We start from the raw sequence: 461373 nt of genomic DNA, 5'->3' as shown, positions 1-461373 counted from the left end.
TAGAAGCCTTCGATAACTCGAATATTCAGGGAACCAATCCGGTGTCGGCGATGGTGGTATTCATTGACGGCAAGCCTGCCCGGAAGGAATACCGCAAATACAAGGTCCGCACGGTCCAGGGACCGGATGACTATGAAACGATGCGCGAGGTGATCCGGCGGCGTTATGAGCGGGTGCTGAAGGAAGATTTGCCGCAGCCTGATCTGATTGTGGTCGACGGCGGGAAGGGGCAGATCTCCTCGGCCATCGACATCCTGCAGAACGAGCTCGGTCTTTACATCCCCGTCTGCGGTCTGGTCAAGGATGACAAGCACAAAACCGCCCAGCTGCTGATCGGCGACTCTGCCGAGCCGGTGCCGCTGGCGCGGGACAGCCAGGAATTCTATCTGCTGCAGCGTATCCAGGATGAAGTCCACCGCTTCGCGATCACCTTCCACCGCGAGCAGCGCGGCAAGTCGATGGTCACCTCGAAGCTGGACTCCATTCCGGGCATCGGTGATAAGCGGCGGAAGCTGCTGCTGAAGCATTTCGGCTCACTCAAGAAAATTAAGGAGGCCTCGATTGAGGATTTCCGCCCGCTCTCCATTGGCGAAAAGCTGGCGGGGCAGATTCTTGAGGCGCTTAAGGACGAGGAAACGTCCGTGTAGGTGTGCCGCTTCCATTACAGCGGACTCCAGGCTGACCCCTACGGGTCGGCCTTTTTTGGGTTGCGTCTCGGGGAGAGCCGAGCAACGGCGGGCATTTGCGCGCCATCTTTTTATCGAATAACATCATGACTTGATGTATTATGTATTTAGTTGTTTTTTATAGAAATGAGGAGGGTTATCGTTTGTTTACAGTAAGAAGGGCCGAACTGTGTCCTAGTAAAAAAATCAGTCTCACATGGCTGCTTACGGGCCTGGTGACGCTGGTGGTTCTGCTAACCTCAAGCATTCTGCTGATTGGCTCTTACGAGTCCAAGAAACAATCTTTGATAGAGACGACACTCCAGCTGAATTACTCCAGCGCTGAACGAATGTCTAAGACGATGGATTCCTTATTCCTGTCCATGCGCAATAGCCTGAAATACAATGCTGGTGTACTCTCTGATTTTGATGCCATGGCTCCGAAACAAGTGGATAATTATTTGGAACTGATACGCAACAGCAGCAATTTCTTCAATTCCATCTCCTTAGTTGATGTCGACGGGGTGATCCGCAACGTAGTTCCTGCAAAAGTGGGAACGGCCGGCAAGCTTCTTACCTCCAAAGCCGGTCAGGAGGCTCTGGCGCTACAGAAACCATATCTCTCCTCCCCTTACCTAACCCCAAACACTAAGCGGTTAATCGTATTTATGAGTCAACCGGTTTTTAGCAGGAACGGAACATATCTCGGTATTTTGAGCGGGACGCTTTATCTGCAGGAGGACAATATCCTGTCTATGATTTATGGGAATAACAACGTGGACGAGTACGGTTCTTATTTTTATATTGTGGATTCCAAGGGGCGGCGGCTGTACCATCCAAACAAGCAGTTTATCGGGAGAGATATCAGCACCAACAAGGTTGTGCAGAAGCTCATGAAGGGAGAGCACGGAAAAGAGCGAGTAATTAATACCATCGGCATTGAGGTGCTTGCGGGGTACTCCAGTGTTCCAGCCAATGGATGGGGGATTGCGGTCGTATCGCCGATTAGTATCATCCATCAAAAGCTGATGGGCCATCTCCGGACAATTATCGCGTATTCGATCTTCCCGTTTCTTATGCTGCTGATGGGCGTTATTTTCATAGCATACAAGCTGGCCCGGCCGTTTGTGCATCTGGCAAATTTGGTGAGCAGGATAGGCAAGGAGAACATTGTAATTCCGGAGGTAAGGCCACAATGGAGCCGGGAGGCAAAGTTGCTGACCGATGCTGTATTGCTTGCTGTAACAGATATTCAGAAACAGACGGATCAGCTTACTCAGGAGGCCGCGACGGATGCGCTGACGGGCTTAATGAACCGGAGGTCGCTTAAATATCAGATGGGTCATTGGATTGACTCCGGGCTGCCGTTTTCGCTCATTGTACTGGATGTAGACAGATTCAAACTCGTAAATGATACCTATGGCCATGTTACTGGTGACGAAGTACTGAAACACGTTGCCGGAATTATAGTATCCTCGCTTCGCCCAAGTGATGTCTGCTACCGCTACGGAGGTGAAGAGTTCGTCATTCTGCTGGCTGAAACAAGACCAGAGGAAGCTTTTAATGTAGCCGAAAGAGTCCGGCTGGCCCTTGAACAAAGCGTGGCTCCCATTCCAACACGGCTTACGGTCTCTCAAGGTGTAGCGCACTATCCTTTACATGCGTCAGAGCAAGAAGCGCTGCTGGAGATGGCGGATCGGGCGCTGTATCTGGCCAAGAAAGGGGGGAGAAACAGGACTGTGATTGCTGAGCCTAACGATTGAAGATTATAGTGAAATTTACCGGTTTGCGAAGATAAGGGGAATGCGGGAATCATGCAGAAATGTTATATATTATTAAATGTTATTATAATCAGTAGGGGCAGTTTCTAATTCAGGTGTTTACCATATTGGTTGCATTGGTGCTCTATGACCGCTTCTTTAAAAGGAGATAAAACGAGGTGTTCCGCAGGCTGATGGCAGCCAGTTGGAACACCTCATTTTATTATTGAAAGCTTAATTTAAGTTGCCAGCAGGCTGAAGCGATTCTTCGGGTTCCCGTGGTTTCGGTTGACCTGGCTTGTTCGGGGGGTTAAACCGGTACACGATGTAACCGACCACGAATGGCAGGATGAGCGTCACGATTCCGGCACCTACATTTACGCTCTCCTTCATGAAGATCAGCGTGGCTCCCATCAGAATGCTGTCAAACACGACATGGCTGAACATGACGGCGATAAAGCCGTAGCGCAGGAAAATATAGCTGAACAGCAGCCCGATCACTGTCAGCTCGATCGGACGCGAGCTGATCGGGTAAATCGGATACAGTGTATGGCCGAAAGCCCAAATGAGCGTCGTGATCAGCGAGGCGATGAAGGTGTTGCGGACGATTTTTTTGAGCATCCGGATGCCGAATAGGCGGTAGACGGCTTCCTCGGACAGGCCGGCAAGCCAAGCGACGATCGGCAGCAGCCAGGCATATCTCATATTGTAGGGAGATTGGCTGGCGTCCGTGGTGGACCAGTTATGCAGCGTGAGCGACAAGATGATGAACATAATTGTCTGCACACCAAGCAGGATAAAAGCCCAGATATAACCGGTACGCATGCTGTCGAGCACATATTTGCCGTATCCCGGCTCCTTGGTGCGGGGCCAGGGATTCAGGCCTTCCTCCTTGCGCCATAAGCCGTTGCCTCCAACGAGCGAGAAGTAGAGCAGGGAGGACATCAGCAGGCTGTACAAGGCGTAAATGACGAACAAGATGGCAGCGGTTATCCGGGCCTCAGGACTGTCGCCGGATTCCGGCAGCATATTGTAAGTGCTGACCATCATGATTACAAAATGGGCCAAACTTAAGAAGATGCCGCGCACAAAGGAAGTATGGCCTCTTCGCAGAATGCTGTAGATCAAGGCGAGAATGCCAAGAGCCAGTGTCGGCAGGCCGTAGCCAAAGCGCGTCAGCGTTTGGGCCAGCGAGGTCTGGTCCTCTACATACGAAGTATGCCAGGAGGGAGCGGAAAATCCGGCCCGGAAGTAAGAAACCTCACCATCCTGGAAATTAAAGTTATAACGCAGCAGAGTTTCTCCGACTTTGACCGAATGGTCTGTATAGACAAGCCCGTATTCATTTGTACCGGCTTCGATCTGCAGCTTGGCGGGATTTACTCCCCATTGCTTGAGCCACGGGCGGGCGAGCTCCTCCTTTTTATCCAGAGAAAGCGAGGAATCACTGTTTGCACGGGCAGCAGCCGGAGCGCTTCCATAACTGGATCCGTCCCCGGATTTGATGCTGGCACCGCGGGCAAAGGCCACAACCTCTCCGGTGTACATATTGAGATCAACGGCGAGCTGGGCGTCTTTTTCTCCGGAAGCCTGAAGCACAGCATGATAGACGTCAAAGGGATAACGCTGATCCAGCTTGTTCTTGGAGTAGTCCTGCAGGAGCTTCTCCCGGGACATATATCCGTAGAAGTCCGAATCAGTCTGATAAGTGACGGTCCAATGATCCTTTGCTGTCTCCGTATGGCCAAGCTGCTGGGCTGCGAATGCGGCGGCATGTGAACGGGCTTCGTTCTTGCTGATGACGGTGGTATCTTCTCCATTAGTACCCGAAAGGAGCTGGGGAGCTACTTGGAACATAATAAATACGATAAGACCCAGAATGCCCGATACGATAAGTTTGATGGAAAGAGGCCGCTGCTGTAAGGGCTGGCCGACGGAATTCATGAAACGCCTCCTTGTGATGGATTGATCCTGCTCTTTTCCTTAAGCTTCGTGCTTTTCTTATTATAGTATCACTTGGCGTGCAGTTACAGGAAATTTCCTGTTGTCCCTTTACGTTTACGTGAAGATTGCCAAGCTTATGCTTGTTTTGTTTGGGCTGCAGCCTTCTTCTGCGGAGTTAAGATGAGATGATAATATTTGGCTCCCGCAAAAATACAGCATGCCGCAAGGGGCAGGCCAATGGCCGCAATCCAGCCCAGCAGGCTCCAGTCCGGCATCATGCCGCTGTGTATATCCTCAGGGATCATAAATCTATTGATCAGGACGCTATGCAGGGTGCCCAGCAGCACGATCGGAAGCAGAAGTAAGGACAGTGCCGATGATTTCATCAGATAGTATTCGGCCTGCATCAGGCCCAAGGTTAGTGTCAGTGTAAGTGTATAAAGAAGAAATGAAAAGAGCAGCCATGTCAGGGCGTAAGACAGATTGTGCGGATCGGTCTTGCCTGTAATTAAGCCTATAATACTCCCTGCAATAGCGGAAAGCGCCAGAACAATGATGATCCGCATAACGGTAACCCATACAGCAGCAACTCCGGCCAGCAGTACAGTCAACCGGCTTTGCGGGAGGCCGAGCAACCAGGGCAGCTGTTTGCGTTCGAGGCTGCTGCGGCTCATCATCCACAGGAAACCGAACAGAACGGGCATCATAAACAGCGCTCTTGAGACGGACTGGATAGCTAATCCGTCTGTTGATCCGTAATAACCGGCCGCAATGATGAGCAGCGGCACTGCCAGCTTCAGGGTGACTATGACCGGATGTTTTTCTATCCGTTGTACGCGGCTGGTATGTAACCGGTACAGAGTGGTGAATGGCGCTTTGCGGATGGTAAATGTGTTTATTTTCGCGTTCTTTCCCCATCTTGAATTTGCAGATGAGGGAAGAGCGGTTGATCGGAGTTCCCCCATTGCTCCCAGTCCGTTGCGGGCGATAAGCGGCATCAGGAAGTAACAGAAGGGCCACCCGATTAGAATCAGAGCAAGTGCATACATCAACACTGCATTCGGAGAGGCATATTCCACCCCTTCCAGACCAAGAGTGGATGAGCTTAGCAAGCCGGCATAAATAAGCGGCAGCAGCCACAGTAAATTATATGGAATAACCAGCAGCACAGCAGCTTTTCGTGCACGCATAAGCAGGGTGATTGCTAGCCCCCAGACTACTGCTAAAGGCAGTGTGGCTATGATGAACAACGTATAGGAGGCAAGCGTGTAGATTAGCTCCACAGCCGGAAGCGGGGCATACCGGCCGGCAAGAGCGGAAAGGGCATATACGGCAATGGCAGATGCCATCACCAAAAAGGTGATGTTCAGGCTGTGCTTCAGCAGGCTGGCCACTTTGGCATAGAGCAGTGTAAGCCGGGAATGTGGAAAGAATAAAAACCATTCTCTGTGCTGTTGACCTTGGAATGCCAGGATGTGAAGCGTGGACAGGCCCAGCGTAACGGTCCATAGCAGCAGTGCTGCAAAGATAAACGGCGAACGCTGCGTTGCTCTGGTGGCGGGAAGATACATGCCGACCAGCACCATCACACAGAACAGCGATAAGCCAATCAGAATGCTCTTAGATTTCCCCTGTCTGGAAGGGCTGAAACGGCTGTACTCCAACTGAACAAGTGTCTTCAGCGCTGTCATGCGAACACTTCCCTGTAACGAGATTCTACCGATTTGCCGGACTGGCGGAGCAGTTCGACATCTTCGATGCTCTGGATTTGGCCTTCACCGATCAGGATCAACCGGTCAAACAGCAGCTCCATCTCGCGGATATCATGGGTTGCGATCAAGAAGGTACGGGCGCCGTCCGCCAGCTCACCCACGACCGCCGAAGCGATCCGTTCTCTGGAGATTAGATCCACTCCGGTGAATGGCTCATCGAGTATAACCAGCGGTGCCTGGCGCGACAGACAGGTCAGCAGCTGCAGCCTGGCTTCCTCGCCCCGGGACATCGCGGATATCTGCGATTCCGGTGAGACCGAAAGCTCACGGAGCAATTCCTGTGCTTTGGCTTCATCCCAGTCCGGGTAGATGCCTCCGGCAAAGCCGAGCCACTCCCGGACGGTCAGCCAGCCGGGCAGGTTGCTGCGGTCCGGCAGCATGGACAGTTCGCCAAGACACTGAACGCCTGCCGGTTTTCCGAATATGTGAGCCGAGCCGGAATCTGCTGCCGTAAGTCCGGATATGATGCGAAGCAGAGAGGATTTGCCTGCTCCGTTAGGCCCCAGAAGGCCCGTTAAGCTGCCTTGGGGAATTTGAAAGCTGATTCCGTCCAGAATTATTTTCTTCTTTACCTTAAGTTTTAAATTATTGCATTCTACTGCCGGAGTTTTCGCTGACAATCCGGCAGCCTTATTATGATTCACTGGCATTTGAATCCTCCTTATCGAAATTCAACATTTGTTCAGCAGAGATGCCGAGCGTCCCGGCAACAGCCTTGAACTCCCGGATTGCCTTGCGCATAATGGCTTTGCGCGCCTCGCCGATGACCTCTTCCTCACGGGTAACAAAAGTGCCTTGGCCCCGGTAGGTGACAATCAGCCCCACCCTCTCCAGCTCCTGGTAGGTTCTGGCGGCGGTAGTCGGATTAACTCCCCGTCCGGCGGCCAGCTCTCTGACTGAGGGCAGGCGCGAGCCGGGGGGGATAAGGCCGCTGACAATCCGTCCCTGTATGGCTTCGACAAATTGCTCGTAAATCGGAAGCGAGGGGTTGATTTGGAATTGCTCCGGCAAAAGCTCAATAGATGGGTCCATGGGGTCCTCCCCTCATAGTGGTGTTATTGGTGTATGGATACATGCCATACACTTGATGGATGAAGTGTACCACTACACACCATACAATATCAAGTGGAAAATCTCACATCCGTAAATCGCCTTTGTGAAGTTGGACAATAACGTATATAATTTGTATGTTTATTTAGTGTTTAATTTCATTTGCAGAAGCGAATATGAGAGGATGAGGAGTTTGGCTTCACCGTTTCCCAAAATTTCCAGATTTAGATTCTTGAAGCTTTCCCCGCCTCAGATACTGGTGTTAGGCTTTGCAGCTGTCATTCTGATCGGCACCCTGCTTCTGATGCTGCCCATTTCAAGTGCATCGGGTCACTCGCTAAGGTTCATTGATGCGTTGTTCACCGCAACGTCGGCTACCTGCGTGACCGGACTTGTGGTGGTAGACACGGGGACCTATTTCAGCGTTTTTGGTCAAATTACCATACTGGTGCTGATTCAAATTGGCGGCCTCGGATTCATGACGATGGCGACCTTATTCGCACTCTTGCTGAAACGCAAAATATCGCTGCGCGACCGGCTTATCCTTCAGGAAGCCATGAATCAGAGCTCGATGGAGGGCATTGTCCGGCTGATCCGCAAGGTGCTGCTCTATTCACTGGCTATTGAGGCAAGTTGTGCGGCCCTGCTAGCGCTGCGTTGGGCGGTGGATATGCCTTTTGGCCGCGCGTTGTATTATGGCATCTTTCATGCTGTCTCGATGTTTAACAATGCCGGGTTTGATATCTTCGGCGGCTACCGCAGCCTGACCGGATACGTCAATGATCCCACTGTGAATATCGTCGTCATGTTCCTTATTGTTTCCGGCGGTATCGGGTTTATCGTCATGTCGGATCTGATGGATTACCGTAAGAGCCGCAGGCTGCTGCTGCACACCAAGGTTGTCCTGTCGATGACGGCGGCGCTGATTCTAATTGGAACAGTAGTCATTTTTGTTTTCGAGTTCACCAACTCACGCACGCTGGGTCCGCTGAACCTTGGCGGCAAACTTTGGGCCTCCTTCTTTCAGTCGGTAACGCCGCGTACTGCCGGTGCCAATACGGTGGATATCGCCGGGTTGCGCCAGGCTTCGCAATTTTTCATCGTAATTCTGATGTTTATCGGGGCTTCCCCGGGCTCGACTGGCGGCGGGATTAAGACAACAACATTCACCCTGATGATCGGGGCGGTAGTTTCGATGCTGCGCGGACGCGAGGATATCGTGCTGTTCCGCTACCGGTTGGCGCAGGAGCGTGTGTTCAAGGCGCTGACAATTACGCTGCTTGCTTTACTGCTGATTGTTTCCGTATCGATGGTGTTGTCGACCACGGAAGAACGCCCCTTCCTGATGATTCTGTTCGAAACGACCTCGGCCTTCGCCACTGTGGGCCTCAGCATGGGATTGACACCGGAATTAACGGAAGCCGGCAAGATTCTGATCAGCCTGACCATGTTCGCCGGAAGGCTGGGTCTGCTGACCCTGGCGTATGCGCTTGGCCCGAAACAGGGTAAAGCATTGTATAAGTATCCGGAAGGCAAAATGATAATTGGATAAGGGGCTAAACGAATTATGAAACCACAGCAGTTTGTCGTAATCGGTCTCGGCCGTTTTGGCTCAAGCCTTGCGCTTGAACTGATGGCCATGGGCTATGAGGTGCTTGGGATTGACCATCAGGAGGACCGGGTTGAAGAGATGAGCGGCCGGCTGACCCATGCCGTAATGGCGGATGCTACAGATGAAGGAATTATGCGTTCGCTGGGGGTGCGTAATTTTGACTGCGGTATTGTGGCAATTGGAGATAACATGGAGCGCAGCATACTGGCGGCGATCCTGCTCAAGGAGCTTGGTGTAAAGCAGGTGGTTGGCAAAGCGATAACGATTCTTCACGGGCGGGCGTTGTCCAAGCTGGGGGTCGACCGGGTTATTTTCCCCGAGCGGGATATGGGTGTCCGTGTGGCACATCAGCTGGTGACGCCCAATCTTCTGGACTATATCGAAATCTCCAAGGATTATAAAATTGTCGAGCTGACCGTGCCTTCCTGCATGAATGGCAAAAGCCTCTCGGAGCTGAACACCCGGGCCAGATACGGCTGCAGCATCATTGCCCTGAACCGCGAGGACGGGATCATCGTCGCTCCTACCGCGCATGACCATGTGAATGAGGGTGATATTATGGTGGTCATTGGCTCCAATCAGAGTATTGAAGAGTTCGAGGACGGAGCTGTAAATGTGGATTAGTGCTATATGCCCGCCTGCATAGAATTATAAGAGGAATGCAAAAACGCCCGGATGCGTATCCGGGCGTTTTGCTATGTGAAAGCGAGGAAATGGTAGTGAATATCTGTGAATAGCCTGTAGTACATGTCTGGTGACAAATCCGCGCCTTTTTTTAACTCATCTAAGGTATCTCTTTGAATGTGATGTAGCAGTATATTTTTCTCGAACCTGTATCTAATCTACATACGAACGGGAGCGCGGCGGTAAATCAGCCAGCCGATTAGCACCAGTGCCAGAATAGCTGCCCAAAGCATGAGCGAGCTCTCGGCGGGAAGGGTTTCGGGGGAAAGCGGAAGCAGTCCGGACTCATCGGTGATCGGAAGAGAAGGCATCAGGTTTACGGCCAAATTTAGGAGTCCGACATAGAGAATTAAAGAGAAGATGCCTTTTATGGTTCCGAGCCGGTGAAAGCAGGCGATAATCACAAAGAGGGCAAGCGAAACGGCAATTAGGCCCACCGCAAATAAATACCAATGAAGCAGAAAAGGCTTGCCGCTGCTGATTTCCATGCCAAGGGAGGGCATTAAAGCTTTGCCGATTTCCGACAGCACAGTTTCCGCAAATGCGGCAGAAACGCAAAAGATTGCGGAGGCCAGAATTGTGCTGAAATAGAAGTTCTTGCGGGTTACACTAAATCCGCTCATCAGCGGAAACGTTAGATTGGCGTTCACTACCACATTGATTAAGGTGAATATCACAATCACATTGCGGCTGAGCCCGAAGATATTGTGCTCCGTTATGGTGACCAGTGAAGGCAGGAAGAGCTTCAACAGTAATTGTGCAGTGTTGACCAGCAATAGTACACAGAAGAGGATGATTGTGGCTCTGCGGTAATCCTTCAAATGGAATTTCGTCAAATTGCGTAAGCTCATAGGTTACCTCCTCCTTGGCCGTTGGCAGTATCTCTAAGTGTCATATACACGAACAGCTTTTGCAGGGGGATTGGAGACAGCTCCACACCTTGTTCCTGCAGTGTTCTGCGTTCAGTCGGATCTGTGAGGTCTTCCAATGCCAGCATAAGCTTGCCGCCCAGCCGTTCAGTGTGCAGGTTCCGAACATCCCCGGACAGCTTCTCAAGCACTGCGGCGGGGCCGGTAGCATAAGAAGCTTTGGCGGCAAATTCCTCCACGGGACCGTTGTAAGCGATGGTGCCTTTTTTGACATAAGCTATTTGTTCAAATAAATTTTCGGCCTCATCAATGAGATGGGTCGAAATCACGAAGGTGCGGGGATATTTGCCATAATCCTCAAGAAGTATCCGGTAAAAGATTTCCCGCATCGAGGCATCCAGCCCAAGGACAGGTTCATCCAGCAAGGTCATTGGAGCACGGCTTGCCAGTCCTTTGATGATTCCGGCCATTGATTGACCGCCGCGCGAAAGCTGTTTGTACTTCTTGCTGCCGCCAAGTTGGAATTTGTTCATCAGGTCTTCGGCCAGAGTTGCATCCCAATAGGGATAGAACAGTGAGGCATAACTATAGATTTGCTTAAGAGAGTACTCGTTCCAGGACCGTTCATAGGTCTTAACCATACAGATACTGCTTAGAACTGAAGGGTTTTCATGTACCGGCATGCCGCCGTAGGTAATAGTTCCGCTGTCTGGAAACAACAGGCCGGCGATTAGTGCAAGTAAAGTGGTTTTGCCGCTTCCATTGGCACCAATAAGTCCGTGAATCGTCTCCGGTTTCAATATAAGCGAAGCATCTTGTACCCCCTGGCCTCCGTGGAAGATCTTTCTGACATGATTCAGCTCAAGCTCTGCCTCGGGCAGTGCTGCCTTCGCCTCAATCGTCTTCCTGGTGATCATCATCGGTTCTCATCCCCCTTGCGGATCATTTCAGACAGTTGCCCAGCCGTAATGCCGAGCTTGCCGGCTTCACGGATCATGGCCACCACATACTGCTCATAAAACTGCTGCCTGCGCTTATCCGTCAAGTCCGCACGCGCACCTGCTGCCACAAACATCCCAATTCCCCTCTTCTTGTACAATATTCCTTGCTCCACGAGCAGATTCACGCCTTTGGCCGCTGTCGCCGGATTGATGCCATAAAACGAAGCGAACTGATTCGTGGAAGGCACCTGAGATTCTTCCGGTATGGTTCCATCTATGATGTCATTTTCTATACGCTCTGCGATCTGTACGAATATTGGCCGGGTGTCATCCATTTGAAATCCCAATGCTTCACCACCTAACTGGTTAATTACTCATGTAACTAACTTAGGGGAAATTAGATCCAGTGTCAAGGGGGGCCGGCTATAGCACCTTCAATTTTCCTGATTTGTTTGAAAATTTTCCCTATACATATATTTAAAATGTTTTTTATAATGATAAAATAACAATAGCTGGGTTATCCGTTTTGAATTAAAATGTAAGCGGTAACAGTAAATACTGCTGCTGGTGCTGGTACTGGTGTGAATACCGGATTTGCCATGGAGTACGTCCACAGAAGTATTGTTCAATCTAAGTATCTACAGAAATCATAAGGGGAGTAAAAATGAAAAAAACACCGATGCTGCTGCAGCTGGCATTGATTCTATTCTGCGTTATGGCCATTCCGACAGCCATCCTGACGTGGTACAGCGGGGCACAGCTTTTACAGAACTCAGAGGAGGCCATCGGAGAATCCACACTCGCCGGGCTGAATGCCAACCGCAAGCTGAACGAGAGCGCGCTCGCTAACCTGGCGCAGGATACGGCACGTTCGGCTGCAACTAACGTTTTTGACCGCATTCGTAATTTCGAGACGTTCGAAGAACTCAACTCCAATTACAATAACGTGAGCAGCGCGCTGACTGTGATGAAGGAGTTGATGAATTTGAACCGCCGGGTAGATGGGACGGAATCCTCCTACTTCTACTTGAATGATTCAGATTATGTTATTTCTACCGACAACGGGATCACGAAGCTGGAGCGGTATGAGTCGATCAGCTGGACAACAGAAGCCCTTGAGGGGCGGAGAGGGATCAGCGGCGTATGGGTTCCCCGCAAGCTGGACTCGGGCGTCAATGTTGTATCGTACGTGTATCCTCTCAATCGTCTGTCTTCCACCACGCACGGATTAATCATCGTTAACATAAGCGAGAGCCAGATCGGTAAATATTTGCATGAAACAGAAGTCGGAGACAGCAACCACCTGCTTCTGGCATCGGACGGCACAATAATATCATACAAGGACAAGTCGAAGCTGCTTACTGACGGTTATGAGCTGCCATTTATCCGGGATATGCTGACTCAGAAACCGAGTGAAGGTTATACATTCCGTGAGCTTGATGGCAAACGGATGGTTTACGCCTGGAGCCGCTCTTCATTGTCCGGATGGTGGAATGTAAGCTGGAGCTCTATGGATGAGCTGATGGCCAAATCACGTGATATGCAGGGGAATATCATTTTGCTTACGGGTGCTATTATATTGCTGGGAACAGTTATGGCTGTCGTTCTCGCGACTTGGCTGTCCAGACCGGTGAGGCAGCTGGTGCGGACGATACGCTCCAAAAGTGATTTGGGTGTGGTGAATAAGAATGAGCTTGCCTTCCTGGATATGGCGTTCAAACGAATGCAGGAGGAAGAGGATAGTCTGTTCCAGCTCCTGCAGGAGCGTGAGCAGGATACCCGCAGTCTCGCCGTTCACCGTCTTTTGCGCGGAGAGATTCCGCCCCGGATCACGGAGGTTTTTCCGGAGGCGTGTTACAGAATCGCCGTTGTCTCCATCGACCAGTATAGAGTATATGTGGGCAATACCAATGTGGAGACACGCAGCTACCACCGGTATCTGCTTAACACGAAGTTTGAAAGCTTCTTTCCAGAGGGAATTCTGGCCCGTTCTGTCTATCATAACGACGGCTGTATTGTGATTGTGATGAACTTTGCTCCGGGTGAGGATGAGCGTAGCAGCAGCCTGATCCATCAGGCGCTGGAAAAGGTCGGGGATCAGTCGCTTGCGCTGCTGGAGCATTCGGTCACGATCGGATTAAGTAATTTGGCTGATGCACCCGAAATGGTTGCCCGGCGGTTGTTTGAAGCGATGGAATTGATTAAGCAGCGGATGATAAATGGTGCCGGCAGCATCATGTACTGGGAGGATGAGGGGGAGAACAGCCGTAAATATATCGACTTCGACTGCAGTGAGCGACGGATTCTCAATTTCCTGGACGCCGGCAACCTGGACGGGATTTTCAAAGAGCTTCAGAGCATCCGCTGTCAGATCAGCTCGGAAGAGAATATTTCCTATGATAATATCATGTTCATTTATCACCAGCTGATAGGTGCGACCATCAAGCATCTTCGCGAGAATCATATCGGTACCGGAAGAATGATTATGGGCAAAGGCAACATATACACCATTCTGGCTGCGATGGATACGCTTGATGAGCTTGAAGAGTATTTACATGAAATTTTCCGTGAAATCGTACAGAGTCTGGACCGTAGCACGGGTGAAACCAATCATGGAGAACGGATCATTCAATATTTGAAGGAAAATTACCGTGAAGAAATTGTATTTGAGGATATGGCTAAAGAAATCGGCATTAGCTACTCTTATATGCGCAAGATCGTGTATGAGCTAACCGGAAACAGCATGATCGATTATCTTAATCAGCTGCGTATCGAGAAGGCCAAGGAACTGCTGCTGGATACCGACCTGACGATTAAGCAGATTGCAGCGGAGGTTGGCTATCATAATGTCCAGAGCTTCAACCGGTTTTTCCGCAAGTACGAAGGCATGCCGCCGAGCAGCTATAAGTCGGCCAAGAGCAAGAGCTCCTAGGAGCCTGCTCCTGGCCGGCAGCCGGTGGCTTTTTTTAATGTAAGCGTTTTATTTTTGGGAATACCTATCATAATTGATCATCAGGATGCTGCAGATGCCGCTAAAACCGCGGCCCGATCAAATTTGATGGGGATCATCAATACTCATGATTTTCAAAACCGGGCAAAGGGGATAGCATTGAACTCGAGCTGGTGAACACAACTGGCAAGGAGATAATTTGGTGAAGGAGGTGAAAGTTTGAAAATTGCAAGCGCTTCAAAAACAAATGAAACCGCCTTATTAAGAAACAAACAGGGACTCGGCTTCTTACAGCGTGACTGGCAGCTCTATTTACTATTATTAATTCCATTATCTTTTGTAATCGTATTCAAATACCTGCCGATGACAGGACTTGTGCTCGCTTTTAAAGACTACAAAATTGCAAGAGGGGTTTGGGGCAGTGAATGGGTGGGTTTTGAAGTATTTCGGGATATTTTCTCCAAACCAGACTTCACCCGTGCTGTCCGCAATACGCTGATGCTCAATATTCTTGATCTCGTATTCAGCTTCACGATGCCGATCGTACTGGCTCTGCTGCTGAATGAAGTCAAAAGCGTAAGGTTCAAACGCGTAAACCAAACCATGCTGTACTTGCCGCACTTCCTGTCCTGGGTCATTATCGGGGCGATCGCTTACCAGCTGCTTAGTCAAGGAAACGGTGTCGTCAATAATTTGATTGAGCTTATGGGCGGTAATCGTGTTCCGTTCCTCCAGGAAGATACGCATTGGCTGATCAGCTACCTGGCAATCGGTGTGTGGTCGAGCATGGGGTGGGGGACCATCATTTATTTAGCTGCCATTAGCGGGATTAACCCTGAGATGTATGAAGCAGCTACCGTTGATGGAGCAGGACGCTGGAGAAAGGTATGGAATATCACAGTTCCTTCCATCCGTGCAACCATTGTAACCTTGCTGATCATGAACCTGGGGAAGATAATGGAGGGCTCGTTCGAGCGTATATTCGTTCTGCAGAACAAGGCCACCACAGAGTACACAACGACCATACCGGTTCTGGTGTACCGTTGGGGGATCGAAAGCGGCAATTTCAGCCGGGCGACAGCGATAGGACTCTTCCAATCCGTCATCGGTATTCTTCTTGTAATAACGGCTGACCGCGTGGCTAAGAAGCTCGGCGAGGATGGAATATTATAGAAAGGAGAGAAACCATGAGAGCATTAACCGGCAACCCTGCCGCACCACGTAAAGGGCGTTTGGACATCTGGGAATTGCTGATCCGCCTCGTTCTGATCATTGCTTCGCTAGCGTGCTTGTTGCCGTTTCTTCATGTTGTGTCGAAATCCCTGAGCTCTGACTCTTTTGTTATTGCAAATAAGGTTTTTCTGTGGCCGCAGGGCTTCACCATAGAAGCGTACAAGAAAATCTTCGCGGATGCCAGTATACTCCGTTCACTGTACATCTCAGTTATAGTGACGGTGCTGTTCACCATTCTGGGGATGGTTCTGACCATCTGCGCCGCGTACCCGCTGTCCAGATCTCAGCTGAAGGGCCGTAGAGTAATCACCTTCATCTTTTTGTTCACGATGTACTTTAGTGGAGGAATCATCCCGGACTATATGAACATTAACAATCTGGGACTGATGGATACGATATGGTCACTGATTTTACCGTTGTCGTTCAGCGCCTTCAATCTGCTGATTATGAAGACTTCTCTAACGAGCGGTATTCCCGTAAGTCTGGAAGAATCTGCACGGATCGACGGTGCCGGACATTTTCGGATCCTGCTCAGCATCGTCATCCCGTTGTCCAAACCGATTATCGCGACACTCTCTCTCTTCTACGCGGTTGGACGCTGGAATATTTATCAGGATGCATTGTTCTATATCAAGCATGAGATCTCACTCCGGCCTCTGCAGCTCAAGCTGTATTATCTGGTCATTCAGGCCAGTGAAAGTTTCCAATTGGAAGCAACTCAGGTATCTCTTAGTAATCCGGAAGTATTAAAGGCATCAGTCGTAGTATTTGCAACCCTGCCCATTCTTTGCGTCTATCCCTTTGTTCAGAAATACTTCGTCCAGGGCGTTATGCTCGGAGCAGTCAAAGAGTAATCTTGTTTTCCAGAATAGTAATTCTACAGTCCGAAAATTTAAATGTGGGGGAATTGCGATGAACAAAAAAAGAGTTGTTTCGTTAATGATGGCATCTGTCATGACGGCGGGGATGCTGGCCGGGTGCTCCGGGGGAAATAACAATAATGAGAGTGCTGAGCCTAGCAGTTCTGCTGAGACGGCAGCAGCCAATAAACAGAGTGAAGGAAGCTATCCTGATTATACGAAGGGTTTTGAGAAGAAGGTTAGTCTGGATATCCCGGTTTATGAGCGGGCGTTCGAGGGCTGGAATGTAACCGACAACTATTATACCCGCTGGGTTCAAGCGGAATTCGGCGACAAATACAATATCGAAGTCAATTACGTGCCGATTACCCGTACCAGCGAAGTGACCGATTATGAGCAGCTGCTGGCGTCACATAAGGCCCCTGATATTATCTTCCACTACGATATGCCACAGGCACTTACGTATTACGGCGAGGATGTTATGCAGCCGCTGGACTATGCTGAAATCGAGAATTATGCACCGACATATTGGAAAAGTATGGGCGAAACGATCCAGCAATATGGTGTTGTAGACGATAAGAATACCTTCTTCTTCGCCGCACGTCCCGAAGCTGACAATTTCACATCCGTCATCCGCAAAGACTGGGTGGAGAAGGTTGGCATGAAGGTGGAAGATTTGACTTCACTTGAGAAGTACAATGAGATGCTGTTGAAATGGAAAGAGGCCGGCCTGGGAGTGACTGGCGGCAGCTTGCTTCAAAACAGTTTCAATTACAACTACGCCTTCCGCGATTGGCCCGTCGATCCGAAATACCGCGCGCTTTATTCAGATTTGAGCGTTGCTGATTTAACCAGCGCCGACACTGAGCGTTTCTTGCGTAATATGAACTATCAGTACAATAATGGCCTTATCGATAAGGAATTCTATCTGCGTAACGATGATAATAAGATTAAATCCGAATTCGTTGCCGGAAAAACAGGAAACTACGGATTCTACCTCACGAACAATACAGACGTCTTTGCTGCTACCCTGGCGAACAACCCGGATGCCGAATTTGCTGTAGTGCCGCCTTTTGCAGGTGTTCCTGAGGGGCTCAAGCCTCAAGGACGTGCTTACTGGCCGTTTGGCTTCATCATGGGTATCAACTATGAAACCTCGCCTGAGGAGCGCGCTGCAGTCTGGATGTATCTGGAATGGCTCAGCCAGCCGGAAAATCTGTTCAAGTTCCAGAACGGTGTTGAAGGCGAAAACTATACGCTTGATGCAGAAGGTATCGCTGTAAAAAAAGCAGATTATAAGGGCGAATCGGTCCTGGCACAGAACAATAACAAGGACTACTGGGGCCTCGTGACTGAAATCGCGCAATATCCGGAAGCTGACAAGACCCTCAAAGCGAATCTCCGCAACTGGGCACCGGCCGGCTACGAGAATCTCGCTGATGATATGGTGAAATACTACAACGAGGTTGCGGAATTCCGCACACCGGATGCCATGTTCACCGTTGTGCTTGAGAAGGTAAATGAGTATAAAGCCGATCTGAACTCACTCTTTCAGGATCTGTATGTGAAGTGTGCGCTTGCCCCGGAAGCTGAATTCGATGCGACCTATGAAGCAGCCAAGAAGACTTACCTGGAAGCAGGGTATCAGGAAATTCTCGATGAGAAGCAAGCGGCGATCGACGCTGGCAAGTTCCGTTAATTCCAGCATCTGCGGGCCTGTCTCGACAAGCTGGTGCTCAATATAACAGAATAACTGCCCGTGTACACGCAATCACCCGGCAGGCCGATCCATAGCGATATGGGGGCTTGCCGGGTGATTTGCGTATTATTCGTGTACGGGCAGGAATACTTCCTCTGTCACCTGCACGAGGCAGCGTGCCGCAGTGCTCAGGCTGCCGCTTCCCTGATAGATCAGACAGGTAGTCCGCTGGGTCTGCTCCAGTTCCTTAATATGGAGAGAGACCAGCCCGCCTCCGTTCAGCAGCTCCGGACGAAGGTACGACTTCGGCAGCAGCGCTGCTGCCTTGATCGTCGGCAGCAGCCGGACGATGGCTTCGAAGGAGTCGATCTCCATGCGTACATCCGGCTCAACGGCGCAGCGCTGGAACAGCTCATCGGTCATGCGGCGGTACCAGGTGCCCTTGGAGAAGAGAATCATCGGCAGCCGCGCGAGATGGTCCATTGTCAGCTTCGCCGGCAGAGTCAGCGGATGATGACTGGAGACGACCAGCCGCAGCTGGTCCTCGAACAGCGGGATGCAGCGCAGCCCCGGCTCCTGTATGGAGGAGGCGATAATGCCGACATCGCATTTGCCTTCGCTGACCGAGGAGACGATTTCATGTGTTTTTCCGGTAATCAGCTTCAGCTCGGCTGCCGGGTATTTCTCCGTGTACGCGTTCACAAGCGGCGGCAGTGTGGTCTGCAGTGTCGTCAGACTGGCGCCAAGTGTCACGAACTGCGGCTCACCCTCCCTGAACTTGGACAATGCCTCCAGAAATTTGGACCGTTGCTGACGCTGCTCCAGCGCATAAGTATAGGTGAGACGGCCAACCTCGGTCAGCTCCAGCCGTTTGCCGAACCGGTTGAACAGGGCGACGCCGAGCCGTTCCTCCAGCTTGGAGATTTTGCGGGAGAGAGCGGGCTGGGACAGATTAAGCTGGCGTGAAGCCCGGTTAAGGCTGGAATGCTCCACAACTGCAGCGAAAATATCCAAATCGTCGAACATAACAGAGGTCTCCTTTCATCCAACTTGTAGTAATGCTGATAACTTTATATCAGTGTCCCTGTAGTGAAAGTGATAAAAGGCATAGCCGCGATGGATGTCTCTTCTTAAAAAAGGCTGAAGGACCGGCGAAATCTTTAGAATCACTGTTCTAAATGAGAATTATTATCATATAAAAAATATTCTTATGCAATTATTGTATAACGTTTAATAATTAGATTGCAATTCCCTTATAAGAGAAAAAAGAGTAACATGAAAAGTGACACAGGATATTCACATATTGTGAATAATAAAGCAAAGTCCGGGAAAGCAATGGATAGTGGTGAAAATAGAGATTCAGGTGATGGTTTTAAACCTTAGTTCCCCTGTTTCAACTGTACTCCCGGCGGTGTATGCTCATTAATGAAAACGCTGTTTTTTATTCGGAAAGGGGACACTTTGCATGAGAGGATTTTATTCCAGAAAGATTCATTCCTTGCTCGGCATTATCCCGCTTGGGGGCTTTTTCCTTGAGCACATGCTGACGAATTTCGCGGCAGTGGAGGGTGGCGCTTCCGGTTTCACAGACAGTGTGCTATGGCTCAACAGCCTGCCGCTAGTCTTCTTCCTGGAATTGTTCGGCATATGGCTGCCGCTGCTGTACCACGGGGTTTATGGGCTATACATCGCCTATCAGTCCAAGCCAAACTTGAACCGGTACAATCTGGAAAGAAACTGGCGGTATACGCTGCAGCGTGTAAGTGGAGTCATCACTTTCGTGTTCATCGTCTGGCATGTGTTCGAAACCCGGTTCCAGGTGGCGCTCGGGAATGTGGAGCATGAGGAACTTGGCAGTGTAATGCATAATATCGTTACCCAGCCGCTTCTTCTAGCCGTGTATGTAATTGGGATTCTGGCGGCCTGCTTCCACTTTTCCAATGGCCTATGGTCATTCCTGATCAGCTGGGGGATTACCGTGGGGCCGCGTTCACAAAGAGTGTCCTCTATTCTTTGTCTCGGACTTTTCGTCCTTGTCAGTTTCATGTTCCTGCTGTCGCTGGTCACTTTCCGTGACAGTGAATTCCAGGCTACAGCCTCTGCGCTGCAATCCCTGCGGACTTTTATTTAAGAATAGTTGGCATATACTCCAGTGTGGAGCGAACTGCCATTTATGCAAATATCCACAAGGCTGATTTACAGCTGACATCATTACATGTTTGACAGCCTATGCTTCCGAGGCCGGTTTGAACGAAGCTTTTCAGGAAGTGTATGCTCACAAAACTAAAGCATATGCTTCCGAAGCCAGTTTTGTACGAGGCGGATACTCAGAAGTCTATGCTCACAAAACTTTAGGAGTGAACAATCATGGCATCAGCCGATATCATTATCGTGGGCGGCGGGCTGGCCGGCCTGATGGCTACCATCAAGGCGGCGGAATCCGGCGCACATGTGCATTTGTTCTCACTGGTTCCAGTCAAAAGATCGCACTCGGTCTGTGCGCAGGGCGGCATCAACGGCGCTGTAAATACGAAGGGCGAGGGGGATTCGCCCTGGGAGCATTTTGATGACACCGTCTACGGCGGTGACTTCCTGGCGAACCAGCCGCCGGTTAAGGCGATGTGTGAAGCCGCACCGGGCATCATCCATCTGATGGACCGGATGGGCGTAATGTTCAACCGTACCCCGGAGGGGCTGCTCGATTTCCGCCGGTTTGGCGGAACGAAACGGCACCGTACCGCTTTTGCCGGGGCTACAACCGGCCAGCAATTGCTGTATGCGCTGGATGAACAGGTTCGCCGCTGGGAAGCGGAAGGCCTGGTGACCAAGAGCGAGAACTGGGAATTCCTTTCCGTCGTCCTTGATGATGAGCGCGTCTGCCGCGGCATCAGCGCCCAGAACCTGAAGACGATGGAGATCCAGACCTTCCCTGCGGACGCGGTCATTCTGGCCAGCGGCGGTCCGGGAATCATTTTCGGCAAAACGACCAACTCCGTGATCAACACAGGGACGGCAGCCAGTGCTGTATATCAACAGGGTGTGCATTATGCCAACGGAGAATTCATCCAGATTCACCCGACCGCAATCCCCGGCGACGACAAGCTGCGGCTGATGTCGGAATCGGCACGCGGCGAAGGCGGACGTATCTGGACCTATAAGGACGGTAAGCCGTGGTACTTCCTGGAAGAGAAATACCCGTCTTACGGAAATCTGGTGCCGCGTGATATCGCAACCCGGGAAATCTTTAATGTCTGTGTGGACCAGGGGCTCGGGATCAACGGCGAGAACATGGTGTATCTGGATCTCTCCCACAAGGATCCTAAGGAGCTTGACGTCAAGCTGGGCGGCATTATTGAGATTTATGAGAAATTCATGGGCGATGATCCCCGTAAAATACCGATGAAAATCTTCCCAGCCGTGCATTACTCCATGGGCGGCATGTGGGTCGATTACAATCAGATGACCAACATTCCCGGCCTGTTCGCGGCAGGGGAATGCGAATACCAATACCACGGTGCGAACCGGCTCGGCGCGAACTCGCTGGTCTCGGCGATTTATGGCGGCATGGTCTCGGGGCCGAAGGCCGTTGAATATATTAAAGGCCTGAAGAAATCGGTGCAGGACATTTCTTCCACCGTGTTCGACAGCTTCCACAAGAAGCAGACGGACAAATACGAGTCCCTGCTGGCGATGTCCGGCACGGAGAACGCCTATGTGATTCATAAGGAACTGGGCGAATGGATGACCGCAAATATGACCGTTGTGCGTGACAACGTCAAGCTGGAAGCGACCATCGGCAAAATTAAAGAGCTCAAGGAGCGTTACCGCAACATCAACATGAATGATACTTCGCGCTGGAACAACCAGGGTGTGGCCTTCACCCGCCAGCTCTGGAACATGCTGGAGCTGTCCGAGGCGATGACACTCGGGGCGCTGCTGCGGAACGAAAGCCGCGGCGCGCACTACAAGCCGGAATTCCCGACACGCAACGACGAGGAGTTCCTGAAGACGACTAAAGCGACATGGAGCGCGGATGGCCCGCAGATCTCTTATGAAGCAGTAGATGTCTCACTGATTCCTCCGCGGGTACGGGATTATTCGAAGGACTAACCGGTTAAAGGTGCCGCTTGAATGAGCCCTGAACCTATGAGGAATATGGGAATTGGATTCAGGCTGGCTGAAGCCTACGGGAATAAGCAATTCTAGCCGGAGAAGTAATAAGAAATATAGCAGTTATGCACGAAGAAATACGTTGAAGTAATGCTCACCAAACTTTTAGGAGGTAACTGATATGGCGGAAACTGCTGCAGCTCCCAAAAACGTAAAGTTTATAATTACCCGCCAGGACGAGCCGGAGAGCTCACCGTATGTCGAGGAATTTGAGCTGGCCTACCGTCCGGGGATGAACGTGATCAGCGCTTTGATGGAAATCCAGCGTAATCCGGTTAACGCCAAGGGTGACGGTACGGTTCCGGTATGCTGGGATTCCAACTGTCTGGAGGAAGTGTGCGGTGCATGCTCCATGGTGATAAACGGCAAACCGCGCCAGGCCTGTGCGGCGCTGATTGACAATCTGGAGCAGCCGGTGCGCATCGAGCCGATGAAGACGTTCCCTGTGGTACGTGATCTGGTGATCGACCGCAGCCGGATGTTTAATGCGCTCAAACGCGTCAAGGCATGGATTCCGATTGACGGAACCTATGACTTGGGTCCGGGGCCGCGGATGGCGGAGAAGAAACGCCAGTGGGCCTACGAATTGTCTAAATGCATGACCTGCGGCGTCTGCCTGGAGGCTTGCCCCAATGTCAATGAGAAGACCAATTTCATCGGGCCGGCGGCCATTTCCCAGGTGCGCCTGTTCAACGCCCATCCTACGGGTGAGATGAACGCCGATGACCGTCTGGATGCGTTGATGGAAGACGGCGGCATCGACGGCTGCGGCAACTCGCAGAACTGTGTGCGGGCCTGCCCGAAAGGCATCCCGCTTACAACCTCCATCGCGGAGATCAACAAACAGACAACCAAGCATATGTTCAAGCGTTGGCTGGGAGTGTAAATTGTAAATTTACTCTTTTCCCCCTCCATTTTTGATTTACTGCTATCTATCTTTCCTGAGCCACTTTCGCGGTGCTATTTTGCCGCAGGGAGTGGCTTTTTCGCATTCAGTGGCTGCATATCCTGATGAAGCTCCAGAAGGAATCGGGAGGACGGGTGAGTGTTATTACTTCTGCATTCAGGGGCATAAGCACTTAAGGGTTGCCTGTTTCTTTTGGCGGTATAAATGGGTACATTTTTAGACAGTCCCTTCTTAACGAGCAGAAGGTGTATGAATAGCCAAACTCAAACAAATATAGATGGATATGTTATAATCTCCTTAGTTGAGCCAACACCAGGCAGTGGAGAATCGGGGAGGAATTACGTTGATTTGTAGGGAACAGGACGGAGTATTTGTAATGGTTAAGCAGCATGAGCACGGGCGGCTGGCCGGAGAATTTGCGCAATGGTTCAAGGAAGAACATGTACCCGAGGGAAACCGGCGTGCAGAGGTGCTGCGTGCGGTCAGCAACCATGACAGGGGCTGGATTGATCTCGATGAAACGCCTTTCTGGAATGATGCGGCAGGAGCACCTTACAGCTTCATAGATTTTCCCGTAGTGCCGAAGCTTACGTTCTACAAACGTGGACTTAATGAGATTGAAGCGGACACACCGTACGGTGCGCTGCTGTGCAGTCTGCATTTTGAACGGCTGATTGAGGTATCCGGGGAGGAATGTCCGGAGCTGAGCGCCTATCTTAAAGATGAGGAGGAGCGCAGGGCCCGCATCCACCGCGATCTCGAGAAAAACCAGCCGATCGGAGAAGGTGAGCTGTATTATGATGCCAGGCTACTGCAGTTTTCTGACGATCTCTCATTGTATCTGGCTCTGAATGAGCCGGGAAGCCCCAAATCGGAAGAACATCCGTGGTGGAAGGACGGCTTCTCCGGAAGTGAGGATTTCAGCTTTACGTCAGGACGTCTGATTTCGGCGGAATGGCAGGATGCATCCACACTAATGCTCGACCCTTTCCCGTTTACAAGGGATGTCGAGGTGGCAATGGTACTGCGTAAGGTCAGCAAGAAAGAAATCGCCAGCAAGGGAATTGCTGCTGCATACAGCTCTGCACCGGAAGAAGAATGCCGGATTACCGTCACCAGCAGGCCTAGGGCGGATTAATCAAACGGCACGGAAAGCGGACCACTCAGGAATGAATCAGCGGCTGCTTATCTTACCGCTACCAATTGCCCGTACCTTAGAACAGGAGTGTAATGGCTATGGCTTGGTGGGTATGGACCCTCAATATAGCAGTGATTATACTGCTGTCGTTTTGGTTTTTCCGGATGAAGCTGAGCTGGATGGGAAAAGGGGTTCTATTGGCCCCCGTTCTAATCTATGCGCTAATTTCGGTTGAGGATTTGCTGAACTGGATTGACCTGGGCTCCATCGTACCGGGCAACCGGGGATTAAGGGGACTGATTTTACTCTTTGCCCTGGCCTCGGTGCTTTTCTACATTCTGTTCATTTTTCATGAAATCAAGGAATCGAACAGCAAGGAAGTCAGGCTGCAGCAGACACTGGTCCGTATCAGTATTGCTGCTTTTACCTGCATTATTTTTTTTACAGTCGTATATACATCCATATATAAGCTATTTGGACAGTCCTCTTTTCAGGGCAAAGGAATAGGGGATGATCTGCTCAGCCAGCTGATTACCTTTCTATATTTCAGCGTGGCCACCTTTACGACTGTCGGCTATGGAGATGTGGCTCCGGTAGACAATACTTCGCGGCTCGTGGTCATCATGCAGATCAGCTTCAGCTTCATTACTGTAGCCTATGCCCTGTCCATGCTGGGCTTGTTCCGCAAGATTCTCGGCCCCGGTACGGAAGCAGAGGTTGAGGCGTCCATCGAGGTGAATATTGATGATGAAGTGGACAAAGCGGTAGAAGATGTAAAAGATGAGATCAAGTGAATTTAACAGTTAGCGGAGCGGATTGTATTGTATTTCAAGCTCCTGCAAGGAAGGAGGGTCTCCCTATGAATAAAAAAGCGTCCGGGGGTTCTCCCAATGATGGTCCACCTCTTGTTGCCGGCGGCGGTTACAACACTCCACTACCACCCGGGAAGGGCAGCGGCCGCAAAATTACCCGCCGCCAGTTCCTGACCCGCGGAGCGGCTACTATGTTTGGTGCCGCGCTGCTCGGCGGCGGATATGTGTGGCAGGGAGAACCCAACTGGCTTGATATCACGAGGCTGGAAATTCCGCTGAAGAATCTCCCTTCCGCGTTTGCCGGTACCCGGCTGGTTCATTTCAGTGATGTGCATCTGGGCTTCAACAAGGATGCTCATGATTTGGCCCGGCTGATTAAGCACATTGAGGCCGCAGAGCCGGATATCATTTGCTTTACCGGGGATATTGTAGACAGCTATGCAGAGGACCTGAAAGAATCCGTAGCGCTGCTCGCGGAACTTCATGCCCCGCTGGGGAAATATGCGATATTCGGCAACCATGATTATAAGAACACGGAATTGCTTGCGCAGCTGCTGCAGTCTGCCGGGTTCACATTGCTGAGGAATCAGTCATATCTTATCAAGCAAGGCGGTGCAGTGATGGCGGTTGCTGGCCTGGAAGACATGCTGCACAGCCGTCCCGATCCGGAAGCTGCACTCAAAGGCATCCCAAAGGGGACATGTACGGTGCTGATGATGCATGAGCCGGATTATGCTGACACGGCGGAAAATTATCCCTTCGATCTTCAGTTGTCGGGGCACAGCCATGGAGGGCAGATCCGTCTTCCTTTTGTTGGCGCAGCCTACACCCCATACGGGGCAGTTAAATACATAAGCGGACTGTATCATACAGAGAATAAAGCCATGCCGGTCTATGTTAACAGAGGCTTCGGCGAGACTTATATGCCGTTTCGCCTGTTATGCCGGCCGGAGCTTACTGTGATTACGCTGCGCCGGGCGTAAGTAGCAATATATTTGAAATTCCCAAATTAAGCTGCAAGGGAAGAGGAGTGCGAATGATCACTTACGAGTCTGCAGGATTCATGGCTCAGCAAGGAGCCGCAGTGGAACTCCGGACGATGTTGCCTGCCGAAGGTGACAGGCTTAAGATGCTGCTCTCTCACCCGGATGTGCAGCGCCACATTTTGCATCGCAGTACAGCGGGTTCACAGCCAGCCCATCTGGATCAACTGGTGAACCGTATGCTGTATCCCTACGATCCTTGCGCGCTGCATGTCGGGATCTATTGCAAAGATGCGCCGGAGCTGATCGGCACCGCCTCACTTCAGAGCTGGAACCGTCATGAAGGCAAAGCCGTACTAGGCTACATGCTCGATCCCGTATGGTGGGGGCAGGGCCTTGCTACAGAGGCCATTGGATTGTTGCTGGGCTACGGCATGCGGGAGCTTCGCTTGACCCATGTGGAGGGACGCTGCCGCGGTGATAACCTCAGGTCCGAACGGGTTATGCTCAAAAACGGTCTGACGCTGGAACGGATCATGCCAATGGCCGATGGCTCGGGCGATGTAATGAAAGTATTCACATTGTTACACAATTGAAATAATGCCGTTATCAAACTCTAACAGTGTCCGGTTAAACTAAGTACATGACCCCCTTTTGAAAATATAACTGCTGTTGGGACCCGATGATTCGGGTCCATTTTTTTTGTTCTGGTGCCAATCCATTGGGGAACCGGAAGCGGGGAGGGACTGGAAGCTCCCGCAGCTGTTAGTATATGATGGTTGTACAATTATAGAGATTTTAGGAGGATGTAATCTTGAATGAAGTGCTGAAGACATTAAACAATCACCGGTCTTTCCGGAAATACGCGCTGCAGCCTGTTGAGCCGGATAAGCTGCAGATGATTATTGAGGCCGCTCAATCGGCCCCATCCTGGGTGAACGGGCAGCAGGTCAGCATTATTGCTGTGCAGAATGAGCAGCGCAAGGCACAGCTTTCGGTCTTAAGCGGGAATCAGAAGCATGTGGCCGACGCCCCGGTATTTTTGATCTTCTGCATGGATTTTTACCGGGCCAAGCTGGCCGCCGAGCTGGAAGGGCAGCCCTTTGAGGCTGTGCACGATGTGGATGCGCTGCTGGTCGGTGCGGTGGATGTGGGAATCGCTTTGGAGAGTGCGGTTGCCGCTGCGGAATCCATGGGGCTGGGCATCATTCCTATCGGTGGAATCCGCCGCAATACTGGAGGCGTAATTGAATTGCTGGACTTGCCGGAGTATGTATTCCCGGTGGTCGGCTTATGCGTAGGATATCCTGCCGAGGAGCTGCCAAAGAAGCCGCGTCTTCCGCTGGGGGCGGTTTTTCACGAGGAGCGTTATAACCTTGATCAGAAGGGATTTATACAGGAGTACAATCAGGCGTACCGCGGGTATCTAAAAGCTCTTGAAATGACGGAGAGGGATTGGAGCGCTACGATCGCCCATTTCTACGCTCTTAATCCTCAGTATGGAGATGCGCAGCATACGCTGAAGAAGCAGGGGTTTACCTGTGATAATCTGCAGAAACCGGGAGAATAACAAAATGCACCGCAGCGTTAACGTAATGGATGTCATGCTGTCCATCGACCGTTGAGCACTGCGGTGCATTTTTTTGTAAAGTCACAGGGTGTCACTGCAGCGGAACTGTAATCTTCCCGCGCCGTTTGTAGTATACCCAGTGAGTGAACCCGATTTCTTTAAGGCGTGCAACCACAGCCTCCCGCTGGTCAGCAACCCGGGACGGCAGATGTGCATCAGAGCCAAAGGTGACTTCCACTCCGTAATGCAGTGCACGTGCCAGAATATCATCCGAGGGATACCAGCCGCCGCACAGCTTGGTGCATCCGGAGGTGTTGATCTCGATGGCGACGCCGCATTCGCCGATTACGCGCAGGCATTCGTCGGTTTCTGCAGGCGTAGAGATTTCCGCAAATTGCGGATAGTTTCCTTTCATGGCATCAATATGGCCAAGGATCTGAAACATGCCGGTACGCGCGGATTCGGAGATCAGCCGGTAGTATTCGGCTTTTGCCGCGGCTTTCTCCCGGCGGTCAAGTCCTTTCCAGCGCCCCTTATTAAAGATGCTTACACCCTTGACACTATGTACCGAGCCAATGATGTAATCAAAGGGATAAGCGGAAAGGGTTTGGCGGTAGAGTTCGGCATGTTCCGGGAAATAATCGGATTCAATACCGAGCAGCACATCAATTTTGCCTTCGTATTCTTTCTGCAGGGAGAGCACTTCTTCTACGTAATGGACAAGCTCCGATTTGGCCATGGCGATTTTGGGAAAGGCCTGCTCGGACGGACTGCCGAAATAAGGAGTGTGATCAGATATGCCGATGACGCCCAGACCGGCGTTGATGCCGGCTTCAATATAGTCCCTGATGCTTCCGTCGGCATGGCCACAGCGGAAATGGTGGGTGTGTAGGTCAAATTTCATGGATATATTTCTCCTTTAGGCCAAATTTTACGAAAACAGTTCATGAAGTATCGGACTTTGGGAACAGCTCCGACAGATGGATTCAAAGCTCTGCGAGGCTCTACTCCGAGCCGATAAATTGGGTTTCCGGCATGCCCTTTAGATCGCTTAAGAATTGCCTCATGGCCGAATTGACATATTTGCCGGACTTGGTAATGACACCTACGGGATGCGTGACCTCTAGTTCGATAATCGGCACGATTTTGAGTGTGCCGCTGCGGACCTCTGCTGTAACTGACTGTTTGGAGATAATGGCTGCGCCGAGATCAAGCTCGACCATCCGCTTAACCTCCTCGCTGCTGGTCAGCTCCATGATGACCTGCGGCTGGATGCCGTGTTTTGCGAACACCTCATCGGCGAATTTGCGGCCGACCGTGTCGGGAGACAGGAGGATGAGCGGTGTTTTACCCAGGGCTTCAATCCCGGCCGATTTGACCTGGGCCAAAGGATGCCTTGGGGAAACAACCAGTTCAAAAGTATCATAATACAGCACAGAAGTGGTCATGGCAGGACTCCGTCCAATCAGATAACCGATGCCGACATCGACCAGGCCGTTTTCGACATGCTGATAGATTTGTGATGAAGACATCGAGGAAATCGAAGTTTTGATATGCGGAAACTGGTCTTGAAAATAGGACAGGATACGCGGCAGGATTTGAATGGCAATGGAGGTGGTCGTTCCGAGAATAATATGCCCTTGGGGATTCTCATCAAGATCCGCAAGGCGCTGCTTAAGCTCTTCGACAATACTCACGATCTGCTCTGCATGCGTAAGGAACACTTTGCCTCTGTCCGTCAAGGTAACGGGCTGGTTACGGTCAACGAGCTGAGTCTTGAACTCTTCTTCCAGACTTTTGATTTGTGCCGAAACTGCAGGCTGGGTCAGGTTAAGCAACTCACCTGCCTTGCGGAAGCTCATCGTTTTGGAGATCGTAATCAGCGTTTCGAGCTGGCTGATGTTCATGGACTTGCCCCCCTTTTTGACTACCGGATAATGCTGCCGCTTCGCCCTGTAATGGGAACAACGGACGATTTTCCCGGGACGGCATAGCTGATTGGTGCCTGATCAATAAGACTTTTATAGGTGCTCGGGTCTCCGCAATAATGCAGGAATTCACTTCGGTCCATAGCCGGATTGAATGTGGATATGCAGTTATATCTTACGCCGGTTGTTGGCATTTGATTAAATTATAGGAGATTCCTTCCGGCAGAGCAATGTTGCCAGGCAAACTATCTTGTGATTTCCTTAGACACCCCCATTAATTTTTGGTGAATAATGCCGATATATGAAGTATAATTATAAATTATTGAATAGGACTTTCGGTATATGACTAAAGACTGGTAGAGGGGGGACACATCTTAATGAAAGCAGAAGTAATTAATCCGTTTTTAGAGTCTGCACGCATTGTAATTGAGCAGGTTATACAAGTCTCGCCATCCACCGGTAATCTGGGCATTAAGGATATTGAACTTATCGATAATCATATATGGATTCAAGTGGGTATGACGGGTCAATTAAGCGGAAATATTATCTTTGGGATTGCAGAGCAGGTTGCACTGAAAATGGTATCGGCCATGATGGGCGGTTACGTGATTACAGAGATGGACGAGATGGGGCAGAGCGCGATTTCGGAACTGGGCAACATGATCAGCGGAAATGCCAGTACGATTCTTTCCAACCAAGGTGTAACTGTGGATATTACTCCGCCCAAGCTAATGAAGAGTGAGGGTATGTCTGTACTGCCGCGCAGAGCACTGAGCATCCCGCTCTTGATGGAAGGCATCGGGGAACTTGATATCCAAGTGATGATCTCTTAGGCGGACAATTGGGAGCTGAAGATTTTCATGCAACTTAAAGACAAGATTGTTGTTATAACAGGGGCTTCAAGCGGGATCGGGGCGCTGACAGCGCAAATGCTCAGCAAGCGTGGGGCTGTCCCTATTCTTCTGGCCCGTTCGGAAGATAAACTGAAAGAAACGGCGGCCGGTATTCCGGGCGTTTTTGGACTGTACACCTGCGATGTCAGAGATGAGGCGGAAGTGAAGCGGACCTTTGGCGAAATTCTGGCGGTGTACGGCAGGATCGATATCCTGCTCAACAACGCCGGATACGGCAAATTCGCCGGTTTTACCGAGATGGAACCCCAGGAATTCGATGATATGATGGATGTAAACTATATGGGCATTGTACGTTGTACGAAGGCTGTAGTTCCGCATATGCTGCAGCGGGGAAGCGGGCAGATTGTTAATGTGGCTTCCATGGCCGGCAAGATTGGTACAGCCCGTGCCGTTGCTTACACAGCAACCAAACATGCGGTTCTCGGTTTCACGAATGCGCTTCGCCAGGAACTCCGGAAGAGCGGGATTATCGTTTCGGCGGTGAACCCGGGGCCGATTGCCACCGACTTTTTCAAAACGGCTGATCCATCAGGCAAATACGAGAAAAGTGTAGCCCGGATGATGATGACACCACAACATGTGTCCTCCAAGATCGTCAAGCTGATGGAGAAAGGCAAAGAGGAAGTAGACCTGCCCGGTCTGGCGGGCTTCGGCATCCGGCTGTATGCTTTGTTTCCACGGCTGGCGGATAAGCTGACCTATAACGTTATGAACAGAAAATAAAGGTTTCATCAGCGGGTGTCTGTCGTCATTCTGCAGGGCGGCAGTCATTTTTGCAGGTCTAGCCTGCGCTAATTACAGCTTATCCTTGCATAGACGGCCTTCCATTTGGTGGAGAGGCCTTTTTGGCATATAATGAAGATATTAACTTAAGCGAAAAGGATGAATTACAATTATGAATAAAGCTTCTTTTGCGGCCATCGGCATCCAGGAGGACCTTGTTGCCAGATTGTCGGAATTCGGCATTACTGATCCATCTCCGGTACAGGAGCAGACGATCCCGCTTCTGCTGGAGGGGAGGGATGTGCTGGCTGCTTCCCAGACAGGTACCGGCAAAACCTTGGCGTACCTGCTGCCGCTGATTCAAGGGATTAACCCGGAGCACCGGGTAGTCCAAAAGCTGGTGCTGGCACCAACCCAGGAGCTGGCGATGCAAATCCTCCGTGAGGCCGAGCGCTATGGGTCCCACCGGGGGATTAAGGCGATGGGCCTGATCGGCGGAGCGGCGATCAAACGCCAGATTGACAAGCTGCGCGAGCATCCCCAGCTCGTAGTGGGCACTCCTGGACGCGTACGGGAACTGATCGGCCTCCGCAAGCTGAAAATGCATGAGGTCAGCACGATCATCATCGATGAGGCGGACCAGATGTTCCAGCTCAGCGGAGCCGGTGAAGTGGCGAAGATCGTCAGCAGCGCGCTGCGCACGCGCCAATTGGTCATGCTGTCTGCAACCATCGGACCGGAGACCCAGGCGCTAGCTGCACGGGAGATGAAGAACCCGGCTGAGGTCGGCATTGATCCCGGAGTGATGACGGCACAGAGCCTTGAGCATCACTATGTGGTGGCTGAGGAACGGAACAAGATTGATATGCTGCGCCGGGTCATCCGCCATTACAACCCGCAGCGGGCGATAGTGTTCGTGAATGCTACCGAGGACATTGCCGAGGTGGAAGCAAAGCTGAACCATCTTGGGCTTACGGCGGCGGCGATCTATGGGGATGCGGATAAGGTGACACGCAGCAATGTGCTTACCCGGTTCCGTGACGGCAAGTTCCGTGTGCTGGTGGCGAGCGATGTGGCGGCCCGTGGCCTGGATATCGAGAATCTGACGCTGGTAGTGAGCTTTGATCCGGCGTTTGACTCGGAGCATTATGTGCACCGGGCAGGGCGTACGGGACGTATGGGACGCCGCGGACTGTCGGTCTCCATTGTAACGGAGCAGCAGACGTTCATTATGCGCAAATTCGCCCGAGAGCTGAATATCACGCTTGAGGAGAAGGAAATGGTCGCCGGCAAGGTTATGGCGGCTGATGAAGCCCGCAGCCCGCTGGGCGGCGGCGAACGCGGGCGCGGGGAAAGTGCCACCCCGCGCAAGGAAGGCGCCGCACCGCGCAGCGGCAAGCCGCCTGTACGGACATCGGCTGTGCAGGCCGATGCGGCCATCAAACCGGCCTTGCCGCGGCAGGGCCAGGCGGGAACTGCCGCAGGCGGAGAAATGCGGCGCGAAGGGCACCACGGTACGGGCCCGGCTGCAGGCGGGCGCGGCGGTTCAGCTCCTGCGGGTAAACCGCGCAGCAGCAGTGCGGAACGTGAGAAGAACCGCAAGAACAAGGGAGCCCCGAAATGGCTCAAGAACAAAACCCCGAGAGGTGACGGTCAATGAATACAGCCCCCGTACTCGAGATTACGGGCTTAAGTGGTGGGTATAGCCTGAACAAGCCGGTGCTTCATGATATCGGCCTTCAGGTGCAGCCCGGTGAAATGGTTGGACTGATCGGTTTGAACGGAGCCGGAAAAAGTACGACAATGAAACATATCCTCGGCCTGATGTCGCCCCATAAAGGTGAAATTACCGTGAAGGGCAAAACCCGCAGTGCTGACCCGGAGGGGTATCACAGCGCATTGTCATTTGTGCCGGAATCTCCTCTGCTTTACGAGGAAATGACGGTCCGCGAGCATGTTGAATTCACTGCCAGAGCCTACAGCGTGGAGCGCAGCGACTATGAATCCCGCAGCGGGCAGCTGGCCGCACTCTTTAATATGGAGGACAAGATGGATACATTGTCCTCCCATTTATCCAAAGGCATGAAGCAGAAAGTGATGATTATGTGCGCTTTCGTGGCACGTCCGGCACTGTATGTCATTGATGAGCCCTTTCTTGGCCTGGATCCGCTGGGCATCCGCTCTCTGCTCGACTTCATGCTGGATTTGAAAAAAACGGGGGCGTCGATCCTGCTGAGCTCCCATATCCTTTCCACAATCGAGAACTACTGCGACCGCTTTATCGTGCTGCACCGCGGCAAGGTTATTGCCGAAGGCACGCTTGCAGAGATGACCGCAGCTGCAGGGCTGCAGGGCTTGAACTTGGAGCAGCTGTTCTACGAATTGGTTCAGGGAGGGAAATGATATGGATTTAAAGGAGCTGCGCCGGCAGCGGCGCAGCCGGTTTATGGGAAGCATGCTGCCTTATGTGGGGTATGTCATTAAGAGCGGTGTAGCGATGCTCTTGCTTCTGCTGCTGATTGTCTTCTCGGCCTGGTATACTTCGCTGCTTCGGGATACTCCGTCAGGGATTCCGATCCGCTGGGTTATGCTGGTCCTGCTGCTGCCTGCGGCAGTGCACAGCAGCTTCCGGACGTATCTGCAGAGTCCGGATACTATATTTCTGCTTCCGCAGGGACACCGGATGAAGGAATATTTTGCCCGTAGCTGGGTAAGCGGTAATGTGTGGAAAATTGTGCGCCTGCTGTTTGTACTGATCACCGTCTGGCCCTTGTACATACGTACGGATGAATCGCCTAGGAGTCTATTTGCTACCGTCCTCATTCTGATTCTGGTGAAATTGCTGTCCAGCTACGGGCTATGGCGGGAAACCGCAATGATATCCCGCCCGGCCGCAGCGGCCTACAACCTGCTGCGCTGGGCAGTAGGCGGATTAATGATTGCGGCATGGCTGTGGCAGCCGTCTCTCCGGGCCCTGATCTTCATATTGATCCTGGCGGCGGCATATTTGGCTGCATGCTCTGTTCCCGGACGGCATTCCGTTCCCTGGGAGCGTCTGATTGCCATGGAGAAGAACCAGGGGTCGAGGGCCTTGATGATTCTCGGCTGGTTCGTGGATGTGCCGGGACGTGAGCAGCGGGTATACGCCCGGCGTTACCTGTCACGCTGGGGGAGCGGTATCGAATGGCGGAGTAACGCTGCTTACCGCTTCCTGCTGACCAAAAGCTTTGCCCGGGGCGATGTCTTCGCCATTGTGATGCGGATCGCTGTCCTGGCGTTGCTGCTGGTCTGGTGGAATCGCGGCAGCTATGTGGGAAGCGGCATTTACTTGTTCTTCCTGTTCATCATGGGCATTCAGCTGTCGGCTTTGCGCAAGCTGCATAGCGAGTCGTTCTGGCTGTCGGTGTATCCTCTGCCAGAGGGCAGCAAGGGTGAAAGCACGAACCAGTTCATCTTCCGCGCCCTTTTGCTGCTAGCCTTGCTGACCGGCCTGCCATTTCTGGCCACAGCGGGTGAACGTCCGCTGCCTGTTCTAGGCACCTTCCTTGCCGGAGTGCTATTGGCCTACGTGTTCAAGGAATACTTGAAGCGCAAAGAGGCCGCGGTGGACGAGGATTTCTAACTTTTGGTGAGACCCGAGTGGAATGCCGGCAGGCCTGTATTCTGCTCCAAGCACAAAGACGCCTTGATAAGAGCGGATGCTCCCGTCAAGGCGTCTTTGTTTATATGTTTCACGCTATAAATTATCCTTCTATTTCTCGCTGAAACGGATACCGTCCTTTTGAGGACGGCAAAGCCGTTTCCACTTGTGATTAGCAGAATAGGGAATGCTGCCACGCGGGAACGGGAGAGAGCCCGAGGCTCCCTCCCGGGAGAGTCATTCCCGGTTAGACAAAGAGTGAACGGCTGATGATAACCAGCAGGATAAAAAGAACTAAAATTGCACCTGTGCTGGTAAATCCAGGGTATCCGTATCCGCCTCTTACTTCTTCGCTCATGTTCATTCCCCTTTCGAATGTGTTTGCTGTACTTGAGTACATCGTATTGTATGTGCGGATAGATTAACGTGTATAGGCCAATGTCGCAGGGAAAGCCAAAAAAAATCAGCTCCGGGTACCCGGAGCTGATTTCGAGATCAATGGTTTTGGGGTCAGGCTTTTTCCAAATCGCGGATTCCCGCATAAACCAGGTCGAACAAATCTTCAAGCTGCTCCTCTTCAATACAGGAGAAGGCGATGCGCAGATCGGTTTCGCCCAGGGCGATTGTGCCCAGGCCATAATTGTGGATCAGATGCAGCCGCAGGTCTTCAGCTGATACAGTGTGCAGCTTCAGACACATAAAGTAGCCGGAGTTGAAAGGATAATACGTCCATACGTCATCGCCGTATTTCCCGCTGTCCAGCAGCGCCTTCACTTTGTTGGCACGGCCTTTCATGATCTGGAACTTTTCTTCCTTCTGTTCGGCGAACTGCGGGGCCTTCAGTGCATCCAGCACAAACGTCTGAGACGGGTGTGCACCGCTGGAAATAGTGGCGCGGATAATGCCGAGCGTTTTCTGTTCCAGTGCTGCAAGCAGCTCCTTGTTCTCGGAAGCGTAAGTGATGAAGCCGACGCGGAAGCCCCAGACAAATTCCTCTTTGGTGGCCCCGTCAATCTTGACGGCCAGCACGCGCGGATGGAGATTGGCCAGACGGCCGAACAACGATTCCTTGAGAGAATCCTCGAAGAAAAGTCCGAAATACGCGTCATCGCTGACGACTACGACATTGATGCCTTCCTCGGCAGCGCGCAGAATCGCGGCAACGATGGCTTCTCCTTCTTTTAGGCCGGGAGTATAGCCTGTAGGGTTATTAGGGAAGTTGAGCAGGACAATAGCTTTGCCGCGTCCCTTCTGGGCGAGCAGCGCTTCCAGCAGTCCTTCACTATTGAATTTCATATCTTCAGTGAAAAGCGGATAGTTGACGATTTCGCTGAGCCGGCGGATGCCGAAGGTCAGCTCGTAATTCTCCCAGTTCTTGTCCGGATAGATGATGGCATCGCCTTGTTCTGCGAACAGATCGGCAACTATGCTGAGCCCGTGCGTCAGGGCATTGGTAACGATAGGGTTGCCGAAGGATTTGTCTTCGAGCGATGGATTTTCACGGAGCATTTTTTCCCGCCATACAGTTCGCAGCTCTGGTTTGCCTGCAGGAGGAGCATAGCCGTACAAGTCTTTGGGACTGTAAGCAGAGAGCTTATCCTGAATGACACCAAGGTGCATAGGCATGCCATTCTCGGTAGCAATACCGATGGTTGCATTGTATTTCTTGGCGTGAGCTGTTGCTTCTGCGGATTGGCTCAGGATGCCCTCTTTAGGAAAATAGATCGCCTTGCCAAGATCGGAGAGCATATCGTACACATGTTCATTGCCTGCCTTGATGCTTTCGTTTAATTGTCCAGCCAGTGGATTCATCAGTTTCATCCTTCCGGTATTCTTCTGGGATATATACGTTAACATTGCCTAACATTATATCACCGTGATTCCCTGCCGTCACTGATGAAATTGACGCCTGACATCCTTCTGGGCAAGAAACAGAAATCACCGGGGAAACAGCAGAATCCGGTTCTTCCCAGCCAGCCTCTCTTCAAACTGGAAGATCTCTGGGGAAGCAGCGGATTTAGTAATGAAAGTAGGGTAAAGTAGGGCCCCTAAAAGCCCGCAGCGGGTTCGTTTACTCGAGGGACGGACTCAGGAGACTCTATGGAGAGTAGAAACCCTGTTTATTCTCTTTTGCGGACCCAGACGGCCTTATCTGCTCTGCATTCTATCTAAAGGCGGCCATCAGGGGAAAATAACTGCGCTGGAGTCCGTTTTCCTGCTTTAACAGGCTAAAAGCTCAAAATAGGTGCAACTCGGTCCGTTTGTACTCAGATCAAGGAATACACTTCCCGGACGCACACACGTCTTCGGAAGAAGAGCGAAGTCTCTGAAACACCGAGACATATGCCTCCGCCGAAAAAACTGCCTATTAGCGAAATGCCTTTCTCCGCCTGTGATCAGAAAATGGTATTGTACCCATGATTCCTTGGGTATACAGCAGTAGGTTTTGGCGGGAAAGCGGTTCGAAGACATGTCCTAGTTCAACTTTTAAAGTTTCTTGCGGTTAACCGGTTTAGGTGCTTTTTTTACGAGTTTGGTCGGTAATGCCGTCAGGACATTTTTTCGCTTAGCTTTTCTTAGGGTGCTGCTTGTAATAAGGTTGATTGTAAAGTTAACAACGCCCTCTTCTATATTAATTCTTCTAAATCTGAGTCTTCTGCAATTAGCGCATAAGCTTCCGGGTACATCCCGGCTCCAACATCCATTGTGGCCATTATTAGGAACATCTATAGGAAAACTACCTGACCATACAAGAGTTCTTGACACATTCTCAGCATAATAATAAAATGTGCTCCCCCCTACCCTACCACTAACAACTCGTCTCGTTTGACCAGGCTCCAAACGATACCAGGCAGCCAATATACCTCTCTCTCCTATTATGGGTATCCCGCATCTATTCATATCGGGAAAATAAATCGCCACACGCAGAGCAGAATTGGTGCTATTGTGAAAAAAAAGACTCATTTTTCTCCCTCCTCCTCTTAATGGCTGTACCACAATCCACTATATGCAAAAGATTGCTGACGGGAGTGGACAAAGATGAAGGAGTATTTTCATATAAAAATAGCTCTTAAGAAATTTCGATTACTTAAGTCAGCTATGGTGGGGGCAGTATTTTTTCATCATTTCTATCGTTTCAGCATCGCGTTCTCCGTTTCTCTCCGCCAGACCCCGGGTGATGCCGGCCCGTTCCTCTTCTTTCAGATTCTGTCCAAACTTAAATTTGGCTGTCAGCTCATCCGGAACAATTCGTACGACCGCAACACCCTTCAGCCGCGAGCGGTATTTCGGATCTTCGGCATCAATAGGATCAAAGCCGCCCTCGGGCTGCAGCTTGTTCATAAACCGGGACAATACAGCAGCCTTCTCGGCGGACGCCTCCACAAGTTCTGCCACTCCATAAGCAGTTACGCTTTTAAAATAGGCCGTGGCAGGGCAAGCGAGATGGGGATCGCTGAAATAAGAGGGGATTAGCGCGTATTCGTCGGCAACGGTAAAGCAGACCCGCGCCTGCTGGCGGATGCTCTCCATTTTGCCTCCGGCATGACTGCCGTGGAAATAGAAGCAGCCCTCCATATAGACGAAATTCAGCGGAGTGACCCGCGGCTGTCCCTGTTCATCGCTTGTACCGAGAAAACCAAAGCTCATTTCTTGCAAAAATTGGGCCACTTCTTCTTCCTGCTCTATCTTAAATTCTTTTCTGCGCATAATACACGTCCTTTTCATCATAGTGGCGGAGTACTTACCTTGAGTAATTGTTTACTTAGAATAGTTGATAAATTGACAATGAAAAAGGACCGGTTTAGAGTTATTTTATTAGTCCACTTTTGAGGAAAGGGTGGGGAGATGAATTTCACACTGCCATATGACCAGTACCTGGCCATCCACCGTTATAAATATCTGGCGTTATATCATGCGCTCCGGGCAGCGATCCTGGAGGGGATACTTCCCGGGGGGACAAGGCTGCCGTCAACAAGACGGCTTGCCGAGCTGTATCTTGTGTCGCGCGGTTCAGCATCACAGGTATATGACATGCTGCTGGCTGACGGTTACATCAAGACTGAGAAGGGCCGGGGTACCTTTGTTTCAGATGACAGCTTTTTTCCTGCTGCCGGGGGAGAGCCGGTATACAGGGAGGATTCAACCGATCATCAGGTGGTTGATTCACCAAGGGCCGGTGCTGGATTCAATCCGGCCGGTGAGGAAATTCGCACACCTGATCGGGAATTCCTTGAACCTGGAGCGGTCCCGCTTTCCTCTTGGGGTGAGCGCCTGATGGATCGCCAAGTTTCCATCTACGGGCAGGCTGGTGAAGATGCCATCAGCTTTCGCAGCAGTGGCATGCGGATCGAGCATTTTCCTTACGGCGAGTGGCGGAGCGCACTGAATTATGCCGGAGGCAAGGGAGGCGGGATGCTGGAGGGCTATTGTCCGCCGCAAGGGGAGGAGAGCCTGCGGCGGGCAATAGCTGCCCATTTGCGGATTACCCGGGGAATCCGAGCCGATGCGGAGCAGATCGTGCTGTTCAGCGGCTCGATGCAGGGCATTGTACTTCTGGTGCAGCTGCTGCTGGAACCGGGGGAAACTGCCGTTGTGGAAGATCCCGGATTTCATGGCATCCGCCGGGCAGTGGAGATTGGCGGCGGTAAGCTGCTGCCGGGACGGGTTGACGAGAGCGGGCTTGTGCCCGAGGATTGGGCAGCCCGGCTGCTGTTTGTGACGCCGAGCCGCCAATTTCCCACCGGAGCGGTACTGCCGCTCGACCGGCGGCGCAGCTTACTGGAATGGGCCCGGCGGCAGGAGGCGGTCATTGTCGAGGATGATTATGACAGCGAGTTCCGCTGGGGCGGCCGGCCGATTGAACCGCTGAAGGCGCTCGACCGGGAGGACCGGGTGGTGTATATCGGCTCCTTCTCTAACAGCGTGTTCTCCGGGCTACGGCTCGGGTTCGCCGTGCTGCCGCCTTCGCTGGTGGGTCCTGTGACAGCGGCCAAGGCGCTATATGAACCGCTTCCAGGCGCACAGCTTGAGCAGCGGGCGTTGGCCCGGTTCATGAGCACTGGCGGATACAGCCGCCATCTGCGGCGGATGACGCGCATATACGGGGAGCGTGCCCGCATGTTCCGTGCGCTTCTGAATGAGCGGCTCGGAATGCTCTTTCAGCCGTTGCCCGGCGATTCCGGCCTGCATATTTATGCCCGGTGGCTGCGCTCGGAACAGGAGTATTCCGCCTTCCGTGAAGCGGCTTTGCAGCGAGGCGCAGACTTCCGCGACGTTGCACTGTACCGGATAGGCCCGGGGAGTCCGGCGGCTTGCTTTTCTTTTTCCCATCTCGATGCTGAGGCACTGGAAGAAGGGGTGAACCGCCTGCTTCTGGCCTGGAAGGATGTGCAAAAATACACGTGACAAGGTATTATAAGAGTAAGGAAAATGTATGCTTTCAAAACTTAAGCATATGCTTTCGAAGCGATTTTTTGTCGAAGCTAATTCAGTGAGGTAACGCTCACAAAAAATTTAGGAGGAAATATTATGCTGCATGCATCGCCGTCCTCTTTTGTGATCCTGCCTGCTCTGGCGAAAATTGTCTGCGAACCGGGCTGGAAGTGGCAAAAAAGAGAGAAGCCGCTGCAAAATTATGATCTGTTCTATGTCTGGAGCGGAGAAGGTACGGTTGTGCGCAGCGGAGTGCCTTTCAAGGTAGGAAAGGGAAGCTGCTTCCTGTTCCGTCCGGGCGACTTTACGTATGCGACCCATAATCCGCAAAAGCCGCTAGTGCTTACATACATTCATTTTGACGTAACCGAAGAGGTCACGGATATTCCCCAGCCTTATCGTGAATTGACCGAAACAGTGGAATTCGAGCACCTGCTCGCCCGTTATGTCCGCCTGTTCCTGGTGAAGACCTACGCTGCAGAAGAGGAGGGGCGGCTGATCTTGAAGCAGCTGATGATTCATCTGCTGCGCGAGGACCGGGTGATGCCGGTAGAGCGGCATGTCAGCAATCAGCTGGCTGAGGTCATCCACGAGGTGGCCAACTACGTCAGCCAGCATCCCGGAGCGGCGCACCGGGTAGAGGATCTGGCAGCCCGGGCAGGGCTGTCGCCACGGTATTTTTCGATCAAATTCAAAGAGATTACAGGTTCCTCGGTCCAGTCCTATGTCATCCGTGCCCGGATTGAGCGGGCCCAGCACCTGCTGCTATATGCCGGGATGAATGTCACCGAGGTAGCCGATGCACTGGGCTATCGCGATATTTTCTTTTTCAGCCGCCAGTTCAAGCAGCATACGGGGAAAAGTCCGTCTGAAATCCGCTGATTCTTCCTTTTGTTTCAGCTTTTTGCTGCAAGGGTAAATACGTTGCAACTTAGTATGCGAGGATTTACATAGCAGCTTGGAAGGGAGAACATAACTGATGTTTAGAGGACGCAGAATATGCAATAGTGAATGTAAAGGTGGAGGCGCCGGGGTTTTTTGAAACCCTGGAGACGCTTGAAGCAGAATAACATGGCAGCTACAGACTGTTGGTTCTGACAACAAGGGCAGTATCAAATACAAGCGGAGAACCGGGGCCTTGCGGCGTCCGGTTTTTTGAATGGTTCATGGTTCATAGACTGGCATGTAGAAGAAAAGGGTCCAGCGGATTCTTTCTGAATAGAAGATACAGGGCGCTGTTTTGCGGTACTGGGGTGTATTCTTCTATCTCTGCAGGGGGCATAAGGATAAAGGGATTTTTGTATGAGCGTACAATTGTTCAGCCCAACCCTGAGAAAGCATCGGTGAGCCGCTGAATTCATATACTGAGCAGCAGAAAAAATGACCAAACCAATGGCTTAAGGAAGGAGAAAGAATATGTATGAAATCGTATTGATACGGCATGGGGAGAGCGAGTACAACCGTCAGAATTTATTCACAGGCTGGAGCGATCCCGATCTGACGGAAAAGGGAATAGAAGAGGCCAAAGCGGCCGGGAAGCTGTTGAAGGAAGCAGGCTATACGTTCGATCTGGCCTTCGCTTCTGTACTGAAACGTTCGATCAAGACACTTAATTATGTGCTGGAGGAAATGGATCTGCTGTGGATTCCCGTACAGAAATCATGGAAGCTGAATGAGCGCCATTATGGTGCGCTGCAGGGGCTGAGCAAGAGTGAGACTGCGGTCAAGTATGGTGAAGAGCAGCTTCATATCTGGCGGCGCAGCCTGTCGGTCCGTCCGCCGCTGCTGGAGCCGGATGACCCGCGTTATGCCAGAAACGATATCCGCTACAAGGAGGTGCGCTCCGGGGATATCCCGCGCGGCGAGAGCCTGGAGGATACCGTTCACCGCGTCGGCGATTTCTGGGGCAAGCGGATTGTGCCGCTGATCCGCAAGAAAGAGCGGGTGCTGATCTCGGCACATGGCAACACCCTGCGGGCGCTGATCAAATTTATGGAGGACATTGACGAGACAGCGCTGCTCGACCTTAATGTTCCGACCGGTGTTCCGCTGGTCTATAAGCTGGATGACGATGTGAAGCCGATCAGCCGCTTCTATCTCGGCGTGCCCGAAGAGGTGCAGGCCAAAGCCCGTGAGGTGGCTAACCAGAGCAAGGTAACGGAGTAGCGGTATCCGGGCGTTGTCTAAACGAAATCATCCATGAAACCCGAAAGCAGCAGGTCCCTGTAACAGCGACCTGCTGCTTTTGCTGCTTTCTGATGAAGATGTAATGCTATTCCAACTTGAATTTGGAGGCGGCCTCCGCCAGGCTTTTGGTTAACCCGTCAATGGTTTCTACCATATCGGCTAAACGGTGAACCATGGAAGATTGCTCATGCATTGTTGCTGTGACCTCTTCAACCGAAGCCGAAACCTGCTCACCCGATGCCGACAGATTCTGCGTGGATTCCAGCATTTCGTCCTTGTCATGCTGCATAAGGGCAATGTCATCAGCCATGCTCTTAATCTGTTCGGTGATATCCGTAATATTCTGGTGAATGGCATGGAAGGCCTGCCGGGTTCTGCCTACATACTCGTCCTGCTGTGTAGAAATATCCTTAATCTGCTGCACGCTCTGATGGTTTTCCTGTACGAAAGCCAGGTTCTGCCCGATGATCCCGTTGATTTCACTGGACTGGATGGAGCTCTGTTCAGCCAGCTTGCGGATTTCAGTGGCAACTACGGCAAATCCCCGTCCATATTCCCCGGCCCTTGCCGCCTCGATAGAGGCGTTCAGTGCAAGCAGATTTGTCTGCTTGGCGATATTGCTGATCGCTCCGGTGATCTGGCCGATACTGCTCGAGCTTTCCTGCAGCTTCAGGGTAATCGCAGAGATTTTCTGTACTTCCTCATCGTTTTGCTCGCTGATATTGGACAGCTCTTCTACAACCTGATTGCTGCTGTGGAAGACTTCAATAATTTCATCGGCCCGCTCTTTGACGGATTGGGCTTTTTCATTCATGGAGACGAATTTCTCGCCGAAGCTGAGGAATTTATCCACAATCGTCTCGGTATCATGCGCCTGCGACTCTATGGCTGTGGCAATTTCTGCAGTGGTTACCGTTGTCTCGCCGATCGATTTGGCTGTCTGCTTGGAGGACTCGTCCAGATCCTTGGTGCTTGAATTAAGCACGGAAATGGAGGTGTTCATATTCGTAATCAGCAATTTGTTCTGCTGAGCCATCGTATTAAAGCTGTCGGCAAGCTCCTTGAATTCACTATTATATTTTCCCGTGGCAGTAACCTGCAGGTCGCCTGAGGCCAGCTGTCTGAACAATTTGCTCAGCTGCACAATCGGCCGTGTGATCGATCTGGATACTATCAGGCCTATCGCAGTAACGAGCAGCACGGCCAATATGGAAATGGCGACAATCTGCTTAAGCATGGACATAATCGGCATTTTGATATCCTCGTAAGAATCAATGACCGATACTATCCAGTCGGCATCTGGAATCTTGTTGTACCGGAGATATTCTGTTCCGAGATCACTTTCTCCGGTGAGGATATCGTCTTTCGCCTGCAGGTTAAGCAGAGCTTCGGTACCTTCAGGTTTTAATCCTATTCTTTTCTCATCCTTCGAATTGTACAGCACGATTCCGCTCCGGCTCAGAATTTCAATCTGGCCGTGGCCGTTAATTTGAATTTTTCCTAATTTATCTATAAAAAATTCGGAGCTCATGTTGGATGAATACACGCCGATTACCTTGCCGTTTAAATCCTTAATCGGCCGGGAAAAAGCTATAATCAACTGGCCTGTGCTTTGGGATATCGTGGCATCGCTGATAAAAGCCTCGCCTTTTATGGATTTCTGGAAATATTCCCTGTCTGAGCGTGATTCGCCGACGGTCTCTTTATTGCTTCCGGCAACAATGGTCCCTTTGGCATCAAGGACGACCATGGATTGGCTGCCCCTTGTGTTCTTCAGGATTGTAGCAAGCTTCTCATTGGAGGCACTGTAATAAGGGTTCTTCCCGGAAAAGAACTCGGTTTCGGACAACGTTCCCTCCTCCCGCAGATTCAACAGCGCGCGGAACAATTCCTGCGATGAAATCAGGTAAGAGGCCTCCTTCTGCAGCTGCACGGCAGTCCATAAGCCTTCCCCGATCCGGTCAGAGTTGGCGGTAATCTCGTCTTTACTTTTTTTGAGCAGCAGTTCCGAGCCCAAGCTGTACACTGACACGGATATAGCCAGCACACTGGCGATTACCAGCAGGGTAATCAGCCCGGGAAGCTTGATCCTTAAAGATAAGTTAGTGAATTTGCCGAGCCGGTCTTTCGATTTGTTCATGTAAAAGTTCCCCCTGATGTATGTATGGTCCTACATGTATATCGGAGGGATCATGTTGATAATCAAGAGGAAACATCAGCCAAAGGCTTGAAATTAGTAATAAATATAAGAACTATGAAAAAGGGTACTCCGGCCTGTTCAAGGCTTGCGGAGTACCCTTATATGTTCGTTGTCAGGTTAGGATGAAATGTTAAAGATGACGCTGCAAGGTTCCCAGCAGTTCACCCATCTTGACCTTGGTCTCGCTTGTCAGCCCGGCCCTTGGAGTAAAGGTGCCGCTCTCCAGCAGCAGTACTACGGTTGAGCCGAATTCAAAATAAGCCAGATCATCGCCGATTTGCCATTCCATGGCCTGTTCATCGGTGTAGCGGATGCTGCTGACATTCATTGCGCCTACCTTTACAACCGCTGCTTCCCCATTCGCTCCCGCGATATAAGTAATAAGACGTTCGTTGCGGCTCAGCACACCCTTCATATGTCTCATGCCGAATTCATTGACAGGATAAGCCCGGCCGCGGATATGATCACTCTCGACTTTGCGCCCGGTGAGAGGCGCGTGAATCCGGTGATAATCCGTAGGGCTCAGATACAGCACGAAGAAAAAGCCTTTCTTGTACAGCTCCAGGTGCGGAGAGTGGTTAAGCAGTTCTTCCAGCTCATAATCCTGTCCTTTTACATTCATAATTGTTCCGGAATGAATCTCACCCATGGCGGTAATTATCGCATCCACCGGACTGGCTACGGCATTGTCCCCGCTTGCGACAGGGCGCATCCCCGGCTTCAACCGCCGGCTGAAAAATTCGTTAAGCGTATGATATTGCCGGGACTGCTTCTCCGCTTCAGCAGCGGGAATATGATAGGACTTAATAAATACCGGGATCAAAAAACGGCTGAGTCTGCTATGGGAAAAAGCCCCCATCAACCGGGAAAGCCATCTGTGCGAGGACAGTTCCGTCATCAGCCGCAGCATTTGTTTAACCATGAACATCTCCCTTCCATCATGCAGCAACAAGGCCCCATACCCGGGGCCTTATCCGCTCTGAATTATATTGACATAGAATAGGAGACAAATCAATAAGAGTTATACCGGGAGGCGTCTTCGAGCAGGAACCGGGCGTAAGCCATTGGCCTGCGGTAGCTTTCTTTCCAGGTTCCTCTGAGTCCTGCCTTGAGGAATCCATAACGCTGGTCACGGCCATTGCATTCAATGAAGTAAATCCGTCTGTTGCGGGTGATGCCGATGTCCAGCCCGATGTCGGCAAGCCCGGGAAGACTGTGCTCCAGCTCGCGTGCGATGGCGAGGCTGAGAGTCTGCACTGTCATTCGAAGGTATGCTGCAGCTTCCCCCGGGAAGGCCTGATCCAGCACATAGGAGGCGCTTAGCGCTTCGCCTCCCCGCGCGATATTGGATACGAACCCGCCAGGAGCGGCCAGCTTTGCAAACATGCCGGTCACCTGCCAAGTTCCTCCCCACCCGCGTTGCACCGTGACCCGGAGATCGAAGGGGCGTCCGCCGATTTCAGCCAGCGGGATACGTTCCTGCACCAGATAGGATTCAGCGGCGAGACGCGCCCGAAGCATCCGTGGCAAAGCATCCTGATCCACGAAGCTGCTTACCCATCGGCTAGAACGTGAAGGCAGATAACTCCAGGTCCAGCTCCGTCCGCTGAAGTGAGTAAGACGCATGACCCCTTTGCCGATACTGCCGCGGCACGGTTTGAGGATGAGGTCGGGGTAGAGGTCCATCATCTCCTTGAGACCCGGGAGCCCTGTTGTTGTAACCGGCAGATAGCTCTGCAGGTCTACGTTCTGTTCCAGCAGCCCGTGAATCTGTTCTTTCCCGTAACGGTTGCATGTGTTGTATATCAAAAGGCCCTGCCGAAGCAGCCGCTCGATTCCGCTGCTGCCCTGGCTGTAAATTGCCCGGTTATGGATTACACCCGGTGTGGGGATTACGGCTCTGCGATATCCCTGGGACCCCTTGATATAAGCGACGCTGAATCCGGATTCTGTATCAATGTCGGCCAGCTTCAAAAAGCAGGGGGTCAATCCGTAAGCGGCAGCCGCCTCCTCATAGCTCTCCAGCGACTCCTGTCCCGTTTTTAACCGGGGAACGCCCCGGTGCATAGCGGCATTTAGCAGTATTCCCACGAGCTTTTGCCCCATGTTCGTTCCTCCCGTTATCTTCTGTAGTTACGGCTGTAGCCCTTATGTTCTCATTGTATGTTTGTACGGGGCCATCAGGATGGACGAATGCGCGGCGGCAGAAGCCCTTTTTCGAAAGATAGACGAAGCCGATTTACTTGCAGATTGATTATAGGCAGCCTTGCTGCAAATGGTGTCATCCGCCCACTGGACTGCATATGATGCCTAGAAGAAACAACAGATGGAAGGAGGAGACTGCTTGTGAAGAGCTCCAGAAGGAATCAACAACACAGTTCCAAGAAGCGACTCTATTACGTGGATAATCCCAATAAAAAAGAACTGAGTATGCTGGGAAGCAGTCCAAGGGTGCAAGGGGGATTTGAAACACCCGTCAGCGAGACGGTGGATCCGCCAGACCGGGCCCTGCAGGTTAGTGGTGTGGGCACGGTAGAAGTTGTTGCAGAGCCGGCACAACCTGCCGTACCTGCCGCCCCGGATAAAGAATTGCTGGAGGTGCCGGCAGCAGAAGAAACACTCCAGATTGAGGAGGTGGTTGTCCACGCGCCCGAGCCCGTTCTGCCAGTTCTGGAAAAAGAGCGCCTGCAGCCCGTATATACCGATGATCTGTGCGATGCGGCCGTTACCGGCCAGAAGATTGCTCCGCGCACCATTGACGGCTCTAAGCTGAAATTCGGGATTATCGGTACTCCCTGGCTGCAGGATTATGCGGTGCAGAGCATCAATATCGCGGACAAGGCGATAACGTCCTCGAAGATTGCCCCCGAATCGATAACTGGCGAGCATCTGGCGGAAGGAAGTGTGAACGGCGGCAAGCTGCTGGATCATTCGATCAGCGGCGAGAAGCTTAAGAACGGAAGCATCGGCCCGGAGAAATTGGCTGACCGGATCATCGGAGGAGAACAAATTGCCGACCGGTCCATTGCCAGCCGTCACTTGAGCGAGCTGCTGATTACTGCCGACTTGCTGGAAGATGGAGCCATAACCGGCGAAAAAATTCTAAGCAGCACCATTGTCAGCCGACATTTGGCGAACGGAAGTATCGACCGTTCCAAACTGGCTGATGAGGCGGTATCCGGCGATAAAATCGCCGACGGCGAAATCAGCGGAGTCAAACTGGGCGATGCTGTGATTGAGGGCCGCCATCTGAGCGAAGGCGTCATCACGGCGAAACATCTGGCGCCGGGAGCCATCGGGCCCGAGCAGCTTGCCGGCCGGCTTATCGGCAAGGAGCAGCTCCAGTCCGGCAGCATTGACAGCGGACATCTTGCGGATGCCGCAGTAGGCACGCGGCAGCTGGGAGAGAAGGCTGTACGCAGCCAGCATCTAAGTCCGGAAAGCGTAAATGGCACCCATATCGGCGAGGGGGAAATCACCGCCCGCCATTTGGCGGACCGCAGCATTTCTTTTGTGAAGCTGGCGGAAGGTGCGGTAGGGACGGTACAGCTCGTGGAGCAGGCGGTCACCTCCTCCAAAATCGCCGATCAGAGCATCCTGCCGAATAAACTGGCGGATGAAGCGGTCACTACACGGCATATCGCCAAATCCGCAGTACGCGGACCGCAGCTTGCCATGCAGGCTGTGACCTCGCTCCATCTGCAGCGTGAAGCTGTAGATCAGTCCCACTTGGCCAAGGAATCGGTCGGATCGGAGCAGCTGCAGAGCCAGTCGGTGCTGACGGCTCATCTCGCATCCGGTGCGGTTACCGGTGAACAGCTGGCAAGCGAAGCTGTGGCCGGAGAGCATTTGCGCGCGAAAAGCATTACCGCCGCCAAGCTGGCTGACGGGGGCATCCATGCCGGCAAGCTGGCTGCAGGTGCGGTCACCGGAAACGCTATTGCCCGTGAAGCTGTGAGTGGTGAACATATCGCCTTCTGTACGGTGGAGGAAAAAAATCTGGCCGATGCCAGTGTCAGCGCCCGTGTACTGCAGAATGCCGTAGTGGATTCTGAACATGTGGCGCCGGGTGCCATAGAACGCAGACATCTTGGTGAGAACAGCGTGACGAATTCGGCCCTGCAGTCCGGCTCGGTCACGGGCGATAAGCTTGCCTCCGGCGCGGTGAAGGAAGTACATCTCGCTGCAGGTGCGGTACAGCCGCATCATCTGGCGGATCATGCGGTTACTTCATTGAAGCTATCGCCGGAGAGTGTCTCAACGGATAAGCTCAGTGATCTGGCGGTCACCTCCACCAAGCTGGCTGATGGCAGTGTTACTTCCGCCAAGCTGGCAGCCTTATCGGTGGCTGCGGAGCATTTGACACCAGGGTCGGTTAGCCCCGCGTCGATCAGTGACACGGCTGTGCAAGGCAGACATCTTGCCCCGGGAAGTGTCGGCGGCGCACATATTCGTCCGATGTCTATTGGCAACGGGCATATTATTCCTAGCTCCATCTCATCGATTCAAATCCAGGATGGCAGCATTAGCAGTTCTAAGCTGGTCGAAGGAGCCGTTTCTTCCCTCCATCTGTCTCCAGGCAGTATTGGCACCAGTCATGTGGCGGAGGATTCACTGGAAGGCCGTCATATCAAGCAGGGAGAAATCACCCTGAATCACCTGGCCGCAGAGGTCCGCAGCGCAGAGCTGCTCCCGGATGGCAGCATCGGCGGGGAAAAGCTGGCGGAAGGCTCGATCGGTTCGTTCCAGCTGGCTCCGAGTAGTGTATATGGCGGACATCTTGCGGTCGAAGCCGTGGACAGCCGCCACATCCGCCCTCACAGCATCAAGCTGAAGCATCTGGCGGAGGAGACCCTGACCGCTGATCTGCTGCCGGACGGCAGCGTCAGCACCGCGAAGCTGGCGGCCGGAGCGGTAGGTTCGGAGAATCTCCAGGCGGAAAGTGTGAACGGAGAACATCTCGCGGACGGAGCGGTGGAGGAGCGCCATTTGAATCCCGAGATCATCAAGCTGGAGCATCTGACGGCAGAGGTCCGCAGCGCTGATCTGCTCCCTGACGGCAGCATCGGCGGGAAAAAGCTGGCGGAAGGCTCGATCGGCTCCTTCCAGTTGGCTTCGAGCAGCGTATATAGCGGACATCTTGCGGTCGAAGCCGTAGACAGCCGCCACATCCGCCCTCACAGCATCAAGCTGAAGCATCTTGCAGAGGAGACCCTGACCTCCGAGCTGCTGCCGGACGGCAGCATCAGTTCTGCGAAGCTGGAAGGCGGAGCTGTAGGTTCGAAGCATCTCCAGCAGGAGAGTGTACTCGGAGAACATCTTGCGGACGGAGTGGTGGAAGAGCGCCATTTGAATCCTGAGATTATCAAGCTGGAGCATCTGGCCGCAGAGGTCCGCAGCGCAGAGCTGCTGCCTGATGGCAGCATCGGCGGAGAAAAGCTGGCGGAAGGCTCGATCGGCTCCTTCCAGCTGGCTCCGGACAGCGTATATGGAGAACATCTTGCGGACGGAGTGGTGGAAGAGCGCCACTTGAACCCCGAGATCATCAAGCTCGGGCATCTGGCCGCAGAGGTCCGCAGCGCAGAGCTGCTGCCGGACGGCAGCATTGGCGGGGAGAAGCTGGCGGAAGACTCCATCGGGTCCTTCCAGCTGGCTCCGGGCAGCGTACATGGAGAACATTTTGCGATTGATGCCGTGGACAGCCGGCACATCCGCCCCGCCAGCATTAAGCTGAAGCATCTTGCGGAGGAGACTCTGACCTCCGACCTGCTGCCGAGCGGCAGCGTCAGCTCCGCGAAGCTGGCCAAGGGAGCGGTGGGTTCGCAGCATCTCCAGCAGGAGAGTGTTCATGGCAGACATCTTACGGATAGAATAGTGGAGGATCGTCACTTGAATCCCGAGATCATCAAGCTGGAGCATCTGGCCGCAGAGGTCCGCAGCGCAGAATTGCTTCCGGATGGCAGCATCGGTGGAGAAAAGCTGGCGGCAGGAGTTGTAGGTCCGCAGCATCTCCAGGAGAAGAGCGTGCACGGAGAACATCTCGTAGACGGAGTAGTGGAGCAGCGCCACCTGAATCCCGAGATCATCAAGCTTGAGCATCTGGCCGCAGAGGTCCGCAGTGCAGATCTGCTGCCGGACGGCAGCATCAGCGGGAAAAAGCTGGCGCAAGGCTCCATCGGGTCCTTCCAGCTGGCTTCAGACAGCGTATATGGCGGTCATCTTGCCATGGAAGCCGTGGACAGCTGCCATATCCGCTCTGGCAGCATCAAGCTGAAGCATCTGGCGGAGGACACCCTGACCTCCGATCTGCTGCAGAATGGCAGCATCGGCTCCGCGAAGCTGGCGGCAGGAGCGGTAGGTTCGCAGCAGCTCCAGCAGGAGAGCGTGCACGGAGAACATCTCGCGAACGGAATAGTGGAGGACCGCCACTTGAATTCCGGGATCATCAAGCTTGATCATCTGTCCGCAGAGGTCCGCAGCGCAGATCTGCTGCCGGACGGCAGCGTTGGCGGGAAAAAGCTGGCGCAAGGCTCCATCGGGTCCTTCCAGCTGGCACCGGGCAGTGTATACGGCGGTCATCTTGCGAGCGAAGCCGTGGACGGCCGTCACATCCGCCCCGGCAGCATCAAACTGAAGCATCTGGCGGAGGAGTCCTTGACCTCCGATCTGCTCCCTGACGGCAGCATCGGCTCCGCGAAGCTGGCAACCGGAACGGTAGGTTCACAGCATCTGCAGCAGGAGAGTGTGAACGGAGAACATCTCGCGGACGGAGTGGTGGAGGAACGCCACTTGAATTCCGGGATTATCAAGCTGGAGCATCTGTCCGCAGAGGTCCGCAGCGCAGAGCTGCTCCCTGACGGCAGCATCGGCTCCGCGAAGCTGGCAGCCGGAACGGTAGGTTCACAGCATCTCCAGCAGGAGAGCGTGTATGGCGAACATCTTGCAGACGAAGTGGTGGAGGAACGCCACCTGAATCCCGGGATTATCAAGCTGGAGCATTTGGCCGCAGAGGTCCGCAGCGCTGACCTGCTCCCTGACGGCAGCATCGGCACCGCGAAGCTGGCAGCCGGAACGGTAGGTTCACAGCATCTGCAGCAGGAGAGTGTGAACGGAGAACATCTCGCGGACGGAGTGGTGGAGGAACGCCACTTGAATCCCGGGATTATCAAACTGGAGCATCTGGCCGCAGAGGTCCGCAGCACTGACCTGCTCCCTGACGGCAGCATCGGCGGGAAAAAGCTGGCGCAAGGTTCCGTCGGCTCCTTCCAGCTGGCTCCGGGCAGTGTATACGGCGGACATCTTGCGGTTGAAGCCGTGGACGGCCGGCACATCCAGTCTGGAAGCATTACGCTGAAGCATCTGGCGAAGGAAACCCTGACCTCCGATCTGCTGCCGGATGGCAGCGTCAGCTCCACGAAGCTGGCGGCTGGAGCAGTAGGTTCGCAGCATCTCCAGCAGGAGAGCGTGTATGGCGAACATCTTGCAGACGAAGTGGTGGAGGAACGCCACCTGAATCCCGGGATTATCAAGCTGGAGCATCTGGCCGCAGAGGTCCGCAGCACTGACCTGCTCCCTGACGGCAGCGTCAGCTCTGCGAAGCTGGCGGCTGGAGCGGTAGGTTCACAGCATCTCCAGCAGGAGAGCGTGTACGGCGAACATCTCGCAGACGGAGTATTGGAGGAGCGTCACCTGCTTCCCGAGACCATTAAGCTTGAGCATCTGGCTCCAGAGGTCCGCAGCGCAGACCTGCTCCCTGACGGCAGCATTACCGGAGCGAAACTGGCTTCCGGCAGTGTTGGTGCCGAGCAGCTTGCAGAGAGTGCGGTTGGAACTGACGGACTCCAGGATGAAGCGGTGGATGCAACCAAAATTGCTTCCTTCGCCGTTCAATCCCGCCATCTGGAGGAAGAAAGTGTGCAGGGCTACCATATTGCTCCCGGCGCGGTATCCGGTGACCATCTGGCCCGCGGCGCGGTGGGTGCGGAGCATCTCTCCTTCAGTCCGGTGCAGAGCTCCGGAAACCGGGAGGTGCTGCAGCAGTTCGGAATGACGGCGTTCATGTTCAACGGTGATGCAGAGAGTGTGGAGGTCACTGTCTCTTTCGACGAAAGCTTTGGCCATACCGGCTATGTGCTTGTGGCCATGACAAACCAGCCGTTCTTTCACGCCTCGCTTAAAACAAGAGCCGGCGGAGAGGCTGTAATCCTGGTGAACCGCCTGCGTGAAACCCAGCATTTCTATGGAGTGTTATCCTGGATTGCACTCGGCTCGCCTCCGGCAAAGCCGCCAGAGAACCGGGTATTCGATTAAATACAGAGCCGCTGAAAAAGCGGATAAGAGCGCAGCCGCCGGCTGCGCTCTTGTTCAAATATAAGAATTTATATGCTTCACGCTATAAATTATCCTTCTATTTCCCGGTGAAACGGATACCGTCCTATTAAGGACGGTATCCGTTTCCACTTGTGTTTATCACCCGGAAAAGTCGGTTGAATACGGGATGGATGACATCTGTCCAAATTTGTGTGTGAAGGGAGACACCCGCCGTTACCCGGAGAAGCGGATTACATAGACTGTGATGTAACCCTAAGCCCGGCAGTATGCCCTGCAAGGAAGGTGGATGAGCTTGAAGCATAAACGAACAGCTGCCCGCCGCACGGGGCGGCGGGCAGCTCGACCAGCGCGGCGGAACTCCCGGCCAGTGCGGCCCGTAGCTGTACGTCCTGCACAGAATCATCCCGAGCCTTACGTGTCGGTTATTATTCCGGCTATGAATGAGGCCAGGACGATTGCCAGTGTGATTGCCGGAGCCAGGGGGGTTCATCCGCGCTGTGAGGTTATTGTGATTGTTAATGGCTCTGCCGATAAAACGGCAGAAATAGCGAAATCTATGGGTGCCCATGTCATCTCTTTCGAGCAGCCGCTTGGACACGATGTTGGCCGAAGTGTCGGAGCGGATGCGGCCAAAGGGGAGGTCCTGCTGTTTACAGATGGGGATCTTGTCATTCCCGCCGCGCAGCTGCGTCCATTCGTAAGTGCAATCCGCGGCGGGACGGATGTAGCGCTTAATGATTATTCCGGGCCGGTCCGCAGCAGGGTTCCGCATCCTGTGGTGCTCTCCAAGTATGCACTGAACATTATGCTCGGACGTTCCGACTTGAAGGGGTATTCACTGACGGCGGTTCCCCATGCGCTCAGCCGCAAGGCGCTTAATGTGCTGGGGAGCGGTCTATTGTCAAGGCCGCCGCTGGCTTATGCCCGCGCATTGCTGGAAGGCTTGAGTGTAAGGGAAGTGCATAAAGTGCCTGTTGGCAAACTGAATGCTGTCCGCCGCAAGCGCGGCGGAAGGGACCCCTTGCAGGAGATTATTCTCAGGGATCACCTCGATGCTGTGTCTCTGCTGCTCGAGCTCAAGGGGGAGAGGGCGGGATTCAGCGACGGCACCCGGCGAAGGGAGATGGTGAGGTAATGGCTACTGGCTATAAGGCCGTATTGCGTTCGAAACGGAGAAGAACGTTTTCCGCCGGCACTTCTCCCCGCCGGAGCGGAGCAGGTATTCCGGGCATCAGGAAGTCTGCATCTAATAAAAGAGGGGCAGGTTCATTCGGGGCTGGGAGCTCTTCTGAACGGCTTACGGGGGCGGGATTATCCGTAGCCCGCGGCTCAGCTGTCCGGCGCACGGCCGCAGAAGCATCCGCTGCCGGGAAACCGCAGCGGATGCTTCCGAAATTGCGCGGCTTGCTGTCCGTCATCATCTCGGCAAGAGATGAGGCGCGTACCTTGCCCGGACTCCTGGAGCAGGTGGAGCTTCTGGAGCCGGCGGAGATCATCGTGGTGCTGAACGGCTGCAGTGACAACAGCTTTCAGCAATCCAGAATGTGCACACGGGCAACGGTCGTGCATTGCCCCGAATCGGCCGGTCATGATGTGGGGCGTGCGCTTGGCGCCAAGCTCAGCAGGGGAAATATTCTGCTCTTTCTGGATGGAGACATGAGCATTCCGGCCCGGCAGCTGGCCCTTTTTGCAGCAGCTGTAGACAGCGGAATTGATGTTGCGCTTAATGATCTGGATGGCCTGCTGCCGCCATTTGGCGCAAGTGATGATGTCACCCGCTGCAAGCTGTATTTAAACGGGGTTCTAGGCCGGAGTGATCTTGGGGTGAGCTCCATGACTGCTGTTCCCCATGCCTTGTCCCGCCGTGCACTGGAAACCATCGGTTACCGTGAACTGATGGTTCCCCCGAAAGCGCAAGCCCTCTCCATTCTGAATCGGCTGCGGGTGGAGAAGGCCGGAACGGTTAATGTCATCAAGCATAATCGGCTGCGCAAAGGGAATACGGGAGCCGGCAACGCGGTGGAACAGCTGATTATCGGCGATCATGCGGAAGCGCTGCAGGCGGTTATTGCGCACAGGGAAGCTAGCGGAGTGCTCTCCGGCGAGCGCCTGCAGGAGCAGCGCCGGCAAATGGCTGCCTGGAGGAACCGGTTATGACAATGACCAGTATCATTATTCCGACATATAACAGACTTGAACTGCTGCGGACCTGTGTGGAAGCCATCCGGGCCTATACCGAAACGCCCTATGAAATCATTGTGATCGACAACGCTTCGAAGGATGGTACGGATACGTACTGCCGGACAAATAATCTAACCTTTATCTCCCTGCCTGAGAACCGCGGATTTCCCGTTGCCTGCAATATGGGGATGCAACTCGCTGCAGGCGATGAGCTGCTGCTGCTGAATAATGATGTTGTCGTCTCGCAGGGCTGGCTACGGAACCTTAAGGCAGCACTATACAGTGCACCGGATGTTGGTATTGCCGGTCCCGTGACCAACTATGCCAGCGGCCAGCAGCAGGTCAAGACTGCATACAGTGATATACCGGGTTTTCATGCGGAGGCCCGGCAGGCCAACCTCCAAGATCCCTCGAAATGGATAGAGACGAGACGGTTGGTGGGCTTATGCTTTTTGTTCAAACGAGAGCTGATGGACACTGTTGGACTGCTGGATGAACGGTATTCACCTGGACATTATGAGGATGATGATTATTGCTTCCGCGCCCGGCTGCGTGGCTACCGGCTGCTGATTGCCGGGGATTGCCTGGTGCATCATGAAGGAAGCGCGAGCTTCAAAGAAGTATACTCCTCTGCACTTAAGGAGCTTGTGGAGCGAAACCGCAGGATTTTTATAGATAAATGGCATATGGATCCGGCACAGTTCTTCTGAAATGTTGACCCGAAGACTAAAGACACAGATAAAGAGGAGGAAAGTAAGTGAAAGGAGTCATATTGGCGGGCGGAAAAGGAACAAGACTCTATCCGCTGACCCGGCTTATGAACAAACATTTGCTTCCGGTCGGCAAATATCCTATGGTGTGTTACGGTATAGACCGGTTGCGCCGGGGGGGTATAACCGATATTCTCCTGGTCATCAGCAAGCAGTCTGCGGGGCAGTATACCGATTTTTTGGGCAGCGGTGCGGAATTTGGCGTATCTCTGACTTACAAAATTCAGGAAGCCGCAGGAGGCATCGCGGAAGCGCTGGAGCTGGCGGAGGGGTTTATTCTTCCGGGCGAAAGGTTTATCGTGCTGCTGGGTGACAATCTTTTTATGGATGATCTGACGCCTTACGTGCAGAGCTATCTTCAGCAGCCCGAAGGCACGGCGAAAGTGCTGCTGAAGCCGGTGGAGGATGCGCGGAGATACGGCGTTCCGGTGTTTGACGGCGAGGATTCAACATTGATTGCGTACATCGAAGAGAAGCCGGAGATCCCAAAGACCAACTATTGTGTAACCGGCATTTATATGTACGATGAGGCCGTGTTCGATATTATCCGCCGCGTGTCCCCTTCCCAAAGGGGGGAGCTGGAAATTACCGATGTGAACAACATTTACGCTGCCGACCGCATGCTCAGCTATGATGTGCTTAAGGAATGGTGGAGTGATGCGGGAACATTCCAGTCGCTGCGTGAAGCGGGCGAGAAGCTGAAAGACACGCTGCCTTAAGGGCGGCGTGTTTTTCATTGAAATATAAGAATTTATATATTTCACACGATAACTTATCCTTCTATTTCTCGCTGAAACAGTACCGTCCTTAAAAAGGACGGCAAAGCCGTTTCCACTTGTACAAGAAATGAAGGTTTGGCTGCAGATTATTAATTGGAAGATACAGTATGAGCCGGCCGCGCAATTCTCCACCAGAACAAATCGCCCGTGTCACGGTACATATGCGCGCCCAGATGCTCCAGGACTTTGTGGGAAGCCCAGTTATCCTTTTCGGTATCGGCAATAATCCATTGCGCCCTGGGATCGCTGAAGATCCATTCGCTGATAATCCGCACTGCCTCTGTAGCATAGCCTTTTCCCCAATGCCTTTCGTCAATGCAGTAGCCTATAATGACCTCGCCTTGTTCATTCGGACAGCCTTTCAGGATGATATACCCGATAATCTGCTGGTGCCTGCGCTGAATAATGGCCCAGTTAGTCAGCCAGAGGTAATTTTCCTCATCCTGCTGCACTCTGGAATGCCTGATCCGCATAGCATACTGCATTTCCTCGTCCAAAGAGGCGCCGCCAGCTTTCAGGCCAAGAGCCTGCTTCAGCCCGGCATAATTCTCTGTGGCGAGCGAGAGCTCCGCTGCGGTTAAAGGCTGCAAATCCAGGTGGTTGCCTGCGAGTTTCATACATTACCTCCAATCCGGTCAGGAACTGATTTCTAATCTATGTATGGTGAAAAATTCAATTTCATTCTCAGAATAATCTGACTTTCCGCAGCTGTCAATCTCCGCCTATTCTCAGCAAAAGTCTTCGGGCCGCGCCAAAGTTACACCAGTTCTCCGCACCGTCAAGGCGCTTGCCGCATATGCTGTAGCAGGGCGTTTGAGCAAAGGAGACATGAAGGTGCAGAATAAAATAACAAAAGTGCTGCAGCACATGGCCCATACGCACGAACAGATGGCGCGGATTCTTGACGCCGAACGCCACGTTGCCGTCCGTATGTCGCAAATAGTCCATGATCTGCCGGATGCGGAGCCTGATTTTGGCGGATTCAGCGGGCTGGTAGAAAGCCACGGTCAGGTTAACAAGAATATTATTGCTTACTTGAACGCGATAGCCGATCTGGAAGAAGCGATGGCTGAAGGGGTAGGCAGAGTCATCAAGGAATTAAACGGTCAGGAAGAAGAGTAGCGATTAAAAGAGCAGGAGGCGGAAGATGAGCAGAGAAAAGGCTTATCTGCAAATGCTGGAGTCGACCGCTACTATCCAGTGGAACATCGCGATGATTCTTGAAGCCAAAGCGGTGGAAGCGGAAAAGGTGAAGCAGTGGACGCAGCATCATATCCACGCTAGAGCGTTCGATACCCATGAAGAGCAGTTGAAGCAATCCCTATCCATTCATGAAGTGATCGTGGAAATGGTGGAAGGGCTGACGAAATTGGAGAATGGGTTGTACAGCAATTTAAAGGCAGTGCTGGGCAGCGGTGAGGAAGAAGGCGGCGGCGAAGGCTTTGGCGGCATGTCCGGTGAAGGCTTTAATTTCGGGGACGACGACAAATGAGCGGCGGGCTTCTCTCCGAACACGCCGTCAAGCTGGAGATGATCCGCTCCATTGCCCGCAGCCAGGCCGCACTCGCCGCGATCTTGGAGAGCATCGCCGAAATAACGGGGCAATCGGAGCTGACAGCCCGCAAGCTAAGTGACAATATCAGAATCCTAAGCCAGTACCAAAGCGCCATGTGCCGGATGATGACCGGTATTTCGCTGCATCAGCCCAAACGGGGGATTCCTGCTGCGCCATGGCTTAGCAAGACATGTGCAGGAGGAACCTCCAGAGTGCATGGAGTACAGGAGGAGTAAAGAATGAAGAGGAAGAAAGCTATCAAGCGTTCAGGCAGGGGAACCCGCAGACGAACATTGTTGCTATCCCGGAAGGCCAGGATCGGCAGAGGCCGCAGCCGCAGAGTTCGTTATGGCAGGCCCAAAAAAGGTCTGTTGGTGCGCAAGAAGAAAAGACAACGCCGCCGGATTGTGCAGAAAATTCAGGTAGTGCATCCGTCTGTGCAGCCGATAGTTCAGCCGGTAGTGCAGCCGCCAGTGCATATGGTACCCGTTCAGGTGGTCCCAGTGGTTGAAGCTCCTCCGGCGCCTCAGGTAGTGCAGCTCCCCCCGGATCTTGGCGTCCCTCCGGAAACGCCGCCGGGAGACGCCTTTCAGCAGGGCTACACCGAAGCATACAACGTGGGGTTCGACGCCGGTTTCGCCAAGGGCTTCGAGGACGGGCATAAGCTGGAGCTGGGCTGAGACATCCAAGGCCAAAGGGTAAGGGGCCAATTAGAGGGCTGGTGAAGGTTAAACCGCCGCTACTCCTCTATAGGCCGCTTCCCTCTGATCCGCCCGCTCTGGAACAGTTGGAAAGCTCTGGTCTATTGATTGTGCTTCCGGTTATGGTAGACTTCTTTACAGAATCCTTGCCGGATTCAAATGTCGATGGAAAAGTGGAGGGTACACATGAGCGGTAATAAGATTCGGAAAGCGCTGAGGGAAGAAATCGGGGAAATTATGGAGCTGATTGCCAAATGTGTACAGGTTATGCAGGCCGGCGGAAGCGACCAATGGGATGAGAGCTACCCTAACCGGGAAGTTATCGGTCTGGATATCGAGCGCGGCACACTGTATGTCTATATCGACAATGAAGCCATTGCGGGTATTATTGTATTGGACGAGAATCAGGCGGAGCAGTACGGGGAGATTCGCTGGTCGCAGGAGCAGGGACGGCATTTAATCATGCATCGCCTGGCTGTTCATCCGGAGGTGCAGGGCAAGGGCATCGCGCGCAAGCTGACCGCTTTTGCCGAGGAGCATGCTGTGAACTGCGGATACAGCAGCATCCGGCTGGATACATATATGAAGAATACCAAAGCGCTTAGCTTATATCCCAGACTTGGCTATGAGCGCAGGGGTGAAGTCTCCTTCCCCGGCCGCACAGCGAATTTTCCGGTATTTGAGAAGGTGCTGGAAGGCGCGGCGAAACTGGACGGACAAGCCTAGGAATATTTCCTGCAAAAACGTATTATATGTAATGTTAGTTAACATTAAAAACGGTTGATCTAACCTTTTTAGGAGTTTTTCATCATTTTTTTAAGAATTTATACATTTGTATGTAACTTAAGTTGACAACAAACTTATCCTTACTTTATGATGAGACTATTCAGAAAGCAATTGAATAGTCTTTTCTTTCGTATATCCTTAATAATTGGTTTAAGGGTCTCTACCGGGAACCGTAAATTTCTGGCTACGAAAATATGCTGCGGCATATTTTTGTGGCCTTTTTGTGTTATTTGCGACAGCTAACTGTTATCTGACAAGGGGGAATCGGACCATGGCGAACATACTGATCAAACATGCGGAGATTATTACGATGAACAAGCAGGAGGAGATTCTTTACGGGGACATCCGCATTAAGGACAGCCTGATTGTGGAAATCGGCAGCGGGCTGCAGCCGCAGGACGGTGAACGGGTCATTGAAGCGAAGAACCGTACGGTCATTCCCGGTTTTGTACAGACGCATATTCATCTATGCCAGACGCTCTTCCGCGGCAAGGCCGATGATCTGGAGCTGATGGATTGGCTGCGCAAGCGGATCTGGCCGCTGGAAGCGGCGCATGATGAGGAATCACTCTATTACTCCGCCATGCTGGGCATAGGAGAGCTGATTTCCAGCGGCACAACGACCATTGTGGATATGGAGACGGTGAACCATACGGACTATGCTTTCCAGGCCATTGCCAAGAGCGGCATACGCGCCCTGTCCGGCAAGGTGATGATGGATCAGAAGAATGACGAGGTTCCGGCAGCCCTGCAGGAGGAGACGGCTGCCTCTCTACAGGAGAGCGTGGATTTGCTGGAGAAATGGCATGGGTATGGCGGGGGCCGGATCCAGTACGCCTTTTCGCCGCGTTTTGTCATCTCCTGCACGGAGCCGCTGCTGAAGGAAGTGCGGGATCTGTCAGCCCGCTATGGAGTTAAGGTGCATACCCATGCTTCGGAGAATTTGGGAGAGATCGAGATTGTTCAGGCAATGACCGGCATGCGCAATGTCGTCTACCTTGATCATTTGGGGCTGGCGAATGACCGCTTGATTCTCGCGCATTGTGTATGGCTGGATGACGAGGAGAAAATGATTCTGCGGGACCGCGGGGTACATGTCAGCCACTGTCCGGGCTCCAATCTGAAGCTGGCCTCCGGGATTGCCGATACACCGGGGATGCTGGAGACCCACATCCATCTCAGTCTCGGTGCAGATGGTGCGCCCTGCAACAATAACCTGGATATGTTCAATGAGATGCGGCTCGCTGCAATCATCCAGAAACCGCAGCATGGGCCGACCACGATGGATGCCAGAAGTGTCTTTCGGATGGCGACCATTGGCGGGGCCAAGGCGGTAGGCATGGAAGATAAGATCGGCAGCATTGAGGTAGGCAAAAAAGCCGATCTGGCGATTCTCAACCTCTACAATTTTCATACCTTCCCCTCCTTTGATGTAGACCCGATTTCCCGCATTGTCTATTCCGCCACCCGGGCAGATGTGGAGACAACAATCATCGACGGTGAAATTGTGATGGATCAGGGTCTGTTGAAGACGGTCGATAAAGAGGTTGTGCTGCATGAGGCCAACCGTTCTATTCAAAGACTGCTGGCGCACTCTCCGCTAGGCTGAAGCATTGACCGTTTGAATCGGAAAACGTTATAATTTATGGACATTAATTTGAGAATCGGCACTTATTACAATGTTTGATCCATCCTATCATTTGGCGGGAGGCTGCGGCCTTCCGTTTTTTGCTGCATCCATAAAGAAATTTTGCCAAACGGGAACCCGTTAGCTGGCAGTGAGGTCATATGTAGTGAGGTGAATGTATTGGAACTCGATAATCTTAAAGCTGCAGAAACAATGGATGAAGAACAGCTGAGGCGAATCATGAGCCTGTATGGCGAGGATATCTGGCATTATATCTATTACCTTACCGGCAATTCCGAACAGGCGGATGATCTGGCGCAGGAGGTATTCGTCAAATGCTATTACCGGATCGGGACCTACCGGGGAACCTCCACGCTGAAGGCGTGGCTGTTCACGATTGCGCGTAATACGGTGTTTTCCTACCGCAAATCACGTTTCTTCCGATCAGGCCTGTGGGGCGGAGTTCAAACCCTGAGTCCTTCCGGCTCCGGCAATGAAGGGTTCGTGCTGGAACAGACCGGCATTACCCGCTCGGCGGAGATGGAGTATCTCGGCAACCGCCATATCGACGACATTTGGAGCATTATTATGAAGCTGCCGGATAAATTCCGTGAAGTGCTGGTGCTCGATTTAAGAGCGGAGCTGTCGGTAAAAGAAATTGCCGGGCTGACCCGGTTATCTCCGGGAACCGTCAAATCCAGACTGCACCGTGCGCGGCGTAAGGTCCAGGAAAGTATAAGGGGGTTGGAGTGATGCGGGAACGGAAGCCTGAGTGGTATGAACGGGCCAAAACAGGGCCATTCGAAGAGGTGAAATTTACGGATGTGCATGCGGATAAGGTTATGCACCGGGTGAAGGAAGGCGAGCCGCACCAGGAACGGAAAGGATTTAAATTCCGCGCGGGCATAGCCGCGGCTGCCGGAGTTCTGCTGCTTGTGGGAGCAGGGGTGTTTTACCTGGGAACCGGACCTTTTGGCGAAGGAAACACCGCCGGTCCTTCCTATCAGCATGAAGAAACCGCCGACGTTACGGAGGCCGGGATGATCAAGACGGCAGAGAAGACGATGCAGGAGCAGCTCGGCAAGAAGCTGCTCTTTCAAAGCATAGAACCTCAGGCGGGAGCGGATCAGGTCCGGGTTGTTTTTAGAAACGGCGGAAATTATGCATATGTCTGGGTCAGCACGGAGACGGGGAAAGTGATGATGTACCATATGAGCGCTATATTCGGTCCTGAAGAAATTGATGACGATATTCTGGGCAAGGCCAAGGAGAAGCTGCGGGAGCTTGGATATAAGGGAGAGTTCAAAGCGGATAGGTTGACACGGCTTATGGATTACGGGCGTGTTCCCAATCAGGCCGCACAGGTGAGCGAGAACCTGTTCTCGGGAGAGGCGGAGATTGGTTATGTGAACGGGAAATATGTCGGGGCTTACTTTGAGGTGGGTCAGGAGGAGATAGGGGAAGACTTGAAGCAGACCGGGCTGAATGCGATGAGCAATTTAAGAAGTGGCACGGTTAAGCTGAATAAAGCAGCCCGCAACACGGGGGGGGGAATGGATGGGGAAATCACTTTGTTTTATGGACCGGATGCATCCGCATCTTCGTTTGTAAAGATGAATTATGTTACTCATGCGGTCCTGGAGGTTACCGATCTGTCGCTGGCCCCAGCCGATCCGGCTAGTCCTGAGCAGCGTACCGAACAGGACCAGAAGCTGCTGGATATGGAGAATGCCAAGCTGCAGAGCGCGGCGGCAGCTGTTGCAGATGGAATATTCGGCATTCGGCTGGAAGACTACACGCTGGTCAAGAATCAGTCGAGGCCAGGAACCGTTACCTTTGAGAGTGGGGGAACGGCACCGGCAATCGAGGCCACCTATAATCTTGAAGGGGTCATTTACGGATTAGGTATATGGCGTGAAGCGACTCCATATTAAGGGGGGTTGTTAATGTATTTTAAGAGGGATGTGTGCCTGCATGAGGCCGCATCCCTCTTTGATATACATAACAAGTATTGCTATACTAGAGAAATCTGATATTTTACTGAAAATAAGAGTGGAATTTACAAAAGAGATTAAAGATGAATAAGGAGAACTAATGAGCGAGAACAAAGTTGGGCTGGTGCATGCCCATTTCTTTATTGTGGCCGGACTGATCTGGCTGAAGCTGCTGCTGCTGAGAATACTGTTTTTCGACCGGATTTCCTGGGAATGGATTGCGGCGGATATTGCTCCGGTTCTGCTGATTATGGGGATTCTGGCGCTGATTGTACCGGGACGGATGAAGACGGCGGTCTACTGGAGCTTTAACGGAATATTGTCGCTGCTGCTGTTTGCGTCCAGTGTCTATTTTAACCATTTCGGGTCGGTTCCGACCTATTTGGCTTTCTATGAGCTGAATCAGGTTTTTGAGGTAAAAGAGAGCGTGGAATCGACCATCGAGTACATTGATTACCTGTTTTTTGCCGATATTGTAATCATGATTCTGTACGCCTTGACCCGCAGATGGCGGAGAGGTACAGCTTACCCGGTGCGGAGCTGGCGGTCTCCCCGTGGGCGGAGAGCCCAACTGATCGTCATTCTCGCCGCGATTATAGGCGGCGCTTCGCTGTCGGTCTACTCCGTACATGCGGCAAAGGGAATCACCAATGAGCTGGTTCAGGCGGAGAGCGCCGGATTTCTGAATTACGAAGTGGTGGCTGCGATCAAAGCCCAGGAGGATAATGGCCTGATTGGAACCGGAGATATCAAGGATACGATTGCCAAAGTAACGGAACTTCAGTCTTCTTATCCATACAGTGATAAGGCCCCGGGGGCGGTGCCGGATTTGTTCGGCTCGCAAAAGGGCAAAAATGTAATTGTCATCCAGATGGAAGCCTTTCAGAATTTTCCGCTGCATCAGTCGCTGGACGGTCAGGAATTAACGCCGGTGCTGAACCGCTTAGCCGGAGAGGGCTTTTATTTTCCGCATGTCTATCAGCAGATTGGTCCAGGCAATACCTCGGATGCTGAATTTATGAGCAATACCTCGATCTATCCGATAGGCACGCTTGCGATGTCAACGGGCTTCGGAGACCGGGAGCTGCCAAGTCTGCCCCGTCTTTTACGGGATAAAGGCTACGAAGCTTACACCTTTCATGTGAACAAGGTGGGGTTCTGGAACCGCAATCAGCTGTATCCGGCGCTGGGCTTTAACGGCTATTATGATAAGGGCTATTATACCAATGATCATTTCAATGCTTTCGGCGCTTCCGATGAGCAGCTGTATATTACAGCAGTTGATGAACTGGTGAAGCTGCAGCAGAAAGGGACACCCTTTTATGCTCAGCTGGTAACCGCCTCCAGCCACCACCCGTTCAAGATCCCTGATGCTGCCAAAAGAATAACGCTGCCGGAGGATTTGCAGGATACCATGCTCGGTGATTATTTAACGGCAATCAACTACACTGACTATGCCATCGGGACGCTGATTGAAGGACTGAAGCAAAACGGGCTGTGGGAGAACACCGTGCTGATGCTGTACGGCGATCACTTTGGACTGCAGCCTAAGGATGTGCCGCCGGAGCAGGTGGAAGCTGCGCTGGGAACGAAATATGATTCGCGGGTCAGCCGATTCAATATCCCGCTTATTATTCATGTTCCGGGCATGGAGCAGGGGCGGGTCGTGGACCGGACCGGAGGCCAAATGGATTTCGTTCCGACTCTGGCCAATTTGCTGGGGATTCCGCTGAAAGAAGAAGGTTATACGGCGTTCGGGCAGGATCTGCTTAATGTTGACCACAATGTAGTGGGCATGCGTTACTATCTCCCCACGGGTTCCTTTTTTAACGATGAAATTATGTTCGTGCCGGGTAAAGGCTTCGAAGACGGTGAAGCTGTTTCGCTGGAAACGCTGGAGCCTGTGAAGGATTTCAGTCCATACAAACAAGACTATGACTATATCCTGAAGCTGATGGGCCTGTCTGATGAATATGTGAAGCTGCTTCCGCAGCGCTAGGGGGAGACTATGAAAAGACTATTAAAGGCAGAGGTACTTGCGGCTCTTGCCGGGGGCGGGCTGATTATTTATCTGCTGTTCCTGAAGCCGTTCGTCGGAGTTGCCGATAATGGTGACTTTCTGCGTATGATGAATACGATCGGCTTGAATTACTATGAGGCTGTGGAAGGTTATGCTGACCGCTTTTTCAGCTTCAGCCATTCCAGATTTTCTTATGATAATTTGTTCCGGGGGTTTTATCCTTCGTCGCAAATTTTGCTGGTGCTGGTGCCAAGGCTCATTTCCGGCCTTTTCCACGGCAGCTATTTCGATATTCGCCTGCTGGGTGCCGTTTATGCTCTCCTGCTGCTGGCAGCCACCTGGCTGATTGTTAAACTGGGCACAGGCCGTTCCTACATTACGGGACTGGTGCTGGGTGCGGGAATGCTGTTTGTTTTTTATGACATCGGATATTTGGCTTATTTCAATTCGCTGTTCGGCGAACCCGTGTCGATGGTATTTATGCTGCTCACATTTGCGCTGGGTCTGAGACTTGCCGGACAGGAACATCCTACGGCGAAAGGGTTGACGCTGTTCTTTATTGCCGTGCTGTTCCTGATCTGCTCCAAAATCCAGAATGCGCCGGTGGGCATAGCATTTGCACTGATCTTCCTGCGGATGGCTATACTCAAGGGATCAGGCAGCTGGAAAAAGCTGGCCCGGTGGTTTGCGGTAGCGGTATTTCTTGTGTCAGTCATTATGTATGTGGGGGCACCCAAGGAACTGAAGCATATCAATCTCTATCAAACGGTATTTTTCGGAGTTCTGAACGAGTCGCCGGATGTGCGGGGGGATTTGCGCGATCTGGGGCTGCCGGAGCGGCTGGAGGTGCTGGCGGGTACGAATTATTTTCAGGGAGATACAGCCATCAAGCAGGATGATCCTTCACTGACGCCGGATTTCTATGACCGGATGTCCCATAAGGACGTGTTGTTCTTCTATCTAAAACATCCTTCCCGCTTGATAGACAATATGAAATATGCTGCTGAGAACAGCATGTCTATCCGTCCTTATTATCTAGGGAGCTATGAGAAGAACGAGAATAAGCCGGCAGGTGCAATCGCCTATACTTACAGCGCCTGGAGCCAGTTTAAAAACAACCATATTCCGCATACCCTCGGTTTCCTCGTTTTGTTCTATCTGGTGTATTACGGCGGAGTGCTGTTCGAATATTTCCGTACCCGCGAATTACGCGGGCGGATAGCCGGTGAGCTGATGATGCTGCTGGGCCTGATCGGGTTGTTCTCCTTCCTTGTACCGATCCTGGGCGACGGACGTGCGGATATCGGCAAACATTTATTCCTGTTCAATGTGTGCTTTGATATGATGGTCGTAGCTATGCTGGGCTGGGTGGTGCATAAGCTCGTAGGTGCAGGAAAATACTTTGCAGGCCAAAAACGTTAGGCGCTGAAAACTTACCCAACTTGGCATTCTGCAGAGGAATTGACCCTTAACTGATTATGGAATACAATGTGTTTGGAACTTTAGTAAATAACAAGAAATCGGCTTGAAACAGCCTCGTCCAATAAGGGGGCCGCTATGGGAAATGATGAACACAAGGATAGAATTGAACAGGCAAGACAGGAATTGAATAGAATGGCCATTGAGTATGGAATGAATGATTTAAGAGTGCTTCGCCAATCTGTTAAGCTGGATGCTCTTCTGAACGAGTATACCGATTGCCTCACGGACAAGGACGATCAGCTCTACTAGAGTATAATAGGAAGTAATTTTATAGATGAAGACACTTTAACGGCAGCCGTTAGGGTGTCTTTTTTTAAATATAAGAATTTATATGTTTCACACGATAACTTATCCTTCTATTTCTCGCTGAAACGGTACCGTCCTTAAAAAGGACGGCAAAGCCGTTTCCACTTGATGTACAGGAAATTATGAGAGGCAGAAGTGCATTTGATTTCGCCATATGAGGGGGAGATGGGGAAATGAGAGGCAGAAGTGCATTTGATTTCGCCATATGAGGGGGAGATTGGGAAATGAGAGGTAGAAGTGCATTTGATTTCCCATATGAGGGGGAGATGGCAAAATGAGAGGGCACGTACAACAATATGTGTCACGATAGGTCAAAGCTTTAAATAGCAAGCGTATTACCATTGTGTGATTTTGTTTCGCGTAGTCTGCTTGGGAATACTCTTGGCACGTGATAAGCCGGATAACGCCAGTTAGCCGTCACTCAGCAGCTCGCGCAGCATGCCCTGGCGGTCGTTCAGGAACGCCTTGGTTACAGTGTAATGTTCCGTATCCTCCAATGCGGCCTGCCGGATGCCTTCCTCCCCCAGGAGATAGATATCTGCGCCCGGGTAGGACATCAGGATAGGTGAATGTGTGGCGATAATGAACTGCGAATGCTGCTGCACCAGCTCGTGCATCCGCACCAGCAGCGACATCTGCCGCAGCGGGGACAGGGCAGCCTCCGGCTCGTCGAGCATGTAGAGGCCTTGGCCGCCAAAACGGTGAACAAAGGTGGAAAAAAAGGATTCGCCATGCGACTGCTCATGCAATGACTTGCCCCCGTAAGAATCCTTGATGAAGTTGCCCGCCTTAGGCTCTTCATCCAATTCGTCAATATAAGTCGCCACATTGTAATAACTCTCCGCACGCAGGAAGAAGCCGTCCTTTGGGCGTCGTACCCCTTTGGCAATACGAAAGAATTCATACAGATGTGAATGTGAGGAACGGGTGTTAAATGAGAAGTTGAGTGTCCCGCCTTCCGGATTAAAGCCCCATGCCGCCGCAATCCCCTCCAGCAAGGTTGATTTTCCCGTTCCGTTCTCTCCTACCAGAAAAGTAACCTGCTTCTGAAACTCCAGACGATGGAGGTCGCGCACTGCCGGCAGATGAAACGGATAAGTCTGGAAGGAAGGGACCTTATCGCGAAGCAGCTCCGCATGGCGGACGTAGAGCATGGCATTATTCATAGCATTCATTCTCCCACTCTCCCTACTTACGAATGATATCATACACGCTCAATTGACTTGTCTTCAGTGTAGCCTGAGTGGATAAAATCTGCAAAGGTTCGGGCAATCCGGGTGGATGACAGGGGGCATGAGCCAATTTCACCGTAATACAGACAGGTGTCCATGAGGCGTACGCTGACTCCGCATATAGTTATATTGTCTTGAGAATATGACGGGGCAGGGTGAAAGCCGTGAAAGTTAAAAAGAGAACAGAGCGTCCGCAGGAATATAGGGATGGATATCAGGAGGGATACCGTCTTGGCTTGTGTGAAGCCGTGAAACGCCTGAATTCTCCGGAGGCAGGGCAGGAGTGCCGCCCGCTTAAGCTGATGTACGTTCCCCAGGGATTTCAAGCCATAGACGCAGGTGTAACGGAGGCGCTTGGACAGCTGGTCAGTGAATTGGTCTTAAGCGCTCCGGAAACCATGCTGGAGGTTGCGGCACGTGAAATGCCGGGAGCGGTACTTGTCATGAACGGGCTGCATGTGTTTCCCGAGAACCATTTGGAGCAAATTACCGAAATCAAAAAATTGGGTATTTCTACGGCAATCTGGTTTGTAGATGATCCTTATTTTACCAAAGATACTTCTGTTATCAGCCAGCATTACGACCATGTATTTACGCATGAGCTGGGCTGTGTGGAATTCTACCGTTCACTTGGGGTGGCTTCTGTCCATTATCTTCCGCTCTGTGTGAATCCGCAAATGTTCTATCCGCGCCGCACCGATCCGCAATATCAATATGATGTGGTGTTTATCGGCAATGCCTTCCGCAACCGGACGGAGCTGTTTGATGGGCTGGCGCCTTTTCTGAAGGACAAAAAGGTGCTGATCGCCGGCGGGTTCTGGGAGCGTCTGACCCAGTTTGAGGAGCTCTCGCCTTTTATTAAGGACGGATTTATTCCGCCTGAGGAGACTGCGAATTACTACAGCGGGTCAAAGCTGGTCATCAACATTCACCGTCCATGGGAGGGGGGACAGGATAACCGGAATTCCTTTCAATTACCGTCCCGTTCCATCAATCCTAGGACCTATGAAATCAGTGCTTGCGGAACAATGCAGCTGACCGATATCCGTGAAGATCTGGACCGCTTCTACCGGCCGGGGTTTGACATGGAGACCTTTGGCTCTGCTGAAGAGCTGCAGCGAAAAATCGAATACTATTTGGTTCATGAGAAGGAGCGCCGCCTGATTGCATTGCGGGGGCTGCAGACGACCTTGCGCAACCATACGTTTATGGCGCGTTTGCCTCAATTATTGAATGTTCTTACTGCACAAGTGTGAATTCCAAAATGGGATGAAGGAGCGAATACTCATGAAGACTGAATTTATTATGCCCGCACCGCCTATGCCGCGTAGCCCTGCGGAAGAAGAAAAACTGCGCGGACGGCTGACCGGCTTCAAGGTAGGATATGACGAGGGCTACTTACGGGGAAGGCTCGCCATTCTGGACGGCCGTCCGGAAGCGCCGCTTCCGGTTCGCAATATTCATGTCATGTACGTAGCCTCGGGTAAAGGCTATCCGTATTCGCCGCTGGACGATGCGGTACTTTATGCCTTACAGAAATTAACTGTACAGGTCACGGTTACCGATGTGCGCCAGGATCTCATTGAGCTCGCCACGGCGCAATGCCCCGATCTGATGCTGGTACTGGACGGCCTTGATTTGCCGCTGGAGCAGCTCTCCGTCCTGCGGAGCAGAGGCATCAAGACGGCGATCTGGCTGACCGATGATCCGTATTACACCGATTTCACTATGAAAATTGTGACGCATTACGACTACGTGTTCACCCTGGAGCGCAATTGCGTGGAAATCTACCGTGGCCTCGGCTGCACAGAAGTACATTACCTGCCCTTTGCCGCCCACAGGGAGCACTATCGTCCAACGACAGGGCGTTCTCCGGTATGCCGGGATATCAGCTTCATCGGCTCCGCTTACTGGAACCGGATTGAGTTCTTCCGCAATATTATGCCGGAGCTGATGAGCTACAACACTGTGATCAACGGCATCTGGTGGGATCGTCTGCCCGAGGCTCCGCTCTATGGAGAGCGAATTGAAGTCGGGAAGTGGATGTCGCCGCAGGAGACAGCCACCACGTACAGCGGCTCCAAAATTGTCATTAACCTTCACCGTTCCCATGTGGACGAGGATGCCAACAACAATGCGCTGGTTATTCCCGCGGCTTCACCTAACCCGCGCACCTTCGAGATCGCGGCCAGCGGCACACTGCAGCTGAGTGATGCCAGAGATGATATGGGCTCCTTCTATAAGATCGGAGAAGAAATCGACACCTTCTCCAGCCCGCTGGAATTGATGGAAAAAGTCCACTATTACCTGACCCATGAAGAAGAGCGCCGGGAAATGGCCTTGCGCGCTTTTGAACGGACCCTGAAGGATCACACCTACACGAAACGCCTGAATCAGCTGTTGAACGTAATCTATGCCCAACCGGTATGAGGACAAATTGCCAGGAAATGTGCGTATATCAGGGGACAGGTGTCGTGCCGGCATCTGTGCCCCCTCAATATACTGGTGAAGTAACCTGACCTTGGCGTTTGCCTGCAAAGTGCGCTTCTCCAAGTGAGTCAGTGCTTTCGAAGCAAGTTTTACATGAAGAACTGTCCCGTAGCTAATGCTTCGTAAAACTTTTAGGGAGGTGAATGGTCGCTCGAGGCCTCTTGCCAAGGAGCGCCGAAACACCATGGCCGACAAAGCTACAATCGTCCTCTTTTCCCATGTTTCCAATACGCGCAGTATTACGGGTGCGGAGAAGCTGCTGCTGTTCTTCGGCCGGGAGCTGTCTCCATACTTTAACTGTATTCTCGTAGCGCCCCAGGACGGCAAGCTGACGCGCCAGGCCCGCAGCTTCGGCCTGAATGTAGAGCTGCTGTCGATTCCTCTCGTCTACGGAATGTACACTCCTTATGCCGGACTGGAAGCGGATATCCGCAAATTCCAGGAAAGCCGGGAATATCTAGAAATGACAGACTGGCTGGCTGGTCTGCGTCCGGCATTTATTATCTCCAGCACTTGTGTGCATGCTTTGCCGGCAATGGCGGCGAAGTCACTTGGCATCCCGGTGGTCTGGAAGATTTCCGAGACGATTACGGACAATGAGTTCACCCCGATCAGTGTAGACCTGATCCACAGGAACAGCGATGAAATTCTGGCAATTTCGCATACGGCTGCGGCCTGTTTCCCGGCGGATATCCGCGAAGGTAAGGTAACTCAGCTCCCGCCGTCCTGGAATGATAAAGATTTGATGATGGAAGCCTGGAGTAAGCTCCGGGGGGAACGGCGGAGTGAGCTCAAGGTATCTCCGGATGAATCGCTGATCGGATATATTTCCTCCTTCATCAACAAGGAGAAAGGGCTGGAGCATTTCGTCAAAATGGCCGTCCTTGTCAGTGAGCAGTATCCGAAGGCGAAGTATCTCGTCATTGGTACTCCCGGAGACAAAAACTACTATGACCGCTGTGTGCGCAAGGTGAAGCTGGAGGGACTGACCTCGCGGTTCAAGTTCGCGGGATATGAAGAATGTCTGCCTTCGGCCTATTGCGCAATGGATCTGCTGGTTGTTCCCAGCCTGATCCGTGAGGGTTTCGGCATGACCGCCCTGGAGGGAATGGCCTTCGGCAAACCGGTGGTCGCCTATGATTCCGGCGGGCTGCAGGAGATTCTGCACATGGCCGGCTGCGGCAACCAACTCGCTCCGGTGGAGGATATCGAGGCGTTGGCTGACCGGGTAAAGGTGCTGTTGGCGGAGCCGGGACTGGCGGCAGCCATCGGCAGCCAGTCGCGGGAGCGCGTTGATGCCGTATATGGCCCGGCGGCCTACAGGGCACGGTTGCTGGGGCTGGCGGAGCGCTGGCAGCTCCGTTACTGCACGGCAGCGGTGGTAGAGCTGCCAATCTGCAGTGAGCCCGCCGAGCCGCTCTCCGGCGGTGCGCCTGTGCAACTGCCCGTAAGCGAAGCGCCGGGCAACAGCGAACCCGTGGCGGCGGGGGAACCACCGCCACCACCGCCACCGCCGCCGGAGCAGCCGCCGCCGGGCAAGGGCCACTCGCGCCGCGCAACACGGCTGCGCAGAGCAAGGCTCCGGCGCGGCAAGCTGCGCCGCGCCAAAGCCCGGGCGCGCCGCAGCGGGCGCCCGGGCCGCAAGCGGCGCACGGCGCGGCCGGCACGCCGGAAGGGCAGCGGCGGCAAATCCCGCCGCACAGGCAGCCGCGCACGCCGGCGTAGGAAGAGCCGCCGCAAAGCGGCGTGAACACTGCGGGTGCACCTCCCCGCAGTGAAATACAGCAAGTTATACCCAAACAAGGTAGGGGAGTGAACCCATGAAGATCATGACGATTTTGGGCACACGGCCCGAAATCATCCGCCTCAGCGTCATTATTCCGCTGCTCGATGAGCATGCGGAGCGGCATGTGCTGGTGCATACGGGACAGAACTTCACCGCCAGTCTCAGCGGAATATTCTTTGAAGAGCTGGGGCTGCGGGCACCGGATTATGTGCTGCAGGATAAGCAAGCCGCACTTGGCGGGCAGCTTGCCGCCATGTTCGGAAGCCTGGAAAGCATTCTGCTCAAAGAACAGCCGGACCGGGTGCTGCTGCTCGGAGATACCAACAGTGCGCTGTGTGCAATTCTTGCGGAGCGCATGGGTATCCCGGTCGTGCATATGGAGGCGGGGAACCGCTGTTACGATTTGAAAGTGCCGGAGGAGAAAAACCGCCGTGTCATAGATGCCGTTTCGACCATTAATATGCCTTATACGCAGCAGAGCAAACGGCATCTGCTGAGTGAAGGTTTCCCCAGCCAGCGTATCGTATTAACCGGCAATCCGATCCACGAGGTCATTACACATTATGAAGAGCAAATTAGAGCCAGCGATATTCTGGCCCGGCTGGATCTTACGGCAGGCCATTACTTTCTGGTCACTGCCCATCGCGCCGAGAATGTCGATGATCCCGAATCACTGCTGCAAATTATGTCCGGCCTGTGCCTTGTGGCTGAACATTTTGGAATCCGCCTGATCTGCAGTATCCATCCCCGCACACGCTCCAAGCTGACGGAGCAATTCCCGCTAAAGATGAACCCGCTTGTGGAATTCCATGATCCTTTCGGATTTTTCGATTTTGTCCATTTGGAACGTTATGCCCTCTGTGCAATTACCGACAGCGGAACCGTCCAGGAGGAGTGCTGCCTGATGGGAGTGCCGACCGTAACGATCCGCAGGACGACAGAACGTCCGGAGACGGTAGATTGCGGCAGTAATGTAGTGTCGGGAGTAGAGCAGAACAGCATTCTGCGCTGTACCCGGTTGATGACGTCGCTGAGTCCGGAATGGGAGGCACCGGAAGGCTACATGACACCGGATGTCTCGGCAAAGGTAGTTAAATTTTTGCTTGGAGGGAACCTGCATGTTCAATAATAAACGGATTATGGTCACAGGCGGAACCGGTTCCTGGGGGCATGAACTCATCCGGCAGCTTCTGCCGCAGAATCCTAAGGAAATCGTAATTTTCTCCCGCAGCGAGTCAGCCCAGGTGTCGATGAGCCGCGAATATGAGGATAGCCGCCTCACCTTCATCATCGGCGATATCCGCGACAAGGATGCTCTGGTGGCCGCATGCCGCGGCGTGGATTATGTGTTCCATCTTGCGGCGTTGAAGCATGTTCCGGTGTGCGAAGATCAGCCGTATGAAGCGCTCAAGACGAATGTCGTCGGCACCCAGAATGTCATTGAAGCAGCTATTGCCAATAATGTAGAAAAAGCGATTTACATCTCCACCGATAAAGCGGCCAATCCGTCCAACTTCTACGGCATGACTAAAGCGATCGGCGAAAAGCTGTTTGTGTACGCGAACCTGCTCGGCTCAGGCACACGGTTTGTGACCGTACGCGGCGGCAATGTGCTGGGAACGAACGGCAGCGTGGTCCATCTGTTCATGAAGCAGATTAAGGATAAGGGCCAGGTGCGCATTACAGATATGAAAATGACCCGCTTTTTCTTCACCCTGCGCGATGCCATCACCCTGCTGTTCAAAGCGTCTGAGGTTAGCATCGGCGGTGAAATCTTCGTCATGACGATGCCGACCTGCCGGATTGTCGATCTGGCCGAGGTGTTGATCGAAGACTCCGGAAGACGTGATGTAAGTATTGTTGAAACAGGTATCCGTCCCGGTGAGAAAATCCATGAAATCCTGATGAGTGATTTCGAGAGCTTGACCACTGTCGTTTACGATGAGCAGTATCTTGTTATTCTCCCTACGCTGGATATGCCGGAGCTGAAAATCCACTACAGCAGATATCCGCATGTTTCCTTCAACAGCTTTAGCTCGGAGAACAACCTGATGGACCAGGAGGAGATCAAGAATATCCTGATCCGGGGAGGGTTCCTCCAATGAAGCTGCTTATCCTCGGCGGAAACGGTATGGCGGGTCATATGCTGGCGGCGTATTTTCGCCGCCAGGGCAAACATCACGTCTTCCATACAACCCGGGATAAGAGCGATCTTGGCGGGCTGTATGTAGATGCCGACGATATCGCCGGAGTGGAGAAACTGGTCGAAATCGTCTCTCCACACTGCATTATCAATGCGCTGGGAGTACTGAATCAATTTGCTGAGCGTGACCGGATCGGGGCCTACCATGTGAACGGATTTCTTCCCCACCGGCTGCGCCGGGCGGCGGATGCTGTTCATGCCCGGCTGATCCACATCAGTACCGACTGCGTGTTCGAAGGAACACGCGGCCGTTACACAGAGGACGATACGCCTGACGGCACTTCTGTATATGCGATTACCAAGAGTCTCGGAGAGATCCGTGCGCCCGGTCATTTAACGATCCGCACCTCCATTATCGGACCGGAAATCCGCTCCGGCGGCATCGGCCTGATGGAATGGTTTCTATCCCGGAAAGGGCCGGTCTCCGGCTATGAACGGGTCATGTGGAATGGCGTGACGACACTCGAGCTGGCCAAGGCGGTGGATGGCTTGCTGGAATCAGAGGTATCCGGCCTGATTCATCTGGCCCATCCCCAACCGGTCAGTAAATATGAACTGCTCCGGCATCTGCAGTACGCATTTCATAAGGAAGATGTTGAGATCATTCCCGAAGATGTGCATATTCAGGACCGTACACTGGTAAACACAAGAGCTGATGTCCAGATCCAGTTGCCTTCCTATCCGGAAATGCTGGCAGAGCTGGCTGATTGGATGCAGCCCTCAGAGATGACCACATGAAGGGGCGGAAGCTGCTGATTACCGGAGCCGCCGGTTTTACCGGCCGGCATGCTGTTGCCTATTTCAGGGCTGGCGGAGCGGAAGTGACCGCTGTAGTGCGCCATCCGGCAGCGGAGTCCGCTGTTTTTCCGGAGGGGGTTCAGCAATATGTTTGTGATTTAAGCGACCGCAAGGCGGTCCATACCATGATCGGGCAGGTCCGGCCGGACGAAGTGCTGCATCTGGCAGGCAGAAATTCGGTACCGGAGTCGTGGCGCGATCCCCTGCTTTATATGGAAACGAATGTTATGGCAACCCTGTATCTGCTTGAGGCACTGCGTGCCCAGCCGGCCAGCCGTATTCTGGTGGCCGGCTCCCGGCTCAAGTACAGCCCCGGAACCGACGTGGGTCCGCCGCATCCCTACAGCCTCAGCAAAACACTGGAGGAACTGGTATCACTCGCCTGGGGAACTCTGTTCAAGCAGCCCGTGCTGCTGGCGGAGCCTTGCAACCTGATCGGCCCCGGCCCTTCCACCGGCTTCTGCTCCCTGCTTGCCCGGCATATTGTGCGGAGTGAAGCTCTCTCGGGTACGGACGAAGGGATTCCGCCTTTCAGGCTTTCTTCACGGATTGAATTACGGGATTTTCTCGATGTTCGCGACGCCGTAAGGGCCTATGACTATATCCTGCGCAAGGGGGAGACAGGAAAGGTCTACCGGATTGATTCCGGGAAGCAGCGCACGCTGGGTGAGATCGCGGAGAAGCTGCTGGCTCATGCCGCGGTACCGGTTGGAATGGACTGGGGTCCGAAAGCTGGGGTTCCTGCGGAAGCAGACTCTGGAGTGTTGCCCGGTTCGGTCACGCAACCTGAAACATCTGAAGATAATGTAACTGCACTCGGCTGGAGTGCAGCAATCCCGCTTGAGCAGTCGCTTGCAGATATTGTGGACTTTTATCGTGCCAGTAGGGAAGGAAGGATGTAATGACTCCAAAAGTATCGGTGATAATTCCTTTTTATAATTGTCCTTATATTGAACAGGCGCTGCAAAGCGCCTTGTCCCAATCCTGGAAGCCTTATGAGATCATCGTCGTCGATGACGGTTCCACAGCTCATATGGACCGGATTATGCCCTATCTGCCTAAGATTCATTATCTCGGTAAAAGCAATGGGGGTACCGCTTCCGCGCTGAACCACGGCATCAAACATTCTACAGGAGACTATGTCGTATGGCTTAGCTCTGACGATATGTTCTACCGTGACAAGATCAACAATCAGGTTCTGTTCATGGAACAGAACCGTTTGCTTATCACTTACACGAACTTTAATTTTATCAACGGAGAATCGCAACTGACCGAAATGAACGCGGCGGCGGTATTCTCGAATCACCTGGACTATTTACGCTGCTTTCTTCAGGGGAATCCGATTAACGGCTGTACGGTAATGTTCAAGCGGGAGCTGTTCGGCGCTATCGGTCTGTTTGATGAAGCACTGCCCTACACGCATGATTATGATCTGTGGTTCCGGGCGATTCTGAACGGATATCCTCCGATTATGCTGAACCAGTCTTTAACGGCGTACCGCCGCCACAGCGGCATGGGAACCCTTAAGCATTATGATGTGATCATGGCTGAAGCCGCCGCGACCAATGCCCGTTATCATGGACTGCTCCGCGGGTTGATCACTTCTATGGGCGGTTAGGCTTATGCAATTTATTATAGGAGGGGAAGCCTATGTACCGGGAAATTGCAGTGAAAGATTTCCTGCCGGTCTTGCTGGAGTATCTTAAGTTCTCGGAGAGTATTCTGGATATCGGCAGCGGCACCGGTACTCTGCTTGAACGCTTTGAAGCTGCTCTGGTGGTCGGTCTGGATATTCACAGGCCTTATCTGCTGCACCGCAAATACACCTCGCCGCATATTATCCCGGTGCATGCCGATGCAAGCCATATTGATAAGCTCTTTCTGCCGGGCACGTTCTCAGCGGTGACATTAATTGATTCGCTGGAACATTTCTCCATGAAGGAAGGGATGGGACTTCTCAAAAAAGCGGAGATTATCGCCTCCAATCGTGTGGTGGTATTCACTCCGCGCGGATTTTTTCCGCAGGAAGGGACGGATCATTTTCACCTGCAGGGAGAGTATTATCAGAAACACAGGAGCGGCTGGGAACCGGAGGATTTCCTGGGGCTGGGTTACTCGGTAACCGTGCTTAAAGGCTATCACCATGCAGAGAATCCGGCTTTCCGGGAAGCATTCGGAGAGGATCATGAGCCGCTGGATGCCTTGCTTGCCTGCAAGACAGTATAAACAATACCCACGGGAAGGAGGTGAGCGCATGAATCAGCATAAGTCCAAGGTTTCGGTGGTCATCCCTTTCTACAATTGCCCCTACGTAGATCTAGCGGTGGAAAGCGTGCTGGCCCAGAGCTACCCGGATATCGAAATTATTGTAGTGGATGACGGATCGTTGTTCCACACGGAGAAGCTGGCTCCTTACAGAGACAGAATTATGTACTTTCACAAATCAAACGGTGGCACCGCATCTGCGCTCAACCTGGGTATCAAGGCGTCCAGCGGGTCTTATTTTGCTTGGTTAAGCGCTGACGATCTGTTTCATCCCGATAAAATCCGCCGGCAGCTGGAAGCTTTGCACAGCACAGGAACCTTATTTAACCATACTGCCTATTATTATATTAATGAACAAGGGGACCGTGTTTCCGGGGTCGTAAAGGTCCCCTTTCCCGATAGAAGCCAGCTTATCGCGACCATGATGACGGGTTGTCCGGTTAACGGCAGCTCTGTTCTGCTCGATATGGATATCTTCCGCACCGTTGGCATTTTTAATGAACGCTTTTTATACACACAGGATTATGACCTGTGGCTGCGTATATTGCCGCATTACCGCTGGTCTTACATCGAGGAGCCGCTGCTTGATTATCGTATACACAAGGAGATGGGCTCTGTGATTCACAGTGAAGCGCAGAACAAGGAGATTAAAATGGTGCAGGCGAAGCATCATAGATCTCTCTCGCAGCTGCTGAGAAAGGAGAGAGGGAAATGAGACTGACATTCCCGATTCTGACATTGTCCAGGGGCGGGGCCCAGCGTATGCTCGCAGAACTTACCAACCGTCTGGCAATCATCGGCCATGAAGTGATCATTCTTATGCCCAATCACGGCATTGTCGAATATGATATGAAGTGCAAGGTCCTCTACTCCAGCTACAGCCAGCTGTCTGAGGACGATTTTCCTTATAGCGATGTCATAATTTCGAATTACTACACTATCGTTCCTGTGGCGCAGCGGGCCAGTGAACAGGGCAAGGGATTGCATATTCGACTGGCGTTATGTTATGAGCCGACGTTTCTGCCGGATAATAATCAGTCCTTCTCTTCCTATAATATTGCCCGCAATTTGTTTGTACTGTCCCGGTGGCAGCAGGAGATTGTCCGGATAAATCATGGGATTAAGGGCAGGATTGTACCGATCGGGGTGAATCCTGACTTTTATAATACACACAGGCGGGACACGCAAGGCAAACTGGTAGTCTCTGCAATTATGCGCAAGATGGAAGGGGGATTCTCCGGCCACCGGGAACAGGACTATCTGCTGCAGCAGCTCAATCTGGTCAAGGCGCATCATCCGGAGGTTGAATTGTATCTGATAACACCTCCGGGAGAATACGCCGAATCTGCTGCACTTCAGACTCTGCTGGCCGATGACCGTTATCATGTACGCACGCCTTCAAACGATACGGAGCTGTGCTACCATTATAATGAGAGCAACATTTTTGTCAGCTCCAGCACGTATGATACCGGTTCGCTGCCGGGTCTGGAAGCGATGCGCTGCGGCGCTGCATTAGTTACGGTTTATTCCGGGGGGAACCTCGAATACGGTGTCCACGGCCACAACTGTCTGATGTCCTACCGGCATGAAAACCGTCTGGCCGATGATATTATCACTTTAATCAGGGACAAAGAACTGCGCGAGCGCCTTGCCCAAAGAGGAGAGAATGATTCACAGCGTTTCACCTGGGAGAGAAGCACGCAAATCTTTCAGACTGAGCTGTTTGAGATCGTATCGAGGCTGGGTTGAGTATTGTTCAAGACACACAAAGAACCTTCATTTCCACGGTCTTCCGGTGGTTTGAAGGTTCTTTTGGTGTCGGCCGCTAAAAGATGGAAAAGGAGTTGAGCATCTCACGAAAGGAATGGGCATAACTCTCGGAGCCGAAGCGTGAAATCATATGGAGCCTTCCCTGATCGCGGATGTGGCTGCGGAGTGCAGGATTATCCATCAGCTCCAGGCCTTCACTGACAGCCTGCTCCACATTGCCAAGCGGATAAAATTTGCCGGAGTGATTATGAACAATAAAAGAACGGACACCGTCCGAATCGGTGCTAAGTACAGGACAAGTACAGCAGATGGCTTCGGCAACTGCATACCCGAAGCCCTCTGTAATGGAGGTGGATAGCAGAAAGCCGCCGGAACCGGCAATGGAGGAATAATAAACGGGCATAATATGGTTGGGAATGTTGGTAAATACATTCAGCCGGTCATTCAGTCCTAAAGCGTGCAGTTCCTCATGGAACAGCTGCTTTTGCTCCCCGGAGGCAAGCTCCGGATCATGGAACATCCACAGATGCAGAGCGGGTTTGTGCAGGCGGATCTGATGGGCGATCTTCAAGTATTCGCTCCAATTCTTGTTGTTTTCAAGCCGGCCTACCCAGGCAATTACCGGATCGCAGGGAGGTTCACCGGGGATCATCCGGAAGGACTGGACATCCACGATATTGGGGATTACATACCGGTGGAGCCAGGGACAGATAGAAATAAACAGCTCCAGCAAATGATCGGTAGGAGGTATAAGTACAGCATTGCAGTAGGATCTCAGAAAAGGTACGGCCTCTATAATCAAAATCTCCGCATCAGCCCGTTTACCGAGCCCCTGGGCTTCGTATATTAGAATGCCTCCATAGCCTAGACGACGCAGACGTTCCATTAACAAATAATCCGATGTAACAATAATGGCGTCATAGTGCTGAGTATCGAGTAATTCCTTGATCTCTTCATCCCGGGAAGTGATAAACACGGGAAAGTTTGTGATATTCTGGCTTGCAGACCCCGGCATGAGGTATAAAACATGGCATTCAATACCGCTGCGCTGCAGGCTTTCGCACCTTAGCTTGTTCAGTGTCTCCACCCCGCCGCTGGGTACATAAAACGTAAATAAAACCTTCATGCTCACCCCTCCTGACTTTACTTTGCGGAGAATCACGGCTCGCTTGTGAATACGGCCTACTGTTTATAAGATACGCGAATGTTTCCCCGCATGTGACGGTGTAGGGGAGAGAGTACCAAATCCTTTCAGGATAGCTTGTACCGGTGGAGGCCATGCTAACGATTGTTACGGTGCATACATCATAATTTAAAGAGATGGAGGATGAGTTCATGTTGCGATCAAAGATCAGCATGTCAGTCTCTGCCGCGCTGCTTCTGGGCATGGTCAGCATTACAGGTTGCGGTGACAATAACACTACAGATGGCAATAACGTTCAGACAAAAAGTGTACGGAAAATGAACGATGGCCGCATTAATACCAATTCCGTTCGGGGCAATGCCTTCGACAAAATGGAGATGAGCCAGGAGCTCGCTGACCGCATTGCAGCGATGCCGGAGGTACGCTCGGCAAATGTAATGATTGCCGGGAAAAGCGCCTATGTCGCCGTAGCCTTGGACCGGGCTGATGGCGGTATGAATGTGAGAAATACTGATAAAATACGTCCTTACAGCTATGGCGGCGGGCTCGGCAACAACACTTCCGGCATGCTGACCGGTCCGGAAATGACAGTGAATCCTGGAGAAGGCAGGGCAACTGGACCGATTATGGGCAATCAGGGAAGAGGGACAGTAACAGGTAATCCGGGCATGACCGGTACAGGAGGTTCGATGGCTGGTGTACCGAAGAGCCTGACCGGTACGGGTACTGTCGGAGGGGTAGGTACGGCCAATCCCAAAGCCTACCCCGGCAATGGCAATAACGGCATCCTGTCCGACAGCAATTGGGTCGATGGAACCCGGATGAAGCGCGATATCGACAATAGCATGGGGACAGGAATCGGGATCCGCAGCGTTGCTCCAAATAACAGCAATAAAATGACTGACAACGAAGATGTTACCGAGGAGATGAAGGACAAGATTGCTGCTGAGGTTAAGAAATATAACTCGGGCATAGACAACGTTTACGTGTCGGCCAATCCGGACTTTGTGGAACGGGCTGACTTTTATGCCCAAGAGGTACGTGCGGGCCATCCGCTCAAAGGATTTGCCAATGAATTCCGGACGATGGTCGAGCGCATCTTCCCAACACGCAGCGGATATTAATCCTGCCCTCAGACTGAGCTAGTATGCCTGAGAAATAACGGGATTATTCCATCAGCGGGCCGTTACAATAAATGCAGCCATCCTACCGGCTTCCGGTCTGGATGGCTGCATTTCAGTTTATATGCCTGGCAGTACTTCTGCTCAGATAATCGGTGAATCGGTGGAGATTGTGTGTCCGCCGATCCATACACCGTTCAGTTGAAGCTCATCATCCAGCAGCAGGATATCCGCGCGTTTTCCTGCTTCAAGCGAACCTATGAAACGCTGCATCCCGAGTGATATGGCTGGAGTAAGACTTGCGGCATTGGAGGCTGCTTGAAGACTGAGTCCCACTTCCTGTACCAGATAGCGGAAACCGCGAATCATGGTTAGCGTGCTTCCGGCGAGTGCATCAGGGTTATCCTTCAGTGTGGCAATGCCCTCCCTTACAATTACCGGCAGGTCACCGATTGTATATTCACCGTCGCTGAGTCCGGTTGCTGACATGGCATCCGTGATGAGCATCAGATTATTCCGGATTTTGAGCCGGGAAAGCACATTAATCGCCGCAGCATGCACATGGATGCCGTCGGCAATAATCTCGGCACGTATCCGCTCGTCAAACATTACGGCACCTGCTGTGCCCGGTTTGCGGTGATGCAGCGGAGTCATGGCATTGAACGTATGCACCGCCTGGTTTAAGCCGGCGTCTGCAGCCGCAATAATCTCTTCGAAGGTAGCATTGGTATGCCCTAGAGCTGCTGTGATGCCATGCTTGCGCAACCAGAGAATCGCTTCCAGTGCGCCTTCACATTCCGGCGCCAGGGTAACCTGGCGGATCATTCCCGGGTATTGCTTCTCCCACGCTTCAAGCCATGTGATATTTGCCGGGACAATATGCTCAGGATTTTGGGCCCCGGACCATTTTGGGCTGATGAACGGCCCTTCCAGATGCACTCCGGCCAATTGGGCGAATGGCATGCCGCCTTTGCGATAGTCAGCGACTTCGGACAAAACACGGTCGATGTCTTCCTTAGCTGCAGTCATGGTGGTGGCCAGCATGGCGGTTGTTCCATGTGAAGCATGAAACCGGGTGATGATATCCAGCGATGCCTGATCAGAGTACATAAAATCGTAACCGGCGCCGCCATGCACATGTACATCAACGAATCCGGGGATCAGCAGCCCGTTCTTGTCTTGGGTGCCTGCGGGCCAGTGGGCGTAAGCTTCCGGCAGCCAGGCGGTTTCTCCTACATATTGGATAACCTCTTCCGATACTGCGATCACGCCTTCTTCAATCAGGCCGGAGGGAGTCAGCACTTTTCCGTAGAGCAGCTCGCCTGGTGTTCTATTTATTTCAGCCATTTTGCAGCTCCTTCGTCCAGCAGAACGACCACATTAGGATGGCTCTGCAGCAGGGAGGCGGGACACTGTGTCGTGATCGGACCTTCCAGCGCGTTTTTGACTGCTTCTGCCTTCTCTTCTCCGCGCACCAGCAGCACGATTTGTCTTGCTTTGAGAATGCCGCCGATGCCCATCGTTACCGCCTGGCGGGGCACATCCTCCAGCCGGTCGAAGAAGCGGGCATTGGCTTCCAGTGTTTCTTCCAGCAGGTCCACGACATGCGTGCCGCTGCTAAGACTGGCATCCGGCTCATTGAACCCGATATGTCCGTTGCTGCCGATGCCCAGAATCTGCAGGTCCACCGGCCCGTTATCCTCGAGCATTTTGTCATAAGCGAGACATTCGGCAGTAAGATCCGCCGCATTTCCGTTAGGGACATGTGTCCGGGTAAGATCAATATCGACATGATTGAACAGATGCTCGTTCATGAAGCTGCGGTAGCTCTGGGGATGATCCACAGGCAGGCCCACATATTCATCCAGATTATAGGAAGAGGCTTTGGCGAAACTGACATTTCCCTTGCGGTGCATCTCTACCAGCTTGGCGTAGACGCCGACCGGAGAACTGCCGGTAGCCAGTCCCAGTACGGCTTTGGGGTTGCTCTGCAGCAGGCTGGCAATCAGGTTTGCGCCGGTCTGGGCGAAATCTTCTTCATTGCGGAATTTTAAAATGTTCATTTGAATTAACCTCCCCGTTTATGACGGTAATGTTGGACATTCAGATAAGATTGCTCCAGCTTGGGAATGAAATCGCCAAACCGGGTGCTGACCATTCCGGTGAACAGGATATCAATGATATGCAGCTGCGCAATCCGCGAAGCCATATCCCCCCGCCGCATTCCCTGCTCCAGCGAGGAGGAGAACAGCGGGATATCCGCCAGTGTGGCCAGCGTGCTGCTGCCGTAAGAAGTCAGCGAGATCGTGGCCGCACCGCTGGCTCCGGCACAGCTTAAGGCGTCGATCGTTTCCGGGGTTTCCCCGGAATAAGAGACCGCAAACGCCACATCGCCGGCAGAGAGCGAAGAAGCGGAGGTGATCTGCATATGTGAGTCTGCAAAAGCGGTGCAGTTCACGCCGATGCGGATCAGCTTCTGGTAGAAATCCTGTGCAACGATAGAGGAGGTGGCCATCCCGTAGAGATCAACCCGGCGAGCCCGGCACAAAACATCAATGGCTGCTTGCAGCCGCTCGAGATCGAGTAGTGAGGTGGTGTCCCGGATCGAAGTCAGGTGATTGGCCTGCATCGCTTCGACAATGACCGAAAGCGGATTGCCCGCGACAATATCCTGATAAGAGGAGCCGCCTTCCTGCGGCGAAGCATCGCTATGGGCAATTTCTGAAGCCAGCTTAACCTTGAAATCGGGGAAGCCTTTGAAATGCAGCACCTTACAAAACCTTGTAATTGTCGCGGGACTAACACCGCATTGCTCTGCCAGCTCCGTGATGCCCATATGGACAATCTCCGCTGGTGAGGCCAGAATGCGTTCCGCCAGCTTGCGTTCCATTTGGGATAGCTTTTCCTTCTCGTGCTCCAGGACATGCAGGATAGGAGAAATAAGCTCCACCTTCTTTTCTTAATGTGAATGAATGCAATCATTTTAGTGACTGAAATTATTTTTATTAATATATACATTTATAAGAAAATTATTTTCATATTTAGAATAAAACAAATCCCCAAGCTATGCAAGGGGGAGATTCCTACAATTAGCCTCCTAAGTCTGCTGGAGCAGTGCAGGGAGTTATGAAAAAACAAAGAAAAACCAGTCAGCTTCTTCTAGGGGAAGCCGGCTGGTTCAAATTTGCAAATGCTAAATGCTGCTAAATGCTAAATGCTGTGTGGGTCTTGGATCAGAAGATCAGATTGGAGGTGTAATCTGTATTACAGCTCCAAATTCAATATTCACCGTAGTTGCGACTGATCCTGTACTTTAAAGCCTTAAGTTCAATCTATATAGCGGGAAAAGTTGGAACTAAAAAGACGATATAACGTATATGAGGAAATTAATGGGAAATACGCCCGCTAATAACTCACAAATATAACTAACTGGGATATTTGTAGATATTAGCGGTAAGAATTCACGCAATTCAGTTGATAAGCAGTATTCGTACAAAATTAACGTGCATATTTCCCGCTGTAATTACATTAAGCGTATGAATACGCTGGAAAATGCACATAGTTGAGCAATTCCAATGTAGCCAAACCAGCAAACATTACTTAATGCTGAATGGACATTTTCGTGCATCGGAATAGACCTATAAGGGCTATCTTGACGGTTACCGTATATTCTCATGTAGTAATACACAGATTGCTTTTTGGAGCCGGAAAAAGAAAAATCCATTGCACAATCTACATTTAAAATTGCAGATTTATTGTAGTGGATGATCCTGGCGACTTAATATCAGCCTGCTGTCCGTGATTTGCCCACAGACCTGCCGCGCAGCATTTCCCAGAGAATAAACGCCAGAATGAGCACTTGGGGCAGTAAAGTCTCCCATGTTGGATACAACCCCAGCCAACCGACCGACGGCAGCCCATTCTCCACATGTGCCGGCAGTTTCCCGGCTACCTGCAAGGAATGGATGCTCTCGCCGAGAAAGCGGAAGACAAGATAGTAGATCAGCACCGTTGCTGCGCGGAAGAAGGCAGCGATCGGCAGCTTGGCGCTTAGGGCAATAATGGTATAACCCAGAATGATCAGCACGACCAGCGCGGCTCCGATCCCGAGCAGCAGCTGTGAGGTTGCTATGGATGGCGCCATTCCCACATAGAATATGGTCGTTTCAGCCCCTTCACGCAGAACGGCGAGCGCAGCTACCAAGAATAAAGACCATAGGCTGCCCTTAGCCAGCGCACCGTCCACCTGCCGCCCGACATATTTATTCCATGCAGCGGCGTTCGATTTACTGTGCATCCAGCGGCCGATTGTGAGCATCATTACTACTGCCACAAGTCCGGTAATCCCTTCAATCAGTTCACGCGCGCTTCCGGAGGCTGCTTGTGAAATGGTGTAGGTTAGCAAAACAGCCAGGCCTATACTACTGGCGAGACCTGCCGCAGCACCGGACCAGACCCAGCGCCGGGTCTTGGGGCCGCCGTCTCTTTTTACATAGGACAGCAAGGCGGAAAGTACGAGAATCGCTTCAAGGCCCTCACGGAGCAGGATTAATGCGGCGTCCCAGGCCGTATAGGCTGTGTCACCGGCCAGTGGAGTCAGCTCCGCGAGCATCGTGTCCATGGTAGCCAGCGCCTGATTAAGCTTCGGCGGATCGGACAACAAATCGCCGGTAACGGCTGCGCTCTCGTTCTCGATATTCGCATACACCTTGGGTGATGCGATCTGCACCTGTCCTTCGGCTGAAGGCCAGGCTGCAATAAACTGTTCCATGATTCCCGCCGCACCGGCACTGTCTCCGGATTCTGCTGCTGCTGAAGCTTTCTTCAGGTAGCTGATAAGCCCCCCGATCGAAGCAGGCTGTGCTGACACGTCTCCTGTGTCAACCGTCTTGCCTGCACTGTATTCGGCCAGCAGCGTATATAAAGCTTCGGCCTCCGCTTTTGCCGCCTCTTCGCGGAGCGGCTCGGCCTGCAGCGCAACGCGCAGCAGGCTCATCTTCGTCTCCAGCAAGCCGTAGACGGCGGGATTGTCGGCCCGGATGCCGCGCTCCGCCGGCGTCCAGCCGTTCACAACGGCGCGGTAGGCTTCCGCCGCCGCCTTCCAGTCGGCGCTGCGCGCCGCATCCCGCGTGCGCTCCGCCGCGGGCAACAGCTTCGCCGCCGCTTCGAGCCCGGCGGCGCTGGTGTCACCGCCGCCTGTGCCGGAGGCGGCGGTGACGTACGCGTCCACGCTTTTGGCCAGCGTGGACAGCGCGGTTGTCGCGGGCTTGCCGCCGCCCGCCGCCAGGGCTTCCGCCGCGCCAGCGAGCGCGGCTTCTACAGCGGCAGCCGGATCGGCGAGTGCCGGGTCCGGCGTGCCGCTGTTCGCGGTGCGCCACAGCGCCGCGAACGACTCCACATCGGCGGCGGCCGCATCCCAGCGGCCCTGGCCGGCTTCGACGAGCGCGCTGCCAACTGCGGGCAGCAGCTCGTCATGCCGGCTGTCTTCCGCCGCCACGGCAGCTGCTGGTTTGCAGAGCAGCAGCAGGAAGAGGCAGCCAAACAGTACGGCTGCCTTCAGCGCGGGAACTAACCCGCGCTCATGCAACCGCACCCGTTTGGTGCCCGTGCTTTCCAGTCTGCGCTCATGCAACCGCGCCGTTTTGGTGCCCGTGCTTTCCAGTCTGCGCTCATGCAACCGCGCCGTTTTGGTGCCCGTGCTTTCCAGTCTGCGCTCATGCAACCGCGCCGTTTTGGTGCCCGTGCTTTCCAGTCTGCGCTCATGCAACCGCGCCGTTTTGGTGCCCGTGCTTTCCAGTCTGCACTCATGCACCAGCTCTGGCTCGTGTCCAAGCGCCAATGCTGTCCCACTTTCATGCACCCGGCCCAGCTTACCCTTGACTTTCGCCTTGTACGGCAAGCCATATTTATACTGTCTAGCAAATAACATCGGGAGTGTCCCCTTTCAATAATGGACAGGCAAATCCGGGAAGGCTGAACGGATCTGCCTGTCAGCATGCTGGTTGCTGACTCATGCTGTGTTATCGTGTTCAGCCCAGCAGGGCTTCGCCGATATACCCGCCTTCGCGGACACCGGGGAAGCAGGCGAATACCGCACTGCCGGTATGAACCATATATTCATTCAACCGGTCGTTTTTGGACAGACGCTGCTGGATGCTGACGAATTGTTTAATGAGATCCTTCTGGAAGCTGATGAACAGAAGACCCGCATCCAGCTGGCCTGTTTTAAGATCCATTCCACTGGAATAGGAGTAGGAGCGCCGGAGCATTTTGATCGTGCCGTCACCATGGGCCAGCGCGGAATGCGAATCCGGCGGGATGACGGGCTTGCCGGAAGCATCGGCGGCGTCCAGTTTAAGTTCGGCGAATTCGTCAGTGGCTCCAATTGGCGCGCCGCTGTGCCTGTGCCGTCCAAAGGTCGCTTCCTGGTCGCTCAAGGTCGAGCGGTCCCAGACCTCAATGCGCAAACGCACACGGCGGACAGCCATGTAAGTGCCGCCGTTCATCCAGGCAGGCCCATCGCTGCTGCTGGTCCACACAACCTTGCGCATTTCGGCATCGTCTGTAGCATCGGGGTTGCCTGTTCCATCTTTAAAGCCTAGCAGATTGCGCGGGGTGCCTCCTTTCGGATCAGCTCCCGCTGTACGCTGGAACCCTTCCTGGGTCCAGCGCAGCACGGCTGTGCCGCGGGCAATCCGTGCGAGATTGCGTATGGCGTGGAACGCCACCTGCAGATCATCAGCACAAGCCTGTACACAAAGATCTCCGCCGCACCACTGCGGCTCCAAACTGTCTCCCGTAAAGGCTGGGAGGTCGGCAAGTGAAGATGGACGTTTCGGGGCTAACCCAAATCGTCCATCAAAAAAAGCCGGTCCAACCCCAAACGTTAGCGTACACCGGGAGGGGGTCAGGCCATCGGCTTCTCCGGTATCGGACGGCGGAAGATTAGGATTGTCGTTGACATTGCCGATCAGACTGCCGGAGGTCAAAGCCGCCGCAGCCTCTGTCCATGACTTCAACAGCTTTTTCACATCGTCCAGCTTCGTTGTTGTCAGATCAAACGCCGCAAAGCAGAGAAAGTTCTGTGCAGGTGTAATAATTCCGGCCTGGTGTGCTCCGTAGAACGGGAGGGTATCGGCGGCAGGAGCCAACGAAGCTGCGGGTGTTTTGGCAGCGGATTGGCGAGCGGCCATCAGCCCTCCTGCACCTGTGCCGCCCAGCAGCAGACCGAGCCCGGAGGCACCGGTAAGCCGCAGCATATCACGGCGGCTTAGCTTTTTATTTAACATTTGCTCACTTTTGAATTCTTCCTCAGGCTGCTTTTTCATTTGGTCACACTCCTAGAATAGTCCCCATGTTGGACAGAGGTTCAGCTAAGGCATCCAGATTCTGGCTCAGCTTGCGCACTTCGTCTTCCTTGAGTGTTTCGTAGGAGACATAGCCGTCACCTGATTTAAATGGAGCGAGTTCGTCCAGTAGTGCCGTAAACCGTTCGCCGATGGTCTGCTCGAGCTCTGGGTCCTTTTTGGCAAGCTCGGGTTTCAGCAGCTCGTAGATTTTTTGCGCACCTTCTACATTGGCGACAAAATCATACAGATCCGTGTGTGAATAACGTTCTTCCTCGCCGGTCACTTTGGAGGAAGAGACTTCGTTCAGCAATTCGACTGCACCGGTAACGAGCAGATTTGCATCAATCTCCGCTGTTTCCACCTTGGCGCGCAGGAGCTGGGCATCCTTTAGCAACCGATCGGCGACTTCAGACATGCCGTCAGTCGTACTGTTTTGCCAGAGGGCCTGTTCGATTTTATGGAAACCGCGCCATTCGGCCGCATCCACATCATTTTCACGGGCATCGATATTGGGATCAAGATCTCCGAGCGCTTCGGCAATCGGTTCAATCCGCTCATAATACATACGGGCCGGGGCATACAGCGCCTTCGCTTCGTCGAGACTTCCTGCTTTGACGGCGTTCGTAAAGTTTTCCGTCTGCTTGACGAATTCGTCGCATTGTTCAATGACGTAGGTCCGGTATTGCTCAATGGCTGTAGAGAAATCGGCGGCAGTGGCATCAGCTGTAGTAACCGGAGCTGCTGTAACTGCGCTGCCATTTACTGCAGCCTCATTGTTGTTATCCTTATTATTATTCTCATTGCCGCTGCAGCCTGCAAACAGAATGGAAGCAGCCAGCAGCCCGGCGGGAACAGCGTAACTAAATTTCAATCAAAACACCCCTTTTTCTAATGTAAGAACTTGTATGCAAATGATAATCGTTATCAATTATGCTGGAATTATCATAAATCCCTGCACAGTGGCTGTCAACAAAAAAATGTGATATTTCTCATAGCTGAAAAAGAGCAATAAAAATCCGCCCCTGAAACAGGGACGGAAGCAAAGCGCATCCAGGCACCTGTAAAGCTGCGGATGGGATGTAATCAAGTATTTAATTGTAAATGAGCCGCTGGTAAAGGCAATTCAGAAAGGATTCCTTTAAACGGTAGAGCGCTCAATAATCCGGTATGCCAGCTTGCGGTACACCGGGAGCGTACTGTCCCCGCTGATCTGTTCATGGATAATCCGGAAAGCAGAGGCTCCCATCTCGTATAGCTGATTATCAATTGTAGTAATCTCCAGCAGCCGTCCGATCGGCTGATTGTCAAAGCCCATCACTGCCAGATCTTCAGGAATGCGCAGCCCGTGCTTGCGTGACTCGATTATCAGTCCGGCTGCGACATGGTCGCCGGAAATGATAACCGCATCAGGCCGCTCCCGCATCTCAAGCAGCGAGCGCGCTGCGGCCGCTCCGTGTTCTTCGGTCATACAGTCGTAGATCATCCATGCTTCCTGAAACGGTAGCTTGTTCTCGGCAAGAAACTCACGAAACGCGGATTGGCGGATGGAGGAGGAGCTACCATTCTGTCTGCCTTCGCAGTAGCCGATTTTACGGTATCCTTTGCCAATCAAATACTGCAGGCCGTGACGGAAAGCAGCGTAATGCTCAATATACACAGAGGAGAAACGGCGTTCCCCGCTGTTCTGGCAGGTTACAATCGGACCGTAGGCGGTGTATTCCTCAATGACTTCGGGCTGAAGTGCTGTGGATACGATAACGACACCGTCAATTTCTTTATTGCGCAGCATTTCAAGCACCTTAAGCTCTTCCTCAGGTGAATAATTGGTCTGGCAGAGAATCAGCCGGTACTGCGCGAGCAGCGCCTCATGAGCAAGGCCGTCCATGACAATGGAGAAATAAAAGAAGTTGATAAACGGCAGGATCACCGCAATGGCTCCGGTACGGCCGGTAATCAGATGCACGGCGTTCATATTCCGCGTGTAGTTTAACTGCTCTATGGTATCAAGCACAGCGGCTCTTTTGTCTTTACTCACATAAGGATGATTATTAAGCACACGCGACACGGTTGTTACGGAAACACCGGCGATGCGGGCGATTTCTTTTATATTGGCCATCGGCGCAGCAGCCTCCTGAGTCAGGGGTATAATGATTTTATTTTATCACATCTCCCCTTGGAAACCTCCCGAATAAAAACACTTGCTATGGAATCCATTTCATAAATTACACTGGGGTTGCAACAGCTTACCGGATAAACCGGCGTTACCGAAAGGGCGTGACGGACCGGTGATGCCTGTTATTTTGCCGCCTAGAGGCGGCTTTTTCAATATAAAAAAATATGGCACGCCTTGTCCTTGATCCCTTTCTCCGCTACTGCCCATTTTAGAGCAGCGGCAGCACCATTAACATGCCCCATACATAGTATGATTTGACTGTATCCCTTTACCTTGTTATACCAAACAAACCCGAGCAAGGAGGGGTGACACCATTGAAAGGGAACGAACATCATAGCAAATTTCTGTTGACGCATCGCGAGCGCGAAGTATTCGAGCTTCTCGTGCAGGACAAAACAACACGGGATATTGCCGGATTGTTATTCATCAGTGAAAAAACCGTCCGCAACCACATCTCCAACGTCATGCAAAAACTAAACGTAAAAGGCCGTTCGCAAGCGGTTGTCGAGCTGATCAAGCTTGGGGAGCTGAAAATATAGCTGCCGTGCTTTCGCAGTGATGAATGCGTTTAAGCCTTCTTTTACCCTTCGGGGTGAGGGGAGGTTTTTTGTTTACTCACCAAAACAACTAAATAGTGAGTTAGATCACAAACTAATTTTTATGACATGATAAATTAAAGCTATTAAGGTAATTCAGGAGGATCTGTGATGACAAGATATGAACAGCAAAGGCGCTTTCTTAAATCTAATTTTCATGAATTTAAACATATAAAAACAGATAAGATCAAAGGAATTACACAACCGCCAATTGTTAAGCCATTTGAATCGAAATCACTAATTATTGATTTGCCAAAGGTGAGCAAAGACGTTGTGTGTACAGAGAATATTTTTGATTGTATAAATCAGAGAAGAAGTACAAGATTTTATTCAGCGGAAACTTTAAGTCTGGATGAGTTATCCTATTTATTATGGGCTACCCAAGGGATTACTGGTATTAATAAGAACGGACTTACGCTGCGAACTGTACCCTGCAGTGGGGCGACACACACATTTGAAACCTATTTAATTATTATGCGGGTAGAAGGCATTCAACAAGGAATTTACAGATACCTTCCTGTCGAACATCAGCTATTATTTATGTTTGAATTAGATGAACTTGAACAGAAGATTGATGCTATTACTTTAGATCAGCCATTTGTCCCTAACTTTGCAAAAAAGGCTTCTGTCCTGTTTGCATGGAGTACAACACCATATCGCTCCGAATGGAAGTATGATATATCAGCTCACAAAAAAATCCTCATCGATGTTGGACATGTATGCCAAAACCTTTATTTATCCAGTGAATCTATCGGTGCAGGTGCTTGCGCAATTGGAATTTATGATCAAAAGCTAATTGATGAGATTTTAGAATTAGACGGTGATGAAGAATTTGTTATCTATCTTGGCGCAGTTGGGAAGAAACGAGAATAGATTGTTTCCTGACCAATTTGTTTTGCTTCTATTCTTGACTATCACGAGGAAGAAGACAAGAAAATAATAACGGATGTTGCGCCTGTAAGGGTGATAGCCGAGAAGGATGCCAACAGAGAGTTTTTTAGTGCTGAGACTGGCAGTATTGTTTATCATACCTCCAATAAGGATTGTATCATTCATTTGCGAAAAGACCCTTTATTAAGAGTGAGACGCAAGGTATGAGGATTGAGTACGATGGACAACTCCCTACAGTCACGCTTACTGTCTGCTATCGTGGTCAAACTTTACAGGTAACAGATATTATTATTGACACGAAGATCTGGCGTGGACGGACTTTGAGGGCTATCCTTTCGAAGATGTGGGTTCGGGATTATACATCCGTAAATATGCGGTGGAAGAGGATTACCATGTGCTGGTCAGCGGCAGGAGCCTCGACAAGGCCCCTGATACGGTTTTACCTTGTGAACCCGACCGGAGAGCAGAGCGATCTACGGCATGTGGAGGATTGGAAGTTATAATTGGAAACGTAAATAAAAGGCCGTCAGCTCCGGAAGCTTAAGTTCCGGATATGGCGGCCTTATTTCATAAGAAGGTTAGTCAAGCTGTATCTGAAAGCTCATGTGGCTAGTGATATTTGATGGTCTTAATGCGTGACTCTTGTTCATAAGTAAGCGGGCTCGGGGTTTGAGGCGTGTGCAGGTGCCGCTGCACGGTGTATTCCATGTTCCGGTAATCTTCCTCTCCTGAAACGGTCCATGGCTGCCAAATACCGGATACCCAATTCTTAATTTCCTTTAGTCCTTCAAGCATTTCCTTCATCCTCCTTGAGCGATGAAATCAATAGATTTTTATTACCTTGGTTACGCTTACATTATAGCATGACTGATCTGTTTTTAAAAGAGTTGTCCACGGGAAAAAGACAAAATTTATAACTGAAAACAGATGTTTAAAAGGTTTTGTGTCTTCCTGAAAGATTGATGTCTCTATACAGAAGACACTCTCAAATCAAAGCATCCGTTTCATACGCATTCATAAATATCAATGAAAATTTTGGAGATACTACCTTAAATCTTATGGCGAAGGGCGTGGTTAATATCATGGATTCAGGTTCGCAGAATACTCTTACGCTCGGACATATTCTTAAAGAATTTGATCAATGTGCCGATTTGATTCACAGGACCTTTCCGGATATACAGACGGATATTGTGTACTTTCCAGCTATTGTGGACAATACCTTGTTTATCAAAGAAATTCTGGAGCCGTTTTCCCGCGTTCAGCTTCAAGAAGCCGAACAACTGTTCAAGCAGTCACAATTCCTTCAAGTGACTGATAGCAAAGCAGCGGTTATTGGCATCCTGGAGGGCTGTGTCGCTGTCTCTCACCGGGACAGCATTTATTTATTGAATGCTTATAAACCGGAGGCCCGCAATGTTCAGCAATCTGAGACGGAAACCATTATCGCGGGTCCCCACGATGCTTTTGTGGAGTCAGCATTAACAAACCTCTCCTTAATCCGCAGCAGAATAAAAAGCTCCCATTTAAAAATCAGAAAGTATTCTATCGGAGAAATATCCAAAACAAGTGTGTATGTTCTTTACATCGAGGATATTGCCAATCTGACCTTTGTTGAGGACCTGGAGCGGCGGATTCAAGGAATAGAAACAGATGCTATTAATGACGGAGGGACGTTGACCCAATTCATCGAAGATAGACCGAATTCGGTGTTCCCCCAATTTTTGACCACCGAAAGGCCGGATGTTGCTGTATCCAAGCTGGCTGCCGGGCGGATCATCACGATTATTGACAACAGCCCGACAGTCATCAGTGCTCCGGCCGCTTTTTTTGAATTTTTCTCCTCCCCGGATGATTACTACCAGCGCTGGACTTTGGGGACGGCTCTGCGGCTGTTGAGATTACTGGCCCTGATCATTACGATCACTTTTACAGCCATGTATGTCTCCGTAACCACCTTTCATTACGAGATGATCCCCGAAGCGCTGCTGAGAACGCTGGCGGAATCACGCAACAAGGTGCCCTTTCCACCTGTATATGAGGCACTGCTTATGGAGATCATGATTGAGCTGCTGAGGGAGGCGGGTGCGCGTCTCCCTAGCAAGATCGGACAAACAATCGGGATCGTAGGCGGTATTGTTATCGGACAAGCGGCAGTACAGGCCGGTCTGACCAGTAATGTGCTTATTATTGCTGTTGCTTCATCTGCTATCGCCTCTTTTGTCATTCCCAGCTATATGATGAGCGCCTCCATCCGTCTGATCCGCTTCGGGATTATCATCCTTACCGGAATATGGGGGAATATGGGACTTGTAATGGGAATCGCCCTGATTGTGATTCATTTATCCAACCTGACCAGTCTGGGCTCATCCTATATGATCCCTGTTGCACCTATGAAATCCGCTGATTGGAAGGATGTATTTATCCGTGCGCCATTCTCCATGTTAAGAACCCGGCCCTCACAGGCACAAACGTCTAATACGATCAGGCAAAAAAACAGAAAGTAGGAATGGCAGGCTATGATGGACAAACTTCGCCCCTTTCATATTACCGTTCTTGTCTATATGGCGCAGGCCGGGATCGTGATGTTTACGTTACCGCGCAGTCTGGCCGATTATTTTGGCACGAACGGCTGGCTGGTTCTGATCCCCTGTTTCCTGCTGTCGTCATTTAATATTTATTTGATTTCTCTGGTCTTTCGGCTAGGCAAGGGACGCTCCGTCTTTGAAATCATGGAACAGTCTATTCCTAAGTGGATACTCTATCCTTTTTACATAGGCTTAGCGTCTATCTGGCTGATCTTCGCCTGCATGATCGGGAAAAAGTATGTGCTGTTATTTCAGATGCTCTCTTTCCCGACTACGAATCCGATGATCTTCAAGCTTGCTATGGACATCCTTCTTTTTCTAATCATTATCAAAGGGATTTATTCGATATCCAAAACAGCAACGCTTTTTTTCTGGATGACGACATGGATGTTCCTGCTGCTGCTGTGGTTTTTTCCGGCCTTCCGCTGGGAGAGATTCACTCCGTTCATTCTCGAGGGTGGACATGACCAGGTTAAAGGGGGAATAGAAGTGTATGCCGCATTTTTGGGTTATGAACTGTCCATTCTGCTGTTTCCTTACGTGGAAAAAACGAAAAAGTCGATGACCGCCATTTATCTCGGTAACACAATTTTAACCCTATGCTACCTTTCTCTCTGTCTTATTTGTTTCGGCTTCTTCAGCCTGGGCCAGTTAAAAAAGCTGCTGTATCCCGTGCTTGATTTGCTGGCCTATATCCAGTTTCCATTCATTGAGCGGCTGGAAAATTTGCTCTACGGCTTTTTTCTCTTTTTAATTCTGATGACTGTCGCGATGTACTGGTGGGCGGCAGAGGAGGCTCTAAAGAGAATCGTACCGAAGTTAAAGACAACGGTACTGGTATTTGTAATGATTGCTGTTTCCTACGGTATCTCTTTTATCCCGAAGACTTTAGATGAGGTTAACGTCTGGATCACCAATCTGGGTTATGTGGCAGTTGGAATAGCCTTTGGATTTCCGAGCTTATTACTTATGGTGCTGTTAATTCAGGGAATTGGGAGGAGCTCAAATGAATAATAAGCTGTTCATTTCAATGACTGTTTTGCTGCTATTAACCGGCTGTGAAAGTGATGAACGGATTCTCGAAAAGCTGGGCATGGTGCAGACGTCAGGCTATGATTTGTTGGAAAACAGTAAGCTAAAGGTGACCTCCTGCGTTCCGGTAATTGATCCTAACTCCGCTATCCGCCGGGAACTGCTGACTGCGGAAGTGAACAGCATCAAGGAAGCGCGGCTGCATTTCTCAAGGCAGACCGACCTGAAGGTAGTCAGCGGACAGCTAAGAGAGTCCATGTTCGGAGCGAAGCTGGCAAAAGCAGGTGTGGAGGATTATATCGATACGCTGCTGCGCGATCCTTCCATCGCGCTCGGCGTCAGAGTAACTGTTGTTGAAGGTGATGCCGGAGAACTGTTGACCAAAAATTTCAAGCCGCATACAGATACTGGACGTTATATTACCCATATGCTGGAGAAAGAGGCTGCCGGCAACAGCATCCCGGCAACGACTTTTTATGAGTTTTCCAGGGATTACAACGATGAAGGAATTGATCCCGTTGCTCCCATAGTGAAGGATGACGGGAACAAGGTACTCATTGACGGTATTGCTTTGTTTCAAGAGGACCGTTATGTTACGAAAGTTTCGGCTAAGGACGGGATTATCTTCGGTCTATTCCGTGATGATCTGAGACAAGGAGAAATCGCAATCAATTTAGGGCAAGAGGACGGCAAGCAGGTCGTTGTCATGTTCAGCTCCTTGTTAAACAAACGTAAGATCAAAGTGCATCATCTGGGGGACGGGCGTTTTAAGATAGATCTCTCTGCCTCGATCAAGGGTTCGGTGCTTGAATATACCGGCAAGCAGAAGCTAAATGAGGAAAAGGATAGAAAGGAATTGGAGAAGCAGATTTCAGAATATATTACAGCCAAAGCCCAGAAAATGGTCCAGCAAATGCAGCAGTATAACGTGGACAGTCTCGGAATCGGTGTGCACGTCAGAAACAGCTTGTCCTACAAGAAGTGGAAGGCCCTGAATTGGAGAGAGGTATATCCTGAAATTGAGGTGGAGTGCCAGACGAAAGTCACTATTAAAGACTACGGGAAATATTCATAAAAGAGCTTGTCTGCGATTTATTTCAATTTAAAAATATACAAAATAGGACAATGGGTGTAAAATTGCAATTACTTAATGCTTCCCGGGGGAGCATGACGGTTTTTGCATGCCTATATGTGAATTAATGCGCATGGCAAGAGTACTAGAAAAGAGATGGAGGCTACGAGATTCATGGGGAGAAGAAACTGGAAACAAGTAATGATGCTGTTTTTGCTGGTCGCTGCGGTCAGTATGGTTGCCGCTGGCTGCGGAACTTCAAGCAATAATACTGTGTCGAAAAATACAGGAGCCGCTGCAGGGGAAGCAAAGGCGGACACGAATGCACCGGCTGAAGCGGTTACGGTGTCGCTTGGTCTGCTGCCTTCAATTGATGCCATTCCTTTCATCATTGCCCACGAGCAAGGTTTTGACAAGAAACATAACGTCAATCTGGATATCCAGACCTTTAAGAGTGCCAAGGACCGTGACGTGGCCTTCCAAGCTGGCAAGGTGGACGGATTGAGCGCTGATCTGGTGGCGATTTCCATCTACAACGAGGCCGGTCTGGACGTGAAGATTACCAGTACAACAACAGGTGAGTTTGATCTGCTGACCGGGAATGACGAAATCCAGGAAGTGAAGGATCTGAAGGGCAAAACGGTTATTCTGTCCAAGAATACCTCTACCCAATATACCGTTGCCATGATGCTGAAACAGGCAGGTCTGACGGAAGAGGATATTACAGTAACCGAGGTTCCGCAAATTCCGACGCGGCTGGAGCTGCTCAAGAATAAAAAAGCCGACGCGGCTGTTCTGCCTGAGCCATTCGTCACCATGGGCAAAACCTCGGGACTGCGTGTACTTAGCTCGACGGTATCAGCAGGCGTGAATCCGTTCGTGCTGGCGTTCCCGCAAAGTGCGATCGACGCTAAGGGACAAGCCATCCGCGATATGTACACAGCGTATGATGAGGCAGTGGAGTATATGAAATCCCATGACCAAGCGGAATATATTGATCTTATTATCAAAGAAGTAGGCTATCCAGACACACTGAAGGATGAAATTAAAGTCCCTGAGTACCTGCCTGCCTATCAGGTGGATGTGAAGGAAGTTGAGGCGGCATTTGCCTGGGCACGGGAAAAAGGCCTGCTGACCAAAGATATATCGGCTGAAGAAGTGATCTCCGATGTCCAGTTTAAGAAGTAGCGGACTCCGCATTAAAGAGCTTCAAGTTGAATATAAAAACGGTCAACTGGCTCTGGGACAAGTCAATCTGGATTTGCCGCAGCATGGCATTTATACGATAATCGGCCCCTCGGGCAGCGGTAAATCTACACTGCTGCGGGCGATTGCCGGCTTGCTGCCGGGTTATCAGGGCGAGCTGCTGTTCAACGGGAAATCCGTGCATGACAAAGAAACACTGATTGGCCTTGTTCCGCAGAACTACGGTCTGCTGCCCTGGAAGACCGTTCATGACAATATTCAAATGGCGATGAAGATTACCCGGCCTGCGGGCGGCAGCAAGCAAGAACGGGAAACGCAGATTCATCATTGGCTGACGTCGATGGGAATTTCCGAATTGAGTGGCCGTTATCCGCTTTCGCTGAGCGGCGGCCAGCAGCAGAGGGTAGCGATTGCCCGGGCATTTGCCATTCTGCCGACGATCCTGCTGCTGGACGAGCCTTTTTCAGCGCTCGATGTCATTACACGCGAAGCACTGCAGCAGATTTTTCTGGACAATTGGCTGGCTAACCCAACTACGACACTGTTTGTGACCCATGATGTGGAAGAAGCGATTCTGCTGGGCCAGAAAATTATCGTCATGCCATCGGTCAAACAGGACACCCCGGAAATTCTCGACAATAGCGCTGTGTTCGGCATGAAGCATGAGGACAAGCGGGAAAGTAATGAGTTTTTCGAGCAGACCAAGCAAATCAGAAAGGTAATGCAGGAGAAATGGTGAAAAAACAGCAGCTTCATCACGTGTTGCGTTTGTTGTTAGTATTCCTGTGTATGAATATCATCTGGTATATCGCCTACCTGCTGATGAATCATTCCATTCTGCCCAGCCCCGGATCTGTGTATAACGCGATGTTTCACTTGGGGGCCAGAGAGGTTATGCTGAATGTTGGCTACAGTCTGCTGCGGATCTTTGAAGGTGTTGCACTGGCACTGGTAATCGGTCTGCTGATCGGTCTGCTGATGGGCCGCTCACCGCTTTGGAACAGACTGCTCGATCCGGTCGTTTACCTGACCTATCCCATTCCCAAGATTGCTTTGCTGCCGGTGGTGATGCTGTTCTTCGGTCTTGGTGAAACCTCCAAAGTGCTGATGATTATGCTGATTCTGCTCTTTCAGGTCATCATCTCCGTGCGCGACGGCGTCAAGGCAATTCCTGACAGCACCTACGATGTGCTGACCAGCATCGGTGCAAGTGCGGGGCAGAAGTTCTGGAATGTGACGCTGCCCGGCGCATTGTCGGTCATACTCAGCACGATCCGGATTTCGCTCGGCACTGCGATTTCCGTGCTGTTCTTCACTGAGATTTACGGGACGGAGCATGGCATGGGCTTTTTCATTATGGATGCCTGGCTGCGGTTGGATTATCCGGAGATGTACGCGGGCATTATGCTGTTCAGCCTGGTCGGATTTGTGCTCTTCCTGCTGGTGGATGTACTGGATTATAAGTTTATGAAGTGGCGGAATTAATAGAACGAGGTATGAATATAAAGCTCACCTTTCCTATTATAACGCTATTACCGGCTTTCTTCGGGAAGCCGGTTTTTTTATATCGTTTTATACGCGGGCGGTGATTTTATGCAGTTGCTGTAATTTCCTGTCGCAAATATAATATGGAAAAAATATCTATTTTTCTTTATAATTAGAGGGTGTTTATTCGAAGACGCAAAGCTACAAAACTTTGAGGAGGATGACTTTTGAACAGCAACAGCAATCAGTTTATTCATCAGACCGCAAAAGCGGCATTGATTACTACAGTAGCGCTTGCGCTGCTGCTTCCCGCCGGGTTTGCTTCGGCGGAATCGGGCTTAGTGCCGCCTGCGGCATCAGCCGAGGCAAAGAGTGGCGGAACAGCGGCGAGTTCCGCAAGGGCGGATGCGGCCCTTGCCAAAATTACACAGGATGAGGCCGTTGCCAAACTGCGCGAGCTCTTCCCTGTTCTAAAAAGTGCAAACGTCACCCGTGTTCAGTTAGGCAACAACGATTACTATTCAGCTGGCACCACGCAGATGGCATGGACCATCGAATGGGAATATCAGGTAGACAGCGGGGGCTATGGGTTCTCCAGCATCATTGATGCCGTTACCGGGGATCTGATCAATACATATATTAATGTCCCCCTTGTGGATGATACCGCTTACTATCCTCCCAAGCTCTCGCGGGCGGAGGCTCTGGAGAAAGCACGAAGTTTTATTACCGCGGCAATGCCCTCGCTGAAGAGTGAAAATATTCAGCTGGTAGAATCGAGATTTTCAGATCTGGGCAGTGAAGTGCTTTTTGGTCCCGTCCAATATTCTTTTAATTTCAATATGCTGAGGAACGGGATACTTTCGGTTGCGGATGATTTAATCATCGGTATCAATGGGAACGGGGAGGTAATCAATTTCAACAAAATGTCCGCAGTGCAGGCATTACCGTCTGCCAAGCCGGCTATCTCCAAGGAACAAGCGAAGAAGACTTTCACGGATAACTTTAATGTCGGACTGTACTATACTCCGGTATACAAGAATGGAAACGTAGCAAGCTGGATACTTGGCTGGAAGGTGGAAGAGCAGGCCTTGTATTCGATTGATGCCCATACGGGGAAAAGACTGGACAACGAAGGCAAGGAAGCTTCGTCCATTCCCGTATCCCATGAGACCGTTCCGCTTGGCAAAGAGGTTTTCCAGCCGCTTGCTCCCGGCAAAGAGCTCACTGTGGAGGAAGCGGTCAAACTGGTAGAGAAGGTGGCTGCCCTTCCGAAGGACCGCAAGCTGGTCAGACAAGCGAAGAGCACCGCTTACCAGCGGCTGGATCAGAAGGTCTGGATGCTGACGTGGGGAGCGGATACGGAGGGGATGCAATCGGGAATGCCGCGCCATTCCTACGCGGAAATTAATGCGGTTACAGGCGAGATTACCCAGTTCCAAATGGAACAGTACATGTATGGGGAAGAGGCTAAGCCGCAGCCTGTTCCCGCAGGCAGCAAGAAGCTGACCCCGGCTGAAGCTAAGCAAAAGGCACTTGCGCTGGTCAACCGCATGTACAATAAAGCAAGCAGCAATCTTAAACTGGTTGAACATGGCGGAACATGGAGCGTGAAGCCTGACGGGAAGGGGTACCGTTATGAATTTATAAATTATTATCAGGGCATACCTGTAAGCGGCAATAATATTTCTATTGAACTTGATCTTTACGGTGGACTTCAAGCCTATACTGCCGGCGGCAGTTTAGATTATTCGAAGCTCACAGAAGTGCCGGCTCCGGCAATCTCTAAGGCGGAAGCGCTGCAAAGCTATCTTGGCCAGTATGACATGCAGCTGCAGTTTGTTCGTTTAGGCGGATATTCCGGTAATGGCGGCATTGGTGATTCGACAGTGAAGCTGGTATATGCCCCGCTCACGGCTGACAACGGTGAGATGAGTAAGGTGCTGGATGCCAATTCCGGGAAATGGGTTTCGCTCTACGAGCGTAACGGACGGACAGCAACTGCTGGTGAAGCTGTAGACCTGAAAGGGCACCCGGCCGAAAAACAACTGACCGAGCTGCTGAAATACAAAGTGCTTACTCTGGATGAAGGCGGCAAAGTAAATCCAGACCAGGAAATATCAACTGGGGATTGGTGGACGCTGATTGCAGACGCATCGACAACCTATTACAAGGGCTATTCGGGTGCGGAGAGCAAAACGGTGGCAGGTGTGAGTCCCGAAAGTCCATATTACGATGCCATAAACTATGCCGTAAACCGTGGATGGATCAGCAGAGATACCGTGGTCCGGCCGGAGAGCAAGCTTAGCCGCGAAGAGTTGGCTGTCCAACTGTCTTTTTTTCTGAAGTATGGTAAGCTTTCCAGCTTCCTCGCGAATGATGCCGTCGTAAGCAGCTTCAGCGACAGCGCAGCTATCAACTATAAAGGTGCTGTGGCGCTTGTTGTGAAGCTTGGACTGCTGGAGGGCGAGAATGGAAAGTTCGACCCGCAGCGGATTGTAACCAAGGCGCAGGCTGCCATTGTTATCATGAAAATGGTGGAACTGCAGGGCAAGCTTGATCAGCCTATCGTATAATAGAACAGTTAAAAAAGAACGGAAAAAAGACCGGACCGGCAGGCACAGCTTACAGCTGCGGCCTTCCGGTCCGGTCTTTTCCTTCTATTTCTTGCTGAAACGGTACCGTCCTTAAAAAAGACGGCAAAACCGTTTCCGCTTGGTAAAGCTTATTTACCAAGCTGTTTATCCACTTCTTTAACCGGATTTTCTCCAACGTTCTCTTCAACTTTATGGCTGCTCATGAACCATCCCGTAACGGCAATGAGAACCAGCACTACATAGAAGGTAGCTTTCCACCAGGTGCTGTGGGCGAAGTCCTCAGACAGGACACCCAGCGTCGGGTGAGCCAAGGTAATCACTGCAAGCTTGATTCCTACCCAGCCGACGATGAAGAAGGCTGCAACTTCAAGCCCTGGACGGGAATGCAGCAACTTAACGAAGAAGGAAGCCGCGAAACGCATAATAATCAGTCCGATAAATCCGCCGGCGAAGATGACGAGGAACTGTCCGCCGTCAAGGCCGCCGATGTGACCCATGCCGCTCGGTGGAAGTGCTACCGCAAGGGCAACTGCTGCGAGGATGGAATCGACGGCAAAAGCGATGTCAGCCACTTCTACCTTCAGAACTGTAAACCAAAAGCTGGATTTCTTCTTATTGACAGCGCCCGGAGAGCCGCTCTCATTAGCTTCGTCAGTGACCGGCTTCTTGAACAGCACTTTTCGGAAAATATGATTTCCCGCTATAAATAATAAGTAGAGTGCGCCGATGGCTTGTACCTGCCAGATGTCGACGAGATAAGAGATGATAAAAAGTGAACCAAACCGGAAGACAAACGCCCCTGCCAATCCATAAAAGAGGGCTTTTTTACGTTCCTCATCGGGAAGGTGTTTTACCATAATTGCCAGGACAAGTGCGTTGTCTGCGGCGAGTAGTCCTTCCAGTGCTACAAGAACGAGCAATACCCAGCCATATTCCAAAAATAATCCCCAATCCATTGCTGTTTCCCCCTCATTTGGATGAACATATTTAAGAAAACCCTGCAACACCAATAGTCTAACCAAATTTATATAAAAAAGACCTTTACCAAACAGATTAGCCTTTGGAATAAAGGTAACCTGATTGGTAAAGGTCTCGCTAACAATAGTTCATTGCCAATAAAGCCGGAGAATATCCTCATATTCTCGTATTGACGACTTTATTTAACAGCTACTCCCCTTTACGGGATATATTAAATTTTATTAGTTTTGGTTGCAGGATTGATCTAAAAGTATCATATATGAGCCGAAGGCTATTGTCAATGCCTCCTGAAAATTAGTATCAATGAAAAATGGCAGGGATGGAAACGGAAACATGATACATAAATGTTATGTAAGTTTACATGTGGTATGACGAAACTGCAAACACAAGGAATAATAAGGCTATTTTAGCTTAAACATAATTGACGGTATGGAGGTTTGAAAATATTATGAGAGTAATCAAAGCGATTGAGTGAGTTTGAAGTTATGAAATGTAACATACTAATCCCGTTCATGCTTAAAGTCTTCTAAGTGTAAAGATTTCAGGATGTTAAGCTCCGTTAAACAAAGCATATGCTTCCGAAGCGAGTTTTACTCGAAGTCAAATCAAGGAAGTAATGCTCGTAAAACAAAGCATATGCTTCCGAAGCGAGTTTCACTCGAAGTCAAATCAAGGAAGTAATGCTCGTAAAACTTTTAGGAGGTGGGAAATAATGCAGCCGTCGTGTATATCAAATGAAGCAGAGGAGGAGATTAGCCGCCACCCTTGCTACAGCGAGGAAGCCCACCGGTTTTATGCCAGAATGCACATCCCGGTTGCTCCCGCCTGCAACATCCAGTGCAATTACTGCAACCGCAAGTTCGACTGTGTGAATGAGAGCAGGCCGGGTGTGGTCAGTGAGGTACTGTCGCCGGAGCAGGCGGAACGCAAGGTAAAAGGGGTTGCAGCGCAGCTTATGCAGCTCTCGGTGGTTGGTGTGGCCGGACCTGGAGATCCGCTGGCAAATCCGGAACAGACCTTCGATACGTTTGCCCGGGTCAAAAGACATGTGCCTGATGTGTCCTTATGCCTTAGCACGAATGGACTTACCCTTTACCGACATGTGGATGAGATTATCGAGCTGGGCATCCGCCATGTCACGATCACCATCAACGCCATTGATCCGGATGTCGGCCGCGAAATCTATCCTTGGGTATTCGATGAGGGAGTGCGGTACGAAGGGAGAGAAGCGGCGGAGCTGCTGATCAGCCGCCAGCTTCAAGGTCTTGAAATGCTGGCGAAGCTCGGAATTCTGGTAAAGGTCAACTCCATTATGATTCCGGGGGTCAATGATCATCATCTGCCTGCAGTGTCCAAAAGAGTAAAAGAGCTTGGGGCCACACTGCATAATGTAACTCCGCTGATTATCGCGCCGGGCAGCCAGTATGAAGCGGACGGACGCAAAGCGCCCCGTCCCAAGGAATTGCACAATCTGCAGGAGCTGCTTGGGCGTGACGGCATGAAGGTTATGCGCCACTGCCGGCAATGCCGGGCCGATGCTATTGGACTGCTGGGCCAGGACCGCAACCAGGACTTTCCCCTGGAGGCGATGGAGGACGATCCGGCAATCAATGAAGCAGCCAGGACGCAGTTCCAACATGATCTGGATGCCAAAATCCGCGAACGCGTCAAAATGAGGCGGGCAAGACTCATGCAGGAGAATGCTCTCAAGATTAGAGTCGCTGTAGCTACTAGAGGCGGTGACAAGGTCAATCAGCATTTTGGGCATGCGACCGAATTCCTGGTGTACGATACCGACGGAGCGGAGGTACAGCTGCTCGGTGTCCGCAAGATCCAAGCGTACTGCCATGGCAAAGCAGATTGCAACGGCGATAAAGCCGCCACGCTGCAGGAAATCATCTCCATTCTTAGTGACTGCCGCATTCTTCTCTGCTCCGGTATCGGCGAAGGCCCACGGGCCAGCCTGAACAAAGCCGGAGTATTGCCTCTCGTCCGCAAAGGTGGAATACAGGAAGCTATTCTCGAAAGCGTCAAGTACAGCTCTTATTTTGAAAATATAAACATTTCGAAGGGATGATGGAAAATGAGACAAATCGCTTTCTATGGTAAAGGCGGTATCGGTAAATCGACAACTTCACAAAACACCCTGGCTCAGCTGGCTACAAAATTCGGACAAAAAATTATGATCGTCGGCTGCGACCCCAAAGCCGACTCCACCCGCCTTATCTTGAATACCAAAGCCCAACAAACCGTGCTTCATCTGGCGGCTGAGCTTGGCTCCGTAGAGGATCTGGAACTGGATGATGTACTGCAAACCGGCTTCGGCGACATCATTAATGTTGAGTGCGGTGGACCTGAACCGGGTGTAGGCTGCGCGGGACGCGGGATTATAACGGCAATCAACTTCCTGGAGCAGGAAGGCGCTTATTCCGATCTGGATTTCGTATCCTATGACGTACTGGGCGACGTTGTCTGCGGCGGCTTCGCAATGCCGATCCGCGAAAACAAGGCGCAGGAGATTTACATCGTCTGTTCCGGGGAGATGATGGCGATGTACGCTGCCAACAACATCGCACGCGGTATCTTGAAATATGCCACCAGCGGCGGTGTGAGATTGGGCGGCCTGATCTGCAACAGCCGCAATACGGACCGTGAAGACGAGCTCATTATGGAGCTTGCCCGCCGCCTGAATACGCAAATGATTCACTTTGTGCCGCGCGATAATGTCGTTCAGCATGCTGAGCTGCGCAGAATGACCGTTGCCCAATATAATCCGGAGCATGCTCAAGCCAAGGAATATGAAATCCTGGCGGAGAAGATTCTGAACAATAAAATGCTGACGATTCCGACCCCGATTACGATGGAAGAGCTGGAGGAACTGCTGATGGAATTCGGCATCATCGAAGACGAAGAAGCCGCCATCCAGAAGCTGCAGGCTTCCGGCCAATAAGCCGCAGGCTTCCGGCCAATAAGCCGCAGGCGGTGTTTACACGAAATCCGGTGAACGGGAGTGGAGAGACGGCTGATTCACCGGAATCGCTCATTGTGGCACGAGAAGCCACGCAGGCGGCTAAGGCTTCCTGCACTACGAAAAGGAGGGTCAGCAAATGGGACTGGATATCGAGGCGAATAAAAAGCTGGTTGAAGATGTGCTGGAAGCCTACCCCAAAAAAGCGAAGAAAGACCGGGAAAAGCATTTTCAGATCAATACGGAAGAAGCGAAAACCTGCGGCACATGTGCGCTGAAGTCCAATATTAAATCCCGTCCCGGCGTCATGACGCCGCGCGGATGCTCTTATGCAGGATCTAAAGGCGTGGTATGGGGACCGATCAAGGATATGGTTCATATCAGCCATGGCCCCATCGGGTGCGGCCAATACAGCTGGGGGACCCGCCGCAACTATGCCAACGGGACGCTTGGAATTGACAACTTTACCGCCATGCAGATTACAAGCGATTTCCAGGAGACGGATATCGTCTTCGGCGGAGATAAGAAGCTAGAAGTGATTATGCGTGAGATTACCGAGATGTTTCCGCTCGCCAAGGGGATTTCTGTTCAATCCGAGTGTCCGGTCGGTCTGATCGGCGATGATATTGAAGCAGTATCCAAAAAAATGGCCAAAGAGCTGGAGATGCCGATTGTTCCGGTGCGCTGCGAAGGGTTCCGGGGTGTGAGCCAGTCGCTGGGCCATCATATTGCCAACGATGCAATCCGTGACTTCGTGCTCGGCAAAGCTGAACTGGCTGAAACCGGCCCTTACGATGTCAATATTATCGGCGATTATAATATCGGCGGTGATGCCTGGGCTTCCCGTATCCTGCTGGAAGAAATGGGTCTTCGCGTCATTGCCCAGTGGTCCGGCGACGGTACCTTGAATGAGCTGGAAATCGCCCATAAGGCGAAGCTGAACCTGATTCACTGCCACCGCTCCATGAACTACATGGTTGAGCATATGGAGAAGGCCTACGGTATTCCTTGGATGGAATACAACTTCTTTGGACCTTCCAAAACGTATGAGAGCCTGCGCGCCATCGCCGCTTTGTTTGACGAGACGATCCAGGAGAATTGCGAGAAGATGATCGCGAAGCATAAACCGGAAATGGATGCGATTATTCATAAATTCAGACCGCGGCTGGAAAATAAAAAAGTGCTCCTGATGATCGGCGGTTTGCGTTCCCGCCATACGATCGGCGCTTATGAGGATCTCGGCATGGACATCGTGGCTTCCGGCTATGAATTTGCCCATAAAGATGATTACGAGAAGACCTTTCCGATGATGAAGGAAGGCACGATCATCATGGATGATCCAACGGCGTATGAACTCGAAGAGCTCGCACAGAAAATGAATGTTGACCTTGTGGGCTCGGGGGTTAAGGAGAAATATGTATACCACAAGATGGGGGTTCCGTTCCGCCAGATGCACTCCTGGGATTACAGCGGTCCGTATCATGGCTTCGACGGCTTCAAGATTTTTGCCAAAGACATGGATATGACCGTGAACAGCCCGGTGTGGAATCTGATTAGCAAGAAGGAAAAAGTCCAGGCAGAGGGGGCGAGCATATGAGCAAAGACAGACTGGAGATTCCGGATTATAACTCTTTGTTCTCGGAAGACCGCTTCGTGCAGCAGCGGGAGAATAAAAGGCAGTTCGAAGCGCCCTGCAGCGAGCAGGAAACGGCTGAAGCACTCGCTTATTCTCAATCTGCGGAGTATATGGAGAAGAACTTTAACCGTAAAGCGGTTGTCATCAATCCGCATAAAGCCTGCCAGCCGCTTGGCTCGATCATGGCCGCGCTCGGCTTTGAGAAGACCTTGCCCTTCGTTCACGGTTCGCAGGGGTGCAATTCTTATTTCCGCAGCCATCTAAGCCGTCATTTCAAAGAGCCTACCCCTGCTGTTTCTTCTTCCATGACCGAGGATGCGGCTGTATTTGGCGGCATGAGCAATCTGATTGACGGTCTGGAGAACAGTATTGCCCTCTACAAACCGGAGATGGTTGCGCTTTGTACGACCTGTATGGCCGAGGTTATCGGCGACGACCTGTCCTCCTTCATCGGCAATGCCCGTCAAAAGGGTGTGATTTCGGAAGACTTCCCGGTTGCTTTCTGCAACACGCCAAGCTTTGTCGGATCACACATCACCGGGTATGATTCGATGCTGAAAGGAATCCTCAGCTATCTGTATGACCGCTCAGGCATTCAGGCTGCTCCGGGAAGCGGCGAAGAAACGGGGGAAAAGCTGAATGTTATGCTCGGCTTCGAGCCTTACACCGGCAACTTTGCGGAAATCCGTAAAATTCTGAATGCCTTTGATACCAAATATACGTTTCTTGGCGATCACAGCGGCAACTATGACTCTCCCGCTACGGGAGAATACGAATATTATTACGGTGGAACGAAGCTTGAAGATGTGCCTCTGGCCGCTAACGCGCTCGCTACGCTGTCGCTGCAGAAATACACGCTCAAAAAGACGCAGGATTATATCGGCGGAACCTGGAAGCAGCCGATTGCTGCGATGTCCACACCGCTAGGCATTACAGGAACCGACAAGCTGCTGGATACCATCAGTGAGCTGACGGGTCTTCCAGTTCCTGCATCGCTTACTGAAGAACGCGGCCGGGTAGTGGATGCCCTTACGGACAGCCACCCTTACATTCACGGCAAGCGGGTGGCACTGGCCGGCGATCCCGACCTGCTCATCGGACTCATCGGGTTCTGTCTGGAAACCGGTATGGAGCCTGTGCATATCGTTTGCTCGAATGGGGATGTGGACTTCAATGATGTGAAATTCAAGGAGGAAGCCGAGGCGCTGCTGGCCTCCAGTCCGTACGGCACGGAAGCCACCGTTTATATCGGCAAAGACCTGTGGCATATGCGTTCACTGCTGCTGAACGATCCGGTGGATCTGGCGGTCGGCAGCTCGCATCTAAAGTTCGCAGCCAAGGATGCGAATGTGCCGCTGATCCGGGTGGGGTTCCCGATCTTTGACCGTCATCACATGCACCGTTATCCGATTCTTGGATACCAAGGTACACTGAATTTGCTCAGTCTGATCGTTAATACTGTTCTGGATGAGCTTGACCGCAACCATTCCGGGTTCAATTTTGATCTGGTACGTTAAGAGGAAACACACGTAGATGCAGGATTGCCTGTAGTTAGCATCCACCTTTAACGAAGGAGATGAAGAGCCGATGGACCCTGTGCGAAAAGACGAATTTGATTCCGAGGCTTGCGGGAGCCTCTCCCCCAAATCGAAGCCTTGTCCGCGGCCCAAACCGGGTGAAGCGGCCGGAGGCTGCTCCTTCGACGGAGCCCAAATCACATTGCTGCCGATTATGGATGCCGCGCATCTTGTCCATGGTCCGATTGCCTGTGCCGGGAACAGCTGGGAGAGCAGAGGGGCGTTGTCCAGCGGGCCTTCTCTGTCCCAGTATGGCTTTGCTACGGATCTTAATGATTCCGATATTATTTTTGGCGGGGAAAAGAAACTGAAGGAAAGTATCGACTATATTGCCGGGCGCTTTGCGCCTCCGGCAATATTTGTATATTCAACCTGTGTGACGGCTCTGATCGGCGAAGATATGGATGCTGTATGCAAGGAGGCAGGAGAACGGCTGCATATCCCTGTTATTCCCGTGAACAGCCCGGGTTTTGTCGGCAGCAAGAATCTGGGCAACCGGCTGGCAGGTGATGCTCTGCTTCAGTATGTGATCGGAACAGGGGAACCGGAGCCGGACACTCCGCTCGGCGTCAATTTGATCGGTGAATATAATATTGCCGGTGAAATGTGGGATATCGAGAAGCTGATGAACAGTGCCGGAATCGCCGTAACCTCGCGTATTACAGGAGATGCCAGATATAAGGAGATTACCTGGGCGCACCGTGCCAAGGTGAATATGGTGGTCTGCAGCCGCGCGCTGCTCGGTCTTGCCAAAGAGATGGAGTCGAGATATGGCATCCCTTATTTTGAGGGCTCTTTCTACGGGGCCAAGGAAACGACGTATTCCCTGCGCCAAATGGCGTATCTGATGAATGACCGTGAAATGGAGCGCCGGGTTGACCGGTTGACCGAGCGTGAAGAAAGCCGGCTGGCTATGGATTTGCGTCCGTACCGCAAGCTGCTGAAAGGAAAAAAAGCGGTGCTGTACACCGGCGGCGTTAAAAGCTGGTCCGTGATTTCCGCACTTAAAGAACTGGGTGTTCAGGTGGTTGGAGTCGGCACGAACAAAAGCACAGAGGATGATGTGCGGCGTATTGCCGACCGGGTGGGGGATGACACCGAATATATTCCGGAAGGCGGTGCGGGCCGGATTCTCAAAACTGTACGGGAACGTAAAGCTGATATCATGATCGCCGGCGGGCGCAATATGTATGTGGCGATGAAAGAGCAAATTCCTTTTATTGATATCAACCAGGAGAGGCACAAGGCTTACGCCGGGTATGAGGGGCTGCTGCGGCTGGCCAAGGAACTGACGTATTCCCTGGCGAATCCAATCTGGAAGCTGGCGTCCAGTCCTGCTCCCTGGGATAAGGAGGCTCCGCCCTATGACCGTTAACCGGAGAAAAAAGCCCGCCTCGGTCAATCCGATCAAGATTGGCCAATCGCTGGGGGCTGTTCTGGCCCTTCAAGGCTGCTACCGCGCCATGCCGCTGATCCACGGCTCCCAAGGCTGTTCCGCTTTTCCCAAAGCACTGCTTACCCGGCATTTCCGCGAGCCAATCGCCGTACAGACCTCGGCGCTGCAGGAAATGGATGTTATTTTCGATGCTAACCGCAATTTGGAGGAGGCGCTCAATCTTGTGCTGAGTAAGCACCGGCCCGATATTATCGGCATTGTGGGAACGGAATTGACCGATGTGGCCGGAGTGGACTACCAAAGCCTGCTCAGGATGTATAAGCGGGAACGCAATATGCGCGGCGGGCTGGCGTTCTCCGTCGTGCTGCCCGACTTTCGGGGCTCATTGGAGTCCGGGTTCAGCACTACAGTGGAGGCGATGATCGACGAGATGATCCAGCAGGTTGGACACCGGGGTTCGAGGAATGTGAATACCCGCCAGATTACGCTGCTTCCGGGTTCCTTTCTGACACCTGCAGATGTGATGGAGCTGAAGGAAATGATCTCCTCCTTCGGATTTGACGTCATTGCTGTACCGGATATATCCACCTCGCTGTCCGGTCATCTCCTGACCGGGTTTTCCGCGCTGACCCGAGGCGGTGTGCCGCTGGATTCCATGCTGCAGAGCCTGCAGTCCGGCCTGACGATTGCCGTCGGAGCCAGCATGGAACGTCCGGCCAGAAGGCTGCACAATGCACTGGGCACACCCTACAAGGTATTTAATGGAGCCATGGGGCTCAAGGCAACAGATGATCTGCTGCATTTCCTGCATCAGATCAGCGGCGAGCCGGTGCCGCTCCGTTATTGCTGGCAGCGGGAGAACCTGCTTGACAGTATGCTGGATGCGCATTTCCAATTTGCCGGAATGTCGGTGGTGGCCGCACTGGAGCCGGATCATCTGTATTCCGTCTCAAGCTGGCTTGAGGAACTGGGTATGGAACAAAAGGCGCTGATTGCATCCTATGAAACTCCGGTTGTTGCTGGTATGGAGCGGGAGGTATGGGTAGGTGATCTGGATGATGCCGAGGTGCTCGGAAAAGACGCGGATTTATGGATCAGCAATTCGCATGGGATCGCAGGAGCAGAACGTATTGAAGCTGCATTTCTGGCGGCTGGGTTTCCGGTCTGGAGCGAGCTTGGGGCGTATATGTCCGTTTCGGCCGGCTACAGGGGCGCTATGGAATGGAGTAATAAAGCCGGGAATTTGTTGATGCGAAGGGAGGCTGAGCGCCGTGAAGGTAGCGTTCGCCACAGATGACGGAAACCGTGTAAATGCCCATTTCGGGCAAAGCCCAATGTTCGCTGTTTACAATGTGGCCAAAAATGGCGGAGAGCTCTTGGAGCTGCGCAAGCTCCCCGCTTTGCTCAATGAAGATGAAGCGGGCAGGATCGACAGCCGCCTGGAGGCGATAGGTGATTGTACCCTGATCTTCATTATGCAGATCGGGGCCTCCGCAGCGGCGAGGGTCACCCGCCGCAAGATTATGCCGGTGAAGGTACCCTTTGGCAGTCCGATTGATGAGCAGGTGAAACGGCTGGTGGAAATGCTTCAGGGCAAACCGCCCATGTGGCTGGCTAAGGTGCTGCGGGCGGAAGAAGAAGGCGAAGGGGAGGGATTAGATGGAACCCATGGCTAAGTCGAACATTAGTCTGTCGGGAGAAGCGGCTCAAGAAGGCGCGGCAGTACAACGCCGCAGCCGCTCCAGCCGCAAGCCGCTGGATCCGGATACGGCGGATGCTTTTGTCCGGCGTTTATGCCATCTGCTGGATACGGAAGACTTCTTTGGCAAATACGCTTCCTTTACGCCGCAGGCAAAGATCGCCAAGCAGTTTCTGGCCTCCGCCGAGGATAAAAGCAAGTCGGAATTCAACTGTGCTGTATCTCCGGAAGTGCGGCATCAGGTGCCGCTCGTCTTTCAGGCTATCGCCGGTGTGGTGGAAGAAAAAAGCGGCGTTATCGTACAGAGCACCGCCGAGATTAATGGAGAAGGCTTCGGGCGCGGGCTGCTGTACACCGGCCGCGTGATCCTCGTTCTCAAAAGCCTGCGGGCCGGGTTCCCCTTTCCGTTCACGGCGGAAGAGAAGCTGATCCGCTACGGGGTGGAGTGTGTGGAGGAAGGGCTGGCTTATTTGCATAAATATAAGGAAATTACGGCCCTGCACGGTTTGCTTAGCCTGGAGGGCTAGCCAGTAAATGAATATCAGTCACAGGGGGAGACAGGGATGGAGCAGCTTGCCGGAGGTTTGGAGCTGGAACGGTATGCCCGGCAGCTGAAGCTGCTTGGAGAAAGCGGACAGCAGGCGCTGAAGGAAGCGACGGTTATGGTGGCCGGAATCGGCGGACTTGGAGGAACGGCCGCACTGTATTTGGCAGCGGCTGGCGTCGGCAAGCTTATTTTGGCCCATGAGGGAATCATCCTTGCACCGGATCTCAACCGGCAGATTCTTATGGACAGCGATCACCTGGGCATGGAACGGATAAGCACGGCGGCAGCGCAGCTGAAGCGGCTGAATCCGCATGTGGAGATCGAAGGGCATAATTCTAAGATTGAATATGAAATTGCCAAACCCTGGGTAGAGAGCGCCGATATTGTGATTGACGCCCGCTATGATTTTCCGGAGAGGTATGCGTTGAACCGCATTTGTGTGGATACCGGGACGCCCATGGTGGAAGCTGCGATGTACGGCTTTGAAATTTCACTAACCACGGTCGTTCCCGGGGAAACGCCTTGCCTGGAATGCCTATATCCAGATCTGCAGCCGCAGTGGGAACCGTTCGGGTTTCCAGTTTTGGGAGCTACGTCCGGAATTGCGGGTTGTTTGGCAGCACTGGAAGCCGTAAAATGGATTACAAGGGTAGGGACAACTTATGCGGGCGTAATGCATCGCTTCAGCTCACTCGACTTCGCCTGTTACAGCGTTGGGCTTACCCGTAATCCGAATTGCGCTTGCTGCGGAGAAGGAGGTAAACCGTGAAAAGTCTCAAGCTATGTGACACGACACTTAGGGATGGTGAACAGGCGGCTGGAGTTTCATTCACGAGGGCGGAAAAGCTGGAAATCGCAAAGTTGCTGTCGGAGTGCGGAGTAGAGCAAGCGGAGGTAGGTATTCCTGCCATGGGCAAGCGGGAGCAGGAGGATATTGCGGCAATTGCCGAACTGGGGCTTCCCATGAAGCTTATGACTTGGAACCGCTCGGTCCTTGGCGATATCGACAAGGCGCGCAGTACCGGAGTGAACTGGAGCCATGTGTCCATTCCGGTCTCAGAGATTCAGCTTCAGGGCAAGCTTGGGCTGACGCCGGCTGAAGGGCTGAACAAGCTGCTTCGTGCGGCGGAGCATGGGCTCAGGCTGGGGATGACGGTGTCGGTAGGGATGGAGGACTCCTCCAGAGCGAATATGGAATTCCTGGTTGAATTGGTGAACAGCCTGTATAAAGAAGGAATCCGCTGGTTCCGTTATGCGGATACGGTATCTGCCCATTATCCCGGGCAGATGACGGAGCGGGTAAGCACGCTGCTGGGGGCGGTTCCCGCAGATGTGGAGCTGGAAGTGCACTGCCACAATGACTTCGGGCTGGCATGCGCCAACACACTTAGCGGCATTGCCGCAGGTGCGGTTTGGGCCAGCACCACCGTAGCCGGCATTGGCGAACGTACGGGCAACGCGGCCATGGAGGAAGTCGCCATGGCCTGGCGGCATTTGTACGGCGGGGAGAGCGGTGTACGGATGGATCTGCTCAAGGGTTTGGCGGATAAGGTTATTGCCGCCTCCGGTCGCAGTGTCGGCGATGCGAAGCCGATTGTGGGGCAGCTGGCATTTACGCATGAGTCAGGAATCCATGTGGACGGGCTGATGAAGGAGAAAAGTACGTATCAGACCTTTGATCCTGCTGAGGTGGGGCGGACGCACCGCTTCGTGCTGGGCAAACATTCTGGAAGCAATGGTGTAGTCCATGTGCTGGAACAGAGAGGACTTGAGGTGAACGCCGACACGGCGGGGCGTTTGCTGGAACGGGTCCGCGTATACGCGGAAGCCAGAAAAGACACTGTTCCGGAGTATTTGCTGGTGCAATGGCTGATGGAGGAACAGCAGCGGGCCCAGAATGCGGTTTGAGCACCTGGAGCAAGTAATGAAGCAAGCAGCATTCCGCTTCCTTGGTGGAGGCGGAACACTGCTTGCTTTTTTTGGCGAGTATTCTTGTTCAGAACGCTCTGTGCCGTGAAAAAAGCTGCGTTTATTGTTGAAAACTTGCATAGCTTACTGTAAGCAACTACAATCTGAGCAGGATGGATTCATAGAGAAAGCAAGAAGAATGGAGAGCCATGACTACAAAGACGATTTTTTTTGATATTGACGGTACGATTTATGATGAGGAGAAGCAGGTGCCTGCTTCCACAAAGAAAGCCATCGCTGAGCTTAAGCGGCTGGGCCATCATGTGGCCATCGCGACAGGGAGGGCCTCCTACATGTTTGAGGATCTGCGGGAAGAGCTGGGGATCCATTCGTATGTTTCGCTTAACGGGCAATATGTTGTTTTTGAGGGGGAAGTGATTTACCGCAATCCGCTGGATACGGCTGCCTTGAAGGAGCTTACGCTGTTCGCCGAGAAGCAGGATCACCCGGTAGCCTATATTGATGCCCTTGACATGAAGGTGAATGTTGCGGAGCATGAGTATATTCAGACAAGCTTAGGATCGTTGAATTTGGCCTTTCCGACGCATGATGCGGAGTATTTTCTGCTGAATGAAATTTATCAGGCGCTGATCTTTTGCCCGAAGGAGAGCCAGGATATGTACGCGGAAGCCTACCCCGGCTTCAAATTTATCCGTTGGCATCCGCTCTGTATGGATGTTCTGCCGGGCAACGGCTCGAAGGCTAACGGCATTGCCCAAATGATGAAGCATCTCGGAGTGAAGAAGGAAGATATTTATGCTTTTGGCGATGGCCTCAACGATGTAGAGATGCTGCAATTTGTCGGTCATGGCATCGCGATGGGCAATGCGGAGGATGAGGTTAAGGCCGTGGCTCCTTATGTCACCAAGCATGTCAGTGAGAACGGAATTTATGAAGGATTAAAGATGGTTGGTTTGCTGTAGGTTAGGGAATTTTGCGGGTAGAAGGAATAATACAGATCTCGTTTGAAACTAAAGGACTTTCATTGCGGAATCTGCAATAGAATAGTCCTTTTTTGCTGTCGCCGAGCGTTCAATTCTATTAGCTGAAGACGGAGGTAACAAGGCTAAAAACTTATTTTCCGTCTGTATAGGTGAAATCGGTTTGTCCATCTAGTACAAATACCTAGTAAACGCAAAAATATATAATTGCCTACGAGACGGATGTCTATGCCCTTCAATAGGTGAATGGAGTAGTATACATAAAGTCTATTGGAGGTGTTGAAGATGGGTCGCTCTGAGCATAGGAGTAAGGAGCGGGGATGCAAGAAACCGGATATGGCTTGCCCCTTGCCAAGAAAAAAACATCGAAAAACAAAATGTGCAGTACACCGAAAATGCCACTGTAAGGAAATCATCGTCAAAAAGCAAATCGTTCGCGTTAATATTCCCTTGGGGGCATTAGGTGCCGCTGGAGCCGCTGGAGCATTGGGAGCGGCAGGAGCTGTAGAAGCACTGGGTGCAGCAGGTGCTGCCGGAGCTGCGGGAGCACTCGGCGCCGCCGGCGCAGCAGGGGCAGTGGGAGCGACAGGTGTGGCTGGAGCACTCGGTGCTGTAGGCGCCGCTGGAGCGCTCGCAGCCGCTGGAGCCGCCGGAGCACTTGGGGCAGCGGGAGCGACTGGAGCATTAGGCGCTGCCGGAGCCGCCGGACTTTTGGGCGCCGCCGGAGCTGCTGGCGCTTTAGGTGCAGTTGGCGCGACAGGAGCACTCGGTGCTGCCGGAGTAGCAGGAGCCTTGGGCGCCGCTGGAGCCGCCGGCGCTTTAGGTGCAGTTGGCGCGACAGGAGCGCTTGGTGCTGCCGGAGTAGCGGGAGCCTTGGGAGCCGCTGGAGCGGCAGGAGCCTTGGGGGCCGCCGGTGCCCTTGGCCCGGCGGGAGCAGCCGGGTTGGTAGGCCTCCCGGGACCCGCAGGACCGGCAGGACCGGCAGGGCCAACGGGTCCCGTAGGTGCTGCCGGAGTAGCAGGACCACCCGGACCTGTAGGACCAGGCGGATCCGCAGGAGCGCCCGGACCCGTAGGGCCAGGCGGAGCCCCGGGACCTGTAGGTCCAACGGGAGCCGCAGGCGCAGTGGGACCCGCCGGAGTGGCCGGACCCGCAGGACCTGCTGGACCAGCGGGTGCCACCGGAGCGACAGGAGCGGCCGGCGCAGCGGGCCCAGCAGGAGCAACGGGTGCAACGGGTGCCGCAGGCGGTATAGCCCAGTTTGGGTATGTATATAACCTCGGAGCGCAGGTTGTGCCGATCGAGGCGGATGTTTCTTTTGATACCAACGGGTTCCTTACACCTGGAATAACACATGCTCCGGGAACGACTACAATCTCGGTTGCGAATGCAGGTATTTATGAAGTTAATTTTTCAGTATCAGGTGTAGAACCAAATCAATTTGCCTTATTCGTAAACGGCGCGCTCGTTCCGGGTACTGTGTACGGCTCAGGTGCGGGCACGCAGCAGAACACGGGGCAGGCCATATTCGCCCTTTCTTCCGGCGATGTATTAACCCTGAGAAATCACAGCTCCTCCGCAGCAGTCACGCTGCAGACGTTGGCTGGAGGCACGCAAGCCAACGTGAATGCATCTATTGTGATTAAGCAATTGAGTTAGGATTTCATAAACCGTATATCCGGACGATACAGTTCGATAAAAGGGTGGGAAGACTTCCGGAAGGAGCTTTTCACCTTTTTTAATTCACATAACAGTAGAGGTTTGCGGACAGAGCCTGCGTTTTACAGTGGAAGTTGTTATCGTCTTCCTCCAGTGTGGTTAAGATATATTAATATGTCCGGACGAAGCCGCGCCGGTTTCGCCGGAGATCAGGATCTTAAACTACAGGAATTGAAGGAAGCGGAGGGAACCGGAGTGAACCCTAAATGGTGGAAAGAAAGCGTCGTGTACCAGATTTATCCGATCAGTTTTATGGACAGCAACGGTGACGGCATAGGCGATCTGCGCGGGATTATTTCCAAGCTCGATTACCTGCAGAATCTGGGTGTCGATGTCATCTGGGTGTGTCCGATCTATAAATCACCAAACCATGACAATGGCTATGATATTAGTGATTACTGCGATATTATGAAGGAATTCGGGACGATGGATGATTTTGACCGGCTGCTCAGTGAGATGCATTCGCGCGGCATGAAGCTGATGATGGATCTGGTGCTGAATCATACCTCCCATCAGCATCCGTGGTTTATTGAATCGCGAAGCTCGAAGGATAATCCCAAACGGGATTTTTATATATGGAGAAAAGGCAAAAACGGCGGTCCGCCAAACAACTGGGAATCGTATTTCAGCGGTACGGTCTGGGAGCTGGACCCGGTGACGGACGAGTATTATCTCCATCTGTATTCCAAATATCAGCCGGATCTGAACTGGGAAAATCCCGTGGTAATCGACAAGCTGCATGAAATGGTGCAGTGGTGGCTGAAAAAAGGGGTCGACGGGTTCCGGTTTGACGCGATCGCCCACATCGTGAAGGCGGAGGGTTACCCTGATGCGCATAATCCGGGCGGAACGCCGACGGTTCGCGCCTATGATATGTTCTCTAACCTGTCGCATGTGCACACACTGCTGCAGAATCTGTATGATCGGGTGCTGTACTTCTACGATATTATGACGGTTGGCGAAACCTCGGGCCTTGGGCCGGAGCAGGCGCTGGATTATGTCGGCGATGGACGCCGGGAGCTGAACATGACCTTTCAGTTTGAACATATGAATCTGGATGCCGCCTCGCCTGGGGGAGGCAAATGGGATGTGGTTCCCTGGCACCTGACGGAGCTCAAAAAAATCATCAGCAACTGGCAGACCGTCCTGCATGACAGGGGCTGGAACGCCAATTATTTATGCAATCATGACCAGCCGCGTTCGGTATCGAGGTTTGGCGACGATCTCTTCTACCGTGTTCCTTCGGCCAAAATGCTGGCCACCTTTATTCATATGCTGGAGGGTACGCCTTACATTTATCAGGGCGAAGAAATCGGCATGACGAATGTGGCTTTTGAATCAATCGACGAATACCGGGATGTGGAAACGCTCAATTATTATGAGGAAAAGCGTTCACACGGCTTACCCGAAGCCGACATTATGGCCGCCATACACAAAAAAAGCCGGGACAACGCCCGCACACCGATGCATTGGGATGATGGAGAAGAAGGGGGCTTCACAACCGGTGTGCCTTGGATCAGAGTGAACTCCAATTTCAAGGAGATTAATGCGGCTAGTGCAGTCAAAGATCCTGATTCGATTTTTAACTACTATAAAAAGCTGATTGAGCTGCGGAAAAGTCATCAGGTGATCGTTTATGGTGAATATGGACTGTTGCTGGAGGAGCATCCGGAGATTTATGCCTATACCCGTACGCTGGAGGAGCAGCGGCTGCTGGTGATTTTGAATTTTTATGGCCAGGAGCCGGTGTTCGAGCTTCCGGGTGAATTCCAGCCGGAGAAGCTGGAGCTGCTGATCTCCAATTATGCCCCTTCCAAAGAGGAAGATCTAAGAAACCTGAAGCTTCGTCCTTATGAGGCAAGGGTATATCTGCAGCGTCAACGTTGAAATAGCAGAGAGTTGCCATGGCGCGGGAAGTATGGCGAAATGGCGACTCTTTTTTGAGTTTGCCGGCAAAAGGGGTTACAATGGCGGTACATTAGCATAAATAGAGAGGTTTTTGCAGGTGCTGAGGGAGGAGAGAAATCATGAGTGAGTGGTATGAAGAGAGCTTTGGAGAAGACTATTTAATTGTCTACAGACACAGGGACTTCGGAGGGGCACGCCGCGAAGTGGAAAAGATGATCGACTGGCTTGCGCTTCCCCATGGCGCCAAAGTGCTGGATCTCTGCTGCGGGATGGGGCGTCATTCGCTGGCACTCTCGGAGGCCGGGTACGAGGTTACCGGTGTAGATTTATCCGAGGCGTTGCTGAGGGAGGCGCGTTCCCAGAAGGGGGCCGGATCGGTGACCTGGATACGCTCCGATATGCGGAAGCTGCCGCTGGATGGCGGTTTTGACGCAGTGGTTAACCTGTTTACTTCCTTCGGTTATTTTGAGGAGGATGAGGAACAGGTGAAGGTGCTGCGGGAAATTCACCGGATGCTTAAGCCGGGCGGCAAGTTTATTATAGATTTCCTTAACCCTGCTTATGTGATCCGCCATCTTGTACCACATTCCGTTCGTGAGGATGGAGACAATCTCATAGATGAGTCACGCCGGATCGAAAACGGTTATGTGATGAAAGACATCATTCTTACCTCCAAAACAGATCAGACGCCCCGCGGCTACCATGAACGGGTAAAGCTCTATTCGCTGGAACAGTTCAGCAAGATGATCGCAGCCGCAGAACTGCGCCTCGAAGCTGTGCATGGCTGCTACGATGAAAGCGACTATGATGCAGAAAGCTCAACCCGGATGATCTTCCGGGGGACCCGGACTTAGATGGTTTCGGGAAGAAGACTTAGAGGAGGCGGCGAAGATTCCATGCGAAAGCCGGAAATCAAGATAAGGGACAGCGGCATTATCCAGATTTCGGTGCCGATGGCCCCGCCGCTGCGCCAGGTGAACAGCTATCTATTGCCAGACCGGGACGGCAACCTTACGGTGATCGACCCCGGCCCGCATACGCTTGAGGCGGAGCTGGCTTGGCAGGAGGTTATGCAGGAGTTGGGTTTCTCTTGGGACAAGGTGCGCAGTGTTGTCGTCACACACCATCATCCTGACCATTACGGACTGGCCGGCTGGATGCAAGCCCGCAGCGGCAGCAAGGTGTGGATATCGGAACGGGCTCATGCGGAAGCCCGGATGACCTGGGGAGCAGAGGCCACTCTGAACGAGACGCTGCCGCTCCAGTTCCTCCGGCATGGGATGCCGGAGTCTTTGATTCAGGGGATCAGGGAGCATCTGGAGGGCTTCCTTCCCGAGGTAACCCCGCAGCCGGAGGTTACTTATATAAATGCTGCCACCCCTTTTCCGATGGGGGACCGTGAGTGGCAGCCGCTGGTTACCGGCGGGCATGCGCCGGGACATGTGTCGTTTTATCACGGCGGCAGCGGGCTTATGCTCTGCGGCGATGCTGTGCTGCCGCAAATCTCGCCCAATGTCAGCCTGCAGCCCGGCAGTGATCCGCAGCCGCTGCTGACGTTCATGGAGGGGCTGCGCGCGCTGCACAGCTACCCGGTGGCGATGGCGTTCCCGGGGCACCGGGAACCGTTCGCCGGCTTTGCGGAGCGGCTTGACAGCCTGCTCCGCCATCACGAGGAGCGGCTGGATGCCACAGCCGCCCTGCTGGCGGACGGCCCGCTGAGCGGATTCGCCGTCTGCGAGGCTATGTTCCGCAGCCGTGTAACCAGCGCGCATCAGCTGCGCTTTGCCATGGGCGAGACGCTGGCGCATCTCGCCGAGCTGGTGCGCCGGGAGCGGGCGGCAGTCATAGAGCCGGCTCCCGGGACGGGCGGCAGCACGTTGTTCGCTGCTCTGAACCCGTAGAGCCGCTTCAAGCTCAAGCGGCGGCGGGATATTGCCGCGCTCGCGGAGTGAAGAGGGCGGGGCTGACGGGAATAAGCAAGCAATAGCGCAACAAAGCAAATAGAGAGCAATACTTAAAGCCATGACACAGAGTGAGCGCGATATTTCCGCTGCACTGTGGCATGGCTTATTATAGTTGCTGCTGTTCCCAAGGGATCTTGAATTAATCCCTGATCCTTACTCCGGCAAATCGCTGCCAGCCGCTGGTTTCTTGGCGGCTTCTTCAACATCCTCGGGTGCATGGGGCAGGCCAAGCTCCTGTTCGCGTTCGGCTTGTTTCCGGTGGGCGATACGGCTGCTGGCAGCAGCGGCTACAGCACCTACGATGTCATCCAAGAACGTATGGATTTCTCCGGTCGTTTTGTCATTGAGCCGTTCGAGCACGCCGGGCTTCAGTTTATCTACGTAACCATAATTGGTGAAGCCGATGCTTCCGTACACATTCACGATGGAAAAAGCGAGGATTTCATCGACGCCGTACAATCCTTCATCGTTCTCAATCATGTCCTGCAGCGGGGTAAGCAGCTTGCCTTCCTCTGCCAGTACATCCAGCTGGATGCCGGTCAGCACCGCATTCTGCACTTCACGTTTGCTCAGTACCATCTCAACGTTATGGACGCATTCCTCCATCGTCAGATTCGGATAATAGTTTTTTTGCAGGAGCATGACCAGCTCCGCAATTTCCGTAACGGTCACTCCGCGTTTTTGCATCCAGACTTTAGTTGCTTCCGCAACGGCCTTGCTGTTGAGACTGTAAGGGATTTTTGCATCAGCCATCATCTGTCACCTCATAGTAAGTAGTAGTTTTATTGCCTGTTATCATTTCTTTTTCTGTCCTTCGTAAAAATCTGAAGGTAGTGAGATTGTACAGATTCTGGCAGTCAATGTCCAGCAGGTGCACCATTTCTGTGAAGTGGAAGTATAGTGATTTCCCTGACAATTACTTTCCGGCCAATAATTTAGGATAAGCTGTTGTTATTTTTTGGACAGAGGGCTCGTATACATAGCAGTACAATCTGGTATTAACCTTGAAAGGGGTAATTATTGATGAAACATATGAAGCAAATCCGCAATCTTTCGGCGGTTTGTCTGCTGACGGTTCCACTTGCACTGTCCGGCTGCGGTCTGTTTGGCTCAGAGTCGGCAGCGGTTGATCCGCCGCCGGGAGAAGTGGAGGCGCAAATGCTGGAGGTCAGCGGAACCACCGAGCTGGATTCCGGGGTATTCGCACCGGTTGCCGCGGAAGAAAAAGAAGCTGTAGCTGATAAGGATGCCGAAGCAGCCGCACCGGCAGAGACCGGGGAGCGGACAACCGTCTTTCTCGAAGATGGCAACGGATTGCTTGCCCCTGTATCGCTTAGCCTGCCGAAAGGCGAGAGCTCTGCCATGCTGAAGGATTCGCTCACGGCACTGGTCAGCAAGGGAGCCTACGCCTCGTCTTTGCCGGAAGGTTTTCAGGGTGTGCTTCCTGCCGGTACGGAAGTAAAGAGTGTATCCGTGGATAAAGATAAGCTGGCCGTTGTAGAGTTCAACTCAACCTTTAACGACTACGATCCGCTGGAGGAGCGCAAAATTCTCGAAGCAATTACCTGGACATTAACCGGCCAGGAGGGCATTAAGGGCGTGCAGCTCTGGGTTGAAGGCAAGAAATTGACGGAAATGCCGCTGCTCGGCATCCCGCTGGACCGCGCGCTGACACGCAGCATGGGCATTAATCTGCCGAAGCATGGAACACCGCTGATGAATTCCAGCGCAGTTACGGTTTATTTTTCCGCTGCAACCCCTGATGGCGTTCATCAGTATTATGTGCCCGTGACCCGGTTTGTACCCGCCGGAGAAGAGCCGCTGAAAGCAGCCTTGAACGAACTGATTGCCGGACCGGAATCCGGAAACGGCCTGGAGATGGTAATGACCCAGGAAACCGTGCTCGACTCGGTGAAAGCGGGGCAGAATGGTGTGGTTACAGTCTCTTTGACCGACGATATGTTTGCGGACAGCAAAAATGTTCCTAATGAATTTCTGGAATCCGTAGTGCTGACAGTCGCGCAAAATGCCGAGGATGCTCCCGTCCAGATTCGCCTGAACGGCAAGGAGACCGTCACCGGAAGCAATAATGTTGATTACGGCAAGCCGGTTTCCGCTCCGGAATATGTGAACGAGCTGCCGTTATAAAATGCGTCCGGCTGGCTGAAAAGATGCTTTTGTGTCTACTCTTTGGTAGAATAAAGTTTGCCAAGCAGAAACGGATAACGTCCTTAACCGGGGTGTTATCCGTTTCTGCGGAAATCAACGATTTGAAGTGATTTCCGGCAGGAAGCACACAAACTTTAGCTACCCAAAGATGCAGGAGGCAGAAAACATGAGATCAAACGGACGTAACGACGACGGGCTCCGGCCGCTGACAATAACAACCCAAACGAATAAATATGCGGAGGGTTCCGTAATCATTGAGATGGGGGACACCAAAGTTATCTGTACGGCAACAGTGGACGAGAAGGTCCCGCCATTTCTTAAAGGACAGGGTAAGGGATGGGTGACCGCCGAATATTCCATGCTTCCACGGGCCACGCAGACACGCAACCAGCGTGAAGCGGCGCGCGGCAAGCTTACCGGGCGGACGATGGAAATTCAGCGTCTGATTGGCCGGGCGCTGCGTTCTGTTGTTAATTTGCAGGCGCTCGGCGAGCGCAGCATTACGCTGGACTGCGATGTCATTCAAGCGGACGGAGGCACACGGACGGCTTCGATTACGGGTGCTTTTGTAGCCATGGCCTTTGCGATCAACAAAATTGCGCTCCAGCACAAGCTGAGCGTATTCCCGATTACGGACTATCTGGCGGCAATCAGCGTCGGTGTGGTTGGCGACAAAACGCTGCTGGATTTGAACTATGAAGAGGATTCCAAAGCCAAGGTCGATATGAATGTGGTTATGACGGGCGGAGGCGCATTTGTGGAGGTGCAGGGCACCGGGGAAGAGCGGCCGTTCACCCGCCAGGAGCTGGACCAGCTGCTGGGTCTGGGCGAGAAGGGGATTTACGAGCTGATCGCTGTGCAAAAAGAAGTGCTTGGCCCCATCGCCCTCAAAATACCGTCCGGCCTGCCAGGCCAAGAGGTGTAGTATGAAGACCGCCAGCGGAATTCTGATTGTTGCGACGAAAAATAAAGGCAAGGTGCGCGAATTCCAGCATGCTTTTGCCCCGCTTGGGCTGGAGGTCAAAAGTATGTTCGATTATCCAGCTCTGCCGGATGTAGTGGAAGACGGGGTTACTTTTGCCGAAAATGCGCTGAAAAAGGCAAAAGCCGTAGGCGATGCCTTGGGACTGCCCGTTCTGGCGGATGATTCCGGTCTTTGTGTGGATGCCATTGACGGCAGGCCGGGGGTCTACTCGGCACGTTATGCGGGTGAAGGCGCAGAGGACGGTGAGAATAACCTTAAGCTGCTGAACGAGCTGGAAGAACTGAAGCAGGGGGAGGATACCGGCCAGCCGCTGCTCAGCACGGCCCGGTTCGTCTGCGCGTTGTCGCTGTATGATCCTACAAATGGACAAGAGCTTACCGCTGAAGGCAGGGTAGAGGGCTGGATTACCTCTGAACCTGCCGGGGGCGGGGGGTTCGGCTATGATCCGCTCTTTTATCTGCCGGAATTTGAGAAAACAATGGCAGAGCTGACGCTGGAAGAGAAACAGCAGATCAGCCACCGGGGGATGGCGCTGCGGCTGCTGACCGAGAAGCTTACGGCTTCCCGCCAGTAAGAGCCAGCAGGACAAATTATTGCTGATTCGAAACATTGCGGCAGGTAAATTGACATGCGGTGAAAAATGTCGCAAGAATAAATTTCTCCTATACGTTAAGTGAAACCAACCTGTCTGCGAATTTTGCAGACAGGTTGGTTTATTATTACCCTGATATATCTATATTTGAAACCGTTTACACCAAAAAGAAAGATTATTTCTTTTTTATTTATTTTTATGAAAAAATACTTCATTATTTCTCTTTTATCTGCTATACTCCTAATAAAGAGAGGGCTGAGTGAGAAAAGGTAACATGATTGAGGCTCTCGTCTTATACCACTATCAAGGGGGATTTTGTGTGAGAACAAACAGATCAGGCTTTATTCTGTCACTGCTAGTCGTGATGGCGCTGTCTATGCTGCTGGCCGGCTGTGGAGGGAATGGGAATGCTCCTGCTCCAACCACATCTGCGAATGGGGCAGAACCTTCTGCTGAACAGACCGATACTCCCAAATCGGAGCCTGTCACATTGGAATTTTGGACGATTGCCCTTCAGCCCACCTTCAATGATTATTTCAATGATCTGATTGCGAAATACGAGGAAAGTCACCCCGGTGTAACGATTGAATGGAAAGACTATCCTTACGATGCCATCTCACAACGGCTGCTGACGAGCACAGCCAGCGGCAAAAGCCCCGATGTAGTTAATCTGAACACAGAATTCGCGAGCCAGCTGGGAAGCAAAGGTGCTTTGCTGAATCTTGCGGATCATCTTACAGCGGAAGAAGCAGGTTCTTATTTTGAAGGGATCTACAACTCTACCGTGTTTGACGGCAAGGCCTATGCGCTTCCGTGGTATACAGGCACTGAAGTTCTGTTCATGAATAAAAAGCTTGTGGAAAAAGCCGGTCTGGATCCGTCCAATCCGCCGCAAACCCGGGATGAGCTGATTGAATGGGCCCGTCAGGTTCATCAAAAGACCGGAGCCGCCGGATATGCGCAGCAGCTCGTATCCAAGCTGTTTCCGATCGATGGAATCTCCATTCTGAATGAAGACAAGACAGCCGCAGCCTTCAATACGCCGGAAGCTGAGGCCATGATCTCACAAATGCGCGATCTAATGAAAGAAGGCGTGGTCCTGAAGGAAGATGCGGATTTCACAAAGCAAATCCAGTATTTCTCCGGTGAACAGGTAGCCTTCCAGTTGTCGGGCCCGACCTTTATCAACTTTATCAAAACCTCGGCGCCGGAAGTCTATGCGAACACGATTGCGGTTCAACTGCCTACAGGCAAAGCCAACCTCCGGCTCTCTAATACCATGGATCTGGTTGTGCCGCAAAAGTCGAAGAATCCGCAGCAGGCTGTTGAATTTGCGGCTTTCGTGACCAATGCGGACAATCAGACCGCCTTCTCCAAGGTTGCTAATACGTTGCCATCATCCAAAGCTTCCATTACGGATCCATTCTTCACCCAATCTGACGGCACGCTTGAAGCGGAAGCCAAGGTTGTCTCATCGCAAAGTTTGGATAAGGCTACCGATTATATGGTCGGTGTTCCAAGCGCCTCCGATATCAACTCCGCGCTTGCCCGCGGACTGCAGGAAATATTGCTCAACGGGGCAGATATCAAAAAAACGCTGGATGCAGTGGAAAAAGAAGTGAACGGAATCATTAAACAGGGTTCGTAAACCGCTTAGCGATGCGGGGAGGCGCTGTCCTCCCCTTTATATGCTGCAGTACAGAGGGAGGGAGGAATATCGAATGAAGAGATGGGTACGTTCGGAATCTTTCAGCGCTTGGGCGTTTATGACGCCGGGCCTTGTGTTTCTCGCCATTTTTACATTTTGGCCGATCCTTTACGGAATTCCGCTTGCATTAACCGATTATTCGGTCATTGCCGAAACTCGTTATGTAGGCTTCGAGAATTTCACCAGAGCCTTTCAGGATCACAATTTTACCGTCTCGTTATGGAATTCGCTGGTGTATGTCCTTATTGTTCCGGTTATTCAGGTCATCTCCATTCTGATGGCTATTCTCGTAAACAGCCGTCTTCCGGGTGTGAAGATGTTCAGGGCGGCTTATTATATTCCGGTTGTGACTTCGATGGTTGCAGTTGCGCTCATCTGGAGCTGGCTGCTGGGAAACAATGGTGTGGTTAACTATCTGCTGATCCAAGCTGGAATCATCGACGGGCAGGTCTCGTGGCTGTCAAGCAGCAGCACAGCATTGTATGTCCTGATGTTCATCACCATGTGGAAGGGTCTCGGTTATTACATGATGCTGTATCTGGCAGGTCTTCAGGGTATTCCCTCAGATTTGTATGAAGCGGCCAGAGTGGATGGGGCGGGTCCCCTGAGGCTCGTTTTGAATGTGACGATTCCTTTGCTGAGACCTCATATCCTGTTCTGTACGCTGATCTCGATTATGGGGGCGGTCCGGGTATTCGATGAGGTATACATTCTGACCAAAGGCGGGCCGGGAACCTCGACGCTGACCTCCAGCGTGTATATTTTTCAAAAGGGACTGGAGCAGTTCAACTTCGGATATGCATCCGCGCTTGGTCTGATAGTCAGCGTTATTATAGGGGCGCTTAGCATTCTGGTGTTCCGCTTTAACCGGAAAGGCGGGGTGAATTCATATTGAACACAACGAGCAGATCATTCAAACAGCTGAAAAATGGAGTCCGTTATTCCGTCATTTACCTTCTGCTAATTTTGCTGGCCCTGTTCATGATGGGTCCTTTCCTCTGGCTGCTCAGTGTGTCACTGATGCCCGGCAGAAATGTGTTCTCCAGCCCGCCGGCCATTCTGCCGACGTTCATTGACTTTGATAACTACGTGCAGGTCTGGCAGTTCATGTCCTTTCCGCGCTATATTACGAATACGGTCATTATTGCTGTGCTTGGGGTGGTGTTTAATGTTCTGCTGGCCAGTACGACGGCGTATCCGCTGGCAGTCTTTCATTTCAAAGGCCGGAATTTCGTCTTCACCCTGTTGATCGCAACCATGATTATTCCCTCCTCCACGGCAATGATTGTGCATTATCTGACCATTCAGGCTTTTCACTTAGGCAATTCCTATCTGGGGGTTGTGCTTCCAGCTGCTGTGTCGGTATTCAATATTTTTCTGATGCGCCAGACCTTTCTGGGCATACCGTCGGATATTAGGGATTCAGGGAAAATGGACGGCGCTTCAGAGCTCCGCATCTTCTGGCAGCTCGTTCTGCCGCTGGTCAAACCGGGGATTGCCGTCATTGTGCTGCTGGAAGTCATGGCGTTCTGGAATAACTTCCTGTGGCCTATTGTCATCCTGGATGATCCGGAGAAATATCCGCTGGCTGCCGCGCTTACGTACCTGAACGGCCAGTTTTCGTATAACTTCGGCTGGATTGCCGCAGGGACGATGATATCGGTCATTCCTATTATTGTCGTCTTTCTATTTACCCAGAAATATTATATGGAAGGTATCGCAGGTGCGATCAAAGGCTAAGAACGGATACCGGCTGACCCTGCAAGGGAATCAATGATCAGATAGAAAGGATGGCGGGTAAGAATGGCGAATTCATACACAATCGCATTTGTGCCGCTGGATGAGCGGCCCTGCAATTACGAGTTCCCTTCTCTGTTGGCTAGGGGAACAGATTTTGAGGTGCAGCGTCCCCCGATGCAGCTGATGGGACTGAAGAAGCGCCCCGGAGATGCGGACGGATTATGGAGATGGTTTGAAGAGGCCTGCTCCCAGGCGGATGGTGCTGTGGTCGCTTTAGATACATTGCTGTACGGAGGGATTATCCCCTCCAGACTGCATAGCTTGCAGCTGGAGGAGCTTGCCGCAAGGCTTGATAAGCTGCGGGATCTCAAACGGCTGCACCCGAAGCTGGTCATTTATGCCTTTCAGCTTATTATGCGTTGCCCGCAGTATTCCCTGTCCGATGAAGAACCGGATTATTATGCCGATTGGGGCCGGGAAATTTTCCGTAAAGGTTTTATTGGCCACCGCAAGGAGCTCGGCAACGCATCAGGAGAGGAACTGCAGGAGCTTGCGGAGATTGAGGCCCGGCTTCCGCAGAAAATACTGGATGATTACCTCGCACGGCGCAGCATTAATATTGAAGCGAATAAACTGGTGCTGGAGCTGGTGAAGGAAGGTATTATCGAGTTCCTGATTTTCCCGCAGGATGACTCGGCACCCTTCGGGCATACAGCCAAAGATCAGCAGAAGGTCCGCGCGCGGATTACGGAGCTTGATTTGGAGCTTAGAGCCTATATGTACCCCGGTGCAGACGAGGTGGGCTGCACGCTGCTGGCACGGATGATTAATAAAACTACAGGAACAGTGCCGCTCATTTATCCGAGGCTGTCTTCGGTGCAGGGAGCATTCGTCACCCCGTTGTTCGAAGACCGCTTTTTCTATGAGACGCTGAAGTACCAGATTACCGCCGCTGGGGGCCTGATTGTTTCCAGTGCCCAAGAGGCGGATCTTGTGCTGCTGCTGAATACGCCGGGAGAGACCATGATGGAAGCGATATCGCAGCACCAGTCTTTTTTCAGCTATGATGTGTACCGGAACCTGATGGAGCTTGTGGAATACGGCAATTATATAATGAAACAGAAAGGCAAGCCCGTTGCCGTTGCCGATGTTGGCTATGCCAATGGCGGTGACCAGAAGCTGGTCAAAATGCTGCGGGAAAAGGGAATGCTGTTTGAACTCGCAGGTTATGCCGCCTGGAATACAAGCTCCAACACGCTGGGGACGGTCATTTCACAGGCTATGATCTATCTGCATTACGGGCGCACAAAAGAGCATTTGGACTTCCTTGGTCTCCGGTATGCGGAGGATGTATGCTATTGCTCAGTCGTCCGCGGGGAGCTTAGCGAGGGTCCAATCCAGGAGCTGGGTTGCGGCAAATATCTGCTCGACGGGCAGCGGGGAAAGGTCTCGGCTCTGGTTGAACAGCGGCTGGGCCAGGAGTTGGCGTCAAGAATCGATGGTCCCGGGGGAAAGGTAGAGATTACAGACTGCTACATGCCTTGGAACCGGATGTTTGAGGTAGGGCTCTCCGTTCGATTTGTGCCAGCCGGGGAATCCAAGAAACAATAGACTACTAGAGAGAGGGTGGGGACCCTGAATACGATATTGCAGAAGCTACGTCATGGACTAATTGTATCCTGTCAGGCGCTTCCGGGTGAACCGCTGCATGGTGCTGAAATCATGGCACGCATGGCAGCTGCTGCTGAGGAAGGAGGGGCTGTAGGCATCCGGGCAAACGGCTCCGCAGACATCCGGGCGATCAAAAGCGCCGTCTCGCTACCGGTTATCGGTATTATCAAGAGGGATTATCCGGGTTCGGAAGTATATATCACACCAACACTAAAAGAAATTGACGAACTGCTGGAGGCCGGGGCCGATATGATCGCCTTTGATGCAACAAGGCAGAAGAGGCCGGAAGACAGCACCTTGGAGCAAATCGTCGCTTTTCTGCACCGGAGCGGCACGGCTTCGATGGCCGACATTTCGATTCTTGAGGAGGCTCTCCATGCAGAAGCCCTGGGGGTCACCTGCGTCTCGACCACACTCTCGGGCTACACGCCGTATTCCCTGCAGCAGGAAGGGCCTAACTTTGAACTGCTGCAAAGCGCAGTTGATTGTTTGTCCATCCCGGTTATTGCGGAAGGCAGAATGAATGAACCCGCCCAGGTGCAGCAGGCCCTGGAGCTTGGAGCTTATGCCGTAGTTGTGGGTTCAGCCATTACAAGACCCCAGCTGATCACCGGGCGATTTATGGCAGCAATTAGAAAGGTGGCTGTTAACGATGGAAATGACGGATCGGATTAATACGTATTATCCTTCCATGACCAAATCAGAACAGAAGGTAGCCCGTTGTGTGCTTGAGCATCCGGATAATCTCATCTATTTTTCGGTTACGGAGCTTGCGGATTTTGCCGGCACCGGTGAAACCACGGTCATGCGCTTCTGCCGCAAAATCGGATTTAAGGGTTACCAGGACTTCAAGCTTATGCTTGCCCAAGGGCTGCCAAAGCAGCAAGCCTTGTCTGGCCGTGAAGGCAGAGACGGGGATTATCCGACGCATCTTTATGAAGCTATGGTTGATGTCCTCCAATCCAGCCTGAGCATGCTGGACCGTGGACAGCTTGAAGAATCCGTTAATCAAATTGATGCGGCGCGCCATGTGCAGTTTTTTGGGGTAGGCTCATCGGCGATTACCGCACTGGATGCCAAAAATCGCTTTCTGCGTATCGGCAGACGGGTTGAGGCTATAGCGGACAGCCACATCCAGTCGATGATGGCAGTAACGATGGGCAAAGGGGATATCGCCTTCGGCATCAGCGTTTCCGGAAGCACTCTGGATACCAATGATATGTTAATGAAGGCGAAGCAGAACGGGGCGAAGATCATTGCCATGACCAACTACGCCAAGTCCCCCATCGCGTCTATTGCTGATATCGTTCTTCTCACTGCCGGTAAAGAGTCGCCTCTGGAAGGCGGGTCCATCGGTGCGAAGATCTCTCAGCTATTCATTATCGATCTGATCTGTGAGGGACTGGAACGCAGGCATACAGATGAGACAAAGAACATGAAGGAACGAACGGCAAGAGCTGTCATTGACCGTATTTATTGAGGGTGCAGCCGCAGCCTTAATACATCTGGCTCTGCATCGAAAGATAACGGAGCTAAAGGGAGGGACGCGAGGATGAGACGGGTCATCGGTGTGGATATCGGAGGGACAGCCGTTAAAGGGCTGGTACTCGACGAGATCGGAAACGTATGGGCGGAAGCCAGTCGCGATACGGAAGCATGGCAGGGCCGGGAGGCAATACTGTGCAAGCTGAATGCGGTGGTCTGCGAACTGCTCGAGGCCTGCACGGTTCAGGCCATCGGGCTTGCTTCGGCGGGCAGAGTAAATACCGACACGGGTGAAGTGGTGTACGCCACCGATAATTTACCCGGATGGCAGGGGCTTCAGCTTGCCGGTTGGGCGGAGGCTACCTTCAAATTGCCTGCAGCCGCCGATAATGATGCGAACGCCGCACTGCTGGGCGAGGCCTGGCAGGGAGCCGGCCGCGGACGGCACAATCTGGTCATGCTCACGCTGGGTACCGGAGTAGGCGGAGCGCTGATGATTCAGGGCTTGCTTAACCGGGGAAAGCGCTGGAGCGGCGGAGAATTCGGGCACAGTGTCCTGTTTCCCGGCGGCCGGCTCTGTAATTGCGGCCGCCGGGGCTGTGTAGAGCAATACGTCTCGGGTTCCGCGTTGCTGCGGCTCGGAAATGAGCTGACAGGCCGGGCGTATGACCATGGAGCGGAGCTTATGAGCGACGCACGGCGGGGTAATCGGGATGCGCTGCAGGTTCTTGAACATTACACCTCCGATCTGGCGGTTGTCTTGGACAATATTGGGGCTACGCTCGATCCGGAGCTAATCGTGATTGGCGGCGGGGTTATTCATGACCGGGACGTCTGGTGGCCGCTGCTAAAAAACAGGCTGCAAGGCGAGGGACTTTCCGGCATCCTTGCAGCGGCGGAGCTTGGGAACCGGGCAGGCTGCTTCGGGGCAGCCAAGCTTGCATTGGATTGCTTCCGGCAGCTGCCGGACGGATATGAGAAGGAGGATACCGCATGACATTCAGACAAGTGAAACAAAGTGATGTGATCATCATCGGCGGGGGGCTTGGAGGAACTGCCGCGGCTCTCGCCGCAGCCAAGGCAGGGTTGCGCGTCATTCTAACCGAGGAAACGGATTGGCTGGGGGGACAGCTGACCTCGCAGGCGGTTCCGCCGGATGAGCACCGCTGGATCGAGAACTCCGGCAGCACGGCTACCTACCGGGAGTTCCGCAACAGGGTGCGGGAGTATTACAGACGGAATTATCCGCTTACGGAGTCTGCCAGAAACAATCCGCTGCTCAATCCGGGGAACGGCTGGGTCAGCCGGCTTGCCCATGAGCCGAAGGTTGCACTAAGCGTCCTGCACGAAATGCTGGCTCCTTATGTACATTCGGGACGAATTGAAGTGCTTTATTATACGGTTCCGGTTCATGCCGAGACGGCAGGCGATGAGGTCACGGCGGTGACGGTCTTACATACCGTGAAAGGAACCGAGATCAAGCTTAAAGGGGCGTATTATCTGGATGCGACGGAATGCGGCGATCTGCTGCCGCTTGCGGGGGTGGAGTATCGAAGCGGCGCTGAATCACGCCATGAGACAGGGGAACCGCATGCGCTGGATGAAGCGGACCCGCTCGATATGCAGTCGATTACCCATGTCGCTGCCGTCGATTATGTACCAGGCGGCGATTTTACGATAGAACGTCCTGAGGATTATGACTTCTGGCTTCAATATGTGCCTTCCTTTTCAATGTATCCCATTCTCAGCTGGTACGCCTCCGATGCCAGTGATACGACGAAGCTGAAGCAATTCACCATGTTTCCCAATGACGAGGGAATTGTCTCGCTGTGGGATTACCGGAGGATTGTCGATCCTGCGGTCTGGAGCCTGCCGCTCAATGACGGTGAAGTCACTCTGCTGAACTGGGCGCTGAACGATTATTATGCCGGTCCGCTGATCGGAGTGCCTCCCGGGGAACGGGAACGGCATTTGAAAGGAGCCAGACAGCTGACGTTGTCACTTGTCTATTGGCTTCAGACGGAGGCGCCGCGGCTGGATGGCGGGAAGGGGTATCCGGGGGTGAGGCTGCGGGGAGACGTACTTGGGACAGAGGACGGGCTTGCGAAGGCTCCCTACATCCGTGAAGCAAGAAGAATCCGTGGGCTCTACACGGTGACTGAGCTGGATGTGAGCAAGGAGCTGCGCGGTGAAGCGGGACCTATGCGCTATGAGGACAGTGTGGGCGTTGGGAGCTATCATCTGGATCTTCATCCCACGACCGTATCCCAGCGCACGTTCTACATCCCCAATCATCCGTATGAAATTCCGCTGGGCTCAATGATCCCTATTCGTGTCACGAACCTGCTTCCGGCCTGCAAAAATATCTCAATGACCCAGATCGCAAACGGCTGCTACCGCCTTCATCCAACCGAATGGAATATTGGTGAAGCTGCGGGACTTCTGGCCTCTTACGCCATTACAAATAAAGTTCTGCCGCGTGAGGTTCATGGATCGGATGACCATCGCAAGGCTTACCAGCAGCTCTTAATAGACCATGGCGTCCAGCTTCACTGGAGTGATACAGAGCTGGAAATGCAGTAGGTGACAGGATAATCGCATCTGGTGGCAAAGGATACCATCACCTCTTGAACTGTCGGAGTGTAAGGGACCACCTTTGTCACCGGAATTCTAAACCTTCCTCAAATTGGGGACAGAGGCACAGTTATTACTGCCGAAAAAACTGGAAATTAGATGATATTCCCCCCTGACTATGGAAATTTCCCCCTAGCTTAATCTTGTGCTTTATATGACAATAAGATTGCCTTCATCCTTCTTATGTTATGAATCCTCCTATTCCATGTACACCATCCCTCCCAACTATTTTGTAGGCATAAGCATTGCCCGGACAACATTACCGGGATTGCAGCCCATGAACAGCAATACAAGATTAAGAGCACAGATTATTTTTTCTTGCGCTTTTTTGTGTGCTTAATCTATCATCCTGATCTCATGAATCTGATAGAGACACTGGATGAAGGTGAATCCGAACCAGGAGGTGACTTTGGGGAGCTTTGCCTGTAAAGAGGACTGCAGGTTACGGCATTGAACCGAGGAGGTAAATGAAAATGAGGTCGACAAACAGATTTCGTAAAACCTTTGCGCTTAGCATGGCCGTTGCTCTTGTGATTGCACTCTTTTCAACGATAGGCACCAGTGTCAAAACTGCAAATGCGGCTGCGGGCTATAAGCTAATTGGTTATTATGCTTCCTGGGCTGCCTATGGGCGAGCCTACAACGTGACGGATATCGATCCCAGTAAAATGAATGTAATCAACTATGCGTTTGCCGATATATGCTGGAACGGGGTTCACGGCAATCCTGACCCGAGCGGACCCAATCCGGTTACCTGGACCTGCCAAAATGAGCAAGGCCAAACGATCAGTGTTCCGAATGGAACGATTGTGCTGGGTGATCCCTGGATTGATGCCCAGAAAAGCTTTGGGGATGACAAGTGGGATGATCCGATTAAAGGCAACCTGAAGCAGCTATGGAAACTTAAAGAAAAGAACCCGAATCTTAAAACGGTGATATCCGTCGGCGGCTGGACCTGGTCGAACCGGTTCTCGGATGTTGCCGCTACGGCAGCGACCCGTGAAGTATTCGCAAATTCCGCAGTTGATTTCATCCGCAAATATCGAATGGATGGTGTTGATCTGGACTGGGAATATCCGGTCAGCGGAGGCCTTGCAGGCAACAGCTACCGTCCGGAGGATAAGCAGAATTACGTGCTGCTGCTGCAGAAAATCCGTGAAAAGCTGAATGCGGCCGGAACCGCTGACGGTAAAACCTATCTGCTGACCATTGCCTCTGGTGCAAGCCCTGCCTACGTTCAGAATAACAACCTTAGCGGCATTGCTGCTGTTGTCGACTGGATCAACATTATGACCTATGACTTCAACGGCAGCTGGAACACGACTACAGGACACAATGCCCCGCTCTACTATGACCCGGCAGCAGCCTCATCAGGTCTGGCCGATCCGGCGAATTACAATATCGACAAGGCTGTCACAAGCTATCTCGCAAGCGGAGTCCCGGCGAATAAGCTCGTCCTGGGCATGCCGTTTTACGGACGCGGCTGGGGTGGTGCGCCGGGTACAGGAAACGGACAATATCAGGTTTCGGCAGGTATTTCGTCCACAGGCACATGGGAAAAGGGAAACTATGATTTCTACGATCTCGAAGCTAACTATATTAACAAAAACGGCTATACCCGCTACTGGAACAACACCTCAAAGGTTCCATATCTCTACAATCCGTCTACACAAACCTTCATCAGCTATGATGACGCCGAGTCCATCGGCTATAAGACCAGCTATGTCAAAACCAAAGGCCTGGCAGGAGCGATGTTCTGGGAGACCAGTGGCGACCGCAACAAAACACTGCAAAACAAGCTGAACACCGATCTGGGCGGCGGAGTGGTGCCGACGCCAACACCAACTGCAACGCCAACAGCTACAGTGAAACCGACATCAACGCCTACTGCTACTGTTACCCCGACACCAACTGCAACACCGGGGCAATGTACGGCGGCGGCATGGAACGCGGTAACCATCTACACCAAGGGCCAGCAGGCTTCCTATGGAGGTGTGCTGTATGAAGCCCAGTGGTGGACACAGGGGGAACGCCCTGACCAGAGCGGCGCATTCGGGGCCTGGAAAGTGATCGGCACCTGCGGCAACACTACGCCGGCGCCATCGGCTACGGTGAGTCCGACAGCAACGCCAGTACCAACGGCAACACCCGTGCCAACAGCTACAGTAAGCCCGACGGCAACGCCCGGGGGATCTGCCTGGGCAGCAGGAGTGGCCTATACAGCAGGCGACAAGGTAAGCTACAGCGGCAAAACGTACATCTGCCTGCAGTCGCATACCTCGCTGCAAGGTTGGGAACCGGCGGTAACGCAGGCTCTATGGGAGCTGATTTAGCACTATATTCCATCTGAACAGCAAAAAAGCTTGCGGAGAAGGCTGCGCCTCGATCTGCAAGCTTTTTTTATTATGTCATAACCAACAGCAGAATTACTTCACCGGATCGAATCTCCTGCATATGTCTCCTCACAGCCTCCGTTGTTCTTCAGCCTTTATGAAGAAGCTGATTGTGGTGCTCATAACCTTCCATAGGCTGAAATATAATGAAAAAGCATGGCTGTGTCCCAGCCCTGATAAAACTAATGCAACGCTATGCCGTTTTTTTCGTTATAGTAGTATATAGCGGAAGGTGGTGGATTCACCGATGGAAGCTTGGATAGTTTGGTTGATTACAGCCGGCGTTCTGTTTGTGATTGAAATGTTCGCGCTTACTTTTTATCTTCTCTGGTTAAGCATAGGTGCTCTGGCGGCTGGTCTGCTCTCACTTGTGTTTCCTGAGGCGATTTTGCTGCAGGTGGTCGTCGGTTCATTGGTTGCCCTCGTCCTGACCTTTTTCACCAAACCGCTGGTCGCGAGATTCCGCAACTCACGGGGATTTAAGGATACAGGGACAGAGATTGTCGGAAGACAAGGCATTGTCGTTGAGCCGATTGTGCCGGGACAATACGGGCAGGTCAAAGTGGGCGGTGACACCTGGAGTGCAACCTCGGTTCAAGCTCTGGGCAAAGACCAGGCAGTCCGTGTCATCCGAAGAGGCAACACGATTATCGAAGTAGAACGATGGGGGGATAAGTACTAATGGAATGGGCAATTATCGGTATTGTTATTGCTGTCGTCGTTGTTTTTATCGCGCTTACGATCAAAATCGTACCGCAGCAGCGGGTAGGGGTTGTGGAGCGTCTCGGTAAATTCCACCGGCTGCTTACACCGGGTCTGAATATTCTGATTCCGATTATTGATCAGGTGCGGACCTACCATGATTTGCGGATTCAACAGGCCAATGTGCCGCCGCAAACCGTAATCACCAAGGATAACGTGCAGGTGCAGATCGACACGATCATTTTCTATCAGGTGGTTGGTCCGGAAGAAGCGACTTATGGAATTTCCGATTATGTATATGGTGTGCGCAACATTTCCACAGCTACGATGCGGCAGATTATCGGGAAGCTGGAGCTGGATGAAACGTTGTCCGGCCGGGAAAAAATCTCCTCGGATATCCGCCTGGCTCTGGATGAAGCGACTGAAAAGTGGGGCGTGCGGATCGAGCGTGTGGAAGTTATTGATATCAAGCCACCGCTGGACATTCAGGAAGCGATGGATAAGCAGATGAAGGCAGAACGCAGCAAGCGGGCGATTGTGCTGGAAGCGGAAGCCGCCAAACAGGATATGATCCTGCGTGCTGAAGGGGATAAGCAGAGCAAGATTCTGAAAGCGGAAGGCGATAAGGAAGCGCGTATCCGTCAAGCGGAAGGGTTCCGCCAGGCGCAGGAGCTGGAAGCACTGGGCCAGGCCAAAGCGATTCAGGCGGTCGCCGAAGCGGAGAAGACGCGGATCGCACTGATCGCGAGCGCAGGGCTGGATGAGCGTGTGCTGGCTTATCAATCTTTTGAAGCGTTAGGCGAAATCGCTAAGGGACCGGCCAACAAGGTGTTCCTGCCGACCAGCGCCGTTGAAACGCTGGGCAGTCTCGGGGCTATCGCCGAGGTGTTCAAGGCGAGCAAGGAGAGCAAATAAACGGAAGCGGATTAGACAATTGCGGCACATTCCGTTAAAGTAAAAGCAAAACTTAAGCGTAAGCTTACGAAGCCAGTTTTGCATCGCAAAACTTTAAGGAGACGATACTGTGACGCAAAAAGAAATTTCTCCGCTGGTCGAAGCGCTGGGGCTGCAGCCTCACGTTGAAGGCGGATGGTACAAAAGACTTTGGAAATCATCCTTTGATATCCCGCAAGAAACACTGGGAAGCAGCTATTCGGGCTCCAGAGCCTCAGCTTCTTCGATTTATTTTCTGCTCCATCCGGGCGAAACCTCGGAATGGCACACGGTGCTTTCCTCCGAAATCTGGCTGTGGCATTCCGGCAGCCCGATTGTGTTAAGCCTTGGAGGAAGCGGTGATAAGCCGGAGGATGTTACCGAGGTTATCCTGGGTCTCGACATCGCCTCCGGCCAGCAGCCGCAGGTGGTTATTCCGGCGGGAGTATGGCAGGCGGCCCGGGTGCTCGGCGACGAGCCGGTGCTGGTCTCCTGCATCGTATCCCCGGAATTTCATTTTGACGATTTCAAGCTGATCGGCAAATAAGCAATTTTAAAAATAAGTGCAGACTGTGAAATCAGACTGCACTTATTTTTTGTTCTAATTTACCGACGCAGAGTGGCATTTTGGACCTGCGGGAGCAATCTGCTATACTGATTTTGGCCATTGGCTGATTATGCGGCCTCTTTTAAGGTTAAGGAAGTTAAATCAATATCATTAGGCTTGGAGGGTTAACGATGAGTGAATTGAACGGACCGTTTTCGGGTGGACCTACATTAAATGACGGAGTCACTATGCCGTGGCTGGGACTGGGCGTATGGCAGACCAAAGATGGTGAGGAAGTTATCAACGCGGTGAAAGCAGCAGTGGAAACAGGCTATCGCAGCATTGATACGGCAGCTGGATACAATAATGAAGAAGGCGTCGGACAAGCCATTCGTGAATGCGGAGTGCCCCGGGAGGAACTGTTCATTACGACCAAGCTGCGCAATCCCGACCAAGGCTATGAATCCGCATTACAAGCGTTTGAAGTCAGCCGCCGCAAGCTGGGGCTGGATGTAATTGATCTGTATCTGATTCACTGGCCAGTCGCCGGCAAGTACCGGGAGAGCTGGAAGGCGCTTATTCATCTGCAAAAGGAAGGTTTCGTGAAATCCATTGGGGTGAGCAACTTCCAGATCCATCATCTGCAGGATATTATCGACGATACAGGTGTGGTGCCTGTGGTCGATCAAGTGGAGTTCCATCCGCTCTTGACCCAGCGCGAGCTGCTGAAATATACCCGCCAGCATGACATTCAGCTGGAGGCCTGGAGTCCGCTGATGCAGGGCAATCTGGATGTGCCGCTGCTTAAAGAGCTGGCCGGCAAATATGGCAGAACTGTCGCCCAAATTGTCCTGCGCTGGGATCTGCAGCAGGGTGTCATTACCATTCCTAAATCGGTTCATGCCGAGCGGATCACAGAGAACGCCGGATTTTTCGACTTCACGCTTAGCGATGATGACGTTAAGGCGATTGAGAACCTGAACCAGAACCACAGGTTCGGTCCGGACCCGGATAATTTTAATTTCTGAGCAAGCCTCTAACAATAGGAAACTACAAACAGCAAGCCTCCGGATGGGGGCTTGCTGTTTGTAGTTATTGGCTGTGTGCGGAGAGCAGAGAGCTTAGCAAATTACCCGATAGATACGTTATACTTGCGTAGCCACAGGTTAACCTGGGCTAGATAAGCGAACAGCTGCGGGCCGGACATCAGCTGGCCAAACCAGGGCAGATTGCTGGAGGATTCGGGAGAGGCAGCGATTTCACGGATCTTGGCTGCATCAATCAACGGCAGGATGGGCGAAGTGGAATCATCCAGAATGCCCAGCATCTGAGTCCGGACGGCATTTAAATAGGCCGGATTATGGGTTTTGGGGTAAGGGCTTTTTTTACGGTAGAGTACATCATCCGGCAGGATGCCTTCGAGTGCTTTGCGCAAAATGCCTTTTTCCCGGTTGCCCACGGTTTTAATTTCCCAAGGGATGTTGAATACATACTGGACCAGCCGGTGGTCGCAATACGGCACGCGGACCTCCAGTCCTGCACCCATACTCATCCGGTCCTTACGGTCCAGCAGTGTCGGCATGAAACGTGTGATGTTAAGATAGGACATTACGCGCATCTGCGCCTGCTTGCCGGTCTCGCCGTCAAGCTTTGGCACCTCCGCTACCGCATCGCTGTATCTGTCACCTAAATATTCCAGCGGACGTATCCATTCCCCCACTTCCGGCGACAATAGAGCTGCACGCATTTTGGGGGCTACCGACCAGGGGAATGTGCCGGAAGAGAGCATCTCGTCCCGGTGGAACCAGGGATACCCGCCAAAAATCTCGTCCGCCGCTTCGCCGGAAATGGCCACGGTCGCGTTCTTTTTAATCTCACGGCAAAACAGATACAGCGAAGAATCCACGTCCGTCATCCCCGGCAAATCGCGGGATTCCAGGGCATTGTCCAGCGCCGTTACCAGCTCCGGTGTGTCAAAGGCTACATAATGGTGATTCGTGTTTAACTCATCAACCATCCGCTTAATCCACGGACCGTCTGCGCCGGGCTGAAAGGTGTGGCTTTTGAAATGCTTGTCGTTGTCGACATAATCGACGGAATAGGTATCCACCCGGCCTTGGCCGGTGCGGTTGTAATAATCCACAGCAAGCGCGGTCAGTGCGCTGGAATCGAGCCCCCCGGACAGCAGGGAGCAGACCGGAACGTCGGAGACAAGCTGCCGCTCCAGTGTATCCTGCAGCAATTCACGTACTCTGGCGGCTGTTTCTTCTTCATTTTCCGTGTGATGATTGCTTTCCAATTTCCAATAAGCATAGCTGCGCAGGCCTTCCCGGCTATAAATCATGGCATGACCTGGACGAAGCTCGAATATATCTTTGTATACCCCATGTCCCGGAGTGCGGGCCGGACCGATGATGAAGATTTCCGCCAGTCCTTCCGGTCCAACCTTCGGCTGTACCTTGGGGTGCTGGAGCAGAGCTTTGGGTTCGGAGCCGAAGACAAAAACATCGTCCACCCGGCTATAGAACAGGGGTTTTACACCCAGGCGGTCGCGTGCCAAAAATACCTGGTCCCGCAGACCGTCCCAGACGGCAAATGCAAAGATTCCGTTCAGCTTCCCGGTGCAGTCCGGTCCCCACTCCATATAGGCGTGCAGCAGAACTTCGGTGTCGCACTCGGTGAGAAAATGGTGTCCCCGCTGTTTCAGTTCCTTTTTGAGCTCGGGGGCGTTATATAATTCGCCGTTGTACACAATAGCGTACACCTTATCGTCATGGCGGGCGATCATAGGCTGTGCGCCGTTCTCGGGATCGATAACGCTTAGTCTGCGGTGACCGAAGGCACAGGGCCCTGAAATCCAGGTTCCGGCCGCATCCGGCCCGCGGTTGGCCAAGGTTTCAGTCATTTTTACGAGCAGTTGCGAGTGCTGTGTGAGGTCGCCGCGCCACTGGATAAATCCGGTTATTCCGCACATGATGGTTCATCCTCTCTTTTGTGCGATTGTTGTCCTTTCTTTTTTGCCAAGTAATACAGATATATGCCGAAGGAAGGGATAAAATGTATGTCCTTATCCGAACACTAAGGGAGAGGGAAATTTGCCAGGAGGGATGGATGACAAGTGTATTATATTAAAGACGCCAAAATCCGCAGAATGACCGAATATGACGGCGCGCCTTGTGCAGAAGTGGGCGTATTGCCGGGAGCTGTAGGCGATTCCGCACTTTTGGTGTACATTGTTGAAGACCAGCGTGAGGAAGGTTATGAAATTGTGCGCATTCTGACGAATGACGCAAATACTGCGACCGATTGGTTTGATAACAATCTGCATGACGCTTTTCAGGATGTTACGGCCAGTGCTTTTACTGGCAGCATCATTATGAGCCCCGAGGATGAACGCTCCAAATTCCAGCGCGAACTGCTTATCTTCGGCGACTTGAAAAAGCAGCTGGAACAGCATTTCCACAAGTGACTCCTGAAATCCGGCGATTGGATGCGGCAAAGCTGCCGCAGTCTGCCCCGGGGGGAGAACGGATTGGGGTGAGCGGCTGACCGCCGCTGATTCTGCCCCGGGGACAGAAATGCTGTGGGAGGGTGACTGGTGAGGATAGGCTGATCTGCTGTGCTGCCGTTGCTGTTTCGCCGCATTTTAGTAAATTATATTGCTGCAGCCTTGAAAAAAAATCTGAATGCGGTATAATAGAGAACGTTGCGTGAATACATATGCTTTAGGAATTAATTACTTCACTTTTGTCCCGGTAGCTCAGTTGGATAGAGCATGCGCCTTCTAAGCGCACGGTCGGGGGTTCGAATCCCTTCCGGGACGTCACACAAAACAGCCTTCCTCCGGGAAGGCTGTTTGTGCGTCTGGGGGGAGAGAAGCCTCTAGGGGCGTTGGCGCATCCACCGCAGTTGTGAACAACTGAAGTTTAGTTGTATTTTGTGCAGCTAAAAGTACTCATAATCGGGAGCGAAGTAACTTAATTGCACTCTATACATTTATATTTGTCCATATCCCTCCTAATGATGAATTGGGAGGTTTTTAGCTGTACCGAATACAGCTAAATCCCGAGAGGAGTGATTTTCTTGGATTTTAGCTGTACACAATGCAATTAAGCTTAAATCTCAGTGAATGAAGGGATAGCCGTGCTTATTGCATAGACTGGCTTGCTCCTGATAAATACCCGTTCTACAGTCTGCCACTTCCTCCGTTACATCCGCTCCGGCTTCGGCAGGCCAAGCACCTCAAGCACTTCGCCGAGCGTTTCCTGGAATGTTGAAGTAAGCCAGAGGCGGAAGCGGATGGTGGGTTGCTCCCCTTTGAGAATCGGGCAGGCGGAATAAAAGTTATTGAACAGCGAGGCCAGAGTATGCGCGTAGTTACAGATTGTATTTGGCGTCAGCTCGATGCTCGCGCTGTATAAGGTGTCTTGCCAGATGCTGAGATGTCTCAGCAGGGCAAGCTCCGCTTTGTCCAGTGGGGCCGGGAAATCCGGCACCGCAGCTGGTTCTGATACCGCATCCGCCGCCCCATCCGCCGCCGCATCGACTGCCCCATCCGCCGCCAGTACCGCTCTTGCCGCAGTATTTACCGCCATCATTGGACCTGCCGCTGCTCCCAATACGGCGCCTGCTTCCATTCCAGCGGCTTTACTGAGCACACTGCCCGCACGCGCATAGGTATACATCAGGTATACGCCGGTATTGCCGGAAATCTCGGTCGCCTGCTTGAAATCAAACACAATCTCCGTCCCCAGATTGAAACGCAGCAAGTAGTAACGGATTGCCGCTGTGGCGATCAGCCGGCTGGACAGGCCGTTTTTGTCGGAGCGGGTGGCTTCAATGGTGTTCTCCATAAGCTGGACCAGCTCGGTGACCTTGATGCCGATGCCCTGACGGCCGGACATGGCGTAAGAGGTTTTACCGTCCGAGGTATCGATCCCCAGTTCAGCGGCGGAAGCCGGACTAAGAGAAACCACGCCATAGCTTACATGATGAAGCTTCCCGGCTTGCCCGGCATATCCCAATACCTCTAAAGCCTGCTTCACCAACGCCTGCGGATACTCCTGTCTGTAATCAATGACGTTAACCACCATATCGGCCTCTCCAAAAGGCAGCTGCTGTCCACTTGGGCCCGTCGTCCAAACGCCTGCATTAAACTCGCTGTAGGAGAAGTTTTTGTCCAGCAGTCCGAATTTCCAGAGATGATAGGCGATGTCCTTGGCGGTGTAGGTTAAAATCCCGTTCGAGCGCACCAGCACCTTATCTTTCTGATGTTCCTCTGAATCCGCGCCTGTGCCGTCTGTTGCCGATTGCTTCAGAATCCAGCATCCCGCCAGCTTGCCCTCGGTTTCCTGAACAAAAACGGCCGTCTGTTCCAGCAGCGCAAAAGCGGAGGACCAAAATCCCTCTTTTAAAATACTGCTCTCCCACACCAGCAAATCGTAGGTGATGCCGAAGTTATTCATTTCCTCAACATGCTCTCTCACAATCCGTTCAGCCACAAGGCTGCCGAGCCAAGCGGTATTGCCGTTTCCTTCTTCCAGGGCGTGGAGAATCTCCGTCCGTTTTTGGACTGTCTCAGGGTGCAACTCATATTCCTTATTGATTCCGGCGTAGATATCCCAGCAATAATCACCGAAGCGGACATGATCACCCGCGAGCGGCACATTCATTAGCCCGACCACCGTATCTGCCAGCTGATTGCCAAGGTCATCCACGTAGTTGTGAACTTCCACGTTGTAACCTGTTTTTTTCAAAATCCTAACCAGCGCATCTCCAATACAGGAGTTTCTCAGATGGCCGATATGCATTGATTTATGTATATTGACGTGACAGGAAACGCTTGTTTGTATTCATTACTTCTCATATGTTTATTACTGCAAATTCGACAAGAATACTATATACTCCCTTTTTATTTCAAATGCACAAAAGGAAGCTATTCCTAAATTTTGAATGGTGTCAAATAAAGACTATTAAAAAAGGGGGAGGGTTATGGCTGTTTGGAATACAGGACCAATTGAAAATAACGCATGAAGTCCTCCGCAGAGAACAATCTGATTCGTTCGAAACAAAGTAAATCATTGAGTGAAAGAAGAACGATGGTTGAATCAAACAAGGAGCAGTTCCAGGGCAGAGCTGTTCCTTGTTTTCATTAAGCTAACGGGCAGGATAGTTCAATAATTTTGCGAATACCCTACCTATAGAATTATTTGCGAAGTTTGTAAATAAGACGTTATACGAAATCCGTTCGCGGCGGCAGCGCTCGCTGGCGCGGGACCAATCTCTTGTCGCTGTCTTTCCCTGAAGGCAGATGCAGTGGACAAATTGCATTTACTTTATAATAATTTCATGTAAATCAGGAAATAGGATCGGTGGCTATGTGCTGCTCGGTCTTTTTTTGTATATAGGGGGACAGCCGAGATACCGGTAAAACTAGGCTACCTAGATTCATTCTTCACCAAATAAGCATTGATGAAATCGAATATTTACTAATTGATCAGGAGAATGAAATTTATTATCATATAATATTAATTGTGGAATATTTTAGGGAGGTATACCTATTAAGAAAGGATGATATTTGGTGCCTAAAAAAAATGAATGGTGTGACATTACAAATAAAAATAGTAATCAGGTAGCGGATGTAAAAGAAAGTTCCACGGTTCAACAAGCGAATATATATCAGTGGCCCTATCATGGTGGGAGTAATCAACTATGGATGTTTGTTCCACTTAATAATGGTTATTATGCTATTGTCAATAAAAATAGTGGTCAGGTAGCGGATGTAGAAAAATACTCCATGCAAAGCGGAGCGAACATATATCAACATTCCTGGCATGGTGAAAGTAATCAACAATGGTTCCTTCATGATTTGGGAGATGGTTCCCAAAAAATCTCGAATTTAAATAGTGGGCATGTATGGGATGTAGAAAAATACTCCATGCAAAGCGGAGCGAATATATATCAGCATTCCTGGCATGGTGAAAATAATCAAAGGTGGACTTTCCATGTTCGTGGGAGTTTCACACTACCTAGTATTCAGACTTATCCTTTAGCACCTCCTCCTAACTATAAGAGTATAAATGATGTGCTACCAGATCGCACTGAGATGGTCACAACCAACTATACATTAGCACCATGTATTGGGGTTGGTGATCCTCAAAAAAATGATCAACAAAAAATACAAACAAACCCGTATTATTTATATGTAAGGAAACAATATTGGAGCAAAGTAGCTTCACATGTGCTTGCTCCAGGTACATCATATGGGTACAAACAGACATCAGGTATGACGACGACAGATCAAAAGACAGTGACAAATACAGTCAGTCATACGTTTGGGGCAGATGTAGGTCTTAGTTTTGGAAATCTACAAACAGGAAAAAAGAGTTTAAGTGCTGCTTTGTCTTATCAATATTCAAACGAACTATCAGTACAGGAGAGTCGTACAGAGACAGAATTGAGTGTAGTAGAGGAAGCATTTATCATTGAAAATACAAATAAACATTCGGTAGCATGGACTAAGTATATATTGGTTTCCCAATATAGTGTACAACGTATCGATGGCACAATTGTCAACGAACCATGGACAGTGACGGATTACCATAATACCTATGATTGTTTCTATCCTTTGGGGGAGAATGGAATTGTTGATAGACGAGTGTCCGTTGAAACAAATGAAACAATATTTGATTGAATTAGAGTCATTTATTACAACCATATCAGAATTGATCTAAATTTAGGCGCTTCCATCTTACGTGAAATTGACGAGATAAAACGATTTGATAAACTGGCTAAATTAGTTGTTTAGGTGCTAAGCTAACAGGACACGTTAGTTCAATGAAACAGCGACAGTCTAGGACTTTATTTTTTCGTCCTTGGCTGTCGCTGTTTCAATTTCCGAGGTCAGTCTAAAACTTATTTTATGAAGTCTGACGGTATTACAATCGAGAATCCCCGTGGAATAAAGACACCCAGTCTAATACTTTATTTTCTACAGATATCAAGTTATAATTCTTTGCTCAGGACAAGTGTCAAAAGAAAATAAAGTAATATATAGACCGTAATTAAGATCATAACCTAATGAGCAGGCGATCGACGGTTCCCAGCGGATGCTTGTTGATACGCTTCATAAATTGACTTACATGAAGCTTAATCTTATAGAATTTTTCGAAAAAGACGTTGTTTACCACATCGGATTTTAGCCACAGCCATAGCCCTTCAACCGGATTGAGGTTTGGGCTGTAGGGCGGTAGAAAGACCAACTGCAGGCGCGGATGTTCCATCAAAAAAGGCTGTAACTCCGTGGCATGATGAATCCGGCTGTTGTCCAGAATCAGCGCGATTTTCCCACTCGGATACGCAGAGAGAAGATCCTGAAGAAATCGAATAAAGGCTGTTGTATCGGCCATTTCTTCTTCTCGGTGATGCACCTGCCCGGTTTCATAATTAATCGCACCGAATAACTTCGCTCCTTCGTGTTTGCCATACGTTGGCACCTTGCGTTGTCTGCCACGTGGGAACCAATTGTATTGCAGCGCTTGATAGGACCGGATCATCGATTCGTCTTCAAAGAGCAAATGATCGATTTTTTCGGCTTCAACCTGTTTCTTGAGCGCTGCAAAGGTGTGCTTTTTGAAATACGCTTGGGCGTCCTGGTCAGCGTTGGCAAGCGTATAAGTTGCTTTGGTAAAACTGAAGTTCATCCGTTTTAGCATCGCGCTGATCCCACGCACGCTCATTTTGATGCCAAATTCCTGTTTGATCCACTCCGCCACCAGCGGGAGGGTCCAGGTGTACCGAGCTTCAAAACCCACATCTGCCGGTTGTTGCTGTTCCAGCATCGCCGCTAACTGTTTACGCTGCTCCTCCGTGAGTTTTGTCGGTTGTCCAGGGGAATGATCCAACTTCAGGCCAGACAGACCCTGCGTTTGGTAGGCTTTCCAATAGTGGCCGATAGTTTGACGCGCCCGGCTGAGTAAGCTCACCGATCTCATCAAACGTATGTCCTTCTAGACGAAGACGGACTGCCAGGTACCTTTCGTAGAGTCGTTTATCCGATGTTTGTTTCATTGCTGCATTCAACCGCTCGATTTCTTCGTTTCCCATTTTCATCGCCGCCTTCGGGTAAGTTATTACTATTCTTTACCCGATTTGGCGATTAGTTTGACTTTGTCAGCTTTTTAAATGCGTTCTATATAGACTGGAAATTATCAAGACCTAAACTTAAGGAAATCAAATAAAATAAAGGGTTCTACATATTATGCATAACTAATATGTAGAACCCTTTATTTTTAACTATCGTGTCCCGTTTAGTTCAATGAATAAGCGCTGCGCCCCTGGCCTACTCAACTCTATTGGGCACCGCGGGACTCCAGCTGGTTGCTATTCAGGAAGCACGTGTCAATTGCGACGAGCCGTTCGCTCTATGCCATCAGCGATTACTTTGTACAGTTGGTGCGGTAAGTCGTGTCCCATGCCGTCAACCAACATTAGCTCAGCGCCCGGAATGGCAGAAGCCGTATCCTCGCCACACGCCGGGACGAACAGGGGATCGTCCTTCCCATGAATGACAAGTGTTGGTACTTTTATGGTCGCCAGCCGCGGACGACGATCACCAGAGACAGCGATCGCAGCAATTTGTCGTCCAACACTGCCTGGATCGTAGGCTCGCTGGACTTCCTCCAGAATGAGCGCTCGATATGCGTCCTCTTCAAACGGATAGCCGGTGCCGGCGATGCATTTGGCAAAAGAGACGCTGTGCGCCAAAAATCCTGCTTCATCTTCAAATGGGTTCGGCGCTGGTTTAGTCATCATCGCCATGACATCCGGGGAAGTTTGCGGAAGTGTGGGATTACCGGAACTGGACATAATGGAGGTGAGTGATAAAACCCGTTCAGGGTACTCACTGGCAGCAATCTGGGCAATCATTCCGCCCATCGACCTGCCAACGAAATGTGCCCGGTCAATTGAAAGGGCATCGAGTAGTCCGATAGCGTCGTTGGACATGTCATCGAGAGTGTAAGGGATGTCCGGTCGCTTTCTCGACATGAGAGCAGTCGCCAGTGCGTCAAAATCCAGCGTCGGATAATGGCTAAAATGCGTCGAGCAACCTACATCGCGATTGTCAAAGCGGATTACGCGAAAGCCCCGCGCTGCTAATATCCGACAAAACGAATCCGTCCATCGGATCATCTGGGTTCCAAGTCCGGCGATTAGGATAATAGCCTCGTCATTTTCGTTACCAAAACTGTCATAGGCCAATTCGACGCTTTTGACTTTCAGAATGTTCATGATTATGTTCTCCTCCAATTAATTCGGTATTGTAAGTTCTGTCATAGGCAGAAGGCGTGAATCTTCGATCGCTGCAGTCCGATGCCCGATACCGGCCATGTAGTCTTGATGACTTGAAAAAGCAAGAAACGACTGCGCGCTGCTCTGGCGGATCATCATGACAAGATCCCATCTTACGTCTTCGGGTCCGATAAGAAACTCTCCGCCATCGCCAAGAAACATGATTTCACCTCCGCTTTCACGGAGAAATGGGAGGGTGTGCTCGATATAGCGGTTGAAAGCTTCGGCACCGTTGATTGGGACCTCCGGTGTTAGTTCAGAATTGGCTGTGTAATCGGCAACATCACGATAACGCATGAGGTTCAACATGACGATGCTGCCCTCGCTGCCTCGCTGTATGAACCTCATGCCAGCACGTTGCTATGGTTCGATGTAACGACTAAATTCAAATTCTGTCATAGTGTGGCTCCTTTCGTTGTTCCTTTTTTTATTCTAAATTCCTTACGCCTACACATTCTTTCGTTCATTAGTTCCCTTCAGGGAATGCATTAGCGGCTAATCTTTTGATATGGTTTCTGATATCAGGTGCCCAGTCATCGATGCAGTGGTAAAAACGATCAAAATCACCAGCATACAGTGCCCGCAGAGCTTCTTCGTATTGATGGAAGTTCCCGGCCATAGCTGTCATAAAGTGATATGTTGCTTCTTGTGACTCTCGTATCTTGCTCTGTTTTCCTCCATCACGGCGAGCATCACCAACGAGTTTTCGTAATGTTACCGACGCCCCACCAGGTTGACTCTTCAGCCATTCCCAATCTTTTGGCAATAATGTAACCTCACCAGATACAACCCCCATCTTGGGTCGACCGACCCGCCGTGTAGGCTGGTGATTCATTTCCGCACCGGGCAAGTCGCCAAACTGTTCTCCTAATCGTTTTAGCACGTCATCTGTCTTCCCACGGAAATCAACATCTATTTGCTTCCCCGTGGTATCGTCAAATATAAGCAGCTGTGTGAGGTCTCTGTCATCCAGAGCATCCTTCACTGTAGAAACAACGTGTTGTAACGAACCACTGGCGACGACTCCCACACCCAAAAATGCCGTGCAGCAAAAGAGCGTTTGATCATCTCTCATTCTGTAGATCCTCCTCTGAATGTTTCACTAATTTTACCCGGGTAAAAATAAAAAGTCAATATTACCCGGGTAAAATATATTTTGTCGTTTGTTATGGAGGGATTAAATGCAAAAGACGCGGCCTAAGAGAAACCGCGCTGTTGAGGGCTAGTGTTTGCTTTATGTTGTACATGCAGTGTTTTGTCGCAAAACTGCTCGTTAGCTCAATGAAGTGTAACTAAAATTTTTCGTAAATCTGAGCATAAGCCTTTTTCATTTCTTCTCGTAATTCTTTGTTCTCGTTCTCCAGTGCTTTGATTTTGCGTTTCAAAATATCGATGAGTATATCCTTATTCGCATCATTTATCTCACGCTTTATTTGCTTTGGAGTGGGTGCTTGTGATTGTTGACGGCGTAAGGATTCGATCCTCTCGCGGATATCTGAATGGTTATATAAACTCGCTTTCGAAACACCCGATTCTTCTGATACGCTATTGAAATTGATGCTCTTGTTGACTCGTAAGAGGCGTTTAATCGCCAGATCTACCTTCTCTAAGGTGCTTGCCTTCCGTTGAGCATGGATGCTCTTCAGATGGGCTGTACGGTCATAATTAGCCATTTCCAGCACTCACCTTTTTTTACACGGCGTTGAGCGATGGAGGCAGGCCCGCGGCAGCAGATCCGCGCACCTGATTGTTTCCGGATGAAGCCGGGCGAGAACCACGCACATGGTTGCTTCCGGACAATGTTCAGAGAAAATAAAGTATTAGACTGGCAGGCGTTTCATTAAACGAACGGGCAGGATAGTCTAAGATCATTCGTGATGAACCGTATCATAAATAGGGCGGAATTTTGAGAGAGGTTAGGAATTTTTTGTTTTCTTAACGTCTCTTCACAAAAAAACTTGCACCGTGGGACGTAGCCGCCGCAGGCTTGATTGCACGGGAGGCGGGAGCATTGAGTTGCAATGTACAAGTGATGCCCGATGACATCCCTAATGAACTCTATGGTGAAGTGGTCGTATTCACGACACCTGGAATCTTCGATGATCTCTTGACATTATTGCGGATGGAATCAGAATAAAAGGTTCAGTCTCTTTTCGACATTGTTGTACGTGCGAAAACGTTAGCTTAGTAAGGCATGTTCTTCAATGAAAAGGCCATCCTTTTCAGGATAACCTTAAATACTTGCCGCTTCAGACAGCACGGAGAACCGTATCATACTTTACAGACAGGTCATTCCGCTAACGGGAAACGTTAGTGGAATAGCGGTTGCTTCGGCAGCCGTTTTTTATTTGTTCGCGTGCCCAGAAGCACGCATTATCTAGTTGGTGAAAGTCCAACCAAAGGAGGGGCCAAGCCACCTCTGTAGCTAGGATGCCTGCTCATGGCGAAATCTGTGTGTAGAAGCGCATCGACAAAAGTATCGGTCAGAGACCGGGCGAGCAACAATCCAGGCCGCAACATGAAGTGAATCCTGCCGCGTCGTCAAAAAGGCCCTGCGAAGGGGAAGAGAGGGTGCCGAGTCTCGGTACAATAGACGAAGGCCAAGGAAACTGTACAGAACTTGGAACAACAGTGAAGAATCCTCCGGCGTATAGGGAACGGCATGGTTTGAAAGATAATGCAGTGAACTGGGGAGACCCTCCCCCACACGGGATTTTTTTTTTTTAGAAACCCGTAAAGAGGCGCTCTATAAGTCCAGAAGATGAAATGAACCGTCTGTGGGAAGGGAGTCCGAGGGGCTCATAGTACCGAAGAACCTAAGGACAACATAACCTTAGGGAGGGAAGGAGCCCTGCTTTGTTTATGCTTTTGGAGGAGGTACGAGTGAGTGAATGCCAACCGGCTAACGACACCCAAGGAAAAAGTTCAACAACTCCAAGAAAAGCTAGGTCATGCGGCCAAGGAGAACAATAAGCGTAAATTCCATGCCCTGTACGACAAAGTCTACCGCTGGGATGTACTGTGCGAAGCCTGGAAACGGGTGAAAGCGAACAAGGGAGCTGCGGGAGTGGATGCCGTGACGCTCGCAGATATTGAGGAACAAGGAGAAACAAGTTTCCTCAAGGAATGCGAGCGAGAACTGAAAGAAGGCAATTACCATCCGCAGCCCGTACGGCGGCACTATATCCCGAAGAAAGATGGGAAGCCAAGACCGCTAGGCATACCAACTGTGCGCGACCGAGTCATACAAATGGCAACGAAACTCGTGATTGAACCGATCTTTGAAGCAAACTTCGAAGAAGTATCCTTCGGATTTCGTCCGAAGCGAAGCGCGAAAGGAGCGCTAGAGCGAATCCGGAAAGCCTGCAACCGCAAAGGGAATTGGGTAGTCGACGTCGATATCCAAGGTTACTTCGACAATATTAATCAAGAGAAGCTTATGAAATTGGTACAGATGCGTATCAACGACAGGCGGATCCTAAAATTAATACGGAAGTGGCTTCATGCGGGAGTGATGGAAGAAGGAAACGTAAGGCGTTCCGATTTAGGAACACCGCAAGGTGGAGTCATTTCACCGCTTCTGGCGAATATCTATCTGGACTACTTTGACCGACTGTGGGAGAAACACGGAAGTAGAGTGGGAGAACTGACAAGGTATGCAGACGATTTTGTAGTGGTCTGTAAAACCAAAAAGGACGCCGAACATGCGTATGAGCTCATACACAGAATCATGGAACGTCTGGAGTTGACCCTACACCCAACCAAAACCCGCATCGTAGGCCTATGGACAGGAGAGGAAGGATTCGACTTCTTAGGAATGCATCACCGGAAGACCAAAGCAGAAACGTCCCAAGGCAAGGTGTACTACACCACGCAGCAGTGGCTAACGAAAAAGGCGGAGGAACGCATTCGAGGAGTGGTCAAAGAAAGACTGGCTCCACCGAGTATGCGATCGAAATCATTCGCGGAGCATGTAAAGTGGCTCAATCCAAAGATTCAAGGATGGAGAAATTACTACTACACGAACTACAGCCAAAAGAGATTAGCCAAATTGGATTGGTATATTCTGCAGCGATTAACCCGGTGGTACGCGAAGAAGAGACAACGAGGGATTTGGATGAGCTCACGATCTGAGGTCAAGTATATTGCCAACATGTATGGATTGAAAACGCTATTGTGATCTGCATGCCCATGATTGATGAACATCGGAAAGCCGTATGAGGGAAAACCTCACGTACGGTTTGATGAGGAGGGGCTGGTTAGGCCAGCCCTTTACTCTAGAACTATACCAGCTAATAGCTTGTCAATATTTAATTATTAATGAAGAAAACGAAGGGTGCTATACTAGTAAAAACGCATAACAAATAACCGTCCCATAGAATTTGGGAAGGCTTTCCTCGATATCTAAATGTTACTTATTCAGTCGACGCGGAAAGGCTCCTTCTTGGTCAATATCGCATAAATCCAATGGATCAGTTTATTTACACATGCGATCACGGCTACTTTAAACGGTTTACCTTCTGCTCGCTTTTTGTCGTAATAAGCCCTAATTTTCTTATTACGTGAGCTTCGCAAACCACATCGCACAGCTTGATATAAGGCTGTCCGGAGTCTCCTGGAACCGCGTTTGGTGATTGTATTTCGGGTTGCTGTAAACTTGCCGGAAGAAAAGACACTTGGATCAATACCGGCAAACGCAACTAGTTTTTTTGCATGATCGAACCGATCGATTTCTCCGATCTCAGCTAAAATTGTTGCAGCAATTTTAGTACCAATGCCGGGTATCGATTGGATTAAATCATACTCCAGTAATTCTTCAGCCAGGGCCTCTATTGATTTATCAAGTTTCGCTAGATGCTCCTGATACTGAAGAAGTAAATTAATAAACAGCTCCAATGAGATTAAATGACTCGGAAAAGCGGTCTCCCTGAAGGGATTTCGCTCTGCTGCAGCCATTAGTTTCTGTGATCGTTCCAATGACCACCGGTTAGAGGCGACATGTCCAACAAGGCGTTGTATGTTCGCTGTCACGTTTTCCTCAGACATCGCTAGCACCGATTGAGACGTTGGATACTGAGCTAGGAAACGAAGTGACACCTTAGAATAAAGGTCACCAAACACGCCGTGATACTCCGGAAAGACTTGATCCAATACCGCTTGAAACTGTAACTTTGCCTGGACATACATTTCAGTCAGTGACTCATGTTGCCGTGTCAGGTAACGCAGATTCATCAGATACTGACCCCGTTTTTTGTAAGGCTCCAGCTCTTCTTTGTAGACAATTCCCCCAGCTGGTGTGCGTCAGCAACATCCGTTTTCACTTTACGCAAATTCATCTTTTTCGCTTGGTGTGAAATTAACGGATTGATAACGATATACAGATATTGATGCTCATTTAGAAACTGTATAACTGGACTATGATAATGCCCCGTTGCTTCCAACACAATGGCAGGACGCTGTCCAGCAAAGGACTCCACGTTTTGAGCATAACGAAGGAAGGACGCTAATCCCTCAAGATTGTGCTTGAATCGAAAGGTCTTTCCGTAGGGCGTTCCTCGATCTGAAAAAGCTTGTGCATGACTTTCCCCTTTAGTGACATCCAATCCAATGACAGGGTTCATTCAACCACTCCCGATATTATATTCGCCGGCAACCCCTAACCTTCTTGTCGTCCACATTATCGCATGTGATTCGGGATCATTGTCCCAACCAGCCTAATCATGGTTTAACAAGTAGGGGGGATGAACTGTATAGCTCTCGGGATCTAGCTCTCACGGGCAGAAACGTTCTATCCCCGGCTACCGCTATCTTACGACCACACAAAAATGAGGTCTACCAGAAAGATCTGGTGACCTCATAATACGATACAGTTAATAGAAGTAAGGAATAAATGTTTTTGTTTTTTTACGGTAACGTTCGAAATCATCGCCGTACTTCTCAGCAAGGTGCTTATCCAGCATCGGAATATTGTAGAATGCGAAGAAACAGAACAACCATAGTGGCACGAGCAATGCCCAAGCGTTCCATGCGACGAATGCCATCGCAAGCACCCATAACACATCGCCGAAATAGTTAATATGGATCGAATAGCGGAAGTAGCCGCCTGTGTACAGTTTTCCTTTATGATCAGGATTTTGTTTCCATTGATGACGAAGCCATTCGGCATGCGAATTAAAGAGTGAACCTATGACGAAGATGACGACAAATACAATGTCCCATCCGTTCAACGGCTTATTATGGGTCAAGCTGAGAAGAGGAATAACGATATAATACAACGAAAAAGCCGTCGGAACACTAAACGCCTCCTGCCATGACATAGGTCTTCTTAAAAGAAAAAACATCGTAAATTTCATCCGAACGAAAACGATTAAAATAAGGATGAATAGAAGCAAATTCCGTCCTGAGTCACCATTCGTTAAGTTCCAATGAAATACACCATTTAAAACCTCCGCGCCATCAAAAAAAAGCAGCCAGCCGGCAATTGCCAAAATAATCGTCTCTAGCATGAATAAGGTAAGGCGAGGATACCAATAGCCCGTGTTTTGATTGTACAGAGTTTTCATGTTGCGCCTCCTAGTTTTGAAATTAGATTAGATACTATTTCAAAACTTATAATAGCTCAACTTTATTTGATTCGCAATATAATTTTGAAATTTGACATCGCGATAGTTTAAAATTAAAGTTGGATAGTAGGGGTGATCGCAATTGAACGGATTTGAGAGACGAACGGAACAGAAGAAACAGCTTATATTAGCCATAACGAAAGAGAAGCTGAACCATGACAGGTTTCATAGAGCAACGATTAAAGAAATAGCCAAGGAAGCAAAAGTATCTCAAGTATCCATTTACAATTATTTCGGGAGCAAGGACGAGCTGTTATTTGAAGCTATCGGCGAAATGATGGAGGAACAGTTGAAGAGATATGAGCATTTATTAGAAGGCCAGATGTCTTACCCAAAGCTCATGTATACGGTAATGACGGAGGAAATGAAATTTGTTAAGGTCATTAATGACTGCATGAAGCAATCTGCTGATATTGTTGCGATGCAGGAGAGAGTGGATCGGTTTCTGGAGATGAAGTTCATTCCGTTTTTGCTGAGGCTTATTCAGCGTGGGCTGGAAGAGCAGTATATGGCAGAGGGCTTGAGGGAAGACGAACTGCTCTTTTATTTCAACATGTACCAGAAAGCGATGAACCAATTCCAAGAGACTGACCGTTCCGATCATGCTGTTATTTCCGAAGAACGCTTTATTCAATTTTTCTTCAAAGGTCTTATGGGCGATATGCGGGTTGCTAAAATAGAAAAGAGGTAATTCCAGTACCAATTAGGTTTTCTTTATTTATGTAGGAACATTTGTGTCAATGAAAAATGCACAAATGTTCCTACATTATCGTTATTTGACGCAAAGTTACCTACATTGTGGCGATGTTGGTTTATGTAAAAGCAATCATGTTATGCAAAATTTTAGTCGCACTTCATTGAGCTAACGGGCAGGTTAGTTGAACAACAGTGGCTGTTATTGGCGAACTTTTTTATACTGACTGGTTTATGAATGTCATTTTGGAATTTAGTTTTATTCAAAGGGGATAATACCTATAATACTACTTCCAGAGGTGGCGTAAAAATCGTGAAAAAGTTAGTCATAATATACATGGTGTTTGCTGGACTATTTTCCTCGATACAATTAGCAAAGGCAAGTGTTCAACCAAAATTAAAAACAGAAGATGTTTCATCTATTCAAGCAAACCGTATTTATGGGGGGGCTCGTTTATTTAAGGAAAGCGACGGATATGAAGAAGTAATCATCAGTAAGGTTGTTAAATGGATAAACACATCAAATCCTTCCGAAGTACCAACTGAGTTTGAGTTAAATAAAACTCCCGTCTCCAATTTGAAAATAAGAATGAAAAACGGGGATATTGCAGTTATTGAACCTGCCTATAATTGTATTTTTGAAAACCAAAAAAAGACATGCACAATAGCAGATGGTGAGGTTATATATACCCAAAATAATATAAGAGTTCGATTAAAATCACTGGAGCTATATGATTGGCTCTTAGTTGGGTGGAAATATGAAAGTATTGGAGTTCCCAAAGAAGAATTGCTTGAAGAAACTTTATATACCAGATATTTTACCTATCTCGACAAAACTTACTCAGACTTTATCATGTGTCCAAAAATAGATAAAATTGAAAGAATAAATGGCGATACAAGAAGACATATCGTTCATGCAAGTGCGTTAAATTATGGTGCACATCATGGTGACGTTCCTTATGATAGAATACATATTACGTTAACTGATACTCCAGAAAATGGTGTTGAAATAAATAAAGTTACAATCGAAAAAGGTATTTCTGGAAAAGAAAGCCGTATACAATGTAGACGAGAGAACTAAAATAACTTGAGCTAACGGTGAACATTAGTTCAATGAAAGAGAGACAGTCTAGGACATATTTCCTCGTCCTTGGATGTCTCTGTTTCTATTTCTAAGGTTAGTCTCAATCTAATTTTAAAATAACCCACCGAGCTAAAGCATGCTGGCGGGTTTGTTTTTTTCTGCAGATTGTCTAGTGAAGCTAGGACGGAAACGCGTCTTTTTTAACAGGTCTAACTTCTATGCATTGATTTGTTTGGGTTAACAGAAGTATGCTCAATGATCACCTTATTCCCGTTCCCTGGCGGCAGCTCAAAGCTGTGGTTTGCCCACTCCTGCCAATTCACGTACATGTTGATGAAGCCCGGAGCCGCAACCTCGATTCGCTGCAGCAATCCCTTGATCGCTTCCTGTTGCCCAAGCTCCGCTGTGATCAGCTCGGCAATAGCCATTGGGGCCTTGCGCAGGACTTTGGCCAGCTGCATGGCAATATTGCTGGAGTAGTCGCCGAAATCCGGATTAGCGGGCTGTTCAAGAGCGATGGTTAAATGTTCTGGTGCGGCAGCGGTCATGCTGCTGAATACCTGCTGGACGCTTTGTTCCAAGCTTGTTTTAATAAGTTGGCTTAACACGGGATGAACCTCCTTTAAAATTCCTGAAGCAGATTTGCGTTACATGTGTACTTAGCGGGCTAAAAAACATCAAAAAAAGCCCCCGTCTCTAAAAGAGACGAGGGCTTTAGCGCTCGCGGTACCACTCTCGTTGCTAAACACCTTGGTTTAGCCACCTTACAGGTTAACGGTCTTCAGCCGGGGGTTCCTACTATCAGTTCAGAAGTCCATCTCCCGGGTGCGCTTCATTAACTGGCCTGTACCGGCTCTCACTCTTCCGGCTCGCTGGGGACTAGGGTCAGGCAACTACTTTCCCGTTCATCGATTGTATATTGATTTTTATCAGTATAGCGAATTTATGGAATAAATCAATAGCCGATTGGCTTATTTAGAAATATCAATGAATCCTTCGCCAAACACGTCGCGCACATCGTGGATCGTGACAAAAGCATTTTTGTCCTCAGCCCGTACGATTTTTTTGAGCATGGAAACTTCCTGCTTACTAATTACGATGTAAAGGACTTCCTTTTCTTCGCCGGTGTAATAGCCGTATCCCCGGAGCACCGTTACTCCGCGGTCCATAATCTCCGTAACCCGTACGGCAATGCTGTCATAGCGTGCCGAGATGATGGTCACTGCTTTTTTAGGATTCAAGCCCTCGATAATGAACTCCATAGCTTTGGTTCCGATATAGAGGATGACGAACGTAAACATCATCTTTTCGATACCAATGACGAAGGCGGACAGTCCGGCAACGATAAGATCAAAGAACAACAAGGCATAGCTGATATTCCAATCCCAATATTTATTGGCAAGACGAGCCAGAATTGTTGTACCTGCAGTCGTGCCGCCGACCCGGATGATCAGTCCAATCCCGACCCCGGCAAACAAACCCGCGAAAATAGCGTTAATCACTGGCTCATCCGAAGCGATCTGCCAGTTCTTGGTCAAGTACAGGAACAGGGAGTTAAAGGCAACGGCGATAATGGTGTAGCCCGTCGTTTTTTTATCCAGGAGTTTGTAGCCGATGATCAGCAAAATCCCGTTCAAGATGATGCCGACCAGCGCAGGTGACCATTTCAGCAAATAATACAGAATGATCGATATCCCTGTCACGCCACCCTCACCAAAGTCATTGGGAATCACAAATAAATTGACTGCCAGCGCAAAAATAAATGCCCCGAGAAGCAGCATAACCATATCATGTACTCTTTTGTTCATACGATATACCTCCATGATTTTAAAGCTCACACAAAAAAGCGATTAAAGGAAAAAATCATCCTTTAATCGCTTTGTAGCAAACATAGGTTGCGCAGCTCTTTTGATCCTTTAATCATAACAAGCCTTATAGGGGATGTAAATGATTTAATTCAGGAAAGGAGTGCCTTTTCAATCGGAAGTAGGCGCAGCGGTAAGGTCCTTAATATCCGTTGAACCAAAGATAAGCAGCACAATCACTATGACCAGCAGGATACCCCCGGCAAATTCTTCACCGTCAAAATTGTCCATACGTGCTTGGCCTCCCTTTGTATTCATCCACTCAAGAGTTGTCTGATTTTTTCTTCAAAGCGGCCATGATCTCGTTCAAGGTCAGGCTGCTGTTGTCGTCGAGAAAGCTGACCAGTTTATCTACGTTGCTGTCGCTCAAATTGCCGAGTGATTTATACTTGCCAACCAGGCTGACAAGAAGCGAAGCGTCCGTGAACATTTGAACAGAGTCTACTTTTAACTTGCCTGTTAAAAGAAGTGCAGCCACTGCATACTCCAGCCCCTTTGGACTTTGCGTTTTTGGGTTTGCCGGTTGTTTTTTTATGCTCGTTTTCTTTCCTTTTCCAGGAGGGGGCATGGACTCCCTTCTTCCATATGCATTCTTTCAGAACAGCGGCCACTAGTGGGCGAACTCTCTTTTGTACACTTTATGCACTGCTGCAGGATTTGGTGAATGGAGCCTGTCTTTTGTCCACACCGTCAGGGTAGCAAACGAATATTAATATATTGTGCGATCAATTAACACTACCGCTAGAATCAGAGTTTGATATTCACAAATGAGTGGATTGAAAGGAGAAATGAGACGGATGACCACATTATCTACTGGACCTATTGAGAATAATCCTGTTCTTGGAGTAAGACCGGCGCAGCTTGTAACTGTAAAGATTGTGAATCGGGCTGCTGCAGAGGTACTGGTTATTAATATTCTAGGTTATTTCCTGGACACTACAAGAACTTTATATGTGAGTGAAGTCGTCGAAATCGCACCTGACGAGGTGGTGACCAGAGACTACTTTGCTAATCTGGATGCTTTCGAATTTCTCTTTACAGGCGATGACCTAGGAGAAAAAGCAGGGATTTCAGTATGGGGCAAACAAGCTGACGGTCAATTGGTGGATGCCCATCGTGTTGTAACGCATGAGATATTGAATGACGAGTTGTAATATCTGCACAGCAAACAGGGACATCCCAGCCTTAGGCTGTGAAAGTCCCTGTTTGCTGTGCAAGGAGATAAGCATGCATGGCCAATTTATGAAAGCATGAGGATTTCACGGATATCCTGCTCGCTTAAGGCAGACATGGCCTCCTGGCCCGGTTGGATGACTTCGTCGATCAGGTTCTTTTTCTTCTGCTGAAGCTCGTACATCTTATCCTCAACAGTCCCCTGTGCTACGAGGCGGATCACCTGCACCACCTTCTTTTGCCCGATCCGGTGGGCCCGGTCGGCAGCTTGCTGCTCGACAGCGGGATTCCACCAGAGATCGTAGAGAATGACCGTATCCGCTCCCGTCAGGTTCAGTCCGGTGCCACCCGCTTTTAGTGAAATCAGGAAAAGATCGCGTTCACCCTCATTGAACCTGTTGCAGAGCTCCACCCGCTGGGCTGAAGGCGTCTGGCCATCGAGATAGAAATGCTGCACACCCAGCAGGCCCAGTTCACGGCCGATCAGGCCGAGCATTTCGGTGAACTGGGAGAAAATCAGCATCCGTTTGCCGGAGCTGCGGCATTCTTCAATAATCTCCAGCAGCTGTTCGAATTTCGCCGAGCCGCCGGTATAGCCTGCAATGAACAGCGCGGGGTGGCAGCAGAGCTGGCGCAGCCGGGTCAGCCCGGCAAGCACCTTGATTCTGCCGTTGCCAAACCCGTCGTTGTCCAAATGCTTGAGCGCTTCCTTGCGCAGCCTGGCGAGATAAGCGACATACAGTTTTTTCTGCTCAGGCAACAGCTCCGAGGCCTGCAGAGTTTCGATTTTGTCCGGCAGCTCTTTCAGTACATCGCTTTTTAGGCGGCGCAGCAGAAAAGGCCGTGCCCGCCTCGCAACCGTCTCCCGGGGCAGGTCATGAAAGGCCTTTTTGCCCGGAAACAGTCCGGGAAACACCACTCCGAAGATCGACCATAGATCCTCCAGAGCATTTTCTACCGGCGTTCCGGTAAGCGCGAAGCGGTAGCGCGCCTGCAATATTTTGACCGCCTGAGCTGTCTGGGTCGCATGGTTCTTGATAACCTGTGCCTCATCCAGAAACAGGGTGTGAAAGGAATGCTTGGCGTACTCTTCAATATCACGGCGCAGCAGCGGATAGGAGGTGATGATTACATCGTTTCCTGCGGTGTTCTTCAGTATCCGTCGGCGTTCGGTTAAGTTCCCGTCGGCTATGGCTGCTTTGATCTCCGGGGCGAACTTCTTCAGCTCATTCTGCCAGTTGTAGAGCAGGGAGGCCGGAGCGATGATCAGCGCAGGGAGGCCTCCCTGCCGGATATCCTTAAGCTCTGAGAGCAGGAAGGCGATGCTCTGCAGCGTTTTGCCAAGACCCATATCATCGGCCAGGATACCGCCGAACCGGTAGTGGGCCAGCGTCTTCAGCCACTGGAAACCATATTGCTGATAATCCCGGAGTACGGAAACAAGGCTGTCCGGCACAGGGAAATCAAGATTTTCGGGATTCCGCATGTTGGCCAGAAGCCGGCGCAGGGAGCGTCCCATGGTGACGGAGTCCCCCGCGCTATCGCCATTCAGATGCAGGCCGCGGGCCAGGGGGAGGGAGAACTGCGGGCTTTTGAGCTCATCCTGCCGGATGCCGATTTCGTTCATAAAGGTGATGATTTCTAAGAATTCCGCACTCTCCAGCGGCAGCAGCGCCCCATCCGGCAGCCGGTAATAGCGGCGTTTCTCCTGCAGCGATTTCAGCACCAGTACAATTTCCGTTTCGGGGATTCCTTCCACGGCAAATTTGAAGTCCAGCCAATCGGTTTTTTCGTTCCAGCTTAAGGTTACCTTCGGCAGGGCTGTTCCGGTGAGCAGTCTTCCCTTGACAGCAGTAGTGGCATATACCTCAAGCAACGGCTCCAGCAGCGGCACGGTATGATAGAGAAAATCAAATTCGCCGTCCTCATCGCTCATAATATAGCCGCTTTCCGTTTGGGTAAAAGAAGCATGATCCATCAGCGCAAGAATCCGCCCTTCGGCTTCCCCGTCCCGCATCAGAATCACCTCATTGCCCCGTTCGCGTGCTTTCTCATCGAGCGGATTAATCACAATATTGCCGTATTGAAACTCAAGGCCTGCCAGCAGCCGGTCTCTTATCCGGTCAAGATAAAGTCTGGCTTGAAGCTGTGCCTGGATGATGCGGCCTTGGATAGCCTCGGCAATATGCACATGGCCCAGCTTTTTCAGCCCGGGAATCACCTTATCCATAAAAGGCTCCATTTGCTCCGGGGCAATGGCAATTTCATCTTTGCGGGAGGACGCCAGCATTTTCTTAAGCTCGGAGATACGCTGGCATTCCTGAACCGGCAGCTTCAGCAGCCTGCCTTCAGACAAGATAAGCCCGTAATCCTCCATGACTGTAAGCTGTGCCAGTCCCCGGATATCTAGCCGATAGCTGTTATCCGGGGTTTGATCGAATTGAAAGCTCAGCGGAGGGGGAGCTTTTGTGATCTGAAGCCCTTCAGTGCGTATTCCCCCTTGCTGCAAATGGGCAGAGGATACTGCTGTTAGTGCAGGCTGAACTTGCTCCCAGAAAAAAGGCGGAACCGGCAGCAGCCGTTCCCCTCCAGGGCCACCCGAATAATGCGTATGTGGACTGACAGCTTCGCGGTACATCTTTTCATTTAAAAGGACTTCGATCAGCTTCAGAATCACCGCATTGTCTTCTTTATTGAAGCTGTGCAAGGATGGGTCATAGATAAAATGCTTGGTGAACTCAAAGGATTCTCCGCGGTGGATACGCTCGAGAAAAGCTCTGATTTTCTGCACAATATAAAGCCGTTCTAGTCCGATCTTCAGTTCAATTCCAAGCTTATGAGTGCCATCGGTGTACAGAACAGGCTTGCAGATGAACTCAACCTGAAGCGGGGTTCTGATATCGCTATAGGTTCCGGTGCCGCTTGGACGCTTCCGGGAACTGCCGAACATATCCAGCATGCTGGTCACCAGTTTTCGGTCACCCGTATGTTCCCCTGTATCAAAGGCTGCAGGTTCAGGATTACGCGGAGTAAGTCTGCCGCTCTCTCCGGTGGAGCCTCCGTGAAGGTGGAGACTGGGGCCGGCCATACTTCTGGAGAGTTCTGTGTCCATTTCCTGACGGAGTATATTCACGAGAACAGCTGCAATATGCTTGCAAAAAGCTCCGCCGTGGTGGTATGCAGGGCAGGTGCATTCCCCATTCACGTCACCGTCACTGTCTATAGCAAGCACCACTTCGTAGCTTTCGAGGCCTTGAACCTCAGCCCGGTATTTTGAATATTCCAGCTCAACATTGTTCTCTGCATAGGTCAGCGTGACCTTATCCGCTTCATAATAAACCGTTCCCTGCTCCAAAGCAGTACCGCCGCATAGCAGCCTGATTACCCGTTCCGGCACATAGAAACCCACAGCCCTAATCACTTCCTTTTGTCTTGTCCATAAGTCCGAATTTGCTATAGTACCCATAATAACAGAACAGGCGTACGCCTTCAAAACCATTTACCGGAATCCCTGAGCTGATGCTGCGGTGCGGGATCACTCTAAGCGTTTGCACTGTACAAAAAGGCCATCTCCAAACCGCATTTCTGTGGTTTGGAGATGGCCTTCTATTGAAAGGTTTCAGTGTAGCTTTCCGGCTTCCTCAAAAGACCGGCCTAACTTCCCTTCGCTTCTGGGCGTACTGCTGGTCCGCTGATACCGTACAGCATGAAAGCCAAAGTCTGCTCAATTTCCTCTTCATCATTCCAATCGCTATCTGGCAGGAACAGCAGACGGGCCAGCAGATATCCGATTACAGAAGAGACCGTAAACCGGATAATTGCGGGTGTGGGCATGTCGATAATTTCGCCCTTTTCCTTGAAATGCTCGGTAATGGCAGTTACCCGCTCCAGTACCTGGCCGAGAACATTCTCGGCGAACTGTTCCCTTAATGCGGGCTGAAAGGGGATTTCCTGAATAAGAATTTTCAGAATCTTAAAGTTCTTGCGGGCGAATTCCAGCCGGTTGACCATAAAAGCCCGCAGAAATGCCTCATAGCTCTCGGGAGGACCATCCAGCACGCCGTCGAAATTACGCATGACAAAGGGCGCGATCATGCGGCTCATCGTCGGCCCGACAATGGAGAGCAGCAGATCCTTTTTGGTCTTGTAATAACGGAAGATCGTGCCCTCCGCCACCCCCGCCTTCTGGGCAATTTCACTGGTAGCCGCAGCCGAATATCCTTTATCCGAAAATATTTCAATCGCCGCCTCCAGAATGGCGAGCTGCTTCGGCGTCATTTTTTCTTCCTGACCGATGGCCAGCAGCTCCTCAATCCACTGCTCCCCCTCATGCTGCTGCTCCGCAGCATTGTCCGTCTCCATTCTTTTGCCCTCCAAACCTCGTATTTTCCGTTTATATTACCATAGCCCCATGTGATATTACATTTTGCGGTGTTTGCGCAGGGCCAGCACATTCAGCAGCATGAACATCAGAGAGAAACCGATCAGAACAAAGACATCCAGGGCGATGTCACTCCAGCCTTTGCCGCGGATCATGATGTCCATCAGTGCCTCCGAGCCGTAATAGATCGGTGTCGCCAGCCCGATCCGCTGCAGCCACACCGGGAGTGTATCCATCGGGAACAGCCCGCTTAAGAAAATCTGCGGCACAATGATTAGCGGAATGAACTGCATCATCTGCAGCTCATTGGCAGCAAAAGCCGAGAGCAGTGTACCCAGCGTCAGCGCTGTCATCGACAGCAGCAGTGTCACAAGCAGGACATAACCGAAGCTGCCAGCCATCATAATTCCCAGCACCTGAATGGAGAACCAGGAGATCAGCAGCGCCTGGAATATGGTAAAAATTCCGAAACCGCACACGTAGCCAATAACGACTTCCCAGCGTTTCAGCGGGGTGGAGAGCAGACGTTCCAGGGTTCCGGTAGTCCGTTCGCGCAGCAAGGAAACGCCGGCAATCAGAAAGACGAAGAAGAAGACAAAAACGCCGATCATAATCGGACCGAAGCGGTCGATTGTACTCATATCTTCAGCGCCGTACAGATAGCTGATCTGCGGCTTCAGCTGACCTTGTTCCTGGCCGGGTATAACAGGCTGCAGGCTCTGGACCGCTTCCTGTAAGGCCATCAGTGCCGCACGATTTGCCGTGGTGTTGCTGCCTTCCAGCACAACTTCGGGAGCAGCGCCGCTTACTGTGACAAGCGCATCGATCTTGCCCTCCTTCAAAGCTTCGTTGCCCAGCTCTGCCGTGGCGTATTCGACAACAGCAGTGCTTTGCTTCTCAAACGCCGCAGAGATGGCTTGGGTATTTCCGTACACACCAAACTTCGGTTCATAGTCGTCGCCGTTAAACACCAGACTCATTAAGCTGAGAACCAGCAGGGGGGCAATAAACATCAGTGCCATCGTTCTTTTGTCATGAATAAACTGCTGGAGAATTCGCAGGGTGATCGCCCGGATTCTCATCGGCGGACACCTCCATAATATAGAAAAGCTTCTTCAAGAGAAGCAGAACCGGTAGCGTTCAGCAGACCTGCAGGTGTATCCACCGCCAGCAGTTCACCATCACGGATCATGGCCAGACGGTCGCATTTCTCGGCTTCATCCATCACATGGGTAGTGAGTACAATGGTAGTTCCTTTGCGGTTCAACGCCTTCAGTTCCTTCCAGATGGACTGGCGCAGTACGGGATCAATGCCAACCGTGGGCTCATCAAGAAGCAGAAGCGGAGGCTCATGCAATAAAGCGATTGCCAGTGACAGACGGCGTTTCATCCCCCCGGAATACTGATCGACTCTTTTGCGCAGATGATCCTGCAGATTGACCAGCTCCAAGACATCCCTGATCCGGCGGGTGCGGTTTCCGCCTTTCAGTCCATAGAGAGCGGCGAAGAATTCCAGATTCTCTTTTGCGCTCAGCTCCGTATACAAGGCGTCAGACTGAGCCATATACCCGATTTGCTGCAGCGTGGCAAGCTTAGGCATGGGTATCCCCAATACACGCACTTCGCCCGAGGTTGCTTCATCAATCCCGGTCAAGAGCTTCACCAGCGTAGTTTTGCCGGAGCCGGAAGGGCCCAGAATGCCGAAGGTTTCCGCCTCTGCAACCTGCAGGGAAATATCCTTTAACACTTCCTTGCTGCCAAACGTCCGGCAGACGTGGTTTACGGAAACAACAGAAGTTCCCAGATTCATAACTATCTCCTCAATTCTCATAATAATGAGTGAGTACTCACTCATTATATTAATGCAATCAGCTGCCGATGTAAATCTTTTTTCTGCGGATAGTTAAATATTTTAAATTTTAGAATAGTGGTTTTCACAAGAACGAATCAGGGTAATTATGGGTATTAGCTAAAGCCCGATAACTCTATTTCATACAGGAGGAGGTTTATTTGATGTTCAACAAGAAGTTCGTTTTTCCCATGCTGGCGCTGTTTACTGCAGCGGGTCTCAGCGGTTGCAGCAGCTCCGGTCCGGGAACAGGCAGTGAGCATTTTCGCACCTTAGCGCAAGAAAGTGTGGATCAGGCGGAATATCTGCCCGGGGACTTTCCGATTCCTGTGGGTGCAGGCATTACGTTTACAGATGGGGAGCTGGTGGGCGGAAAAAAGTCATCTATGCTGATCTTTGAGACAGAAGAGAGTATGGATGCACTAGGAAGTACATATAAAGAGTATGTTAAGGCCAAGGAACTGGATCAGGGCACACAAATTGTGGATTCGAACAATTTGATTATTAACGGTAAAGTTCAAGGCGATTACTCTTATTCTATTATAGGGAGCAGCCTGGACAAGAAACCGGGCGGTGCCGAAGTGATTGTTACGTGGATCGAGAATTAAGCTATTCACACTGTTTTACATATATTTCCGAATTAACTCCAGTTTTACTAAAGCCGACCCCGGAGGTTTCGTGGGCCGGCTTTATTTATTATTAAGGATTTGCCGCACTTAACATTTCCATAACATTCCTCTAGAACAGAATTGACATTCGTAGATGAAAATAACATTAGCAGTTACCTAAGGGAAAAGGGTGAATCTAATTGAAGAATAGTAAATGGTTGAGTGCGGCTTTGGCTTCTTCGCTTCTTGTAACAGGAGGAGTGGTAAGTGTTTTGGCAACAAGCAACAACGCTGAGGCCGCCGCCGTCCAATCAGCTGCAGTCAAGGAAGGTACGACTACGTGGACTGTGAACGGTACACCAGTTGCACTCAGCACAATAGACAAAAACGGCTATAGATTGTATTCGCTAAGTCAGGTTGCCGGAGAGCTTGGAGCCTATGTGAAAGTCAGCAGCAACGGTTTTGAACTCAACGACAGCAAAGGATTACATACTCTGCAAATTCAAACGGGAGCTAAAAGCTATCTGGTAGATGGTACCAAGCAGGAGTTCACTGTAGCACCTGTTTTCTATAATGGTAAAACTTATGTAGAACTGACAAAATTGGTCACTGGTCTTGGCGGTGAGCTGCAGGCGGATTCGGCTACTATTCTCAGCTTTGCCCTCCCGGAAGGTGATTTTGATACACTGCGCTGGAGTACGGATGGAAGCCTGATCGCCAATAAAAGTGATGCAGAAACAACCCAGCTCTTGAAATTCAGCAACACACCGGGGAATTACGATCTGTTCTCCTCCAATGACGGAGCTGTCGGTTTCGCCGTTTCTGCTGACCAGAAGTGGGGTGCGTTTAGTGACGAGACAGGCCAGCTCAAGCTGATCAACCTGTTCAATGGGGTGATCACACCGCTCGGCAAGGATACCAGTGTTAAGACCGATTTGGTATGGTCGGAGGACGGCAAGAAGATTTACTTCATCCAGGGCGACAAGCAGGAGAAGATCGCTCAAATTTCACTGGATACCGGAACGGTCAAAACCTTGCTTGAAGATAAAGTAGAGAATAAATCCGAGCTCCGCGTATCCGCTGACGAGAAGAACGTGGTCTATATCGTCAACGTTACCGGTGTAGCCAAAAATGATGCGGACAGCACCGAGGATTCGCTGACAGTAGATTTCAGCAAGGCTGGAGAACAGCTGTACAAGCTGGATCTGACAACCAAGGATGCGAAGCCGGCAGCCTTGACGACTGAACTGGATAACAAGCTCTACCCGGAAATTTTGAATAACGGCAGCGTTGTGTATCTGAGTGCAGATCCCGAAGGCAACGCGGCGAACAGCCTGAAATCAATCGCAGCTGATGGCAAAAGCTCGAATATTGCCCTTGATGGCGAAGCGAACTGGGCAGCTGGTGTAAGTGGTGGTCTGGTTGTATCTGCTGTGACGGCGGACGGAAGTACCGTTATTTATGCTATCAGTGCTGACGGGGCCAAGAGTGAGCTGTTCCGCACAGCCGAAGACGTGACGGAAGTGTCTGCTTCTCATGACGGCAGCAAGCTCGCTCTCGTTAGCGGCGGCACACTCTGGCTGGTTCAGAACGGCAAAGCCCTGCAGCTGTCGAAATAAGATTATGTTCCCTGCTTCAGAACCAACAACATTTAACGGCGCAACCGCCGGGAGGAGATTTTATTCATGAAGATGTTCAAAAAATTTACAGTTACAGCACTGACCGCGGTTATCGCGGTAACCGCATCGTTTGCCGGAGTGGCAGCAGCGGCTGACACACTTAAAGGCAAGATCACAGTAAACGGCTCGACAGCGCTGCTGCCGTTGACGCTGCAAGCAGCCAAGGAGTTCCAGAAGCTGCACCCTAAAGTGAAGATCGCTGCTTCAGGCAAAGGCTCCGTTACCGGACCGCAAGCCGTGAAAAAAGGCATCGCCGACATCGGTGCTTGTGACTGGGATGCCAGCATCGACGTTCCGGGCTTTAAAGCTTTTGACGGACAAGTGGCAAACAAGGTAGCTGTCATTCCTTTCGCCACTATCGTGAACAAGAATGTGGGCGTAGACAACCTGACGACGGAACAGCTGGCAGGTATTTACTCCGGTAAAATCACCAACTGGAAGGAAGTCGGCGGATCGGATGCGAACATTGTCGTGATTACCCGCGCTTTCGGTTCTGGTACACGCGTAAACTATCAGGCTAAAGCTCTTGCGGGCGGAGATATCGTCAAGAAAGAGAAGAACTACAAGGAGACCGGTTCAAGCGGTGATATGAAGACAGCCGTTGCCACTACACCTAATGCCATCGGTTATATCGACCTTGTCTATGTAAGCGGCAGCGACATCAAAGCCGTGAAATTCAATGGCATTGAAGCATCTACAGACAATGTGATCAATGGCTCGTACAAAATTTGGGCCTATGGTTATTACATGACTAAAGGTCAGCCAACCGGTGTTACCAAAGAGTTCATCGATTATGTTCAGAGCAAAAAGTTCCAAACGGGCTCGCTCAAAAAGCTTAAATTCATTCCGATCGCAGCAATGAAATCCTAGTCATCATTCTCCACTATATTGAACGGTACATGCGGCCAGCCCCGGATTCCACACGGGGGTGGCCGCTTACAGGAGGGAACGTATGGGGGCACCAGTCCAGGGCCTGGCATCAAGGGCACAAAAGGGTCTATCCGAAGTTAAAGTCAGTGAGAAACGCCACAGCAGACATTTGTTCAGCAATACCTTATCCCGCTATTATTTTATATTCAGTATTCTTGCGCTTTGCTTTGTGCTTGGACTAGTTATTATTTTCATCGGCAAAACGGCGCTGCTTCTGTTCGCTCATCTCTCACCGGCTGAATTTTTCTTCTCCTTTAACTGGACGCCGGAAGAAGATGCCTTCGGGGCTGCTGCCTTCATTGTAAATACATTGTCGCTTACAGCACTGACGCTGCTGATTGCCGTGCCGGTCTCTGTAGGCATGGCCGTGCTGTGTGCCGAAATTGCTCCGAAATGGATGAAGAACTTTATCCGGCCAGTGCTCGACCTGCTCGTCGGAATTCCTTCTATAGTATATGGTTATCTGGGCCTTACGGTCCTTCTGCCTTTTCTGCGCAGAGTCAGCGGGGAAGGGCTGGGTGACGGACTACTCGCTGCTGCGCTCGTTCTGGCATTGATGGTGCTGCCGACGATCTGCCGGATCAGCGACGATGCTATTGTTGCCGTTCCGCGCAAATACCGGGATGCCGCTTATGCCCTTGGATCAACCCGCCTTCAGGTCATTATGCGGGTGATCCTGCCTGCGGCCAGCAGAGGCATCATCTCGGCCATCATCCTCGGGATGACCCGGGCTGTCGGGGAGACCATGGCCGTTGTCATGGTCATCGGCAATACCCCGCAGCTGGCCAAGACACTGTTCACGCCCTCATCTGTGCTGACCAGTAATATCGTCATGCAAATCTCCAATGTGGAGTTTGACTCCACCTGGAACTATGCGCTGCATATGATGGCTTTCCTGCTGCTGCTCATTTCCTTTGTGCTGATCCTGGTGATCCGCATTCTGGGACGGAAAAGGAGGGAAACGTAATGAACGGTTTCACACGTACCCGTTATACTGCCCGTGCCCAGCGGCGCAATAAAATTGCGACCTTTGGTTTTTATACCCTCGGCGCTCTCGTGATGCTGCTGATCTTCTGGCTGCTCTTTACGATCCTGAGCAAGGGACTGCCGGCGCTCAGACCCGATTTCCTGATCAAGCAGCCGGAGGAGATTGATCCCGGCGGAGGGATCGGACCAGTCCTGTTCAACTCCTTCTACATCCTGTTCATTTCGCTGTTGATTTCCATACCGATTGGGATCGGCGCCGGCATCTACATGGCGGAATATGCCCCGGACAATCGCTTTACCGGCGCGTTGCGCATCTGCGTGGAGTCGTTGTCCTCGGTACCCTCGATTGTGTTTGGGATGCTGGGTCTGGCGATTTTTGCCGAATACTTCGGTGTCGGCCTGACGATTCTTGGCGGGGGTGTCAGCCTGGCGCTGCTTAACCTGCCGATGCTGACCCGGGTAACGGAGGAAGCTGTGCAGGCAGTTCCCCGTGAAATCCGTGAAGCCGGCTATGCGCTCGGCATGACCAAATTCCATGTCATCCGCAAAGTGGTGCTTCCGGTAGCGATGTCGTCGATTGTCACCGGTATCTGCCTTGTGGCCGGCCGTGCCTTCGGCGAATCAGCGGTTATTATTCTGACCGCAGGACTCAGTACCTCAGGAGAAATGTGGGACTTTAATCTGTTCTCGCCTGGAGAGACGCTTGCTGTGCATCTTTGGTATGTGCAATCTGAAGCCATTGTCGAAGATGCGCGGCAGATCGCCGACAAATCGGCGGCCGTGCTGGTCTTCGTAGTCCTGCTGATCAACTTTGTCTTCCGCTTCCCTTTATGGCTCGGAAATCGCCGCAAGGGGCGCTGAACAATTAAATTACATTGAATACAAAAAAACAGACTGCCAGCAGCAGCTTCATGCCGCGAGTGCAGTCTGTTTTTGTATGGCGGATAGGGAAGGGAAAGAATCCCGAATGTTAATTGCTTAAAATTCTTAATAACACTAAAATGAAAGCAGTTACATATTAGTTAGTCCCTAACCAGGAGGTGCGAGTCATGGCGGAGCATATGTCCGAGAAGGAACTCAATAAACTGATTAACATGCTGGAGCTTTCACGGATTGAGAGTGAGGTGAGCATCGAAGAATCTTTTATGGAAGATGATAATTCCGACAATGAAAGGGATGGACGGCTGCTGGTCCGGGCGGGAAAGATATTTGTTCAGGACCCGCTACCAGGCGGAGCACCGGCAGTGATATCGGCTCTGCTCCCGGTGCTGCTTCATGTAAATGGTCAAGTGCTTACAGAGCCGTCAGCTGTCACCTCACAAGACATCATCGAATGGGAGATCGTCGAACCGCCGCTTTATACCATTACTGTTTCTGAGGACAGGTTGCTGGCCTTTTTCACCTTATTTGGATCAAAAAGATTTCCCTGGAAATTAAACGACCATTTCACAGCCAGCATAGTAGAGGTGAAAGCATCGCAGGATTCAGCGAATGTCATCGGCATGCTCGGCCTGAATCAGATCATTGTTGATTTTGAGCAAAAGAAGATCCTCCAGAACCTGAACATCTCCGGTATTCATGCCGAACTTCAGAATCCGACCTATCAGCCGATTACTGCTGCCAAAGGGAGAGCGGCTGTGCCTGGGGAGAATGCGTGTCTGGAATTGTTTTTCTCCGAGACGATTGAGAATGAATTTAGTGAAATTGAAGGACAGGTGGATTACCGCAGCCATCTCCGCATTCCTTCAGTGATCCGCGGTGAGGTCATCGCCCGTAAGATTCCGGTCGTCGAAGGAATTCCCGGCTATGATGTATATGGAGAAATTCTTTATCCGCCTGAGCCTGCTGATCTTACAGTGACTGCAAGGAATAACACAGTGCTGCTGATCAACAACGAGGTTCGCGCACTGCGCGAAGGCAGGCCCCGGGTGACTGGCGACAAAGTCAAATGTTTTGACATCTGCACCTCATACCTCGTTCCCGGCAATGTGAGCATCCACACCGGCAATATCGTCTTCTCAGGTGATGTGGTTATCCGCGGCAATGTAGAGGACAACATGATTATTGAATCCTTGGGCAATGTCTATGTTTCCGGAAGTGTCTACAACTCCACAATTACTGCTACCGGGAGCATTCTAGTGAAAGGAAACGTGGTTAACAGCAAGCTGTATTCCGGTTATTTCGGCGTCATGTACAACCGGATCTACAACTTCTCCAAGCAGCTGATTGAGGAGTGCAAGGTCTTGCAAAATGCTACTCAGATGCTCGTACAAGCCGTACAAAGCCACAAAAAGAGTGTGAAGTACGGACAGGCCGTGCTGCTGCTGCTGGAAAGCAAGTTTCAGAAAATCCCCCAGCTCATTAAGGAGCTCCTCTTGGTGCTGGATACGGTGAAGGCTTCCTTTCATCAGGATCTGGAACAGCCCCTGCATTTTCTCAACCTGTTCCTGAAGCCGGTGCAGCTGGTCGATTTCCTGACAGAGACTTCGCTCAGTGGAGTCATCGGTATATTGGAAGAGCTGCATGTTGGTGTCGCACGGATGCAGGAATCCAAAGTGGAGGTTAATATCGGCAAATGCCAGAACAGCACACTGAAATCGAATGGGGATATTAACATCCACCGGGACGGCATTGTGCAGAGTGAACTGTTTTCTTCGGGGAATATTACGTTTCATAAGACGTTTTCGGTTTGCCGTGGCTCCAAGCTGGAGGCAGGAGGGAACATTTTAGCCTATTTTGTCGGCGGGGAGAGCGGGGCGCAGTCTTACCTGAAGGCCAAGCAGAGCGTTACTGTCCGCAAAATGTACATGGGCAAAGTAACGATCGACCGTTATACAGCCGATATTATGGAGCCGGTAGAGAATATCGTATTTGATACCGAAACTGTGCGGATGATTAAGCTCCGTATGGATGCCAAGTGAGCATAAGGGCAGGGAATGGGTGGGTTTAATCATACCCTGTTGAATGGCCAGCAATCCTGAGATATGGCGAAGAAGCCTTTCCGGAGTGACCCGGAAAGGCTTCTTCGAGTTGTCCTGAAGGAATGAAGTTCAGACTACTGCAGTGCTCCGCGCACGAATCCGTCTGCAGCCAGCAGTCTGCTCCGCGCTTCCTCAGCATCCACATTGGCCAATATCATAATAATGGCAGTCTTTACATGGCCTTCTGCGCCATGATAAGCCGCTTCAATCTGTTCGTCGGAAGCATCGGTGGCCAGTCCAATAATCCGTTTGGCCCGGTGCACCAGTTTTTTGTTGGAGGGATTCAGATCGACCATGAGATTACGATAGACCTTCCCGATCCGGATCATGGCGGTGGTGGTCAGCATGTTGAGAATCATTTTTTGTGTGGTGCCTGATTTCATCCGGGTAGAGCCCATGATGACTTCCGGGCCAACCACTGCTTCTATGGTTAGTTGGCCGAGGCCAGCCATCGGTGTTCCGGGGTTGTTGCATAGGCCGATGACAACCGCTCCAAGTTCTCCGGCACGTTTCATCGCCCCCAGAACATACGGTGTGCGCCCGCTGGCGGCAATACCGATAACCACATCCTTCGCTGTGATGCCGGAGGAGTCGATATCGGCTGCACCTAATTCCTCGCTGTCTTCCGCACCCTCAACAGGATCTTTAATCGCCTGAAACCCTCCGGCAATCAATCCCTGAACCATAGCCGGGTCTGTGCCGTAGGTGGGCGGACATTCGGAGGCATCAAGAATGCCGATTCTTCCGCTCGTTCCGGCACCTACATAGAACAATCTTCCGCCCTGCTGAAAGGCATGGACGATATAGTCCGCAGCGATGGCAATCTGCGGGATAAGCCCTTGAATACACTCGGCGACCAGCCGGTCTTCATTATTAATCAGCTCCATGATTTCAGTGGAACTGAGGTTATCGATATCGCTTGTTTTATCATTGAGCTGCTCTGTAATCAGGTTGTCCAAAATAGGATTCATGAGGTTTCTTCCTCCTGCCAGTCTATTCTTGTCTGTATGGGAATTCTTTATAAAGGGTAGAGGCATCGTGATAGGTGATGACATGCTGGATCATAAGTCATTAAACAGCTTGCGTGCAGTCATGGCTGCTCCGGTGGATGGCGGAGCCCCAAGGCTCCCATCTACGAAATTCAATCTGCCAAAAGTTTTCCGCAGGCTGCTGCAGAAGATCCCGCGGAAAACTGGGGAATACCTGAACACCGAGCCGCTGAGCACTACGGGATAATTCTGCAGACTGGGGCTGCGGCGAAGCAGGGCCGCAGCAGTATCGCTTAAGGCTGCAGCTTCTTCGGTAAGAATGGCGATAGCAGCAGCATCTCCGGCTTCAGCCGCCTGAATGCATACCTTTGAGAAGGCGGCAATTTCTGCTTTGGAATGGGAAGGGATATAAATATATCCCTTCAAATCCGTAATGAGCTTAAATTCGTATTCCTCCATAATCATATCGGTCATTATCGTGGGCCTACAAACACTGTCATAGCTGCGCATCACCGTTTTGAGTGTACGGAGTCCGATTTGATATCCGCTGCCTTCATCTCCAAGGTAATGTCCCCAGCCACCGGTGCGGGTGCCGGATCCATCCGGAAGATAGCCGTAACAAATCGATCCGGTGCCCGAGATGACCAGCACCCCGTGATTGCTTCCCACTGCGGCCATCAAAGAAATCTGTCCTTCTGATTGTATAAACACCGGAATAGATAGTTCTTGTTTCAATACATGCTGCTGAACGGCCCTCTTAAGGAGGGTTTCTTCATCAATGCTGGAGAAACCTGACACAGCGAGACATACTGCTGCAATTTCATCGACATTTATCGACAGTCTCTCTATCAATCCGTCAATAGCTGACATGATTTCTGTAAGCGCTGTCCCGAAGGAGGCACTATGCGGATTGGATGGACCTCCAATATAACGGGCGAGTAATGTTCCCCGCTCATCCAAAGCGGCTGCATCGGTCTTTGTGCCACCTCCATCAAGGCCTAAGAACACTTTCATCGATCAATCACCACTTTGATTTTTTACTAATTATATGAGATGAAGAGCATAAAGTAAAATAAAATTTCACAAGAAAAATAAATGTTGAAATTTTATTTTACAACTCATATAATGAATTCAATCCAAGGTTTTGGGAGAATATCAAACCTTGAGAGTTAACAAAGCTAACATTGTTTTGTGGGGTGTCGGTTCAAAGAGAGTTCTATTCAATAGGGAGGTGCATCGATTCCAATGAATGGCGGTTTGATTCGTTTGCGGGAATTGTATGAAACACTAAGTCCGTCGGAGCACAAGATTGCTGCGTATATCCTGCAGAATCCGGATGAAATGATCCAGCTCTCCATCGCTGATCTGGCTACGAAGAGCGGATCCAGCCAGGCGGCAATCGTCAGGCTGTGCAAGTCCATCGGCTTTAAGGGATACCAGGATCTGAAGATTAAAGTGGCCGGTGATCTTCAGGGCAGAGACCCGGCAATCATTGGCTACCAGGAGATTCGTCCCAATGACACGATCTCAGCCATTATGCAGAATGTATCCAATAATAATATTCAATCGATCCGGGATACTCTCACGATTTTGGATGAAGCCATGGTTGAGCGGGCGGTTGAAGCGATTGACCGGGCGAAGGTGATTTATTTCTTCGGAGTGGGAGCCTCCAACCTGATTGCGATGGATGCCCAGCAGAAGTTTTTGCGGATTAATAAGATGAGCTTCTCTTTTGCCGACCCGCATGTCCAGTTAACGAGCGCCATAACCGCAACTGCCGACGACGTGGCTGTATGCATTTCATACTCCGGCGAGACCAAGGAGGTTATCCGGGCAGCATCCATTGTGAAGGATAATGGGGGAACCGTGATCAGCATCGCGAAATATGGTAATTCCACTTTAAGCCGGAGCGCGGACATTCCTTTATGCACCTCCGCCACCGAAAATGAAATCCGCAGCGGAGCGATGGCTTCGCGGATTACACAGCTTAATCTTATCGATATTTTATATCTCGCCGTTGCAAGCCGGAATTATGAGCAGTCCGTTACTTATCTCGAAAAGAGCAGACAACATATCAAACGGCTGTAGCCGGAAAAATAAGGGGAGAAGAAATAATGAAGAAAAGTTTATTGCTTAGTATGGTTCTGGTTATGATGCTGATCAGCGCATGTGGCAACTCCGGAGGCAAGGAGGCGGCAAGCAGCCCGGATGCCAAGGATACCGTTACCGTCTGGACTTATCCGGTGCACGGAGCCTATGAGGATGAGCTAAAGGGTCTGGTAGCGGATTTCCAAAAAGAGCATCCGAACATCACCGTGAAGACGGAAGTGCTGTCGTGGGCGGAGGGTCCGAAGAAATTCGACGTAGCCCTGAATGCCGGCAGCCCGCCTGACCTGTACTTCCACAGCGTGGATGGCACCTATGTCAACACTGGGCTTGCGCTTGATCTGGATCCGTACATGACGGACGACATCAAGAAGGATTACCTTCCGGGAACACTGGAGCTCGCCCAGATTGGCGGCAAACAATACGGCCTGCCGCTCTACCAGTTCCAATGGGGCTGGGGCGGAAACAAACGGATTCTGGAAGAAGCAGCCATTGACTGGGCTTCGATTCAGCAAAAAGGCTGGACTTGGTCTGAATTTGAAGCCGCTGCTGCCAAGCTGACCAAAACCTTGGGCGACGGTTCCACCCAATACCCGCTGGTGACAGACGGAACATCGCTGGATTTCATTGAAATGCTGTCCCGCAACAACAATATGCCTGATGTTCTGGATGAATCCGGTGCTTTTCAGTGGAATGATGAACGCATCCTTGACACACTGAGCTTTATTAAAGGCCTGCTGGACAAAGGCTACATGCCCAAAGAGACCGCAGCCATTGCTCCGGCCAAACGTTCCGATATGTTCTATGCCGGACAAGCCGCCATTATTTCCAAAGCCATCCCTTATTATGACGTAATGATTCAGAACCGGAACAAGGATATTGATGCAGGTACGATCACTGGCGAGAAAATTAATTTCGTGCTGCTGCCGGTTCCACATAATGATGCTGCTCCAGCCAAAACTACGATGGGCGCAGAAGGCTATATCGCCTTTAAACAGAAAAATGACAAAGGCGAGCAGCATGCCAAAAATACATTCCTCGTGTTGGATTATCTGAGCAGTGCTAAAGCCGGTAATTCCTCCAATGAGCTGGTGCTTCCATTTGTACGTCAATCGCAAGCCGATCTGTTTGCAGGCAAAGCGCTTGGAACTGAAGAGACGATCAAAGCTTCCGCCATCATGGCTAAGAACATTGCAATGCCTGTAACACTGAAGCTTGACACCGCTATTGCAGCTCAAATGAAGCAGTTCAAGGAGCAGGTTGTAACACCGAATATCCAAGCCCTGTATTCCGGGGAGAAATCACCTGAGGCTATCGCAAAAGAATTCAATAGTAAAGGAAGCCAAATGCTGAATAAGTAGTTTTCTAAGGGGGGCGCCCTGCACACTTGTTGAATTTGGCGCCCTCTCTTACAAGAGGAGGAGGAAAGGGATGACGACAATCGCGCCAAAGCGGACGCGCAGTTCCGCCGGCAGGCTATGGCGTGAATATGGATGGGCGTACCTGTTTATCCTGGCACCCGTTCTGCTGTTTCTGGTGTTTACACTATATCCGGTCGTATCTGCCTTGATCATGAGCTTCCAGCAGTACAACATTATGAACTCCACCTGGATCGGCTTCGACAACTATGAGAGGCTGTTTCAGGATTCAACCTTCTGGAAATCGATGTGGAATACCGTTATTTTTACGGTGTGCACGGTACCGGTTAATATTGTCATTACGTTTGTGCTGTCCTATTTAATCTACCAGATGAAGACCAAATGGCAGACCTTTTTCAAGGCTACATTATATCTGCCGGCAGTTGCGTCCGGTGTCACGATATCCATCGTCTGGCTGGCGATTTTTGATCCGACGAATGTCGGGCTTCTGAACCGGTTTCTGGAATGGTTTGGCCTTGATCCGGTGATCTGGCTTGGACAGTCCAAGACTGCACTCTTCTCGCTGATTCTGATGAACTGGCTCGGCTCGCACGGAGCGGGAATCATTCTGTATCTGGCGTCGATGGGCGGAGTTCCGAAATCACTCTATGAAGCGGCTGATATTGATCATGCCAGCGGCTGGACCAAATTCACACGGATTACCTGGCCTTTGCTGAAACCGACCACTCTATATCTGCTCGTAACGGGAGTGATTACTTCCTTCCAGGTCTTTATCTCGGTGTACATGATGACCCAGGGCGGGCCGAACTTTGCGACAACGACGATTGCTTATCTGATCTACCAGACGGCGTTCCAGTTTTATGAATTTGGCCTGGCTTCGGCGCAGTCGTTCGTGCTGGCGTTTCTGATTATCCTGGTCTCTGTCATTCAGTTTAAATATTTCTCGAGTGATGTCGAGTATTAGGATGGAAGGGGCGAACCTGTAATGAAAACTAGATCAAAGACCATCTTTCTATGGGTGGCGGTGGCTTGTCTTGTAGTGTGGAGTATAGTAACAGTTATTCCGCTTTACTGGATGATTGCCGGTTCCGTGCAGGACTCTGCTGCATCCGCCAGTTTCCGGCCAAGCATGCTGCCGGAGGCTTTCTCGCTCGCTCCATATGACCGTTTTTTTGCCAAAACAGCGGCCTGGCGCTGGCTATTCAACTCTTTGCTGATTTCATCGGTCCTTACCATTACCAATGTGTTTTTCGCTTCCCTTGCGGGATATGCTTTTGCTAAATTGAAATTTCCCGGAAGCAACGCGATTTTCTGGGTGCTGCTCAGCACGATGATGATCCCGGCACAGGTAACGTTGATTCCGCTCTATATTCTGATCGTCAACGTGTTTAATCTCGGTGACAGCTATACCGCGATTATTCTGCCGACGGCGATCACGGTTGGCAATATCTTTTTGATGAAGCAGTACATGTCCTCTCTTCCGACCTCGCTGATTCATGCGGCGCGGATCGATGCCTGCAGCGAGTTCGGCATCTTCTGGAAGGTTATTCTTCCGCTGGCAAAGCCCGGGCTTGCCGTACTCGCAATTTTCACCTTCGTCGCTTCCTGGAACGAATTTTTCTGGCCTTTCCTGATTACGAATTCGACGGAAATGCGGACGATCCAGGTCGGACTGGCTTCCTTTGTATTCGCAGAGTCTACGGATTTCGGAGCGATTATGGCAGGGGCGACAGTTGGTGCGCTGCCGATGCTGATTCTGTTCTTCTCGCTGCAGCGCTATTTCCTGCAGGGCATTACTATCGGTGCTGTAAAAGGCTAGGTTAATTGTTGATATTCTCAAAATTCACAGGGTTAGATATGAGGGGGAAGAGCAATGGCACGAGTTGAATTCCGCAATGTGCGCAAACAATTTGACGATCAGAACAAGCAGACCTTTACGGCGGTGGCGGGTTCCGATTTTGTTATTAATGATAAAGAATTTGTTGTGTTCGTCGGACCTTCAGGCTGCGGCAAAACCACCTCGCTGCGGATGATCGCAGGCCTGGAGCAGCAGACAAGCGGGGATATTATCATCGGCGAGCGTATCGTAAACAACCTTCATCCTAAAGACCGCGATATTGCGATGGTGTTCCAGGATTACGCGCTGTATCCGCATATGAGCATCCGTGAGAATCTGTCCTTTGGACTGAAGAACCTGAAGAAACCGAAGGATTATATTGAGAAAAAAGTTCAGGAAGCCGCGACCATTCTCGGACTCGAAGAGATGCTGGAGCGCAAGCCGCGCGAGCTGTCCGGAGGACAGCGCCAGCGCGTGGCCGTCGGCCGGGCGATTGTGCGTGATCCGCAGGTGTTCCTGTTCGATGAGCCGCTGTCCAATCTGGACGCGAAATTGCGGATTCAGATGCGTGTGGAGCTGGGCGAGCTTCATAAACGTCTCGGCGCTACAATTGTATATGTTACGCATGACCAGGTAGAAGCAATGACGCTTGGTGAGCGGATTGTTGTTATGAATAAAGGTGTTATTCAACAAGTGGCTTCCCCGACCGAGCTGTATGCCAATCCCAAAAATATGTTCGTAGCCGGATTCATCGGCTCTCCGGCGATGAACTTTATTGATGCCCGGATTGAACAGGGGCGTGTAGTTATTGATGGTGCGGAATTCCTGCTGTCAGAGGATGCGGCAGCCGGTCTGCAGGGCTATAACAACCGGGAGATTATTCTTGGCATCCGCCCGGAGCATATCTACGGTGATGACTTCGCACCGGGAGTTTCTACAGAACATCAAATGCAGGCGCATATTAAGGTAGTAGAGCATCTGGGTTCCGAGAATTTGGTCTATTTTAAAATCGGCAGCCGGACGGTAACCGCCAAGGTTCATCCGGAGACGAAAGCCTACAATAATCTCGATAAGCAGTTTATATTCGATCTCAGCAAAGCGCGTTATTTCGATCCGGCAACAGAAGAAAGAATTGTCTGGTAGAACAGCTGGCTATAAGGGTTGCAAGGTAGAAAGGGGAGACAAGCAATGCAGAAACTGAATCAAGTCTTGGTGAGTACAGGAGTGGAGTCATTCCGGGAGATTGTGCCGATTGCGCTGCTCAGTCTGGCCAGTTCGGCTATGCTGGTGCCGGTGGTCATCTTTGCGCCTGTAGCGTTGTCATTTATCCTGATTCCGCTTCTTTACATGCCGCTGTTTTTCGGCGTGTTCCATGCGTACCACCGGAGAACGGAAGGGAAGAAGCTGAGTGTCCGGGAGATGCTCAACGGTGCGCGCAAGGGTTTTGGGCAAGCAGTGGCGTTCGGTCTGCTATGCTCCTTGCTGGTGCTGATTTTATGGTCAACCTGGTGGTTCTATGGAGGCCGTGACGGGGCGGTAAGCTGGACGATTGCCATTTTTCAGACCTATTTTGTCGCTATGGCGCTTGTCTCCCAATTCTACACCCTGCAACTGGTGATTCAGCGCCGAATGGGCATCTTCAAGGCCATGGGGGAAAGCGTCAAGCTGTTCCTCCGTTATCCGGCTTATACCATCGGGGCCTTCTTCCAGGCGCTGGTTGTGGGGATCATGCTGACTGTGACCGTAGTAGGTTTCATGGCGCTGTTCAACGGCATGCTTGCCGTCTATCTGCATAAAGCTGCTTACAATGTACTTCATCCCGATGAGGATGATGAGCAGGAGGGTGTGCCTGAGACGAGTGAGCTCTATGCAGGCGGGAGATTGCTATGAACCGGAGGGAAATGCACAGCGGTTGTCCACAGTACTCTGTTATGCCGGAAGGGGGATTGTCATGCGCCTACAGGTAAGCTGCGGGGTGGATAGCTCCGCTGGCATCATTGCCGGAGGTGAATTGTTATGAGCCTACAGGTAAGCTGCGGGGTGGATAGCTCCGCTGGCATCATTGCCGGAGGTGAATTGTTATGAGTCTACAGGTGAGCTGCGGGGTGAATAGATCCGCTGGAGTCATTGCCGGAGGTGAATTGATGGGTCTACAGGTAAGCTGCGGGGTGGATAGATCTGCTGGTGTCATTGCCGGAGGTGAATTGTTATGAGTCTACAGGTGAGCTGCGGGGTGGACCGGCTGACCGCAGGTTTGTCCCATCCCCTGCTGGATGGGCAGCGGATCGGGCTGGTTACAAATCCTACCGGCATAACGGCGGACTTCCGCTCCAGTGTGGAGGTGTGCCGGAGTCTGGAATCTTCTAGACTTACGGCACTTTTTGCATGTGAACACGGAATATACGGCCAGCACCAAGCCGGTGTGAAGTTCACGGATGAGCTGGACGCGGGGCTGGGGATTCCGGTGTACAGCTTGTACGGGATGCATAAGAAGCCGGCGCCTGAGATGCTGGATGAGGTGGATACGCTTATTTTTGACATTCAGGATCTGGGCGTGCGGTTTTACACATATGTATCTACCTTACTTTATGTGATGGAGGCCTGCGCGGAAAACGGTAAAGGTCTGCTCGTACTCGACCGTCCTGCCCCGCTTGGCGGAACCGGCAGCGAAGGCGGGCTTTTGGAGGCTGGCTACGAATCCATGGTTGGCGCCTGGTCCATGCCGATCCGCACGGGGATGACCATCGGGGAATTGGCGCTTATGGCGAACGACAAGAGAGGGATTAACTGTGTTCTGGATGTCATCCCGCTGGAAGGCTGGAATCGTCAGCTGGAATTTATGGACACGGGTCTCCCGTGGATGATGCCCTCCCCTAATGTGCCGACGATCGACACGGTGAGAGTTTATGCTGGAACCTGTTTCTTTGAAGGAACGAATCTCTCAGAAGGGCGGGGAACCACACGCCCGTTTGAGTGGATTGGCGCACCATGGCTGGATGGGGCACTTCTTGCCGTAGCGATGAAGAAGCATCAGCTTCCGGGTGTGCACTTCCATCCTGTGTATGCAACACCAACCTTCTCCAAACATCAAGGAGTATTATGTGGCGGTGTGCGATTATTCGTGACTGAGCCGCAGGCTTATGAATCCGTACGTACCGGACTTACCATGCTGCATGAGGTGTGTTCACTCTATCCAGAGCAGTTTCAGTGGCTTGCTCCGCCGAAAGAAGGCGGGAGATACTTCATAGATTTATTGACCGGCGGGGAAGTGGTGCGCAGGCACATTGGCACAGCAGAGGGGCTGCGGGAAATCATTGGACAATGGCAGGATGAAAGCGAAAGATGGCTGATGTTGCGGAAGCCTTATCTTCTGTATGAATAGCTAAAATCTGATTTGGGGAAGGCAGGCGGTGGCAATGGATTGGCGTGAGGCAGCAGTACAAGAGAGCGGCCTTGATATGGTGGTCGCCGATATGAGTCTCAGTGACAAAATCGGGCAAATGCTGATGTGCGGTTTCGAAGGAACCGCTGTGCCGGACGACGGAATTCGAGAGCTTGTTGCAAAAGGCGGGATCGGCGGCGTTATTTACTTCGCCCGCAACGTAGAGACGCCTGAGCAGGTAGCCAGAATGACCGATGAGTTGCAGCAGGCTGCAGCGGAAGGCGGCAAGGCTCCTCTCTGGATCTCCATCGACCAGGAAGGCGGTATGGTCGCCCGCATTACTGAAGGCGTGGCGCTTATGCCCGGCGGAATGGCTATCGCAGCGGCCGGATCGGTAGAGGATGCCTATCAGGCGGCTTTGATCAGCGGGCGGGAACTGAGCGCCATGGGCATTAATTTGAATTATGCTCCTGTGCTGGACGTGAACAATAATGCGCGGAATCCGGTGATCGGCGTCCGTTCCTTCGGCGAATCGCCGGAGAAGGTAGCCGATTATGGCGCAGCGACGATCCGCGGATTTCAGGATGCAGGTGTCGCGGCTACGGCTAAACATTTTCCGGGCCACGGCGATACCGATGTGGATTCCCATCTGGATCTGCCAACCGTTAGACATGACCGGGCGCGCATGGACAGCGTAGAACTGGTTCCTTTCCGCAGAGCGATTGCCGAAGGTGTGGATGCCATGATGTCGGCGCATATCTACTTCCCGGCACTTGAGCAGGAGAAACTTCCGGTTACACTCTCGAAGGCAGTTCTGACCGGTCTGCTACGAGAAGAACTGGGCTTCGGCGGGATTATCATGACCGATTGCATGGAGATGAACGCCATCGCCGAGCACTACGGCACCGTTGAAGCTTCGGTGCTGGCCATTGAAGCCGGGGCTGATATCGTTCTGATCAGCCACCGCGCTGACCGTCAGCTGGCTGCAAGTGAGGCTATCCTTCACGCGGTCGCTGAAGGCAGAATCAGCGAAACCCGCATTGACGATTCTGTGCGGCGGCTGCTTGCTCTGAAGGTGAAGCGGGGTGTGATCGCAGCCGGACCTGCTGGCAGGGCCGGTGCGGCGGATTCCGATGCTGCGGATTCTTCGGCAGCGGGTTCAAGGGCCGCAAGTGCAGGGGGTGCTGGAGCTGTCAGTGCAGAGGGTACAAGTACTGAGGGTGCAGGAGGTGCGAGTGCTGTGAGTGCAGAAGGTACAAGTGCTGGGGGTTCCAAACTGTTGGAGATAGAAGACGAGCATGCTCTAAATCCCGCTGCGATGGATGTTGAATACGGACACGTGATCAGCTCTGCCGCAGCATATGCAGGTCTCAGCCTGCTGGAAGCTCCGCCGCATGTAGAAGTGGCGCGCCGTATCAGTGAAGCCAGCATCACCCTGGTCCGCAATCATTCCTCTGTGCTTCCCCTACAACGGAAGAAGACGCTAGCAGTTACGGCAGCGCCCGTAGTAGCCACTCTTGTGGATGAAGCTTTTGGCGAAACCGCCGGACTTGGTACGATGCTGAGTAAATATGGACTGGATTGCATTGACCGTGTCGTTCCGGCAGGTGATATTGCCAGCTATGCTGCGGACCTGCTGGAGGCAGCGCGGGTTGAGGACATTGAGCAGATCGTTGTAGGCACCTACAACGCGCAGTTTAATCCCGATCAATGCAGTTTGGTGGAATCCTTGCGGGCGCTTGGCAAGCCGCTTGCGGTTGTTGCCCTGCGCAATCCTTATGACCTGCTGGCAATGCCTAAGATAGAGACTTATGCCGCCGCATATGAAGGGCGACCGCTTGCGCTGGAAAGTGCAGTCAAGGCGCTGCTCGGGCAAATTCCGTTTCAGGGACGACTGCCGGTATCGCTCGGGGATAAATATCCGGCGGGCTGGGGCCTTAGCTTATGATTGGCCCGCTCTGGACTAAACAAAAGTCTGTCGTAGTCGGTTTAATGTCCGGCACTTCGCTGGATGGCATTGACGCAGCGATTGTCTCAATAGAAGGAAGCGGATTGGCTGCCAAGGCTGAACTGCTGCATTATTCCTCTGTGCCCTATGACGACGGGCTTCGGGAGCGGCTGAAGGAGCTGTGCACGATAGAACATTCATCGGTGGACCTGGTATGTGGCATGAACGTATATCTGGCGGAACGGTTTGCCGAGGCGGCCATAGAAGCGGTACGCAGTGCCGGAATGGAGCTTGATGAGATTGATCTCATCAGCTCCCACGGCCAGACCGTTTGGCATATCCCGGAAGCGGGAGCCGATGATCCGCTTCTCGTCCGTTCCACGCTCCAGCTTGGCGACTTGTCTGTGCTGGCCAAGGAAACAGGCCGGCTTGTGGTCGGGGATTTCCGCCCGGGTGACATGGCAGTTGGCGGGCAGGGAGCGCCGCTGGCACCTTATGGAGACCTGATTCTGTTCCGCCATCCGGAGAAAGGGCGTCTGCTGCAGAATATTGGAGGAATTGGAAATTGTACAGCACTTCCTGCCGCAGCGGGTCCGGAGGATGTGTTTGCCTTCGATACAGGCTCCGGAAACATGGTTATTGATCAGACTGTATATCTGCTGAGCGGCGGACAAATGTCTTATGATGACGGAGGATCGTGGGCTGCGCAGGGAACACCAGACGAAGTGCTGGTGGATCAAATGCTGCAGCATCCTTACTTTGCGCTGAAGCCGCCTAAGTCTACAGGCCGGGAAGTTTTCGGCAAAGCTTATGCCGAACAGTTTGTGAGCCTGGCCCGGGCACGCGGCTTGAACGATGCAGATATTGTAGCCACTGCTACCGCCTTTACCGCGCGGACGATAGCTGAAGGTTATGTGAGGTACGTATTCCCAGTATGCCAAATTGACGAGGTCATTGTCAGCGGCGGCGGTGCGCATAATGCTGCACTGCTGGCTATGCTTCAGCAACAGCTGCCGGAACAGGCTGTAATAACCTCAAGCGTGCTGGGTTTCAGCGACGACGCGAAGGAGGCGATTATTTTCGCCTTGCTGGGCAATGATTTCATGCACGGAGTCGCCAATAATCTTCCTTCGGCCACAGGAGCGTCCCGCCCGACAGTGATGGGCAAGCTGGCGTTTCCGTAGAGGGATTTGATTTTCACATGCGCAGTTAACTGTTGCTGCGTAAACGAAGGTAGTCGAGAAACTTAGGCGCCAGGTACGCAGACAGCGGGTGAAACGCAACCGGTAGTTTACGCCTGATAGGTGAATTCAACCAGTAGCAGCCGGTAGGTGAATTTAACCAGTGGATAAACGCAGCCGGTAGGTGGATCTAACCAGCAGATAACGGCAGTCGGTAAATAGGCAAATGCCCCGCTTGTTATCAGGCGGGGTTGTTTCTTTTATGCATGGAGCTTGAGGTGTTAAAGGAAGGAGGACAATGGGAAGAATTCAAGCGGAATCTGTATCTGCTGACGAAAGGCGCTATTGCTCACCCGCTTCGGACCCAGGAGTCCTAATTATTGGAGATCAGGCTGATTTTAGGCGCATCCGGACTGAGGAGATGTTATTTGTGCTAAAATCCCCGATTTAGGTTGAATTTCTTATAAATAACGTCCCTGGAGTCCGCGACTCCCCCGGATGTCTGGTAATTGACTAAATAGCGTCCCCTGAGTCCGCAGTAGCCGAGATGACACAGAACTGAACCACTAGTATTTTCGTTTGTGGTCGCTCAGCACCCAACGGACTTCATTCAGAGATATGGTAGTCCCCCAATGGGCATCGCTCGCCGTTCCAGACGTCTAACGAACCCCCGGGGGCTTCACAATTCTAGATGCCTAACGACCAGTCAGAAGGCATTGCGTTGCCGGACGCGCCAACGTCCAGCTGACATCGTGTTCCCGACATTCTAACTCCGAACTGCACTGAATTCTCAGACGCGCCTGCCTGCAGCGGGCTCCGCTCGCCTGAACGCAGAAACAGCCTCCCCGAAGGAAGGCTGTTTCTGAAAGGACGTCCCGGAAGGGATTCGAACCCCCGACCGTGCGCTTAGAAGGCGCATGCTCTATCCAACTGAGCTACCGGGACATAATAGATTGAGCGAAAAGCAAGCAAAAATTATGTTATCATACATAGACAACTTTTTCAACTTGTTTTTTTGAAACCTAGCCGGGATATGCTATAATCTACAATTGACTAAGGTTCGGAGAAAAGGAGGTGCCCTCATTAATCATTCGAATTCCCCTGCCAAAGAGAATGTCGTGCTGTTTCCGAAGACGCTGGATTACTATCAGATTCAGCTCACGGTGATGCTGGAGAGTGAACGTTATGGGGAAGCGATGGAACTGCTGCGCTTTTTGCTGCAATGCCAAGGTCAGGAAGAGCGGCACTACGAGGAATGGCAGTCGCTGCTTAGCTGGCTGGAGGCGGCCTTTCCGTACGCTGCCCAGGGCGGAGATGCGAAAGATGCCGCTCCCGGTGAAGAGCAGGATCTTAAGGAAGAGGACATGGCCCGCATACTGGCTAAATCGAAGCAGGAAGAGGATGCGGATTATCCTGATAAGTTATTGAAGCGTATCATGAACGAGCCGCTGTCAGAAGCGACGATCCTGGCACTGGAGCAGCTTTCTTATCTGGAGGGCGGACATGTCGACGAGACGCTGACAGACTGGCTGGAAAAGGCAACCGTTCATCCGCTGCTGCAATTCCGTACACTGCAGACCCTCCGGAGGCGCGGCGCACAGGGAACCATTAAGCTGATGCGCGGACAGGAAGCGTCGATTGTGGAGATTGAGACGGTACCCCTGCAAAATGAGGATTTCCCGCTGCAGGTAAGCCAAGTGATGGAACGGGTGGCTGAGCAGGCGGAGGTTCATGAGCCTACACTTTATTATTTTGCCCAAGAGCTTTGGGGACAATTTATCATGTCGATTTACGGTTCGGCCGAATATCGGGAATTGTTGGACGGAGAGGATGCGCTGCTCGATATTTGGGCGGGTGCGCTGCATCAAATGGTATCAGAAAGCCTGAACGGAACGCGGCAGGAGGAAGAAACACGCGGGATGTACGGGATAACGGGAGGCATGCGCTTTCAATTTGAAGGAGCCTATCGTTCTCTCAAAGGATTTGTAAAGAGTTCTCTACTTGATAAATAAAGCGATGTTGTATATAATATAATGGTTATTCTGTGCGTGAATTGCGTGATTATTTAAAGGTAAATATGTAACCTATTTTTGGAGGGAAAAGTATATTATGAAGGCAACTTGGGAAAAAATAGAGAAGAACCTTGGAGTTCTTGAAGTCGAAGTGGAAGCAGAACGCGTAGCTGCAGCACTCGACAAAGCTTTTAATAAAGTGGTTAAGAAAGCAAACGTACCTGGTTTCCGTAAAGGTAAAGTGCCTCGGCCGATCTTTGAATCCCGTTTTGGTGTAGAAAGCCTGTACCAGGATGCCATCGACATTCTTCTTCCTGAAGTTTACGGCGAAGCTGTTGAGCAAACCGATATTTTCCCGGTAGACCGTCCTGAAGTGGACATCGAGCAATTCGCTAAAGGTCAAGCATTTATTTTCAAAGCGAAGATCACTGTTAAACCTGAAGTGAAACTGGGCGAGTACAAAGGCCTGGAAGTTCCGGTTCAAAAAGCTGAAGTTACAGAAGAAGAACTGGATGCCGAACTGAAACGTCTGCAAGAACGTCATGCTGAACTGGTTGTTGTTGAAGATGAAGCGGCAGCTAATGGCGATATCACTGTAATCGACTTTGACGGTTCCGTAGATGGCGTGCAGTTCGAAGGCGGCCAAGCAGAACGTCATTCCCTGGAACTTGGAAGCAACTCCTTCATCCCAGGTTTTGAAGAGCAGGTTGTAGGCATGTCCACTGGTGATTTCAAGGATGTAGAAGTTACTTTCCCTGAGGCTTACCATGCAGAGAACCTTGCAGGTAAAGCTGCTGTATTCAAAGTGAAGCTGCATGAAATCAAACGCAAACAGCTTCCTGCCCTGGATGACGAGTTCGCCAAAGATGTAAGTGAATTCGACACACTGGAAGAATACAAAGCAGATCTGAAAGCACAGCTTGAATCCCGCAAACAGGAAGAGCTGAAAGGCGTTCGTGAAACTGCAGTAGTTGACAAAGCAGCAGCTAATGCTGAAGTGGAAATTCCTGAAGCAATGATCACCAGTGAAGTTCAAAACATGGTTCGCGATTTCGACAACCGTCTTCGCCAACAAGGCATGAACATGGATATGTTCCTCAGCTTCTCCGGCCAAACCCGTGAAGATCTTGAGAGCCAAATGAAAGACGATGCCGAAAAACGCGTCCGCAACAACCTGGTGCTTGAAGTGATCGCGAAGGAAGAGAAAATTGAAGTTTCCGAAGAAGAAGTGACCCAAGAGCTCGCTTCCATGGCTGAATCCTTCAAACGTTCTCCTGAAGAAATCCGCAGCATCCTTGCAGCTAACGGTTCCCTGAGCAGCTTGAACGAAGAAATTTCGCTGCGCAAGACCATTGAACTGCTCGTATCCAGCAGCGTAGAAGTTGAAGCAACTGAAGAAGCTGCTGAAGAAACAAGCGCTGAGTAATTTTTTCTGGAGTTATATTTTACCTAGAACGGCCAAGCAGTAGTACGGCCTCCATAGACAGTTGATAAGGCACGTAAGTTAGTTACGTGCCTTATTTTTATCGGGTGCTGGCGTTTCGAGGTACATAACCGAACAGAGGATTGGCAATGTGTCTGGAATTGCGCTATAATGGCAGGCACATGAGCAATGCGGATTTCCTCAGCAGTGAAAAAATGACATACCGCCTTGAACGTGTTAAAATATTTCTGAACGGAAAGACTAATCTGTATAGAGAAAAGAGGTTGGTGGCATGAGTCTGGTACCAATGGTTGTGGAATCCACAAGTCGGGGAGAACGGTCATACGATATCTATTCCAGATTGCTGAAGGATCGCATCATCTTCCTGAGCAATGCAATTGACGATGATGTCGCCAATCTGATTATTGCCCAGTTGTTGTTCCTGGCAGCAGATGACCCCGAAAAAGACATTCACCTGTACATCAATTCGCCTGGTGGTTCTGTGACAGCCGGCATGGGTATATATGATACGATGCAATACATCAAACCCGATGTTTCTACGATTTGCGTAGGAATGGCAGCTAGTATGGGATCGCTGTTGCTTACTGCCGGAGCTCCGGGTAAAAGATACGCGCTGACCAATAGTGAGGTCATGATTCATCAGCCGCTTGGCGGCGTTCAAGGGCAGGCATCCGATATCTGGATTCACACGGATTGGATACTCAAGACTAGACATAAGCTGAATCAAATATATGTGGATCGCACAGGTCAGCCCCTTGAAAAAATCGAACGGGATACGGACCGCGATAACTTCATGAGCGCGGAAGAAGCGAAGGAATATGGGCTTATTGACCAGGTACTCTCTTCACCGATCATATCTTAAAGGGGTGGTAAGATGTTTAAATTTAATGATGAAAAAGGGCAATTGAAATGTTCCTTTTGCGGCAAATCACAAGAGCAGGTTCGTAAGCTTGTAGCAGGACCTGGTGTTTATATATGTGACGAATGCATCGAGCTATGCACGGAAATCGTGGAGGAAGAGCTCGGCCATGAGGAAGAGCTGGACCTGAAGGATATCCCGAAACCAAAGGAAATCCGTGATATTCTTGATCAATACGTAATCGGCCAGGAGCAGGCGAAGAAATCGCTCTCCGTTGCTGTATATAATCACTACAAGCGTGTGAACAGCCAAAGCAAGATCGAAGACGTTGAACTGACGAAGAGCAATATTCTCCTGCTCGGTCCAACAGGTTCGGGTAAAACGCTGCTTGCGCAGACCATGGCGAAGATTATCAACGTTCCGTTTGCCATTGCAGATGCCACTTCTCTTACGGAAGCGGGCTATGTGGGTGAGGATGTTGAGAACATTTTGCTGAAGCTGATTCAGGCTGCAGATTATGATGTGGAAAAAGCCGAACGCGGTATTATCTATATTGATGAAATTGATAAAGTAGCACGCAAATCCGAGAATCCGTCCATCACACGCGACGTTTCCGGTGAAGGTGTACAGCAGGCCCTGCTGAAGATTCTGGAAGGCACTGTAGCTTCCGTACCACCGCAAGGCGGACGCAAACATCCTCACCAGGAGTTTATCCAAATCGACACGACGAACATCCTGTTCATCGTGGGCGGTGCTTTTGACGGTCTGGAGCAAATGATCAAACGCCGTATCGGCAAAAAAGTCATCGGCTTCAACGCTGCTGTTGAAGGTCAGAAGGACCTGAAGACAGGCGAATACCTGTCCATGGTATTGCCTGAAGACCTGCTCAAATTCGGTCTCATTCCTGAGTTTGTCGGCCGTCTGCCGGTAATCTCCACACTAGAGCCGCTTGATGAGAATACGCTGGTACGCATTCTGTCCGAGCCGAAAAACGCGCTCACCAAGCAGTATATCAAGCTGCTGGAAATGGACAATGTCGCGCTGAAATTTGAACCGCTGGCGCTTGAAGCCATCGCTAAGGAAGCCATCAAACGTAACACGGGTGCCCGTGGTCTGCGTGCAATCATAGAGAGTATTATGCTTGATGTGATGTATGAGGTTCCTTCGCGCGATGACATCAAGGACTGCGTGATTACGGAGCAGGTCGTTCAAGAGAAGGCGTTGCCTGAGCTGGGCATCAAGAAAGACAAGAAGAAGGAAGAAAGCGCCTAATTAAACAATACAATTCACAGACTCCACCTTTTTGCCGCTATCCCGCTTCACAAAGCGGGAGCGGTGGGGGTGGAGCTTTGATCGTTATGGGGGAGAAAACCATGTTCTTGAGACACCAGACCCGTCCTGTCAATGTTGGCGGAGTTATTATCGGGGGAAACAATGAGGTTGCTATTCAAAGCATGTGTACGACCAAAACCGCTGATGTGGAAGCTACGGTCGCTGAAATCCTGCGGCTGGAGGAAGCGGGCTGCCAGCTCGTGCGCGTAACTGTCAACAATGAAGAAGCGGCTGCTGCGATCAAGGAAATCAAGAAGCAGATTCATATTCCGCTTGTAGCGGATATTCATTTCAACTATAAGCTGGCATTGCTGGCTATTGAGAACGGTATCGACAAGGTCCGGATCAATCCCGGCAACATCGGCCGCCGCGACAAGGTGGAAGCTGTAGTCAAAGCCTGCAAAGAAAAAGGAATTCCGATCCGCATCGGCGTAAATGCCGGTTCACTGGAAAACCACTTGCTCGAGAAATACGGCTACCCTACTCCGGAAGCCATGGTCGAGAGCGCACTTTATCATATTGGAATTCTCGAGGAACTCGATTTCCATGACATTATCGTTTCCCTGAAGGCTTCGGATGTACCTATGGCTATCGAGGCTTACCGCAAGGCAGCAGAAGTCATTCCTTATCCGCTGCATCTGGGCATTACAGAATCGGGCACGTTGTTCGCAGGAACCGTGAAGAGCTCGGCAGGTATCGGGGCACTGCTCTCTATGGGCATCGGCAGCACCGTGCGGATCTCGCTCAGTGCCGATCCAGTTGAGGAAGTGAAGGTAGCGCGTGAACTGCTCAAGACTTTTGGTCTGATCTCCAATGCTGCCACCTTGATCTCGTGTCCGACCTGCGGACGCCTGGACATTGACCTCTTCTCCATCGCGAACGAAGTAGAGGAGTATATTTCCAAGCTGAAGGTGCCGATCAAAGTATCGGTGTTGGGCTGCGCCGTTAACGGCCCCGGAGAAGCCCGTGAAGCCGATATCGGCATCGCCGGTGCCCGTGGTGAGGGACTGCTGTTCCGTTACGGCAAAATGATCCGCAAGGTTCCTGAGGCAGAGCTTGTCTCCGAACTGAAGAAGGAAATCGACATCATCGTCGCCCACTTTGAAGCAACGGGTGAAATCCCCGGCCGCAAGCATGCCGGACTGGCTCCTGCAATAGGCGTGGGTAATCCGGAAGAATAGTAGAACTTATTCTAAAAAATTCTAAGCCGATAGCAATTGAAGGAAATTGCAACTGTTTGACCAGTTGAACAAGCTTCCTTTTTTATCCATGCTTCATCCAGCTGCTGATTGAAACTCGTTGCTCTGAAGTTTGGCTATACTACAATTGCACTAATTGAAATTAACTAAGGGGAAATACTCCCGATAATTTGTTATTATTCAGGAGAATGAAGAGTATAGAGGGAATTCCTCCCTTTAATACAATCATCTTAGGACGAATCGGAGATTTAGAAATAATTAAAGGGTAGTATTCCCTTTATTGCTCGAGAAACAAGCATTCTGGATATAATAGCGGGCGTATTTCCCTCTAAGTATAGATAGTTGTTCCTAATTTTTTTATAGTATGAAGCAAGGTGACGTAGAACGTCCCATTGCACCACGGGTGATCCGGCGGTGAAATGGGGCGTTTTTTATTTTATATAACCAAAGGGGGATTAGCGGATATGTATCACAAGCCGAATATTGAAGAGTTTATTCAGCATCATCTAGATTCTAGGAGCGGAGAGCGAAGGGGGAGGCTGGAGAGGGGGCACCGGCATGCCGAAGCATTATTTCTGCAAAATGTATGGTGGCCGCTGCGTGGTGACTTCTGCGATCTTCATCCGGAATATGAAGTCATGGACTGGCGCGGCCGTTCCTATTTTGCTGATTTTGCATTTTTGCCGGGAACGATTAAACTCCTGTTGGAGATCAAAGGTTATGCTGCACATGTAAAGGATATGGACAGACAGAAATATAGCAATGAGTTGAACCGCGAAACGTTTCTGTGTGCAATGGGTTACCAAGTCATCTCCTTTGCCTACGATGATGTGGAGCAGCGTCCTGAATTATGTGTTACCTTACTGCGCATGGTGTTGAGCAGATATATAGCACCAGCTGTTCCAGTGGAGAAGTTACTGCTGGTTGAGAGAGAAATTATCCGTTTTGTAATCCGTCAGGCCGGAGCCGTACGACCGCAGGATGTAGCTGAATGTTTCTCACTCGATCCTAAAACAGCCCAGCACATGTTATATAAGTTAAGTGAAAAAGGTTGGCTGACGCCTGCAAAACGTGGCGATGGTGTCCGAAAGGTAAGGTATGAGCTGGCGCGCAATGTTCTTAGTTACTGGGAATAGTAGAGTGAGTGCAGCGACTAAGTGGTGTATCGAACATGAGAAATAGGATGGGAGGATTTTAGTAAGCGAAGAACAGTTAAATTCACGGGATAGCGGGAAATGTACCTATAAATTTGCTGTGATATGCTCGTGCTTACAAGTTGCGGGGAATTTGCCCGCTAACTTTTAATGGAGAAGCTGATTTTACAATAATCTTTAAAAATATAGGGAGGATATCCCTCTATTTTAGCTATATAGATTAAATATCTTGAAATAGAGGGAGTATTTCCCTTTGGGGAAAAGTCTGTTCAAAATTTTTTGTGAGGCTGCTCAATGTATGGCCCGCAGCAGCAACATTTAGAAGGGCATATCAATGGCTGGTGACCGCAGCTACGCGAGGAAGTCGCATCAACGTACTATCGGCTTATCGTTACAGCTCCGTTTAGTGGTGCGTATCAACGACTAGTGGCAAGCAGCTACACCAAGACGTCGCATCAACGTACTATCGCCCAGTTACAGCTATGTTTAGTGGTGCACATCAACGACTAGTGGCCGCAGCAACGCCAAGACGTCCGCATCAACGCACTTTCGCCCACAGCTACAGCTACGTTTAGTGGTGCATATCAACGACTAGTGGCCGCAGCTACACCAAGACATCATATCATCCCGCAATAGCAACGCAAGACATCCTTATCAACGGTCTAGCGCTCGTAGCTAGAACTAAATAGATGTCAGAAACTACGCTCTATCACCCTCAACAACGACATATCATCCGGTCTCTCCTGCCCCTACGTGCAGCATTAGCACGAAGGCGACCCGCGCCTGACCCTCATTACGATTGCCCAACTCCTTGCCGATCTTGTCCGCCCATCCCCTTTCCTACATTACCCCCGTATTCATCCTGTAACATTCAGCTATAAAAATTCAGATAACCATCCCGTCAATCTGGCCTTCGGTCAAAGTCCTGAATTATTATCCAAAATTTAGTTAATCTTTCATAAATACTGTCCCCACTGCGTTTACGAATGAACGAAACGGCTATACTACCTAGTAGTAGCCAACGGTATAGACCAGGTAGACTGAATGAAATGGGAGGATGACCTATGGAATTAAGCTCATTGAGCATATTGCTGATGATCGTGCAGCTCTTTTTCGCGCTGGTTATCGGCGTTTATTTTTGGAATTTGCTGCGGGGACAAAAGACCAATAAGACGGCGGTGGATCGTGAGTCGCGCAAGGAGCTGGATAAGCTGCGGAAGATGCGGATGATTTCTTTAACCAAACCGCTCTCGGAAAAGACGCGTCCGGCCTCCATTGGCGATATCGTCGGGCAAAAGGATGGGCTGCGCGCCCTGAAGGCGGCGCTGTGCAGCGCCAATCCGCAGCATGTCATCATTTACGGACCTCCGGGAGTCGGCAAGACTGCTGCTGCCCGTGTTGTCATGGAGGAAGCGAAAAAGAATGTGCTGTCCCCCTTTAAAAGTGATGCCAAATTTACAGAAATTGATGCGACAACAGCCCGTTTTGATGAACGGGGAATTGCCGATCCGCTAATTGGCTCAGTGCATGATCCGATCTACCAAGGGGCCGGTGCAATGGGAGTGGCAGGCGTGCCCCAGCCGAAGCCGGGTGCTGTGACCAAGGCGCATGGCGGGATTCTTTTTCTGGATGAAATCGGTGAGCTTCACCCCATTCAGATGAACAAGCTGCTAAAAGTTCTTGAAGACCGCAAAGTGCTGCTGGAAAGCGCCTATTACAATTCCGAGGACAGCAACACACCTGCGTATATCCATGATATTTTTCAAAATGGTCTGCCAGCCGATTTCCGTCTCGTCGGAGCAACCACGCGTTCTCCTGATGAAATTTCACCAGCGCTGCGTTCACGCTGCATGGAAATCTATTTCCGTCCTTTGCTGCCTGATGAGATCGCCGTGATCGGGCGTGATGCGATTCAGAAAATTGGTCTGAAGCCGAGCCCGGAAGCCGTGACTGTGGTGCAGCAATATGCCACTAATGGCCGGGAAGCCGTCAATATGATCCAACTCGCCGCAGGGCAGGCTTTGACCGAACAACGTGACACTCTAACAGCAGCAGATGTGGAATGGGTGGCTGGCAGCAGTCAGTTGCCGCTGCGGACGGAACGTAAGATTCCATCATCGCCTCAGATAGGGCTGGTCAACGGCCTGGCGGTGTATGGACCTGGTATGGGTACTTTGCTGGAGATTGAAGTTTCGGCTGCACCTGCCAGCGGTCAGGGACGGCTAAACGTTACCGGTGTGGTCGATGAAGAAGAGATTGGCGGGGGATCGCGCACGATCCGTCGCAAGAGTATGGCCAAAGGATCTGTAGAGAACGTGCTGACGGTCCTGCGCACGATGAATTTGGAGCCGGACCGTTACGATCTGCATGTAAACTTTCCCGGTGGTACGCCGATTGACGGTCCATCCGCTGGAGTAGCAATGGCTGTTGCCATCGTCTCTGCAATCCGCCGTCTGCCGGTTGACAACACTGTTGCCATCACCGGAGAGATCGGGATTCACGGACGTGTTAAGCCAGTCGGCGGCGTAATCGCCAAGGTAGAGGCAGCTTTTCAGGCTGGAGCAACTACTGTGCTGATTCCGAAAGAAAACTGGCAATCCTTATTCGCCGACCTCGCCCCCCTGCGGGTCATTCCGGTGGAGACGGTGGAAGAGGTATTCCGTCACCTATTTGGGGCAGAGACCGCGGATGTAAGGCTGCCTGCAGTCTCCGGCGAAACGTTCTCTGCGTCACCTTCGCTCTTTAAGGCTGACGCTGCAGGGGATATGCAAAATTAGATTTTTGATTACAAATCTGCGATACTATAAACACTGTAATTTGAAAGTGGGTATTGTAATGAAAACTGTTGTGCTTATCGCATGGGCCATTCTGTTGCTTGTATTCACTTGTGCTTCTGACTCCAGCTTTTGGGTGAATGGCACCGTTCCATCTTTCCGTTGGCTGGGTTCAGCCGATTTCCACGAACTGACGACGCTGGATTTGAAGTATACCTCCGGGTATATCATCAGAAAGATAGGACATTTCTCAGGATTTGCTGTGCTGGCAGTCCTGTTCTATAGACGCAGTAAGAGCACCGTCCTGAGCATTCTTGTATCCATTGCTTTTGCCCTGCTGACAGAGCTGCTCCAATTATACTTTGGACGTGACGGCAGATTGTATGACGTAGCTATTGATTCTGCCGGTGTTTTGTTAGGGGTGATGGTTGTGCAGATAGTGAACAGAATTAAGTTTGATCGCAATTTAAGCAATGCGAATTAGATGTTACAATGCTACAAAAGAGCGGGGCTGTCCTAAGAGCCAAGAAGGGGCTGCTTAGAACAATCATTTCTTCAAATTATTAGGTCAGCCAGTAACTTCTGGGTGGCCTATTTTTTAGGTGTTTTAAGATGGCGGTAGCCGGGAGAACGTAGGCCTTTTTTTTGGGGGGGGCGCGCCCCCGTCACAATAACTGTTCTCCCACTGCCTCCAATGCTCATGTTGGAGCTGTAGAGACAATGGCTCCCCGCGTTATAAGCGAAGCTATGGGTTTGGAACCATCGCAGTACCGGTGAGTTCGTGATAAGGAGGAACTGGTAATTGGCTTTGATGTAGCGAAAGGAAGGGGGCATCCAAGTGTTTCTAGCGCGAAACGAAGCTTAGGGCAAAACAGAAACCATCGTACACCCGATAAGAGAGATTTAGACGTCTTGGCAGCGTCATTCAAGAGCTTCGTGAACGACCCAGAGAAGAAACGGTTTTTATTCTGGATATTGTTTTTTATAGTGCATGGGGAATGTTGAGCGTAAGCGGCTATGCAAGAACTCATGAATACATTTCTGAGACACCTTTTGGGTATGAGGATATTAAATTATTAACCATCTGTGATAAAATGGAACTTGTTATTAATTCGCATACAATGAGGGGTATGGTAATGAAGCAGATTATTAAACGGTATATTAAAAGTAATCCAAAATGTATTTATTTGTTGACATGGTTATATAATAATGTAATCGGTAGAAATAGAATAATGGTTTCTAATAAAAATAATACATTTATTGGAGCTGTCTTAATAAGTAAAACAAAATTTAAAATTAAAGGTCGAAATAATAAAATCATTATTAAAGATTTTTCAAAACTAACAAATTGCATCATCTATATCAGCGGCAGTAATAACACTATTCAAATTGACGGAAATGTATTATTAAATAAGACTGAATTACACATTGAAGACGATAATAACGAAATTGTAATCGGAGAAGGCACATCAATTACTGGTCTCACAAATTTATCCGCTATAGAAGGTACGTCAATAAAAATAGGAAAAAATTGCTTATTTTCCAGTGATATTTACTTTTCTACAGGCGATAGCCATTCCATCACTACTCTAGATCAAACAAGGCTGAACAAATCTGAAAATATTATTATTGGAGACCATGTGTGGGTAGGAACTAGAGTGGTCGGTTTAAAAGGAGTATCAATACCTAACAACTGTGTAGTGGGTTCCAGCTCTTTATTAAATAAGAAGTTCATTGAAGAAAATGTTGTACTAGCTGGAAATCCTGCTCAGATAATAAAAAGAGAAATCAATTGGTTAGTGGAACGAATTTAATAATTTGCGTTGGATCGGAACTATCCACTGCTTGTTGTTGGCATTTACGCTGTGGAACTGAAGTAATATATTTCCAGATACTAAGAAGTAGGAGCATACTTTTCACGAATGATTATCAGAGTGTACTGATAATCACTGGGGGGGTATTATAATGAGTTCTATCGGTTGCTTGCAAGAAGGGGATCGAGATTTCGACCTGGGTGAATCGGAAAATGAAAGAATTCATCGAAGAAGAGAAGATAATTGAGGAGTTTTGGAAGAAGCGCTCATATTGGGTGCTTCTTTTGTTTTATAAATATTAAATTGGAGGTAATCATCAACAAGGCTGAGAATATCCATTCGTAGCTAGCCTACTTTAAAAATATATGATGAGGAGTTGAACATAAGTTCGTGCCATACGTTCGATTATAGGTTTTTCCTTCGGGAAGAATTCAAGGACGAGCTTATTGCTCAGTAATGTTTATCCGCCCTTTATAAGTGCCGTTAAATGCTGATGTATCAATAGTTATAGAGTGTTCAGAGTGAGGAATGCTGCTGACAACAATTGAAAAAGCTTCCGCTTTTTTTGCGAATTTCTATTGTGGCTAGTGATATTAGCCCTTCGCTAGAGTTAACGAACTTTATATACCCTTGTCTCCCCCTGGCTCTGTCATATTTCCCACGTGTATACTCCACAAGGGACCCGCAAATACTAAAAACTCCGTCATTCAGATATCAATATGGTTGTTAATCATAACGGTCTCGATTAATCTGCATAAACCCCACACCAACCTTCAATTATCATTTACAGATAAGGAGCGTATGTATGGCCTGGCAGCCTGTTGGTGTTTTGATGCCGCTTTTGTTAGAATGAATGCATATGACACTACTTGAGAACCATGGGAGGTGCGAAAGCGATGATACCAAACAAAACAAAAGGTCGTCGTTTTCCTTTATTGCCCCTTAGAGGTCTTCTTGTGTACCCCAGTATGGTTCTTCATTTGGATGTGGGCCGCGAGAAGTCCGTTCGGGCGCTGGAAAAAGCTATGGTTGAAGATAACCTGATTCTCCTCTGTTCACAGTCGGAAGTGAATATTGAGGAGCCGGGACAAGAAGATATTTTTCGGGTTGGTACCGTTGCGAACGTGCGGCAAATGCTGAAGCTTCCTAACGGTACGATTCGTGTGCTGGTGGAAGGTGTGGAGCGGGCCGAAATTATTCATTATATGGATAATGAGGAGTTTTACGAGGTGATGGCGCGCGAGCTGCCAGAGCAGGAGGATGTAGATCAGGAGAGTGACGCTCTAATGCGCACCGTACTGAGCCAATTCGAACACTACATCACTTTGTCCAAAAAAGTCACTCCAGAAACGCTTGCTGCTGTCTCTGATATTGAAGAGCCAGGAAGACTCGCCGATGTTATCACGAGCCATTTGGCACTGAAGATTAAGGATAAGCAGGAGATTCTGGAGACCATTGATGTCAGCAAACGCCTGGAGAAGCTACTCGATATCCTTAACAATGAGCGTGAAGTGCTTGAACTTGAGCGCAAAATCAACCAGCGTGTGAAGAAACAGATGGAGAAAACCCAGAAGGAATATTATCTGCGTGAACAGATGAAAGCGATCCAGAAGGAGCTCGGTGAAAAAGAAGGCCGGGCCGGTGAAGCGGATGAGCTGCGCAGCCTGATGGAAGAAAAGAATCTGCCGGAACGTGTGCAGGAGAAGATCGAGAAGGAAATCGACCGCTTGGAAAAAATGCCGGCTAGCTCGGCGGAAGGCAGCGTCATCCGCAACTATGTAGATTGGCTGCTGAGTCTGCCTTGGAGCGAGTCGACAGAGGATGATTTGGATATTCTGAAGGCGGAGCAGGTGCTGGATGCGGATCATTACGGTCTGGAGAAGCCGAAGGAACGGGTGCTGGAATATCTGGCCGTCCAAAAGCTGGTCAAGAAGCTGAAGGGCCCGATTCTCTGTCTGGTAGGACCTCCGGGTGTCGGCAAAACTTCGTTAGCTCGTTCGATTGCCCGTTCACTGAACCGCAAGTTCGTGCGCATTTCTCTGGGCGGCGTGCGGGATGAAGCTGAGATTCGCGGCCACCGCCGCACCTATGTCGGTGCAATGCCGGGCCGGATCATTCAGGGGATGAAGACAGCGGGCAGTGTTAACCCGGTCTTTCTCCTCGACGAAATCGACAAGATGGCGGCGGACTTCCGCGGTGACCCTTCGGCGGCACTGCTGGAGGTGCTTGATCCGGAGCAAAACAATACATTCAGCGATCACTTCGTCGAGTTGCCGTTCGACCTGTCGAATGTTATGTTCGTGACAACTGCGAATGCTGTGCATAATATTCCACGTCCACTGCTTGACCGGATGGAGATGCTCTTCATTCCCGGTTACACAGAACTGGAGAAACTGCAAATTGCCAGCCGTTATTTGCTGCCGAAGCAGCGTAAGAACCATGGCTTGGAGGATGAGCAGCTGTCCATTGAAGACGACACCCTGCTGAAGATCGTCCGCGAATACACCCGGGAATCCGGGGTGCGTAATCTGGAGCAGCAGATCGCGGCACTATGTCGCAAAGCAGCAAAGCAGATTGTATCCGATGAGAAGAAACAAGTCAGTATCCTGCCGGGTGAGGTCAAGGACTATCTCGGTGTATCGAAGTACCGTTACGGTATGGCCGAGTTGGAGGATCAGATTGGCACTGTAACCGGGCTGGCATGGACCGAGGTTGGCGGCGACACGCTGCTGATCGAAGTGACGGTTGTTCAGGGCACTGGCAAGCTGACGCTTACGGGACAGTTGGGTGATGTGATGAAGGAGTCGGCACAGGCTGCTTTCAGCTATACCCGTTCAAAGGCGGAGGAGCTGGGACTGGCACCGGATTTTCATGAGAAAAATGATATTCACATTCACATCCCTGAAGGTGCAATACCGAAGGATGGCCCCTCTGCAGGGATCACCATTGCTACTGCGTTGATCTCCGCACTGACCAAACGATATGTATCTAAAGACGTGGCAATGACGGGTGAGATTACGCTGCGCGGGCGTGTCCTGCCGATTGGCGGGCTCAAGGAGAAATCGCTGGCTGCCCACCGTGCCGGTTACAAAAAAATCCTTCTTCCGAAGGACAATGAGCGCGACCTCAAGGATATCCCGGAGAGCGTACGCAACGATGTGGAGTTTGTGCCTGTATCCCATATGGATCAGGTGCTGCAGCATGCGCTTGTTGAACATCATACAGAAATTAGCAGTGAAGCGCCGAGTAGTGTGCATTAGAAAGGAAGTCCTATGAAAGTTAACAATGCCGAATTTATCATCAGCGCCGTAGGCCCTGATCAATACCCAGTTGACGCCTTGCCGGAGATTGCTCTGGCAGGGCGCTCCAACGTAGGGAAGTCCTCCCTGATCAACCGGATGATTAACCGCAAAAATCTGGCCCGTACCAGCTCCACACCGGGCAAGACACAGCATATGAACTATTACCGTGTCAACGAAGATATGTATTTTGTTGACTTCCCGGGCTACGGGTATGCCAAAGTTTCCAAAACCCAACGTGCCTCATGGGGGAAAATGGTCGAAAAGTATATGGCTGAGCGGGATACGCTAAGGCTTATTCTGCTTATAGTGGATTTGCGCCACCCACCAACCAGTAATGACAAAATGATGTTTGATTGGCTGAAGCATTATGATCTGCCACTCTGCGTAGTGGCAACCAAAGCGGACAAGATTCCCAAGACCCGCTGGCCAAAACATATCAAAATTATGAAACAGGAGCTCGGCGTATTGCCGGGTGATAATTTCATCTCCTTTTCCTCGGAGCTGGGCCTCGGCAAAGATGAACTGTGGGAACTGATTGAGAGATACTGCCTTCCTTCTGAAGAAGAGCTAGCGGATGAGCAGGAAAGCCAGGAACCCGGAGAAGCATCTCAGTCTCAGTCTGAGGATACCTCTGAAGAAAAAGTTGGTCCTGATCTATAGAAAATATGCGTATATCATAGGATCAATGCGAATTCTTCACCTATCCTCCCATTCCCACGCTATAAGAGGGAGCAATGGTCTTTAGCCTGCTCTAGCATGAGAGGAACCCGCCGCTCTACGTTGTATAATCAATCTAATGATTGCTATAAGAATAGAGGGATGGTTATGGCTCAGCGATTGGCGACGGAATATGTAAATACTACTTTGCAAATGACAGAATTTCAGATGAACCAGTTTCTGCTCACAGCCGATACCTGCTTTATCAGCCACCGTGTTAAGGTCCTCGGAGGTGGAGAACAGGAGATTGTACTGGAGGAAAACGGGGGAGAAGCGATTCGCCTCAATGTGGAACGCCGGGGGCATCTCTATATCTGCACGTTTTCCTGCCGGGTGGTGAACCCTCATCTGAATAATGCAGTCCGCAAGCTTTTCGTCACTTATAAGGGGTCTGGTTCAGTGAATAGGATTTATCAAGGAATCACAATGGAGTATTATTATGAAAGTGGATCGGTCCGCCGGATTTCAGAGCTTACTGCTAATGGCAGCAAGCTGATCTATCAACATAAACAGTCCTTATTGGAGATGATGACTCTCTTTAAGTCTGACGTTATAGAACGCGAGATTGCAGTGCTGCGCCTCGAAATTGATAGTTTATTAGATTGCAGATTTACCGTCCAGAGCGATAAAATGATAGGTGAAATCGACGGTAAACTTGCAGCGATAAACCAACGTTTGATAGAATTGGAATTATAGGAATAAATTACACATTGATTCTAGCGATTATTCCCCAGTGAGATGGTTGTGTTTTTGCGAAAATTCTATACAATAAAGCTAGAAAAGGAAGAATAAAAAGTATATGATAGATATCCATAACCACATTTTACCTTTTATGGATGATGGAGCTGCAGACTGGGAAGCGGCTCTCACCATGGCACAGGACGCCCAGAAGGACGGCATTTCTACGGCAATAGCTACACCTCACCATGCCAATGGAGTATATATGAATCCCGCTCCAAATATTGGACAAGCTGTGCAGCTTCTGAATGAGAGACTTCAGCAAGCTGGTATTAACCTGCTTGTACTGCCCGGTCAGGAGATCCGCATATACGGGGATCTTCTGATTGATTTGGAACAAGGCCAGTTGCTGACGCTTGCGGGATCAAAGTATATATTGCTAGAAATGCCTTCTTCTCGGGTACCACGCAGCATGGAGGAAACTTGCCATGAGCTTATGATTCAAGGTTTTGTCCCAGTCATTGCCCATCCGGAGCGCAACGCTGAAATTGCTGAAGATCCCAGCAAATTAGAAAGATTAATAGAGCTGGGAGCACTAGGGCAAGTCACAGCACAGAGTATTGCCGGAGTCTTTGGAAGCAAACTGCAGAAGCTCTCACTCGACCTGTGTCGAAGAAACGCTGTTCATGTGATCGCTTCCGATGCACATGACAGCCGTCATCGGCCTTTTGGTCTCAGTGAAGCTTACAACGTTGTGGAGAAAGAACTGGGGGCAGTCGTTTCTGACTGTTTTCGCCACAATTCACAGAAAATTATCGCCAACGAGGAGCTAGTTCGAGTGCTTTATACGGGTTCCCGCAAAAAAAGTCAAAAAATCTTCGGATTATTTTCTCGTAAAGCGTGACCAATCTCTCGAATAGTGGTAGAATGGGTAATACTGGGTTATTGTTACATTTTATTTGAATAGAGTCGGCTTAGTATGACCTATTCTAACAGCAACAGCAGTAACAGATTCAACACTACATACAAAGAGGTGGATGAAAAGTGACTTTGAAGAAAAAATTAGCAGTATCAACACTAGCAGTAAGTATGGCAGCAGCATCTGTAGCAGGCTTCCCTTTCAGCAGCCAAGGTTTGGCTAAACATTTGGGTGGCGTTGCATCTGCGGCAACTAGCAATGACGCGATTGTTACAGCTTTGAAGGGACGTGCAGCTGTATTGTACGGAACTTTGGCAGAAGCGGACAAACAAATCCTGCGTGATTTCCGTGGAGAGCTTCAGGGCTTGACTCAAGCACAATTGGAAGCGGATTTTGCTCCAGTGACAGATAAGTTGACTTTCCTGACACAGGCAGACAAATCTCTGCTACACAAACTTTATGTGGAGATCGTTACATCTGTATATACTCCTGATTATTCAGCAGTAACTGACATTCAGAAGTCTGAAAACTACCAGGCTTACAAAGACTTGGTGAAGAAGATTGCTGGAGAAATTGGCCTGCCTAACCTAACTGTTGATGAAGTGTACTCTTCCATCTTTGGTACAAGCGGTGTTGAACAAACACTGATCCCTCTCTTCAAGGGACAAAGTGAAGCTGTGATTCTTGCAGCGCTGCAAGACGAGAATAGTACTCTTTTCAAACAAGCCAAAGAAGCTACTCTTAAAGTTGCAGTGGGTTCCTCTACTGTTAATGGTGTGCTTAACGGACTCAATAAGTTCGGAGTAACCAGAGTTGAACTTGCGGCAGTGAAGAATAACCTGCAAAACGAAGCATCCGTTACTAAAGAAAAAGCTGCGGCATTGGTGCTTGCAAGAGCATATTACAATGCATACCTCCAAGCTGGTGGTGGTAACAATGGCGGTAATAACGGTGGCGGTACTGGTGGCGGTACTGGTACAGTAGTGACTAATCCTACTGCTACACCAGGCATCTATGATGTATCTAAGCTTGTAAGCATCGTTGGTGATGTGGCTACATTGAATCTGGTTGACGCCGATGTGCTCAAAGCATTTGATGCCCTTCTGGCTGCAAACCCTGGGAAAACCGGCCTTACCCTCACATTGAACCTCGGAACAGTAAATGCTAAGACTGTAAAAGTTCCATTGTCCAAAGTGATTATTGAAGCTGCTAAAGCTAAAGGTATCGCAAACATTGCTATTACTTTTAACGGATTGACTGTAACTATTCCAGTAGCACAATTCAGTGATGCTGTTACTTTGACTACTACAACAGGTGAGGATGCTACGGTAACTTCGATTTCCAAATTGAAATTGGCTTCTAAAGTATATGACTTCGGTTTGACAGTTGGTGGCGTGGCTACAACAACATTTAAACAACCATTGACTATCAAACTGCCGCTTAAGGATACTACAGGTCTTGATAAAGAACTGTTGTCTGTAGCGAAAGTTGTATACAGTGATCTGCAATTCCAAGGCGGCGTGCTAGATGGCGAACATATCGTTGAACCACGTGATACATTCTCTTCCTATGCTGTACTTGAGAATAAAGTAAGCTTCAGTGATATTGCTAAAGTTCAAGCTTGGGCTGGAAGACAAATTCAAGTCGTAGCTGCTAAGGGCGCGATTGAAGGTATCGGAAATGGTAAATTTGCTCCTAAGAACAATGTTACCCGTGCGGAATTCGCTAAGATGCTGGTTCGTGCTTTGAACTTGGAAAACAGCACAGCAACTGAAAACTTCAGCGATGTGAGTTCTACTGCTTGGTACGCTCCTTATGTAGCTGTTGCTGCAGAGAAGGGTATTATCCAAGGCCGTACTTCAACTACATTCGATCCAACTGCAACGATTACACGCGCTGAGATGGCTACATTGATCTCCCGTGCATTGAAATTGACTAACCCAGATGCAAAGACAGATGCTTCGGCTCTGAACAAATTCACTGATGCTGCTAAGATCAATGCTACGCTGAAAGATGGAGTAGCCTTCGCTGCCAGCAACAACTTGGTAATCGGTAATGCTGGTAAGTTCAACCCTACGAACACAGCTAGCCGTGCAGAAGCTGCAGTAATTATCTATCGTACTATTAACTTCAAGTAAGCAATAAGCAAGTGGAGAGCCTCCTCTCGTTTACGTGAGAGGGGGCACTTTTTTAGCGTGGATTGAAATATTACAGAAACAGCTTGGAGGGAAATTCACTTGTCAGCACAAGAATTGGATCTTCGCGATTATTTTCAAATCGTCAGGAAAAGAGTTTGGTTAATTGTTAGTATTGTAGTAGTGGCATGTATTCTTGCCGGAATTTATAGTTTGTATATCAAGAATCCCGTATATGAAGCTTCCACGAAGATCATTGTGAATCAGACACCTACACAATCTACGGTAGGTCAGCTTGATCTTAACCAAATCAATACGAATATACAACTGATTAATACGTACAAGGAAATTATTAGGACACCGGCGATTCTTGAAGTCGTAGCCAAGAACTATCCGCAATTTAATATCACTGCGGAGGAGTTGTTGAAGAAAGTAAACGTGAGTTCCGTAAATAATACGCAGGTGATGACACTTGTCGTTCGAGATAATTCATACCAGAGAGCCGCAGAAATTGTGAATGCCATTTCACTTGTGTTTAAGCAAGAAATTCCTTCGCTGTTCAATGTGCAGAACGTATCCATTCTAAATGAAGCCAAGACCGCACCACCTGTTGCGCCGGGGCCGGTTGAACCCAATGTTGTGCTGAACATTGCTATAGCTTTTATTGTTGCCTTGATGATAGGACTTGGGATTGCCTTCCTGCTGGATTATTTGGATGATACGCTAAAGACTGAAGATGATATTGCGAAATACCTCGGTCTGCCAACAATTGCTATGATTACAAGAGTGGGACAAGAAGAGGGCAAAGGGACCGAAACACAAGCCCAGTTATTATCTAGAAAAACGGGGGAACTCGAACATGTCACAGCAACCAAATAACCAACAACGCCATCTGATTACCGTGACAAACCCTCGTTCACCTATTTCTGAAGCTTTTCGTGCGCTTCGTACCAATATTGATTTTTCTTCCGTGGATGAGCAGATTCAAGTAATTATGATTACCTCCTCCGGCCCGGAAGAAGGGAAGTCTACTGTCTCTGCCAACTTAGCGGCTGCTTATGCTCAGGCCGACAAGAAAGTATTGTTGATTGATGGAGATTTACGCAAGCCAACAGCCCACAAGACGTTTTCCCTAAGTAATCGTTACGGGTTATCCTCATTGTTATCTCAACAGGCTGTACTCAAAGAAGTGGTTCAGGAGTCTGGAGTGAATAATCTCTACTTGATGACTTCGGGCCCAATTCCACCGAATCCTGCTGAAATGCTGGCTTCAAATCGCATGAGCACAGTAATTCAAGAATTAAGACAGAATTTTGATGTGATTCTGATTGATACACCGCCATTACTGGCTGTTACGGATGCCCAGATTGTTGCTTCTAAGAGTGACGGAGTCATTATGGTCGTGAGTTATGGCAAGGTTAAACGAGATATTGCTGCTAAAGCTAAAGGGAATCTGGATCGTGTAGGCGCTAAAATGCTGGGTGTAGTACTCAATAATGTCAAACGCAAAGCCAGCGAGGGCTACTATTATTACTACTATGGAAATTAATGTACTGTAGAGAAATTTGTTATTTTTGGAGGCACTAAAAATGACAGCGAAATCCAGAGTGTTCTTGTTATTCCTAATTGATCTGGTTATTATTTGGCTTAGTATTGTGACGTCTTATATGTTCCGGTTTTATGACGGCATCCCACATGAATATCTTTTGCAAATGATGCAATTTGGAGTGATTTCAACTATTGCCATTGGTGGTAGCTTGATTTACTTTGGCTTGTATCGGCGCATGTGGCAGTATGCCAGTATTGGAGAAATCGTATCTATTTTTAAGGCGATTGTAGTTGGAGCTTTAGTTTCTTATGGAGTTGCATTGTTACTTCTTCCGGCGCGTGTGCCTTTTGGAGTTGAAGTTAGAGTTTTAGAAACAACCCTTGTGCTTGTTGGGGGAGTTCGTTTTTTATGGAGGGTTTTCCGCAATGAACGGATCAACTATAAAGAAACTGAGATTCATTCATTGATTGTAGGTGCTGGAGATTGCGGAATGCTGATAGCTAAAGAGATGATGGGCCCCTCCTTTGCTCAAACAAAATTAATTGGTTTCATAGATGATAACCGAAACAAATACCATATGTCGATTTTGGGATTGCCGGTTTTAGGTAATAGATATGATCTGCCTCGGCTCGTTAAGGAGAAGGACATCCATGAGATTATTATAGCGATGCCTTCTGTATCCAGAACAGAAATCTCTGAAATTATTAATCTTGCCAAGACGACGGGGGCCAAATTGAAGATAATTCCAGCTTTGAATGATCTGATTGCTGGCAAAATATCTATAAAAAAACTACGCGATGTTAGTGTAGAAGATTTGCTAGGACGGGAACCCATAGTCGCAGACTTAAATGGTATCTTGGGCTACGTTCATAATAAAACAGTTATGGTTACAGGAGCAGGTGGATCTATTGGCTCTGAACTCTGTCGGCAGGTTGCTCCCTTTGCTCCGGACAAGCTATTGTTACTTGGACATGGTGAAAACAGTATCTACACTATTGAAAAGGAATTAAGTAACAATTTCCCTGAATTGGAAATTGTTACAGTGATTGCTGATGTGCAGGACCGTAATCGAATGATGGATGTATTTCGTACGTTTAGGCCGCATGTTGTCTTTCATGCGGCAGCGCATAAGCACGTTCCTCTAATGGAGCGTAATCCTTCGGAAGCCATCAAGAATAATGTGTTTGGTACCCGGAATGTAGCAGATGGTGCTGACCGGTTTGGTGCAGAACGTTTTGTAATGATATCTTCAGATAAGGCCGTTAATCCTACTAGTGTGATGGGGGCGACTAAACGTATTGCTGAGATGTATGTACAGAGCTTGAATACAACAAGTCAGACTAAATTTTCGGCCGTGCGTTTTGGCAATGTATTGGGCAGTCGTGGAAGTGTAATTCCCGCCTTTAAGCAGCAGATTGCTGTAGGTGGTCCGGTAACTGTAACTCATCCCGATATGGTTAGATACTTTATGACTATACCGGAAGCTGTACAATTGGTAATCCAGTCTGGTTCTTTTGCCAAAGGCGGGGAAGTGTTTGTATTGGATATGGGGGAACCAGTGAGGATTTTGACTTTGGCTGAAGATCTGATTACATTATCCGGTTATGAACCTTACAAGGATATTGACATTACTTTCTCGGGGATTCGAGAAGGGGAGAAACTGTACGAAGAATTGCTAACAGATGAAGAAAATCTAGGCTCTACACAGCATGATCGGATATTTATTGGCAGACCCAATGTAATTAGTCAAAATCAGCTGGAATTAGAATTTAAACGGCTCGAGCGTGTATTAGCTGAGGAGCCGAGTGCGATTCGCGAGGTTATTAATCAGATTGTCCCTATGCAGCCGGTTGCTCAAGCGGCTATTAGCTAACTATTATTTGCGGGGGGATTACTATGTTCAACAAAAGATGGAAGAAAGTATTGGCTTGGTCACTTTCAATAATTCTAGTGCTGGCTATAGGAGGATTATTTGCTGCCAATTATGCTGTCGACAGATTAATGACTTCGATGGCGAATGGACTTGATTTGGAGACTGAGGATACTCCAAACGCTTCAGTAGAACCAACTTTAGCGCCTACAGATAAGATTCCAGGTGAAGCTAATGAGTCTAACGAAAATGCAGCGTTAGAATCTGCTGCTCCGAAGAAAACATCAGCTGCTGGAAAGTCTACAGATCAAACGACATCGCCAGAGAGTACTCCCATCCCTTTGTCTTCAAGCGGTAGCGGTAAGGACACCACAGCAAGAAGTCAACGGACAAGTAGCCCAGCGACGACAGATGTGGAAAGTAATCCGACAAGCAGCCCAACGACAGATGTGGAAAGTAACCTTAGTGAATACTCCGCTCAAGTGTCGACAGATAAAGCAAAGAAAATTCAAGAGAATGTTACGGTGAAAGATAAGGCGGATGTTACATCAATTGTTCTTGGAGAGCTAAGTCTTTCTGACATAAAAAGATTGCAAGAATTGGCTAGTGGAGGTTTAACACCAGAAGAAAAGCGGGAAGCTCGGCAAATTATTTTGGACAAAGTATCAGCAGATCAATATAACGAACTGTCGAATATAGCAAAGAAATATGGAGCAAGCCGAGGCTTGAGCCATGATCAGGTAGTTGCTGAAGAACAGCAAATACAAGCACAAGAGGTGCAAGAAGAAGGAAGTGAATGATGATGAAGAAAATAAAAATTCCAGCAGCTGCCCTGCTGCTCTTTTCTTTAATTGGAGTAGCACCATTAACAGCGTCGGCCCCGGTATTCGTGTCGGCTGCCTCGGTTACGACAGCAAAAGTAGAGAATACAGTCAAAGTTCAAACGATGGATGTAAAGATGATTTTTGATGGAGTAAGTCTAACCACTCCTTCAGGTCAACTTGTATTTACCCATAATAACAGTACTTATGTACCTTTAAGATTTGTTTCATATGCACTACAAAAAAGTGTAGTTTGGGATGCGAAAAATCTAAAAGTCACCGTTTCTGAACCAACGGGTTCTGAACTGGTAGTGATTAAAGAGTTTTTAATGAATAATGCGAGTAACAATATCTCTACAGTGGCAGGAAAGAGTTATGTGCTGAATCAAGTCAATTCCAAATATGTGTTTAATGGATCATCTAAGGTGCTACCGAGCGGGCAATCCAGCTACATGTTCAAGGGAACTTTGTATGTGCCTTTGCGGTTCTTGTCCGAGTCTGTAGGCAATAAAATAAAATGGGATCAAAAAACGAAGACAATTACAGCTGTATCTGATGGATATCAAGGCCAATCCAGCTCAAGTACTACAGGTTCGTCAAATGGTAATTCAAGTAATTCAACTAACAACTTGACACCCGGATCGTCAACAGGCGCGGGTTCTGGTGGCTCCGCTTCTTCCAGTAAAGTTTCATATGAATCAATTACTAGTGCTACAGAGTCTAAGCTCAGTGCACTAAGATCGCAAAGCCAGTCCACATTAATGAGTACAGCATTTGAATACTTGGCGGCCACTGATGAAACTAGTAAAGCAAGTATAAAAGCAAAGGGGCTTTCTCAACTTAACAATTTCACCTCAAGTTTTAACAGTATCGTGGCGGATGCAGAGAAACAGTTGAAGGATAATGGCTATAGCACGGATATTATCGCATCATATAGAAGTGCGTTTGATGCAGAGCTTGAGGCTGGGAGAAGTTTAGCTGAAGGACTAGGAAACTGACTTTATACACAATCATCGTCTTAAATCGGGAGGATATAGATGTACGAGAAATTTATTAAAAGGATCTTAGATATTGTATTTTCATTGATCCTATTCCCGTTTTTTTTAGTTATAACACTTATTGTGGCTGTAATGATAAAAGTGGAGGATGGAGGGAAAGTTTTTTATTATGCAAACCGTTTAGGTAAGAATGGTAATGATTTTAAAATGTATAAATTCCGATCTATGAAAATGAATGCTCCAGATATCAGGAACTCTGATGGGTCAACATTTAATTCAAATGATGATCCGAGACTAACTAGAATTGGTAAGATATTAAGGAAAACCAGTGTAGATGAATTGCCTCAATTAATTAATGTGTTTCTTGGGGAAATGAGCTTTATTGGACCAAGGCCTGACCTTTCAGAACAACTAAAGTACTATTCGAATGGAGATATAAGGAGATTAGAAGTTCTACCAGGTATAAGTGGATATAATCAAGCTTACTTTCGAAATAATATTTCTTGGAAAGAAAGAATTGCTAACGATATTTATTATGTAGAACAAATTTCATTCTTGTTTGATTTGAGAATATTATTTAAAACCGTTAGAAGTATTTTTTTTCAAAAAGGTGTTTATTCACAAGAACTGAATGGAGGAGGCAGCAGTGCCGGACAATCTAAATGAAATTGAAGCTGCTCCTTCTTCTTATGTTGTAGAAGAATTAGGATGGGATACTAATTATTTTGGATATAAATCAGCGAGAGTGATTTTGAAAAACGAGCTTTCAGAAAAAGAATGGATATTTTTGCTTAATAAACTTGCGGAATATGAGTTTGTTACTATTAACAATTTAAATAATAATAATAATAATAATAATTGGATAGGTAGAAATACTACAGCATTCCTTACAGATTTAAATTGCAAATTCAAAAAAAAAATTTCTATTTCTTTAGAAAAAAATACGTACTCTGTGAGTGTGGACAATAAGTTTTTATGGAATGAAGATATAATTCAAATAGCGGACAATGCTTTTAGATATTCAAGGTTTTTTAATGACAATAATTTAAATGATGAAAAAAAGAAAGCTGTTTATTCAGAATGGGTAAAAAATGCATTTGAGCAAAAAGGGAAATACTTTGTTACATATACAAACGAAGATGAAATAGTTGGATTTCTATTGTTCTCAATAAATGAAAGTGACTTATCAGCTAGCATTGAATTGTTGGCTGTGAATAACAAGTACAAAAATAAAAAAATTGGGAAAACGCTAATAAATGAACTTGAGATATTCCTCGATAAAAAAAGCATGAAATATATTATTGTAGGAACTCAGATTGATAATGTACCAGCAATGAATTTTTATTTTACTAATGGATTTCAATTAGAAAGTAGAAATTCTATTTTTCATTATTGGCCTAAATTCCAAACTAAATGTAGGGAGTATTGAAGGATGACTCATATCAAAAGAGAGAAATTTTTACCTTACTGTTTACCGGATATTACTGACGAAGAAATCAATGAGGTAATTGATACTTTGAAATCAGGATGGTTAGCTAAAGGTCCACGGACCATTGAATTCGAGAAGAAATTTGCTAGTTACGTTGGGGCTAAATACGCAGTTGGAATGAATTCAGCAACTGCGGCATTACATATTTCTTTATTGGCTGCAGGAATAGGAGCAGGGGACGAAGTAATTACAACTTCAATGACATTTTCTGCGTCTGCCAACACCATTATTCACACAGGGGCTACTCCTATATTTGCAGATATTAATCCAAACACAGGATGTATTGACCCTGAAGAAATCGTGAAAAAAATAACACCAAGAACGAAAGCAATCGTTCCTGTTCATTATTCTGGTCAGTCTTGTGATTTGGATAGAATATATCAAATCGCAGATGAATATAATCTATTTGTTTCTGAAGATGCGGCACATGCATTATATACACAATATAAAGGGAATCCAATAGGTTACAAACCCAAAGGTACAGTTTCATATAGTTTTTATGCTACAAAGAACCTAGCAACCGGAGAAGGCGGGATGCTTGTTACTGATAATTTAGAAATTGCAGATAGAGCTAGAATGCTTGTTACTCATGGAATGAGTAAAAATGCATGGAATAGATACGCCAAAGGTGGTTCTTGGATGTATGATATTGAAGAACCCGGTTATAAGTACAATATGTTTGATCTACAGGCAGCTTTAGGTTTGGTACAATTAAAGCGGATGGAAGAAATGCAAAACAAACGTAGTGATATAGCCGATCTTTACAATAATGCATTATCAAAGGTTCGTGGGATAGACCTTCCATCAATTGAAGAAAATACAACAACGCATAGTTGGCATCTATACGTAATAAAAATCAATTCTGAAGTCGTGAATATAGACAGAAATCAGTTTATACAGGAGTTAACTGAACGGAATATTGGCACTAGTGTGCACTTTATTCCAGTACACTTAATGAGTGCGTATAGAAATAGATATGGATATAAAGATGGCGATTTGCCATTGACGGAAGATTGGTTTGAAAATATTATTTCCATTCCATTATATTCTTCAATGAGCATGGAAGATGCGAATAATGTGATTGAGGCCATTAAAGATATAGTGGATACTTTTTCAAGATAGGTGGATATAGTGAAAAAAATTCTAGTTATTGCTCAATTTACTCAATTACCTGGAGAGGCAGGTAATAATAGAAGCAGATTTAAATATATTTGTGAGATGCTTGTCGAATCTGGATATGATGTGACTCAAGTTACCAGTCGTTTTCGTGACTTGGATAAGAAACAGAGGGAGTCATCATTTGAAAATTTAAGTTTGCCTTATAAAATTAAATTATTGGATGATCCAGGCTATCAAAATACGGTAAGCTTTAAAAGAATTATTAGTCAAAGAATATTCGCGAAAAACTTAAAAAAATGGCTAAAAGAAACTAATGAATCATTTGATCTTATTTATTGTGCTGGACCTCCTGCAGAAGGAATGCTGGTTGCAGGGGAATTTGCCCGTAAACTGGACATTCCTTTTGTAATAGATATACAAGACCTTTGGCCTGAAGCTATGAAGACGGTGTTGAGTTTGCCTTACATATCAGATGCTATATTTTTTCCTTTAAAACTTCAAATTGATCGAGCATATAAAATGGCTGATGGTATTATAGCAGTCTCTAATACTTATGCAATGAGAGTTAAAGATGTGAATAAACGGTATAAAGAAGCTATAGCAGTTTATATCGGAACAGATCTAGAATATTTTGATACTGAGGCGTTGAAAAAAAATAAAAATGTACAAAAAGATAAAAGTGAATTTTGGGTTACCTATGCTGGCTCACTAAATTTAAGTTATGATCTAGAAACTTTGGTTGAAGCTATAGGGATAGTAAACTCTAAGGGCATCAATAATGTGAGGTTAATTATTTTAGGTAGTGGTGAACAGAAAGAGAGACTTATTGAATTAGTATCAACACACAAAATTAAAGCTGATCTTACTGGTTGGGTGGATTATGGAACCATGGGGGCGTATTTAAAAAAGTCTGATCTACTTGTAAACGCGATTAAAAAAAATGCAGCTCAAAGCATAACAAACAAAATCGGCGATTATGTCTCGGCAAAAGTTCCTATCATAAACGGCAGTACCAATAAAGAGTTTATTAAAATAGTTCAAGATTGGGATATTGGGTATAATTATGAGGCGGAAGATAAATTTTCATTAGCTCTTGCTATAGAGAAGGTTTATAAAGATTCAACTGAGAAGAAAGAAAAAATGGCGCAAAATTCTCGTGATTTAGCCGAAGAACTATTTAATAGAAAAAAAACTTATCGTAATATTTTAGAATTAATAGATAGATTAATGTCTTAATTAATTATATAAAATGAATTTTTAATTTAATTTGGGTGAACGATAGAAAATCCATCCAAAGGCCGAAATTTACGACGATGGTGTAAAAAACTGTACAGCAACTTACGAAAGCTTTGAATTGGACGAAGAGCACACGTCTGTTAACTATATCTAATTGTTCGGATTCATCAAGAAGATTGAACACTTTGTGTGTTTTTTTCGACACTGCTAATGAACCATATACCTGAAATTCCCCGAAAACTGTTAGATGAATAAGAGCGTGTTACCTATGAGAGGAAAAATACTGCGATGCTGCTTCCTTTGAATAATCCCTAAAGAATTTGTTCAAGGTATCATGGTGCTGGATAACTTACGGATTTATCACATGGAGCATTTCTAACCGTTTCTTTAAGCGAATTATGAAACATATACGGCAAGACATAACCTCCTTAAGTTCATTTTAAGTAGATTAAATATTGTCGAAAATAGCAGAAAATGAATTGCTTGCAAGTATTATTTGTTTGGAAACGGGTGGGAATTATGAAAATGCTATTTTTAGGTGGAGTCTTCTCTCAAGAACAAGAACCAGAGATAATAGAGAAATCAAAAGGTGGAGTACAATACGCCGCTAATCAATTTCAGTGGACCTTGATAGATGGATTGTTAAAAATACCGAAATTGGATATAAAGATTTTGTCTGCACCGTTCATTGGTAGCTTTCCCAAGGAATACAACAGCTTGTTTATTAATGGTTATCACCATGTATATAAAGAAAAAATTACTGGTGATTATGTTCCATTTGTGAATTTGTGGGGTTATAGAAATATTTCAAGAAAAAGGAATCTAATAAAACAATTAACGCAATTTATATCTGACAAAGCAAATCAAAAGGTTATCTTAGTTTATTCTCCGCATTCACCTTTTCTTCAAGCTGCGGTTTATGCTAAACAAAAAGATCCATCGGTGCATATTTGTCTTATGGTACCTGATTTGCCGCAGTATATGAACCTGAGGGAGAAAAAATCCCTTGTTTATACTCAAACAAAAAAGTTGGATATTAAAATATTCGAAAGTAATCTTGAACATGTGGATTCTTTTATATTAATAACTAAATATATGAAAGTTCCTTTGCGGGTAAAAGAAAAACCATGCATTGTTGTGGAAGGTGCTGTGAATATTCAGAATAACAATATTGAATTACTTTCAAATATAAAAAGTAGTAACTCTGAAGAAAGAGTATTTGCATATACAGGAACCTTAAATAAAAAATTTGGAATATTAAATCTTTTAGAGGCATTTCATCAATTAGAACAATCTAGCGTTGTATTAAAGATTTGTGGAAGAGGCGATGCAGCAGAAATAGTAAGTGAATACGCAAAAAAAGACAAGAGAATAAAGTTTTTAGGACAAGTAACTAACGAAGAAGCGAAAAGCATACAAAAAAGTGCAACTGTATTAATTAATCCAAGACCCAATAATGAGGAATTCACTAAATACTCTTTTCCATTTAAAACTATGGAATATTTGCTGTCTGGTGTACCTTTAATTGCTTATAAGCTTGATGGCATTCCAGATGAATATGACGATTATATTTATTATGTACAAAATGATTCAATAGAGGCTTTAAAAGCAAAAATGAATGAGGTCATAAATTTATCAGATGAGCAAAGACTTGAATGGGGGCAGAGCGCCCGAGAATTTATTCTTCATAACAAGAATGCCGAGAAAATAGCTGGCGATATCTATAATATGCTGGATAATATCACAAAAAAATAAAAAGTATGAGTAGTGAGAGTTTTCATCATGGGTTTTATTGCAGCTTCAACCCGATTTTCTCTTATATATTTCTTGTTTACGGCGATCAATTTATGTAGATTGATAAACAAGTTTAATGGAAAGCAAATGCTATGCCATTCTATTCTAATTGTTAATCTATTAATTTGTATATTAAAATATTATTCGTTTTTCACAAGTGAAATTATGGATCTTACGGAACTATATTTAAAATAGATAATCTTAGAAATTAGGTTCCATAATAAAAAATATTTTGAATATGAAAAGTGGAGACTTATGAAAAAGAAAATATTATTAATACATCATTGGAGTACAATTGGTGGATCAGGAATTAGTTTGTTTAATACATGGCAGTCATTAAAGGAAGAATTTGATGTTGTTACTTATATTCCCGATAATCCGCCTAGTTTAAATGATTTTCTTTTGGATAAGGGGCTAGTACCAAAAACATATTCATTCACTTGTGGCCAAATACCATACTACAGTGGTGGGAGCAACATATTTAGGCCTGGATTTTGGTATTTAATAATGTGTGCTATTACCCAGTCATCATATTGGAAAAAAGTTATAAATGAAGAGAAGCCGGATTTAGTCATTGTCAACTCAAAGGTACTTTGTTGGATGGGGAAGTATTTTAAAAAAACCAAAAGCCTTTGTTTTGTTCGTGAGACAATAGAAGGTAAAGAATCTAATGTTATCAACAAAATTATGAAAAGAATGTTGGAGAGATTTTCGTTGGTTTCTTTTTTATCGGAGTATGATCTAGAACAAACAAATTTAAAATGTACCTCAACAATTGTATCACCAGATTTTCTATTTCCAGAGGAGTATTCAGATAAAAAAGGTAGAAATCGGGCCTGCGAACAATTAAAGGTTGAACCAAAAAAATTCAATATTGCATTTGTTGGTGGAATAGACAAGTTGAAGGGGTTTGATATAGCTGTTAAGGCATTAACTTATTTAAAAGATAAAAATATTAAACTGCTTGTAGCAGGAAACGACTTTGATAGTATCAACAGAAGAAATAATGGAGTTTTATCAAAATTGTTTAAAAGACGTTCTTTAAAATTCTCTGAATCAATGAAAGAATATATTAATAAGCATGAACTAAATGATTTTATCCAATTTGTTGGAGTTCAAAATGATGTATCGACATTATACTCCGCTTCTGATGTACTTGTGTTTCCAATGAACAAACCTCATCAAGCTAGACCGGCTTTTGAAATAGGTGTACAAAAAAAACCTGTAATAATTACAGACTTTATTAATATACGTGAGTTTGTTGTTAACGGTATAAATGGTCTTACTTTTGAACCCAATAATCCACAAGCATTGGCTGAGTCAATTATAAAGGTTGAAAGTAACCAGGAACTCTTTAATACATTAGGTGCTGCAAATTTTGAGTACACTATGAAGTATCATACTGAAGAGTATGCAATGACGGAATTAAAGGCTAAGATACATGAATTATTGAGATAAATAGGGGGATATAAGTAATGTTCAAAGACAAGACTTTATTGATAACTGGAGGAACAGGTTCTTTTGGGAACGCAGTAATGAGAAAGTTTTTGCATTCTGAAGTTAAAGAAATACGGATTTTTTCAAGAGATGAAAAAAAGCAAGATGACATGAGAAGAATATATAAAAATGATAAACTTAAATTTTATATAGGAGATGTTCGTGATCTAGCAAGTGTTAAAAATGCTATGCATGACGTGGATTATATATTTCATGCAGCGGCCTTGAAGCAAGTTCCTTCTTGTGAGTTTTTCCCCATGGAGGCTGTGAAAACTAATGTGCTCGGCACAGAAAATGTATTAACAGGAGCCATTGAAATGGGGGTTCGAAAAGTCATTTGCCTATCGACTGACAAAGCAGCCTATCCAATCAATGCCATGGGGATTTCTAAGGCAATGATGGAAAAGGTTTTTGTGGCAAAATCGAATGCTGTCAATCCAGACAAGACATTAATATGTGGAACTAGATATGGAAATGTTATGGCTTCTAGAGGTTCGGTTATACCACTCTTTATTGAACAGATTAAAAGTGGGCAACCACTAACAATTACTGATCCTAATATGACAAGATTTCTTATGAGCCTAGAAGAAGCAGTGGAACTTGTAGTTTTTGCATTCCAGAACGCTGAAGCAGGAGATATTATGGTTCAAAAAGCACCGGCTTCTACAATAGGAGATTTAGCGCAAGCTATAAAAGAATTGTTTAATGCCGATAATGAAATAAAAGTTATCGGTACTCGGCATGGGGAAAAACTATATGAAACACTATTAACTAAAGAAGAGCATCTGGTATCTCAGGATCTAGGAGGCTTTTACCGAGTACCTGCTGATAAACGCGATTTGAATTATGACAAGTATTTTATACAGGGTAATGATCAGATACAGAATTTTGAGGATTATAATTCTCACAATACAGTGAGATTAGACATCAATGGAATAAAAAAGAAACTACTCGAGTTAGATTATATTCAAGAAGAGCTTGGAAATTGGAGGGGGGATAATTGAAAATACTTGTTCTTGGTGGAACTGGCATGGCAGGACATACAATTTCACTATATCTAAAAGAGGTAGGTCATGATGTAACTGTATTCAGCAGAAGAAAGTTTGAATATAGTAAAAATATTGTCGGTGACATAACGAATTTCACTTTTTTGAAAAGTGTTGTTGAAGAAGGTGGTTTTGACAGCATTATTAATGCGGTTGGAATTCTAAATTCAAATGCCGATGAGAATAAATCTTCAGCGGTGTTAATAAATAGCTATCTGCCACACTATTTAAGCTCTATAACTGCAAATACTAAAACGAAAATTATTCATATGAGTACAGATTGTGTTTTTTCAGGAAAAGATGGTGGCTATTCTGAAAATTCATTAAGAGACGGTGAAACTTTTTACGATAGATCTAAAGCGCTGGGGGAAATTGAGAATAATAAAAAAGATTTGACTTTTAGAAATTCAATAATTGGCCCTGATTTAAATGTAGAAGGTATAGGACTATTTAATTGGTTTATGAAGCAAGAGGGACAGATATATGGTTTTGTTAAAGCCATCTGGACAGGAGTAACTACAATAACTCTTGCAAAAGCAATTGATAAGGCTATAGAAGAGAATTTGTCGGGATTATATAACTTGGTGAATAATGAAAGAATTAATAAATTTGATTTGTTGAATTTGTTTAATAAACACATGAGAAGTGATAAGAAAATTATTTTACCAAGCGAAAATCTAATTATTGATAAATCGCTTATAAACAATAGAACTGATTTTTCATTTGAAGTACCTAGTTATGAAGAAATGATTGTTGAAATGCGAGAATGGATAGAATCTCATAAAGAACTCTATCCACACTATTTTATTAGAGAGAGGGCATAAAGTGCATAAATTAAAGTTAATGACAATTGTGGGCACTCGTCCCGAAATAATAAAGTTGTCTGAGATAATGAAAAAATGTGATAAATATTTTGAACATATACTCGTTCATACTGGACAGAATTATAATTATACCCTCAACCAAGTTTTTTTTGAGGAATTAGGAATTAGGGAACCTGATTATTATCTTAATGTTGTAGGAAATGATGTTGGTCAAACAATAGGAAATGTAATAGCCAACTCATATTCTTTAATGGTACAAGAAAAACCGGATGCTGTTTTAGTTTTGGGAGACACTAATTCTTGCTTATGTGCTATTTCTGCTAAAAGACTTAAAATCCCTGTGTTTCATATGGAAGCTGGAAATCGCTGTTTTGACGAAAACCTTCCTGAAGAGATCAACCGTAGGATTGTTGATCATACAAGTGATGTGAACTTATGCTATACGGAGCATGCTAGGAATTACCTTCATAATGAAGGCATTTCCAAGGAAAGAGTGTTCGTTGTTGGTTCTCCTATGTCAGAAGTGATAGCTACAAATTTTGATAAGATTCAAAAAAGTGAAATTCTTGAGACTTTGAAGTTGAAATCAGGTGGGTACATACTTTTATCAGCTCATCGGGAAGAAAACATTGATAATGAAGAGAACTTCTTTGAATTAATGAATTCAGTGAATGAAATGGCGAAAAAATACAATTTGCCTGTTATTTATAGTACTCATCCTAGAAGTAAAATGTTTATTGAGAAGCGCGACTTCAAATTTCATGAAAATGTCCGGAGTCTCGAACCGTTTGGTTTCTCTGACTATATTAATTTACAACTAAATGCCTTCTGTGTGGTATCTGATAGTGGCACTACAGCAGAAGAAGCTTCGTATTTTAAATTCCCTGCTGTGTCTATAAGAACTAGCACTGAGCGCCCAGAGGCATTGGATAAAGGGAATTTAATTATTGGCGGTATAACTGCTATTGAGGTTTTACAAGCAGTAGATATGGCTGTGAATATGAATAAAAATAATGAGTGTGGAGAAAATGTTCCTAATTACATTGATAGGAATGTGAGCACAAAAGTTGTGAAAATAATTCAAAGCTACACTGGGATAGTTAATAAATTTGTGTGGAGAAAACAAATTTAGAATCGTTTAATTCCTTTGTGTCAAAATAGGTTTTTTGATCTTATGCTGACCTAAGGATCGGTTTAATACAACATAAGTAACTGCTCGATGAAAACTAAATGTATATGCCCCAAATTCAATAACCACGGAGCGTTAGTGCATCAACATTACCGCCAGTTTATGCTCTGGCGCTTCGACTATCCGCTTGTATCCCTTAAAGTGTAAGAGAGCTTCTAAAGAGTGTTAGTACATTAGCTTTTCTGATCTTCTACTTTTACTAAAACTCTTGTTTTGTCACTTGTATGGAGCTTGAAATTATTTCTGTAGATCATTTAATGTGGAATACATTATTATGTCATGTACTAGTGCATAAAAATTCATAACAACAACTACAGTTTTTTTCTTAAGATTGTTTCTTATGGTGAATGGAGCATATTTATGAGGAAATTTATGGATAAATTCATATCAAATGAAAATGATAAAGCTGTGCTTCGAAATATTAGTGCAGCTTTTATTATCAAAGGTGGGGCCTTACTAATTTCCTTTTTTAGTCTCCCTGCCTATATAAGGTTTTTCGATAATAAGGATATTCTTGGGGTATGGTTTACTATTTTATCAGTTTTAACTTGGATTCTCTCTTTTGATTTTGGTATAGGGAATGGATTGCGAAATAAACTTGTAGGTGCTTTAGTTCGAAACGATAAACTTGAAGCTAGATTATATATATCTTCAGCTTACTTTGTTATAGGTAGCCTAGTGATTGTTTTTTCATTCCTAGCAACTATTGCATTTAAATATTTGGATTGGAATTCGATTTTTAATATTTCTACCGATTTGATATCTGCTCACACTATGAATTTTGTGGTTAGATGTGTTTTGTATACAATAATGCTTCAATTATTTTTTGGCTTAATTTCTTCAGTGTTGTATGCAATCCAAAAATCCGCTATCAACAATTTAATTAGTTTAATCACCAGTGTATCGCAATTGTTTTTTGTCTTAATTTTCACTTCGTCTGACGTCGAAACTAATATTAAGATACTATCTGTAGTTTATTTATTGTGTGTAATTGTTCCACTCTTAGTTACAACTATCATTATATTTACAACCAGGTTAAAAGGCTATGCTCCAAGCATTAAATTTCTTAATAAGAGGGCTTCAAAATCTATAATGCAGTTGGGTGGTTTGTTTTTTCTAAATCAAATCATGTACATGTTAATAACAGGTACAAATTCAATATTAATAACAAATTTTATAAGTCCAACGAGTGTGGTGGATTATCAGATATATTATCGATTGTTTTCTTTACCAGGAATGCTTTTTACACTTGCTCTTACGCCATTATGGTCTGCAATTACCAAAGCCTGTGAAGAAAAAGATGGTTTATGGATTACTAAGTACTTTAAACTCTTGCATCGTTTAGTTTTACTTGTTATAGTAATTCAATTTTTAATCATACCATTTTTACAACCTATTGTTAACATTTGGTTAGGTGGAAATTCAATAAGTATTACTTACGACAAAAGTATACTATTCGCTATATTTGGAAGTATTTTTGTTTATCAAAATGTTTTATCTACCTTTGCATGTGGCTTGGGAAAAATAAGATTGCAATTAATTTGTTACACTTTAGGAGTAGTGTTTAAGTTTATTTTTATTTATTTTGGAGTGAGAATTTATAGTGATTGGACGATTGTCGTACTCTCTGATATTTTTATTTTATTGCCTTATTGCATTTTTCAGTTTGCTTCACTAAAAAGACAACTGATTTTGTTATTAAAATAAGTAATTGGTGATTTTTGTGAGTATCTACGTTTTGCGGTTACTTAATTCAAGAAATCGTTAAAAAAAGGGGGACATTTGAATTGAGTAGCAGAGTTCATTACTTTTCTTTCTATTTAAGCGAAGAGATGGAAAAGGGGAGGCAAGCTATTCCAGCATCTTTTGCAAAGGTTGAGTACGTAAAAGAAGCTTTAATTAAATCCGGTGCACAATTAAATCTAGTGTCAACAGCATTGGCGAAAAGTGGGATGGGGTTTTTAGGTAAAACGGTTATTGAAAAAAATGAGAAAGAAAAACAGATTTATTTACCTACTTTCAGGTACCCAGGTAAATTTATTAGCAAGTTAACAGTGTTGTTTATGTGGCTTCAAATTATAATATATGTACTCATGAATGTGAAAAAAAATGAAACTGTTTTAGTTTATCATTCCTTACTATATATTGAACCATTTAAGTTGTTAAGAAAATTAAAGAAATTCAAACTAATTTTAGAGTTTAACGATCTCTATCATGCTGTGAACAAGAAGGCTTTAAGGTTTAAAGAAAAGGAAATTAGATTTATCAAGGAAGCAGACGAATACCTTTTTATGAATAGAATTGCGGAAAAAAAATTTAACAATGGAAAGCCTTATGTTCTATCATTCGGTAATTATAATCAACCCAAAAGGTTGAACCAACAGTTCTCTGATGAGAAAACTCATGTGGTGTATGCAGGAATAATCGAAAGCTCACGGAGAGCAGCTATTCTCGGGGCACAGTCGGCGCTTTATTTAGATGCTAACTATAAAATTCATATCCTTGGGTTTGGCGAAGATCATGAAATCGATGAATTCGACAAAATTGTAAAAGACATAAATATAGAGAAGGGATATGAAGCAGTTATTTTTCATGGAAGATTAAGAGGACAAGATTTTTCTGACTTTCTACATTCCTGCCATATAGGCTTAAGTAGTCATGCATATTCGGAAGAAGAAATGGATTCAGCTAATTACACTTTTCCTTCCAAAATACCAACGTATATATCACATGGTCTATATGTAGTATCACCAAACATTCCGTGTGTTGTTCAGTCACCGTTTTCAGAATTTACAATATTTTATGAAAAACACAAACCCGAAGATATAGCTAAAGCGATCAAAGAAGCTTCACTTAAATTGAGTGAAAAGAACTCTTTGATTAGAGCGCCGGCTGATTTAATTCAAGAGTTGGATGGCAGGTTTTGTGAAGAAATCAAAAAAATACTTGCTATTTAATACAAGAAAGGCTAAGCTTCGTAGCAATTGGAAACAAGAAAAAGAGCCGGCGGGATATCCTCAAAAGCTCTTTTTGTATAATCTCCCAGTTTGACTGGGGTTCTGGAAAGCTTGTAGCTATGAGTAGAAAATTCATTGAACTCGATGAACGAATGAATAGTGCTCTGCTAACCGCAGCATGAAATCAAAGGAGAAAAAGGATGGACAAGAGCAGTCCAGCACACATGAAATGGAACTGCAATTCCTTACGGCAGACACTTACATAAACAATGTAATGTTTCATTTACACTGGTAAACTTTGTTGACCATTAAATGTCCGCATCTAAAAATATATTTTTAGTTAGTTATCCAGTAATCCCCTATTCAATGTTATAATATATTCGGATTGTTTAAAAAATACTAGGTGGTTGTAAGGGATGCACATGTTGCAGAATCAAATACAAAATGATCGTAGAAATAGATTTATTTCTTTAATTTTTATTGCATTACTAACTGTCGGCTTGATGTTCCCAACATCAAGTGGCAGCATTATATCAGAAAACATTTATAAAGTAACTCCTGTTCTATTTGGACTATTCTTATGCGTGTTGATACCGATGGTCAACAAAATTAAATTTTACTTCGTGGCTAGCTTCATCATTATTAATGCCTTCCTATGGTTGGTTACGTTTTTTCGACATCCAGCGGTTGTTGATTATGGTACAAGCATATTGATTGCAATGTTTACTTTGATGTTCTGCATTAACTTCAAAAAAATTGATGCTAAGCGATCAATTTTTATCTGTTTTAATATTGTAACGGTTGCTGCTATTGCTATAGCTTGGGCCATGGTATTTAAATTACAACAAGTCGCAAATTTCTTTATAAATCACTATAACGACTTTTATCCTGAATTGGTTCCACTTATGCTTAAACTAGGAAAACCTGTACTCGTTTTTGGAACTCACTCAGTAGCAGCTTTTTATATGTTTATTTTTTTCTATTTAAATATTAAAACTTATGAGACATCCGGCAAAAAAAGATACTATGTGTTTGCTATTAACTTCTTAGTGTTTTGTTATTTAATGAACTCCAATACTGGAATAATTTTCTTAGTGCTCGGAGTTCTATATTTGATTTATAAATCTGAGAAGAAACTACTGTGGATGATCGCTTTTTCTTTGGGGTTAGCTTATATATTATATAGCGGAAGTTTTAATTTTAGAGAGTTCTTTATAATTTTTGATCCGTCAAAATCGGGAAACGGACTACTCGGAAGATATTCGGGACATGGTAACCTGCAAAGCAGCCTAAACTACATCTTTGATAACCCCTTATCGGCAATGGGGTACTCTGCGGATTTCTATGACAAACTTACATTTCATGATTCCGGATTAATTTCAATAATACTTCGTGGGACATTGGTTTTTGCTATATTGTTCTATTGTTCGCTCTTTTTGTTTTTTAGAATTAACATGAACAATAAGTTAGAGGGGCTTCTTATGTTTGTTGTCTTTTTCATGTTTGAAATTGGCTTCAACAACTTATTTTATTTTAGAACCTTGTTTATTTTACCTTTTATAATTTTGTATCTTAACTATCTTGAGAAGAAGAAAATAGAACCATTTTAACGTACAACGTTTGTATAGAAATTGATTCCGTATAAGTTCTATATAACTTTGGAGGTTTTGACGAGTGTGCTAAAAAAGATATGGATTTATACACAAAAATATGAGTTTATTGGTGTAATGATTTCTTTTATCTTCAACATCATTAGTTGGAACAGAAAAAAGATAAAAGGGAAAAATAATATCGTACACTACGAACGCACTTTTTTAAAGAAAACATCAATAATAATAATTGGTAATAACAATGTAGTGTCGATTAAAAAGAATGCAGTTTTGATTAATACCGGTATTCTAATAGTAGGAAACAATCACAAGATTGAGATTGGAGAACAATGTATTATTAAGAATAGTGGTTTTTGTTTCGAGGATAACGGCTGTAAAATATTAATCGATGATAAGACTACTGCTGAAGGTATACAAGTGGCGGCCCTTGAACTGGATACTTCTATAATAATTGGGAGTGACTGTATGTTCTCGGCTAATATAAGCATAAGAAATAGTGATTCTCATAGTATTATAGATGTAGTAACTCATGAGAGGATAAACTATGCTAAGGATATTGTTATTGGCAACCATGTATGGGTGGCCGAAGATGTTAAGATATTGAAAGGGGCTTCCATAGGCAATAATTCAATAATAGGTATGGGATCTATTGTAACGCAAAAAATATCGAACAATAGTATAGCGGTAGGAACGCCTGCTCGGGTCATTAAAGGAAACGTGGATTGGAAAAGAGAAAGAATGTATAAAACCAATCTATGAATACTTGATTTCAAGTAGGACCATACTACGCAGCATCCGAAAAATGAAAAAGAGCTGACGGGATTGAATCGTGACCCACAAGAAAGACACTTTAAAAAAAGTGACTTTCTTGGGGTCTTTTGTGTTTTAATCAGAGTACTGGAAAAGGAGTGGGATATGGCAGTGGGAAAGTTAAATCGAACTCTGTTTACTGAAGACATCATAAGAAGATTAGAGGGGAATCCTAACGTTCAGTGAGTATCAGAGACGAGTTTTTCGTATACAACTGAGCTAAAGTTGGCCGTAGTGAAGGCTACACCTAGAGAATATATTCGTCAGAAATATTCCTTAAAGCTGGTTTTGATCTAGATCTCATCGGTTCTAAAAAAACAAACATAGTTTTAAATGCTGGAGGGATATCAATGCCAAGTATGGTGAAATGGGACTTCTGGAAGAATGGCGAGGTAAAGGAAATAATGGTCGCATGCCGGCAGCTAAGAGTAGTGTGTCTTGGTAAACGAACATAATTGCTCAATGGCGGAGCAGAGAATATCTCTGTTCCGCTGTTTTTTGTAATAAATAAAGACCAGAAGTACTGGAGAATATACGTAACAGTTTTACGAAAAAAAGGTAACTATAATAAAATTGACATAGGCGATAGAGAGAGAGAAAATATGCCATTTTTAGATCTGGCACTTTAACGCCCCTCCCCCCAACTCAATCTTACACTTTAGAGTGATGGAAAGTTATGAATTCCATCTTATACTCTATATAAAAATCAAATAAGTGAAAGGAAAGTGAGGGGAATGAAGGAATATGACTATTCGTTGGATGCTATTAAGGGGATTAGCTGTATTTTGATGATTGTGGCACATATTCCGCTTTATTTTAATGGCAATGAGCGGGTGTTTCAGATTATTGCCGGTTTGGCCCCTGTACTTTTCTTTGCTGTCTCGGGGGTGACAACCACCTTGCAGGTTCGAAGGAAAAGCTTCAGGTCGCTGCTTAGCTTCTACGTGTTGTTCGCTGTCATCGGTTTCTCCTATAATCTCATGTGGAAACCGGAGGTTCAGGCGTTTTCGGTAATGGATGTTCCTCAGATCATTGCACTCGGAGTGCTGAGTGTATACCTCATAGAGAAATATTTGAAACCTCCACTCTATTTGTATCTCCTTTTGGCGTTGCTTGTTTTTTTGGTGCATTTTTTCATTGGCAGTCTTTTGCCGGACTTCCCGTTTAAATCCATACTGTTCACAGAAACTGTTGGGTTTACCTATTTCCCGTGGATGTTTGCGTTTGTGGCCGGGATCTTCGCTTATCGGTGCAGCAACCGGGTGAACCTTATTGGAGCTCTTGTAGCGGGGGTACTGCTCGTGATATCCAGTTACGGTGGAGTGCGTGAAGCGGATTTTATTAAATACAATATGTCTGTGAACTATCTTCTGCTGTCTTTGTTTGTATTGTTCGGGGTCTTTTATCTCTTCAGAAGGAAAAAAAGCTATGCTCCCAGTAATCTGATGCTCTATTTCGGTAAGCATTCATTTCTATTTCTATTTACCCATCTGATCTTGATCTTGGCTTTTGACCGGCTTGGGCTGGGCCGCTTGAATATTGTGTGGATATGGTGTCTGGCACTGGTCGGCACTTATGTGGCGATGAGAGTCCTGCTGTGGCTGGGCCGCTTCATCGAGCCGTATATGGGGTATCCGGCGGTTTGGGTTCTTATTGTCATTAGTGTGGTTGCGATTCCGCTGGTGATTTCTAATCGGGATTTAATCATTCTTGCGGAAGCTTCGCTTGGCATCCTCTTTTCACTGAATTACAAGAAACTTTCCAGTCTAATGCCTGCGAGCCCCTCTTCCCGCCAGCTGCCGGCGCTTCAGGAGGTTATCCATGACAAAGCTTAATTATAAGCTGATCAGCACGTACCGCACCCAACTCATGGGACTGGCGATTCTGTGGGTGGTGCTGTATCATTCGACGATGAATGCATCCTCCGTGCCGGTTGTCGGCACCTTGCAAGCCTATGGGTACGGTGGAGTTGATGTCTTCCTGCTGGTTTCAGGTTTGGGGTTATATTATGCCTATCGCGGCAATGTCAGCACGGCTACCTTTTACAAAAGACGGCTGCAGCGGATTCTGCCAACGTATCTTCCAGTGGTACTGTTGTTTTGTCTTCTGTATTGGGGGATCGGTGAGATGTCCTTTACAGAGGTCCTTCTGAATCTGACGACGCTTAGCTTTTGGCTCGGGCTGGACAGCCGGTTTGACTGGTACGTCCCTGCACTATTGGTGTTGTATTTGCTTACGCCGCTGTTTATGTATTTTTTCAGAGAGCGGAATAAGGTTATTACTGTTGCTGTGGCCAGCCTTCTTGGAATACTGCTCAGCGTAGTTCTATCTGGAACTTCGCTCTCCTATTTGCTGATTTTCACGATAAGAATTCCGATATTCTGTGTAGGCGTGTTTGTTGGATACCTTATCGATCAAAAACGGGCAATCTCGCGGCTGAGTCTGATCTTGCATCTTGTAGTGTTTGTCTCAGGTATATTGCTGCTGGTAGTTAGCCAGAAATATTTGCAGGACTATGTATGGAGTTATGGACTGTGGTGGTATCCTTTTATTCTGATTACACTGCCTTTATGTATCTTAGCGGCGGGAATGTTGCATTGGATGGCAGAGCGTAAATGGACCCGTTATCCCTTCCTCTCATTCTGCGGCACGCATAGCCTGGAGATTTATCTGCTTCATGAAAGAATGCTGAAGATGTTGACAGATCTCCGGAGAAGCCTGAACCTGCAGGTGAACGACCTTGTTGTGAATGCGATTTGTATCCTCATTACGTTGGGACTGGCCTTTCTATTGAAAAAAGCAGTTGCCGAGTTCAGCGCCAGAGTGAAGTCCGGTACAATACCGGCAACTACTTCGTGATTGCTGGACAGGGTAAATATACTCTTGGAAGTGCTACCATCCGTTCTACAGATAGTTGCAGCAAGCTCCATAAAGAAACAAACATAAATCATTCAAAAGTAAGGCTGTCGAGAAAAATTCGGCAGCCTTCTTTATGTGGGAAGTTCAGCTAACCTTAGGATTATCTTAAGAATTAAACAGGAAAAAAACAACATAAGCCCTTTCCGTTTTCTGGTACAATAAGTATATTTCATGCAGTAAAGTAAAGGAAGGGATCCCATAGTGGCTGAAAATATTCTGGTGGTGGATGATGAGCAGGCCATCACCGATTTGATCGAAATCTACTTAAGAAATGAAAATTTCAATGTTCTTAAGTTTTATAATGGGCAGGATGCCCTCAAGTATATTGAGAGTGAACATGTGGATTTAGCAATTCTGGATGTTATGCTCCCGGATATTAACGGTTTTACCATCTGCCAGCGCATTCGGGAAAATCACAATTTTCCTATAATAATGCTTACGGCTAAGGATGAAGAAACAGACCAGATTACGGGTCTTACGATGGGGGCAGACGATTATATTACCAAACCGTTTCGTCCGCTAGAGATGGTCGCGCGGGTAAAGGCGCAATTGCGCAGATATAAGAAATACAAGTCCATGCCAGTGCCTGATGAAACGGTCATAGCCTATTCCGGTCTGGTTCTGGATGTGAACACCCATGAGTGCTGGCTGAACGAAAAACAGTTATCTCTTACACCTACAGAATTTTCAATCTTACGGGTCCTTTGTGAGAACAAAGGCAAAGTCATCAGCTCGGAACAACTATTTCGCGTGATTTGGGGCGATGAATATTACAATAAGAATAATAATACCATCACTGTTCATATCAGGCATTTGCGCGAGAAAATGAATGATTCAGTGGATAATCCGAAATGGATCCGAACGATATGGGGGGTGGGGTATAAAATTGAAAAGTAAAACCCATATTCAGATGAACTATGCAAAGTTAAGGATGAAAGTATTCATTCGAATGCTGATTTTGATAATTCTTGCTATCATCGCAGTGGATATTCTATATTTACTGGTTCGAGGACGACTGGGTGAGGGAGGCGTTCTGTTATTACAACATGTTTTTGGTTACGAATATAGCGATGCCCTTTCGATTTACGAAAGTACTTTCCGTGATCATTGGGAAATCATAATGCTGATAGCGATATCGGCCTTTTTTCTTATTTTTTTCTATTTTTCTTTATCCTGGTTTACAAAATATTTTAATGAAGTCAATGCAGGTATTGATGCCTTAATTAAGGATGAAGCAGATATTACGCTATCACCGGAGATGTCCTCATTGGAGCAGAAACTGATTTTTGTGAAGCAGACCCTCAAGAAACGTGAACTGGAGGTACAGGTGGCAGAGCAGAACAAACGGGATTTGGTCATGTATCTGGCTCATGATATAAAAACGCCGCTTACTTCCGTCATTGGATATTTGAGTTTACTTAACGAAGCTTCCGATATGCCGAAGGAGCAACAAGAGAAATATATGAAGATCACTTTGGAGAAGGCGTATCATTTGGAGCGTCTTATCCATGATTTTTTTGAAGTCGAAAGGTATAACCAGCAAACACTTCAACTCAACAAACAGAATGTTGACATCACTTATATGCTGATACAAATGCCGGATGAATTTTATCCCTCGCTCACGACTGCCGGGAAAAAGATGGTTATTGACGCCGAAGATACGATAACCGTTTATGGTGATGCAGATAAGCTGGCGCGGGTTTTTAATAACATTTTGAAGAATGCCGTTGCATACAGTGACGATAACAGCACGATTGAGGTGGCGGCAAAAGCCCATGAGGGTATGGCCAACATTACCTTTACGAACACCGGGCAAACCATACCGCCTGATAAGCAAAACAGTATCTTTGATAAGTTCTACCGGTTGGATGATGCCCGTTCAACGAATACGGGAGGTGCGGGCTTGGGTCTGGCCATTGCCAAAGAAATAATAATGGGGCATGAAGGGCAGATCGGGATGCAGAGTGAAAATGGGAAAACTGTATTTAGCGTAAAAATCCCGCTCACTTCACATGGAGGTCACTTAATGCATTCTTAGAATTTTCTTAATAAAATAACGTTTAGTTATTAAAGTTCAGTCTGCTTGCTGACGGTACAATAAATACCGGGTAAGCAGACTTTTGTCTGTAATGGAAAGGGCATGAGACGTTTCTAATTGAATAAGGGAGGTTGGAGTATGGAATTAATGCTGGACAGACTTACCAAACAATATGGACGCAAAACAGCGGTCGATCAAATGACGATTAAGATGAAACCAGGAGTGTATGGCCTGCTTGGGGCGAATGGGGCAGGAAAAACTACACTTATGAGGATCGTCTGCGGAGTGCTGAATCCTACCTCTGGCGATGTTCTTTTGGATGGTAAAAGTGCAGGGGAATTGGGGGAGGATTACCGTAATCTTCTAGGGTATCTTCCGCAGGATTTTGGATATTATCCGGATTTCACAGCAGAGCAATTTATGCTCTATGTCGCTGCATTGAAGGGGATTTCACCTCAGAAGGCCACTATTCGCACAAGGGAGCTTTTGGGGTTAGTGGGTTTGTCCGAAGTCTCAACCAGAAAAATCCGGACGTTTTCCGGGGGGATGAAGCAAAGACTGGGAATTGCACAAGCTGTTTTGAATGACCCTCAAATTTTGGTGCTGGATGAACCTACTGCGGGACTTGACCCGAAAGAGCGTGTGCATTTCCGCAATCTAATTGCGAACTTTTCCAAAGACAAGATAGTCATTCTTTCTACTCATATTGTATCTGATATAGAATATATCTCCGACTCCGTTCTAATGATCAAAGACGGTAAGCTGATCATCAATAGTCCAGCCGGCAACATTGCGAACGAAATGGAAGGTAAGGTGTGGAGATGTGTGGTTACGAAGGAGTATGCCAATACAATCAGCAATTCATTGTGCGTGGCAAATCTGCACCACGGTGATAATGATACGGTCATCCTTCGTGTACTTAATGATGATATCCCGATGGACGGTGCAATAAATGAGGTGCCTACGCTTGAAGATTTGTACTTGTACCATTTCCGGAACGATATTGCCGAATATAGGGGGAGCCGATGAATAGTTTATTCAAATATGAGTTGTTGAAAATCGCCAAAAAGAGAATGAATATAGTGGTCGTTCTGGTCAGCTTGTTCTTAACGCTGCTGTTCTTTATCATGCCTGTTCAGAATTATATTTCACTGGAGCGTGATGGCAGGCAGGTGAATGGTGCTGCTGCAATTCAGCTTGAGAAAGAGTATGCCAAAAAGCTTGAAGGAACACTTACGGAAGAACGGGTTGCACAAGATATTAAAGAGTATCAGACATTGTTCACCAATCCTAAGAATGTGTTGAAAGACGGGGATAAGGTTAACTTAACGGATGAGAATTATGCCCGTTATGTATTACCGCATTACTCTTACTTGAAAATGATTGATGAAGCTTTTTTGAAGCCTCAGGTTACTGATAACGGACTAACGGTTCTTAGAGATATGCGCTTGGAGAATACAGCGGGATTTTATCAGGCGCGCGCGGACAAAGTGAAGAGTTACTTAGATATTGACTATTCTGACTGGAAATATTCGAATCAGGAAAAGCAATTCTGGAACACTAAAAACAGCCAGATTGAAACGCCTTATGAATATGGTTACCACGCTGGATGGAGAAGTTTGTTCCAGTGTTTTGAATTGCTGATTGTTTCTATTATTGCAATTTGCATTTGTATTGCTCCAGTATTTGCAGGAGAATATCAATCGGGAGCTGACAGCGTTATTCTATCTACCCGATACGGGAAATCGAAATTAATAAAGGCGAAAATTTCAGCGGCTTTTCTTTTTGCACTGCTTGTGTTTCTAATAAATGTTCTGGTGGCAGTAGGTATTCAACTATACGCGTTTGGATTTGAGGGCTGGGATCTTCCATTACAGATTTTAAATGTTACCATTCCTTATAATCTATCCTTGTTGGAAGCGGCTATGGTGTGTATTTTGATCTTATTATTGGTTTCGATGGGGATGGCCGCCGTAACACTTCTTTTGTCCGCAAAGCTGAAAACAGCTTTTGCAGTGCTTGTTGTAGATGTGCTGGTCATATTACTCCCTGTCTTTTTGGGGCTTAGCGGGACAAATGGTATACTGAATCATATTCTTATGCTGTTTCCGTACATGGCTGTACAGCCGGTATTTCCTGCGGAGTACACTTCGTATTTTTCTTATCCATTTCCCGGCTTGACCGTAGATATTATCACTATGAGGATTATTGTTTATGTTGTTATAAGCGCTGTATGCATTCCCTTTGTCGGCCGCGCCTTTAAGCGTCACCAGGTCCAATAAAGCCTTATGAATTCATTACAGCAAAAAGAGCCGGCACTTAACAAGTTTCGGCTCCTTTTGCTGCCCCTATTCGCCCGTCTGCACAATCCAAACCTCCGGCAGGTTCCGGAATTGTTCGGCATAGTCCAATCCGTAGCCGACGACGAATTCGTCGGGGATTTCGATGCCGCAGTAGTCGATGGGGATGTCGGCAAGGCGGCGGGAGGGCTTGCTGAGGATGGTGCAGATGCGGACACTAGCGGCCTCACGGAGAGCAAAGAGCTGCTTGAGATGCTGCAGGGTCAGGCCGGTGTCGATCATGTCCTCGACGAGGAGGACATGTTTGCCGCGGATGTCGGTGTCGATGTCTTTTTTGACGGTGATGACGCCGCTTGAGGTGGAGCTGGCGTCATAGCTGGATACGGACATGTAATCCATGCCGATGGGGAGGGTGATCTCGCGCATCAGGTCAGCCATAAATACGGCTGCTCCCTTGAGGATGCCGATGAGCACCAGCTCCTTGCCTTCGTAATCCCGTGAGATGTCTGCTCCAAGCTCCTGGACTCTTTGCTGCAGCTCTGTTTTGGTGACCAGAACCTTTTGTAATGACGTCATTGTGTGGGCTCCTTATGAATCAGAATGATCCCGCAGCAGTAACCTTTCTATGTTCACAGGCTGCTAATGATCAGGATGTTCTGTCTTTTTCCTTTAGCATAACATCATGTGCCCCCCCTTCGTAAATAGTTGTGGAGGAGACGAGGGTGATTTTGGCATGGTGCGCAGCTGGGGAATGGTTGAAGCGCCGCAGCTGCGCGGAGCTCCCCAATATTCTTTGATGAAGTCCACGACATTCCCGGCGCCTAAAAAAGAACGAGACTGCCGCCATTACGCGGGAAGTCTCGTTCTAAGAGCTTGGAAGATTAGTGTACGGTTACGTTATCCGGCTCATGAACCGGCTGCTCCAGTACGGTAGAGCCGTCTTCAAGACGGAGCCAGGTATCAAAATTCTTGTCGCCCAGGGTTAGTTTTATCACGCGGGCACCCCGCTTAAAGCCTTCTTTTCCATAAGTATTGTAGCCTGAGGCCCGCCCGTAACAGAGGCGTATGCCATGCAGGCTGCCGACAAAGTCGTTGATATGGTCATGTCCGCAAAAGGTGCCCAGCACATCGCCCATTTCCAGCAAAGTCGCAAATAATCCGGAATTAACAGGAGCAGAACAGACGCGTTCGAATCGGTGTCCATGGCAGAGCCGGGTAGACCATACCTCCTGGTACTCGGGAATCGGGATATGAAAGAATGCGAGTGCAGGCAGCTTATCCTCTTGTGCTTGCGGGTTCAGCCGTGCCGATTCAGCTGTCAGCCAGTTAAGCTGATTCCGCTGGATCCAATTATAGCCTGGTACCTGCTCAAGCTCGGAGTAGCTGCCGGAGTCCAGAAAATAAAGAACTGCAGCGGAGCTGCCATTAGGCCCCTCAATTTCAAGTGTATAATTGCCTGTACCGGCAAGCTCCGCAGGTCCGGCCTCAGCCAGCGTGTGAGGATGCTCCAAGGCTACCTGCATCAGTTCATCACGGGAAATGCGGGTTTCTGTATCATGGTTGCCAAATACAAAGGCCCAGGGAATGCCGGTTTGTTCAACAGCGGCGACAGCCTCCCGGAAAGCTTCCTGAGGATTCTCACATTCCTTTTCTTCCGCTGGAACGGGACCCGTGTAAATTAAATCCCCCGTAAAAACGATAAGATCAGGCTGCTCCGCTTCTATAATACGCTCCATGAGTTTACGGGTAAGCTGATCCTCGGCTCTTCCATCCATCCAATGTAGATCGGTAAATTGCACAATTTTAAAGGTTCCATCATTCTGGAATGATAAATGGCGTTTCATTTGAAAATTCCCCTCTCTGGCCAAAATCAGTCGATATGGATACGCCGGGTGAAATGATCTCCTGAGTTTCGGCCGATCATAATATCAAATTCACCAGGCTCGAAGATAAGCTTATCGTCCCTGCCATAGAACATCAACATGTCTCTTGTGATTTCGAAGGAAACCAACTGTTTCTCATGCGCTGTCAATGAAAGCTGCCGGAAACCCTTAAGCTCTTTAACCGGACGCACAACGCTTGCGCTGACATCGTGAATATAAAGCTGAACGGTTTCTTTGCCGTCGATGTCCGAGGTATTCTCTACCTCAATAGAGGCTACAAGCTTGTCAGCGGCTTCAACCTTGAAGTTGCTGTAAGCAAAATCAGAATAGCTCAGGCCATAGCCGAAGCAGAAGAGCGGGTCGTTGGGGCAGTCTAAGTACCGGGTTACATAACGTACTTGCGGATACATGGGATCATAGGGACGTCCCGTTGAATAGGCATTGTAATAAACCGGAATCTGGCCCACAGTATAGGGGAAGCTCATGGATAAACGTCCGGATGGATTGTAGTCCCCGAATAGTACATCTGCCAGTGAGTTCCCTGACTCCGAGCCGAGGAACCAGGCCTGGAGCAAAGCATCGCTGGCATCCAGCACAGGCTTCAGCTCCAGTGGCCGGCCGCTGAATACAATGGTCACTATCTTTTTGCCAGTGTCCTTCAGGCGCCAGATCAGCTTCTCCTGATTAGGCGACAGGCGCAGGTTGGTTTTGCTGCCGCCTTCTCCGGTATCCTGCTGGTTCTCGCCCACTGCAGCAAGGATCACATCGCAATCCTTCAAGCGCTGAAACGCTTCTTCTATCCCGTCCTCTACATCAAATATACCCTCCAGCATACTCCCCAGCTCGCCGGTCATTGCTGTAAGGATATCCCCGGCTGAGGTTTTCCGGGAAATTCCTGTGTAGAGCGAGACCGCCGGGTCCTTTTCCGTTCCGGCCCAGCCGCCCAGCACATCTATGGAAGTGGCGAAAGGACCGGCCAGGCCGATTTTCATCCCCCGCTTGAGCGGCAAAGCTTTATTCTCATTTTTTAGCAGCACAACCGAACTTGCGCCAAGCTCGCGCGCGGTCTGCAGATGCTCCGCATTAGGCTCGGCTGCCTCATCCACTTGCGGATCCGCATCCTTAAACGGATTTTCAAACAAGCCCAGTGCGTCCTTAAGCTCCAGTACCCGGATAACCGCTTCGTCGATCAAAGCGGCATCAAGCCGGCCTTGTTCAATCAGATCTGCGGCATGATGGAGATAGTGGGTGGACATCATCTCGATATCAAGACCGGCAGCCAGACTTTTCTCTGCGGCTTCGCGGCCATCCACTGCAGCCCCGTGGGGGATCAGCTCATTGACGGAATTGAAGTCAGCGATGGTAACACCATTGAACCCCCATTCCTCCCGCAGAATCCCGCGCAGAAGCTGTTCATTTCCGGTTGCCGGAATACGGTCTACTGTATTGAATGCGGCCATTACCATGGCTACACCGGCATCGACCGCGGCCTTGTAGGCAGGCAGATAGAATTCACGCAATACACCGGTGGACATATCGACCGTATTGTATTCCCGGCCGCCCTCAGGCGCACCATAGCCGGCGAAATGCTTGACACAGGCGGCTATGCGTCCTTTTTCCTTCAGGTCTTTGCCCTGATAGCCGCGCACCATGCTTTCGGTGACGCGGGCATTCAGATAAGGGTCCTCACCGGATGTTTCCATGACACGGCCCCAGCGCGGATCGCGGACGAGATCGGTCATCGGAGAGAAAGTGACATGAATCCCGGCAGCTGCGCTTTCTTTGGCAGCAAGCTCGGCAAAGCGTTCACAGGCTTCCAGATCGAAGCTGCAGCCCAGCGCCAGAGGAATGGGCAGTATGGTCCGGTAGCCGTGGATGACATCTGCCATAAAGAGCAGCGGAATCTTCTGGCGGCTTTTTTGCATATGGCGGGTCTGCATTTCGATGGCATTCCGGGCTCCAACGCCGTTCAGAACGCTTCCGATATTCTCAATGGCATGTGGCTTAATTTTGAGCTCCTTGAACGGACCTGTCAAATCAACGGTATCGTCCAGGCCCCAATAATAAGGACCAAGCTGGGTTAATTGGGCCAGTTTTTCGTCCAGTGTCATTTCATTCACAAGCTCTTGGATAAACGGTTTAGTCATGGCAGACTCCTTCTTCATCGAACGCATTGAAAGTTATTGGGATAAATAGATTTGCAGTTCTTTGTCAGGCAGCGTAAGCACAGTGCTTGCAGGAATGCTTAGCGCACCCGGGCGATACGGATTGGCCAGGATTTGGCCGGCAACGGCATTGCCCTCCGAACGCAGTTCCGGTGTGCGGGTGGAACCCGATCCGATATGATAAACAAATTGTAAGGTACGGCCGAAACATTGATAAGTGAAGCGCAGACCGTCCAGACTGGCCGGAAGAACCGGATCAATAATCAGGCTGTCTGCCGTGAAGCGGATTCCCAGAATGCCGGAGATGAGCTGATTCAGGTAAATGCCGGGTCCGCTGGAATATAGCCGCCAGCCGCCTTTCACTGGGACGCTGCCGGTGCGCAGCTGATCGAAATTCTTGTGATAGCTGTAGCGGTCCGGGAAATCTCCGTCCGAACTGCTGAAATACATATTGCTCTGGCGGATTTTCGCATTAGGCACGCTCTCGCGGATATTGATCGGATTGATTTGGAACAGCCCTTCCCAGGCACGCTCAGCATCTCCCAGCTTAGCGGCCGCCTCAAGATAACGAATATGGGCATGCACATATTGCAGGCTGATTTCACGGCCGACATTGGCGGCCTGCTCGGCACGCCGGAAAATGGTGCTTACACCGCCTTCATAGCGGGCCGGGCGGTCCATTAGGCGTACGCCATCCGGACATTTGAGATGCTCATCAATCAGGCGCAAATTCATATCCGCTTGTGCAGGGTCCACCAGTTCGGCAATGATGCTGCGTGTCATCGGCAGCAGGCGATACTGTATTCCGGTATTTTGGTCCAGCGGATGCAGCATGTATTCGATGGTTTCGGCGTCTTTGAAGTAAGCGAAGCCGGCAATAACCTCATCTTTAATGAGCAACGTCTGGAAAGAGGCCTTCATCTGTTCTGCCATTTCAGCAAGCGACCTTGAGAACTCAGGGTCGAATGCCGTGACCTGCGACAGATTCCGGATGACCTGGAATGCCAAGGCAACGGTCCAGGCGCTGACCAGCTTGGTCTTCAGCGCTTCATCGGCAGGCTGCAGGGTATCATCCCAGTCACCGCCGGCATAGGAGATGAGGGCGGTTCCAGGCAGGAAGCGCTTGCTGATTGTGTGCACAGCTGCCTTGACATGCTCAAGTACGGATTCCGATTCCCGGGTAGGCAGGGCATCTGCCAGATAGTGATAGACTACCTCTTCTTGGAAAATAGAGCTGTCCCCGGTAGCCATTACATAGTCGGCAATGCATTTAAGCGGCCAAAGCACGACATCGCCATGCCATTCAGGGGACTGGACAGGGTGCTGGTCGAACATAAACCATTGCGGCCACTCCCGGCTTTCCCACAGCTGGTGGGCAAAAATCTCCAAAAGAACATTTCTGGCCAATTCATAATGCTGGGTCATCAGGAAATATTCCATCGGCCCCTGACATACATCCCGCGTGCCCCATGCGGCTCCGCCTGGCTGTTCAAGTCCGTGCGGCACAATAAAATGGACCATTGCATTATGCGTATACCACCATGCGGTTTCGTTCAATTTATCAATCTTTACCTGTTCGGCACCCTCGATCTGCAAGCAGAAGCGGGAACTGAAAGCTTCGTAGAATTCTCTGTACAATGTTACTTCATCTTCAAAGCTGTAAGGAGCCAGCGGCAAACTTCCCTTGTCCTCAAGCCTTCCTTGCATGACTAGCTGGAAGCTTGAGGACTGCTCTACGGAAAGGGTAAGCAGTGTACCGTTGCGCGGCTTGCCGTCTTCATAGAATATCCGGTCGTCACTTAAATTGAAAGCGGTATCAGGTAATTGAATGTCATAATGCAGGCCGGGATAAGGATGGTTCCGCCAAGTGTTCTCATCTGGTTGAACGCGGATAATTCCGTCTGCAGCGCTGACTCTCACCGGATGCTGGAATTCATGCTCGCCCATAACCAGCTGATTAGTAATCAGGTAATCGTAGGATTTTCCGAGCTTTGACTGTACCTGAAGCACAATATCCGGTTGATTGGCGGCAGCAAAGGTGGTGATCGTTAACGTATCATCCTCCAGCTTGTAATGCCATTTGGCAAAATTCACACCCATTTCATAAACGGCCGGCAGGGTAAGAATCCGGTAGACGCCATCATGGCCGATATAAATGCGCTGTCCTGTGTTCTTGAGAATATTGAGCAGGCCGCGCGGCGTGGAGAGGAGCTTATGGAAAGAAGTATTGCCCGCCACCGTCTGACCGTTGAAAATACCGTACATGTAGTTGGTGGACGTAATCAGGTTGTTGTTGACCTGTGTGTCATCCATCAGGGTGGTAATGATATGTCCGTGCGGGCGTTCAACGAGCAGTTCCTTGGGCTGCAACACGACATGGACGTGGTCATTAGTAAAGAAGGACAACAGTTTACCATCCTCGTATTCCTCGAGCTTTCGCTCAGGGAACGCGGCATCAATCTCGGCTTGTGACCACTGCGGAGAGACATAAGGTCCCCCGATTTCAGCACTGAGCGTGACTGTGTCTCCCTCTTGTACAGTGTCGCTCAGGTTCCAGTCTATGAAGGCATAAGCTTCCTGCAGCCGGGACCCAAACTCAAGAGACGTTACAGCGGCGGGATGAGTCTGGCGGAACAGGCCGTAGAAGGCAAAATCAACGGTTCCAGCCAGCTTCATTTGCTCTGTTTGCAGACCGGTATAGGCCAGCTCATATTGAACATTTTGGTTCGGAAGGCCGCTTTCCAGTACTTGAGGAATATCCAGGGCTTTAAAAGATAAGCCAAAAAACTGCGTGCCATCTGTTGAATAGCCGACGGCTTTGGTCTGAAGCACACCTTGCTGCAGATAGGGGAAAGCTGTGCCCTGAGGCTGGTTTTGGCGCGAGCATACAGCGTAACCGTTAGGCCCCTCCCAAATGCTGTGATCCAGGTACTGGCTCATATACAGCTCATTGGACAGCACGCCGCCTTTTTCAGCGACACCGAGATCCTGTCCATAAATGACATCAACCGTTTCCCCGTTTCCGGAGAGCTGGATATGCCAGAACCAAATGCCATCAGCAGCAGGGGAGAAGGTAACACGGTAATCAATAGCCTCTATCCGGCCTTGGTAAATAAGTCTTTCGTGATTGTACAATAGTTTGGAGCGGGAGCGGATTCCCAGCAAGGGATAGCTTTCAATGCCTTGTGCTGTATGCACGCGAAGATAAATATTATTGGCCGAACCATCCATAGAATTGCCCTGGAACTGATTGATGAGGAATGGCCCGTTGGAGAATTCAAAGATGTCGCCTGTTGGCAAGAACGTGTACTTGGATTCATCGAGTGTAAAGGTAATCATGTTGGATTGTGGTCTGAAAATCATAAGAACCCTCGCTTTCCACTACATGAATAGGACATGAAATTGAACGGATAGGGGAGTTCAAATCAAATGTCATCAAGGGCATGCATTTTCACCAAAAAAGATAATAGAAACGTTTCCATGTTAGGTATACCTCGATATTAGTCTCGTGGCTAAAAAATGTCAATCATCTTTGAAATAATTATTGTTTCGAAACATTTGGGACTGTATATATAATTAATGTACTTGAAATTCGAAAAAAAATTCAATTGACAGCGCATACATTTTAAGAGTATGCTCTTCGCAAGGGGAGTTCCAAAAAAATGATGGAAACGTTTCTATACCTTTAAAACATAGCTTTTATCGTGATTGGTAGTCGAGTTAATTTATTCCATTGGTGTGAATGCATCGTTCAAATTGGAGGTGGGTCTATTGGCTAGAATTATGCGAACTGGTGGAAATATCGGCCGGGAATTGCTGAAGAACAAAGTTCTTTTCCTTATGCTGCTGCCCGTGCTTCTGTATTTCCTGATCTTCCACTATGCGGTAATGCCCGGAGCTTATGTCGCATTTGTGGATTACAAACTTAACAAGGGGATCTTCGGAAGCCATTTTATCGGCCTGAAGAACTTCGAATTCCTAGTCCAAAATGGTGATCTCTGGAATATCACCAAGAATACCCTGCTGTACAATGTGGCTTTCCTTGTCTTGGGGAATATCATTCAAATTGTGTTTGCCATTATGCTGTCGGAGATAACGGGCAAATGGTTCAAGAAGATCTCCCAGTCGGTGATTCTCCTCCCGAACTTTATTTCAATGGTTATCGTAGGGGTATTTGCCTACAACCTATTCAATTTTAACTCCGGTTTTATCAATACGATGTTGGCCGGAGCCGGGCTGGACCGCCACGAGTTCTATTCCGATGCAGGCATTTGGAAATACATTATTGTCGCCTTCAAAATCTGGGCCAGTACCGGATACGGCATGATTATCTATCTGGCGGCCATAACAGGGATCAACCATGATTTGTATGAGGCTGCTTATATGGACGGCGCTACTACCTGGCAACGGATCCGCTACATGACCTTGCCGATTCTGAAGCCAACCTTTATTCTGCTTCTGCTGTTCGGAATGGGCGGGATTCTCAAAGGCTCCTTTGACCTGTTCTATAATCTGATCGGGACGAATTCCGTACTGTATCCGCAGACGGATATCATTGATACTTATGTCTTCCGCTCATTGGTGGGGCAATTCAACTTCTCCATGGGAGCCGCTGTTGGCTTCTACCAATCCTTGTTCGGGCTGCTTCTGGTGCTTGTGGTGAACTTTATTGTGCGCAAGGTCGAGCCTGACAGCGCATTATTCTAAGACTCAGAAAGAAACAGGGGTGATGATAATGGAAAAGAAAGCAGTCAAACAAGATGTCGGCAGTATCTTCATTAAAGCCATCAGCTATTTGTGCATCACAATCTTTGCGCTGATTTGTTTATTTCCTTTTGCGCTGATGATCACTTCCTCATTTATGAACGAGCAGGAAATTGTCCGCGAAGGCTACAAGCTGCTGCCCAAAGAATTTTCCTTCAAGTCATATGAGTTGCTGCTTAACAACTCTACAAATCTCATCAATGCTTATCAGGTAACTATTTTTATCACTGTAGTGGGTACGGTGCTGGGACTGTTTATGATGTCGATGGCCGGCTTTGTGCTCAACCGCAAGGATTTCAAGTACCGCAATTTCTTCTCCTTCCTAATTTACTTTACGACGCTCTTTAGCGGCGGCTTGATTCCAACGTATATCCTGATGGTCAAGCATCTTCATATGAAGGATAACTTGTTCGCTATGATCCTGCCGGCTGTGGTCGGCGCCTGGTCGATCTTCCTGATGCGCAATTTCATGAAGGCGATTCCGGATTCCTTATATGAATCCGCTACCATTGACGGTGCCGGCGATTTCCGCATCTACTGGCGGATTTTTATTCCCTTAGCGGTTCCGTCCTTGGCCACCATTGGACTGTTCTCGGCGCTGGGCTTTTGGAATGAGTGGTACAACGGGATGTTGTATATGGACAGCCCAACTAAATACCCGTTGCAATACTTTTTGCAGCGGATGGTTAATCAGACCAACCTTGGGACTATGATTAACTCGGGGGCAGTGATTAATTCAGCCGATCTTCCTACGCAATCTATCAAGATGGCTACAGCTGTTCTCGCCACAGGGCCAATTATTCTCCTCTACCCGTTTGTGCAGCGTTATTTTGTAACAGGGCTTACCGTCGGGGCAGTAAAGGGTTAATGGACGTGATCTCTTAAGAGAGGCGTTTATTATAGATGAAGAATTCATAAACAGACAAGAAAAGGGAGGCTTACCTGATGAAAGGTAAAAAAATCGCGTCTTCTTTAATGGCAGTCCTCATGCTTGCCGGGGTATTGACAGCCTGTACGTCCAAGAACAACAACAATGAGTCAAGCACTTCTCCAACGGATTCCGGAAAGTCGGAAACTACTGCAAATACGGGTGGAGTAGACACTTCAAAGGAAGCTAAGCTGACGTACTACCTGTGGGGCAGTGAAGGGGTTAACAACAAGGCGATCCTTGGCGAGATCAACAAGAAGCTCAAGGCAGATCTGAACGCAAGCATTGAAGTGAAGTATATTGACTGGCCGGATACGGCTACCAAGTACCCGTTGTTATTTGCTTCCGGTGAAAATTTTGATATGTCCCACGCCTCTCCCGGAGCACCAGTTTCCTATTTTACATTAGCCAGTGAAGGCGCACTCGTGGACATCACGGAGATGCTCGACAAGGTTGCTCCTAAGCTGAAGGCAGAAATTCCTGCAACTGTCTGGGAGAACACGAAATACAAAGGCAAAATTTATGGAGTTCCGAGTCTTTACAGTGAATACACACCTACCGGTTTCGCTTATCGTTCTGATCTGCTGAAGAAATACGGCATGGAAAAAATCAGCTCAATAGATGATATGGTGAAGTACATGGACAATGTTGTTGCTAACGAATCCTTCACGCCGATCAACGGCAAGGCTGAAGATGCGCAGAATATGTTCAGAATGCTGGTCGATACCACGGATATGTGGCTTAACGCCCCTGGTATTTCTCTAAATGAACTGAATCTGGTGACCAAAAGTCCGGAGGACTTCAAAACCGTCTTCCATCCGGCCTACACCCAGGAATTTGAAGATTGGGCTGTGAAAATGCGTGAATGGGCGGATAAAGGGTATTGGGGTAAAGATGTGCTGTCCGCAACCATGGGCGGGAAAGAGAACTTTAGAGCGGGAAACTCTGCAGGTTATTTGACTCATGCCCAAGACTGGATCGGTCAGTATGGAGCGGATATCAAGGCACAACCTGAATCAGATCCTTACTTCTTCACTTTCGCTGAAGCGAACAAGAAAATCAAACGTAAGATGGGCGTGGACAACTCGACCGTAATCAGCACAAATTCGGCTAATCCGGAACGCGCACTGATGGTGATTGAGAAGTTTATGACTGATGAGAGCTATTACAACCTTATTCAATACGGAATTGAAGGCAAACAATATGTCATTGAAGACGGCATCAAGAAATTCCCTCCAGGCTACAATGAAAAAACAGATGCCGGCGGCTTCTCGGCCTGGTCACTCAGAAATGACAAGTTCGTTGTTCCGAGTGATACCGAAAACCCTATCCGCAACTCTTTGTTCGCTGAATGGGATAAAGTGGCAATCGATGATCCGTACAACGGATTCAGCTTCGATCCATCGAATGTGACTACAGAAATCGCTTCAATCTCCAACGTGAATTCACAGCTTGGTATCCAGCTGATGCTTGGCAAAACTAGCCAGGAGCCTAAAAAAGCAGTTGCAGAATACCGCGAACAGCTGAAAAAAGCAGGAATTGACAAGGTCATTGCCGAAGTACAGAAACAATTAGCAGAATTTGTTCCTGTCAACTAAAGGAATGCTATAAGGCGTAAGGGAGCTATAAGTACTTATAGCTCCTTTACCCATAGATGGGGGAGTACAGTGGACGTAAATATCAAGGATATCGCGCGGATTTCCGGTGTCGGCATCTCAACAGTCTCGCGGGTAATCAACAACAAAGGGCTGGTGAGCAAGGCGACAAGAGAAAAGGTTCTAAGTGTGGTCAGGGAATATAATTATGTTCCCAATTCCAACGCACGGAATTTGAAAACCACGGAATCCAAGAACATTGCACTTATGGTCAAGGGGATTACCAATCCTTTCTTTTCCAATATGATCAAAGAAATTGAACGGCAGGTTAATTTGCGGGGTTACCCGTTTCTCATTCAACAGGTGGAGGATGGAACGGATGAAATCAAAGCGGCTATTCAACTGGTGAAAGAAAAGAATCTCTGCGGGATTATCTTTATGGGCGGAACGTATAATCATTCCGAAGAAAAGTTCAAACAGCTGACGATTCCTTTTGTGCTGACGACGATTACCTCAACCCAGAAGGTGGACCCTTCCGTATTTTCCAGTGTGATCATTGATGAATTGAAGGAAGCCTATAAGGCGACCAATTACTTAATCTCACTCGGACATACGAATATCGGGTTTCTGGCTAAGTCCCCTTTATTGGACGAAACCACAGGAAACCGCCGGCACTTGGGCTACAAAAAAGCACTGGAAGAGCATGATCTGCCTTACGATGCTCAATTGGTCGAGGATTGTGAATACAGTCCCAGCTCCGGATTTAATGCCGCGCGTAGACTGTTCAACAAGAATAAGGGAGTTACGGCTATTTTTGCAGCCTCCGATACGATTGCGATTGGTGCGGCCAAAGCTGTGCTTACCGCCGGGTTGTCTATTCCGGGCGACATCTCGATCCTTGGCTTTGATGGTATTGAGATGGCTGAGTATTATCATCCTTCTCTGGATACAATCAGCCAACCGGGCACGGAAATGGCATTATCAAGCGTGGGCGTTCTCTTTGACCTCATCTCGGGACAGTCAAATAACCAGCATATTGTCTACGATGCGGTATTGCTCAAACGCGGCTCTTGCAGGATGATCAAGGATTATTAGGGTGAAGTGTTGTTGTTAAAGGAGCAGGTAAAGCGCTGCTCCTTTTTGCTATAAAAAAACATTATAATTATTCTGAAAAAAACCCATCATAAACGATAGCACTTCTGTAGATTTTTATTTATAATAATTATTATCTGGATGTCATAAATAGTTCAAAGGTTTTATAAAAAGCCCTATTTCCTTGTGATATACTTAACACAGCGATTTCGGATGTTGTGAATGACATACCTTTAAATATGGATAAACAGTGATAGTGCCTACACCACTGATTAGAGACTAGGATGGTGAACAAGCGATGCATATTGTCGTCGTTGGCCTGAATTACCGTACAGCTCCTGTAGAGGTGAGAGAGCAGTTCGCATTTGCGGAGAAGGATCTGCCTGCGGCGCTCCATGAACTGATGCAGACCAAGAGCGTTTTGGAGGGGGTTGTCGTCGCCACCTGTAACCGGACGGAAATTTATGTGGTCGTGGACCGCCTTCATATGTGCGGATACTTCATCCGCAGCTTTATGGAGCAGTGGTTCAATGTAAAGAGTGAACAATTTGCACAGCATATGTATATATATGAAGATGAGCAGGCTATTGCCCATTTGTTCCGTGTGACCTGCGGTTTAGATTCCATGGTGATTGGTGAGACGCAGATCCTGGGACAGGTGCGCAATTCTTTTTTGTCTGCCCAAGCAGAAGGCGTGACCGGCACATGGTTCAACCAGCTGTTCAAGCAGGCTGTGACGCTCGGCAAACGTGCGCATAGTGAAACTTCGATCGGCGAAAGCGCGGTTTCGGTCAGTTATGCGGCGGTGGAGCTGGGCAAGCGTATTTTCGGCATGTTCACCGGCAAAAGAGTGCTGATTCTCGGCGCCGGCAAAATGAGCGAGCTTACGGTGAAGCATCTGTACAGCAGCGGTGCGGCAGAGGTTATTGTTGCCAACCGCACGTTGTCGCGGGCGATAGAGCTGGCTGAGAAGTTCTCGGGGAAACCGAGCACGATTGACGAGGCTTTGAAGCATCTCGATGAAGTGGATATTGTCATCAGCTCTACTGGAGCTGACGGTTTTGTGCTGACAGCGGATCAGGTGGCTGCCGGCATGAAGCGCCGTCCTTCGCGGCCGCTGTTCATGATTGATATTGCCGTTCCGCGTGATATTGATCCGGCGGCCGCAAGTGTGCCGGATGTGTTCCTGTATGACATTGATGATCTGGAAGGCATTGTCGAGAGCAATCTGGAGATGCGCCGCAGTGAGGCGGCCAAGATCGAGGTCATGATCGCAGAAGAGATGGAGGAATTCCAGGTATGGCTGAAGACGCTTGGCGTCAGACCGGTCATCCGTGCGCTTCAGGACAAATCGAATGGAATTTATGAAGAAACTATGGATAGTCTGTTCAACAAGCTGCCTGAGCTGGACGAGCACCAGCGCAAGGTGATCCGCCGCCTGACGAAAAGTATTGTGAACCAGATGATGCATGATCCGATCAATGTGATTAAGGAACTGTCCGGCGGCAAGCAGGGGAGTGAGGCACTTGATTATTTCACGCAAATCTTTGCCCTTCAGGAGCAGCTGGGAACCGATCCGGACAGCGGCAGCCCTGCACCGGTTGAGCGGACTGACAATGAACGTTCTTCAAGCATCGACTTTAACGTGCCTAAGACGGTGTTTGCTCCGGCAGGCCTGCTGGGCGGGTGAAGAACATGCAACTGCTGAACGGAATATATGATACCGCTCTGCTGCTATATGCCCTGAGCCTGCTGTTTATTTTCTCGGATTGCCTTCGGCGTAATCCGGGCGGGAAGCGGCTAGGCACGGGGCTTCTTGTCGTTGTGGGACTGCTGCAGTCTGCCGGGCTTGCGATCCGGTTCTCCCAGGAGGGAGGACTGCCTATTTTCACCCCGTATGATTTCCTGTTCTGGTTCTCATTCAGTATCGTGCTGACTTCACTTGCGGTGGCGTACACGCGTGGAGGTGAATTCACCATCCTGCTGCTCAGCGGAGCGGGCTTCAGTGTGTTCCTGCTGAACCGGGTATGGCTGACGGCTGCGGATCATGGCCTGGAGAGCTGGAGTGCGGTGCACGGATGGCTGGCAATGCACATTATTTTAGCTAATTTGAGCTTTGGCGCACTGACACTGGGTGCGGTATTTGCGATAATGTATCTGTTCCTGCACAGTAAGCTGAAGAGCAAGAAATGGGATGACCGCGTCCGGCGTCTGCCTAGTCTGGAAACGATGGATAAATATTCGTATACATCAATTCTCGCCGGGGTTCCCCTGCTGAGCGTATCGCTTGTATTGGCGGGCATGTCCATTATCGCAGAGGGGCGGACCCCGCTGTTCCAGGATCCCAAGGTGCTGACTACACTTGTCGGGCTTGGGATTTACATAACCTATATCTTGATGAAGCGGTCCGGCCGAAGAAGCGGGACGGTTATGGCCCGCTGGGCGATTTCGGGATACGGCTTCATTATCCTGAATTTTCTGTTGAATTCATGGTCTGATTTCCACGGCTGGGGCGGGAAGTGATGAACATGGTGAACTATTTTCCTGTCATGCTGGATTTGCAGGATCAACGGATTGTGGTGATCGGCGGCGGGGCCGTTGCCGAGCGTAAAGTAGGTCCGCTGCTGGAAGCAGGAGCGGCGGTGACCGTTGTCAGCCCCTCGTTAACGGAGAGGCTTAGCGAACTTGCAGAGAAGGGCATGCTAATCTGGATTAGCCGCCCTTATGCTCCCGGGGATCTTGAGGGGGCCTTCCTGGCCTATGCCGCCAGCAGTGATGCGGCGGTTAATGAAGCAACTGCACGGGAGGCAAAGGCTTTGGGCCTTCCGGTGAATGTGGCCAGCCATGCCGAGGCGGGGAACTTCATTACTCCCGGCGTGTTTCGCCGGGGACGTCTGACGGTGGCCGTATCGACCTCGGGCGCTGGTCCTGGTGTGGCTGCGAAGATTACGGAGCAGGTTGCGGAGATGCTGGGCGAGGAATACGAGCCGTATCTGGATTTTTTGCATGCGCTGCGGGTAGAGATCAAGCGGCAGGAGCCTACAGCCGCGGTCCGTGCACGGCTTCTGCGCAAGCTGGCCCGTCTGGACGTGTTGGATGAGATCAGACAGGGTACTTTTAAAGAGTGGAGCCCGGAGACGGTTCAGGTCTGGATTGCCGCTAACCGTGAGGCGTAGATATGTTAAAGCTCCTGGAACGTTGGGCTGGAGATGTGCGGAAGCCATTTTTGAATAAGACCGAAGACTGCTGAAAAAGGCACGAGTTGTTGGTAGAAGTGAAAAACTTGCCGGAATGTTGCGGGAGTTTCCATTGGTGGCCGAATCTGGGGAAACGCCGGGTAAATGACCGGAATGTGGCTGAACCAAGCCTTGCAGATGCCGTTGTAAAGAGCAGCTCACGGGTGAATTCGGTTTGGTCTTGGGGTAAATGTGAGAACGTGAAAAAAACAGCAGGCATGCCGCTGATTGTATAAGAGTAGTATGATTGTGAGAGCAGTAAGGCACATGCAGGTTACCGGGAGGAATGTAAATATGCGCAAGATTATTGTAGGCAGCAGACAAAGCGCGCTCGCGCTGACACAGACGGGGCATGTCATCGCCGATCTGGAGCGTCTGAGTGAGGAACACGGCTTCGGCTTCACCTTTGAAGTGCACCGGATTGTCACCAAAGGCGATCGGATTCTGGATGTCACCTTGTCCAAAGTGGGCGGCAAAGGGTTGTTCGTAAAGGAAATTGAGCAGGCCATGCTGGCCAAAGAGATCGATATGGCTGTACATAGTATGAAGGATATGCCCTCTGAGCTGCCGGAAGGGCTGATTAACGGTGCTGTGCCGCGACGGGTCGATCCGCGTGACTGCCTGATCGCTACCGGAGCAGCTAGTCTGGATGAGCTGCCGCAGGGTGCGCGTGTCGGTACCAGCAGCCTGCGCCGTTCCAGCCAGCTTGCCGCACTGCGGCCTGATCTGGACATTCAGCCGGTGCGCGGCAACATTGACTCACGGCTGAAGAAGCTGGAGAGCGGCGAATTCGACGCGATCCTGCTGGCGGCTGCGGGTCTCTCACGTATGGGCTGGGAGGACCGGGTAACGGCATATCTGCCGCCGGAGGTCTGCCTGCCTGCTGTCGGGCAGGGAGCACTCGGCATCGAATGCCGGGAGGATGACGCCGAGCTGCGGAAGCTGCTGGCACTTTATAATGATGAGCATACGGCCCTTACAGTGGCGGCGGAACGGACGTTTCTTGGCGCACTGAACGGCGGCTGTCAGGTGCCGATTGGCGCTTTTGCGGTACTGGGAGCAGAAGACAGTGGAACTGAATCCAATGCATTAGCAGGTTCTGCTGCACCGGATTCTACCCGCAGGGTCATCACATTGACCGGCATGGTGGGAACGCCGGATGGCTCAGTGATCCTGAAGGAAACCTGCACCGGGGAAGATCCGGTTCAGCTTGGCGAAGAGGTCGCCAGGAAGCTTATTGCCCGGGGAGCAGAGAAGATTTTGGCGGATGTAAGGGGATGATGGAGATGAAGGGGAAAGTCTATCTTGTAGGTGCAGGTCCAGGGGACGCCAAGCTGATTACGGTGAAAGGCCTGGAGTGCATCCAGAAGGCGGATGTGCTGGTTTACGACCGGCTGGCCAGCCCGAGGTTGCTGAAACATATGAAGTCCGGCGGAGAAAAAATATACGTAGGCAAGCTGCCTGACCGCCATACGATGAAGCAGGAGGAAATCAATCAGCTGCTCGTCGATCTGGCGCTTGAGGGAAAGACGGTCGTGCGGCTGAAGGGCGGAGACCCGACGATTTTTGGCCGTGTGGGTGAAGAAGCGGAGCTGCTGCGCAGACATGGCATTTATTATGAGATTGTGCCGGGCATTACCTCGGCGATCAGCGTGCCGGCCTATGCCGGCATTCCGGTGACTCACCGGGATTATGCTTCCTCGCTCTCGATTATTACCGGACATGAAAGTCCGGATAAGCTGGATCATTCCATTCATTGGGATAAGGTGACAAATGCTACGGGAACACTGGTGTTTCTGATGGGCGTTGCCAAAATCGGCTATATCAGCGCCCAGCTGATCAAACACGGTCGGCCGCCGGAAACGCCGGTCGCGCTTGTCCGCTGGGGTACGCGCGCGGATCAGGAGACGCTGATCGGGACACTCGCCGACATTGAGGCGAAGGTAAAGGCGGCGGATTTCCAGCCGCCTGCCGTCATCGTCGTCGGCGACGTGGTGCTGCAGCGCCAGCAGCTGATGTGGGTAGAAGCGCTGCCGCTGTTCGGCAAGCGCATTGTGGTTACACGGGCCCGCAGCCAGGCCAGCGAGCTGGTGGACCGGATCGAGGAACTGGGCGGGGAGCCGTACGAGTTCCCGGTCATTGAGACGGTCATGCCGGAAGGCGCAGGGAAGAAGGCCAAGATTGCAGAAGCGCTCGGCGCGTTATCCGCATACGACTGGGTCTTCTTCACGAGCGCGAACGGCGTGGAGTTTTTTTGGCGTCACCTGGCGGAGCTCAAGGTGGACATCCGCGGCCTGCACCGCGCGCGCATCGGCGCGGTGGGACCGGCCACAGCCGCGGCGCTGGCCCAGCGCGGGCTGGTGGCCGAGGAGCTGCCTGGAGTCTTCCAGGCAGAAGGGCTGATCGAAGCCTTCGGCTCCAGGCTGCTGCCTGGGCAGAAGGTGCTGCTGCCACGCGGCGACCTCGCGCGCGAGTGGCTGCCGGACAAGCTGAGGGAGCTGGGGCTGGAAGTGACCGAAGTGGACACCTACGAGACGGTGGTCACCGGCGAGGATGACATCGAGCTGCTTAAGCTGCTGGAGGAGAAGCGGATTCACGCGGTTACCTTCACCAGCTCTTCGACAGTGCGCAACTTCATCAGCATCCTGAAGCGGATGGGGCTTGAAGATCCGCTTCCGCTGCTGGCGGGCGTGAAGATTGCCTGCATCGGCCCCGTGACCGAGAAGACTGCCGTAGAAGCCGGTCTGACCCCGGGGCTGCTCCCCGACGAGGCGACGATCGAGGGATTGGTACAGGAGCTGTGCCGCTGGAATGAAGGAACGCGGCTGCAATAATCATTTAATGGCTGGCGGACGAATAGGGAAATCTAACTTAGCTGTACTTTGTACAGCTAAAATAGACTTATATCTCTCATAAGGGTGGTTAGTTGTATTCTGTACAGCTAAATTTGCCGGTTTAAGCGGAAATCGCTATTTCGGTGATTTTAGTTGTATGAAGTACAGTTAGGCGGCAAATCAGCGGGTATATTGTGAAATTAGTTGCAGAGAATGCAGTTAGCGCAATCTGCCTGTGTTTCTGAGTTAGCTTGGTTAGCTGGGTTAGCTGGGTTAGCTGGGTTAGCTGGGTTAGCTGGGTTAGCTGGGTTAGCTGGGTTTGCTGGGTTAGCTGGGTTAGCTGGGTTAGCTTGGTTAGCTGGGTTTGCTTGGTTAGCTTGGTTAGCTTGGTTAGCTTGGTTAGCGGGGTTTTCTTGGTTTGCAGGGTTTACTGGGTTAGCTGGTTTTGCTGGGTTAGCTGGGTTTACTGGGTTAGCTGGTTTTGCTGGTTTTGCTGGGTTATCTTGGTTAGCTGGTTTTGCTGGGTTAGCTTGGTTTGCCCTTTGTTTGCCTGTATTTTTCTGTGTTACTCTGAGTTCACCTCAGTCCGACCGAGTTCGTCTGTGACTATATGGGATGCCCCTCTTCGGGTCTGATTCACAGCTGGGCTATTGTTCAATAGATCACTTACCGTATGTGTTTATATATCTATTATACAGGAGGATGTCCAATGAGTTTTCCAATTACACGGCACCGCCGTCTGCGAGGAACAGCCGGAATTCGCGGAATGGTGCGTGAGACAATATTAAATACGCTGGATTTCATCCAGCCGATTTTTGTAACCTATGGAACAGGTGTGAAGAATGAGATCGGCTCCATGCCGGGTGTGTATCATTTTTCGCTCGACATGCTGAAGGCCGAAGTGGATGAAATTGCTGCACTGGGCATTCCTGCTGTGCTGCTGTTTGGCATTCCTGAGACCAAGGACGCGATCGGTTCTTCTGGTTTTGCCGATGACGGCATCGTGCAGGAAGCTACGCGGCTGATCAAGCAGTGGTACCCTGAGCTGCTGGTCGTTGCCGATACCTGCTTGTGTGAATTCACCGATCACGGCCACTGCGGGATGGTTCATACCCACACAGTAGACGGTGTCGTGCACGGCGATGTCATCAACGATGCTTCGCTTGAGCTGCTGACCCGAACAGCGGTGTCGCAGGCCAAGGCCGGGGCGGACATTATCGCACCTTCCAACATGATGGATGGTTTCGTGCAGGCGATCCGCACCGGACTGGATGAGAATGGCTTCGAGCATGTGCCGATTATGTCCTATTCGGTAAAATATGCTTCGGCCTTCTACGGCCCGTTCCGTGAAGCCGCTGACTCTGCTCCGCAGTTCGGCAACCGCAAAACCTACCAGATGGACCCGGCCAATCTGCGGGAGGCGATCCGCGAAGCGGATTCGGATGTGCTGGAAGGTGCAGATATGCTGATGGTGAAACCTGCGCTGGCTTATCTGGATGTCATCCGGACCATCCGCGACCAGTTTGATCTGCCGCTGGTTGCCTACAATGTGAGCGGAGAATACTCCATGGTCAAAGCGGCGGCGCTGCAGGGCTGGATCGACGAGCAGGCGGTAGTACTGGAAATGCTGACCGGCATGAAGCGTGCAGGAGCGGATATTATCATTACCTATTTTGCCAAGGATGCGGCACGCTGGCTGAAGGGCTAAGCTAATCAAGAATCGAACAGGAGTGAGAAACCATGGGTAATGTACCATTGGCGCGCCGGGAAGAAGCTTCCCGTGCAGCTTTTGAAGAAGCGAAGCAGTATATTCCCGGCGGGGTGAACAGCCCGGTGCGGGCGTTCAAATCTGTAGGATTGACACCGGTTTATGTGGATCATGGCGCGGGTTCGCGCATTTACGATATTGACGGCAACAGCTTTATCGACTACGTCTGCTCGTGGGGACCGCTCATTATGGGGCATGCTCACCCAGAGGTCGTAAAGGCATTGCAGGAGACGGCCGTAAAAGGGACAAGCTTTGGCGCGCCTACGCTGCTGGAGACGGAAATGGCCAAAACAGTGGTGGAACGTGTCCCTTCAGTGGATATTGTGCGGATGGTCAACTCCGGTACGGAAGCTACTATGAGTGCGATCCGGTTGGCCCGCGGAACTACCGGACGCAGCAAAATCCTCAAGTTTGAGGGCTCGTACCATGGCCATGCGGATAGCCTGCTGATCAAGGCCGGCTCCGGCGTAGCCACGCTTGGTTTGCCGGATAGCCCTGGCGTGCCTGAAGGCGTAGCAGTCAACACGATCACTGTGCCGTACAATGACCTGGAAGGGGTCAAAATCGCTTTTGAACGCTATGGCAGTGAGATTGCTGCGATTATTGTAGAACCGATTGCCGGGAATATGGGCGTTGTGCCGCCGCTTCCGGGCTTCCTTGAAGGCTTGCGCAAGGTGACGACGGGTTACGGAGCACTGTTGATTTTTGATGAGGTCATGACAGGCTTCCGCGTAAACCGCAGCTGCGCTCAGGGACTATTCGGCATTGAACCGGATCTGACCTGCTTCGGCAAAGTAATCGGCGGCGGTCTCCCCGTAGGCGCTTATGGCGGCAAAAGAGAGATTATGGAACAGATCGCTCCATCCGGCCCGATCTACCAAGCGGGTACGCTCAGCGGCAATCCGCTGGCGATGGCTTCCGGTCTCAGCACGCTCAAGCTGCTGACGCCAGAGGTGTACGACCGCCTGGAGATACTCGGCGCACGTCTGGAAGCAGGTCTTAAGCGGAATAGCGCCGAGACCGGTATTCCTCTGACGATTAACCGTGTGGGCTCCATGGTTTGCCCGTTCTTTACCGAAGGGCCGGTAATCAACTTCGAAACGGCCAAAGCCAGTAATCTGGATATGTTCCGCAGCTACTTCGCCAAGATGCTCGATCAGGGCATCAGTGTTCCGCCATCGCAGTTCGAAGGAATGTTCGTATCCGCCGTACACAGCGAGCAGGATATCGATGATACTATCGAAGCTCACTTGAACGCCCTGAAGTCACTGTGACGTCCGGAGCAGATAATGTATCGGTCCAGGGCGGCGGCGCCTGGACCCGGCGCGGCGAATGGCTGGAAGCCATGCCCGGCCGGGTCGTTACCGGAGCAGCCGATCCGCAGGCTGCGGTAGACCGCTGGCTGCTGGAGACGGCCGGGATGCCGGTGAAACTCCATGCCCGGCTGCTCCGCGAAGGCGGCATCCAGTGGAAGGGCGACCGGCTGCGGCTGGCGCTTTTTCCTTACCGGGAAGCGGGCATTGAGCCGGTGTGGCAGGAGCTTGAAGTGCTGTATGAGGACGACTTTTGCCTTGTTGTCCATAAGCCTGCGGGTATGGCGGTTCACCCGGACGGCAGCGGGTCAGATACAACGCTGGATCATGTTGTTGCAGCGCATTATGCCGCTTCCGGCGGAGGCGTCGCTGTGCGGCATATACACCGGTTGGACAAGGATACCACGGGTCCTGTGCTCTATGCGAAGAACGAATATGCGCAGCTTGTACTCGATGAAGACATGCGCGAGAAGGTGATATCGCGGCGGTACGCTGCGATTGTGGAGGGCGTCGTCCCGCCTGCGCTCAAGGTGATTGACGCCCCGATTGGCCGCGACCGCCATCATGCGGCGCGCAGACGTGTTTCACCCGGCGGACAATCCGCGGTAACGTTAATCCTTGGACGCGAGGTGCTGCAAGGCGGCACTTCGCTTAAGGTGCAGCTTGAAACCGGGCGCACGCATCAGATCCGCGTTCACCTCAGCCATATGGGTCATCCGCTGTATGGGGATGAGCTGTATGGCGGGCCGCGCTGGGGTTTGACAGGCAGTAGCCGTCAGGCTCTGCACGGGGAGGTATTGGCTTTCAGCCATCCATGGAGCAAGGAAAAGCTGGGAATAGCCGATCCATGGCCGGAGGATATGCTGCGGCTGCGGGAGGAACTGGGCGGCGGGACAATAGGCTGAAATCAGTCTGTTGGAGCTTCCTAGCGACTAAATGATCTAAAGACAATCAAATTTTATAATGCAACTATAAAGAGACCCGAGGCTGAAGGGGCTGCACCCTGTTTGTGAGACGAGGTGCAGTCCCGTCCCCTGCCTTGGTGTCTTTTTTTTGTTGCTGGAAAATTAATAATCACAATCACAAATGTGAATAAGTCACAAACTTGATGATGCGAATCCGCGAATGAGAGGCACAAGTACCTCCGAATAGGCGGAAAGTAAGCGATTTGGCGAAATGAGAGGTACAAGTGCAGTTAGCATAGAAAGTGGACACCGAATAAGAACATGAGATAATAAGCTTACAAGGAAGAGGTGTCCGGAAATGGAAGAAATACGACAGAGCTACAATGAAGACTTTAAACGAAAGACTGTAAAATTCCTGCAGGAGCAAACCAAGTCTATTTCTGAGTTGTCAGTGGAACTGAGTATCCCGGTGGGAACACTGCGCAATTGGATGGGGAAATACCGAAAACTTGAAGATGAACCTGCAGCCACAGGTGAGATGTTCCGGGAACAAGGTGAACTGGTGAAGCAACAAGAACAGGAAATCCGAGATCTGAAAGAAGAGCTCGCCATCCTAAAAAAAGCTGTGCACATCTTCAGCAAGGAAAGAAACTAACTTTCCATTTCATTGAAGAGCATCGCTCCACTTTCCGATTGGAGAAGATGTGCCAGGTGTTACACGTGTCGAAGAGCGGATACTACAAGTGGCTCCAGCAAAAGGGCCAGGAAAATAGCTACCAGAAACGAAGAGTGGCGCTTACCGTCCGCCTCAGGTGGCTCTTTCATGACTCTGACGGGATCTACGCAGTCCTAAACTCACAGAGAACCTTAAACGAGAAGGCTGGAAGGTGTCCGCGCGTTTGGTGGGCAAGCTGATGCGGGAGCAAGGGCTTCGATCCTGCGCGGCTCAACGATTCCACGTGCAGACGACCGACTCGAAGCATGAGCATCCCATCGCTCCTAATATTCTAAACCAGACGTTTGTAACCACTGCTCCGAACAAGGTATGGCTAGCTGATATTACGTACATTCCCTGCCAAGAAGGCCGATTGTATTTGGCCAGCGTTATGGATTTGTACACTCGAAAAATCGTTGGTTGGAAGATGTGTGACCACATGCGTACAGATTTAGTAGGAGCAGCTTTAGAACAAGCCCATCTGTCACAGAAGCCTCCAGCAGGAGTGCTGCACCATTCGGACCAGGGAGCGCAGTATGCCTCTACCGATTACCGTACTCAACTCGTCACATACCAGATGAAAGCAAGCATGAGCCGCAAAGGGAATTGTTATGACAATGCGTGTATTGAGTCGTTCCACAGCGTACTCAAAAAAGAATGTGTGTACCGGACCCGGTTTAAGACCAAGCTTGAAGCTCAGCAGAAAATATTTGAGTATGTGGAGCTCTTTTACAATCGTAAGAGAATTCACGGTTCTTTGGGTTACCTCTCTCCCGACCGTTTCGAATCCCAGTACTACAAGAATTTAAGTACATGCTCTTAAATAGTGTCTACTTTCTTGACATAGGACCACAAGTACCTCCGAATGGGCGGAAGTTGAGCAAATTGGCGAATGAGAGGTAAAGATACCTCCGAATTGGCGGAAGTTGAGCAAATTGGCGAATGAGAGGTAAAGATACCTCCGAATTGGCGGAAGGTGAGCGAATCCGCGAAATGAGAGGCACAAATACCTCCGATCAGCGGAAAGCTGAGTGTCGCCCCCTTCAAGCTCCAGCCGTGCCAAATATTTAACGGATGATACATTTCTGCGTCTCGGTTCGTCTTTCTAATAAAGGAGATGGACAGCAGATGAAATGGAACAGAATCTCTGTAACGATAGCCGCTTTCGGTGCGGTTTTAATTATTGCCGGGAGTATTACTGCAGCTACTGCCGGTTCGGATGTTGTGAAACTGATTCAGCAATTTGGCAGTTTTACTGTGACTGTAGACAATCAATCCGATTACGATCTGTTTTCCGTAGAAACTGGGGTCCTTACCAGCGATTCTACTGGACAGGTCGTTGAGAGCAGTTCCAAGGAAAGCTTCGAGCAAGGGATACCCAGTGGAAGAAAGGTGAAAATCAGCCCTGAGCTAAGCCTTTCCGGTGAAGGCGGAATTTATCTTAAGTATACCGATCCAAGAGATGAGGACTCGCCGAAAACGGTCGGGATATGTTCGTATACCGAAAGCTTATCCGGCCATTCCAAGGTCATCATTACAAATGACGATGTAAGTGTTGCAGAAAATTGCAGCTGAATTAGCGTTGCCGCCGTGTTTCTACTTTCTTGTCCCCCCATTTCCTGCCTGCCCAGCAAGTGGAAGTGCCAATCTGCCGTTTTTGGGTATAACACTAATAAGATATATACCCTTACGAAATGCAGCTTGGCACATTAACGATCCTACGACTGGGGGCATATCCATGAAATGGCAGGGAAGAAGAGGCAGTTCGAATGTAGAGGACCGCAGAGGCAGAGGCGGGGGCGGCGGGAAGGTCATCGGCGGCGGGATCGGCGGAATTATTCTTGTCGTGATTGTAACACTGCTCAGCGGGGGCAATGCCGGGGATATCTTAGGGAACCTGACATCCAGTGGTACCAATTCTTCAGCTCCTTATGAGCAGACGGCTGAGGAGCAGGAGCTTTCCGAATTTGTATCCGTGGTTCTTGCCGACACCGAGGAGGTGTGGGGTGAGATTTTTAAGCAGCAGGGAATGACCTATAAGGATCCGACGCTGGTAATGTACAGCGGCAGTGTGGATTCTGCCTGCGGAACAGCCACTTCGGCAGTCGGGCCGTTTTATTGTCCCGGGGACGCCAAGCTGTATATTGATCTGAGCTTCTATGATGAGCTGCAGCAGCGCTTCCAGGCGCCGGGCGATTTCGCGATGGCTTATGTCATTGCCCACGAGGTGGGCCATCATGTACAGACCCTGTTGGGCACGTCGAAGCAGCTGAATTCGCTTCGCCAGAGCCTGAGCGAGAAGGAATTCAATAAATATCAGGTCCGGTTCGAGCTGCAGGCCGATTATCTGGCCGGAGTCTGGGCCAATCACGCCCAGGGCATGAACCTGCTGGAAGAAGGCGATCTGGAGGAGGCCCTGACGGCGGCGAGTGCGGTCGGCGATGACACGATCCAGAAGCAGGCACAAGGATATGCGGTGCCGGACAGCTTCACCCACGGGTCTTCGGAGCAGCGGAAACGCTGGTTCTACAAAGGTTTTAACTCCGGTACCATTGAAGGCGGAGATACTTTTAACGCTGCTCAGCTATAGAATGTGAGAGGGCAAAGTGTCAGCCGCTTAACCCGGGAACCGCCCATCCCCCTATGCGGGAGCGAGCTAAGCCAAGTATAAATAAGCCTGGAGACAGAGCCGATACGGCCTCGTCTACAGGCTTTTATTCTTTGGGCGAAAACCGCTTCCTTCCAAACTTTTTGGATTCCGGCAGCTGGTCGGCAGACCTACTTCTATTAACAGGCAGGTACTTTTTTCATAGAAAGAGACTGTTGCCCATGCCTTATAATCAGCGCCGGTCATATAATACTTTGTTAACGCGGAGCAGGCTGCTCCTCATGAAATGAATTCTACAAGCCGGGGAGAGGGGTTCATGAAAATACTGCTGGTCACCTACTGGGGACTCACCAATATGGGCGGAATCTGGACGTATATGAAACAGCTCTCAGACAAGCTGAGCGAGCAGGGTCATTCTGTTACGCTGATGGGAAGCCATGTAGAGAGCAATACGTTATATTTGCTGAACCAGGAGAGCTATTTTGATAAAAATGCATACTATAACACGCTGCTGCCTTATCTCGATCCTCTGCGGTTTCCGCATCTGCACCTGGAGCATGGCATTTTCAGTTTTGAAATCGGCCGTTATGTGTTTGAGGGAGGAGCGGCTGTGCTCGGCCTGGAGGACTATGATCTCATCCACGCCCAGGATCCCATTTCCACTTACGCGCTGCGGCGGGTGATGAAAAAGCGGGTGCCGCTGGTGGCCAGCGTTCACGGGGCATTGGCCCGGGAGTCGTACTACGAGTATAAGGGGATTGAACGGGAGCTTACGAAGGAGGAGTACGAGAGCCGGCCGATTTGGAGCTATTTCCGCCGGATCGAGCAGCTTGGCGCACATGCCGCTGACCTGATCCTGGTGTCTTCGAAATGGATCGGTCAACTGGTGAATGAGCTCGGCGTCACTCGGGAGCGGATTCATACGCTGCCTTACGGAATCAACCTGGAGCAGTACAATGACAAGGCTGCATTGCCTTCCCCGGTACAAGTTGGCGGGGGACATAAGGTGATTATGTATGCCGGCCGTTTCGAGTACATCAAGGGTGTACATGTGCTGATCGGCGCACTGGGTCTGGTGCATCGCAGCCGTCAGGACTGGGTCTGCGTCTTAGCCGGGAGCGGTAGTCTCCTGGAAGAGCTGAGATCACAGGCGGCAGCGCTGGGGATTCAGGGACATCTGGTGTTTGTGGGTAATTTAGACAATATCCCGTCCACGTTGCAGCAGGCCGATATCTATGTGCAGCCCAGCCTGCAGGATACGCAGCCCTACTCGGTCACAGAAGCCCAGCTTGCCGGTATTGCACCGATTGTGGCCGGGACGACGGGGATGCCGGAAATGGTTAAGCACGGGGAAACAGGCTGGATCTTTCCTACGGAAGATTCAGGGGGGCTGGCGGAGCTGCTGCTACTGCTGCTAGGTGATGATGAACTGCGCGGGCGGACAGGAAACCAGGCGAGAAAATGGGCGGTCCGCTGCCGCTCGCTGGATGTCATGACGGAAGGAACGCTTAAGGTGTACCGCAAAGCGGTGGGAAAGCAAACCTTGCGTAGAGGGGGGACCGGAGGCGAAATGCTGGCAGTGGAAAAGGAAGCAGGAGCGGTTCAGGGAGCTTTTCATCCGGCTGATTTGCTGGGCAGCGTTACCCCCGGCAATCCACTGGTACCGGCTCTGCGGAGCAGGCTGCCGCTGGATTATTCCGTTCCCGATGCCCGTATTTTTGGTTTTGACAAGCAATAAGAGACGGCCGCTCTGATGAAGTGTCCAAAGTTGTCATGCCTTTCTGATTGAAGCATATACATGAGAGGAGTAACATTTTGGGCTTATGCTCTGGGCTTGTCTCGGGGTTAGATTATGCCAAGAAGGAGGACATTTCCCGTGTTTGACCAGTCCCACGGTTTGCGGTTTGATATTTATGAACGCATCCACCTTTCGGAAGAACTTCCGGGAATCGCTGAACTGGAAGAGGTGGAGCTGATTCCGGAAATCCAGGTGATTCAGCGGGAGGACCGGGCCGAGCTGTACGGACAGCTTCTGCTCACCGGACTCTACCGGGGTGAGAACGACCGGACGGAACGTCTGGAGCATGCCATTCCTGTTGAAATCACAGTACCGCTGACCCGGGTCAGCTCACTTGAAGACATAGGGGTGGAGATTGAGAATTTCGATATCGACCTGCTTACGATGCGTACGGTCAATATAACTGGTGTACTCTCGCTGCGGGGAATCGGGGGATCGGAGACGCAGCCCGCCTGGCAGCAGGAAGAGTACACGGCAGCTTATTCACCTGACGAGGAAAAACAGGCCACGGGGGTTAGGGTAGAGGCCAAGGAGCATGAGAACGATGCGTTGTATGAAAACTCAGTGTGGACTTATGGCGAAGGCACCGCAGAGAATTTCGCTGAGGAGCATGAGTTTGCCCACAGTGGTCCTGAAGCTGCTGTGAATCCGCTGTTTTTGGAAGGCACTGTGTTCACCCACCAGCCTGCTGCATCCCCACCGGCCCAACAGAAGGACAAGGAAGTGAAGGTGCGGACACACAGCTTTGATAGCCCGCAGGGGATATCAACAGCCGGAACCGCGAACAACGAACCTGTTTCGGGACACTTCTTCGGGGCGCAAGGGAGAGCGGAGCAGGCTGTTCCGGCCGCTGGAAATCAGGCTGGCTATACAAATCCCTTTAACAGTTCTGACATTGCCAAAGTATCAGGCACCGAAAGTTCAGGCAGCGCAAAGGACATTTCGGATGCTGCCGCTGAGAACACAGCCGCGGAGGCGCAGGCGTCCCATCAGGAAGAAGAGGATTTCTCTGCTGAAAATGGGGACTATGCGGCACTTTTTGCTCAGGATAGCTCGTTATCTCACGCTGATCAGGAGAACGCGGGCGAAGGCGCGATCTCTAAGGAAGCAGCACCTCCGCAGGAGGAGAAGCCGGATCTGAAGGTTGCCCTGGGAAGCAAGAGACAAGAAGATATTCCTGCGAAGGAGCATCTCACCTTCTCTTCCCTGCTCAGCTCCAGCCGCTCCAGAAAGGAACAGGAGGAGCTTATCGCCGAGGATACAGCTGCGGCGGCGCCTGTTCCGGACTCCGGCCGTGACGGGGAATGGAAAAGCCGCTTTATCGGTGGCTTGAACGGCAAGGATCTGTTCCGTAAAGTGCGCCTCTGCATTGTCCAGCGTGAAGAAACAATCGATACTATAGCAGAGAAATATCAGCTCAGTGCAAGAGAGCTTGTCATGTACAACCGTCTTTCCGGTCAGAATGTGGAGGAAGGCCAAGTTTTGTATATCCCTTAAGAGATGCCGGCAGGCGCATCGGTGTCAGAATCCCGATCGGATGAGATCGGGATTTTTTGTATTTCTGTCCTCTGACCTGAGATTAAGGATGAACATCAGGGGTTCGAATCAGGAGAAGGGGCTAATTTTAGAAATGGGCGGTATAAGTCCCGCAGTTTGTGTGTATGCTGGTTGACTAGGAATAGTACTAAATGTATTATTGGATTAAGTAAATTCTTAATAAAGACTGGGAACGGGAAGAGTAGGCGGTCAGCCCTTCAGAGAGCGGAACTATAAATTGCTGTGAGTTTCCGCAGGATGCAGCCACCGAAGTCGCCCCGGAGTTGCCCCTCTGAGCTTGTCTTCAGATTTATGAAGCATAGGTTAGGAAGTGGCCGGTTGCAGCCGTTATCTGCGTGAGTGTCGCGCTAAGTCTCCGGAACCTATGGGACCGGAACGGTGGTTTATTTTTCATTGGCGCGAAACAAAGGTGGTACCGCGAAAGAATGGCCTTTCGTCCTTTGAGACGAAGGGCCTTTTTGTATTTTTTTTCAGAGGTCCAGCTTCAGAGATACATCTACCAATGTTACTTAAATGGAGGGTTTAGAATGGCTGATCACAACAAAGCGGCGGCAGAGCTGCTGAAGCCGCAAGATCCGGCACAGGATGCTGCTGAGGGCAATAGCGCAAAGAGCGATATGCCGACTACATATGATCCGAAGGCGGCTGAACAGAAATGGTATGCCTATTGGATGGAGAAGGAGTTCTTCAAGGCTGGAATGCGGCCTGAAGCAGAGCCTTACAGCATTGTAATTCCACCGCCGAATGTAACCGGGATGCTGCACATCGGGCATGCGCTCGATTTCACGCTGCAGGATATCCTGATCCGTACCAAGCGGATGCAGGGCTTCGATACCCTTTGGCTCCCGGGAACGGACCATGCTGGTATTGCTACCCAGACCAAGGTGGAGCAGAAGCTGCGCCAGCAGGGCCTTTCCCGGCATGATCTGGGCCGCGAGAAATTCCTGGAGCAGGTATGGGAGTGGAAGGACCAGTATGCCAAGACCATTCATGAGCAGTGGGCCAAGATGGGCCTGTCTCTCGACTATTCGCGCGAGCGGTTCACTCTGGATAAAGGGATGTCCAGCGGTGTACGCCAGGTATTTGTGGAGTTATACCGTAAAGGACTGATCTACCGCGGCAAGCGCATTATCAACTGGGATCCGGCAGCCCGTACCGCTTTATCCGATATTGAAGTTGAGTACAAAGAGGTTAACGGTCACCTGTACCACCTGCGCTACCCTCTTAAAGACGGCAGCGGATTCATCACCGTAGCAACGACACGTCCGGAGACGATGCTGGGCGATACGGCGGTAGCGGTGCATCCGAAGGATGAACGCTATCAGGATCTAATCGGCAAAACGTTGATCCTTCCGGTCATCGGCCGGGAAATTCCGATTATCGCCGATGACTACGTAGAGAAAGAATTCGGCAGCGGCGCGGTTAAAATTACTCCGGCCCATGATCCTAATGACTTTGAAGTTGGCCTGCGCCATAACCTTCCGCAGATCAATGTGATGGATGAAGGCGGCACGATGAACGAGGAGGCCGGTCCTTATCAGGGACTGGACCGCAGCGAATGCCGCAAAGCGATTGTTGCTGATCTCAAAGAGCAGGGCGTTCTGATTTCGATTGAGGACCATCTGCATCAGGTAGGACACAGCGAGCGTTCCGGCGCAGTGGTTGAGCCTTATCTGTCCACCCAGTGGTTCGTTAAGATGCAGCCGCTGGCCGAAGCTGCTATCACTGCACAGAAGAACGGTGACGGCGTTAACTTCGTGCCGGACCGTTTCGAGAAAACATATTTGAACTGGATCGAAAATGTGCGTGACTGGTGTATTTCCCGCCAATTGTGGTGGGGACACCGCATCCCGGCCTGGTACTCTGAATCTACAGGTGAAGTGTTTGTAGCGTATACGGAAGAGGAAGCCCGCGAAATCAGCGGACTTGATGATCTGAAGCAGGATGAGGACGTTCTCGATACGTGGTTCAGCTCTAATCTGTGGCCGTTCGCCACACTGGGCTGGCCGGATGAAAGCAGCAGCGACTATCAGCGGTTTTATCCGAACAATGTCCTGGTTACCGGCTATGACATCATCTACTTCTGGGTAGCGCGCATGATCTTCTCCGCGCTGGAGTTCACCGGCAAGAAGCCGTTCTCCGATGTGTTCATGCACGGCTTGGTGCGGGATGCCGAAGGACGTAAGATGTCCAAGTCGCTCGGCAACGGGATCGATCCGCTGGATGTTATCGAGCAATATGGTGCAGATGCTATGCGTTATATGATTTCGACAGGCAGCACAGCCGGCCAGGATCTGCGTTTCCGTATGGAGAAGGTAGAGCAGGCGCGTAATTTTGCCAATAAGATCTGGAATGCCTCGCGCTTTGCACTGATGAATCTGGAAGGCGTAAACTTTGCAGATATTGACATTACAGGTGAGCTTAGTACGGCAGACCGCTGGATTCTGCATCGCTTGAACGAAACTTCTCGTGATATTACGCGTCTAATTGACTCGTACGAGTACGGCGAGACCGGCCGCCTCTTGTATAACTTCATTTGGGATGATCTGTGTGACTGGTATATCGAGTTCGCGAAGCTGTCGCTTTATGGAGCTGACGCTGCTGCTAAAGCGAAGACGCAATCGGTGCTGGCCTATGTGCTGGACCGTACGCTGCGCCTGATTCACCCGTTCATGCCGTTCATTACCGAAGAAATTTGGCAGCATCTGCCGCATGAAGGCGAAACGATCACCCTGGCGGAATGGCCTAAATATGATGCAGCGCTTGAGAATCCGCAGGCAGTGGCAGAAATGACCCTGCTGATGGACATCATTCGTGCGGTTCGTAATATCCGCGCCGAGGTGAATGTGCCGATGAGCAAGAAGGTTGAGCTGATCATCAAAGCCGGAAATGAAGAGACCATGAGCATCATTACCCGCAACGACAATTACATCGGACGCTTCTGCAACACATCTTCGTTCGAAGCAAGCCTTGATCCGCAGACGCCGGATAAAGTCATGTCCGCAGTAGTTACGGGTGCAGAGCTTCTTCTGCCGCTGTCGGGGCTGATCGATATTGAGCAGGAAATTATCCGTCTGGAAAAAGAAGTTCAGAGTCTGAACAGCGAAGTAGAGCGCGTGGAGAAGAAGCTCGGCAATCAGGGCTTCGTGGCCAAGGCGCCGGCAAAAGTCATCGAAGAGGAACGTGCAAAGCAGGCGGACTATTCCGCAAAACGCGAGAAAGTGCTCGCCCGCATCGCAGAGCTGAGAGGATAAGGGATATGGAAGAGATCATCGGGGGCGGCGGTACCGCTCCCTTAAGTTCCTATACAGAAGCGGTAGAGTGGATCAACAGTCTGATTCCTTTCGGCATCCGTCCGGGTCTGGAGCGGATTGAGCTGCTGATGGAGAAGCTGGACCGTCCGCACCGCAAGCTGAAATTCATTCACGTGGCGGGGACGAACGGAAAGGGCTCGACCTGCGCTTTTTTGACGAGTGTGCTGATCCAGAGCGGTTACAGCGTAGGGACCTTTACTTCGCCCTATATCACCAAGTTCACTAACCGTTTCCAGTACAACGGGACGGATATTCCTGAAGATACTTTGCTGGAGCTGTCGAATAAGCTTCGCCCGCTGGTACAGGAAATTGCAGACAGCGAGCTTGGTTCACCGACGATGTTCGAGGTGGCTACAGCGCTGGCGATTCTCTACTTCGGGGAGGTCTGTTATCCGGATGTAGTCGTATGGGAGACGGGGCTTGGGGGAAGGCTGGATGTAACAAACATCGTGACACCTATTGTGTCCGTGATTACGAATGTCGGACATGATCATACCGATGTGCTGGGAGATACGCTGGAGGAAATTGCCGGTGAGAAGGCCGGAATTATCAAACCGGGTGTTCCTGCAGTCAGCTGTGTGAGCCAGCCGGAAGCGATAGCGGTGCTTAAGGCCAAAGCGGCAGACAGCCGCTCTACCCTCTATCTGGCCGGGGAAGATTTCAGCTATGAGCTAGCCGGAATCAAAGATGGCGTGCAGAGCTTTAACTTTAAGGGTCCCTTCCGCTCCCTTGAGATCGGCATTGCCATGAAAGGCGAGCATCAGCTAAGCAATGCGGCCGGGGCCATGATGGCGCTGGAGGTTCTGCGGCAATATATGGCCTTTATGCTGGAGGATGAGGATGTGCTGGAGGGTTTCCGAAGCACATTCTGGGCAGGAAGGCTGGAAGAGGTAAGTGCTTCTCCGCGCATTGTACTGGATGGGGCGCACAACCCCGAAGGTGCGGAGAGCCTTGCCAAGAGCCTTCCGCAGTTTTATAAATACGGTAAATTAAATTTGCTCATGGGGATGCTGGCAAATAAGCATCATGAGTCATACTTCAAGCATATACTGCCTATAGTGGATACGCTCATCCTGACCGAACCGGATTTCCGGAAGAAAATGGACGCGGAAGATCTGCAGGCCATCGCAGAACGTCTGCGTGAGAAATATGCTAAAGAAAACTTAAAAATCATAGTAGAACGTAATTGGGGTAAGGCGCTGCAACTGCTGCAATCGATCACAGCGGAAGACGACCTTGCTGTCGTGTCCGGAACGCTGTATTTGATTTCTGATGTACGAAGTACGCTTTTGCAGCAACCCGATTCTGAAAAAGGCTGGTGACGAACTGTTGGATACTACTGAACGTGTGCATTTTATAGGGATCGGCGGCTACGGAATGAGCGCGATTGCCCGGGTGATGCTGGAAATGGGATATACGGTTACGGGCTCCGATGTGGCAGCTCAGGAATTAACCGAGAAATTGATTGCCAAAGGTGCCAAAGTTTATATTGGACATACTGCGGAACAGGTTAAGGGTGCAGATCTGGTTGTTTATTCTACGGCACTCGCAAGTGATAATGTGGAATGGGTAGAGGCGGAACGTCTCAAAATCCCGGTTCTGCACCGCTCGCAAATGCTGGCCCGGCTGCTGAATGAACGCAAAGGGGTAGCTGTCGCCGGCGCGCACGGCAAAACTACCACCTCTTCGATGATCGCGCTGATCATGGAAGATTGCGGAGTGGACCCGACCTATATTATCGGTGGAGAGATTATGAATGTCGGTACGAATGCAAAGGCTGGACAAGGGGAGTTTGTTGTGGCCGAAGCGGATGAAAGCGACGGCTCGTTCCTGCAGTATCATCCTTGGCTGGGGATCGTAACGAATATTGAAGCGGATCATCTGGAGAATTACGGCGGTGACTTCGGCCGCCTGAAGGCCGCTTATGTGCAGTTTATGAACCAGCTGCGCGAAGACGGCACTGCGATTGTGTGCGTGGATGATGAGACTATCAGCGCCCTTTTACCTGAAGTTAAGGGCTCGGTGATTACCTACGGTATTCATCAGAACGCTGATTATATAGCCACTGACATCGTGCTTGGCGACCGGCAGGTGGCGTATACAATGAACAGCGGCGGTCAAGTGCTGGGGCGAATTGAGCTCTCCATTCCCGGACAGTACAATCTGTACAATTCAATGGCTGCGGTCATTGCTTGTCTGAAGTCAGGGATTGCATTTGAAGAAATCGCTGCAGCTATCGTGAAATTCCATGGAGCGAAGCGCCGGTTTCAGGTGCTTGGCGAAATCAATGATATTCTTGTAATAGACGATTACGCTCATCATCCAACGGAGATCCAGGCAACGATCAGCGCAGCCAAAGCGACCGGCAAACGGATTATTGCCGTGTTCCAGCCGCAGCGCTACACCCGTACCTTCTTTCTGCTGGATGCGTTCAGCCGTGCCTTCAGCGAAGCTGATGAAGTGATCATTACGGATATCTATTCGCCGGCCGGAGAGAAGCAGATTGAAGGTGTCACTTCCGCAAAGCTGGTGGAGCTGATTATACAGAACAGCAACGCCGGTGCGAGGCATCTGGCTACCAAAGAAGCCGTGCTGGCTGACCTGCGGGGCCGTATCGCTCCAGGTGATCTGGTGATCACGATGGGCGCAGGAGATATCTGGAAGGTTGGGTATGCACTGGCTGATGACTTGCGTGAACTTGAAAAACAAGAATAGGATGACTTCTGTGAGCCGTTAATGCAGAACTGATTCTCATGAAGCCAAAGCGTATTTTGTCCGTTATGCCGGACAAAATACGCTTTTTGCTATATAGTCCTAAGTCTGCTAGTGATCTTGCAGGCGGAGTCTTGGAATGCTATAGTTTTGTGACAACAGAGTACTGATTTCCGTGTATATGGTGGTGTATTCATGAACTTCCAGCTTGATATTACAACGCTGTTATACTTGTTTATCTTTGGGAATTTATTTATTGCCTTGCTCGTCACCTTTTACCGCTTCCACTTCCCGAAGGACATTGCTTCATGCGTATTTATTGCTGCGAAGTGGGTGCAGGTCCTGTATTGGAGTTCCATCCTGCTGTGGGATATTCTCCCGCGCTTTATTGGAATTCCACTGAGCAATGGGCTCATTCTTGCCGGAGGCTTCATGGAGATTGCAGCGCTGCTGGTGATGATGGGCATGTTCGGGCGGAGGGTGAAGCTGTACTATTTAGTGCTGATCGCGGGAAGTATAATCAGCTTTTGCATAATCGCGCTTTTTTTTAACAGTCCCAATTTGCGGGTCGCGTCTACATCGCTGTGGTCGATGTTTTTTGTGATATTGCCGGCGTATCTTCTGACCTCTAACAAGGAGAGAACACCGCTTCAGAGTATGCTGGGATTCGTATTTTATGGGTTTGGCCTGTCAATGCTGGGACGGGCGTTCGCGGCCCTGTTTCTGGAACCCGGCATGGGCGCCTTGTCTGCGAATACCGCGCAATATCTATATTATCTGGGAATGTTCTTTTTGCTGATTAGTGGTACCGCAGCCTTTACTCTCCTCTCCAATGAGCATTCTTATAAAAAGCTGAAGAAAATGGCCACCTACGACACGTTAACCGGGATTTTGAGCCGCCGGGCTTTTCTTCTGGAGGCGGAAGTGAAGCTGACTCTTGCGGTCAGAAAACAGGAGTATTACTCCCTTCTACTGCTGGATCTGGATCACTTCAAGGAAGTCAATGACACCTATGGTCATGATATAGGGGATAAGGTCTTGCAGGATTTTGCATTTACGATTGAGAGCAGCCTTGGAAATGACGATCTGTTCGGCAGAGTGGGCGGCGAAGAGTTTGCCGTTCTGCTCTATGGGCTGAACGAAGAGGACAGCGGCCGCAAAGCGGAACAGCTGCGCACCGCTGTGATGGATGCCCCAAAGTTGAACATGCCTTGCGGGTATACAGTCAGCATCGGTGTGATTACCGTTCTCCCCACTCCCCGGACATTCTTCAATATGTTGTATAAGCTCTCAGACCGGGCATTATACCAGGCGAAGCAGCAAGGCCGAAATTGTGTAGTGATCGCACGGTAAGCGCAGATGCTCAGGTTGAATTGAGAATACATATGCCTATGGTTATAGTTGCAGGAAGGTGAAATTTATAGCTGTCCATTTTGATCTTAAGACATTGCTCGTTTGCCTTTTTTTCGCCAATCTTTTTACGGTGCTGCTGGTATTGGCCTACCATTCACGTTACCCGAGGGATGGAACCTCCAGATTATTTATAGTTGCAAAGCTGCTCCAGCTTGTGATCCTGATTTTGCTGCTGATGGAGGATTCTACTCCCTTTAAGTTTCTTCGGCTGATCCTTGCGCTGGGCTGCCTGGCGGGAGCAACCGCAGAGATGTTAGCCCTGCTGAGGCTGCTCGGAGTAAGCACAGACCGGGTGAAGAGAAGTTACTATACGCTTGCAGGCTGCTCCGGGGCTGGACTGCTGGTGATAGAAATGCTGTTTCCCCTAAGGGTTCAGCCTATCGTCATCGTCTGGACATCCCTGTCCGTTGCGGGTCTTATGGCTTATCCGGTGTATATCCTCTGCGTGAAGCTGAAAGAGACTCCGCTGCAAAAAATTATGGGCCTGCTCTACAGCCTCGTGATGTTGTCGTTGCTGGGACGGGCGGTTGATCCGTTCTTAGAAACCGGGGCAACGGACACGGCGGCTTCGGGGTTATTGCAAGCGTTTTTTTATATTGCCGTCTATCTGTTGATGTTCCTGTGGACAGCAGGTTTTATGCTGCTTTCCCGGGAGCGGATCTATGCAGAGCTGGAGCGGGTATCGACTTATGATGAACTGACCGGCATTCTTAACCGCAGAGCGTTTGTGCAACGTGCCGGCCCCCTGCTTGATACTGCAGCCAAGGAAGCTACCCCTTTCTCGTTCCTGCTGCTGGACGTGGATCATTTCAAGAGTATAAATGATACCTATGGCCATGATACCGGGGACAAGGTGCTGAGGGATTTTGCAAGTAAAATTGAAGGGCAGCTTGCTAACGGTGAACTGTTTGGCAGGTTCGGCGGCGAGGAATTCGCCGTGTTTCTGCACCGTACAGACGAGGCGGCAAGTGATGAAATCGCCGAACGGCTGCGCCTTTCCGTACTTGATACGGTTGTCGAAGGGCTGCCGATGCCCTATACCATAAGCATCGGGGTAATTACCGTCACCTCGGCAGAAAGGATTCCGCTGAATACACTGTACAAGCTGAGTGATAATGCCTTGTACGAAGCGAAGCAGCAGGGCCGGAATTGTGTCTCCAGAAGCCGGCTAACGAGCACCTAGCCTCTGCCCTGACGGGAGGGCGAGGTTCTTGACGTTCAAGAAATCCGGGCTTATTTGAATTTTTTTTCTCGAAAATCCATAAAACGACAAAAACAAGATACACTTTGGGGTAATATATGCTAGACACATAACATTGCTATAGAACATACAGAAAAAAATGGAGATTAGGAGACAAAGACATGAGGGAGAAATTACTGTTCATATCCGCAGAGAATCCGTTTCCGCAAGATAGTGGAGGCAAACTCAGAACGGGAAATATACTAAATATTCTGCTAACCAAATATGATGTGGATCTCCTGACCTTCAGGAATCAGAGGCAGGTTGATAAAGAAGAGGCCATACCCGCACTTACTGTGCATGAAGTGGAACGAACCATGAATTACCGCAAGGCGATGCTGCGTTCACTTTATACATGGCGTAATTGTTCTTATATGAGCCATGTCGATGTGGACATGAAGGATGCAATTAAGAGACTATGTAATCAGAACCGCTACAGCCATGTGTTTATTTCACACAGCTTGCTTGGCTGCTGCATTGAAATTGTACGGGTCGAGTTGCCGGACGCTGTCATTGTCACTGATGCCCATAATTTCGAGAGCAACCTGTCAGCCCAGCTGGCGCATAAGAAAAGCGGATTCGCTAAGCTTTTCTATTCACTGAATGCGCATTGGACAAAACGGGATGAGCTGAAGCTGATGGACAAAACCAACCTGCTGCTGACTACTTCGGAACAGGATGGTCTAGCTTTCAAGTCGATCTCTGTCAAGAATGCAAATAAAGTGCATGTTATCCCTAATTTCATCCGTATCAGCGATTACCGCACAACTATTAATACCCCTAAGGAAAAATGGATTATTCTTCCGGGTAATATGAACTATTTCCCAAATGTGAATGCAGCGACCTATTTTTTTCGTGATATTTATCCGCTTGTGAAAGCCCGGGTACCCGAAATCAAATGGTATATCGTAGGGCGGGATGTACATCCTGATGTGGCTGCTTTGGGTGAAAAAGATTCTTCCATTGTGATTACCGGCTATGTGGACAGCGTGGCGGATTATGTCCGGAAGGCCCAGGTAGTCATCGCCCCCTTGCAGGAAGGCAGCGGAACACGCCTGAAGATTCTTGAGGCATGGGCGCTGAAGACACCTGTTGTGTCTAGCACAAAGGGAGCTGAAGGCCTGTTGTATGAGCATTCCCGGAATATTTTGATTGCTGATGATCCCGTAACTTTTGCAGACAGTGTGGTGAAACTTCTTCTGGATCATGAACAGGGCCTGGTACTCGCAGACCGGGCGCATGAGACACTGATGGCAAATTATGAGGCTGAAAGTGTCAGGGAAAAGCTGCTCAGTTTGGTCTAAATTAAATAAATAATCTTTTCTCCCATAAATCGACAATCTTTTGAATGAAAATGCGGTACTATTGATCTACAACTAAAGTTTCATAAAAAGTGGCAGGACGGTTACCTCTCCTGCTTTTTTTTCTGAATCTTATTAGAAGAACAATCATTTTCATAGAACCAAGGAGCTATAGTCATGAGAGAGAAAATGCTGTTCCTATCCGCACATCATCATTATCCGGAAGATTTTGAGAGAGAAATAAGAACGGAGAATTATCTGGGCATACTGCTGGAGAGATTCGATATTGATTTGTTGGAATATTGCCATTGCGACTGGGAGGCCCCCTATACGGCTGGACCGGCGCTTAAAGTCCACAGGGTAACACGGGTGCCCGGGCAGCGAAGCTCATTGCTCGGTTCCTTGAGTAAGCTGCGCAGCAGCACTATTTTGGCCGATGCCAACAAAGACTTGCGTGCGGAGATCACTGCGCTCAGCCGTTTGCATACATACAGCCATGTGTTTATAACGCATCCCTTGCTTGGAAACTGCATTGATATGATCTCTTCCTTATTACCCGGCGCAATGATTATTACGGATGCCCATCGTTTGGAGAGCAGACACTCGGAAGGAAAAGCTGCCGGCAAAAGGGGCTTAAGCAAACGTTACCATCAATTGAATGCAGCATTGTACCGCCGGGAAGAACGCAAATTAATGAATAAAACCGCTCTGCTGCTGACAGCCTCCGAGTGGGATGCCCTGTCCTTTAAGGCTTTATCCTTTGCAGATGCCGGCAAGGTGCATGTAGTCCCTCCATTTATCGACTTAAATGACTATTATGAGGCTGAACCGTCCGTTAAAGACAACTCCATTGTCCTTCACTGGAATATGCATACGAACCAGGGCAGAAATGCTGCATTGGTATTCTATCGAAAGGTTTACCCTTTCATTAAGGCGAAAGTACCGGACTGCAGATGTTATATTTTCAGTGGTCAGACACATTCCGAAATCCTGGCTTTGGCCAAAAGTGATCCCTCTGTTGTGATTATTGAAGAGCCAAGGCAGGAGGGGGAATACATACGCCGGGCGAGGGCCGTTATTGCAACACTGCGTGAAGGCTGCGGCGGGCATTCGAAGATACTGGAGGCGTGGGCGCTCAAGACTCCGGTAGTTACTAGCCTGAAGGGCTCGGAAGAATTGATCTGTGAGCCGGGGCGGAATATTTTGCTGGCAGGCACAACCGGCGGGATAGCTGACCATGTGGTGAAGCTGCTCCAGACACCGGAGCTGGGTGCAATTATTGCGGACCATGCCTACCGGACGCTGCAGAAGCATTACGAAGCGGACAATGTTAGGGCTAAAGTGCTCAGCTTGGTCTAATCATATCAAAATAGCATAATCCTCTCTTCTCTATCATATATTCTCATATAGATTAGACGATAGCGAGGTGTGACGCTTGATGAACGGAAGAATGACTTTCCGGTTTGATATCGATCAGGACAAGGGCAAAATTGAACCGGTGGAAAGGCGTTCCAGTGCGGGACTGGGGACGGCAAGAGACTATGAGAACAAGGAGCTTCACCGCACTCCGGTTCCCCTGCATCATACACAGCCCTACGATACCGGCTTTACTGTTGGCGGGGAAGAACCGCCGGATGATATCGGGAATGACGATCTGGAACCTTATAATTCTCACGGTCAGGAGTGGGAGGGAGCCAGATGGGAAGCTGAGCCGTCCAAGCAACCGTTGTTATCCCCATATCCTGACCCCGATGTGTGGGAGAGAGCTCCGCAATATCCTGTTGAGGAGTGGAATGACAGTGCTGGGCGGTTCGGTGACATTTCATTGTCAAGTGCCGGATATGGCGGCTCTTATCATACCCGCCGTCCCTCCTACTGGTGGAAGTTTGCACTTTCCATAGCAGGAGCCGTTGGTACGGGACTGCTGCTCGGATACGCTGCATTGTCTTTCATTAGCGGAGGGAGCCCGCAGGCTGGAGAGAACACCAAGCCGGGCGCTGCTGCCGTGCAGAATCAGAACGCCGGGACAGCTAACCAGCCGGTAGCCGGAGACACCGGTTTGCCGAATGCTGGTCCAGCGGGCAGTGAAGCAGCCCGCATTCAGGTGGCGGTAGCGGCGCAAAGCTATTATCTGCTGCAATATGGCGTGTTCAGCACACCTGATGGAGCTGCGCAGGCTCAGCAGGAACTGCTTACCGCCGGACTTGCCGCAGGGCTGGATCCTTCAGAAGGCAACCGGGTGTACGCCGGGATCTCGCCTGACCGCGAACAGGCCAAGCTGCTGAGCAGCGGCCTGAAGAATCAGGGGATTGAGCTTTATGTAAGAGGAGTGGAGCTGCCGGCCGCAGAGCAGGTTGCTTTTGCCGGAACGCCACAAGCTGTGGAGGGTTATTTCGCAGCCAGCGGACAACTGCTTAATGAGTTGAGCAGCCTGTCCGCATCCTTGTTAGGCGGGGAAGTCCAGACGTTGGACAAATCGGCAGTCAGCAATTTGCATATGGAGTGGACCGAGGCGCTCAAAGCGCTGAAGCCGGGTCTGACCCCTGAAGGGCAGAGCATTTGCGGCGGGCTTGAGAAAGCAATGAGCCGGGGAATGGCTGCCCTGAATGAATATGAGAAGAACAAAGCACCGGGTCTGCTTTGGGAAGTGCAGGAAGCCATGTTGAGCTTCCTGACCGGTCAGAAGGGCCTGATGTCAACTTTGGTGTAAGCGTAAATACAAAATCCCCCATCCGGCTTGGGGGATTTTATGTGTTGCTTGCAGGGTTATACTCAGGTAAGGTTAAATGAGCCGCAACCACAGTTAGCTCCACTACACAGCTGCCTCGTGACTGCGTGTATGGTAATCATTTCCGTACCGGATTTTGCGTTTGTATTGAACTCAGTTTCACCGTATAATAATTAAGGTGTCAAAAAATGGCGAGGGAAGACTTAGATGAAGAAGAAAAATGTAGGAACACTGCTGTTATTTCTCATTCTGGGCTGGCTGGCCGGAGCGTGGATCGCGAAGCTGCTGGAGCCTGTAAAAACTTTGTCTTTTCTTACAACCTCGACGGTACTCAAGTGGTCCCCGCAAGCCGATTTGGACATCATAACCTATGACATCACTATTCATTTGAAATTGTGCTTGCTCAGTCTGGCCGGAATGATTACTGCCGTATGGCTGTACCGGAGGCTGTAATGGTCACTGCTGATTGGGAAGGGGCGTTTATACGTGGAATCTGACAATTCACGCCTCATTATTCTTGCTTCGGGTTCGCCGCGCCGCCGGGAATTGCTGTCTTTGCTGGGTTTGCCTTTCGAGGTGATTTCCAGTGATGCGGACGAGAGTACACCGCCGGAATTCACACCGGAGATGATTGTGCGCAGTCTGGCTTTGCGTAAAGCGGAGGCTGTGGTCCCGGCTGCCGGCAAGCGTAATGCCGTTATCGTCGGCAGCGACACGATTGTTGTGCTGGATGATAAGGTGCTTGGTAAACCTGTGGACGAGCAGGACAGCAGGGTTATGCTGGGACTGCTTCAAGGCAAGACCCACCAGGTGTACACCGGAGTAGCCTGCATCGGGCTGCCAGAGGGCAAGATTCTGGTAGAGCACCGGGTAACCTCAGTAACTATGAGAGCATTAAGCGAAGAGGAAATCTCCGCCTACATAGCGACTGGAGAACCTGCCGATAAGGCTGGTTCCTATGCGATACAAGGACTTGGTGCCACCCTGGTGGAGAAGATTGAAGGCTGTTACTTTAATGTGGTTGGACTGCCGTTGTCGCTGCTTGAGCGTATGCTGTCCCGGGTTGGCATTTCGGTGCTGGGCCGGCAAGGATAGCGGAGGAAAGAGGGATCGGGATGGAGTCGCAAACATTTATGCTGCGGGACCTCCCCCATGAAGAACGACCACGAGAGCGCATGATGCATTATGGGGCGGAATCATTAAGTCAAGCGGAGCTTCTGGCTATACTGCTGCGTACAGGCACACGCCGGGAATCAGCTATTCATATCGCCCAGCAATTGCTGGGACGGGCTGGTGGTCTCCGCGGACTGGCGGACCTGAGCATTGACGAACTGACGAATATTAAAGGCATCGGCCCTGCCAAGGCCGTGCAACTGAAAGCTGGCATAGAGCTGGGAAGACGGATGGCGAACTCCAGGCTTACCGAGCCGGTTACCATCCGCAGTCCGCAGGACGCGGCGGAGATTCTGACCGAGCAGCTGCGTTATTTGCAGAAGGAGCATTTTGTCTGTCTCTTTTTGAATACGAAGAATCACGTTATAGCGCAGGAGACATTGTCCATGGGCAGTCTCAACGCCTCTATTGTGCATCCCCGTGAGGTGTTTCGGGCAGCCATGAAATGCAGCAGCGCAGCCATTATATGCGCACATAATCATCCGAGCGGCGATCCTACGCCAAGTCCGGAGGATATCTCCCTGACCTCCAGACTTCTTCAGGCAGGCGAGATTGTCGGAATTGACGTACTGGATCACCTGATTATCGGAGACAGCAGATTTGTAAGTTTGAAAGAAAAAGGGTACATGTAATATAATTGTCCAGATTCACTGGGAAAAGGAGAATACAAGCATGTTAGGTGGTTTTACGAAAGATTTAGGGATTGACCTGGGGACAGCAAATACGCTCGTCTACGTACGCGGCAAGGGGATTGTTGTAAGAGAACCTTCCGTGGTGGCCATTAATACCGATACCAAGACAATTGAAGCTGTAGGCGAATCCGCCAAAAAAATGATTGGCCGCACACCGGGCAATATTCGTGCTATTCGTCCGATGAAGGACGGAGTTATTGCCGATTTCGAAACGACGGCAACCATGATCAAATATTTTATCCGTCAGGCCCAGAAGCAGCGTTCGATGTTCCAGCGTCACCCGAATGTAATGGTCTGCGTTCCGTCCGGAATAACTGCAGTTGAGCAGCGTGCCGTTGAAGATGCTACCAAGCAGGCGGGAGCCCGTGAGGCTTATATTATCGAAGAGCCGTTTGCCGCTGCTATTGGTGCGGATCTTCCGGTATGGGAGCCGACAGGCAGTATGGTTGTTGATATCGGCGGCGGTACTACCGAAGTGGCTGTCATCTCTCTTGGCGGTATCGTGACCAGCCGTTCAGTTCGTGTAGCCGGTGATGAGGCCGATGAGTCAATCATCCAGTACATCAAACGCCAGTACAACCTGATGATCGGTGAGCGCACCTCGGAGCAGCTCAAGATGGACGTGGGTTCTGCCCTGCCGCTGGAGAAAGCCGAAACGATGGAAATCCGTGGCCGCGATCTGGTGACCGGACTGCCGAAGACACTGACGATTACTTCCGATGAAATTTGCGAAGCTTTGTCGGATACGGTCAATGCGATTGTCGAAGCGGTTAAAGTGACCCTGGAGAAATGTCCGCCGGAGCTTGCTGCTGATATTATGGATCGCGGTATTGTTCTTACAGGCGGAGGTGCGCTGCTGCGCAATTTGGACAAGCTGCTGGCACGTGAGACCGGAATGCCGGTGATTGTCGCCGATAACCCGCTGGACTGCGTAGCTATCGGAACAGGCAAAGCGCTTGAGAATATCCATCTCTTCAAGAGCCGCAGCGGATCGAGCCTGCGCTCTAAGCGTTAGAATCCGACTTGGTTTGTTGCATGTCAACCCCTGTTGTGGGAGAAATACGGTTGTTAGAGGGTGTTGAAAATGTTTAAGCTGTTTAACAATAAACGTCTATTCATATTGCTGATTACATTAGTCATGTTTATCGTGGTGATGGGGTTCAGCCTGGGGACAAGAAAATCCTTGTCCTGGCCTGAGAATTTCCTCCGTGATACGACCGGTTTCGTGCAGAATCTGTTCTACAAGCCCGCTGGATATGTAGCGGGCTTGTTCCAAGATATCCGGGAGTTGAGTGAACTGGCCGAGGAAAATAAACGCCTGAAGATTCTAGCTGCCCAATATACGATAGATAAAGCGAATTACAATTTTGTTAAGGCACGTAATGAGAGTCTGCAGAAGGACCTTCATTTCACTAACGCGCAGAAGGAATTATATAAATATAACTATAATACTGCCCAGGTTCTCAGCCTGACCACGGAACCCAGCAACAGCACGCTTGTGATCGACCTTGGCTCCAGTGATGGTATGAAGCCGAATATGTCTGTAATTTCCGTAGATGGGCTCGTAGGTGTCATCAGTAAGGTGAGCAATTTCACTTCTACCGTGAAGCTGATGACTATGATGGATGTGAATGATCCGAATTCCCAGCCGCCTATAGCGGCCACGGCCATCGGTAAAGAGGGTAAGACCTTCGGCATGATTGAAAGCTATGATCAGGAAACCGGAATGCTCAAGATGAACAAGATTCCGCAGGGTGACCCTATCGCGGAGAAGGATACCATCGTTACCTCCGGCATCGGGAGATTATATCCGCAAGGGTTGACGATAGGAACCGTAATGAGCGTTGAGGAAGGACAATTCGGATTAACTTCGACTGCAATCATCAAGCCCAGTGCCGAATTTCAGGACTGGAAACAGCTGATTGTTGTATCTCAGGAGGAGCGTGCCGAATAGTGAAGATGCGCAGGTCGGTTCTTATTCTGTTATTGTTTCTCCTGTTTATCCTGGAAGGCGCCATTCTGCCCTGGCTGCTTCCGGACGCCTGGCAGCTGCGGATTATTCCGAATCTTGTATTTATTGTGATCCTGTTCGTCACGGTATACCATCACCGTCATACTGCACTTATATTAGGATTGTCTTTTGGCATGCTGCATGATGTCATTTATTACGGCAGAATTCTCGGTGCTCATTCCTTTGCCATGGGGCTGTCCGCCTATTTAATTGGTCTGATTTTTCAGATTCCACGCGCACCGCTGCCGATGATGATGACTGTTGTCCTGCTTGGCAGTCTGCTTCAGGACAGCGTGCTGTTCGCTATTTACAGCGTGTTTAATTTGAACCAGGAGCCTTATAATTGGGCGCTCCTGCATCATATGCTGCCTACCATGCTGTTTCATTTTGCTATGGCCCTGATCCTCTACATTCCGCTGCGGCGTCAACTCGAGCTGCTGAAGAAGGAGACCCGTAAGGAGGAAACGGTGTGAAACGGCCTGCATTTCTTTCGGCTGAAAGAAGGAATTTGCCCGGCCCGGCACGAATGATTCAGGATAGGGGGACAGGCATATGACAGTAAAATCCAAGCATGTGAGGATTAAGGGCATCAAGGACGGCCTGGTATTCCTGCTAGACGACAAGTGTCCCTTTGAAGATCTCTTAAGCGAGCTTCGCTATAAGCTGGAGCACAGCCATCAAAATATTCTGACTGGACCGATTGTGCATGTAGATATTAAGCTGGGCAGCCGAATTGTGACGGAGGATGACAAATCAGCTGTGCTGGAGATTCTCAAAAGTCAGGGCAATTTGCTGATTCGTTCCATTGAAGCGTTCGAAGCGCCGGGCATTGAGGATACAGACGCATTGTTTCTGATGAGCGGCATGGTTCGTTCCGGCCAGGTGCTGCATCATCAAGGTAATCTGCTGTTGTTGGGCGATGTGAACCCGGGAGGAACCATTACATGCTCGGGTGATATTTATATCCTCGGTGCGCTCAGAGGCATGGCTCATGCTGGAGTAGACGGCAATCAGGAAGCGATTATTGCTGCTTCTCTGCTGTCTCCGACACAGCTGAGGATCGCCGACGTGATCAGCCGGCCTCCGGATGAATGGGGGACCCGGGAGAGCACCATGGAATTTGCTTATTTATCAAGCGGTGCGATGCAGATCGACAAAATTCATAATATAGTCAGATTACGTCAGGGTTTAAATGTGTTTAAAGGGGTGTAGCCTCCATGGGAGAAGCGATTGTCGTAACCTCGGGCAAAGGCGGAGTTGGCAAAACAACTACAACGGCCAATATTGGAACCGCACTTGCATTGCAGGGCAAAAAAGTATGTCTGGTTGATACCGATATCGGGCTGCGCAATTTGGATGTAGTCATGGGGCTGGAGAACCGGATCATTTATGATCTGGTGGATGTGGCAGAAGGGCGCTGCCGGTTGAATCAGGCACTGGTCAAGGACAAGCGTTTCGATGAGCTGTACATGCTGCCTGCGGCCCAGACCAAAGATAAGACCTCCGTGACCCCGGAGCAGGTGAAGGATATTATTCTTGAACTCAAGAAGGAATATGAATATATTCTGATCGATTGTCCTGCCGGGATCGAGCATGGCTTCCGCAACGCCATCGCGGGTGCCGACAAGGCGATTGTTGTCACTACGCCGGAGCATGCGGCAGTGCGGGATGCAGACCGGATTATCGGTCTTCTGGAGCAGTCCCATGTGGAGTCGCCAAAGCTGGTCGTTAACCGTATTCGCCCTGGCTTGGTGAAGTCTGGGGATATGCTGGACATTGAGGATATCCTTCAAGTACTGAACATCGATCTGATCGGAATTGTTCCAGATGATGAGCTGGTCATTAAAGCGGCGAACAGCGGGGAGCCAACGGTGATGAATCCCGACTCTTCTGCAGCGATAGCCTACCGTAATATTGCCCGGCGGATTCTGGGGGACGCAGTGCCTCTGATGCAGCTGGACCGCAAGCCGGGGGCTTTCAAGAAATTAAAGAAATTTTTCGGCATGGCTTGAACCTGCTGCAAGCAATCCTATAAAGTTATCCCTTAGATAAAAAATCCCGCCGGCAGAGAAATCTGCGGCGGGATTTTTTTATGATAAATAGGTTGCCGGACATGTTCCGCTTGGTTAAGGCTTGTTCTAAAGCACCTTCCATACTTCATAAAATGGATATAAAACAAGCCCCCGGAGGGATCGAGATGGAACAGAAATCAGGCGTTAAAGGCCGCCGCAAAGAACGTATCCGCAACCTGCTGGAGGACAACCAGGATACCGTGGCAGTGCCGCCGCTTTTTGCTTTGCCGGAGAAGACAGCAAGCTTTAAGGAATGGGGAGCGGGTCCTAAAAATGATCTGGCTCCATCAGCGGAGCCGGACCCCGAGGTCGTGTGGAAGGAACGCCGCGGGGGCTGGGAGGACGAGGGAGGCGGCGGCAGATCACATTTTTCTGCCGGATTTATCCGGCGGACTGTCGCAAGCCTCCTTGTATTTGGAGGTGTATGGGGCATATTTTTTCTGCACCAGCCCTGGGCGCTGAAGGCGCAGGATTTTGTTTCGGATGCCCTCAGCAAGGATATGGACTTCGCCGCGGCCCAGGTATGGTATGAGGAGCACTTTGACGGTGCGCCTTCGTTCATCCCGATTTTCGGGGACGAGGATCAGCCGGCTCAAAAAGTTACGGCTGCCCACGCCTTGAGCGCCCCACTTGAGGGCAGTATTGTCCGTCCATTTGCGGCTACGCTGAAAGGTGTGGAAATTATGCCAGCGGAGGATTCAAAAGGCAGTATCACGGTGAAAAGTGTAGACACGGGACGTGTGTTATCCGTGACCAATGAGGCACAGGGCGGCATTCGGGTTACCGTACGCCATACGGGCAGCGTAACGGCAGAATACGGTCATTTGAGCGGAACAAAGCTTGCGGTGGATGACTGGATACAGAGCGGTGACACCGTTGGCTGGATGCAGGAGACGAAGGACGCTGAAACAGGGCTGCTTTTTTTTGCAATTATGAAAGACAAGACTTATATTGATCCTGCCGAAGTGGTATCGTTTGATTAGGATATTTGGCATTGAACTGTCGCTGCATCCGCTATTTGTGCTGATTCTGCTCTTTTCCGTGTTAACTGGACAGTTTCTGGAGCTGCTTACGCTCTTTACCATAGTGCTTATCCACGAATTGGGACATGTCTGCGCAGCTTTGCTGGCCGGGGTTACGGTCAGATCCGTTCAGTTGCTCCCCTTCGGCGGAGTGGCCGTGATTGAGGATCACGGGCGGCTTACGGCGAGCCGGGAGATTGGTATCGCGCTGGCTGGACCGCTGCAGAACGGAATCATGATCCTGCTGGCTGTTATGCTTCAGCAGGCAGGTGCAGGCAGTACGGCTTTTCTTGCTTATTTTATTCAGGCAAATGTGATTATCGCACTCTTCAATCTCCTGCCGGTTCTTCCCCTGGACGGGGGCAAGGTTCTTCAAGCTGCGCTAAGTATGGTTCTGCCGTATTATTATACTTTGCTGTGGGGCGGCAGAATAAGTATCGGAGCAAGTGTGCTTGTCATTGGCTACGCATTGCTGCCGCTTGGGACAGGCGGCGGCCTCCGGCTGAATCTGCTGATGATCGGGGCGTTTCTGCTCTATTCCAATAGGACAGATCATCGGAATCTGCCCTACCGCTTCATGGCATTTCTGATGAACAGAGAGGCAATGTATGCTCGCCATTTGCGTTCCAATAGCGAAGCTCGACCGATTGTTGCCGATTCCGCGAAACCTTTAGATGATATATTGCGTCTATTTAAACGTAATCAATATCATTTTATTTATGTGATGAACGATGATAGAAATATAGTAGCGGTTGTGCCGGAGCAGCGCCTGATCTCTACTTATTTTGGAAAGTAGAACAGCTTCTGTGCGGCCGGTGGCAATGAATGATTGATTGAAACCCAGAGGTGAAGCCATGAAACAAATGATCGTTCACTGCACACAGCATGTTACCCGGATGGCTCTTCTGGAGAACGGGAGGCTGGTGGAATACGCGGCCGAACGCGATCAGCAGCAAGGTCTGGTCGGCAGTTATTACAAGGGCCGGGTTATGAATGTTTTGCCAGGCATGCAGGCTGCTTTTGTCGATATTGGACAGAAGAAGAATGCTTTTTTATATGTAGACGATGTGCTGCATCCCCATTTAGATAAGCAGCCGGCGGTGAAACCTTCCATTGAGACATTGCTGCAGCCCGGCCAGGAGCTTGTCGTCCAGGTCCGCAAAGAGCCGCGGGGCGGCAAGGGAGCACGTGTGACCACCCACTATACACTGCCGGGACGCTGGATGGTATACATGCCTTTTGCAGAATACGTAGGAGTTTCCAAAAAAATCAGCCGGGAATCGGAACGGAGCCGGCTTAAAGCAATCGGTGAGCGGCTGCGCCGCAGTGAAGAGGGGCTGATCATGCGGACAGTCTCCGAGGATGAGCCGGTGGATGCCGTCGAAGGCGACCTGTCCTTTCTGCGTGCGCAGTGGGAGATGATTGTCCGCCGCGCCGGGGAGGCCGTAGCTCCGGCCCTGCTGCACTGCGATCTGAGCATCGTTCAGCGATTTATCAGGGATGCCTTCAATCCGCAGCTTGATGAGCTGATGATTGATTCGGCTCATGCGGTGAGGGAAGCGGAGGCATTTTTGGATGATATGGCTCCCGAAGGGTACAAGCCTGTTGGATTGTACCGGGGACAAGAGTCCATCTTTACCGCATATGGTGTGCAGGAGCAGCTGCATAAAAGCTTCAACCGGAAGATTATTCTGGAGGGCGGGGCAACGCTGATTTGGGACGAGACAGAGGCGCTGACCGTCATTGATGTCAATACGGCACAATACACCGGGAGTACCACGCTTGAGGAGACCGTAACGCGAACAAATCTGCTGGCCGCAGAGGAAATTGGCAGGCTTATCCGTCTACGCGATACCGGAGGCATCATCATTGTTGATTTTATTGATATGGAGCGTGAGGAGCACCGCAGGCTAGTAACGGAACGGCTGGAGAGTGTGACGAGCCGGGACCGCACCAAGACGCATATTCTGGGCTGGACACATCTTGGTCTGCTGGAAATGACCCGTAAGAAGGCACGGCATGATTCGGCTAGCTTTGCCCCTGTGATCTGCCAATGCTGCGGAGGGACGGGGAAAGTTGGAGCCTGGCTGGAATAAGAATAATCAGCAAATCCAAACAGCTTTATTTATCCGCTTCTCTATACCATTGACTATCTGGATTAAGTATGATAATATCTTCAAGTATGTGTTTGATTGTTCTAATCCTGCACATGCTGTAACCGCTCCGATCGGGTACATAAGCGCAGATTTCTACGGGGATTTGCCACCTAGACTAGGCGAGTCTGAGACATGAGGAGGTGCAAGTACAATGTATGCAATTATCGAAACTGGCGGTAAGCAGTACAAAGTCCAAGAGGGCGATGTATTGTTCATTGAGAAGCTGGAAGCTGAAGACGGCGCAAGCGTAACGTTTGACCGTGTATTGGCTGTTTCTAACGAAGGTGGTCTGACTGCAGGAACTCCGCTGGTAAGCGGCGCGTCTGTAACAGCTAAAGTCGAGAAACATGGTAAGGGTCAGAAGGTTGTAGTTTACAAATACAAACCTAAGAAGAACTACCACAAGAAACAAGGCCATCGTCAACCGTACACTAAAGTAACTATCGAGAAGATTCAAGCGTAAGAAGGTGCGTTAATGATTAACGTGCGGATTACACGGGCTTCAGCTCAAGGTACGATTGTCGGTTTTGCCGTTAAAGGGCATGCAGAATACGCGAGGAAAGGCTGGGATATCGTCTGCGCGGGTGTTTCCACAGTTACATTTGGAACGGTGAATTCGATTGAGAAGCTGACTGGTGTTGTTCTGGATACTTCAATGGATGACGGATTTTTAAGCGGAACCCTGGTTCCGGTGAGTGATCCTGAAGTCTCCGCCAAGATCCAGCTTTTGCTGGAATCCATGGTTGTCATGCTCAGTGATATCGCAGAATCATACGGGAAGTATATTAAGATACAGCAAGTTATTATTTAAAGAAGGAGGTTGACCAACATGTTGAAATTGGATCTTCAGTTTTTCGCATCGAAAAAAGGTGTAGGTTCCACAAAAAACGGACGTGATTCCCACTCGAAACGTCTTGGCGTGAAACGTGCTGACGGTCAAGCAGTAACCGGCGGCAACATCCTGGTTCGTCAACGCGGAACTAAAATTCACCCAGGCACTAACGTAGGCATCGGTAAAGATGATACGCTCTTCGCATTGGTGGATGGCGTAGTGAAGTTCGAACGTTGGGGCCGCGATCGCAAAAAAGTGAGCGTGTACCCGGTTGATGTCGCTCCGGTAGCAGCGGCACTGGAAGCGTAAGCTTTCCGAACATTATTTGTATGTAGAAGCCTCCGGCATGAGTGCCGGGGGCTTTTTTGCAGGAAAAACAGGTGATACATTATTCACTTGCTCTCTGAATGCTAATGATTGCCGTGAAAGCCTGTGTTATACTGGGAATTGGCATATGCTTCATCAAGGTGAATATTGAATTAGACATGAATTTTGCGAACTGAGGGACGGGGAGAAAGAATGAAATCCTGGAAAAGTTTCGTCTGGGCAGTCATGTTATCCGTAGTGCTTCCTTTAGGTCTCGTGTATTGGCGTACCTCCCTTTTCACATGCCTGCTGCTTGGAATATGGGTAGCTGGGGTGCTTGCTTTCAGCTTTATTTACAACCGGCGTCATTTTGAAGAGGAACTGCGCATACAGGAGAAGACTCTGCAACAGGCGGCGAACCGGACACTGAATCATCATCGTCATGATTGGATGAATGAGCTGCAGGTGCTTTACGGATATATCCAGCTGGGTAAGCCTGATAAATCCGTGCAATGTGTGGAAAGAATAAAGGAGCGTATAGCGCTTGATAGCCGTATCGCCAAATTGGGAATCCCTTCGCTGGTGTTTTATTTGCAGTCTTTCCGCACATTCCGGAGCAATCTGGAGCTGGAAGTGCAGGTGGAGGAAGGCTTGCAGCTGGAGGACAAGCTAAGTCAGGAGAAAGGCGACGAGCTTACTTCGGTGATTATGCAGACGGTAAGGGCATACCAATACAGCGGACTTGTTCCGCAGGGCGATACCCAAAGACTCCGCCTAAGCTTTATACAGGATGGAGGAGACATTCTGATCTCTTTCGAAGGCGAGGGTGAGCATAGCAATCCCGAGCTGCTACAGGGGCAAATTTATAATATAGTCCAAGGGAAAATTATGAAGGCGGAGCAGTTGGAGCAGGACAGAGCTCATGTGAAACTGCGTTTACCGCTGGAGATGTAAGGAAGGTGAACATGAATGTTCGTAGATAAGGCTAAGATTTATGTTAAAGGCGGCGACGGAGGCGATGGACTGGTAGCGTTCCGGCGTGAAAAGTATGTGCCGGAAGGCGGGCCTGCCGGCGGTGACGGCGGCCGCGGCGGCGACGTTATTTTCCGGGTGGATGAAGGTTTACGTACGCTGATGGATTTTCGTTATCAGCGCCATTTTAAAGCAGAACGTGGTGTAAAAGGACGCAACAAGAGTCAGCATGGTGCCAATGCCGAGCATATGATCGTACGGATTCCTCCGGGAACTATATTGATTGACGACGACACCCAGGAAGTGATCGCCGATATGACCCGTCACGGACAGCAGGTTGTTGTAGCGCGCGGCGGACGCGGCGGACGGGGAAATACCCGGTTTGCCACTGCGGCCAATACAGCGCCTGAACTGGCTGAGAATGGGGAAGAAGGCCAGGAGCGTTATGTAGTTATGGAATTGAAGGTAATGGCTGATGTAGGCCTGGTAGGATTCCCAAGTGTCGGGAAATCGACGCTGCTGTCGGTAGTCTCCGCAGCTCAACCGAAGATCGGAGCCTACCACTTCACAACGATTACTCCGAACCTGGGTGTGGTGGATGTCGGCGACGGCCGGAGCTTTGTCATGGCGGATTTGCCCGGACTGATCGAAGGGGCCAGCGAAGGCATCGGCCTGGGTCACGAATTCCTGCGCCATGTTGAGCGCACGCGCATTATTATCCATGTCGTGGATATGTCCGGTTCCGAGGGGCGGGATCCCTTCGAAGATTGGGTCATGATTAATGATGAGCTGAAGCAGTACAATGCAAGTCTGATTGACCGTCCGCAGATTGTCGCGGCGAACAAAATGGATATGCCTGAATCGGAGGAGAACCTCAGTTCTTTCCGTGAACGGGTTGCAGAGCTGCGTCCGGATCTGGAGATTATGCCGATCTCCTCACTTACCCGCCAAGGGGTGCAGGAGCTGCTCTACCGTGCTACGGATATCCTTGACAGTATTCCGGTTGCTCCGGTGGTTGAAGAGGTGGCAGAAACCTCTGAACGTAAGGTTTATAAGCTGGAGGCCGAAGAGGATAACTCCTTCACCATCACCCGCGACAACGATGCGTTTGTCGTCAGCAGTCCGCGCATTGAGCGGATGATCAAGCGTATGCAGTTGAGTACGCATGATGCGATCCTGAAGCTTGCCCGTACCCTGCGCCACATGGGTGTAGATGCGGAACTGCGTAAGCGTGGGGCTGTAGAAGGCACGATTGTCCGCATTGCCGATTTCGAATTCGAGTTTGTAGAGAACAGCAGCTACTATTAATAGTGGTGCTGGCTGCACGCTACACGGTATAAAGCAGATAGAAGAAACGCCGACTACGTTTTTCCTGACAAGGAGGACGGAGGCGGCGTTTTTTTATGTAATGTTCTGTTTGGTTTAGGCTGATTGGCATACATTAAAGTGGTGAGAAACGGTGTATGACAGCAACCTTCGAACAGAAATGATCTGTCCTTTTGCAGCTTAGAGGATGTGGGTGGCTTCATTCTTGCAGTGTATTCTTGGCTTCGTGTGAAAATATGTTGCGTTATTCGGGCTGAATCCTATATAATGTCCACTAAGAAAACACAAAAGTCTTTGGGGTGAGGACGTTCGTGAAAGAACGCTATTATTTAGTCCGCGAGGACATATTGCCTGATGCTGTGCTGAAGACGATGCAGGTCAAACAGCTGCTTGAGGCGGGAGATGCCAAGACGGTGCACGAGGGTGTTGAGAGGGTTGGACTTAGCCGCAGCGCTTTTTATAAATATAAGGACGGCATACATCTGATCCATCAACTGGAGCGCGAACGCATTGTCACGATCTCCATTGATCTGGAACATGAGTCCGGCATGCTGTCCAAGGTACTCGGCTGTGTGGCGGTTCACGGAGCCAACGTGTTGACGATCCACCAGAGTATTCCGCTCCAAGGGCGGGCCAATGTTGTGATCTCCGTGGAGATCTCGCATTTAAATGAAGAAATGGGCGACATGCTTGATGGCCTGAAGGAAATTGCTGGAGTGAAGCGCGCTTTTATTATCGGCCAGGGTTAAGATGTTTACGAAGCAGTTTTATTGCGGTCATTATTTTGTGAAGTATAGCTTCATATAACTTTTAGGAGGATTCAAATGAAGCCGGTTAAAGTTGGTTTATTGGGGCTGGGAACAGTAGGTACGGGCGTGGTCCGTATCGTAGAAGGAAATCAGGAGGATCTGAGCAGTCAAGTGGGCTCCCCGATTCTCATTGAGCGCATTGCTGTGAAGAATACGGATAAACCCCGTGAAATCGAAGTAGATGCCTCCAAAGTGACTTCAGATCCATGGGAGGTTATCCGTGATCCTGAAATTGATGTCATCGTCGAAGTGATGGGCGGCATTGCCGGAACGAAGGAATATATCCTTGAAGCGCTGGAACGCGGCAAACATATTGTAACCGCAAATAAAGATTTGATGGCGCTGCACGGCTCGGAGATTTTGGCCAAAGCGCAGGAGAAGCAATGCGATGTGTTTTATGAGGCAAGCGTTGCCGGAGGAATTCCGATTATCCGCACGCTGATCGAAGGTTTTTCATCAGATAAGATTATTAAGATTATGGGGATAGTGAATGGAACAACCAATTACATACTGAGCAAAATGAGCCAGGAAGGCGCGTCCTACAATGATGTACTTAAGGAAGCGCAAGGACTGGGATATGCTGAGTCTGACCCGACCTCCGACGTTGAAGGTCTTGATGCTGCACGCAAGATGGCGATCCTCGGCACGCTTGGCTTCCGAACAAATGTTGAACTCAGCGATGTCAGTGTGAGCGGCATCTCGGGAGTGAGCAAAGAGGATATCGCGTTTGCTAAACGTCTTGGTTATGAAATGAAGCTGCTAGGAATCGCAGAGTGTGAAGACGAGGCGTTCAGCATCAGTGTTCAACCGACCATGATCCGGGCCAGCCATCCGATTGCTTCCGTCAACGGTGTCTTTAATGCGGTGTATGTATTCGGGCAAGCGGTAGGAGAGACTATGTTTTATGGTGCGGGAGCAGGTGCGATGCCTACAGCAACCTCTATCGTTGCCGATCTGGTGGCAGTTATCAAGAACCTGAAATTGGGCGTTAACGGTCTTAAGCAGATTGTCCCGTATAAGCAAAAGAAGCTGAAGAGCGACGAGGACATCTTTTTCAAGAACTTTCTGCTGCTGCATGTAGATGATAAAGCGGGTGTGCTGGCGAAGATCACTCAGGTGTTTGCCGAATACGATGTCAGCCTCGACTCCGTTGTGCAGCAAGCCAACCCAAATAATACTGATGCGGAGATCATAATTGTGACGCACAATGCAAGCAAGGCGAGTATGAATAAGGTAATGCGGCATTTGGAGCAGCTTGCCGTCATCCACCGGATCAAGAGCCATTATCGTGTGGAAGGCTGACAACGGAGTAAGTTCCAGATATCAGGAACCGCGTAAAAATAACGAAGGAGATTTCATCAGCCATGAGTATTTACGGAAGGTCTAGAGTTAAAGTCCCTGCCAGTACCGCCAATCTTGGACCGGGTTTTGATACACTGGGTATGGCCTTGTCGCTGTATGCCTGGATTGAGATGGAGGAAGCTGCGGAAACCGTGTTTCACCTACATGGTGATGAGATGAAGGGTGTGCCCCAGGACAAGAATAACTTGCTCTACCAGGTAGCCCAAATGGTTTTTGCGGAAGCTGGGGTTACCATCCCTGAGTTGTCGATTTCCATGTATTCCGAGATTCCGCTGACACGGGGACTTGGCAGCAGCGCGTCAGCCATTATTGGCGGAATGGCAGCAGCTAATGCTATGATTGGTTCACCGCTGGACAATGCCAGACTGTTTGATATGGCCACTGCACTGGAGAAGCATCCCGACAATGTTGGAGCGTCCCTGTTCGGGGGAATCATTACGGCTGTCTGGGATGGCGAGCATGCCGACTTTATCCGTCTGGAGCCGCCGCAGGATCTGGAAGTGCTTGTTGTAATCCCCGAATTTGAGCTGGCCACGGTCAAAGCACGTGGGGTCATTCCCTCCGAAATCACGGTGGGCGATGCGGTCTTTAACATCAGCCGTACTTCGCTGCTGACGGCGGCACTGGCCTCTGGCAGGCTTGATCTCATCAGCCGGGCCATGCAGGACCGGCTGCATCAGCCATACCGTGCGCCGCTGGTGCCGGGGATGGAGAAGCTGCTCGCTGAAGCCCCGCAGCATGGGGCGCTTGGGATTGCTCTTAGCGGCGCGGGACCTACACTTCTTTGTCTGGTCGACCGGCGCGAGGGCAGGAAGCAGGAGCTTGAGCAATTTTTGAAAGAAACGATGCAGCAGCACGGTATCCCGGCCCGCACTCGCTGGCTGCCTCCATGTACTTCCGGGGTTACCACTGAGCTGCTCGAAAGAAACGGGATGCAAAAGCAATCATTTTTGGATATGATAAAAGGAGAAATACAGCCATGAAGTCAATAGCGGTATTGCCGCAGGGTACCGTCTCCCACGAAGCGCTGCTGTACTTGTTTGGTGCTGAGCCTGTAAAGCTTGAACATCATAAGCTGATTTCCGACGTTTTTCTCTCTACGGCAGGCGGTGCCACTGATTACAGCGTCATTCCCATTGAGAACACGATTGAAGGTTCGGTCAGTCTGCATATCGATTGGCTCATTAATGAGGTGAATCTTCCGATGCAGGCGGAGTGGATCTTTCCGTCGATACAGAATCTCATCAGCAACCCGCAGGAGTTCAAGGATGACAGTGGAAATAAGGATTATACTAAGATCGTAAAGATCCTTTCCCATTCTGTCGCCATGGCGCAATGCCTGCAGTTTATCCGCGAGCATGCTCCTTGGGCTGAGCTGGAGTCGGTCGGAAGCACTTCCGAAGCAGTGGAAATAGTAAAGAACAATCCGGGCAGAGGTTGGGCAGCAATCGGCACGGCACTCGGTGCCGCAACGCATGGCCTGGAGATACTTGACTGGAAAATCACGGACCACCATAATAATTACACAAGGTTTGTCCTTGTAGGCCCGCACAAGCTGAGGCTTCCCCGCAAGAGTGTTGGAGACAAGACGAGTATTCTTGTAACCCTGCCGGAGGATTTTCCGGGAGCCTTGCATCAGGTGCTGTCTGCATTTGCATGGCGGCGTCTGAATTTATCACGTATTGAATCACGTCCTACGAAGAAGAAACTGGGTACTTATTATTTTTACATTGATGTGCTGGAACCGATAGAATCGGTCCTGCTCCCGGCGGCGATTGAGGAGATCAAGGCATTGGGCTGTCAGGTGCGGATTCTGGGCTCCTACCCCACATACACCTATGAGGAAGAGAAAGCGGAGGTGCAGTAAGTTCATGGCTGAGCAATGGATCTATCTGGATGGACAACACGTAACAAAGGAAAATGCAAAGGTATCCGTTTTTGATCATGGATTCTTATATGGAGACGGCATTTTCGAAGGCATTCGCATTTATAACGGCAACATTTTCAAATGCAAAGAGCATCTGGACAGGCTGTATGATTCGGCCAAGTCAATTATGCTGGACATTCCGCTGACTTACGATGAAATGCTGGAGGCTATGGCTGAGACGATTCGCTTGAACGATATGCGCAACGGCTATATCCGTCTGATCGTTTCGCGGGGTCCCGGAAATCTGGGGCTGGATCCACGGCGTTGCCCTAAGGCGAGCGTGATTATCATTGTGGAGCAGCTGGCCATTTATCCGGAGCAGGCTTATCTTAACGGTTTACGGGCAGTTTCCGTATCACAACGGCGCAATATCCCGGATGCACTGAATCCGAAGATCAAATCACTCAACTACCTCAATAACATCCTCGTTAAGATTCAGTCCAATCTCGCTGAGGCTGACGAAGCGATTATGATGAACGCTCAAGGGTACGTAACTGAAGGTTCGGGAGATAATATCTTCATCGTCAAAAGGGGTGTGGTGTACACGCCGCCTTGCTACCTTGGTGCACTCGAAGGAATTACCCGTCTGGCCATTATCGAACTCTGTGAGAAACTGGGACTTCCGCTGAAGGAAGAACCGTTCACCATGCATGATGTCTATATTGCCGACGAAGTCTTTTTCACCGGAACGGCAGCTGAGGTTATTGCAGCCCGTGAAATCGATGGACGGATTATCGGAGCAGGGCATGCCGGACCGATTACACTGCAATTACTTGAAGAATTCCGTAATGCGGTGGATAAGGACGGCTACAAAGTCTGGGAATAGTGATTCACTAAATTCATTGATTTACCATAAGCAAATCCTTTCATGCCAGTCATGAAAGGATTTTTTTTGTTCACATGATGTCAATCGCCCATGGGCTGCATAAGATGTAGTAACGAAGGAGGCGGCTGTACCGCATTGTCCGATGCTTGAGAGCAGAGCCGGAAATCGGAATTGCTTGTAGAGCGGGGTTGCAGCATAGCTGTAATAAATGCATCGCTTCACAACACTTTGGCATATGCCGTCTAAGTCAGGACTGTATTTGTGCTGATCTGAGATGCATAAGCTCACAAAATTTATAGGAGGTAAATGCTGCGTGAAAATACACATTGTAAAAAAAGGCGATACGCTGTATGCATTATCACAAAAGTACGGAGTAACGCTCCAAAAGATCATTGAGGCTAACCCGCAGATCAGTAATCCTGAAGTGCTTGCTATTGGGGATAAAGTTAAAATCCCTGCGGCTCCGATGCTTGTTCCGGAAAACAATGAGCTTTACTACAAGCACACTGTTAAACAAGGTGATACGTTGTGGAAATTATCCAAAGCATGGGGAATTACCTTGAAAGAGATCATTGACGCCAATCCGCATCTCAAGAATCCTAATGCGCTCATGACCGGTGAAGTTGTCAATATTCCCAAAAAGGCGAATGAGCCGACTCCAATTCAGGCTCAATCCGTGCAACCTATGCAATCCAATACCAATGCCAATGCAAATGCGAATGTAACTCCGGTTCAACCGCTTGCTGTATCGCCTGAGGTGGTAGACAAAACAAAGGTTGGCGGAAAAACCTATACCGGACCAAAGGAAGAGCCCGTTCAGGCAGTTTCCCCTGTCTCAACCCCGGCTCCGAATCCCGCACCGGCTCCTGTCCAGGTTGCCGCACCTCTTCCGAATAAAGCGCCTGAAGTAGCTCCCGTTCAGGAAGTAGTACATGAAACACAAAGTCTGTTTGTGCAAATTTCTGTACCTGCGCAAGAAGCTATAACCTATGAGATGCCCAAAGAAAAGGAGAAATCCGAGGTACAGCCGGCAACCTGGCCTGACCATAAGGACGGACCATGCGAAAAAACAGCAGGTTATCCCGGATTAAACGAAAATCCATATTATTTCGATTGCCCGCCGGCATATCCGTATTATGAGCAACCTATGCCAGTGATGGGTATAAATGTGGCCCCGAATTATATGCAGCCGACTTCGTATATGCCGGACTGTGGTTCTCCGTATGCCTATACGGGAAACGAATATCCCGCTACTGACTATTCCAATGCTTGGTATCCAAATGCAGCTCCCGAGTATGCAAATGCGGCTATGGCTGAGAATAATCCTCCTGTTGATTATTCTGCTTACGCAGTTCCGCAGTACGGTGGTCAGTCCATGAACCTCCCGTGGCCAACCTGCGGCTGTGGTGGAGGAATGCCGATTCAGCCCTATACTTATGAGCAGCCTGCATATACTAATATGCCACCCTATATGCCACCCTATATGCCACAGCCCGGTGCGGTTTCTCCTTACGGAGCTGGACCCTTCTCCATGCCGAATGAGGCCGCTGTTGCACCATTAGGAATACATGGGATTCCTGGATATCCGATGTATCCGGGGATGGAGAATTATGCTCATCACAACCGTGTGCCAGAAATTCTTGAGCCGGAGGTTATTGCGCAGGATGTTCCTCAAGCAGCAGAAGCCGTCAGCGCAGGAACCGCAGTGAAGAACAAAGCCAGCTCGGGAAAAGCGGGTACACCTAAAGTTAAAACCTCAGGTCTAGCTGCTGACAAATCAAATAAAACTGCACCTAAACAACGTTCGAAGCATGCAGACCGCACGGGGACTTCAAAGAAAAGTAAAAATCCATGGATATCAAATTAAATTGGGCTTGAATTGAAATTTGCGTACTGCACCAGAGGGCCTGCATCTTAAGATGCAGGCCCTCTGGTGTTTACTTAGTTATCATTAGGAAGAGTGTCATGCATTGTGTAGCTAACGATACTAATAGTACTAAAAGCAAAATGGTAAATCCTGTGGGTTGTTTTTGTTAGAGGTTACATGTTATATTATAAATCCAGTCGCAAGCGGAAGGAACGCTTGAATGATTGGAACGTGTTGAACGATTGATATTGCTAACATGATGAAAAATAAGTGTTGCATTGAATCGGAAAACATGATATATTATAAGAGTTGCTGGTGACGAGATAATCGACGCTGACAACGAGCTTGATCTTTGAAAACTGAACAACGAGTGAGTATGGAAATCACGCAAGTGAGATCCAAAAATTAGAGAATGTAAATTCTCGTCAGATGTTTCAAATTGAGCAATCGCTCTTTCTAAATACCAATTTGGAGAGTTTGATCCTGGCTCAGGACGAACGCTGGCGGCGTGCCTAATACATGCAAGTCGAGCGGAGTTATGAAGGAGCTTGCTCTGGAATAACTTAGCGGCGGACGGGTGAGTAACACGTAGGCAACCTACCTCTTTGACTGGGATAACTACCGGAAACGGTAGCTAATACCGGATAATTCCTTTGTCCACATGGACGGAGGATGAAAGGCGGAGCAATCTGCTACAAGGAGATGGGCCTGCGGCGCATTAGCTAGTTGGTGGGGTAACGGCTCACCAAGGCGACGATGCGTAGCCGACCTGAGAGGGTGAACGGCCACACTGGGACTGAGACACGGCCCAGACTCCTACGGGAGGCAGCAGTAGGGAATCTTCCGCAATGGGCGAAAGCCTGACGGAGCAACGCCGCGTGAGTGATGAAGGTTTTCGGATCGTAAAGCTCTGTTGCCAGGGAAGAACGTCCGGTAGAGTAACTGCTACCGGAGTGACGGTACCTGAGAAGAAAGCCCCGGCTAACTACGTGCCAGCAGCCGCGGTAATACGTAGGGGGCAAGCGTTGTCCGGAATTATTGGGCGTAAAGCGCGCGCAGGCGGCTATTTAAGTCTGGTGTTTAAACCTTGGGCTCAACCTGAGGTCGCACTGGAAACTGGGTGGCTTGAGTACAGAAGAGGAAAGTGGAATTCCACGTGTAGCGGTGAAATGCGTAGATATGTGGAGGAACACCAGTGGCGAAGGCGACTTTCTGGGCTGTAACTGACGCTGAGGCGCGAAAGCGTGGGGAGCAAACAGGATTAGATACCCTGGTAGTCCACGCCGTAAACGATGAGTGCTAGGTGTTAGGGGTTTCGATACCCTTGGTGCCGAAGTTAACACAGTAAGCACTCCGCCTGGGGAGTACGGTCGCAAGACTGAAACTCAAAGGAATTGACGGGGACCCGCACAAGCAGTGGAGTATGTGGTTTAATTCGAAGCAACGCGAAGAACCTTACCAGGTCTTGACATCCCTCTGAATCCACTAGAGATAGTGGCGGCCTTCGGGACAGAGGAGACAGGTGGTGCATGGTTGTCGTCAGCTCGTGTCGTGAGATGTTGGGTTAAGTCCCGCAACGAGCGCAACCCTTGACTTTAGTTGCCAGCAGGTAAGGCTGGGCACTCTAGAGTGACTGCCGGTGACAAACCGGAGGAAGGTGGGGATGACGTCAAATCATCATGCCCCTTATGACCTGGGCTACACACGTACTACAATGGCCGGTACAACGGGAAGCGAAGCCGCGAGGTGGAGCCAATCCCAGCAAAGCCGGTCTCAGTTCGGATTGCAGGCTGCAACTCGCCTGCATGAAGTCGGAATTGCTAGTAATCGCGGATCAGCATGCCGCGGTGAATACGTTCCCGGGTCTTGTACACACCGCCCGTCACACCACGAGAGTTTACAACACCCGAAGTCGGTGGGGTAACCCGCAAGGGAGCCAGCCGCCGAAGGTGGGGTAGATGATTGGGGTGAAGTCGTAACAAGGTAGCCGTATCGGAAGGTGCGGCTGGATCACCTCCTTTCTATGGAGAATCGTTTCCTGCAACGGAAACATTCAAATCGGAAGCTTAGCTTCCAAAACTCAGGTTTAGGCCTGTTACTCACTCGTTGGTCAGTTTTGAGAGTTTAAGCTCTCAAGTAATACCTTGATCCTTGAAAACTGGATACCGAAACGAATTTGCGTTTTAGAACATCTTTTAGCTGAAACTTGTGTGAACAAGTTTTAATTAATAGTGATACTAGCGATTTTCCTAACGGAAAACGCATTGGTTAAGCTAATAAGAGCACACGGAGGATGCCTAGGCGCCAGGAGCCGACGAAGGACGTGGCGAACAACGAAACTGCCTCGGGGAGCTGTAAGCAAGCTTTGATCCGGGGGTGTCCGAATGGGGAAACCCAGCTGTGGTAATTCGCAGTTACTTCTCTCTGAATACATAGGAGAGATAGAGGCAGACCAGGGGAACTGAAACATCTAAGTACCCTGAGGAAGAGAAAACAATAGTGATTCCGTCAGTAGCGGCGAGCGAACGCGGAACAGCCTAAACCAAGGGGCTTGCCCCTTGGGGTTGTGGGACGTCTCACATGGAGTTACAAAGGAATATGGTAGGTGAAGAGGTCTGGAAAGGCCCGCGATAGAGGTAAAAGCCCTGTAGCCTAAACTGTGTTCTCTCCGAGACGGATCCCGAGTAGTGCGGGGCACGTGAAACCCCGTATGAATCCAGCAGGACCATCTGCTAAGGCTAAATACTACCTGGCGACCGATAGTGAAACAGTACCGTGAGGGAAAGGTGAAAAGCACCCCGGAAGGGGAGTGAAATAGAACCTGAAACCGTGTGCTTACAAAAAGTCAGAGCCCGATCTAGGGGTGATGGCGTGCCTTTTGTAGAATGAACCGGCGAGTTACGTTTAACATGCAAGGTTAAGGTGAGAAGCCGGAGCCGCAGCGAAAGCGAGTCTGAATAGGGCGACTTAAGTATGTGGACGTAGACCCGAAACCGTGTGATCTACCCCTGTCCAGGGTGAAGGTGCGGTAACACGCACTGGAGGCCCGAACCCACGTATGTTGAAAAATGCGGGGATGAGGTGGGGGTAGCGGAGAAATTCCAATCGAACTCGGAGATAGCTGGTTCTCCCCGAAATAGCTTTAGGGCTAGCCTCGGTGAATGGAGTGGTGGAGGTAGAGCACTGATTGGGTGCGGGGCCCGCAAGGGTTACCAAGCTCAGTCAAACTCCGAATGCCATTAACTTCTTGCCGGGAGTCAGACAGTGAGTGCTAAGATCCATTGTCAAAAGGGAAACAGCCCAGACCATCAGCTAAGGTCCCCAAGTGTGTGTTAAGTGGGAAAGGATGTGGAGTTGCACAGACAACCAGGATGTTGGCTTAGAAGCAGCCACCATTGAAAGAGTGCGTAATAGCTCACTGGTCGAGTGACTCTGCGCCGAAAATGTAACGGGGCTAAACACACCACCGAAGCTATGGCTAGATGCTTTGCATCTGGGGTAGGGGAGCGTTGTATGTGGGTTGAAGGTGTACCGTAAGGAGCGCTGGACAGCATACAAGTGAGAATGCCGGTATGAGTAACGAAAAGATCAGTGAGAATCTGATCCGCCGAAAGCCCAAGGTTTCCTGAGGAAGGCTCGTCCGCTCAGGGTAAGTCGGGACCTAAGGCGAGGCCGAAAGGCGTAGTCGAAGGACAACAGTTTGAAATTACTGTACCACCGTAATCCGCTATGAGCGATGGGGTGACGCAGGAGGGTAGTGACGCGGACTGATGGATGTCCGTCTAAGCAGTGAGGCTGGTGTGTAGGCAAATCCGCACATCGTTAAGGCTGGGCTGTGATGGGGAGCGAAAATTACAGTAGCGAAGGTCATGATCTCACACTGCCAAGAAAAGCCTCTAGCCAGGAGAAGGTGCCCGTACCGCAAACCGACACAGGTAGGCGAGAAGAGAATTCTAAGGCGCGCGGAAGAACTCTCGTTAAGGAACTCGGCAAAATGACCCCGTAACTTCGGGAGAAGGGGTGCCTCGGTAGGGTGAATAGCCCGAGGGGGCCGCAGTGAAAAGGCCCAAGCGACTGTTTAGCAAAAACACAGGTCTGTGCGAAGCCGCAAGGCGAAGTATACGGGCTGACGCCTGCCCGGTGCTGGAAGGTTAAGGGGAGCGGTTAGGAGTAATCCGAAGCTGTGAACCGAAGCCCCAGTAAACGGCGGCCGTAACTATAACGGTCCTAAGGTAGCGAAATTCCTTGTCAGGTAAATTCTGACCCGCACGAATGGCGTAACGACTTGGGCGCTGTCTCAACGAGAGATCCGGTGAAATTTTAATACCTGTGAAGATGCAGGTTACCCGCGACAAGACGGAAAGACCCCATGGAGCTTTACTGCAGCTTGATATTGAATTTGGGTACGATCTGTACAGGATAGGTGGGAGCCGTAGAGGCAGGAGCGCAAGCTTCTGCGGAGGCGCCGTTGGGATACCACCCTGATCGTATCTAGGTTCTAACCTGGTGCCCTAATCGGGTACGGGGACCGTGTCAGGCGGGCAGTTTGACTGGGGCGGTCGCCTCCTAAAGAGTAACGGAGGCGTTCAAAGGTTCCCTCAGAATGGTTGGAAATCATTCGAAGAGTGCAAAGGCATAAGGGAGCTTGACTGCGAGACCTACAAGTCGAGCAGGGACGAAAGTCGGACTTAGTGATCCGGTGGTACCGCATGGAAGGGCCATCGCTCAACGGATAAAAGCTACCCTGGGGATAACAGGCTTATCTCCCCCAAGAGTCCACATCGACGGGGAGGTTTGGCACCTCGATGTCGGCTCATCGCATCCTGGGGCTGAAGTAGGTCCCAAGGGTTGGGCTGTTCGCCCATTAAAGCGGTACGCGAGCTGGGTTCAGAACGTCGTGAGACAGTTCGGTCCCTATCTGTCGTGGGCGCAGGAAATTTGAGAGGAGCTGTCCTTAGTACGAGAGGACCGGGATGGACGTACCGCTGGTGCATCAGTTGTTCCGCCAGGAGCATGGCTGAGTAGCTACGTACGGACGGGATAAGCGCTGAAAGCATCTAAGCGTGAAGCCCCCCTCAAGATGAGATTTCCCAATCAGTAAGACCCCTTGAAGACGACGAGGTAGATAGGTTGGAGGTGGAAGTGCAGCAATGCATGGAGCTGACCAATACTAATCGGTCGAGGGCTTATCCAACAAATTAAGACGCAGATTCGTTTCGGATTCAGTTTTCAGGAATTAAGGTTCCTGAAGCATTTACGCTGTAAATGCCCGTTTGGTGGCGATAGCGGAGGGGTTCCACGCGTACCCATCCCGAACACGACCGTTAAGCCCTCCAGCGCCGATGGTACTTGGACCGAAGGGTCCTGGGAGAGTAGGACGCCGCCAAGCACAGAGACCACTGTTGATTAATCAGCAGTGGTCTTTTGTTTATGCTACGCTTTGCCAATCCTAGGAATGGAAAGAACTCAAGGGGAGATTTTTAATGATCATCTGGATTAATGGTGCGTTTGGATCTGGAAAGACGGAAACGGCTTATGCACTAAACCGCAGAATACCACAATCTTTTGTGTTCGATCCGGAGAATGCAGGATATTACATCCGAGATAACACTCCGCACGAGATATCCCAAGATGATTTTCAGGATCATCCTCTTTGGCGCGAAATAAACTATTCCATGCTAAAATACATAGAATCTCAGTACAGTGGAACTATTATTGTACCTATGACCATTACGGATTCCGGCTACTTTATGGAGATTGTTGGCAGACTAATGCAAGAAGGCGTAGAGGTTCATCATTTCACCTTATGTGCTTCCCAGGAGACACTGCTTAGAAGATTGAATAGCCGGGGGGACTCTAATAACTCTTGGCCCGCCCAACAGATTGAGCGATGTCTCAAGGGCCTTGCACAGGAGATATTTCAATGCCACCTGAATAATGACCAGTTGACAGTTGATGAGGTAGTAGAGGCTATAGCGTTGCAGCTGGGTATCACCCTGTTACCCGCTTAATTTCAGCTCTAATTATTGCAGATTAGCTAGCTTGAAGATCTTACTGAAAGAAAATAAATTATAAAATCCTTATAAACTATTGCTATATAATCTTATAATTGATATAATATTTTTTGTTGTCACAAAAGGCAACTTTATTGTGGCCCGTTGGTCAAGGGGTTAAGACACCTCCCTTTCACGGAGGTAACATGGGTTCGAATCCCATACGGGTCATCAACTTTTTATCGAATTCCGCTGATAAAGATTGCTTTTATCAGAAGAATGTGTTAAGATCATTAAGTTGCTTCTTTCATTGGAGGCTTAGCTCAGCTGGGAGAGCATCTGCCTTACAAGCAGAGGGTCGGGGGTTCGAACCCCTCAGCCTCCACCAGAGGATTCGCTAAATAGCAGAATGTTTTGCTTCTGGGAAGATCAAAGAAATAAATACTTTTTACTGACGCGGGGTGGAGCAGCCCGGTAGCTCGTCGGGCTCATAACCCGAAGGCCGCAGGTTCAAATCCTGCCCCCGCAATTATTTGGAACCGTGGTGTAGTTGGCCTAACATGCCTGCCTGTCACGCAGGAGATCGCGGGTTCGAATCCCGTCGGTTCCGCCATTTATGGCACCGGGTTAGAATCTCAGCAATATCATACATACTGTGTGCGGACGTGGCTCAGCGGTAGAGCATCGCCTTGCCAAGGCGAGGGTCGCGGGTTCGATTCCCGTCGTCCGCTCCATAATATGCGCCCTTAGCTCAGCTGGATAGAGCGTTTGACTACGAATCAAAAGGCCGGGAGTTCGAATCTCTCAGGGCGCGCCATTTTTACTCTAATAATTAAATATACGCCGGCGTGGCGGAATGGCAGACGCGCTCGACTCAAAATCGAGTGGGAAACCGTGGAGGTTCGAGTCCTCTCGCCGGTATATCCAATACAGGCTTATAGAATTGCTTTCGGGCGATTTTGTAAGCCTGTATTTTATATTTTAGCAAGAAATGATTCATAGCTTGCCAAGCGCACACTTCGGCTTGCGGTGTTATGCCGAGAGCCGATAATCGGCCTATAAGCTCCGCGTTAACGGCTAACTGTTATTTTACAATAAGCTGCTTTACTTGCTCAGGAAGCTCTTCTGGCGATATTTCTTCCCAATCTGTTACACCGCGCAGAAAGGTCGCAAACAGCTTCAAACTCGCATTCTTCTGAAGCTGTTTACTGGCAGTGAAGCTTAATTTCTTGGTGTTCCCCTGAGCTGTGTATCCGGTAAGTTCATAATTGTATCTGCTGTATCAGGATACAGCCATATCTTTATGCTTCAGCCGATGAACTGACCACGCCGCGAACAACACAATGAACATAACATTCATGAAGAAAAAGGAAAGATAATCTGCAGGTGTCCATTCCCGCTGGTTCAGCACACTCATACCGATGGTCAGCAGGGAGTAGGGGAACAACATACCGATTTTGACTACATACATGCCCAGGCCAAGAAAGACTGCACAGAGACTGATTCCGATCGGGGCAGCGAAGCTGCGTATGCGTATGGAAAAACCTAATTGCAAGGCGGCAATAGCCACCGAGGAAAGCCATCCGCGAAAGCCCCAGACTATCGTTTCTGTCGGAAAGGCTCCGGAAATGGATAACAGCTGACCCGCTGACCAGTACATTACCATGAATAATGTCTGCACTATGAAGATGAGTAAGCTTACGATAATGAGCTTGGACATAAATACGCTTGAAACAGATACGGGTGAGGCCAGAATCAGATTCCAGTTGCGGTTGTTATGTTCAAGCCTGCATACGAATGCACAACAGATGGCAATGAGTATGGGCAGAAAAAATTCCCCATAGAATAAACTGACCTGTGTCCACAAGCTGTACCATCCATCCTGCAGGGCGGCCTGATTGAAATAAAAGTTGAAACAGCCGATCACCAGACTGATGACGGGCAGGATGGCCAGCACAAGGCCGATCCGGGAATGGCGAAGCTTAAGCCATTCTGTTGAAACGCTTCTGAGCATCTTGTTACCTCCTTAGACATCTTGTCTTGAAATATGAAAATTGCCGCAAATATAAAAAACAAGTGCCATGAATAAGACTGCAAGCAGCAGGCCAGGGTGCATCGTTCCGCTTAAATAAGTGCCGGAAGAGGCGCTATAAATATACGTGACCGGGCTCAGATCCATATAATAGGACCAGATGAAGAAATGTCGAAGGGAGGCAGGAAACAGAGTTAGAGTTGTGCCGAGAAAACCGCCCAGCATCCCCAGACTCAAGGCAAAGGCCTGATTTTTTACGGCCAGTGACAACCATTGCTGCATGGAGGTGATGGCCAAATTAGTGAGCAGCGTTCCGGCAATGAAATGCAAAAGCAGAGACACCGGCAGCGGCCCCGCGAAGCTGTTGAGGGCTGCGAAGCCGACGATAAATGCCGCCTGGATGACGATGCCGTACAAAGCCAGGCTGCTGGCACACAGGTACTTGGCTGCATAGACGTGATTGCGGCCTATAGAGGTTGTCATAAGCATTTTCCAGGTGCTGCCCTTATGCTCCATATCACAAATCCTGGAGACAATGATCGCCGATATTATGGGCAGGAAAAGCCCGTTCATGGAAGAAAGAGTAAAGATCAGCGCTTCCCAAGTGGCATTGTCCGGACTGCGGGAGATCGAGATGCTCATAGACATTGAAGCCCACACCAACTCAGCAATGAGAAACAAGGTCAGCATCAACCAGACTTTTTTACGGCGGATTTTAAAATACTCTAAAGCTAAGGCCTTTATCACAGACTCCGCTCCTTTCCGGTCAGATCAAGAAATATGTCCTCCAGACTTTTTTGATGTTCCTGAATTCTCGAAACAGAAAGGTTGTTTTCAACCAGAATCCGATTGATCCGGGACACCTCACCGTCATCCAAGTATTCGAATATAAGCCGCTTCTCTTGTAATTCAGGCTTGTAATCATGTGCATGCAGTACTTTTTTGGCTTTGGCATTATCATTGGTCTGGATGTGTATGGTTGCCTTGTTATTCTTTCGAAGGTCTTCCATCGTTCCCTGGAACAAAAGCTTGCCTTCACTGATAATTCCAACGGAAGTTGCAATCTGTTCGATTTCCGACAGCAGGTGGCTGGAGAGCAGAATCGTTATTCCGTATTGTCCCGGCAGGGATTTTATCAGTTCACGGATTTCTCCGATCCCGGCAGGGTCCAGTCCATTTGTAGGCTCATCAAGGATCAGCAGACTCGGGAAGGCAAGCAGAGCCATAGCAATGCCAAGACGCTGCTTCATGCCCAGCGAATATTGGCTGGCTTGTTTGTGCTTTTGATTTTCAAGACGCACGATCTTCAGAACTTCATCTATATTTTTGTTGGGCACGTTCCTCAGACGCTGCATCACCCGCATGTTCTCTAACCCGGTGAGATGTCCATAGTAGGACGGGGATTCAATCAGTGAACCCGTTTGGTTAAGGATAGATGCCCGGCTGTTCTCCAAGTCTTTGCCGAAAATCTTGATCGTTCCTTCCGTAGGTTTAATTAGACCCAGCAGCATTTTTAAAGTAGTGGTTTTCCCCGCTCCGTTAGGACCTAGAAACCCATAAATCTCACCTTTCTCAACAATCAGACTAATTTGATGTACCCGGTGTATACCGTCATAAGATTTGGAAAGATTATGCGTCTGCACGATAGGGGACGAATTTATCAAGCCTCTCAACTCCATTTCTATAATGGTTCTTCAGTAATTAATATAGAGAGGTCTTCTTGCTTCCGGCTGAAGATAACCTTACAGTTACCTTAAATGAGAATAGAAAATATCGAGTTTCGGGCTAGATCAGGTATACTAAACTGGGTGATGCGAATTGGATATCATAAAAAATAAAAAAGTACTGATCGTGGATGACGAACCAAAAATCCTTGAAATGATAGAGATGTTTTTACGTAAAGAAGGTTTTTTTCGTATTTTCATAGCTGGTAATTATGCTGATGCGTTGAGGATCTGCAGGATGGAAAAGCCGGATGCGGCCATTCTGGATGTTATGCTGCCTGACGGAGATGGATTTTCTCTTCTTTCCGCAATCAGAACATTTTCGGACATGCCGGTGCTGTTTCTCTCCGCGCGTGGAGAGGATGAGGACCGGTTGCTTGGTCTTGGGCTGGGCGCGGATGATTATATCGTCAAGCCTTTTCTGCCGAGAGAATTGATTTTACGGCTGAGGGCCATTTTAAAGCGGGCATATGCCTTCAATGCTCCCGAGAGGCTCCCTGTCTTCCGCCTGGGCAGACAGACGATAGATTTGGAGAGCGCTGTTGTGCGTAGAGAGGGCACCGAGCTTCCTCTGACAGCCAAAGAACACGCAATACTGATTAAACTGCATGAGAACCAAGGAAGAATCGTAACAAGCGACGCCCTATGTCAGGCGGTATGGGGAGATGACAGCTTCGGCTATGAGAATACATTAATGGTACATGTGCGGAGAATCCGGGAAAAAATAGAAGAGGAACCATCCAAGCCCGTGCATTTGCTTACGGTAAGAGGACTTGGTTATAAGCTGCTTGTACAGGGGGACCGGTAATGGATGGGGTTATCCGGATTTTACGGAAATTTGTTGTAGCGACGATTCTGGTTTCCGTCCTGCTGCTTCTGTTCAACTTCATTATGCTGGGCTCCCTGGTATTCAAGGAAGTGCATAAAAGGCCTTCTCCGGAGACCGTTGTACAGCAGATTGCTGAAGGACTTACGGGGGGGAACGGAAAATATACTTTAGATGCCCAATCGGCGAATCTCCTGAAACAGGATCAAGCATGGGTTATGCTGCTGGATGAGAAAGGGGAGGTAAGGTGGAGTGAGAAGTTGCCTGAAGAAATTCCGCGTTCCTATACTCTTATTGATGTGGCTAAATTTTCACGCTTTTATCTCAAGGAGTATCCTGTGTATGTCTGGGAACATAAAGAGGGGCTGCTTGTCTTAGGGTATCCGAAGAATACGTATGTAAAATACCCGCTTGAATTTTTAGTGGATTGGCTCAAGTCACTGCCTATAAGAATTGTACTGGTCTTCGCAGCCAATATTGCTCTGGCTTTACTGTTATCCTTATTCACGGGGAACCGCTTAATCCGCAGCATTCGGCCACTGATTGAGGGGATTCATGCACTGGCGAAGGAGAGGCCGGTCCATGTGGACAAGGGTGGCATTTTCCGTGACCTGTCGGAAAGCATAAATTCAACATCGGACATGCTGCAGAATAAAAATGACGCGCTTAAGGCCAGAGATGGAGCACGCTCCAATTGGATCGCAGGTATTTCACATGATATCCGTACGCCGCTTTCTATGATTCTGGGCTATGCAAGTGAACTGGAGGAGCAACCCGGACTGACAACTGAACAACAACAGCATGCAGCCACTATCCGGCGGCAGGGAGAGATTCTGCGATCTTTAGTGAATGACCTGAATCTGGTATCCATGCTAGAATACGAAATGCAGCCGCTGCATCTAAAGCAGATCCGGCTCTCGGTCCTGGCAAGACAGGTGGCTTCCGAGTTTTTGAATAACGGCTTGGATGAGCGTTATTCCATTACAATCAACATCACAGATGAGAGCTTAAAAATTACGGGGGATGAGCGATTGCTGTATCGTGCTGTAAGCAATCTGGTTCATAACAGCGTACGGCATAACCCGAAAGGCTGTGAGATTGTACTGGAGACCTCAAGTACTTCTGAAGGTGCCTTTTATCAATTTGTTGTTGCGGATAACGGGACAGGCATTCCTAAGGAGCAATTATCAGAAGTTGTTGTTTTGCCCTATACGGCTGGACGGATCCGCCCTGTTCGTCAAGGTCATGGATTGGGACTTCCGATGGTTGCACGAATCGCACAGGCCCACCAAGGCATGCTTATTCTAGAAAGTGACAAAGGCCAGGGGTTAAAAGCAACATTGAGATTGCGGGCGCATATTGTCCTTGAAAAGACGGGGAACCCGATGCCGGAGACGGCGCTTTGAGCTGTTTAATATTAACTTTGATGAACCCATAAGGAGTGCCATGAATATGTTCAAAATTATGATTGTGGAGGATGATCCCAAAATTGCGGATCTTCTGTTGTCTGCTATTTTAAAGTACGGTTATGATGTGGTGCGGGTGAAGGACTTTCAACAGGTGTTGGAGGAATTCCAGCAGGTTAAGCCGGAGCTGGTGCTGCTTGACGTGAATCTTCCGAGTTACGACGGTTATTACTGGTGCCGGCAAATCCGCCGGATTTCCACCTGCCCGGTACTGTTTATTTCGGCCCGTGAAGGTGAAATGGATCAGATTATGGCACTTGAGAATGGCGGGGATGACTATATCACCAAGCCATTTCATTCAGGGGTTGTTCTGGCCAAGATTCACAGCCATCTCCGCCGTGCTTACGGGGAGTATGCGGCGAGACGCGAGGAGCCGATGATAGAGCTGGAGAGGCTTACTCTCTATCCTGAAAGGCTTGAGCTGCAGCTGGGACAATCCATGGTGATCTTGACTAAAAAAGAATCGGATATTATAGAGAGCCTCATGGAGCGCTACCCAAGGGTGGCCAGCAGGGAGGCTTTGCTGGAGAAGCTATGGGATCCGCAAGCTTTTGTGGATGAAAATACTCTCAATGTAAATATTACACGGGTCCGGAAGAAGTTCCAGGAGCTTGGCATCGAAGAAGCTGTGCTTACGGTCAGGGGATCAGGCTATAAGTTGAACATCACCTGGACAGAGGACAGCCAATGAAGCTGTTTATCCGGGAGCATACTTTATTGATTGCCGTTCAAATTGTTCAATTTGCTGCAATACTATCCATTTACTGGCTCGATGGCTATAACCATCTTTCGACTGCTCTATATGCGGCCTTCATAGGTTTTTTCTTCCTTGGCTGTTATTTGGTTCGTCATTATCTTACCCGGCGCCGCTACTATCTTCGCCTGAGCCGGCCACTGGAAACGCTGGACGAATCTTATCAAAAGATTGATAACACACCTGTCTCCAAAGCGCTTGAAGAATTGCTGCATGCTCAGTACCGCCATTCTATGCAGCAGCTCATAGCGGTGAAAAAGCAGCAGGAGCAGCACTTAACCTTTATTGATCAATGGGTTCATCAAATGAAAACGCCGCTGTCGGTCATTGAGCTCACGGTTCAGAATATGGATGAGCCTGAGTTTGCCAGCATCCGTGAGGAGCTGGAGCGGATGCGCAGCGGCCTGCATACGGTGCTGTACATGGCCAGGCTCCGTGCCTTTGAAAAGGATTTCCACATCAAACCTGTCGTTCTGCCGCAGCTCGTGAACGAGGTTGTGCATGACCACAAACGCCAGTTCATCCGCAACCGGATATTTCCCGAGGTTCCGGCTGCGGATCCCGGGATTACTGCCCAGAGCGATGAGAAATGGCTGTTCTTCATGCTGTCCCAAATCATTAACAATGCCATCAAATATTCAGCGGCCAAAGATACAGAGGATAAAAGAATTGTCGTTTCCTGCTACTTACGGAACGCTGAACCCATCATTGAGGTCAGAGATCAGGGGATAGGGATCCAGGCGTCTGATCTCAAACGGGTCTTTGATCCTTTTTTTACTGGCGACAACGGGCGGGGGCTGCGTGAATCTACGGGGATGGGACTGTATTTGACGAAGGAGTCTGCCGACCGTCTCGGGCACCGGCTTGAGCTGGAGTCGGAGGTTGGCGTAGGGACAGTGGTGCGCATTGTATTTGCAGCTAATCATTAGCTTACATCCGTGTAATAAAAGTGAAACCTAAATCGATAGTTGATGTTCTGTGTCTCCGGTATAGTGGTTTATAGAAGGATTTAACGCAGGAGAGGAGATAGAAGCATTATGCTGGAGGTAAGACAGGTTAGTAAAATATATGAAGGAAATGTGGCCTACCGGGCTTTGACTGACATTGATCTAACTATCGACGCTGGAGAATTCGTCGGGATTATGGGTCCTTCCGGAAGCGGGAAAACAACTCTTCTTAATATGATTGCCACAGTCGACGGCCCAACCACAGGGGAAATTATCATCGACAACAAGGATATAGGAAAGCTGAGCAAAAACGATTTGGCGGTATTTCGCCGCCGGCAGCTAGGATTTGTTTTTCAGGACTTCAATCTGCTGAATACCCTAACCGTGGAGGAGAATATTGTGCTGCCGCTGACACTGGATGGAACCCAGATCAGCGAAATGAAGCAAAAGGCACAAACGATTGCCGATAAGCTGGGAATTACCGCCATCATGAAAAAACGTACCTATGAAATCTCCGGGGGGCAGGCCCAGCGGACGGCAATCGCCAGAGCTATGATTCATTCACCCAAGCTGCTGCTGGCAGATGAACCCACCGGTAATCTGGATTCCAAAGCGGCAAAGGATGTCATGGATATGCTGGAAACCATCAACCGGGAACAGAAAACGACCATGATGCTTGTTACCCATGATGCTGTAGCCGCGAGCTATTGTCATCGGGTAGTGTTCATTAAGGATGGCAGATTTTATACGGAGATCCACCGTGGGGACAACCGCCAAAGCTTTTTCCAGAAAATCATTGATACACTTTCACTGCTGGGGGGATATGGAAATGACGTTCCGTCAATTCGCATTCCGTAACGTCAGCCGGAATAAACGGCTCTACACCGCGTATTTCTTGAGCAGTATGTTTACCGTAATGGTGTTTTTCACCTTTTCCATCTTTGCGTTTCATCCGATGCTTAGTGAAGATCGTATGCAGTCGAGTGCGGTGGTTGCCCTTTCGGTGTCGAAATGGATTATCTATGTGTTTTCCTTTTTTTTCGTGCTTTACTCGATGAGCGCATTTCTGCAATCGCGGAAAAGGGAATTCGGATTAATGATGATGCAGGGTATGACTACCCGCCAACTGCGGACGATGATTTTTCTGGAGAATATGATTATCGGGTTCGGAGCAACTATTAGTGGTATCGGTCTGGGAATTGTGTTCGCAAAGGGGATTTTGCTTGCCGGGGAGCAGGCGCTTGCGCTCAATGAGCAGCTGCAATTCTATTTTCCGTTCAAGGCGATCTTCCTCACGCTGGCTTCATTCATGCTGCTGTTCGTTCTGATCTCCCTGTTTATTTCAGTGGTGCTGCGGAGCGGCAAGCTGATCACACTCATCAAGGCGGATCGTCAGCCCAAACGGGAGCCGAAGGCTTCACTGCTGCTATCACTGCTTGTGGTGGCATTACTTGGGACCAGCTATTTCCTTTCTTTACGGGCAAGCGGCTTGGATGTTGTGTTCTTGCTTCCGCCTGTAGTAATTATGGTGACTATTGGTACGTATCTGCTGTTCACACAGCTCAGTGTATATCTGATCCGGAAGCTGAAGCGAAAAGAGCGTTTTTTCTGGTTTAAGACCAATATGCTGCTGTTCTCCGATCTCTCCTACCGGATGAAGGACAATGCACGCTCCTTTTTTCTGGTCGCCATCATCTCTACAGTTTCCTTTAGTGCCATAGGCGCATTGTACGGATTTCAATCCATGCTTAATGGGTCAATGACGAAGGAAAATCCTTATCTGTTCACATATCTGGCCGCGGATAGCGACAGTAAGGAACAAGCCCATGTACAACTGATTGATCAGAGCTTAAGTGAATCCAGGGTTACCGCTGAAAAGACTTTGCTTAAGCTCAATTATTATACTGCTGAAGGCAATCAAACACTTACTCTAGTGAAGCAAGCTGAGTATAACCAGCTTGCGGAGCTGCTTGGGATCAAACCTATAAAGCTATCTGACGGGAAGGCGGCCATCGTTGATTTTGGGCTGTCGCGGAAAGGTGAAAAGATGCTTCACCTGCCTGTAAAGCTACAGTCCGGGATAGTTATCGAAGCAACACAGGCGGTTGTGTCCCCGGCGATACGGGGCATGAGCGGCTATTACGTTGTTCCTGATGAGCTGTTTACAAAGCTGGCCCAGCCGGATAAAGAGAGTCATTATTATGCCTGGCACGGACCGATTAAACAGCAGGGAGCGGTGGCTGCGGGCGGAAAGCTGACCAACAAGCTTCCGTATGACGAAAATTATGAATTTTATGCACTTGAATTTCAGACAAACCGGATTAATGAAAGCTTTGGGCCACTGATGTTCATCGGTTTCTTTATTGGAATTGTGTTTTTTGTCTCTGCCGGCAGCTTTCTTTATTTCCGGCTATACAGTGACCTGGATGAAGATAAACAAAAGTTCAAGGCCATTTCCAAGCTGGGACTGAGCGAAAGAGAGCTGGGCAAGATACTGAACCGCCAAATCAGTCTGCTGTTCTTCGCTCCTATCGTTGTCGCACTGGTGCATGGAGCGGTAGCGCTTACCACTCTATCCCACATGTTCAATTATTCAATGTATAAAGAATCCGTTCTTGTACTCAGCCTGTTCTTTATCATTCAGCTCGTTTACTTTTGTGTTGTCCGTCTGTTCTACACCAGACAGATTAAATCGGCACTGGCCGGATAAAGCTTATGCCTGTAAATGCACACAAAGAAGCCGCTCCTGTGAGGGAACGGCTTCTTTGCTATTTATAAACGCTAAATACAACTTATACCAAGTTGGGAATATCCACTGCAGGCTCACTGTCAGCTTCGTAATCCACACCTTCTGTGCGGAAGCCGAACAGATTGAAAAAGTCTTCCTGATATCCGGCAAGGTCGGCAAGCTCAGGGACATTATCCGTTTCCAGCTCGGTCCAGCGGCGCATCACTTCAGTCTGAATATCCTCACGCATTTCCCAATTGTCGATCCGGATCAGGTGGCTGCCATCAGCAGCAGCCTCGCCGCCGTTGTATAAATGCTCAGCAAACAAACGGTACATCTGCTGGATGCAGTTCTCATGCAGCTCTTTATCCTTCATCACTCTGTATAGTGCTGAAATATAGAGCGGTACCACAGGAATAGCTGAGCTTGACTGAGTAACCAGAGCTTTGTTGACGGAGACAAAGGCACGACCGCCTTGTGGCTTAAGCTGGTCATTTAAAGAAATTGCAGTTTTTTCGAGATCATTTTTGGCTTGGCCGATCGTTCCGTCCTTATAGATCGGGTGGGTAACTTCCGGCCCGATATATGAATAGGCAACGGTAGTAGCCCCATCTGCAAGAACGCCTGCTTCCTGAAGCTGGTCGATCCACATGCCCCAGTCTTCACCGCCCATGACGGCTATGGTCTGGCGGACCTCATCGTCTGTCGCTGGCTCAATGCTGACGGTAGAGACTTCACCGGAGTGGAAGTTCATCGTTTTGTTCGTATACGCGCTGCCAACGGGTTTAATTACAGATGAGAAGGTTTCTCCCGTTACCGGATGAGTGCGGCGGGGGGAAGCTACACTGTAGATCACGAGATCCACTGTGCCGTATTCGGCTTTAATGAGCTCGATCGTTTTTGCTTTTATCGCATCAGAGAAAGCATCGCCGACGATGCTGTGTGATTTGAGGCCAAGCTTCGCCGCCTGCTGCTCAAGTGCTGCGGAGTTATACCAGCCGGCAGAGGCGGTGCGGGCACCCTCAGCAGGCTTGTCAAAAAACACGCCAATCGTATTCGCGCCTGCACCAAAAGCGGCGGTAATCCGCGATGCCAGACCGTATCCGGTAGAAGCGCCGATCACGAGAACATTAACCGGTCCATTCAGTTTCTTCTGTGCTTTTACATAGTCAATTTGCTGCTCCACTTGCTTGGCGCATCCCTCAGGATGGGCAGTGGTGCAAATAAAGCCGCGGGTTTTGGGCTGAATAATCATCAAGGAAATCCCCTTTGTTTAGTTTTTAACTTAATTTCCGCTAATATAGAGTATAGCAAATGATAGCTTAGAAAGATAAGTTTTGAAATTAAATTATTTTGCTGCAGGACAGCGGGAAGCGTTGAAGATCAATTTTTCCTCTAAAGCGCATAATTGCTTCCTTCACAGGTCACAATAGGGAAAAAGCAGAATGAAGGGATTAACATGAATGCTTTTCGTTTGAAAGAACAACTGTGGCGGCGGTGGAGACGTTGGAAAAAGGCTCCTTGGGTGGGAGCGGCCTGTATCGCTTTGACGGTAGTGGCCTGGCGCGGCATGCAGGTTCCGGAGGAGATCAGCGGATTGTTAAGCAATTCAGACTGGGCGATACCGGTGGAGTCGTTAGGCGAAACCTACAGCCCGGAGCAGACCGGAGGGCTGGGTGACAGCGTGGCCGCGGTGGCGGCCGTTTCTAATAATATCGGAAACAGCAGGGAAGACGGCAGTGCCGCTGTAGAGAGCAAACAGCTGCTGGAAGCGGTTAGCCAAGACGCTGTCAGCAGAAAGGTACATTTGAAGACGGTCTATGTGACGGGCGTAGAAGTACAGACCCTTTCAGGAGAGCGGAATCCGGGCCAGCTTAAAGTGCTGATAGAGAAACATCCGGGCTGGAACGGCTGGATTAGCGAGGAAGGCGACTTGTGGCTGGAGCATCGAGTAAATGATCTTTCACCGCTGACCAAAAAGGATGCGTATATCGGTGTAGACGCACACGGGAACTTAAGCCTGTTCAAAGGTCCGCCGGCAGCGGAAAAAGTGCTGAAGACTTTTTTTCAGATGGACATAGGCTCCATGAAGTCTTCGCTCCCGGAAGGGATTATGAAACAGCTGCATGAAGGAATACGGGTGCAGGACATTGAGGAATACAACAGCGTGTTGTCGACATTCAGCGATTATGCACGCGATTCTGCGGAGCAGGCAATGCAGTCGGAATAAGCAGCAGAGAATAGTACTGGAAGGCCCCTGATCTTATGATCGGGGGCTTTTTGGCATGAGGGTTACAAATGAGGCAACATTTATATGTTGTAGTATTTCTGGAGAGGAGGCAAATTTTTTTCTCTGCTAGAGGGATTTTTGCTATAATGGGTAGAAGGAATACATATGTTCGCTTTAAGAGCGGGCAATGGATGAATACGGTGGAATATCCTGCCTGTTAGAAGGAGAGATTGGGCTTGCGCATCTTAGGAATAGACCCGGGGCTGGCGATTGTCGGCTTTGGCTTCGTAGATAAGGAAGGAAATAAATTGACGCCGGTTCAATATGGCAGTATTCAGACCGAGGCGCATACGCCTGAGGAAGAACGGCTGCTGCATGTCTATGAGGGCATGGTGCAGCTGATAGATAAATATAAGCCGGACGCAGTGGCAGTGGAAAAGCTGTTCTTCGCCCGCAATGTGACAACTGCGCTCCCGGTGGCCCAGGCACGGGGTGTGCTGATTCTGGCTGCCGTGCAGCGCGGGCTTCCCGTCGCCGAATATACACCGATGATGGTGAAGCAGGCTGTGGTCGGTTATGGCAAGGCTGAGAAGAAGCAGGTACAGGAAATGGTGAAGCTGCTGCTGAAGCTGTCCGCTGTTCCTAAGCCCGACGATGTGGCCGATGCGCTGGCAGTGGCTGTTTGCCACGCCCATTCGGTGAGTCTTAATTCCAAATTAAATGAGGTATTGCGAAAATGATAGATTACTTAAGAGGACCGGTAGTACATTTGGAGTCGGAATATGTGGTGCTGGATGTCCAGGGTGTAGGATACCGGGTGTTCTGCCCGAATCCTTATGCGTTCGCCAAGTCGGAAGGACCCGTGACCATCTACATCCATTATCAGACACGGGAGGATGCCACACTGTTGTTCGGATTCCCGACAAGGGAAGAACAGAAGCTGTTCCGCAAGCTGATTGAGGTGTCCGGCATCGGACCGCGCGTAGCGCTGGGGATTCTGACCGGCGGCACACCGGACCAACTGATCTCAGCGATTTATCAGGAGAATATCACTTTCCTAACCAAGCTGCCGGGTATTGGCAAGAAGACGGCGCAGCGGATGATTCTGGATCTGCGGGACAAACTGGATGGTTTGAGCGCCGCCTCTATGCAGACCGGGTTATTTGCGGTACCGATGGAAGAGCAGAATGCCGCCCTGCCGTGGCAGGAAGCCAGAGACGGTCTGAAAGCGCTCGGTTATACCGAAGCAGAGCTGGACCGGGTATGGCTGACGATGAAGAAAGAAGGCACAGATACAGGGACTGTTGATGTGCTGATGAAGAAGGCGCTGGGGCTGCTGTATATCGCCAAATAAGCCATAACGCAGCTGCCTAAAGGGACAGCCTTGAAGAACGGAGTGAGGAAATAGATGGATGACCGGATTATATCGGCGAATCTGATGATGGACGAGCAGGCGGTGGAATTAAGTCTGCGTCCCCGTTATCTGGGCGAATATATCGGACAGACACAGGTGAAAGAGAACCTGAAAATATATATTGAAGCAGCCAAAATGCGCAGTGAGGCACTGGATCATGTGCTGTTGTACGGGCCTCCGGGTCTTGGCAAAACCACGCTCGCGAACATTATCGCCAACGAGCTTGGTGTGAATCTGCGGACGACGTCCGGGCCGGCTATTGAGCGGCCCGGGGATCTGGCGGCGCTGTTGACCAACCTGCAGGAAGGCGACGTGCTGTTTATCGACGAAATTCATCGCCTCCACCGGACTGTGGAAGAAGTCATGTATCCGGCGATGGAGGATTTCGCGCTCGATATCATGATCGGCAAAGGGCCTAGCGCCCGTTCGGTGCGGCTGGATCTGCCGCCCTTTACACTGATCGGAGCCACCACGCGGGCCGGGTTGCTGTCGGCGCCGCTGCGTGACCGCTTCGGGGTGGTCAGCCGTTTGGAATACTATACGATTGATGAGCTTAGCTTCATCGTCTCCCGCAATGCCGAACTGCTTGGCATTGAGATCCTGGGCGATGCCGCTGAAGAGATTGCCCTGCGTGCCCGGGGAACACCGCGGATTGCCAACCGCTTGCTGAAGCGGGTCCGCGATTTCGCCCAGGTGCGCGGTGACGGAATCATCACCCCCGATATTGCGGGTGAATCGCTGAAGATGCTGCAGGTCGATCCGCGCGGGCTGGACAGCATAGACCATAAGATGCTGCACTCGATGATCACCGCCTTTCGCGGCGGTCCTGTCGGGCTGGATACGATTGCCGCCACGATAGGCGAAGAGAGCCAGACTATTGAAGATGTGTATGAACCTTATCTGCTGCAGATCGGTTTCCTGCAGCGCACTCCCCGGGGACGAATGGTAACCCCGGCGGCTTATCATCACCTGGGTCTTCCGCTTCCTCCGGAGCAGCATTAAAGTTGAAATGCTAGGCCCACAACAAACTTTTAGGAGGCTTCACGATGAATCATGCGAGGCGCAAAGGGACAGGAATGGGACTGCTGGGCCGGGGATTGCTGGCGGCAACACTGATTGCGGGCAGCTTCCTGGTTCCTGCAGGTGATATCCATGCTGAATCCAGTGCAAACATCCGGGTTGCGATATATGCTGATATCGGCAGCAAATATAAATTAACCGTACCATACGTGACGCTGCAGTCTGCTAAGGACTTCAATTTTCTCTCCGGCCAGAGTGGGGCAGCCTCATTGCTGCCGGTTCCGGCCAACAGCAAAATACGCGTAAGTCTGGATAGCTACAAGGTTAAGGTTATGGAAACTGCCACCTGGCAGGCAGCTGCCGATGCCGCCAAGAAGCTGCAGTCTACATCCGATAAGCCGCAGTTGCTGGTAACCTCGCGGAATGGGGTTAATGCATACCAGCTGTACACAGGTCCGTACGCCAGTGAAAATGCTGCCAAAGAAGGTCTTACCCGCGTAGGGAAAGCGGGACTGTCCATCCCGGCGGGCCAAACGTCAGCAGTAAAGGGCATTAAACACTTGTCTGCCGGAGAGTTCGCTTCCACTGAGGAAGCAGATGCTGCTCTCCAGGCACTGACGGCAGCCAATTTTGATGCCTGGAAGGTAATGGTGGCTGGAGCGGACGGCAGTGCCAAGACGCAGGTTTGGGTCGGCGAAGCTGCTGGCGAAAGTGAGCTTTCCGCCCTGCAGACCGAAGTTGCGGCTGCACTTCCCCAGCTTGTCTTGTCTCCTGCTTCAGCACCCGGGTTAATTATCCGCAGTGACGCAGGATTGGACCTCAGTAAGGAGGGACAAGCGTTTCATTACAGTGTGTCCGGAGTGAGTGCCAAGTTTATTGCTGCAGGCAATGAATCGGGGATTCAACTGGAGGAGAGATCCAAACGTACGTATCGCGGCAGCTTGGAGCTAAGCGGATTGAACGGTTCACTGGCTGTCATTAATGAAGTTCCGCTGGAGCAATATCTGTATGCTGTAGTCGGCGGAGAAGTTTCCTCGAGCTGGAATCAAGAGGCACTTAAGGCCCAGGCAGTCGCCGCGCGCAGCTATGCGCTGTTTCAGGGCAAACGTTTTGATGTGGCTGATGTGGTTGATACGACACTAAGCCAGGTATATAACGGCATCGGGGCCGAAGCACCTACAATTATCAAGGCGGTGGATGCCACAGCCGGTGAAGTGCTGAAGAGCGGCGGGAAGATTGTCGAAACCGTCTTCTCCTCCAACAGCGGCGGCCGCACAGCGGATCCGTCAGAGGTCTGGGGCAATGGCGGAGCTGCTTTTGTCAGTGTGCTCAGCGCTGAGGATGCTTCGGCCGCTGCCTCATTTAAGAAGTGGTATTATGTGCTGCTGTCTAGCGGTGCCTCCGGCTATGCCCGTGAAGATAATATGAAACTGACCGGCAGTAAGACGGCGGCAGGGCTTCCCCTTGCGACAGCTTCGACCAGTAATGTGAACATTCGGCCGCTGCCTGTTATCGACAGCAGTGCAAGTCCGGTAGGCAAACTGAATCCCGGTGAGAATGCTGTCGTATTGGATCAAGTCTATGAATCCGGGAGCTATAGCTGGATTAAAGGACCGTACACCTCGGCAGAGCTGCTCAAAAGCTTAGCCGGCAAGACAAGCAGTACACTGCCGTCATCCATTACCAGCCTGCAGGTTACCCAGCGCGGGCCTTCAGGAAGAGTCACACAGGTCAAAGCCAACGGTAATATTCTGCAGGTTAAGTACCCGGATCTTTTCCGTTCCGCCTTTAATGGACTGCCCAGTACCTTGTTTGATATTGTACCTTCCGGCAGTTATACTGTATTAGGCGCTGACGGCTCTACCGCAACCATTGGCGGAACACAGTCTGCGGGTGTACTTTCTGCATCCGGCAAGGTTACTGCCCAGAGCAGCGGAACGGTTGTAATGGGAGCCGATTCTTCGGCAAGAGTGGTTACAACTAACCCGGGATTTTACTTTATCGGCTGGGGCAATGGCCATGGGCTCGGCATGTCGCAGTGGGGCGTGAAAGGTATGGCCGATAACGGGTATGATTACAAGCAAATATTGCAACACTATTTTAATAACGTTACTATAGTTAAGGAATGAAGACTGACCATGAATGTAGACGATTATGACTTTCATTTGCCGGAGGAGCTGATTGCCCAGACTCCACTTTCTGACCGTAGCGCCTCAAGGCTGCTGCTGGTAAACAAGGAGAACGGAGAGCTTGCTCATCGGCATTTTACCGACATACTGGAGCAGTTTCAGCCGGGGGATACGCTTGTTCTGAATGATACGCGCGTTATTCCTGCCAGACTATTTGGGATCAAGGAAGACACCGGAGCCAAGGCGGAAGTACTGCTCCTGAAGAATCTGGGAGAGGACCGGTGGGAAGCGCTGGTGAAGCCGGGCAAGAAGCTGAAGACCGGTGCGGTCATTATTTTCAGCGATGAACTCCGTGCGGTGATCGAAGACGAGGCCGATATGGGCGGCCGGACATTGCGCTTCATGTATGAAGGAATCTTTCAGGAGATTCTGGACAGACTGGGGACGATGCCCCTTCCACCTTATATTAAGGAAACGCTCGATGACCGGGAACGGTATCAGACGGTGTATGCCCGGCATGAAGGCTCAGCAGCGGCACCTACGGCTGGACTGCATTTTACAAAGGAACTGCTGGAGCGTATTGCTGCAAAAGGTGTGAATATTGCTTACATTACACTTCACGTTGGACTTGGCACATTCCGCCCGATGTCAGTAGAGAAGGTTGAAGAGCATGTCATGCATGCCGAGTATTTCGAGCTGTCCCGGCAAACTGCAGAGCTTCTGAATGAGGCGAGAGCAAGAGGCGGCCGTATTATCGCTGTTGGTACAACCTCCTGCCGGACTCTGGAGACCGTGGGCAATAAGTTCCAGGGCGGACAGATTGAAGAATGCAGCGGGTGGACGGATATCTTCATTTATCCCGGTTATGCATTCACAGTTGTTAACGCATTGATTACTAACTTTCACCTGCCAAAGTCCACTTTGGTTATGCTGGTGAGTGCTTTAGCAGGACGTGAACAGATTCTCGCCGCCTATGAGGAAGCGATAGCGCAGCAGTACCGCTTTTTCAGCTTTGGTGATGCGATGTTTATTTATTAAGCAAGAGGAAGGGTTAAACAAATGGCAGCAATAACTTATGAACACATTAAGACCTGCAAGCAGTCCGGAGCCCGGCTCGGCAGAGTCCATACCCCGCATGGTGTCATCGAGACACCTGCCTTTATGCCTGTTGGCACACAAGCTACAGTCAAGACCATGAGTCCCGAAGAACTGAAAGAAATGGACGCTCATATCATACTGAGCAACACATACCATTTATTTCTGCGGCCTGGCCATGACATCATTCGTGAGGCCGGCGGTCTGCACAAGTTTATGAATTGGGACCGGCCGATTCTGACGGACAGCGGTGGGTTTCAGGTATTCTCACTGAGCGATATGCGCAAAATTACCGAGGAAGGCGTACATTTCCGCTCCCATCTAAATGGAGACAAGAAATTCCTTTCGCCGGAAGTGGCGATGGAGGTTCAAAACGCACTTGGCTCCGATATCATGATGGCATTTGATGAATGCCCGCCTTTCCCGGCTGAATATGATTACGTCAAAAAGTCATTGGAACGTACCTCACGCTGGGCCGAAAGATGTCTCAAAAGCCATGCCCGTCCCGAGGATCAGGGGCTGTTCGCTATTGTACAGGGAGGCATGCATGAGGATTTGCGCCGCCAGAGTGCGGCTGATTTGACTTCCATGGATTTCCCGGGGTATGCTATTGGGGGGCTCAGCGTCGGAGAGTCCAAGCAGCTAATGTATGAAGTGCTGGATTATACTGTTCCGCTGCTGCCGCAAGGGAAACCGCGTTATTTAATGGGTGTCGGTTCACCGGATGCGCTGCTTGAAGGGTCAATCCGCGGAGTGGACATGTTCGACTGTGTTCTGCCTACCCGCATTGCCCGTAATGGAACGACAATGACCAGTCAGGGAAGACTCGTTGTACGCAACGCACAGTATGCACGTGATTTCGGGCCGCTTGATCCGGAATGCAGCTGCTATACCTGCCGGAATTATTCCCGGGCTTATTTGCGCCATTTAATCAAAGCCGATGAAACGTTTGGCTTGCGGTTAACGACATACCATAACTTACACTTCCTGCTGGATTTGATGCGTAAAGTGCGTGAAGCCATCAGAGAGGATCGGCTGCTTGATTTTCGCGATGAGTTTTTTGCACAATACGGATTGTATGATAATCTCAAAGGCTTCTAGTACGCCTGTAACAGAAGAACTGGATTGTGTTTTAATGCGTATCGAAAGGGGGGAAAGGATATGTTACATTTTCAATTTGCAGCAAATCAAGGGGGGACTGGCAGCATTCTAGGTCTCGTAGGCCCGTTTGTACTTATGTTTGTGGTGTTCTATTTCTTGCTCATTCGTCCGCAGCAGAAGAAAACTAAAGCACGCAACGGAATGTTGAAAGCTCTGAAGAAGGGCGATAAGGTAGTCACTATTGGTGGCCTTCACGGGACGATCATGGAGATTTCCGACGACATCGTCGTTTTGCGCGTTAATGATGTGACCCGTTTAACCTTTGACCGGGGCTCTATCAGCCATGCTGTGGCACTGGAGACGGAAGGTAAGGAATAGTATTTCTTCACAACCTACATAAAAAGCGGCGTATCTCCTTCGGGAGAACGCCGCTTTTTGGCATGCTATCACATAAATCTCGTATTCATCACCCTGAGGGAATTGAAAAATTAACGGGCATCTGTGGCGCGGCTTCGGACTGGAAGCGATGTTTCCTCGCTGCGGAGTGTCAGCTTGGCCAGCTGTACTGCAGCAGAGGTGGACACAACAGCCAGCAGAGTGCCGCCCAGCATATCAATCAGCCAATGAATGCCGAGATAGAAGATTCCGAACACAATAGCTACTGCTGAAATCGTTGAGATAATCTTCCAGCGGTTGTTCCCTGACCGAAAGGCGAGCAGCGCCGTAGCTACAGCGATGGCCGTGTGCAGACTAGGGAAACAGTTGTTTAGACCGGAGAGCGGCCTGTATTCCTGTTCAAAGTTTGGAAAGACATCCAACATGATGAATCTTACACCTGCCGGAGCATAGGACCAAACTTCGTTGATTGGAAAATATAAAAAGAACGGAATGGCGACTGTGTAAATTAGCATGATCGTGTAGCAGGTGGCATACAGCATCAGGCGGTTCTTCTCCAGCAAATAGACTCCGAGTGAAGCAGCCAGCACGGCTTGGAGCATAAAGATATAGAAGAAAGCGACAATAGGTGTAAGCCAGGGAGCGTAGAATATTTGCTGTACGGTCTGGACAAAATGTCCTTCAAGTCCAAAAAATACAGAAGTATAATCCGATGCGAGCTGCATCTTCTGCTCAATCTGCAGCTCATACTTATTCAGGAGGAGAACACTGATCATTCCAACAATAACCAACAGAAATTTATAGGAGTGCAGCAGTTCCTTTCCGAGTTCTACAAAGGCCATTAAAGGGTTGCGCCTGGTACTGATCCAGATCAGCAGAATTACTATTACAACAGTGTACAAAACAACATGGTTCATGGATTGGTAAAGCAAAGCTATCGAAGCCTCCTCAAGCTCTTACGAATTCAGATGAAACCAGTGTAACATATTTTTAAGAGAATGGTTTCAAATTTTATGGATTCTAATAATTTAGTTTTTTTGTAAATTAACTCCAAACATTCCGCCGAGCGCTCCGATTGCTGCAGCAGCCATAACCCATACAGCATCAATGCCTGCAGGGGCACTGTCAAGCGCCAAAAATCCGACCAGCAGCACAATGATTCCGTAGAATCCCCCCGTAAGTGATCCTTGATACCAGCCCTTACTGGTTGCTCTGCGCCCTGCCGTCAGTCCGCCGAATGCGGCGGCGATGCCGTGTACGAAGTAGGTATACGTTGTAAGATCCTGTTCCTTCAGACCACTGCCCCACAGCAAAAGAGAGAGGACAAACGCGCCCAGCAGCATCCACAGGAAGGATCGGCATAAACCGGATAATACAGGACTCGTTATTCTCCATGAGAACAGGCGCCGAATGAAGTACATGGTAAAACCTCCTAAATGTTTTTTGACGATCACCTTGAGTTAACTAATATTCATTGTATGGGGAGGCTTGCCCCAATAGTACAAGAATGGCAAAGCCTGCTCATTTACCATTAATTAATAAGACCATTTCCGAATGTTCCCTTGGCAGGGAGGCCAGAATAGGGGTACATTAATCCGCCCGTAAGGCAAACTGCCCGGGCGAGAAGCGGAAAGGGGAGCGAAGAGAATATGTTCCAGCATATTACTACCCATATCTTTCTGACCGTGCTGATGTATATCTTCATTTTCCTGAGCATGCGGATAATGGGGAAACGGGAAATTGGCAAGCTGTCTGTATTCGATTTAACGATTTCGATCATGATTGCTGAAATTGCCGTGTTTGTCATTGATGACATCGAACGGCCGGTCTATGACGGAATCGTGCCCATGGCAACCTTGGTACTGATTCAGGTGCTTGTGGCCCAGTTCAGCCTTAAGAACAGAAAGCTGCGGCTGCTGATTGACGGCAAGCCCAGCGTACTGATCTCAGATGGCAAAATACACCGCGGGGAAATGCGCAGGCAAAGGTACAACCTTGATGATTTGCTGCTCCAGCTGCGGGGTCAGAACATCGACAGCCCTGCTGATGTGGAGTTTGCCATTCTGGAAACCAGCGGCCAGCTTACCGTCATTGAGAAGAACAGGGGAGTGTCGTCATCCAACCAATCGGGAAACAGCAGCTCTAATGCCGAACGGAATGAACAGGGAAACAGTGGTGCTGACAGCTCCGGCAGCGTCAAGCTGCCGAAGCATAAAATCAGGTACGAAGGCCTGCCGATTCCGCTCATTATGGACGGGAAGGTGCAGGATACAAATCTAGAGATGATCGGGAAAACAAGATTCTGGCTAAGAACCCAGATCCGCCAAAAGGGCGTATCTGATTTTCGCGATGTTTTTCTGTGCTCGATAGATCACAAGGGTGAAATTTATGTAGACCGTCACCGCTCCAGATAGAGTAAAATATTAACGCCGGCGTTTGAAGAATGGCACACGGTCTAGGTCGCGGGTAGAGATCAGGCCTGAAAGCAGGCATATTCCCAGGTAAAGAGCCATCCCGCTGGCGGCGGAAAGCAAAAATTGCAGCCACTGGGCATCGGCGATGGGAACAGAGGTATAGATGTAAGACATGCCAGCGGCCATGATAATCACCGCGGTCAACGTTTTGAGTGGATCGGAAACTCTAATCGACAATTTAATCAGCTTAACTACGCTGAAGCCGTGCAGCAAGGTTACAAAAATGCTGTTAACGATAATTGCGATTATTGCGCCATAAATCCCGTATTCGGGCTGGGAGGCTAAAAGGAGAATGAGCAGGATTTTGATTACCGCACCAATCAGCGTATTTATAAGCGCCCTCCCGGGGCGGTCCATAGCTTGAAGAGCAGCCTGCAACGGTGCTTGGACATAGAGGAAGAGTGCAAAAGGTGCCATCATCCGCAGCATCGGAGCGGTATCCGCATTGCCGTACATCAGCGTACATAGCGGTACGGCAAGAATATACATAATTGCAGCAAAAGGGGCTCCGGTTACCATAGCGAGCCTCAGGGCCTGGTGCATTCTTTTATGAATGGTTGCCAAATCATGGCGCGCTGCCGCCTCTGACAAGGAAGGAACGAGCGAAACAGCAAGGGAAGAGCTGAGCACTCCCGGCAGCAGCAGCAGTGGAATAACCATCCCTTGTAAGGAGCCGTACTGCGCGGTTGCAGCTGCGGTGGCAATTCCGGCAAGGGCCAGACTGCGGGCGGTAATAATAGATTCCAGAAGATAGGAAAAAGAGCCGACGAGCCTTCCGGCCGTGACGGGAACAGCAATGCCTAGCAGACGTTTCAGTACAGAAGTTTGCTTGCCCGCTGAAGGTTCAGGGATAACCGGATCTGGAATGTCATTTTCCGCGGTTACAGGGTCAGGAAGATCCTTCTTGTCCTTTTTTAGGATGTAATAATATTGCCATAGCAGCACCAGCATGCCGACGATTTCGCCAACGGTCACCCCTAACATTGCACCTGCCGCAGCAAAGGCAATACCCTTCGGAAGCAGCAGCCAAGAGAACCACAACATAAAGATAATACGGATTACTGACTCCAGAACGGAGGAAAGTGCGGAAGGAATCATGTTTTGCCTGCCCTGAAAATAGCCCCGGTATATGGAAGATACGGCAACGATAGAGATCATCGGCGTCATGCTGACAAATGTATAATACACACGACTGTCCGTAAGGAGCACATTGGATACCCATGAGGCGCTGAACAGGGCGACCAGGGTGAACAAGATGCCGAGCGCCAGGCTGAGGGTAAGTCCGGTATGCAGAATACGGCGTGACTCTTCAGGCCGGTTCTCTCCCTCTGCCTCAGCTACCATTTTGGCGATGGCCAGCGGAATCCCTCCAGTGATTACAGTGATCAGCACGATGAAAAAGGGATAACCCAACTGATAAAGACCAACGCCTTCAGCACCGACAATACGGGGTAATGCAATGCGCGGAATGAATCCAAGCATCCGGTTAATAATGCCTGCGGCAAGCAGTATAAGCGTTCCTTGGATAAAGCTTTGTTTCCTTAGATTACTCAAAGGGCACTCCTTCTTCCCGAATTGAAATAAAACGCTGGCGTTCCTGTCTGTCCAAAAGGTAAGCTTGTGGATGCAGGCTTGTATATTGATATGCGGTACCCTGTCTACTCCATGACAAGCTTTGGAAATGATAAGTTTTAACCCGGAAGAAGGAATGCGGGGGAGTCTGGTCGAATACTAAAAAGTAACATGCGAAAGCGAGCGAACTTTGGAGGTGTCAACACGTGGAATCGATAGAGTGGAGTGATGATGAGCTTGGTGAAGATATCGAAGCCATGTGCCGCAGCAAAGCGGAGGAATTCCGACTCCTCGGCTATGAGTATGTAACAGGCAAGGATATCTGGGATTGCATCAGCCGCAACTATGCCAAGGAGGGCAACCCTCCCCTGCACAAGCTTGTGAACGATATCTATTCCTTGAAGTCCACTAGTTATATGAATTATTTAACGATTGCCGCTTATCGGGGATTAAACTGATACAAGGAATGATTTTCTTTTGCAAATGGCTATAGGAAGCAGTAAAGTAAGAGAAGACCAATTTTGCTTTTCCTATCAAACGGATGGCTTGCCTTGGGCAGAGCCGGCCGTTTCTTTGTGTGAGTATAACACCGTCGTTCCTCCACGAATTGACGGTGATTTCGCACGTAGCTATAATAGGAATATTGAGTAATGAAAGGGGAACTAGCAAGAGCATGAAGAGACTTTTGAGCTTTATCATTACCGTGCTCGTTTTAACAGGCGTCATGGCATTTAGTACTCCCGGACTATTGGACAAGGTTCGACTGGGGCTTGACCTGAAGGGCGGTTTCGAGATTCTGTATCACGCGGAGCCGATGGAAACAGGAGGAGAACTGAGCCATGCCTCGCTGCAGAAAACAGCGGAAAGTCTGGAGAAACGTGCCAATGCGCTTGGCACAAGCGAACCTGAAGTAACTACTGAGGGAACTGACCGCATCCGTCTGAAAATTGCGGGCGTTACCGACGAGGCCGAGGTACGCAAGAAGATGAAGGAACCTGCGGTTCTGACCTTCCGCAGTGCTGCCGAAGGCGATGCTCCTGGAGTTTACAGCAAGATAGAACTCGTGGGCAGTGACTTTGTTGAGAATGCTGCCGAGGTTCAAAGCAACAACTTGAACCAGCCTGAGATCGGGATTACTGTTAAGGATAAGGATAAATTCGCGGAAATTACCAAGCGCCTGCTGGGTAAAGAACTCGCTATTTATCTTGATGAGCAATTGTTATCCGACCCTCCACCAACGGTAAGAGCAGTACTTACAGATGGAAAAGCTTCGATTTCCGGAGGTTATACTATAGAAGGGGCCCGTGAACTGGCCGACACGATTAACCTCGGTGCCCTTCCGCTGAAGCTGACAGAGAAATATTCACAAAGCGTAGGCGCTACCTTGGGTAAACAATCCCTTGATCAAACGATCAGAGCGGGACTTGTGGGTTCCCTGATTATCTTGATCTTTATGATCGGCATGTACCGCTTGCCGGGCCTGCTGGCCAGCTTTGCACTCATTCTGCATACATGGCTGCTGATTCTGGTATTTGTCGTTGCCGACTTTACGCTGACACTTCCTGGTATTGCCGCATTTATTCTCGGTATTGGGATGGCAGTTGACGCCAATATCATTACCAACGAACGGATAAGAGAAGAAATGCGCAGCGGGAAGAGCATATTGTCTTCCGTCAAAGCGGGGAATAAAACCTCTTTCCGGACCGTTATGGACGCCAATGTGACGACTATAATCGTAGCGGCCGTTATGTTCGCATTTGGTACGGGTGCGGTTAAGGGCTTTGCTCTGATACTGATTGTGGAAATTGTGCTCAGTATCGTAACGAACCTCTATTTTGCCCACTGGCTGCTCAGTACACTGGTCAAAGCCGGCGTTCTGAAAAAGCCGAAGCAATTTGGGGTAAAGGAGAGTGACATCCGTGCGCTTTAAGAAAGAACTTGATTTTGTACATTTGAGTAAGTTTTTCTATATTTTTTCCATTGTCCTTACGATACTCGGCTTAGTGTTCCTGGGCTTTCTTGGACTGAACTACAGCGTTGATTTCAAGGCCGGCTCCAATGTTGACGTGGCGCTGTCCAAGACGATTACACAGGAAGAGCTTAATCCTGCGCTCAGCGGTCTGGGCCTCTCCCATGAACCAAGCATCACCATTGGTGAGAAACGGGTGAATATCCGTTATGATGAGGTTCTTAAAGAGGAACAGAGCGAGCAGCTGCAGGCTGCAATTAACAAGATTGATGATAAAGCTTCCTTCGAGATTAACACGGTAGATACAGAAATGGCCAAAGAGCTGGCGCGTAATGCGATCTATTCTGTGCTAATTTCCTGTCTGGGGATTATCATTTATGTAAGTATCCGCTTTGAATGGCGTTTTGCCCTGGCTGCGATTGTAGCGTTGGCTCATGATGCGTTTATGGTTGTTGCGATCTTCTCGATTTTCCGCCTGGAGGTGGATTTGACCTTCATTGTCGCGGTGCTGACCATTATCGGTTATTCCATCAATGATACCATCGTTATCTTTGACCGGATTCGCGAGAATTTGCGCTTCGGCAAGCAGAAGACGTATGAGGACCTTAAGGGACTGGTGAACAAAAGTGTGAGCCAAACCCTGATGCGTTCCCTCTACACAGCGTTTACGGTATTTATTGCTGCATTCTTCCTGCTTATCCTTGGCGGAGAGTCTATCAAAATGTTCTCACTTGCGATGGTTATCGGTTTGCTCTTCGGAGCCTATTCCTCGATCTTTATCGCGAGTCCGCTCTGGCTGCTGCTGAAGAAGCGCCAGAAGACTCCAGTGAAGAACAATCCGGCCAAAGCTTAAAATTTCCTGTCCCGAAAAGCCGCGTCAAAGGCGACGCGGCTTTTCGAATCTTTGGAGTGGAATGAGCAAACTTCAATCATCATGAGATTACTCGCTACCCGGCAAGGAGGGCCTCGTTATGAATGACAAACAATCACCGCAAAGTGAGACGGTTGCCTGGACTGGAATCGTCAGCGATGTTGCATTAGCTTTGGCTAAAGGAAGTGTTGGCTATTTCTCCGGCAGCAAAGCACTGCTGGGTGATGCTTTATATTCCGGAGCAGACGCTGCAGCCAAGCTGGCGGATATTCTTCCGTGGCGCTCAGAACTGGTTAAGAGGAATAAAGAAACAGAGCGTACCCAGAAAGGGCAGCGTAATAAGGAACCGATTGTCGCGATCCTTTTTTCAGTTCTTATTCTAATGGGCGGGCTGCAAATTGCCTTCTCGGCAATTCGCGATTTAACCCGGGGACATTTATCACCCACTGGAGAGGCGGCGATTGTCACCGTCCTGATCTCCATCGCGTTTAAAGAGGCTATCTTTCAATATCAATATCGTTATTTTAAGAAAATTGGCGATGGCAGCCATGCCGCATACGCGGATAACCACCGCTTCAGTCTATATACTTCAATTACCGTATTCGTCGGGATTGCCGGGTCGTTTGCTGGAGGATATCTCAACTGGAATCCGCTGCTGTATATGGACCCGATTGCCGCTCTTCTAACCAGCGCACTAATTATCCGTAAAGGGTATTCACTGATTATGACTTCTGTATTGGCCCAGAGGGATCAGGAACTTCCTTCCGCGGAGACGGCCAGCTTTATTGAAACCGTGGAACGGGTGCATGGTGTTATTCGTGTAGAGTATTTAAAAGCACTTGAGCAGGGGCGTTACGTGAACCTCCAAGTTAAAATCAGCGTCAACCCGCGGATTACCGTGACGGAAGCCCAGGATATTTCGGAATGCGCCAGGAAGCTGCTGCAGCACCGTTTTGTCCATGTGGGCGAGGTTCATATGGATGTTGTGCCTTATGATCCGGGTTATCCTTACAAAAGCAACTATGAGCTCGTGGACAACGATAGTCCCACGCTGCTCCAGTAGTTCGCAGGGTGAGAGAAAGGTGAACTCAATTGCTTCATTCAAAAACAAGATGGCATTCTCCGGCAGCCGATCCCATTGCAGTAGAGGAATTGGCCCGGAGCCTTTCTATTTCTCCGCTCCTTTCATCACTGCTGGTAACCAGAGGTTTGGGGACGGCTGCTGATGCTTTGCAATTCATGGATGGAGGCGCGGAGGATAGACATGATCCGTTCCTCTTGAAGGGAATGGCCGAGGCGGTTCCGCGGATCAAAAAAGCATTACAAGAAGAAGAACATATTCTCGTGTACGGTGATTATGATGCGGATGGAGTGTCCAGCACCGCGCTGATGATCTACCTGCTGCGTTATCTGGGGGCATCCTTTGACATTTATATTCCCCATCGTTCAAATGAAGGCTATGGGCTGCACAATCATGCGCTGGACTGGGCGGTACAGCAGGGAGTATCGCTGGTCATTACCGTAGACACCGGAATTAGCGCTTATCATCAGATCGCTTATGCGACAGAGCTTGGAATTGATGTGATCGTAACGGATCATCACGAGCCGCCTGAACTGCTGCCGGAGGCCTTTGCACTGATTAATCCGAAGCTTCCTGACTGTCCTTATCCTTTTAAGGGTTTGGCAGGTGTGGGGGTTGCCTACAAGTTGGCTGAAGCCATGCTTGGGGACGAGGTACCGGAGGAATGGAGCGAGATCGCGGCCATTGGTACAGTTGCTGATCTCATGCCGCTGCTCGGTGAGAACCGCAGTCTAGTGCGCAGAGGACTCTCCAGTATGCGGCATTCACCTTTCCCGGGGATCCGGGCCTTGCTTGATGTCAGTGGTGTAACGATGAGTACAGTGAGCGCTATAAATATTGCCTTTGGCATGGCGCCGCGCATTAATGCCAGCGGCCGGCTGGATCACGCAGGCCGTGCTGTGGCTTTGCTCACTACCACAAATTCGGGGGAAGCTGAACAGCTTGCCGGAGAACTGGATCTGCTTAACAAAGAGCGTCAGCTGGTCGTGGAAAGAATCGTCACGGAAGCCACCGCTAAATTTGAGCAGCAGACCGCAGAGGGAACACTGCCGGATATTATTGTTCTTGCTGATCAAGGCTGGAATGTCGGCGTGGTGGGTATTGTGGCCTCTAAGCTGCTGGACAGGTATTACCGTCCGGTGATTATACTGGATGTTCACCCGGAAACAGGGATGTGTAAAGGTTCTGCCCGCTCGATTCCCGGTTTGGATATTTATGCAGCGCTTTCTTCCTGCGCCGGGCTGATGGATCATTTCGGCGGCCATCCAGCAGCAGCAGGGATGAGCCTGCATCGTGATAAGCTGGAAGAATTCGCGGCTGCGCTTAATGAGTTTGCAGCCTCCGTTCTCCAGCCGGAACATTTCATGCCTGTGACAGCAGCGGACGGTGAAACGGCGATCTCTGATTTAACGCTGCAGGCCGCACTGGATCTGGACAGGCTGGCTCCCTTCGGGATGGCCAATCCGCTGCCCAAGTTTATAGTTCGCGGAGCTGCGGTGAAGGAGACCCGCAAGATGGGGCAGGATGGCAAACATCTCAAGCTGGTTTTGCAGCAAGGCAAGCATACGATTGAGGCGGTAGCCTTCGGCAAAGGAGCATTAGCCCAATTGCTGCCAGGAGGCACTATGGTTGATGTCCTGGCAGAGCTTTCGGTGAATGAATGGAACGGTTCGCGCAAACCTCAGCTGATGCTGCAGGATTTAGCAGTCCCGAATGCGCAGCTGCTGGATTTGCGCGGGACAGCTGATGCAGTGAAGCAGGCGGCTACCCTCAAAGAGCTGCTGCTGCAATTCAGCAGCGGAACTTCCTTCAGCGCTGCAGCTGTGTTTCACAACAGCCGCATGACGCCGCTGAATCAATTGAAAGGCATGTCGCTTTGGGTATATGATGAGAATGCCGGGATCTCCGTGCTGAATCAAGGGCAAGCCGAAACAGGTGAAGGCAAGGTTTCCCTGCTTTGCCTGCTGGACATGCCGGATACACCGGAGCAGCTGGATGCGGTGCTTACTGCTTTTCCACAAGCTGAGAATATCGCATTGCTGCACTCCATTCGGGATGGCCGTGACCGGCTGCAAATACCGACACGTGATCATTTCAAGTCGTTATATAAATTGCTGGCTTCGATTGCAGCTGCGGCGACACCGGAGCACGAGGTGCTGCTGCGGCTTAGCCGCCAGTCTTCACTCAGTGTGCGCATGCTGGGCAAGATGCTTGAGGTGTTTGAGGAACTTGATTTTATCAAGCGCAGCAATGGGACCATTACCTTTGTTACCCAGCCTGCGGCGAAGAGTCTTACGGCCTCCCGGCATTTTGTCAGACTGGGTGAGACTGCGGAAATGGAGCAATATTTCATGGAAGGCAGCCTCAGCGAGCTGCAGGAATGGATGCTGTCCCGCCGTTTAGGAGCATCCTAGGTCGGAATGGACTGGAGGCTTTGCTTCCGTAGCAAGTTTGTTTGAAGAGAATTCAGTGAGGGAACTGCTCACAACCTTTAGGAGATGATCATGTTGGATTTAAAAGACAGTATTCGTGTGATTCCGGACTTTCCGCAAGTGGGAATCAGCTTTAAAGATATAACTACATTGCTTAAAGACGGCGACAAATACCGCCAGGCGATTGATGAGCTTAAAGCGCTTGTGTCACATCTGCAGATTGATGTAATTGCCGGTCCTGAGGCGCGCGGTTTTGTAGTCGGCGCACCGCTGGCTTACGCACTGGGGGTCGGATTTGTACCGATTCGCAAGAGTGGCAAACTTCCTTACGAAACCATTGAAGTGGGTTATGATCTGGAATACGGCAAGGATAAACTGGCCGTTCATACCGATGCCATCAAGCCGGGACAAAAGGTACTGATTGCTGATGACTTACTGGCTACCGGCGGTACTATTGCCACATCAGTTAGTCTGGTGGAACAGCTCGGCGGCAAAGTTGTTGGCGCTGCTTTTCTCATCGAACTTGTAGAGCTTGCCGGCCGCAACAAACTTTCGGATATTGAAGTGATATCCCTGATGACTTACGAGGACTAATTTAAAACGGGGTAACTTTTCCCGGGAAATAAAAAGCGGATCGCTGTCGAACGAAGACAGCGATCCGCTTTTATTAATAGATTCGTTCTATTTACTATAAACGGATGCCGCCCTGAAGCAGATGAGCATCCGTTTTCTTCATATATAAGTATTCGGGGTCTAATGGGCGGATTTCTCATCTTCCTGCTCGTTTGACCAGCCAAGAACCTCGAACAGCTTGAAGAACAGAGACAGAACCATACCAACAATCGTAGCCAGCGCCATTCCTTTAAGCTCCACTTTGCCCATGTTAAGGGAGATGCCGCTGATGCCGACAACAAGCACCAAGGTAGCCAGAATCATATTGGTTGCTTTGGAGAAGTCGACCTTCTGCTCTACAAAGATCCGCAAACCGGAAGCTGCGATAACCCCGAACAGCAAGAGGGATACTCCGCCCATTACCGGTGCGGGGATGTTGGCAATAATAGAAGAGAAGGTGCCGGAGAACGAGAGCAGAATGGCGATGACTGCCGCTCCGCCGATCACATACACCGAATATACTTTGGTTAAGGCCATAACACCGATGTTCTCGCCGTAAGTAGTATTAGGAGTAGAACCCAGGAAACCGGAGAAAATGGTGGAAATCCCGTTACCCATCAGCGAGCGGTCAAGACCGGGGTCTTTCGCCAGGTCTCTGCCGACAATGTTGCTGGTTACGAGCAAGTGGCCGATGTGTTCAACGATAACGACAAGGGATACAGGAATAATGGTGAAGATTACATCCCAGTCAAAGGATGGGGTGACGATCGTCGGGTGGGAGAAGAACTGTGCGTCGGAAATGGCACCCGTGTTAACCTTATGCATAATATAGGCCAGCACATAACCGGTAACAATCCCGATCAGAATATGAATGATTTTGGGGAAACCCCGGAAGAGTACTGCGCCAATAACCGTTACACCCAGCGTTACCATAGACAGCGTAATTGCGCTTCCGTCCGGTGTCCAGTCGGCAGTACTTACACCTTCAGGAGCAATCAGTCCGGCCATACGTGCGGCAACCGGTACCAGCTCTAGTCCGATGGTCGCCACGATTGCGCCCATAACCGCCGGAGGGAACACCACATCAATCCAGCCAGTGCCGGCATAACGGACGACTAAAGCGACGAGAATAAAGATAACACCGGTAACAATAAACGCTCCCAGTGCAAGCGAATATCCATGCATATGATCGCTCTTGTTATGGTTAAGCACAATCATTACAGGTGAGATGAAGGCAAAGCTTGATCCAAGATAAGCCGGGATTTTGCCGCGGGTAATCAGGATATAGAGCAATGTGCCGATACCGTTCATCAGCAGGATCATACCAGGGTCTACCCCAAACAGGTTAGGGACAAGCACCGTGCTACCGAACATGGCGAACAAATGCTGAAGACTTAACAGAAATCCCGGGCCCCAGGGGAGTTTCTCATTAACTTGAATTTCGCGTTGCAATGGAGTTCACTTCTCTTTCTTTATGTAGTTTTAGGTTAGGTCGCGGAAAACCGCTTTTACTAGATTAAAGAGTACGGCGACTTTTTACAACAACAATTTTACAGATGCCACGAAATTGCCCATACTTCGAGGCCTAAGCCTGCAGGAATGCCACACTATGGCAAGTGTTGACGTAATCCATCGTAAGCGTCATAATTATAAACAACTTTAAACTGCGTGTAGTGCAGCCTGGAAGAGCTGATAACCCTGCAAACCGGACACACCTTGCGGGTTCATTCATTAAATAGATAAACTCCATTACGGAATTTTTCTTTATAGAAAGGAAACGGATACGACGAGAATGGGCATAGAGCAATTAATTGAAAAGGCTAGCGCCTATATAAAAGAAAAAGATCTTCTCCGCATCCGGGAAGCTTATGAATTTGCCGATCAGGCTCATCACGGGCAGGTTCGGAAATCGGGGGAGCCATACATTCTGCATCCGCTCGCGGTCGCAGATATTGTCGTGAATATGCAGATGGATGTCATCTCCATTATTGCAGCGCTGCTGCATGATGTCGTAGAAGATACAACGGTGTCACTGGAGCAGATCCGCGGGAATTTTGGCGATACCTGTGCCATGCTGGTTGATGGTCTGACAAAGCTGGAACGCATCCGTTTCCGTTCCAAGGAAGAGCAGCAGAACGAGAATTACCGCAAAATGTTCATTGCTATGGCTCAGGATATCCGCGTTATTGTCATCAAGCTGGCGGATCGTCTGCATAATATGCGGACTCTGAAGTACCAGTCAGAAGAAAGCCAGCGCCGTATTTCTTATGAAACGCTGGAGATTTTCTGTCCCATTGCAGACCGTTTGGGAATATCAGCGATTAAATGGGAAATGGAGGATATCGCTCTCCGTTACCTGAATCCGCAGCAATACTACCGTATTGCTAATTTAGTGCATAAAAAACGGGCGGAACGTGAAATGTTCATTGAGAGTGTAATCGGCCGCATTCGTGCCAAACTCGATGAAATGGGCATTGAAGGCGATCTGTCGGGACGTCCCAAGCATATTTACAGTGTCTATAACAAAATGAGCACCAAAAACAAGCAGTTTAATGAAATCTATGATCTGCTTGCCATCCGCATTATCGTCGACAACATTAAGGATTGTTATGCCACATTAGGCATTATTCATACTCTTTGGAAGCCGATGCCCGGACGTTTCAAGGATTATATAGCCATGCCCAAAGCGAACATGTACCAATCGCTGCATACGACGGTAGTGGGTCCAGGCGGAGAGCCAACGGAAGTGCAGATCCGTACCTGGGAGATGCACCGTACCGCCGAGTTCGGGATTGCCGCCCATTGGGCTTATAAAGAAGGAAACAGCAATAACGTTAATCCGGAGAACCGGATGCCGTTCTTCCGCGAAATCCTGGAACTGCAGCATGAAGCCAAGGATGCGGAAGAGTTTGTCGAATCGCTCAAAATGGATTTTTTCTCCGACCTTGTCTTCGTATTTACCCCGAAGGGCGAGGTTGTGGAGCTGCCGGCAGGTTCCGTTCCGCTTGATTTTGCTTTCCGTATCCATACGGAGGTAGGTAACCGGACCATCGGCTCCAAGGTGAACGGGCGGATCGTGCCGCTGGATCACAAGCTGAAGACCGGGGATATTGTAGAGATCCTGACCTCGAAGAATTCGTATGGTCCCAGCCGGGACTGGTTGAAGATCGCACAATCCTCGCATGCACGGAGCAAGATCAAGCAATGGTTCAAGAAGGAGAAACGCGAGGAGAACGTTGAAAAAGGCCGTGAAGCGATCGAACGTGAGCTGAAGCGCCTCAATGTTGAAGTATCGGATTGGCTTACGGAAGATAAGCTGACTGAGGTATCGAAGAAATTTGCTTTTGGCGATTTGGAAGACATGCTGTCGGCAGTCGGTTTCGGAGGGATTACTGCGGCGCAGATCGCCTCCAAGCTTACGGAGAAGCTGCGCAAGGATCAGGAAGAGGCCGCGGGACATCTGGAGCTTACTTCTGAGATGAAGGAAATTAAGTCCAGCGGAGAGAAACGGAATCAGCCAACCAACGGAGTACGTGTAAAAGGAATTGATAATCTGCTGGTCCGTTTTGCACGATGTTGCAATCCGGTGCCTGGCGATGACATTATCGGTTATGTGACGCGCGGGCGCGGCGTTTCCGTCCACCGCGAGGATTGTCCGAACATTCCGGGCGATGGTGACGGAGAAGAGTCGGCACGTGTAATTGAAGTGGAATGGGAAGGCAGTATGGAAGCTAACTACAGTGTTGATATTGAGATTACCGGCCATGACCGCAACGGCCTGCTCAATGAAGTGCTGCAGGCGGTGTCAGAGAGCAAGACTAACATCTCTGCGGTCACCGGACGCTCCGACAAGAACAAGATGGTGATGATTCATATGACGATCCTTATCCGCAATACAGACCATTTGCAGTCAGTGGTCGATCGGTTGAAACGGGTCAAGGATGTATATACGGTTAACCGCATTATGCAATAAGGCAAGGAGTGGAACACACCAATGAGAGTGGTCGTGCAGCGCTGCAAGGAAGCGAAAGTTACCGTGGATGGGACAGTCACTGGAGCTGTAGGCCAAGGCCTGATGCTGCTTGTCGGCGTTACTCATGAGGATACGGAGAAGGATGCTAAATATTTGGCTGACAAGATCGCCGGATTGCGCATTTTTGAAGATGAAGCCGGCAAAATGAACTTCAGCGTCACCGAGACCGGCGGAGCAATCTTGTCCGTGTCGCAGTTTACGCTGTATGGAGATTGCCGTAAAGGCCGGCGCCCCAACTTTATGGCTGCCGCAGCACCCGCTAGGGCAAAGCAGCTCTACGACTATTTCAACCATGAGCTGAGAAACAGCGGACTTACGGTGGAAACAGGTGTGTTCGGCGCAATGATGGATGTATCACTGACCAATTGGGGCCCTGTCACCCTGATTCTGGACAGCCGGGGTTAGCTGCGGAATTAATTGCCGCTTTAGCAAAATTTAAGTTGTTTACGTGCACCCGAGGATGCCGCATGGGGTTCTGTTCTAAGGACCCTATAGGCATCCTTTGCTTTTTCCCTGCGGATAGGCGGGTCCTGGGCTGGATAAACTAAGGTAGAGCCATAATTCGCCGAGGAGCAGGGAGTCCAGCATGAGACAATCACAGAAAGCATGGGTATGGAGCGTCTTGCCGGCATATGCGGCCGGAAGTGCTGCAGAAGCCGCTGCGGCGGCCAAAGGGACCGTGGAGCAACTAGAGACTGACGTGTTGAAAGGAAGAAGCCGCAGCCTCCTGCCGCGCACTTGAAATGCTTGGGAGGCTGCGGTTTTTGGCATATTGGGCGTAACTCTTTTTATAGCGTAGAGGGATGAAAAGAAAGGTAAGCAGCTTCACTTCGTTAGAAAGCGCTGCAATAAGGGTAATAAGAAGACGAGAACAGAAAAGTGGAGAGGAGAATTAATCTCATGAGTAAAGTTGCATTTCTGCTCGCCAACGGTTTTGAAGATTCCGAAATGAAGGTACCTTACGATGAAGTCATAAAAGCAGGGCATCAGGCGGAGATCATCGGTCTGAAGAAAAACGAAACCTTGCTTGGCAAAAAAGGCAGTGTGTCCTATGCAGCCGATAAAGCCATCAGCGAGGTGAAAGCAGCAGACTATGACGCTGTGGTTATTCCCGGAGGCTCATCCCCGGAAAATTTACGGCTCGACCCTGATATCCTGAGCTTTGTGAAGGAAGCCGATGGAACAGGCAAGCCGATTGCCTCCATCTGCCACGGACCGCAAATCCTGATCAGTGCAGACTTGCTGCAAGGCCGCACGGTGACTTCCTATCCGCCACTTAAGGATGATGTTATTAACGCCGGAGCGGAATTTAAGGATGAAGAGGTCGTCGTGGACGGCAATTACATTACTTCACGCACACCGAAAGATGAGCCCGCATTTGTGCGTGAGCTGTTGAAGGTGTTGTAATAAAAGCTTGGCCCCAAAAATCTAAACAACAATCCAAGGAGGGAACGACAATGAGTAGAAGAATCCAGGCTTATTTCAGAACAGAAGATGAAGCAGAAGGCGCTAAGACGGCATTGATTCCTTACGGAGTGGATAATCTGGAAGTATCCCCGCTGACGGATCCTTTAAAAACAGACGGAAATTACAGAAATAATATCCTGATTCCCTTGGTTCCTTATAACAACTCCGCGATGACCGGTGGCACATTTGGCGCTACGGGTGCGGTTGCAGGCTCCGGCCCGATTGTTGGTGCACCTATTGTACCGGCAATCGATGCGAATGACGGTCCTGATGATTTGGATAACCGCAGTGCGGGTGATGTCCGGAATCATGCTGAATTTGATGACAGGGATTTGGACGATCTTCGTTATGTCATGGAAGTTAAGGTGGCTGACGGCAAACAGGATGAGATTATCGAGACGCTGCGCCGGAAGCGTGCTTACGTGGAAATCTTTGATTAAAAAGAGAGCACGCTCTCTCGCAGATGAATAGTTGCGAAACTACAGCTCCGCCAAATCCGTTACAGGGATTGGCGGAGCTTTTTAAAATCCAAGAATAGTAATATTTCTTTGATTTCTGGATTGTCCAGATTTATAAAACGCTTTCTTTTCTGTAATACAACCGTAATATTACATTCATGATTCCTTAATATAGCGTGTTTATAATAGAAGCATGACCCCCTTTTTTATAATATATGATGATGGACCTGCAGCAATCGGCTGTAGGTCACTTTTTTTGTAATAGCTTTTTTTATTGGATTCCTTGACTTTAGCGCAGTGGTTCAGTAGAATCTAACAATATACAGATTGTCATATAGTTTTGATGACGGGACCAAGTAATCCGTACCCCACAACCCCAGAGAGGAATCCCCCGCAGAGATGGAAATCGTCCTACCGTAGGATGAGCTTACCGTTTCCGCCCGGCTGTAAGGATTCTGTTGATGAACGGATGAATGACCTCCCCGAGAACGCACGGCGAAAGCAGGCAATGAAGATTGCCGGAAGTCAGTAGCCGATTGCGCGTAGGCGGGCGTTAACCGCTTAGAGCGGATTCAGGCAGTTGCATGGATTCGGAATGTGGGTGGTACCACGGGTGTATTATTAGGTTGATAATAATCCCTCGTCCCTGTTTGATATAAACAGGGCGAGGGATTTTTTGTTTTTTTTAGAAGTTGACAAACAGACAGGCAGAGGGGTTATTTTCAGGAGGGATAGGCTGTGGCTAAAGAAAGATTCGAGAAACCGACAGGCACGCAGGATGTGCTTCCGGGTGCGGTTGAGAAATGGCAGTATGTTGAAGGGAAGGCCAGGGATCTTTGCCGCCGGTTCAATTACCGGGAGATCCGCACTCCTATGTTCGAGCACACTGCGCTGTTCGAACGCGGTGTAGGAGAAACAACAGACATTGTAGAAGGCGAGATGTACACCTTCAAGGATAAGGGCGACCGCGATCTGGCACTCCGTCCGGAAGGAACGGCCGGAGTGGTCCGTGCTTATGTTCAGAACAAGCTCTACGGTGAGCCGGATGTAAGCAAGCTGTATTATATCGGTCCCATGTTCCGTTATGAGCGTCCGCAGGCGGGAAGATACCGCCAATTTCACCAATTCGGCATCGAGGCATTTGGAGCAGTAGATCCGGCGATTGATGCGGAAGTGATTTCTCTAGGGTACCAGTTCTATAAGGATCTGGGACTGAGGGATGTAAGGGTAGAGCTGAACTCCGTGGGCAACGTACCTAGCCGTGCGGCGTACCGGGAGAAGCTGCTGGATTTCCTCAGACCGATGAGGGACAACCTTTGTAGTGACTGCCAGCGGCGTATGGACCGCAACCCCTTGCGCGTGCTGGATTGCAAGGTCGACCAGGACAAATTCGGCGGTGCGCCTTCCATTCTGGATAGCCTGGATGAAGAATGCACAACTCATTTTGAGAAGGTCAAAATGCATTTGGATATCATGGGTGTGGAGTACAGCATTAATCCCCGTCTGGTACGCGGACTGGATTATTACACGCATACAGCGTTTGAATATAAAGCAGCCGGCATCGGATCTATCGACACGGTCGGCGGCGGAGGCCGTTACAATGGTCTGGTGGAGGAAATCGGTGGTCCGGATCAGCCGGGCATCGGTTTTGGCATCGGGCTGGAGCGGATCCTGCTGATTCTAGAGAATCAAGGGGTAGAGCTGGAGACGGTGAAGCCGCTGGATGTATACTTCGTGGCACTTGGCGAAGCGGCCGATCTGGAGATTACGAATCAATTGTTCATTCTGCGCAGTCTTGGCTTTTCTGCAGAGCGGGATTATCTGGGCCGCAAGATGAAGGCGCAGATGAAATCGGCCGACCGCATGTCGGCTCGGTACACAGCGATTCTTGGTGAAGATGAGCTGAACAGCGGCGTCATTGCGCTGAAATCAATGGCTACTGGCGAGCAGCGGACCATCAAGCTGGAAGAGCTGGGACAGTCGCTGGACTAGACAGCTTGGCATGAAGTAATTGTATTGTTGCAAGAGGAAGAAGGCTTCACTGATTCATATAAGCGCAGTTACTTTTAACCATGAAGGGGTAGAATATATTATGACCAGAAGCCATCACTGTGGACAATTGACGCCGGAGCATATCGGCCAGACCGTAACTCTGAACGGATGGGTGCAGACCCGCCGCGACCTTGGGGGCGTACTTTTTATTGATCTCCGCGACCGCAGCGGAATCGTACAGATCGTTTTCAATCCCGACTATTCCGGCGAAGCGCTGCAAATTGCAGATAAAGTGCGCAGTGAGTATGTGCTCGCTGTTACGGGGAAAGTGGTTAAGCGGGACGAAGAAACCATTAACCGCAACCTGCCTACAGGAGAGATTGAAGTGCAGATTACGGATATTGAAGTACTCAATGCCGCGAAAACGCCGCCGTTCTTCATCGAAGACGGTGTGGAAGTGGATGAATCCCTGCGTATGAAATACCGCTATCTCGACCTGCGTCGTCCGGAGATGTACAAAACGATGCTGCTTCGTTCCAAATCGGCGAAGATTTTCCGCGATTTCCTGGACAACGAAGGTTTTATTGATATCGAAACACCAATCCTGACCAGAAGTTCACCTGAAGGCGCCCGTGATTATTTGGTGCCGAGCCGGGTACATGAAGGCGAGTTCTTTGGACTTCCGCAATCGCCGCAAATCTACAAGCAGCTGCTGATGGTCGGCGGTATTGAGCGCTATTATCAAATCGCCCGCTGCTTCCGTGATGAAGATTTGCGCGCTGACCGCCAGCCGGAATTCACCCAGGTCGACATCGAGTCTTCCTTCATGCCGCAGGATGATCTGCTGTCGATGATGGAGACCCTGATGCAGCGCCTGCTTAAAGAAACGATTGGCGTCGAAATTGCCCTGCCGTTCCAGCGTTTGACTTATGCCGAAGCCATCGGCAAATACGGCTCAGATAAGCCAGACCTGCGTTTTGGCCTGGAGCTGGTTGAAATGAATGACATCGTAGCCAGCAGCGGCGTCAAAGTATTCGCCTCTGTGATCGAGAAGGGCGGAGAAGTAAAATGCCTCAACGCTAAAGGCTGCGGTACCTGGACCCGTAAAGAGATCGACGATCTTGGACCTTATGCCGCGCGTTACGGAGCCAAAGGACTTGCCTGGATTCAAGTGAAGGATGGCGAATTCAAGGGGCCTATCGTGAAGTTCTTCACCGAGGAAGAAATTGCTGCCGTGAAGGAACGTACCGGTGCCGAAGAAGGCGACCTGCTGCTCTTCTCTGCTGATAATAAAAAGGTGGTAGCCGATGTACTGGGTGCACTTCGCCTGAAGATCGGACGCCAGCTTGGCCTGATTGACGACAATGTGTTCAAGTTCGCATGGGTTACTGAATTCCCGCTGCTTAGCTACGACGAAGACCAGAAACGTTATGTGGCAGAACATCATCCGTTCACTCGTCCGATGGATGAAGACCTGCACCTCTTTGAGACTGATCCGGGTGCTATCCGTGCCCAGGCTTACGATATCGTGCTTAACGGGTACGAGGTAGGCGGCGGCTCTCAGCGTATCTACAAACGTGAGGTACAGGAAAAAATGTTCGATGCACTCGGCTTCTCAACGGAGGTTGCATACGAGAAATTCGGCTACCTGCTGGATGCATTTGAATACGGAACACCTCCGCACGGCGGGATTGCCTTTGGTTTCGACCGTCTCGTAATGCTGCTTGCCGGCCGTACCAACCTGCGCGAAACCATTGCCTTCCCTAAGACGGCAAGTGCGACTGACCTGCTGATGGATGCACCGGCACCGGTAGATGCAATACAATTGGAACAGCTGCACATCAAGCTGGCTCCGAAGCCGGAGAAGGTAAAGAACTAAATCTAACCAGGCCTAAGCGGAGCGGCAGCGCTGCTTCGCCGGCTTTTTGAAGGAGGCGCTACATCATGCTGCATCAGTTCTCGCGTACGGAGCTGGCCATCGGACCGGAAGGTCTGGAGATTTTGAAGAACAGTACAGTGGCTGTGCTCGGCATTGGCGGCGTAGGGGCCATGTCGGTTGAGGCTCTGGCCCGTACAGGTATAGGCCGCATTATCCTGATTGATAAAGACACAGTGGATATCACCAATATCAACCGCCAGATTCATGCGCTTACGACAACCATCGGACAGAAAAAAGCGGATTTGATGGTGGACCGTGTCAAGCTGATCAATCCGGAATGCGAAGCCATTGCCCTGAATATGTTCTACACCGAAGAAACCTATGAGGAGCTCTTCAAATACAAGCCCGATTTCGTCATCGACGCTTCGGATACGATTATTTACAAGATCCATCTCATTAAAGAATGCCTAAGCCGGGGAATCCCGATGGTTTCCAGCATGGGCGCAGCTAACAAAATGGACCCGACACGCTTTAAGGTGGCTGACATTTCCAAGACGGAGATGGACCCGATTGCCCGTGTGATCCGCCAAAAGCTGCGCAAGGATGGAATCAAAAAAGGTGTCAAGGTTGTCTTCTCCACCGAGAAGCCGGTGAAACCGCGTGTGGATGTGACCGAGCAAATCGTTCCCGAAGATGCGCCGGACAGACGCAAGGCTCAACTGCCGCCTGCCAGCAACTCGTTTGTGCCTCCGGTAGTTGGACTTATTATGGTGAGTGTAGCCGTACAGGACCTTTTGAAGGCTGGCGGAGTAAACGTATAAACGAAAGCAGGCTTATCTTAGCTCGAACTAACCAAAGGACAAAAGGGCGTGCAGCCGGATTCCGGCTGCTTACGCCCTTTTATTGTGATTTTGAAATCCGGAAACAACGCAGGAATTTACCATCAGTGGAGGTATTTGCATGAAATCGAATTTTTGGCGAAATAGCGTTGGCCTGGAGCCGGGCGACAACTGGAAACAGGAATGGGCGGCTGGGATCCTATCGTATTTTGCTTCTGTATATATTGTTATGGTCAACGCTGCTATTCTGCATGATGCGGGGATGCCGCTGCGGGCCGGTATGGTGGCTACGCTGCTGACGGCAATTACCGGCTGTCTGCTTATGGCCTTCGGCGGTAAGACACCGATTATCGTCGTGCCGGGAATGGGCATTAATGCCTTTTTCACCTATACGCTGGTGCATTCCATGAAGCTGGATTGGCGGGAAGCGCTCGCTGTTGTAGTTGTGACCGGGGTGCTGTTTGCAATTGTGGCGTTCACCTCACTGTACCGTATTCTCAGTGACGCTATTCCTCATAATCTGCAGCATGCGATTACTGTCGGAATCGGCTTGTTTCTGACCTTCATAGGCCTGCAAAAAAGCGGAATCGTCATCGCCCACCGGACGACATTTGTCGCGATCGGACATTTCAGCGACCCTGCTGTGATAACCTCCTGCGTAACCCTGGTTCTGGCACTGGTGCTGTTCATCCGCGGAACACGCGGGGGACTGCTGATCAGCATGATTGTGGGCACAGGACTTGCCTATCTGTTAGGTGCGGCGCATGCCCCGGATCAGGCGGATTCCGGCCATGTGTTTTCCGGCTATGGTGATGTATTTGCAGGAATGGACTTGAGCCGGGGGTTCAGCCTTGTGTTCGTGATTGCCGTGTTCCTGCTGCTGCTGATTGTCGTGTTTGAAAATATCGGGCTGATCTCTTCCCAGACGCTGATGGCAGGACGCCCGGAGCGATTCAAGAGCAGCCTGCGCGCGTTGTCCATCGCTAATATAGCGGCAGGCCTGTTCGGCAGCAGTCCGGTAGTCGCTGCCGCAGAATCGACTGCAGGCATCGCGGCCGGCGGCAAGTCCGGGCTTACCTCGCTGGTTACCGGCATGTTGTTCGGGGCAACCTTCCTGTTCATCCCGCTGCTGGCTTATGTGCCGGACAGCGCCATCGCACCGATCCTGATTGTAATCGGCGGTCTTATGGTGCAAAGCGTACGTGAAATGGATCTCAGCGATATGACCGAGCTGTTTCCGTCCTTCCTGATCATGGTGATGATTCCGTTCACCTACAGCATTGTCGACGGTATGGCATTTGGCTTCATTACTTATCCCATCGTTAAACTCGCTATGGGCCGGGGCAAGGAAGTGCCGCCTGCGCTGTACGGCATCGCCGGACTTTTTGTGGCGAATTTTGTATTGCATGCTTTAATGGGTTAAACCTGGTGGAGCAGCTTATCCAGACTCGCCTGTATACTAGAATTTGAAATATGTGGATTTGACCGGTCTGTTGTGATATGATGAGTATCCTTTTTGTGTGAGTGAAGCCAGTCTTGCACGAGATCATTCTTTAAGATTACTTTTAGGAGGTAACTGAAATTGGAAGACGACTTTCAAAGTGCCTATCAAGAGGAAGAAGACAGGCTGAACAGCGCGCTTACAGAGATCGACACTGTCCTGGAGAGACTGCGCAGCATACCGGTGTACACAGGAAGCGAGTATACCGAGCAAGTGCTGGAGGATTCCAGAGAACAGAGGCGCAAAGATCTTGCCAAGCTTAGGCAGGAGCCTTATTTCGGACGGCTTGATTTTCAGGGCAATGACGAGGACGAACGCAAGGCACTATATATTGGCAAAATCGGCGTAGACCGAGAACAGGTAAGCGACCGTCCGCTAGTCATTGACTGGCGCGCACCGGTAGCAAGCCTGTTCTATTCGTTTACAGGCGGAACTGAGCCGGCCTCCTATGAAGCCCCGGAGGGGCTGATTGAGGGGCTGGTATATTTAAAACGCAACGTGGTGATCCGCAAGCAAATCCTGGAGCGGGTGGCGGATACCTACAACCGCGACAGCGACGCCCCGGCCGTATCCGATGAATTTCTCGTATACCGCCTGGGCGAGAATAAGGACAACCGTCTCCGCGATATCGTCTCGACGATTCAGGAGGAGCAGGACAAGATTATCCGTGCCGCAAAGAATACGGCGCTGATCATTCAGGGTGTGGCCGGAAGTGGAAAAACAACGGTTGCATTGCACCGCCTGGCTTTCCTGCTGTATCAATACAAGGAACAGGTCTCCGCGGAGAAAATGATTATTTTCGCCCCGAACCGGATGTTCCTGGATTATATTTCGGATGTCCTGCCGGAGCTTGGCGTGGGCAACATTGCCCAGAGTACCTTCCCGGATTGGGCTGCGGACGTGCTGGGGATCACACTGCCGGAGCAAGATACAGCGGAAACGATGAACCGCTGGTTCGAAACGGCAGGCAGCATGCCGGTGATTACTGAAGAAACACCGGGCCGCTTCAAGGGTTCGACGGTGCTGATGGAGATTATTGAATCCACGATCAAGCTCCTTGAGACCGGTGCGGTGCCGGAGGGGGATTTCATTCCCTGGGAAGGTGCGGTACTGCGGCGTTCGATGATTCTGCGCTGGCATAACGAGGAATACGCCCCCTATCCGCCGGCCAAACGCAAAGAGCGTGTGATGGCCAGAATTCACCGCTGGATTGAGATGGAGCTGAAGAAGAGCCCTTCGCAGGCAGCGCTGAAGGAACGCAAGAAAAAAGCAGCGGCACGCGAGAAGACCTACAGCGGCAAGTGGCCCAAATATGATCCGCTTATGATCTATAAGCAGATTTTCCGGGCGGCAAAGGTTCCGGAGCATTGGCCGCCTGAAGCCCCGGAGATTATTCCGCAAGGCGTGCTGAAGGAAACGGTCAAGGAGCTCAAAAAAGGCATCCTGCGCGAAGAGGATCTGCCGCCGCTGCTCTATATTCATTATCTGCTCAGCGGAAATGAAGGCGGGGACCGCTTTGACCATATCGTTATTGATGAGGCGCAGGATTTCTCGCCTTTCCAGATTGCGGTGCTTGATTTGTATGTGAAGGGTCATTCCTTTACCATTTTGGGCGACTTGTCACAGGGGATACATGCCTACAAGGGCGTACATGCCTGGGAAGAGATGCAGACGCTGTTTGCACCGGAACATACGGCCTATCATGCACTGACCCGCAGCTACCGGTCCACCATGGAAATCATTGAATTTGCCAACAGCATATTGTCTTCCGGTGTTGGCAGCTCCCTGCTAGCCGTTCCGGTCTTCCGCAGCGGCAACCCGGTCCGGCTGATCTCTTACGCCGATCGCCAGCCGGCGGCAACAGCAGCCGGGAGTGAGCGCCTCAGTGCCGTCAGAACGGCTCTGGGGGCCCTCTCCGGGCGTGAATACCGCACAGTGGCTGTCTTAACCCGCAGCCTGCGGGAAGCTGCTGAGCTGTACGACTCGCTTGCCGGACAGTTTGATGATCTTCACCTGATTGACGGCAGCATGACTGAATATCAGGGCGGGCTGTCTGTACTGCCGGTGTATCTGTCCAAAGGGCTGGAGTTCGACGCTGTTATCTTGGCAGACGCGGACAGCGGACATTACGGGGAAGCGGCCTGGGACGCGAAGCTGATGTATGTCGGCTGTACCCGTGCGCTGCATGAACTGTGGCTGCTGCATGACGGGCAGCTGCCGCCTTATGTACAGCTGCTTGGAGAAGAGACAGTCTCCGGCTGGCCTGAATCACAGTAGTGCAACTATAAAAAGCGGACCGCCTGTCATAAACAGGGCGGTCCACTTTTTATATTCTATAGGGTGAGAACATCTTATTTCATCTCGTTTTGTTCCGTGATATGGAACCGTTCCACCTGCTGCTGCATATCGGAAGCCATAGCGGACAACGCTGTAGAGGAGGCCGTAATCTCCTCCATGGAAGCAAGCTGTTCCTCCGTTGCAGCTGTTACGCTCTGGAAGGAATCCAGCGCTGCCCGCGAGATGGCAGCCATCTCCTGTACGGAGGCAGCCACTTCTGCCGAGCTGGCAGACATTTGCTCGGTAATCGCCGAAACCTCATGAATTTGTTCGCCCACGTGCCGGGTAGACTGCTCAATTTGGATGAAGGCATCGCTCGCTTCCAGCGCCAGGTTCATGCCTTGCTCAACGTCTTCGGCCACTTTATGTTTCATTACATCATAGGCGCTGGCGATCAGGCCGACCATTTCGGTAATGGTCTCCTGGATTTGACCCGCGCTGACATGGGAGGCTTCGGACAGCTTCCGCACCTCTCCGGCAACAACGGCGAATCCTCTGCCCTGTTCTCCGGCACGGGCAGCTTCAATAGCTGCATTGAGCGACAATAGATTGGTCTGCTTCGCGATCGCGGAGATCGCTGTACTTGCTTCTGCTACCTTTGTGCTAAGCCCGTTAAGTTCGGAAATCAGTCCGCCGGACTGCTGAACGGACTGGCGGATTGTCTTCATCTGCTCGCTGACATGCTGCACTCTGGTGCTTCCGGTGTTCACAACCTGTTCAGTCTGTACTGCGGCACTTACAATGGCCTGGGAAGCGGAAGCAATTTTGTGGATGGCTTCGGACATTTCATCCATAGTTACGGCTACCTCGGAGGATGCATAGGCCTGGGTTTCCACACCGCGGGTGGATTCCTCCACCAGTCCGGTGACATACTCCACTGCCTTGCTGTTCTCGCCGGTGCTGGCTGTCAGCTGCTCACTGGCAGCTGCGAGCTGGCCTGATGTTTCGGCCACATCCTGCACCATCTTTCGAAGCGACGCTACCATGGCATTATAGTTGCCCGCAAGCTGCCCGATTTCATCTTTACGTGTGGTGTGGACCACTTCGTCCAGATAACCCTCGCTGACACGCTTTGCCGAACGGTTCAGCTGCTCAAGCGGCTTGGTAATGCGGCGGATAATGAAGAACGTTACTGCAGCGGCCAGAAGCAGCGCAACCAGCAAAACGATAGCTGAGTTATACAAAATAGGATAAACGGCCTCTGCATACTCGCTCTCGGGCAGCACACCGACCAGCTTAAAGCCGCTAAGTTCATTCGTAATGTAAAAGCCGTCCATTACCTGGTCTGTGGCACTGTCTTTGTAAGACACTTTGCCTGCCGGGGCCGCATTCAGCGTATCCAGCAGCCCGCCTGTAACGGGGCTTCCTACCTCCAGAGTGGGATGGTAGATAACCTTATTGCTGCTGTCCAGTATATATACATAACCGCTGGAACCGAGGCTGACATTCTGCGCCAGTTCCATAAGCCCACTCATGCTCAAACTGATTGTAGCTACCCCTTTGCCGTCCTGAAAGGCTCTGGAGATCGGCAGGATGAAGGAGTTTGTAACCTTGGAGAAAATCGGGTTGATAACGGATGTGCGGTCCGGTGTCTTCAGCGCGTCAATATACCAGTCGCGGACCCGGGGATCATAGTCGTTTGGTTTGGAATCAGGCGCGAACATAAACTTGCCATCGCTGTTGCCTAAAGCAACGATGTCGATCTCAGGATGCTCCGCTTTGAATTTGTTGATCTGATTCCGTACGCGTGGAGAGTTCGCTGTCAGATCCGCCGCAGTAATTTGATAGGCAAGCTGATTCACATTGCTGCTCTCCAGCTGTATTAATTGCTCAAGTGTCTTATCGAGAAGATGAATGCTCGATTTTGTAGTTTCTTTCATTTTGCCCTGCAGCTCTGTTTTGGAAGTTTCTGAAGAGTTGACAGCTAGTACAAGCGAAGGAACTGCAATGGCGGTAATGATAAAAGCCATTAGTTCAGTTCTGAGTTTCTTGATGCGGAATACTTGTTTGAGGATGTGCCTTTTAGCTCTCATATTATATTCCTCCTGCTTTTAATTACTTCCATATCTATTAGTTAATAGATAATTACTTTTATATTTCGACACTAATCGACTTATTTTTTAGATTTTTTTTAAAAAAATAAGTTCCGATCTGGTGAAGAACAGTTATAACTGTTCTTGAACTTGTAACCTATCCCCGGGTATGGCTTAATAATAAGTGTCCGGCCGGGCAGATTACTCTGGAAGGAGGCTGATTGAAATGATTTCAGTATACGAGGTGGTTTCCGTCTAAGACGGAAATCCGCATAACCGGAGGAGGCCGAAAGGCCTCCTTCTTTAAAAAACATAGAAATAAATAATTCACATAAAGTTGTGATCAAAACCGAATGTAGACGCTATCCAATGGTTTTTATATAATGAACTTACGGTATTTACCAAATATGAGCTGAAGAAAGGAGGCAGGTGACGTGATCAATTCATTGCAAGCAGTCGTCGGACACAAAGGGACACACCTGTTGAAGGAGGAAGTAAAAAGTGAGTTATGTAAATGGGAAGGATGTGCTCCCCCCGGGCCTGCTCGAAGAGCTTCAGGGATACATCCAGGGTGAATTGCTATACATCCCCAAGAAAACTGAGCAACGGGTAAGATGGGGCGAGAACAGCGGATCCAGGCAGGAGATTGCCAGCCGGAACGAGGAGATATTCTGCAGTCACAGCAGCGGCTGCTCGGTGAACGAGCTGCAGAAGAGATACCACTTATCCGAAGAAAGCATCCGCAAGATTATTTCAAAAATGCGGCTGGCGCTGAACCGCTAGCCTGAACTTTGAACAAAGAGCATGGCACCGCCGGAGGAGGCGAGGTCATGCTCTTTTTAAATATTAGGATGTATACGCAGTATGGTATGATAGTGGAGGTATTCTAATAGTGCCGACCTACAAGATTACAGCAAGGAAGTGGAAGAATGGATTTATTTTCGCTCGGGGAAGACACCGGTAGCGGACGCCTGCTGGCGGACCGCATGCGTCCGGCGAATCTTGATGAATATATAGGACAAGAGCATATTGTTGGCCCGGGGAAGCTGCTGCGCAGAGCCATTGAGGCAGATCAGGTCTCCTCTATTCTGCTTTACGGCCCTCCAGGCTGCGGAAAAACAACATTGGCCCATATTATTTCCCATCATACACAGGGGGAATTCGTCCGCCTGAATGCGGTCGAAGCCTCGGTCAAGGATGTGCGGGAAGTGATCGAGCGTGCTCAGAGCAATAAGGCATTGTACGGCTCCAAGACCATTTTGTTTCTGGATGAGGTGCACCGCTTCAACAGCTCCCGCCAGGATGCACTGCTTCCCGCTGTGGAGAAGGGAACCATCACCTTTATCGGCGCAACGACGGAGAACCCGTTCCACTATGTGAACGGGGCGTTATTGAGCCGCTCCACACTGTTTCAGCTGGAATCGCTGACCAGTGAGCACAGTCTGATTGCTATGAGACGGGCGCTTGCCGATGAGCAGCGGGGGCTTGGCTTCATGCAGCTGCAGGTGGATGAAGAAGCTTTGCAGCATATTGCAACGATGGCCAACGGTGATATCCGCCGGGCGCTTAATGCACTTGAGCTGGCTGCCATGACCACTGCGCCGGAAACGGACGGCAGTGTGCATATTACACTTGCGGTAGCTGAAGAATCCATCCGCCGCCCGATTGTCAAAGCGGACGAATCAACGCAATATGATGTGTTGTCCGCGTTTCATAAAAGCATCCGCGGCTCCAGCGACGCGGCGCTGTTCTGGTTTCTCTATGCTGTGGAGAAGCTGGGGATGGACCCGATGACCTTCATCCGCCGGCTGATCGCTGCCAGCAGTGAGGATATCGGCCTCGCCAATCCGCAGGCGATGGTCCAGGCGGTTAGCGCACTTGAAGCCTACCGCAATAACGGCTGGCCGGAAGCCAAGCTGAATATTGCCCAGGCGATCCTGTTTGCGGTGGAAAGTCCCAAATCGAATGCCGTGACCGTGGCGATTTCGAATGCCATGGCCAGTATCGACGAGCTGAAATCGGCTGAAGTACCACTGCATCTGCGCGATACGCATTATAAAGGAGCTGTGAAGCTCGGCCATGAGGGCTACCAGTATCCGCATAATTTTCCGGGCCATTATGTCAAACAGGATTATCTGCCTAAGGCTATTGCACGCCGGGTCTTTTATCAGGCTACTGAACAAGGCAATGAAGCGAAGATCCGCCATAACCAGTCGCTTCGGCGCGGACAGTAGTCATGTAGGAGTTCGATTATACAACTTTCTCCATATTATTCATCAGCCGCTTATTTTACAGGGAGAGATTTCATTCCTTTTGTAAAAGAAGCGGTTTTTTGTTTAAAGGACTCGCGGTTTTTCTGATAGACTCCATTTTTTTTACAAAAATATCTATTTATTATTACATATTTGCTATTTTGTATATAGAATTCCATTCCTATATATGGTATATATTTACATAGGATGAAAATCATCCTAAAGTCACCCGGAAAGAAGGTGGAAAACTTTATTGGGGATGAATAAGAGAGTTAGGATCCACGGTTTGAAGAGTCTGTGCAGAGATGAAATTGAACACAAGGACAAGAAGGACAAGAAGGGAGAAGGGCTAAGATGGGCAAAGGGATCAAGAAGGGCTGGGTTTTGTCCTTGAGCTTTATGTTAGCGGTTACATGTTCCGGAGCTGTATTTCATCCATCTGTGGGCACAGCAGCGGCTGCCGGCTACAACTACGCGGAGGCACTGCAAAAATCGATTTATTTCTATGAGGCTCAGCGTTCAGGCGATCTGCCGGAAAACAACCGGGTCGGGTGGCGAGGGGACTCAGGACTTCTGGATGGTGCGGATGTCGGCCACGATTTATCCGGGGGCTGGTATGATGCGGGTGATCATGTCAAATTTGGATTTCCAATGGCTTATACAGCTACGATGCTGGCCTGGTCGGTCTATGAATACAAGGATGGTTACGTGCAGTCCGGCCAGCTGGAGGAGATTCTGGATAATATCCGCTGGGCTACCGACTATTTTGTCAAAGCCCATACAGCTCCAAATGAGCTATGGGGACAGGTAGGGAACGGAACGGCCGACCATAATTGGTGGGGAGCAGCGGAAGTGATGCAAATGCAGCGGCCCTCCTACAAAATTGATGCAACTCATCCCGGCTCTGATCTGGCGGCAGAAACCGCAGCGGCGCTGGCTTCGGCATCGATTATCTTCAGGGATTCGGATGCTGTCTATGCGGACAAGCTGCTGCTGCATGCCAAACAGCTGTATCAATTTGCGGACACTTACCGCGGCGCCTATTCGGACAGTATTACCGACGTCAAGCAGTATTACAATTCATGGAGCGGTTATGCCGATGAATTGAGCTGGGGCGGTGTATGGCTCTATTTGGCGACCGGTGAGCAGACGTACCTGGACAAGGCAGTAGCCGCAAGCAGTCTGTGGGGAACGAACCAATCGGGATTATGGGGTTACCAGTGGACACAATCCTGGGATGACAAGCATTACGGTGCGCAGCTGCTGCTGTCACGGATTACCGGGGATGCCAAGTTCATTCAATCTACAGAACGCAACATGCAGTATTGGACAACTGGCGTAGGCGGGACTAGCGACCGGGTCGCCTATACACCTGGAGGATTGGCACATCTGGATCAGTGGGGAGCCCTGAGATATGCCGCCAACCAGGCATTTTTGGCGTTTGTTTACGCGGACTGGGTAAGCGACCCTGTCAAAGGCGAAACGGCCCGTTCTTTCGCGGAACGGCAGATTACGTATATGCTGGGCGACAACCCGCGGAACAGCAGCTATGTGATCGGATATGGTAACAATTCGCCGCAGCATCCGCATCACCGGACCTCACATGGTTCATGGAGCGACAGTCAGTCTACTCCGGCAGAGCATCGTCATGTTCTATACGGAGCCCTGGTCGGGGGTCCATCCAAGACGGACACGTATACCGATTCGATCAACGACTATGTCTCGAATGAAGTGGCAACCGACTACAATTCCGCCTTTACAGGAGCATTGGCCAAAATGATGCTGCTCCACGGGCAAGGGCAGCAGCCGCAACCACAGTTTCCTGCGGCAGAGACCCCTGAGGATGAAATGTTCGTCGAGGCTTCCGTAAATGCCAGCGGCAGCAATTTTGTAGAGATCCGGGCGCTGCTCAATAACCGTTCCGGCTGGCCGGCACGGGTCAGCAAGTCGATGTCCTTCCATTATTATCTGGACCTCAGCGAAGCAATTGCCGCAGGGTACGGTCCTGAGGATATTACGGTCACTGCCGGTGGCTACAATCAGGGAGCAACGGTATCCGCACTTCAGCCTTATGATGAAGAACGTCATATTTATTACACCAAGGTTGATTTTACCGGTACTGCGATCTATCCGGGCGGTCAATCCGCTTACCGGAAGGAAGTCCAGTTCCGGATCGCCGCTCCGCTCAACACGCTCTTCTGGGACAATACAAATGACTATTCCTTCAAAGGCGTGGCAACGGGAGGAGCGCTTCCGGTAAAAACGGCGTATATACCGGTATACGATGCCGGGGTGCTTGTGTTCGGTGAACTGCCTCCCGGAGGCGGACATCCGGGTGAACCGGAGGTGCCCGGACGGCCTTCCGGTGTAGCGGCTGTTGCGGAGAACGCCAGCGTAAAACTGTCCTGGAACACAGTCAGCGGGGCAACGGGCTATACAGTTAAACGTGCTGTAACGAGTGGCGGACCTTACACTGTAGTTACAAGCACTACAGGGGCCGTATACTCCGACAACGGGCTGGTTAACGGTACTACCTATTATTATGTAATCACTGCCTCGAACAGTGTTGGCGAGAGTACGCCATCTCTGCAGGTTAGTGCCCAGCCGCGTGAAACACCTACTCCGGCAAAAGGTGATTTAAGGGTGGAATACCGTACTAATGACAACAATCCCGGGGACGGACAGATACGCCCGCAATTCCGGATTGTGAACACGGGAACTGCTGCGGTACCGCTGAGTGATCTTAAGCTCCGCTACTATTTTACCGTGGACGGAGACAAAACCCAGCAATTCCACTGCGATTATGCCGTTGCCGGCAGCGGAAATGTAAGCGGTTCCTTTGTGAAGCTTAACCCGGCCCTAACCGGAGCGGACTACTATCTGGAGATCACTTTTGCTGAAGGTGCCGGAAGCCTTGCTCCCGGAGGGAACAGCGGAGAAATTCAGGTGCGGACCAACAAGGAGGACTGGACGAATTACAGCGAGGGCAATGACTATTCCTACAGTGGAACGCAGCTTGCCTTCGCCGAATGGGAAAAGGTGACACTGTATCGTGACGGAACACTTGTGTGGGGTTTAGAACCATAATTTATCTACAGAGAGGGAGCTAGCCAAAATGATGAAATTGAGCTTAAGCAAGAAGCCTATTTCCGCTATGATGGCCTCGATTCTGTTTCTCTCACTCATAACTGGTTTCTTTACTGGTAACCCCGGAACTGCAAAGGCCGCTTCGGCGGAGGAGACCCGATTTCTGCAATTATATGCTCAGCTAAAGGATCCGGCGAACGGCTATTTCTCGGCTGAAGGCATTCCCTACCATGCGGTAGAGACATTGATGAGCGAAGCGCCTGATTACGGGCATATGACCACCTCGGAAGCTTACAGCTACTGGATGTGGCTCGAGGTGCTGTATGGCCATCATACCGGCGACTGGAGCAAGCTGGAAACGGCTTGGGACAACATGGAGAAATACATTATCCCTGTTAATGAAGGCGACGGCAAGCAGGAGCAGCCGACGATGAGTTATTACAATGCGAACAGCCCGGCTACCTACGCTTCCGAGTATGCGCAGCCGGATCAGTATCCAAGCCAGCTTAGCGGAAAGTACACGGCAGGCAAAGATCCGCTTGATTCCGAACTGAAAGCAAGCTATGGCAACAACCAGACCTATCTTATGCATTGGCTGGTGGATGTGGACAACTGGTACGGCTTCGGCAACTTGCTGAATCCTACACATACAGCCGCTTATGTAAATACATTCCAGAGGGGCGAACAGGAATCGGTGTGGGAAGCGGTCCCGCATCCGTCCCAGGACGACAAATCATTCGGCAAGACAGGTGAGGGCTTTATGAGCCTGTTCACCAAAGAAAGCAATGCGCCTGCAGCACAGTGGCGTTATACCAATGCTACCGATGCAGATGCACGTGCAGTTCAGGCTATGTACTGGGCCCAGGAGCTTGGCTATAATAATTCAGTTTATCTGAACAAGGCCAAGAAAATGGGGGATTATCTCCGTTACGGCATGTACGACAAGTATTTCCAAAAGGTCGGCAGCGCAGCTGACGGCACACCGGAAGCGGGAACCGGTAAGGATTCCAGCCAATACCTGCTTGCCTGGTATACCGCTTGGGGCGGCGGGCTTGGTTCAACCGGCAATTGGGCCTGGAGAATCGGCGCCAGCCATGCGCATCAGGGTTACCAGAATGTCGTGGCAGCCTACGCGCTTTCCAATCCGGACGGAGGTCTGGTTCCGGCATCAGCAACAGCAGGGCAGGACTGGAGCAATTCGCTGAAGCGCCAGCTGGAGTTCTACACCTGGCTGCAATCTGCCGAAGGCGCGATTGCCGGCGGAGCAACGAACAGCTACGAAGGTGCTTATAAGGCTTATCCTGCCGGCACAAGCACCTTCTACGGCATGGCATATGATGACGCGCCTGTCTACCATGATCCGCCGTCCAACAACTGGTTCGGAATGCAGGCCTGGAGTGTTGAACGGGTGGCCGAGCTGTATTACATTCTGGCTGCAAGCGGCGACACAACCTCCGAGAACTTCCAGATGGCCAAGCAGGTGGTGAAGAACTGGGTGGACTGGTCCACGGACTATGTCTTTGCAGGCAGCCGGCCGGTTACGGATGCAGAGGGCTATTATCTGGACAGCCAGGGCAACCGCATTCTCGGCGGTGATAATCCCCAAGTGGCTACAGTTGCTGCTCCGGGAGAATTCTGGATTCCGGGCAATGTGGAATGGCAGGGGAAACCGGATACCTGGACCGGTTTTGCAAGCAGTGACGGCAACAGCAATTTAAAGTCAGTCACCAAGAGCCCGAGCCAGGATACCGGTGTACTCGGCAGCTATATCAAAGCGCTCACCTTCTATGCCGCAGGTACTGAGGCAGAAAACGGCAGTTATACCGCGCTTGGCGGGAAGGCACAGCAGCTGGCTAAATCCTTGCTGGATACAGCTTGGGGATATAATGATGGTGTCGGTATAGCAACTAAGGAGAGCCGTGGCGATTATGCCCGTTACTTCACCAAGGAGATCTATTTCCCAAGCGGCTGGACGGGTACTTTTGGACAAGGCAATAGCATTCCGGGAACAGCGACAGTACCTTCCGATCCTGCCAAAGGCGGAAACGGTGTCTACGCCAGCTATACTGACATCCGGCCGGATATTGTGAATGATCCCGATTGGCAGTACCTGCTTAACAAATATAATTCGTCATATAATACGGCCACCAAGCAATGGGAGAATGGAGCCCCTGAATTTACGTATCACCGCTTCTGGTCCCAAGTGGATATGGCCACGGCCTATGCCGAATATGACAGGTTAATCAACAACAGCAGCGGTCCGGTCGAGCCCGTTGCCCCGAAAGCGCCCTCCAAACCGGCTGTTGTTGCCGGCGACGGTTTTGTACAGCTTAGCTGGAACAATGTAACTGCTGCCGACAATTATACAGTTAAGCGGGCCACTGTCAGCGGAGGTCCTTACAGCGATGTATCAGTAGTTACCCAGGCCACTTACAGCGATACCTCTGTAGTCAATGGAACGACCTACTTTTATGTCGTCAGTGCGGCTAACAAAGTAGGAACAAGCCCGAATTCACCCGAGGTCAGCGCCAAGCCGGCAGCGGCTCCCGAGCCGCCTGTAGGGAATCTGATCGTGCAGTATCGGACCAATGATACAAATCCGGGCGATGCCCAGTTCCGTCCGCAGCTGCGGATTGTGAACAGCGGGGATACTTCGGTTGCACTTAAGGATGTAAAGCTGCGCTACTACTACACGGTAGACGGCGAGAAGGCGCAGCAGTTCAATGTAGACTATGCCGCTATAGGCAGCGGCAATGTGCAGGGAACATTCGTCAAGCTGGCTCCCTCTGTGACAGAGGCAGATTATTATGTGGAGATCTCCTTCACTGCGGGTGCGGGCAGCCTTGCTCCCAGAGCCAGCACCGGTGAAATTCAGCTGCGGATCAACAAAACCGATTGGAGCAATTTTAACGAGACCGGCGATTATTCTTACGACCCGGCCAAAACCTCGTTCACTGACTGGGCACGTGTACCACTCTACCTGAATGGAACGCTGGTCTGGGGATTAGAGCCTTAAAAGTGCAGTAGAAGGTAAAATGAAAAGCCGCAAATCCCCAATACTCCGGGACATTTGCGGCTTTGTTATTAATATCACATTTCATATGCGAAACTGTGAAAATATTTGACAAAAAAATCTAATAGATGCGTCGAATCTTGTCGTATTTGTCATGTTACTTAACACCATAAAAAAATTTTATGGAAAAATCATTGATAATTCACCATAAGTCAATTAGAATAAACTCTAACATTCAGGGATTAATTCCAATATAATCCTAAATGGAAATTCGTAGTTGATAGATAGGGTTACTGTATATAACATGAGTGCTCCTTGCTAAAAAAATCCTAGTGTTAGGGTGATGAACTTGAGTGAAGATTTGCTGCATATTGAGAATTTAACGACATCCTTCAAGATTGCAGACGATTATTACGCTGCGGTCGATGATGTGACGCTCACGGTGAAGAAGAACGAAATCCTCGCCATCGTAGGAGAATCCGGATCAGGCAAAAGTGCGTTGGCTTTCTCAATAATAGGGCTGCACACCAAAGCAAAAATTGATGGACATGTGTATTACAAAGGTCAGGATATTGTCAAAATGTCCCCAGGTATGCTGAATAAGGTCCGCGGCAAGGAAATGTCGATGATTTTCCAGGACCCCTTGGCTGCACTAAATCCGCTTATGATTATCGGACGGCAGATTGAAGAGGTACTTCTCCTTCATGATTCCGGCCTCTCCAAGAAACAAAGAAAAGCAAAGGTCATCGATTTGTTGACTAAGGTTGGAATTCCCCGTCCCGAGCATACATATCAGCAATACCCTTATGAATTATCCGGCGGCATGCGGCAGCGGGTAGTGATTGCCATCGCAATCGCCAACGGACCACAGCTGCTAATCGCCGATGAACCGACAACCGCACTGGATGTAACGATTCAACTGCAAATTCTTGAACTGATCAAGAAGCTCAAAAATGATATGCAAGCGGGAATAATCCTAATTACCCATGATCTGGGCGTAGTCAGTGAAATGGCAGATCGCGTAGCTGTTATGTACGCCGGGCAAATTGTCGAAATTGCTGATATTTATACGCTGACCTCCAACCCGCAGCATCCTTATACAAGATCTTTATTTAATTCGATACCTACGGTCAAGGAAGCGAAGTCCAGACTGCATGTGATTCAGGGAATCGTCCCGTCGCTCAAAAATTTGCCGCGTACGGGTTGCCGTTTCTCCGCCAGAACCCCATGGATTGATGAATCAGCCCATGAGGAGAATCCACAGCTGCACGAAATCGCTCCGGGTCATTTGGTCCGCTGCACCTGCTACAGACATTTTCATTTCCCCGAGAGCGTTGAGGAGGCTGACAGCCATGGCACTGCTTGAAGTTAAGGATTTACAGGTTCATTTCCCGATTCGAGGCGGCATATTCAGCAGAGCGGTCGGTGAGGTAAAGGCGGTCGACCGGGTCAATTTCACCATTGAGGCCGGGCAGACTTACGGATTAGTCGGTGAATCAGGCTCAGGTAAGACAACGACAGGAAGAGCGATTATCGGGCTGAATGAGATTACAGGCGGCAGCATTCTTTTTGAAGGCGCCGATTTAGCCCTGAAGAACTCACGCAAGCTGAACAATGTCCGCCGCGACGTTCAAATGATCTTTCAGGACCCCTATTCATCGCTCAATCCCAAGAAGCGTGTGCTCGACATCATTGCCGAGCCGCTGCGCAATTTCGACAAACAGTCCCCCCAGGAAGAGAAACGGAGAGTTCAGGAGCTGCTGGAGCAGGTCGGCCTGAGTCCGGACAACATTTATAAATATCCGCATGAATTTTCCGGCGGACAACGTCAGCGGATCGGAATCGCCAGGGCGATTGCGCTGAAGCCCAAGCTGATCATCGCCGACGAGCCGGTGTCCGCGCTGGATGTCTCGGTTCAGGCACAAGTGCTTAACTTTTTACGGGACATTCAAAAGGAATTGAATTTAACCTACCTATTTATCAGTCATGATCTCGGAATCATCAGACATATGTGCGATCATATCGGCATTATGTACAAGGGACGTCATGTTGAGCAGGGGACGCCTAAGGATATTTTTGACAATCCGCGCCATATTTATACGAAACGTCTGATTGCCGCAATCCCGGACATTGACCCATTGCAGCGTGACGAACGGACCCGGTTCCGCAAGTCCGTAAGTGAGGAGTACGAGGGAGCCTACCGGAACTATTTTGACAATGACGGTTTAGCTTATCCTTTACAACCCATTTCCGATACCCATTTGGTGGCCATGCCCGAGAAAGGTTGAGACGTATGTGGAAGATTATTGTACGAAGAATATTGATTATGATCCCTCAAGTATTTCTGCTCAGCATTCTGGTATTTCTTATGGCCAAAGCCATGCCCGGAGATGCGCTCACCGGTATGCTCGATCCGAACATTGATCCGGCCGCCATTGAAGCGATGCGGGAACGGCTCGGCCTGAATGATCCGTGGTACATCCAGTATTGGGATTGGATCACTAATGCCCTGCAGGGAGACATGGGCCAGTCCTTCCGCTTTAAGATGCCGGTAACTGAGCTGATTGGCCAGCGGCTGATGAACACGGTGTGGTTATCTGTGACGACTCTGGTCATTACCTATTTAATTGCAATACCGCTTGGCATCATTAGCGGACGTTTCAATGACACCTGGGGCGACCGGCTGATTACAGGATATACCTATGTCGGTTTTGCGGCCCCCTTGTTTATCGTAGCCCTGGTTATGCTCTGGATGTTTGGTTTCTACTTTCATTGGTTCCCTACCGGAGGAAGTGTATCACCGGGCGAGGTCCCCGGGACGATGAGTTACATTCTGAGCAAGTTATATCATTTGCTGCTTCCGGCCATATCCATTGCGCTGATTACTACCGTCGGGACGGTCCAATATCTGCGGAACGAAATCATTGATACGAAGCAGAAGGATTTTATCCTTACGGCAAGAGCAAAAGGCGCCTCGGAATCACGGGTGTACAACCGCCACATCTTACGCAACTCCCTCCTGCCGATTGCCGCTTTTTTCGGGTATGAGCTTACGGGATTGATCGGCGGCACCATCTTTGTAGAGAGTATTTTCAGCTATCCCGGCATGGGCCAGCTGTTCCTGAGCTCCATCGTTATCCGCGATTTCACCGTTGTAACGGCACTTGTGCTGCTGTATGGAATTGCTCAAATCATCGGATCCCTGCTCTCGGATATCATATTAGGCATTGTTGATCCCCGTATCCGGATTAAATAATGATCAGAACTTGTTGAGGTGAATGTAATGGCAAAATCAAGCGCTGAGCTGTCGCTCCCGCAGGATATGGAGAAGAGCCCATCCGGATGGAGAATCCTCTGGAAGGAGATTTTCAGAGATAAACTGGCTTTGGTCTCTCTGATTTTTCTAGGTGTAGTTGTATGCGGAGTATTTGGCATCGCCCTGTTTCTGGATCAAAAGCAGATAGTAACCGTCGATCTGTTCGCCTTATATGAGAAGCCTTCGGCTAAATTCTGGCTGGGCACCGATTACGGCGGACGCGATGTGTTCGGTCAGCTCATTATCGGTACCCGCAACTCGCTGAGTATCGGAATTATGGTCACTCTGATGACGGGTGTTATCGGCATTCTGGTAGGTCTGATCTCCGGCTATTTCGGTGGATTCGTCGATAATATTTTTATGCGTTTCGTGGATTTTTTTATGATCCTGCCGATGCTGATGATTGTCATCGCGTTTGTTACGGCGGTTCCCAAATATAATACCTTGTCCTTTTCACTGATCATGACGGCATTTCTATGGATGGGCATCGCGAGGCTAATACGCTCGAAGACACTGCAGGAGAGGGAACTGGAATATGTCCAGGCCTCCAGAACGCTGGGCTCCTCTCATCTTAAGATTATGTTCAAACAAGTGCTGCCGAACTTAAGCTCCATCATTATCGTTACGATGACGCTGAATTTGGCCGCCAACATCGGTCTGGAGTCGGGCCTCTCGTTTCTCGGCTTCGGTTTTCCTGAAAGCACACCTAGTCTGGGGACGCTGGTCAGCTATGCCCGGAATCCGCAGACGCTGCAATCGAGATGGTGGATATGGTTACCCGCATCACTGCTGATCCTGGTGTTGATGTTGAGTATAAATAATGTCGGTCAGGCGATTAAGCGTGCGACGGATGCAAGACAAAGAAAAGGATAATAAGGGAGGAAGAAACAAGAATGAGAAAAAGAAACTCTGGCAAGACCATGCTCTTCACATTGATGCTTGTCCTGACGCTTGCGGTTACGGCCTGCGGCTCAGGCAACAATGAAGCGGCTGAGCCTTCGGCAACAGCCAAGACAGATGCAGCTGCTACAACTGCTCCAACTGCAGCACCGGCAGCAGAAGACGGGCTGTACAACATCGCAGATTTCAGCAATGTTAAGACGAACCAGGGTGAAGCCATTGAAGGCGGCACACTCAACTTTGGCCTTGTATCTGACACTCCCTTTGAAGGAACTTTGAATTTTAACTTCTCCTCCGGTGTTCCGGATTCTCAGGTTCTTGAGTGGTTTGACGAAGGTTTGCTGACTTGGGATAAGAACTATGTCTATACCAATGACGGGGCGGCAACATATGAAGTTTCTGAAGATGGCCGTACCTTCACTTTTACCATCCGCGACAATGTAAACTGGCACGACGGCAAGCCCGTTACTGCCGAAGATTGGCTGTTTGCCCATGAAGTTATCGGTAATCCGGCCTATGACGGCCCTCGTTACGGCTCTGACTTCACCAACATTGTAGGGATGGAAGATTACCATGCCGGCAAAGCCAAGACGATTTCCGGGATCAAAGTACTAAGTGAGAAAAAGCTGGAAATCACTTATGTGAAAGCCACTCCTTCCCTGCTGACAGGAAGCATCTGGATTTATCCGCTGGCGAAGCATATTTTCGGAAATATGGATGTAGCCAAAATCTCCGCTTCCCCTGAGGTCCGTCAAAAACCAATTGGTTTCGGTCCTTTTAAAGTGGAAAGTATTGTGCCAGGTGAATCGGTAGTGTATGTCAAGAATAACGACTACTGGCGCGGGGCTCCGAAGCTGGATAAGGTTGTCCTGAAAGTAATTCCACCGACTACGGTTGTGCAGGAGCTAAAAGCCGGAAATATCGATTTGGTTGACAGCTTCCCGATTGACCAGTTCCCTGATAACTCTAAATTGTCCAACGTTGAATACCTTGGAGCCATTGACCGTGCCTATACTTACATTGGCTTCAAGCTTGGTAAATGGGATGCGACCAAAAAAGTGGTGGCTCCAGATCCGAAGGCAAAGATGGGCAATGTAGCTCTGCGTAAAGCGATGTGGCAGGCGGTGGATAATGATGCCGTCGGCAAGAAATTCTATCATGGTCTGCGCTGGAACGCGACTACGCTGATTCCGCCATCCCATCCCGAATTCCACGATGCCAGCAATCCGGGAGTAACGTTTGATCAGGAAGCAGCAAAGAAAACACTTGATGATGCAGGCTATAAGCTTAACGGAGAATTCCGTACCAATCCGGACGGCACGCCGCTGACGATCAATTTCATCTCCATGACAGGTTCGGATATCGCTGAGCCGCTGGCCCAATATTATGTGCAGTCGTGGAAAGCCGTCGGTCTGAATGTAACGCTGGAAATGGTGGAGTTCAACACCTTCTATGACCGCGTAGGCTCCAATGGTGAAGATGATCCTTCTGTTGATGTATACCAAGGCGCTTGGACAGTCGGTATTGACGTGGATCCACAAGGACTGTATGGCCGCGACGCTATCTACAACTTCCCGCGTTACGCAAGTGAAGAAAGCGACCGCCTAATGAAAGAAGGCGTATCGGAAGCAGCATTTGATGTAGCGAAGCGCAAGGAAATTTACAAAGAGTGGCAGCAGCTGATGGTTGACGAGATCCCTGTATTCCCAACCCTCTATCGTGCAGAACTCGTTCCGGTAAATAACCGCGTTCTGAATTACGCTATTGGCGATGGAACGGGTATTTACAGAAATGAGCTTGCACTGTCCGCCGACAAGGGGATTGCTGCACAGTAACTTTCCGGGATTTAGCAACCTGTAGTATACAAAACCTCCTTGCGGCTTTTGCAGCTGCAAGGAGGTTTTTGTATACTCATAGGGCTAAATCGCTTTAGCCACATAGAAACGGCTGCCGGCCTTGGTGGGGTCAGCAGCCGTTTTTAGGTGCGTTCATTCGGTTCTTATTGCTGCTGCGGCTGCGGTATTACCTTCTCTGCAGCTTCAATCGTACCTCCGCCGAGGCATTCCTCGTCCAGGTAGAAGACAACAGCTTGACCCGGTGTGATCGCCTTTTGCGGCACATCGAAGGCAACATGCACGGTACCGTCTACCTGTGCTCTCAGTGTTACGCCCTGATCAGGCTGGCGGTAGCGGAACTTGGCGGTGCACTTCAGCGGTGCATCTGTAAGGGTAAGGCCGTCTATCCAGTTGACACCGGAGGCGATCAGACTGGTGGAGTAGAGGCTGTGGTGCTTGTCCCCTTGGACTACATACAGGATGTTGCGGTCCAGATCCTTCTCAGCCACAAACCACGGCTCACCATTGCCGGAGCCGCCAATACCCAGACCCTGGCGCTGGCCCAGCGTATAGTACATCAGGCCCTCGTGGCGGCCCTTCACCTCGCCTGTGGCGATATCGACCATGTCTCCGGACTGGGCAGGCAGATACTGGCTTAGGAATTCACGGAAGTTACGTTCACCGATGAAGCAGACGCCGGTGCTGTCTTTTTTCTTGGCAGTGTACAATCCGGCTTCCTCGGCGATTCTCCGTACTTCAGGTTTTGGCAGATGTCCGATCGGGAACATCGCTTTGGAAAGCTGGTACTGGTTCAGCGCGTTCAGGAAGTAGGTCTGGTCTTTATTGCTGTCCACGCCGCGCAGCAGCTTGAACTTTCCGTCTTCCTGAATGACCCGTGCATAATGCCCGGTAGCCACGTAATCGGCGCCCAGTTGTAGTGCCTTATTCAGGAATTCTCCGAATTTGATCTCGCGGTTGCACATCACATCCGGATTTGGTGTGCGTCCGGCCTTATATTCATCGAGGAAATAGGAAAAGACTTTATCAAAGTATTCCTTCTCGAAGTTAACGGTATAGTAAGGAATATCGATCTGCTCACACACGCGGCGGACATCCTCTGCGTCAGTCTCGGCCGTGCATACGCCAAACTCATCGGTGTCGTCCCAGTTCTTCATGAAGATACCGATGACGTCATAGCCCTGCTGCTTCAGCAGAAGTGCCGTAACGGAGGAATCGACTCCTCCGGACATGCCGACGACGACACGTGTGTCCTGGTTTGCCTTTGTCATCGTAATCACCATTTTCTATGCAAAAAATACCGGTTATTGATACAAACACCCGGCTCATTTTGTATTATAACACACCTGTCTAGCCCAAACTGCCCGTGAGGACGGGAAAATGCAGCAGAAAAGACGAGAAAATTGACAATTTGTCCACCACTGGCGAACATTCATGTGAAAAGTTACTTTTTTGGCTCCAAATATGTCCATAAATATGATAACATAAGCTGAGAGCAAACATCGGAATACCTTGATATGACATATCTCATGTCGTAACAATGAATTATGATTCTATCAGCAACTAAACCGAAAGAGGTGCCCCTTGAAGATATCGACAAAAGGACGTTACGGATTAACCATTATGATGGAGCTTGCCCTGAAATTTGGCGAAGGTCCAACCTCACTTAAAAGCATCGCCGAAAAAAACGGACTATCCGAGCATTATCTGGAACAGCTCATTGCCCCACTGCGCAACGCAGGGCTTGTGAAGAGTATTCGTGGTGCTTACGGCGGCTATATCCTTTCACGCGAATCCATTACCATTACAGCCGGCGATATTATCCGTGTGCTGGAAGGCCCCATATCGCCAGTTGATTTTACAGAAGAAGATGATCCGGCAAAACGCGACCTCTGGTTGCGCATCCGCGACAGCATTGCCGATGTGCTGGATTCCACCACATTGTCCGACTTAATCAATTATAAGGAAGAAAGCAAGGCTGACAACTACATGTTCTATATTTAACAGGAACTAAAATTCCGTTGATTTGTTACATGAAGATAGGATCAATTCGGTTACTTTGGAATTGCTATTGTGGCTGATACGACGAACAAAGCCCATAGGTTAGTAGTTAGTATCAATCGGCACAATTGAAGAAAATTTTAATTCGTCCTTCTCAAGAAATTTGGGAAGGACTTGTTTTTTCTCTCCCTTTTTTCTCGCTACTTTTTTATCTTTTGGGATTACGGCATCTTCAGTTGGGTCAGAGTCAATTAAGCTTTTATTTTGCACCAGACATCATACGATGATAGGTTTTTGTAGATAGGGTATTATAAAGGGAGGTAGGACCATACGGTGTAATTTGGGTTAAAATTAAATAGACGAATTACATCATAAAAAAATGGATATAATCATAATAGAAAAAATATGAAGGATGATATTATGATTTATATCTATAATGATTATGGTGGGACACATACAACATCTTTGGCAGCGGCTTATCATTTAAAACAAATTACTCAGTCTGAGAGAAAATTAACTACAGAGGAAATACTGAATGTTAAATTTTTCAATAAGTTGACGAAAAATGATTTTGGTAAGATTATTTTTCACGGAATTGATGAAAATGGAGACTCCGTTTATACAATCGGTAGGAAGTCATCAAAGCTTGTAGTCCCAGCATTAAGAGACCTAAGCTTGTTACTTGAAAGTAAACATCATTTTGAAGAAAAAATAATATTTTCTAATACTTCACCCACGGTACCCATCCTGATGTCAATCGGAGGGTTCTTCTCAAGAGGATTAAAAATTGATTTTATTGGTGTTCCTTTATTAGTAATGGGTGCCAAGCAATGTTGTGATAATATTTTTCGACTGGTTGAAAATACGAAACAAATAGGGAAGTCCTCAAATGAAGAACAAGTTATTATTTTAGCAAATGAAGTCTATAAGTAATAATTTTCAAAGTTCATAAGGATCATACTGCGCAGCAAGGGAGGCTAGGCTCTGGCATGCAGGAACTGAATAGCACATAGAGAACGCGTCTGCATTGGACGTGTTTTTATTTTGCCCTCGGAGCCGATCCGGGGGTTTTTACGTTGAAGGAGAGAGCGGGGGGAGGCGTTGAGGATGTCCGGTTTGAGTTAAAGGACCAGGTAAGGAGATTTGATGTGCTGACAGAGCGAGTGACGAGGGGGTGAAGAGTCAACCAAGCAGGCTCATAAGCGAATAGACAAAATCGAGGAGGTGGAACAGTAGATAAAATGACGGGTTACATGAATAGGCATGGTGTGGGGGTGTTGGACATTTGGGTAATAACTATTATTCAGATGAGGAGGTATAAAATGAATAAAACATTGATTGCTACAGTTACCAGTGTTCTTCTGTCTGCCTCAATTCTCGGTGCATGCAGTAACAATGACACAGTAGACGAGGCAGAGCCTACAGCGTCAAGTGCAGCGACTATGCCTGTTATTGAAGCTACAGCCACTCCTGAACCTTCTGCTACTGCCGCAGCCACGGAGGCGCAGGTGTCCGCCAGTCCGGACGCTACTGATCCTCAGACATCCCAACGTCCGGAGACCCAGGCATTTGGTGAACAGGAGGGAGGGGTCTCAGGGCAAGAAGGTACACTTGCGCAAGGTGATGGATATTCCCTGTATGTCTTTGATGATTTCACATTCGATGAACAGTCTGGCCGGTTAACACTCACTGAGGACCCCACCTATTATGCCGAAATTGAACACTTGCCATCCGGTTACGATCTCACCGCTCTGAAGCAACAGGGGCAAACCGAGCTTTCCGCAATGGGTAAGGCTAGCGACCATAGCGGTGAACTGTTTGAGCATCCTCTAGGTTTTGCAGATTTATATCTGCAGGCTACCGGTGATAAGGGAATAGAGGATTATATGGTGTGGAAGAATCAAGCGGGGGAAGCCTTTCTTTTCCGGATACACAATCCTAAGGGTGAACTGTCGAATAAATTTGCTCCATGGGTAATGGTTTCACTGTCAACACTTGAAAGGTAGCTTGAAACGGATTTTAGAAGCTTGCATAAATAACCCCGCCGGGCTTGTGTAAACTGTACCCTATAGAGCAGACACTTTAAAAAGGTCTCTCTATAGGGTGTCTCGCACAAACACGGCTTCATTCATTCCGATCAAGGTTCCACTACACCCATCCAGATTTTCAGAAGAAAGTGAAACATATGGGTCTTGGGCAATTCATGCCCAGACGAGCAAACTGCCGGGATAATGCGCCGCAGGAGTCGTTCTTTGGTCATTTTAAGGATGAAGTTTCACTGAAGGTCTTTTTTTAGAAATGTTGGGAAGGTCCTGTTTTTTGTTTATGGAGTTATTTGTTCAAATAAGGCCCCATCTGTTTGTCTGAGAAATTAAACGGCGAATGGATATCCCTCAGCCACATATTTCCTTTAATAATTAGGACGTATACTGCGATCACAAAATAGACGGATCCGATGATCCAGTCCGTCGTGCTTGCCAGATGGTGCGCCGTGATGTAGTACAGATACCATCCTCCGATCGGGAAATGGAAAACCAGCACAGCGAACAGGCCGGGATTATACCATGTTTTGGCTTTGATATTAGCGAAGATGCCATGCCAGATAAACTGGAAAAAGCCCATAAAGATTGGAGCCAGCGCCAGCCAAATTATGTTCGGGAAGAAGACCGGAAGCAGATAAAAGACATAGGCGATGACCAAATTAATAATCATTGCCGATTGCGGGTTCAACGGATAATGCTCCGGCTGTTCACTCTTAAATATAACGATATTGAACAAACCGCCAAAATAGCCGGGCCAGCGGTATTCTTCAAATTGATGCACCAGGATCGCGATGAAGCTGAGCCATAAAATCATATTCAGTTCAGACATGGAACGATGATTGATTACAATTCCGATCGCTGTCACCGCCGCGACCAGCATCCCCAGATCAGGCCAGTATTTGCGCAAAATATTCATGAATCATCTCTCCTCGGCACTTAGTGGATGTTTAAGTAACGCTCCAGCAGCAGGTCAATCTGACGCTCGGCCGGCTTCATTTCGACGCCAGCTCCGGCTTCAAGAGTCGGCCTCATCAGTGCAGGCATGAACACGGCTCCAAAGATTTGCATCACCATCATCATTAAAAGTTCTTGATCCTGTTCATTCGTCAGTTCCATGAGCAGACTCTTGACTTTATCGAATCCAATGATCCGCATAAACTCCCCGTACTCCCGCTGCGACGCGAATAAGCCGGTATCCATCGTAATGATCCGCGACAACAGCTCCGGATACTGCTCCACCCTCCGTACATAATGCAGCAGAAAAAGCTTCAAGCGCTGTTCCGACGGCAGAGACAGATCTTCCAGCACATCAAAAGATTCCTGAAAACCCGACAGCATGATCCGGATCACTTCGCTAATCAGCTTATCCTTAGAGCCGAAGTAATAATTCACCAGCGAAACGTTCGTATTCGAACGTACCGCAATTTTGCGGATTGTGATCTTCTCGAATCCTTCCTGCTTGATCATCTCGAGTGCAGTTTGAAGAATGATTTCTTTGGTCTCATTGCTTTTGTCCATTTGCTTATTCTCCCTCCCTTCGTAAACGATAATTAAAACAATGTTTAAAACGATGTTTTAATTATTTTAACACCCTTTGCTTTTTGAATCAATAAGCGCTTCTTTAAAGTATTCAGTGAGATCAACCCAGTTGTTTTAGTTAAAAGTGCTCATTATGATAGGTGAAAAACCAATCTTATATGGATCTCATGACAGGAGGATGGGCTGTAACTTAGTCATAGCAAAGTCCTGCTACCATGATGGTAGCAGGACGTTTTGTTTAATGAATGGGAGGGTGGTGATTGTCGGAAAACCGGGACATTAACTGTCAGTAAGCCCATGATGTATGTAAAGAAATTTAAAGCTCTATCGAAGCCTGAAGTACTTGGTACCAAAAAGGAGCTAATGGTGGATCATTGATGCATTTCCTTTCCCGGTTAAAGAGTTTTCGAACATATCAATAATCTCCAAGAATCTCTCTGCTTCACGGAAAACGTGATCCGCGAGCAACGGGTGTATGATGCTTTTAATTTTGCATTGTTCGATTAAATCCCGGGCTGTTTTCTTAAAATCCCTTAATGATTTTACTGATACCCTATTCTGATCAAGAAACTGGTTTAAGATAGGACCGGTTTGCGATTGAGGCCGCATGGATTCAATATCTCTAGCCTGAAATAATAATTGATCAAAATCTTGACTGAATTCCCGGGCCTGCTCGACAAGTTTTCGTTCTGAAGGATCTAATAGATGACCTATGAATTTGGCATGGTCGGCCATAATTCTTAAGAAAAATACATTTTCATCAATAATAGCATCATATAATGGCTCTAATTTGCCCTGGTTTAGCTCTTCCAGCCGATTTCTAAAATAATTTGCTTCTCTACTTACATGATCCACTAAAAGTGGAAAATTCGTTTGTCCAGGGAGCTTGCAACATAGAATTAAGCCAAGTACTTTTCTTTTGAACGCCCATATGTGACATACTGCGGTATGAACCTCCTGATTAAATTGGTGAATCGTTGCAGGGTCTGTATCAAGGGAAAAAGCATGCACCCGTCTCTCAATGTCTTCGAAAATCCGGTAAAAGTGATTAGCTTCTTGTTTCAGGACTGTATCTTCCGCCCGGAACCCCAATCCTAGAAACAAGGAATGTTCTTTCATAATTCTTGACCAAAAACTGATCTCTTCCAGAGACCGAGCGACAAACATGTCAGACATAATATCCCTCCTTATCATCTCTATAGACCATATGCTGGTTAAGCTTGGTCGGATACCTAATTATTTATAGAGGATGGATACAACTCGGTAGTAAAGATATGAACATGAAGTGAAAATGTTGATGGATACGGCGGCGGTTATGGTGGAGCGTGGACTTCGGGGTCATTGCTGCGGTTCTTCGCTATGCTTCTTTAATTAACTCCTTATAATCGTTGCGGACGTTGCCCACTGCCGGTGAGACGGGATAAGCCCGCATCTGCTCTGTATCATAAGGCCGCAATAACTTCATAAGAGAGGGGATGTCATGATTATGCCTGTCAAGCCACGCTGTCTCCGCTTCAGGGGTGAGGATAACCGGCATACGGTCGTGAATCTCGGCCATCAGGCTGTTGGATTCTGTAGTAATAATTGTGCAGGTGCTGAGCTTATTGCCGCTCTGATCCATCCAAATATCGTACAAGCCGGCCATGGAAAAAAGTTTTCCGTCACGCAGCGTAATTCTCAGCGGCTGTTTGCCGCCTTCCTGCGGCTTCCAGTCGTAGAAGCCGTCCGCAGGAATCACGCAGCGGCGTGAGCTCACCAGGTTTTTGAAGGATGCTTTTTCCAGAAGGGATTCTGCTCGGGCATTGATCATTTTGCTGCCGCTTTTGTCATCCTTGGCCCAGGACGGGACCAGTCCCCAGCGCAGTTCTCCAAGTTTGTTATGCTTGCCATTATGAATAACTGCCGGGATATACTGCATCGGGGCCGCGTTATATTTTGGGGCATAGTGGACAATGGTGGTGTCATTCGTAAAATAACGCAGCATCAACTCATCCATGGTTACGGTAATTGTGTATCTTCCGCACATGCTGATTTAGCCTCCCGGTTCATTTATGATGTGGTCTGAGATTGTTTACAGCGCTGTAGCCCTCATGCTATGCTCGGAGTATTTTATATTATTATAAATGAAGAATCGGACGATAGCGAAACGAAGGAGAGGATCCCGCATGATTATTGTAAGCTCCTGTCTCGCAGGAATGAAAGTAAGATACAACAGCACGGATTGTCTCGATACAAGCCTTCAAAAACTGCTGGATAATAACAAGGCAGTTGCTGTATGTCCAGAATTACTTGGCGGATTCTCGACACCAAGGGAACCGGCGGAAATTATCGGCGGCGGCGGGGAGGATGTGCTGGAGGGGAATGCTAGGGTAATGGACCGGTCAGGAAATGATGTAACCGAAATGTACCTTAAAGGGGCCTATGAAACGCTGGAGAAAGCCCGGGGGATCGGAGCCACCACCGTAGTACTCAAAGAAAACAGCCCTTCTTGCGGCAGTGCGATGATCTATAACGGGCAATTTGCCGGTGTGAAAATTCCCGGTCAAGGTGTAACGTCTGCTCTGCTAAGAAGAAACGGTATTGAAGTGATTTCTGAGCAGCAGCTCTCTGCCAGGCTGGAAGCTTTGGCACGTGCTGGAAAGTGAGTGGCTTAGCGGAAAATCCCACTAACAGCCCCCTAAAGGTTGTTACAATATTGTGTTTATTCACAGGTGGTAAAAGGCGGCATTCAGCAGTATAATCGAGTAGTCCTGTAAGAAAATCCTAAATTTCAAGAAGCGGAGAATTTAGTCATGAAACCCATCTATTTGGACCACGCCGCCTCAACCCCGGTTCATCCGGAGGTGGCCAAGGTTATGTACAATATGCTGCTTGAACAATACGGCAATGCGTCCAGTGTGCACACGTTCGGACGTTCCGCCAAAAAGATTGTGAACGGGGCACGCGATACCATCGCGGGCTTTTTAGGCTGTGCTCCCGATGAATGGGTATTCACCAGTGGAGGCACGGAGAGCGATAATCTGGCGTTGTTTGGAGCTGCAGCTGCTACCACGGAGAAGGGCAAACATATCATCACCACAGCAATTGAGCATCATGCCGTTCAACATACCTGCGTAGAACTGGAGAAGCAGGGCTATGATGTTACCTATCTTCCGGTTGATTCGACAGGCCTCGTTTCGATTTCAGATGTGGCAGCCGCTTTGCGAGATGATACGGTATTGATCAGTGTGATGTTTGCGAATAATGAGGTAGGAACAGTAGAGCCTATAGAAGAGATTGGCCGTCTCGCTGCAGAACGGGGCATTTTATTCCACGTCGATGCTGTACAGGCTCTCGGGATGATTCCCATCACACTTCGTGTGCTTCCCGTGGATTATATGAGCTTTTCTGCCCATAAAATAAACGGCCCGCAGGGCATCGGTGGACTATACGTACGGCGCGGTGCACCGCTGCATTCCAGACAGCACGGAGGACTCCAGGAGCGCGGCAGACGGGCCGGAACGGAGAGTCTTGCGAGCACAGCAGGTTTTGCCAAAGCGGTGGAACTGGCGGTGCAGGGGCTTCCGGGGCGGCAGGATAAAGCGCTTGAGCTGCGGAATGTGCTGCTGCAGGAGCTGGACAGCCGTATCGGGCGGCAGAACTATGTGATTAACGGAAACGGGCAGCATTTTTTACCTGGAATACTGAATGTAAGTTTTCCGGGAGCCCGGACCGATGTGATGCTGATGAACCTGGATATGGAGCGGATTGCTGCTGCCAGCGGCTCAGCCTGCACCTCTGGTTCACTGGAGGTTTCGCATGTTCTGCAAGCGATGAATCTTCCGGAAGAAGTTTTGGACTCGGCGATTCGTTTTAGCACAGGATTGGGTAATACTAATGAAGAAATAAAGCTTGTTGCAGAAAAAGTTGAAACCATCCTGAGACGGTTGCGTAGTGTAGACTAGGATTTTTTTCGGTCTCGTATCCGTTTCGGTATTTGGCTCTTTAACCAAAAGTGACTTGAAAGTACACTCAAAGCGAGGGGACTAAAGCAGCCATGAAACTTCAAGATATGATCGGCCTGGCTGTATATGAAGTTGAAGAAGGTAATGAAATCGGCAAAATTGTCGATGTTGTACTGGATTCAAACTGGAATATTACGGGTATTGAACTGGAAAGCAAATCTTTTTTTTCCAGTCATGTGAAAGTTGTGGCATGGGAAGATATTGTCGCTTATGGCGAAGATGCTGTCATGATTCGCAGTAAACAGTCGATATTAAAGGCCGACACTGACCATATACCCTATACTTTTCTTTTAGGAAAGAAGAAATTGAAGGATTTGCAGGTACTGACTGCATCCGGAACGATACTTGGACGAATATCCGATGTTTATTTTGACCAGAAGTTGGGAAACACAATAGTAGCGCTGGAAATCAGTGACGGGCTTGTAACTGATTTGATCGAAGGCCGCAAATGGCTGCCTTGTTCTGAAGAAATGTCCATTGGGGAGGATTCCGTACTGGTTCCCGCGATGAGCGAAGAACGGCTCCAAAAAGCCATTAATATTGTTAACGGATAGGTGGAATGTATTATATGAAGTGTCCAAACTGCAACTCCAAGGATATCGGCAAGATCGGTTCCCACCAGTTCTATTGCTGGGGCTGTTTCATCGAACTTACGGTTAACGGCGAGAAAATGTCGGTTTATCAGGTTGAAGAAGACGGCACGCTCAGTTCGCTTGACGATCTGTTCTTCGGGGAAGAAATTGCCCAGGATTTCCCCCAAATCCATGCATCCTCCTGATATAAGTCCTCGCACTGGCTAGCAGCGGGTACATATTTTTAAAAACAAGCGTCAGTTTCCTTTCAGCGTCCAATTTGCTGAGGGTTATTGGCGCTTTTTTTGCTTGGCTTTACGTTCAGCGGTTATTTTGCGGCAGGCATACATATACTTATTTACGAAGCCAGTCCAGTAATACCGCTAGGGGGTGCACTCATGGAGCAATGGTCCCAAAGTAAATGGTTCCGCTGGATGATCGGAGTGCTGCTCGCCCTGATCATTTTGTATTTTGTGTGGCAGCTTCGTCCGATGCTGCAGGGGATATTCCAGTTTCTAAAAGCGATTCTTGCGCCGTTTCTGGCGGCCATGATCATTTCTTATGTACTGAATCCGGTGGTCAGTATGCTGGCGGGACGGAAGATGCCGCGCAGCGTTGCCGTTCTTCTCATCTACGCCGTATTTCTGACTTCAATTGCGGTCATTGCCATCAATCTCATACCGATGTTTATCGAGCAGCTTGAGGAGCTGAACGAACATCTGCCGGAGATGACACTGCATGCGCAAGGCCTCATGAAGAATATGAATTCCCGGCTGATCCCGCCCGGTGTTGAGATGGGGATGAACAATTGGTTTTTTCAGCTGGAGGAACGCCTGGCAAAAGGAATATCACATTTCCTCGACAATATCGGGACAACGATAGGTGTGCTGTTTAATGCATTTATCGTTCCGTTTCTCGTGTTCTACATTCTCAAGGACTTTGACGTGTTCGAGCGGACCGTGGTTTCCTGCCTGCCCCGCTCACGCCGCAAAACGATTGTGAAGCTGCTCAAGGATATTGATGAAGCGCTGGGAAACTATATCCGCGGACAGTTCCTCGTCTGTATTATTATCGGCGTTTTGGCATATATCGGTTATGCCATCATCGGGATGCCTTACGCGCTGCTGTTTGCCTGTGTAGTCGCTGTGTTCAACATCGTTCCGTACATGGGCCCGTTCCTGGGGGCGGCTCCGGCCATTGTGATGGCCTCAACTCTGTCCCTGCGCCTTGTCCTGCTGGTGGCAGTAGTGAATACGCTATGCCAGATGCTGGAGAGCAATGTGATCTCGCCCCAGGTGGTCGGACGGAGGCTGCATCTGCATCCGCTGCTGATTATTTTTGCCCTGCTGGTCGGCGGAGAGGTGGCTGGAATGATTGGCCTTATTCTGGCGGTCCCGTGTTTTGCAGCCGGAAAAGTCGTAATTCAGCACATAATGGCTTATTATATTAAGCGAAAGCCGGTTTAGCCGGAGATACCATCGGATCCCACACTACAACATTAAGAAAGGGAACACGCATGCAAACGTTGCAATCCCTGCAGTATGAAGAGCTTCATTCCCATTACAACAGGTATTTGTCTCCATTTCTCCCTTACAGCTCAAACGATCGATATACCGACCGGATCCTTCTGCCTGAATCCATAGGAAGCGGCAGCATCAGCCGGACACGTCTCAGACCCGGCATGGAGGTTATCATGGCTGACTTCCAGATTAAGGACGACTATACCATGCAGCTTCGCAGCGTTCTTCCAATGGTCGATCTGACCTTCTGGATTCAGGGCTATATTGAAATCCTTCATTCAGGAATACAAGAGCAGATTTCCCCGGGTCTTGGCCACCTTACATTTGGCCTGGAGCAGCAGCTTGAACTAAAATATGCGGCGGGGATGCCAATAGCCATCTGTGAAATTCGTTTGTCTACAGCTTTATTTGACGAATTAATGGATGAACTTGGCCATGCGCGTTACAGCTCTGCATTGATTCTTGCTGGACGCGAGAATCTCATATTCCACCAGTCGATATTACCCAAGGTGCAGGCCATTCTGCAGGATCTACGCTCCCATCCCTTTGCCGGACCGATGCGGAAAATGTTCCTGGAAGGAAAAACTCTGGAGCTTGCCCTCTGGCTCCAGCAAACCTTGTTTGAAGACGAAGTGCCCGCACAGCGGGGCAGAATTCGGCTGCGTAAAGAGGATATCGCGAGAGTGCGCGAGGCGTGCGGGATTTTGGAGAAGCGGATGGAGCAGCCGCCGTCATTGCTGGAATTGTCCAAGCTGGCCGGAATCAGCGATTCCAAGCTGAAAGCCGGTTTCAAGGAACTATTCGGCACTACCGTCTTCGGATATTTAAAGGAAAAGCGGCTGGATAAGGCGAAGGAACTGCTCGAAATGGAACGAATCAATGTGTGTGAAGCCGCGCTTATGGTGGGCTATTCCAACCCGAGCCATTTTGCAGCTAGCTTCCGAGAGAGGTTCGGATGTAATCCGAGTGAGTGGATCATTGAATCCCAACGCTTGTAATCCGTCCAACGACAGCACCCAACCCTACACTGTTACTTTATTGAACGTACCGGAGCGGACACCCTCTGCATAGGATGATAGACTGAATGCAACCGCGGTACATTCACATCATAATGGAGGTCCGCCTTGAATACTCACCCTATTAGCCTCGCAGAAACAGAGCAGCATTCGTTGGCAAAATCAAGCAGGTGGCTTCTGTAGATAAACTGCCTCATTATCATAAAATACACATAACTATTAATGCTGTTCTGTTATTGTTTGTTATTTTATATGTGTGGTCCTTGTACGCATTGATTAAATGGAAAAATACAAAACAGTTGACCAAGCCACAGCGCTACATCCGTTCTATGAATCTACTCTTAATCAATATTGTACTTCCGATTGCCGTACTGATCGGTATTCCCATGCTGCTGCTCCCTTGGCCGGTTGCTTTATTGTTTCTTCCGGGCATAGCGCATTTTATTTTGATCTTCTGTCTGTTATTGATAGCCACCGGAGTGGTTAAGATCGTACGGATAGGAAGAGATATACCGTGGCTGATTGGCGTTCTGTCGCTCTACAGCTTATATTTCGGATAATTCCACGTTGACTATAGTCAACGTTTTTGGTTATAATGTTGTGTAATATTACGATTATGTTGTGATGAATAGCAGTTCGATGAAGAGGAGTATTAACTCACGCGACGTTATAGCAGAGAGCCGGTGCATTGGTGCAAGCCGGTTAACGGAACGGAATGAACTCACCTCCGAGTAACGGCGCAAGCCGCAGGTTTCGCAGGGCAGATGCTGCGAAAGGCCAGTGTGTGAACCGTCGTCGCCTCACCTCCGTTAAAGGGTGTCAAAGTGAGTGGCAGAATAAAGCATGTTCAGCCGCTAACTAGGGTGGTACCACGGGAATTCAAACCTCTCGTCCCTAGCGATCATACGCTAGGGATGGGAGGTTTTTTTGCGGAGTTGGGCTATGCCCCGGTAAACAATAAGTTTGCCTGAGACGATCGAAGGCAGACATCTCCCAGCGGAGCAGCGAGTCTTGAACTGGTTCTTGGACTTTGCTGCCCGTCAGGCAAAACAGATGGGATTTTTAAGAGTTACAGGGAAACGGAACGGAGAAAAATTTTGGAGCTGGAGCAACGTCAGTGGCCGCCTTTATACTCGGATTTCAACCGCTTAGTGTGAGATCAGAAATCCGAGTATAACAGCGGGCGGAAGCCCAAAACTTTTTTGCAGCGGAGTTTTATTCCCTGAATTCTTTTAAGAACAGCAGGTTTAACTAAGTAAGCAACACTCCAAGGAGGAGCATAAGATGAGCGAAAACAAAGTGAGCACCCCAGCTGGGGCCGGCTACCGCGCCCAGAGCATTGAACCCAAATGGCAGAAGTTCTGGGATGAGAACAAAACGTTTAAGACAGGTGAGGATTCAAGTAAACCGAAATTTTACGCCCTGGATATGTTTCCGTATCCTTCAGGTGCAGGGCTGCACGTAGGCCACCCGGAAGGTTACACGGCGACGGATATTGTCTCCCGTTACAAGCGGATGCGCGGTTATAACGTGCTGCATCCAATGGGCTGGGATGCCTTTGGACTTCCGGCAGAGCAGTATGCGATGGATACCGGACAACATCCGCGTGATATCACTTTCAAGAACATTGACAATTTCCGCCGCCAGATCAAATCGCTGGGCTTCTCCTATGACTGGGACCGCGAGATCAGCACAACCGATCCGGGCTATTACAAATGGACGCAATGGATCTTCATCCAGCTGTACAACCGCGGCCTGGCATATGTAGCTGAGGTATCGGTGAACTGGTGCGAAGCTTTGGGTACGGTGCTGGCCAATGAAGAGGTTATTGACGGCAAAAGCGAGCGCGGCGGTCATCCCGTCGTCCGCAGACCGATGCGCCAATGGATTCTGAAAATTACAGAGTACGCCGAACGTCTGCTGGAGGATTTGGAAGAGCTGGATTGGGAAGAAAGCATCAAGGATATGCAGCGCAACTGGATCGGCAAATCAACCGGTGCGGAAGTCAATTTCGCGATTGATGGACATGATGCAGCATTGACTGTGTTCACAACCCGTCCGGATACCTTGTTCGGCGCAAGCTACTGTGTGCTGGCACCAGAGCATAAACTGGTTGATGCTATCACGACAGAAGCTCAGCGTGCTGCGGTCGCGGAATACCGCGACAAAGCTGCCCGCAAGAGTGATCTGGAGCGTACGGATTTGGCCAAGGAGAAGAGCGGCGTATTCACCGGCGCTTACGCTATTAACCCGGTCAATGGAGCACAGGTGCCGATCTGGATCGCCGATTATGTGCTGGCCGGTTACGGAACCGGAGCTATTATGGCGGTTCCGGGACATGATACCCGCGACTGGGAATTCGCCAAGCAATTTGGCTTGAACATCGTCGAAGTAGTACAGGGCGGTAATGTGGAAGAAGAAGCCTATGGCGGCGATGGCCCGCATGTGAATTCCGATTTCCTGAACGGTCTGGATAACAGCGAAGCCATCGTGAAGATGATTGCCTGGCTGGAGGAAAAGGGCAGCGGCCAAGGCAAGGTAACCTACCGCCTGCGTGACTGGCTGTTTAGCCGCCAGCGCTATTGGGGCGAGCCGATTCCGATTCTTCATTTGGAAGATGGCACGATGAAGACTGTTCCGGTGGATCAGCTGCCGCTGGTGCTGCCTGATGTGGACGCGATCAAACCTTCGGGTACGGGCGAATCTCCGCTGGCCAACGTCACCGAGTGGGTGGAAACCGTTGATCCGGAAACCGGGATGAAAGCCCGCCGCGAGACGAACACAATGCCGCAATGGGCCGGCAGCTGCTGGTATTACCTGCGCTATATTGATCCGCATAATGACAAGGAGCTGTGTTCGCCGGAGAAGCAAAAGGAATGGCTGCCGGTTGATCTGTACATTGGCGGAGCTGAACATGCAGTGCTTCACCTGCTGTACGCCCGTTTCTGGCATAAAGTATTGTATGATATCGGTGTAGTGGATACCAAGGAACCGTTCCACAAGCTGGTGAACCAGGGCATGATCCTGGGCAACAACAACGAAAAAATGAGCAAATCACGCGGCAATGTCATCAACCCGGATGAAATTGTGGAAGCTTTTGGCGCAGATACACTCCGTGTCTATGAAATGTTCATGGGGCCGCTGGAAGCAACCAAGCCTTGGAATGAAAAAGGTGTGGAAGGCATTCACCGCTTCCTCTCCCGCGTATGGCGCCTGTTCGTGAACGAGGACGGCAGCCTCAGTGCCAAGATTTCCGTGGATGGCGGTACAGACGAGTTCAAACGCACCTGGCACAAGACACTGAAGAAGGTTACCGAGGACTTCGAGAATCTGCGCTTCAATACGGCGATCAGCCAGCTGATGATCTTCATCAACGATGCCTATAAGCAGGACAGCTTGTCCCGTGAATCGGCAGAGCATTTCGTACAAATGCTGTCGCCGCTGGCACCGCATATTTCTGAGGAGCTCTGGCAGCTGCTGGGCCACGAAGGCAGCATCAGCTATGTATCATGGCCAGCTTATGATGAAGCTTTGACGGTGGATGCAGAAGTGGAGATCGTTGTACAGGTTAACGGCAAGATTGTAGGGCGTGCACAGATCCCGCAGGATATGGGGCAGGAAGACATGCAGAATCATGCATTGGCTCTTCCTAGTGTGAAGGCGGCTGTAGAGGGCAAAACCGTACGCAAGATCATTGCGGTTCCCGGAAAGCTTGTAAATATTGTAGTGGGTTAAGCGAAGAACGCATTTTTACCCGCAGCTACGGAGTATTCCGTGCTGCGGGTTTTTTGTTAAGGTTCAAAATTCATGGATGTTCCAATGCAGCTCGGAGGCCCGCTTTTTCTCAATCCGTTCAGGCTTCTAGCGATCCAAAGGGCCTTGCACAATACCGTCCCGGCCGAAGAGTGAATTAAGCCTGTCGACATCCTCATCGTATTTATCATGCGTTGTGGTAATCAGCCGCTCGAATACGCCTTCCAGACTGCTGCGCAGATGATTTAAGGCTTCTGCTGTAATGCCTCCGCGGACAGCGACACGTTCCTGCAGCTCCTGCGGGGTGAAGTCTGCTTCTGTCAGCAGCTTGCCTGTCCCGAGCAGCATTTCTCCGGCTAGACGGCTGACCAAGGCTTCTTCAATACCAGTGGCTTCCACTGCTGCGGCGATCCAGCGTTCGATGAAATAGCTGATAAATGCAGGACCGCAGCTGGAGAAATCCGAAGCAATTCGGGTATGGTTCTCCAGGATTTCCGCCGGAACACTTATGAAAGACAGCAGTCTCAGGAGCAACAGCCTGTCTTTTTTATTAATTCTGCTGCCGAAAATGCATAGTGAAGTTCCGCTTTTGACACTGTGGGTGATGCTGGGGATGACCTTGGCTATTTTGGACGGCAGAACCGATTCCAGATGGTACAGCTGGACCGGACTGGTAATGGATACGACAATCTGCTCACTATTCAGACAGGGTGCAATTTCATCCGTCAGCGTTTTGAATTCCAAAGGTTTGACACATAAAAATACAATGTCGCTGCCAGTCGCGGTATCCCTGTTGCTGCCGCATATGGTGATACCAGGGTGGTGCTTCTGAAGCTGAATCAGCCGGGTTGAACTGCGGTTGCTGGCCAGCACGTCGCATGCATCAAGTGCTCCTGAAGAAAGAAAGGCGTCGATGAGCAGACTGCCCATGCTGCCTGTTCCGATAAATCCCACTTTCATTCTGTGGTTACCTCCTTTCCCTGAGTTGCTGGGCTTGCAGGAATACTCTTCGTTAAATGTATGCAGTGTACACTTGGACACATGACAGGTTTCGCCCGCATTTTTGAATAAAATTCCAGAAGTTGCGTCATATTTGGTTTTGCATAAGGATTGCATAAATAATCAGGGCAAATTGTAGAGGAGGACAGGTACTTGAATAAGAGAATGATGGTCAGTGTTATTGTAGCAGTACTGCTGGGAGGAGGGCTGGTCTGGGCTGCGGATCGGGAAGAAGACAGCGGCATCTCCGGGTGGGAGACGATGGACACCTCTATGGCGCTGGCGGTTGGCGGAGCGAATACAGAGGAAACACTCCCCGCTGGTAAGAGCAGCAAGTCAGCTGCGCTGCAGAGTGAAGGCAGTAAAGAGGGGATTGAAGTAAACGGAGGAGCCAAAAAAGCCGGAGTAGCAGCACAGGCTGGTAATACTGCGTTTACTAGAGCCGGGGCGGACAGCGGTCCAAATGCTGCTGACCCGGCTGGAGGGGCCGCATCTCAGGATAATAGCGGGACCGGAGGGGGCAAGGCGGCGGCAACGGCGGGCACACAAACAGCTGGGACCCCCGCAGTGGCAGGCGGAGAGGGTATCCCATCGGCACAAGGCGCAGCTTCCACGGCACAAGCTAATGAGAAGACGGAAGGGAAAATCAATGTGAACACCGCCGGAGCCGCAGAGCTTATGGATTTGCCGGGAATCGGCGAGAAGAAGGCGCAGGCGATTATTGATTACCGCAGCAGCAAGGGGGCTTTCCGCAGCTTGTCCGAACTAGGAGAGGTGAAGGGGATTGGGCCAAGGATGCTGGAAAAGCTTGAGCCTCGGGTACTGTTTTGAAACGGGAGATGCCGTTTCCGGAGATGAGGAGACTGTTCTCCTAGTGAAAGCAGGCTGCAATATGCTACAATAGTGAACAACTATTGAAGAGAAAGCGGAGATTACTGATGAGTGTGGCCTATCGCAAAAACTGGGATACATATTTTATGGATATTGCCTGCATGGTTTCTACGCGTTCGCGTTGCAACCGCCGCCATGTCGGTGCTGTGCTGGTGCAGGGCAAGAAGCTGCTGGGTACCGCGTATAACGGAGCGCCCATGGGAGTTCCTGACTGCTCGGAGGCGGGCTGCATGGTCTCCGAACAATATGAGCGGGAGATCGTAGACGGTGTGGAAACGATGGTGAAGAAGCAGCGCTGCATCCGCACAATTCATGCCGAGCAGAATCTGCTGCTGTTCACTGACCGGAGCGACCGGGAAGGAAGTACGGTCTACGTCACCGATGAGCCTTGCTGGACCTGCGCCAACATGCTGGCCAACAGCGGTATTGTGGAGATTGTCTATTTGCGCCCGTACCGCAAGGATATGGAGAAGGTAGAGAATATGCTGACTACCAAAGGGATCATATTCCGCCAATTGGAGAATTATGAGCCACCGGCAGAAACGATGATCACCGTCTCGGAGTAACAGAATCCATGCGAAATTAAATGAGTAAAGGGGAAGAACCTCTGTATGCGCGGATGTACGCGTATATTGGGGTTCTTTTTGTTGTCCGGTTATTTCAGAAGGAGGGGAATAAATGAAGGGAAGGCCGTTGTTAGGGTTTACAGTCTGCTGGATCACAGGAAGTGCTGCAGCCTGCTTGTTCTCGGGCTACAAGCTGCTGATTCTGTGGGCAGGCTGTCTGCTGCTGCTCGCGATCTATGCAGCCTGTGGGAGATTGGGCTGGAAGCAGCTTGCAGTATTCGCAATATCACTTGCTGTCGCCGCCCTGTATTGGGAGTGGAATGAAGGCCGCAATGTCAGTCAGCTGCCAGAAGTGCTTGCCTCGCAACCGGCAGAGCAGCAGGAGAGTAATGTGGAAGCCGAAGGCATGATTGTGTCTCCTGTGGAACGGGACGGGGACCGGGTGGATTTTACGCTGAAGCTGTCACAGATACGGAGCAATGCAGCAGGGCAGACTGCAGCACAGGTGAAGGGGGAACTTGTCGCCGTTCAGATCAAACTCCAAGCTGAAGCGGAAATTGCCGTGGCCGCCAATTGGGCAAGAGGAGACCGGGTGGTGCTGACGGGTGAACTGGTACTGCCGGGGGAGGCGCGTAATTTTGGAGGCTTCGATTACCGTGCTTATCTGCATACCCAAAGAATCCACTGGCTCCTGAAAGGAAGCGGGGGCGGAAGCGTGGAGGCTACGCCTCCAGAGTCTTGGGGAGCTTCAACCCTGCTGCGCTGGAATGATGCGGCGCGTATTGTGCTTGGGGCTGAAATGGACCGCTTGTTCCAGGACCGGCATTCGGGATATATGAAAGGGCTGGTGATCGGGATCCAGGACGACCTGGACCCGGAGACCTTCCGGCAGTTCTCACAGCTGGGATTGACCCATATTCTGGCGATATCAGGCATGCATGTGGCGGTGTATGTCGCCGTGCTTTTATTTATCCTCAGGCATTGCCGGGTAACAAGAGAAACGGCGCTGACTGTTACACTACTTCTGGTTCCGGTATATGTGTTGTTATCCGGGGCAGGGCCGTCAATTGTACGGGCGGGACTGATGGGCATGATCGCGCTTCTTGCCGCGCGGCTTGGGATGCTCAAGGACGGTCTGAATATTCTAGCCGCTGCGGCACTTATTATGCTGGTCTGGAATCCGTATTTGCTGATGAGTGTCAGCTTTCAGCTGTCATTTCTGGTGACGGCAGGTTTGATGGTCTATGTGCCGCTTGCAAATCCTTTGATGAAGCGTCTGCCGGGCTGGCTGGGAAGTTCCATATCGGTAACCCTGATCGCCCAGCTGGTTTCCTTTCCCCTGACGATTTATTACTTTAACCAGTTTTCGCTGCTGTCCTTTGCTGCAAATCTGGTGCTGGTGCCCTTCATCACTTTTTTGGTACTGCCGCTGGGAACATTGGCTCTCCTGCTGGGCTGGTTCTGGGAAGCTGGTGCAGGTGTTGTCGCAGATGCTGCCGAACTGCTGAATAATGCCACCTTTGGAGCGGTGGAATGGGTTAACGGCTTCTCCGGTGGGGTGCTGATCTGGCGCTCACCTTCACTGCTGTGGATTTGCGGCTATTACCTCCTGCTGTACGGGCTGCTGTACGCCTTGAAACAGCGGGCAGGGGCACAGGTACGGGAGATTCCGCAATACATGGAGGATGAAACCAGGCCGCTGGCTGAACTGGCCCCGGAAGGCAACGGCAAAGGCAAAGGAAGAAGCCGTGAACGCGATGCCCTGGCGTTATCCTTCCAGCCCCGGGGCGGAATTAGACTGGCCGGATCTGCGGTTCTGATATGTGCTGCCGGGCTGGTGCTGCTGCTCTACAGGGGCTACCATGTAGTGAGCCTTGAGGGTGCGGGAGCCATCAGTTATCTGGATGTGGGGCAAGGTGACAGCATCCTGATTACAACCCCCGGAGGGGCGCATATTCTTGTCGATGGAGGAGGGACACTGAGCTTTGGGAACAAGGAGGAGTGGCGCATCCGCCGTGATCCCTTTGAGGTTGGAGCGAAGACATTGCTCCCGTTGCTGAAGCAGCGCGGCATCCACCGCCTGGACGCCGTTATTTTGACGCATGGTGATCAGGATCATGCCGGGGGACTGCAGGCAGTGCTGGAGGGAATGCCTGTGTCGGCTGTGCTGTTCAATGGCACGCTGGCTGAGCGTGAGCCTTACCGGAAGCTCATGAGGACCGCTATTACGAAGAAGGCCCGGCTGTACGCTGTGCAGCAGGGGCAGACGCTGGCTCCGGATGATCAGACGAAGCTGTTTTTTCTGTGGCCGGAGCCGCCGCAAACTGACGGGCAGTCTGTACTTCCGGCAGTGGAAGACCAGAACCACGAATCGGTGGTGTTTCGGCTGGAGATGAACGGACGTAATTTTTTGTTTACCGGAGATATGGATAAAGCGTCGGAGCAGGCGGTAATTCTGGCAGCAGAACAGAGTGGACTAGACAGTGGTGCAAAGATCGATGTACTGAAGGTTGCCCACCACGGAAGCAAGACCGCGACCGGAGCCGAATGGCTGGAATTTTGGAGGCCGGCTTTTGCTGTGATTTCAGCAGGCGTCAATAATTCGTACGGGCATCCGAACGGCGACGTATTGGAACGTTTGGCGGAATCGAATACTGCGGTATACCGGACCGATTTGCATGGGGAAATTCAATTGAAGGTGCAACAGGAGGAGATTGCAGTTCGCCATAAGCTTAGGGCAGCTCAGGAGGAACAGCCAACACCGGAGAAGGAGAAACGATGATTTTCCTGACTTTAAGGGGGGGCTTATAAAGGGATAAAAGCAAGCAGCAGCAAATTATTAATTTCAGAGGAAAATGATGGAACCCTTTGCGAGCTAGAGAGTCTTATTGGCGAGAGGTGATAACAAAGATGCACAGCGAGAAATTGTCCTATACAATGGCGTGTACACCGTCAATGACGCTGCGGGAAATGATGGAGAGTTATGGCTCCGATGTCTGGCACTATGCTTTTTTTCTGACACGCAGCCGCGAGCAGGCGGATGATATCAGTCAGGAGGTCTTCTTGAAAGCCTATCGAAATATAGGCAAATATCGCGGTCACTCGACGCTGAAGACCTGGCTGCTGACCATCACCCGAAATACGGCGTTCAGCTGGAGAAGGAATAACTTCTGGCGAAGGTTCATTCCGCTGGGCGAGCAGCATACTCCAGGCCAGGCGCGTTCTGCGGAAAAGGAAGCAATGGGCAACCAGTATGTCAGCCGGATTTGGGAGATTATTATGGAATTGCCTGATAAGCACAGAGAGGTCCTGGTGCTTGATATCCAGCAGGGGCTGTCGATTGCTGAAATGTCCAGAATGCTTGGTATAGCGGAGGGAACGGTCAAATCCCGCTTGTCCCGGGCCAGAGAGAAAGTAAGAGCGGCGATAAAGGAGGAAGAACTGTGAAAAGTCAGCACTCAGATAAAGAGGGAAATGTCATGTTCGGGGCACAGGACTGGTACGCCAAGGCCGGGCGCATTCCCTTTCAGGACGACGGATTCACACCGGAGCTGATGGCCCGGATACAGCAGGCGGCAGATAATCAATCAGCGGGCAAGCGGATTTTCCGCTCCGGCAAAAGCCTTGGCCTGGCGGGACTGGCTGCAATCCTGCTGCTCGGGGTTTTGGTTTGGCCGTTCAGCGAATCGGGCGCGGGGAGATACATAGATCAGGTATCCTCTCTATTCAGCAGCAGCACAACTGCTGAATTGCCGCCATCAGCTGTAGCTTCAGCTTCTCCATCAGCGGCTTCACAGGGATTTAATCCGCCTATAGGCTCTGCAGAGTTTGAAATTGGCGGCCAGAAGTATTACATGCCCCTGCCAATGGACCGTAACAAAGCACTGGCTTACGCAGCCGAAACCTCGCAGGGAATCATTTGGTCACCGCCACCGCCAATGGTGAACTATACTAAACCGAAGTATACACACAACACGGAGCCGTACACGCTCTATTTGACGCCTAAAGGCCACGCGGAGCTGTCGGCTGCAACAGCTCAAAGAATATACACTTTCCCGCTCTACGCCGGTGGTGCGCAGTCGTATTATGAACTGGCCGGAATCTATGGAGCCGGAGACTATATCCTGATGGTGAACCGCACATACACAGTAGGTGAACCAGGGCTGCAATCCGAGGCCAAGCTGTCTGTAATTAACGTCAAAGAGGCGGCTGACGGGAGGGCTGCAGAGCCTTGGGAACTATTGACTTTGAAAAACGAATTTGCTGAGTCCAAATCTTTTATCGCTGTCAACCCGCAGGAGGAAGAGGTACTGCTATTGTATTATGTTGAAGATGGAAAGGGAGGTTATACCGCCCACAATAAGCTTTATGATATCAAAACAGGCAACGTGCAGATTCTGGAAGGCACCATCAGCACGGATGAACAAGTTACTGATGCCAAAACTAACATATCTTTTATGGATAGCAACATCAATACGCTAAAGGAGAGATTGATATTGACCGCTCATTATGAAGTGCAAGGTGAGAAACGGTCAACGGAAATCACTTTGCCGATAGGAGAACAATGGTTATTTGATTGGGAACAAGAATATGGGATAAATGTAGATCCCTGGAGATAAAAATATACCTTCTTCATCTATCTGCTCAATCGGTTACTAGATAATTTACTAAAAAAAAGCTATACTTTTTGATAATATCAGAAAGTATGGCTTTTTTGCTGCTGCTCTCTGACTGTTCGTGAATACAAGTATTTTTTATAAGAAAGAGTGGAGCGGAAAAGATGAAGAAGCTGACCATAGAGGATGTTGCCCAAAAGGCGGGAGTGTCGAAAAGCACGGTCTCGCAATTTTTGAATAAACGGTTTAAATATATGAGCGAAGCTACCAAAAACCGGATTGCTGCCGTCATTGAAGAGCTGAATTATCAGCCGAACGGGCTGGCCCGCAGCCTGAAGCAGAACCGCACGTTTATGGTCGGTGTCATTGTGGCCAATATAGATTATTCGCTGTCGATTCAATGCATCAGGGCGATTGAGAATGAGCTGCAGCGCCACGGGATACAAGTCATTATCTGTAATGCCGACGAAAATGCCGATAAGGAGAATACTTACGTGGAGACGCTAGTGGCCCGCCAGGTGGACGGCCTCATCATCTTCCCGACAGGAGACAATCCTTCCGCCTATACCCGGCTTATCGAAGCCCATTACCCGCTCGTATTTATGGACCGGCTGGTGGAAGGGGTCACTACGCAAAGCCTGCTGCTGGATAACGAAATGGCAGTGAAGACCGCAGTCAAGGAGCTGGTGCGGCATGGCCATGAGGCGATAGCCCTGCTCTCGCTGCCGCTTGGAGAGCATGCCATTACGCCGCGCAGGGAACGGATGAGCGGCTTCAGGAAGGCGATGGAGGATGCCGGGCTGGCGCTGAACGAACAGTATATGCGCAGCGTCCCAAGGGATGAAATCGCTTCGGCCCTGGATGCGCTGCTCGCTCTGCCGCAGCCGCCGACAGCGCTGCTTGCAGCCAATGACCTTGTGCTTGGGGAAATTCTCAAGTACGCCAACCGCCACTCCATTGCCATTCCCGGCCGGTTGTCCGTCATCGGCATTGACGATGCCGAGTTTGCACGGATTTATAACCCGGATATCACGACCATCCGGCAGCCGGCCTATGAGATGGGGATGCAGGCAGCCAAAATCATGCTGTCTTTAATTGAGAACGAGGATACTTCCGTTCCGATCACCTACCGGTTTCCTCCCGCACTCCAGCAGGGGCAGTCCGTTCAGGCACCGGCTAAATAAAACGGTTTATAAAGCACTGTTAATCACAATCTGATCTGTTCAGCCTCACAATGAAAAGCCCTACACAGTCCCTTTAAAACTGTGTAGGGCTTTTCATACAGTTATTTTACAGTCAGTGAGTATTTGCCTAATTACACGTTAGCGTTCATAAACTTTTCCAGCCCGTCCCGTGTTGGCAGTCCGTCCATATCACCTGGCGACATTACAGCCAAAGCGCCGATGGCATTGCCCCGCTTCACTGCTTCCCCTACCGGCAGCTGCTCCAGCAGCGCGCTGATTACGCCGACAGCGAAGCCGTCACCGGCACCTACGGTATCAACAACCTCTTCTACCTTAAAGCCATCGACATAACCTTCTTCTCCGCCGGAGGTTTTGTAATATGCGCCTTCAGGTCCCAGCTTGATCACGACCAGGGATACGCCCCGATCCAGGTAGTAGCCGGCAATATCCTCCGGTGTGTCCAGTCCGGTCAGAATCTTGCCTTCTCCAAGCCCAGGCAGGAACCAGTCACAACGTGTCGCCAAGTCGTTGATTGTACTAACCATAGTCTCCTTATCCGGCCATAACGTGGGGCGCAGATTAGGGTCAAGAGAGACGGTTTTTCTGTTCTTTTTCATAAATTCCATGGCATGCAGGGAGAACTCATGACAGGTCTTTGAAAGTGCAGAAGAGATGCTGGTGACATGTAAGTGACCGGCGGAAGTGAAATATTCTTCATTGAAGTCGGCCAGACTCAGCTTGGAGGCTGCGGAATTTTTGCGGAAATACTCCACCTTCGGATCACCGGTCAGTACCTTGGATTTGATCAGCATGCCTGTCGGGAATTCCTTGGTGTACGTAATACTCTCCGTATCTATTCCCTCTTTCTCCAGCGCTAAGGCAATGAATTGGCCGAAGTTGTCTTCACCAAGCTTGGTGACATAGCCGGTCTTGTGTTCCAGGCGCGACAACCCGGTCGCTACATTGCTCTCTGCCCCGGCAAGCGCCTTGGAGAATGAAGTGGCCTCATGCAGCGGTCCGGCTTCATTGGCATAAAACATCGCCATCGGTTCCCCGAATGTGACTGCGTTTAATGATTTGCTCATGGATAATTCCTCCTCAGGGTAATGATCTAAGCCCTGTATAATGATTTGTAATTTGAAATTATCATATAAATCGGTTTTGTACAATAAGTTATTACGCTTTCATCGTAGCCTGTATAGAGAATTTAATATTGTATATAACATAAATCCTTTATTTATAAGCATTTTGTGACTGAAGCTAAGAATTAACTCGTTATTCACATAAATATATATTGACTGTAGACAGCATTGTTATTACTATTTTCATATAAGGTTTTGAGCTGATGTTAGTAAATTAGATAAATTAGTTTATCTAAAGAAGTATTTCTTACATCCTATATTCGAATAAAGAAAGGGAGTTAACCGATGAAGAAAATAAAAGTATTGCAAAACATCACATCCGTTGGCGTAGTTGCCGTTATCCGTGCGGACAATGCCGATGATGCTTATCGGATGTCTGCCGCCTGTATTGAAGGCGGACTGAACAACATTGAGGTAACCTTTACTACACCGGATGCCGATGTGGCAATTAAACGGCTGGTAGCTGATTTTGGAGGCCGTGCTGTGATTGGTGCAGGCACGGTGCTCGACCCGCTTACCGCAAGAATCGCTATTCTCGCAGGCTCGGAATTTGTGGTCAGCCCTTCCTTCGAAGAAGAAACGGCGAAGATGTGTAATCTATATGGGATTCCCTACATGCCAGGCTGCTTGACGCTGAATGAAATGAAGGAAGCGCTCAAGCTGGGTGTGGATGTTCTGAAGCTGTTCCCGGGCAGCGCTTTTGGACCGGATTATATCAAAGCGGTCAAAGGTCCGATGCCGCATGTCAACATCATGCCGACAGGCGGCGTGGATCTGAACAATATGGAGAAATGGATTGCAAACGGCTGTATCGCTGTAGGCATTGGCGGCAACCTTACCGCCCCCGCCAAGCATGGCCGCTATGATCAAATCACTGAGCTGGCTGCCCAGTATGTAGCCAAGTTCAAGGAGATCAAGGGCGTATAAACCTTGAATCCCAAATGTTACAAGACAGAAGCCGTTCGACCGGGTACTTGCCGGCCGGACGGCTTTTGCCGTTCTTTTCAAAGCTTCATTGTATAGAACAGGGACAAAAACAATAAACTGTAGAGTAGAAAGCGGCGTTATAATTTAGTTTGCCGGGAGTGAGTTGGATGTCTGCCTATAACAATAAGCTGCTAAGCCCAGCTACTGAGGATGACGCGCAGTATATATGTATTAAATGTAGCAAGCATGGCTGCAAGGTGACGGTGGGCCAGATTTACAGGCTGGAGCGAAACTACAACAACCCGCAGCTTTTTGTGGGCGGTGAAATCTATATTGTGGATGATGAGCAGAAAGACAACTATTCCATTTTAATGCTGTGCCAAACTGTCTTGTATAAATAGGATGAATGATTGCCAAATACATAGATTTAGCTGTCAGCCCCACTCCGTGGGGCTATTTAGTTTCAATTTTGTAACGAACTTCTATAAAAGAGTATTTGAAGATTCAGTGCTTCCCCTGTATGCTTAGTAAGGATTATAGACCGTTCCGGTGAAACTAAGGGCTGAAACCCTAGCGTCCGGAAAGACGTAATAAACAAAGTTTGGTACCCTAAAAATAATGATTACAGGCTTGCAACAAATCCGCAGTCTTGCGCGTCAGTAAGATTGCATAGAGAGGGGGAACCTTCGTGGTGGAGCAGGGACTCATCAGAGCCGCTCAAGCGGGCGATCGCGACGCTCTAATCACCCTATTGCGAGAAATTGAGGGACATGTATATAAAACAGCCTTCTATATTCTGCATAATGAACAGGACGCTCTGGATGCATCACAGGAGGCACTCATCAGAGTGTATACCAAAATTGGTTCATATGAAGAGAAGGCACAGTTCAAAACATGGGTTCAGCGGATCGTTACCAACATTTGCATTGACAAATTCAGAAGAACAAAACCTACAGTTTCAATTGATGAACACGAAATGGTGTTTCAGGACAATAAACATAATGTGGAGCGCGAAGTGATGTCCGCCTATTTGCAGGAGGATATCCGCGAAGCGATTGACCAACTCCCTGAGCATCACCGCACCGTGATTGTACTGCGGTATTTGCAGGATTTTTCTTACAACGAGATAGCAGACTGCTTAGATTTGCCTTTGAATACAGTGAAATCTTACCTGTTCCGGGCAAGGCAGCAGCTGCAGAATAGACTTCAGGAGTACCAGAAAGGTGGTGTATCAGGATGAAATGCGCGGAGGTGATGGAATGGATGCACCGCTATTTGGATCATGATCTCAGTCAGGACGAGATGATTGAAATGTTCCGTCATATTGATGATTGTTCTTCCTGCGCGGAAGTCTTTGACCGGCTTCAGCTGCTCTCCCAGCAACTGGAGCAGCTGCCGGACGTGAAACCCCCATTCAGTCTGGTTGACTCAATCCTGCCTCAGCTTGATCAACTGGACCTAAACGTCCAGGGGAAAAGCGCAGATGCGGTAAGCCCTGAAGAAGAATCAAAGGTCGTGCCTTTTTCCCGCAAAAGCACCCATGGCAAAGCTTCCAAGGGAGCTTCCCTGGCAGCGCGGACAGGCATAGGAGCTGCTGCGGCAGCGGTTATCCTGCTTATTGCTATGTTTAATATGCCGGGCAGCATGCCGACGGCGGATGTGGAGCAATCGCTGCAACAGACAGCTGAGAACAACGCCAGCAAAGAGGCCTTGAGCATAATGTCCTCGGATGCTTCGGGTTCCGCTCAGGATGCTGCACCGGGTGAGAACAAGCAAGAGGTGAAGAACTCCGAGAAGGTAGATCCTACTTCCGCTGACGGGGGCCAGAATACCGGCGGCAGTACCGCACCGGCAGAGACTTCTGCTCCTCCAACCGCAAAAGCAACGGATAAAGCTCCTGCCATGACGAGAAAGTCTGGATCAGATAAGCGGTCTTCAAGTAGGAAAGGCACTACCGGAACAGCAACTCCGGCACCCGGAGCTGCGGATATGGACTCCAAAAGCAGCAATAACGATATGAAGGGGATAGGATTGGACGAAGGCGGGGATCCGGCAGCAGCCGACAGCCAGGAGTCTCTGGATGCCTCTCATGAGCCCGGGGCGGGGGAAGATAGAAATATGGGCTTTTCTGCTCTCAAAGCCCAAGCTTCGTGGACCTCACCCGATGGCCTCTACACAGCTGAACTGGCCGAACAGCAGCTGGTAATTTATAAGCTTCCTTCAAACGGGCCAGAGCAGGAACGGACGGTCCTGACCTCACTTCCACTGGAAGGAGCGTGGGTTTCCGGTAACTGGTCGGCTGACGGACTGCAGTTCTCCTATGTGACCGAGCAGAACGGCGCTGAAGTAGCCAATGTATATACAGTTCCTGAAGCCGGTGTCTCTCCCTCATCGGCAGCATCATCCGCAGCATCACCGGATTCTACGCCGGTAGCTTCACCTGCTGTTACCCCGGACGCGGCAACGTCCAATAAATAATTGCAGAGTGGAACTTTTTGAGAGCTAGTGGAATATGCTATGGTAAGAGGACAGGAATTTCAGGATTTGCGAGTTTCATCGGTATGACCGCCGGAAGGGAAGTTTCTAGAGCTTTTCCTTCCGTCGTTTATATAGATGCGCCGCTGAAACGGAGCAACTTTGGTCAACGCTGCCGAAGTTGCTCCGTTTTTGCATGTCATGCTGCAGAAAAACTTGGACGGCTAGAGAGAAAGACGCCTATGTTTATAGCTGCTTTTTTGTTAAAATATAAAAATGTATTGGATTCATACTAAGCGTTGAGGAATGCAATGGAAAAGGAAGTGGCGGGATGGATGCCAAAACGGCGGCCAAGGACATCAAGCAGGGGAATATTTCACCACTGTATGTTTTGTACGGCAGTGAGAAGTTCCGGATGAATGAATTTGCGGCCTTTCTGGAGGAGCATCTGATTGCCAAAGAGGACCGTGACTTTGCGGTGATCCCCTTCGATCTCTCGGAGACGCCTGTGCAGGCCGTTATAGAAGAAGCGGAGACTGTGCCGTTTATGGTGGAGCGGAAGCTGCTGCTGGTGAGAGATGCTTCCCTGTTCACGGCGGGGAAAGAGAACGCAAAGATTGAGCATCGTGTAGAAATGCTTAGCGATTATATGCAGCAGCCGGCTGATTTCAGTGTAATCGTATTTATGGTCAATAATGACAAGCTGGATGAACGTAAAAAAATCGTCAAAGCGGCCAAAGCCGCAGGCACGGTGCTGGCCTTCAATCCGCTGGGTGCGGAAGAGCTGCTGCGCTGGGTGGAGAAGGGCTTCCGTGAGCGTGGCTGCAGCGCAGCGTCTGGAACAGCGGAGGCGCTGGTAGCCAGTGCCGGGACAGGGCTCCAGGGGTTGTCAGCAGAGATGGACAAGCTGTGCTTGTTCGCAGGTAAGGGCGGAACCGTGGATGCCGCAGCAGTGGAGAGTCTGGTACACCGCGGCACTGAGCAGAATGTGTTCACCCTGGTGGAGGATATAGCGAACTTACGCCTTGACAAGGCGCTTAATACACTTTACGAGCTGCTGAAGCAGCGCGAGGAACCGATCAAGATTGCCGCGCTGATCGCCCGGCAGTTCCGGATCATTCTGCAGGTTAAGGATTTGTCCGCCCTCAGCTACTCACAGGGGCAGATTGCTTCGCAAATTGGACTGCATCCCTATGCCGTCAAGCTGGCTGGTGAGCAGGCCCGTAAATTTGAAAGCCAGCGCCTGCGGAGTATTCTGAGCACCCTGGCCGATTTGGATTACAAGATGAAGACAGGAGCCATAGACAAGGTGCTTGGGCTGGAGATGTTTATGCTGCAGCTGGGCGCTTGAACCGGAACAAGACCATTCATAGAACATACTGCAAAAAAGCCTGCCCCGTTGCGTAATATCACCGGGCAGGCTTTTGCAGTTCCTACTATTATAAAGGGGGAAATGGGCACAAAAAAACCTAACCGTATGCAGCATAGCGGTCAGGTTCTTAGAATGCTCATTATGAATGTCGCCCTTGGCTTAGGCTTCTGCCTTAAGAGCGTTCAATTTCTTCGCCAAGCGGGATTTTTTGCGGGCAGCCGCATTTTTATGAACCAGACCTTTACTTACGGCCTTGTCCAGCTTTTTGGAAGCAGCTTGGAAAGCAGCTTGAGCAGTTTCAACTTCCGTTCCTGTCAGTGCTACATCAGCAGTTTTCACAGCTGTACGAAGCGCCGACTTCTGGGAAGCGTTCAGTGCACGGCGTTTTTCGGTCGTCTTGACACGTTTAACCGCGGATTTGATATTTGGCATTGCATTCACCTCCTGGAAGACATTCGAAATCATCATATGATTCACAACTTAAAATAGTTTAGCATGACCGTTAGCAAAAAGCAACACTAAAAGCTTTTGAATTAGCTTCAAATGTGATACCTATTTTGAATTTGAATTAAACCTTGCTGCCCTGAATAAACCATAGCTATCTCTCGCACACTATCGACAAAAAGCAAAAGCTAATGCTCATTAAATTATAAGGAGGCTGAACTATCAATGGAACTGGATCTTCAGCTGTATTCGGTACGTACGGATTTGGCGGTAGAGGCAAAGGAAATGGCCCAGGGACCGCAAAAAACGCCGATTCCCGGTGTGAATGAAGAGGTGGAAGAAGAGGGCGGAATCAAGGTAACCCGGCTTGGAGTAGCTAATAATGCAGGATCACAGGCTATCGGGCGAGCGATCGGAAATTATGTGACGCTGGAAGTTCCGGCGCTTCGCGGCGGAGATACCGGTCTGCAGCAGAAGGTTTCCACCGTGTTTGCCCGCGAATTTGAACAGTTCCTGAACCGGATCGGAATCAACAAAGACTCCTCCGTGCTAATAGTGGGACTGGGCAACTGGAATGTAACTCCGGATTCGCTCGGTCCGCTGGTGGTGGAGAACGCGCTGGTTACGAGACAGTTCTATGAACTGGTTCCGGATCAGGTCTCTCCCGGCTACCGCAATGTGAGTGCGATTGCCCCGGGTGTGCTCGGACTGACCGGCATTGAATCGAGCGAGGTTGTGCAAGGGATCGTAGACCGCACGAAGCCGGATGTCATTATTGCGATTGATGCACTGGCCTCCCGTTCACTTGAGCGGATCAATACGACGATTCAAATTGCCGATATCGGGATTCATCCGGGTTCGGGAATCGGCAATAAACGGCGTGGACTGACCCGGGATATTCTGGGGATTCCCTGCATTGCTATCGGCGTTCCTACCGTTTGTTACGCGTCCACCATCGTCAATAATGTGCTGGAGATGATGAAGAATCACTTTGCACAGGTTGGAGACGGGGCAGCCCATACGAAAGAAATCATGGGTATGCTGGATGATATCTCCGAGCAGGAGCGGCTTGCGCTGGTCAAGGAAGTGCTTGAGCCGCTGGGACATGATCTGATTGTTACCCCTAAGGAAATCGATGAGTTTATTGAGGAAATTGCCAATATCGTTGCCAGCGGGCTGAATGCTGCATTGCATGAAGCCGTGGATCCAGGCAATGTCGGAGCCTACACGCATTAATTTTCACCTGAATATAGAGCCCGTACAGGCTGCCGAACGGCAAAGCCTGTGCGGGTTTTCTTCTGTTACCGGCTGGCAGATTCCACCGCTGCTGTTTCTACTTATCTCTTTTTCGGTTCTAGTATTCCTCCCTGGCTCATAGATTTGAAATATAAGAGATTACAGAGGGCTGGAGGAGGACATAACAATAATGAACAGAAAATGGTTTCAGCTGTGGAATATCGGCCGGCTGCGGGGAAAGCTGCTGGATGTTCTGTCGCTGGGGAGAACAATGCTGCTGCTGGCCGGAGGTTCACTTGTGTTTTTCATGCTGCTTGGAGCCGGTGGATTAGCCGGACAGAAGCTGAACTCTTCACCCATTCCTTCTATGAAAGGATTGGCTGCTTCGCTTTCCAGCGGATTCTTTATGGAGCTTCTGGGCATGGAGGTTCCGCATTTGCCTAAAGGGGACGAGCCTTCGGCATTTTCGGGCCCAAAGGTCACCTCCTTCGTGTTCCGGCTGCTGACAAGCGTCGATCCCGGTGATCCGAAGAGTCTGCTCTCGCGTGAGGTGCCTGGGCTGGCAGCGGATGATCCTTTCCTGCTCCGTAAAGGCTCAGGCGGCGCTACGGGAGCACCGGCTGATTATCATCCGGGCAGTGATGAGCTGGCCTCGGACGGCGGAACAGGGACTGGCGCAGAGGGTATGGTGGATGAACACGGTCCATCTCCGGCGGAAGGCACAGACAACCCGGACACAGAGGCGTCTCCGCAGCCTGAGGCTACGGCGATGCCTGACTCTTCCGAGACCGGAGAAAACGGGGGCAACAGCAGCCCGGGTGATAACGGGGGGAATGTGCAGGATACATCAATTAAACGCATTCTGGTCTACCACTCCCATCCCCGCGAGGCTTACAATCCTCTGCTGGGGGTGCAAAGCGACAATCCAAGCTCCGGCGTGCCTTCCAAAAATGTAATGCTGGTAGGATCATATATAACAAAGCGGCTGGAAAAGCGGGGAATTGGAACGGTGCATGCACAGGAGGATTACGCGACGAAGGTACCGGATTACAGCTGGAATTTTTCCTATAAATATTCACGGATGACCATTAAATCAGCACTTGCCGGGAATCAGGAAATGACTGAGCTGATCGATATACACCGAGATTCACAGCGCCATGGCAAAACGACTGCAGAAATCGGAGGCAAAAGCTACGCCCAGGTCTATTTCATTCTTGGCCATGCGAATAAGAACTGGAAGAAAAATGAGGCTTTCGCCAACGAGATTCATCAGCTGCTGGAGAAAAGCTATCCGGGTCTCTCACGGGGCATCTGGGGCAAGTCGTCCGGAAACGGAAACAACGGGGAGTATAACCAGAGTCTTTCACCAAACAGCGTGTTGATTGAGGTGGGCGGAATTGACAATACTGCCGAGGAGCTGAAGCGTACAGCAGACGTTCTAGCCGATGCCATCGCAGATGTGTACTGGAGCAGCCATGACGCCGAAAAAGCTGCCGCCCCGGGCAAAAGCGCCGATACGCAGACGCAGGAAAGCGGAGCTGAGGGCGTCCAGGGAGCAAAAAGCACAGGCAGCGTTTCTTAATTCATAAAGTGCTATTTAAGTGGGCTGGTTTTACAGCAAGCATTAGCAAGTATTAAAAGGAGTGACAGCTATGTCGCGGTTCGGGAAAAAACTGACGATAGTCGGAATTTGGGCGGGAATCGGCATATTAATTGGTATGCAGTTTGGAGGCGTTGGCAGCAGCGTCGCTAAGAACTCCGCGGTGCTGCCGGGCTGGAACGGAATATCCGGGACCCCCCAGACCGGACAAGCAGCAGGAGCATCCGCCATGACTGGAACAGGGGCGGGAGCCGTTAAGGGTGGGCAGGCCTACGTTTATGTGCCCGTTGCTATAGATCCGGCAACAGGTGCTTACACGGTGCTTCCGGGGGTCCACACGCAAACCGTGGTACCTAATGGCACCGAGCAGCTCCCGCAGCAGGAAGTGAAGGATTACAGCACGCTGACCCCGGAGCAGATTCTGATTCCGGAGGAGCAAAACAGGGGAGTGGATGTGCTGGCGGATAAGACGGCAGGCCTGCTGCAGCAGGCTTCGCAAAAAAGCATCCGCTGGGTAGTCTCCCTGTTTGACTCTGTCGAAGAGTGACAGGCACCCCGCACGAAGAATGCATCCGGTTTATTCATTGCAGCTGTAAAGGCCAGGAAGAGCCTTTATAACATAGGCCTTATATGAAAAGACATCAACCGGATGTCTTTTCTTTATTTTCCTGCGGGGGACGGGATTGATGGGGGAAGCGCGTACTGTTATAATAAGTGGATTAACATTAGGCTGTCTGTGGGGGTAAGGAATGACTGACGTTCAGAAAAGACAACAACAAATCCGCAATTTCTCGATTATTGCACATATAGACCATGGTAAATCGACACTGGCTGACCGTATTCTTGAGTATACAGGTGCACTCAGCTCGCGCGAAATGCAAGAGCAGGTGCTTGACCAGATGGATCTGGAGCGCGAACGCGGGATTACAATTAAACTGCAGGCTGTGCGTCTCACCTACCGTGCTGACGACGGCCAGGATTACTTGCTCAACCTGATTGACACACCGGGACACGTCGATTTCACCTATGAGGTTTCCCGCAGCCTTGCGGCCTGTGAAGGCGCTTTGCTGGTAGTGGATGCGGCGCAAGGGATTGAAGCGCAAACGCTGGCTAACGTGTATCTGGCATTGGACAACAACCTGGAAATTCTTCCGGTTATCAACAAAATTGATCTGCCAAGCGCCGACCCGGAACGGGTTAAGCAGGAGATTGAGGATGTGATCGGACTGGATGCCAGTGAAGCAGTACTTGCTTCTGCCAAAGCCGGTATCGGCATCAAGGAAATTCTGGAGCAGGTCGTCAAACAGGTTCCTGCACCAACCGGCAACTCTGAAGAACCGCTGAAGGCATTGATCTTTGACTCTCACTATGATCCGTACAAAGGCGTTATCGTCTATGTCCGTGTTATGGACGGAAAGATCCGTACCGGGTCCAAGATCAAGATGATGGCAACCGAGAAGGTATTCGAGGTTATTGAAGTCGGGGCGTTTATGCCGCGCATGGCCATTGTCGATGAGCTTAACATCGGCGATGTCGGCTTTATCGTAGCCGGAATCAAACATGTAGGCGACACCCGTGTCGGGGATACAGTGACGGATGCTAAGAATCCAACCCCGGAACCGCTGCCTGGTTACCGTAAGATCAATCCAATGGTATATTGCGGTCTATATCCGATCGAAACATCGGATTACAACGACCTGCGCGAAGCGCTGGAGAAGCTCCAGCTTAATGATGCGTCGCTCAGCTTTGAGCCGGAAAGCTCAAGCGCGCTCGGTTTCGGCTTCCGCTGCGGCTTCCTCGGACTGCTGCATATGGAGATTATTCAGGAGCGGATTGAGCGCGAATTCAATCTGCCGCTGATTACGACAGCACCGAGCGTTATTTACCGGATTATGCTGACCAACGGTGAAATGCTTCAGATCGATAATCCGTCGCATTATCCGGAGATTGGTACTATTGATTACGTGGAAGAGCCGTACGTTAAGGCCGCGATTATCGTCCCGAATGATTACGTGGGTACCGTAATGGAATTGTGCCAGAATAAACGTGGTGAATTCGTTAACATGGAGTATCTCGATTCCAATCGGGTGACGATTACTTATCAGATTCCGCTGTCGGAAATCGTATATGATTTCTTCGACCAGCTTAAGTCAGGCACGAAGGGCTATGCTTCCTTCGATTATGAAATTTCCGGCTACCGCCAGTCCAACCTTGTGAAGATGGATATTGTCCTGAACGGAGAGCAGGTCGATGCCCTATCGTTCATCGTCCACCGCGACCGCGCGTACAACCGCGGGCGGATCATTTGCGAGAAGCTGCGCGGCATCATCCCGCGGCAAATGTTCGAGGTGCCGATTCAGGCCTCTGTCGGCACGAAGGTTGTTGCCCGGGAGACTGTTAAGGCGATGCGCAAGAACGTTCTTGCCAAATGCTACGGCGGGGACATCTCGCGTAAGCGGAAGCTGCTGGAGAAGCAGAAGGAAGGCAAGAAGCGCATGAAGCAGGTCGGCAGCGTTGAGGTGCCGCAGGAAGCGTTCATGGCCGTGCTGAAGATTGACGAGTAAACCGTCTTAAAGGATGTCAATGGCAAGTGATTGCTCTGCAAGGGAAGCCGTCAGGCTTCCCTTTTGTGATAAGTGAAGTATGGATATCGGGAAGATCAAGGCCTTTCCAATATAAAGGCGTCAAGATTTCTCTATAATCAAGTCAGCTTTGCTGACGACTTTAGTATAGTAAGGAGACAGCTATGAACACAGTAAACAATGGCCGTCCCCCTGAGGCCGTATATATTCATATCCCGTTTTGCACGAACAAGTGCTTTTATTGTGATTTTAATTCCTATGTTCTGAAGGACCAGCCGGTGATGGATTATCTGCATGCCCTGGACCGGGAGATGGAACTGACGGTGAAGAACACCCCTCCGGGTGTTATCAAGACGATCTTTGTCGGCGGCGGAACACCGACGGTGCTGAAGCCGGATGAAATGGCCTATTTTCTGAAGTCAGTACGCAAGCATTTCCCGCAGTGGGATGAGAATATCGAGTTCACGATGGAGGCAAATCCCGGAACTACGGACAAGGATAAGCTAATGGTAATGAAAGAAGGCGGGGTCAACCGGGTCAGCTTTGGTGTCCAGGCTTTCCAGAATGAGCTGCTTAGCGGCATCGGACGGATTCATAATGTGGATGATGTATACCGCAGCCTGGAAAACGCACGCGCGGTCGGACTGGATAATCTCTCTGTTGACCTGATGTTCGGATTGCCGAACCAGACGGTGGATATGCTTAGAGAAAGCATCCGTAAGGCGCTGGAGCTGGACCTGCCCCATTATTCCATCTACAGCCTGAAGGTGGAGGAGAACACGCTGTTCCACACGCTGTTTAACAAGAACAAGCTTCCGCTGCCAAGTGAAGAGGATGAGCTGGAGATGTACCTGCTGCTGATGTCAACGATGGAGGCTGCGGGTTACACACAATATGAGATCAGCAACTTCGCCAAGCCGGGAATGGAAAGCCGCCACAATATTACGTACTGGCGCAATGAAGACTATTACGGCCTGGGCGCGGGGGCGCATGGATATGTGAAACGGCAGCGGCATATGAATATTAAGGGTGTCAATCCGTATATCGAGGCTTCGCGCAGCGGGCTGCCGCGGCTGGATTCCTTCCCGATCTCCGAACAGGAGGCGATGGAGGACTTCATGATGGTCGGTCTGCGCATGCGTGAAGGCGTGTCGGACCGGGCGTTCAAGTCTCAGTTCAGCAAATCGCTGGAGACTGTTTTTGCGGACTCGCTGCATAAAATGCTGTATGCCGGGCTGCTTGAGCAGGATGGGGACGTCTACCGTCTGAGCAAGCAGGGAATCCTGTTCGGGAATGATGTATTTGGTGAATTTGTCGGTGCTTTGACAGAGGTTTAATTTTAAAACACCCCTTGAATTGTAATTCACTCTGTTGTATATTTATTCATATTAACAACGAGGGGTGAGTCAAAGTGCTTGTCAAAACGGAAATGATCCGCCATTCGGTTCCTGCAGGAGACCAGAAGGTGATATGCAGAAATGCTACAGTGGAGGATGTTGAACCGCTGTTTCTAATGATTGAAGAATACGCTCAGAGCGGTATCATGCTGCCCCGTTCCAGGCAAGCGCTGGCCCGCCAGATTGATCAGTTTGTGATCGCTGAAATCGGTGGCACATTTGTCGGCTGCGGATCGCTTTTCAGACTGGGCAATGATCTTGTCGAGGTTCGTTCCCTCGGTCTGCGTGATGAGGGCAAGGGAAAGGGAGTAGGCTCAATGATTCTGGAGAAGCTGACGGAAGAAGCAAGGCGTCAGGGAATTCCGAAGATTATGGCCTTGACCTATGCGGTTGATTTTTTCCTCAGAAACGGCTTCACTGTCGTAGAGAAAGAAATCTTCCCCGAGAAGGTATGGACCGATTGCGTTAACTGCAAGAAGCAGAATGCCTGCGACGAAATCGCCGTGCTTAAGATGCTGAATTAACCGGGCTGCAAGTAGCCTGTAACATAAATATAGAAGCTGATATTAAGTACTCATTCCTGGATTGCACACCTTATGCTGAACTGACTTGACAATGTCAAGGTCAGTTTGGTATTTTTGTATTAGTGGTTAGCACTCATCTGACCAGAGTGCTAACGAATCGGAGCCACAGCCGATAGGAGGGAATTACATGTTAACCGAACGCCAGAGAATGATACTTAACGCTATCGTTGATGATTATATATCTTCCGCTGAGCCAGTGGGCTCGCGCAGCATTTCCAAACGGGGGGATGTAGGCTACAGTCCTGCTACTATCCGCAACGAAATGGCCGACCTGGAGGATTTAGGATATCTCGAGCAGCCCCATACATCGGCAGGAAGAATTCCTTCCCATAAAGGCTACCGCTATTATGTGGATCATTTGGTACCGTGGAATTCCGCCGAGTCGGCAGAAATGGGCACGATCCGCGCTTTCTTCGCAGAGAAGCTGAATGCGACGGAGCAGGTAATCCAACATGCGGCAATGATCCTTTCCAATATGACGAATTATACTTCCATCCTGCTGGGACCGGAGGTTTTTCATACATCATTGCGCCATTTTCAGCTGCTTCCGCTCGATGACAACAACGCCGTGGCGATCATCGTTACAAGCACCGGACAGGTCGAGAACCGAACGGTTCAGATCCCTCCGGAGATTTCCCTCTCCGAAATGGAGAAAGTGGTTAATCTGCTGAACAGCAAGCTGGTGAACGTACCGCTCTACAAGCTGAAGAGCCAGCTCTATTCCGAGCTTGGCGAGGAAATGCAGCGCCACATCTCCCATTATGAAGAATTAATGAAAGTACTGGACACGGCGCTGGAAAGCGATCATGAACAGCGCATTTATCTCAGCGGGGCGACGAATATGCTGACCCAGCCGGAGTTCAAGGACGTTGACAAGGTCAAGAATATTCTGGATTTGCTGGAGGAAACGCCGACCCTGCTCAAAATGCTGGCCCCAGCATCCGGCGGAACCGGTATGCAGGTGCGGATTGGTACCGAGAATAAGCATGAGGCCTTCGCCAATTGCAGTCTGATTACCGCTACTTATTCGCTCGACGGCAAGCCGCTGGGAAGCATTGGCATCCTTGGCCCGACCCGGATGGAATACGCACGAGTAATGGGCATACTGGGGATTCTGTCCCGGGATTTGACAGCAATGCTGGCACACTGGTATAAGTGAACAGAGTGTTAAAGATTAACGTGACTGATTTTAAGGAGGTGAAGACAACTTGAAAGAGGATCAAGTGCAAGATTCAAATGAAATTAAAGATCAGGCTATAAATGAGAACCAGGCAGCCGATGAAGCAGAAGCAGCACAGGAGACCGGTTCGTTTACGGGGGAAGAGACCAGCGGGGAGGCTTCGGGCGGCGGTGAAGCTGCTAAGCGCCTGCAGGAGCTGGCTGAGGAATATCAAGCGCGCACGCTGCGTGTGCAAGCCGATTTTGACAACTTCCGCCGCCGTACGCAGAAGGAGAAGGAAGAGCTGGCGCAATATGCCACTTCCAAGCTGGTCGGTGAACTGCTTCCTGTACTGGATAATTTCGAGCGTGCACTCGCCACGGCTTCGGCAAGTACAGAATCCGAGGCCTTCGGCAAAGGTGTGAACATGATTTTCCGCCAGCTTGAAGGGGTATTGAAGTCCGAAGGACTTACAGCCATGGAAACAGTAGGACAGCCTTTTAACCCTGAATATCATCAGGCCATTATGCAGGTGGAGAGCGACGAGCACGAGGAAGGTATCGTGACGGAGGAGGTCCAAAAGGGCTATCTCCTGAAAGATAAAGTTCTTCGTCCCGCCATGGTCAAAGTCAGCATGTAGTCCTGTCTATATAGCCGGGTATCACCCTGCTGCATGATCATAATAAATAAATAACTATTATAGGAGCTAGGGCTCCATATCATTTTTGAGGAGGCACATTACAGTGAGTAAAGTTATCGGTATTGACCTTGGAACCACCAACTCTTGCGTTGCCGTTATGGAAGGCGGCGAAGCCGTTGTTATTCCGAATCCGGAAGGCGCGCGTACAACCCCTTCGGTTGTAGGCTTCAAGAAAGACGGCGAGCGCATCGTCGGCGAAACAGCGAAACGCCAGGCGATTACGAACCCTGACCGTACAATTGCTTCGATTAAACGCCACATGGGTACGAGCCACAAAGAAAGCATTGACGGCAAAGATTACTCCGCACAAGAGATTTCGGCGATGATTCTTCAGAAGCTGAAATCCGATGCAGAAGCATATCTGGGCCAGACAGTAACCCAAGCGGTTATTACAGTTCCTGCATATTTTAATGACAGTCAGCGTCAGGCTACGAAGGATGCGGGCAAAATCGCCGGTCTGGAAGTGCTGCGTATCGTCAACGAGCCGACAGCAGCGGCGCTTGCTTACGGTCTGGAGAAATCCGAAGACCAAACGATCCTCGTCTATGACCTTGGCGGCGGTACGTTCGACGTATCCATCCTTGAGCTGGGCGATGGCTTCTTCGAAGTAAAAGCAACCAGCGGTGACAACCGTCTCGGCGGTGACGATTTCGACCAATTGGTTATGGATTACCTCGTAGCAGAATTCAAGAAAGAGCAAGGAATTGACCTGAGCAAGGACAAAGCTGCTGTACAACGTCTGAAGGATGCTGCGGAAAAAGCGAAAAAAGAGCTTTCCGGCGTACTGACAACTACAGTATCACTTCCATTCATCACTGTCGTTGACGGAGTGCCTCAGCACTTGGAGATCAACCTGACCCGTGCTAAATTCGATGAGCTGACTGCCAGCCTGGTAGAACGCACACTGGGACCTACCCGTCAAGCGCTGAACGATGCTGGCATGACTCCGGCTGATCTTAACCGTATCGTATTGGTCGGCGGTTCCACACGTATTCCTGCTGTACAGGATGCCATCAAGAAGCTTACCGGCAAAGAGCCGCACAAAGGCGTTAACCCGGATGAAGTAGTAGCCCTCGGCGCTGCTGTTCAAGCTGGCGTATTGACCGGCGACGTGAAAGACGTTGTACTGCTCGACGTAACTCCACTGTCCCTTGGTATTGAAACTGCAGGCGGCGTGTTCACGAAGATGATCGAGCGCAACACTACGATTCCTACAAGTAAATCGCAAGTGTTCTCGACCTTTGCTGATAACCAGCCGAGCGTAGAAATTCACGTCCTGCAAGGCGAACGCCAAATGGCGAACGGCAACAAGACGCTGGGACGCTTTATGCTGAACGAGATTCCACCGGCACCGCGCGGCGTACCGCAAATCGAAGTAACCTTCGATATTGACGCTAACGGTATCGTAAATGTATCCGCAACAGATAAAGGCACGAACAAGAGCCAGAAGATCACGATCACTTCCTCCAGCGGCCTGAGCGACGCGGAAGTTGAACAAATGATGAAGGATGCCGAACTGCACGCTGAGGAAGACCGCAAGCGTAAAGAACTGGTAGAAGCCAAGAACTCCGCTGACCAGCTCGTGTATTCCACAGATAAAGTGATCAAAGACCTCGGCGACAAAGTGGATGCTTCCGAAGTTGAGAAAGCAAACGAAGCCAAGGATAAGCTCAAAGCGGCACTGGAAACTGACAACCTGGAAGAAATCAATGCAGCTACAGAAGCGCTGACAGAGATTGTTCAGCAGTTGTCCGTGAAGTTGTATGAGCAGGCTGCACAGGCTGAACAGGGTGCTGAAGGTGCTCCAGAGGGTGCGAAGAAAGATAATGTTGTTGATGCCGATTACGAGGTTGTTGACGACGAGAAGAATCAAGGGTAACCTTATACGATAAATGTATTTCTGTAAGAAGGGAAGGTCAAAACCGGGGCATCCCGTGTTTTGGCTTTCCTTTTAACATGTTACAGGGATTATGGAAATTGATGTACGGAGGTGAAAGCAGTGGCAGACAAACGCGATTATTATGAGGTTCTGGGCCTCGGTAGAGATGCTTCAGACGAAGAAGTGAAAAAAGCGTACCGCAAGATGGCGCGACAGTATCATCCTGACGTTAACAAAGCCAGTGACGCCGAGGCGAAATTCAAGGAAGTGAAGGAAGCCTATGACGTGCTGAGCGACGGCCAGCAACGGGCGCGTTATGACCAGTATGGTCATATTGATCCTAACCAGGGAATGGGCGGCGGCTTCGGCGGAGGTGGAGATTTCGGCGGACTTGGCGATATCTTTGATATGTTCTTCGGCGGCGGAGGCGGACGGCGTGATCCGAATGCTCCCCAGCGCGGCGGCGATTTGCAATACACGATGACCATTGAATTCAAGGAAGCGGTATTCGGTAAAGAAACCGACATTACCATTCCACGCACAGAGTCCTGTGATACCTGCTTCGGCTCCGGGGCTAAACCCGGTACCAAACCGGAGACCTGTTCCGTATGCCACGGCAGCGGCCAGCAGGAATTCGTGCAGAATACACCGCTTGGACAAATGCGCAACCGCCGTCCCTGCTCCCATTGCAGCGGCACAGGCAAGATCATTAAGGAAAAATGTACTACTTGCGGAGGTCAAGGCAAGGTCAAGAAGCAGCGTAAGATTCATGTGCGCATTCCGGCCGGTGTCGATGACGGCGCACAGCTGCGCATGACCGGAGAAGGCGAAGGCGGCACACGCGGCGGCCCTGCCGGCGATTTGTACATTGTGATCCGCGTGAAGACCCATGATTTCTTCGTGCGTGAGAATGATGACATCATGTGCGAGGTTCCGCTTACGTTCGCTCAGGCAGCGCTTGGCGACGAGATCGAGATTCCTACCTTGACGGAAAAAGTAAAGCTTAAGATTCCTGCCGGAACACAGACCGGCACCTTCTTCCGTCTGAAGGGCAAAGGTGTGCCACGCCTGCGCGGCAACGGAACAGGTGACCAGCATGTCCGTGTCATCGTAGTCACTCCAAGCAAACTAAGTGAAGAGCAGAAGGATCTGCTCCGCCAGTTCGCTTCTTACAATGGAGAGAACACACATGAGCAGGAGCAATCCTTCTTTGACCGTGTGAAACGTGCATTCCGCGGGGACTGATTTATTCACTCATGATAACCTTAATAGCCCCCTGTTTCCGCTGTGCGGAGGTTAGGGGGCTATTTTATTGTAATGAATGGAGTGCTTGAGACTTCACTTGCACAGACAAAAACGGCTGTACCTCCTGAAGTTTCAGGAGGGTGCAGCCGTTTTTTTTTAGTGGATGGTGATCTTAAGAGCGCAGATCCTCAAGCACGCGTTGCAGAATGGATGCTGCTTGCGCGCGGGTCAGGGTACCTTCAGGATTGAAGGTGTTGGCCCCTACTCCTTTCAGGTAGCCCTTGTCTACCGCAAAGGCGATTGCACCCTTGCCGGCGGCTCCAGAGATCTTGCCTGTGTCCTTGAAGGTTAAGGCGGTGCTGGAAGTGCCGTCTGCACCGATGGCCTCTGCAACGATGATTGCAGCCTCCTCACGAGTCAATACCTCACGAGATCCGCTCTCCTTGCTGCGGGACGACCAGGTATCTCCCTTGCCAAGCAAGCGGTCGAAGAGTGTCAACAATTCGGCCCGGCTCAAGGTATCGGATGGCTTGAAACTGCCATCAGTGCCTTTGCCGGCTACGATGCCGTGAGCGGCCAGAATTTCAATATCTTCCTTGGCCCAGTGTGCGCCGATATCTTTGAAGCTTGTATTGTGTACGGCAGCGCTGTAGGTACCATCACCGGTAATAGTAAATTGCAGTACCCCTTCTTTAGGAAGTGTGCCTGCCTGCAGATAAGCCCATTTTCCGTCAGCCTTTTGCTGATAGACCGCTGTCTTGCGGACATCCTTTAGGCCGTCTTTATTGAGGGCAAGCTGTATAATGACAGGTTTTCCGGTAGTCCAGCCATTTTTGAGAATCAGAGTAGCAGAGCTCAGGTCAATGGCTGTGGTGCTTCCCGCCAGGGTACCCGTATCGGCGCCTTCGGCAAGACTAAGGCTCATAGTAAGCCCGCTGCCGGAAATGAAGCCGGGAAGTGTAGGTGCCGGAACGAGCAGTGTAAATCCAGTACCTGCGAGACTTAGCGCTTTGGCTGAAGACTTAAGCTTCTCAGCCTGAGCTGCAGTAAGGGTAAAACTCACTTGACCATATTTCGCAAAATCCACATCGCTGAGATCAAGTGAAACGGCTGTTTCCGATGCGTTTTGCAGGGCGGCAGTCAAAGCTGCCTCGGAAATACTGAGCACAGCCGTTGGCTTGCCGCCCGCAGGATCAGCCTTTTCTACCAGCTGCCCGGACTTAAGCGATGTGCCGGCAGCCGGAGCCGGTGTAGAGGCAGGTGAGCCCGGGTTAGCTGGTGAGCCCGGATTGGTTGGTGTTTCCGGATTGGTTGGTGTCTCTGGATTGGTTGGTGTCTCCGGGTTGGTCGGTGTTTCCGGATCGGTTGGTTTAACCGGATCGTTAACGGTCACCGTCACTGTAGAATAGCTTGACGGAACGTTATCCAGTTTCTTCTCATTCCAGGTAAGCAAATCATTCAGTTCAAAGGAATAGATCCCGGCAGTCTTTGGAGTGAAGGTGAACTGTACCAGTGAGCCGGTACCACTATATGCTCCTCCTTCTAATTGAACTGCATAAGATGTCAACTTCAGTCCGTCGGCAGACGGGGTAGTCGTATCCGTTTGTAATAATGGAACCCCCGGGAACTTTTGCTCCTGGTACGTAGCGAGCTGTACGCTCGGTGTAATTGACGGTGCAGCCAGCTTTTCATCGTAGACGATGTTGACTCCAGCGCCGTTCACACCATAGACCGCATCCGTTGCCGAGAAATACACATCTACCGTAACCGTTTGACCGGTTTCAATGGTCTGTGCTGAGAGTTTAGGAGCAACAAGAACACCGCCATTGGTGTTGTATACCAGATGCTGGCTGTAATCCTCTTCAGCAGCACCATTGCCCAGGGCATCGGTCACATAAACAATGTAATCATTAACGCCTTCACTGACCGGCACATCAATTTCGAAGTAACCGTCAGGCGCGATAACTCCTGGGTAGGCTGATATTTCTCCGTTTTCATCTTCGGCAAGTGCATACACGCTGAAGAGAGAAGACACAGGTCTGGAGGTGGAAATCAGATCGGCCAAAAGGTCGGAGTCAATGGTTGCACTAATATTGGCCACTCTTGCATCATCAGGTGACTCCAGCTCATATTCCCCGACTGCATATCCGGAAGAGAGCGGCTTCTCAGTATCTACTGTGAATGGAATGGCTTGATCGGTAAGCCAAATGTTTCCTTGCAAAACAGGCGTGATATTGTAGTGTCCGTCCGGTAGCACACTTACTTTAGAGGTTGCAGGATCTGTTACCGTTCCGCCCCAATCCAGGAATTCATGCGCTCCCCGGTAGAGGGTCCCTTGGGCGGAATACACATCACCGATTACCGTAGCCGGCGCATCTTGGGCTGTTACGGCAAACCGGATATTCTGCAGATCTTTGTTCACCGAGAAGTAAAAGCCTGTCTTATCGAACAGCCCGTCTCCATTTGGTGAAATTTCGGCATCATCCAGGCTGAGCTGGTTTACTGGATCCAGATTGAATTTGTCGCCTACCAGAACGTTGAGCGGTAGACGCAGAACCTCGGTTCCGGAAGTAAGCTTCAGAATGCCTTCATAGGCTCCGTCCTGTGCTGTTGCGGAAACGCCCAGCACAACGGGAATATAACTGCTGTCTCCGCTTCCGGAGGTAATGACATTAGGTGCTGTGGATACCGAGATGTCACTAGGCTTGTTGGTCAGCCATTCAAGAGAAAGATTATAGCTCTTTCCGCTGTCCTTGAAGTTTTCCACATAGACGGCTTTCGTCACGCTTGCACCTTTCGGCTGCAGGCCGAAGGACAGGGAACCCGCATAGTATGGAATTTCGGCAGAGCCTGGAAGGCCGCTGTAAAAAATCTCTCCTACCTTGGCGATAGAGCCTGCTTCAACTGATTTCACCAGATTGATTAAACCTGCTCCTTGCTGATAGAGGGAATAAGAGCTGCCGCCCCGGGCAAATATAGGATCAGCATTATTCATCAGCAGTGATTTGATCTGGTCCGGTGCAAGATCCGGGTATTTGCCCAATAACAGGGCAACGGCTCCAACCACATGCGGAGTTGCCATACTTGTTCCTTGCTTCAGACCGAAGGCGTTATCATACGTCTCGTCCGTGCTCTCCCAAATAGGTACGGTGGAATTAATACTTACACCGGGAGCAACTACATCCGGCTTCAGCAAATAGTCTGGCAATCCAGGACCGGTAGAGCTGAAATCGGCCAGCTGATTCTTCTCCGCTACGGGAACATAGCTAATTGAATTTCTGCTCGCGTTCAGCTCATCCTTAATCTTTTTGCCGTTCTCCTGATTGATGCCGAAAGTAGGAATATAGTCTCCGGGTGCTCCTAAAGTGGCGTTCAATTCACCGGTGGTATTGTTGGCAATCAATAGTACCTTGGCACCGGCAGCTTTGGCATTCAGCGATTTCGCGCCGAAGTTGATCTGTCCGCGGTCCACTAGTACTGCCTTGCCGGTAACATCGACATTTGCAAAGTCAGCTTCAGTGCCCAGGCCGGCATAAACGATCGTTAAGTCCGAGATGTCTTCAGTCAACTCCGGGGAGTATGTGGAAATCAGGCCAGGGATATCTTTGAGATTACCAATATCAAAGAAAGGAATGGTGACCGGAACAGTGGAGGCGCCGACCGTAAGCGCCAGCTGTGCGCCGCCAGGGGAGCCGAGTGTCGATTCGTCCGGACCGGCATTACCGGCAGCAATTATGACATCTACACCGGATTTCACGGCATTGTCAATCGCAATCGAATCGGCGGAGTAACTTTGGTTCATGCTTGAGCCCAGTGAAAGGTTGATGACATCCGCACCGTCCTGAACGGCGCGTTCGATGCCGGTGATGACATCTGCTGTTGTGCCGCTGCCATATGGACCAAGCACACGATACACATATAAATCCGCTTCAGGCGCTATATCAAGAATGGTGCCCGATACATGTGTGCCATGCGAGGTATCATAAGAGCTGGTGCCCTTGGGCGGTTTGGTGGGATCAGGCTCTGTTTCGTATGGATCGTTATCCTTATCCACCGCATCATAGCCGCCCTTATAATTATCCTTCAGGAGCGGGTGCTTATAATCAATACCGGTATCAACAACGGCAACCTGAATGCCTTTGCCGGTGTAACCCAGCTCATGAAGCTTATCTGCTCCAATCAGTTCTCCGGTATCAGAGTAGCTGCGAGTTGCCGGAAGAGTGGCAGAGTCAGTGCTGTCTGCAAGCGCGTGGACTTCATCATTCGGATAGATAGCCGCCACTCCAGGCAGCTTGAGCAGTTTGTCGACCTGATTTCCCGGCAAAGTCACTGCATATCCGTTAAATATGTCGCTGTATTCATTTTCAATAGCAGCTCCGAGCTGTCTCGCTGCAGTTTTGAATGAGTTGTGTTCGGTAAGAATTTTGCTTCGTTGAGAGGTGGAGGAACGCGCAGCCGAGGTTTTGGCTTCACTTTCGTATACATTGACCGGCTTATGGGTCAGTTCAACAATCACTGTAACAGGAGCTGATCCGGCATTTACTCCCGCATAATTTTGCGGGATCACCTTCCGGGCCTGTTCTAGGGTTGTTTGGGCAGATAGCCCTGAGGATGACTCAAGGGATGAGTTCGCAAAGGCGGAAACAGGAAACAATAGAGAAGCGGCCAAGCTGAAACTTGCTGCGCCAATACCAAATCTTTGAATAGAATGCCTAAATGGTTGTTTCAAAATAGCTTCATCCTCCCAAACATAAATTTAACTGCCGTGTGATTGCTGTCCTCCTTCTAAAAAATGGAATATAAATGAAAATTACATTTATTCTACAGGTTTAATCCGAAATAGAATATAGCACTTTTGAACCATATTATGGTGAAGTTAACAGCGCATTTAAATTCCAGCCGGATAGTAGAATTAATAACAGCAGAAGCATAAAATAGGCTTGCCTGAGACAACCTAACCAAGCATCCAGAGTTATAAATTAAAGGCGAGAGCAGGGATATAATGTCGGAGAGATCTATATTAGCCTACTTCAAGGCTCCTGAGGAAGCCGAGGGCGTCTCCCGCAAGCTTCAGGCGCTGCGCGTCAGCGAGCTGTCCATTGACCGTTTCAGCAGATTTGGCGGAAATGGGTTGCAGGCAGGTGTGAATCCGGTGACCGGCAATCTGGCAAGTATGGATTCCATGACCTCTGTCAGCCCGCATGCAGGTATTTTGTCTGCAGCGCATACAAGCGGCAGCGGCATGAGTCACGGCGGTGACGGCGGACCGACAGGCCGGAATATTTTGCTGACAGTTATCGTGGACGAGAATTCCTATAATCAGGCATTGACCATAATTGAAGAGGCCGGCGGAATGGTCTAAGTCTTGACACATCAATACAAATCAGGAGGATGGACAACCAATGGATAGAGAAAACTCAAAGATCTTCTCTAAAACAGACAAGCAGAAGATGCTCTTCGAAGCTAAATTTGAGGATGTGGAGTTCTCGGCGGCGGAAGCGGATCAGGATGATCTGGAGGCGCTTGAGCGGTCACAGGAAGCCGATAAACGTCAGCTGCACGAAATTTTGAAGAAGGAATAGCTGACAGGGGTGCAGTACCGGCTTATTAAATGAAGCGAAATGAAAGGCCAAACTGTTCCATTCGTATGCCCCACCAGTGTGGGGCATTTTTGCGTGAAACAGCAGCTTTCCGGAATCCCCCGGTTAAACCAAATGGATAAAAGAGAGGCTGAAGATTCAAAAAAGTAAAGACATAACATGTACATACAAGTGGCTTATGTTATAATGACTTGTATTACTCTATATAAGTAGCCTGAGGTGTACCATGACGGATAAACCGATACCGAAATATATGCAGCTAAAGGGTGAACTGCTGTCCTGGATGGAGTCCGGACGGCTGAAGCCGGATGACCAGATTCCATCCGAGAATGAAATTGCCGTACAGTTCGGCATGAGCAGACAGACAGTTCGCCAGGCACTTGGCCAACTGGAGAAGGAAGGATGGCTGTACCGCCTGCAAGGGAAGGGAACCTTTGTTGCCCGGCAGGAAACGCGGCCGCTGCAGACCAGCAGCATGATTGGCATGATGACGACACATATTTCCGATTATATCTTTCCTCATCTTGTACGCGGCGCAGAAGCGCAGCTTCGCGGCAGCGGATACAGCATGATGCTGTCGAGCACCGACAATGACAAGGATAAGGAGCGGGAGAACCTGGAGATGCTATTGGGCCAGCCGTTTAAGGGACTGATTATTGAGCCGACCAAAAGCGCACAGGGTAATCCTAATCTGCCGCTGTTTCTGGCACTTGAAATCCACCGCATTCCGTTCATTATGATCAATGAGCGGTATCCCGAGCTGCATTGTCCCTGCCTGAAGCTGGATGACGAAGCAGGTGGATTTATGGCTGCGGAGCATCTGATTGAGCTGGGCCACCGGGAGATTGCCGGATTTTTCAAGACAGACGATCTCCAGGGAGCCAACCGGTTAAAGGGTTTTACACGGGCGCTGCACAAACACCGCCTTCCTCTGGGAGCGGATACCGTGACCCATTATACGAGCGAACAGAAGCATAGCGTGCCTTATGAAGCGGCCTTAAAAATGCTGCAGGGACGCCAGCGGCCCACAGCCTTCGTCTGCTACAATGACGAGCTGGCAGTGCTGCTGCTGGAGGCCGCGCGCCAGACGGGATTAAGCGTGCCCGACGATCTGTCAATTATCGGCTTCGACGATTCAACGCTGGCGACGGCGACAGAAGTGAAGCTGACCACCCTTAAACATCCGAAAGAGCTTATGGGTATAGAGGCAGCCAATATGCTGATTGACATGATTGAGCGTAAAAGTGCTGAGCCGCCGAAGGACAGGATTTATAAGCCGGAGCTGGTTCTGAGAAGCTCAACGAAACGGCTGGAACAGTTAGACCGCAGTTGAATAACAGTAACGGAAGTCCGCACAGGGTGCGGGCTTTTTTCGCGTTTTAGTTATCTGGAATTTAAGGAATGTATGTGTGCGGGTTGTTGTTGAGAATGGTTATCACTATAATGGTTTAAAATGACCATATCAAAGGAAGTGCCGGAATCAATGGAATGGAATGAACATCTGCTGGTGTGGAACCATGCGTCCGTCAAAGTGATGGATGTTCGCCGGGTGAGAATAGGGGAAGAGGAAGAACTGTATTCTTACCGCCTGCCTGCCAGTGCTTTTATCTATGTCATTGAAGGAGAAGCGAGAATATGTGTTGAAGGAACGTTCCTCGCGGTCAGCAGTTCTTATGTTCTTCATGCAGGCAAGGGTATGCGTCTAGACATCGTGGCAGAAAGAGGGGCAAGGTTTGAATATTATCTGATCCTATACAAAGCCGCGATTCCCGTACCCGGGAGGAAAGATATCCAGGAAATTATGGTGCACAGCAATCCCTTTCAGCGGGAGTATGGCGTGCAGAACACCCGCAAGCTGATGCTGTTCAACACGGCTAGGGAGATGGAGGCCGCATGGCAGTCCAATGACAGTCTGGGGCGCTTGTACGTAAAGTCGCTGCTCTACAGGTTCGTTTATGAGCTGCTGAAGCACCTTCAACTCACGAAGCACACTTTGGCCAAAACGGATCTGGCTGAGCAGGCCAAGCGTTATATTCTTGAACATTATAGACACTCGGTAACACTGAAAAGCACCGCTCTGGCTCTCGGATGCAGTCAGGGACATTTATCGAAGCTGTTTAAAAACAAGGTGGGTGAAAGTCCTATGCGTTTCTTAACACGTGTGAGGGTAGAGAAAGCGTCGCAGCTGCTGCTCAAAACAGAAGCGAATCTGCAGGGGATTGCCGAAAGTGTGGGTTATCCGGATGGTTATACGCTCAGCCGCAGCTTCAAAAAGCATATGGGTATCTCGCCCTCCAAGTATAGATCTGAAGGGCTTCAGACAGCCGTAAATGAAGATATGCCATCCCCGGAGCAAGGATATGCCATTCAAAAGGATGAGTTTTGGTCTTATATTGATAATGATTATCATAATCAACAGGTGGAAGGGGATCATTTTCAGATGAGACAAAAGAAAAAAACAATGGCTGCCACAGCAATGCTGTGTATGACCTTGCTGCTTAGCGCCTGCTCAGGCGGTTCGGCAGCCACGGGTAATGCAACAACTGGAGGGAACGCGCTGGAGGGGGCGGGAAGCGGCGGATCCGCTACTTCTGCACCTGAGGCTGTGGCGGACACCGGAACACGGACAATAAGCACTGTACTTGGTGATGTAGAAGTGCCTGCCAATCCGCAGCGTGTACTGGTCCAATACTTGATGGGTGATGTGATTGCTCTGGGTGTGCAGCCTGTTGGAATTTCTGAGGCGTATGAGGGTGCGGCTTTTAAGGAAGAGGTAAAGGAAAGCACCGATCTGGGGCACTGGGCAGAGTGGGATATGGAAGCCGTCATGAAGCTGGACCCTGATCTGATTATCACGGCTGGTGAGGAGCAGGCCAAGGAGATGTCCAAAATCGCTCCGGCTATCTATGTGCCTTACGGGGAGATTACCCAGGAAGAAAGAGTAAGGCTGATCGGACAAGCACTCAATAAAGAGAAGGAAGCCGAGCAGGTGCTTGCGGATTATGATCAGAATGTAAAAGAATCTGTCCAGAAGCTGCTGGATGCCGGCTTTGTTGATAAAACGATTTCTGTATTTGAAGGCGGTAATGATTCCATGACAGTCATGGGCAAGCTGTTCGGAGCGGGCAGAATTGTCTACGATGTGCTCACACTGAAAGCGCCAAAAGGTGTGCAAACGGGAATTATCGATAAGAACACTTATTCAGAATCGGTATCCCTCGAGGTGCTTCCCGAATATGCAGGGGATTATATCATTCGCAATACCTATGATGGCATGGATGATTTGAGCCAAAATCAGGTATGGAGCTCTCTGCCGGCTATCCAGAACCATCATCTGATCGAGATGGAATTCGGCTTAAGCTATTATACCGACATTTATTCCGCTAAGGCGCAGGTTAACTTTATTGTAAATGCACTGCTGGATTCACCGCAGTCATAACAGCTTAGCCTAAATTACTGATGAAGGACGAAGGGTATGATGAAAGATGTGGATACAGGTACATATGGAAAAAAAAGGGGAGTGCCCTTTTCACTGCTGATGGCCGCAGGATTCCTGGCGCTCGTGCTGGTTGTGGCTGCTTCCATTTCCTTCGGATCTGCTGATATGCAGCTGCATACAGCTTGGGCGGCGATTTTTAAATTTGATCCCGCTAAAACGGAGCACCAGATCATTCACAACCTCCGGTTTCCACGTACGGTTGCGGATGTTATCGTCGGCTGCAGCCTGGCGATGACAGGAGCGATTATGCAGGGTACTACCAGAAATCCGCTGGCCGATTCGGGACTGATGGGCATCAGCTCTGGAGCGGGACTGGCAATGGCGCTTTGCATGGCTTTTTTGCCGGACCGTACTTATGCACAGACTATGCTGTATGCCTGTCTTGGGGCAGGTGCAGCAACCGGGCTGACCTATGGAGTCGCTTCTTTAAGCAAAAGGGGGATGACCCCGCAGCGGCTTGTACTGGCGGGAATGTCGGTATCCATACTGTTTGCCGCGTTCAGCAGCTTTGTCGCCATTAAATACAACATCGGACAGGCCCTCGCATATTGGACTGCCGGAGGCACAGCCAGTGCCACCTGGAAAGAGCTAAGCATTATCTCGCCGCTGTTTGCCGTCGGCGTGCTGGCTGCTATTGCTTTGGCCCCTTCGGTTACGCTGCTAAGTCTGGGAGATGATGTTGCGTCAGGGCTGGGGCTGCCAACCGGGCGGATCCAGGGGATTTCCACACTTATTGTGCTGGTGCTGACCGGATTGTCGGTATTGATCGTCGGCCCCATCAGCTTCGTGGGCCTGATTATCCCGCATGTAGTCCGCTATATGGCGGGTGTAGATTACCGTTACATTATTCCGCTGTCCGGGCTTTATGGAGCGACCTTCATGGTGGGGGCTGATTTGTTCGGCCGGCTCATTAACCGCCCAAATGAAACACCTGTAGGGATTATTTTTGCAATCATCGGCGTTCCCGTTTTCCTCTATCTGTCACGCCGGCAAAAGGGGGAATTAGGATGAAGCAGCGAGCTTATACCGTTTCCCGGGGAATTGGTTTGTGCCTTCTACTAGTAGTACTGGTCATTCTGATTGTGGTGATAGGAATGAATTCGGGCCAAATGAACCTGTCTCCCATGGAGGTGCTGCGTGTACTGCTGCTGAAAGGAACAGACAAGCAGAACCTGATTGTCTTCGAATTCAGGCTGCCGCGGATCGTGCTTTGTATACTGGTTGGCATCGGAATGGGCGTTGCTGGGTCTATCATGCAAAGTTTGCTGAGGAACGACATGGCTAGTCCGGGAACGCTGGGTATCAGCTCCGGGTCCGGGTTGTTTGTGCTCATCTATATCGCGATTTTCTCCGTTAAAGGTGTTTCCTCGGCGATTGCGCTGCCGGTGCTGGCTTTTATCGGAGGCATGACTGCAGCAGTACTGATCTTCTTGCTGTCCTTCCGCCGGGGCAGGGAGATATCACCTACTGGATTAATCCTTACGGGGGTAGCCATGTCAAGCGGCTATGGAGCGCTGTCGCTGATGATTACACTCCGGCTGGATCATACGCAGTTCGAATTTGCCCAGCGCTGGATGGCGGGCAGCCTCTGGGGTGATGACTGGAAATATATTTCGGTGTTGGCCCCATGGACATTGCTGCTGGTGGGCTATACGGTTTACAAGTCGCGGGTTCTGAATACACTCAATCTTGGCAATGAGACAGCGACGGGCTTAGGGCTTGCGGTAAAACCGGAATTTTTGGGACTTACTCTGGCTTCAGTGGCGCTCTCCTCCGGAAGTGTGGCCCTGGGCGGCAATTTTTTCTTTGTCGGTCTGATTAGCCCCCATCTGGCGCGCAAGCTGGTTGGCCCGAACCACAAGCTTCTTCTCCCGGCCTCGGCGCTGACCGGGATGCTGGTGGTGCTCATTGCGGATACCATTACCCGGACGGTCAGTTTCGGAACGGATATACCGACGGGGATCATCATCACTATGCTGAGTACACCTTATTTTTTGTATTTGCTGTCCAGGTCAGAATAAACAATGGGGAAGAAAACCGTTGCTTGGATCCGTTCATTGCGGCTAAACAGGCTCTTATCATCCGATACTAGGATGATGAAGCCTGTTTTTTTATTTGTATGTACCTATTTACCGTTTTATTAAAAAACTATAGATTAATTGTACGTACAAGTGTATAATGAGGTGGCAAAGCAAAAGAACGATCATACCTAAGACCATAGGGAGGATTACGAATGTTGGAGCAATTGAAACAAGAGGTACTGGAAGCCAATCTTGACCTGCCCCGTTACAACTTGGTAACGTTTACATGGGGGAATGTCAGCGGCATTGACCGGGACAAGGGACTGGTGGTTATTAAGCCGAGCGGTGTGGAGTATGATAAGCTGCGCCGGGACGACATGGTTGTGCTTGATCTGGAAGGCAATATTGTTGAAGGCAGCTACCGCCCTTCTTCTGATACAGCTACTCATTTGGTGCTATACAAGGCATTTCCGAACATCGGCGGCATTGTCCATACCCATTCGCCATGGGCAACAGGCTGGGCACAGGCCGGCAGAGGCATTCCGGCTCTCGGAACCACCCATGCCGACTATTACTACGGTGAAGTTCCCTGCACCCGCCCGATGACAGACGAGGAAATCAAAGGTGCGTATGAGCTGGAGACCGGCAATGTGATCGTGGAGACATTCAAGGATCTGAATCCGGACATGATTCCGGGTGTGCTTGTACATTGCCATGCTCCCTTCAACTGGGGGAAGGATCCGCATAATGCGGTTCATAACGCCGTTGTGCTTGAGGAAGTTGCGAAGATGGCAACACAGACCTTCCAGCTGAACCCGAATGTGCAGCCGATGAGCCAGACGCTGCTCGACCGTCACTTCCTGCGCAAGCATGGAGCAAATGCCTATTACGGCCAAAGCTAATTACTATATATAAAGGAGAATTCGTACATGAGTAAAAAATATGCAATCGGCGTCGACTACGGAACCCAATCCGGACGCGCTGTGCTGGTAGATCTGGCCGACGGAACGGAAGTCGCGGATCATGTAACGCCTTATCCGCATCACGTGATTGACGAGATTCTGCCGGGAACCGGCAAAAAACTGGAATATGACTGGGCGCTGCAGCATCCGGCAGACTACATTGAAGTATTGAAGCGTTCGGTGCCAGAGGTAATCCGTGAGTCCGGCATTGATCCTGCGGATGTCGTGGGTCTAGGCATAGATTTTACCGCTTGTACGATGCTTCCAGTTAATGAACAAGGACAGCCGCTCTGCCTGCTTCCTGAATATCAGGAGAACCCGCATAGCTGGACGAAGCTGTGGAAGCATCATGCCGCACAGCATGAAGCGAATGAAATCAACCGCATCGCCGCTGAACGCGGTGAGAAATGGCTGCCGCGCTACGGCGGCAAAATCTCCTCCGAATGGATGATGGCCAAGGTTTGGCAAATCCTGGACGAAGCACCTGAAATCTATGATGCGGCTGATCAGTTCCTGGAAGCTACCGACTGGGTAATCTCGCAAATGACCGGCAACATTGTACGCAACAGCTGCACCGCCGGTTATAAGGCCATCTGGCATAAAGCGGACGGATATCCGGATAAGGAGTTCTTCAAAGCGCTTGATCCGCGCCTCGAGAACCTGACCGAGACGAAGCTGCGCGGGGATATCGCTCCCCTGGGCACGAAAGCCGGGGAACTGACTGCTCAAATGGCTCAGCAAATCGGCCTTGTGGCAGGTACGGCCGTGGCCGTCGGCAACGTCGATGCGCATGCCGCTGTACCCGCTGTAGGTGTAGTTACCCCGGGCAAACTGGTAATGTCCATGGGTACCTCAATCTGCCATATGGTGCTGGGTGATACCGAACGAGAAGTTGAAGGCATGTGCGGTGTGGTGGAAGACGGAATCATTCCGGGATATTACGGGTATGAGGCTGGACAATCCGCTGTTGGCGATATTTTTGAATGGTATGTGGAAGAAGCGGTCCCTGCCTATGCGAAAGAAGCTGCGGCGGAAGAAGGCGTAAACATCCATACTTGGCTGGAAGCACGGGCTGCGGCCTACAAGCCGGGCCAAACCGGACTTCTCGCACTGGACTGGTGGAACGGCAACCGCTCCGTGCTCGTGGATACGAACCTGACCGGACTGCTGCTCGGCTGCACGCTGCTGACCAAACCGGAAGAAATTTACCGCACGCTGCTTGAAGCTACAGCTTTCGGCACACGCAAGATTGTGGATGCATTCCACGGGAATGGTGTAGCCGTTGATGTACTTTATGCCTGTGGCGGACTTCCGCAAAAGAACCGCCTGCTGATGCAGATCTACGCTGACGTTACCAACCGTGAAATTAAAGTGGCAGCAAGCAAGCAGACGCCTGCGCTCGGCGCGGCAATGTTCGGAGCAGTTGCAGCCGGAGCTCAAAAAGGCGGCTACGATTCGATCGTAGAAGCGGCAGAAAAAATGGCCCGTATCCGCGAAGAATCCTATGCTCCAATTCCGGAAAACGTAGCAGTCTACGAAAAGCTGTATCAGGAATATTCCAGACTGCATGACTATTTCGGCCGCGGCGAGAACAATGTCATGAAGCACCTTAAGGCGATTAAAGAGGATGTTACGGAATAGTACTTTGATACATTCGAAGTCAGTGTAGTACGAAATCATTCAGTAAAATTACGTTCACAACACTTTTAGGAGGTAATTACATGTTATCCATTAAACCTTATCAATTCTGGTTCGTAACCGGAAGTCAGCATTTATATGGGCCTGAAACGATCGAGGAAGTAGCGGAGCACTCCCGCCAAATTACCGCAGGCCTTAACTCGGACGACGCGGTTCCCTTTGAAATAGTATTCAAACCGGTTCTGACTACAGCGGACGAAATCCGCAAGCTGGCAATTGCTGCGAACAGTGATGAGAACTGCGGAGGGATCATCACCTGGATGCACACCTTCTCCCCGGCCAAAATGTGGATCGCCGGTTTGTCGCAGCTCCGCAAGCCGTTGCTGCACCTGGCAACCCAATTTAACCGCGATATTCCATGGGATTCCATCGACATGGATTTCATGAACACGAACCAGTCGGCACACGGCGACCGCGAATACGGCTTCATTGGCGCGCGTATGGGCATTGCCCGTAAAGTGGTTGTCGGCTACTGGGAAGACAGTGAAGTTAGAGGCCGCATCGGCGGCTGGATGAACACCGCTGCTGCCTTCAATGAGAGCCAAACGCTGAAGGTTGCCAGATTCGGCGACAACATGCGCTCGGTGGCTGTAACCGAAGGTGATAAGGTAGAAGCACAAATCAAGCTGGGCTGGACCGTTGACGGCTATGGTGTAGGCGACCTCGTGGAACGTGTGGATGCCGTTACCGAAGTGCAGATCGACGATTTGATGGCAGAATACGCGAAGGCGTATGACTTTGCCCAAGGCGGAGATCAGGATGGACCTGTGCGTGAATCCATTCGTTACCAGGCCCGTATTGAGCTGGGGATGAAAGCTTTCCTGGAAGAAGGCGGATATACAGCTTTCATTACTACTTTTGAAGATCTGCACGGACTGAAGCAGCTTCCGGGTCTTGCTGTACAGCGCCTGATGGAGCAGGGCTACGGCTTTGCCGGAGAAGGCGACTGGAAGACAGCGGCGCTTGTCCGCCTGATGAAGATTATCGCCGGCAACAAAGGCACCTCCTTCATGGAAGATTACACGTATCACCTTGATCCGGCCAATGAGCTGGTGCTTGGATCGCACATGCTGGAGGTCTGCCCGACCATTGCTGTCGACAAGCCGAAGCTTGAAGTGCATCCGCTCGGTATCGGCGGCAAAGAAGACCCTGCCCGTATGGTATTCAACGGACGTTCTGGTGCAGCACTGAATGCTTCGATCATCGACATGGGTAACCGTTTCCGCCTGCTTGTGAACGAAGTGGATGGCGTTGAGCCTACCGAAGCTATGCCGAACCTGCCGGTTGCCCGCGTATTGTGGAAAGTGCAGCCAAGCCTGAAGGCAGGCGTGGAAGCCTGGATTCTGGCCGGCGGCGCACATCATACCGGATTCTCGTATGTGGTGACTACAGAGCAGTTGATTGATTTCGCCGAAATGGTCGGCATCGAATGTGTAGTCATCGACAAAGATACCAATACACGATCCTTCCGCAATGAACTGCGCCTGAACGATATCGCCTGGAAGCTGCTCTAGTTCTCTCTATATTCGTGTGATGACAAGAAACGGGTACCGCGCTCGCTCAGAGTGCGGTACGTCCGTTTCTTCCTGTATATTGGACTTCTGATAAAATGTATAAGGAAGCCTTTGCTAACATAACTTTTAGGAGGAATTCGATATGAGCAGCATACTGGATAATATAAAGGCAGCCGCGGCTGAAATAGAAGGAGGGGCAGCTTTTGCTCTTCCGCAGGTCATTCATGTAGAACCGGGTGCCCTGCAGCAGGTCATTCCTTATGTGGCCGCACAGGGCTGGGAAAGGCCGGTGCTTGTGGCAGATAAACATACACTGGAAGTAGCGGGAGCAAGTCTGGAACTGGCATGCAGGGAAGCCGGGATTTCGGTCCACACCACCTTGGTGCTGCCCAATGCGCAGGGCGATGTTATTGCAGATGAAGCCTCTGTAGTGCAGGTGCTGTTGGATATTCAAAAAGTTAAAGCAGATTCCGTCATCGTGGCAGGTTCGGGCACACTGCATGATGTGGCGCGTTATGCGGCTTATACAGCTGCCATTCCCTTTGTGTCGGTCCCAACGGCTCCTTCGGTAGACGGCTTCACCTCGAACGGCTCGCCGCTGATTATCCGCGGCAATAAGATAACGATCCCTGCGGCCGGTCCAGCCGCTATCTTCGCTGATACAGAGCTGCTGCGCAAGGCGCCGGCTCCCATGGTGGCGGCAGGCTTTGGCGATATGCTGGGCAAATACACCTCGTTGTTCGACTGGAAATTCGGCCGCCTGACGGCTGACGAGCCGTATGCTCCGGCAGTTGCCGCCATTACCGAAAAGGCGCTGTTGGCCTGTGTAAATCATGCAGAGGAGATAGGAAATCATACCGAACTGGGAATCCGTGTACTGACCGAAGCGCTGATTGAATCCGGTCTGGCGATCCTGCTGTTTGGGCAATCCCATTCGGCATCCGGTGCAGAACATCATCTGTCCCATTATTGGGAGATGGAGTACATCCGCACCGGACGCAGACAACTGCTGCATGGCGCCAAGGTCGGTGTGGCCTGTGCGGAAATTTCCGCGCTGTACCATGAGCTGGCGGATACGCAGGGTTTGGCGGACAAGGAGCAGTGGGCGAAGGTGCTTAAGGAAATTAGCGGACTTCCTTCACCGGAAATGTTGCGAGGTCTGCTGCGTACTGTACATGGACCCTCCACCTTGGAAGAGCTTGGTGTGGATGCTGATCTGCTGCGCCGCAGTCTGCAGGAAGCGCATTTCATCCGGATGAACCGTCATACCCTGTTGCGGGCGCGCAATGAAGGCAAGATTGCGGGAGCTGCTGCGGAATAGACAGGTGCTGCTGAAGAATCCGGAGCAGGACCTAAGCTTCTGAAGATTTAAGTAAAACTTTAGGAGGACTTAATACTGTTTTAAGCTTGGGACTGTATATTAGACACATACCCCCCTTATTACATACCTTGACCCCGCCAGCTGCTGGCGGGGCCCTTTTTTTTGTATATGCACAATAAATGGAGGCGGGAACGGATTCCGGGAGTTGAAACTTTCATTTCTTAGGATTCCATTCATAGGATTGCACCTTTCTACACGGCGTCTAACAAGGAGCTTGAGAAGGTTCAGTCATAGTGTTAATTTTTTTCATAAAAACCACTCTCTGATCTGTCGATTTAGATCTATTTATGTCGATAATAATAGTGAAATAGTGCAAATTTAAAATATTTACTATCGGGAGAAGATCAGGGGAGTTCTTAGAAAAGACAGAGAGGGGGTACTTAAGTGGAGCATATCTATGGTACTCATGATAGGGTACTTGTATTATTTTCATATGTAATTGCGGTAGCAGCTTCATATACGGTCTTAAGTCTGGCAGGGGCAGTAGGCAGATCCAAAGGGAAGAAACGTTGGCTATGGCTGGTGTGCGGTGCAGTAATTATGGGCATGGGGATCTGGTCAACGCATTTTATCGGAATGCTGGCCATATCATTGCCGTTTCCGGTTGCTTATAATCTGAACACTGTATTGTTGTCAGTAGGGGTTTCTGTCGTTGCCTCTTTTATCGCCCTTGTTGCGATTAGACGCTGCAAGACGGGTATTCTTCAATTTCTTGGAGCTGGCGTATTTTCTGCGATTGGAATTTCAGCGATTCATTATATCGGCATGTCGGCGATGCAAATTAATGTGACCTATACTCCCGGATATGTAATCCTGTCCATCGTGATAGCTTTTGTTGCATCCTATGCAGCGTTCGGGTTATTTTCCTGTATTATCGGTCATGGCGAAGAAGACAAATATTGGAGGAAGCTGGGCAGCGGCCTGATCATGGGAACTGCAATTGTAGGCATGCATTACACCGGTATGCTGGCAGTACACTTTGAACCATGGCATCATGCTGCACGGATTACCGGCGTTGTCCTGGATCAGAAATGGCTTGCCTATGTCATTGCAGGCGGGACTTTGTTCACGCTGTGGTTATCTGGTGCCGGAATGTTCATTTCCCGCCGGTTCTTGAACAAGGACACAGAGATACTGGTTAATGAGAAATGGTACAGGTCGCTCTATGAAAATAACCAGGACGGCATTATCTCGATTGACCTAGACATGCGCATTATCGGATTTAATCCTGCAGCATCAAGAATCACGGGAATCAGCTCAAAGGTCTTCAAGGATCAGAACATGATGTTCATTCTCTCGATTGTAGCTGTGGAGGAGCAGGAGCGGATGCAGAAGCTGTTCTCAAGATCTTTTGCCGGAGAGGAACTGAGCTATGAAACAGCGATCATCCATCAGGACGGGCACCGGGTCGAGATCAGTGTGGTTAACGCTCCGGTTATGGTCGACGGACAGGTGGTCGGAACCTATGTAATTGCCAGAGATGTGACGGAAGAAAAGCGGGCTAAGGAGAAAAATCATTATCTTGCTTTCCACGATGAGCTGACCGGTCTGCCGAACAGAAGAATGTTCAATGAGCTGCTGTCGCAAACCATTGAAGCGCATAGTGAAACGATGGAGCCGTTTGCTGTTATGGTTATGGATCTTGACCGGTTTAAAATCATCAACGACTCACTGGGGCATATGTACGGTGATCTGTTCCTCCAGGAAATGAGCAGCCGTATCCGGCATAGTGTGGTGAACGAGAATGTGACGCTGGCCCGGATTGGGGGAGATGAGTTTGCGATGTTGTGCCGGTTCTCCCGGAAGAACATGAATGTAACAGCCATTGCGGAGCAGATGGTGGCAGCGATTGAGCAGCCGTATCGTCTGAAGGAGCAGGATTTTTACGTTACGGTAAGCATCGGAATCGCCTTCTTTCCCTGCCATGGTCAAAATGAGGTACAGCTTCTCAAGAATGCGGACACTGCCATGTACGAGGTTAAGAAAAACGGTAAAAATGATTACCAGTTTTTCTCAGACGATTTGGATGAGCAGCTGCTCCAGCGGATTGAAATGGAAGGCGATTTGCGGAAAGCGCTGGAGCGCGGCGAGTTTATTCTGTACTACCAGCCGCAAATCCGGACGGATAACAATGAAATTATCGGAGTAGAGGCGCTGATCAGGTGGCAGCATCCGGACAAAGGGCTCCTGCCGCCTGGCCTGTTCATTTCGCATGCGGAGGAGACGGGCCAGATTGTTGAGCTCGGAAACTGGGTGCTGCGCGAAGCCTGCCGCCAGATGCGGCTATGGCAGGATGCAGGCGGTCCGCTAATTCCTGTGGCGGTGAATTTATCGTCCCGGCAGTTCCACCAGTACAATTTGCATGGGGAGATCATGGGGATTCTGGAGGAGAGCGGGCTTGCTCCGCAGTATCTTGAACTGGAGATTACGGAAAGTATGATGATGAATGCTTCTGCATCTGCCGGAATTCTGAACAATCTGACCCGGAACGGAATTCGTATCAGCCTTGACGACTTTGGAACAGGCTACAGCTCCTTCAGTTATTTGAAATTATATCCCATTCATAAAGTGAAGATTGACCGTTCCTTCATCAAGGATATTGTCGCAAGCAGCGATGACCGGGCCATAGTGTCCACTATCATTACTATGGCAAGGCATCTGAATATGCAGGTCATTGCCGAAGGTATAGAAACCAAAGAGCAGCTGGATATTGTAGTGGAGAGCGGCTGCAGAAAGGTGCAGGGCTATTATTACAGCCGCCCGCTGCCGCCGGAGGAGCTGGAGGCGAAATTTCTGCTGGGGACGCAAAGCCTGTAAATATAGTTTTAAGCAAGCATGGACCTTCCGGGATTCATGCTTTTTTATTGTGATCAATTTCTCCAATAAAAGGATGCGCCAGCAGCTTTTATTGTTTATGCTCAGAAAATGAACCTTTTGATGAGCCGGATTGTTAAATAGACAGATCACACAAGAAAGGAGGGAGACATGTGCAGAGCAATCGGGAGTTATTTGAAACCTACAATAAGGATGTGTACCGTACCTGCTATTACATGGTGCATGATGCCGCCGATGCCGAGGACCTGTGCCAGGAGGTGTTCATCACCGTATTCCGCAGCAAATGGGAGGATGTTAAATATCCCCGGGCATGGATTATGAAAATTGCGGTCAATAACTGCCTGAATCATCTGAAGCGTTCGCGCAGCCTGCAGAAGAAGGTGACCGAAAATCTGGATTTATGGAAAAACCAGACAGAAACAACGGTGGAACGGACGATTGAGCAGAAAGAAACGGCGCGGGAATGGGGCGGCTATATGTCAGGGCTGCCTGCGAAGATCAGAGCTGTGCTGACACTGAGATATATGCATGATTTCAGCCTGGCTGAGGTTTCGGAAGCACTGTCCATTCCGGTCGGTACGGCCAAATCAAGACTGCATAAAGGCTTGAAGCTGATGAAGGACATTCTGCAGGAAGCTGGCTTTGAAGACGAAGAGCGGAGGAAAGAATATTATGAACAAACTGGAAAATACATTGAAGCATCAACTAAATGATGAACAAGCTGTACCTTATCCTGATTTTGGTGATATGTGGAGCAGGCTGGAGCAGGCTGGAGATACCTCTCCGGTAAGGATGAGCACAGCGGACCTCCGGGGCGGGCAACGCGGTAGAAACTGGCGCAGAATTACAATTGCCGCCTCGCTCAGTGCGCTGCTGGCGGCCGCTCCAGTATATGCCGCAATACAGTATGACTGGGGTAATCTGCTCCGTTACAGGGACGGTGTTCAGGCTGCGCTGGACCAGAATCTCGGGCAGTCGTTGGAGCAATCTATAACCAGAGACGGAGTAACGCTGACACTGCACACAGCTCTCGTAGATGATAACCGGACAGTGATCCTGTACAGCATGGATGTCGGTAAAGGGGCGGATACAGAGATTTGGGGTGTCAAAGGGATGTCTCTTAAGGATGAGCAGGGTAACAGCAGTGGGGGAGAGTACAGCTATCAGCAGTGGGATGAAGAGAAACAGCTGTACAACGGGTACTTTGAAAGTGACTGGACACCCGGGAAGGATGAAGCCGAGGTTACCCTGACTGCATCGGCTGTGCGGGCTTTAAGCCAGGCGGAGCAGGAGCTGCCGCTGAACAGCAGTTCTACGGAGCGGCAGAACTTTCCGCTAGGCATAGAGGGAATGAAGAGCGTTGAGGTCAAGTCTTTTGAGCAGAATGAGGATAAGCTGCTGCTGTCGTCAGCAGTAGACTACGATAATCCGGAGGCCAAGGAATGGACCTTTCCGATGATTGTGGCTTACAAAGGAGACACCCGGGTAGAGCCAATTCCTGGGGGAGCGCTGGGTACACCGGGGGAAAACGGAGAATATACGATGAAACAGTATTTTAAGCCTTCCGAAATTTCCGGCGGAGACACTATCTTTAAACTTCAATATACTAAGGTGGAACAAACTATCGCCGGACCGTGGTCCTTTGATCTGAAGCTAAGCAAAAAGCTGATGGAGAGCGGGACGATCAAGACGGCGCTGAATGCACCGCTGGAAGCGGGAGATACCATGCACACCTTTGAACAGATGGTTGTTACACCTACGCAGATTCGTGTAACTCTAAGGGCGAAGGAGAAGTATGAGCAGCTGCCTTATTATAAATATAATCTTGAAGTAGGCGGCACTACATTAGAGGGGAACCTGTTCCGGTCTCCGAATGATGATCCTTTCCTGACCACACTTAGATTTGAGCGCCCATCCGGTCTTGTTATAGACGAGCAAACTGATATTACCTTTGTGGGGAAATATAAAGTTACCACTCATGAGGATGATAAGACCCCGCTGCTTCTGAAAAATATTTCTGCAGAAAAACAAACAGTGATTCGGGACACTGGTGGTTACGAGGTGAAGTGGACCTACTATATGCAGGGAAATGACCTTTATGTGGAGACGGAAAGTGATGACCCACATTTCGGCGGAGTCAACCAGACTCATATCGGCTTGGGTAACGAGCGTATTCTGGGCAAACCGGAAACTATCAATTTTGCGGGAGACGGAAATAATAAAGCTATTGATATATATAAGGATTACAAAGGAACAGAAGCTTCTATTTATACGTTCTATTACATGACTGATGAACCGGATAAGGAGACGCGGGTACTGCTGCGGCCTTAATCCTCCGGTCACGAAAGGCTCCCCGGCCTAACGGCGGGGGGCTTTTTGTGCTGATACAATAAAAATAAGATATTATATTCTATAAGATGCTTGTCAAAGGAGAGGATGAAGCTTGGAGATAACCCGCTGTGACTGGGTGAATGAAGATCCACTATATATTGCTTATCATGATGAAGAATGGGGCAAGCCGCTGTATGATGACCGGCAGCTGTTCGAGCTGTTGATGCTGGAGGGGATGCAGGCCGGGCTAAGCTGGTACACCGTCTTGAAGAAGCGGGAGCATTTCCGCAAAGTATTCGACGGATTTGATCCGGTGAAAATCGCGGAATATGATGAAGCCAAAATAACTGCACTGCTGGGCGATCCGGGCATTATCCGCAACCGCCTCAAGGTTAACGCGATCATCCGGAATGCGGCCGTGTATTTGCAGATCGTCCAGGAGGAGGGCGGCTTTGCAGACTATCTCTGGAGCTTTACCGGGGGTGTGCCGGTGATCAATAACTGGAAGAGCAGAGCGGAAGTACCGATTACAACCTCCCAGTCAGACCAAATGAGCAAAGCGCTGCGTAAAAAAGGGATAAAGTTTGTCGGCTCAACCATTTGCTACGCGTTTATGCAAGCTTCAGGAATGGTGGACGACCATACACAGGAATGCTTTTGCTGCAGCAATAGTCGGCTTTCCGGAGGCTGATCCGCAGTTTGGCGCTACCCGGGGAAGAAATGGTATACTGTTAAGCAGCACTCACAAAACTAATAGTGTATGCTTCCGAAGCCGGTTTTGCTCGAAGAATAACCACGTAAGCTGCGCTCACAAAACTTTTAGGAGGATCCACAAAGATGTTATGGCATGAACTGACAGTACATACAACAGAAGAGGCGCAGGAGATGATTTCCAATCTGCTGTATGAGGCCGGGGCAGGCGGTGTTTCTATCGAGGAATCCGGAACCCTGAATAAGGTACGGGATACACGTTATGGTGAATTATACGACGAGCCGCTGAATGATATCCCTGAAGGGGAAGCGGTGATTAAAGGATATTATGCCGAAACCGTCCCGATGGATGCCATTATCGAAGAGCTGGCTCCACGGATCGAAGAGCTGAGAGAGTTCGGGATCGATCCCGGTAAAGCACTGATTTCGTGGAAAACTGTGGATGAAAATGATTGGGCGCATGCCTGGAAGCAGTATTTCAAGCCGCTTCGCGTATCAGACCGGCTGACGATTAAGCCCACCTGGGAGGAATATACCCCTGCCGGCCCGGAAGAAAAAATTATTGAGCTTGATCCCGGCATGGCATTTGGAACCGGAACGCATCCGACGACAGCACTGTGCCTGCGGGCACTGGAGAAACATATCAGCGGCGATGAGGAAGTGATTGACGTTGGAACGGGCTCCGGCATTCTTGCTGTAGGCGCGGTGCTGCTGGGTGCCAAGTCTGTGCTGGCGCTGGATCTGGATCCGGTGGCTGTAGAAAGTGCCCGTGAGAATGTGGCGCTGAACCGGCTGCAGGATTCCATTACGGTAAAAGAAAGCGACCTGCTGTCACTGCTCGGCGGTGAAGGTGCAGCAGATACGGCGGCGGGAGAGATGTGGCCATCGGCAAGATCCGGCCATTCAGACGCGCAGCAGGCTGTTCCAGCGAAGCCAAAAGCTGAAGACAGTCTTGGTGTCACATTGCCGGTGAAGGTTGTGGTCGCCAATATTTTGGCAGAGATCATCGTGTTGTTCACCGATGATGTCTACCGTGCCCTGCAGCCGGGGGGCGTCTATATCACCTCCGGCATTTATAAAGATAAGGAAGGGCTCGTGGCGCAGGCGCTGGAGTCATCCGGGTTTGAGATTAAGGAAGTATCCCGTGAAGAAGATTGGGTGGCCTTTACAGCCGGAAAGAGGTAGAAATGGATTTTTTGGATAGAATTTTAGTAGTACCCCTGCAGCAGCTTCCGTTTTTCCTGATTACACTGGTGATCGCATTTACTGTACATGAATTCGCCCATGCCTATTTTGCCAATAAATTTGGTGACCCAACTGCAAGGCTGCTGGGGCGCATGACGCTGAATCCCGCAGTGCATTTCGATTTATTCGGTATAATCCTGCTGCTCATTGCCGGCTTCGGCTGGGCACGTCCGGTTCCGGTGAACCGCGACAACTTCAGACGCCCCCGGCTGATGGGGGTTATCGTGTCTGCGGCCGGTCCGATCAGCAACCTGCTGCTCGGTATTCTCGGTACTCTAGTATATGCTGCCCTGCATGCCAGCGGCGCCATTGAGTCCATTACGAATGAACAGCTGCTGCGGGCAGTGTACTGGTTCTTTGGCATGTTCATACAATTTAATTTCTTCCTATTCCTGTTTAACTTAATTCCGCTGCCTCCGCTGGACGGCTACCGGATCGTAGAGGATGTGGCACCGCGTCCGGTTCGTGCAAAATTACAGCAGTATGAGCAGTGGACGGTCTTTATCTTTTTGCTTATCATCTTTATCCCCGGCCTGCGTGCCTATACGATCGAACCGCTGAACAGCTGGGCACTGCAAATCGGGAACGACTTTTTCCGGTTGTTCTTCAATCTGTTTGGAGGGTAAAGCTGAACAGGGGCTGTTCACAGGCAGGCAAACGTTGTATGATGTAATGTGAATTTTTAGACGGTTTACAAGTGCGTAGAGCAGCGGATGGAGACCTGAACAGCAGGATCACCGCTGCTTTTACGCTGAATAATGGACAGGATGAGGATGAAGATGCAGCGTTATTTCGTAGCACCGGAGCAGTTCGGCCCGGAACAGGTTACCATTGACGGCGAGGATGCCCGCCATATTGCTAAAGTGATGCGCGGCAAAGCCGGAGACAAGCTAATTGTCAGCGACGGCGTTTCCCGCGAGGCGCTGGCGGAGATCTCTTCAATCGAGATCGGCCAGATTACAGTGGACATACTGGAATCTCTGGAGATGACGCATGAGCCGCGGATCAAGATTACGGTGGCCCAGAGTCTGCCGAAGGGAGACAAGCTGGAAACCGTCATTCAGAAGTGCACTGAAATCGGTGCGGTGGCCTTTGCCCCGTTCCTCTCAGAGCGCACGATAGTGCAGTATGACGAGCGCAAGGAGAATAAGAGGCTGGAACGCTGGCGCAAGATTTGCAAGGAGGCAGCGGAGCAGGCACACCGTAATATAGTGCCGGCCGTTCATGCGCCTTTGAGCTGGAAGCTGCTGCTGCAAAGCTTCCGCGACTATGATGCCGTTTACTTTTGTTATGAGAAGGAAGAAGGGATGCAGCTGCGGAGTGCCGCCGCACCTTGGTTGTCTGCGCTGGCGCCGGAATCTCCGGGCCGGGTGATGGTCGTTGTCGGTCCTGAAGGCGGATTCAGCCCGGAGGAATGCCTCGCGGCCGAAGAGGCGGGAGCGGTACCGGTAGGCCTGGGGCGGCGTATTCTGCGCTGCGAGACGGCCGGCATGGTCGCTGCAGCCTGCATCCTGTATGAATCCGGAGAAATGGGGGGAGCTTGAACAATGCCATCCGTAGCATTTTATACTTTAGGTTGTAAAGTGAATTTCTATGACACTGAAGCCATCTGGCAGCTATTCAAAAATGAAGGTTACGAGCAGGTTGATTTCGAAGGGCCCGCCGACGTATATCTAATCAACACCTGTACGGTAACCAATACCGGCGACAAGAAAAGCCGCCAAATGATCCGCCGCGCCGTGCGCCGCAACCCGGAGGCTATCGTCGCCGTAACGGGCTGCTATGCGCAGACCTCACCCGGCGAGATCCTTGATATTCCCGGGGTCGATCTCGTGATCGGGAACCAGGACCGTGAACAGATTATGACTCACGTCAAAAATATCCAGGGGTCCCGCCAGCCGGTGAATGCCGTCCGCAACATTATGAAGACGCGTGAATTCGAAGAGCTGGATGTGCCGGGTTTTGCTGACCGGACGCGGGCGTTTATGAAAATCCAGGATGGCTGCAACAACTTCTGTACCTTCTGTATCATTCCGTGGTCGCGCGGACTGTCGCGCAGCCGTGATCCAAAATCGATTGTCGCCCAGGCACATCAGCTGGTGGAGGCCGGTTACAAGGAGTTTGTTCTGACCGGAATTCATACCGGAGGTTATGGCGACGATCTGGAGAATTACCGTCTCGCCGATTTGCTGTGGGAGCTGGATAAGGTGGACGGGCTGGAGCGGGTACGCATCAGTTCGATTGAAGCCAGCCAGATTGACGATAAATTGCTTGAGGTGCTGAACCGCAGCTCCAAGATGTGCCGTCATCTGCATATTCCGCTGCAGGCCGGACATAACGAGGTGCTCAAAGCGATGCGCCGCAAATATACCACCGAAGAGTATTATGCCAAGATGGAGCTGATCCGCCAGGCGATGCCGGATGTCGGAATCACCACCGACGTTATTGTCGGATTCCCCGGCGAGACCGAGGAGATGTTCCGCGCCGGCTATGATTTTATGAAGGCCGTGAATTACTCCGAGATGCATGTTTTCCCGTATTCGAAGCGCACAGGCACCCCGGCGGCACGAATGCTCAACCAGGTTGACGAGGAAATTAAGAACGTCCGCGTACAGGAACTGATCGACCTATCCGAGGAGATGCAGCTTGCCTATGCGCGCAGGTTCGTCGGCAAGACATTGTCTGTTATTCCTGAACGGTCGGCCAAAGGGGCGCCGGGCCGCAGCACACAGCACGGCTTCAGCGACAATTACCTGCAGGTTTTCTTCAGCGGCGATGATTCGCTGCAGGGTCAGCTGTGCGAGGTGAAGATTACGGAAGCTGGTGTCAACGAGTGCAGAGGTGAACTGGTCCGAGTAAGCCAAAGTGAACGTCGTGAGTCCGTTCTTGTAGTTGAATAGTTAAGGGAACAGAGAAGAAACGGTGGCTGCCTTTATTTAAAGGAAGCTTGCCGTTTCTTCTTGTTTTATGCATGGTCTTTTATATCAGCCCGGCCCTTGAGATTCTATAGTCGAAAAGTCCTGAATTCAGCAGAAACTGAAAATAAATAGGAAATAGGGTAAACAGTGAGGGTGTAATTGTCGATATAGTGGAAGAGTGTGGAAATATAAACTTAATGCCTAAGGAGAGAACAGATGACTGTGTACAGGAAAATGACAAAGATGCTACTAGTTATGATATTGCTCGCTGCCGTGGCTTTTCCGGTAAACGTCTTTGCAGCTACAGGCGATATCAATTCGATTGATTTCGAAAGTTCGGCAAAAGTGGAACTGACCGTCGGGCAGACGCCCAAGCAGCTCAAAGTATATGCAAGCGTAGAAGGTTCTTCATCCAAGAGGGATGTTACCGGTGCAACCGTATGGAGCTCCTCCAAGACCGATGTAGTTAAAGTAATCAACGGTCTGTTGACGCCGGTCAACACCGGTTCGGCAATGATCACGGCTACATATAATAATGCGATAGCTACCCTTGAGGTATCTGTTACCCATCCCTTTAAGGAATTAACATTGGAGCGCAGCTCTGATGGAAACTATAAATTGGGCGACAGCGAGGAAACGCTGCTCGTTAAAGCAAAAGCCGTTGGCGGAGAGTCGGCAACATCTGTTAAAGATGTGACAACTGATGCCGAATGGAGCAGTTCGAATACAAGTGTAATCACTATTACTGGCGGAAAGATCACGCTGGTTGGCGAAGGAAAGGCAACAATTACAGCTAAATATAAAGGATTGACCGCCACCTTCAAGGCAGTAGTACAGCTGCCATATTCGGCAATTGTGCTGAAAGAGAAGGACGTAGCTGTCCAGGAACTTGAAATGCTGGTCGGAGACGCTGCGGTAAAATTAACAGCGGCAACTAAGGCGACTGAAACCAGCCCCGAAAAAAATGTTGCCGATCTGGCAACATGGACAAGCTCCAATGAGAGTGTTGCAACGGTAAAAGCCGGGGAAATCACAGTGCTGGCCACTGGTAAGGCTGTTATTACAGCAAGTTACCTCGGTGTTTCCAAATCGTTAGATGTGTATGTACGCTCACCTTACGAGGCGCTGCTGCTGGACCCCTCAGGTGATCAGTCCCTGTTCATGGGAGAGAGCTTGAAGGTTAAAGCTGAAATGAGAAATGCTGTGAATTCGACTAGGAATGAATCTGCAAACGCAGTATGGACCTCTGACAATCAGCTGACCGCAACGGTAACTAAAGACACATCGACCACGGAGAATGCGGCTGCGATCGTTTCGGCCAAAGCGGTTGGAAGTACGGTTATCAAAGCGGAAAACCTAGGAGTCAGCAAATCGTTTAAACTGACTGTATATCCGACACTCACCGAACTCAGCATTGATAAGGCCGAGCAGGAGATCTACACAGCGGATTCCGTAAGCCTGCCAAAGGTAAACGGAACGAAGCTTGACGGCACAAAGATGGATTTCAGTGATGAGATCGAGTGGACCTCGGCCGATGAAGAGATCGCCTTAATTAAGGATGGCAAGCTTGTAGCCGGCAAGGCGGGCACTGTAACCATCACTGGTAAGATCAAAGAAGGTAACATAACTTCATCTGCTGCTGTGCGGGGCAAAACTGTTGTACAAAAAGTAATAGTTCAGAATAAAGTGCTTGTTCTAATCGGACCTGAAGGTGCATTGGGTCTTGTCATCGGCGAAGAGAAGCCGTTGCCTGAGATTCAGGCCGTGCTGGAAAATGGCGACGAGCTCGATGTATCCAAGACGATTGAATGGGAAGTTAGCGGAACCAACGCCATCATTAAGCAGACGGCAAACGGCAAGACTGCTAAAGGATTGGCCAAGGGCAATGCCACTCTCAAAGGAACTTATGCCAACAAGAGTATCAGCATTCCGGTAACGATTGAGCAAAAGGTTGTGAAGCTGGTTGTGGAGCCAAGCACACTTGATATGAACATCAAAGGCTCCAAAACAATTAAAGTAACCGGATATTACTCCAACGGGAAAACGGCGAATTTCTCCAGCGGAATGGATTGGGAGTCCTCCAATCCGGCGGTAGCTACAGTGAAAGGGGCATCCGTCAAGGCTGTTACTGAAGGATCAACAACGCTGACAGGCTCCTATCAAGGAATTGCCGCCACTGTCAAAATCACCGTTATTCCCAAACTTACGAAGTTGTCTGTAAGTGAGAACAGACTTGCTCTGGCTGCAGGAGCAACTCAGAGCGTAGTGGTGACGGCACAGTACGATACCGGCAAAACGGCAAATGTTACTGGAAACGTGGTATGGACAAGCTCCAAGCCAGCCGTGGCGAAAGTGAATGCTAACGGCGTCATTACAGCATTAAGCAAAGGAACAGCATCAATAAAGGGCAAGCTGAACAATAAAACCATAACGGTATCCGTTAAGGTGAAATAGTTTGCCTGCAACCCAGATGAAATGAACAAGATCTGCAGAACCGCTGTTATGGCGGTCCTGCAGATCTTTTTGTATAGGCTGAATGGAGATTGCATTAGTACTGCAGGGCTGATTGAAGTATAATAATACAGCGATTGAATACGTCCTGAAGCCTTAGCTGAAGCTAATCCAATGAGGTGCTTTATGATTGGAGCCGCTGCTCCAGCCTGGACCATAGCGGCAGGTAGCATAACGGCAATGCCCCAAGCGAGCAGACCACATTGAAGATTGTCTGGGCGTGGGCGAGCTGTGCGGCGGGACCGCCGCCGATCCAGGCGGCGAGGCTCTGCAGCGGCCCTATAAAGGGCAGGAACAGCAGTGCGCCGCCGACGTTAAGCGCCACATGCGACCAGGCGACGAACACCCCGGAAGGCGAGCCGCCGATTGCGGCAATTACGGCGGTGACACAGGTTCCGACATTTGCGCCAAGCACGATGGCGATGCCCAGCTCCGGCGGCATCACGCCGGTGGAAGCCAAGCCCATCGCCATCCCGATCACCGCCGCGCTGCTGTGCAGCATTGCGGTCAGACAGGCTCCGGCGGCAAGCCCCCAGAGAGCGCTTGTGGCAGCATGGCCAAGGAACCAGCGGAACAGTCCGCTGGCTTGCAGCGCGGGGCTGATCGACTGCATGACGGCGATGCCCCATAGGACAAGCGCGAAGCCGGCCACCGCCAGGCTGATGAACTGGAGCGGCCCGGAGATTTTACGGCAGGCTTCTGCCGCCTGCCAGGAGTAGGGCGGCAGCTCGCCGATCATGACTGCCGCGGCCCAGACGCAGAGCGAGGCAGCCAGCAGCGGCGTGGCCATCGTGCTGATCTGCAGTCCAATCAGCTCGGTGGTTAAGCAGGTGCCGATGTTGCTGCCGAGAATGATGCCCAGGGTCCGGGCATAGGTAAGCAGGCCGGCATTGACCATGCCGATGGTCAGTACCGTGACGGCAGTACTGCTCTGCAGCAGTGCCGACAGCAGACTGCTGGCTATGAGGCCTTTTACTGGCGTAGATGTGGCCTTATGCAGGCCTCGGGATAGCAGGGGTCCAGCAAGCCGCGACAGCGCGGCTTCCATAACCTTCATGCCGGCAAGAAAGATAACTAGACCATATATAATAGGGAACAGCAGGTCGCGGATCATAAGGATAGGCTCCTTTGAACGGGGGTTGTACACCAATATATGAAAGCATTGCAGTGGACATGTATGAAATCATTAACTAGAACAGGGAGTTGAAGTCATTGGCATCGGTTATTCTGGAACGAAACCGCAAGAAAAGACTGGAGCAGGGTCATCCGTGGGTCTACGCCAGCGAGGTGGCCTCGGTGGACGGAGAACCGCAGGCAGGCGGATTGGTGGATGTGCTTAATCACCAGGGGCGTTTTTTGGGTGCAGGTTATTATAATCCGGCTTCGCAAATCCGGGTGAGAATTCTCTCTCAGAGTCCGCTGGCCATCATGGATACGGCCTTTTTCGCGGAGCGGTTCTCAAGCTGCCTGCAGCATCGGGAACGTTTTCTGCCGGGAGCAGACGCGTACCGGTTTGTGTACGGCGAAGCTGATTTTCTGCCCGGCCTGATTATTGACCGTTTCGGCGAGATTCTTGTCGTTCAGCTCTTGACGCTGGGCATGGATCTGCGCCGCGCAGAGATTGTCGAGGCACTGGTTCAAGTGATGAATCCACGCGGGATTTATGAGCGCAGTGATGTTACTGTCCGGGAGCTGGAGGGTTTGGAGCAAAGAACCGGAGTGCTCTACGGGGAATGTCCGCGCCACATTACTGTAAGCGAGAACGGTCTGAAGGTAATCGTGGATATCGAGGAAGGCCAGAAGACGGGCTACTTTTTCGACCAGCGCGAGAATAGAGCCTCCATCGCTCCGCTGATCAAAGGCTGGGGCGGCCGCAGCGGAATTACGCTGCAGGAGCTCGAGACGGATGAAGGTCTCGTTCAGACCCTGCCGGTGAACAAAAGCGGCAAGCCGGTCACCTTCCCGTATTGGGACGGTGCGACAGTGCTGGAATGCTTCGCGCATACGGGCAGCTTCACACTGCATGCCTGCAAATACGGAGCCAAAAAGGTTACCTGCCTCGACGTATCCGCCCACGCGATCGAAAGCGCCAAGGCCAATGTGGAACTGAACGGATTCACAGACCGTGTGGAATTTGTGGTGGATGATGCTTTTGCTTTTCTGCGCAATCAGGTTAAAGGGCTGGAAGAGCGGACGGAGCGGGCAACCGGTGCAGTGGAGGCTAAGACGGGAGCCAAGCCGGCGGCCAAGGCCGATACGGCGAAGCCGATGACCGCTGGCGGCGGACGCACATGGGATGTCGTCATTCTGGATCCGCCGGCGTTTGCCAAAACCAAAAGTGCTGTTGCCGGTGCCTGCCGTGGTTACAAGGATATTAACCTGCACGGCATGAAGCTGGTCAATGAGGGCGGTTATTTGGTGACGGCAAGCTGCTCTTACCACATGCAGCCGCAACTGTTCCTGGATACTATTGCCGAAGCGGCGAAGGATGCCGGTAAGGTCCTGAGACTGATTGAATGGCGGGCCGCGGGGAAAGACCATCCGCAAATTCTCGGTGTCGACGAAGGTCATTATCTGAAATTTGCCATTTTCGAAGTGCGCAGCAAGAAATAACGAACCCGGCCCATAGGCCAGCTCTGGGGGAGTCTCTGTAAAGAGGCTCTTTTTTTCATTTTTCATTGATAATCATTCTGGCGTTCTCTTCTGAGGAAGAGGCGGCCCGGTGGCTGGAACCGCTGCAGATGAAGAAAGGGGAGGGAAGCGAAGCTGGACCATGCTTAGTTGTGAATATTACCGTGAATGATCAAGAGACTGAAGCAGCTTAAAAACGCGGCAGTCTCTTTGTGCTGTACATGCGGATATCCATCCGCTGAAACTTGAAAACAATGGCAAACGTATGTTCCGTTTGGAAGAGATATGCTATAATGTTGGGACGGATTCATCAACTGGGTTGAGAAATTTGATACCGGTTGTATTCATAGATTTGGCCACGGAAGGAGTCTACTGCAATGACGGTAAACTTTTTGATAGGCCGCTCGGGCAGCGGCAAGACAACAAGAATATGGGAAACGGTATCCTCAAAGCTGGAGTCTGAACCGCTGGGCGCACCGATCATTGTACTTGTTCCGGAGCAGGGCTCGTTCGGGGCGGAGAGAGGCCTGCTGGCAGCAGGCAGCGTGAAGGGCAGCATCCGGGCCCAGACCTTGAGCTTCTCGCGGCTTGCATTCCGGGTGAAGCAGGAGACCGGGGGCAGCGCCAGTCTGCCCATCAGCGAAGAAGGCAAAAAAATGCTGATATACAAGATCATCAACCGGCGCAAGGAAGAGCTGAAGCTGTTCGGCGCTTCAAGCGACAGACCGGGCTTTGTGGAACGGCTCAGCGCACTGCATACTGAGCTGAAACGCTGCTGCCTGGGCGCTTCCGATCTGGAAGAACAGCTGGCAAGAATGCGTGAGGCCATAGGAAGCAGTCCGATTCTGGCCGGCAAGCTGGATGATCTGCATATCGTATTCAGCGAGTTGGAGCAGGAAATGTCACAGCTGTATATAGATCAGGAAGACCGGCTGGCTGAACTGGCGGAGCATATTGCGGATTCCTCTTACATAAGAGAAGCCGAGATCTGGGTAGACGGGTTCCATGGTTTTACCCCGCAGGAATTTATGGTGCTGCGCGAACTGATGCAGCATGCATCAGGGGTGACAGTGGCCCTTACGCTTGACCGGATTTATCCAACGGGGCTGCAGCCGCATGAACTGGAGCTGTTTCATCCCTCCGCAGTTACGTATATCAAGCTGCGCGGGATGGCTGAAGAGCTGGGCCTTGCGGTCTGGGACGAGCTGCTGGCGCCGCCTGTGCTTCCGCGATTCGCCGGTAGTCCGGCCTTAGCTCACCTGGAGCGCGGATTTCACCGCCGCAGCCGCTGGAGCGGCGATATCGGGCAGGCTGCGGAAGCCATCACGATCAGCGCTGCAGTCTCCCGTAGAACAGAGGTCGAGGGCGCGCTGCGTGAAATGATCAGGCTGGCCCGGGATGAAGGGGCGGAGTACGGCGAGATGGCTGTATTCATGCGCAACATTTCAGATTATGAGCAGCTGATTACTCCGTTGTTTCAAGACTATGGCGTCCCGTTCTTCCTGGACCAGAAGGTGAATGAGCTGCATCATCCGCTGGTGGAATTTATACGGTCCGCACTTGATGTGGTGCGCCGCCGCTGGCGGTATGAGGATGTGTTCCGCTGTGTGAAGACCGAGCTTCTGCTTCCGCTTGACGGCAGTATTACCCGCGAGGATATGGACGGGCTGGAGAATTATGTGCTGGCCTGCGGCATCCATGGATACCGCTGGACCGATGGACGTTCCTGGAAAGGAATCCCCAGTCTTTCGCTGGAAGGCAGCCGGATTGTGGATGAGGAGCTGCTTCTGAAAATGGAGCGGTGCCGGGAGTGCATTACTGGTCCGCTGTATGCTTTTGAGAAAAGAGTCAAGAAAAGCCGCAGCGGGCTGGAGCTATGTACAGCGGTGTACCTGCTGCTCCGGGAGTCAGATACCGCCCGGAAGCTGGAGAAGCTGAGCAGAGAGGCGCTTGAACTGGGACAGCCGGAACGTGCGCGGGAACATAGCCAGTTATGGGATGCAGTGCTCGATTTACTGGATCAGATCGCGGAAATGATGGGATCAGAGAGAATGGAATTTGAGCTGTTTGCCGGGGTGCTGGAGACCGGACTCAGCGAGCTTAAGATGGGTTTGGTTCCGCCTGCTCTGGATCAGGTGCTGGTCGGAAGCATGGACCGGACGAGGGTTTCAGGTGTGAAATATGCTTTCCTGCTGGGATTCAACGAAGGGGTTGTCCCTGCACAGTTCAAAGAGGATGGCATCCTGTCCGAGGGAGAACGGCTGCTGCTGGAGAACAGCGGAATGGAGCTGGCTCCGGGATCCTCACGCAAGCTGCTCGATGAGCGCTTCCTGATCTATGGCGCGCTGACAACGGCCAGCACTAGACTGTGGATCAGCTATGCCACAGCCGATGAAGAGGGCAAAGCGCTACTGCCTTCGGAAATCATCCGCCAGCTGCATGGCATGTTCCCGGATGCTTTGCAAGAACGGTCCCTTTCCGGGTTCCCCGCAGCAGTATCTCCTGACGAAACCGATGCAGGTGAAGCTTTGCATCTGGGCTTTGTGGGGCATCCCGGACAAAGTCTGCGCATGCTGATTATGCAGCTGCGCCAGTGGCGGCAGGGAGTGGAAATCCCCGGACTGTGGTGGGATGTCTATAACTGGTTCGCGGAGGATGAGCATTGGAGTCCGAAGCTGCAGCAGCTGCTGGGTTCGCTGTTCTACCGCAATGACGGCATTCCGCTCAAGCGGGAGACCAGCCTCCGTCTATACGGAGGCAGAACACTGCGCGGCAGCGTGTCGCGTATGGAGAAGTTCGTTGCCTGCTCCTTCTCCCATTTTGCTTCATACGGCTTAAGGCTGAAAGAACGCCAGCTCTATAAGCTGCAGGCGCCGGACATTGGACAGCTCTTCCATGCCGCGCTCAGCGATATGGCCAAGCGGCTGCAGGAGCAGGGCCGCGGCTGGGGGAGCTTGACGGCTGAGGAGTGCCGCCGGGAAGCCGGAGAGACAGTAGACAAGCTGTCACCGCTTCTGCAGGGCGAAATTCTGATGAGCAGCAAACGCTACGGCTACATTTCCCGCAAACTGAAGAATATTGTCGGCCGCGCTTCCGTGATCCTCGGCGAGCATGCCCGCCGGGGCAGCTTCGAGCCGGTGGGGCTGGAGCTGGATTTTGGCCCGGGTAAAGATCTCCCGCCGCTGAGAATTACATTGCCTAACGGCTGTGTAATGGAGGTGGTGGGCCGGATTGACCGTGTTGATATGGCCGAAGGAGAGCATGGAGTTCTGTTGCGGGTTATTGACTATAAATCAAGCCAGAAGGATCTTAAGCTGCATGAGGTGTACTATGGGCTGTCGCTGCAGATGCTGACTTATCTCGATGTGCTGCTCACCTATTCCGAGCAGTGGCTGGGCAAGGCTGCGCTTCCGGCAGGAACCCTTTATTTCCATGTGCATGATCCGCTGCTTTCGTCGCCAAACGGGTTGAACCGTGAGCAGGCGGAGCAGGAGCTTCTGAAACGGTTCAAAATGAAGGGTCTGCTGACTGCGGACCGTGAGGTCGTTTCACTAATGGATACTACGCTCGATAAAGGGCATTCCTCAATTGTGCCGGTAGCGCTGAAGAGCGACGGCAGCTTTTACAGCAGCGCCTCTGTAGCCACGCCTGAGCAGTGGGGGCATTTGCTGTCCTCGGTGCGCAGCAATATTTCCGATATCGGGACGCGGATTACTGAAGGCGATGTGGCGATTCAGCCCTACCGGATTCAGCAGGAAACAGCCTGCACGTTCTGTTCCTTCCGGCCGGTATGCCAGTTTGATGAGGCTGTGGAGGGCAATGGCTATAACAATCTTGCCAAGCCGGGCAAAGACGTGATTTGGGATCTGCTGTCCCATAAAGGAGGAGAGAAGCCATGAGCATTAGAGCTGAAATAGAGGCCAAGCCGGAAGGCAGCCTGTGGAGCGATGATCAATGGCGCGCTATTGCCGAGAGCGGCGATGATATTCTGGTTGCGGCAGCGGCAGGCTCCGGCAAAACAGCCGTACTGGTCGAGCGGATCATCCGCAAAATCAGCAACGAGGAGAACGGCTTCAGCGTGGACCGTCTGCTGGTGGCCACCTTCACGAAGGCGGCAGCCTCCGAGATGCGGCAGCGGATCCGCGAGGCACTGGAGCGGAAGCTGGAGGAGCAAGAGGGTGCGGAAGAGGGCGGAGCAGCGGGCCATGACTACTTGCGCCGCCAGCTTGCTTTGTTGGGGAGAGCGTCGATCACGACCCTGCACTCCTTTTGCCTGGAAGTTATCCGGCGTTATTATCAGCAGATCCCCATTGACCCCGGATTTCGGATTCTGAATGAGCATGAGGCAGAGATGATGCGTCAAGAGCTGCTGGAGGAGCTGCTGGAAGAGAAATACGGTGAGGTCTCCGAAGACGGAGAAGATGGCATTTTTGTAAAGCTTGCAGACTGGTTCAGCGGCGAGCGTACCGATGATGCGGTGCATGCGCTGGTCCAGCGGCTGCATGATTTTGCCCGCAGCCATCCCTGGCCGGCACAGTGGCTGAGGGATACTGCGGCTGATTTCTCGCTGCCGGACACGGAAGCTCTGAGCCGCACGGCTTGGGTGCAGAGTATTCTTGCCGAGGCGAAGCTTACGCTGGACGGAGCGGCCAGCCAGCTTATTCAGGGGCATGAAATCGCCTTGCAGCCCGGCGGACCGGCTCCCTATGCGGAGAGTCTGACTGCGGATCTGGAAATGGTCCGGGCGCTGCAGGATGATCTGCTAAATAAATCCTGGGCAGAGCTCTATAATATTTTCATAGAGATATCCTTTGGAAAGCTTAAGGCTTGCAAGAAGGATGCAACCGACCCCGGACTGCAGGAGACGGTCAAGGAGCTGCGGGACAATGTGAAGAAGAGCCTGCTGGAGCTGCAAAAATCGCTGTTTGGGCGGCCAGCCGAGGTTTTTCTGGCGGAGCTGCATGAGGCGGCTCCGCTGATGCAGGAGCTCGCTGAGACGGTCATCGAGTTCGGTGAACGTTACCGGATTGAGAAAGCAGGCCGCGGTCTGGTCGATTTCAGCGATCTGGAGCATTACTGCCTGCAGATTCTGCGCCATCCTGATTCTGTGCCGGGCCATTCGCTGCCATCGGATGCGGCAATGGAATATCGCGAGCAGTTCGACGAGGTACTGCTGGATGAATACCAGGATACGAACAGCGTACAGGAAGAGATCGTACGGCTTATCTCCCGCGAATCGCCGGGCAACCGGTTTATGGTCGGCGACATGAAGCAGAGTATTTACCGCTTCCGCCTGGCGGAGCCGGGGCTGTTTCTGGACAAGTATCTCAGCTTTGGTGCGTCAAATAACGGAGCTGCCCGAGAAGGGATTCCCGGAGATGAGGAAGAGCAGGGCGGAGAAGCTGCTGCCCGGGGCTCGGTGATCGATCTGGCGCGTAATTTCCGCAGCCGGATGGAAGTTGTGAATGCCGTCAATATGATTTTCCGCCAGATCATGAACAGGACCGTTGCAGAGATCAGCTACGATGAACGTGCCGAGCTGGTCTACGGGGCGAATTTCCCGGGAGCGGAGGAGAACCGTCCGGATACTTATTTTGCGCCGGAGCTGCTGCTGATTGACCGGGGGACTGCACCGGCGGGCCGCATGGAGGAAGCCGCTGAAGACGGGGAGCTTCCTCCCCAGGAGAGCGAAGCCATCGAGAGCGAGACGGCGCAGCTGGAAGCGCGGGCCATCGCCCGGCGTATCTCGCAGATGACCGGGATGACTGGCGGTGCGCCGCTGCTTATCTATGACAAGTCCTTGCGTATCATGCGTCCTGTAGTGTACGGCGACATCGTTATTTTGCTGCGTTCTGCGCGGATATGGACACCGCTGATGATCGAGGAGCTCCGCCTGGAAGGCATTCCGGCCTACGGCGATCAGAACAAGGGGTATTTCCAGGCAACGGAAGTGGAAATTGCCCTGTCGCTGCTGCAAGTAGTGGATAATCCCCGTCAGGATATTCCGCTGGCGGGGGTGCTGCGCTCACCTGTAGTCAATTTAAGTGAGGAAGAGCTGGCGATGGTTCGTCTATGCAGCCCGGGTTCTTTCTATGATGCCCTGATGGCGGCTGCAGGTGACTCGCCTGCGGGCAGTACCGGTGAAGTCATTATGGCTGAACAGGAGCTTACTGCTGCGGCTGAGGTTGCTGCGGCTGTATTCCCCCATAATAACGTTCCTGCAGCTTCCGCAGAAGAATTTGAATCCGGTGGTTTAACCGGTGCACTGCAATTAGGCGGCGCCGGATGGGGAGCCGATGAAGCAGCGGTATCACAGATTCCGCCTGCACTGCGGAAGAAGCTGCAAGCTTTCACAGTATTATTAGAGGGTTGGAGAAATGCAGCCCGTCAGGGCAGTCTCAGTGCGTTGATCTGGCGCATCTACGGCGAGAGCGGCTATCTGGAATGGGTGGGCGGCCTACCCGGCGGATTTCAACGCCAGAACAATCTTAAAGCACTGTACGACCGGGCGGTGCAGTTCGAGAAGGATACCTCCGCGCGCGGATTGTTCCGCTTCCTGGTGTTTATCTCCCGGCTGCGGGAGAACGGCGGCGATCTGGGTGTTGCCGGGGGAAGCGGTGAGGAAGCCGGTGGCGTCAGAATCATGACGATTCATAAATCCAAGGGCCTGGAGTTCCCGGTTGTCTTTCTGGCCGGGATGGCTAAGCCCTTCAACCGGCAGGATCTGTATTCCCCGTTCCTGATGCACAAGGAGCTGGGCTTCGGCCCGCGGTTTGTAGAGCGGGAGACGCGTGTCAGCTATCCGACTCTCCCCTATCTGGCTATTAACCGCCGCTCGCGGCTGGAACTGCTGGCGGAGGAAATGCGTGTGCTCTACGTCGGGTTGACCCGCCCAAGAGACAAAATGATCCTCGTCGGCACAGTAAGGGATTTACCGCGTGCCGTTTCAGGCTGGACGGGTATGCAGGGCCGCGAGGAACTGCTGCTGGCTGATCATCTGCTGGCCCGGGGCCGCAGTTATCTGGATTGGGTAGGTCCCGCTTTGATCCGTCACCCCGGCGCAGCTATTCTGCGCAAGCTGGCGGGAGCGGAAGGCATTGTCTCAACGGTGCTGCATGGCGATGCTTCCAATTGGAGCATCTCTGTACAGGCTGCTTCCGGACTTGGGTCAGGTTCTTTTGCCGGCACGGAGGATGATGCTGCAAAAGGTGAAGAACGGCGGCTTGTCCAGGATGCGCTTCGCACGGGCAGTGCACTGCGTTCACTAGGAACACCGGATGAAACAGAAATCTCCGGAAGACTGAAATGGGAGTATCCATTCGCGGCAGCATCCGGCATTCCGGCCAAAACATCGGTGACGGAGCTGAAGGCCATGTTGTCTATGGAGGAACAGCCTTCCTATGACCTGCTCGAAGAAGGGTATTCTGCAAGCCGGGGTAACGGGTCTGGCCGCAGTACTGCACTGGCGGAGAGTCTCCATTTGCGGCGTCCAAAGTTTATGGAGAAGCGGGGCTTGTCAAAGGCAGAGCGTGGAACGGCGTACCATACGGTGATGCAGCATGTCCCGCTGGACGGGCCTGTGGACCGTGCTGTTCTGGAAACTGTGATTGCGCAGCTGACCCGGGTCGCCATTCTGAACACGGAGCAGGCGGAGGCGGTTGACCTTGCCGAAGTGGAGGCCTTTTACGCCGGTGAGCTTGGGCAAAGACTGCTGGGAGCATCATGGAAGCGCAGAGAGCAGCCGTTCAGTTACATGGTTCCGGCAGGCGAAGCCTACCGGGGACTTGATTATTTTGACAGAGAACTTTCTAACCTTTCAATGGACAACGGCCGCCGGACGCTTGACGAAGCAGTGCTGATTCAAGGGGTGGTTGACTGTCTGTTCCGCGAGGAGGGACGGCTGATTCTGCTGGATTATAAAAGTGATGCCGTGCTGGAGCATGAAGGCGGACTGGACGGGCTGAAGGAAAAGTACCGGTTTCAGCTGGAGCTGTACAGCAAGGCGCTGAATGATATTTTAGGCGAACCGGTCAGCGAGATTTGGCTGTACTTTTTTGACGGCGGACATGCTCTGAAACTATAAATCTACTATAGAAGATAAACTGAAAAACTAACCCAAAAGGTGAGATTGACGGAAGTTGATCTTATATCACCTATATGATAGCCGCGTGAGGGCGGGGAAAAGAGGGCGAAAATGCGCATATTGCATACGGGCGACTGGCATCTGGGCCGTACGCTGGAAGGACGGAGCCGGCAGAAGGAGCAGGAGCAGTTCATGGATGAGCTGGTGGAGATTGCCGATGACTCCAAGGCCGATCTTATTCTAATGGCGGGGGATGTTTATGATTCAGTCAACCCTCCGGCTGCGGCGGAGCAGCTGTTCTATGATGCTGCAGCCAGACTGACGGCGAACGGCAGGCCGCTTGTTGTCATCTCCGGCAATCATGACCAGCCGGAGCGGGTAGCTTCCGTGTCTCCGCTTGTGCGCAGACAGGGCATCACCCTGGTGGGACTGCCTACCTCGGAGCCGGTGACGGTACATGCCGTCCGGACCGGTGAAGTTGCCAAAATCGCTGCACTTCCCTATCCCTCCGAAGCCCGCCTCGGGGAGCTGCTCGCCGGGGACAGCGGTGAGGATGAACTCCGGCTGGCCTACAGTGCGCGGGTAGGCAAGCTGATGAAGCTGCTCGGCCGGGAGTTTACACCGCAGACGGTGAATCTGGCCATGAGCCATATCTATGTGCTCGGAGGCGTGGAAAGCGATTCGGAGCGCCCCATTCAGGTAGGAGGAGCGTATACGGTAGATCCTTCGGCTTTGTCCTGCGGTGCGCAGTATACGGCGCTCGGACATCTGCACCGCGCCCAGCGGGTCAAAGGCGAGGGCATGATCCGCTACAGCGGCTCACCGCTGGCCTACAGCTTCTCCGAAGCGGGCCAGGCCAAATCGGTGACGATGATTGATGTGGCACCGGGCGGGGAGCCTTCCTTTGAGGAAATCTATCTCCGCTGCGGCCGTCCGCTGGTGAACTGGAAATCTTCCGGCGGACTGCAGGAGGTGTATGGCTGGCTTGATGAAGGCAGGGATGCCTCCGCCTTTATCGATCTGGAGCTACGCCTTAGCGAAGCGATGTCGATGAATGATATTCAGCGGCTCCGCAAATCACGGGAAGGGATTATACATATCCGCCCGATTTATCCGCAGATGGAGCATGAGCTGGAGGAAACCTCCCGTTCACGGATGCCGGTCCAGGAGCTGTTCCGCAAGTTCTACCAGCGGCAGACCGGCGGTGCGGAGCCGGAGGACAGCCTGATTGAGCTGTTCCTTGAACTGACGGAAGAAGAACGGCGCCAGCCGGAGGAAGGGGAGGAGAACTAGGTGAAGCCGATTCTATTAAAAGTATCCGGGCTGCAAAGCTATCGGGAGCAGCAGGAGATTGATTTTGCGAGTCTGACAGAAACCGGGCTGTTCGGGATCTTCGGACCGACCGGCAGCGGGAAATCCAGTCTGCTGGACGCTATTACATTAGCGATGTACGGCAAGGTGGAACGGGCAGTGAACGGAACGCAGGGAATTATGAACCATTCCGAGGATCAGCTCAGTGTAGCTTTCACCTTCGAGCTCACTTCCTCCGCCGGTGTCCGGCGTTACCGGGTGGAGCGAAAATTCAAACGGACCGGGGAGCAGTCCATCAGCAATACAATCAGCCGGTTCATCGAGGTCACGGAAGACGGAGACCAGGTTATGGCTGACAAGCTGGCGGATGTTACCCGCTGTGTAGAAGAGCATATCGGGCTGAAAATGGATGATTTCACCCGTGCGGTGGTTCTGCCGCAAGGCAAATTTGCCGAGTTCCTGTCGCTGCGGGGTGTGGACCGCAGGCAAATGCTTCAACGGCTCTTTCACCTGGAGCAGTACGGCGACCAGTTGGCCCTCAAGCTCAGCCGCCGGGTCAAGGAGAACGAGGCGGCGCTGCGGGCGCTTGAAGCGGAGCAGCAGGGCCTTGGCAGTGCAGGGAAGGCGGATGTAGAGGCCGCAGCGGAGCGGCTGCAGGAAGCGGTCCGCCATGCGGAGGAATGCCGCAAGAAGCTGGAGGCGGCTATGCAGCTTGCCGAGCGCTTCGCGAAGATCCGCGAGCTGCAGGAGGACCGTATCCGCCGTGAGCGGCGGCGGCAGGAATTGCTGTTGCAGGAGGAGAACGTCCTCCTGCTGGAGCAAAAGCTTGTCAAGGCTGACGAAGCCGAGAAGCGGCTGCCTGTGCTGAAGGCGTGGCGAAGCGCCGAGGACGCCTGGCGGAGCCGGCTCGCTGTTGCCGAGAGCCGGGAGACCTTGGCAACCGCCGCCGAGCATGAGGCGGCGGGGCTTGCTGCGGCCGAGGCTGCGGCGCAGGCTGCGCTGGCCGCGGAGGAGCCGGCCCTCCGGCAGGGGGCCGATACCTACCGCCGCGCGCTGGAGCTCGAAGCCGAGCTCAGCGAACTGCGGCGCGAGCGCGCTGCGGTGCAGGCGCGCCAAGGCGAGGCCTCCCGCGGGCTGGCTGCCCGGCGGGAGAGCATGGCCCGGGAGCGTGAGCTTTTGGCCAAGGGCCAAAAGCGCCAGCAGGAGCTGCAGCAAAGCCTGCAGCCGCTTGCGGTCCGCTCCCAGGAGCGGCAGTCTCTGCAGGAAGCGATGCAGAGACTGCAGGAACTGCGCTCCGCCGAGTCCCAGTGGGAGACGGCGGAGCGGGAGCGCCGCGAGCGCGCGGCGGTGCTCGCGGCGGCAGAGGCGCGGCTGGCCGCAGCCGAAGCCCGGCAGCAGTCGCTGGCCGCAGCCCGCGGGGAGCACATTGCTGCGGCTGCGCTGCACCAGGAGGAGCTGCGGGCTGCGGAAGCCGCGGCAAGAAATGCTGCCGAGCGCCTGGAGCTGCACGGCGGCACGCTGGAGTCGGCGTTGAAGGAGCAGGAGCTGCACAGGCTCTCGCTTACCCTAGCCCGTGAGCTGCAGGACGGGCAGCCTTGCCCGGTCTGCGGCAGCGAGCATCATCCCTTGCCTGCGTTGTCCCAGGACAACGGCGGGCGGGAAGGGCTGGAAACCCAGCTCCAGCATATCCGTGCGCTTGAACGGCGCGCGCTGGAAGCCCGCCATCTGTTCCGCAGCCTGCTGGAGCAGGATGGTGCATGGCTGGAACAGATTTATGGTGAAGGAGTTATAGGCGACGCTCTGAAAACACCTGCGGCTGCAGGACTGGAGCAGGACGGCACGGATGCCTCTATGCATTCAGCTTCCGCCGGGATCATTCCGGATGAAATGTCCTTATCCGGGCTGGAGGCGCAGCATGTAGCCCTGAAAGCACGCTCCGGCGAGCTGCGCCGGGGAGCAGCGGAATGGCAGCGGGGGATGCAGGAACAGCAGCAACTGTGCCACCAGGAAGCGGCTGCGGCCACTGCCGAGACGGCCTGGGTGGAAGGGCTTGCCGCCAAGGCTGGCGAGCTTGCCGCCCGGTTGAGCACCTTGCGCCAGGAATGGGCGCGGCTGTTCCCTGAACTGGCTGCGGATGAGGCTGAGAATGCCTATCGCGGGATGCTGGCAAAGGACGAACAGGCCGAGGAAATCAGAGGCCGGCTCGACATCAGCGTGAAGTTTCTTGAGGAGAAGGGCAATGCTGTACAAGTTCTGCAGGAAGAGATTGCCGGGCTGGATAAAGAGCTTGCTCAATGGAATGCCCAACTGGAAGGCAAAGAAGCACTCGAGCGCGAGAAGGAGCAGCGTTTGCTCCAGTGGACAGGGGGCCGTTCCGCCGCCGCCTTGCTGGAGGAATGCGAGCGGCGTCTTCAGGAGCTGCAGGCGGCACTGGACAATAATAAACAAAGGCACCGGCAGGCAGCGGACAAGGCGCAGCACGAGGTGAAGGAGGCGGCCATTGCCCGCCAGGCGGCGGAATCAGCGTGTGAGCATAGCGCTGCGGCCGCGGCCCACTGGGAGGAGAGCCTGAACTCTTCTCCGTTTGCTTCCGCCTCTGAGGTTGAAGGGGCGGCGCTCATGCCGGAAGAACGCAGCGGAGCCGCTGCCCGTATTCGGGCTCACCGGGAGGAAGAAGCGGAAGTGACGCTGCAACTGCGGAGCATCGAAGAGAAGCTGTCCGGAGCCTCCTTAAGCACTGAGGAATGGCAGGAGAGCCAGTCTGCCCTGCAGACATGCAAGGAAGACGATGAACGCTCGCTGCAGAGCCGTGCGCGCGCAGACCGTGATCTTGAGGATCTGCAACATCGCCATATCCGCTGGATGGAGCTCGAAGGTCAGCGTAAGGAGCATGCGGCGCAGCAGGACCGGCTGTCCAAGCTACAGGCTGTGCTGCGCGGCAATGCCTTTGTGGAATATATCGCCGAAGAACAGCTGATGCAGGTGTGCCAGGCTGCTTCACAGCGGCTGCGGTTCCTGAGCAAGCAGCGTTACGCACTGGAGGTTGACTCTGGAGGCGGCTTTGTTATCCGCGATGATGGCAATGGAGGAGTCAGACGTCCGGTCTCGACGCTATCTGGCGGAGAAACCTTCCTGACCTCCCTCTCACTGGCGTTGGCCTTATCGGCACAGATTCAGCTGCGGGGTCAGTATCCGCTGCAATTCTTTTTCCTTGATGAGGGCTTTGGTACTCTTGATCCGGATTTGCTGGATACCGTCATTACCTCACTCGAAAGATTGCATAATGACCAGCTGTCCGTCGGGATCATCAGCCACGTTCCTGAGCTCCGGGCGCGACTGCCGCGCAAGCTGATAGTAGTGCCTGCAGAGCAGGGCGGGGGCGGTTCGCGTATTCTTTTGGAGAAAATGTGAAAGCGGGTTGAAGGTGTGATGACAGTCACAGATACACTTTCAACCCCCTGTTATAATACAGCTAAGCCGACATCATTTTGAAACACCTCGGCGGACGTATGACCGGGAAATCCTCCTTTTCATACGCCCGCCGCCGAATCAGCTTTTTAAGCTGGTAGGGTGTTTCTTTTTTTTTGCTTTTTTTAGGAGTCTGATGGCTCCCGAAGTTCGAGATCCCTGTCAGATATGCGATTAGATTAAGCTATCATTACCTTGTTCCCCTGTACCGAACCCGCAACTACACATAGAGCAGCACCTCAGCAGTGCCTTTTTGACAACGATTACTTTGTATGATGATCACCCTGAATGTTGGATGCGGAAGATTTGGACAAACAGAATACACTTTTCCTGTATCTGATACAGATAAGCGGGATATAAAGCTCCACATAAATATATATGACTGGGCAGATAGATACCTCCGGGGTTGGCCACAAGCGAAATAAATAAAACAATGCCTCCCTGTTTGCCAGCAGCTAACACTGTCTATAATACAGCCATGGCGATAAGCAGAGTTCTGTATTATCCCTAGCACATTTCCACTAAGCAATGTCCCAATCCTTGTTCGAGCTATCCTCTTGCTTGCGTGTGTATTCATTTCATTTAACTGATGATATGATCTTTTTCCGGCTTCCCCGCGTTGTATTATTGTTGTGCCGCTTTCGTAATCCATGATTATCCTGTATGATTAGAGAACATAAAAACAAATTGTGGCGAAGAAGGCCGGTCTGAGAATTACTACGGAAGTATCGCTCCACAAACTTTTAGGAGGAAGCGTTGTATGGAAACTGTCTTTAGCAAGATTATTGAAGGCTCAATCCCTTCCAAAAAAGTGTTCGAGAACGAGCGGATACTGGCATTCTACGATATTGAGCCTGCCGCACCGGTGCATGTGCTGATTATCCCTAAGAAGTTCATCGCGTCGATGAATGATGTCACGGCTGAAGATCTGCCTCTGATCGGTGAGATTCACGCTGTAGCGCAGCAAATTGCTATTCAGCTCGGAATTGCGGAGACAGGCTACCGTCTGATCAACAATTGCGGTCCGGACAGCGGACAAGCCGTGCCTCATCTTCATTATCATTTGCTTGGCGGTGCCAAACTGGGCGCACTTGTCGGCAATTCCGCATCACATGCTTAGCAGATATTTCAAATTCTGATAACCTGCCTAAAAAAAGAATAACACGAAGGTTGACACCTTATTTCGGTTTGACCTATAATGAAATATGATGAACCGTGTTATGCTCTTGGACGGTCTGGTCGGAGGGAGGGAAAACTGGTGTCTGAAACGAAAGTTCGTAAAAACGAGACAATTGATGCTGCACTTCGTCGCTTTAAACGTTCCATCGCTAAAGATGGTGTCTTGGCTGAGGTGAAGAAACGTAAGCATTATGAGAAGCCAAGCGTAAAGCGCAAGAAGAAGTCTGAGGCTGCTCGTAAGAGAAAGTTTTAGGAGGATTACCCACGCATGAATCTTAGCGAACGATTAAACGAAGATATGAAGCAAGCGATGAAGAGTAAGGACAAGTTCACACTCTCCACCATTCGAATGGTTCGTTCTACAATAAAGTATCTTGAAATAGATTTGAAGAGAACATTAGACGACAACGAAGTGCTTGATATCCTTAGTCGTGAAATCAAACAGCGCAAAGATGCCCTCCAAGAATTTGAATCAGCGGGTCGCGACGAGCTTGCCGCGAGTACGAAGGCAGAAATCGAGATTATCATTAAGTATCTTCCCGAGCAGCTTTCCGAAGAAGAAATTAAAGTGATTGTACAGCAGACCATCCAGGAAACCGGTGCTTCTTCGAAAAGTGAAATGGGTAAGGTCATGAGCGCACTGATGCCTAAGGTCAAAGGTCGCGCCGATGGTAAACTCGTGAACCAGGCGGTTCTGCAATTTCTGCAATAATATAACGCTAGCACCCCTTGAATAAAGGGGTGTTTTTCATTGTCGGTGGATAAAATGAAGGGAGAAAGTAAAGCGCAGCTTACTTCCTCCCTTTTTTTGTTGCTCCGCCCTGTTTTCGGTAATGTGTTCCTGATCAGACCCGACGATTGTTTGAAACATATTTCAGGGAATGGCGTACTAAGGATTATGTGCTGAAGTTATTTTTAGAGAAAGGAGGTTTACAAGTGAAAAAAATCCGTAAAATTGCCTTTTCGGGCATAGTCACCGTCCTGCTGCTGATGCTCTTGACGCCGTTTGCAGCTTACACGCAAGCAGAGGGGACCTCTTCGGCTGCAGGAGGAACGGCTGCGGAAAAGCCGAAGGGCGGGCCGGTGTTCATTATTCCGGTTGACCAGGAGATTGAACGCGGACTGCAAAGCTTTTTGGAGCGGGGATTTGAGGAGGCGGCAAAATACGGGGCGGTTCTGATTGTATTGGAGATTGATACACCAGGGGGACTTGTCGACTCTGCGGAACAAATCGGGCAGATGGTCAGGGACAGTGAAATTCCTACAGCTGCTTATATTAAAGGAGATGCTGCATCTGCCGGCAGTTATATTGCCCTAAACGCCAACTCAATTATTATGAAGCCCGGAAGTATGATCGGAGCTGCATCGCTGGTGGATATGAACGGAAAAAGCGTGGACGACGCAAAGATGGTATCCTACTGGAAATCCAAGATGGTTGGCGCCGCTTCACTGAACGGGCGTGATCCGGAGATTGCTGCAGGAATGATGGATGTGAACCTTGTCGTGAACAAGCCTGAACTCGGGGTGAACAAAGCGCAAGGCCAAATAATTGCCTTGACCAGCAATGAAGCGGTGAAAGCCGGATATGCCGATTATCTTGCCGATACGCCGGAAGAGGCCATCACTTTGTTAGGTTATTCCACAGACGACATTTTTCGCGTGGAACATACCGGAGCAGAAAAAATGTCGCATTTTCTGACAAATCCGATTATTATGACGATACTACTCTTCATCGGCATCGCCGGAATTGTCATTGAGCTGCTGGTGCCGGGCTTTGGCGCTCCGGGAATTATCGGGACGCTCGCATTTGCCCTTTATTTCTTTGGCAACTATGTGGCGGGCTTCGCTGGAGCGGAGACCTGGCTGTTGTTCATTCTGGGACTTGTCATGCTTGTGCTGGAGCTGTTTGTCCCAAGCTTCGGGATTCTGGGTTTGCTGGGCTCTGTAAGCCTTGTGGCAGGCGTCGTTCGGGCTGCTTTCAGCTTAGAGCATGCATTTTTTAATCTGGGAATAGCCTTTGCGGCAGCCACAGTAGTTATCGCCATCGTAGCTGTGGTCTTCAAGGAACGGGGCATCTGGAACCGGTTTATTCTGCGCGACAGTCTAACCAAAGAGCAGGGATTTGTTCCGGTGCTGGAGAAATTGAGTCTGATTGGTGCCTCGGGCGTCAGCATTACACCGCTTCGTCCGGCCGGAACGGCCTTGGTCGGCAATGAACGTGTGGATGTGGTAACCGAAGGGAGCTTCATCAGTTCGGGGGTTCCAGTTTCCGTGGTGAAGGTCGAGGGAGGCCGTGTGGTTGTGAAGGAATCCGAGAAATAAGCGGAGCCTGCAGCCAGTATGTTTATGAATTTTAAAAATGTAACGGAGGTTGACAAAAAGTATGGGCGAAGCGTCTTTAATTCCAATTTTGCTGATCGCAGTTGTTGTGATCATCGTACTGAGCGTGTTCTTCAGTTTCTTCCCGGTGATGCTGTGGGTTTCCGCATGGGCATCCGGCGTAAGAATCAGCATTATTACCCTGGTGGCCATGAGACTCCGCCGGGTTACTCCGAGCCGGATCGTTAATCCGCTCATTAAGGCCACCAAAGCAGGGCTTGGCCTGAATATCAATCAACTGGAAAGCCATTACTTGGCCGGCGGTAACGTCGACCGGGTTGTCAATGCCTTGATCGCCGCCCAGCGGGCGGATATTCCGCTTGAATTCACACGCGCCGCAGCCATTGATCTTGCCGGCCGCGACGTACTGCTGGCCGTACAGATGAGTGTTAATCCGCGTGTCATTGAGACGCCGATTGTCGCTGCTGTCGCCAAGAACGGTATCGAGGTTAAGGTTAAGGCGAGAGTGACCGTACGGGCGAATATCGACCGTCTCGTCGGCGGTGCCGGCGAAGAAACGATTATCGCCCGTGTTGGCGAGGGGATTGTAACAACAGTAGGTTCAAGTGACTCCCATAAGGATGTGCTGGAGAATCCGGATTCAATCTCGCGTACAGTTTTGTCCAAGGGTTTGGATTCAGGTACGGCCTTTGAAATTTTGTCCATTGATATTGCAGATATCGACGTTGGCAAGAATATCGGAGCCTATTTGCAAACTGAGCAGGCTGAAGCTGATAAAAGAATTGCACAGGCCAAGGCGGAGGAACGCAGAGCGATGGCTGTTGCCCATGAGCAGGAAATGAAAGCCCGCGTCGTTGAGATGAAGGCGCTGGTCGTCGAAGCTGAATCCCAGGTGCCGCTGGCTATGGCTGAAGCGCTGCGTGCCGGTCAACTCGGGGTCATGGATTACATGAACCTCAAAAACATTGAAGCCGATACGCAAATGCGCGGCTCGCTCGGCAAATTAAATGATGGCGATGATTCAAGCCGTCCGACCAATAAATAAGGGGATGTGAGATCCCATGAGCAGTTTGATTTATATCGCCGTAGTCATTGTGATTGCGATCTTTTCCAACATGAACAAAGCGGGGAAGAATAAACAGAAAAATGCTCCGCGCGGAGGTATGCCGACTTTTGGCGGCGGGGGGGACGCTAGTCCTCTCCGCCGTGCCCGGCAGCAGGAACGGAACCCTGAGGATGAAAGCCCGGCCCGTCAGGGCAGCGGGTTTCCTGTTCCAGGCGAGTCTTCCTATCCGGGCCAGCCTTCCGTGTCCTATGAAGAGCGTGAGTACGATTCTTCTCCTGTCTGGAAGGAGTCTCCTGAGCGGCCTTCTCCTGACTATGATACAGGTGAAGGAATGTCCCTTGAGCAATCGGGAGAAGACAGCGTACAGGCGCGTACAGAACGGATGCAGCGGGAGCTGGAACGCCTGCAGGCGTCGTTTGACGGCGTGGCAGACGCTTCAGAGGCATGGGACGCAGGGACTGCTGGTAAGAGCGGTGCTGTCTCCGCGCGATCTGCTGCCCGTCATGGTTTGGCAGATAATCGTGAATCGCTGCGGAACGGTCTGGTATGGGCTGAAATCCTTGCCCCTCCCCGTTCACGCAAACCGCATTCTTCGCGGCGTTGAGTATAGCTATGAAGTATTAAGCGGCAATCAGCCGCCGGTATTCCACCGGTGCTGATTGCCGCTTTTTTTATGAAGTCCTTCTTGGTGTTGCGGGGAGGATATGCTATTACGGAGTCAGAGCGGGAATTGTGGTCAGTTGAGTGTAGAGATACTGCTGGTTGTCCACTATTTTGCCGCCTGCGTCCACGCCTACGGTGGTAACGACTACTTCAATATCAGGGTTAGGCGTAGTTACCGAGAGCTGTACTTCGTAAACCGGAAATCCGCTGACCGGGATTGTCCTATTCGTTACCGAGCTTGGATTCAGCGAAAATGCTTGACGGGCGAGCGGTACTTTGGGTGTATTGACAGAGTTATCATCAATTGCAAACACACTTATTTCGATCGATGCGAAATCGGTAACTGCGTCATTGCTGATAAGCAGCCGGACAAATTGAGCCCGGACTCCTGTCTCCGAGCCGTTCAGAATCGGACCCGTTGTGCTGGTGAAGACTGCCATAGTAAATTCCTCCTTTCCTGTTAGATAGATTATTATATTTTGAGATTTTCATTTTGGATTGTATTTTCAACCAATTTCAAAAATACGGACTGGAGCGGGTAAGCCGAATTCTATGCTGAAATTGAAATTACAGTAGGCAGGGTGAGTTCTTCTCATAAAAATCAGCATTGCCGCATAAGGTGTACAGAAGGCAGGAAGGGGGAGAAGTCTACATATGACCCGTATCGGCCGCAGGCTGCGGGGATGGACAAACGGGGTATTGGATCTTCCGCAGGATGTGCTGCAGGAGATGCCCCGAATCACCCTGATCGGCAATAAGGAGCTGTATATTGAGAACCATCGCGGCGTGCTGCATTTTTCCTCCGGGCAGCTTAAGCTTGCGTTAGTCAATGGATATCTGGAGATTTCCGGCGAGGGATTAGTGATCCGGAATATTCTGGGCCAGGAACTGGCTGTAGAGGGTTTAATCGGGGAGATCAGATATAAGGGAAGCGAGGAGAAACCATGAAAGAACCGCCTCTGGCATCCCTGCGGGGGTTCGTTACACTGCATGTGACGGGACCGCAGGTGGAAAGGTTTATCAATGCAGTGAACGAACAAGGCATCCTCATATGGGATGTGAGGCCTGCGGGGGATGGCGCTTCCCTGAACCTGCTGCTGAATGACTTTTTTATCCTTCGGCCGCTGTTAAAAAAGACAGGCTGCCGCATGCATGTGACAGGCAGGAATGGCTTGCCCTTCCGGCTCGCGCGGCTGTGGAAACGGAAGTTTTTTGCTGCCGGTTTATTGCTGTTTGGCATTGGCCTTCTGCTGCTTTCTTCAATGGTGTGGAGCATCAAAGTCGAAGGGAATCAATTCATTGCCTCCGAAGATATTCTGGACGCTGCGCGTCAAGAAGGCATCTATCCATTCCAGTGGATTTGGCGTATGGAGGAGCCGGACAAGCTCTCCAGGGAGATGACCTCGAGGATGCCGGGACTTTCCTGGGTAGGGGTGCAGCGGACGGGGACGAGCATTACTATCCAGGTTGTCGAGGCTGACAAGCCTGAGAACAAGCCGCTGCTCAGCCAGCGCCATCTGATCAGCAGAACCGATGCGGTGGTTACCGAGATCTACGCCGAGCAGGGCAGACCGGTTGTAGCGCGCAATTCGCGGGTCAAGAAAGGGGATATTCTGATCTCCGGCACCCTGGGTGATGAAAACAATATGCAGACGGTGGTTGCCAAAGGCGAGGTAAAGGGTCTAGTATGGCATGAATACAACATTGAGGTGCCGCTCAAAACAACCGGCAGTTCATATACAGGGGACCGGAAAGACCGCACATATCTGGTGATCGGCAATTGGGCGGTTCAACTTTGGGGCTACGGGAAATCCGGATTTGAGAAATCACGGACGCTTACAGAGCATGATCTGCTGTCCTGGCGTTCTTTGCAGGTGCCGCTTGGACTGATGACTGAGAAGGAAATGGAGGTCAAGTATACTTCCGGCACCAAAACTCCGGAGGCTGCCCGGCAGGAAGGGATTACTCGGGCAACTAATGATATTTTGGCCCGTTACGGCACTGACAGCGTTATTAAAAGTCAAAAAATTTTGCATGAGAAGAAAGAGAATGGTAAAGTTTATATGAAAGTGATGTTTGAAGTGGAAGAGAGAATCACGGAAGAACTTCCGATAGTAAACAACCGAGGAGAATGAGGCTACTTGTCAGAACAGACTGCAAGCATTCGTATATCTTTGCAAAATGCGGGAGAAGCGCAATCCCTGTTCGGCCCGCAGGATGGTTTTCTGAAAATTATCGAGAGTGAAATACCGGCGGTTATCGACTCGCGTGAAGCTGAGGTTACAATACGCGGGGCCGAGCGGGAAGTGGACATGCTGGGACAGCTGTTCAATGTGCTGCTGTCTCTGATCCGCAGCGGTTACATACTTAGTGAACGTGATGTGCAGTATGCGGTGGAGCTGGCAAAGGATTTCCGCGCCGACCAACTGCTTGATTTGTTCAAAGGTGAAATTACGACAACCTTCCGCGGCAAGCCGATCCGTGTCAAAACGATTGGCCAGAAGCACTATGTGACTTCGATCAAGAAACGCGATGTCGTCTTTGGCATCGGACCTGCGGGAACAGGAAAAACCTATCTCGCCGTTGTGCTTGCCGTCACCGCGCTGAAGGAAGGTTCCGTGAAGCGCATCGTCCTTACACGTCCTGCAGTTGAAG

381 protein-coding genes, 9 tRNA genes, 3 rRNA genes, 6 pseudogenes, 1 riboswitch and 3 other annotated features (2 of these 403 cut by a window edge) are annotated in these 461373 nt (G+C 50.3%); of the genes and pseudogenes, 322 read left to right on the top strand and 77 right to left on the bottom strand.

Translation table 11 applies throughout. The annotated features are described in order from the left end of the window. Together uvrC and NST99_RS28010 are read left to right on the top strand one after the other, a co-directional pair. Positions 1-647, top strand: the end of a protein-coding gene (uvrC, locus tag NST99_RS28015; protein WP_341096068.1) for an excinuclease ABC subunit UvrC. It extends 1363 nt beyond the left edge of the window; only the last 647 of its 2010 coding nucleotides appear in the window; the start codon falls outside the window, past its left edge; it ends in the stop codon at positions 645-647. A 182-nt stretch (positions 648-829) separates the two neighbouring features. After that, positions 830-2428, top strand: a complete 1599-nt coding sequence (locus NST99_RS28010) for a sensor domain-containing diguanylate cyclase (protein WP_341096066.1) — start codon at positions 830-832, stop codon at positions 2426-2428. A gap of 231 nt (positions 2429-2659) precedes the next feature. On the opposite strand, the gene NST99_RS28005 is transcribed toward NST99_RS28010, so the two are convergent. The 4 genes from NST99_RS28005 to NST99_RS27990 all read right to left on the bottom strand — a co-directional run bounded on the left by NST99_RS28005 (position 2660) and on the right by NST99_RS27990 (position 7173). Continuing rightward, entirely contained in the window at positions 2660-4369 is a 1710-nt protein-coding gene (locus NST99_RS28005; protein WP_341096065.1) for a CPBP family intramembrane glutamic endopeptidase, read from the bottom strand. Between the two features lie 134 nt (positions 4370-4503). Further along, positions 4504-6060, bottom strand: coding sequence for a hypothetical protein (locus NST99_RS28000; protein ID WP_341096064.1), 1557 nt, complete (start codon positions 6058-6060; stop codon positions 4504-4506). Then, on the bottom strand, positions 6057-6791 hold the full coding sequence (locus NST99_RS27995; protein ID WP_341096063.1) for an ABC transporter ATP-binding protein: 735 nt from the start codon (positions 6789-6791) through the stop codon (positions 6057-6059). Before NST99_RS27995 ends, NST99_RS28000 begins: the two co-directional genes overlap by 4 nt. Beyond that, a complete protein-coding gene (locus NST99_RS27990) occupies positions 6775-7173 on the bottom strand; it encodes a GntR family transcriptional regulator (protein WP_341096062.1) in 399 nt (132 codons plus the stop codon). Before NST99_RS27990 ends, NST99_RS27995 begins: the two co-directional genes overlap by 17 nt. Positions 7174-7375: 202 nt before the next feature. On the opposite strand from NST99_RS27990, the gene NST99_RS27985 reads away from it, so the two are divergent. Both NST99_RS27985 and NST99_RS27980 read left to right on the top strand, forming a co-directional pair. Beyond that, positions 7376-8743, top strand: coding sequence for a TrkH family potassium uptake protein (locus NST99_RS27985; protein WP_341096060.1), 1368 nt, complete (start codon positions 7376-7378; stop codon positions 8741-8743). Between the two features lie 15 nt (positions 8744-8758). Then, positions 8759-9427 carry a potassium channel family protein gene (locus tag NST99_RS27980; RefSeq protein ID WP_341096059.1) on the top strand — a complete coding sequence of 223 codons (669 nt, stop codon included), beginning with the start codon at positions 8759-8761 and terminating at the stop codon, positions 9425-9427. Positions 9428-9645: 218 nt separating this feature from the next. Here the strand turns inward: NST99_RS27980 and NST99_RS27975 are convergent, their stop codons facing one another. From NST99_RS27975 to NST99_RS27965, 3 genes are read right to left on the bottom strand one after another with little or no spacing between them, the layout of a single operon-like run. Continuing rightward, entirely contained in the window at positions 9646-10338 is a 693-nt protein-coding gene (locus tag NST99_RS27975) for a hypothetical protein (protein ID WP_341096058.1), read from the bottom strand. Next, on the bottom strand, positions 10335-11276 hold the full coding sequence (locus NST99_RS27970; protein WP_341096056.1) for an ABC transporter ATP-binding protein: 942 nt from the start codon (positions 11274-11276) through the stop codon (positions 10335-10337). The genes NST99_RS27975 and NST99_RS27970 overlap by 4 nt, the downstream gene beginning before the upstream one ends. After that, positions 11273-11632, bottom strand: a complete 360-nt coding sequence (locus tag NST99_RS27965; protein ID WP_445745048.1) for a GntR family transcriptional regulator — start codon at positions 11630-11632, stop codon at positions 11273-11275. The genes NST99_RS27970 and NST99_RS27965 overlap by 4 nt, the downstream gene beginning before the upstream one ends. Positions 11633-11961: 329 nt before the next feature. On the opposite strand from NST99_RS27965, the gene NST99_RS27960 reads away from it, so the two are divergent. From NST99_RS27960 to NST99_RS27945, 4 genes are all read left to right on the top strand, one after another. Continuing rightward, positions 11962-14229 carry an AraC family transcriptional regulator gene (locus NST99_RS27960; RefSeq protein WP_341096053.1) on the top strand — a complete coding sequence of 756 codons (2268 nt, stop codon included), beginning with the start codon at positions 11962-11964 and terminating at the stop codon, positions 14227-14229. A 237-nt stretch (positions 14230-14466) separates the two neighbouring features. Continuing rightward, entirely contained in the window at positions 14467-15420 is a 954-nt protein-coding gene (locus NST99_RS27955; protein WP_341096051.1) for an ABC transporter permease, read from the top strand. Between the two features lie 14 nt (positions 15421-15434). Then, positions 15435-16334, top strand: a complete 900-nt coding sequence (locus tag NST99_RS27950; protein WP_341096050.1) for a carbohydrate ABC transporter permease — start codon at positions 15435-15437, stop codon at positions 16332-16334. Between the two features lie 58 nt (positions 16335-16392). After that, a complete protein-coding gene (locus NST99_RS27945) occupies positions 16393-18039 on the top strand; it encodes an ABC transporter substrate-binding protein (protein WP_341096049.1) in 1647 nt (548 codons plus the stop codon). Positions 18040-18165: 126 nt separating this feature from the next. On the opposite strand, the gene NST99_RS27940 is transcribed toward NST99_RS27945, so the two are convergent. Then, a complete protein-coding gene (locus NST99_RS27940; protein WP_341096047.1) occupies positions 18166-19065 on the bottom strand; it encodes a LysR family transcriptional regulator in 900 nt (299 codons plus the stop codon). A 439-nt stretch (positions 19066-19504) separates the two neighbouring features. Between NST99_RS27940 and NST99_RS27935 the strand changes: the two genes are divergently transcribed. From NST99_RS27935 to NST99_RS27900, 8 genes are all read left to right on the top strand, one after another. Further along, complete coding sequence (locus tag NST99_RS27935; RefSeq protein ID WP_341096046.1) at positions 19505-20170, top strand: succinate dehydrogenase cytochrome b558 subunit; 666 nt, start codon at positions 19505-19507, stop codon at positions 20168-20170. Between the two features lie 236 nt (positions 20171-20406). Next, positions 20407-22149 (top strand): succinate dehydrogenase flavoprotein subunit, encoded by a 1743-nt coding sequence (gene sdhA / locus NST99_RS27930; protein ID WP_038596075.1) that lies wholly within the window; start codon positions 20407-20409, stop codon positions 22147-22149. A 181-nt stretch (positions 22150-22330) separates the two neighbouring features. Then, on the top strand, positions 22331-23095 hold the full coding sequence (sdhB, locus tag NST99_RS27925) for a succinate dehydrogenase iron-sulfur subunit (protein WP_038596073.1): 765 nt from the start codon (positions 22331-22333) through the stop codon (positions 23093-23095). A gap of 364 nt (positions 23096-23459) precedes the next feature. Then, positions 23460-24254, top strand: coding sequence for a DUF3891 family protein (locus NST99_RS27920; RefSeq protein ID WP_341096044.1), 795 nt, complete (start codon positions 23460-23462; stop codon positions 24252-24254). Positions 24255-24352: 98 nt separating this feature from the next. After that, entirely contained in the window at positions 24353-25048 is a 696-nt protein-coding gene (locus NST99_RS27915; RefSeq protein ID WP_341096043.1) for an ion channel, read from the top strand. Positions 25049-25113: 65 nt separating this feature from the next. Continuing rightward, positions 25114-26049, top strand: a complete 936-nt coding sequence (locus NST99_RS27910; RefSeq protein ID WP_341096041.1) for a metallophosphoesterase — start codon at positions 25114-25116, stop codon at positions 26047-26049. 53 nt (positions 26050-26102) lie between these two features. Further along, entirely contained in the window at positions 26103-26645 is a 543-nt protein-coding gene (locus tag NST99_RS27905; RefSeq protein ID WP_341096039.1) for a GNAT family N-acetyltransferase, read from the top strand. 227 nt (positions 26646-26872) lie between these two features. Next, positions 26873-27619 (top strand): NADPH-dependent oxidoreductase, encoded by a 747-nt coding sequence (locus NST99_RS27900; RefSeq protein ID WP_341097776.1) that lies wholly within the window; start codon positions 26873-26875, stop codon positions 27617-27619. Positions 27620-27710: 91 nt separating this feature from the next. On the opposite strand, the gene NST99_RS27895 is transcribed toward NST99_RS27900, so the two are convergent. From NST99_RS27895 to NST99_RS27885, 3 genes are all read right to left on the bottom strand, one after another. Beyond that, positions 27711-28523: a histidinol-phosphatase gene (locus NST99_RS27895; RefSeq protein ID WP_341096037.1), complete on the bottom strand. Its 813-nt coding sequence runs from the start codon at positions 28521-28523 to the stop codon at positions 27711-27713. A gap of 100 nt (positions 28524-28623) precedes the next feature. Next, complete coding sequence (locus NST99_RS27890) at positions 28624-29526, bottom strand: LysR family transcriptional regulator (RefSeq protein ID WP_340896738.1); 903 nt, start codon at positions 29524-29526, stop codon at positions 28624-28626. A 20-nt stretch (positions 29527-29546) separates the two neighbouring features. Further along, positions 29547-29741 (bottom strand): hypothetical protein, encoded by a 195-nt coding sequence (locus NST99_RS27885; protein ID WP_341096035.1) that lies wholly within the window; start codon positions 29739-29741, stop codon positions 29547-29549. Between the two features lie 183 nt (positions 29742-29924). On the opposite strand from NST99_RS27885, the gene NST99_RS27880 reads away from it, so the two are divergent. The 5 genes from NST99_RS27880 (at position 29925) to NST99_RS27860 (ending at position 34806) form a co-directional block, all read left to right on the top strand. Beyond that, a complete protein-coding gene (locus NST99_RS27880) occupies positions 29925-30380 on the top strand; it encodes a chemotaxis protein CheX (RefSeq protein WP_341096034.1) in 456 nt (151 codons plus the stop codon). 27 nt (positions 30381-30407) lie between these two features. Then, a complete protein-coding gene (locus NST99_RS27875) occupies positions 30408-31184 on the top strand; it encodes an SDR family NAD(P)-dependent oxidoreductase (RefSeq protein ID WP_341096032.1) in 777 nt (258 codons plus the stop codon). A 172-nt stretch (positions 31185-31356) separates the two neighbouring features. Further along, complete coding sequence (locus NST99_RS27870) at positions 31357-32844, top strand: DEAD/DEAH box helicase (RefSeq protein WP_341096030.1); 1488 nt, start codon at positions 31357-31359, stop codon at positions 32842-32844. Further along, positions 32841-33587 (top strand): ABC transporter ATP-binding protein, encoded by a 747-nt coding sequence (locus NST99_RS27865; protein WP_341096029.1) that lies wholly within the window; start codon positions 32841-32843, stop codon positions 33585-33587. The genes NST99_RS27870 and NST99_RS27865 overlap by 4 nt, the downstream gene beginning before the upstream one ends. Position 33588: 1 nt before the next feature. Beyond that, the gene (locus tag NST99_RS27860) at positions 33589-34806 is read left to right on the top strand and encodes an ABC transporter permease (protein WP_341096028.1); all 1218 of its coding nucleotides are present in this window, start codon (positions 33589-33591) and stop codon (positions 34804-34806) included. A gap of 265 nt (positions 34807-35071) precedes the next feature. Here NST99_RS27860 and NST99_RS27855 read toward each other — a convergent pair whose 3' ends face one another. The 4 genes from NST99_RS27855 to NST99_RS27840 form a co-directional block, all read right to left on the bottom strand. Then, positions 35072-35182 carry a hypothetical protein gene (locus NST99_RS27855; RefSeq protein ID WP_020429695.1) on the bottom strand — a complete coding sequence of 37 codons (111 nt, stop codon included), beginning with the start codon at positions 35180-35182 and terminating at the stop codon, positions 35072-35074. A 152-nt stretch (positions 35183-35334) separates the two neighbouring features. Then, positions 35335-36636, bottom strand: a complete 1302-nt coding sequence (locus NST99_RS27850; protein WP_341096027.1) for an aminotransferase class I/II-fold pyridoxal phosphate-dependent enzyme — start codon at positions 36634-36636, stop codon at positions 35335-35337. A 675-nt stretch (positions 36637-37311) separates the two neighbouring features. Then, positions 37312-37788 carry a DUF1036 domain-containing protein gene (locus NST99_RS27845; RefSeq protein ID WP_341096026.1) on the bottom strand — a complete coding sequence of 159 codons (477 nt, stop codon included), beginning with the start codon at positions 37786-37788 and terminating at the stop codon, positions 37312-37314. A gap of 129 nt (positions 37789-37917) precedes the next feature. Continuing rightward, a complete protein-coding gene (locus NST99_RS27840; RefSeq protein ID WP_341096025.1) occupies positions 37918-38532 on the bottom strand; it encodes a pyridoxamine 5'-phosphate oxidase family protein in 615 nt (204 codons plus the stop codon). A 138-nt stretch (positions 38533-38670) separates the two neighbouring features. On the opposite strand from NST99_RS27840, the gene pdxR reads away from it, so the two are divergent. From pdxR to gpmA, 3 genes are all read left to right on the top strand, one after another. Then, positions 38671-40230 carry a MocR-like pyridoxine biosynthesis transcription factor PdxR gene (gene pdxR / locus NST99_RS27835; protein WP_341096023.1) on the top strand — a complete coding sequence of 520 codons (1560 nt, stop codon included), beginning with the start codon at positions 38671-38673 and terminating at the stop codon, positions 40228-40230. A 123-nt stretch (positions 40231-40353) separates the two neighbouring features. Further along, positions 40354-41139 (top strand): helix-turn-helix domain-containing protein, encoded by a 786-nt coding sequence (locus NST99_RS27830; protein ID WP_038596047.1) that lies wholly within the window; start codon positions 40354-40356, stop codon positions 41137-41139. 534 nt (positions 41140-41673) lie between these two features. Then, on the top strand, positions 41674-42423 hold the full coding sequence (gene gpmA / locus NST99_RS27825) for a 2,3-diphosphoglycerate-dependent phosphoglycerate mutase (RefSeq protein ID WP_038596044.1): 750 nt from the start codon (positions 41674-41676) through the stop codon (positions 42421-42423). Positions 42424-42529: 106 nt separating this feature from the next. Here gpmA and NST99_RS27820 read toward each other — a convergent pair whose 3' ends face one another. The 3 genes from NST99_RS27820 to NST99_RS27810 form a co-directional block, all read right to left on the bottom strand. Beyond that, a complete protein-coding gene (locus tag NST99_RS27820; protein WP_341096022.1) occupies positions 42530-44584 on the bottom strand; it encodes a methyl-accepting chemotaxis protein in 2055 nt (684 codons plus the stop codon). Positions 44585-44774: 190 nt separating this feature from the next. After that, positions 44775-45566 carry an archaetidylserine decarboxylase gene (gene asd / locus NST99_RS27815; protein ID WP_341096021.1) on the bottom strand — a complete coding sequence of 264 codons (792 nt, stop codon included), beginning with the start codon at positions 45564-45566 and terminating at the stop codon, positions 44775-44777. Positions 45567-45655: 89 nt separating this feature from the next. Then, on the bottom strand, positions 45656-46750 hold the full coding sequence (locus tag NST99_RS27810; RefSeq protein WP_341096020.1) for a YheC/YheD family endospore coat-associated protein: 1095 nt from the start codon (positions 46748-46750) through the stop codon (positions 45656-45658). A gap of 240 nt (positions 46751-46990) precedes the next feature. On the opposite strand from NST99_RS27810, the gene NST99_RS27805 reads away from it, so the two are divergent. The 5 genes from NST99_RS27805 to NST99_RS27785 all read left to right on the top strand — a co-directional run bounded on the left by NST99_RS27805 (position 46991) and on the right by NST99_RS27785 (position 56645). Then, positions 46991-52954 (top strand): WIAG-tail domain, encoded by a 5964-nt coding sequence (locus NST99_RS27805; RefSeq protein ID WP_341096017.1) that lies wholly within the window; start codon positions 46991-46993, stop codon positions 52952-52954. A 307-nt stretch (positions 52955-53261) separates the two neighbouring features. Further along, positions 53262-54110, top strand: coding sequence for a glycosyltransferase family 2 protein (locus tag NST99_RS27800; RefSeq protein ID WP_341096016.1), 849 nt, complete (start codon positions 53262-53264; stop codon positions 54108-54110). After that, positions 54110-55132 carry a glycosyltransferase family 2 protein gene (locus NST99_RS27795; RefSeq protein ID WP_341096015.1) on the top strand — a complete coding sequence of 341 codons (1023 nt, stop codon included), beginning with the start codon at positions 54110-54112 and terminating at the stop codon, positions 55130-55132. Before NST99_RS27800 ends, NST99_RS27795 begins: the two co-directional genes overlap by 1 nt. Continuing rightward, positions 55129-55866: a glycosyltransferase family 2 protein gene (locus tag NST99_RS27790; protein ID WP_341096012.1), complete on the top strand. Its 738-nt coding sequence runs from the start codon at positions 55129-55131 to the stop codon at positions 55864-55866. The genes NST99_RS27795 and NST99_RS27790 overlap by 4 nt, the downstream gene beginning before the upstream one ends. A 47-nt stretch (positions 55867-55913) precedes the next feature. Next, positions 55914-56645 (top strand): sugar phosphate nucleotidyltransferase, encoded by a 732-nt coding sequence (locus tag NST99_RS27785; RefSeq protein ID WP_038596028.1) that lies wholly within the window; start codon positions 55914-55916, stop codon positions 56643-56645. 149 nt (positions 56646-56794) lie between these two features. Here the strand turns inward: NST99_RS27785 and NST99_RS27780 are convergent, their stop codons facing one another. After that, positions 56795-57322, bottom strand: a complete 528-nt coding sequence (locus NST99_RS27780; RefSeq protein WP_341096011.1) for a GNAT family N-acetyltransferase — start codon at positions 57320-57322, stop codon at positions 56795-56797. A 217-nt stretch (positions 57323-57539) separates the two neighbouring features. On the opposite strand from NST99_RS27780, the gene NST99_RS27775 reads away from it, so the two are divergent. The 11 genes from NST99_RS27775 (at position 57540) to NST99_RS27725 (ending at position 67119) form a co-directional block, all read left to right on the top strand. Next, positions 57540-57827, top strand: a complete 288-nt coding sequence (locus NST99_RS27775) for a hypothetical protein (protein WP_038596026.1) — start codon at positions 57540-57542, stop codon at positions 57825-57827. A 25-nt stretch (positions 57828-57852) separates the two neighbouring features. Beyond that, positions 57853-58197 carry a restriction endonuclease subunit S gene (locus NST99_RS27770; protein ID WP_341096009.1) on the top strand — a complete coding sequence of 115 codons (345 nt, stop codon included), beginning with the start codon at positions 57853-57855 and terminating at the stop codon, positions 58195-58197. Further along, positions 58194-58496 carry a hypothetical protein gene (locus NST99_RS27765; RefSeq protein WP_341096007.1) on the top strand — a complete coding sequence of 101 codons (303 nt, stop codon included), beginning with the start codon at positions 58194-58196 and terminating at the stop codon, positions 58494-58496. The genes NST99_RS27770 and NST99_RS27765 overlap by 4 nt, the downstream gene beginning before the upstream one ends. Before the next feature lie 3 nt (positions 58497-58499). Further along, complete coding sequence (locus NST99_RS27760) at positions 58500-58940, top strand: hypothetical protein (RefSeq protein ID WP_341096006.1); 441 nt, start codon at positions 58500-58502, stop codon at positions 58938-58940. A gap of 207 nt (positions 58941-59147) precedes the next feature. Then, positions 59148-59687 carry a GNAT family N-acetyltransferase gene (locus NST99_RS27755; protein ID WP_341096004.1) on the top strand — a complete coding sequence of 180 codons (540 nt, stop codon included), beginning with the start codon at positions 59148-59150 and terminating at the stop codon, positions 59685-59687. A 168-nt stretch (positions 59688-59855) separates the two neighbouring features. After that, a riboswitch (purine riboswitch) is annotated at positions 59856-59954 on the top strand. A 64-nt stretch (positions 59955-60018) separates the two neighbouring features. Then, on the top strand, positions 60019-61356 hold the full coding sequence (locus NST99_RS27750) for a 5'-deoxyadenosine deaminase (protein WP_341096002.1): 1338 nt from the start codon (positions 60019-60021) through the stop codon (positions 61354-61356). A gap of 189 nt (positions 61357-61545) precedes the next feature. Then, on the top strand, positions 61546-62127 hold the full coding sequence (locus NST99_RS27745) for an RNA polymerase sigma factor (RefSeq protein WP_341096000.1): 582 nt from the start codon (positions 61546-61548) through the stop codon (positions 62125-62127). Next, entirely contained in the window at positions 62127-63308 is a 1182-nt protein-coding gene (locus tag NST99_RS27740; protein WP_341095998.1) for a hypothetical protein, read from the top strand. The genes NST99_RS27745 and NST99_RS27740 overlap by 1 nt, the downstream gene beginning before the upstream one ends. Before the next feature lie 160 nt (positions 63309-63468). Then, positions 63469-65367: an LTA synthase family protein gene (locus NST99_RS27735; RefSeq protein ID WP_341095997.1), complete on the top strand. Its 1899-nt coding sequence runs from the start codon at positions 63469-63471 to the stop codon at positions 65365-65367. 9 nt (positions 65368-65376) lie between these two features. Further along, positions 65377-66810 carry a glycan biosynthesis hexose transferase WsfD gene (wsfD, locus tag NST99_RS27730; protein WP_341095995.1) on the top strand — a complete coding sequence of 478 codons (1434 nt, stop codon included), beginning with the start codon at positions 65377-65379 and terminating at the stop codon, positions 66808-66810. A 135-nt stretch (positions 66811-66945) separates the two neighbouring features. Continuing rightward, a complete protein-coding gene (locus tag NST99_RS27725) occupies positions 66946-67119 on the top strand; it encodes an aspartyl-phosphate phosphatase Spo0E family protein (protein ID WP_076110797.1) in 174 nt (57 codons plus the stop codon). A gap of 467 nt (positions 67120-67586) precedes the next feature. On the opposite strand, the gene NST99_RS27720 is transcribed toward NST99_RS27725, so the two are convergent. Continuing rightward, positions 67587-68351: an AAA family ATPase gene (locus NST99_RS27720; protein ID WP_341095994.1), complete on the bottom strand. Its 765-nt coding sequence runs from the start codon at positions 68349-68351 to the stop codon at positions 67587-67589. 212 nt (positions 68352-68563) lie between these two features. Between NST99_RS27720 and NST99_RS27715 the strand changes: the two genes are divergently transcribed. The 11 genes from NST99_RS27715 (at position 68564) to NST99_RS27665 (ending at position 79699) form a co-directional block, all read left to right on the top strand. Beyond that, the gene (locus NST99_RS27715) at positions 68564-69664 is read left to right on the top strand and encodes a CgeB family protein (RefSeq protein ID WP_445744996.1); all 1101 of its coding nucleotides are present in this window, start codon (positions 68564-68566) and stop codon (positions 69662-69664) included. 31 nt (positions 69665-69695) lie between these two features. Continuing rightward, complete coding sequence (locus NST99_RS27710) at positions 69696-70838, top strand: CgeB family protein (RefSeq protein ID WP_445744995.1); 1143 nt, start codon at positions 69696-69698, stop codon at positions 70836-70838. Between the two features lie 244 nt (positions 70839-71082). Then, positions 71083-72648, top strand: a complete 1566-nt coding sequence (locus tag NST99_RS27705; RefSeq protein ID WP_341095991.1) for a glycosyltransferase family 4 protein — start codon at positions 71083-71085, stop codon at positions 72646-72648. A gap of 70 nt (positions 72649-72718) precedes the next feature. Continuing rightward, a complete protein-coding gene (wecB, locus tag NST99_RS27700; RefSeq protein ID WP_341095989.1) occupies positions 72719-73813 on the top strand; it encodes a non-hydrolyzing UDP-N-acetylglucosamine 2-epimerase in 1095 nt (364 codons plus the stop codon). Further along, the gene (locus NST99_RS27695) at positions 73803-74789 is read left to right on the top strand and encodes a polysaccharide biosynthesis protein (protein ID WP_341095988.1); all 987 of its coding nucleotides are present in this window, start codon (positions 73803-73805) and stop codon (positions 74787-74789) included. Before wecB (NST99_RS27700) ends, NST99_RS27695 begins: the two co-directional genes overlap by 11 nt. After that, on the top strand, positions 74786-75625 hold the full coding sequence (locus NST99_RS27690) for a dTDP-4-dehydrorhamnose reductase family protein (RefSeq protein WP_341095986.1): 840 nt from the start codon (positions 74786-74788) through the stop codon (positions 75623-75625). The genes NST99_RS27695 and NST99_RS27690 overlap by 4 nt, the downstream gene beginning before the upstream one ends. After that, on the top strand, positions 75622-76587 hold the full coding sequence (locus NST99_RS27685; protein WP_341095985.1) for an NAD-dependent epimerase/dehydratase family protein: 966 nt from the start codon (positions 75622-75624) through the stop codon (positions 76585-76587). The genes NST99_RS27690 and NST99_RS27685 overlap by 4 nt, the downstream gene beginning before the upstream one ends. Further along, complete coding sequence (locus NST99_RS27680; protein ID WP_341095983.1) at positions 76587-77303, top strand: glycosyltransferase family 2 protein; 717 nt, start codon at positions 76587-76589, stop codon at positions 77301-77303. Before NST99_RS27685 ends, NST99_RS27680 begins: the two co-directional genes overlap by 1 nt. A gap of 32 nt (positions 77304-77335) precedes the next feature. Beyond that, positions 77336-77911 carry a class I SAM-dependent methyltransferase gene (locus tag NST99_RS27675; RefSeq protein ID WP_341095982.1) on the top strand — a complete coding sequence of 192 codons (576 nt, stop codon included), beginning with the start codon at positions 77336-77338 and terminating at the stop codon, positions 77909-77911. A gap of 28 nt (positions 77912-77939) precedes the next feature. Further along, positions 77940-78665 carry a glycosyltransferase gene (locus NST99_RS27670; RefSeq protein WP_341095981.1) on the top strand — a complete coding sequence of 242 codons (726 nt, stop codon included), beginning with the start codon at positions 77940-77942 and terminating at the stop codon, positions 78663-78665. Next, complete coding sequence (locus NST99_RS27665; protein WP_341095979.1) at positions 78662-79699, top strand: glycosyltransferase family 4 protein; 1038 nt, start codon at positions 78662-78664, stop codon at positions 79697-79699. The genes NST99_RS27670 and NST99_RS27665 overlap by 4 nt, the downstream gene beginning before the upstream one ends. Positions 79700-79775: 76 nt before the next feature. Here NST99_RS27665 and NST99_RS27660 read toward each other — a convergent pair whose 3' ends face one another. After that, a complete protein-coding gene (locus NST99_RS27660) occupies positions 79776-80846 on the bottom strand; it encodes a glycosyltransferase family 4 protein (RefSeq protein ID WP_341095977.1) in 1071 nt (356 codons plus the stop codon). A gap of 209 nt (positions 80847-81055) precedes the next feature. On the opposite strand from NST99_RS27660, the gene NST99_RS27655 reads away from it, so the two are divergent. Next, the gene (locus NST99_RS27655) at positions 81056-81988 is read left to right on the top strand and encodes a YhcN/YlaJ family sporulation lipoprotein (protein WP_341095976.1); all 933 of its coding nucleotides are present in this window, start codon (positions 81056-81058) and stop codon (positions 81986-81988) included. A gap of 141 nt (positions 81989-82129) precedes the next feature. Here NST99_RS27655 and nagA read toward each other — a convergent pair whose 3' ends face one another. The 7 genes from nagA to NST99_RS27620 all read right to left on the bottom strand — a co-directional run bounded on the left by nagA (position 82130) and on the right by NST99_RS27620 (position 91450). Next, positions 82130-83332: an N-acetylglucosamine-6-phosphate deacetylase gene (gene nagA / locus NST99_RS27650; RefSeq protein WP_341095974.1), complete on the bottom strand. Its 1203-nt coding sequence runs from the start codon at positions 83330-83332 to the stop codon at positions 82130-82132. Beyond that, on the bottom strand, positions 83320-84048 hold the full coding sequence (gene nagB, locus NST99_RS27645) for a glucosamine-6-phosphate deaminase (protein WP_341095973.1): 729 nt from the start codon (positions 84046-84048) through the stop codon (positions 83320-83322). Before nagB ends, nagA begins: the two co-directional genes overlap by 13 nt. Before the next feature lie 5 nt (positions 84049-84053). After that, a complete protein-coding gene (locus tag NST99_RS27640) occupies positions 84054-84926 on the bottom strand; it encodes a MurR/RpiR family transcriptional regulator (protein WP_341097773.1) in 873 nt (290 codons plus the stop codon). An 843-nt stretch (positions 84927-85769) separates the two neighbouring features. Continuing rightward, a complete protein-coding gene (locus tag NST99_RS27635; RefSeq protein WP_341095972.1) occupies positions 85770-87914 on the bottom strand; it encodes an FTR1 family iron permease in 2145 nt (714 codons plus the stop codon). Between the two features lie 100 nt (positions 87915-88014). After that, on the bottom strand, positions 88015-89313 hold the full coding sequence (gene efeB, locus NST99_RS27630; protein ID WP_341095971.1) for an iron uptake transporter deferrochelatase/peroxidase subunit: 1299 nt from the start codon (positions 89311-89313) through the stop codon (positions 88015-88017). A 4-nt stretch (positions 89314-89317) separates the two neighbouring features. Continuing rightward, complete coding sequence (gene efeO, locus NST99_RS27625) at positions 89318-90205, bottom strand: iron uptake system protein EfeO (RefSeq protein ID WP_341095970.1); 888 nt, start codon at positions 90203-90205, stop codon at positions 89318-89320. 267 nt (positions 90206-90472) lie between these two features. After that, on the bottom strand, positions 90473-91450 hold the full coding sequence (locus tag NST99_RS27620) for a LacI family DNA-binding transcriptional regulator (protein ID WP_341095968.1): 978 nt from the start codon (positions 91448-91450) through the stop codon (positions 90473-90475). 371 nt (positions 91451-91821) lie between these two features. Here NST99_RS27620 and NST99_RS27615 point away from each other — a divergent pair, with 371 nt between their 5' ends. Both NST99_RS27615 and NST99_RS27610 read left to right on the top strand, forming a co-directional pair. Beyond that, the gene (locus tag NST99_RS27615) at positions 91822-92046 is read left to right on the top strand and encodes a helix-turn-helix domain-containing protein (RefSeq protein ID WP_019908812.1); all 225 of its coding nucleotides are present in this window, start codon (positions 91822-91824) and stop codon (positions 92044-92046) included. A 168-nt stretch (positions 92047-92214) separates the two neighbouring features. Next, complete coding sequence (locus NST99_RS27610; protein ID WP_341095967.1) at positions 92215-92976, top strand: SagB/ThcOx family dehydrogenase; 762 nt, start codon at positions 92215-92217, stop codon at positions 92974-92976. Between the two features lie 627 nt (positions 92977-93603). Here the strand turns inward: NST99_RS27610 and NST99_RS27605 are convergent. Next, positions 93604-93789: a hypothetical protein gene (locus NST99_RS27605; protein ID WP_038595962.1), complete on the bottom strand. Its 186-nt coding sequence runs from the start codon at positions 93787-93789 to the stop codon at positions 93604-93606. Between the two features lie 263 nt (positions 93790-94052). Here NST99_RS27605 and NST99_RS27600 point away from each other — a divergent pair, with 263 nt between their 5' ends. The 7 genes from NST99_RS27600 (at position 94053) to NST99_RS27570 (ending at position 102947) form a co-directional block, all read left to right on the top strand. After that, the gene (locus NST99_RS27600; RefSeq protein WP_341095966.1) at positions 94053-95498 is read left to right on the top strand and encodes a spore germination protein; all 1446 of its coding nucleotides are present in this window, start codon (positions 94053-94055) and stop codon (positions 95496-95498) included. 12 nt (positions 95499-95510) lie between these two features. Then, positions 95511-96593, top strand: coding sequence for a GerAB/ArcD/ProY family transporter (locus NST99_RS27595; RefSeq protein ID WP_341095965.1), 1083 nt, complete (start codon positions 95511-95513; stop codon positions 96591-96593). Continuing rightward, entirely contained in the window at positions 96586-97686 is a 1101-nt protein-coding gene (locus NST99_RS27590) for a Ger(x)C family spore germination protein (protein ID WP_341095963.1), read from the top strand. The genes NST99_RS27595 and NST99_RS27590 overlap by 8 nt, the downstream gene beginning before the upstream one ends. A 171-nt stretch (positions 97687-97857) precedes the next feature. After that, positions 97858-98871: an ABC transporter substrate-binding protein gene (locus NST99_RS27585; protein ID WP_341095962.1), complete on the top strand. Its 1014-nt coding sequence runs from the start codon at positions 97858-97860 to the stop codon at positions 98869-98871. Then, complete coding sequence (locus NST99_RS27580) at positions 98852-99628, top strand: ABC transporter ATP-binding protein (protein ID WP_341095960.1); 777 nt, start codon at positions 98852-98854, stop codon at positions 99626-99628. The genes NST99_RS27585 and NST99_RS27580 overlap by 20 nt, the downstream gene beginning before the upstream one ends. A gap of 50 nt (positions 99629-99678) precedes the next feature. Next, the gene (locus NST99_RS27575; protein WP_341095959.1) at positions 99679-100374 is read left to right on the top strand and encodes an ABC transporter permease; all 696 of its coding nucleotides are present in this window, start codon (positions 99679-99681) and stop codon (positions 100372-100374) included. A 227-nt stretch (positions 100375-100601) separates the two neighbouring features. Further along, the gene (locus tag NST99_RS27570; RefSeq protein ID WP_341095957.1) at positions 100602-102947 is read left to right on the top strand and encodes an S-layer homology domain-containing protein; all 2346 of its coding nucleotides are present in this window, start codon (positions 100602-100604) and stop codon (positions 102945-102947) included. Positions 102948-103096: 149 nt separating this feature from the next. Here NST99_RS27570 and NST99_RS27565 read toward each other — a convergent pair whose 3' ends face one another. Continuing rightward, the gene (locus tag NST99_RS27565; RefSeq protein WP_341095956.1) at positions 103097-103924 is read right to left on the bottom strand and encodes a TerC family protein; all 828 of its coding nucleotides are present in this window, start codon (positions 103922-103924) and stop codon (positions 103097-103099) included. A 734-nt stretch (positions 103925-104658) separates the two neighbouring features. Between NST99_RS27565 and nifB the strand changes: the two genes are divergently transcribed. The 15 genes from nifB to NST99_RS27490 all read left to right on the top strand — a co-directional run bounded on the left by nifB (position 104659) and on the right by NST99_RS27490 (position 122206). Then, positions 104659-106023, top strand: coding sequence for a nitrogenase cofactor biosynthesis protein NifB (nifB, locus tag NST99_RS27560; RefSeq protein WP_341095954.1), 1365 nt, complete (start codon positions 104659-104661; stop codon positions 106021-106023). Positions 106024-106029: 6 nt separating this feature from the next. Next, on the top strand, positions 106030-106896 hold the full coding sequence (nifH, locus tag NST99_RS27555) for a nitrogenase iron protein (protein WP_341095951.1): 867 nt from the start codon (positions 106030-106032) through the stop codon (positions 106894-106896). 157 nt (positions 106897-107053) lie between these two features. Next, a complete protein-coding gene (nifD, locus tag NST99_RS27550; RefSeq protein ID WP_341095950.1) occupies positions 107054-108511 on the top strand; it encodes a nitrogenase molybdenum-iron protein alpha chain in 1458 nt (485 codons plus the stop codon). Then, positions 108508-110067 carry a nitrogenase molybdenum-iron protein subunit beta gene (gene nifK / locus NST99_RS27545; protein WP_341095948.1) on the top strand — a complete coding sequence of 520 codons (1560 nt, stop codon included), beginning with the start codon at positions 108508-108510 and terminating at the stop codon, positions 110065-110067. Before nifD ends, nifK begins: the two co-directional genes overlap by 4 nt. Positions 110068-110137: 70 nt before the next feature. Then, complete coding sequence (nifE, locus tag NST99_RS27540; protein ID WP_341095947.1) at positions 110138-111502, top strand: nitrogenase iron-molybdenum cofactor biosynthesis protein NifE; 1365 nt, start codon at positions 110138-110140, stop codon at positions 111500-111502. After that, the gene (nifN, locus tag NST99_RS27535; protein ID WP_341095944.1) at positions 111492-112820 is read left to right on the top strand and encodes a nitrogenase iron-molybdenum cofactor biosynthesis protein NifN; all 1329 of its coding nucleotides are present in this window, start codon (positions 111492-111494) and stop codon (positions 112818-112820) included. The genes nifE and nifN overlap by 11 nt, the downstream gene beginning before the upstream one ends. Then, entirely contained in the window at positions 112795-113199 is a 405-nt protein-coding gene (gene nifX / locus NST99_RS27530; protein WP_341095942.1) for a nitrogen fixation protein NifX, read from the top strand. Before nifN ends, nifX begins: the two co-directional genes overlap by 26 nt. After that, positions 113183-113749, top strand: coding sequence for a DUF269 domain-containing protein (locus NST99_RS27525; protein ID WP_341095939.1), 567 nt, complete (start codon positions 113183-113185; stop codon positions 113747-113749). Before nifX ends, NST99_RS27525 begins: the two co-directional genes overlap by 17 nt. Positions 113750-113785: 36 nt before the next feature. Next, entirely contained in the window at positions 113786-114538 is a 753-nt protein-coding gene (locus tag NST99_RS27520) for a HesA/MoeB/ThiF family protein (RefSeq protein ID WP_076110764.1), read from the top strand. Then, positions 114535-115677, top strand: coding sequence for a homocitrate synthase/isopropylmalate synthase family protein (locus tag NST99_RS27515; RefSeq protein WP_341095936.1), 1143 nt, complete (start codon positions 114535-114537; stop codon positions 115675-115677). The genes NST99_RS27520 and NST99_RS27515 overlap by 4 nt, the downstream gene beginning before the upstream one ends. A gap of 209 nt (positions 115678-115886) precedes the next feature. Continuing rightward, a complete protein-coding gene (locus NST99_RS27510) occupies positions 115887-116660 on the top strand; it encodes a Cof-type HAD-IIB family hydrolase (protein WP_341095934.1) in 774 nt (257 codons plus the stop codon). Positions 116661-117128: 468 nt separating this feature from the next. Next, positions 117129-118337, top strand: a complete 1209-nt coding sequence (locus NST99_RS27505) for a BclA C-terminal domain-containing protein (protein ID WP_341095932.1) — start codon at positions 117129-117131, stop codon at positions 118335-118337. Positions 118338-118592: 255 nt separating this feature from the next. Next, positions 118593-120284, top strand: coding sequence for a glycoside hydrolase family 13 protein (locus NST99_RS27500; protein ID WP_341097772.1), 1692 nt, complete (start codon positions 118593-118595; stop codon positions 120282-120284). A 140-nt stretch (positions 120285-120424) separates the two neighbouring features. Next, positions 120425-121159 carry a class I SAM-dependent methyltransferase gene (locus tag NST99_RS27495; protein WP_341095931.1) on the top strand — a complete coding sequence of 245 codons (735 nt, stop codon included), beginning with the start codon at positions 120425-120427 and terminating at the stop codon, positions 121157-121159. Between the two features lie 42 nt (positions 121160-121201). Continuing rightward, positions 121202-122206 carry an MBL fold metallo-hydrolase gene (locus NST99_RS27490; protein WP_341095928.1) on the top strand — a complete coding sequence of 335 codons (1005 nt, stop codon included), beginning with the start codon at positions 121202-121204 and terminating at the stop codon, positions 122204-122206. Positions 122207-122422: 216 nt separating this feature from the next. Here NST99_RS27490 and NST99_RS27485 read toward each other — a convergent pair whose 3' ends face one another. Continuing rightward, a complete protein-coding gene (locus NST99_RS27485) occupies positions 122423-123022 on the bottom strand; it encodes a phosphatidylglycerophosphatase A family protein (RefSeq protein WP_341095926.1) in 600 nt (199 codons plus the stop codon). Between the two features lie 270 nt (positions 123023-123292). On the opposite strand from NST99_RS27485, the gene NST99_RS27480 reads away from it, so the two are divergent. The 16 genes from NST99_RS27480 to NST99_RS27405 all read left to right on the top strand — a co-directional run bounded on the left by NST99_RS27480 (position 123293) and on the right by NST99_RS27405 (position 140856). Next, complete coding sequence (locus NST99_RS27480; protein WP_341095923.1) at positions 123293-124417, top strand: GerMN domain-containing protein; 1125 nt, start codon at positions 123293-123295, stop codon at positions 124415-124417. 187 nt (positions 124418-124604) lie between these two features. Continuing rightward, entirely contained in the window at positions 124605-125363 is a 759-nt protein-coding gene (gene rph, locus NST99_RS27475) for a ribonuclease PH (protein ID WP_341095921.1), read from the top strand. Between the two features lies 1 nt (position 125364). After that, on the top strand, positions 125365-125997 hold the full coding sequence (locus NST99_RS27470) for an XTP/dITP diphosphatase (RefSeq protein WP_341095919.1): 633 nt from the start codon (positions 125365-125367) through the stop codon (positions 125995-125997). Between the two features lie 337 nt (positions 125998-126334). Further along, a complete protein-coding gene (locus NST99_RS27465; RefSeq protein WP_341095918.1) occupies positions 126335-127663 on the top strand; it encodes an ABC transporter substrate-binding protein in 1329 nt (442 codons plus the stop codon). Positions 127664-127736: 73 nt separating this feature from the next. Then, positions 127737-128618, top strand: coding sequence for a carbohydrate ABC transporter permease (locus NST99_RS27460; protein WP_341095916.1), 882 nt, complete (start codon positions 127737-127739; stop codon positions 128616-128618). Next, positions 128615-129463, top strand: a complete 849-nt coding sequence (locus NST99_RS27455) for a carbohydrate ABC transporter permease (RefSeq protein ID WP_341095915.1) — start codon at positions 128615-128617, stop codon at positions 129461-129463. The genes NST99_RS27460 and NST99_RS27455 overlap by 4 nt, the downstream gene beginning before the upstream one ends. 63 nt (positions 129464-129526) lie before the next feature. Next, positions 129527-131074 carry a DUF4127 family protein gene (locus NST99_RS27450; RefSeq protein WP_341095913.1) on the top strand — a complete coding sequence of 516 codons (1548 nt, stop codon included), beginning with the start codon at positions 129527-129529 and terminating at the stop codon, positions 131072-131074. 24 nt (positions 131075-131098) lie between these two features. After that, the gene (locus tag NST99_RS27445) at positions 131099-131809 is read left to right on the top strand and encodes an N-acetylmannosamine-6-phosphate 2-epimerase (protein ID WP_445745047.1); all 711 of its coding nucleotides are present in this window, start codon (positions 131099-131101) and stop codon (positions 131807-131809) included. Further along, on the top strand, positions 131787-132614 hold the full coding sequence (locus tag NST99_RS27440; RefSeq protein ID WP_341095911.1) for a MurR/RpiR family transcriptional regulator: 828 nt from the start codon (positions 131787-131789) through the stop codon (positions 132612-132614). Before NST99_RS27445 ends, NST99_RS27440 begins: the two co-directional genes overlap by 23 nt. A 72-nt stretch (positions 132615-132686) precedes the next feature. Next, positions 132687-133616, top strand: a complete 930-nt coding sequence (locus NST99_RS27435) for an ROK family protein (protein ID WP_341095909.1) — start codon at positions 132687-132689, stop codon at positions 133614-133616. After that, a complete protein-coding gene (locus NST99_RS27430; RefSeq protein ID WP_341095907.1) occupies positions 133613-135202 on the top strand; it encodes an FAD-dependent oxidoreductase in 1590 nt (529 codons plus the stop codon). Before NST99_RS27435 ends, NST99_RS27430 begins: the two co-directional genes overlap by 4 nt. A 518-nt stretch (positions 135203-135720) precedes the next feature. Further along, positions 135721-137586 carry a glycosyl hydrolase family 18 protein gene (locus tag NST99_RS27425; protein WP_341095905.1) on the top strand — a complete coding sequence of 622 codons (1866 nt, stop codon included), beginning with the start codon at positions 135721-135723 and terminating at the stop codon, positions 137584-137586. Between the two features lie 307 nt (positions 137587-137893). Further along, complete coding sequence (locus NST99_RS27420) at positions 137894-138328, top strand: NfeD family protein (protein ID WP_341095904.1); 435 nt, start codon at positions 137894-137896, stop codon at positions 138326-138328. After that, positions 138328-139263 (top strand): SPFH domain-containing protein, encoded by a 936-nt coding sequence (locus NST99_RS27415; RefSeq protein ID WP_341095903.1) that lies wholly within the window; start codon positions 138328-138330, stop codon positions 139261-139263. The genes NST99_RS27420 and NST99_RS27415 overlap by 1 nt, the downstream gene beginning before the upstream one ends. A gap of 109 nt (positions 139264-139372) precedes the next feature. Next, positions 139373-139828, top strand: coding sequence for a cupin domain-containing protein (locus NST99_RS27410; protein WP_341095901.1), 456 nt, complete (start codon positions 139373-139375; stop codon positions 139826-139828). Between the two features lie 191 nt (positions 139829-140019). Beyond that, positions 140020-140856, top strand: a complete 837-nt coding sequence (locus NST99_RS27405) for an aldo/keto reductase (RefSeq protein ID WP_341095898.1) — start codon at positions 140020-140022, stop codon at positions 140854-140856. A gap of 101 nt (positions 140857-140957) precedes the next feature. On the opposite strand, the gene asnB is transcribed toward NST99_RS27405, so the two are convergent. Continuing rightward, entirely contained in the window at positions 140958-142802 is a 1845-nt protein-coding gene (gene asnB / locus NST99_RS27400; RefSeq protein WP_341095896.1) for an asparagine synthase (glutamine-hydrolyzing), read from the bottom strand. Between the two features lie 144 nt (positions 142803-142946). Between asnB and NST99_RS27395 the strand changes: the two genes are divergently transcribed. Both NST99_RS27395 and NST99_RS27390 read left to right on the top strand, forming a co-directional pair. Then, complete coding sequence (locus NST99_RS27395; RefSeq protein WP_038595886.1) at positions 142947-143297, top strand: hypothetical protein; 351 nt, start codon at positions 142947-142949, stop codon at positions 143295-143297. A 280-nt stretch (positions 143298-143577) separates the two neighbouring features. After that, positions 143578-143651, top strand: a tRNA-Arg gene (locus tag NST99_RS27390). Positions 143652-144036: 385 nt separating this feature from the next. Here the strand turns inward: NST99_RS27390 and argS are convergent. Beyond that, positions 144037-145656, bottom strand: a pseudogene (gene argS, locus NST99_RS27385) (arginine--tRNA ligase domain-containing protein); the annotation flags it as partial. Positions 145657-146408: 752 nt separating this feature from the next. On the opposite strand from argS, the gene NST99_RS27380 reads away from it, so the two are divergent. Then, the gene (locus NST99_RS27380) at positions 146409-147521 is read left to right on the top strand and encodes an RICIN domain-containing protein (RefSeq protein ID WP_341095894.1); all 1113 of its coding nucleotides are present in this window, start codon (positions 146409-146411) and stop codon (positions 147519-147521) included. Positions 147522-147897: 376 nt separating this feature from the next. Here the strand turns inward: NST99_RS27380 and NST99_RS27375 are convergent. The 5 genes from NST99_RS27375 to NST99_RS27355 all read right to left on the bottom strand — a co-directional run bounded on the left by NST99_RS27375 (position 147898) and on the right by NST99_RS27355 (position 151851). Beyond that, a protein-coding gene (locus tag NST99_RS27375) for an IS630 family transposase (protein ID WP_341095893.1) occupies positions 147898-148939 on the bottom strand; the annotation gives its coding sequence in 2 pieces (ribosomal slippage) (positions 147898-148812 and positions 148814-148939; 1041 coding nt in all). Positions 148940-149227: 288 nt separating this feature from the next. Further along, entirely contained in the window at positions 149228-150118 is an 891-nt protein-coding gene (locus NST99_RS27370; RefSeq protein ID WP_341095892.1) for an alpha/beta fold hydrolase, read from the bottom strand. An 18-nt stretch (positions 150119-150136) separates the two neighbouring features. After that, positions 150137-150487: a DUF1330 domain-containing protein gene (locus NST99_RS27365; RefSeq protein WP_341095890.1), complete on the bottom strand. Its 351-nt coding sequence runs from the start codon at positions 150485-150487 to the stop codon at positions 150137-150139. 157 nt (positions 150488-150644) lie between these two features. Next, entirely contained in the window at positions 150645-151253 is a 609-nt protein-coding gene (locus tag NST99_RS27360) for a DUF2239 family protein (protein WP_341095888.1), read from the bottom strand. A gap of 217 nt (positions 151254-151470) precedes the next feature. Next, positions 151471-151851 carry a DUF6262 family protein gene (locus NST99_RS27355; protein ID WP_341095886.1) on the bottom strand — a complete coding sequence of 127 codons (381 nt, stop codon included), beginning with the start codon at positions 151849-151851 and terminating at the stop codon, positions 151471-151473. A gap of 338 nt (positions 151852-152189) precedes the next feature. Here NST99_RS27355 and NST99_RS27350 point away from each other — a divergent pair, with 338 nt between their 5' ends. Both NST99_RS27350 and ltrA read left to right on the top strand, forming a co-directional pair. After that, positions 152190-152315, top strand: coding sequence for a hypothetical protein (locus NST99_RS27350; protein ID WP_341095884.1), 126 nt, complete (start codon positions 152190-152192; stop codon positions 152313-152315). A 750-nt stretch (positions 152316-153065) separates the two neighbouring features. Next, positions 153066-154358, top strand: coding sequence for a group II intron reverse transcriptase/maturase (gene ltrA, locus NST99_RS27345; protein WP_341091741.1), 1293 nt, complete (start codon positions 153066-153068; stop codon positions 154356-154358). Positions 154359-154597: 239 nt separating this feature from the next. On the opposite strand, the pseudogene NST99_RS27340 reads toward ltrA, so the two are convergent. Both NST99_RS27340 and NST99_RS27335 read right to left on the bottom strand, forming a co-directional pair. Continuing rightward, positions 154598-155799 (bottom strand): annotated as a pseudogene (locus tag NST99_RS27340) (IS110 family transposase). 249 nt (positions 155800-156048) lie between these two features. Then, on the bottom strand, positions 156049-156741 hold the full coding sequence (locus NST99_RS27335) for a DUF1295 domain-containing protein (RefSeq protein WP_341095882.1): 693 nt from the start codon (positions 156739-156741) through the stop codon (positions 156049-156051). Positions 156742-156883: 142 nt separating this feature from the next. Between NST99_RS27335 and NST99_RS27330 the strand changes: the two genes are divergently transcribed. Continuing rightward, positions 156884-157492, top strand: a complete 609-nt coding sequence (locus NST99_RS27330; RefSeq protein ID WP_068538177.1) for a TetR/AcrR family transcriptional regulator — start codon at positions 156884-156886, stop codon at positions 157490-157492. 315 nt (positions 157493-157807) lie between these two features. Continuing rightward, positions 157808-158575, top strand: a complete 768-nt coding sequence (locus NST99_RS27325) for a hypothetical protein (RefSeq protein ID WP_341095879.1) — start codon at positions 157808-157810, stop codon at positions 158573-158575. 212 nt (positions 158576-158787) lie between these two features. On the opposite strand, the gene NST99_RS27320 is transcribed toward NST99_RS27325, so the two are convergent. From NST99_RS27320 to NST99_RS27310, 3 genes are all read right to left on the bottom strand, one after another. Next, positions 158788-159186, bottom strand: a complete 399-nt coding sequence (locus NST99_RS27320) for a hypothetical protein (RefSeq protein ID WP_341095877.1) — start codon at positions 159184-159186, stop codon at positions 158788-158790. Between the two features lie 90 nt (positions 159187-159276). Continuing rightward, positions 159277-159496 (bottom strand) — a binding site (T-box leader). 53 nt (positions 159497-159549) lie between these two features. Further along, entirely contained in the window at positions 159550-160386 is an 837-nt protein-coding gene (locus tag NST99_RS27315; protein ID WP_341095876.1) for a YitT family protein, read from the bottom strand. Positions 160387-160705: 319 nt separating this feature from the next. Then, positions 160706-160921 (bottom strand): hypothetical protein, encoded by a 216-nt coding sequence (locus NST99_RS27310; protein WP_341095873.1) that lies wholly within the window; start codon positions 160919-160921, stop codon positions 160706-160708. Between the two features lie 289 nt (positions 160922-161210). Here NST99_RS27310 and NST99_RS27305 point away from each other — a divergent pair, with 289 nt between their 5' ends. Beyond that, positions 161211-161597 (top strand): hypothetical protein, encoded by a 387-nt coding sequence (locus tag NST99_RS27305; RefSeq protein ID WP_341095871.1) that lies wholly within the window; start codon positions 161211-161213, stop codon positions 161595-161597. Between the two features lie 86 nt (positions 161598-161683). On the opposite strand, the gene NST99_RS27300 is transcribed toward NST99_RS27305, so the two are convergent. From NST99_RS27300 to NST99_RS27285, 4 genes are all read right to left on the bottom strand, one after another. Next, complete coding sequence (locus NST99_RS27300) at positions 161684-165082, bottom strand: DEAD/DEAH box helicase (RefSeq protein ID WP_341095869.1); 3399 nt, start codon at positions 165080-165082, stop codon at positions 161684-161686. Between the two features lie 188 nt (positions 165083-165270). Beyond that, complete coding sequence (locus NST99_RS27295) at positions 165271-165978, bottom strand: TetR/AcrR family transcriptional regulator (protein WP_341095867.1); 708 nt, start codon at positions 165976-165978, stop codon at positions 165271-165273. A gap of 57 nt (positions 165979-166035) precedes the next feature. Further along, positions 166036-167079, bottom strand: a complete 1044-nt coding sequence (locus NST99_RS27290; protein ID WP_341095865.1) for an ABC transporter permease — start codon at positions 167077-167079, stop codon at positions 166036-166038. After that, positions 167076-167807 (bottom strand): ABC transporter ATP-binding protein, encoded by a 732-nt coding sequence (locus NST99_RS27285; RefSeq protein ID WP_341095863.1) that lies wholly within the window; start codon positions 167805-167807, stop codon positions 167076-167078. The genes NST99_RS27290 and NST99_RS27285 overlap by 4 nt, the downstream gene beginning before the upstream one ends. A 203-nt stretch (positions 167808-168010) precedes the next feature. Here NST99_RS27285 and NST99_RS27280 point away from each other — a divergent pair, with 203 nt between their 5' ends. The 6 genes from NST99_RS27280 (at position 168011) to NST99_RS27255 (ending at position 174971) form a co-directional block, all read left to right on the top strand. After that, positions 168011-168454 (top strand): hypothetical protein, encoded by a 444-nt coding sequence (locus tag NST99_RS27280; protein ID WP_341095861.1) that lies wholly within the window; start codon positions 168011-168013, stop codon positions 168452-168454. 272 nt (positions 168455-168726) lie between these two features. After that, on the top strand, positions 168727-170073 hold the full coding sequence (locus NST99_RS27275) for a stalk domain-containing protein (RefSeq protein WP_341095860.1): 1347 nt from the start codon (positions 168727-168729) through the stop codon (positions 170071-170073). A 66-nt stretch (positions 170074-170139) separates the two neighbouring features. Beyond that, positions 170140-171003 (top strand): phosphate ABC transporter substrate-binding protein, encoded by an 864-nt coding sequence (locus tag NST99_RS27270; RefSeq protein ID WP_341095859.1) that lies wholly within the window; start codon positions 170140-170142, stop codon positions 171001-171003. Positions 171004-171085: 82 nt separating this feature from the next. Next, entirely contained in the window at positions 171086-172030 is a 945-nt protein-coding gene (pstC, locus tag NST99_RS27265; protein WP_341095858.1) for a phosphate ABC transporter permease subunit PstC, read from the top strand. Next, positions 172030-172911: a phosphate ABC transporter permease PstA gene (gene pstA, locus NST99_RS27260; protein ID WP_341095856.1), complete on the top strand. Its 882-nt coding sequence runs from the start codon at positions 172030-172032 to the stop codon at positions 172909-172911. The genes pstC and pstA overlap by 1 nt, the downstream gene beginning before the upstream one ends. 188 nt (positions 172912-173099) lie before the next feature. Further along, entirely contained in the window at positions 173100-174971 is a 1872-nt protein-coding gene (locus NST99_RS27255) for a FapA family protein (RefSeq protein WP_341095855.1), read from the top strand. Positions 174972-175105: 134 nt separating this feature from the next. Here the strand turns inward: NST99_RS27255 and murQ are convergent, their stop codons facing one another. Then, complete coding sequence (murQ, locus tag NST99_RS27250; RefSeq protein WP_076110734.1) at positions 175106-176002, bottom strand: N-acetylmuramic acid 6-phosphate etherase; 897 nt, start codon at positions 176000-176002, stop codon at positions 175106-175108. Between the two features lie 90 nt (positions 176003-176092). After that, complete coding sequence (locus NST99_RS27245; protein WP_341095854.1) at positions 176093-177034, bottom strand: BadF/BadG/BcrA/BcrD ATPase family protein; 942 nt, start codon at positions 177032-177034, stop codon at positions 176093-176095. Positions 177035-177265: 231 nt separating this feature from the next. Between NST99_RS27245 and NST99_RS27240 the strand changes: the two genes are divergently transcribed. From NST99_RS27240 to NST99_RS27195, 10 genes are all read left to right on the top strand, one after another. Next, positions 177266-178108 carry a MurR/RpiR family transcriptional regulator gene (locus tag NST99_RS27240; RefSeq protein WP_038595850.1) on the top strand — a complete coding sequence of 281 codons (843 nt, stop codon included), beginning with the start codon at positions 177266-177268 and terminating at the stop codon, positions 178106-178108. Between the two features lie 26 nt (positions 178109-178134). Then, positions 178135-179487, top strand: a complete 1353-nt coding sequence (locus NST99_RS27235; RefSeq protein ID WP_341095852.1) for an ABC transporter substrate-binding protein — start codon at positions 178135-178137, stop codon at positions 179485-179487. A 70-nt stretch (positions 179488-179557) separates the two neighbouring features. Continuing rightward, positions 179558-180469, top strand: a complete 912-nt coding sequence (locus NST99_RS27230) for a carbohydrate ABC transporter permease (protein WP_038595844.1) — start codon at positions 179558-179560, stop codon at positions 180467-180469. Positions 180470-180490: 21 nt separating this feature from the next. Further along, entirely contained in the window at positions 180491-181324 is an 834-nt protein-coding gene (locus NST99_RS27225) for a carbohydrate ABC transporter permease (RefSeq protein ID WP_341095851.1), read from the top strand. A gap of 54 nt (positions 181325-181378) precedes the next feature. Continuing rightward, positions 181379-182485, top strand: coding sequence for an ABC transporter ATP-binding protein (locus NST99_RS27220; protein WP_038595838.1), 1107 nt, complete (start codon positions 181379-181381; stop codon positions 182483-182485). Positions 182486-182530: 45 nt separating this feature from the next. Beyond that, positions 182531-183232 carry a hypothetical protein gene (locus tag NST99_RS27215; protein WP_341095849.1) on the top strand — a complete coding sequence of 234 codons (702 nt, stop codon included), beginning with the start codon at positions 182531-182533 and terminating at the stop codon, positions 183230-183232. 191 nt (positions 183233-183423) lie between these two features. Beyond that, positions 183424-183555, top strand: coding sequence for a hypothetical protein (locus NST99_RS27210; protein WP_341095848.1), 132 nt, complete (start codon positions 183424-183426; stop codon positions 183553-183555). After that, positions 183552-184724: an exo-beta-N-acetylmuramidase NamZ family protein gene (locus NST99_RS27205; RefSeq protein ID WP_341095846.1), complete on the top strand. Its 1173-nt coding sequence runs from the start codon at positions 183552-183554 to the stop codon at positions 184722-184724. The genes NST99_RS27210 and NST99_RS27205 overlap by 4 nt, the downstream gene beginning before the upstream one ends. A gap of 34 nt (positions 184725-184758) precedes the next feature. After that, entirely contained in the window at positions 184759-186672 is a 1914-nt protein-coding gene (nagZ, locus tag NST99_RS27200; RefSeq protein WP_341095845.1) for a beta-N-acetylhexosaminidase, read from the top strand. Then, positions 186669-187856, top strand: coding sequence for an anhydro-N-acetylmuramic acid kinase (locus NST99_RS27195; RefSeq protein ID WP_341095843.1), 1188 nt, complete (start codon positions 186669-186671; stop codon positions 187854-187856). The genes nagZ and NST99_RS27195 overlap by 4 nt, the downstream gene beginning before the upstream one ends. A gap of 868 nt (positions 187857-188724) precedes the next feature. Here the strand turns inward: NST99_RS27195 and NST99_RS27190 are convergent. Beyond that, positions 188725-188798 (bottom strand) — tRNA-Arg (locus tag NST99_RS27190). Positions 188799-189019: 221 nt separating this feature from the next. Here NST99_RS27190 and NST99_RS27185 point away from each other — a divergent pair. From NST99_RS27185 to NST99_RS27000, 38 genes are all read left to right on the top strand, one after another. Next, complete coding sequence (locus NST99_RS27185; RefSeq protein WP_341097771.1) at positions 189020-189865, top strand: hypothetical protein; 846 nt, start codon at positions 189020-189022, stop codon at positions 189863-189865. 97 nt (positions 189866-189962) lie between these two features. Beyond that, positions 189963-191291: a trigger factor gene (gene tig, locus NST99_RS27180; protein WP_341095840.1), complete on the top strand. Its 1329-nt coding sequence runs from the start codon at positions 189963-189965 to the stop codon at positions 191289-191291. 289 nt (positions 191292-191580) lie between these two features. Continuing rightward, positions 191581-192171, top strand: a complete 591-nt coding sequence (clpP, locus tag NST99_RS27175) for an ATP-dependent Clp endopeptidase proteolytic subunit ClpP (RefSeq protein ID WP_038595829.1) — start codon at positions 191581-191583, stop codon at positions 192169-192171. 12 nt (positions 192172-192183) lie between these two features. Beyond that, a complete protein-coding gene (gene clpX, locus NST99_RS27170; protein ID WP_038595826.1) occupies positions 192184-193440 on the top strand; it encodes an ATP-dependent protease ATP-binding subunit ClpX in 1257 nt (418 codons plus the stop codon). 101 nt (positions 193441-193541) lie between these two features. Next, the gene (gene ispG / locus NST99_RS27165; protein ID WP_038600570.1) at positions 193542-194681 is read left to right on the top strand and encodes a flavodoxin-dependent (E)-4-hydroxy-3-methylbut-2-enyl-diphosphate synthase; all 1140 of its coding nucleotides are present in this window, start codon (positions 193542-193544) and stop codon (positions 194679-194681) included. Positions 194682-195163: 482 nt separating this feature from the next. Further along, positions 195164-195835, top strand: coding sequence for a type IV toxin-antitoxin system AbiEi family antitoxin domain-containing protein (locus NST99_RS27160; RefSeq protein ID WP_341095839.1), 672 nt, complete (start codon positions 195164-195166; stop codon positions 195833-195835). 1082 nt (positions 195836-196917) lie between these two features. Then, a complete protein-coding gene (gene lonB / locus NST99_RS27155; protein ID WP_341095837.1) occupies positions 196918-198630 on the top strand; it encodes an ATP-dependent protease LonB in 1713 nt (570 codons plus the stop codon). A 58-nt stretch (positions 198631-198688) separates the two neighbouring features. Beyond that, positions 198689-199111: a VanZ family protein gene (locus tag NST99_RS27150; RefSeq protein WP_341095836.1), complete on the top strand. Its 423-nt coding sequence runs from the start codon at positions 198689-198691 to the stop codon at positions 199109-199111. 514 nt (positions 199112-199625) lie between these two features. After that, positions 199626-200441, top strand: coding sequence for an acyltransferase (locus NST99_RS27145; RefSeq protein WP_341095834.1), 816 nt, complete (start codon positions 199626-199628; stop codon positions 200439-200441). Between the two features lie 896 nt (positions 200442-201337). Further along, positions 201338-203701: an endopeptidase La gene (gene lon / locus NST99_RS27140; RefSeq protein ID WP_340896817.1), complete on the top strand. Its 2364-nt coding sequence runs from the start codon at positions 201338-201340 to the stop codon at positions 203699-203701. Between the two features lie 12 nt (positions 203702-203713). Further along, entirely contained in the window at positions 203714-204403 is a 690-nt protein-coding gene (gene yihA / locus NST99_RS27135; RefSeq protein ID WP_341095832.1) for a ribosome biogenesis GTP-binding protein YihA/YsxC, read from the top strand. Between the two features lie 177 nt (positions 204404-204580). Beyond that, positions 204581-205156: a non-ribosomal peptide synthetase module gene (locus NST99_RS27130; RefSeq protein ID WP_341095831.1), complete on the top strand. Its 576-nt coding sequence runs from the start codon at positions 204581-204583 to the stop codon at positions 205154-205156. 103 nt (positions 205157-205259) lie between these two features. Next, a complete protein-coding gene (locus NST99_RS27125; protein ID WP_341095829.1) occupies positions 205260-206042 on the top strand; it encodes a tyrosine-protein phosphatase in 783 nt (260 codons plus the stop codon). Positions 206043-206182: 140 nt separating this feature from the next. Beyond that, a complete protein-coding gene (locus tag NST99_RS27120) occupies positions 206183-208195 on the top strand; it encodes an S-layer homology domain-containing protein (protein ID WP_341095827.1) in 2013 nt (670 codons plus the stop codon). 99 nt (positions 208196-208294) lie between these two features. Further along, positions 208295-209071 carry a YveK family protein gene (locus NST99_RS27115; protein WP_341095824.1) on the top strand — a complete coding sequence of 259 codons (777 nt, stop codon included), beginning with the start codon at positions 208295-208297 and terminating at the stop codon, positions 209069-209071. Beyond that, positions 209052-209741 carry a CpsD/CapB family tyrosine-protein kinase gene (locus NST99_RS27110; protein WP_076110713.1) on the top strand — a complete coding sequence of 230 codons (690 nt, stop codon included), beginning with the start codon at positions 209052-209054 and terminating at the stop codon, positions 209739-209741. Before NST99_RS27115 ends, NST99_RS27110 begins: the two co-directional genes overlap by 20 nt. A gap of 40 nt (positions 209742-209781) precedes the next feature. After that, entirely contained in the window at positions 209782-211614 is a 1833-nt protein-coding gene (locus NST99_RS27105; protein WP_341095823.1) for a polysaccharide biosynthesis protein, read from the top strand. 23 nt (positions 211615-211637) lie between these two features. Next, the gene (locus NST99_RS27100) at positions 211638-212411 is read left to right on the top strand and encodes a hypothetical protein (RefSeq protein ID WP_341095821.1); all 774 of its coding nucleotides are present in this window, start codon (positions 211638-211640) and stop codon (positions 212409-212411) included. A 2-nt stretch (positions 212412-212413) separates the two neighbouring features. Next, the gene (locus NST99_RS27095) at positions 212414-213430 is read left to right on the top strand and encodes a stalk domain-containing protein (RefSeq protein WP_341095819.1); all 1017 of its coding nucleotides are present in this window, start codon (positions 212414-212416) and stop codon (positions 213428-213430) included. A 39-nt stretch (positions 213431-213469) separates the two neighbouring features. Beyond that, entirely contained in the window at positions 213470-214096 is a 627-nt protein-coding gene (locus tag NST99_RS27090) for a sugar transferase (RefSeq protein WP_341095817.1), read from the top strand. Continuing rightward, complete coding sequence (locus NST99_RS27085) at positions 214062-214859, top strand: GNAT family N-acetyltransferase (protein ID WP_341095815.1); 798 nt, start codon at positions 214062-214064, stop codon at positions 214857-214859. The genes NST99_RS27090 and NST99_RS27085 overlap by 35 nt, the downstream gene beginning before the upstream one ends. Before the next feature lie 3 nt (positions 214860-214862). Beyond that, positions 214863-216041, top strand: a complete 1179-nt coding sequence (locus tag NST99_RS27080; RefSeq protein ID WP_341095814.1) for a DegT/DnrJ/EryC1/StrS family aminotransferase — start codon at positions 214863-214865, stop codon at positions 216039-216041. 9 nt (positions 216042-216050) lie between these two features. Beyond that, positions 216051-217274 carry a glycosyltransferase family 4 protein gene (locus NST99_RS27075; protein ID WP_341095813.1) on the top strand — a complete coding sequence of 408 codons (1224 nt, stop codon included), beginning with the start codon at positions 216051-216053 and terminating at the stop codon, positions 217272-217274. 519 nt (positions 217275-217793) lie between these two features. Continuing rightward, on the top strand, positions 217794-219029 hold the full coding sequence (locus tag NST99_RS27070; RefSeq protein WP_341095812.1) for a glycosyltransferase: 1236 nt from the start codon (positions 217794-217796) through the stop codon (positions 219027-219029). A 294-nt stretch (positions 219030-219323) separates the two neighbouring features. Continuing rightward, a complete protein-coding gene (locus NST99_RS27065; protein ID WP_341095810.1) occupies positions 219324-220526 on the top strand; it encodes a glycosyltransferase in 1203 nt (400 codons plus the stop codon). A 17-nt stretch (positions 220527-220543) separates the two neighbouring features. Then, positions 220544-221569, top strand: coding sequence for a polysaccharide biosynthesis protein (locus NST99_RS27060; protein WP_341095809.1), 1026 nt, complete (start codon positions 220544-220546; stop codon positions 221567-221569). Continuing rightward, the gene (locus NST99_RS27055; protein WP_341095808.1) at positions 221566-222435 is read left to right on the top strand and encodes an SDR family oxidoreductase; all 870 of its coding nucleotides are present in this window, start codon (positions 221566-221568) and stop codon (positions 222433-222435) included. The genes NST99_RS27060 and NST99_RS27055 overlap by 4 nt, the downstream gene beginning before the upstream one ends. 1 nt (position 222436) lies before the next feature. Beyond that, positions 222437-223567, top strand: coding sequence for a non-hydrolyzing UDP-N-acetylglucosamine 2-epimerase (gene wecB, locus NST99_RS27050; protein ID WP_341095805.1), 1131 nt, complete (start codon positions 222437-222439; stop codon positions 223565-223567). Between the two features lie 429 nt (positions 223568-223996). Beyond that, positions 223997-225331: a hypothetical protein gene (locus NST99_RS27045; protein WP_341095804.1), complete on the top strand. Its 1335-nt coding sequence runs from the start codon at positions 223997-223999 to the stop codon at positions 225329-225331. 80 nt (positions 225332-225411) lie between these two features. Then, positions 225412-226581: a hypothetical protein gene (locus tag NST99_RS27040; protein WP_341095803.1), complete on the top strand. Its 1170-nt coding sequence runs from the start codon at positions 225412-225414 to the stop codon at positions 226579-226581. A 422-nt stretch (positions 226582-227003) separates the two neighbouring features. Continuing rightward, a complete protein-coding gene (locus NST99_RS27035; protein ID WP_341095802.1) occupies positions 227004-228191 on the top strand; it encodes a hypothetical protein in 1188 nt (395 codons plus the stop codon). Positions 228192-228257: 66 nt separating this feature from the next. Then, positions 228258-228950, top strand: coding sequence for an acyltransferase (locus tag NST99_RS27030; RefSeq protein WP_341095800.1), 693 nt, complete (start codon positions 228258-228260; stop codon positions 228948-228950). A gap of 785 nt (positions 228951-229735) precedes the next feature. Further along, positions 229736-230836, top strand: a complete 1101-nt coding sequence (locus tag NST99_RS27025) for a hypothetical protein (RefSeq protein WP_341095799.1) — start codon at positions 229736-229738, stop codon at positions 230834-230836. Next, positions 230823-231860 carry an acyltransferase family protein gene (locus NST99_RS27020; RefSeq protein ID WP_341095798.1) on the top strand — a complete coding sequence of 346 codons (1038 nt, stop codon included), beginning with the start codon at positions 230823-230825 and terminating at the stop codon, positions 231858-231860. Before NST99_RS27025 ends, NST99_RS27020 begins: the two co-directional genes overlap by 14 nt. Before the next feature lie 261 nt (positions 231861-232121). Continuing rightward, a complete protein-coding gene (gene vanR, locus NST99_RS27015; RefSeq protein WP_341095796.1) occupies positions 232122-232817 on the top strand; it encodes a VanR-ABDEGLN family response regulator transcription factor in 696 nt (231 codons plus the stop codon). Next, entirely contained in the window at positions 232750-233958 is a 1209-nt protein-coding gene (locus NST99_RS27010) for a sensor histidine kinase (protein WP_341095794.1), read from the top strand. The genes vanR and NST99_RS27010 overlap by 68 nt, the downstream gene beginning before the upstream one ends. 138 nt (positions 233959-234096) lie before the next feature. Then, positions 234097-234987: an ABC transporter ATP-binding protein gene (locus NST99_RS27005; protein WP_341095791.1), complete on the top strand. Its 891-nt coding sequence runs from the start codon at positions 234097-234099 to the stop codon at positions 234985-234987. Then, positions 234984-236240: an ABC transporter permease subunit gene (locus NST99_RS27000; protein ID WP_341095789.1), complete on the top strand. Its 1257-nt coding sequence runs from the start codon at positions 234984-234986 to the stop codon at positions 236238-236240. Before NST99_RS27005 ends, NST99_RS27000 begins: the two co-directional genes overlap by 4 nt. 66 nt (positions 236241-236306) lie before the next feature. Here NST99_RS27000 and hpt read toward each other — a convergent pair whose 3' ends face one another. From hpt to NST99_RS26980, 5 genes and pseudogenes are all read right to left on the bottom strand, one after another. After that, positions 236307-236834 carry a hypoxanthine phosphoribosyltransferase gene (gene hpt / locus NST99_RS26995; protein WP_341095787.1) on the bottom strand — a complete coding sequence of 176 codons (528 nt, stop codon included), beginning with the start codon at positions 236832-236834 and terminating at the stop codon, positions 236307-236309. A 70-nt stretch (positions 236835-236904) separates the two neighbouring features. Continuing rightward, a pseudogene (locus NST99_RS33810) lies at positions 236905-237029 on the bottom strand (hypothetical protein); the annotation flags it as partial. 110 nt (positions 237030-237139) lie between these two features. Next, positions 237140-238102 carry a metallophosphoesterase family protein gene (locus NST99_RS26990; protein WP_341095785.1) on the bottom strand — a complete coding sequence of 321 codons (963 nt, stop codon included), beginning with the start codon at positions 238100-238102 and terminating at the stop codon, positions 237140-237142. 26 nt (positions 238103-238128) lie between these two features. Next, on the bottom strand, positions 238129-240288 hold the full coding sequence (bglX, locus tag NST99_RS26985) for a beta-glucosidase BglX (protein WP_341095783.1): 2160 nt from the start codon (positions 240286-240288) through the stop codon (positions 238129-238131). Between the two features lie 33 nt (positions 240289-240321). Continuing rightward, complete coding sequence (locus tag NST99_RS26980) at positions 240322-243669, bottom strand: GH36-type glycosyl hydrolase domain-containing protein (protein ID WP_341095781.1); 3348 nt, start codon at positions 243667-243669, stop codon at positions 240322-240324. Positions 243670-244068: 399 nt separating this feature from the next. On the opposite strand from NST99_RS26980, the gene NST99_RS26975 reads away from it, so the two are divergent. The 61 genes and pseudogenes from NST99_RS26975 to NST99_RS26675 all read left to right on the top strand — a co-directional run bounded on the left by NST99_RS26975 (position 244069) and on the right by NST99_RS26675 (position 304394). Then, positions 244069-245013: an ABC transporter permease gene (locus tag NST99_RS26975; RefSeq protein ID WP_341097770.1), complete on the top strand. Its 945-nt coding sequence runs from the start codon at positions 244069-244071 to the stop codon at positions 245011-245013. Between the two features lie 28 nt (positions 245014-245041). Beyond that, positions 245042-245938: a carbohydrate ABC transporter permease gene (locus tag NST99_RS26970; protein ID WP_038595743.1), complete on the top strand. Its 897-nt coding sequence runs from the start codon at positions 245042-245044 to the stop codon at positions 245936-245938. Positions 245939-246015: 77 nt separating this feature from the next. Beyond that, positions 246016-247596: an ABC transporter substrate-binding protein gene (locus NST99_RS26965; protein ID WP_076114210.1), complete on the top strand. Its 1581-nt coding sequence runs from the start codon at positions 246016-246018 to the stop codon at positions 247594-247596. 69 nt (positions 247597-247665) lie between these two features. Continuing rightward, positions 247666-248688, top strand: a complete 1023-nt coding sequence (locus tag NST99_RS26960) for a LacI family DNA-binding transcriptional regulator (RefSeq protein WP_341095779.1) — start codon at positions 247666-247668, stop codon at positions 248686-248688. A gap of 295 nt (positions 248689-248983) precedes the next feature. Beyond that, positions 248984-250375, top strand: coding sequence for a glutamyl-tRNA reductase (gene hemA / locus NST99_RS26955; protein WP_341095777.1), 1392 nt, complete (start codon positions 248984-248986; stop codon positions 250373-250375). 5 nt (positions 250376-250380) lie between these two features. Continuing rightward, positions 250381-251208, top strand: a complete 828-nt coding sequence (gene ccsA / locus NST99_RS26950) for a cytochrome c biogenesis protein CcsA (RefSeq protein WP_341095776.1) — start codon at positions 250381-250383, stop codon at positions 251206-251208. Continuing rightward, positions 251208-251861 carry a precorrin-2 dehydrogenase/sirohydrochlorin ferrochelatase family protein gene (locus tag NST99_RS26945; RefSeq protein WP_341095774.1) on the top strand — a complete coding sequence of 218 codons (654 nt, stop codon included), beginning with the start codon at positions 251208-251210 and terminating at the stop codon, positions 251859-251861. Before ccsA ends, NST99_RS26945 begins: the two co-directional genes overlap by 1 nt. Before the next feature lie 89 nt (positions 251862-251950). Continuing rightward, positions 251951-252157: a hypothetical protein gene (locus NST99_RS26940; protein WP_341095772.1), complete on the top strand. Its 207-nt coding sequence runs from the start codon at positions 251951-251953 to the stop codon at positions 252155-252157. A gap of 58 nt (positions 252158-252215) precedes the next feature. Continuing rightward, entirely contained in the window at positions 252216-253202 is a 987-nt protein-coding gene (gene hemC / locus NST99_RS26935; RefSeq protein ID WP_341095769.1) for a hydroxymethylbilane synthase, read from the top strand. 5 nt (positions 253203-253207) lie between these two features. Then, a complete protein-coding gene (cobA, locus tag NST99_RS26930; protein WP_341095767.1) occupies positions 253208-254755 on the top strand; it encodes a uroporphyrinogen-III C-methyltransferase in 1548 nt (515 codons plus the stop codon). A 213-nt stretch (positions 254756-254968) separates the two neighbouring features. Continuing rightward, positions 254969-255361, top strand: a complete 393-nt coding sequence (locus tag NST99_RS26925) for a hypothetical protein (RefSeq protein ID WP_341095765.1) — start codon at positions 254969-254971, stop codon at positions 255359-255361. 103 nt (positions 255362-255464) lie between these two features. Beyond that, the gene (gene hemB, locus NST99_RS26920; RefSeq protein WP_341095763.1) at positions 255465-256463 is read left to right on the top strand and encodes a porphobilinogen synthase; all 999 of its coding nucleotides are present in this window, start codon (positions 255465-255467) and stop codon (positions 256461-256463) included. A 32-nt stretch (positions 256464-256495) separates the two neighbouring features. After that, positions 256496-257797 carry a glutamate-1-semialdehyde 2,1-aminomutase gene (gene hemL, locus NST99_RS26915; RefSeq protein WP_341095761.1) on the top strand — a complete coding sequence of 434 codons (1302 nt, stop codon included), beginning with the start codon at positions 256496-256498 and terminating at the stop codon, positions 257795-257797. 71 nt (positions 257798-257868) lie between these two features. Then, positions 257869-258741, top strand: a complete 873-nt coding sequence (locus NST99_RS26910; RefSeq protein WP_341097769.1) for an RluA family pseudouridine synthase — start codon at positions 257869-257871, stop codon at positions 258739-258741. Positions 258742-259099: 358 nt separating this feature from the next. Then, on the top strand, positions 259100-259396 hold the full coding sequence (locus tag NST99_RS26905) for a transposase (RefSeq protein WP_341095759.1): 297 nt from the start codon (positions 259100-259102) through the stop codon (positions 259394-259396). Between the two features lie 205 nt (positions 259397-259601). Then, positions 259602-260279 (top strand): annotated as a pseudogene (locus NST99_RS26900) (IS3 family transposase); the annotation flags it as partial. A gap of 305 nt (positions 260280-260584) precedes the next feature. After that, positions 260585-261031: a hypothetical protein gene (locus NST99_RS26895; RefSeq protein ID WP_341095757.1), complete on the top strand. Its 447-nt coding sequence runs from the start codon at positions 260585-260587 to the stop codon at positions 261029-261031. 163 nt (positions 261032-261194) lie between these two features. Beyond that, on the top strand, positions 261195-262046 hold the full coding sequence (ypfJ, locus tag NST99_RS26890; RefSeq protein ID WP_341095755.1) for a KPN_02809 family neutral zinc metallopeptidase: 852 nt from the start codon (positions 261195-261197) through the stop codon (positions 262044-262046). Positions 262047-262380: 334 nt separating this feature from the next. Beyond that, positions 262381-263802, top strand: a complete 1422-nt coding sequence (locus NST99_RS26885) for a glycosyltransferase family 4 protein (protein ID WP_341095753.1) — start codon at positions 262381-262383, stop codon at positions 263800-263802. Between the two features lie 138 nt (positions 263803-263940). Beyond that, entirely contained in the window at positions 263941-265359 is a 1419-nt protein-coding gene (locus NST99_RS26880) for a LysM peptidoglycan-binding domain-containing protein (protein WP_341095751.1), read from the top strand. Between the two features lie 219 nt (positions 265360-265578). Further along, positions 265579-265863: a binding site (T-box leader), on the top strand. Positions 265864-266036: 173 nt separating this feature from the next. Next, on the top strand, positions 266037-268673 hold the full coding sequence (locus NST99_RS26875; RefSeq protein WP_341097768.1) for a valine--tRNA ligase: 2637 nt from the start codon (positions 266037-266039) through the stop codon (positions 268671-268673). Positions 268674-268678: 5 nt separating this feature from the next. After that, entirely contained in the window at positions 268679-270055 is a 1377-nt protein-coding gene (locus NST99_RS26870; RefSeq protein ID WP_341095749.1) for a bifunctional folylpolyglutamate synthase/dihydrofolate synthase, read from the top strand. Then, positions 270006-271448 carry a UDP-N-acetylmuramate--L-alanine ligase gene (murC, locus tag NST99_RS26865; protein ID WP_445744994.1) on the top strand — a complete coding sequence of 481 codons (1443 nt, stop codon included), beginning with the start codon at positions 270006-270008 and terminating at the stop codon, positions 271446-271448. Before NST99_RS26870 ends, murC begins: the two co-directional genes overlap by 50 nt. Before the next feature lie 192 nt (positions 271449-271640). After that, positions 271641-272798 (top strand): GGDEF domain-containing protein, encoded by a 1158-nt coding sequence (locus NST99_RS26860; protein ID WP_341095746.1) that lies wholly within the window; start codon positions 271641-271643, stop codon positions 272796-272798. Positions 272799-272856: 58 nt separating this feature from the next. Further along, positions 272857-274041 carry a GGDEF domain-containing protein gene (locus NST99_RS26855; protein WP_341095745.1) on the top strand — a complete coding sequence of 395 codons (1185 nt, stop codon included), beginning with the start codon at positions 272857-272859 and terminating at the stop codon, positions 274039-274041. A 179-nt stretch (positions 274042-274220) separates the two neighbouring features. Continuing rightward, positions 274221-275402 (top strand): glycosyltransferase family 4 protein, encoded by a 1182-nt coding sequence (locus NST99_RS26850; RefSeq protein ID WP_341095743.1) that lies wholly within the window; start codon positions 274221-274223, stop codon positions 275400-275402. A 174-nt stretch (positions 275403-275576) separates the two neighbouring features. Next, positions 275577-276758, top strand: coding sequence for a glycosyltransferase (locus tag NST99_RS26845; protein ID WP_341095741.1), 1182 nt, complete (start codon positions 275577-275579; stop codon positions 276756-276758). Positions 276759-276837: 79 nt separating this feature from the next. Beyond that, positions 276838-278109, top strand: a complete 1272-nt coding sequence (locus NST99_RS26840; RefSeq protein ID WP_341095740.1) for an SPOR domain-containing protein — start codon at positions 276838-276840, stop codon at positions 278107-278109. Between the two features lie 225 nt (positions 278110-278334). Next, positions 278335-278580: a DUF4321 domain-containing protein gene (locus tag NST99_RS26835; RefSeq protein WP_038595700.1), complete on the top strand. Its 246-nt coding sequence runs from the start codon at positions 278335-278337 to the stop codon at positions 278578-278580. A gap of 33 nt (positions 278581-278613) precedes the next feature. Next, positions 278614-279222: a Maf family protein gene (locus NST99_RS26830; RefSeq protein ID WP_341095738.1), complete on the top strand. Its 609-nt coding sequence runs from the start codon at positions 278614-278616 to the stop codon at positions 279220-279222. Between the two features lie 20 nt (positions 279223-279242). Continuing rightward, positions 279243-279932, top strand: coding sequence for a RadC family protein (radC, locus tag NST99_RS26825; protein WP_038595695.1), 690 nt, complete (start codon positions 279243-279245; stop codon positions 279930-279932). 40 nt (positions 279933-279972) lie between these two features. Beyond that, positions 279973-281007 (top strand): rod shape-determining protein, encoded by a 1035-nt coding sequence (locus tag NST99_RS26820; protein WP_038595693.1) that lies wholly within the window; start codon positions 279973-279975, stop codon positions 281005-281007. A gap of 60 nt (positions 281008-281067) precedes the next feature. After that, the gene (gene mreC / locus NST99_RS26815; protein ID WP_341095736.1) at positions 281068-281946 is read left to right on the top strand and encodes a rod shape-determining protein MreC; all 879 of its coding nucleotides are present in this window, start codon (positions 281068-281070) and stop codon (positions 281944-281946) included. Beyond that, a complete protein-coding gene (gene mreD / locus NST99_RS26810) occupies positions 281946-282476 on the top strand; it encodes a rod shape-determining protein MreD (protein ID WP_341095735.1) in 531 nt (176 codons plus the stop codon). The genes mreC and mreD overlap by 1 nt, the downstream gene beginning before the upstream one ends. A 79-nt stretch (positions 282477-282555) precedes the next feature. Continuing rightward, positions 282556-283215, top strand: a complete 660-nt coding sequence (minC, locus tag NST99_RS26805; RefSeq protein ID WP_341095733.1) for a septum site-determining protein MinC — start codon at positions 282556-282558, stop codon at positions 283213-283215. 5 nt (positions 283216-283220) lie between these two features. Then, positions 283221-284015: a septum site-determining protein MinD gene (gene minD / locus NST99_RS26800; protein WP_038595685.1), complete on the top strand. Its 795-nt coding sequence runs from the start codon at positions 283221-283223 to the stop codon at positions 284013-284015. Positions 284016-284200: 185 nt separating this feature from the next. Further along, positions 284201-285058: a M23 family metallopeptidase gene (locus tag NST99_RS26795; RefSeq protein WP_341095731.1), complete on the top strand. Its 858-nt coding sequence runs from the start codon at positions 284201-284203 to the stop codon at positions 285056-285058. Then, on the top strand, positions 285051-285893 hold the full coding sequence (locus NST99_RS26790; protein WP_341095729.1) for a M50 family metallopeptidase: 843 nt from the start codon (positions 285051-285053) through the stop codon (positions 285891-285893). Before NST99_RS26795 ends, NST99_RS26790 begins: the two co-directional genes overlap by 8 nt. A 58-nt stretch (positions 285894-285951) precedes the next feature. Continuing rightward, positions 285952-287193, top strand: a complete 1242-nt coding sequence (locus tag NST99_RS26785; protein ID WP_341097766.1) for an Rne/Rng family ribonuclease — start codon at positions 285952-285954, stop codon at positions 287191-287193. A 110-nt stretch (positions 287194-287303) separates the two neighbouring features. Next, positions 287304-287390: a sequence feature (ribosomal protein L21 leader region), on the top strand. 14 nt (positions 287391-287404) lie between these two features. Beyond that, complete coding sequence (gene rplU, locus NST99_RS26780) at positions 287405-287716, top strand: 50S ribosomal protein L21 (protein ID WP_341017227.1); 312 nt, start codon at positions 287405-287407, stop codon at positions 287714-287716. A 12-nt stretch (positions 287717-287728) separates the two neighbouring features. Further along, positions 287729-288064, top strand: a complete 336-nt coding sequence (locus NST99_RS26775; protein ID WP_341095726.1) for a ribosomal-processing cysteine protease Prp — start codon at positions 287729-287731, stop codon at positions 288062-288064. 18 nt (positions 288065-288082) lie between these two features. Further along, positions 288083-288394 carry a 50S ribosomal protein L27 gene (rpmA, locus tag NST99_RS26770; RefSeq protein ID WP_019908993.1) on the top strand — a complete coding sequence of 104 codons (312 nt, stop codon included), beginning with the start codon at positions 288083-288085 and terminating at the stop codon, positions 288392-288394. Between the two features lie 210 nt (positions 288395-288604). After that, positions 288605-289345, top strand: a complete 741-nt coding sequence (locus NST99_RS26765; RefSeq protein WP_341095721.1) for a Spo0B domain-containing protein — start codon at positions 288605-288607, stop codon at positions 289343-289345. A 15-nt stretch (positions 289346-289360) separates the two neighbouring features. Beyond that, complete coding sequence (gene obgE, locus NST99_RS26760; protein ID WP_341095719.1) at positions 289361-290671, top strand: GTPase ObgE; 1311 nt, start codon at positions 289361-289363, stop codon at positions 290669-290671. A 329-nt stretch (positions 290672-291000) separates the two neighbouring features. After that, positions 291001-291438 carry an ACT domain-containing protein gene (locus tag NST99_RS26755; RefSeq protein ID WP_038595667.1) on the top strand — a complete coding sequence of 146 codons (438 nt, stop codon included), beginning with the start codon at positions 291001-291003 and terminating at the stop codon, positions 291436-291438. Between the two features lie 75 nt (positions 291439-291513). Next, positions 291514-292800 carry a homoserine dehydrogenase gene (locus NST99_RS26750; protein ID WP_341095717.1) on the top strand — a complete coding sequence of 429 codons (1287 nt, stop codon included), beginning with the start codon at positions 291514-291516 and terminating at the stop codon, positions 292798-292800. Between the two features lie 62 nt (positions 292801-292862). Then, on the top strand, positions 292863-293843 hold the full coding sequence (gene thrB, locus NST99_RS26745; RefSeq protein ID WP_341095716.1) for a homoserine kinase: 981 nt from the start codon (positions 292863-292865) through the stop codon (positions 293841-293843). Beyond that, positions 293840-294727: a prephenate dehydratase gene (pheA, locus tag NST99_RS26740; protein WP_341095715.1), complete on the top strand. Its 888-nt coding sequence runs from the start codon at positions 293840-293842 to the stop codon at positions 294725-294727. The genes thrB and pheA overlap by 4 nt, the downstream gene beginning before the upstream one ends. A gap of 4 nt (positions 294728-294731) precedes the next feature. Next, positions 294732-295613, top strand: a complete 882-nt coding sequence (gene ilvE, locus NST99_RS26735; protein ID WP_038595656.1) for a branched-chain-amino-acid transaminase — start codon at positions 294732-294734, stop codon at positions 295611-295613. Between the two features lie 313 nt (positions 295614-295926). Next, on the top strand, positions 295927-297480 hold the full coding sequence (locus NST99_RS26730; RefSeq protein ID WP_341095714.1) for a LysM peptidoglycan-binding domain-containing protein: 1554 nt from the start codon (positions 295927-295929) through the stop codon (positions 297478-297480). 465 nt (positions 297481-297945) lie between these two features. Beyond that, positions 297946-299501, top strand: a 16S ribosomal RNA gene (locus NST99_RS26725). A gap of 245 nt (positions 299502-299746) precedes the next feature. Beyond that, positions 299747-302674, top strand: a 23S ribosomal RNA gene (locus NST99_RS26720). Positions 302675-302752: 78 nt separating this feature from the next. Continuing rightward, positions 302753-302869 (top strand): 5S ribosomal RNA (rrf, locus tag NST99_RS26715). The 16S, 23S and 5S rRNA genes sit together here, the layout of an rRNA operon. Positions 302870-302963: 94 nt before the next feature. Next, the gene (locus NST99_RS26710; protein ID WP_341095713.1) at positions 302964-303491 is read left to right on the top strand and encodes an AAA family ATPase; all 528 of its coding nucleotides are present in this window, start codon (positions 302964-302966) and stop codon (positions 303489-303491) included. Positions 303492-303632: 141 nt separating this feature from the next. Further along, positions 303633-303704, top strand: a tRNA-Glu gene (locus NST99_RS26705). Positions 303705-303785: 81 nt separating this feature from the next. Beyond that, positions 303786-303861, top strand: a tRNA-Val gene (locus NST99_RS26700). 67 nt (positions 303862-303928) lie between these two features. Further along, positions 303929-304002: transfer RNA gene (locus NST99_RS26695), tRNA-Met, on the top strand. A 6-nt stretch (positions 304003-304008) separates the two neighbouring features. Then, positions 304009-304086 (top strand) — tRNA-Asp (locus NST99_RS26690). A gap of 46 nt (positions 304087-304132) precedes the next feature. Next, positions 304133-304207: transfer RNA gene (locus NST99_RS26685), tRNA-Gly, on the top strand. A 6-nt stretch (positions 304208-304213) separates the two neighbouring features. Next, positions 304214-304290, top strand: a tRNA-Arg gene (locus NST99_RS26680). A gap of 25 nt (positions 304291-304315) precedes the next feature. Next, a tRNA-Leu gene (locus NST99_RS26675) sits at positions 304316-304394 on the top strand. Between the two features lie 163 nt (positions 304395-304557). Here the strand turns inward: NST99_RS26675 and NST99_RS26670 are convergent. The 4 genes and pseudogenes from NST99_RS26670 to NST99_RS26655 form a co-directional block, all read right to left on the bottom strand. Continuing rightward, positions 304558-304740 (bottom strand): annotated as a pseudogene (locus NST99_RS26670) (YxeA family protein); the annotation flags it as partial. A gap of 15 nt (positions 304741-304755) precedes the next feature. After that, the gene (locus NST99_RS26665; RefSeq protein WP_341095711.1) at positions 304756-305487 is read right to left on the bottom strand and encodes an ABC transporter permease; all 732 of its coding nucleotides are present in this window, start codon (positions 305485-305487) and stop codon (positions 304756-304758) included. Positions 305488-305499: 12 nt separating this feature from the next. After that, positions 305500-306252, bottom strand: coding sequence for an ABC transporter permease (locus NST99_RS26660; RefSeq protein WP_341095710.1), 753 nt, complete (start codon positions 306250-306252; stop codon positions 305500-305502). Further along, positions 306249-307184: an ATP-binding cassette domain-containing protein gene (locus tag NST99_RS26655; protein ID WP_445744993.1), complete on the bottom strand. Its 936-nt coding sequence runs from the start codon at positions 307182-307184 to the stop codon at positions 306249-306251. The genes NST99_RS26660 and NST99_RS26655 overlap by 4 nt, the downstream gene beginning before the upstream one ends. 139 nt (positions 307185-307323) lie before the next feature. Between NST99_RS26655 and NST99_RS26650 the strand changes: the two genes are divergently transcribed. The 6 genes from NST99_RS26650 to NST99_RS26625 all read left to right on the top strand — a co-directional run bounded on the left by NST99_RS26650 (position 307324) and on the right by NST99_RS26625 (position 313932). After that, the gene (locus NST99_RS26650; RefSeq protein WP_341095708.1) at positions 307324-308037 is read left to right on the top strand and encodes a response regulator transcription factor; all 714 of its coding nucleotides are present in this window, start codon (positions 307324-307326) and stop codon (positions 308035-308037) included. Then, the gene (locus NST99_RS26645) at positions 308037-309461 is read left to right on the top strand and encodes a sensor histidine kinase (RefSeq protein ID WP_341095706.1); all 1425 of its coding nucleotides are present in this window, start codon (positions 308037-308039) and stop codon (positions 309459-309461) included. Before NST99_RS26650 ends, NST99_RS26645 begins: the two co-directional genes overlap by 1 nt. Before the next feature lie 46 nt (positions 309462-309507). Further along, entirely contained in the window at positions 309508-310212 is a 705-nt protein-coding gene (locus NST99_RS26640) for a response regulator transcription factor (protein ID WP_341095704.1), read from the top strand. After that, entirely contained in the window at positions 310209-311204 is a 996-nt protein-coding gene (locus tag NST99_RS26635) for a sensor histidine kinase (RefSeq protein ID WP_341095702.1), read from the top strand. Before NST99_RS26640 ends, NST99_RS26635 begins: the two co-directional genes overlap by 4 nt. A 108-nt stretch (positions 311205-311312) precedes the next feature. Further along, positions 311313-312080 carry an ABC transporter ATP-binding protein gene (locus NST99_RS26630; RefSeq protein WP_341095700.1) on the top strand — a complete coding sequence of 256 codons (768 nt, stop codon included), beginning with the start codon at positions 311313-311315 and terminating at the stop codon, positions 312078-312080. After that, entirely contained in the window at positions 312052-313932 is a 1881-nt protein-coding gene (locus tag NST99_RS26625; RefSeq protein ID WP_341095697.1) for an ABC transporter permease, read from the top strand. The genes NST99_RS26630 and NST99_RS26625 overlap by 29 nt, the downstream gene beginning before the upstream one ends. An 82-nt stretch (positions 313933-314014) precedes the next feature. On the opposite strand, the gene fabV is transcribed toward NST99_RS26625, so the two are convergent. Then, a complete protein-coding gene (fabV, locus tag NST99_RS26620) occupies positions 314015-315205 on the bottom strand; it encodes an enoyl-ACP reductase FabV (RefSeq protein ID WP_341095696.1) in 1191 nt (396 codons plus the stop codon). Between the two features lie 204 nt (positions 315206-315409). Here fabV and NST99_RS26615 point away from each other — a divergent pair, with 204 nt between their 5' ends. The 8 genes from NST99_RS26615 (at position 315410) to yajC (ending at position 323317) form a co-directional block, all read left to right on the top strand. Further along, positions 315410-316180, top strand: coding sequence for a BofC C-terminal domain-containing protein (locus tag NST99_RS26615; protein ID WP_341095694.1), 771 nt, complete (start codon positions 315410-315412; stop codon positions 316178-316180). Between the two features lie 236 nt (positions 316181-316416). Continuing rightward, positions 316417-316920: a crossover junction endodeoxyribonuclease RuvC gene (ruvC, locus tag NST99_RS26610; RefSeq protein ID WP_038595613.1), complete on the top strand. Its 504-nt coding sequence runs from the start codon at positions 316417-316419 to the stop codon at positions 316918-316920. Continuing rightward, the gene (ruvA, locus tag NST99_RS26605) at positions 316917-317534 is read left to right on the top strand and encodes a Holliday junction branch migration protein RuvA (protein WP_341095693.1); all 618 of its coding nucleotides are present in this window, start codon (positions 316917-316919) and stop codon (positions 317532-317534) included. Before ruvC ends, ruvA begins: the two co-directional genes overlap by 4 nt. 54 nt (positions 317535-317588) lie before the next feature. Then, positions 317589-318596, top strand: a complete 1008-nt coding sequence (ruvB, locus tag NST99_RS26600) for a Holliday junction branch migration DNA helicase RuvB (RefSeq protein WP_076109170.1) — start codon at positions 317589-317591, stop codon at positions 318594-318596. A gap of 44 nt (positions 318597-318640) precedes the next feature. Beyond that, positions 318641-320743 (top strand): SpoIID/LytB domain-containing protein, encoded by a 2103-nt coding sequence (locus tag NST99_RS26595; RefSeq protein WP_341095691.1) that lies wholly within the window; start codon positions 318641-318643, stop codon positions 320741-320743. 9 nt (positions 320744-320752) lie between these two features. Further along, positions 320753-321781, top strand: a complete 1029-nt coding sequence (queA, locus tag NST99_RS26590; RefSeq protein ID WP_341095688.1) for a tRNA preQ1(34) S-adenosylmethionine ribosyltransferase-isomerase QueA — start codon at positions 320753-320755, stop codon at positions 321779-321781. A 21-nt stretch (positions 321782-321802) separates the two neighbouring features. Further along, the gene (tgt, locus tag NST99_RS26585; protein WP_076109167.1) at positions 321803-322939 is read left to right on the top strand and encodes a tRNA guanosine(34) transglycosylase Tgt; all 1137 of its coding nucleotides are present in this window, start codon (positions 321803-321805) and stop codon (positions 322937-322939) included. Between the two features lie 60 nt (positions 322940-322999). Beyond that, on the top strand, positions 323000-323317 hold the full coding sequence (gene yajC, locus NST99_RS26580) for a preprotein translocase subunit YajC (RefSeq protein WP_076109166.1): 318 nt from the start codon (positions 323000-323002) through the stop codon (positions 323315-323317). Between the two features lie 110 nt (positions 323318-323427). On the opposite strand, the gene NST99_RS26575 is transcribed toward yajC, so the two are convergent. Both NST99_RS26575 and NST99_RS26570 read right to left on the bottom strand, forming a co-directional pair. Beyond that, positions 323428-324267 (bottom strand): phosphatase PAP2 family protein, encoded by an 840-nt coding sequence (locus NST99_RS26575; protein ID WP_341095686.1) that lies wholly within the window; start codon positions 324265-324267, stop codon positions 323428-323430. 96 nt (positions 324268-324363) lie between these two features. After that, positions 324364-324756 (bottom strand): TIGR04086 family membrane protein, encoded by a 393-nt coding sequence (locus tag NST99_RS26570; protein ID WP_341095684.1) that lies wholly within the window; start codon positions 324754-324756, stop codon positions 324364-324366. A gap of 228 nt (positions 324757-324984) precedes the next feature. Here NST99_RS26570 and NST99_RS26565 point away from each other — a divergent pair, with 228 nt between their 5' ends. Continuing rightward, entirely contained in the window at positions 324985-325749 is a 765-nt protein-coding gene (locus tag NST99_RS26565) for a DUF421 domain-containing protein (protein WP_341095682.1), read from the top strand. A gap of 9 nt (positions 325750-325758) precedes the next feature. Here NST99_RS26565 and spoVB read toward each other — a convergent pair whose 3' ends face one another. Further along, the gene (gene spoVB / locus NST99_RS26560; protein ID WP_341095679.1) at positions 325759-327363 is read right to left on the bottom strand and encodes a stage V sporulation protein B; all 1605 of its coding nucleotides are present in this window, start codon (positions 327361-327363) and stop codon (positions 325759-325761) included. 224 nt (positions 327364-327587) lie between these two features. On the opposite strand from spoVB, the gene NST99_RS26555 reads away from it, so the two are divergent. The 6 genes from NST99_RS26555 to NST99_RS26530 all read left to right on the top strand — a co-directional run bounded on the left by NST99_RS26555 (position 327588) and on the right by NST99_RS26530 (position 334328). Beyond that, entirely contained in the window at positions 327588-327839 is a 252-nt protein-coding gene (locus tag NST99_RS26555; RefSeq protein ID WP_341095677.1) for a post-transcriptional regulator, read from the top strand. Positions 327840-328054: 215 nt separating this feature from the next. Then, complete coding sequence (gene secD / locus NST99_RS26550; protein WP_341095674.1) at positions 328055-329311, top strand: protein translocase subunit SecD; 1257 nt, start codon at positions 328055-328057, stop codon at positions 329309-329311. After that, the gene (secF, locus tag NST99_RS26545) at positions 329301-330203 is read left to right on the top strand and encodes a protein translocase subunit SecF (RefSeq protein ID WP_341095672.1); all 903 of its coding nucleotides are present in this window, start codon (positions 329301-329303) and stop codon (positions 330201-330203) included. Before secD ends, secF begins: the two co-directional genes overlap by 11 nt. 118 nt (positions 330204-330321) lie before the next feature. Further along, the gene (locus NST99_RS26540) at positions 330322-331284 is read left to right on the top strand and encodes a cation diffusion facilitator family transporter (protein ID WP_341095670.1); all 963 of its coding nucleotides are present in this window, start codon (positions 330322-330324) and stop codon (positions 331282-331284) included. Positions 331285-331313: 29 nt separating this feature from the next. Continuing rightward, a complete protein-coding gene (recJ, locus tag NST99_RS26535; RefSeq protein WP_341095668.1) occupies positions 331314-333716 on the top strand; it encodes a single-stranded-DNA-specific exonuclease RecJ in 2403 nt (800 codons plus the stop codon). 93 nt (positions 333717-333809) lie between these two features. Continuing rightward, complete coding sequence (locus tag NST99_RS26530; RefSeq protein ID WP_038600521.1) at positions 333810-334328, top strand: adenine phosphoribosyltransferase; 519 nt, start codon at positions 333810-333812, stop codon at positions 334326-334328. A 159-nt stretch (positions 334329-334487) separates the two neighbouring features. On the opposite strand, the gene uraA is transcribed toward NST99_RS26530, so the two are convergent. Beyond that, positions 334488-335798 carry a uracil permease gene (uraA, locus tag NST99_RS26525; RefSeq protein ID WP_341095666.1) on the bottom strand — a complete coding sequence of 437 codons (1311 nt, stop codon included), beginning with the start codon at positions 335796-335798 and terminating at the stop codon, positions 334488-334490. 340 nt (positions 335799-336138) lie between these two features. Here uraA and NST99_RS26520 point away from each other — a divergent pair, with 340 nt between their 5' ends. The 10 genes from NST99_RS26520 to NST99_RS26475 all read left to right on the top strand — a co-directional run bounded on the left by NST99_RS26520 (position 336139) and on the right by NST99_RS26475 (position 348792). Beyond that, entirely contained in the window at positions 336139-338319 is a 2181-nt protein-coding gene (locus NST99_RS26520) for a RelA/SpoT family protein (RefSeq protein ID WP_341095664.1), read from the top strand. A 21-nt stretch (positions 338320-338340) separates the two neighbouring features. Beyond that, a complete protein-coding gene (gene dtd / locus NST99_RS26515; RefSeq protein WP_341095662.1) occupies positions 338341-338784 on the top strand; it encodes a D-aminoacyl-tRNA deacylase in 444 nt (147 codons plus the stop codon). Positions 338785-338965: 181 nt separating this feature from the next. Continuing rightward, complete coding sequence (locus NST99_RS26510) at positions 338966-339121, top strand: hypothetical protein (RefSeq protein ID WP_341095661.1); 156 nt, start codon at positions 338966-338968, stop codon at positions 339119-339121. Between the two features lie 158 nt (positions 339122-339279). Next, positions 339280-339786 (top strand): type 1 glutamine amidotransferase domain-containing protein, encoded by a 507-nt coding sequence (locus NST99_RS26505; RefSeq protein WP_341095660.1) that lies wholly within the window; start codon positions 339280-339282, stop codon positions 339784-339786. Between the two features lie 50 nt (positions 339787-339836). Next, the gene (locus tag NST99_RS26500; protein WP_341095659.1) at positions 339837-340286 is read left to right on the top strand and encodes a hypothetical protein; all 450 of its coding nucleotides are present in this window, start codon (positions 339837-339839) and stop codon (positions 340284-340286) included. Between the two features lie 756 nt (positions 340287-341042). After that, positions 341043-342296 carry a histidine--tRNA ligase gene (gene hisS / locus NST99_RS26495; protein ID WP_341095657.1) on the top strand — a complete coding sequence of 418 codons (1254 nt, stop codon included), beginning with the start codon at positions 341043-341045 and terminating at the stop codon, positions 342294-342296. 100 nt (positions 342297-342396) lie between these two features. Continuing rightward, positions 342397-344175, top strand: coding sequence for an aspartate--tRNA ligase (gene aspS, locus NST99_RS26490; RefSeq protein WP_341095655.1), 1779 nt, complete (start codon positions 342397-342399; stop codon positions 344173-344175). 65 nt (positions 344176-344240) lie between these two features. Further along, entirely contained in the window at positions 344241-344996 is a 756-nt protein-coding gene (locus tag NST99_RS26485) for a tRNA threonylcarbamoyladenosine dehydratase (protein ID WP_341095652.1), read from the top strand. Positions 344997-345135: 139 nt separating this feature from the next. Further along, positions 345136-346437, top strand: coding sequence for an NCS2 family permease (locus NST99_RS26480; protein ID WP_341095651.1), 1302 nt, complete (start codon positions 345136-345138; stop codon positions 346435-346437). Positions 346438-346596: 159 nt separating this feature from the next. Next, entirely contained in the window at positions 346597-348792 is a 2196-nt protein-coding gene (locus tag NST99_RS26475; RefSeq protein WP_341095649.1) for a HelD family protein, read from the top strand. Between the two features lie 74 nt (positions 348793-348866). Here the strand turns inward: NST99_RS26475 and NST99_RS26470 are convergent, their stop codons facing one another. Continuing rightward, positions 348867-350885, bottom strand: a complete 2019-nt coding sequence (locus NST99_RS26470) for a methyl-accepting chemotaxis protein (RefSeq protein ID WP_341095647.1) — start codon at positions 350883-350885, stop codon at positions 348867-348869. A gap of 501 nt (positions 350886-351386) precedes the next feature. Here NST99_RS26470 and NST99_RS26465 point away from each other — a divergent pair. The 9 genes from NST99_RS26465 to NST99_RS26425 all read left to right on the top strand — a co-directional run bounded on the left by NST99_RS26465 (position 351387) and on the right by NST99_RS26425 (position 365288). Next, positions 351387-351668: a CD3324 family protein gene (locus NST99_RS26465; protein ID WP_038595570.1), complete on the top strand. Its 282-nt coding sequence runs from the start codon at positions 351387-351389 to the stop codon at positions 351666-351668. Positions 351669-351814: 146 nt separating this feature from the next. Then, positions 351815-353119, top strand: coding sequence for a replication-associated recombination protein A (locus NST99_RS26460; protein ID WP_341095645.1), 1305 nt, complete (start codon positions 351815-351817; stop codon positions 353117-353119). 372 nt (positions 353120-353491) lie between these two features. Beyond that, complete coding sequence (locus NST99_RS26455; RefSeq protein WP_445744992.1) at positions 353492-356224, top strand: glycoside hydrolase family 9 protein; 2733 nt, start codon at positions 353492-353494, stop codon at positions 356222-356224. A gap of 31 nt (positions 356225-356255) precedes the next feature. Further along, entirely contained in the window at positions 356256-359240 is a 2985-nt protein-coding gene (locus NST99_RS26450; protein WP_341097763.1) for a glycoside hydrolase family 48 protein, read from the top strand. A gap of 346 nt (positions 359241-359586) precedes the next feature. Beyond that, complete coding sequence (locus tag NST99_RS26445) at positions 359587-360603, top strand: ABC transporter ATP-binding protein (protein ID WP_341095643.1); 1017 nt, start codon at positions 359587-359589, stop codon at positions 360601-360603. Continuing rightward, positions 360590-361525 (top strand): ABC transporter ATP-binding protein, encoded by a 936-nt coding sequence (locus NST99_RS26440; protein ID WP_076109148.1) that lies wholly within the window; start codon positions 360590-360592, stop codon positions 361523-361525. Before NST99_RS26445 ends, NST99_RS26440 begins: the two co-directional genes overlap by 14 nt. A gap of 5 nt (positions 361526-361530) precedes the next feature. Further along, positions 361531-362493 carry an oligopeptide ABC transporter permease gene (opp4B, locus tag NST99_RS26435; protein ID WP_341095641.1) on the top strand — a complete coding sequence of 321 codons (963 nt, stop codon included), beginning with the start codon at positions 361531-361533 and terminating at the stop codon, positions 362491-362493. A gap of 27 nt (positions 362494-362520) precedes the next feature. Continuing rightward, the gene (locus tag NST99_RS26430) at positions 362521-363426 is read left to right on the top strand and encodes an ABC transporter permease (protein WP_341095639.1); all 906 of its coding nucleotides are present in this window, start codon (positions 362521-362523) and stop codon (positions 363424-363426) included. A gap of 20 nt (positions 363427-363446) precedes the next feature. Further along, a complete protein-coding gene (locus tag NST99_RS26425) occupies positions 363447-365288 on the top strand; it encodes an oligopeptide ABC transporter substrate-binding protein (RefSeq protein ID WP_341095638.1) in 1842 nt (613 codons plus the stop codon). 164 nt (positions 365289-365452) lie between these two features. On the opposite strand, the gene mnmA is transcribed toward NST99_RS26425, so the two are convergent. After that, positions 365453-366577: a tRNA 2-thiouridine(34) synthase MnmA gene (gene mnmA, locus NST99_RS26420; protein WP_341095637.1), complete on the bottom strand. Its 1125-nt coding sequence runs from the start codon at positions 366575-366577 to the stop codon at positions 365453-365455. A 313-nt stretch (positions 366578-366890) separates the two neighbouring features. Here mnmA and cymR point away from each other — a divergent pair, with 313 nt between their 5' ends. Further along, positions 366891-367310, top strand: a complete 420-nt coding sequence (cymR, locus tag NST99_RS26415) for a cysteine metabolism transcriptional regulator CymR (protein WP_038595549.1) — start codon at positions 366891-366893, stop codon at positions 367308-367310. 99 nt (positions 367311-367409) lie between these two features. Here cymR and NST99_RS26410 read toward each other — a convergent pair whose 3' ends face one another. After that, a complete protein-coding gene (locus NST99_RS26410) occupies positions 367410-367577 on the bottom strand; it encodes a hypothetical protein (protein ID WP_341095636.1) in 168 nt (55 codons plus the stop codon). Between the two features lie 150 nt (positions 367578-367727). On the opposite strand from NST99_RS26410, the gene NST99_RS26405 reads away from it, so the two are divergent. From NST99_RS26405 to NST99_RS26395, 3 genes and pseudogenes are all read left to right on the top strand, one after another. Further along, positions 367728-368240 (top strand): DUF3189 family protein, encoded by a 513-nt coding sequence (locus tag NST99_RS26405; protein ID WP_341095635.1) that lies wholly within the window; start codon positions 367728-367730, stop codon positions 368238-368240. Between the two features lie 389 nt (positions 368241-368629). After that, positions 368630-369313, top strand: a complete 684-nt coding sequence (locus NST99_RS26400; protein ID WP_341095634.1) for a hypothetical protein — start codon at positions 368630-368632, stop codon at positions 369311-369313. 108 nt (positions 369314-369421) lie between these two features. Then, positions 369422-369591, top strand: a pseudogene (locus tag NST99_RS26395) (IS3 family transposase); the annotation flags it as partial. Positions 369592-369638: 47 nt separating this feature from the next. Here NST99_RS26395 and NST99_RS26390 read toward each other — a convergent pair. The 4 genes from NST99_RS26390 to NST99_RS26375 form a co-directional block, all read right to left on the bottom strand. After that, positions 369639-370265, bottom strand: a complete 627-nt coding sequence (locus tag NST99_RS26390; protein ID WP_341095632.1) for an HXXEE domain-containing protein — start codon at positions 370263-370265, stop codon at positions 369639-369641. Positions 370266-370285: 20 nt separating this feature from the next. Further along, positions 370286-370867: a TetR/AcrR family transcriptional regulator gene (locus tag NST99_RS26385; protein ID WP_341095630.1), complete on the bottom strand. Its 582-nt coding sequence runs from the start codon at positions 370865-370867 to the stop codon at positions 370286-370288. Positions 370868-371248: 381 nt separating this feature from the next. Beyond that, complete coding sequence (locus NST99_RS26380; protein WP_341095629.1) at positions 371249-372064, bottom strand: DUF2935 domain-containing protein; 816 nt, start codon at positions 372062-372064, stop codon at positions 371249-371251. Between the two features lie 181 nt (positions 372065-372245). Then, positions 372246-372914: an SOS response-associated peptidase gene (locus NST99_RS26375; protein ID WP_341095628.1), complete on the bottom strand. Its 669-nt coding sequence runs from the start codon at positions 372912-372914 to the stop codon at positions 372246-372248. A 139-nt stretch (positions 372915-373053) separates the two neighbouring features. On the opposite strand from NST99_RS26375, the gene NST99_RS26370 reads away from it, so the two are divergent. The 8 genes from NST99_RS26370 to leuS all read left to right on the top strand — a co-directional run bounded on the left by NST99_RS26370 (position 373054) and on the right by leuS (position 381735). Next, complete coding sequence (locus NST99_RS26370) at positions 373054-373533, top strand: DUF523 domain-containing protein (RefSeq protein ID WP_341095627.1); 480 nt, start codon at positions 373054-373056, stop codon at positions 373531-373533. Positions 373534-373680: 147 nt separating this feature from the next. Beyond that, complete coding sequence (locus tag NST99_RS26365) at positions 373681-374832, top strand: cysteine desulfurase family protein (RefSeq protein WP_341095626.1); 1152 nt, start codon at positions 373681-373683, stop codon at positions 374830-374832. Positions 374833-374924: 92 nt separating this feature from the next. Beyond that, positions 374925-375446, top strand: coding sequence for a PRC-barrel domain-containing protein (locus NST99_RS26360; protein ID WP_341095625.1), 522 nt, complete (start codon positions 374925-374927; stop codon positions 375444-375446). Between the two features lie 14 nt (positions 375447-375460). Next, on the top strand, positions 375461-375670 hold the full coding sequence (locus tag NST99_RS26355; protein ID WP_341095624.1) for a hypothetical protein: 210 nt from the start codon (positions 375461-375463) through the stop codon (positions 375668-375670). A 192-nt stretch (positions 375671-375862) separates the two neighbouring features. Continuing rightward, positions 375863-376930, top strand: coding sequence for an AI-2E family transporter (locus NST99_RS26350; protein ID WP_341095623.1), 1068 nt, complete (start codon positions 375863-375865; stop codon positions 376928-376930). Positions 376931-376980: 50 nt separating this feature from the next. Beyond that, on the top strand, positions 376981-377982 hold the full coding sequence (locus tag NST99_RS26345; protein WP_341095622.1) for a helix-turn-helix transcriptional regulator: 1002 nt from the start codon (positions 376981-376983) through the stop codon (positions 377980-377982). 347 nt (positions 377983-378329) lie between these two features. Beyond that, positions 378330-378560, top strand: a complete 231-nt coding sequence (locus NST99_RS26340; protein ID WP_341095621.1) for a hypothetical protein — start codon at positions 378330-378332, stop codon at positions 378558-378560. 724 nt (positions 378561-379284) lie between these two features. Continuing rightward, the gene (leuS, locus tag NST99_RS26335) at positions 379285-381735 is read left to right on the top strand and encodes a leucine--tRNA ligase (protein ID WP_341095620.1); all 2451 of its coding nucleotides are present in this window, start codon (positions 379285-379287) and stop codon (positions 381733-381735) included. A gap of 126 nt (positions 381736-381861) precedes the next feature. On the opposite strand, the gene comER is transcribed toward leuS, so the two are convergent. Next, a complete protein-coding gene (comER, locus tag NST99_RS26330) occupies positions 381862-382713 on the bottom strand; it encodes a late competence protein ComER (protein ID WP_341095618.1) in 852 nt (283 codons plus the stop codon). 192 nt (positions 382714-382905) lie between these two features. On the opposite strand from comER, the gene NST99_RS26325 reads away from it, so the two are divergent. From NST99_RS26325 to NST99_RS26300, 6 genes are all read left to right on the top strand, one after another. After that, the gene (locus tag NST99_RS26325) at positions 382906-383583 is read left to right on the top strand and encodes a ComEA family DNA-binding protein (protein ID WP_341095616.1); all 678 of its coding nucleotides are present in this window, start codon (positions 382906-382908) and stop codon (positions 383581-383583) included. Positions 383584-383690: 107 nt separating this feature from the next. After that, positions 383691-384209 (top strand): deoxycytidylate deaminase, encoded by a 519-nt coding sequence (locus NST99_RS26320; RefSeq protein ID WP_038595511.1) that lies wholly within the window; start codon positions 383691-383693, stop codon positions 384207-384209. 112 nt (positions 384210-384321) lie between these two features. Next, the gene (locus NST99_RS26315; RefSeq protein WP_341095613.1) at positions 384322-386991 is read left to right on the top strand and encodes a ComEC/Rec2 family competence protein; all 2670 of its coding nucleotides are present in this window, start codon (positions 384322-384324) and stop codon (positions 386989-386991) included. Positions 386992-387119: 128 nt separating this feature from the next. After that, entirely contained in the window at positions 387120-387656 is a 537-nt protein-coding gene (locus NST99_RS26310; RefSeq protein WP_341095611.1) for an RNA polymerase sigma factor, read from the top strand. Beyond that, positions 387653-388828 (top strand): hypothetical protein, encoded by a 1176-nt coding sequence (locus NST99_RS26305; RefSeq protein ID WP_341095610.1) that lies wholly within the window; start codon positions 387653-387655, stop codon positions 388826-388828. Before NST99_RS26310 ends, NST99_RS26305 begins: the two co-directional genes overlap by 4 nt. A gap of 161 nt (positions 388829-388989) precedes the next feature. Beyond that, positions 388990-390009: a LacI family DNA-binding transcriptional regulator gene (locus NST99_RS26300; RefSeq protein ID WP_341095608.1), complete on the top strand. Its 1020-nt coding sequence runs from the start codon at positions 388990-388992 to the stop codon at positions 390007-390009. 131 nt (positions 390010-390140) lie between these two features. Here the strand turns inward: NST99_RS26300 and NST99_RS26295 are convergent, their stop codons facing one another. Further along, the gene (locus NST99_RS26295) at positions 390141-391094 is read right to left on the bottom strand and encodes a sugar kinase (protein WP_341095607.1); all 954 of its coding nucleotides are present in this window, start codon (positions 391092-391094) and stop codon (positions 390141-390143) included. A gap of 342 nt (positions 391095-391436) precedes the next feature. Between NST99_RS26295 and NST99_RS26290 the strand changes: the two genes are divergently transcribed. The 5 genes from NST99_RS26290 to holA all read left to right on the top strand — a co-directional run bounded on the left by NST99_RS26290 (position 391437) and on the right by holA (position 395904). Next, positions 391437-392078, top strand: a complete 642-nt coding sequence (locus NST99_RS26290; RefSeq protein WP_038595505.1) for a bifunctional 2-keto-4-hydroxyglutarate aldolase/2-keto-3-deoxy-6-phosphogluconate aldolase — start codon at positions 391437-391439, stop codon at positions 392076-392078. A 167-nt stretch (positions 392079-392245) separates the two neighbouring features. Continuing rightward, a complete protein-coding gene (locus NST99_RS26285) occupies positions 392246-392479 on the top strand; it encodes a hypothetical protein (protein WP_341095605.1) in 234 nt (77 codons plus the stop codon). 287 nt (positions 392480-392766) lie between these two features. Beyond that, positions 392767-393318, top strand: coding sequence for an RNA polymerase sigma factor (locus tag NST99_RS26280; RefSeq protein WP_038595503.1), 552 nt, complete (start codon positions 392767-392769; stop codon positions 393316-393318). Further along, a complete protein-coding gene (locus tag NST99_RS26275; RefSeq protein ID WP_341095604.1) occupies positions 393315-394556 on the top strand; it encodes a zf-HC2 domain-containing protein in 1242 nt (413 codons plus the stop codon). The genes NST99_RS26280 and NST99_RS26275 overlap by 4 nt, the downstream gene beginning before the upstream one ends. 328 nt (positions 394557-394884) lie before the next feature. Beyond that, on the top strand, positions 394885-395904 hold the full coding sequence (gene holA / locus NST99_RS26270) for a DNA polymerase III subunit delta (RefSeq protein WP_341095602.1): 1020 nt from the start codon (positions 394885-394887) through the stop codon (positions 395902-395904). Between the two features lie 180 nt (positions 395905-396084). On the opposite strand, the gene rpsT is transcribed toward holA, so the two are convergent. After that, positions 396085-396357, bottom strand: a complete 273-nt coding sequence (rpsT, locus tag NST99_RS26265) for a 30S ribosomal protein S20 (protein WP_038595494.1) — start codon at positions 396355-396357, stop codon at positions 396085-396087. A 237-nt stretch (positions 396358-396594) separates the two neighbouring features. On the opposite strand from rpsT, the gene gpr reads away from it, so the two are divergent. From gpr to dnaJ, 10 genes are all read left to right on the top strand, one after another. Then, complete coding sequence (gpr, locus tag NST99_RS26260; protein WP_341095600.1) at positions 396595-397605, top strand: GPR endopeptidase; 1011 nt, start codon at positions 396595-396597, stop codon at positions 397603-397605. Positions 397606-397795: 190 nt separating this feature from the next. After that, on the top strand, positions 397796-399187 hold the full coding sequence (locus NST99_RS26255) for a stage II sporulation protein P (RefSeq protein WP_341095598.1): 1392 nt from the start codon (positions 397796-397798) through the stop codon (positions 399185-399187). A gap of 70 nt (positions 399188-399257) precedes the next feature. Further along, positions 399258-399752 (top strand): hypothetical protein, encoded by a 495-nt coding sequence (locus NST99_RS26250; RefSeq protein WP_341095597.1) that lies wholly within the window; start codon positions 399258-399260, stop codon positions 399750-399752. 202 nt (positions 399753-399954) lie between these two features. Continuing rightward, positions 399955-401769, top strand: a complete 1815-nt coding sequence (lepA, locus tag NST99_RS26245) for a translation elongation factor 4 (protein WP_341095595.1) — start codon at positions 399955-399957, stop codon at positions 401767-401769. Between the two features lie 182 nt (positions 401770-401951). Then, positions 401952-403124 carry a radical SAM family heme chaperone HemW gene (hemW, locus tag NST99_RS26240; protein WP_341095593.1) on the top strand — a complete coding sequence of 391 codons (1173 nt, stop codon included), beginning with the start codon at positions 401952-401954 and terminating at the stop codon, positions 403122-403124. Positions 403125-403216: 92 nt separating this feature from the next. Continuing rightward, positions 403217-403708, top strand: coding sequence for an N-acetyltransferase (locus tag NST99_RS26235; RefSeq protein WP_052092669.1), 492 nt, complete (start codon positions 403217-403219; stop codon positions 403706-403708). A gap of 187 nt (positions 403709-403895) precedes the next feature. Next, positions 403896-404927 carry a heat-inducible transcriptional repressor HrcA gene (gene hrcA, locus NST99_RS26230; RefSeq protein WP_341095591.1) on the top strand — a complete coding sequence of 344 codons (1032 nt, stop codon included), beginning with the start codon at positions 403896-403898 and terminating at the stop codon, positions 404925-404927. A gap of 49 nt (positions 404928-404976) precedes the next feature. After that, positions 404977-405567: a nucleotide exchange factor GrpE gene (grpE, locus tag NST99_RS26225; protein ID WP_341095589.1), complete on the top strand. Its 591-nt coding sequence runs from the start codon at positions 404977-404979 to the stop codon at positions 405565-405567. 103 nt (positions 405568-405670) lie between these two features. Continuing rightward, positions 405671-407506 carry a molecular chaperone DnaK gene (gene dnaK, locus NST99_RS26220; RefSeq protein ID WP_341095587.1) on the top strand — a complete coding sequence of 612 codons (1836 nt, stop codon included), beginning with the start codon at positions 405671-405673 and terminating at the stop codon, positions 407504-407506. A 120-nt stretch (positions 407507-407626) separates the two neighbouring features. Then, on the top strand, positions 407627-408751 hold the full coding sequence (gene dnaJ / locus NST99_RS26215) for a molecular chaperone DnaJ (RefSeq protein WP_038595483.1): 1125 nt from the start codon (positions 407627-407629) through the stop codon (positions 408749-408751). Positions 408752-408923: 172 nt separating this feature from the next. Here the strand turns inward: dnaJ and NST99_RS26210 are convergent, their stop codons facing one another. Continuing rightward, positions 408924-413318, bottom strand: a complete 4395-nt coding sequence (locus tag NST99_RS26210; protein ID WP_341095585.1) for a S8 family serine peptidase — start codon at positions 413316-413318, stop codon at positions 408924-408926. A gap of 435 nt (positions 413319-413753) precedes the next feature. Between NST99_RS26210 and NST99_RS26205 the strand changes: the two genes are divergently transcribed. From NST99_RS26205 to NST99_RS26115, 19 genes are all read left to right on the top strand, one after another. Beyond that, a complete protein-coding gene (locus NST99_RS26205) occupies positions 413754-414113 on the top strand; it encodes a hypothetical protein (protein WP_341095583.1) in 360 nt (119 codons plus the stop codon). 40 nt (positions 414114-414153) lie between these two features. Then, positions 414154-414333, top strand: coding sequence for a YfhD family protein (locus NST99_RS26200; RefSeq protein ID WP_341095580.1), 180 nt, complete (start codon positions 414154-414156; stop codon positions 414331-414333). Positions 414334-414577: 244 nt separating this feature from the next. After that, a complete protein-coding gene (locus tag NST99_RS26195) occupies positions 414578-415684 on the top strand; it encodes a GntR family transcriptional regulator (RefSeq protein ID WP_341095578.1) in 1107 nt (368 codons plus the stop codon). Positions 415685-415804: 120 nt separating this feature from the next. Beyond that, the gene (locus NST99_RS26190; protein WP_341095576.1) at positions 415805-417790 is read left to right on the top strand and encodes an AraC family transcriptional regulator; all 1986 of its coding nucleotides are present in this window, start codon (positions 415805-415807) and stop codon (positions 417788-417790) included. A 99-nt stretch (positions 417791-417889) separates the two neighbouring features. Continuing rightward, the gene (locus tag NST99_RS26185) at positions 417890-418861 is read left to right on the top strand and encodes a FecCD family ABC transporter permease (protein WP_445745046.1); all 972 of its coding nucleotides are present in this window, start codon (positions 417890-417892) and stop codon (positions 418859-418861) included. Next, positions 418858-419871: a FecCD family ABC transporter permease gene (locus tag NST99_RS26180; protein WP_341095572.1), complete on the top strand. Its 1014-nt coding sequence runs from the start codon at positions 418858-418860 to the stop codon at positions 419869-419871. Before NST99_RS26185 ends, NST99_RS26180 begins: the two co-directional genes overlap by 4 nt. A gap of 212 nt (positions 419872-420083) precedes the next feature. Continuing rightward, positions 420084-420773: an L-ribulose-5-phosphate 4-epimerase gene (gene araD / locus NST99_RS26175; protein ID WP_038595473.1), complete on the top strand. Its 690-nt coding sequence runs from the start codon at positions 420084-420086 to the stop codon at positions 420771-420773. Between the two features lie 27 nt (positions 420774-420800). Further along, entirely contained in the window at positions 420801-422474 is a 1674-nt protein-coding gene (locus NST99_RS26170; RefSeq protein WP_341095570.1) for a ribulokinase, read from the top strand. Positions 422475-422554: 80 nt separating this feature from the next. Further along, positions 422555-424045 carry an L-arabinose isomerase gene (gene araA, locus NST99_RS26165; RefSeq protein WP_341095568.1) on the top strand — a complete coding sequence of 497 codons (1491 nt, stop codon included), beginning with the start codon at positions 422555-422557 and terminating at the stop codon, positions 424043-424045. 142 nt (positions 424046-424187) lie between these two features. Continuing rightward, on the top strand, positions 424188-425366 hold the full coding sequence (locus tag NST99_RS26160) for a sn-glycerol-1-phosphate dehydrogenase (protein ID WP_341095566.1): 1179 nt from the start codon (positions 424188-424190) through the stop codon (positions 425364-425366). Between the two features lie 444 nt (positions 425367-425810). Continuing rightward, positions 425811-428243, top strand: a complete 2433-nt coding sequence (locus NST99_RS26155; RefSeq protein ID WP_341095564.1) for a bifunctional diguanylate cyclase/phosphodiesterase — start codon at positions 425811-425813, stop codon at positions 428241-428243. Positions 428244-428413: 170 nt separating this feature from the next. Further along, positions 428414-428974 (top strand): RNA polymerase sigma factor, encoded by a 561-nt coding sequence (locus tag NST99_RS26150; RefSeq protein ID WP_341095562.1) that lies wholly within the window; start codon positions 428414-428416, stop codon positions 428972-428974. Continuing rightward, the gene (locus NST99_RS26145) at positions 428934-430592 is read left to right on the top strand and encodes a DUF4179 domain-containing protein (RefSeq protein ID WP_341095561.1); all 1659 of its coding nucleotides are present in this window, start codon (positions 428934-428936) and stop codon (positions 430590-430592) included. The genes NST99_RS26150 and NST99_RS26145 overlap by 41 nt, the downstream gene beginning before the upstream one ends. A 112-nt stretch (positions 430593-430704) precedes the next feature. Then, a complete protein-coding gene (locus NST99_RS26140; RefSeq protein ID WP_341095560.1) occupies positions 430705-431283 on the top strand; it encodes a DNA-3-methyladenine glycosylase I in 579 nt (192 codons plus the stop codon). 146 nt (positions 431284-431429) lie between these two features. Further along, positions 431430-432488: a 50S ribosomal protein L11 methyltransferase gene (prmA, locus tag NST99_RS26135; protein ID WP_341095558.1), complete on the top strand. Its 1059-nt coding sequence runs from the start codon at positions 431430-431432 to the stop codon at positions 432486-432488. A 2-nt stretch (positions 432489-432490) separates the two neighbouring features. Further along, positions 432491-433174 (top strand): site-2 protease family protein, encoded by a 684-nt coding sequence (locus tag NST99_RS26130; RefSeq protein WP_341095556.1) that lies wholly within the window; start codon positions 432491-432493, stop codon positions 433172-433174. A gap of 153 nt (positions 433175-433327) precedes the next feature. Then, positions 433328-434092: an RsmE family RNA methyltransferase gene (locus NST99_RS26125; RefSeq protein WP_341097761.1), complete on the top strand. Its 765-nt coding sequence runs from the start codon at positions 433328-433330 to the stop codon at positions 434090-434092. A 3-nt stretch (positions 434093-434095) separates the two neighbouring features. After that, on the top strand, positions 434096-435448 hold the full coding sequence (gene mtaB, locus NST99_RS26120) for a tRNA (N(6)-L-threonylcarbamoyladenosine(37)-C(2))-methylthiotransferase MtaB (RefSeq protein WP_341095555.1): 1353 nt from the start codon (positions 434096-434098) through the stop codon (positions 435446-435448). 234 nt (positions 435449-435682) lie between these two features. Beyond that, on the top strand, positions 435683-437920 hold the full coding sequence (locus tag NST99_RS26115; protein WP_341095554.1) for an Ig-like domain-containing protein: 2238 nt from the start codon (positions 435683-435685) through the stop codon (positions 437918-437920). 181 nt (positions 437921-438101) lie between these two features. Here the strand turns inward: NST99_RS26115 and NST99_RS26110 are convergent, their stop codons facing one another. Further along, a complete protein-coding gene (locus NST99_RS26110; RefSeq protein ID WP_341097760.1) occupies positions 438102-439091 on the bottom strand; it encodes a Na/Pi cotransporter family protein in 990 nt (329 codons plus the stop codon). 98 nt (positions 439092-439189) lie between these two features. Between NST99_RS26110 and NST99_RS26105 the strand changes: the two genes are divergently transcribed. From NST99_RS26105 to NST99_RS26050, 12 genes are all read left to right on the top strand, one after another. Beyond that, positions 439190-440590, top strand: a complete 1401-nt coding sequence (locus NST99_RS26105; protein ID WP_341095553.1) for a class I SAM-dependent rRNA methyltransferase — start codon at positions 439190-439192, stop codon at positions 440588-440590. 65 nt (positions 440591-440655) lie between these two features. Further along, positions 440656-440802 carry a hypothetical protein gene (locus tag NST99_RS26100; protein ID WP_341095550.1) on the top strand — a complete coding sequence of 49 codons (147 nt, stop codon included), beginning with the start codon at positions 440656-440658 and terminating at the stop codon, positions 440800-440802. A gap of 183 nt (positions 440803-440985) precedes the next feature. Beyond that, positions 440986-444507, top strand: a complete 3522-nt coding sequence (gene addB / locus NST99_RS26095; protein WP_341095548.1) for a helicase-exonuclease AddAB subunit AddB — start codon at positions 440986-440988, stop codon at positions 444505-444507. Further along, on the top strand, positions 444504-448691 hold the full coding sequence (locus NST99_RS26090; protein WP_341095546.1) for a UvrD-helicase domain-containing protein: 4188 nt from the start codon (positions 444504-444506) through the stop codon (positions 448689-448691). Before addB ends, NST99_RS26090 begins: the two co-directional genes overlap by 4 nt. Before the next feature lie 111 nt (positions 448692-448802). Then, entirely contained in the window at positions 448803-449984 is a 1182-nt protein-coding gene (locus NST99_RS26085; RefSeq protein ID WP_341095544.1) for an exonuclease SbcCD subunit D, read from the top strand. After that, positions 449985-453413: an AAA family ATPase gene (locus NST99_RS26080; RefSeq protein WP_341095542.1), complete on the top strand. Its 3429-nt coding sequence runs from the start codon at positions 449985-449987 to the stop codon at positions 453411-453413. A gap of 817 nt (positions 453414-454230) precedes the next feature. After that, positions 454231-454590 carry a histidine triad nucleotide-binding protein gene (locus tag NST99_RS26075; RefSeq protein ID WP_038595438.1) on the top strand — a complete coding sequence of 120 codons (360 nt, stop codon included), beginning with the start codon at positions 454231-454233 and terminating at the stop codon, positions 454588-454590. Between the two features lie 138 nt (positions 454591-454728). Beyond that, positions 454729-454902, top strand: coding sequence for a 30S ribosomal protein S21 (gene rpsU / locus NST99_RS26070; protein WP_005547957.1), 174 nt, complete (start codon positions 454729-454731; stop codon positions 454900-454902). A 15-nt stretch (positions 454903-454917) separates the two neighbouring features. Continuing rightward, positions 454918-455361 carry a GatB/YqeY domain-containing protein gene (locus tag NST99_RS26065; protein WP_036683862.1) on the top strand — a complete coding sequence of 148 codons (444 nt, stop codon included), beginning with the start codon at positions 454918-454920 and terminating at the stop codon, positions 455359-455361. A 278-nt stretch (positions 455362-455639) separates the two neighbouring features. Continuing rightward, positions 455640-456971 carry an NfeD family protein gene (locus NST99_RS26060; protein WP_341097759.1) on the top strand — a complete coding sequence of 444 codons (1332 nt, stop codon included), beginning with the start codon at positions 455640-455642 and terminating at the stop codon, positions 456969-456971. Between the two features lie 61 nt (positions 456972-457032). Beyond that, a complete protein-coding gene (gene floA, locus NST99_RS26055; protein WP_038595434.1) occupies positions 457033-458034 on the top strand; it encodes a flotillin-like protein FloA in 1002 nt (333 codons plus the stop codon). A gap of 16 nt (positions 458035-458050) precedes the next feature. Next, the gene (locus NST99_RS26050; protein WP_341095539.1) at positions 458051-458659 is read left to right on the top strand and encodes a hypothetical protein; all 609 of its coding nucleotides are present in this window, start codon (positions 458051-458053) and stop codon (positions 458657-458659) included. 106 nt (positions 458660-458765) lie between these two features. Here the strand turns inward: NST99_RS26050 and NST99_RS26045 are convergent, their stop codons facing one another. Further along, positions 458766-459158, bottom strand: coding sequence for a hypothetical protein (locus NST99_RS26045; protein WP_341095537.1), 393 nt, complete (start codon positions 459156-459158; stop codon positions 458766-458768). Between the two features lie 214 nt (positions 459159-459372). On the opposite strand from NST99_RS26045, the gene yqfC reads away from it, so the two are divergent. The 3 genes in view from yqfC to NST99_RS26030 are tightly spaced (at most 6 nt apart) and all read left to right on the top strand, a layout consistent with a single transcriptional unit that may run on beyond the window. Continuing rightward, a complete protein-coding gene (yqfC, locus tag NST99_RS26040) occupies positions 459373-459666 on the top strand; it encodes a sporulation protein YqfC (RefSeq protein WP_038595431.1) in 294 nt (97 codons plus the stop codon). Beyond that, positions 459663-460853, top strand: coding sequence for a sporulation protein YqfD (gene yqfD, locus NST99_RS26035; protein WP_341095536.1), 1191 nt, complete (start codon positions 459663-459665; stop codon positions 460851-460853). The genes yqfC and yqfD overlap by 4 nt, the downstream gene beginning before the upstream one ends. A gap of 6 nt (positions 460854-460859) precedes the next feature. Next, positions 460860-461373: the 5' portion of a PhoH family protein gene (locus NST99_RS26030; RefSeq protein WP_341095534.1), read on the top strand. The gene runs 458 nt beyond the window's last position; the window shows 514 of its 972 coding nt (coding positions 1-514); its start codon is at positions 460860-460862; its stop codon lies off the right edge, out of view.

It is taken from the genome of Paenibacillus sp. FSL L8-0470 (assembly GCF_038008625.1).
Taxonomy (GTDB): Bacteria; Bacillota; Bacilli; order Paenibacillales; family Paenibacillaceae; genus Paenibacillus_AQ.
This window is presented reverse-complemented; position numbering and strand designations above follow the sequence as displayed.

Excerpts from the sequence above, each read along its gene's own strand:
- NST99_RS28005 (WP_341096065.1), bottom strand. The coding sequence starts at position 4,369 with ATGAATTCCGTCGGCCAGCCCTTACAGCAGCGGCCTCTTTCCATCAAA.
- NST99_RS28000 (WP_341096064.1), bottom strand. The coding sequence starts at position 6,060 with ATGACAGCGCTGAAGACACTTGTTCAGTTGGAGTACAGCCGTTTCAGC.
- NST99_RS27995 (WP_341096063.1), bottom strand. The coding sequence starts at position 6,791 with ATGCCAGTGAATCATAATAAGGCTGCCGGATTGTCAGCGAAAACTCCG.
- NST99_RS27990 (WP_341096062.1), bottom strand. The coding sequence starts at position 7,173 with ATGGACCCATCTATTGAGCTTTTGCCGGAGCAATTCCAAATCAACCCC.
- NST99_RS27985 (WP_341096060.1), top strand. The coding sequence starts at position 7,376 with ATGAGGAGTTTGGCTTCACCGTTTCCCAAAATTTCCAGATTTAGATTC.
- NST99_RS27980 (WP_341096059.1), top strand. The coding sequence starts at position 8,759 with ATGAAACCACAGCAGTTTGTCGTAATCGGTCTCGGCCGTTTTGGCTCA.
- NST99_RS27975 (WP_341096058.1), bottom strand. The coding sequence starts at position 10,338 with ATGAGCTTACGCAATTTGACGAAATTCCATTTGAAGGATTACCGCAGA.
- NST99_RS27970 (WP_341096056.1), bottom strand. The coding sequence starts at position 11,276 with ATGATGATCACCAGGAAGACGATTGAGGCGAAGGCAGCACTGCCCGAG.
- NST99_RS27965 (WP_445745048.1), bottom strand. The coding sequence starts at position 11,632 with ATGGATGACACCCGGCCAATATTCGTACAGATCGCAGAGCGTATAGAA.
- NST99_RS27960 (WP_341096053.1), top strand. The coding sequence starts at position 11,962 with ATGAAAAAAACACCGATGCTGCTGCAGCTGGCATTGATTCTATTCTGC.
- NST99_RS27950 (WP_341096050.1), top strand. The coding sequence starts at position 15,435 with ATGAGAGCATTAACCGGCAACCCTGCCGCACCACGTAAAGGGCGTTTG.
- NST99_RS27945 (WP_341096049.1), top strand. The coding sequence starts at position 16,393 with ATGAACAAAAAAAGAGTTGTTTCGTTAATGATGGCATCTGTCATGACG.
- NST99_RS27940 (WP_341096047.1), bottom strand. The coding sequence starts at position 19,065 with ATGTTCGACGATTTGGATATTTTCGCTGCAGTTGTGGAGCATTCCAGC.
- NST99_RS27935 (WP_341096046.1), top strand. The coding sequence starts at position 19,505 with ATGAGAGGATTTTATTCCAGAAAGATTCATTCCTTGCTCGGCATTATC.
- sdhA (WP_038596075.1), top strand. The coding sequence starts at position 20,407 with ATGGCATCAGCCGATATCATTATCGTGGGCGGCGGGCTGGCCGGCCTG.
- sdhB (WP_038596073.1), top strand. The coding sequence starts at position 22,331 with ATGGCGGAAACTGCTGCAGCTCCCAAAAACGTAAAGTTTATAATTACC.
- NST99_RS27915 (WP_341096043.1), top strand. The coding sequence starts at position 24,353 with ATGGCTTGGTGGGTATGGACCCTCAATATAGCAGTGATTATACTGCTG.
- NST99_RS27910 (WP_341096041.1), top strand. The coding sequence starts at position 25,114 with ATGAATAAAAAAGCGTCCGGGGGTTCTCCCAATGATGGTCCACCTCTT.
- NST99_RS27905 (WP_341096039.1), top strand. The coding sequence starts at position 26,103 with ATGATCACTTACGAGTCTGCAGGATTCATGGCTCAGCAAGGAGCCGCA.
- NST99_RS27895 (WP_341096037.1), bottom strand. The coding sequence starts at position 28,523 with ATGAAATTTGACCTACACACCCACCATTTCCGCTGTGGCCATGCCGAC.
- NST99_RS27890 (WP_340896738.1), bottom strand. The coding sequence starts at position 29,526 with ATGAACATCAGCCAGCTCGAAACGCTGATTACGATCTCCAAAACGATG.
- NST99_RS27885 (WP_341096035.1), bottom strand. The coding sequence starts at position 29,741 with ATGCCAACAACCGGCGTAAGATATAACTGCATATCCACATTCAATCCG.
- NST99_RS27880 (WP_341096034.1), top strand. The coding sequence starts at position 29,925 with ATGAAAGCAGAAGTAATTAATCCGTTTTTAGAGTCTGCACGCATTGTA.
- NST99_RS27875 (WP_341096032.1), top strand. The coding sequence starts at position 30,408 with ATGCAACTTAAAGACAAGATTGTTGTTATAACAGGGGCTTCAAGCGGG.
- NST99_RS27870 (WP_341096030.1), top strand. The coding sequence starts at position 31,357 with ATGAATAAAGCTTCTTTTGCGGCCATCGGCATCCAGGAGGACCTTGTT.
- NST99_RS27865 (WP_341096029.1), top strand. The coding sequence starts at position 32,841 with ATGAATACAGCCCCCGTACTCGAGATTACGGGCTTAAGTGGTGGGTAT.
- NST99_RS27860 (WP_341096028.1), top strand. The coding sequence starts at position 33,589 with ATGGATTTAAAGGAGCTGCGCCGGCAGCGGCGCAGCCGGTTTATGGGA.
- NST99_RS27855 (WP_020429695.1), bottom strand. The coding sequence starts at position 35,182 with ATGAGCGAAGAAGTAAGAGGCGGATACGGATACCCTGGATTTACCAGC.
- NST99_RS27850 (WP_341096027.1), bottom strand. The coding sequence starts at position 36,636 with ATGAATCCACTGGCTGGACAATTAAACGAAAGCATCAAGGCAGGCAAT.
- NST99_RS27845 (WP_341096026.1), bottom strand. The coding sequence starts at position 37,788 with ATGAGTCTTTTTTTTCACAATAGCACCAATTCTGCTCTGCGTGTGGCG.
- NST99_RS27840 (WP_341096025.1), bottom strand. The coding sequence starts at position 38,532 with ATGCGCAGAAAAGAATTTAAGATAGAGCAGGAAGAAGAAGTGGCCCAA.
- pdxR (WP_341096023.1), top strand. The coding sequence starts at position 38,671 with ATGAATTTCACACTGCCATATGACCAGTACCTGGCCATCCACCGTTAT.
- NST99_RS27830 (WP_038596047.1), top strand. The coding sequence starts at position 40,354 with ATGCTGCATGCATCGCCGTCCTCTTTTGTGATCCTGCCTGCTCTGGCG.
- gpmA (WP_038596044.1), top strand. The coding sequence starts at position 41,674 with ATGTATGAAATCGTATTGATACGGCATGGGGAGAGCGAGTACAACCGT.
- NST99_RS27820 (WP_341096022.1), bottom strand. The coding sequence starts at position 44,584 with ATGAACAAATCGAAAGACCGGCTCGGCAAATTCACTAACTTATCTTTA.
- asd (WP_341096021.1), bottom strand. The coding sequence starts at position 45,566 with ATGGTTAAACAAATGCTGCGGCTGATGACGGAACTGTCCTCGCACAGA.
- NST99_RS27810 (WP_341096020.1), bottom strand. The coding sequence starts at position 46,750 with ATGGGGCAAAAGCTCGTGGGAATACTGCTAAATGCCGCTATGCACCGG.
- NST99_RS27800 (WP_341096016.1), top strand. The coding sequence starts at position 53,262 with ATGAGCTTGAAGCATAAACGAACAGCTGCCCGCCGCACGGGGCGGCGG.
- NST99_RS27795 (WP_341096015.1), top strand. The coding sequence starts at position 54,110 with ATGGCTACTGGCTATAAGGCCGTATTGCGTTCGAAACGGAGAAGAACG.
- NST99_RS27790 (WP_341096012.1), top strand. The coding sequence starts at position 55,129 with ATGACAATGACCAGTATCATTATTCCGACATATAACAGACTTGAACTG.
- NST99_RS27780 (WP_341096011.1), bottom strand. The coding sequence starts at position 57,322 with ATGAAACTCGCAGGCAACCACCTGGATTTGCAGCCTTTAACCGCAGCG.
- NST99_RS27770 (WP_341096009.1), top strand. The coding sequence starts at position 57,853 with ATGAGCAGAGAAAAGGCTTATCTGCAAATGCTGGAGTCGACCGCTACT.
- NST99_RS27765 (WP_341096007.1), top strand. The coding sequence starts at position 58,194 with ATGAGCGGCGGGCTTCTCTCCGAACACGCCGTCAAGCTGGAGATGATC.
- NST99_RS27760 (WP_341096006.1), top strand. The coding sequence starts at position 58,500 with ATGAAGAGGAAGAAAGCTATCAAGCGTTCAGGCAGGGGAACCCGCAGA.
- NST99_RS27755 (WP_341096004.1), top strand. The coding sequence starts at position 59,148 with ATGAGCGGTAATAAGATTCGGAAAGCGCTGAGGGAAGAAATCGGGGAA.
- NST99_RS27750 (WP_341096002.1), top strand. The coding sequence starts at position 60,019 with ATGGCGAACATACTGATCAAACATGCGGAGATTATTACGATGAACAAG.
- NST99_RS27740 (WP_341095998.1), top strand. The coding sequence starts at position 62,127 with ATGCGGGAACGGAAGCCTGAGTGGTATGAACGGGCCAAAACAGGGCCA.
- NST99_RS27735 (WP_341095997.1), top strand. The coding sequence starts at position 63,469 with ATGAGCGAGAACAAAGTTGGGCTGGTGCATGCCCATTTCTTTATTGTG.
- wsfD (WP_341095995.1), top strand. The coding sequence starts at position 65,377 with ATGAAAAGACTATTAAAGGCAGAGGTACTTGCGGCTCTTGCCGGGGGC.
- NST99_RS27725 (WP_076110797.1), top strand. The coding sequence starts at position 66,946 with ATGGGAAATGATGAACACAAGGATAGAATTGAACAGGCAAGACAGGAA.
- NST99_RS27720 (WP_341095994.1), bottom strand. The coding sequence starts at position 68,351 with ATGAATGCTATGAATAATGCCATGCTCTACGTCCGCCATGCGGAGCTG.
- NST99_RS27710 (WP_445744995.1), top strand. The coding sequence starts at position 69,696 with ATGAAGACTGAATTTATTATGCCCGCACCGCCTATGCCGCGTAGCCCT.
- NST99_RS27705 (WP_341095991.1), top strand. The coding sequence starts at position 71,083 with ATGGCCGACAAAGCTACAATCGTCCTCTTTTCCCATGTTTCCAATACG.
- wecB (WP_341095989.1), top strand. The coding sequence starts at position 72,719 with ATGAAGATCATGACGATTTTGGGCACACGGCCCGAAATCATCCGCCTC.
- NST99_RS27695 (WP_341095988.1), top strand. The coding sequence starts at position 73,803 with ATGTTCAATAATAAACGGATTATGGTCACAGGCGGAACCGGTTCCTGG.
- NST99_RS27690 (WP_341095986.1), top strand. The coding sequence starts at position 74,786 with ATGAAGCTGCTTATCCTCGGCGGAAACGGTATGGCGGGTCATATGCTG.
- NST99_RS27685 (WP_341095985.1), top strand. The coding sequence starts at position 75,622 with ATGAAGGGGCGGAAGCTGCTGATTACCGGAGCCGCCGGTTTTACCGGC.
- NST99_RS27680 (WP_341095983.1), top strand. The coding sequence starts at position 76,587 with ATGACTCCAAAAGTATCGGTGATAATTCCTTTTTATAATTGTCCTTAT.
- NST99_RS27675 (WP_341095982.1), top strand. The coding sequence starts at position 77,336 with ATGTACCGGGAAATTGCAGTGAAAGATTTCCTGCCGGTCTTGCTGGAG.
- NST99_RS27670 (WP_341095981.1), top strand. The coding sequence starts at position 77,940 with ATGAATCAGCATAAGTCCAAGGTTTCGGTGGTCATCCCTTTCTACAAT.
- NST99_RS27665 (WP_341095979.1), top strand. The coding sequence starts at position 78,662 with ATGAGACTGACATTCCCGATTCTGACATTGTCCAGGGGCGGGGCCCAG.
- NST99_RS27660 (WP_341095977.1), bottom strand. The coding sequence starts at position 80,846 with ATGAAGGTTTTATTTACGTTTTATGTACCCAGCGGCGGGGTGGAGACA.
- NST99_RS27655 (WP_341095976.1), top strand. The coding sequence starts at position 81,056 with ATGTTGCGATCAAAGATCAGCATGTCAGTCTCTGCCGCGCTGCTTCTG.
- nagA (WP_341095974.1), bottom strand. The coding sequence starts at position 83,332 with ATGGCTGAAATAAATAGAACACCAGGCGAGCTGCTCTACGGAAAAGTG.
- nagB (WP_341095973.1), bottom strand. The coding sequence starts at position 84,048 with ATGAACATTTTAAAATTCCGCAATGAAGAAGATTTCGCCCAGACCGGC.
- NST99_RS27635 (WP_341095972.1), bottom strand. The coding sequence starts at position 87,914 with ATGTTATTTGCTAGACAGTATAAATATGGCTTGCCGTACAAGGCGAAA.
- efeB (WP_341095971.1), bottom strand. The coding sequence starts at position 89,313 with ATGAAAAAGCAGCCTGAGGAAGAATTCAAAAGTGAGCAAATGTTAAAT.
- NST99_RS27620 (WP_341095968.1), bottom strand. The coding sequence starts at position 91,450 with ATGGCCAATATAAAAGAAATCGCCCGCATCGCCGGTGTTTCCGTAACA.
- NST99_RS27610 (WP_341095967.1), top strand. The coding sequence starts at position 92,215 with ATGACAAGATATGAACAGCAAAGGCGCTTTCTTAAATCTAATTTTCAT.
- NST99_RS27605 (WP_038595962.1), bottom strand. The coding sequence starts at position 93,789 with ATGCTTGAAGGACTAAAGGAAATTAAGAATTGGGTATCCGGTATTTGG.
- NST99_RS27600 (WP_341095966.1), top strand. The coding sequence starts at position 94,053 with ATGGCGAAGGGCGTGGTTAATATCATGGATTCAGGTTCGCAGAATACT.
- NST99_RS27595 (WP_341095965.1), top strand. The coding sequence starts at position 95,511 with ATGATGGACAAACTTCGCCCCTTTCATATTACCGTTCTTGTCTATATG.
- NST99_RS27590 (WP_341095963.1), top strand. The coding sequence starts at position 96,586 with ATGAATAATAAGCTGTTCATTTCAATGACTGTTTTGCTGCTATTAACC.
- NST99_RS27585 (WP_341095962.1), top strand. The coding sequence starts at position 97,858 with ATGGGGAGAAGAAACTGGAAACAAGTAATGATGCTGTTTTTGCTGGTC.
- NST99_RS27580 (WP_341095960.1), top strand. The coding sequence starts at position 98,852 with ATGTCCAGTTTAAGAAGTAGCGGACTCCGCATTAAAGAGCTTCAAGTT.
- NST99_RS27575 (WP_341095959.1), top strand. The coding sequence starts at position 99,679 with ATGAATATCATCTGGTATATCGCCTACCTGCTGATGAATCATTCCATT.
- NST99_RS27565 (WP_341095956.1), bottom strand. The coding sequence starts at position 103,924 with ATGGATTGGGGATTATTTTTGGAATATGGCTGGGTATTGCTCGTTCTT.
- nifB (WP_341095954.1), top strand. The coding sequence starts at position 104,659 with ATGCAGCCGTCGTGTATATCAAATGAAGCAGAGGAGGAGATTAGCCGC.
- nifH (WP_341095951.1), top strand. The coding sequence starts at position 106,030 with ATGAGACAAATCGCTTTCTATGGTAAAGGCGGTATCGGTAAATCGACA.
- nifD (WP_341095950.1), top strand. The coding sequence starts at position 107,054 with ATGGGACTGGATATCGAGGCGAATAAAAAGCTGGTTGAAGATGTGCTG.
- nifK (WP_341095948.1), top strand. The coding sequence starts at position 108,508 with ATGAGCAAAGACAGACTGGAGATTCCGGATTATAACTCTTTGTTCTCG.
- nifE (WP_341095947.1), top strand. The coding sequence starts at position 110,138 with ATGGACCCTGTGCGAAAAGACGAATTTGATTCCGAGGCTTGCGGGAGC.
- nifN (WP_341095944.1), top strand. The coding sequence starts at position 111,492 with ATGACCGTTAACCGGAGAAAAAAGCCCGCCTCGGTCAATCCGATCAAG.
- NST99_RS27525 (WP_341095939.1), top strand. The coding sequence starts at position 113,183 with ATGGAACCCATGGCTAAGTCGAACATTAGTCTGTCGGGAGAAGCGGCT.
- NST99_RS27520 (WP_076110764.1), top strand. The coding sequence starts at position 113,786 with ATGGAGCAGCTTGCCGGAGGTTTGGAGCTGGAACGGTATGCCCGGCAG.
- NST99_RS27510 (WP_341095934.1), top strand. The coding sequence starts at position 115,887 with ATGACTACAAAGACGATTTTTTTTGATATTGACGGTACGATTTATGAT.
- NST99_RS27495 (WP_341095931.1), top strand. The coding sequence starts at position 120,425 with ATGAGTGAGTGGTATGAAGAGAGCTTTGGAGAAGACTATTTAATTGTC.
- NST99_RS27490 (WP_341095928.1), top strand. The coding sequence starts at position 121,202 with ATGCGAAAGCCGGAAATCAAGATAAGGGACAGCGGCATTATCCAGATT.
- NST99_RS27485 (WP_341095926.1), bottom strand. The coding sequence starts at position 123,022 with ATGGCTGATGCAAAAATCCCTTACAGTCTCAACAGCAAGGCCGTTGCG.
- NST99_RS27480 (WP_341095923.1), top strand. The coding sequence starts at position 123,293 with ATGAAACATATGAAGCAAATCCGCAATCTTTCGGCGGTTTGTCTGCTG.
- rph (WP_341095921.1), top strand. The coding sequence starts at position 124,605 with ATGAGATCAAACGGACGTAACGACGACGGGCTCCGGCCGCTGACAATA.
- NST99_RS27470 (WP_341095919.1), top strand. The coding sequence starts at position 125,365 with ATGAAGACCGCCAGCGGAATTCTGATTGTTGCGACGAAAAATAAAGGC.
- NST99_RS27460 (WP_341095916.1), top strand. The coding sequence starts at position 127,737 with ATGAAGAGATGGGTACGTTCGGAATCTTTCAGCGCTTGGGCGTTTATG.
- NST99_RS27450 (WP_341095913.1), top strand. The coding sequence starts at position 129,527 with ATGGCGAATTCATACACAATCGCATTTGTGCCGCTGGATGAGCGGCCC.
- NST99_RS27440 (WP_341095911.1), top strand. The coding sequence starts at position 131,787 with ATGGAAATGACGGATCGGATTAATACGTATTATCCTTCCATGACCAAA.
- NST99_RS27435 (WP_341095909.1), top strand. The coding sequence starts at position 132,687 with ATGAGACGGGTCATCGGTGTGGATATCGGAGGGACAGCCGTTAAAGGG.
- NST99_RS27430 (WP_341095907.1), top strand. The coding sequence starts at position 133,613 with ATGACATTCAGACAAGTGAAACAAAGTGATGTGATCATCATCGGCGGG.
- NST99_RS27425 (WP_341095905.1), top strand. The coding sequence starts at position 135,721 with ATGAAAATGAGGTCGACAAACAGATTTCGTAAAACCTTTGCGCTTAGC.
- NST99_RS27420 (WP_341095904.1), top strand. The coding sequence starts at position 137,894 with ATGGAAGCTTGGATAGTTTGGTTGATTACAGCCGGCGTTCTGTTTGTG.
- NST99_RS27415 (WP_341095903.1), top strand. The coding sequence starts at position 138,328 with ATGGAATGGGCAATTATCGGTATTGTTATTGCTGTCGTCGTTGTTTTT.
- NST99_RS27405 (WP_341095898.1), top strand. The coding sequence starts at position 140,020 with ATGAGTGAATTGAACGGACCGTTTTCGGGTGGACCTACATTAAATGAC.
- asnB (WP_341095896.1), bottom strand. The coding sequence starts at position 142,802 with ATGTGCGGAATAACCGGATTTATCCAGTGGCGCGGCGACCTCACACAG.
- NST99_RS27370 (WP_341095892.1), bottom strand. The coding sequence starts at position 150,118 with ATGAACATTCTGAAAGTCAAAAGCGTCGAATTGGCCTATGACAGTTTT.
- NST99_RS27365 (WP_341095890.1), bottom strand. The coding sequence starts at position 150,487 with ATGTTGAACCTCATGCGTTATCGTGATGTTGCCGATTACACAGCCAAT.
- NST99_RS27360 (WP_341095888.1), bottom strand. The coding sequence starts at position 151,253 with ATGAGAGATGATCAAACGCTCTTTTGCTGCACGGCATTTTTGGGTGTG.
- NST99_RS27355 (WP_341095886.1), bottom strand. The coding sequence starts at position 151,851 with ATGGCTAATTATGACCGTACAGCCCATCTGAAGAGCATCCATGCTCAA.
- NST99_RS27335 (WP_341095882.1), bottom strand. The coding sequence starts at position 156,741 with ATGAAAACTCTGTACAATCAAAACACGGGCTATTGGTATCCTCGCCTT.
- NST99_RS27315 (WP_341095876.1), bottom strand. The coding sequence starts at position 160,386 with ATGAACAAAAGAGTACATGATATGGTTATGCTGCTTCTCGGGGCATTT.
- NST99_RS27305 (WP_341095871.1), top strand. The coding sequence starts at position 161,211 with ATGAGTGGATTGAAAGGAGAAATGAGACGGATGACCACATTATCTACT.
- NST99_RS27300 (WP_341095869.1), bottom strand. The coding sequence starts at position 165,082 with ATGGGTACTATAGCAAATTCGGACTTATGGACAAGACAAAAGGAAGTG.
- NST99_RS27295 (WP_341095867.1), bottom strand. The coding sequence starts at position 165,978 with ATGGAGACGGACAATGCTGCGGAGCAGCAGCATGAGGGGGAGCAGTGG.
- NST99_RS27290 (WP_341095865.1), bottom strand. The coding sequence starts at position 167,079 with ATGAGAATCCGGGCGATCACCCTGCGAATTCTCCAGCAGTTTATTCAT.
- NST99_RS27285 (WP_341095863.1), bottom strand. The coding sequence starts at position 167,807 with ATGAATCTGGGAACTTCTGTTGTTTCCGTAAACCACGTCTGCCGGACG.
- NST99_RS27280 (WP_341095861.1), top strand. The coding sequence starts at position 168,011 with ATGTTCAACAAGAAGTTCGTTTTTCCCATGCTGGCGCTGTTTACTGCA.
- NST99_RS27270 (WP_341095859.1), top strand. The coding sequence starts at position 170,140 with ATGAAGATGTTCAAAAAATTTACAGTTACAGCACTGACCGCGGTTATC.
- pstC (WP_341095858.1), top strand. The coding sequence starts at position 171,086 with ATGGGGGCACCAGTCCAGGGCCTGGCATCAAGGGCACAAAAGGGTCTA.
- pstA (WP_341095856.1), top strand. The coding sequence starts at position 172,030 with ATGAACGGTTTCACACGTACCCGTTATACTGCCCGTGCCCAGCGGCGC.
- NST99_RS27255 (WP_341095855.1), top strand. The coding sequence starts at position 173,100 with ATGGCGGAGCATATGTCCGAGAAGGAACTCAATAAACTGATTAACATG.
- murQ (WP_076110734.1), bottom strand. The coding sequence starts at position 176,002 with ATGAATCCTATTTTGGACAACCTGATTACAGAGCAGCTCAATGATAAA.
- NST99_RS27245 (WP_341095854.1), bottom strand. The coding sequence starts at position 177,034 with ATGAAAGTGTTCTTAGGCCTTGATGGAGGTGGCACAAAGACCGATGCA.
- NST99_RS27240 (WP_038595850.1), top strand. The coding sequence starts at position 177,266 with ATGAATGGCGGTTTGATTCGTTTGCGGGAATTGTATGAAACACTAAGT.
- NST99_RS27235 (WP_341095852.1), top strand. The coding sequence starts at position 178,135 with ATGAAGAAAAGTTTATTGCTTAGTATGGTTCTGGTTATGATGCTGATC.
- NST99_RS27230 (WP_038595844.1), top strand. The coding sequence starts at position 179,558 with ATGACGACAATCGCGCCAAAGCGGACGCGCAGTTCCGCCGGCAGGCTA.
- NST99_RS27225 (WP_341095851.1), top strand. The coding sequence starts at position 180,491 with ATGAAAACTAGATCAAAGACCATCTTTCTATGGGTGGCGGTGGCTTGT.
- NST99_RS27220 (WP_038595838.1), top strand. The coding sequence starts at position 181,379 with ATGGCACGAGTTGAATTCCGCAATGTGCGCAAACAATTTGACGATCAG.
- NST99_RS27215 (WP_341095849.1), top strand. The coding sequence starts at position 182,531 with ATGCAGAAACTGAATCAAGTCTTGGTGAGTACAGGAGTGGAGTCATTC.
- NST99_RS27210 (WP_341095848.1), top strand. The coding sequence starts at position 183,424 with ATGAGTCTACAGGTGAGCTGCGGGGTGAATAGATCCGCTGGAGTCATT.
- NST99_RS27205 (WP_341095846.1), top strand. The coding sequence starts at position 183,552 with ATGAGTCTACAGGTGAGCTGCGGGGTGGACCGGCTGACCGCAGGTTTG.
- nagZ (WP_341095845.1), top strand. The coding sequence starts at position 184,759 with ATGGATTGGCGTGAGGCAGCAGTACAAGAGAGCGGCCTTGATATGGTG.
- NST99_RS27195 (WP_341095843.1), top strand. The coding sequence starts at position 186,669 with ATGATTGGCCCGCTCTGGACTAAACAAAAGTCTGTCGTAGTCGGTTTA.
- NST99_RS27185 (WP_341097771.1), top strand. The coding sequence starts at position 189,020 with ATGCTGGAGAGTGAACGTTATGGGGAAGCGATGGAACTGCTGCGCTTT.
- tig (WP_341095840.1), top strand. The coding sequence starts at position 189,963 with ATGAAGGCAACTTGGGAAAAAATAGAGAAGAACCTTGGAGTTCTTGAA.
- clpP (WP_038595829.1), top strand. The coding sequence starts at position 191,581 with ATGAGTCTGGTACCAATGGTTGTGGAATCCACAAGTCGGGGAGAACGG.
- clpX (WP_038595826.1), top strand. The coding sequence starts at position 192,184 with ATGTTTAAATTTAATGATGAAAAAGGGCAATTGAAATGTTCCTTTTGC.
- ispG (WP_038600570.1), top strand. The coding sequence starts at position 193,542 with ATGTTCTTGAGACACCAGACCCGTCCTGTCAATGTTGGCGGAGTTATT.
- NST99_RS27160 (WP_341095839.1), top strand. The coding sequence starts at position 195,164 with ATGTATCACAAGCCGAATATTGAAGAGTTTATTCAGCATCATCTAGAT.
- lonB (WP_341095837.1), top strand. The coding sequence starts at position 196,918 with ATGGAATTAAGCTCATTGAGCATATTGCTGATGATCGTGCAGCTCTTT.
- NST99_RS27150 (WP_341095836.1), top strand. The coding sequence starts at position 198,689 with ATGAAAACTGTTGTGCTTATCGCATGGGCCATTCTGTTGCTTGTATTC.
- NST99_RS27145 (WP_341095834.1), top strand. The coding sequence starts at position 199,626 with ATGTTGAGCGTAAGCGGCTATGCAAGAACTCATGAATACATTTCTGAG.
- lon (WP_340896817.1), top strand. The coding sequence starts at position 201,338 with ATGATACCAAACAAAACAAAAGGTCGTCGTTTTCCTTTATTGCCCCTT.
- yihA (WP_341095832.1), top strand. The coding sequence starts at position 203,714 with ATGAAAGTTAACAATGCCGAATTTATCATCAGCGCCGTAGGCCCTGAT.
- NST99_RS27125 (WP_341095829.1), top strand. The coding sequence starts at position 205,260 with ATGATAGATATCCATAACCACATTTTACCTTTTATGGATGATGGAGCT.
- NST99_RS27110 (WP_076110713.1), top strand. The coding sequence starts at position 209,052 with ATGTCACAGCAACCAAATAACCAACAACGCCATCTGATTACCGTGACA.
- NST99_RS27105 (WP_341095823.1), top strand. The coding sequence starts at position 209,782 with ATGACAGCGAAATCCAGAGTGTTCTTGTTATTCCTAATTGATCTGGTT.
- NST99_RS27100 (WP_341095821.1), top strand. The coding sequence starts at position 211,638 with ATGTTCAACAAAAGATGGAAGAAAGTATTGGCTTGGTCACTTTCAATA.
- NST99_RS27095 (WP_341095819.1), top strand. The coding sequence starts at position 212,414 with ATGAAGAAAATAAAAATTCCAGCAGCTGCCCTGCTGCTCTTTTCTTTA.
- NST99_RS27090 (WP_341095817.1), top strand. The coding sequence starts at position 213,470 with ATGTACGAGAAATTTATTAAAAGGATCTTAGATATTGTATTTTCATTG.
- NST99_RS27085 (WP_341095815.1), top strand. The coding sequence starts at position 214,062 with ATGGAGGAGGCAGCAGTGCCGGACAATCTAAATGAAATTGAAGCTGCT.
- NST99_RS27080 (WP_341095814.1), top strand. The coding sequence starts at position 214,863 with ATGACTCATATCAAAAGAGAGAAATTTTTACCTTACTGTTTACCGGAT.
- NST99_RS27070 (WP_341095812.1), top strand. The coding sequence starts at position 217,794 with ATGAAAATGCTATTTTTAGGTGGAGTCTTCTCTCAAGAACAAGAACCA.
- NST99_RS27065 (WP_341095810.1), top strand. The coding sequence starts at position 219,324 with ATGAAAAAGAAAATATTATTAATACATCATTGGAGTACAATTGGTGGA.
- NST99_RS27060 (WP_341095809.1), top strand. The coding sequence starts at position 220,544 with ATGTTCAAAGACAAGACTTTATTGATAACTGGAGGAACAGGTTCTTTT.
- NST99_RS27045 (WP_341095804.1), top strand. The coding sequence starts at position 223,997 with ATGGATAAATTCATATCAAATGAAAATGATAAAGCTGTGCTTCGAAAT.
- NST99_RS27035 (WP_341095802.1), top strand. The coding sequence starts at position 227,004 with ATGTTGCAGAATCAAATACAAAATGATCGTAGAAATAGATTTATTTCT.
- NST99_RS27025 (WP_341095799.1), top strand. The coding sequence starts at position 229,736 with ATGAAGGAATATGACTATTCGTTGGATGCTATTAAGGGGATTAGCTGT.
- NST99_RS27020 (WP_341095798.1), top strand. The coding sequence starts at position 230,823 with ATGACAAAGCTTAATTATAAGCTGATCAGCACGTACCGCACCCAACTC.
- NST99_RS27010 (WP_341095794.1), top strand. The coding sequence starts at position 232,750 with ATGATTCAGTGGATAATCCGAAATGGATCCGAACGATATGGGGGGTGG.
- NST99_RS27005 (WP_341095791.1), top strand. The coding sequence starts at position 234,097 with ATGGAATTAATGCTGGACAGACTTACCAAACAATATGGACGCAAAACA.
- NST99_RS27000 (WP_341095789.1), top strand. The coding sequence starts at position 234,984 with ATGAATAGTTTATTCAAATATGAGTTGTTGAAAATCGCCAAAAAGAGA.
- hpt (WP_341095787.1), bottom strand. The coding sequence starts at position 236,834 with ATGACGTCATTACAAAAGGTTCTGGTCACCAAAACAGAGCTGCAGCAA.
- NST99_RS26990 (WP_341095785.1), bottom strand. The coding sequence starts at position 238,102 with ATGAAACGCCATTTATCATTCCAGAATGATGGAACCTTTAAAATTGTG.
- bglX (WP_341095783.1), bottom strand. The coding sequence starts at position 240,288 with ATGACTAAACCGTTTATCCAAGAGCTTGTGAATGAAATGACACTGGAC.
- NST99_RS26980 (WP_341095781.1), bottom strand. The coding sequence starts at position 243,669 with ATGATTTTCAGACCACAATCCAACATGATTACCTTTACACTCGATGAA.
- NST99_RS26970 (WP_038595743.1), top strand. The coding sequence starts at position 245,042 with ATGGAAAAGAAAGCAGTCAAACAAGATGTCGGCAGTATCTTCATTAAA.
- NST99_RS26965 (WP_076114210.1), top strand. The coding sequence starts at position 246,016 with ATGAAAGGTAAAAAAATCGCGTCTTCTTTAATGGCAGTCCTCATGCTT.
- hemA (WP_341095777.1), top strand. The coding sequence starts at position 248,984 with ATGCATATTGTCGTCGTTGGCCTGAATTACCGTACAGCTCCTGTAGAG.
- ccsA (WP_341095776.1), top strand. The coding sequence starts at position 250,381 with ATGCAACTGCTGAACGGAATATATGATACCGCTCTGCTGCTATATGCC.
- NST99_RS26945 (WP_341095774.1), top strand. The coding sequence starts at position 251,208 with ATGAACATGGTGAACTATTTTCCTGTCATGCTGGATTTGCAGGATCAA.
- hemC (WP_341095769.1), top strand. The coding sequence starts at position 252,216 with ATGCGCAAGATTATTGTAGGCAGCAGACAAAGCGCGCTCGCGCTGACA.
- cobA (WP_341095767.1), top strand. The coding sequence starts at position 253,208 with ATGAAGGGGAAAGTCTATCTTGTAGGTGCAGGTCCAGGGGACGCCAAG.
- NST99_RS26925 (WP_341095765.1), top strand. The coding sequence starts at position 254,969 with ATGCAGTTAGCGCAATCTGCCTGTGTTTCTGAGTTAGCTTGGTTAGCT.
- hemB (WP_341095763.1), top strand. The coding sequence starts at position 255,465 with ATGAGTTTTCCAATTACACGGCACCGCCGTCTGCGAGGAACAGCCGGA.
- hemL (WP_341095761.1), top strand. The coding sequence starts at position 256,496 with ATGGGTAATGTACCATTGGCGCGCCGGGAAGAAGCTTCCCGTGCAGCT.
- NST99_RS26910 (WP_341097769.1), top strand. The coding sequence starts at position 257,869 with ATGCCCGGCCGGGTCGTTACCGGAGCAGCCGATCCGCAGGCTGCGGTA.
- NST99_RS26905 (WP_341095759.1), top strand. The coding sequence starts at position 259,100 with ATGGAAGAAATACGACAGAGCTACAATGAAGACTTTAAACGAAAGACT.
- NST99_RS26895 (WP_341095757.1), top strand. The coding sequence starts at position 260,585 with ATGAAATGGAACAGAATCTCTGTAACGATAGCCGCTTTCGGTGCGGTT.
- ypfJ (WP_341095755.1), top strand. The coding sequence starts at position 261,195 with ATGAAATGGCAGGGAAGAAGAGGCAGTTCGAATGTAGAGGACCGCAGA.
- NST99_RS26885 (WP_341095753.1), top strand. The coding sequence starts at position 262,381 with ATGAAAATACTGCTGGTCACCTACTGGGGACTCACCAATATGGGCGGA.
- NST99_RS26875 (WP_341097768.1), top strand. The coding sequence starts at position 266,037 with ATGCCGACTACATATGATCCGAAGGCGGCTGAACAGAAATGGTATGCC.
- NST99_RS26870 (WP_341095749.1), top strand. The coding sequence starts at position 268,679 with ATGGAAGAGATCATCGGGGGCGGCGGTACCGCTCCCTTAAGTTCCTAT.
- murC (WP_445744994.1), top strand. The coding sequence starts at position 270,006 with ATGTACGAAGTACGCTTTTGCAGCAACCCGATTCTGAAAAAGGCTGGT.
- NST99_RS26860 (WP_341095746.1), top strand. The coding sequence starts at position 271,641 with ATGAACTTCCAGCTTGATATTACAACGCTGTTATACTTGTTTATCTTT.
- NST99_RS26850 (WP_341095743.1), top strand. The coding sequence starts at position 274,221 with ATGAGGGAGAAATTACTGTTCATATCCGCAGAGAATCCGTTTCCGCAA.
- NST99_RS26845 (WP_341095741.1), top strand. The coding sequence starts at position 275,577 with ATGAGAGAGAAAATGCTGTTCCTATCCGCACATCATCATTATCCGGAA.
- NST99_RS26840 (WP_341095740.1), top strand. The coding sequence starts at position 276,838 with ATGAACGGAAGAATGACTTTCCGGTTTGATATCGATCAGGACAAGGGC.
- NST99_RS26835 (WP_038595700.1), top strand. The coding sequence starts at position 278,335 with ATGAAGAAGAAAAATGTAGGAACACTGCTGTTATTTCTCATTCTGGGC.
- radC (WP_038595695.1), top strand. The coding sequence starts at position 279,243 with ATGGAGTCGCAAACATTTATGCTGCGGGACCTCCCCCATGAAGAACGA.
- NST99_RS26820 (WP_038595693.1), top strand. The coding sequence starts at position 279,973 with ATGTTAGGTGGTTTTACGAAAGATTTAGGGATTGACCTGGGGACAGCA.
- minC (WP_341095733.1), top strand. The coding sequence starts at position 282,556 with ATGACAGTAAAATCCAAGCATGTGAGGATTAAGGGCATCAAGGACGGC.
- minD (WP_038595685.1), top strand. The coding sequence starts at position 283,221 with ATGGGAGAAGCGATTGTCGTAACCTCGGGCAAAGGCGGAGTTGGCAAA.
- NST99_RS26795 (WP_341095731.1), top strand. The coding sequence starts at position 284,201 with ATGGAACAGAAATCAGGCGTTAAAGGCCGCCGCAAAGAACGTATCCGC.
- NST99_RS26785 (WP_341097766.1), top strand. The coding sequence starts at position 285,952 with ATGAAACAAATGATCGTTCACTGCACACAGCATGTTACCCGGATGGCT.
- rplU (WP_341017227.1), top strand. The coding sequence starts at position 287,405 with ATGTATGCAATTATCGAAACTGGCGGTAAGCAGTACAAAGTCCAAGAG.
- NST99_RS26775 (WP_341095726.1), top strand. The coding sequence starts at position 287,729 with ATGATTAACGTGCGGATTACACGGGCTTCAGCTCAAGGTACGATTGTC.
- rpmA (WP_019908993.1), top strand. The coding sequence starts at position 288,083 with ATGTTGAAATTGGATCTTCAGTTTTTCGCATCGAAAAAAGGTGTAGGT.
- NST99_RS26765 (WP_341095721.1), top strand. The coding sequence starts at position 288,605 with ATGAAATCCTGGAAAAGTTTCGTCTGGGCAGTCATGTTATCCGTAGTG.
- obgE (WP_341095719.1), top strand. The coding sequence starts at position 289,361 with ATGTTCGTAGATAAGGCTAAGATTTATGTTAAAGGCGGCGACGGAGGC.
- NST99_RS26750 (WP_341095717.1), top strand. The coding sequence starts at position 291,514 with ATGAAGCCGGTTAAAGTTGGTTTATTGGGGCTGGGAACAGTAGGTACG.
- thrB (WP_341095716.1), top strand. The coding sequence starts at position 292,863 with ATGAGTATTTACGGAAGGTCTAGAGTTAAAGTCCCTGCCAGTACCGCC.
- pheA (WP_341095715.1), top strand. The coding sequence starts at position 293,840 with ATGAAGTCAATAGCGGTATTGCCGCAGGGTACCGTCTCCCACGAAGCG.
- ilvE (WP_038595656.1), top strand. The coding sequence starts at position 294,732 with ATGGCTGAGCAATGGATCTATCTGGATGGACAACACGTAACAAAGGAA.
- NST99_RS26710 (WP_341095713.1), top strand. The coding sequence starts at position 302,964 with ATGATCATCTGGATTAATGGTGCGTTTGGATCTGGAAAGACGGAAACG.
- NST99_RS26665 (WP_341095711.1), bottom strand. The coding sequence starts at position 305,487 with ATGCTCAGAAGCGTTTCAACAGAATGGCTTAAGCTTCGCCATTCCCGG.
- NST99_RS26655 (WP_445744993.1), bottom strand. The coding sequence starts at position 307,184 with ATGGAGTTGAGAGGCTTGATAAATTCGTCCCCTATCGTGCAGACGCAT.
- NST99_RS26645 (WP_341095706.1), top strand. The coding sequence starts at position 308,037 with ATGGATGGGGTTATCCGGATTTTACGGAAATTTGTTGTAGCGACGATT.
- NST99_RS26640 (WP_341095704.1), top strand. The coding sequence starts at position 309,508 with ATGTTCAAAATTATGATTGTGGAGGATGATCCCAAAATTGCGGATCTT.
- NST99_RS26635 (WP_341095702.1), top strand. The coding sequence starts at position 310,209 with ATGAAGCTGTTTATCCGGGAGCATACTTTATTGATTGCCGTTCAAATT.
- NST99_RS26630 (WP_341095700.1), top strand. The coding sequence starts at position 311,313 with ATGCTGGAGGTAAGACAGGTTAGTAAAATATATGAAGGAAATGTGGCC.
- NST99_RS26625 (WP_341095697.1), top strand. The coding sequence starts at position 312,052 with ATGACGTTCCGTCAATTCGCATTCCGTAACGTCAGCCGGAATAAACGG.
- fabV (WP_341095696.1), bottom strand. The coding sequence starts at position 315,205 with ATGATTATTCAGCCCAAAACCCGCGGCTTTATTTGCACCACTGCCCAT.
- NST99_RS26615 (WP_341095694.1), top strand. The coding sequence starts at position 315,410 with ATGAATGCTTTTCGTTTGAAAGAACAACTGTGGCGGCGGTGGAGACGT.
- ruvA (WP_341095693.1), top strand. The coding sequence starts at position 316,917 with ATGATAGATTACTTAAGAGGACCGGTAGTACATTTGGAGTCGGAATAT.
- ruvB (WP_076109170.1), top strand. The coding sequence starts at position 317,589 with ATGGATGACCGGATTATATCGGCGAATCTGATGATGGACGAGCAGGCG.
- NST99_RS26595 (WP_341095691.1), top strand. The coding sequence starts at position 318,641 with ATGAATCATGCGAGGCGCAAAGGGACAGGAATGGGACTGCTGGGCCGG.
- queA (WP_341095688.1), top strand. The coding sequence starts at position 320,753 with ATGAATGTAGACGATTATGACTTTCATTTGCCGGAGGAGCTGATTGCC.
- tgt (WP_076109167.1), top strand. The coding sequence starts at position 321,803 with ATGGCAGCAATAACTTATGAACACATTAAGACCTGCAAGCAGTCCGGA.
- yajC (WP_076109166.1), top strand. The coding sequence starts at position 323,000 with ATGTTACATTTTCAATTTGCAGCAAATCAAGGGGGGACTGGCAGCATT.
- NST99_RS26570 (WP_341095684.1), bottom strand. The coding sequence starts at position 324,756 with ATGTACTTCATTCGGCGCCTGTTCTCATGGAGAATAACGAGTCCTGTA.
- NST99_RS26565 (WP_341095682.1), top strand. The coding sequence starts at position 324,985 with ATGTTCCAGCATATTACTACCCATATCTTTCTGACCGTGCTGATGTAT.
- secD (WP_341095674.1), top strand. The coding sequence starts at position 328,055 with ATGAAGAGACTTTTGAGCTTTATCATTACCGTGCTCGTTTTAACAGGC.
- NST99_RS26540 (WP_341095670.1), top strand. The coding sequence starts at position 330,322 with ATGAATGACAAACAATCACCGCAAAGTGAGACGGTTGCCTGGACTGGA.
- NST99_RS26520 (WP_341095664.1), top strand. The coding sequence starts at position 336,139 with ATGGGCATAGAGCAATTAATTGAAAAGGCTAGCGCCTATATAAAAGAA.
- dtd (WP_341095662.1), top strand. The coding sequence starts at position 338,341 with ATGAGAGTGGTCGTGCAGCGCTGCAAGGAAGCGAAAGTTACCGTGGAT.
- NST99_RS26510 (WP_341095661.1), top strand. The coding sequence starts at position 338,966 with ATGAGACAATCACAGAAAGCATGGGTATGGAGCGTCTTGCCGGCATAT.
- NST99_RS26505 (WP_341095660.1), top strand. The coding sequence starts at position 339,280 with ATGAGTAAAGTTGCATTTCTGCTCGCCAACGGTTTTGAAGATTCCGAA.
- NST99_RS26500 (WP_341095659.1), top strand. The coding sequence starts at position 339,837 with ATGAGTAGAAGAATCCAGGCTTATTTCAGAACAGAAGATGAAGCAGAA.
- aspS (WP_341095655.1), top strand. The coding sequence starts at position 342,397 with ATGACCAGAAGCCATCACTGTGGACAATTGACGCCGGAGCATATCGGC.
- NST99_RS26485 (WP_341095652.1), top strand. The coding sequence starts at position 344,241 with ATGCTGCATCAGTTCTCGCGTACGGAGCTGGCCATCGGACCGGAAGGT.
- NST99_RS26480 (WP_341095651.1), top strand. The coding sequence starts at position 345,136 with ATGAAATCGAATTTTTGGCGAAATAGCGTTGGCCTGGAGCCGGGCGAC.
- NST99_RS26470 (WP_341095647.1), bottom strand. The coding sequence starts at position 350,885 with ATGAGAGCTAAAAGGCACATCCTCAAACAAGTATTCCGCATCAAGAAA.
- NST99_RS26460 (WP_341095645.1), top strand. The coding sequence starts at position 351,815 with ATGGATTTATTTTCGCTCGGGGAAGACACCGGTAGCGGACGCCTGCTG.
- NST99_RS26455 (WP_445744992.1), top strand. The coding sequence starts at position 353,492 with ATGGGCAAAGGGATCAAGAAGGGCTGGGTTTTGTCCTTGAGCTTTATG.
- NST99_RS26450 (WP_341097763.1), top strand. The coding sequence starts at position 356,256 with ATGAAATTGAGCTTAAGCAAGAAGCCTATTTCCGCTATGATGGCCTCG.
- NST99_RS26440 (WP_076109148.1), top strand. The coding sequence starts at position 360,590 with ATGGCACTGCTTGAAGTTAAGGATTTACAGGTTCATTTCCCGATTCGA.
- opp4B (WP_341095641.1), top strand. The coding sequence starts at position 361,531 with ATGTGGAAGATTATTGTACGAAGAATATTGATTATGATCCCTCAAGTA.
- NST99_RS26430 (WP_341095639.1), top strand. The coding sequence starts at position 362,521 with ATGGCAAAATCAAGCGCTGAGCTGTCGCTCCCGCAGGATATGGAGAAG.
- NST99_RS26425 (WP_341095638.1), top strand. The coding sequence starts at position 363,447 with ATGAGAAAAAGAAACTCTGGCAAGACCATGCTCTTCACATTGATGCTT.
- mnmA (WP_341095637.1), bottom strand. The coding sequence starts at position 366,577 with ATGACAAAGGCAAACCAGGACACACGTGTCGTCGTCGGCATGTCCGGA.
- NST99_RS26405 (WP_341095635.1), top strand. The coding sequence starts at position 367,728 with ATGATTTATATCTATAATGATTATGGTGGGACACATACAACATCTTTG.
- NST99_RS26400 (WP_341095634.1), top strand. The coding sequence starts at position 368,630 with ATGAATAAAACATTGATTGCTACAGTTACCAGTGTTCTTCTGTCTGCC.
- NST99_RS26390 (WP_341095632.1), bottom strand. The coding sequence starts at position 370,265 with ATGAATATTTTGCGCAAATACTGGCCTGATCTGGGGATGCTGGTCGCG.
- NST99_RS26385 (WP_341095630.1), bottom strand. The coding sequence starts at position 370,867 with ATGGACAAAAGCAATGAGACCAAAGAAATCATTCTTCAAACTGCACTC.
- NST99_RS26380 (WP_341095629.1), bottom strand. The coding sequence starts at position 372,064 with ATGTCTGACATGTTTGTCGCTCGGTCTCTGGAAGAGATCAGTTTTTGG.
- NST99_RS26375 (WP_341095628.1), bottom strand. The coding sequence starts at position 372,914 with ATGTGCGGAAGATACACAATTACCGTAACCATGGATGAGTTGATGCTG.
- NST99_RS26370 (WP_341095627.1), top strand. The coding sequence starts at position 373,054 with ATGATTATTGTAAGCTCCTGTCTCGCAGGAATGAAAGTAAGATACAAC.
- NST99_RS26365 (WP_341095626.1), top strand. The coding sequence starts at position 373,681 with ATGAAACCCATCTATTTGGACCACGCCGCCTCAACCCCGGTTCATCCG.
- NST99_RS26360 (WP_341095625.1), top strand. The coding sequence starts at position 374,925 with ATGAAACTTCAAGATATGATCGGCCTGGCTGTATATGAAGTTGAAGAA.
- NST99_RS26355 (WP_341095624.1), top strand. The coding sequence starts at position 375,461 with ATGAAGTGTCCAAACTGCAACTCCAAGGATATCGGCAAGATCGGTTCC.
- NST99_RS26350 (WP_341095623.1), top strand. The coding sequence starts at position 375,863 with ATGGAGCAATGGTCCCAAAGTAAATGGTTCCGCTGGATGATCGGAGTG.
- NST99_RS26345 (WP_341095622.1), top strand. The coding sequence starts at position 376,981 with ATGCAAACGTTGCAATCCCTGCAGTATGAAGAGCTTCATTCCCATTAC.
- NST99_RS26340 (WP_341095621.1), top strand. The coding sequence starts at position 378,330 with ATGAATCTACTCTTAATCAATATTGTACTTCCGATTGCCGTACTGATC.
- leuS (WP_341095620.1), top strand. The coding sequence starts at position 379,285 with ATGAGCGAAAACAAAGTGAGCACCCCAGCTGGGGCCGGCTACCGCGCC.
- comER (WP_341095618.1), bottom strand. The coding sequence starts at position 382,713 with ATGAAAGTGGGATTTATCGGAACAGGCAGCATGGGCAGTCTGCTCATC.
- NST99_RS26320 (WP_038595511.1), top strand. The coding sequence starts at position 383,691 with ATGAGTGTGGCCTATCGCAAAAACTGGGATACATATTTTATGGATATT.
- NST99_RS26315 (WP_341095613.1), top strand. The coding sequence starts at position 384,322 with ATGAAGGGAAGGCCGTTGTTAGGGTTTACAGTCTGCTGGATCACAGGA.
- NST99_RS26310 (WP_341095611.1), top strand. The coding sequence starts at position 387,120 with ATGCACAGCGAGAAATTGTCCTATACAATGGCGTGTACACCGTCAATG.
- NST99_RS26300 (WP_341095608.1), top strand. The coding sequence starts at position 388,990 with ATGAAGAAGCTGACCATAGAGGATGTTGCCCAAAAGGCGGGAGTGTCG.
- NST99_RS26295 (WP_341095607.1), bottom strand. The coding sequence starts at position 391,094 with ATGAGCAAATCATTAAACGCAGTCACATTCGGGGAACCGATGGCGATG.
- NST99_RS26290 (WP_038595505.1), top strand. The coding sequence starts at position 391,437 with ATGAAGAAAATAAAAGTATTGCAAAACATCACATCCGTTGGCGTAGTT.
- NST99_RS26285 (WP_341095605.1), top strand. The coding sequence starts at position 392,246 with ATGTCTGCCTATAACAATAAGCTGCTAAGCCCAGCTACTGAGGATGAC.
- NST99_RS26275 (WP_341095604.1), top strand. The coding sequence starts at position 393,315 with ATGAAATGCGCGGAGGTGATGGAATGGATGCACCGCTATTTGGATCAT.
- holA (WP_341095602.1), top strand. The coding sequence starts at position 394,885 with ATGGATGCCAAAACGGCGGCCAAGGACATCAAGCAGGGGAATATTTCA.
- rpsT (WP_038595494.1), bottom strand. The coding sequence starts at position 396,357 with ATGCCAAATATCAAATCCGCGGTTAAACGTGTCAAGACGACCGAAAAA.
- gpr (WP_341095600.1), top strand. The coding sequence starts at position 396,595 with ATGGAACTGGATCTTCAGCTGTATTCGGTACGTACGGATTTGGCGGTA.
- NST99_RS26255 (WP_341095598.1), top strand. The coding sequence starts at position 397,796 with ATGAACAGAAAATGGTTTCAGCTGTGGAATATCGGCCGGCTGCGGGGA.
- NST99_RS26250 (WP_341095597.1), top strand. The coding sequence starts at position 399,258 with ATGTCGCGGTTCGGGAAAAAACTGACGATAGTCGGAATTTGGGCGGGA.
- lepA (WP_341095595.1), top strand. The coding sequence starts at position 399,955 with ATGACTGACGTTCAGAAAAGACAACAACAAATCCGCAATTTCTCGATT.
- hemW (WP_341095593.1), top strand. The coding sequence starts at position 401,952 with ATGAACACAGTAAACAATGGCCGTCCCCCTGAGGCCGTATATATTCAT.
- NST99_RS26235 (WP_052092669.1), top strand. The coding sequence starts at position 403,217 with ATGATCCGCCATTCGGTTCCTGCAGGAGACCAGAAGGTGATATGCAGA.
- hrcA (WP_341095591.1), top strand. The coding sequence starts at position 403,896 with ATGTTAACCGAACGCCAGAGAATGATACTTAACGCTATCGTTGATGAT.
- NST99_RS26205 (WP_341095583.1), top strand. The coding sequence starts at position 413,754 with ATGTCGGAGAGATCTATATTAGCCTACTTCAAGGCTCCTGAGGAAGCC.
- NST99_RS26200 (WP_341095580.1), top strand. The coding sequence starts at position 414,154 with ATGGATAGAGAAAACTCAAAGATCTTCTCTAAAACAGACAAGCAGAAG.
- NST99_RS26195 (WP_341095578.1), top strand. The coding sequence starts at position 414,578 with ATGACGGATAAACCGATACCGAAATATATGCAGCTAAAGGGTGAACTG.
- NST99_RS26190 (WP_341095576.1), top strand. The coding sequence starts at position 415,805 with ATGACCATATCAAAGGAAGTGCCGGAATCAATGGAATGGAATGAACAT.
- NST99_RS26185 (WP_445745046.1), top strand. The coding sequence starts at position 417,890 with ATGGCCGCAGGATTCCTGGCGCTCGTGCTGGTTGTGGCTGCTTCCATT.
- NST99_RS26180 (WP_341095572.1), top strand. The coding sequence starts at position 418,858 with ATGAAGCAGCGAGCTTATACCGTTTCCCGGGGAATTGGTTTGTGCCTT.
- araD (WP_038595473.1), top strand. The coding sequence starts at position 420,084 with ATGTTGGAGCAATTGAAACAAGAGGTACTGGAAGCCAATCTTGACCTG.
- NST99_RS26170 (WP_341095570.1), top strand. The coding sequence starts at position 420,801 with ATGAGTAAAAAATATGCAATCGGCGTCGACTACGGAACCCAATCCGGA.
- araA (WP_341095568.1), top strand. The coding sequence starts at position 422,555 with ATGTTATCCATTAAACCTTATCAATTCTGGTTCGTAACCGGAAGTCAG.
- NST99_RS26160 (WP_341095566.1), top strand. The coding sequence starts at position 424,188 with ATGAGCAGCATACTGGATAATATAAAGGCAGCCGCGGCTGAAATAGAA.
- NST99_RS26145 (WP_341095561.1), top strand. The coding sequence starts at position 428,934 with ATGAACAAACTGGAAAATACATTGAAGCATCAACTAAATGATGAACAA.
- prmA (WP_341095558.1), top strand. The coding sequence starts at position 431,430 with ATGTTATGGCATGAACTGACAGTACATACAACAGAAGAGGCGCAGGAG.
- NST99_RS26130 (WP_341095556.1), top strand. The coding sequence starts at position 432,491 with ATGGATTTTTTGGATAGAATTTTAGTAGTACCCCTGCAGCAGCTTCCG.
- NST99_RS26125 (WP_341097761.1), top strand. The coding sequence starts at position 433,328 with ATGCAGCGTTATTTCGTAGCACCGGAGCAGTTCGGCCCGGAACAGGTT.
- mtaB (WP_341095555.1), top strand. The coding sequence starts at position 434,096 with ATGCCATCCGTAGCATTTTATACTTTAGGTTGTAAAGTGAATTTCTAT.
- NST99_RS26115 (WP_341095554.1), top strand. The coding sequence starts at position 435,683 with ATGACTGTGTACAGGAAAATGACAAAGATGCTACTAGTTATGATATTG.
- NST99_RS26110 (WP_341097760.1), bottom strand. The coding sequence starts at position 439,091 with ATGATCCGCGACCTGCTGTTCCCTATTATATATGGTCTAGTTATCTTT.
- addB (WP_341095548.1), top strand. The coding sequence starts at position 440,986 with ATGACGGTAAACTTTTTGATAGGCCGCTCGGGCAGCGGCAAGACAACA.
- NST99_RS26090 (WP_341095546.1), top strand. The coding sequence starts at position 444,504 with ATGAGCATTAGAGCTGAAATAGAGGCCAAGCCGGAAGGCAGCCTGTGG.
- NST99_RS26085 (WP_341095544.1), top strand. The coding sequence starts at position 448,803 with ATGCGCATATTGCATACGGGCGACTGGCATCTGGGCCGTACGCTGGAA.
- NST99_RS26075 (WP_038595438.1), top strand. The coding sequence starts at position 454,231 with ATGGAAACTGTCTTTAGCAAGATTATTGAAGGCTCAATCCCTTCCAAA.
- NST99_RS26065 (WP_036683862.1), top strand. The coding sequence starts at position 454,918 with ATGAATCTTAGCGAACGATTAAACGAAGATATGAAGCAAGCGATGAAG.
- NST99_RS26060 (WP_341097759.1), top strand. The coding sequence starts at position 455,640 with ATGCTCTTGACGCCGTTTGCAGCTTACACGCAAGCAGAGGGGACCTCT.
- floA (WP_038595434.1), top strand. The coding sequence starts at position 457,033 with ATGGGCGAAGCGTCTTTAATTCCAATTTTGCTGATCGCAGTTGTTGTG.
- NST99_RS26050 (WP_341095539.1), top strand. The coding sequence starts at position 458,051 with ATGAGCAGTTTGATTTATATCGCCGTAGTCATTGTGATTGCGATCTTT.
- NST99_RS26045 (WP_341095537.1), bottom strand. The coding sequence starts at position 459,158 with ATGGCAGTCTTCACCAGCACAACGGGTCCGATTCTGAACGGCTCGGAG.
- yqfC (WP_038595431.1), top strand. The coding sequence starts at position 459,373 with ATGACCCGTATCGGCCGCAGGCTGCGGGGATGGACAAACGGGGTATTG.
- yqfD (WP_341095536.1), top strand. The coding sequence starts at position 459,663 with ATGAAAGAACCGCCTCTGGCATCCCTGCGGGGGTTCGTTACACTGCAT.